358 protein-coding genes and 5 tRNA genes (1 of these 363 cut by a window edge) are annotated in these 371,815 nt (G+C 72.8%); 137 read left to right on the top strand and 226 right to left on the bottom strand.

What is annotated here, in order from left to right; all coding sequences use genetic code 11:
* A protein-coding gene (locus ACZ47G_RS00720; RefSeq protein ID WP_465739313.1) for a THUMP-like domain-containing protein crosses the window boundary here: on the top strand, nt 1-17 show its final stretch. It extends 1,153 nt beyond the left edge of the window; the window shows 17 of its 1,170 coding nt (coding positions 1,154-1,170); its start codon lies off the left edge, out of view; it ends in the stop codon at nt 15-17.
* A gap of 1 nt (nt 18) precedes the next feature.
* Here the strand turns inward: ACZ47G_RS00720 and ACZ47G_RS00725 are convergent, their stop codons facing one another.
* From ACZ47G_RS00725 to tsaB, 5 genes are all read right to left on the bottom strand, one after another.
* The gene (locus tag ACZ47G_RS00725; RefSeq protein WP_465739314.1) at nt 19-930 is read right to left on the bottom strand and encodes a polysaccharide deacetylase family protein; all 912 of its coding nucleotides are present in this window, start codon (nt 928-930) and stop codon (nt 19-21) included.
* Between the two features lie 240 nt (nt 931-1,170).
* Complete coding sequence (locus ACZ47G_RS00730; protein WP_465739315.1) at nt 1,171-1,449, bottom strand: hypothetical protein; 279 nt, start codon at nt 1,447-1,449, stop codon at nt 1,171-1,173.
* Nucleotides 1,446-2,549 carry a tRNA (adenosine(37)-N6)-threonylcarbamoyltransferase complex transferase subunit TsaD gene (tsaD, locus tag ACZ47G_RS00735; protein WP_465739316.1) on the bottom strand — a complete coding sequence of 368 codons (1,104 nt, stop codon included), beginning with the start codon at nt 2,547-2,549 and terminating at the stop codon, nt 1,446-1,448. Before tsaD ends, ACZ47G_RS00730 begins: the two co-directional genes overlap by 4 nt.
* Nucleotides 2,542-3,021 carry a ribosomal protein S18-alanine N-acetyltransferase gene (gene rimI, locus ACZ47G_RS00740; protein WP_380460926.1) on the bottom strand — a complete coding sequence of 160 codons (480 nt, stop codon included), beginning with the start codon at nt 3,019-3,021 and terminating at the stop codon, nt 2,542-2,544. Before rimI ends, tsaD begins: the two co-directional genes overlap by 8 nt.
* A gap of 23 nt (nt 3,022-3,044) precedes the next feature.
* Nucleotides 3,045-3,701 carry a tRNA (adenosine(37)-N6)-threonylcarbamoyltransferase complex dimerization subunit type 1 TsaB gene (gene tsaB / locus ACZ47G_RS00745; RefSeq protein WP_465739317.1) on the bottom strand — a complete coding sequence of 219 codons (657 nt, stop codon included), beginning with the start codon at nt 3,699-3,701 and terminating at the stop codon, nt 3,045-3,047.
* Between the two features lie 157 nt (nt 3,702-3,858).
* Here tsaB and ACZ47G_RS00750 point away from each other — a divergent pair, with 157 nt between their 5' ends.
* Nucleotides 3,859-4,425 carry a hypothetical protein gene (locus ACZ47G_RS00750; RefSeq protein WP_380460924.1) on the top strand — a complete coding sequence of 189 codons (567 nt, stop codon included), beginning with the start codon at nt 3,859-3,861 and terminating at the stop codon, nt 4,423-4,425.
* A 200-nt stretch (nt 4,426-4,625) separates the two neighbouring features.
* On the opposite strand, the gene ACZ47G_RS00755 is transcribed toward ACZ47G_RS00750, so the two are convergent.
* The 6 genes from ACZ47G_RS00755 to glmS all read right to left on the bottom strand — a co-directional run bounded on the left by ACZ47G_RS00755 (nt 4,626) and on the right by glmS (nt 11,952).
* On the bottom strand, nt 4,626-4,829 hold the full coding sequence (locus ACZ47G_RS00755) for a hypothetical protein (RefSeq protein WP_465739318.1): 204 nt from the start codon (nt 4,827-4,829) through the stop codon (nt 4,626-4,628).
* A 130-nt stretch (nt 4,830-4,959) separates the two neighbouring features.
* On the bottom strand, nt 4,960-5,454 hold the full coding sequence (gene tsaE, locus ACZ47G_RS00760; protein ID WP_380460914.1) for a tRNA (adenosine(37)-N6)-threonylcarbamoyltransferase complex ATPase subunit type 1 TsaE: 495 nt from the start codon (nt 5,452-5,454) through the stop codon (nt 4,960-4,962).
* A gap of 109 nt (nt 5,455-5,563) precedes the next feature.
* The gene (locus ACZ47G_RS00765) at nt 5,564-7,003 is read right to left on the bottom strand and encodes an alpha/beta fold hydrolase (protein ID WP_465739319.1); all 1,440 of its coding nucleotides are present in this window, start codon (nt 7,001-7,003) and stop codon (nt 5,564-5,566) included.
* Nucleotides 7,000-8,199 (bottom strand): alanine racemase, encoded by a 1,200-nt coding sequence (alr, locus tag ACZ47G_RS00770; RefSeq protein ID WP_465739321.1) that lies wholly within the window; start codon nt 8,197-8,199, stop codon nt 7,000-7,002. The genes ACZ47G_RS00765 and alr overlap by 4 nt, the downstream gene beginning before the upstream one ends.
* Before the next feature lie 186 nt (nt 8,200-8,385).
* Nucleotides 8,386-9,861, bottom strand: coding sequence for an NAD(P)H-hydrate dehydratase (locus ACZ47G_RS00775; protein ID WP_465739322.1), 1,476 nt, complete (start codon nt 9,859-9,861; stop codon nt 8,386-8,388).
* 234 nt (nt 9,862-10,095) lie between these two features.
* Complete coding sequence (gene glmS, locus ACZ47G_RS00780; protein ID WP_465739323.1) at nt 10,096-11,952, bottom strand: glutamine--fructose-6-phosphate transaminase (isomerizing); 1,857 nt, start codon at nt 11,950-11,952, stop codon at nt 10,096-10,098.
* A 99-nt stretch (nt 11,953-12,051) separates the two neighbouring features.
* Here glmS and coaA point away from each other — a divergent pair, with 99 nt between their 5' ends.
* Nucleotides 12,052-13,047, top strand: coding sequence for a type I pantothenate kinase (gene coaA / locus ACZ47G_RS00785; protein WP_380460904.1), 996 nt, complete (start codon nt 12,052-12,054; stop codon nt 13,045-13,047).
* Between the two features lie 92 nt (nt 13,048-13,139).
* On the opposite strand, the gene glmM is transcribed toward coaA, so the two are convergent.
* From glmM to ACZ47G_RS00975, 38 genes are all read right to left on the bottom strand, one after another.
* Nucleotides 13,140-14,504, bottom strand: coding sequence for a phosphoglucosamine mutase (gene glmM, locus ACZ47G_RS00790; protein ID WP_465739324.1), 1,365 nt, complete (start codon nt 14,502-14,504; stop codon nt 13,140-13,142).
* Nucleotides 14,505-14,666: 162 nt separating this feature from the next.
* Entirely contained in the window at nt 14,667-15,176 is a 510-nt protein-coding gene (gene rpsI, locus ACZ47G_RS00795; RefSeq protein ID WP_350503556.1) for a 30S ribosomal protein S9, read from the bottom strand.
* Nucleotides 15,177-15,221: 45 nt separating this feature from the next.
* Nucleotides 15,222-15,665, bottom strand: coding sequence for a 50S ribosomal protein L13 (rplM, locus tag ACZ47G_RS00800; protein ID WP_030055846.1), 444 nt, complete (start codon nt 15,663-15,665; stop codon nt 15,222-15,224).
* 232 nt (nt 15,666-15,897) lie between these two features.
* Nucleotides 15,898-17,556 carry an ABC-F family ATP-binding cassette domain-containing protein gene (locus ACZ47G_RS00805; RefSeq protein ID WP_465739325.1) on the bottom strand — a complete coding sequence of 553 codons (1,659 nt, stop codon included), beginning with the start codon at nt 17,554-17,556 and terminating at the stop codon, nt 15,898-15,900.
* A gap of 41 nt (nt 17,557-17,597) precedes the next feature.
* Complete coding sequence (gene truA, locus ACZ47G_RS00810; protein ID WP_465739326.1) at nt 17,598-18,509, bottom strand: tRNA pseudouridine(38-40) synthase TruA; 912 nt, start codon at nt 18,507-18,509, stop codon at nt 17,598-17,600.
* An 80-nt stretch (nt 18,510-18,589) separates the two neighbouring features.
* Entirely contained in the window at nt 18,590-19,066 is a 477-nt protein-coding gene (gene rplQ / locus ACZ47G_RS00815) for a 50S ribosomal protein L17 (RefSeq protein ID WP_465739327.1), read from the bottom strand.
* 129 nt (nt 19,067-19,195) lie between these two features.
* Complete coding sequence (locus ACZ47G_RS00820; RefSeq protein WP_030055844.1) at nt 19,196-20,218, bottom strand: DNA-directed RNA polymerase subunit alpha; 1,023 nt, start codon at nt 20,216-20,218, stop codon at nt 19,196-19,198.
* A 165-nt stretch (nt 20,219-20,383) separates the two neighbouring features.
* Complete coding sequence (rpsK, locus tag ACZ47G_RS00825; RefSeq protein WP_030232513.1) at nt 20,384-20,791, bottom strand: 30S ribosomal protein S11; 408 nt, start codon at nt 20,789-20,791, stop codon at nt 20,384-20,386.
* A 72-nt stretch (nt 20,792-20,863) separates the two neighbouring features.
* Nucleotides 20,864-21,244 carry a 30S ribosomal protein S13 gene (gene rpsM / locus ACZ47G_RS00830; protein WP_316523629.1) on the bottom strand — a complete coding sequence of 127 codons (381 nt, stop codon included), beginning with the start codon at nt 21,242-21,244 and terminating at the stop codon, nt 20,864-20,866.
* A 176-nt stretch (nt 21,245-21,420) separates the two neighbouring features.
* Nucleotides 21,421-21,534: a 50S ribosomal protein L36 gene (gene rpmJ / locus ACZ47G_RS00835; protein ID WP_003956441.1), complete on the bottom strand. Its 114-nt coding sequence runs from the start codon at nt 21,532-21,534 to the stop codon at nt 21,421-21,423.
* 33 nt (nt 21,535-21,567) lie between these two features.
* Nucleotides 21,568-21,789: a translation initiation factor IF-1 gene (infA, locus tag ACZ47G_RS00840; RefSeq protein WP_003956442.1), complete on the bottom strand. Its 222-nt coding sequence runs from the start codon at nt 21,787-21,789 to the stop codon at nt 21,568-21,570.
* A 194-nt stretch (nt 21,790-21,983) separates the two neighbouring features.
* On the bottom strand, nt 21,984-22,409 hold the full coding sequence (gene mscL, locus ACZ47G_RS00845; protein WP_465739328.1) for a large conductance mechanosensitive channel protein MscL: 426 nt from the start codon (nt 22,407-22,409) through the stop codon (nt 21,984-21,986).
* Nucleotides 22,410-22,559: 150 nt separating this feature from the next.
* On the bottom strand, nt 22,560-23,399 hold the full coding sequence (gene map / locus ACZ47G_RS00850; RefSeq protein ID WP_380460892.1) for a type I methionyl aminopeptidase: 840 nt from the start codon (nt 23,397-23,399) through the stop codon (nt 22,560-22,562).
* A 118-nt stretch (nt 23,400-23,517) separates the two neighbouring features.
* A complete protein-coding gene (locus ACZ47G_RS00855) occupies nt 23,518-24,171 on the bottom strand; it encodes an adenylate kinase (protein ID WP_380460890.1) in 654 nt (217 codons plus the stop codon).
* On the bottom strand, nt 24,171-25,481 hold the full coding sequence (gene secY, locus ACZ47G_RS00860; protein ID WP_465739329.1) for a preprotein translocase subunit SecY: 1,311 nt from the start codon (nt 25,479-25,481) through the stop codon (nt 24,171-24,173). Before secY ends, ACZ47G_RS00855 begins: the two co-directional genes overlap by 1 nt.
* 336 nt (nt 25,482-25,817) lie before the next feature.
* On the bottom strand, nt 25,818-26,270 hold the full coding sequence (rplO, locus tag ACZ47G_RS00865; RefSeq protein ID WP_465739330.1) for a 50S ribosomal protein L15: 453 nt from the start codon (nt 26,268-26,270) through the stop codon (nt 25,818-25,820).
* 2 nt (nt 26,271-26,272) lie between these two features.
* On the bottom strand, nt 26,273-26,455 hold the full coding sequence (gene rpmD / locus ACZ47G_RS00870) for a 50S ribosomal protein L30 (protein WP_030055835.1): 183 nt from the start codon (nt 26,453-26,455) through the stop codon (nt 26,273-26,275).
* Nucleotides 26,455-27,075: a 30S ribosomal protein S5 gene (gene rpsE, locus ACZ47G_RS00875; RefSeq protein ID WP_030393306.1), complete on the bottom strand. Its 621-nt coding sequence runs from the start codon at nt 27,073-27,075 to the stop codon at nt 26,455-26,457. The genes rpmD and rpsE overlap by 1 nt, the downstream gene beginning before the upstream one ends.
* A 48-nt stretch (nt 27,076-27,123) precedes the next feature.
* Nucleotides 27,124-27,507 carry a 50S ribosomal protein L18 gene (gene rplR, locus ACZ47G_RS00880; protein ID WP_030232494.1) on the bottom strand — a complete coding sequence of 128 codons (384 nt, stop codon included), beginning with the start codon at nt 27,505-27,507 and terminating at the stop codon, nt 27,124-27,126.
* 3 nt (nt 27,508-27,510) lie between these two features.
* Nucleotides 27,511-28,050 (bottom strand): 50S ribosomal protein L6, encoded by a 540-nt coding sequence (rplF, locus tag ACZ47G_RS00885; RefSeq protein ID WP_380460884.1) that lies wholly within the window; start codon nt 28,048-28,050, stop codon nt 27,511-27,513.
* A gap of 22 nt (nt 28,051-28,072) precedes the next feature.
* Complete coding sequence (rpsH, locus tag ACZ47G_RS00890; protein ID WP_188301635.1) at nt 28,073-28,480, bottom strand: 30S ribosomal protein S8; 408 nt, start codon at nt 28,478-28,480, stop codon at nt 28,073-28,075.
* Between the two features lie 287 nt (nt 28,481-28,767).
* Nucleotides 28,768-28,953, bottom strand: a complete 186-nt coding sequence (locus tag ACZ47G_RS00895) for a type Z 30S ribosomal protein S14 (RefSeq protein WP_030055830.1) — start codon at nt 28,951-28,953, stop codon at nt 28,768-28,770.
* A gap of 4 nt (nt 28,954-28,957) precedes the next feature.
* Complete coding sequence (gene rplE, locus ACZ47G_RS00900; protein ID WP_030300393.1) at nt 28,958-29,527, bottom strand: 50S ribosomal protein L5; 570 nt, start codon at nt 29,525-29,527, stop codon at nt 28,958-28,960.
* Complete coding sequence (rplX, locus tag ACZ47G_RS00905; RefSeq protein WP_030055828.1) at nt 29,527-29,838, bottom strand: 50S ribosomal protein L24; 312 nt, start codon at nt 29,836-29,838, stop codon at nt 29,527-29,529. Before rplX ends, rplE begins: the two co-directional genes overlap by 1 nt.
* A gap of 15 nt (nt 29,839-29,853) precedes the next feature.
* Nucleotides 29,854-30,225, bottom strand: coding sequence for a 50S ribosomal protein L14 (gene rplN / locus ACZ47G_RS00910; RefSeq protein WP_030393301.1), 372 nt, complete (start codon nt 30,223-30,225; stop codon nt 29,854-29,856).
* 102 nt (nt 30,226-30,327) lie between these two features.
* A complete protein-coding gene (gene rpsQ / locus ACZ47G_RS00915; protein WP_110670527.1) occupies nt 30,328-30,600 on the bottom strand; it encodes a 30S ribosomal protein S17 in 273 nt (90 codons plus the stop codon).
* The gene (gene rpmC / locus ACZ47G_RS00920) at nt 30,600-30,824 is read right to left on the bottom strand and encodes a 50S ribosomal protein L29 (protein WP_049649042.1); all 225 of its coding nucleotides are present in this window, start codon (nt 30,822-30,824) and stop codon (nt 30,600-30,602) included. Before rpmC ends, rpsQ begins: the two co-directional genes overlap by 1 nt.
* Nucleotides 30,824-31,243 (bottom strand): 50S ribosomal protein L16, encoded by a 420-nt coding sequence (gene rplP / locus ACZ47G_RS00925; RefSeq protein WP_030055824.1) that lies wholly within the window; start codon nt 31,241-31,243, stop codon nt 30,824-30,826. The genes rpmC and rplP overlap by 1 nt, the downstream gene beginning before the upstream one ends.
* A 5-nt stretch (nt 31,244-31,248) precedes the next feature.
* Nucleotides 31,249-32,073 (bottom strand): 30S ribosomal protein S3, encoded by an 825-nt coding sequence (gene rpsC, locus ACZ47G_RS00930; protein WP_030055823.1) that lies wholly within the window; start codon nt 32,071-32,073, stop codon nt 31,249-31,251.
* On the bottom strand, nt 32,073-32,420 hold the full coding sequence (rplV, locus tag ACZ47G_RS00935) for a 50S ribosomal protein L22 (RefSeq protein ID WP_380460882.1): 348 nt from the start codon (nt 32,418-32,420) through the stop codon (nt 32,073-32,075). The genes rpsC and rplV overlap by 1 nt, the downstream gene beginning before the upstream one ends.
* 57 nt (nt 32,421-32,477) lie before the next feature.
* Entirely contained in the window at nt 32,478-32,759 is a 282-nt protein-coding gene (gene rpsS, locus ACZ47G_RS00940) for a 30S ribosomal protein S19 (RefSeq protein ID WP_030055821.1), read from the bottom strand.
* 11 nt (nt 32,760-32,770) lie between these two features.
* Complete coding sequence (gene rplB, locus ACZ47G_RS00945; RefSeq protein WP_030393297.1) at nt 32,771-33,607, bottom strand: 50S ribosomal protein L2; 837 nt, start codon at nt 33,605-33,607, stop codon at nt 32,771-32,773.
* Between the two features lie 43 nt (nt 33,608-33,650).
* Nucleotides 33,651-33,971 carry a 50S ribosomal protein L23 gene (gene rplW / locus ACZ47G_RS00950; protein WP_030055819.1) on the bottom strand — a complete coding sequence of 107 codons (321 nt, stop codon included), beginning with the start codon at nt 33,969-33,971 and terminating at the stop codon, nt 33,651-33,653.
* Complete coding sequence (rplD, locus tag ACZ47G_RS00955) at nt 33,971-34,648, bottom strand: 50S ribosomal protein L4 (protein ID WP_380460880.1); 678 nt, start codon at nt 34,646-34,648, stop codon at nt 33,971-33,973. The genes rplW and rplD overlap by 1 nt, the downstream gene beginning before the upstream one ends.
* A 4-nt stretch (nt 34,649-34,652) precedes the next feature.
* Complete coding sequence (gene rplC, locus ACZ47G_RS00960) at nt 34,653-35,300, bottom strand: 50S ribosomal protein L3 (protein WP_350503569.1); 648 nt, start codon at nt 35,298-35,300, stop codon at nt 34,653-34,655.
* Nucleotides 35,301-35,314: 14 nt separating this feature from the next.
* On the bottom strand, nt 35,315-35,623 hold the full coding sequence (gene rpsJ, locus ACZ47G_RS00965; protein ID WP_012785157.1) for a 30S ribosomal protein S10: 309 nt from the start codon (nt 35,621-35,623) through the stop codon (nt 35,315-35,317).
* A gap of 417 nt (nt 35,624-36,040) precedes the next feature.
* Nucleotides 36,041-37,861, bottom strand: a complete 1,821-nt coding sequence (locus ACZ47G_RS00970) for a hypothetical protein (RefSeq protein WP_465739332.1) — start codon at nt 37,859-37,861, stop codon at nt 36,041-36,043.
* A 146-nt stretch (nt 37,862-38,007) separates the two neighbouring features.
* Nucleotides 38,008-38,901: a glycosyltransferase gene (locus ACZ47G_RS00975; protein WP_465739333.1), complete on the bottom strand. Its 894-nt coding sequence runs from the start codon at nt 38,899-38,901 to the stop codon at nt 38,008-38,010.
* 503 nt (nt 38,902-39,404) lie between these two features.
* Here ACZ47G_RS00975 and ACZ47G_RS00980 point away from each other — a divergent pair.
* Nucleotides 39,405-41,033 carry a hypothetical protein gene (locus tag ACZ47G_RS00980; protein ID WP_465739334.1) on the top strand — a complete coding sequence of 543 codons (1,629 nt, stop codon included), beginning with the start codon at nt 39,405-39,407 and terminating at the stop codon, nt 41,031-41,033.
* Between the two features lie 73 nt (nt 41,034-41,106).
* Here ACZ47G_RS00980 and ACZ47G_RS00985 read toward each other — a convergent pair whose 3' ends face one another.
* From ACZ47G_RS00985 to ACZ47G_RS01035, 11 genes are all read right to left on the bottom strand, one after another.
* A complete protein-coding gene (locus tag ACZ47G_RS00985; RefSeq protein ID WP_465739335.1) occupies nt 41,107-41,484 on the bottom strand; it encodes a DUF2304 family protein in 378 nt (125 codons plus the stop codon).
* A complete protein-coding gene (locus ACZ47G_RS00990) occupies nt 41,481-42,170 on the bottom strand; it encodes a glycosyltransferase family 2 protein (RefSeq protein ID WP_380459348.1) in 690 nt (229 codons plus the stop codon). Before ACZ47G_RS00990 ends, ACZ47G_RS00985 begins: the two co-directional genes overlap by 4 nt.
* Before the next feature lie 84 nt (nt 42,171-42,254).
* Nucleotides 42,255-43,577, bottom strand: a complete 1,323-nt coding sequence (locus tag ACZ47G_RS00995; RefSeq protein WP_465739336.1) for a hypothetical protein — start codon at nt 43,575-43,577, stop codon at nt 42,255-42,257.
* Nucleotides 43,578-43,712: 135 nt separating this feature from the next.
* Nucleotides 43,713-45,782, bottom strand: a complete 2,070-nt coding sequence (locus tag ACZ47G_RS01000) for a hypothetical protein (RefSeq protein ID WP_465739337.1) — start codon at nt 45,780-45,782, stop codon at nt 43,713-43,715.
* Nucleotides 45,783-45,942: 160 nt separating this feature from the next.
* On the bottom strand, nt 45,943-46,389 hold the full coding sequence (locus tag ACZ47G_RS01005) for a GtrA family protein (protein ID WP_465739338.1): 447 nt from the start codon (nt 46,387-46,389) through the stop codon (nt 45,943-45,945).
* On the bottom strand, nt 46,386-47,345 hold the full coding sequence (locus tag ACZ47G_RS01010) for a glycosyltransferase family 2 protein (protein ID WP_465739339.1): 960 nt from the start codon (nt 47,343-47,345) through the stop codon (nt 46,386-46,388). Before ACZ47G_RS01010 ends, ACZ47G_RS01005 begins: the two co-directional genes overlap by 4 nt.
* A gap of 188 nt (nt 47,346-47,533) precedes the next feature.
* Nucleotides 47,534-48,727: an elongation factor Tu gene (gene tuf / locus ACZ47G_RS01015; RefSeq protein ID WP_326846505.1), complete on the bottom strand. Its 1,194-nt coding sequence runs from the start codon at nt 48,725-48,727 to the stop codon at nt 47,534-47,536.
* Between the two features lie 197 nt (nt 48,728-48,924).
* Nucleotides 48,925-51,030 (bottom strand): elongation factor G, encoded by a 2,106-nt coding sequence (fusA, locus tag ACZ47G_RS01020; RefSeq protein ID WP_465739340.1) that lies wholly within the window; start codon nt 51,028-51,030, stop codon nt 48,925-48,927.
* A 39-nt stretch (nt 51,031-51,069) separates the two neighbouring features.
* The gene (rpsG, locus tag ACZ47G_RS01025) at nt 51,070-51,540 is read right to left on the bottom strand and encodes a 30S ribosomal protein S7 (protein ID WP_030055803.1); all 471 of its coding nucleotides are present in this window, start codon (nt 51,538-51,540) and stop codon (nt 51,070-51,072) included.
* 2 nt (nt 51,541-51,542) lie between these two features.
* Nucleotides 51,543-51,914 carry a 30S ribosomal protein S12 gene (gene rpsL / locus ACZ47G_RS01030; RefSeq protein ID WP_014144289.1) on the bottom strand — a complete coding sequence of 124 codons (372 nt, stop codon included), beginning with the start codon at nt 51,912-51,914 and terminating at the stop codon, nt 51,543-51,545.
* 404 nt (nt 51,915-52,318) lie between these two features.
* A complete protein-coding gene (locus ACZ47G_RS01035; protein WP_465739341.1) occupies nt 52,319-52,864 on the bottom strand; it encodes a DUF1707 and DUF4190 domain-containing protein in 546 nt (181 codons plus the stop codon).
* Nucleotides 52,865-53,137: 273 nt separating this feature from the next.
* Here ACZ47G_RS01035 and ACZ47G_RS01040 point away from each other — a divergent pair, with 273 nt between their 5' ends.
* The 4 genes from ACZ47G_RS01040 (at nt 53,138) to ACZ47G_RS01055 (ending at nt 58,307) form a co-directional block, all read left to right on the top strand.
* Nucleotides 53,138-53,971, top strand: coding sequence for an ABC transporter ATP-binding protein (locus ACZ47G_RS01040; protein ID WP_465739342.1), 834 nt, complete (start codon nt 53,138-53,140; stop codon nt 53,969-53,971).
* Between the two features lie 17 nt (nt 53,972-53,988).
* Nucleotides 53,989-55,608, top strand: coding sequence for a transporter (locus tag ACZ47G_RS01045; protein WP_465739343.1), 1,620 nt, complete (start codon nt 53,989-53,991; stop codon nt 55,606-55,608).
* Nucleotides 55,609-55,844: 236 nt separating this feature from the next.
* Entirely contained in the window at nt 55,845-57,143 is a 1,299-nt protein-coding gene (locus ACZ47G_RS01050; RefSeq protein ID WP_465739344.1) for a DUF2786 domain-containing protein, read from the top strand.
* A 48-nt stretch (nt 57,144-57,191) separates the two neighbouring features.
* On the top strand, nt 57,192-58,307 hold the full coding sequence (locus ACZ47G_RS01055; protein ID WP_465739345.1) for an ADP-ribosylglycohydrolase family protein: 1,116 nt from the start codon (nt 57,192-57,194) through the stop codon (nt 58,305-58,307).
* Here ACZ47G_RS01055 and ACZ47G_RS01060 read toward each other — a convergent pair whose 3' ends face one another.
* From ACZ47G_RS01060 to ACZ47G_RS01070, 3 genes are read right to left on the bottom strand one after another with little or no spacing between them, the layout of a single operon-like run.
* Complete coding sequence (locus tag ACZ47G_RS01060; protein WP_465739346.1) at nt 58,308-59,615, bottom strand: serpin family protein; 1,308 nt, start codon at nt 59,613-59,615, stop codon at nt 58,308-58,310.
* Between the two features lie 36 nt (nt 59,616-59,651).
* Nucleotides 59,652-60,650, bottom strand: a complete 999-nt coding sequence (locus ACZ47G_RS01065; RefSeq protein WP_465739348.1) for an ADP-ribosylglycohydrolase family protein — start codon at nt 60,648-60,650, stop codon at nt 59,652-59,654.
* A 20-nt stretch (nt 60,651-60,670) separates the two neighbouring features.
* Nucleotides 60,671-61,885 carry a cytochrome P450 gene (locus tag ACZ47G_RS01070; protein WP_465739349.1) on the bottom strand — a complete coding sequence of 405 codons (1,215 nt, stop codon included), beginning with the start codon at nt 61,883-61,885 and terminating at the stop codon, nt 60,671-60,673.
* Nucleotides 61,886-62,061: 176 nt separating this feature from the next.
* Here ACZ47G_RS01070 and ACZ47G_RS01075 point away from each other — a divergent pair, with 176 nt between their 5' ends.
* Both ACZ47G_RS01075 and ACZ47G_RS01080 read left to right on the top strand, forming a co-directional pair.
* Entirely contained in the window at nt 62,062-63,126 is a 1,065-nt protein-coding gene (locus ACZ47G_RS01075) for an ATP-binding protein (RefSeq protein WP_465739350.1), read from the top strand.
* On the top strand, nt 63,123-64,916 hold the full coding sequence (locus tag ACZ47G_RS01080) for a vWA domain-containing protein (protein WP_465739351.1): 1,794 nt from the start codon (nt 63,123-63,125) through the stop codon (nt 64,914-64,916). Before ACZ47G_RS01075 ends, ACZ47G_RS01080 begins: the two co-directional genes overlap by 4 nt.
* A 48-nt stretch (nt 64,917-64,964) precedes the next feature.
* Here the strand turns inward: ACZ47G_RS01080 and ACZ47G_RS01085 are convergent, their stop codons facing one another.
* From ACZ47G_RS01085 to ACZ47G_RS01100, 4 genes are all read right to left on the bottom strand, one after another.
* Nucleotides 64,965-65,576, bottom strand: coding sequence for a hypothetical protein (locus ACZ47G_RS01085; RefSeq protein ID WP_465739352.1), 612 nt, complete (start codon nt 65,574-65,576; stop codon nt 64,965-64,967).
* A gap of 120 nt (nt 65,577-65,696) precedes the next feature.
* Nucleotides 65,697-66,377: a response regulator gene (locus ACZ47G_RS01090; RefSeq protein ID WP_465739353.1), complete on the bottom strand. Its 681-nt coding sequence runs from the start codon at nt 66,375-66,377 to the stop codon at nt 65,697-65,699.
* Nucleotides 66,374-67,561, bottom strand: a complete 1,188-nt coding sequence (locus ACZ47G_RS01095) for a sensor histidine kinase (RefSeq protein ID WP_465739354.1) — start codon at nt 67,559-67,561, stop codon at nt 66,374-66,376. Before ACZ47G_RS01095 ends, ACZ47G_RS01090 begins: the two co-directional genes overlap by 4 nt.
* An 82-nt stretch (nt 67,562-67,643) precedes the next feature.
* Complete coding sequence (locus tag ACZ47G_RS01100; protein ID WP_465739355.1) at nt 67,644-68,318, bottom strand: DUF4097 family beta strand repeat-containing protein; 675 nt, start codon at nt 68,316-68,318, stop codon at nt 67,644-67,646.
* 251 nt (nt 68,319-68,569) lie between these two features.
* On the opposite strand from ACZ47G_RS01100, the gene ACZ47G_RS01105 reads away from it, so the two are divergent.
* The 6 genes from ACZ47G_RS01105 to ACZ47G_RS01130 all read left to right on the top strand — a co-directional run bounded on the left by ACZ47G_RS01105 (nt 68,570) and on the right by ACZ47G_RS01130 (nt 75,399).
* Entirely contained in the window at nt 68,570-69,289 is a 720-nt protein-coding gene (locus ACZ47G_RS01105; protein WP_465739356.1) for a Crp/Fnr family transcriptional regulator, read from the top strand.
* 111 nt (nt 69,290-69,400) lie between these two features.
* The gene (locus ACZ47G_RS01110) at nt 69,401-70,198 is read left to right on the top strand and encodes a PAS domain-containing protein (RefSeq protein WP_465739357.1); all 798 of its coding nucleotides are present in this window, start codon (nt 69,401-69,403) and stop codon (nt 70,196-70,198) included.
* Entirely contained in the window at nt 70,195-72,405 is a 2,211-nt protein-coding gene (locus ACZ47G_RS01115) for a hypothetical protein (RefSeq protein ID WP_465739358.1), read from the top strand. Before ACZ47G_RS01110 ends, ACZ47G_RS01115 begins: the two co-directional genes overlap by 4 nt.
* Before the next feature lie 76 nt (nt 72,406-72,481).
* Nucleotides 72,482-73,432, top strand: a complete 951-nt coding sequence (locus ACZ47G_RS01120; protein WP_465739359.1) for a hypothetical protein — start codon at nt 72,482-72,484, stop codon at nt 73,430-73,432.
* Nucleotides 73,433-73,492: 60 nt separating this feature from the next.
* Complete coding sequence (locus ACZ47G_RS01125; protein WP_465739360.1) at nt 73,493-74,023, top strand: Pycsar system effector family protein; 531 nt, start codon at nt 73,493-73,495, stop codon at nt 74,021-74,023.
* A 74-nt stretch (nt 74,024-74,097) separates the two neighbouring features.
* Nucleotides 74,098-75,399 (top strand): M48 family metalloprotease, encoded by a 1,302-nt coding sequence (locus ACZ47G_RS01130; RefSeq protein ID WP_465739361.1) that lies wholly within the window; start codon nt 74,098-74,100, stop codon nt 75,397-75,399.
* Nucleotides 75,400-75,463: 64 nt separating this feature from the next.
* On the opposite strand, the gene ACZ47G_RS01135 is transcribed toward ACZ47G_RS01130, so the two are convergent.
* The 13 genes from ACZ47G_RS01135 to ACZ47G_RS01195 all read right to left on the bottom strand — a co-directional run bounded on the left by ACZ47G_RS01135 (nt 75,464) and on the right by ACZ47G_RS01195 (nt 92,125).
* Entirely contained in the window at nt 75,464-79,357 is a 3,894-nt protein-coding gene (locus ACZ47G_RS01135; protein WP_465739362.1) for a DNA-directed RNA polymerase subunit beta', read from the bottom strand.
* A 116-nt stretch (nt 79,358-79,473) separates the two neighbouring features.
* The gene (rpoB, locus tag ACZ47G_RS01140) at nt 79,474-82,950 is read right to left on the bottom strand and encodes a DNA-directed RNA polymerase subunit beta (protein WP_380459417.1); all 3,477 of its coding nucleotides are present in this window, start codon (nt 82,948-82,950) and stop codon (nt 79,474-79,476) included.
* Between the two features lie 688 nt (nt 82,951-83,638).
* Nucleotides 83,639-84,022: a 50S ribosomal protein L7/L12 gene (gene rplL, locus ACZ47G_RS01145; protein WP_380459419.1), complete on the bottom strand. Its 384-nt coding sequence runs from the start codon at nt 84,020-84,022 to the stop codon at nt 83,639-83,641.
* 90 nt (nt 84,023-84,112) lie between these two features.
* On the bottom strand, nt 84,113-84,676 hold the full coding sequence (gene rplJ / locus ACZ47G_RS01150; RefSeq protein WP_350503606.1) for a 50S ribosomal protein L10: 564 nt from the start codon (nt 84,674-84,676) through the stop codon (nt 84,113-84,115).
* A 359-nt stretch (nt 84,677-85,035) separates the two neighbouring features.
* Nucleotides 85,036-85,914, bottom strand: coding sequence for an SCO4651 family lipoprotein (locus ACZ47G_RS01155; protein WP_465739363.1), 879 nt, complete (start codon nt 85,912-85,914; stop codon nt 85,036-85,038).
* Between the two features lie 134 nt (nt 85,915-86,048).
* Nucleotides 86,049-86,987 carry an SCO4651 family lipoprotein gene (locus tag ACZ47G_RS01160; RefSeq protein WP_465739364.1) on the bottom strand — a complete coding sequence of 313 codons (939 nt, stop codon included), beginning with the start codon at nt 86,985-86,987 and terminating at the stop codon, nt 86,049-86,051.
* A 105-nt stretch (nt 86,988-87,092) separates the two neighbouring features.
* Nucleotides 87,093-87,938: an SCO4651 family lipoprotein gene (locus ACZ47G_RS01165; RefSeq protein WP_465739365.1), complete on the bottom strand. Its 846-nt coding sequence runs from the start codon at nt 87,936-87,938 to the stop codon at nt 87,093-87,095.
* Between the two features lie 104 nt (nt 87,939-88,042).
* Nucleotides 88,043-88,840 carry a hypothetical protein gene (locus tag ACZ47G_RS01170; protein ID WP_465739367.1) on the bottom strand — a complete coding sequence of 266 codons (798 nt, stop codon included), beginning with the start codon at nt 88,838-88,840 and terminating at the stop codon, nt 88,043-88,045.
* Nucleotides 88,841-89,038: 198 nt separating this feature from the next.
* Nucleotides 89,039-89,761, bottom strand: coding sequence for a 50S ribosomal protein L1 (rplA, locus tag ACZ47G_RS01175; RefSeq protein ID WP_380459428.1), 723 nt, complete (start codon nt 89,759-89,761; stop codon nt 89,039-89,041).
* A gap of 106 nt (nt 89,762-89,867) precedes the next feature.
* On the bottom strand, nt 89,868-90,302 hold the full coding sequence (gene rplK, locus ACZ47G_RS01180) for a 50S ribosomal protein L11 (protein WP_218198317.1): 435 nt from the start codon (nt 90,300-90,302) through the stop codon (nt 89,868-89,870).
* Nucleotides 90,303-90,466: 164 nt separating this feature from the next.
* Nucleotides 90,467-91,369, bottom strand: a complete 903-nt coding sequence (gene nusG, locus ACZ47G_RS01185; RefSeq protein ID WP_465739368.1) for a transcription termination/antitermination protein NusG — start codon at nt 91,367-91,369, stop codon at nt 90,467-90,469.
* A 206-nt stretch (nt 91,370-91,575) separates the two neighbouring features.
* Nucleotides 91,576-91,902 carry a preprotein translocase subunit SecE gene (gene secE / locus ACZ47G_RS01190; RefSeq protein ID WP_380463328.1) on the bottom strand — a complete coding sequence of 109 codons (327 nt, stop codon included), beginning with the start codon at nt 91,900-91,902 and terminating at the stop codon, nt 91,576-91,578.
* 150 nt (nt 91,903-92,052) lie between these two features.
* Nucleotides 92,053-92,125, bottom strand: a tRNA-Trp gene (locus ACZ47G_RS01195).
* A gap of 286 nt (nt 92,126-92,411) precedes the next feature.
* On the opposite strand from ACZ47G_RS01195, the gene ACZ47G_RS01200 reads away from it, so the two are divergent.
* Together ACZ47G_RS01200 and ACZ47G_RS01205 are read left to right on the top strand one after the other, a co-directional pair.
* The gene (locus ACZ47G_RS01200) at nt 92,412-93,659 is read left to right on the top strand and encodes a pyridoxal phosphate-dependent aminotransferase (protein ID WP_465739369.1); all 1,248 of its coding nucleotides are present in this window, start codon (nt 92,412-92,414) and stop codon (nt 93,657-93,659) included.
* Between the two features lie 128 nt (nt 93,660-93,787).
* Complete coding sequence (locus tag ACZ47G_RS01205) at nt 93,788-94,843, top strand: adenosine deaminase (protein WP_465739370.1); 1,056 nt, start codon at nt 93,788-93,790, stop codon at nt 94,841-94,843.
* Here the strand turns inward: ACZ47G_RS01205 and ACZ47G_RS01210 are convergent.
* The 8 genes from ACZ47G_RS01210 to ACZ47G_RS01245 form a co-directional block, all read right to left on the bottom strand.
* A complete protein-coding gene (locus ACZ47G_RS01210) occupies nt 94,840-95,883 on the bottom strand; it encodes a UDP-N-acetylmuramate dehydrogenase (protein ID WP_465739371.1) in 1,044 nt (347 codons plus the stop codon). The genes ACZ47G_RS01205 and ACZ47G_RS01210 overlap by 4 nt on opposite strands.
* A gap of 62 nt (nt 95,884-95,945) precedes the next feature.
* A complete protein-coding gene (locus tag ACZ47G_RS01215; RefSeq protein ID WP_465740008.1) occupies nt 95,946-97,508 on the bottom strand; it encodes an MFS transporter in 1,563 nt (520 codons plus the stop codon).
* A gap of 211 nt (nt 97,509-97,719) precedes the next feature.
* Nucleotides 97,720-98,262, bottom strand: a complete 543-nt coding sequence (locus ACZ47G_RS01220) for a TetR/AcrR family transcriptional regulator (RefSeq protein ID WP_465740009.1) — start codon at nt 98,260-98,262, stop codon at nt 97,720-97,722.
* A 186-nt stretch (nt 98,263-98,448) separates the two neighbouring features.
* Nucleotides 98,449-98,868: a MaoC family dehydratase gene (locus ACZ47G_RS01225; protein ID WP_465739372.1), complete on the bottom strand. Its 420-nt coding sequence runs from the start codon at nt 98,866-98,868 to the stop codon at nt 98,449-98,451.
* A gap of 5 nt (nt 98,869-98,873) precedes the next feature.
* Nucleotides 98,874-99,332 (bottom strand): FAS1-like dehydratase domain-containing protein, encoded by a 459-nt coding sequence (locus tag ACZ47G_RS01230; RefSeq protein ID WP_380463315.1) that lies wholly within the window; start codon nt 99,330-99,332, stop codon nt 98,874-98,876.
* 142 nt (nt 99,333-99,474) lie between these two features.
* Nucleotides 99,475-99,639 carry a 50S ribosomal protein L33 gene (gene rpmG / locus ACZ47G_RS01235; RefSeq protein ID WP_006604855.1) on the bottom strand — a complete coding sequence of 55 codons (165 nt, stop codon included), beginning with the start codon at nt 99,637-99,639 and terminating at the stop codon, nt 99,475-99,477.
* Nucleotides 99,640-99,722: 83 nt separating this feature from the next.
* Nucleotides 99,723-99,795, bottom strand: a tRNA-Met gene (locus tag ACZ47G_RS01240).
* 43 nt (nt 99,796-99,838) lie between these two features.
* A tRNA-Thr gene (locus ACZ47G_RS01245) sits at nt 99,839-99,911 on the bottom strand.
* Nucleotides 99,912-100,187: 276 nt separating this feature from the next.
* Here ACZ47G_RS01245 and ACZ47G_RS01250 point away from each other — a divergent pair.
* Nucleotides 100,188-101,456 (top strand): amidohydrolase family protein, encoded by a 1,269-nt coding sequence (locus ACZ47G_RS01250; protein ID WP_465739373.1) that lies wholly within the window; start codon nt 100,188-100,190, stop codon nt 101,454-101,456.
* A gap of 317 nt (nt 101,457-101,773) precedes the next feature.
* Here ACZ47G_RS01250 and ACZ47G_RS01255 read toward each other — a convergent pair whose 3' ends face one another.
* From ACZ47G_RS01255 to ACZ47G_RS01290, 8 genes are all read right to left on the bottom strand, one after another.
* Nucleotides 101,774-102,478, bottom strand: a complete 705-nt coding sequence (locus ACZ47G_RS01255) for a response regulator (protein WP_465739374.1) — start codon at nt 102,476-102,478, stop codon at nt 101,774-101,776.
* A complete protein-coding gene (locus tag ACZ47G_RS01260; RefSeq protein ID WP_465739375.1) occupies nt 102,471-105,113 on the bottom strand; it encodes an ATP-binding protein in 2,643 nt (880 codons plus the stop codon). The genes ACZ47G_RS01255 and ACZ47G_RS01260 overlap by 8 nt, the downstream gene beginning before the upstream one ends.
* Nucleotides 105,114-105,298: 185 nt before the next feature.
* Entirely contained in the window at nt 105,299-105,928 is a 630-nt protein-coding gene (gene kdpC, locus ACZ47G_RS01265; RefSeq protein ID WP_465739376.1) for a K(+)-transporting ATPase subunit C, read from the bottom strand.
* Between the two features lie 21 nt (nt 105,929-105,949).
* Nucleotides 105,950-108,073, bottom strand: coding sequence for a potassium-transporting ATPase subunit KdpB (gene kdpB / locus ACZ47G_RS01270; protein ID WP_465739377.1), 2,124 nt, complete (start codon nt 108,071-108,073; stop codon nt 105,950-105,952).
* On the bottom strand, nt 108,073-109,734 hold the full coding sequence (gene kdpA / locus ACZ47G_RS01275) for a potassium-transporting ATPase subunit KdpA (protein ID WP_465739378.1): 1,662 nt from the start codon (nt 109,732-109,734) through the stop codon (nt 108,073-108,075). The genes kdpB and kdpA overlap by 1 nt, the downstream gene beginning before the upstream one ends.
* Before the next feature lies 1 nt (nt 109,735).
* Nucleotides 109,736-109,825: a K(+)-transporting ATPase subunit F gene (gene kdpF, locus ACZ47G_RS01280; RefSeq protein ID WP_380608319.1), complete on the bottom strand. Its 90-nt coding sequence runs from the start codon at nt 109,823-109,825 to the stop codon at nt 109,736-109,738.
* A 492-nt stretch (nt 109,826-110,317) separates the two neighbouring features.
* Nucleotides 110,318-112,147, bottom strand: a complete 1,830-nt coding sequence (locus ACZ47G_RS01285; RefSeq protein WP_465739380.1) for an APC family permease — start codon at nt 112,145-112,147, stop codon at nt 110,318-110,320.
* Between the two features lie 356 nt (nt 112,148-112,503).
* Nucleotides 112,504-112,584: transfer RNA gene (locus ACZ47G_RS01290), tRNA-Tyr, on the bottom strand.
* Between the two features lie 242 nt (nt 112,585-112,826).
* Between ACZ47G_RS01290 and ACZ47G_RS01295 the strand changes: the two genes are divergently transcribed.
* Nucleotides 112,827-113,315, top strand: coding sequence for a YajQ family cyclic di-GMP-binding protein (locus tag ACZ47G_RS01295; protein ID WP_380461575.1), 489 nt, complete (start codon nt 112,827-112,829; stop codon nt 113,313-113,315).
* A gap of 148 nt (nt 113,316-113,463) precedes the next feature.
* Here the strand turns inward: ACZ47G_RS01295 and ACZ47G_RS01300 are convergent, their stop codons facing one another.
* Together ACZ47G_RS01300 and ACZ47G_RS01305 are read right to left on the bottom strand one after the other, a co-directional pair.
* A complete protein-coding gene (locus ACZ47G_RS01300) occupies nt 113,464-114,042 on the bottom strand; it encodes a hypothetical protein (protein WP_465739381.1) in 579 nt (192 codons plus the stop codon).
* 108 nt (nt 114,043-114,150) lie between these two features.
* Nucleotides 114,151-114,639: a hypothetical protein gene (locus ACZ47G_RS01305; protein WP_465739382.1), complete on the bottom strand. Its 489-nt coding sequence runs from the start codon at nt 114,637-114,639 to the stop codon at nt 114,151-114,153.
* A 378-nt stretch (nt 114,640-115,017) separates the two neighbouring features.
* Here ACZ47G_RS01305 and ACZ47G_RS01310 point away from each other — a divergent pair, with 378 nt between their 5' ends.
* The 6 genes from ACZ47G_RS01310 (at nt 115,018) to mug (ending at nt 121,300) form a co-directional block, all read left to right on the top strand.
* Entirely contained in the window at nt 115,018-116,547 is a 1,530-nt protein-coding gene (locus ACZ47G_RS01310) for an APC family permease (protein WP_465739383.1), read from the top strand.
* A 1-nt stretch (nt 116,548) separates the two neighbouring features.
* Nucleotides 116,549-116,986: a hypothetical protein gene (locus ACZ47G_RS01315; RefSeq protein WP_465739384.1), complete on the top strand. Its 438-nt coding sequence runs from the start codon at nt 116,549-116,551 to the stop codon at nt 116,984-116,986.
* Between the two features lie 9 nt (nt 116,987-116,995).
* Entirely contained in the window at nt 116,996-118,342 is a 1,347-nt protein-coding gene (locus ACZ47G_RS01320; protein ID WP_465739385.1) for a M20/M25/M40 family metallo-hydrolase, read from the top strand.
* 129 nt (nt 118,343-118,471) lie between these two features.
* A complete protein-coding gene (locus ACZ47G_RS01325) occupies nt 118,472-119,551 on the top strand; it encodes an aminopeptidase P family protein (protein WP_465740010.1) in 1,080 nt (359 codons plus the stop codon).
* A gap of 148 nt (nt 119,552-119,699) precedes the next feature.
* Nucleotides 119,700-120,698, top strand: coding sequence for a phosphatase PAP2 family protein (locus tag ACZ47G_RS01330; RefSeq protein ID WP_465739386.1), 999 nt, complete (start codon nt 119,700-119,702; stop codon nt 120,696-120,698).
* Nucleotides 120,699-120,721: 23 nt separating this feature from the next.
* Entirely contained in the window at nt 120,722-121,300 is a 579-nt protein-coding gene (gene mug, locus ACZ47G_RS01335) for a G/U mismatch-specific DNA glycosylase (RefSeq protein ID WP_465739387.1), read from the top strand.
* Nucleotides 121,301-121,345: 45 nt separating this feature from the next.
* Here mug and ACZ47G_RS01340 read toward each other — a convergent pair whose 3' ends face one another.
* From ACZ47G_RS01340 to ACZ47G_RS01350, 3 genes are all read right to left on the bottom strand, one after another.
* Nucleotides 121,346-122,305 carry a M48 family metalloprotease gene (locus tag ACZ47G_RS01340; protein ID WP_465739388.1) on the bottom strand — a complete coding sequence of 320 codons (960 nt, stop codon included), beginning with the start codon at nt 122,303-122,305 and terminating at the stop codon, nt 121,346-121,348.
* Between the two features lie 3 nt (nt 122,306-122,308).
* A complete protein-coding gene (locus ACZ47G_RS01345) occupies nt 122,309-122,734 on the bottom strand; it encodes a BlaI/MecI/CopY family transcriptional regulator (protein ID WP_380460393.1) in 426 nt (141 codons plus the stop codon).
* Nucleotides 122,735-122,844: 110 nt separating this feature from the next.
* On the bottom strand, nt 122,845-123,756 hold the full coding sequence (locus ACZ47G_RS01350) for a DMT family transporter (protein ID WP_465739389.1): 912 nt from the start codon (nt 123,754-123,756) through the stop codon (nt 122,845-122,847).
* Between ACZ47G_RS01350 and ACZ47G_RS01355 the strand changes: the two genes are divergently transcribed.
* A complete protein-coding gene (locus tag ACZ47G_RS01355) occupies nt 123,755-125,209 on the top strand; it encodes an aminotransferase-like domain-containing protein (RefSeq protein WP_465739391.1) in 1,455 nt (484 codons plus the stop codon). The two genes, ACZ47G_RS01350 and ACZ47G_RS01355, sit on opposite strands and share 2 nt — an antisense overlap.
* 129 nt (nt 125,210-125,338) lie before the next feature.
* Here ACZ47G_RS01355 and htpX read toward each other — a convergent pair whose 3' ends face one another.
* From htpX to ACZ47G_RS01410, 11 genes are all read right to left on the bottom strand, one after another.
* Nucleotides 125,339-126,202: a zinc metalloprotease HtpX gene (gene htpX / locus ACZ47G_RS01360; protein ID WP_465739393.1), complete on the bottom strand. Its 864-nt coding sequence runs from the start codon at nt 126,200-126,202 to the stop codon at nt 125,339-125,341.
* A gap of 118 nt (nt 126,203-126,320) precedes the next feature.
* A complete protein-coding gene (locus ACZ47G_RS01365; RefSeq protein ID WP_465739394.1) occupies nt 126,321-127,877 on the bottom strand; it encodes an NADH-quinone oxidoreductase subunit N in 1,557 nt (518 codons plus the stop codon).
* A 56-nt stretch (nt 127,878-127,933) separates the two neighbouring features.
* Nucleotides 127,934-129,490 (bottom strand): complex I subunit 4 family protein, encoded by a 1,557-nt coding sequence (locus ACZ47G_RS01370; protein WP_465739395.1) that lies wholly within the window; start codon nt 129,488-129,490, stop codon nt 127,934-127,936.
* Between the two features lie 53 nt (nt 129,491-129,543).
* On the bottom strand, nt 129,544-131,604 hold the full coding sequence (locus tag ACZ47G_RS01375) for an NADH-quinone oxidoreductase subunit 5 family protein (protein WP_465739396.1): 2,061 nt from the start codon (nt 131,602-131,604) through the stop codon (nt 129,544-129,546).
* Entirely contained in the window at nt 131,601-131,978 is a 378-nt protein-coding gene (gene nuoK / locus ACZ47G_RS01380; RefSeq protein ID WP_465739398.1) for an NADH-quinone oxidoreductase subunit NuoK, read from the bottom strand. The genes ACZ47G_RS01375 and nuoK overlap by 4 nt, the downstream gene beginning before the upstream one ends.
* Nucleotides 131,978-132,742, bottom strand: coding sequence for an NADH-quinone oxidoreductase subunit J family protein (locus ACZ47G_RS01385; protein ID WP_465739399.1), 765 nt, complete (start codon nt 132,740-132,742; stop codon nt 131,978-131,980). The genes nuoK and ACZ47G_RS01385 overlap by 1 nt, the downstream gene beginning before the upstream one ends.
* The gene (locus tag ACZ47G_RS01390) at nt 132,739-133,296 is read right to left on the bottom strand and encodes a NuoI/complex I 23 kDa subunit family protein (RefSeq protein WP_380460407.1); all 558 of its coding nucleotides are present in this window, start codon (nt 133,294-133,296) and stop codon (nt 132,739-132,741) included. Before ACZ47G_RS01390 ends, ACZ47G_RS01385 begins: the two co-directional genes overlap by 4 nt.
* Nucleotides 133,293-134,252: an NADH-quinone oxidoreductase subunit NuoH gene (gene nuoH, locus ACZ47G_RS01395; RefSeq protein ID WP_380460408.1), complete on the bottom strand. Its 960-nt coding sequence runs from the start codon at nt 134,250-134,252 to the stop codon at nt 133,293-133,295. Before nuoH ends, ACZ47G_RS01390 begins: the two co-directional genes overlap by 4 nt.
* A complete protein-coding gene (locus ACZ47G_RS01400) occupies nt 134,249-135,361 on the bottom strand; it encodes an NADH-quinone oxidoreductase subunit C (RefSeq protein WP_465739400.1) in 1,113 nt (370 codons plus the stop codon). Before ACZ47G_RS01400 ends, nuoH begins: the two co-directional genes overlap by 4 nt.
* Entirely contained in the window at nt 135,358-135,993 is a 636-nt protein-coding gene (locus tag ACZ47G_RS01405) for an NADH-quinone oxidoreductase subunit B (protein ID WP_465739401.1), read from the bottom strand. The genes ACZ47G_RS01400 and ACZ47G_RS01405 overlap by 4 nt, the downstream gene beginning before the upstream one ends.
* Nucleotides 135,984-136,400 carry an NADH-quinone oxidoreductase subunit A gene (locus tag ACZ47G_RS01410; protein ID WP_380460414.1) on the bottom strand — a complete coding sequence of 139 codons (417 nt, stop codon included), beginning with the start codon at nt 136,398-136,400 and terminating at the stop codon, nt 135,984-135,986. Before ACZ47G_RS01410 ends, ACZ47G_RS01405 begins: the two co-directional genes overlap by 10 nt.
* 285 nt (nt 136,401-136,685) lie before the next feature.
* On the opposite strand from ACZ47G_RS01410, the gene ACZ47G_RS01415 reads away from it, so the two are divergent.
* Entirely contained in the window at nt 136,686-137,906 is a 1,221-nt protein-coding gene (locus tag ACZ47G_RS01415) for a sensor histidine kinase (protein ID WP_465739403.1), read from the top strand.
* A 174-nt stretch (nt 137,907-138,080) separates the two neighbouring features.
* Here the strand turns inward: ACZ47G_RS01415 and ACZ47G_RS01420 are convergent, their stop codons facing one another.
* On the bottom strand, nt 138,081-139,172 hold the full coding sequence (locus ACZ47G_RS01420) for a S1C family serine protease (RefSeq protein ID WP_465740011.1): 1,092 nt from the start codon (nt 139,170-139,172) through the stop codon (nt 138,081-138,083).
* A 386-nt stretch (nt 139,173-139,558) separates the two neighbouring features.
* Between ACZ47G_RS01420 and galE the strand changes: the two genes are divergently transcribed.
* Nucleotides 139,559-140,545, top strand: a complete 987-nt coding sequence (gene galE, locus ACZ47G_RS01425) for a UDP-glucose 4-epimerase GalE (protein ID WP_465739404.1) — start codon at nt 139,559-139,561, stop codon at nt 140,543-140,545.
* A 30-nt stretch (nt 140,546-140,575) separates the two neighbouring features.
* On the opposite strand, the gene ACZ47G_RS01430 is transcribed toward galE, so the two are convergent.
* Nucleotides 140,576-142,978, bottom strand: coding sequence for an outer membrane protein assembly factor BamB family protein (locus tag ACZ47G_RS01430; protein WP_465739405.1), 2,403 nt, complete (start codon nt 142,976-142,978; stop codon nt 140,576-140,578).
* A gap of 425 nt (nt 142,979-143,403) precedes the next feature.
* On the opposite strand from ACZ47G_RS01430, the gene ACZ47G_RS01435 reads away from it, so the two are divergent.
* A complete protein-coding gene (locus tag ACZ47G_RS01435) occupies nt 143,404-144,051 on the top strand; it encodes a TetR family transcriptional regulator (protein WP_188307623.1) in 648 nt (215 codons plus the stop codon).
* 475 nt (nt 144,052-144,526) lie between these two features.
* Here the strand turns inward: ACZ47G_RS01435 and ACZ47G_RS01440 are convergent, their stop codons facing one another.
* The 6 genes from ACZ47G_RS01440 to ACZ47G_RS01465 all read right to left on the bottom strand — a co-directional run bounded on the left by ACZ47G_RS01440 (nt 144,527) and on the right by ACZ47G_RS01465 (nt 150,400).
* Entirely contained in the window at nt 144,527-145,471 is a 945-nt protein-coding gene (locus ACZ47G_RS01440) for a beta-ketoacyl-ACP synthase III (protein WP_465739406.1), read from the bottom strand.
* Between the two features lie 122 nt (nt 145,472-145,593).
* Entirely contained in the window at nt 145,594-146,850 is a 1,257-nt protein-coding gene (locus ACZ47G_RS01445; protein WP_465739407.1) for a L,D-transpeptidase family protein, read from the bottom strand.
* Between the two features lie 114 nt (nt 146,851-146,964).
* Complete coding sequence (gene mqnE, locus ACZ47G_RS01450) at nt 146,965-148,128, bottom strand: aminofutalosine synthase MqnE (protein ID WP_188305625.1); 1,164 nt, start codon at nt 148,126-148,128, stop codon at nt 146,965-146,967.
* Nucleotides 148,129-148,180: 52 nt separating this feature from the next.
* Complete coding sequence (locus tag ACZ47G_RS01455; RefSeq protein WP_465739408.1) at nt 148,181-149,143, bottom strand: threonine ammonia-lyase; 963 nt, start codon at nt 149,141-149,143, stop codon at nt 148,181-148,183.
* A gap of 4 nt (nt 149,144-149,147) precedes the next feature.
* Nucleotides 149,148-149,606, bottom strand: coding sequence for an Lrp/AsnC family transcriptional regulator (locus ACZ47G_RS01460; protein WP_380460425.1), 459 nt, complete (start codon nt 149,604-149,606; stop codon nt 149,148-149,150).
* A gap of 119 nt (nt 149,607-149,725) precedes the next feature.
* Nucleotides 149,726-150,400 carry a UbiX family flavin prenyltransferase gene (locus tag ACZ47G_RS01465; protein ID WP_465739409.1) on the bottom strand — a complete coding sequence of 225 codons (675 nt, stop codon included), beginning with the start codon at nt 150,398-150,400 and terminating at the stop codon, nt 149,726-149,728.
* Between the two features lie 91 nt (nt 150,401-150,491).
* On the opposite strand from ACZ47G_RS01465, the gene ACZ47G_RS01470 reads away from it, so the two are divergent.
* The 3 genes from ACZ47G_RS01470 (at nt 150,492) to ACZ47G_RS01480 (ending at nt 154,350) form a co-directional block, all read left to right on the top strand.
* A complete protein-coding gene (locus ACZ47G_RS01470; RefSeq protein WP_465739410.1) occupies nt 150,492-151,238 on the top strand; it encodes a cyclase family protein in 747 nt (248 codons plus the stop codon).
* Between the two features lie 99 nt (nt 151,239-151,337).
* Nucleotides 151,338-152,054 carry an MOSC domain-containing protein gene (locus ACZ47G_RS01475; RefSeq protein WP_465739411.1) on the top strand — a complete coding sequence of 239 codons (717 nt, stop codon included), beginning with the start codon at nt 151,338-151,340 and terminating at the stop codon, nt 152,052-152,054.
* Nucleotides 152,055-152,331: 277 nt separating this feature from the next.
* Nucleotides 152,332-154,350, top strand: coding sequence for an LPXTG cell wall anchor domain-containing protein (locus ACZ47G_RS01480; protein ID WP_465739412.1), 2,019 nt, complete (start codon nt 152,332-152,334; stop codon nt 154,348-154,350).
* A gap of 143 nt (nt 154,351-154,493) precedes the next feature.
* Here the strand turns inward: ACZ47G_RS01480 and ACZ47G_RS01485 are convergent, their stop codons facing one another.
* On the bottom strand, nt 154,494-155,300 hold the full coding sequence (locus ACZ47G_RS01485) for a TetR/AcrR family transcriptional regulator (protein ID WP_465739413.1): 807 nt from the start codon (nt 155,298-155,300) through the stop codon (nt 154,494-154,496).
* 95 nt (nt 155,301-155,395) lie between these two features.
* On the opposite strand from ACZ47G_RS01485, the gene ACZ47G_RS01490 reads away from it, so the two are divergent.
* Complete coding sequence (locus ACZ47G_RS01490; RefSeq protein ID WP_465739414.1) at nt 155,396-156,622, top strand: FAD-dependent oxidoreductase; 1,227 nt, start codon at nt 155,396-155,398, stop codon at nt 156,620-156,622.
* A gap of 117 nt (nt 156,623-156,739) precedes the next feature.
* Complete coding sequence (locus ACZ47G_RS01495; RefSeq protein ID WP_465739415.1) at nt 156,740-157,495, top strand: alpha/beta fold hydrolase; 756 nt, start codon at nt 156,740-156,742, stop codon at nt 157,493-157,495.
* A gap of 90 nt (nt 157,496-157,585) precedes the next feature.
* Here ACZ47G_RS01495 and mqnP read toward each other — a convergent pair whose 3' ends face one another.
* A complete protein-coding gene (mqnP, locus tag ACZ47G_RS01500; protein WP_465740012.1) occupies nt 157,586-158,491 on the bottom strand; it encodes a menaquinone biosynthesis prenyltransferase MqnP in 906 nt (301 codons plus the stop codon).
* Complete coding sequence (locus tag ACZ47G_RS01505) at nt 158,479-159,936, bottom strand: menaquinone biosynthesis decarboxylase (RefSeq protein ID WP_465739417.1); 1,458 nt, start codon at nt 159,934-159,936, stop codon at nt 158,479-158,481. The genes mqnP and ACZ47G_RS01505 overlap by 13 nt, the downstream gene beginning before the upstream one ends.
* 93 nt (nt 159,937-160,029) lie before the next feature.
* Between ACZ47G_RS01505 and ACZ47G_RS01510 the strand changes: the two genes are divergently transcribed.
* The 4 genes from ACZ47G_RS01510 (at nt 160,030) to ACZ47G_RS01525 (ending at nt 163,825) form a co-directional block, all read left to right on the top strand.
* Entirely contained in the window at nt 160,030-160,545 is a 516-nt protein-coding gene (locus ACZ47G_RS01510; protein WP_465739418.1) for a PLD nuclease N-terminal domain-containing protein, read from the top strand.
* Nucleotides 160,546-160,996: 451 nt separating this feature from the next.
* A complete protein-coding gene (locus tag ACZ47G_RS01515) occupies nt 160,997-162,598 on the top strand; it encodes an acyl-CoA carboxylase subunit beta (protein ID WP_465739419.1) in 1,602 nt (533 codons plus the stop codon).
* A gap of 111 nt (nt 162,599-162,709) precedes the next feature.
* Nucleotides 162,710-162,919, top strand: coding sequence for an acyl-CoA carboxylase epsilon subunit (locus ACZ47G_RS01520; RefSeq protein WP_465739420.1), 210 nt, complete (start codon nt 162,710-162,712; stop codon nt 162,917-162,919).
* A 294-nt stretch (nt 162,920-163,213) separates the two neighbouring features.
* Nucleotides 163,214-163,825 carry a ScbR family autoregulator-binding transcription factor gene (locus ACZ47G_RS01525; protein WP_465739421.1) on the top strand — a complete coding sequence of 204 codons (612 nt, stop codon included), beginning with the start codon at nt 163,214-163,216 and terminating at the stop codon, nt 163,823-163,825.
* Nucleotides 163,826-163,841: 16 nt separating this feature from the next.
* Here ACZ47G_RS01525 and ACZ47G_RS01530 read toward each other — a convergent pair whose 3' ends face one another.
* Nucleotides 163,842-164,459, bottom strand: a complete 618-nt coding sequence (locus ACZ47G_RS01530; RefSeq protein WP_465739422.1) for a ScbR family autoregulator-binding transcription factor — start codon at nt 164,457-164,459, stop codon at nt 163,842-163,844.
* 349 nt (nt 164,460-164,808) lie between these two features.
* On the opposite strand from ACZ47G_RS01530, the gene ACZ47G_RS01535 reads away from it, so the two are divergent.
* On the top strand, nt 164,809-165,861 hold the full coding sequence (locus ACZ47G_RS01535) for a ScbA/BarX family gamma-butyrolactone biosynthesis protein (RefSeq protein ID WP_380462926.1): 1,053 nt from the start codon (nt 164,809-164,811) through the stop codon (nt 165,859-165,861).
* A gap of 16 nt (nt 165,862-165,877) precedes the next feature.
* On the opposite strand, the gene ACZ47G_RS01540 is transcribed toward ACZ47G_RS01535, so the two are convergent.
* The 7 genes from ACZ47G_RS01540 to hemL form a co-directional block, all read right to left on the bottom strand.
* A complete protein-coding gene (locus ACZ47G_RS01540) occupies nt 165,878-166,264 on the bottom strand; it encodes a hypothetical protein (protein WP_380462925.1) in 387 nt (128 codons plus the stop codon).
* 148 nt (nt 166,265-166,412) lie between these two features.
* Nucleotides 166,413-167,543: a c-type cytochrome biogenesis protein CcsB gene (ccsB, locus tag ACZ47G_RS01545; RefSeq protein ID WP_465739423.1), complete on the bottom strand. Its 1,131-nt coding sequence runs from the start codon at nt 167,541-167,543 to the stop codon at nt 166,413-166,415.
* Nucleotides 167,544-167,546: 3 nt separating this feature from the next.
* Nucleotides 167,547-169,355, bottom strand: coding sequence for a cytochrome c biogenesis protein ResB (resB, locus tag ACZ47G_RS01550; protein ID WP_465739424.1), 1,809 nt, complete (start codon nt 169,353-169,355; stop codon nt 167,547-167,549).
* 2 nt (nt 169,356-169,357) lie between these two features.
* Nucleotides 169,358-170,146, bottom strand: coding sequence for a cytochrome c biogenesis CcdA family protein (locus tag ACZ47G_RS01555; protein WP_465739425.1), 789 nt, complete (start codon nt 170,144-170,146; stop codon nt 169,358-169,360).
* Nucleotides 170,143-170,757, bottom strand: a complete 615-nt coding sequence (locus tag ACZ47G_RS01560) for a TlpA family protein disulfide reductase (RefSeq protein ID WP_380462917.1) — start codon at nt 170,755-170,757, stop codon at nt 170,143-170,145. The genes ACZ47G_RS01555 and ACZ47G_RS01560 overlap by 4 nt, the downstream gene beginning before the upstream one ends.
* 142 nt (nt 170,758-170,899) lie before the next feature.
* The gene (locus tag ACZ47G_RS01565) at nt 170,900-171,550 is read right to left on the bottom strand and encodes a histidine phosphatase family protein (RefSeq protein WP_465740013.1); all 651 of its coding nucleotides are present in this window, start codon (nt 171,548-171,550) and stop codon (nt 170,900-170,902) included.
* A 52-nt stretch (nt 171,551-171,602) separates the two neighbouring features.
* Nucleotides 171,603-172,931 carry a glutamate-1-semialdehyde 2,1-aminomutase gene (gene hemL, locus ACZ47G_RS01570; RefSeq protein WP_380462915.1) on the bottom strand — a complete coding sequence of 443 codons (1,329 nt, stop codon included), beginning with the start codon at nt 172,929-172,931 and terminating at the stop codon, nt 171,603-171,605.
* 476 nt (nt 172,932-173,407) lie between these two features.
* Here hemL and ACZ47G_RS01575 point away from each other — a divergent pair, with 476 nt between their 5' ends.
* On the top strand, nt 173,408-173,890 hold the full coding sequence (locus ACZ47G_RS01575; RefSeq protein ID WP_350507657.1) for a hypothetical protein: 483 nt from the start codon (nt 173,408-173,410) through the stop codon (nt 173,888-173,890).
* Between the two features lie 116 nt (nt 173,891-174,006).
* On the opposite strand, the gene ACZ47G_RS01580 is transcribed toward ACZ47G_RS01575, so the two are convergent.
* The 4 genes from ACZ47G_RS01580 to ACZ47G_RS01595 all read right to left on the bottom strand — a co-directional run bounded on the left by ACZ47G_RS01580 (nt 174,007) and on the right by ACZ47G_RS01595 (nt 178,216).
* The gene (locus tag ACZ47G_RS01580) at nt 174,007-174,495 is read right to left on the bottom strand and encodes a MarR family winged helix-turn-helix transcriptional regulator (protein ID WP_465739426.1); all 489 of its coding nucleotides are present in this window, start codon (nt 174,493-174,495) and stop codon (nt 174,007-174,009) included.
* Nucleotides 174,496-174,558: 63 nt separating this feature from the next.
* The gene (locus ACZ47G_RS01585; protein WP_465739427.1) at nt 174,559-175,860 is read right to left on the bottom strand and encodes a glycosyltransferase family 39 protein; all 1,302 of its coding nucleotides are present in this window, start codon (nt 175,858-175,860) and stop codon (nt 174,559-174,561) included.
* A 194-nt stretch (nt 175,861-176,054) separates the two neighbouring features.
* Nucleotides 176,055-177,731, bottom strand: a complete 1,677-nt coding sequence (locus ACZ47G_RS01590; protein WP_465739428.1) for an RICIN domain-containing protein — start codon at nt 177,729-177,731, stop codon at nt 176,055-176,057.
* 245 nt (nt 177,732-177,976) lie between these two features.
* A complete protein-coding gene (locus ACZ47G_RS01595; protein ID WP_360225917.1) occupies nt 177,977-178,216 on the bottom strand; it encodes a chaplin in 240 nt (79 codons plus the stop codon).
* A gap of 570 nt (nt 178,217-178,786) precedes the next feature.
* Between ACZ47G_RS01595 and ACZ47G_RS01600 the strand changes: the two genes are divergently transcribed.
* From ACZ47G_RS01600 to ACZ47G_RS01610, 3 genes are all read left to right on the top strand, one after another.
* A complete protein-coding gene (locus ACZ47G_RS01600; protein ID WP_465739429.1) occupies nt 178,787-179,029 on the top strand; it encodes a chaplin in 243 nt (80 codons plus the stop codon).
* Between the two features lie 108 nt (nt 179,030-179,137).
* Complete coding sequence (locus tag ACZ47G_RS01605) at nt 179,138-179,407, top strand: chaplin (RefSeq protein WP_465739430.1); 270 nt, start codon at nt 179,138-179,140, stop codon at nt 179,405-179,407.
* A gap of 149 nt (nt 179,408-179,556) precedes the next feature.
* A complete protein-coding gene (locus ACZ47G_RS01610) occupies nt 179,557-179,940 on the top strand; it encodes a hypothetical protein (protein ID WP_465739431.1) in 384 nt (127 codons plus the stop codon).
* A 93-nt stretch (nt 179,941-180,033) separates the two neighbouring features.
* Here ACZ47G_RS01610 and ACZ47G_RS01615 read toward each other — a convergent pair whose 3' ends face one another.
* Nucleotides 180,034-180,741 carry a hypothetical protein gene (locus ACZ47G_RS01615; RefSeq protein ID WP_465739432.1) on the bottom strand — a complete coding sequence of 236 codons (708 nt, stop codon included), beginning with the start codon at nt 180,739-180,741 and terminating at the stop codon, nt 180,034-180,036.
* A 327-nt stretch (nt 180,742-181,068) separates the two neighbouring features.
* On the opposite strand from ACZ47G_RS01615, the gene ACZ47G_RS01620 reads away from it, so the two are divergent.
* The 3 genes from ACZ47G_RS01620 (at nt 181,069) to ACZ47G_RS01630 (ending at nt 182,325) form a co-directional block, all read left to right on the top strand.
* Entirely contained in the window at nt 181,069-181,413 is a 345-nt protein-coding gene (locus ACZ47G_RS01620; protein WP_350507669.1) for a rodlet layer protein, read from the top strand.
* 84 nt (nt 181,414-181,497) lie between these two features.
* On the top strand, nt 181,498-181,842 hold the full coding sequence (locus ACZ47G_RS01625) for a rodlet layer protein (RefSeq protein WP_121174808.1): 345 nt from the start codon (nt 181,498-181,500) through the stop codon (nt 181,840-181,842).
* Between the two features lie 216 nt (nt 181,843-182,058).
* Nucleotides 182,059-182,325, top strand: a complete 267-nt coding sequence (locus ACZ47G_RS01630) for a hypothetical protein (RefSeq protein ID WP_465739433.1) — start codon at nt 182,059-182,061, stop codon at nt 182,323-182,325.
* Nucleotides 182,326-182,385: 60 nt separating this feature from the next.
* Here ACZ47G_RS01630 and hemB read toward each other — a convergent pair whose 3' ends face one another.
* The 7 genes from hemB to ACZ47G_RS01665 form a co-directional block, all read right to left on the bottom strand.
* Nucleotides 182,386-183,366, bottom strand: a complete 981-nt coding sequence (gene hemB, locus ACZ47G_RS01635; protein WP_465739435.1) for a porphobilinogen synthase — start codon at nt 183,364-183,366, stop codon at nt 182,386-182,388.
* Nucleotides 183,367-183,452: 86 nt separating this feature from the next.
* A complete protein-coding gene (locus tag ACZ47G_RS01640; protein ID WP_465739436.1) occupies nt 183,453-185,099 on the bottom strand; it encodes a bifunctional uroporphyrinogen-III C-methyltransferase/uroporphyrinogen-III synthase in 1,647 nt (548 codons plus the stop codon).
* Nucleotides 185,100-185,172: 73 nt separating this feature from the next.
* A complete protein-coding gene (gene hemC, locus ACZ47G_RS01645) occupies nt 185,173-186,192 on the bottom strand; it encodes a hydroxymethylbilane synthase (protein ID WP_465739438.1) in 1,020 nt (339 codons plus the stop codon).
* A gap of 41 nt (nt 186,193-186,233) precedes the next feature.
* Nucleotides 186,234-187,574, bottom strand: a complete 1,341-nt coding sequence (locus tag ACZ47G_RS01650; protein WP_465739439.1) for a glutamyl-tRNA reductase — start codon at nt 187,572-187,574, stop codon at nt 186,234-186,236.
* Nucleotides 187,575-187,599: 25 nt separating this feature from the next.
* The gene (locus ACZ47G_RS01655; RefSeq protein ID WP_465740014.1) at nt 187,600-188,496 is read right to left on the bottom strand and encodes a redox-sensing transcriptional repressor Rex; all 897 of its coding nucleotides are present in this window, start codon (nt 188,494-188,496) and stop codon (nt 187,600-187,602) included.
* A gap of 107 nt (nt 188,497-188,603) precedes the next feature.
* Nucleotides 188,604-189,341 (bottom strand): 3'-5' exonuclease, encoded by a 738-nt coding sequence (locus ACZ47G_RS01660; protein WP_465739440.1) that lies wholly within the window; start codon nt 189,339-189,341, stop codon nt 188,604-188,606.
* A gap of 163 nt (nt 189,342-189,504) precedes the next feature.
* Nucleotides 189,505-189,780: a glutaredoxin family protein gene (locus ACZ47G_RS01665; RefSeq protein ID WP_380456256.1), complete on the bottom strand. Its 276-nt coding sequence runs from the start codon at nt 189,778-189,780 to the stop codon at nt 189,505-189,507.
* 118 nt (nt 189,781-189,898) lie between these two features.
* On the opposite strand from ACZ47G_RS01665, the gene ACZ47G_RS01670 reads away from it, so the two are divergent.
* From ACZ47G_RS01670 to ACZ47G_RS01680, 3 genes are all read left to right on the top strand, one after another.
* Entirely contained in the window at nt 189,899-190,999 is a 1,101-nt protein-coding gene (locus tag ACZ47G_RS01670; protein ID WP_465739441.1) for an HAD family hydrolase, read from the top strand.
* 615 nt (nt 191,000-191,614) lie between these two features.
* On the top strand, nt 191,615-192,436 hold the full coding sequence (locus ACZ47G_RS01675) for an ECF subfamily RNA polymerase sigma factor, BldN family (protein ID WP_465740015.1): 822 nt from the start codon (nt 191,615-191,617) through the stop codon (nt 192,434-192,436).
* Nucleotides 192,437-192,712: 276 nt separating this feature from the next.
* Nucleotides 192,713-194,014 (top strand): DUF5667 domain-containing protein, encoded by a 1,302-nt coding sequence (locus ACZ47G_RS01680; RefSeq protein WP_465739442.1) that lies wholly within the window; start codon nt 192,713-192,715, stop codon nt 194,012-194,014.
* Nucleotides 194,015-194,144: 130 nt separating this feature from the next.
* Here the strand turns inward: ACZ47G_RS01680 and ACZ47G_RS01685 are convergent, their stop codons facing one another.
* The 7 genes from ACZ47G_RS01685 to proC form a co-directional block, all read right to left on the bottom strand.
* Nucleotides 194,145-195,152, bottom strand: a complete 1,008-nt coding sequence (locus ACZ47G_RS01685) for a lysophospholipid acyltransferase family protein (protein ID WP_465739443.1) — start codon at nt 195,150-195,152, stop codon at nt 194,145-194,147.
* A 7-nt stretch (nt 195,153-195,159) separates the two neighbouring features.
* The gene (locus ACZ47G_RS01690; RefSeq protein WP_465739444.1) at nt 195,160-196,251 is read right to left on the bottom strand and encodes an NAD-dependent epimerase/dehydratase family protein; all 1,092 of its coding nucleotides are present in this window, start codon (nt 196,249-196,251) and stop codon (nt 195,160-195,162) included.
* Between the two features lie 150 nt (nt 196,252-196,401).
* On the bottom strand, nt 196,402-196,518 hold the full coding sequence (locus ACZ47G_RS01695) for a 30S ribosomal protein bS22 (protein WP_425311139.1): 117 nt from the start codon (nt 196,516-196,518) through the stop codon (nt 196,402-196,404).
* A gap of 172 nt (nt 196,519-196,690) precedes the next feature.
* Complete coding sequence (locus tag ACZ47G_RS01700; protein WP_045699258.1) at nt 196,691-196,900, bottom strand: helix-turn-helix domain-containing protein; 210 nt, start codon at nt 196,898-196,900, stop codon at nt 196,691-196,693.
* 225 nt (nt 196,901-197,125) lie between these two features.
* The gene (locus ACZ47G_RS01705; protein WP_465739445.1) at nt 197,126-198,322 is read right to left on the bottom strand and encodes an acetoin utilization protein AcuC; all 1,197 of its coding nucleotides are present in this window, start codon (nt 198,320-198,322) and stop codon (nt 197,126-197,128) included.
* A 50-nt stretch (nt 198,323-198,372) separates the two neighbouring features.
* Nucleotides 198,373-199,584, bottom strand: a complete 1,212-nt coding sequence (locus ACZ47G_RS01710; RefSeq protein WP_465739446.1) for an MFS transporter — start codon at nt 199,582-199,584, stop codon at nt 198,373-198,375.
* Nucleotides 199,585-199,726: 142 nt separating this feature from the next.
* Nucleotides 199,727-200,554 (bottom strand): pyrroline-5-carboxylate reductase, encoded by an 828-nt coding sequence (gene proC, locus ACZ47G_RS01715; RefSeq protein WP_465739447.1) that lies wholly within the window; start codon nt 200,552-200,554, stop codon nt 199,727-199,729.
* A gap of 237 nt (nt 200,555-200,791) precedes the next feature.
* On the opposite strand from proC, the gene ACZ47G_RS01720 reads away from it, so the two are divergent.
* A complete protein-coding gene (locus ACZ47G_RS01720; RefSeq protein ID WP_465739448.1) occupies nt 200,792-201,241 on the top strand; it encodes a hypothetical protein in 450 nt (149 codons plus the stop codon).
* A gap of 115 nt (nt 201,242-201,356) precedes the next feature.
* Nucleotides 201,357-202,688 carry an SCO2583/SCO2584 N-terminal domain-containing protein gene (locus tag ACZ47G_RS01725; RefSeq protein WP_465739449.1) on the top strand — a complete coding sequence of 444 codons (1,332 nt, stop codon included), beginning with the start codon at nt 201,357-201,359 and terminating at the stop codon, nt 202,686-202,688.
* Between the two features lie 3 nt (nt 202,689-202,691).
* Here the strand turns inward: ACZ47G_RS01725 and ACZ47G_RS01730 are convergent, their stop codons facing one another.
* The 7 genes from ACZ47G_RS01730 to ACZ47G_RS01760 all read right to left on the bottom strand — a co-directional run bounded on the left by ACZ47G_RS01730 (nt 202,692) and on the right by ACZ47G_RS01760 (nt 210,890).
* Nucleotides 202,692-203,210: an EamA/RhaT family transporter gene (locus tag ACZ47G_RS01730; protein WP_465739450.1), complete on the bottom strand. Its 519-nt coding sequence runs from the start codon at nt 203,208-203,210 to the stop codon at nt 202,692-202,694.
* Nucleotides 203,211-203,293: 83 nt separating this feature from the next.
* Nucleotides 203,294-205,138, bottom strand: a complete 1,845-nt coding sequence (ilvD, locus tag ACZ47G_RS01735) for a dihydroxy-acid dehydratase (RefSeq protein WP_465739451.1) — start codon at nt 205,136-205,138, stop codon at nt 203,294-203,296.
* A 162-nt stretch (nt 205,139-205,300) separates the two neighbouring features.
* The gene (locus ACZ47G_RS01740; protein ID WP_465739452.1) at nt 205,301-206,071 is read right to left on the bottom strand and encodes a class I SAM-dependent methyltransferase; all 771 of its coding nucleotides are present in this window, start codon (nt 206,069-206,071) and stop codon (nt 205,301-205,303) included.
* Nucleotides 206,072-206,117: 46 nt separating this feature from the next.
* Complete coding sequence (locus ACZ47G_RS01745; protein ID WP_465740016.1) at nt 206,118-206,921, bottom strand: sugar phosphate isomerase/epimerase family protein; 804 nt, start codon at nt 206,919-206,921, stop codon at nt 206,118-206,120.
* Nucleotides 206,922-207,529: 608 nt separating this feature from the next.
* A complete protein-coding gene (locus ACZ47G_RS01750) occupies nt 207,530-208,492 on the bottom strand; it encodes a Ppx/GppA family phosphatase (protein WP_465739453.1) in 963 nt (320 codons plus the stop codon).
* A 126-nt stretch (nt 208,493-208,618) separates the two neighbouring features.
* Nucleotides 208,619-209,473 (bottom strand): glycerophosphodiester phosphodiesterase, encoded by an 855-nt coding sequence (locus ACZ47G_RS01755; protein ID WP_465739454.1) that lies wholly within the window; start codon nt 209,471-209,473, stop codon nt 208,619-208,621.
* A 124-nt stretch (nt 209,474-209,597) separates the two neighbouring features.
* Nucleotides 209,598-210,890, bottom strand: a complete 1,293-nt coding sequence (locus tag ACZ47G_RS01760) for an SUKH-4 family immunity protein (RefSeq protein ID WP_465739455.1) — start codon at nt 210,888-210,890, stop codon at nt 209,598-209,600.
* A gap of 121 nt (nt 210,891-211,011) precedes the next feature.
* On the opposite strand from ACZ47G_RS01760, the gene ACZ47G_RS01765 reads away from it, so the two are divergent.
* The gene (locus tag ACZ47G_RS01765) at nt 211,012-211,281 is read left to right on the top strand and encodes a DUF6247 family protein (protein WP_465739457.1); all 270 of its coding nucleotides are present in this window, start codon (nt 211,012-211,014) and stop codon (nt 211,279-211,281) included.
* Nucleotides 211,282-211,321: 40 nt separating this feature from the next.
* On the opposite strand, the gene ACZ47G_RS01770 is transcribed toward ACZ47G_RS01765, so the two are convergent.
* From ACZ47G_RS01770 to ACZ47G_RS01780, 3 genes are read right to left on the bottom strand one after another with little or no spacing between them, the layout of a single operon-like run.
* On the bottom strand, nt 211,322-211,552 hold the full coding sequence (locus ACZ47G_RS01770; protein WP_465739458.1) for a FitA-like ribbon-helix-helix domain-containing protein: 231 nt from the start codon (nt 211,550-211,552) through the stop codon (nt 211,322-211,324).
* Between the two features lie 31 nt (nt 211,553-211,583).
* Nucleotides 211,584-214,331 (bottom strand): toxin glutamine deamidase domain-containing protein, encoded by a 2,748-nt coding sequence (locus ACZ47G_RS01775; RefSeq protein WP_465739459.1) that lies wholly within the window; start codon nt 214,329-214,331, stop codon nt 211,584-211,586.
* Nucleotides 214,332-214,359: 28 nt separating this feature from the next.
* Nucleotides 214,360-214,863 carry a hypothetical protein gene (locus ACZ47G_RS01780; protein ID WP_465739460.1) on the bottom strand — a complete coding sequence of 168 codons (504 nt, stop codon included), beginning with the start codon at nt 214,861-214,863 and terminating at the stop codon, nt 214,360-214,362.
* 248 nt (nt 214,864-215,111) lie between these two features.
* Between ACZ47G_RS01780 and ACZ47G_RS01785 the strand changes: the two genes are divergently transcribed.
* Nucleotides 215,112-215,936, top strand: a complete 825-nt coding sequence (locus ACZ47G_RS01785) for a DUF3109 family protein (RefSeq protein ID WP_465740017.1) — start codon at nt 215,112-215,114, stop codon at nt 215,934-215,936.
* Between the two features lie 42 nt (nt 215,937-215,978).
* Here ACZ47G_RS01785 and ACZ47G_RS01790 read toward each other — a convergent pair whose 3' ends face one another.
* Both ACZ47G_RS01790 and ACZ47G_RS01795 read right to left on the bottom strand, forming a co-directional pair.
* Complete coding sequence (locus ACZ47G_RS01790) at nt 215,979-217,148, bottom strand: NADH-quinone oxidoreductase subunit D (protein ID WP_380456223.1); 1,170 nt, start codon at nt 217,146-217,148, stop codon at nt 215,979-215,981.
* Nucleotides 217,145-218,179, bottom strand: a complete 1,035-nt coding sequence (locus ACZ47G_RS01795) for an SAM-dependent methyltransferase (RefSeq protein WP_465739461.1) — start codon at nt 218,177-218,179, stop codon at nt 217,145-217,147. Before ACZ47G_RS01795 ends, ACZ47G_RS01790 begins: the two co-directional genes overlap by 4 nt.
* Nucleotides 218,180-218,308: 129 nt before the next feature.
* Between ACZ47G_RS01795 and ACZ47G_RS01800 the strand changes: the two genes are divergently transcribed.
* The 16 genes from ACZ47G_RS01800 (at nt 218,309) to ACZ47G_RS01875 (ending at nt 237,625) form a co-directional block, all read left to right on the top strand.
* Nucleotides 218,309-219,538 (top strand): sensor histidine kinase, encoded by a 1,230-nt coding sequence (locus ACZ47G_RS01800; protein WP_465739462.1) that lies wholly within the window; start codon nt 218,309-218,311, stop codon nt 219,536-219,538.
* Nucleotides 219,539-219,564: 26 nt separating this feature from the next.
* Nucleotides 219,565-220,254: a response regulator gene (locus ACZ47G_RS01805; protein ID WP_380456220.1), complete on the top strand. Its 690-nt coding sequence runs from the start codon at nt 219,565-219,567 to the stop codon at nt 220,252-220,254.
* Nucleotides 220,255-220,352: 98 nt separating this feature from the next.
* A complete protein-coding gene (locus tag ACZ47G_RS01810; RefSeq protein WP_380456218.1) occupies nt 220,353-221,324 on the top strand; it encodes a Rossmann-like and DUF2520 domain-containing protein in 972 nt (323 codons plus the stop codon).
* Nucleotides 221,325-222,230 carry a pantoate--beta-alanine ligase gene (gene panC / locus ACZ47G_RS01815; protein WP_465739463.1) on the top strand — a complete coding sequence of 302 codons (906 nt, stop codon included), beginning with the start codon at nt 221,325-221,327 and terminating at the stop codon, nt 222,228-222,230.
* 76 nt (nt 222,231-222,306) lie between these two features.
* Nucleotides 222,307-222,756: an aspartate 1-decarboxylase gene (gene panD, locus ACZ47G_RS01820; protein WP_380456214.1), complete on the top strand. Its 450-nt coding sequence runs from the start codon at nt 222,307-222,309 to the stop codon at nt 222,754-222,756.
* 15 nt (nt 222,757-222,771) lie between these two features.
* Nucleotides 222,772-224,445, top strand: coding sequence for an L-aspartate oxidase (locus tag ACZ47G_RS01825; protein WP_465739464.1), 1,674 nt, complete (start codon nt 222,772-222,774; stop codon nt 224,443-224,445).
* Nucleotides 224,446-224,449: 4 nt separating this feature from the next.
* Nucleotides 224,450-225,418 (top strand): carboxylating nicotinate-nucleotide diphosphorylase, encoded by a 969-nt coding sequence (nadC, locus tag ACZ47G_RS01830; protein ID WP_465739465.1) that lies wholly within the window; start codon nt 224,450-224,452, stop codon nt 225,416-225,418.
* A gap of 59 nt (nt 225,419-225,477) precedes the next feature.
* Nucleotides 225,478-226,266 carry a type III pantothenate kinase gene (locus ACZ47G_RS01835; protein ID WP_380456208.1) on the top strand — a complete coding sequence of 263 codons (789 nt, stop codon included), beginning with the start codon at nt 225,478-225,480 and terminating at the stop codon, nt 226,264-226,266.
* A gap of 76 nt (nt 226,267-226,342) precedes the next feature.
* Complete coding sequence (locus ACZ47G_RS01840) at nt 226,343-227,092, top strand: hypothetical protein (protein WP_465739467.1); 750 nt, start codon at nt 226,343-226,345, stop codon at nt 227,090-227,092.
* A gap of 104 nt (nt 227,093-227,196) precedes the next feature.
* Nucleotides 227,197-228,753, top strand: coding sequence for a bifunctional lysylphosphatidylglycerol synthetase/lysine--tRNA ligase LysX (lysX, locus tag ACZ47G_RS01845; RefSeq protein WP_465739468.1), 1,557 nt, complete (start codon nt 227,197-227,199; stop codon nt 228,751-228,753).
* Between the two features lie 248 nt (nt 228,754-229,001).
* Nucleotides 229,002-229,469, top strand: a complete 468-nt coding sequence (locus ACZ47G_RS01850; protein ID WP_465739469.1) for a BlaI/MecI/CopY family transcriptional regulator — start codon at nt 229,002-229,004, stop codon at nt 229,467-229,469.
* 9 nt (nt 229,470-229,478) lie between these two features.
* Nucleotides 229,479-230,015, top strand: a complete 537-nt coding sequence (locus ACZ47G_RS01855) for an amino-acid N-acetyltransferase (RefSeq protein ID WP_465739470.1) — start codon at nt 229,479-229,481, stop codon at nt 230,013-230,015.
* Between the two features lie 91 nt (nt 230,016-230,106).
* On the top strand, nt 230,107-230,457 hold the full coding sequence (locus ACZ47G_RS01860; RefSeq protein ID WP_380456198.1) for a histone-like nucleoid-structuring protein Lsr2: 351 nt from the start codon (nt 230,107-230,109) through the stop codon (nt 230,455-230,457).
* Nucleotides 230,458-231,124: 667 nt separating this feature from the next.
* A complete protein-coding gene (locus ACZ47G_RS01865; protein ID WP_380456196.1) occupies nt 231,125-233,644 on the top strand; it encodes an ATP-dependent Clp protease ATP-binding subunit in 2,520 nt (839 codons plus the stop codon).
* Nucleotides 233,645-233,932: 288 nt separating this feature from the next.
* On the top strand, nt 233,933-236,284 hold the full coding sequence (locus tag ACZ47G_RS01870; protein WP_465739471.1) for an immune inhibitor A domain-containing protein: 2,352 nt from the start codon (nt 233,933-233,935) through the stop codon (nt 236,282-236,284).
* Between the two features lie 402 nt (nt 236,285-236,686).
* A complete protein-coding gene (locus tag ACZ47G_RS01875; protein ID WP_465739472.1) occupies nt 236,687-237,625 on the top strand; it encodes a M23 family metallopeptidase in 939 nt (312 codons plus the stop codon).
* Nucleotides 237,626-237,688: 63 nt separating this feature from the next.
* Here ACZ47G_RS01875 and ACZ47G_RS01880 read toward each other — a convergent pair whose 3' ends face one another.
* Nucleotides 237,689-238,321, bottom strand: a complete 633-nt coding sequence (locus ACZ47G_RS01880; RefSeq protein ID WP_465739473.1) for a TetR/AcrR family transcriptional regulator — start codon at nt 238,319-238,321, stop codon at nt 237,689-237,691.
* A gap of 225 nt (nt 238,322-238,546) precedes the next feature.
* Here ACZ47G_RS01880 and ACZ47G_RS01885 point away from each other — a divergent pair, with 225 nt between their 5' ends.
* Entirely contained in the window at nt 238,547-240,142 is a 1,596-nt protein-coding gene (locus ACZ47G_RS01885; RefSeq protein ID WP_465739474.1) for an MDR family MFS transporter, read from the top strand.
* Between the two features lie 105 nt (nt 240,143-240,247).
* Here ACZ47G_RS01885 and ACZ47G_RS01890 read toward each other — a convergent pair whose 3' ends face one another.
* Complete coding sequence (locus tag ACZ47G_RS01890; RefSeq protein WP_465739475.1) at nt 240,248-241,165, bottom strand: HhH-GPD family protein; 918 nt, start codon at nt 241,163-241,165, stop codon at nt 240,248-240,250.
* A gap of 201 nt (nt 241,166-241,366) precedes the next feature.
* Between ACZ47G_RS01890 and ACZ47G_RS01895 the strand changes: the two genes are divergently transcribed.
* The gene (locus tag ACZ47G_RS01895) at nt 241,367-242,242 is read left to right on the top strand and encodes a hypothetical protein (RefSeq protein ID WP_465739476.1); all 876 of its coding nucleotides are present in this window, start codon (nt 241,367-241,369) and stop codon (nt 242,240-242,242) included.
* 189 nt (nt 242,243-242,431) lie between these two features.
* Here ACZ47G_RS01895 and disA read toward each other — a convergent pair whose 3' ends face one another.
* Nucleotides 242,432-243,490: a DNA integrity scanning diadenylate cyclase DisA gene (gene disA / locus ACZ47G_RS01900; RefSeq protein WP_188306273.1), complete on the bottom strand. Its 1,059-nt coding sequence runs from the start codon at nt 243,488-243,490 to the stop codon at nt 242,432-242,434.
* Between the two features lie 202 nt (nt 243,491-243,692).
* Nucleotides 243,693-245,216: a DNA repair protein RadA gene (gene radA, locus ACZ47G_RS01905; protein WP_465739477.1), complete on the bottom strand. Its 1,524-nt coding sequence runs from the start codon at nt 245,214-245,216 to the stop codon at nt 243,693-243,695.
* Between the two features lie 172 nt (nt 245,217-245,388).
* On the opposite strand from radA, the gene ACZ47G_RS01910 reads away from it, so the two are divergent.
* On the top strand, nt 245,389-247,254 hold the full coding sequence (locus ACZ47G_RS01910; RefSeq protein WP_465739478.1) for a BACON domain-containing protein: 1,866 nt from the start codon (nt 245,389-245,391) through the stop codon (nt 247,252-247,254).
* Here the strand turns inward: ACZ47G_RS01910 and ACZ47G_RS01915 are convergent.
* Nucleotides 247,251-248,618: a DUF1254 domain-containing protein gene (locus ACZ47G_RS01915; protein WP_465739479.1), complete on the bottom strand. Its 1,368-nt coding sequence runs from the start codon at nt 248,616-248,618 to the stop codon at nt 247,251-247,253. The genes ACZ47G_RS01910 and ACZ47G_RS01915 overlap by 4 nt on opposite strands.
* Nucleotides 248,619-248,727: 109 nt before the next feature.
* Nucleotides 248,728-250,065: a DUF1254 domain-containing protein gene (locus tag ACZ47G_RS01920; RefSeq protein ID WP_465739480.1), complete on the bottom strand. Its 1,338-nt coding sequence runs from the start codon at nt 250,063-250,065 to the stop codon at nt 248,728-248,730.
* Between the two features lie 294 nt (nt 250,066-250,359).
* Here ACZ47G_RS01920 and ACZ47G_RS01925 point away from each other — a divergent pair, with 294 nt between their 5' ends.
* Entirely contained in the window at nt 250,360-251,400 is a 1,041-nt protein-coding gene (locus ACZ47G_RS01925; protein ID WP_465739481.1) for an NAD-dependent epimerase/dehydratase family protein, read from the top strand.
* Nucleotides 251,401-251,527: 127 nt separating this feature from the next.
* Here the strand turns inward: ACZ47G_RS01925 and ACZ47G_RS01930 are convergent, their stop codons facing one another.
* From ACZ47G_RS01930 to ACZ47G_RS01950, 5 genes are all read right to left on the bottom strand, one after another.
* Entirely contained in the window at nt 251,528-252,577 is a 1,050-nt protein-coding gene (locus ACZ47G_RS01930) for a family 2 encapsulin nanocompartment cargo protein polyprenyl transferase (protein ID WP_465739482.1), read from the bottom strand.
* A gap of 197 nt (nt 252,578-252,774) precedes the next feature.
* Nucleotides 252,775-254,196, bottom strand: a complete 1,422-nt coding sequence (locus tag ACZ47G_RS01935; RefSeq protein ID WP_465739483.1) for a family 2B encapsulin nanocompartment shell protein — start codon at nt 254,194-254,196, stop codon at nt 252,775-252,777.
* Nucleotides 254,197-254,439: 243 nt separating this feature from the next.
* Nucleotides 254,440-254,985 (bottom strand): methylated-DNA--[protein]-cysteine S-methyltransferase, encoded by a 546-nt coding sequence (locus ACZ47G_RS01940; protein WP_465739484.1) that lies wholly within the window; start codon nt 254,983-254,985, stop codon nt 254,440-254,442.
* A gap of 189 nt (nt 254,986-255,174) precedes the next feature.
* Nucleotides 255,175-255,408: a hypothetical protein gene (locus ACZ47G_RS01945; protein WP_465739485.1), complete on the bottom strand. Its 234-nt coding sequence runs from the start codon at nt 255,406-255,408 to the stop codon at nt 255,175-255,177.
* Between the two features lie 182 nt (nt 255,409-255,590).
* Nucleotides 255,591-256,868 carry an MFS transporter gene (locus ACZ47G_RS01950; protein ID WP_465739486.1) on the bottom strand — a complete coding sequence of 426 codons (1,278 nt, stop codon included), beginning with the start codon at nt 256,866-256,868 and terminating at the stop codon, nt 255,591-255,593.
* A 202-nt stretch (nt 256,869-257,070) separates the two neighbouring features.
* On the opposite strand from ACZ47G_RS01950, the gene ACZ47G_RS01955 reads away from it, so the two are divergent.
* Nucleotides 257,071-257,886, top strand: a complete 816-nt coding sequence (locus tag ACZ47G_RS01955) for a hypothetical protein (protein WP_465739487.1) — start codon at nt 257,071-257,073, stop codon at nt 257,884-257,886.
* A 19-nt stretch (nt 257,887-257,905) separates the two neighbouring features.
* Here the strand turns inward: ACZ47G_RS01955 and ACZ47G_RS01960 are convergent, their stop codons facing one another.
* From ACZ47G_RS01960 to ACZ47G_RS01970, 3 genes are read right to left on the bottom strand one after another with little or no spacing between them, the layout of a single operon-like run.
* Complete coding sequence (locus ACZ47G_RS01960) at nt 257,906-258,742, bottom strand: serine/threonine-protein kinase (protein ID WP_465739488.1); 837 nt, start codon at nt 258,740-258,742, stop codon at nt 257,906-257,908.
* Complete coding sequence (locus ACZ47G_RS01965) at nt 258,739-260,568, bottom strand: ABC transporter ATP-binding protein (protein ID WP_465739489.1); 1,830 nt, start codon at nt 260,566-260,568, stop codon at nt 258,739-258,741. Before ACZ47G_RS01965 ends, ACZ47G_RS01960 begins: the two co-directional genes overlap by 4 nt.
* Before the next feature lie 37 nt (nt 260,569-260,605).
* Nucleotides 260,606-260,752, bottom strand: coding sequence for a hypothetical protein (locus tag ACZ47G_RS01970; RefSeq protein WP_465739490.1), 147 nt, complete (start codon nt 260,750-260,752; stop codon nt 260,606-260,608).
* Between the two features lie 375 nt (nt 260,753-261,127).
* Here ACZ47G_RS01970 and ACZ47G_RS01975 point away from each other — a divergent pair, with 375 nt between their 5' ends.
* The 5 genes from ACZ47G_RS01975 to ACZ47G_RS01995 all read left to right on the top strand — a co-directional run bounded on the left by ACZ47G_RS01975 (nt 261,128) and on the right by ACZ47G_RS01995 (nt 265,462).
* On the top strand, nt 261,128-261,589 hold the full coding sequence (locus ACZ47G_RS01975) for a hypothetical protein (protein WP_465739492.1): 462 nt from the start codon (nt 261,128-261,130) through the stop codon (nt 261,587-261,589).
* Complete coding sequence (locus tag ACZ47G_RS01980; protein ID WP_465739494.1) at nt 261,582-262,376, top strand: class F sortase; 795 nt, start codon at nt 261,582-261,584, stop codon at nt 262,374-262,376. The genes ACZ47G_RS01975 and ACZ47G_RS01980 overlap by 8 nt, the downstream gene beginning before the upstream one ends.
* Before the next feature lie 217 nt (nt 262,377-262,593).
* A complete protein-coding gene (locus ACZ47G_RS01985) occupies nt 262,594-263,445 on the top strand; it encodes a hypothetical protein (protein ID WP_465739495.1) in 852 nt (283 codons plus the stop codon).
* Nucleotides 263,442-264,251, top strand: a complete 810-nt coding sequence (locus ACZ47G_RS01990; protein ID WP_465739497.1) for a response regulator — start codon at nt 263,442-263,444, stop codon at nt 264,249-264,251. The genes ACZ47G_RS01985 and ACZ47G_RS01990 overlap by 4 nt, the downstream gene beginning before the upstream one ends.
* An 11-nt stretch (nt 264,252-264,262) precedes the next feature.
* Entirely contained in the window at nt 264,263-265,462 is a 1,200-nt protein-coding gene (locus ACZ47G_RS01995; protein ID WP_465739498.1) for a sensor histidine kinase, read from the top strand.
* A gap of 65 nt (nt 265,463-265,527) precedes the next feature.
* Here ACZ47G_RS01995 and ACZ47G_RS02000 read toward each other — a convergent pair.
* Nucleotides 265,528-265,601: transfer RNA gene (locus tag ACZ47G_RS02000), tRNA-Thr, on the bottom strand.
* 280 nt (nt 265,602-265,881) lie between these two features.
* On the opposite strand from ACZ47G_RS02000, the gene ACZ47G_RS02005 reads away from it, so the two are divergent.
* The 3 genes from ACZ47G_RS02005 to ACZ47G_RS02015 all read left to right on the top strand — a co-directional run bounded on the left by ACZ47G_RS02005 (nt 265,882) and on the right by ACZ47G_RS02015 (nt 268,522).
* On the top strand, nt 265,882-266,973 hold the full coding sequence (locus ACZ47G_RS02005; RefSeq protein ID WP_380461268.1) for an ABC transporter ATP-binding protein: 1,092 nt from the start codon (nt 265,882-265,884) through the stop codon (nt 266,971-266,973).
* A gap of 181 nt (nt 266,974-267,154) precedes the next feature.
* Nucleotides 267,155-267,598 carry a hypothetical protein gene (locus ACZ47G_RS02010; RefSeq protein ID WP_270146161.1) on the top strand — a complete coding sequence of 148 codons (444 nt, stop codon included), beginning with the start codon at nt 267,155-267,157 and terminating at the stop codon, nt 267,596-267,598.
* Between the two features lie 129 nt (nt 267,599-267,727).
* Nucleotides 267,728-268,522: a nucleotidyltransferase family protein gene (locus tag ACZ47G_RS02015; protein ID WP_465739499.1), complete on the top strand. Its 795-nt coding sequence runs from the start codon at nt 267,728-267,730 to the stop codon at nt 268,520-268,522.
* Nucleotides 268,523-268,706: 184 nt separating this feature from the next.
* Here ACZ47G_RS02015 and ACZ47G_RS02020 read toward each other — a convergent pair whose 3' ends face one another.
* The 7 genes from ACZ47G_RS02020 to ACZ47G_RS02050 form a co-directional block, all read right to left on the bottom strand.
* Nucleotides 268,707-270,284, bottom strand: a complete 1,578-nt coding sequence (locus tag ACZ47G_RS02020) for a DoxX family membrane protein (RefSeq protein ID WP_465739500.1) — start codon at nt 270,282-270,284, stop codon at nt 268,707-268,709.
* Nucleotides 270,285-270,542: 258 nt separating this feature from the next.
* Nucleotides 270,543-271,535: a 23S rRNA (guanosine(2251)-2'-O)-methyltransferase RlmB gene (gene rlmB, locus ACZ47G_RS02025; RefSeq protein ID WP_465739501.1), complete on the bottom strand. Its 993-nt coding sequence runs from the start codon at nt 271,533-271,535 to the stop codon at nt 270,543-270,545.
* Nucleotides 271,536-271,671: 136 nt separating this feature from the next.
* Nucleotides 271,672-273,066: a cysteine--tRNA ligase gene (gene cysS / locus ACZ47G_RS02030; protein ID WP_465739502.1), complete on the bottom strand. Its 1,395-nt coding sequence runs from the start codon at nt 273,064-273,066 to the stop codon at nt 271,672-271,674.
* Between the two features lie 115 nt (nt 273,067-273,181).
* Entirely contained in the window at nt 273,182-273,577 is a 396-nt protein-coding gene (locus ACZ47G_RS02035; protein ID WP_465739503.1) for a PPOX class F420-dependent oxidoreductase, read from the bottom strand.
* 185 nt (nt 273,578-273,762) lie between these two features.
* Nucleotides 273,763-274,269, bottom strand: coding sequence for a 2-C-methyl-D-erythritol 2,4-cyclodiphosphate synthase (gene ispF / locus ACZ47G_RS02040; RefSeq protein WP_465740018.1), 507 nt, complete (start codon nt 274,267-274,269; stop codon nt 273,763-273,765).
* 34 nt (nt 274,270-274,303) lie between these two features.
* The gene (ispD, locus tag ACZ47G_RS02045) at nt 274,304-275,059 is read right to left on the bottom strand and encodes a 2-C-methyl-D-erythritol 4-phosphate cytidylyltransferase (protein ID WP_465740019.1); all 756 of its coding nucleotides are present in this window, start codon (nt 275,057-275,059) and stop codon (nt 274,304-274,306) included.
* 258 nt (nt 275,060-275,317) lie between these two features.
* On the bottom strand, nt 275,318-275,800 hold the full coding sequence (locus ACZ47G_RS02050) for a CarD family transcriptional regulator (RefSeq protein ID WP_030244332.1): 483 nt from the start codon (nt 275,798-275,800) through the stop codon (nt 275,318-275,320).
* 427 nt (nt 275,801-276,227) lie between these two features.
* On the opposite strand from ACZ47G_RS02050, the gene ACZ47G_RS02055 reads away from it, so the two are divergent.
* Nucleotides 276,228-276,920 carry a DUF461 domain-containing protein gene (locus ACZ47G_RS02055; RefSeq protein ID WP_465739504.1) on the top strand — a complete coding sequence of 231 codons (693 nt, stop codon included), beginning with the start codon at nt 276,228-276,230 and terminating at the stop codon, nt 276,918-276,920.
* Between the two features lie 157 nt (nt 276,921-277,077).
* Here ACZ47G_RS02055 and phoP read toward each other — a convergent pair whose 3' ends face one another.
* The gene (gene phoP / locus ACZ47G_RS02060) at nt 277,078-277,773 is read right to left on the bottom strand and encodes a two-component system response regulator PhoP (RefSeq protein WP_030061050.1); all 696 of its coding nucleotides are present in this window, start codon (nt 277,771-277,773) and stop codon (nt 277,078-277,080) included.
* 2 nt (nt 277,774-277,775) lie between these two features.
* A complete protein-coding gene (locus ACZ47G_RS02065) occupies nt 277,776-279,302 on the bottom strand; it encodes a sensor histidine kinase (RefSeq protein WP_465739505.1) in 1,527 nt (508 codons plus the stop codon).
* A gap of 306 nt (nt 279,303-279,608) precedes the next feature.
* Between ACZ47G_RS02065 and phoU the strand changes: the two genes are divergently transcribed.
* Both phoU and ACZ47G_RS02075 read left to right on the top strand, forming a co-directional pair.
* Nucleotides 279,609-280,289 carry a phosphate signaling complex protein PhoU gene (gene phoU, locus ACZ47G_RS02070; protein WP_465739506.1) on the top strand — a complete coding sequence of 227 codons (681 nt, stop codon included), beginning with the start codon at nt 279,609-279,611 and terminating at the stop codon, nt 280,287-280,289.
* Between the two features lie 165 nt (nt 280,290-280,454).
* Nucleotides 280,455-280,634 (top strand): hypothetical protein, encoded by a 180-nt coding sequence (locus tag ACZ47G_RS02075; protein WP_380461258.1) that lies wholly within the window; start codon nt 280,455-280,457, stop codon nt 280,632-280,634.
* A gap of 87 nt (nt 280,635-280,721) precedes the next feature.
* Here ACZ47G_RS02075 and ACZ47G_RS02080 read toward each other — a convergent pair whose 3' ends face one another.
* From ACZ47G_RS02080 to ACZ47G_RS02090, 3 genes are all read right to left on the bottom strand, one after another.
* Nucleotides 280,722-281,318 carry a lytic polysaccharide monooxygenase gene (locus tag ACZ47G_RS02080; protein ID WP_465739507.1) on the bottom strand — a complete coding sequence of 199 codons (597 nt, stop codon included), beginning with the start codon at nt 281,316-281,318 and terminating at the stop codon, nt 280,722-280,724.
* 983 nt (nt 281,319-282,301) lie between these two features.
* The gene (locus ACZ47G_RS02085; protein WP_465739508.1) at nt 282,302-283,111 is read right to left on the bottom strand and encodes a hypothetical protein; all 810 of its coding nucleotides are present in this window, start codon (nt 283,109-283,111) and stop codon (nt 282,302-282,304) included.
* 3 nt (nt 283,112-283,114) lie between these two features.
* On the bottom strand, nt 283,115-283,960 hold the full coding sequence (locus ACZ47G_RS02090; RefSeq protein WP_465739509.1) for an RNA polymerase sigma factor sigma-70 region 4 domain-containing protein: 846 nt from the start codon (nt 283,958-283,960) through the stop codon (nt 283,115-283,117).
* A 224-nt stretch (nt 283,961-284,184) separates the two neighbouring features.
* Here ACZ47G_RS02090 and ACZ47G_RS02095 point away from each other — a divergent pair, with 224 nt between their 5' ends.
* From ACZ47G_RS02095 to ACZ47G_RS02120, 6 genes are all read left to right on the top strand, one after another.
* Nucleotides 284,185-284,625, top strand: a complete 441-nt coding sequence (locus ACZ47G_RS02095) for a hypothetical protein (RefSeq protein WP_465739510.1) — start codon at nt 284,185-284,187, stop codon at nt 284,623-284,625.
* Nucleotides 284,622-285,380, top strand: a complete 759-nt coding sequence (locus ACZ47G_RS02100; RefSeq protein ID WP_465739511.1) for a helix-turn-helix domain-containing protein — start codon at nt 284,622-284,624, stop codon at nt 285,378-285,380. Before ACZ47G_RS02095 ends, ACZ47G_RS02100 begins: the two co-directional genes overlap by 4 nt.
* Nucleotides 285,381-285,401: 21 nt before the next feature.
* Entirely contained in the window at nt 285,402-285,650 is a 249-nt protein-coding gene (locus tag ACZ47G_RS02105; protein WP_465739512.1) for a helix-turn-helix domain-containing protein, read from the top strand.
* A gap of 772 nt (nt 285,651-286,422) precedes the next feature.
* The gene (locus tag ACZ47G_RS02110; protein ID WP_465739513.1) at nt 286,423-287,730 is read left to right on the top strand and encodes a DUF3987 domain-containing protein; all 1,308 of its coding nucleotides are present in this window, start codon (nt 286,423-286,425) and stop codon (nt 287,728-287,730) included.
* A gap of 1,115 nt (nt 287,731-288,845) precedes the next feature.
* Nucleotides 288,846-289,079, top strand: coding sequence for a helix-turn-helix domain-containing protein (locus ACZ47G_RS02115; protein WP_465739514.1), 234 nt, complete (start codon nt 288,846-288,848; stop codon nt 289,077-289,079).
* 178 nt (nt 289,080-289,257) lie between these two features.
* The gene (locus tag ACZ47G_RS02120) at nt 289,258-290,496 is read left to right on the top strand and encodes a tyrosine-type recombinase/integrase (RefSeq protein WP_465739515.1); all 1,239 of its coding nucleotides are present in this window, start codon (nt 289,258-289,260) and stop codon (nt 290,494-290,496) included.
* An 81-nt stretch (nt 290,497-290,577) separates the two neighbouring features.
* Here the strand turns inward: ACZ47G_RS02120 and ACZ47G_RS02125 are convergent, their stop codons facing one another.
* On the bottom strand, nt 290,578-291,336 hold the full coding sequence (locus ACZ47G_RS02125) for a phosphoglyceromutase (RefSeq protein ID WP_380462449.1): 759 nt from the start codon (nt 291,334-291,336) through the stop codon (nt 290,578-290,580).
* A gap of 150 nt (nt 291,337-291,486) precedes the next feature.
* Between ACZ47G_RS02125 and ACZ47G_RS02130 the strand changes: the two genes are divergently transcribed.
* On the top strand, nt 291,487-292,815 hold the full coding sequence (locus ACZ47G_RS02130; RefSeq protein ID WP_465739516.1) for an MDR family MFS transporter: 1,329 nt from the start codon (nt 291,487-291,489) through the stop codon (nt 292,813-292,815).
* A gap of 72 nt (nt 292,816-292,887) precedes the next feature.
* On the opposite strand, the gene ACZ47G_RS02135 is transcribed toward ACZ47G_RS02130, so the two are convergent.
* Entirely contained in the window at nt 292,888-293,400 is a 513-nt protein-coding gene (locus ACZ47G_RS02135) for a type III secretion system chaperone family protein (protein WP_380462447.1), read from the bottom strand.
* 61 nt (nt 293,401-293,461) lie between these two features.
* Nucleotides 293,462-294,832 carry a D-inositol-3-phosphate glycosyltransferase gene (gene mshA / locus ACZ47G_RS02140; protein WP_380462446.1) on the bottom strand — a complete coding sequence of 457 codons (1,371 nt, stop codon included), beginning with the start codon at nt 294,830-294,832 and terminating at the stop codon, nt 293,462-293,464.
* Between the two features lie 227 nt (nt 294,833-295,059).
* Between mshA and ACZ47G_RS02145 the strand changes: the two genes are divergently transcribed.
* Complete coding sequence (locus tag ACZ47G_RS02145) at nt 295,060-295,893, top strand: methyltransferase domain-containing protein (protein ID WP_465739517.1); 834 nt, start codon at nt 295,060-295,062, stop codon at nt 295,891-295,893.
* 190 nt (nt 295,894-296,083) lie between these two features.
* On the opposite strand, the gene ACZ47G_RS02150 is transcribed toward ACZ47G_RS02145, so the two are convergent.
* Nucleotides 296,084-296,644 (bottom strand): O-acetyl-ADP-ribose deacetylase, encoded by a 561-nt coding sequence (locus tag ACZ47G_RS02150; RefSeq protein WP_465739518.1) that lies wholly within the window; start codon nt 296,642-296,644, stop codon nt 296,084-296,086.
* A gap of 239 nt (nt 296,645-296,883) precedes the next feature.
* On the opposite strand from ACZ47G_RS02150, the gene ACZ47G_RS02155 reads away from it, so the two are divergent.
* Nucleotides 296,884-298,497: a PP2C family protein-serine/threonine phosphatase gene (locus ACZ47G_RS02155; RefSeq protein WP_465739519.1), complete on the top strand. Its 1,614-nt coding sequence runs from the start codon at nt 296,884-296,886 to the stop codon at nt 298,495-298,497.
* Between the two features lie 63 nt (nt 298,498-298,560).
* Here ACZ47G_RS02155 and ACZ47G_RS02160 read toward each other — a convergent pair whose 3' ends face one another.
* The 7 genes from ACZ47G_RS02160 to ACZ47G_RS02190 form a co-directional block, all read right to left on the bottom strand.
* A complete protein-coding gene (locus tag ACZ47G_RS02160) occupies nt 298,561-298,911 on the bottom strand; it encodes a DUF2516 family protein (protein WP_465739520.1) in 351 nt (116 codons plus the stop codon).
* Between the two features lie 145 nt (nt 298,912-299,056).
* Entirely contained in the window at nt 299,057-299,560 is a 504-nt protein-coding gene (locus ACZ47G_RS02165) for a hypothetical protein (protein ID WP_465739521.1), read from the bottom strand.
* 2 nt (nt 299,561-299,562) lie between these two features.
* Nucleotides 299,563-299,970, bottom strand: a complete 408-nt coding sequence (locus ACZ47G_RS02170) for a helix-turn-helix domain-containing protein (protein WP_380462439.1) — start codon at nt 299,968-299,970, stop codon at nt 299,563-299,565.
* A gap of 474 nt (nt 299,971-300,444) precedes the next feature.
* Nucleotides 300,445-301,527 (bottom strand): DNA polymerase III subunit beta family protein, encoded by a 1,083-nt coding sequence (locus ACZ47G_RS02175; protein WP_465739522.1) that lies wholly within the window; start codon nt 301,525-301,527, stop codon nt 300,445-300,447.
* A gap of 34 nt (nt 301,528-301,561) precedes the next feature.
* Entirely contained in the window at nt 301,562-302,443 is an 882-nt protein-coding gene (locus ACZ47G_RS02180) for an RNA polymerase sigma-70 factor (RefSeq protein WP_465739523.1), read from the bottom strand.
* Nucleotides 302,444-302,529: 86 nt separating this feature from the next.
* The gene (locus tag ACZ47G_RS02185) at nt 302,530-302,733 is read right to left on the bottom strand and encodes a hypothetical protein (RefSeq protein ID WP_465739524.1); all 204 of its coding nucleotides are present in this window, start codon (nt 302,731-302,733) and stop codon (nt 302,530-302,532) included.
* The gene (locus tag ACZ47G_RS02190) at nt 302,730-305,888 is read right to left on the bottom strand and encodes a DEAD/DEAH box helicase (protein WP_465739525.1); all 3,159 of its coding nucleotides are present in this window, start codon (nt 305,886-305,888) and stop codon (nt 302,730-302,732) included. The genes ACZ47G_RS02185 and ACZ47G_RS02190 overlap by 4 nt, the downstream gene beginning before the upstream one ends.
* Nucleotides 305,889-306,103: 215 nt before the next feature.
* Between ACZ47G_RS02190 and ACZ47G_RS02195 the strand changes: the two genes are divergently transcribed.
* On the top strand, nt 306,104-306,709 hold the full coding sequence (locus tag ACZ47G_RS02195; protein ID WP_465739526.1) for a YceI family protein: 606 nt from the start codon (nt 306,104-306,106) through the stop codon (nt 306,707-306,709).
* Between the two features lie 65 nt (nt 306,710-306,774).
* Here the strand turns inward: ACZ47G_RS02195 and ACZ47G_RS02200 are convergent, their stop codons facing one another.
* Nucleotides 306,775-307,803 (bottom strand): LysR family transcriptional regulator, encoded by a 1,029-nt coding sequence (locus ACZ47G_RS02200; protein WP_465739527.1) that lies wholly within the window; start codon nt 307,801-307,803, stop codon nt 306,775-306,777.
* A 117-nt stretch (nt 307,804-307,920) separates the two neighbouring features.
* Between ACZ47G_RS02200 and ACZ47G_RS02205 the strand changes: the two genes are divergently transcribed.
* Nucleotides 307,921-309,225, top strand: a complete 1,305-nt coding sequence (locus ACZ47G_RS02205) for an MFS transporter (RefSeq protein WP_465739528.1) — start codon at nt 307,921-307,923, stop codon at nt 309,223-309,225.
* A 9-nt stretch (nt 309,226-309,234) separates the two neighbouring features.
* Nucleotides 309,235-309,888 (top strand): macro domain-containing protein, encoded by a 654-nt coding sequence (locus ACZ47G_RS02210; protein WP_465739529.1) that lies wholly within the window; start codon nt 309,235-309,237, stop codon nt 309,886-309,888.
* A gap of 3 nt (nt 309,889-309,891) precedes the next feature.
* Here the strand turns inward: ACZ47G_RS02210 and ACZ47G_RS02215 are convergent, their stop codons facing one another.
* Entirely contained in the window at nt 309,892-310,485 is a 594-nt protein-coding gene (locus ACZ47G_RS02215) for a GNAT family N-acetyltransferase (protein ID WP_465739530.1), read from the bottom strand.
* A 32-nt stretch (nt 310,486-310,517) separates the two neighbouring features.
* Here ACZ47G_RS02215 and ACZ47G_RS02220 point away from each other — a divergent pair, with 32 nt between their 5' ends.
* Together ACZ47G_RS02220 and ACZ47G_RS02225 are read left to right on the top strand one after the other, a co-directional pair.
* A complete protein-coding gene (locus tag ACZ47G_RS02220) occupies nt 310,518-310,667 on the top strand; it encodes a hypothetical protein (RefSeq protein WP_465739531.1) in 150 nt (49 codons plus the stop codon).
* A 10-nt stretch (nt 310,668-310,677) separates the two neighbouring features.
* On the top strand, nt 310,678-311,478 hold the full coding sequence (locus ACZ47G_RS02225; protein ID WP_465739532.1) for a TetR/AcrR family transcriptional regulator: 801 nt from the start codon (nt 310,678-310,680) through the stop codon (nt 311,476-311,478).
* A gap of 81 nt (nt 311,479-311,559) precedes the next feature.
* Here ACZ47G_RS02225 and ACZ47G_RS02230 read toward each other — a convergent pair whose 3' ends face one another.
* The gene (locus ACZ47G_RS02230) at nt 311,560-312,840 is read right to left on the bottom strand and encodes a GNAT family N-acetyltransferase (RefSeq protein ID WP_465739533.1); all 1,281 of its coding nucleotides are present in this window, start codon (nt 312,838-312,840) and stop codon (nt 311,560-311,562) included.
* A 41-nt stretch (nt 312,841-312,881) separates the two neighbouring features.
* On the bottom strand, nt 312,882-313,412 hold the full coding sequence (locus tag ACZ47G_RS02235; protein ID WP_465739534.1) for a GNAT family N-acetyltransferase: 531 nt from the start codon (nt 313,410-313,412) through the stop codon (nt 312,882-312,884).
* 143 nt (nt 313,413-313,555) lie between these two features.
* On the opposite strand from ACZ47G_RS02235, the gene ACZ47G_RS02240 reads away from it, so the two are divergent.
* A complete protein-coding gene (locus ACZ47G_RS02240) occupies nt 313,556-313,969 on the top strand; it encodes a type II toxin-antitoxin system VapC family toxin (RefSeq protein WP_465739535.1) in 414 nt (137 codons plus the stop codon).
* Here the strand turns inward: ACZ47G_RS02240 and ACZ47G_RS02245 are convergent.
* The 6 genes from ACZ47G_RS02245 to ACZ47G_RS02270 all read right to left on the bottom strand — a co-directional run bounded on the left by ACZ47G_RS02245 (nt 313,954) and on the right by ACZ47G_RS02270 (nt 323,981).
* On the bottom strand, nt 313,954-315,231 hold the full coding sequence (locus ACZ47G_RS02245; protein WP_465739536.1) for a C40 family peptidase: 1,278 nt from the start codon (nt 315,229-315,231) through the stop codon (nt 313,954-313,956). The two genes, ACZ47G_RS02240 and ACZ47G_RS02245, sit on opposite strands and share 16 nt — an antisense overlap.
* A gap of 243 nt (nt 315,232-315,474) precedes the next feature.
* On the bottom strand, nt 315,475-316,560 hold the full coding sequence (locus tag ACZ47G_RS02250) for a hypothetical protein (RefSeq protein WP_465739538.1): 1,086 nt from the start codon (nt 316,558-316,560) through the stop codon (nt 315,475-315,477).
* Between the two features lie 126 nt (nt 316,561-316,686).
* Entirely contained in the window at nt 316,687-318,528 is a 1,842-nt protein-coding gene (locus ACZ47G_RS02255; RefSeq protein ID WP_465739539.1) for a threonine/serine exporter family protein, read from the bottom strand.
* Nucleotides 318,529-318,709: 181 nt separating this feature from the next.
* Nucleotides 318,710-319,363 carry a DedA family protein gene (locus ACZ47G_RS02260; protein WP_465740020.1) on the bottom strand — a complete coding sequence of 218 codons (654 nt, stop codon included), beginning with the start codon at nt 319,361-319,363 and terminating at the stop codon, nt 318,710-318,712.
* 147 nt (nt 319,364-319,510) lie between these two features.
* On the bottom strand, nt 319,511-321,868 hold the full coding sequence (locus ACZ47G_RS02265) for a hypothetical protein (protein ID WP_465739540.1): 2,358 nt from the start codon (nt 321,866-321,868) through the stop codon (nt 319,511-319,513).
* A gap of 55 nt (nt 321,869-321,923) precedes the next feature.
* Nucleotides 321,924-323,981: an ATP-binding protein gene (locus ACZ47G_RS02270; RefSeq protein ID WP_465739541.1), complete on the bottom strand. Its 2,058-nt coding sequence runs from the start codon at nt 323,979-323,981 to the stop codon at nt 321,924-321,926.
* A 262-nt stretch (nt 323,982-324,243) separates the two neighbouring features.
* Here ACZ47G_RS02270 and ACZ47G_RS02275 point away from each other — a divergent pair, with 262 nt between their 5' ends.
* Nucleotides 324,244-324,567 carry a hypothetical protein gene (locus tag ACZ47G_RS02275; RefSeq protein WP_465739543.1) on the top strand — a complete coding sequence of 108 codons (324 nt, stop codon included), beginning with the start codon at nt 324,244-324,246 and terminating at the stop codon, nt 324,565-324,567.
* 122 nt (nt 324,568-324,689) lie between these two features.
* Here the strand turns inward: ACZ47G_RS02275 and ACZ47G_RS02280 are convergent, their stop codons facing one another.
* A complete protein-coding gene (locus ACZ47G_RS02280; protein WP_465739544.1) occupies nt 324,690-325,886 on the bottom strand; it encodes a TetR/AcrR family transcriptional regulator in 1,197 nt (398 codons plus the stop codon).
* 209 nt (nt 325,887-326,095) lie between these two features.
* Here ACZ47G_RS02280 and ACZ47G_RS02285 point away from each other — a divergent pair, with 209 nt between their 5' ends.
* Nucleotides 326,096-327,253, top strand: a complete 1,158-nt coding sequence (locus ACZ47G_RS02285) for an acyl-CoA dehydrogenase family protein (protein ID WP_465739545.1) — start codon at nt 326,096-326,098, stop codon at nt 327,251-327,253.
* 201 nt (nt 327,254-327,454) lie between these two features.
* Here the strand turns inward: ACZ47G_RS02285 and ACZ47G_RS02290 are convergent, their stop codons facing one another.
* Entirely contained in the window at nt 327,455-327,721 is a 267-nt protein-coding gene (locus tag ACZ47G_RS02290) for a hypothetical protein (protein ID WP_465739546.1), read from the bottom strand.
* 139 nt (nt 327,722-327,860) lie between these two features.
* Between ACZ47G_RS02290 and ACZ47G_RS02295 the strand changes: the two genes are divergently transcribed.
* The gene (locus ACZ47G_RS02295; RefSeq protein WP_380463254.1) at nt 327,861-328,178 is read left to right on the top strand and encodes a cupin domain-containing protein; all 318 of its coding nucleotides are present in this window, start codon (nt 327,861-327,863) and stop codon (nt 328,176-328,178) included.
* Nucleotides 328,179-328,214: 36 nt separating this feature from the next.
* Here the strand turns inward: ACZ47G_RS02295 and ACZ47G_RS02300 are convergent, their stop codons facing one another.
* A complete protein-coding gene (locus ACZ47G_RS02300) occupies nt 328,215-328,808 on the bottom strand; it encodes a TetR/AcrR family transcriptional regulator (RefSeq protein WP_465739547.1) in 594 nt (197 codons plus the stop codon).
* A gap of 135 nt (nt 328,809-328,943) precedes the next feature.
* Between ACZ47G_RS02300 and ACZ47G_RS02305 the strand changes: the two genes are divergently transcribed.
* The 5 genes from ACZ47G_RS02305 (at nt 328,944) to ACZ47G_RS02325 (ending at nt 333,811) form a co-directional block, all read left to right on the top strand.
* Nucleotides 328,944-330,500, top strand: coding sequence for an MFS transporter (locus ACZ47G_RS02305; protein ID WP_465739548.1), 1,557 nt, complete (start codon nt 328,944-328,946; stop codon nt 330,498-330,500).
* 843 nt (nt 330,501-331,343) lie between these two features.
* Nucleotides 331,344-331,976, top strand: coding sequence for a class I SAM-dependent methyltransferase (locus ACZ47G_RS02310; protein WP_465739549.1), 633 nt, complete (start codon nt 331,344-331,346; stop codon nt 331,974-331,976).
* 131 nt (nt 331,977-332,107) lie between these two features.
* Nucleotides 332,108-332,677: an isoprenylcysteine carboxylmethyltransferase family protein gene (locus ACZ47G_RS02315; protein ID WP_465739550.1), complete on the top strand. Its 570-nt coding sequence runs from the start codon at nt 332,108-332,110 to the stop codon at nt 332,675-332,677.
* Nucleotides 332,678-332,853: 176 nt separating this feature from the next.
* Nucleotides 332,854-333,138: a Sec-independent protein translocase subunit TatA gene (gene tatA / locus ACZ47G_RS02320; protein ID WP_465739551.1), complete on the top strand. Its 285-nt coding sequence runs from the start codon at nt 332,854-332,856 to the stop codon at nt 333,136-333,138.
* Between the two features lie 148 nt (nt 333,139-333,286).
* The gene (locus ACZ47G_RS02325; RefSeq protein WP_465739552.1) at nt 333,287-333,811 is read left to right on the top strand and encodes a potassium channel family protein; all 525 of its coding nucleotides are present in this window, start codon (nt 333,287-333,289) and stop codon (nt 333,809-333,811) included.
* Nucleotides 333,812-333,963: 152 nt separating this feature from the next.
* Here the strand turns inward: ACZ47G_RS02325 and ACZ47G_RS02330 are convergent, their stop codons facing one another.
* Together ACZ47G_RS02330 and ACZ47G_RS02335 are read right to left on the bottom strand one after the other, a co-directional pair.
* Entirely contained in the window at nt 333,964-334,230 is a 267-nt protein-coding gene (locus tag ACZ47G_RS02330) for a hypothetical protein (RefSeq protein WP_465739553.1), read from the bottom strand.
* On the bottom strand, nt 334,230-334,589 hold the full coding sequence (locus ACZ47G_RS02335) for an ATP-binding protein (protein ID WP_465739554.1): 360 nt from the start codon (nt 334,587-334,589) through the stop codon (nt 334,230-334,232). Before ACZ47G_RS02335 ends, ACZ47G_RS02330 begins: the two co-directional genes overlap by 1 nt.
* 250 nt (nt 334,590-334,839) lie before the next feature.
* Between ACZ47G_RS02335 and ACZ47G_RS02340 the strand changes: the two genes are divergently transcribed.
* Nucleotides 334,840-335,688, top strand: coding sequence for a helix-turn-helix domain-containing protein (locus ACZ47G_RS02340; protein ID WP_465739555.1), 849 nt, complete (start codon nt 334,840-334,842; stop codon nt 335,686-335,688).
* Between the two features lie 14 nt (nt 335,689-335,702).
* Nucleotides 335,703-335,894, top strand: coding sequence for a DUF397 domain-containing protein (locus ACZ47G_RS02345; RefSeq protein ID WP_465739556.1), 192 nt, complete (start codon nt 335,703-335,705; stop codon nt 335,892-335,894).
* Between the two features lie 8 nt (nt 335,895-335,902).
* Here the strand turns inward: ACZ47G_RS02345 and ACZ47G_RS02350 are convergent, their stop codons facing one another.
* Nucleotides 335,903-336,283, bottom strand: a complete 381-nt coding sequence (locus ACZ47G_RS02350) for a YybH family protein (protein ID WP_465739557.1) — start codon at nt 336,281-336,283, stop codon at nt 335,903-335,905.
* Nucleotides 336,284-336,565: 282 nt separating this feature from the next.
* Here ACZ47G_RS02350 and ACZ47G_RS02355 point away from each other — a divergent pair, with 282 nt between their 5' ends.
* A complete protein-coding gene (locus tag ACZ47G_RS02355) occupies nt 336,566-337,138 on the top strand; it encodes a DUF4262 domain-containing protein (RefSeq protein ID WP_465739559.1) in 573 nt (190 codons plus the stop codon).
* A 132-nt stretch (nt 337,139-337,270) separates the two neighbouring features.
* Here ACZ47G_RS02355 and ACZ47G_RS02360 read toward each other — a convergent pair whose 3' ends face one another.
* Nucleotides 337,271-337,870: a CGNR zinc finger domain-containing protein gene (locus ACZ47G_RS02360; protein WP_465739560.1), complete on the bottom strand. Its 600-nt coding sequence runs from the start codon at nt 337,868-337,870 to the stop codon at nt 337,271-337,273.
* Nucleotides 337,871-337,950: 80 nt separating this feature from the next.
* On the opposite strand from ACZ47G_RS02360, the gene ACZ47G_RS02365 reads away from it, so the two are divergent.
* Nucleotides 337,951-338,694 carry an MBL fold metallo-hydrolase gene (locus ACZ47G_RS02365; protein WP_465739561.1) on the top strand — a complete coding sequence of 248 codons (744 nt, stop codon included), beginning with the start codon at nt 337,951-337,953 and terminating at the stop codon, nt 338,692-338,694.
* A 41-nt stretch (nt 338,695-338,735) separates the two neighbouring features.
* Here the strand turns inward: ACZ47G_RS02365 and ACZ47G_RS02370 are convergent, their stop codons facing one another.
* The 3 genes from ACZ47G_RS02370 to ACZ47G_RS02380 form a co-directional block, all read right to left on the bottom strand.
* On the bottom strand, nt 338,736-340,349 hold the full coding sequence (locus tag ACZ47G_RS02370; RefSeq protein WP_465739562.1) for a protein kinase domain-containing protein: 1,614 nt from the start codon (nt 340,347-340,349) through the stop codon (nt 338,736-338,738).
* Between the two features lie 384 nt (nt 340,350-340,733).
* Nucleotides 340,734-341,747, bottom strand: a complete 1,014-nt coding sequence (locus ACZ47G_RS02375) for a hypothetical protein (RefSeq protein ID WP_465739563.1) — start codon at nt 341,745-341,747, stop codon at nt 340,734-340,736.
* Nucleotides 341,744-342,553 carry an RNA polymerase sigma factor gene (locus ACZ47G_RS02380; protein WP_465739564.1) on the bottom strand — a complete coding sequence of 270 codons (810 nt, stop codon included), beginning with the start codon at nt 342,551-342,553 and terminating at the stop codon, nt 341,744-341,746. The genes ACZ47G_RS02375 and ACZ47G_RS02380 overlap by 4 nt, the downstream gene beginning before the upstream one ends.
* A 352-nt stretch (nt 342,554-342,905) precedes the next feature.
* Between ACZ47G_RS02380 and ACZ47G_RS02385 the strand changes: the two genes are divergently transcribed.
* The 4 genes from ACZ47G_RS02385 to ACZ47G_RS02400 all read left to right on the top strand — a co-directional run bounded on the left by ACZ47G_RS02385 (nt 342,906) and on the right by ACZ47G_RS02400 (nt 346,322).
* Entirely contained in the window at nt 342,906-343,577 is a 672-nt protein-coding gene (locus tag ACZ47G_RS02385; protein WP_465739565.1) for a hypothetical protein, read from the top strand.
* Between the two features lie 157 nt (nt 343,578-343,734).
* On the top strand, nt 343,735-344,541 hold the full coding sequence (locus ACZ47G_RS02390; protein WP_465739566.1) for a VC0807 family protein: 807 nt from the start codon (nt 343,735-343,737) through the stop codon (nt 344,539-344,541).
* Between the two features lie 150 nt (nt 344,542-344,691).
* Nucleotides 344,692-345,429: a tyrosine-protein phosphatase gene (locus tag ACZ47G_RS02395; protein WP_465739567.1), complete on the top strand. Its 738-nt coding sequence runs from the start codon at nt 344,692-344,694 to the stop codon at nt 345,427-345,429.
* 134 nt (nt 345,430-345,563) lie between these two features.
* Nucleotides 345,564-346,322 (top strand): Clp protease N-terminal domain-containing protein, encoded by a 759-nt coding sequence (locus tag ACZ47G_RS02400; protein ID WP_465739568.1) that lies wholly within the window; start codon nt 345,564-345,566, stop codon nt 346,320-346,322.
* 67 nt (nt 346,323-346,389) lie between these two features.
* Here ACZ47G_RS02400 and ACZ47G_RS02405 read toward each other — a convergent pair whose 3' ends face one another.
* Nucleotides 346,390-346,881: an NUDIX domain-containing protein gene (locus ACZ47G_RS02405; protein WP_465739569.1), complete on the bottom strand. Its 492-nt coding sequence runs from the start codon at nt 346,879-346,881 to the stop codon at nt 346,390-346,392.
* A 135-nt stretch (nt 346,882-347,016) separates the two neighbouring features.
* On the opposite strand from ACZ47G_RS02405, the gene ACZ47G_RS02410 reads away from it, so the two are divergent.
* The gene (locus ACZ47G_RS02410; RefSeq protein ID WP_465739570.1) at nt 347,017-347,406 is read left to right on the top strand and encodes a hypothetical protein; all 390 of its coding nucleotides are present in this window, start codon (nt 347,017-347,019) and stop codon (nt 347,404-347,406) included.
* On the opposite strand, the gene ACZ47G_RS02415 is transcribed toward ACZ47G_RS02410, so the two are convergent.
* From ACZ47G_RS02415 to ACZ47G_RS02430, 4 genes are all read right to left on the bottom strand, one after another.
* Nucleotides 347,314-348,291 carry a sigma-70 family RNA polymerase sigma factor gene (locus ACZ47G_RS02415; protein ID WP_465739571.1) on the bottom strand — a complete coding sequence of 326 codons (978 nt, stop codon included), beginning with the start codon at nt 348,289-348,291 and terminating at the stop codon, nt 347,314-347,316. The two genes, ACZ47G_RS02410 and ACZ47G_RS02415, sit on opposite strands and share 93 nt — an antisense overlap.
* Before the next feature lie 150 nt (nt 348,292-348,441).
* Nucleotides 348,442-348,711: a hypothetical protein gene (locus ACZ47G_RS02420; protein WP_465739572.1), complete on the bottom strand. Its 270-nt coding sequence runs from the start codon at nt 348,709-348,711 to the stop codon at nt 348,442-348,444.
* Nucleotides 348,712-348,860: 149 nt separating this feature from the next.
* Nucleotides 348,861-349,127, bottom strand: a complete 267-nt coding sequence (locus ACZ47G_RS02425) for a UBP-type zinc finger domain-containing protein (RefSeq protein ID WP_465739573.1) — start codon at nt 349,125-349,127, stop codon at nt 348,861-348,863.
* 37 nt (nt 349,128-349,164) lie between these two features.
* Nucleotides 349,165-350,121 (bottom strand): helix-turn-helix transcriptional regulator, encoded by a 957-nt coding sequence (locus tag ACZ47G_RS02430; protein ID WP_465739574.1) that lies wholly within the window; start codon nt 350,119-350,121, stop codon nt 349,165-349,167.
* A gap of 166 nt (nt 350,122-350,287) precedes the next feature.
* On the opposite strand from ACZ47G_RS02430, the gene ACZ47G_RS02435 reads away from it, so the two are divergent.
* A complete protein-coding gene (locus ACZ47G_RS02435; protein WP_465739575.1) occupies nt 350,288-351,049 on the top strand; it encodes an SDR family oxidoreductase in 762 nt (253 codons plus the stop codon).
* Nucleotides 351,050-351,148: 99 nt separating this feature from the next.
* Nucleotides 351,149-353,950, top strand: a complete 2,802-nt coding sequence (locus ACZ47G_RS02440) for a lysylphosphatidylglycerol synthase transmembrane domain-containing protein (RefSeq protein WP_465739576.1) — start codon at nt 351,149-351,151, stop codon at nt 353,948-353,950.
* Between the two features lie 52 nt (nt 353,951-354,002).
* Here ACZ47G_RS02440 and ACZ47G_RS02445 read toward each other — a convergent pair whose 3' ends face one another.
* The gene (locus ACZ47G_RS02445; protein ID WP_465739577.1) at nt 354,003-354,197 is read right to left on the bottom strand and encodes a hypothetical protein; all 195 of its coding nucleotides are present in this window, start codon (nt 354,195-354,197) and stop codon (nt 354,003-354,005) included.
* A 187-nt stretch (nt 354,198-354,384) separates the two neighbouring features.
* On the opposite strand from ACZ47G_RS02445, the gene ACZ47G_RS02450 reads away from it, so the two are divergent.
* From ACZ47G_RS02450 to ACZ47G_RS02530, 17 genes are all read left to right on the top strand, one after another.
* Nucleotides 354,385-354,855 carry a carboxymuconolactone decarboxylase family protein gene (locus tag ACZ47G_RS02450; protein ID WP_465739578.1) on the top strand — a complete coding sequence of 157 codons (471 nt, stop codon included), beginning with the start codon at nt 354,385-354,387 and terminating at the stop codon, nt 354,853-354,855.
* Nucleotides 354,856-355,013: 158 nt separating this feature from the next.
* Entirely contained in the window at nt 355,014-355,658 is a 645-nt protein-coding gene (locus ACZ47G_RS02455) for a class I SAM-dependent methyltransferase (RefSeq protein ID WP_465739579.1), read from the top strand.
* A complete protein-coding gene (locus tag ACZ47G_RS02460) occupies nt 355,655-356,248 on the top strand; it encodes a TrmH family RNA methyltransferase (protein WP_465739580.1) in 594 nt (197 codons plus the stop codon). The genes ACZ47G_RS02455 and ACZ47G_RS02460 overlap by 4 nt, the downstream gene beginning before the upstream one ends.
* A gap of 104 nt (nt 356,249-356,352) precedes the next feature.
* Entirely contained in the window at nt 356,353-357,294 is a 942-nt protein-coding gene (locus ACZ47G_RS02465; protein WP_465739581.1) for an ABC transporter ATP-binding protein, read from the top strand.
* Nucleotides 357,288-358,925, top strand: coding sequence for a hypothetical protein (locus tag ACZ47G_RS02470; protein WP_465739582.1), 1,638 nt, complete (start codon nt 357,288-357,290; stop codon nt 358,923-358,925). Before ACZ47G_RS02465 ends, ACZ47G_RS02470 begins: the two co-directional genes overlap by 7 nt.
* A 204-nt stretch (nt 358,926-359,129) precedes the next feature.
* Nucleotides 359,130-359,708, top strand: coding sequence for a hypothetical protein (locus tag ACZ47G_RS02475; protein ID WP_465739583.1), 579 nt, complete (start codon nt 359,130-359,132; stop codon nt 359,706-359,708).
* 151 nt (nt 359,709-359,859) lie between these two features.
* On the top strand, nt 359,860-360,792 hold the full coding sequence (locus ACZ47G_RS02480) for a 3-oxoacyl-[acyl-carrier-protein] synthase III C-terminal domain-containing protein (protein WP_380461440.1): 933 nt from the start codon (nt 359,860-359,862) through the stop codon (nt 360,790-360,792).
* Nucleotides 360,793-360,877: 85 nt separating this feature from the next.
* Complete coding sequence (locus ACZ47G_RS02485; protein ID WP_465739584.1) at nt 360,878-362,365, top strand: preATP grasp domain-containing protein; 1,488 nt, start codon at nt 360,878-360,880, stop codon at nt 362,363-362,365.
* A gap of 2 nt (nt 362,366-362,367) precedes the next feature.
* Nucleotides 362,368-363,651: a diaminopimelate decarboxylase gene (gene lysA / locus ACZ47G_RS02490; RefSeq protein ID WP_465739585.1), complete on the top strand. Its 1,284-nt coding sequence runs from the start codon at nt 362,368-362,370 to the stop codon at nt 363,649-363,651.
* A 153-nt stretch (nt 363,652-363,804) separates the two neighbouring features.
* Nucleotides 363,805-364,068 (top strand): acyl carrier protein, encoded by a 264-nt coding sequence (locus ACZ47G_RS02495; protein WP_380461437.1) that lies wholly within the window; start codon nt 363,805-363,807, stop codon nt 364,066-364,068.
* Between the two features lie 2 nt (nt 364,069-364,070).
* Nucleotides 364,071-364,979: a hypothetical protein gene (locus ACZ47G_RS02500; RefSeq protein WP_465739586.1), complete on the top strand. Its 909-nt coding sequence runs from the start codon at nt 364,071-364,073 to the stop codon at nt 364,977-364,979.
* Entirely contained in the window at nt 364,976-365,833 is an 858-nt protein-coding gene (locus tag ACZ47G_RS02505; RefSeq protein WP_465739587.1) for a hypothetical protein, read from the top strand. Before ACZ47G_RS02500 ends, ACZ47G_RS02505 begins: the two co-directional genes overlap by 4 nt.
* A complete protein-coding gene (locus ACZ47G_RS02510) occupies nt 365,830-366,990 on the top strand; it encodes an acyl-CoA dehydrogenase family protein (RefSeq protein WP_465739588.1) in 1,161 nt (386 codons plus the stop codon). The genes ACZ47G_RS02505 and ACZ47G_RS02510 overlap by 4 nt, the downstream gene beginning before the upstream one ends.
* A gap of 215 nt (nt 366,991-367,205) precedes the next feature.
* Nucleotides 367,206-367,766: a 4'-phosphopantetheinyl transferase family protein gene (locus ACZ47G_RS02515; protein ID WP_465739589.1), complete on the top strand. Its 561-nt coding sequence runs from the start codon at nt 367,206-367,208 to the stop codon at nt 367,764-367,766.
* Between the two features lie 215 nt (nt 367,767-367,981).
* Nucleotides 367,982-370,207 carry an MMPL family transporter gene (locus tag ACZ47G_RS02520; RefSeq protein ID WP_465739590.1) on the top strand — a complete coding sequence of 742 codons (2,226 nt, stop codon included), beginning with the start codon at nt 367,982-367,984 and terminating at the stop codon, nt 370,205-370,207.
* A 226-nt stretch (nt 370,208-370,433) separates the two neighbouring features.
* The gene (locus ACZ47G_RS02525; RefSeq protein ID WP_380461431.1) at nt 370,434-370,736 is read left to right on the top strand and encodes a helix-turn-helix domain-containing protein; all 303 of its coding nucleotides are present in this window, start codon (nt 370,434-370,436) and stop codon (nt 370,734-370,736) included.
* Between the two features lie 187 nt (nt 370,737-370,923).
* Nucleotides 370,924-371,631, top strand: a complete 708-nt coding sequence (locus tag ACZ47G_RS02530) for an AfsR/SARP family transcriptional regulator (protein ID WP_465739591.1) — start codon at nt 370,924-370,926, stop codon at nt 371,629-371,631.
* Nucleotides 371,632-371,815: the final 184 nt, after the last annotated feature.

Raw genomic sequence — 371,815 nt, forward strand, 5'->3', positions numbered from 1 at the left:
GGCAGCCGGTCGGCTGACCTACGAGGCCGGCGCCTGGATGTAGTCCTCCAGCCGGGCCACCGAGAAGCCCTGCTCCTGGATCCGGGCCAGCAGGTCCGCGAACATCTGGGTCATCGTGGCGCCCTTGAGCTCCTTGGGGCCGCGGAAGTGCGCCAGGATGATGTCGCCGGACTTCAGCTTCTTGTCCCCCGCCTGGTACTGCATGTCGTGGATCTGCATCGACTCGCGCCAGAGCACGATCGCCCGCGGACCGCACTGCTGCACCGAGGAGTTGAGCGTCGGGGTGTTGGCGCCGTCGCCGAACGGCGGGCGGAACAGCAGCGGGGCGGTGCCGTACTGCTGGGTGAGCGCGGCCTGGTCCTCGCAGATCTCGGACTTCTGCTTGTCCGCCGACAGCTTGCTCATCACCGGGTGGGTGACGGTGTGGTTCTGGATGTGGTTGCCCAGCGCCTGGAGCGGCTTGAAGTAGCCGTAGTCGTTCTTGACGATGTCCTTGGTCAGGAACATCGAGATCGGCACCTTGAGGTCGGTCAGCATCTCGACGAACTTCGGGTCCTTCTCGGCGCCGTCGTCGATGGTGATGAAGACGACCTTGTCGGTGGTCTTCACATCGCTGAACACCGGTACGGTGCCGGTGCGTTCGAGCTTGATGGGCTTGTCGGCGGGCGGCGCGGGGGCCGGGGCCAGCGGCTTGAGGTTCCACTTCGCCCAGGCCGCGGCGTCGCCCTGGGCCGGGGCCGCGCCGGGCGTGGTGGCCGCGGCGGTCGGCGTGCCGCCGCCGGTGGGCCCGGCCGCCGCCGACGCCGCCGTGCTCGCGGCCGGCGCGGCGGCGCCGCCGCCCCCGTTGTCGCCGCACGCGGTGGCGAAGGCCAGCAGGGCCAGCGCCCCCGCCGCGTACGTCCTGGTCCTGCTCAGCCCGTCCCTGTTCACCGCAGCGCGCTCCCGGTCCCGTCCAGCCTTCTCTCAGCTATGCACGGTAGCGGCCTCGGCGGCGGTTCCCGTCCACGCCTTGGACCGACCGGCACATGGTGGGTGGAGGAAGGAGCGGCGTCCGGGCCGAGCCTGGCAAGGCGGAGGAGGGAGTAGCAGCGGAGCTGCGGCGACCGACGACAACGCAGTCCAGGCGACAGCCCGGGCGTCGCGACGCCGCTCACCATGTGCCGGTCGGTCTTACTCGACGTGCTCGCTGATGAAGGACCAGCGGTGCACCGGGCGGCCGAGCAGCTCGGCCGGCGGGTCGGCGACGGCCGCGAACATGTCGGATTGGGGCGGCTCGCCGCTCCACCAGGTGATCAGCAGCACCCGCTCGCCAGGCGCGGAGAGCAGTTCGAGGCGCTCCAGCCCGGCCGTGCCGCGCAGTCCGGGCAGCGCGAACTCCCGCACCCAGGCGGCGAGTTCGACCCCGCGACCGTCCGCCGCCCGGGCCTCCCACATCGCGGCGACGGTCATGCGGCGCCGCCGCCGAGGGCCTGGTAGGCCTGGCCGTGGACGTCGCCGTGCCCGGTCGCCGCGGGGACGTGGACGTCCGTCACCGGCAGCGAGGAGTCGGCGGACAGGTCGAAGGCGGAGGGGGCGCGGTCGCGCCACACCATCTCGGAGCCCAGCGCCGCCACCATCGCGCCGTTGTCGGTGCACAGGCCCGGCCGGGGCACCCGCAGCCGGATGCCGGCCCGGTCGCAGCGCTGCTGGGCCATCTCGCGCAGCCGGGAGTTGGCCGCGACGCCGCCGCCGATCATCAGGTGGTCGACGCCGTTGTCCTTGCACGCCTTGACGGCCTTGCGGGTGAGCACGTCGGTGACCGCCTCCTGGAAGGAGGCCGCGACGTCGGCGATCGGCACCTCCTCGCCGGCCCGGCGCTTGGCCTCCACCCAGCGGGCGACGGCGGTCTTCAGGCCGGAGAAGGAGAAGTCGTACTCGGGGTCGTTCCGGCCGCTCAGGCCGCGCGGGAAGCTGATCGCCTTGGGGTCGCCCTCGCGGGCCGTCCGGTCGACGATCGGGCCGCCCGGGAAGCCCAGGCCCAGGACCCGGGCGACCTTGTCGAAGGCCTCGCCGGCCGCGTCGTCGATGGTCGCGCCGAGCGGGCGGACGTCCGTGGTGATGTCCTCGCTGAGCAGCAGCGAGGAGTGCCCGCCGGAGACCAGCAGGGCCATCGTCGGCGAGGGCAGCCGACCGTGCTCCAGCTGGTCGACGCAGATGTGCGAGGCGAGGTGGTTGACCCCGTACAGCGGCTTGTCCAGCGCCCAGGCGTACGCCTTCGCCGCGCTGACGCCGACCAGCAGCGCGCCGGCCAGGCCGGGACCGGCGGTGACGGCGATGCCGTCCAGGTCGCCGGCCTTGATCCCGGCGGTGTCCAGGGCGCGCTGGATCGTCGGGACCATCGCCTCCAGGTGGGCGCGGCTGGCGATCTCCGGGACGACGCCGCCGAAGCGGGCGTGGTCGTTGACGCTGGAGGCGACCGCGTCGGCCAGCAGGGTGGTGCCGCGCACGATGCCGACGCCGGTCTCGTCGCAGGAGGTCTCGATGCCGAGGACGAGCGGTTCGTCAGCCATGGGGGGTGTCCTTAGGGTCCTTCGGGTCAGTGCTCGGGTGTTCGAGGCGCATCACCAGCGCGTCGATGTTGGCGGGCTGGTAGTAGCCGCGCCGGATGCCCACCGGTTCGAAGCCGTGGCGCTCGTACAGCCGTTGGGCGCGCTGGTTGTCCACCCGGACCTCCAGCAGCAGGTCGGCGCAGCCGCGCCGGGCGGCCTCGTGGATCAGGTCGGTGAGCAGGGCGGTGCCGAGGCCGGCGCCCTGGTGGCGGTCGTCGACGGCGATGGTCTGGACGTCGCCCTCGCCGGCGACGGTCATCAGACCGGCGTAGCCGACGATCGTGCCGTCCGCGGCGGCGGCGACCGAGTAGTGGCGGGTGCCGCCGGGGTGGGCCTCGGCGAGCTCGGACCAGAACATCCCGTGGGACCAGGCGTCCTCGGGGAACAGCCGGAGCTCCAGGTCCATCACCGGCCCGATGTCCCACCAGCGCATCGGGCGCAGGGTGGTGCCGTGGTTCACGCCGGGAGCACCGCCTTGTAGCCAGCCGGGACCTGGGCGTCCGGACGGCGCAGGTACAGCGGCACGTTCGGCAGCAGCTCGCGCCCGGCGGCCAGCTCGGCCGCGGCGAAGCCGGCCAGGGCACCGGCCGAGACGTGCGCGGGGCCGTGGGCGCCCGGGAAGGCGTCCGGGTAGAGCAGCGCGCCGGCGCCCACCGAGCGGGCCGCGGGCGTCAGCTCGGCCGGGCGGTCCACCCCCGGGCCCTCGGTGCGGTTGCCGTCGGCGTCGTACGAGGCCCAGTAGACCTCCTTGCGGCGCGCGTCGGTGGCCACCGTGAACGGCTCCCCGGCCAGGCCCTCGGCGCGGGCCTGGAAGGCGATCGCGTCCAGGGTGCAGACGCCGTGCACCGGCAGGGCCAGCGCGTGGCCGAGCGCGGCGGCGGTCACCAGACCGACCCGCAGGCCGGTGTACGGGCCGGGGCCGACGCCGACCGCGATGCCGGTGAGGCGGCTCTTGTCCACTCCGGCGGCCCGCAGGACCTGGTCGATCGCGGGCAGCAGCAGTTCGCCGTGGCGCCTGGCGTCGACCTGGTGGGTCTCGGCGAGGACGCCCGTGCCGTCATGGACGGCGGCGGTGACGGCGGGGGTAGCGGTGTCGAACGCGAGCAGCAGCACGGGGTCAAGGTTAGACCGACGTTGGGCCGACCGGCTGATCGAGCTGGTGTCCCCCTCCGGAACACACGTACTGGGCGCTGCCGACCCGCCCGGGGGACCTGGCACGATTAGGGCCGTACGAACAGCGGACGGCGGCGGGAGCGGGCACGTGGCGAAGATGGGTCCTGGAGTGGTGGTCACGGGGTTGACCCTGGGGGCCCTGGCGGTGGTGAGCCTGCTGGCCTTCCAGGCCAACGGCGCGCAGGACCGCGCGGGCGGAGCCCGGCCGACCGTCGCCTCGACGTCCACCGGCCCGGCCGCCTCCGCGACGCCGAGCGCCTCCGCCACCCCGACCGTCCCGCCGCTGCCGGCGTCCTCGGGCAGCGGCACCCGGGTGGTCTACTCAGCCGGCAGCCACTTCGTCTGGCTGGTCGACCCGAAGAAGAACCCGCAGGTCACGGCTGCCTTCCCGGTCACCCCGGGCTCCGTCGAGCCCACCCCGGGCAGCTACTCGGTGTACAGCCGCAACCCGAGCGCCACCGGGACGGACGGCCGGCAGATCGAGCACGTGGTGCGCTTCGCGCAGCAGAACGGCGTGGTGTTCGGCTTCAGCGCGGCACTGGACGGCGCGACCCCGACCGCCGACCCGAAGACCAAGACCGGCGGCATCCGCAGCGGCCGCGCCGAGGGACAGCTGCTCTGGGACTTCGCGCCGAACGGCGCCAAGGTGGTCGTGATCCCCTGATCCGGGCGCCCTCCGGGGCGCGGGCGGGACAGGCCCCAAGGGCGTGTCTGACAATTCGCGTCGGATCAGCGCGCGGCGTCGGGGTGTGTGCATCGCAAGGCGGAGGAGGGAGTCCATGCGGAGCATCGGCGACCGACGACAACGCGGCGAGGCGCGTGCCCCGGTGTCGCGCGCCCGGCGGGAATTGTCAGACACGCCCTCTAAGCGGCCCGGGGAGTACCGGCCTCGGGCCGCTCGGGCTCCTCGGCCTGTCGGGGCCGCGGCTCGGGCGGGGTGGACACCGCCTCGGCGGCCGCGCAGGCGGCCAGCAGCGCCCGCATCGGCTCGCCCGGAGCGCGGTGGGCGGACTCTCCGGCCCCGGCGGTGCGCGCGGCGCGCTCCGGGGCGGGGGTGGTGCTCGACATGGCGCCTCCCTAGTTAGGCAGACCTAACCGCAGCAACCATCCCACCACGCCCGGCGCCCCGCCCGCAACACCTTGCCGACAGCCTGTCGGCAAAACGGTGGAACCCGATCGACCGGTGCGGGAGCACGGCTCAGGCCAGTGCGGCCAGCTCCACGCCCGCCCAGCGCCCGCCGATGCCGGTCAGCAGCACCCGGCGCGGGTCGTGGTCCTCACCGGCGGTGTCACCGATCGCCCGCTCGATCCGCACCTCCAGCCGGTCCTCGGACAGCCGCTCGACCTTGCCCTCGCCCCACTCGACCACCACCACCGACTCCGGCAGCGAGACGTCCAGGTCGAGGTCCTCCATCTCGTCGAGGTCACCGCCCAGCCGGTACGCGTCCACGTGCACCAGAGCCGGGCCGCCGACCAGCGAGGGGTGCACCCGGGCGATCACGAAGGTCGGCGAGGTCACCGCCCCGCGGACCTGCAGCCCCTCCCCCAGGCCCCGGGTCAGCGTGGTCTTCCCCGCCCCCAGCTCGCCGGAGAGCAGCACCAGGTCCCCCGGCCGCAGCAGCGCGGCCAGCTCCCGGCCGAGCCGGCCCATCCGCTCCGGAGTGGGGACGGTCAGAGTGGCGTGCGAGCCCATGCGCGTGTCTTGCCCTTCGGTCCGTAGCGGCGCACCGACCACCGGCCGCCACCGCTACCGTGCCACATCCCCGCCCCCCGTCGTGGCGCGCGGTCCGGCTCGACGGGGGTCAGGCCGGGTCGACGGCCGCTTCCCCGGACGCCCCGGACGCCCCGGACCGCTCGGCGGACTCGGCCGGCTCTGCGGGTTCAGCCGGCTCGGTCGGCTCGCCCGGCTCGGCGGCGAGCTCCAGGACGGCCGGCGGCAGCGGCGCCGCCCCGGCGAAGTCCGCGGCCCGGCGCAGCAACAGCGCCAGCTCGTGGTCGACCAGCTCCGGGCGCTCCAGCAGCACCAGGTGCCCCGCCCCCTCGACCAGGACCAGCTCGGCGCCCGGCAGCCGCTCCGCCATCGTCTCGCTGTGCGCCGACGGCGTCAGCAGGTCCTTCGTCCCGGCCAGCACCAGGGCCGGCAGGCCGCGCAGGGCGGCCAGCGCCTCGTACTTCTCGTGCGCGCCGAACACCGGGTAGAACTCGGCGACCACGTCGATCTGGGTGGCGTCCAGCAGCTGTTCGGCGAACCGCACCACACCGGGGTCGACGTCCCGGCCCCCGAAGGAGAACCGCCGGTAGAACACGGCGGCGACGTCCGAGCCGATCCGCCGGCTCGCCTCCACCAACTCGACCTGACGGCCGAGCAGCTTCACCACGCCCGGCGCGACCTTCTTGAACAGCTTGGCCCCGGCCCTCGGCAGACCGAGGCTCACATCGTTCCAGTCCCCGGCCAGGGTGCCGACCAGCGCGACCCCGGCGACCCGCTCCCGGAACAGCTCCGGGTGCTGGTCGGCCAGCGCCATCACCGTCATGCCGCCCATCGAATGGCCCACCAGCACCAGCGGCCCGGTCGGTGCGACGGCGTCGATCACCGCCTTGAGGTCGCCGCCCAGCTGGTCGATGCCGGCCGGCTCGCCCGCCAGGAACGAGCGGGAGCGCTCGGAGCGGCCGTGGCTGCGCTGGTCCCAGAAGACCAGCCGCATGCCCTCGCGCAGCGCCGCCCGCTGGAAGTGCCAGCTGTCCTGGTTGAGGCAGTAGCCGTGGCTGAACACCACGGTCAGCGGCTCGGGGCTGGTACTCGCCCGCTCGCCTCCAGAAGGCTCTGACCCGGTGCCGACGGTCGTCGCTCCGATGCCCTCGTTCCTCAGGCCTCCTCGCTCCTCCCTTTCGGCACCGGCGCGTCCCTCCGGCTCGGGGCGGTCCCCGTCACGGTCGCCGTCCGGCTCGTCCCAGCCGGGGCCGTCCAGCTCGACGTACAGCCTGGTGCCGTCCGGCGCGGCCACCGTCAGCGGGCGCCCGCGCAGCGAGCCGTACGGGGCGGTCGCCTCCAGCTCGGCCCGGGCCCGGCGGCGCATCGCCCGTCCGACCGTCAGCCGCTCGATCGCGACGCCCGCGGCCGCGCCGGCCGCCAGCACGCCGACCGAGATCCCGATCACGCCGGCCCGGCTCACCCCGGTGGCCACGTCGGCGACCTTGGCCACCGCCGCGACCGGGTTGCTGTCGGCCGGCGTGTCGGTCATGCCGCGCGGCCCCCGTCGTGGCTGCCGCCCAGGTAGCGGCGGGGCACCCGGGCGCCGATCCGGGTGATGATCTCGTACGAGATGGTGCCGCAGGCGCGGGCCCAGTCCTCGGCGGTGGGCTCGCCGCGCTCGCCGGGGCCGAACAGCAGCACCTCGTCGCCGGCCTCGGGGGTGTCGCCGCCCAGGTCCACCACGAACTGGTCCATCGCCACCCGGCCGGCGACCGTGCGCCACTTGCCGCCGATCTGCACCGGGCCGGTGCCGCTGGCGTGGCGCGGGACGCCGTCGCCGTAGCCGACCGGGACCAGGCCCAGGGTGGTCGGACCGGGCGTCACGTAGTGGTGGCCGTAGCTGACCCCGTGCCCGCCGGGGACGTGCTTGACCAGCGCCAGCCGGGCCGACAGCGACATCACCGGGCGCAGCCCGAAGTCGGCCGGCGACCCCACCTCGGGCACCGGCGACAGCCCGTACGCGGCCAGGCCGGTGCGGACCAGGTCGAAGTGCGCCTCCGGCAGCAGCAGGGTGGCCGGGGAGTTCGCGAGGTGCCGCACCTCGGGCCGCAGCCCGGCGGCCTCGGCGTGCGCCAGCGCGGCGCGGTAGGAGTCCAACTGGGCCTGGATCGACGGGTGGCCGGGCTCGTCGGCGGCGGCGAAGTGCGACCAGACGCCGACCGCCCGCAGTAGCCCCTCCGCCTCGGCGCGCCGCACCTCGGCCACCAGCTGCGGCCAGTCGTGCGGCTGGCAGCCGTTGCGGCCGAGGCCGGTGTCGGCCTTCAGGTGCACGCGCGCCGGGATGCCGGTCTCCCGAACGGCCGTCAGCAGCTCGTCCAGCGCCCACCGGCCGCTGATCGAGATGTCCAGGTCCGCGCGCAGCGCCTCGCGCCACGGGCCGCCGGGCGTCCACAGCCAGCACAGGATGCGGGCCTGCTCGGGGCGGATGCCCGCGGCCCGCAGCGCCAACGCCTCGTCCGGCGTCGCGCAGCCCAGCCAGCCGACCCCGTTCGCGACCGCCTCGCGGGCGCACTCGACCGCGCCGTGGCCATAGGCGTCCGCCTTGACCGCGAGCATCACCGCCGCGCTCCCGACGCGCTCCCGCAGGGACGCGAGGTTGCCGCGCAGGGCGGCGAGATCGATGGTCGCCTCGGCCCGTACGCCGTCGGTGAGGGTGGCCGTGCCGGTCGTGTTCGCAGTTGTCATCAGGGTCAGTCTCCCAGACGTCCCGGAGTCCTCGCCGAACGGCCCATCGGCGCGACGGTCGGTGCCGCGGCCTCCCGCACCCCGCCGACCTGCGGCGAACGGCCCGTCCGCCCAGCTGAGGACGCCGTGAACGGACGTTTCGGTTCCGCCCCGGGGCGGCGCGGCCGGGCCGTCGGCCGGTGCCGGCTACGGCTCCCGCACCGCCCGCCAGACCGCCGGCAGCGCCCCGGCCACCGCGAGCGCCGTCACCGGCGCGCCCGGGTCGCCGGCCGCCTCCCGGCCCGCCAGGCCGTGCAGGTAGGCGGCCACCGAGGCGGCGTCCAGCGGGGACAGGCCGGCCGCCAGCAGCGAACCGGCCAGCCCGGCCAGCACGTCCCCGCTGCCCGCGGTGGCGAGCCAGGAGGTGCCGGTGGGGTTCACCCGGACGGCTCCGCCCGGGTCGGCGACCACGGTGGTGGAGCCCTTCAGCAGCACCGTGGCCCGGTAGGCGGCGGCCAGCCGGCGGGCGGTGGCCAGCCGGGCGGCGGCCAGCCCGTCGGCGGCGGGCGGGGCGGTGCCCTCGGCGCCGGCCAGCAGCCGGGCGGCCTCGCCGGTGTGCGGGGTGAGCAGGGTGGGCGCGGTCCGGCCGGCCAGCGCCTCCGGGCCGAGCCGGCCCAGCTCGGTCAGCCCGTCCGCGTCCACCAGCACCGGGACGTCGCTCGCCAGCGCCTCGGCCAGCGCCTGCCGCGCCCCCTCGCCACCGCCCGGGCCGACCACCCAGGCCTGCACCCGGCCGGCCCCGGCCGGGCCGCCCTCGGTGACCAGCGCCTCGGGGAAGCGCCGCACCACCTCCTCGGCCGCCGTGCCGACGTACCGGACGGCGCCCGCACCGCCCCGCAGCGCCCCGGCGACCGCCAGCAGCGCCGCCCCCGGGTAGGTGGCCGAACCGGCCGCCACCCCGACCACGCCCCGCCGGTACTTGTCGCTCTCCGCGCCCGGCAGCGGCAGCAGCGCCGCCACGTCCGCGTGCTGCAGGGCCGTCACCTCCGGCCGCGGCGGCTCCAGCCCGATGTCCACCAGCTGCACGGCGCCCGCGTAGGAGGCCCCCGGGTCGATCAGCAGCCCGGGCTTGTACGTGCCGAAGCAGACCGTGACGTCCGCGCGCAGCGCCTCGCCGGGCACTTCGCCGCTGTCCGCCTCCACCCCGCTGGGCAGGTCCACCGCCACCACCACCCCGCGGCGCCCGGCCCGGGCGTACGGCACGGCCTCGGGGCGCAGCCCGCCCCGACCGCCGATGCCGACGATGCCGTCCAGCACCAGGTCCGCGCGCGAGAAGTCGGCCAGGCCGACTTCCTGCTCCGCCGTCACCCGCCCGCCGGCCGCCCGCAACGCGGCCAGCCCGCCCTGGTGCGCCTTCTCCGGCGCGAGCAGCACCGCCGTCACCCGCGCCCCGCGCCGGGCCAACGCCGCCCCGGCGTACAGCGCGTCACCCCCGTTGTCCCCGCTGCCCGCCAGCACCGTCACCCGGCTGCCGTACACCCGCCCCCGACGCCGGCCCAGCAACCGCGCACAGGTCGCCGCCAGCCCGGCGGCCGCCCGCTGCATCAGCGTGCCCTCCGGCAGCCGCGCCATCAGCTCGGCCTCGGCGGCCCGGACGGTTTCCACAGGGTGTGCATGACGCATGGGGAGAACTCCTTCAGCAGTCGGCTACCGCCGACGCTAGCCCGCTTCCCCGCCCCGAGGGAGCCGGGCCCGCGGCACACTTCCGAGTCCGAGGGCGGGGACCGCACCACCCGCACCCGGGTCGGGTCCGGCACGTCGATCGACCTGCCCGCGCCGTTCCCGTCCACGCACGACACGGCGCCCCCGCGGTAGGACGCAGCCACCGCGGGGGCGCCGTTGCCGACGAGCGCGGGACTACTCGACGGTGACCGACTTCGCCAGGTTGCGCGGCTGGTCGACCTCGTGGCCCTTGGCCGTGGCCAGCTCGCAGGCGAAGACCTGGAGCGGGACGGTGGAGACCAGCGGCTGGAGCAGGGTCGGGGTGACCGGGATGCGGATCAGGTGGTCCGCGTACGGCACGACGGCCTCGTCGCCCTCCTCCGCGATCACGATGGTGCGGGCGCCGCGGGCCCGGATCTCCTGGATGTTGGAGACGATCTTGTCGTGCAGGATCGACCGCCCGCGCGGCGAGGGCACGACCACCACGACCGGCAGCCCCTCCTCGATCAGCGCGATCGGGCCGTGCTTGAGCTCGCCCGCCGCGAAGCCCTCGGCGTGCATGTAGGCGAGCTCCTTGAGCTTGAGCGCGCCCTCCAGGGCCACCGGGAAGCCGACGTGGCGGCCGAGGAACAGCACCGAGCGGGCGTCGGCCAGCGAGCGGGCCAGCTCGCGCACCGGCTCCATGGTCTCCAGCACCTGCTCGACCTGCTTCGGCGCGTCGCCGAGCTCGCGGATGATGGTGAAGATCTCGTCGCCCCACTTGGTGCCGCGCACCTGGCCCAGGTAGAGGGCGACCAGGTAGCAGGCGACCAGCTGGGTGAGGAACGCCTTGGTGGACGCGACGGCGACCTCCGGCCCGGCGTGGGTGTACAGCACCGCGTCCGACTCGCGCGGGATGGTCGAGCCGTTGGTGTTGCAGATCGCCAGCACCTTGGCGCCCTGCTCGCGGGCGTGCCGCAGCGCCATCAGGGTGTCCATGGTCTCGCCGGACTGCGAGATGGCGATGACCAGCGTGCCGGGGCCCATGATCGGGTCGCGGTAGCGGAACTCCGAGGCGACCTCGACCTCGCAGGGGATGCGGGTCCAGTGCTCGATCGCGTACTTGGCGATCATGCCCGCGTGGAACGCGGTGCCACAGGCGACGATGACGACCTTGTCCACCGAGCGCAGGTCCGCGTCGGAGATGCGCAGCTCGTCGAGGGTCAGCCGGCCGTCGGTGCCGATCCGGCCGAGGAGGGTGTCGGCGACGGCCTTCGGCTGCTCCGCGATCTCCTTGAGCATGAAGTAGTCGTAGCCGCCCTTCTCGGCGGCGGAGGCGTCCCAGTCGACGTGGTACTCGCGCACGTCGGCCGGGGTGCCGTCGAAGTTGGTGACGGTCACGCCCTCCCGGCGCAGCTCGACGACCTGGTCCTGGCCCAGCTCGATCGCCTCGCGGGTGTGCGCGATGAACGCGGCGACGTCCGAGGCGAGGAAGTTCTCGCCCTCGCCGCGGCCCACCACGAGCGGCGAGTTGCGGCGGGCGCCGACCACCACGTCCGGCGCGTCCGCGTGGACGGCTACCAGGGTGAAGGCGCCGTCCAGCCGGCCGCAGACCACCCGCATGGCCTCGGCCAGGTCACCCTGGTACGCCTCGCCGAGCAGGTGGGCGACGACCTCGGTGTCGGTCTCGGACCGGAGGGTGTGGCCGCGCTCGGCGATCTCGGCGCGCAGCTGGGCGAAGTTCTCGATGATGCCGTTGTGGACGACGGCCACCCGGCCGTCGTCGTCCAGGTGGGGGTGGGCGTTGGCGTCCGTCGGGCCGCCGTGGGTGGCCCAGCGGGTGTGGCCGATGCCGGTGGTGCCGCCGGGCAGAGGGGACTCGGCGAGCGACTTCTCCAGGTTGGCGAGCTTGCCGGCCCGCTTGTCCGTGACGAGACTCCACTGCCCCTGGGAGTCCTGCGCCTGCACCGCGACACCGGCCGAGTCATAGCCCCGGTACTCCAGTCGCTGCAGGCCCGCGATTACTACGTCGAGGGCGGACTGCGCGCCCACGTATCCAACAATTCCGCACATGCGTGCCAGCATAAGGGCCGTTCTGTGGCCCTTTTCCCGCCCCGCGCGAACGCTGCGTGACCGACACCACAACCACGGTGAACGGCGCTACGGCTCACAATGGAGCACGTGCTGACCGAACTCTGTACGCGGGGAGCTGCCTCGCCCGGCTCGTCCCCGTCCCCCTATGTGGACCTCAGCCGGGCCGAGTGGAGTGCGCTGCGCGAGCGTACGCCACTGCCGCTGACCGCCGAGGAGGTGGAGCAGCTGCGCGGCCTCGGCACGGCCCTCGACCTCGACGAGGTGCGTGACGTCTACCTGCCCCTGTCCCGACTGCTGAACCTGTACATCCACGCCACGCACGACCTGCGCGGCGCGCTGGGCACCTTCCTGGACACCCCGGACACCGAGCGCACCCGCACGCCGTTCATCATCGGCGTGGCCGGCTCGGTGGCCGTCGGCAAGTCCACCACCGCCCGCCTGCTCCAGGCCCTGCTGGCCCGCTGGCCCGAGCACCCCCGGGTCGAGCTGGTCACCACCGACGGCTTCCTGCTGCCCAACGCCGAGCTGCGCCGCCGGGGCCTGATGGCCCGCAAGGGCTTCCCGGAGTCGTACGACCGCCGGGCGCTGATGCGCTTCGTGGCGGACGTGAAGGCGGGCAAGGACCGGGTCACCGCGCCGGTGTACTCCCACCTGGTGTACGACATCGTGCCGGACGTGCGGCTGACGGTGGAGCGCCCGGACATCCTGATCGTCGAGGGGCTGAACGTGCTCCAGCCGGCCCTGCCCGGCACCGACGGCCGCACCCGCCTCGCGGTGGCCGACTACTTCGACTTCTCGATCTACGTCGACGCCCGCACCGACGACATCGAGCACTGGTACCTGGACCGCTTCCGCAAGCTGCGGCAGACGGCCTTCCAGGACCCGAACTCGTACTTCCGCCGCTTCACCGAGGTGCCGGAGGAGGAGGCGATGGAGTACGGCCGGCAGGTCTGGCGCACCATCAACAAGCCCAACCTGCTGGAGAACGTGCTGCCCACCCGCGGCCGGGCCACCCTGGTCCTGCAGAAGGGCCCGGACCACAAGGTCCGCCGGGCACTGCTGCGAAAGCTCTGACCGGGCGAAGGACACACGGCGAAGGACACGCCACGAAGGACACACCACGAAGGGCCCCCGCACCGGGCGGGGGCCCTTCGCCGTACGGGGCCTCAGCCCAGGTGGGTGCGCACCGCCTCGGCCAGCCGCTGCGCGACCGCCTCGGCCTGCGTCGGGTCGGCGGCCTCGACCATGACCCGGACCAGCGGCTCGGTGCCGGAGGGGCGCAGCAGCACCCGGCCGGTGGCGCCCAGCGCGGTCTCGGCCTCGGTGACGGCGGCGGCCAGCTCGGTGCTGGTCCTCACCCGGCTCTTGTCGACGCCCTTGACGTTGATCAGCACCTGCGGCAGACGGGTCATCACGGCGGCCAGGTCGGCCAGCGGCTGCTTGGTGGCGGCCAGTCGGGCGCCCAGCATCAGGCCGGTCAGGGTGCCGTCGCCGGTGGTGGCGTGGTCCAGCAGGATGACGTGGCCGGACTGCTCGCCGCCGAGCGCGAAGCCGTGCTCCTTCATCGCCTCCAGCACGTAGCGGTCGCCGACGGCGGTCTCCACCAGGTCGATGCCCTCGCGCTCCATCGCCAGCTTGAAGCCGAGGTTGGACATCACGGTGGCGACCGCGGTGTTGCGGCGCAGGGTGCCGGCCTCCTTCATGGCGACGGCGAGGATGGCGATGATCTGGTCGCCGTCCACCTCGTTGCCCTGGGCGTCGGCGGCCAGGCAGCGGTCGGCGTCGCCGTCCAGGGCGATGCCGAGGTCGGCCCGGTACTCCTTCATCGCGTCGCGCAGCCGGTCCAGGTGGGTGGAGCCGACGCCGTCGTTGATGTTGAGGCCGGTGGGCTCGGCACCCAGGGTGTGGACGACCTCGGCGCCGGCCCGGGCGAAGGCCTCGGGGGCGACGTACGCGGCCGCGCCGTGGGCGCCGTCGATGACGACCTTGATCCCGTCCAGGCGGTTGGGCAGCACGCCGATCAGGTGGGCGACGTACTTGTCGAAGCCCTCGGTGTACTCGCGGACCCGGCCGACGGCCGCGCCGGTCGGGCGGTTCCAGTCCTCGCCGGCGACGGTGTGCTTGCGGTAGTGGGACTCGATCGCGTCCTCGATCCGGTCGTCCAGCTTGTGGCCGCCGCGGGCGAGGAACTTGATGCCGTTGTCCGGCATGGCGTTGTGGCTGGCGGACAGCATCACGCCGAAGTCGGCGCCGAGCGCGCCGGTGAGGTACGCCACGGCGGGGGTGGGGAGGACACCGACCCGGAGCACGTCGACGCCGGAGCTCGCCAGGCCCGCGATGACCGCGGCCTCCAGGAACTCGCCCGAGGCACGGGGGTCACGGCCGACGACCGCCACCGGCCGGTGCCCCTCGAAGGCGCCGGCCTCGCCGAGCACGTGGGACGCCGCGACCGACAGGCCGAGCGCCAGCTCCGCCGTCAGGCCCTCGTTGGCCACACCGCGTACGCCGTCCGTACCGAAGAGTCGTCCCACTGTCCCGTCCTCCATCACCATGCTCGGAACCCACCGATGATCCCGGCCGCCGCACGTTAGCCGGGGAACACGTCGCCCCGGAGTACACGAGGTACTCCGGGGCGACGGTTTGCGCAACCAGGGGGTGCACCGCCAGGGCGGGCCGCACCCCCGGGGACGCGATTAGCGCTTGCTGTACTGCGGCGCCTTGCGGGCCTTCTTCAGACCGGCCTTCTTGCGCTCGACGGCGCGGGCGTCACGCATCAGGAAGCCGGCCTTCTTGAGGGCGGCGCGGTTGTTGTCCACGTCGGCCTCGTTCAGGGCACGGGCGACGCCGAGGCGCAGCGCGTAGGCCTGGCCGGAGACGCCGCCACCGCTGATGCGGGCGACGACGTCGTAACGGCCGTCCAGCTCGAGGAGCTTGAAGGGCTCGTTCACGGTCTGCTGGTGCACCTTGTTCGGGAAGTAACCCTCGAGGGTGCGACCGTTGATCTTCCACTGGCCGGTGCCGGGGACGATGCGCACGCGGGCGATCGCCTCCTTGCGACGGCCGAGGCCGGCGCCCGGGGTGGCCTCGCCGAAGCGGCCGGCCAGGGACTCGGAGGTGTAGCTCTCCTCGGAGGTGTACTCGCCCTCGACGGCCTCAACGGCCTCGTCGAAGTCGACCTCAAGGGTTTCAGTGGTCTCGGCCACGATGATCCTCAGCTCTTTTCAGTGTTGGGGGGCTTGGTGGCCGAATTACTGCGCGACCTGGGTGATCTCGAACGGCACCGGCTGCTGGGCAGCGTGGGGGTGCTGGTCGCCCGAGTAGACCTTCAGCTTGGAGAGCATCTGGCGGCCCAGGCTGTTCTTGGGGATCATGCCCTTGATGGCCTTCTCGACGGCCTTCTCGGGGTTGTTCGCCAGCAGGTCGTCGTAGCGCACCGAGCGCAGACCGCCCGGGAAGCCCGAGTGGCGGTAGGCCAGCTTCTGGGTCTTCTTGTTACCGGACAGGTGCACCTTGTCGGCGTTGATGATGATGACGAAGTCACCAGTGTCAACGTGCGGCGCGTAGATCGCCTTGTGCTTGCCCCGGAGGAGGTTGGCGGCCTGGGAGGCCAGGCGGCCGAGCACGACGTCGGTCGCGTCGATGACGTGCCACTGACGCTGGACGTCGCCGGGCTTGGGGCTGTACGTACGCACGGTCGTAGCCTTCGCTTTTCAGTGAGTGAGTCCTGACAGGAGCACCCGGACGGATGAGCAGCCTGGCCACCCTTGGACGCAATTCAAGGGGGACCGCTGGTCGTCGACCTGATGTCTCCGGCGTACCGACCTCTCACGTGAGATAGAGCGAGCCAATACGCACATCAAGCGTCCAGGTTACCGGGCGGGCGGGAAGGGGTCAAAAAACCCCTGGCGCCCACCCCGCCGTCACTCAGCGTTCGCGCTCGACCCGGGTGACGTCCCAGACCGGTTCGGCCGATTCGAAGACCCGGCCGTCCGCCCCGAACACCAGGAAGCGGTCGAAGGTCTTGGCGAACCAGCGGTCGTGGGTCACGCACAGCACCGTGCCGTCGAAGGCCTCCAGCCCGGACTGCAGCGCCTCGGCGCTCTCCAGGTCCAGGTTGTCGGTCGGCTCGTCGAGCAACAGGGCCGTCACGCCGGAGAGTTCGAGCTTGAGGATCATCAGCCGGGCCTGCTGCCCGCCGGACAGCGACTCGAACTTCTGCTCCTCCTGACGGTCCAGCTCGTACCGGCGCAGCGCGCCCATCGCGGCGCCGCGACTGAGCGCGTGCTCCTCCTCGATGATCGAGCGGACGGTACGTCCGAACAGCTCCGGGTGGGCGTGGGTCTGCCGGAAGTGGCCGGGCACGACCCGGGCGCCGAGCTTCCAGTCGCCGGTGTGGGCCACGCTGCCGTCGCCCGCGAGCAGCCGCAGCAGGTGCGACTTGCCGGCCCCGTTGGCGCCCAGCACCGCGACCCGCTCGCCGTAGAAGACCTCCAGGTCGAAGGGCTGCATCAGGCCGGTGAGCTCCAGCCGCTCCATGGTGAAGGCCCGCACCCCGGTGCGCCCGCCCTTGAGCCGCATGGAGATGCTCTGCTCGCGCGGCGGCGCCTCCGGCGGGCCGGCGTCCTCGAACTTCTTCAGCCGGGTCTGGGCGGCCGCGTAGCGGGAGGCCATCTCGTGGCTGACGGCGGCGGCCTGACGCAGGTTGACCACCAGCTTCTTGAGCTTGGCGTGCTCCTCGTCCCAGCGGCGGCGCAGCTCCTCGAAGCGCTCGAAGCGGGCCTTGCGGGCCTCGTGGAAGGTGTCGAAGCCGCCGCCGTGCACCCAGACGCTGCTGCCGGCGCCGCCGGACTCGACACTGATGATCTTGTCCGCGGTACGGGAGAGCAGCTCGCGGTCGTGCGAGATGAACAGGACGGTCTTCGAGGTGGCCTTGATGGCCTCCTCCAGCCAGCGCTTGGCGGGGACGTCCAGGTAGTTGTCCGGCTCGTCGAGCAGCAGCACCTCGTCGGGGCCGCGCAGCAGCGCCTCCAGCACCAGCCGCTTCTGCTCGCCGCCGGAGAGGGTGTTCAGACCGCGCCACTGGGCCTTGTCGAAGGGCATCCCGAGGGCCGCCATGGTGCAGACGTCCCAGTCGGTCTCGTAGTCGTAGCCTCCGACGTCCGCCCAGTCGGAGAGCGCCTGGGCGTAGGCCATCTGCGTCTTCTCGTCGTCCTGGGCGATCATCGCCAGCTCGGCGGCGTCCACCGCGCGGGCGGCCTTGGCGATCCGCTCCGGGGCGACCGAGACCAGCAGGTCGCGCACCGACGCGTCGGCGGGCAGGGCGCCCGGGGTGGCGCTCTGGTCCTCGCGGCCGGTGGTGCCGACGAACTGCCGCATCACGCCGAGCCCGCCGCTGATCGTCACCGTGCCGCCGTGCGGCTGGATGTCCCCCGCGATCATGCGCAGCAGGGTGGTCTTGCCGGCCCCGTTGGCGCCCACCAGGGCCACCGCGGCGCCCTCACCGACCCGGAAGGACGCGTCGTCGAACAGCACCCGCCCGTCCGGCAGGTAGTACTCCAGGTGCGAAATCTCGACGTGTCCCATGGGAGCGATTGTCCCAAGCGGACGCCCCGGGCCAAAACGGATTACGAGGCGGCGGGCTGCCCGGGCAGCGTGCGCATCCGCCTGGCCTGCCGGTTCCGCTCGGCGAGCTGGTCGTCCGGCGGGTAGCCGACCTCCTCCAGGGTGAGCCCGTAGGGGCGGATCACGTTGACGGCCGAGTTGCGGACCCCGCCGGCCAGCACCTCGCCGGGGAACTCCACCGGCCGGTGCCCGTCGCCGACCAGCAGCATCGCGCCGACCAGCGCCCGGACCATGTTGTGGCAGAAGGCGTCGGCCCGGACGGTGGCCACCGCCAGGGTGCCCTCCTGGCTCGCGTAGGTGTCCACCGGGACGCGGTCCCAGTGCAGCTCCAGCAGGGTGCGGATGGTGGTGGCGCCCTCGCGCTTCTTGCAGTACGCGGCGAAGTCGTGCTCGCCGAGCAGCAGCTTCGCGGCCTCGTTCATCCGGTCCACGTCCAGCGGCCGGTCGTGCCAGAGCACGTGTCCGCGCAGCAGCGGGTCGACCCCGCCGGGGTGGTCGGCGACCCGGTACGCGTACCGGCGCCAGATCGCCGAGAAGCGGGCGTCGAACCCGGCCGGCGCCTCGCCGACCCGGTAGATCCGGACGTCCCCGGGCAGCCGCCCGGCCAGCCGGCGGAGCAGCTTCTCCCGGTGCGCCTCCCACAGCTCGGCCGGCAGGTCGACGTGGGCGACCTGGCCGCGGGCGTGGACGCCGGCGTCGGTGCGGCCGGCCACGGTCAGCGGGAAGAGCTCCTGGCTGCGGGTGACGACCTGCAGCGCGCTCTCGATCTCCTCCTGGACCGTCCGGCGGCCGCCCTTCTGGCGGGCCCAGCCGGAGAACTCGGCGCCCTGGTAGGCGAGGTCGAGCCGGACCCGGACGTGCCCGTCGGCCGGGCCGTCCTTCACCGGCGGCTGCTCGGCACAATCGTTGACCACTGCTGTTCCTCTCCCGGGACGAGAAAACGGGCCCGCTCCCCCATCGCTGGGGAAGCGGGCCCGCAACACACCTAGCGGTGTCAGGCCTGCTCGGCGGCCTCGGCCTCGGCGGCCTCGGGGGCCTCGACCTTGGCGTCGGCCTCCTTGACGGCACGCTTGGTGGCGGCCTCGGCCTCGCCGACGGCGGTCTGCGCGACGGTCAGCGCCTCGACCAGCTCGATCACGGCCATCGGGGCGTTGTCGCCACGACGGGGACCGATCTTGGTGATACGGGTGTAACCACCCGGGCGGTTCTCGTAGCGCGGCGCGATCTCGGTGAAGAGGGTGTGCAGCACGGCGATGTCCGTGATGGTCTTGCGCACCAGGCGACGGTTGTGGATGTCGCCCTTCTTCGCCTTGGTGATGAGCTTCTCCGCCAGCGGGCGCATCCGACGGGCCTTGGCCTCGGTCGTGGTGATGCGGCCGTACTGGAACAGCTCCCGGCACAGACCGGCGAGCAGCAGCGGCTCGTGGTGCGGGCCGCCGCCGAGGCGGGCACCCTTGGTGGGACGCGGCATGGAATTACTCCTTGGATCTCCGACTGCGGCCGTACCAGGTACCGCAGCGGGCGTACGGGCACTGTGCCCGCACGGCTTTCATGACGACGGGGACGGTCCTCGGAAGAACCGCCCCCGCGGCCAAATCTCTTAGTACTGCTCGGTCTCCGCGTAACCCGCGTCGTCCAGGTCGTCGGCGCCGAAGGCGTCGGCGGCGGCGGTCGGGTCGAACCCGGGCGGGCTGTCCTTGAGGGCCAGGCCCATGCCGGCCAGCTTCGCCTTGACCTCGTCGATCGACTTCGCACCGAAGTTGCGGATGTCGAGCAGGTCGGCCTCGGAGCGGGCGACGAGCTCACCCACGGTGTGGATGCCCTCGCGCTTGAGGCAGTTGTAGGAGCGGACCGTGAGCTCCAGCTCCTCGATCGGCAGCGCCAGGTCGGCGGCCAGGGCGGCGTCCGTCGGGGACGGGCCCATGTCGATGCCCTCGGCGTCGATGTTCAGCTCGCGGGCGAGACCGAACAGCTCCACCAGGGTCTTGCCGGCCGAGGCCATGGCGTCGCGCGGACGCATGGCGGGCTTGGTCTCGACGTCGACGATCAGCTTGTCGAAGTCGGTCCGCTGCTCGACACGGGTGGCCTCGACCTTGTAGGTGACCTTCAGCACGGGGCTGTAGATCGAGTCGACCGGGATGCGGCCGATCTCCTGGCCGGAGGCCTTGTTCTGGACGGCGGAGACGTAGCCGCGACCGCGCTCGACGGTCAGCTCCATCTCCAGCTTGCCCTTGCCGTTCAGGGTGGCGAGGACCAGCTCGGGGTTGTGCACCTCGACACCCGCCGGCGGGGCGATATCGGCGGCGGTCACGACGCCCGGGCCCTGCTTGCGCAGGTACATCACGACCGGCTCGTCGTGCTCCGAGGAGACGACCAGCTGCTTGATGTTGAGGATGAGGTCGGTCACGTCCTCCTTGACGCCCGGCACGGTGGTGAACTCGTGCAGGACGCCGTCGATGCGGATGCTGGTGACAGCGGCACCCGGGATCGACGACAGGAGCGTGCGGCGCAGGGAGTTGCCGAGGGTGTAGCCGAAGCCCGGCTCCAGCGGCTCGATCACGAACCGGGAGCGGAACTCGTCGACGACCTCTTCGGTCAGCGAGGGACGCTGAGCGATAAGCATGGGGTTTCGATCCTCCAGTCTTCGGCGCCCACTATTTGACGCCGAACGGACGGCCATGAGGCGATGGCCTCATGCCAAGCGTACGGGGTCCCGCAGGCAGTGACGACTCACTACGTGGGACCCCGTACGAGGTTTAAAGCAGACTGCGAGCCCGAAGGCGCTGCGTCAGACGCGGCGGCGCTTCGGCGGACGGCAGCCGTTGTGCGGGGTGGGGGTGACGTCCTGGATCGAGCCGACCTCCAGGCCGGTGGCCTGGAGCGAACGGATCGCGGTCTCGCGGCCGGAGCCCGGACCCTTCACGAAGACGTCGACCTTGCGCATGCCGTGCTCCTGCGCGCGACGGGCAGCGGCCTCGGCGGCCATCTGCGCGGCGAACGGGGTGGACTTGCGCGAGCCCTTGAAGCCGACGTGGCCGGCGGAGGCCCAGGAGATCACGTTGCCCGCGGGGTCGGTGATCGAAACGATGGTGTTGTTGAACGTGCTCTTGATGTGCGCGTGGCCGTGAGCGACGTTCTTCTTTTCCTTGCGGCGGATCTTCTTCGCGCCGGCAGCCTGACGACCCTTGGGGGGCATAAGTCTGTTCTCCTACTGAGGTGGTCGGTCCGCTGACCCGCGGGCCGGAGGGATGTCCGGTTACGGGACGGACTACTTCTTGCCCGGCTTCTTCTTACCGGCGATCGCGCGACGCGGGCCCTTGCGGGTACGCGCGTTGGTGTGGGTGCGCTGGCCGCGGACCGGCAGGCCACGGCGGTGACGCAGACCCTCGTAGCAGCCGATCTCGACCTTGCGGCGGATGTCGGCGGCCACCTCACGGCGGAGGTCACCCTCGACCGTGTAGTTGGCGTCGATGTACTGGCTCAGCTTGACCAGGTCGTCCTCGGTGATGTCGCGAACGCGGACATCCGGGTTGACGCCGGTCTCGGCGAGGGTCTGCTGGGCGCGGGTACGGCCGATGCCGTACACGTACGTAAGGGCGATCTCGATCCGCTTCTCACGGGGGAGATCAACGCCGGCGAGGCGTGCCATTCAAGGCTCCTGTGGTTCTTCAGAGGTCTGACGAGCCACCTACTCCGACACCTCACGGTGAGGGAGCCCCGGCCTCTGACCGGGGGCGGCAGTCCGTCCCTTCCGGGACGGATCGGGTGACCCGCGTATGACGTTTTCGCGTCGCGCGAAGTACTACGAGAAATGCGGGAGGGAGATCAGCCCTGGCGCTGCTTGTGGCGCAGGTTGTCGCAGATCACCATGACCCGGCCGTGACGGCGGATCACCTTGCACTTGTCGCAGATCTTCTTGACGCTCGGCTTGACCTTCATGTTTCAGGTTCTCCGGGTCTAGATCTGACGTTCTTACTTGTAGCGGTAGACGATCCGGCCGCGCGTGAGGTCGTAGGGGCTGAGCTCCACGACCACTCGGTCGTCCGGCAGGATGCGGATGTAGTGCATGCGCATCTTGCCACTGATGTGCGCGAGGACCTTGTGACCGTTCTGCAGCTCGACCTTGAACATCGCGTTCGGAAGAGACTCGATCACGGTGCCCTCGATCTCAATGGCGCCTTGCTTCTTAGCCATGAACTGCGAGATCCACCTTCCGGGACCGGCTACCGTATGCGGAACGCTCGTGCGAACCTGGGTTCACCCCGTCCCCGGAGGGAAGAGGGCGCGCTGAAGCACGCTACGAGTGAGCCGACGGTCCATCCTACGCCAGCGCGTCCCACGGTCCAAAACGGGGGTACCGGAAGGAGTCCACCGTCACACCGGTCGCGTCAGACCCCGGTGTAGACGGTCAGCGGCTCGACGTGGGCGGTGCAGGCCGAGCAGCGGCGGGCGGCCTCCGGGATCTCGGTCAGGCACTCGGGGCAGGGGCGCTTGGGGGCCTTCGGCTTCTTCGGCAGGTACCGCTCGGTGGCCTTGGTGATCGGCAGCACGACGCAGAAGTAGAGCACCGCGGCGGTCATGAAGAAGGCGATCAGCACGTTCAGGAACTGGCCGTACGGGAACTTCACCCCGCCTATCTCCGCCTTGTACGAGCTGAAGTCGCCGGCCGCACCGACCACCACGCCCACCAGCGGGGTGAGGAAGGCGGAGACGAAGCCGGTCACCACCGCGGTGAACGCGGCACCGATGACCACACCGACCGCCATGTCGATGACGTTGCCGCGCATCATGAAGTCGCGGAATCCCTTGAGCACGTACTCTCTCCTGCTCGCTCGTAAGCCGACTGCCACTGCCAGCCGTTAAAAATAGGACAAAAGCCCTGGAGGTCCAAACCTCCAGGGCTCTGATCCCTTGCCAGGGGCGGCGGTCGGCCACCGCGGCGACCAGGGCGTGTCTGACGATCCCTACGCCAGCGGGTCCGGAGCCGCGGTGATGCCCAGCTTGGCGAGCTCGGCCTTGCCGCCGTCGAAGGCGGTCAGCACCAGCGGGCCCTGCTCGGTGACGGCCACCGAGTGCTCCCAGTGCGAGGCCCAGGTGCCGTCGTTGGTGACGACCGTCCACTCGTCGTCCAGCACCGCGGTGTGCGGGGTGCCCAGCGAGACCATCGGCTCGATCGCCAGCACGGTGCCGGGGACGAGCTTCGGGCCCTTGCCGCGGCCGCGCTCGACGTAGTTCAGCACGTGCGGCTCCATGTGCATCGCGGTGCCGATGCCGTGGCCGCCGTAGCCCTCCGTGATGCCCCACTTGCCCTTGGGCGGCAGCGGCTGGCGGCGGATGAAGCCCTCGATCGCCTTGGAGACGTCCACCAGGCGGTTGTTCTTCTTCATCTGGGCGATGCCGGCCCACATCGAGCCCTCGGTCACCCGGCTGAGCATCTCGACCTCGGGGCGGACCTCGCCGACCGCGACGGTGATCGCCGAGTCGCCGTGCCAGCCGTCCAGGATGGCGCCGCAGTCGATCGAGATGATGTCGCCCTCCTGCAGCACCCGCTCGCCGGGGATGCCGTGCACGACCTCGTTGTTCACCGAGGCGCAGATGACGCCCGGGAACCACAGCCCGCCGTGGTGGGCGCGGAAGTTCGAGGTGGCGCCGTGGTCGGTGATGACCTTGTCGGCGATGTCGTTGAGCTCCTGGGTGGTCACCCCGGGAGCGACCGCCTCGCGGCAGGCCTTGAGCGCCTCGGCGACGACCAGCCCGGCCGCCCGCATCTTCGCGATCTGCTCGGGGGTCTTGATCTCCACCATCAGGTCACGCCTTCCAAGTCCGGATTACCACTGCCTACCACCGTACGACGTCGAAAACGGCCGGGCCGCCCGCTCCACGGGCGACCCGGCCGTTCCACGCGTACCTCGCCGAGCGAACTCAGCCGTTCTGCTTCAGCGCCTCGATCGCGCGCTGGGTGACCTCGTCCACCTTGCCGAGGGCCGAGATGGTCGCCACCAGGCCCTGCTGGACGTAGTAGTCGATGATCGGCTCGGTCTCCGTGTGGTAGACCTCCAGGCGCGTGCGCACCTTCTCCTCGGTGTCGTCCGAGCGCTGGTACAGCTCGCCGCCGCACTCGTCGCAGACGCCGTCGACCTTCGGCGGGTTGTAGTCCACGTGGAACACGTGGCCCCCGTCGTTGCGGCACAGGCGGCGGCCGGCGATCCGGCGAACGACCTCGTCCTCGGGGACCTCCAGGTCCAGCACGCCGTCCAGCTCGATGCCCTGCTCGGCGAGGAACTCGTCGAGCGCCTTGGCCTGCCCCAGGTTGCGGGGGAAGCCGTCGAGCAGGAAGCCGTTGGCCGCGTCGGCCTGCAGCATGCGGTCCTTGGCCATCCCGATGGTGACCTCATCCGGCACCAGGCGACCCGCGTCCATGTAGCTCTTGGCCTCGAGCCCCAGCGGGGTGCCCTGACCGATGTTGGCGCGGAACAGGTCGCCGGTGGAGATGTGGGGGATGGACAGGGTCTTGGCGAGCAAGTGCGCCTGAGTACCCTTCCCGGCCCCGGGAGGACCAACGAGGACGATACGCATCAGCGGAGGAACCCTTCGTAATTGCGCTGCTGGAGCTGGCTCTCGATCTGCTTCACAGTTTCGAGTCCGACGCCGACGACGATGAGCACGCTGGTGCCGCCGAACGGGAAGTTGGTCTGCTGTCCGAAGGCGACCAGGGCGATCATCGGGATCAACGCGATCAGGCCCAGGTAGAGCGAACCCGGCCACGTGATTCGGGTCAGCACGTAGTTCAGGTACTCGGCCGTCGGTCGGCCGGCCCGGATGCCCGGGATGAAGCCACCATACTTCTTCATATTGTCGGCAACTTCTTCGGGGTTGAAGGAGATGGCGACGTAGAAGAAGGCGAAGAACACGATCAGCAGGAAGTAGGTGGCCATGTAGATCGGGTGGTCACCCTTGACGAAGTTCTGCTTGATCCAGACCGCCCAGCCGGACTGGCTGTTGGTCAGCTGGACCACCAGGGCCGGGATGTACAGCAGCGACGAGGCGAAGATGACCGGGATGACACCGGCCTGGTTCACCTTGAGCGGGATGTAGGTCGAAGTGCCGCCGAACGCCCGGCGGCCGATCATGCGCTTCGCGTACTGGACCGGGATCCGGCGCTGGGCCTGCTCGACGAAGATGACCAGCATCACAACGATGACGCCGACGGCCACCACGGAGAGGAACTCGACCCAGCCGCCGCCGATGGTGCCGGACTGCTTGATGGCCCACATCGAGGACGGGAACTGCGCGGCGATCGAGGTGAAGATCAGCAGCGACATGCCGTTGCCGATGCCGCGGTCGGTGATCAGCTCACCGAGCCACATGATGACCGTGGTGCCGGCCGTCATCGTGATGACCATGACCGCGATCCGGAACACCGAGGTGTCCGGAACGATCTGGTTGGCGTACACGCAGCCCGAGAACAGCGCACCGCTGGAGGCCGTCGCGACGATGCCGGTGCCCTGGAGCACGGCGAGCGCGATGGTCAGGTAGCGGGTGTACTGGGTGATCTTCGCCTGCCCGGCCTGGCCCTCCTTCTTCAGCGCCTCCAGTCGCGGGATCACGACGGTGAGGAGCTGGAGGATGATGCTCGCCGTGATGTACGGCATGATGCCGAGCGCGAAGATCGTCAACTGGAGTAGTGCGCCACCGCTGAACAGGTTGACGAGCCCGAAGAGGCCGTTGTTCTTGGTCTCCTTCACGCACTCGTTCACGGCCGTGAAGCTCACGCCCGGGATCGGAATGTGCGAGCCCAGGCGGAACAGCACCATGATGCCCAGCGTGAACAGCAGCTTCTTGCGCAGGTCGGGCGTCTGGAACGCCCGCGCGAACGCACTGAGCACGGTGCCTCCTGCGCCTCCCGCGCGTCGTCGGCGGGAGGGTCGGTCCTGAATGGGGAGTTTGCGGTACGGGCTCCCGTACAGACGGCACAGGCGAGCCTACGCGCAGCCTACAAGGGAACTCCACGGACTCTAACAGTGCGCGGCCACTCGAAAGAAGCGCGTACCGTCCCTCCCCCACTCACGGGGGTACGGGATGCCCGGTTTTGCCACACAAAAGAACGAGCGCCGGTACCGCCGGATTTCGGCTCCGGGTGAAAGTCGCGGTAAAAGCACGAGCCCCGCACCTCCCGGAGGAGGTGCGGGGCTCGAAGCCGATGGTCGGCGGGTTCAGCGGGCTCAGACGAGCTCGGTGACCGTACCGCCGGCGGCCTTGATCTTCTCGGCGGCCGAGCCGGAGACGGCGTCGACCGTCACCTGCAGCGCAACCGAGACCTCGCCGGTGCCGAGCACCTTGACGAGGGAGTTCTTGCGAACCGCGCCCTTGGCGACCAGGTCCTCGATCGTGACCTCGCCACCCTGCGGGTAGAGCTCGGCCAGCTTGTCGAGGTTGACGACCTGGAACGTGATCTTGAACGGGTTCTTGAAGCCCTTCAGCTTCGGCAGGCGCATGTGGAGCGGCATCTGGCCACCCTCGAAGCGCTGCGGAACCTGGTAGCGGGCCTTGGTGCCCTTGGTACCACGACCGGCGGTCTTACCCTTGGAGCCCTCACCACGACCCACACGGATCTTGTCGGTCTTGGCACCCGGGGCGGGCCGCAGGTTGTGGATCTTGATCGGGTTCTCGCCCATGATCAGTCCACCTCCTCAACCGTCACCAGGTGACGGACCGTGTGGGCCATCCCGCGGATCTCGGGACGGTCCTCCTTGACCACCACATCGTGCATGCGCTTGAGACCAAGCGAACGCAGGGTGTCACGGTGGTTCTGCTTGCTGCCGATGTACGACTTGGTCTGCGTGATCTTCAGGCGAGCCATCAGGCGCTCACCCCAGCAGCACGCGCCCGCAGCAGAGCGGCGGGGGCCACGTCCTCCAGCGGCAGACCACGACGGGCGGCGATCTCCTCGGGGCGCACGAGGCCCTTCAGAGCGGCCACCGTGGCGTGCACGATGTTGATCGCGTTGTCCGAGCCGAGCGACTTCGACAGGATGTCGTGGATGCCGGCGCACTCCAGGACGGCGCGCACCGGACCACCGGCGATAACACCGGTACCGGGGGCGGCGGGCTTCAGCAGCACGACGCCGGCGGCCTTCTCACCCTGGATCGGGTGCGGGATGGTGCCCTGGATACGGGGGACCTTGAAGAAGTTCTTCTTGGCCTCCTCGACACCCTTCGCGATGGCGGCCGGAACCTCCTTCGCCTTCCCGTAACCGACACCCACGGTGCCGTCACCATCGCCCACCACGACCAGCGCGGTGAAGCTGAAGCGACGACCACCCTTGACAACCTTGGCGACACGGTTGATCGCGACGACGCGCTCGACGTAAGCGGTCTTCTCGACGGCGGGGGCGTTGCCCCGGTCGTCACGCTTACGGTCGCGCCGCTCGCCACCGGTGCCGCCACCGGCGCCGCTACCGCGGCGCTGGGGTCCAGCCATTGGATTTACCTCTCTCGTTTACGTCCGTCGACAGAGTCGACGAGCGGCTTAGAAGTCGAGCCCGGCCTCACGGGCCGCGTCCGCCAGGGCGGCGATGCGGCCGGCGTACCGGTTGCCCGCGCGGTCGAACACGACCGCCTCGATGCCGGCGGCCTTGGCGCGCTCGGCGACCAGGCTCCCGACCTTCTTGGCCAGCTCGGTCTTGTCGCCCTCGGCGCCCTTGATGGACACGTCGAGGGTGGACGCCGACGCCAGGGTGTGACCCTTGGCGTCGTCGATGACCTGGGCGACCATGTGACGGTTCGAGCGCGTCACAACGAGGCGCGGACGCACCTCGGTGCCGACGACGCGCTTGCGAACGCGGATCGCGCGGCGCTTGCGAGCGGCGCTCTTGTAGGCGTTGCCCTTGCCGATCTTGACAGAGACGCTCATCGCTTACTTACCACTCTTTCCGACCTTGCGGCGGATGACCTCGCCCGCGTACTTGACACCCTTGGCCTTGTACGGGTCGGGCTTGCGCAGCTTGCGGATCTTCGCGGCGACCTCGCCGACCTTCTGCTTGTCGATGCCGTCCACGTGGAACTTGGTGGCCGACTCGACGACGAAGGTGATGCCCTCGGGGGCCTCGACCAGAATCGGGTGGCTGTAGCCCAGCTGGAACTCCATGTCGGAGCCCTTCGCCAGAACTCGGTAGCCGACACCGCTGATCTCCAGCGACTTGCGGTAGCCCGCGGTCACGCCGGTGATCATGTTCGCCACCAGCGTGCGGGAAAGGCCGTGCAGGGCCTTCGACAGACGCTCGTCGTTGGGGCGGGTGACGAGCAGCGTGCCGTCCTCGCCCTTGCCGATCTCGATCGGCGCGGCGACAACGTGGGTGAGGGAGCCCTTCGGGCCCTTCACCGAGACCGCCTGGCCATCGATGGTGACGTCCACGCCGGCGGGAACCGGGATGGGCAGCCGTCCAATGCGCGACATTGCTGTACCTCCGTTTCCCGAATTACCAGACGTAGGCGAGAACTTCTCCGCCTACGCCCTTCTTGGCAGCCTGCTTGTCGGTGAGGAGACCCGAGGACGTGGAGATGATCGCCACGCCCAGGCCGCCGAGCACCTTCGGCAGGTTGGTGGACTTTGCGTAAACGCGCAGACCCGGCTTGCTGATGCGCTTGATGCCGGCGATGGAGCGCTCACGGTTGGGGCCGAACTTGAGCTCGATGGTCAGCTTCTTGCCGACCTCGCCCTCAGTGGGCTCCTCAACCTTGTAGGAGGAGATGTACCCCTCCTGCTGCAGGATCTGGGCGACGTGCGCCTTGATCTTGCTGGCCGGCATCGCCACGGTGTCGTGGTACGCCGAGTTCGCGTTACGCAGACGCGTGAGCATGTCTGCGATGGGGTCGGTCATGGTCATGATGGCCTCAGGCCTCTCTCGCCATGGTTTCTCCGCACCAGGTCCCCCTGCCGGACTCTTCCGAGTTCGTCAGGGGCACAAGCGCAGGGGACCTACGACGTAGTAAGACTGGGTGCGAGCCCTCTCGGAAGAGGACCACGGACATCCATGGGAATGCCGTGGCGGGGGGCCCGACCCCACTACCTTACGGGAATCCGTACGGCAGGCCCAAAACGGGCCGGTGTGGGATCGGGCACCTCTGCTTCGCTGGCGGTACCTAAAAGCTCTGGCCCTCTACGGAGAGAGGACTACCAGGAGCTCTTGGTCACGCCCGGCAGCTCGCCGCGGTGCGCCATCTCACGGAGGCAGACACGGCACAGGCCGAACTTGCGGTACACCGAGTGCGGACGGCCGCAGCGCTGGCACCGGGTGTAGGCCCGGACGCCGAACTTCGGCTTGCGCTCGGACTTCGCGATGAGGGACTTCTTCGCCATTGGCTCACGCCTCCTTGAACGGGAAGCCCAGAGCGCGCAGGAGCGCCCGGCCCTCGTCGTCGGTCTGAGCGGTGGTCACGACGGTGATGTCCATACCGCGCTGACGGTCGACCTTGTCCTGGTCGATCTCGTGGAACATAACCTGCTCGGTCAGACCGAAGGTGTAGTTGCCACGGCCGTCGAACTGCTTCGGGGAGAGGCCACGGAAGTCACGGATACGCGGCAGGGCCAGCGACACCAGACGGTCCAGGAACTCCCACATGCGGTCACCACGGAGGGTGACGTGGGTGCCGATCGGCTGGCCCTCGCGCAGCTTGAACTGCGCGATGGACTTGCGAGCCTTGGTCACGGCCGGCTTCTGACCGGTGATCGCGGTCAGGTCGCGGATCGCGCCCTCGATCAGCTTGCTGTCACGAGCGGCCTCGCCGACACCCATGTTGACGACGACCTTGACCAGGCCGGGCGTCAGCATGACGTTCTCGTACGAGAACTGCTCCTGCAGCTGACCCTTGATCTCGGAGTTGTAACGCTCCTTGAGACGGGGGGTCACCTTCTCAACAGACGTCTCAGACATCAGATGTCCTCACCGGTTCGCTTGGCAACGCGGATCTTGTTGCCCTCGTCATCGAAGCGGTAGCCAACGCGGGTGACGACCTTCTTGCCGTCCTTCTCCACGACCAGCTGGACGTTGGAGACGTGCACCGGGGCCTCGACGGTGACGATGCCACCCTGAGTGCCCGGGCCCGGCTTGGTGTGCTTCTTGACCCGGTTCACACCCTCGACCAGGACCTTGTTCTCGGCGGGCATGGCCTGGATGACCTTGCCCTGCTTGCCGCGGTCCTTGCCGGTGATGACCTGAACCAGGTCACCCTTCTTGATCTTCATGCTGTTCGCCATGGGTTAGAGCACCTCCGGCGCAAGCGAGATGATCTTCATGAACTTCTTGTCGCGCAGCTCGCGGCCCACCGGGCCGAAGATGCGGGTACCACGGGGGTCGCCATCGGTGTTCTTGAGGACGACGGCGGCGTTCTCGTCGAACCGGATGTACGAACCGTCGGGGCGACGGCGCGACTTCACGGTGCGGACGACGACGCACTTGACGACGTCACCCTTCTTGACCGAACCGCCGGGGATCGCGTCCTTGACGGTCGCGACGATGACGTCCCCGATGCCGGCGTAGCGGCGACCGGAACCACCGAGAACGCGGATGCAAAGGATTTCCTTCGCGCCCGTGTTGTCGGCGACACGCAGTCGCGACTCCTGCTGGATCACAGCTTTCTCCTGATCGTCAACGAGAGCTGACGGGCCGGCCGCTGCTCACACCAGCGCCCGCGAGGGACCTGGTGCACATACGGCCGTACCGCATCAACTTCGTTACTTGGCCTTCTCGAGGATCTCGACGACGCGCCAGCGCTTCGTCGCGGACAGCGGGCGGGTCTCCGCGAGGAGGACCCGGTCGCCGATGCCGCAGGCGTTCTGCTCGTCGTGCGCCTTCAGCTTGTTCGTACGGCGGATGACCTTGCCGTACAGAGCGTGCTTGACGCGGTCCTCGACGGCGACGACGACGGTCTTGTCCATCTTGTCGCTGACGACGAGACCCTCACGGGTCTTGCGGAAACCGCGCGTCTCGTTGGTGTTCTCAGTCATCAGGCGCTCTCCACCGTCTCGATGCCCAGCTCGCGCTCGCGCATCAGGGTGTAGATCCGCGCGATGTCCTTACGGACGAGCTTGAGCCGTCCGTGGTTGTCGAGCTGCCCGGTCGCCGCCTGGAAGCGGAGGTTGAACAGCTCCTCCTTGGCCTCACGGAGCTTGGCAACGAGACCCTCGTTGTCCAGCTCGCGGAGGTCAGCAGCCTTGGTGCCGGCCGACATCAGCTCTCACCTGCCTCGCGCCGGATGATCCGGCACTTCATCGGGAGCTTGTGAGCTGCGCGGGTCAGCGCCTCACGAGCCACCTTCTCGTTGGGGTACGACAGCTCGAACATGACCCGACCCGGGTGCACGTTCGCGATCCACCACTCGGGCGAACCCTTACCGGAACCCATGCGGGTCTCGGCCGGCTTCTTGGTGAGCGGACGGTCCGGGTAGATGTTGATCCAGACCTTGCCGCCACGCTTGATGTGACGGGTGACGGCGATACGAGCGGACTCGATCTGCCGGTTCGTCACGTAGGCCGGGGTGACGGCCTGGATGCCGTACTCGCCGAAGGCGAGCTCGGTGCCACCCTTGGCAGCGCCACGGCGCTTGGGGTGGTGCTGCTTGCGGTGCTTGACCCGACGGGGGATCAGCATTGGAGTCAGGCCTCCGTTCCGGTGTTCTCGGCAGCCGGAGCCTCGGCGACCGGGGCCGCGGGGGCCTCGGCAGCGGCGGGGCGACGGCCACGGCCACCGCGCTCGCCACCACGGCGCTCGCCACCGCGGGCGGGACGACCACCCTCGGGACGGGCCGGGCGGTTGCCCGAGCGGGCAGCGGCGTTCTCAGCGCGGACCTCGGCGATGTTCTTGACGTCGCCCTTGTAGATCCAGACCTTCACACCGATGCGGCCGAAGGTCGTCTTGGCCTCGAAGAAGCCGTAGTCGACGTTGGCGCGCAGGGTGTGCAGCGGCACACGGCCCTCGCGGTAGAACTCCGAGCGGCTCATCTCGGCGCCGCCGAGACGACCGGAGCACTGGACCTTGATGCCCTTGGCGCCGGACTTCATGGTGCCCTGCATCGACTTGCGCATGGCACGACGGAAGGAGACGCGGGAGGACAGCTGCTCCGCGACGCCCTGAGCCACGAGCTGGGCATCCAGCTCGGGGTTCTTGACCTCGAGGATGTTCAGCTGGACCTGCTTGCCGGTCAGCTTCTCGAGGTCGCCGCGGATGCGGTCGGCCTCGGTGCCACGGCGGCCGATGACGATGCCGGGGCGAGCGGTGTGGATGTCGACGCGGACGCGGTCGCGGGTGCGCTCGATCTCGACCTTGGAGATGCCGGCGCGCTCCATGCCCTTCGTCATCATGCGACGAATGGCAACGTCTTCCTTGACGTAGTCCTTGTACAGCTTGTCGGCGTACCAACGGGACTTGAAGTCCGTGCTGATGCCGAGGCGGAACCCGTGCGGGTTAACCTTCTGGCCCATTACCGGGTCCCTTCCTTGCTGCTGACGACCACGGTGATGTGGCTGGTCCGCTTGCGGATCCGGTAGGCACGGCCCTGAGCACGCGGACGGAACCGCTTCAGGGTCGGGCCCTCGTCAACGTACGCCTCGGAGATGTAGAGGTCGTCCACGTTGGAGTGGTTGTAGTTGTGCGCGGCGTTGGCAATGGCGCTGTCGAGCACCTTGCCCACCGGCACGGTGGCGGCCTGCGGAGCGAAACGCAGGACGGCCTGGGCCTCCGTGGCCTGAAGGCCACGGATGAGGTCCACCACGCGGCGGGCCTTCATGGGCGTGACGCGGATGTACCGCGCCTGGGCCCTGGCTTCCATGGTTGTCCCCTTAATGGAGTAAGTCATTGAGTCGTTCTGGCGCTGAAGCTCAGGCGACTAGCGACGCTTCGACTTGCGGTCGTCCTTGACGTGGCCGCGGAAGGTGCGGGTCGGAGCGAACTCGCCCAGCTTGTGGCCGACCATCGACTCGGTGACGAACACCGGGACGTGCTTGCGACCATCGTGAACCGCGATCGTGTGGCCAAGCATGGCCGGGAAGATCACGGAGCGACGGGACCAGGTCTTGATGACGTTCTGGGTACCCGCCTCGTTCTGCGCGTCCACCTTCTTGAGAAGGTGGCCGTCGATGAAGGGGCCCTTCTTGAGACTGCGCGGCATCTGACCTGCTCCTAGCGCTTCTTGTTGGTCTTGCGGCGGCGCACGATGAGAGCGTCCGACGCCTTCTTCGGGCGACGGGTGCGACCCTCCTTCTGGCCCCACGGCGAGACCGGGTGGCGACCACCAGAGGTCTTACCCTCACCACCACCGTGCGGGTGGTCGATCGGGTTCATGGCGACACCACGCACGGTCGGGCGAACGCCCTTCCAGCGCATGCGGCCGGCCTTGCCCCAGTTGATGTTCGACTGCTCGGCGTTGCCGACCTCGCCGACGGTCGCGCGGCAGCGCGCGTCCACCAGGCGGATCTCGCCGGAGGGCATGCGCAGGTGCGCCATCTTGCCCTCACGCGCCAGCAGCTGGATGCCGGAGCCGGCCGAGCGGGCCAGCTTGGCACCGCCGCCGGGACGCAGCTCCACCGCGTGGATGGTGGTACCGACCGGGATGTTGCGCAGCGGCAGGTTGTTGCCCGGCTTGATGTCGGCGCCAGCGCCGTTCTCGATCCGGTCGCCCTGCGTGATGCCGCGCGGCGCGATGATGTAGCGCTTCTCGCCGTCCGCGTAGTGCAGGAGCGCGATGCGCGCGGTGCGGTTGGGGTCGTACTCGATGTGCGCGACCTTGGCCGGCACGCCGTCCTTGTCGTGACGACGGAAGTCGATCACGCGGTAGGCGCGCTTGTGACCGCCACCCTGGTGGCGAACGGTGATCCGACCGGCGTTGTTACGGCCGCCCTTGCTGTGCAGGGGGCGAACCAGCGACTTCTCCGGCGTGGACCGCGTGATCTCTACGAAGTCGGCCACGCTGGAGCCACGACGGCCCGGCGTAGTCGGCTTGTACTTGCGGATGCCCATTTGGCTCTCTCGTCCTCGTCCTTATCGACGATCACGATCTCCGTTAGGAGACCGGACCACCGAAGATGTCGATGCGGTTGCCCTCGGCCAGCGTCACGATGGCGCGCTTGGTGTCCTTGCGCTTGCCAAAGCCCGTCTTGGAGCGCTTGCGCTTGCCCTGACGGTTGATCGTGTTGACAGCCTCGACCTTGACCGAGAAGACCGCCTCGACGGCCTGCTTGATCTGGGTCTTGTTGGCGCCCGGCGACACGATGAACGTGTACTTGTTCTCGTCGAGAAGGCTGTAGCTCTTCTCGGAGATGACCGGCTTCACCAGGACGTCACGGGGGTCCGTGAACGTCTTGCTCGTGATCTCTGCAGCCATCAGGCGGCGCTCCCTTCGAGCTCGCCCTCAGCAGCCACGGCCTTGGCGGACGCGGCGGGACCCGCCACGAAACGCTCGAAGGCGGCCTGGGTGAAGACCACATCGTCGGAGACGAGCACGTCGTAGGTGTTCAGCTGACCGGCGTCCAGGATGTGCACGTGCGGCAGGTTGCGAGCGGACTTCAGGCCCAGCTCGTCCTCGCGCTCGACGACCAGCAGGACGTTCTTGCGCTCGGTGATCTTGCCGAACAGGCCCTTGGCGGCCTTGGTCGACGGCACCTCGGTCGCGGTCACGCCGGTGACGACGTGAATGCGGTTGTGGCGGGCCCGGTCGGTGAGCGCACCGCGCAGGGCGGCGGCGATCATCTTCTTCGGGGTCCGCTGCGAGTAGTCGCGCGGCACGGGACCGTGCACGACGCCACCGCCGGCGAACTGCGGCGCACGGGTCGAGCCCTGACGGGCGCGGCCGGTGCCCTTCTGGCGGTACGGCTTCTTGCCGCCACCGCGGACCTCGCCGCGAGACTTGGTCTTGTGGGTGCCCTGACGGGCCGCAGCGAGCTGCGCCACGACGACCTGGTGCATCAGCGGAACGCTGACCTTCGCGTCGAAGATCTCGGCCGGCAGCTCGAGGCTGCCGGTCTTGTCGCCCGAGGGCGACAGGATGTCAATGGTGCTCATATCCTCACAGCCCCTTCGCCGCAGTGCGGACGAGGATGAGGCCGCCGTTCGGGCCCGGGATTGCGCCCTTGATCAGGAGCAGCCCCTTCTCCGCGTCAACGGCATGGATGGTCAGGTTCTGGGTGGTCACACGCTCGTGGCCCATCCGGCCGGCCATCCTCACGCCCTTGAACACGCGACCCGGGGTGGCGCAGCCACCGATCGAGCCGGGCGAGCGGTGCTTGCGCTGCACACCGTGACCGGCGCCGAGGCCCCGGAAGTTGTGGCGCTTCATGACACCGGCGAAGCCCTTGCCCTTGGAGGTGCCGGTCACATCGACCTTGACACCCGCCTCGAACAGCTCGGCGGTGATCTCCTGGCCGAGGGTGTACTCGGACGCGTCCGAGGTACGGAGCTCGACCAGGTGACGACGCGGGGTGACACCGGCCTTGGCGAAGTGGCCCGCGAGGGGCTTGTTCACCTTGCGGGGGTCGATCTCGCCGAAGCCGATCTGGACGGCGTCGTAGCCGGCCGGGCTGTCTGCGGTGTGGACCTGGGTCACGACATTGGGCCCAGCCTTGACGACGGTCACCGGGACGACCCGGTTGTTCTCGTCCCAGACCTGGGTCATGCCGAGCTTCTCGCCCAGGATGCCCTTAATCTGCTTAGCCATCTTCGGTGCGCCTCTCAGAGCTTGATCTCGATGTCGACGCCAGCCGGCAGGTCGAGACGCATGAGCGAGTCAACCGTCTTCGGCGTGGGGTCGAGGATGTCGATCAGACGCTTGTGAGTACGCATCTCGAAGTGCTCGCGCGAGTCCTTGTACTTGTGCGGCGAGCGGATGACGCAGTACACGTTCTTCTCAGTGGGCAGCGGCACCGGGCCCGCGACCTGCGCACCAGTACGAATCACCGTCTCGACGATCTTCTTCGCCGAGGAGTCGATGACCTCGTGGTCGTAGGCCTTGAGCCGGATGCGGATCTTCTGTCCCGCCATGGCTACTCAGTAGTCCTTTGTCTTCAGTCACTTCACGGCCACCCTCCGACCCCCGCGCTCGGGCGTGTCGCACTGGCGCTTGCAAAAAACCGGCGAAGAAGCTCGTCGGTTTCAACTTTCGGGGTGGGAGGCGCCGGGCCGAGGCCCCGCACACGCTTCCCGGAAGATTCCCGTACTTTCGCCCCGCAGCTGCCGTGGCGTAGAACTCACGCTTGACGGCCATCACGGGAACGACGAGTACATGGGACTCGCTTCCAGTCCTCCCGGCGGGAGGCGCGCAGCATCGGCACTCAACCGAGCAACTTGGACATACTGCCACATGGAGCAGCCCGGATGCCAATCGGGGCCGGTGAGGCGTACCTCACCGGCCCCGATCGGGTGACCGTCAGCGCCGGCGGACTCCGCCGGCGGCCCGGATCACCAGGGACGCTTGGTGCCGCAGACCGTCGCCCACTCGTCGCCGCTCACGTTGGCGCACCACAACTGACCCTTGTCCGGGTCGTTGTTGTACTCGTGGAGGCCCTTGTTCACCGGCGCGCAGTCGTGCGGGCCGGCCGGGTCGTACTTGGGGCACTTGCCGTTCTCGTTCACCAGGATGTGCGCGCGCCAGGCGTCGATGCCCATGTCGACGTTCTGGGTGCCGCTGCTCGGGAGGAGCTTCGGGTCCGTGGTCGGCATGTAGCGGTCCACCGACCAGGAGGCCGACATGGTGGCGAACAGCGCCACCGCGCAGACCGCGCCCGCGACCAGCCGGCCGGTGACCGCCGGGCGCAGGGTCAGCGGTACCGGCCCGCCGTCGGTGCCGACCCGCTGCACCGTCCGCAGCCAGCCCGTGCCGCGCTGGACGGCGAACATCAGGCCGAGCACGGCCAGGATCATCAGCGCGTACAGGATGATCCAGGTGGTGCGCGGGTACAGCTGGACGGCCTTGGCCTGGGCCAGGTGCGAGGCGAACCAGTAGCGCAGCAGCCAGGCGCTCACCAGGGTGACCGCGGTGGTCCGGACGGCGATGCTGCGCAGCCCGAGGCCGAGCGCCAGCGCGACGCCGGCCAGCAGCAGCAGGGTGTAGGCGCTCTGCCCGGCGAGCTCACCGCGCCACGGGAAGTTGTGGTAGGTGAGGTCGCCGGTGCGGTCCGAGGCCCAGCCCATGATGTACGCCGGGTCGATGTACACCGAGAGGTAGGCGTACCGGTCCTTGGCCTGGGCGCCCAGCCGCACCAGCTCGTACAGCAGCGGCGCGCCGACCACGCCGGCGCTCACCAGGGTGACGGCCAGGAACAGCAGCACCGGCTTGATCCGGGCGGCGCCCTTGCGCCACGGCACCAGGAACAGCGTCAGGACGAGGACGCCCGGCGCGGCCCAGACGAACCAGCCCGAGTACCAGAGGAACATCAGGCCGAACGAGACGCCGAAGCCGACCCCGCGCAGCACCGTGGAGCGGGTGGTCAGCCGGTGCGCCCGGCGCAGCTCGCGCAGCGCCCCGGCCAGCATCGGCACCATCACCAGCATGGTGACGTGGCTGTACGGCCGGATCGGGTCCAGGAACAGGATCGCGGACGGGACGGCGATCAGCAGCGCCCAGAACGGGCGCAGCAGCAGCCGCCAGGACAGGTACGCCATCGGGCCGACCAGCGCGCTGCAGATCAGCTGGACGTCCTTCATGGCGTAGCCGACGCCGCCGATCCCGCCGTGGAAGAGCTTCGCCCAGACCGCCAGCAGCGCCGGGAAGCCGGGCGGGTAGACACCGGGCAGGCCCTCGCCGCGCAGCATGTCGTTGGCCATGCCGATGAGGTTGCCCGGGTCGCCCTCCTGGCCGCCGAGGCCCCAGTTCGTGCCGTGCAGCGCCACCGCGATGCCGCCGGCGACCGCGCCGGTCGCCAGGCCGGCGACGGCCGCGCAGACCAGCCGCTGGAGCAGCTGGTAGCGGGCCAGGCTGCCCCGGTAGGCGGCGTACAGCAGCACCGCCAGGACGGGCAGGCCCACCACCGCGGCGTACTTCTGCACCATGGCCAGGCCGCTGACCTGGCCGACCCGGTTGAGCGGGTTGACGTTGATGCGGGTGCAGAGCAGCGTGAAGGCGAACGCCGCCACGACCGAGACCACGGCCTCGGCCGAACGGACCGCCCAGGGGCGTGCCAGCAGGCCGTCCATCCGCCCGAGGCGGGCGCCGAGCGCGCCCTCCGGTTGCCGGGGCTCCGCCTCGGAGCCGCCGACCGGGCTGGTGGCCAGATCAGTCATGTCAGTCACTTCCGTACGTCGCCACGTCCGGTGAGCGGCGTGGAGTGGCGGGTTGGGGTCGGCGAACGGATCAGCCGACATGATAGGGACTCCGCCGGGGCCCCCGGCTCCCGGCGGAATCCCGCTGCGGCCCGTTCCGGGCCTGGTCAGCTACTGCGGACGGCGCGGCCGACCATGGCGCCGGCGTGGGCGAAGTCACCCGCGCCGAGGCGTCCGGCGGCCACCATCAGGGCGTGCAGCCGGGAGGAGAGGTGGAGGTCGGCCGAGCGGGCGGCGGCGTTCCAGCCCTTGGCGCGCAGCTCCTTGGAGATCAGCGTGTAGTACTTCAGCTCCTCGTCGAAGCGCTTGCCGTCCTTGACCCGGTTCGAGGAGTCACTGGCCTGGTGGCGGCGGTAGCGGAACACCTCGCGCTCGTCGACCAGCAGGTTGCCGCCCTCCATCAGCATGTCGACCATGAACGCCAGGTCGTGCACGGCGTCGATGTCGGGGCGGTACGGGATCTTCGACAGCGCGGACTGCCGGTAGGTGAGCGACGGCGTGTACAGCCAGTTGCCGGACAGCAGGCTCTTCACCGCGGCCTCGCCGCTGATCACGCCGGCCTTGCGGGCCGGGGCGGCGATCCGGCGCTTGACCTTGTCGCCGATGCCGAGCGACGGCACCAGGTTCCCGTCGCTGTCCATCACCTTCACGCCGGGCTGGCAGGCGATCGCGTCCGGGTCGGCCTTCAGCCGCTCCAGCACGACGTCCAGGTAGTTCGGCTCCAGCAGGTCGTCGGCACCCATCATCGAGACGAACTCGCGCTCGGCCAGGGTGGACGCCTTGTAGGTGTTGCCGTTGGGGCCCAGCCGCTCCTCGTTGCGCACGTAGCGGATCCGGTCGTCGTCCAGGCTCTCGATGTACTCCAGCGCCCGGTTGCCCGGGTACTGGTCGTCCACCACGGTCAGCCGCCAGTCCTGCTGGTTCTGCGCCCGGATGCTGTCGATGGTGGCGAACAGGTACTCCGGGTCGCCGTAGTACGGGATGACGAAATCGACGCTCATGACGGCGCCGCACCTCCTGGTCCTGGATCATGCTTCGGTGCCCCGGCTGCGGCCGCCGGACGGGCCCAGTCAACCAGTTCCGCCGCCCCGGTGCGTCGGCCGGTCCGTCCGTGAAACCACCCGTCGAGCCGTCCGCCGGGTTCGCGTACGTCACTGACCGGAAAGTCCGGGCAACGGAATTACATCCGCCGAACGGCCGCGCAATGAATTGGAGTTGGCAATGTCCGGATTTTCGCCGATTTAAATATCCGCCACCGGAGCGAGCCCGGCCGGGGTCCCTAGGATATCTTCGGTGCGACATGCCAACTCCCGTACAGCCGGGTTCTGAAGGGCCTCCCAGGATGACCATCAGCGTTCCGCACCGTGCCGACAGGCCTCAGCGGTCGCCCGAACAGCCATTGCTCCCCCCTCTGCCCCAACGGATGTACCGGCGCGAGAGTTCAGCGTGGTGGCTGGCGGCCGAGGGCGTCATCGGGATCACGGCTGCCATGCTCATGACCTGGGTGACCCGATTCATCGACATCGATCCGATGGTTCGTGTCGGTCAGGTCAGCGGCCTCGCCGGGCTCCAGCTCATTCTGCTGATCTCGATGGGCGTCACCGTCGGAGTACTGATGGTCATCATGCGCCGGTGGTCGATACTGCCGGTGCAATTCGGCGCCGCGATATTCGCCGGCCTCTCCAGCGGTGTGCTCGCCGGCGCCGTCGCGCTCGCGCTGCGCGGCACCCCGTGGCCGCTCGGCGGCCAGGGCGGCGACTCCGGCGTGCTCCAGGGCTGGGCCTTCAACCTCATCCACGGCCAGCCGATCGACGACACCTACCCGCCGCTCTTCCCGCACCTGCTCGGCTGGTACACCCAGCACTTCACCGACAGCGACCCCGGCCACGCGCTGAAGATGGTCAGCCTGGTCTTCATCGCGCTGCTGGGACCGACGGCCTACGTCGCCTGGCGACTGATCCTTCCCCCGCTGTGGGCCCTGGGCATCGGGGTCACCGCCTCGCTGCCGCTGGCCGACCCGTACAAGCCCTACACCACGATCGTCCTGGTCGGGCTGCTGCCGGTGCTGGCGAAGCTGCTCCAGCTGATCCAGCGCTCCCAGTTGCTCAGCCGCGCCCGCGCCATCGGCCTGGGGGCCGTCGTCGGGGCCGTGCTCGGCCTGCTGTTCCTGCTGTACTCGGGCTGGTTCGTCTGGTCCGCGGCCGGCCTGATGCTGATGGGCGTCGTCCTGCTCGTCCGCCAGTGGCGCACCCACGGCACCGGCGCCTTCGTCACCGCCCTGCTGCTGATCGGCGCGACCGTCGTCACCTTCGTCGCGGTCTCCGGCTTCTACCTCACCAAGTTCCTCTCCTCGGCCGGCGGGGCCGTCGACCGGTACTGCTACTTCGACGTCTACACCGAGCCCAGCTACTTCATGATGTGGGGCAGCGACGTGCCCGGCGGCCTCGGGCTGGGCGCCTGGCCGCCGCCGGGCGAGATCGGCGGCGTCGGTCTGTTCGCCATCGTGCTGCTGATCGGGGGCGCCGCCGCCATCGTGGTCGGCCCGCGCAACTCGGTCGTGCTGGCCACCGCCGCGGCTGCTGCCAGCGCCTTCCTGATGCGCTACTGGTACGCCGCCCACATGTACAAGAACCAGGCGGTGATGCTCTACCCGCGCACCAACCAGCAGCTGCTGTACTGCTTCATCGTGCTCACCGGCCTGGCACTGTTCCTCGGCACCGAGCGCTTCCTGGAGCGGCGCCAGCGGACCACCGCCGACGACCGGTCCACCCCGACCGCCCGCGCGCCCCGCCGGTACGCCCTCGCCACGCTCTGCGCGCTCGGCCTGCTGTTCGGCATGGCCGGCTCGTCCACCGGCAGCCGGTACATGCCCGAGTCCAGCGCGCGCATCGACGCCACCGGCAACTTCGCGTACTCCGCCCAGGTCCTGCGCGGCCAGAACGGCAGCTGCTCGCCGTACGTCTCCGCCCAGGACTGCATCGACCCCGGCGTCCCGGCCGTCTACGACCAGGCCGCGAAGGTCCGGAAGGACCAGGAGAACCAGCAGAAGCCCGAGTACCAGGTGCTGAGCTGCCAGAAGGACAACCCCTACCCCCGGGCCCCGAAGCCGCCGGTCGGCCGACCGCAGGGCTGATCCCGCCGCCGAACGGCTGAGGGCCGGCACCCCCGTCGGGGGTGCCGGCCCTCAGCCGTTCGCGAGGTCCGTCTCAGTGGTCGGAGCTGACCGGGACGTTGAGCCGGTCGTTGTTGTGGCGGACGCCCTCGGTGATGGCCACGGTGCGGGCCAGGTCGGTGAGCTTCTTCTCCAGCGAGCGGAAGCGCAGGTAGGTGTTGAGGGTCAGGAAGCCCATGGCGATGACCATCAGGTAGAGCACCAGGTCGGTGCCGCGGCCGACGCCCAGCGCGGTGGCCAGCTTGGTCACGCCGCTCGGCCAGAGGATCGCGACGACGTTGACGATCACGAAGAGCGTGAAGGCGATGCGCTTCCACGCCCGGGTGTTCGCCTTGTCCCAGCGCCAGACGAACACGAGCGCCATGACGACGGCCGCCACGACGAGGATGAGCTGGATCCAGAGGTGGTTCATCGGCCGTTACGCTCCCGCAGCGAGATGTCGAAGAGGATGTTCACGCCGTTGATCAGGGACTGGCCCTTGGCGCGCGAGTAGTCGGTGTAGAGGATGTCGACCGGGAGTTCGGCGACCCGCAGGTCCGAGCCGGCGAGGAAGGAGACGATCTCCGAGGCGTGCGCCATGCCGTTCATGGTGATCTTGATCCGGCTGGCGGCCTCGCGGTTCATCACCCGCAGACCGTTGTGCGCGTCGGTGAGCTTGAGCTTGCGGGCGGTCGGGCTGACCGCGGCGGCGGTGCGCAGCACCACCCGCTTGATCCACGGCACCTGGCCGGTCTGCTCGATGAAGCGGGAGCCGAGCACGATGTCGGCCTCGCCCTCGCGGAGCAGCGCCACCATCTTCTCGACGTCGGCCGTCTGGTGCTGGCCGTCCGCGTCGAAGGTCGCGAAGTACTCGGCGCCCTCCTGCGACAGCGCGTACTTCAGACCGGTCTGGAGCGCGGCACCCTGCCCCAGGTTGACCGGGTGCCGCACCAGGTGGGCGCCGGTCGTCATGACGTGTTGGGCCGTGTCGTCGGTGCAGCCGTCGTCGATCACCACGATGTTCGGGAAGGTCTTGCGAGCCCCCTCCACGACCTCGGCGATCACCTGGCCTTCGTTGTAGGCCGGGATCACCAGCCAGACGTTGTCATACTCGGACACAGGTGCTCCATGCTTGGCGAACGGCACGGCAGCCCGTGCCTCGGGTCTGTCTATCGGTGATGGATCGCATCGGGCCCCCGTACCTCAGGAGGTCCGCAGCGGCTCTGCTGCGGTCCGGTCGGCCGGGTCGGCGACGGGGCGGGAGGGGAACGCGCGGTACAGCGACCACAGCATCAGTACGGCACTGACCAGCGAGCCGGCCAGGTACGCGAGCTCCGCGCGGAGGCCGACGGCACCCGGAGCGAGCGCGACAGCCACCAATGCTACGGAACCGGCCGTCCAGCCCACCAATTGGCGGCGGTGCTGCGCGCTCGACATCAGGGCCTGACCGAAGACCGTCGCGAGGACGTAGCAGAGCGTCCCGAACACCAGCCAGGTGAAGTCCAGCGGGCCGAGCACGTCCTTGGCGTTGAAGAGCAGCGGGTTGAGCTTGGAGCCGAGCACGATCACCGGCAGGCCGCCGCCGATGCACATCGCGGCCACGATAGCGGTGGTGCGGGTCAGCACCTTGCGGAACTCGGCGTGGTCGCCGGCCGCGGCGGCACCGGAGAGCGCGGAGACCATCGAGGCCTGCAGGGCGCTGTAGGCGAACAGCGGCGCCCGGGCCATCACCACGGCCTGGCCGACCGCGAAGACCAGCGCGTCGGAGGCCTCGGAGTGCTTCGGCGAGAGCAGGCGCACGCAGACCACGGTCGCGTTGACCACCAGCTGGCTGAGCATCACCGAGGCGATCAGCAGGCCGAGGCCGCTGGTCAGCTGCTTCCAGGACACCTCCGGGCCGGGGGTGCGGTCGGCGAGGGTGTCGCGCAGGCCGACCAGCGAGGCGACCAGCGGGGAGACGAAGAGGATCAGGCCGAAGGCCAGCGCCGAGTGCAGGCCGACCGCCGCGGCCAGCGCGGCCAACCCGATCCGCAGCCCGCCGTCGACCGCCAGCTGGGTGCCGTACGGGCCGAACAGCCCGAGGCCGGCCAGCGCGCCACGGGCGACCGAGCTCACCGCGAGGCCGGCCAGGCCGCCGGCCAGCGCGACCACCAGGGTCCGGTCGCCGCTGAACAGCTGGTCGGCGATCGGGCGGGCGGCGACCGCCAGCACCGCGCACACCGCGACCAGGATCGCCATCGCGAGCAGCAGCATCCGGCGCACCGCGGGCAGGGATCCGTGCCCGGCCACCTTCCGGGCGGCCACCAGCCGGGTCAGCTCCAGCTCCACGGGCTGGAAGAGTCCCCACCCCACGGACATCACGATGGTCCAGAGCATCGTCACCCTGGCCGCGCCCACAGTGCTCAGGCTGTAGCCCACGAGCGCCATGTAGACGTACGCCGAGGCTCCGAGCACGACCGTGCCACCGACCACGAGCCGCGCCCCCGGGGGGAGCACCCCCAGCAGTCTGGCGATCGGGTTCTTCATCACATGACCACCGAATTCACCGGCCGGCCTTGCCACACGTCTCCGCACGAGGCCGGCCAGGCCGTGCGATTGCTGTGAATAGTAGCGGGTGGCCGTGAACGCTCGGTGCGCACGGACCCCTTCCCCGACGACGACTCAGACGCCGGGGAAGGTACGGCCCCACGGCTGGGTCCAGAGCAGGCCCGGATCGCTCCGCACATTGACCGCCAGGCCCTGCTTGGCCAGGTCCCGCTTGATCCGGTCGCCCACGGACTGGTCGGCGGTCAGGATGGTCACCGGCGGGTGCGGCGCGGGGAGCTGCTCGATCGCTCCCTTCAGTCGGCCGAAGGACCGCTGGTAGTCCTCCTCCTTCACCTGCGGCCCGCCGATGTCCACCCAGTGGATGTCGTACAACGCCTTCATGTCGCCGCCGCGCCGGTTCAGCAGCGAGGCGAGCCAGGTGGCCTTCAGGTTCTTGTAGTCGTCGTTGGAGACGAGGGCGATCACCGGGCCGCCGGTGCCGCGCAGCGGGGCCAGCGCCTCGATGCCCTTGGGACCCATGTCGCTCTCGTACTCGCCGCGACCCCAGGCCACCAGCGGGTTGCCGGACCAGGCCGACGGGTTGTCCTTGGTGGCCAGGAAGCCCCACTGCACGTTGGCGAAGAGGCTCAGCGCGGCGGCGACGGCCAGCCCGGAGAGCACCAGCTCGTTCAGGCGCCGGGTCAGCGTGCGGCCGCTCCCCCGGGACGCCGTCCGCAGGAAGGTCCCGACGGCACCGAGCGAGATCAGGGCGACCACGACGCCCACGGCCGTCATCTTGTGGAAGTAGTACGAGTACCGCCCGATGCTGTGCAGCTGGTACGCGGCGAAGGCGGTGAGCAGGCCGCCGGTGCCGAGCAGCACCGCGAGGTGGGCCTGGCCGGTGGCGGTCCGGCGGTTGCGCGGCATGGCCGCCGCCAGCAGGCCGAGCAGCCCGCCGCCGATCAGGACCGAGCGGTCCGCGGCGACGCTCGGGCCGCTCATGTTCGAGGCGTCGGCGACGTTCAGGTTGCCGAACACCGACAGGACGCTCGGCAGCGCGGCCACGCCCAGCGCGCACGCCAGCGCGCCGAGCGTCCACCACCAGCGCCCGGCGAACCGGCGCCGGTGCACCACCAGGGCGCCCAGCAGGGCCACGCCGACGAACGCGCCGTAGATGTTGTAGGTGTAGGTGACGGTGATCAGCCCGGCCGAGGCGGCCAGCACGAACTCGGTGCGCCCCATCGCCGGCCGGACCAGCACCGCCAGCGCGAGCGCGATCAGCAGCAGGCCGATGAAGGTCGAGTCGAAGCCGTGGACCAGGAGGTCCAGGTAGTTGCTGGCGAACATGATCGACGCGACGCTCGCGCACACCGCGGCGGCCTGCCAGCCGCGCAGTCGCGGCCCACCGATCCAGCGGGCGGCCCAGACCAGCGCCGTGCAGAACAGCGCGTACGCGACCAGCAGGTACAGCAGGTACCGGTTCATGGTCTGGAGCATGTCGCCGGGGTTTGCGGCGGAGTGCACCAGCGTGTCGGTCCAGGCCAGCAGGAAGTGCGAGCCCTGCGGGTAGGTCACCTCGGACGGCGGGATCAGGTACGCCTTGGCCGCCCCCTGGTGGAGGAAGTTGAAGCCGCCGACGCCCTCGATGCCGGAGAAGAACGAGAAGTGCGAGAGCCGGTCCTCGGCGGTGGCCAGGTAGGCGACCCGCTCGGCCGCCGACGCCCCGGCGATCGGGTGGTACAGGTAGTGCCAGAACCCGCCGAAGGTGCCCACCACCAGCAGGTCGGACCAGCGGAAGCGCAGCGGCAGCCGGGGGGAGCGCCGGGCGGCCCAGGCGGCCGTCGTCAGCACGGTGAACATCAGGCCGCTGGTGGCGACCGGCGACAGGCCCCACGGCCAGAGCGAGAAGGCCAGACCGAAGGTCAGCACCGACCCGGCCAGGATCAGCCCGGCGACGAAGAGCCGGTCGAGCAGCACACCGCCGACCCGGATCACTGCGGCTATGGCGAGCAGCAGCAGCGGCAGCAGCACCACCCCGAGGTGCACCGCGACCAGCCCGGCCGGCACCAGCCAGGACAGGGCGAGTCCGCCGGCCAGCACCAACGGGTTGCGGCGCGGCCGTCCGTCAGCGGGCGGGCCCGGCGGCCCCGGCGGCGCGGTCGGACTCTGGAGCCCGCTGTCGGGCGAGCTGTGTACGGTCGACACGGTGCCGTGCCCCTCCGGTCAAGTCCCTGCCGCCCGTCTCCCCTACCGGGTCCGGACTTCATCTACCGTCTGCGGGCAGGCTACGAGGGCCCAGCATACCGAGGGCGCCGCTACGCCGGTCGGCCCAGGGGCGGCCGGGCCGTCCGCGCACCGACCGGGATCACGCGTCCGAGGTCCCGGACTCCCGGCCGCGGAAGACCCAGACCTTCAGCAGCACGAACCGCGCCACCGTGGCCAGCCCGTTGGCGACGACCAGCCCGCCCACCTCCACCGGCCGGGAGGCGTGCGGCACCACCCGGTCGAGCAGGGCGAGCGCTCCGGAGCTGAGGCCGAGCCCGATCAGGAAGGCCACCGCGCCCTGCAGCTGGTCGCGGACCATCCCCCGCGAGCCGACCACCCCGAAGGTGAAGCGGCGGTTGGCCGCCGTGTTGGCCACCGCGCTGACGGCCAGCGCGATCAGGTTCGCCGCCTGCGGGTCGGTGAACCAGCGGGCGAGGACGAACAGCCCGAGGTAGAAGACCGTGCTGAGGACGCCGATGACCAGGAAGGACGGCAACTGGCGGCGGGTCCCCCGGGCGGGCCCGGCGGGCTCCTCGGTGAGCGTCACCGGCTCCGGCCCCGCTCGTCGTCCTCGGCCGAGTCGTAGCCGACGAAGTAGGTCGGGCGGTTCTGCACCGCGGAGTAGATCCGGCCGACGTACTCCCCCAGCAGTCCGACGCAGATCAGCTGCACGCCGCCGAGGAAGAGCATCCCGATGAACAGCGAGGACCAGCCGGGCACCGTCGAGCCGAGCGCGTAGGCGACGGTGGCGTGGATCGCGAGCCCGATGCAGACCACGAAGCTGACCAGGCCGAGGTAGGTGGCCAGTCGCAGCGGCGCGGCGGAGAAGTTGGTGATGCTGTCCAGCGCGAGCCGGACCATCTTGGACAGCGGGTAGTGGGTGCCGCCGGCCACCCGCTCCTCGCGCACGTACACCACCTCGCCGCTGGGGAAGCCGAGCCAGGGCACCAGCAGCCGGTAGACCGGCTGGTGCTCGGGCAGCTGCTTGAGGGCGTCCACGGCGGCGCGGCTGAGCAGCCGGAAGTCGCCGGCCTGGTTGGGCATCCGCTTGCCGACCAGCCGGCGCATCAGCCAGTAGTAGGCGCCGGCGGTGCGCCGCTTGAAGGCGGTGTCGGTGCCGCGGTCGCCGCGTACGCCGTAGACCACGTCGAGGCTCTGCTCGCGGGCCAGGGCGAGCATCTCCGGGATCTTCTCCGGCGGGTCCTGGAGGTCGGCGTCGATGCTCACCACGTAGTCGCCGACCGCGCGGTGGATGCCGGCGGTGAGCGCGGCCTGGTGCCCGGAGTTGCGGGCGAAGCGGACGATGCGGAACTCCGGCCAGTCCTGCCGGATCTTCTGCATGAGCACGGGTGTGGCGTCCCGGCTGCCGTCGTCGACGCCGACGACCTCGTAGTCGACTCCCAGCCCGTCCAGGATCGGACGCAGCCGCTCGACCGTCAGCGGGAGCGCCTCCTGCTCGTTGTAGATCGGCATCACGACCGACAACAGCGGTGCCGTAGACATGCGTTGGTCCCACTTTCCGCGACGGCGGGGCTGGCTGGTGAGCCGACCATAACAGTCGGCGATGAGCCGCCCGTGAGAGAAGGGCGCCCAGGTGAGCGCCGGGTGAGACGCCGAAGGGCCCCACGCACCGCGAGGGTGCGTGGGGCCCTTCGGACAAGCCTGACGAGGCAGGCAGGTCAGAACATCAATTACTTGATGATCTTGGTGACCTGGCCGGCGCCGACGGTGCGGCCACCCTCACGGATGGCGAACTTCAGGCCCTCCTCCATGGCGATCGGCTGGATCAGCGCGACCGTCATGCCGGTGTTGTCGCCCGGCATGACCATCTCGGTGCCCTCGGGGAGGGTCACGACGCCGGTCACGTCCGTGGTACGGAAGTAGAACTGCGGGCGGTAGTTGTTGAAGAACGGGGTGTGGCGGCCACCCTCGTCCTTCGACAGGATGTAGGCCTGGGCCTCGAAGTCGGTGTGCGGGGTGACCGAACCCGGCTTGATGATGACCTGGCCGCGCTCGACGTCCTCGCGCTTGATGCCACGGAGCAGCAGACCGACGTTCTCACCGGCCTGGCCCTCGTCGAGCAGCTTGCGGAACATCTCGATGCCGGTGACCGTGGTGGTGGTCTTGGTCTCCTTGATGCCGATGATGTCGACAGTCTCGTTGACCTTGAGGATGCCACGCTCGATACGACCGGTGACGACGGTGCCACGACCGGTGATCGTGAAGACGTCCTCGATCGGCATCAGGAACGGCTGGTCCACGGCGCGGGCCGGGGTCGGGATGGCCTCGTCGACCGCGTGCATCAGGCCGAGGAGCTTCTCGCCCCACTCCTTGTCGCCCTCCAGCGCCTTCAGCGCGGAGACGCGGACGACCGGCAGGTCGTCGCCCGGGAACTCGTACTCGGAGAGGAGCTCACGGACCTCGAGCTCGACGAGCTCCAGGATCTCCTCGTCGTCCACCATGTCGGCCTTGTTCAGGGCGACGACGATGTAGGGGACGCCGACCTGGCGGGCCAGGAGGACGTGCTCCTTGGTCTGCGGCATCGGGCCGTCGGTGGCGGCGACGACGAGGATCGCACCGTCCATCTGGGCCGCACCGGTGATCATGTTCTTGATGTAGTCAGCGTGACCCGGGCAGTCGACGTGGGCGTAGTGACGCGCCTCGGTCTGGTACTCGACGTGCGCGATCGAGATGGTGATACCGCGCTGACGCTCCTCCGGGGCCTTGTCGATCTGGTCGAACGGCGTGAAGGGGTTGATCTCCGGGTACGCGTCGTGCAGCACCTTGGTGATGGCCGCGGTCAGCGTGGTCTTGCCGTGGTCGATGTGACCGATGGTGCCGATGTTGACGTGGGGCTTCGTCCGCTCGAACTTCGCCTTGGCCACTGAGTCCTCCTGAGGACAGTTCCTGTACGCCGTGCTGACGTCAGTTGGTCTTTGGTTACGGGCCCGGTACGGGTGCCCGAGGCACTTCGCACCCTCCCGTGGGTGGGGGGCCGGAGGGCCCGGGAGGATCCGGACGGATCCTCCCGAGTCGCCTCCTAACAGCCTAAGGGGTGTGAATCATCCCGAATATCGGGACGTCACTCGCCCTTGGACTTGGCGATGATCTCCTCAGCCACGGCCTTGGGGACCTCGGCGTACGAGTCGAACTGCATCGAGTAGCTCGCGCGACCAGAGGTCTTGCTGCGCAGGTCACCGACGTAGCCGAACATCTCGGAGAGGGGCACCAGCGCCGTGACGACGCGGGCACCGTGACGCTCGTCCATGGACCGGATCTGGCCACGGCGAGAGTTGATGTCGCCGATCACGTCGCCCATGTAGTCCTCGGGCGTGGTGACCTCGACGGCCATCATCGGCTCGAGGAGGACCGGCTTGGCCTTCCGCGCGCCTTCCTTGAAGGCCATCGAACCGGCGATCTTGAACGCGAGCTCGGAGGAGTCGACGTCGTGCGACTGACCGTCCAGCAGGCTCACGCGAACGCCCTGGAGCGGGTAGCCGGCGAGGACACCGAACTCCATGGCCTCCTGGCAACCGGCGTCGACCGACGGGATGTACTCGCGCGGGACGCGGCCACCGGTGACCTTGTTGACGAACTCGTAGCCCTCGGCCTGCTCGAGCGGCTCGATCGCGATCTGCACCTTGGCGAACTGACCGGAACCACCGGTCTGCTTCTTGTGGGTGTAGTCGATGCGCTCGACGGCCTGACGGATCGTCTCGCGGTACGCGACCTGCGGCTTGCCGACGTTGGCCTCGACCTTGAACTCACGCTTCATACGGTCGACCAGCACCTCGAGGTGCAGCTCGCCCATACCCGCGATGATGGTCTGGCCGGTCTCCTCGTCCGTGTTGACCTGGAAGGACGGGTCCTCCTCGGCGAGACGCTGGATGGCGACACCCAGCTTCTCCTGGTCACCCTTGGACTTGGGCTCGATCGCGACGCGGATGACCGGGGCCGGGAAGTCCATGGACTCCAGGATGACCGGGTTCTTCTCGTCGGACAGCGTCTCACCGGTGGTGGTCTGCTTCAGGCCCATGACGGCGACGATGTCGCCGGCGCCCACCGACTCGATCTCCTCACGCTTGTTCGCGTGCATGCGGTAGATCTTGCCGATGCGCTCCTTCTTGCCCTTGACGGCGTTCAGCACCGAGGTGCCGGACTCCAGGCGGCCGGAGTAGATCCGGACGAAGGTGAGCTTGCCCAGGTGCGGGTCGGACATGATCTTGAACGCCAGCGCGGCCAGCGGCTCGTCGTCCGAAGCCTTGCGGGAGATCTTGGTCTCCGGGTCGTTCGGCTTCGTGCCCTCGACGGACTCGATGTCCAGCGGCGACGGCAGGTACTTGACGACCGCGTCGAGCAGGGGCTGAACGCCCTTGTTCTTGAAGGCGGTACCGCAGAAGATCGGGGTGAAGTCCGAGTTCAGGGTGCCCTTGCGGATCGCGTCCTGCAGCAGCTCGACCGGGATCTCGGCCTCTTCGAGGGCGAGCTCCATGATCTCGTCGCTGACGTTCGACACGGTGTCGATCAGCTGGGTGCGGTACTCGTCGGCCTGGTCCTGCAGCTCGGCCGGGATGTCGACGATGTCGTACATCTCGCCCTTGGCGGCCTCAGCCGACCAGACCAGCGCCTTCATGCGGACCAGGTCGACGACGCCCTGGAAGTCCGCCTCGGCACCGATCGGCAGCTGCATCACCAGCGGGGTGGCGCCGAGGCGCTCCACGATGGTGTCGACGCAGAAGAAGAAGTTCGCGCCCGTGCGGTCCAGCTTGTTGATGAAGCAGATGCGCGGGACGCCGTAGCGGTCAGCCTGCCGCCACACGGTCTCGGACTGGGGCTCGACACCGGCGACACCGTCGAACACCGTCACCGCACCGTCGAGGACGCGCAGCGAACGCTCCACCTCGACGGTGAAGTCGACGTGACCCGGGGTGTCGATGATGTTGATGGTGTTGTCGACGCCGTCGACCGTCCAGTGGCAGGTCGTCGCGGCCGACGTGATCGTGATGCCGCGCTCCTGCTCCTGCTCCATCCAGTCCATGGTGGCAGCGCCATCGTGGACCTCACCGATCTTGTACGAGACACCGGTGTAGAACAGGATCCGCTCGGTGGTGGTGGTCTTGCCCGCGTCGATGTGCGCCATGATCCCGATGTTGCGGACCCTGGCGAGGTCAAGGGAGGTTGCAGCCATTGTGGCTCGTTCTCTCTCTGTCTAGTGACGGGGTACGGACTACCAGCGGTAGTGCGCGAAGGCCTTGTTGGACTCGGCCATCTTGTGGGTGTCCTCGCGACGCTTCACGGAAGCGCCCAGGCCGTTGCTGGCGTCGAGGATCTCGTTCATCAGGCGCTCGGTCATGGTCTTCTCGCGACGGGCGCGGGAGTAACCGACCATCCAGCGCAGCGCCAGGGTGCTGGCGCGGCCCGGACGGACCTCGACCGGAACCTGGTAGGTCGCGCCACCGACACGGCGGGACTTGACCTCGAGGGCCGGCTTGACGTTCTCCAGCGCACGCTTCAGCGTGACGACCGGGTCCGAGCCGGTCTTCTCACGGACGCCCTCGAGGGCGCCGTAGACGATCCGCTCGGCGGTGGAGCGCTTGCCGTGCAGCAGGATCTTGTTGACCAGCTGGGTGACGACCGGGGAGCCGTAGACCGGGTCGATGATGACCGGGCGCTTCGGGGCGGGGCCCTTACGAGGCATTCTTACTTCTCCTTCTTGGCGCCGTAGCGGCTGCGAGCCTGCTTGCGGTTCTTGACACCCTGGGTGTCGAGCGAACCGCGGATGATCTTGTAGCGGACACCAGGAAGGTCCTTCACACGACCACCGCGAACCAGCACGATGGAGTGCTCCTGCAGGTTGTGGCCCTCGCCCGGGATGTAAGCGGTGACCTCGATCCCGCTGGTGAGGCGCACACGGGCGACCTTGCGGAGAGCCGAGTTCGGCTTCTTCGGGGTGGTCGTGTACACACGCGTGCAGACCCCACGGCGCTGCGGGGAGCCCTTCAGCGCGGGAGTCTTGTTCTTCTCGACCTTGTCCTGCCGGCCCTTTCGGACCAGCTGCTGGATCGTAGGCACCGTTTCTCCGTTTTCTGTGTGCCAAGGCTTGGTGGAACTAACCTGCGGTGTTCCCTCGCACACGACCCCGTGGTCGACCCACGCGGTCGGGTGTGTTGGGCTTTTCCGTCACGGAATCCCATGGCTGCTGTACAGCGACGGCGCTCTACGCGCGGCGCGCTGGGAAGCGCTCCGGCTCGGCGCGGCGACCGGTGTGCATGCACGCACAAGGACCCGGGGACACCCCAGGCACAAGGTCAGAGCGTACCTAGCGCATGGGGCTCGGTCAAAACAAATGCAACGCCGCAGGTCGTGGCCTTCGGCCGGGTGTCGCCCCGGTGTCCCGTACGCGACCGGCCGGTGTCGGGCCGCCCTCCACCCGCTCTACCACAGTCGGTGGACGGCCGCCAGCGGGGGCGCGGCCCCTAGGCGACGGCCAGCAGGATCATCAGGAACCAGAAGGAGCTGCCCAGGTAGCCGAGCACCAGCCCGAGGACGGCCGCCCAGTCCCCGTCCATGTTGCGTTCCCGGATCTGCGCGCGGGCGATGTGGCCGGTCACCACCGCGGGCACCGCCATGACGAAGGTCAGGCTGCACACCAGGGAGACCACCGCCAGCACGCTGGTGGGGCGGGCCTGCGGCACCGGCGGCGGGACCAGGAAGGTCGCCGGGACCGGCTGCGCGGCCTGCAGCGGCGCCGGCATCGGCCCGGACGGCAGGTCGGCCACCAGGGCGGCCAGCTCGCCGTAGGTGACCGCCCGGGCCGCGGCCTCGTGGCGCTGCCCGTACTCCTCGGCGGACAGCCGGCCCTCGGCGAACCCGGCCTTCAGCACGTCCACCGTCCGGTCCCGGTCCGCGTGGCTCGCCCGCATCGCCGCCTGCGGGGGCGGCGCGGGCTGCCAGCCGCCGGCCGTCGGCCCGCGGCCGTACCGATCGGCGGGACCGGGCTCGCCCCACGGTTGAACGGACATCCGCCACCTCCCGGCCCCGCGGCACCCCCGCGCGCTCACTGCTCCTCATAGTGCAGGACGAACAAGGGAACTGAGTAGTTGCCGAATCGGACCGGCGGCTCCCGGAAGCCGGCCGCCGAGCGGCGCGCCTCACTCGTTCGGCGGACAGCCTCAGAGGATGCTCAAAGCGGGCGACAGCCCGGACGGGCGGTGCCACGCTGGGCTCCCCAGCATCGCCCGACCATCCGTACGTTCATCCGTGCGTCCACCCACCACCACAGACAGAAGGCCGCCATGGCGTCAGCAGCGTCGCCCTCCGAATCGACCCCCGTCGGCCCCAGCGGACCGGACGCCCCGTCCGCCGTCAGCATCCGAGGACTGTGGAAGCACTTCGGCGACCAGGCCGCCGTGGCCGGACTCAGCCTGGAGCTGCCCGCCGGGGCGTTCTTCGGCCTGGTCGGGCCGAACGGCGCGGGCAAGACCACCACGCTGTCCATGGTCACCGGACTGCTCCGGCCCGACCAGGGCACCGTGCTGGTGCACGGCACCGACGTGTGGGCCGACCCGGTCACGGTCAAGGCCCGGATCGGGATCCTGCCCGAGGGCCTGCGGATGTTCGAGCGGCTCAGCGGGCGCGAGCTGCTCCAGTACACCGGCCGGCTGCGCGGCCTGCCCGCCGTCGAGGTGGACCGCCGCGCCGAGGAGCTGCTGGCCGTCCTGGACCTCGGCCGGGACGCCGACAAGCTGGTCGCCGACTACTCCACCGGCATGCGCAAGAAGATCGGCCTGGCCGCCGCGCTGCTGCACAACCCCGACGTGCTGTTCCTGGACGAGCCCTTCGAGGGCGTCGACCCGGTCTCCGCCCAGACCATCCGCGGCGTGCTCAAGCGGTACGCGGCGGCCGGCTCCACGGTGGTCTTCTCCAGCCACGTGATGGAACTGGTCGAGCAGCTCTGCGACTGGGTGGCCGTGGTCAACGCGGGCCGGGTGATCGCCCAGGGCCCGCTGGACTCCGTCCGCGGCGCGCGCAGCCTGCACGAGGCCTTCCTGGAGCTGATCGGCGTCCGCGAGGACGACGGCCAGGCCCTCGACTGGCTCGGCGGCGGACACTCCGGAGGCGCCCGGTGAACGAGCGAGGTGGGGGCATGAGCGCCGCCGCGGTGGTGCCCGACGGGCGGACGGTGGTCCGCGGCCTGGTGTCCCTCAAGCTGCGGCTGCTGCGCAACGGGCTGCGGCGCAGCCCCGGCCGGACCGCCGTGTACGTCATCGGCGGCGTCCTCGGCCTGGTCGTGGCCGGCGGCATGGCCTTCGGCATGGCGATGCTGAACGGGCGCTACGCCGGCTCCGGGGACACCGGGGTGATGCTGCTCGGCGTGCTCACCCTGGGCTGGGCCGCGCTGCCGCTGTTCCTGTTCTCCAGCGACGAGAGCGCCGACCCGACCAGGCTCACCATGCTGCCGCTGCGGCCCGGCCCGCTGCTGCGCGGCTCGCTGCTGGCCGCGCTGATCGGGCCCGGTCCGCTGATCAGCCTGGTGCTGGTGGCCGGCGCGGTGCTGTCCGGCGCGGACGGGGGCGGCGCGGCCGCCACCGCGGTGGTCGCCGTGCCGCTCGCACTGCTCTGCCTGGTCACGCTGTCCCGGGCGGTCGCGGCCGGGAACGCCCGGATGCTCTCCAGCCGGCGCGGCAAGGACTTCGCGATCTTCGGCGGCCTGGCCTTCGCCCTGCTCGTCCAGGCCGCCAACATCGGCTCGCAGAGCATCTTCGGCCGCCCGCACGGCCAGGACCTCGACCTCAGCCCGCTCAAGCCGATCGCCGCGGTGCTGCGCTGGATCCCGCCGGTCAGCGCGGCGGACGCCCCCCGCAGCGTCGGCGAGGGCGAGTACGCGGCGGCGCTGCTCCAGCTGGCCGCGGCCGCCGCGCTGCTGGTCCTGCTGCTGCGCTGGTGGCGCGGCAGTCTGCAGCAGCTGATGGTGACCGCCGACTCCTCCACCCTGGAGGTGGCCCGCGGGGTGGAGAACGGCCGCGGCTGGCGGTTCCTGCCGGAGGGCCGCACCGGCGCGGTGATGCAGCGCCACCTGCGGTACGCCTGGCGCGAGCCGCGGGCCAAGGCAGCGCTGTTCACCAGCGTCGGGATGACCCTGGTGATCTGCGTGCTGTCGATGGTCCAGGGCTGGTCCAGCGTCTACCTGCTGGCGATGACCGGGACGTTCCTCGGGCTGCAGATGCTCAACCTGTTCGGCATGGACGGCTCGGCGTTCTGGATGGTCGCCGCCACCCTGCGCACCCCGGCCGACGCCCGGGACGAGCTGCGCGGCCGCGCGTACGCGGTGCTGTCGTACGCCGTCCCGGTCGCGCTGGTGCTCGGGCTGGTGCTGGCCGCCGCCACCGGCGAGTGGGCCGAGCTGCCGTCCGCGGTCGGCCTGGCGGTCGCGGTGCTCGGCTGCGGCATCGCGCTCGGTTCGGTGTTCAGCGTGCTCGCGCCGTACACCATGCCGGCCGACAGCAACCCGATGCGCAACGCCGCCCCCGGACAGGGCGGGCTGATCCTGCTCAACCAGTTCGGCTCGATGGTCGGCGTCGCGGTGCTCGCCCTGCCGGTCGGCGGCTACCTGCTGTGGGCGTTCGAGTCGGACGGGCCGACCTGGCCGCTGCTGCTGCTCGGCCCGCTCTACGGCGCCCTGATCGCCACCCTCGGCATCCGGCTGGCGGCCGCCAAGCTGCTGGACCGTGTGCCGGAGATCATGGCCAAGGCCATCGAGCGGTAGGGCCTGTCCGGCGGATCTTGTCGGATCAGCGCGCGGCGTTGGGCGCCCGGCTGGGCGTGTGCCCGAGTCGGCCTCGTACTGGACGTACTTGGGCGATTCGGGCGTGCGTCCAGGCGGGATGCCCGGCGTCGCGCGCCCGGCAAGATCCGCCGGACAGGCCCTGGGGCCTGTCCGGCCGGCCCCTCCGGCATCATAGGCCGGAGGGGCCGGACCGTCGAGGAGAGCAGGGACACACCGTGGGCAAGCGCGCGCAGCAGGGCGACGGGAACGCCGGGCCGTTGCTGGAGCAGGCGGTGCGCTCGGTGCTCACCGCCCCCGACGACGCGCTGGACCTCGCCCTGGACACCGGGGCCTCGCTGCTGGCCGCCTCGGCCGGGCAGTGGCCGGCGGTCAGCCGGGCGCTGCTCGGGTACGCGGACACCGCGGTGGGCCGCTGCTGGTCCGCCGGGTGGCGTCCGGCGGACCTGGTGCGGGTGGTGCGGCGCGGGCTGACCCCCGTCCACCTGGCGCTCGCGGTGGACCTGATCGCCGCCGAGGGCCGCCGCCACCCCGCCGCGGTCCTGGACCGGCGCTGGCAGGAGCAGCTGCGCGAGCTGGAGGCCGAGGTCTGGTGGCCGGCCGACGAGCAGTACCTCGGCGCCTTCGCCCACCGGCACCGGCTGGACCGCTTCGCGCTCGCCACCACCCTCCTGGAGCTGCTGCGCAGCTGGGGCCGGCTGCCCCCGATCGCACCGGTCGGCCCCGCACCGGGGCAGTCCGGGCAGCCCGGTCCGACGCGGCGCACCGCCGGGCCGCAGCATCGTGGGGCATCGGCCGGCGAGCCGCGGATGCTGGCCCGGATCCGGGCCCTGCTGGCCAAGGCCGAGTCCACCGAGTTCCCGGAGGAGGCCGAGGCGCTGACCGCCAAGGCCCAGCAGCTGATGGCCCAGCACAGCATCGACGGGGCGCTGCTGGCCGCCGCCGCGGCCGACCGGGACACCCCGGCGGCACTGCGGATCGGCGTGGACAACCCGTACGAGGGCCCCAAGACGATGCTGCTGGACGCGGTCGCGGTGGCCAACCGGTGCCGGGTGGTGTGGGCGAAGGAGTTCGGCTTCTGCACCGTGATCGGCTTCGACGGGGACCTCGACGGCGTCGAGCTGCTCTACACCTCGCTGCTGGTGCAGGCCACCCACGCGCTCAACAAGGCCGGCTCCGGCAAGGACTCCCGCAGCAAGGCCTTCCGGCAGTCCTTCCTGGTCGCCTACGCGGCGCGGATCCGCGAGCGGCTGACCGCCGCCACCGAGCGGGCCACCAGCGCCGCCGCGGCCGGCCGGCACCTGCGCGAGGACGGCACCGAGGAGCAACTGCTGCCGGACGAGCGGCTGCTGCCCGCGCTGGCCGCCCGCTCGGCGGCGGTGGACGACGAGGTCGGCCGGCTGTTCCCGAAGCTGGTCTCGCAGCGGGTCCGGGTCAGCGACGGCGAGGGCTGGGCGGCCGGGCGGGCCGCGGCCGACCGCGCCGCGCTGCACGGGCGGGGCGAGATCCACAACTGACGCCGCGCCTGATAGAAACGACCCGCCACGAACGAAGGGGGATTCGACGTGACGGAGTCGGCGGCGGAGTCGGGATACCGGGACCGGGTGCGCGGTGCGCTGCTCGGCGGCGCGATCGGCGACGCACTGGGCTGGCCGGTGGAGTTCCAGCAGCTCCACCAGATCCGGGACCGGTTCGGTCCGCAGGGCGTGACCGCGTTGCCGTCCGGGAGCGCCGGGCCGGTGGAGGTCACCGATGACACCCAGATGACGCTGTTCACCGCCGAGGGCCTGATCCGCGGGTTCGTCCGCGGCTGGTCGGGCGGCGGCGGCTCGGTGCCGGAGGCCGTGCACGGCGCCTACCGGCGCTGGCTGCGCACCCAGTACCAGCCCGAGCCGGACGCCGGGCCGCAGCCCCGCCCGTACGACGGCTGGCTGCTCGGCCGGCCGTTCCTGTACGCCCGGCGGGCGCCGGGCAACGCCTGTCTGAGCGGGGTGTCCGAGCACCCGGTGTTCGAGGCGCCGTCCCCGATCGGGAGTCCGGGGCCGATCAACCCCGGCTCCAAGGGCTGCGGTTCGGTGATGCGCTCGGCGCCGTTCGGTCTGGCCCGGCTCGGCGTCGAGCAGTCCTTCGGGCTGGCCGTGCAGTGCGCCCAGCTCACCCACGGGCACCCGACCGGCTACCTCGCGGCCGGCGCCTTCGCGGCGCTGGTCGAGCGGCTGGCGGCCGGGACGGAGCCGTGGGCGGCGGTCGGCGAGACGGTGGAGCAGATCCGCGAACTGCCGAAGTCCAAGGAGACCGTCCAGGCGCTGGCCCGGGCGGTGCGACTGGCCCAGGAGGCCGAGCCCTCGGCGGACACCGTGGAGCGGGTCGGGCTCGGCTGGATCGCCGAGGAGTGCCTGGCCATCGCGGTGCACGCGCTGCTGGCGGCCACCCTCGACCCGGACCCGGTGCGCACCGCGCTGCTGCTGTCGGTGAACCACTCGGGGGACAGCGACTCCACCGGCGCGGTCTGCGGCAATCTGGTCGGGGCCGCGTACGGCGCCTCGGCGCTGCCCGCCGACTGGGCGGGGGCCGTCGAGGGCCGGGCCGAGCTGCTGACGGTCGCGGACGACCTGCTGGTGCTGTTCGGCAGCCGCGACCCGGGCCACCCGGCGCTCGGCGGGCGCTACCCGGCCTGGTAGCTACTTCGCCTGCGGGTCGGTGACCTGACCGAGGAACAGCGGCCGTCCGGTGGCGGTGTCCCGGATCAGGAACAGGAACGGCCGGTCGACGTGCAGCTGGGCGGGCTGACGCGGGGCCGGCGCCGCCGCCCCGGCGAGCCCGGCGCCGCTGCCGGCCGCCGCGACCGTACCGCCCTCGTCGACCTCGATGGTGGCCTTCTGCACCACCGTGCTGACGGCGAGGGGCTCCTTGGCGATGCCGCCGAAGTCGGCCTTGTCGAAGGCCGCGTGGACGCCGAGCGAGCGCAGCGCGGGGGTGAGCTCGTTGGACGTGTCGAAGTGGAAGCGCGGCAGCTGGAGGTCGACGGGCTGCTCGGCGAGGGCGCCGAGGATCCGGTCCAGCTGGGGCTGGTCCAGCCCCTTGGCGAAGGCCGCGAAGCCGCCCTGCGCGGGGACGATCAGGTCCATCGCCAAGTTGCTCCCCGTGTACGGGAGTTCGACGGCCTGCCAGGGCTCGCCGGCGATCCCGCCGGAGCCGTCCGCGTATTTGAACCCGCCGGTCTGGCTCATCAGCGGGACGGACGGGGTGGAGCCGTCGAGCTTGTGGAACGGGCGGTCCTCGGTGTGGGCGGGCTTGAACTCCGAGGCCCACTTCGCCTTGAGGTAGAGCGCGTCGGTGAGGACCAGCCGGGTGTCCGGATTGATCGCCTTCGGGGCGAAGAGGTCCTTGATCCGCCCCTCGGTGGCCTTCTCCACGGCGGCGTTGACCGCCTTGCGGCTGCCGTCCGGGTCCTTCTTGAAGTCGGTCGTGTGCACTCCGGCGTCGAAGGCGGCGGCGAGCGTCGCCAGGTAGTCCGGCTCCACGGGGAAGCCCTGCTGCGTCCAGACCTCGTCGGCCTGGTGCAGGTCGGTGGTCCCGGTCCGCTGGTCGAGTGCCCCGACCGCGAGCGCGTACTGCTTCGGGTCGAGGTCGGTGTGCAGGGCCTTGGCGAGCTCCTCGGCGGTCGCGCCGCGCGCGCCGGGCACCAGCATCCCGAGCACGGTGGCCAGCCCGACGGGCGAGACCACCAGGTTGTGCCCGGCGCCGGCCGGGTCGGCGGTGAGGCTGTGCAGGAGGTCCAGGCCGAAGGCGTCGGTGCTCTTGGCGGCGGCGGCCACCTGGGCCGGGTCCACCGCGGGCCGGCCGGCCGGCGGGGAGGCCCGCAGTTCGCCGGTGGCGGCGGATCCGGTGCTGCCGCAGCCGCTGAGCAGCGGCGCGGCGAGGGCGGCGGCGAGGAGCAGCGCCGCCGGGCGACGGCGGTGGTTTCCGAGCGTGCTGCGGTTCGTCATGGACCTTCGACGCGGCGCTCCCGCTCCGGGTTCCGCTCAGTCCCAGAGCGCGCCGAATTCCAGCAGTTCGTCCCGGTGCTCGATCCGCTCGACCCACTCCCGGGGCCAGACCGCCTCGCCGTGGTGGGCGCCGGCGAAGGCGCCGGTCAGGCAGGCCAGCGAGTCGGAGTCGCCGCTGGAGTAGGCGGCCCGGCGGACGGCGGCCACCGGGTCCTCGGGCAGCAGCAGGAAGCAGAGCAGCCCGGTGCCGAAGGCCTCCTCGGCGACCCAGCCCTCGCCGGTGGCCAGGCAGGGGTCGGCCTCGACGTCGGGTGCGGCGAGCGCGGCCTCCAACTGGTCGAGCACCTTGAGGCAGTCGTCCCAGCCCCGGGCGAGGACGGCCTGCGGGGAGGCGCCGTACCAGCGCTCGGCGAGGTCGCCGAGCCAGAACGCGTCGTACCGCTCGCGGCCCGCCAGCGCGTACGCCCGCAGCACCGCGGGCAGCCCGGCGGGCGGGACGCCGTCGGCGAGCTTGCGCACGGCGTACGCGGTGAGGTCGCTGGCGGCGAGCGCGGTCGGGTGGCCGTGGGTGAGCGCGGACTGCAGCTGGGCGGCGCCGGAGAGCTGGCTGGCGTCCAGCTCGCGGATCAGACCGACCGGGGCGACCCGCATGTTGGCACCGCAGCCCTTGGAGCCGACGTCGCTGGCCTGCTGCCAGCGGTACGCGTCGTGGCTGAGCCGCTCGCAGGCGCGCAGGCAGGTCATGCCGGGGGCGCGGTTGTTCTCCGGGGAGCGCCACCAGTCGACGAACTCCTCGCGGACCGGCCGCTCCAGCCGCAGCGGGGTCAGCGGCCCGCGCGCCAGGGCGGTGCGCAGGCCGCGGGCGAGGGCGAGCGTCATCTGGGTGTCGTCGGTGACCAGCGCCCGCTGCGGCAGCGGGAGCCGCCGCCAGTCCGGGTGTTCGGCGGCGATCCGCTCGACGTCCTGGAACTCGGTGAGCCGGCCCATCGCGTCGCCGATCGCCAGCCCCAGCAGTGCCCCCGTCGCCTTGCCCACGGCCTTCTCCCCCTCAGATCTCAGACTTCGACCAGCAGTTCCTTGAGCCCGCGGATCACGTAGCCCGGGTTCCACTCGGGCTCGCGGACCAGCCGCAGGCCCGGGGCCCGGCGCAGCAGCGTGCCGTAGGACTCGGTGAGTTCCAGTCTGGCAAGCGGGGCGCCCAGGCAGAAGTGGATTCCGGCGCCGAAGGTGATGTGCGGGTTGTCGGTGCGGCCGAGGTCGAGGCGGTCGGGGTCGGCGAAGCGCTCCGGGTCGCGGTTGGCGGAGCCGAAGAGCAGGGCGAGCTCGGCGCCGCGCGGGATCGTGACGCCGCGGACCTCGACGTCGTCCAGCACCCAGCGCTCGAACATCTGCAGCGGGGTGTCCCAGCGCATCAGTTCCTCGACGGCGGTGGGCAGCAGTTCGTCCACCGAGCCGCGCAGCCGGGCGAGTTCGCCGGGGTGGCGGAACAGCGCCCACCAGCCGTTGCCGGTGGTGTTGACGGTCGCCTCGTGGCCGGCGTTGAGCAGCAGCACGCAGGTGGAGACCATCTCCTGCTCGCTGAGCGCGTCGGAGCCCTCCTGGGCCTGGATGAGCGCGCTGATCAGGTCCTCGCCCGGGGCCGCCCGGCGCTCGCGGATGAGGGCGCGCAGGTAGTCGGAGAACTCGGTGCTCGCGGTGACGGCCCGGCGGGCGGTCTCCTCGCTCGGGTTGAGCTCGAACATCCCGGTGATGTCGGCGGACCAGGGACGCAGCAGGTGCCGGTCGGCCTCCGGCACGCCGAGCATCTCGGCGATCACGGCGACCGGCAGCGGTTCGGCGACGGCGGAGACGAGGTCCCCGCCGCCGGCCGCGAGCAGCCCGTCGACCAGTTCCCCGGCCAGCCGCCGGACGGTGGGGCGCAGCCCCTCGACCATGCGCGGGGTGAAGGCCTTGGAGACCAGCCGGCGGATCCGGGTGTGGTCGGGGGCCTCCAGGTCGAGCAGCCCGTGGTCGTTGAGGGTGTGGAAGGGCTCGTGCGCCGGGTCGGGCTCGGGGCGGCCGAACTCCTGGTGGCCGAACCGGTGGGTGTAGGTGCGGCCGAGCCGCCGGTCGCGCAGCAGGGCGCTGACGTCCTCGTGGCGGGAGACCAGCCACTGGTTCGTCGGCTCGTGGTACGTCACCGGCGCGTGCTCGCGCAGTTCGGCGTACGCGTCGTACGGGTGGGCCACGAACTCCGCCGACCAGGGGTCGAACTTCGCCGTCGTCGTCATCGCTCGATCACTCCAGGCCGTGAGGGGAAGCCGGGAAGATCATCGTATGCATGCGGTACGTCCGTAAAGGGTCCTCACGGGCGCCGGGCGGCCCGGGCCGCCGAAAATCCGGGTGCGCCCGGGCAACTCCCGCCGCACACTGGGCCGGTCACGCACCGTCGCCACGAAGGAGCCCCGTGCAGGGAGCAGTCAGCGTCTCGCCCGTCCAGATCCCCGAGCTGCTGCTCGGCCTGGCCACCGTCCGCCCGGTGTTCCTCTGGGGCGCCCCCGGGATCGGGAAGTCCTCCCTGGTCAGGGCGTTCGCCGAGTCGCTCGGACTGGAGTGCGTGAGCCTGGTCGGCACCCAGCTCGCCCCGGAGGACCTGATCGGCGTCCCCCAGCTCACCCCCGAGGGCCGCTCCCGGTTCTGCCCGCCCGAGCAGATCGCCCGCGACGAGCCGTACTGCCTGTTCCTGGACGAGCTCAACGCGGCCTCGCCGGACGTCCAGAAGGCCTTCTACTCGCTGATCCTGGACCGCCGGATCGGCTCCTACGAGCTGCCGCCCGGCTCCATCGTGATCGGTGCCGGGAACCGCGCCACCGACGGCGCGCTCGCCCGGCCGATGGCGTCCGCGCTGGTCAACCGCATGGTCCACGTCCATCTGCGGGCCAGCGCCGAGGACTGGCTGCGCTGGGCGGCCGGCGCCGGCATCCACCCCTGGATCCTCGACCACCTCACCGACCGGCCCGACCACCTGTGGTCCGCCCCGCCCAAGACCGAGGAGCCGTTCTCCACCCCGCGCGCCTGGCACATGCTCTCCGACGCGCTGCACTCCTTCGGCCCCACCCTGGACGAGGGGACCCTCAAGGTGGTCGCGTACGGGCTGCTCAGCCCGCAGCACGCGATCGCCTTCTGCGGCTACGCGAAGATCGTCCGCAACTCCTACGGCCTGGAGGCCATCCTCAAGGGCGACGCCCGCTGGCCGCACCGGCTGGAGGACCGCGACCTGCTCTACTACCTGGCCGACGCCTTCCGCGGCCGGCTGGTCAAGGAGCTGCCCGCCGGCAAGGAACACGCCTCCGGGGCGCAGCGGCAGACCGCCTTCCGGGCCAAGTCGCTGCTGGTGCAGCTGGCCGAGATCTCGGTGGAGGTCGCCCAGACGGTGATCGCCGACGGCTCGGACGGCAACCCGGTGCTGCCCTCCTGGTTCCTGATCGAGGCCGCCCGGGACATGCCCCGGCTGGTCGAGGCCCGCCGGTGAAGCGCGCCCAGGCCGCCGCGAAGAAGCCCGACCCGGGCACCGAGGCCTTCGACGAGGGCGTCCGGCTGCTGCGCCGCAACCCGGCCCTCGCCGCGCTGCGGGCCGACGTGTGCCGCACCGAGGAGTGCACCACCGCCCCGCCGGACGGCTGGGCGGTGGTCGACTCCAACGGCACCCTGCACGTCAACCGGCGCCGCCGGGCCGAACCCGAGGAGTGGGCCTGGGTGCTGGCGCACGGCCTGCTGCACCTGGGCTTCGGCCACCTCCCGGGCGCCCGCGGCAGCCGCCCCCAGCCCGACGCGTACCAGGCCGCCGCCCGCTGCGCGGTGGTCAACCGCTTCCTCGCCACCTTCCCGGTCGGCCGCGCCCCGGTCCCGCTCCCGCAGGAGTACCCGGGCGGCGACGAGGAGGAGCTGGCCGCCCGCTGGCGCCGCGACGGCCTGCCCGCGCTCGACGCCGCCGGGGCGGCCGGCACCGCCGAGCGCGACCAGCTGCTGGTCGAGTGGCACGGCCACGGCCAGGCCCGCGAGGACTGGCCGACGGCCTTCGCGGCCGCGCTCACCCGCACCATGTCCGCCGCGATGGACCGGGCCGGCGGCCGGATCGACGCCGCCACCGGGGAACGGCTGCCCGAGCGGCCCTGGAACCGGGCGCTCAACTGGTTCGTCTCCTCGTACCCGCTGCTCGGCGGCATCGCGGCCGGCCTCACCGTGGTGGCCGACGCCGAACTCGCCCGGGCCCACGACATCGCCGTCGCCGCCGTCAACGCCGAGGTGGGCGAGATCTACGTCAACCCGCTGCGCCACTACAGCGACGAGGAGTGGCGGTTCATCCTCGGCCACGAGATCCTGCACGCCGCCCTGCGGCACGGCGAGCGCCGCGGCGGGCGGGACCCGTTCCTGTTCAACGTCGCCGCCGACTACGTCATCAACGGCTGGCTGCTGGAGATGGGCGTCGGCGAGATGCCCGACGGGCTGCTGCACGACCCGCAGTTGAAGGGCCTGTCGGCCGAGGAGGTGTACGACCGGATCGCCCGCGACCAGCGCCGGATCCGCCGCCTCGCCACCCTGGCCGGGAAGAACCGCCCGGACGTCCTCGGCGAGCCGCTGGGAACGCCCCGGGACTACGTGGACCTGGACGACTTCTACCGGCGCGGCCTCCAGCAGGGCTTCGAACTGCACCAGCGCGAACGCGGCCTGCTCCCGGCCGGCCTGGTCGAGGAGATCCGCGCGCTCGCCCACCCGCCGCTCCCCTGGGACGCCCTACTGGCCCGCTGGTTCGACGAGTTCGTGCCGCGCCCGGAGCCGGTGCGCAGCTACTCCCGCCCCGCCCGCCGGCAGTCCGCCACCCCGGACATCCCCCGGGCCGGCCGCTACCACCCCGAGGAGGAGGTGCCGCGCTGCACCTTCGGGGTCGTCCTGGACACCTCGGGCTCGATGGACCGCACGCTGCTCGGCAAGGCGCTCGGCGCGATCGCCTCCTACGCCGCCGCCCGGGACGTCCCGGCCGCCCGGGTGGTGCACTGCGACGCCGCCCCGCACGACGCCGGGTACCTCCCGGTCGAGGAGATCGCCGGGCGGCTGCGGGTGCACGGGCGCGGCGGCACCGTCCTCCAACCCGGCATCGACCTGCTGGAGCGGGCCGAGGACTTCCCGCCCGGGGCGCCCGTCCTGGTGATCACCGACGGCGAGTGCGACGTGCTGCGGCTGCGCCGCGAGCACGCCTTCCTCGTCCCGCGCGGAGCCGGCCTGCCGTTCACCCCGCGCGGACCGGTCTTCCGGATGAGCTAGGGCGGGCCGGGCCCAGGACCCGTCCGGCAGGATCCGCCGGGCAGCCGGCTAGGCCAGCGCCGTACGGGGCGCCACGCCGGGCCGGACCAGCGGGGACAGCGCCACCAGGTAGCAGGCGGCGGCCAGCGGGATGAAGGCCAGGTCGGCGCCGCTGGCGACGGTGCCCACCAGCATCAGCACGGGGCTCCACCAGCGCAGCGCCCGCCCCGCCCCCGCCGAGGCCGCGACCAGCAGCGCCAGCAGGCCGACGTAGAACAGCATCGGGCCGACCTGGTAGACGGCCGGGAGCACCCCGGGGACGTCCTGCACCCGCTGGAACAGCCGTTCCTGCTCGGCCTTGTCCGCCGCGGCCAGGCCGACGCACAGGTCGATCCCGATCTGCACCAGCGAGGCCGCCAGGCCCGCGAACGCCGTCCCCAGCGCGGCGTTCGCGGCCAGCCGACCGGCGGTGGTGCCGCGCGGGGCGAGTAGCCGGCGCAGGGCCAGCAGCACCGGGGCGAACAGCAGCAGGCCGGCGAACATCGCGGTGTGCCCGGCGGTCCAGCCGAGGCCGGGCTCGCGGGAGCCGGGCACCAGGCGGATGCCGCCGTAGAGGGCCATCAGGGCGGGGGCGCCGACGACGGCGTAGGCGGTGAGGCGGGTGTTCCGGGTGGCGTTCATCTGACGATCTCCTGCGGTGTCCGTAGTCCGTTCCGACACCCCAGAGCCTCCCGGCCGGGCCCCTCGTCGCGGATCGCCCGCACCGGCGAACCCGGCCCCTCCCCCTCAGGAGGGAGTCGCTCAGGACTCCCCCGCCACCACCGCTCCGGCCTCGTACGCGAACACCACCGCGTGCACCCGGTCGCGCAGCCCGAGCTTGCTCAGCACATTGCTGACGTGGGTCTTCACGGTGTGCTCGCTGACCACCAGCTCGGCCGCGATCTCCGCGTTGGACAGCCCGCGCGCGATCAGCCGCAGCGTCTCCTGCTCGCGCGCCGTCAGCTGCTCCAGCAGCTTGGACGGCGGCCGCACCGCCCGCTCCCGGCCGCCCGGCCTGCGGGCGGCGAACTCGCCGATCAGCCGCCTGGTCACCGAGGGCGCGAGCAGCGCCTCCCCCGAGGCCACCATCCGCACCCCGTGCGCCAGGTCGTCCCGCCGGACGTCCTTCAGCAGGAAGCCGCTGGCGCCCGCGTACAGCGCGTCGAAGACGTAGTCGTCGATGTCGAAGGTGGTCAGCATGATCACCTTGGTGGCCGGGAACTCCGCGCACACCCGGCGGGCCGCCTCCAGGCCGTCCATCACCGGCATCCGGACGTCCAGCAGCAGCACGTCCGGGGTGTGCGCGCGCACCGCCTCGACGGCCTCGGCGCCGTCGCAGGCCTCGGCCACCACCTCGATGTCCGGCTGGGCGTCCAGGATCATCCCGAACCCGGCCCGCACCAGCTCCTGGTCGTCCGCGACCACCACCCGTATCGGCGTCATCCGCCCACCCTCTCCACCACGCCCGCCGGCCCCAGCGGCAGCCGGGCACTCACCAGGAAACCCCTGCCCTCCGGTCCCGGACCGGCCTCGGCCCGGCCGCCGCAGGCCGTCGCCCGCTCGCGGATGCCGACCAGCCCGCGCCCGCCGGACCAGCCGGCCACCAGCCGGCCGGCGGTCAGCGGCACCCCGCGGCCGTTGTCGGAGACCACCACCTCCAGCACCCCGCCGGTGCACCGCACCCGGATCGCGACCCGGTCGGCCCCGGAGTGCTTGACGGTGTTGGTCAGCGCCTCCTGCACGATCCGGAACGCGGCCGCCTCCACGTCCACCGGCAACCCGGCCGGCCCGTCGGCGAGTTCGAGGTCCACCCGCAGGCCGGCCTGGCGCACCCGCTCGGCCACGTCGGCGAGTTCGGCCAGCCTGGGCTGCGGCGCCAGCTCCCGCTCGGCGTCCGGGTCCTTCAACACCCCGAGCACCCGGCGCAGTTGGACCATCGCGTCGCGGCCGGCGTCGGCGATGGTGTCGAAGGCGCGGATCGCCCGGTCCGGGTTGTCGCGCACCACCAGCGGCCCAGCCTCGGCCTGGATGACCATCAGCGACACCGCGTGCGCCAGGATGTCGTGCATCTCCCGGGCGATCCGGGCCCGCTCCTCGGCCACCGCCCGCGCCGCGTCGCTGGCCGCCCGCACCCCGGCCTCCCGCGCCCGCTCCGCCTGCATCCGGGCCAGCTCCCGCTGGGTGCGCACCAGGGCGCCGAAGACGAAGGAGCCGCCCGAGGTGAGCACGCTGAACAGCGCGCCGTTCGGCGAGTGGGTGCCGATCACGTTGGCGACCACCACCACCGCCAGCACCGGCCAGCGCTGCCGGTCCGGGAAGCGCTCCGCCACCGTGTACATCCCGATCACCGCGTACAGCGGCACCTGCGGGTTCGCCGAGTGCGCCACCACCGACAGCACCAGCGAGGGCGCGCTGCCGAGGATCAGCAGGGTCAGCGTGGCCCGGCGCCGCCAGGGCAGGAACATCGCGGTGGACGCCGCCAGCAGGTACACCCACCAGGGCCAGTCCGTGTCGTCGTTGTAGACCGACCAGAGCGACACCCCCGCCGAGCAGACCGCCAGGAAGGTGTCCAGCACGTACGGGCTCATCCCGGCCGTACGGCTCCGCCAACGCGCCGCGTGCTCCACCGTCGTACCTCCCCCGTACCCGGGGAACCCGCCCCCGCGGAGAAGATCATGCCCTACCGGCAGAACGTCCGGCACCGCCCGGTCAGACACCGCTGACCGTCACACCGCCGGTCCCCGCCCGGGCGGTGATGGTGTGCGCCGCGCCCGGCTGCGAGGGGACGCCCACGTCCGAGCCGCCCTCCCGCGCCTCGGCGGTCACCGCGTACGCCGCCCCGGACGGCACCGCCAGCCGCACCCCGCCGTTGCCGACCCGGGCGTCCAGAGCGGTCGGCGCCGCCGCGAAGTCGGCCCGCACCCCGCCGTTGGTGGCGCTCAGGCGCGCCGTCGGGGAGGTCAGCCCGGTCGCCTCGACCCCGCCGTTCTCCACCGCGGCGTCCACCTCGGCGGCCAGCCCGGCCAGCCGCACCCCGCCGTTCTCCTCCTTGATCCGCACCTTGGTGCCGGCCGGCACCCGCACGGTGTAGCCGACCCCGCAGGAGTCGCAGCTGTACGCGAGCCGCAGCACGCCGTCCTTCACCTCGTGGGTGGTCCTCGGCGCGCTCCCCCGGTAGCTCTGCCGCTCGACGACCTGCACCGAGTCCCCGGCGCCGGTCACCTCCACGCCACCGTTCTCCGCCTCGACCACCAGCTCCTTGACCTGCTCGGCCACCCCGTAACTCACCGTCCGGTGCTCGTCCGACTCCCAGAACGGCAGGCACCCCTGCATCCCCAGCACCACCGCCGCCGTGATCGCCACCGCGCCCAGTACCCGCTTCATGTCCGGCCCCCTTCGCCAGCCCCGTCATCCCGACACCGAGAACCCTGCCGCGACCACCCCTCGTCGCACCTCCCCCGCCGGAGCGGTTCGCCCGGCTCCCCCACGCGGGGGATGACGGGCAATTCACGGATTCACCGGCGCGGACGCCGCCGCGCCGGTAGCTTGTTTGCCCGCGCTCAACCCTCCCGGCCCGCCCCTCCCGGCCCCGGGCCCGAGCGCGCCGAGGCGAAGACGACGAGGGCTGATCAGCAATGGCCAACACGCCGCCGGGCGGACCGGGCACCGCCACCGGCCACGGCCTCGACGACCGCGTGCCCTTCCTGGCCCGGCTCGACCACGCCGACCGCACCGCCCTGCTCGCCCTCGGCCACCGGCTCGTCTACCCCGCGCGCTCCACCGCCCTGCGCGAGGGCGAACCCTCCGACCACGTCCTGCTCGTCCTGCACGGCTGGCTCAAGGTGACCGCCCTCGCCGAGAACGGGTACGAGGCCCTGCTCGCCCTGCGCGGCCCGGGCGACATCGTCGGCGAATCCGCCGCCCTCAGCGGCCGGCCCCGGGCCGCCACCGTCACCGCGCTGGAACAGGTCGAGGCCGCCGCCGTCGACCGCGCCGCCTTCACCGCCTACCTCCAGCGCACCCCCGCCGCCTCGATGCAACTGCTCGCCCTGGCCACCGACCGGCTGCGCGCCGCCGACCACCACCGGCTCAAGTCCGCCTCGCTCAGCGTCAGCGAACGGCTCGCCGACCTCCTGCTGGAACTCGCCCGCACCCACGGCCGCCGCACCGCCGAGGGCATCGTGGTCTCCGTCCCGCTCAGCCAGCAGGAACTGGCCGGCTCCGTCGGCGCCTCCCGGGAGGCCGTCGCCCGGCTGCTCAAGTCCCTGCGGGAGCGCGGCATCGTCGCCACCAGCCGCCGCTCCCTGGTCATCGCGCGCCCCGACCTGCTCCGGAGGCCCGGTCAACTCCGCTGATCCGCACAGGGGTTCTGTGCACACCGTCACAGAGCGAGTACCTCAACGGCGCTCACACCAGGACGCCCGCAACGGGCAGGCTGAGCCGCGACGACGAACCGAGAGGCGACCATGACCGACCCGGTGAACCACACCATCCTGCTGCTGGACATCGAGCAGTTCGGCAGGCGGGACGACGTCGAGCAGGCCTTCATGCGCCGCATGCTCTACTCCGTCCTGCACGAGACGCTGCGCAGCGCCGGGGTCGAACCCGCCGAACAGCGCCTGGAGGACCGTGGCGACTCCGTGATGGCCCTGATCAGCCCCACCGTCCCCAAAGCCCGGCTGCTGCACGCACTGATCAACGAGACCCCCACCCTGCTGCACGCCAACAACCGCCTCGCCGCCGACAGCGCCCGGGTACGGCTGCGGATCGTGCTCGCCTCCGGCGAGGTCGCCGTCCAGGAACTCGGCGGAGCCCTCGGCGGCGCCGTCGGCTGGGACCTCAACCAGGCCTTCCGGCTGCTCGACTCGACCGTCCTGCGGGAGGCCCTGCGCCACCGGGACGGGCCCTGCGCCCTCGCCGTGTCCGAGGCGCTCTACCAGGGCATCGTCCGGCACGGCCACGGCGGACTGGCACCGGAGGCGTTCCACCGGGTCACCGTCCAGGGCAAGGAGGGCGACTTCCCGGCCTGGCTGCACGGCGAACCCGCGCCCGCACCCGTCGCCGCCCCGATCGCCCAGGCCGCGCCCATCCCGGCCGCCGCCCCGGCTCCCCAGCAGGCCCCCCAGCAGGCCGCCACCTTCCAGTTCCTCGGCGGCACCCCCACCTTCGGCGGCAACCTGATCGGCGGCGACCAGCACATCGTCTCCGGCGGCGAGGTCCGCGGCGACGTCAACACCGGCAACACCCTCGGCGGTGACCGGTGACGGCCACCCCGGAGACGGACGCCGTCTCCGACCAGGACGAGCTCCAGGAGGCCCCGCCCGAGCAGCCCCAGAACGCCTTCGAGGCCGTCCAGGAACTGCTGGAACACGTCCCGGAGGGCTTCACCGGCCGCAACTACCTCTTCGCCGGCGGCAACCCCGGCTTCGGCGGCGACCTCGTCGGCGGGGACCGGCACACCGTCTCCGGCGGCCAGGTCCACGGCGACGTCGTCACCGGCCCCAAGACCACGGTCTATCAGTTCGGCTCCGCCTTCGGTGCGCCGCTGCACGCCTCCGGCGAGGTGCCGGCGGAGGAAATCGCCGCGTTGGTCAAGGTCTTCTACGGCGGGCCGCTCTTCGACCAGGCTGTCAAAAAACTACGCGAACAGCGGCTTCTGATCCTCACCGGCCGAGCCGACACCGGGCGCCGCTCCGCCGGACTGATGCTGTTGGCCTGGCTGGGCATCCGCCGGATCCGCAACCTCGACCCCGATGTCTCCCCTGCGGCCCTGCTCACCGGCGTCGAACAGGCCAAGGGCTACCTCCTCGCCGACTACGCCACCTCCCGCACTCGCCCGCTGCGCCAACCGGATCTTGACCGCCTCCACGAGACCCTCACCAAGCAGAACAGCTACCTGGTCATCACCACCGTCCGCTCTCCGGCGATGCGCGAACTGCCCACTGTCAGCTGGGAGCCGCCCGAGCCCCGCGCAGTGCTCGCCGAACACCTTGGCACCTTGCTGGAGTCCCAACCGGCCGAACGGATCGAGGAGTTGCTCACCCTGGCCCCCGTCCGGGAGTTCCTGACGCGAGCCCGGCCGATGCGGGAGCTGGCCGACTTCGCCGTCAAGCTGGCCCAGTACTCGCCGGAAACGGGCAACCTCTCGGACCTCACCACGTTCGGTCACAGCATCGTCCAGGAGCAGGTCGGCCGCTGGTTCGGCAGCGATGAACTCCCCCTCCGCGACAAGGCCTTCCTGATCTCCCTGGCCGTCTTCGACCACGCCCCCTACACCCTCGCCGCCGAAGCCGCCGACAAGCTGTTCCGCCGCCTGGAGACCATCCGCACCGCCGGGGAGCCGGACGGCATCCCGCCCTTCGGCAGCTCGATCGAGGACCGCCTGACCCTCGCCCGCGCCGAACTCACCGAGGAGACCGAGCAGACCCCCTGGGGCCCGGTCCCCCAGCGGATGGCCTCCTTCCTGGCCCCCCGCACCTCCCCCACCCTGCTGCGCGAGGTCTGGACGAGCCACCCCTCGGCCCGCCCCGCGATCACCGGCTGGCTGAACGCGCTGGCCACCGACTCCCGCGCGCTGGTCCGGACCCGGGTGGCCTCCACCGCCGCCCTGCTGGCCTCCGTCGACCTCTCCGCCACCATGAGCGGCCTGCTCGGCCCCTGGTCCGGCGCCAAGGACTTCCGGCTCTGCCTCCAGGCCGCCAACAGCCTCGCCCTCGCCTACCACGCGGGCACCGCCGCCGTCCCGCGCATCCTGCGCGGCTGGGCCGGCGACGACAGCGCCCGCCGCCGCTGGACGGCGATCCGCTGCTACGCCCTGCTCGGCCCGCTGCTGCCGGCCCAGGCCCTGGAGGCCTTCGCACTGGCCGCCGAGCGCCTGAGCACCGAGGAGCTGGACCAGCTCGCCGCCAGGTTCCAGCCCGGTACGCACCCGCCGGAGCGGCCCGACCGCTTCCAGGTGCTCGGCCTGCTGGAAGCCGCCGAACTCCTGCTGCTCTCCGCCGAGGCCGAGCAGGCCCTGCGCACCCTGGTCCGCTGGCTCTCCGAGTCGGGCCAGCTGCGGCAGCTGGCCCTGGCCACCTTCCTGACCGCCGCGCAGCGCACCGAGGACACCGCGGTCGGCAGCCCGCTGCTGCTCGACTGGTACGCCCGCAGCCCGCGCCCCGAGCCGGGGGGCGTACTGAGCGTCACGGTGCTGCCCGCGCCCGACGAGCCCGCGCCGGTCCGTTCGCTGCTGGTCGCCCTGTGGCGTACGGCACTCGACGACCGCCGCTACCGCGACGCCGCCCTGGGTGTGCTGCGCGGCTGGCTGATCGGTGCCGCCGACCAGCCGGAGACCACCGCCCGACTCACCGAGCTGTTCGAGGACCTGGCCGTCACCGAGCGCGACCGCCAGCGGCTGGACCACCTGATCCGCACCGTCCGTGGCGGCCCGACCGGCGGCCCGGCGGCACCGGCCCTGCCCGGCGGCTGAGACCGCACCACCCGAACCGACGACCCGAACCGACGACCCGAACCGACGACCCGTCCCGATCCTGGAGCACCCGCGCATGTCGGCACGACACCGCCCCGACCTCCCCGCCGGCGACCTCATCGACCCGGTCCTGAAGGTCCACCCGCTGGGCCGCGCGCTCGGCCTGCCCAAGCGGCCGGACGCCCGTGCCGACTCCGCCCTGGTCCTGACCACCCCGTCCGGTGAGCACCAGGTCTTCCTGCCGCCGCACCGCCCGGGCTTCAGCGATCTGGTCGGCCGCGGCTACCAGGCCGCGTTCGAGGTCGACCTCGGCCTGCACCACCTTCGGATGACGGAGCGGCTGCCCGGCCGGGACGACGTCGGCGCATTCGAGGCCGTGGTGGAGGTCGACTGGCAGGTCGCGGCCCCGGAGCTGGTGGTGGCCAGCCGGATCGGTGACGTCCCGGCCCTGCTCGTCCCCCGCGTCCGGCAGCGGATGCGGGCGGTCACCCGCGGCCTCACCACCGACCAGAGCGCGGAGGCCGAGTCCGCCGTCCAACAGGCACTGGACGAGTACCCGGTGGCCGAGGCCGAGGGCCTGCGGGTGCGCTGCGCCGTCCAGTTGGACCTCGACCAGGCCGCCCGCGACCAGAAGGAGCGGCTGCGCGGCTACCACTTCGACACCCAGGCCCACCCGCACGCCCTCCGGCAGGTCCAGGAGGCGAACGAGGTCCTCGCCGCGAAGGCGAAGTTCTACCAGTACCACCTGGAGCAGGGCGGGGTGACCGCATGGGCCCTCCAGGTGGCCGCCCACCCCGAGGACCTGCCGCGGGCGCTCGGCTACCTCAAGGACGAGCAGCAGGAGCTGGTCCAGGGCCAGCTCCACCTGATCCAGCGGCTGCTCGACCAGAACGCCCTGGAGGACTTCGAGCTGGACGGCCCGCGGCAGGACGCGAAGGCCGCGCTCGAAGCCATCCTGCGCCACCGGCCCGCCGGCCCGGACGCGCCCCGGCTCGACAAGGGCCCCACCCCTCCGCCGTCGCCGTGAAGTCACCGTGAAGTCTCAGTGAAGTCGCAGTGAAGTCGCAGTAACCCGAGGAGGCCCACCGTGTCCGCCCCGCCCGCCACCGGCCCACCACCGCCACCGCCACCACCGCCACCACCCGGTACCGCCCTGCTCGCCGAGCTACGCACCGAGATCGCCCGCGCGGACAGCAAGGCCGCCGTCCTGGTCGCCGCCCTCGGCGTCATCGTCGGGGTGCTCGGCGGCCTGCTCACCGGCAACGGCTGGGCGCCGCAGCAGCTCTCCGGCGCCGCCGCGGTGCTGCTGGCCCTCGGCGGCCTGGGCATCGCCGTCTCGCTGGTCTCGCTGCTGTTCGCGGTGCTGCCCCGCTTCCGGCGCAGCACCTGGCGCCCGGGCCGCCCGCTCGGCTACTTCGGGGACATCCGGCTGGCCGCCGAACAGGGGCTGCTCGCCGACGCCCTGGCCGACACCGAGGCCTTGGCCGCCGAGGCCGTCCGTGCCGCCCTCGCGGAGAACAGCCTGATCGTCTCGCGGAAGCACTCCTGGGTCCGGGTCGGCATCCTCGCCTTCGGCGTCGGCCTGTTCCCGCTGGTCACCGCCCTGTTCCTGGGCTGACCCGGCCTCCGCACACCCGTCCACCACCGTACGGACGCCGCTGCCGCGCGCGTCCCGTCCCCGAGGACCTCGCCATGACCGAACCGACCTACCCGGACGCCCCGCCGCCCCAGTACCCCGCCGGTCCCCCGCCGCAGCACCCGACCGTTCCGCCGCAGTATCCGCAGGCCGCTCCCCAGTACCCCACCCCGGCCCCGCCGCCGCAGTACCCGACCGCCCCGCCGCCGCAGTACCCCGCCACCGCCGCCCCCCAGTACCCGACGGCACCTCCGCCCGAGTACCCCACCGCCCCCGTCCCGCCCCAGTACGCTCCTCCCACCCACCCCCAGCACCCCCAGCACCCCCCGCAGCAGCCGCCCCGCGTCCCCGCCCAGGGCTTCGCCCCGCCGCCGGCCCCGTCGCAGCCCCCCGCACTCGATCCCACCGTCGACATCGACCCGCACACCGGCCGGATCCACCTGGCCGCCCGCCAGCGCGGCGCCGACGCCACCGCGGTCGGCCAACTGGTGTTCCAGCTCCCGCACTTCCTGTGCAGCCTGCTGGTCGTGATGCTGGTCTCGCTGCTCCTCCCGGAGCCGCTCAACCTGGTGCTGATCGGCCTCTGGATCGCCTCCGGCGCGCTGGTCTTCCACCGCCCGACGGAGAAGGTCCTGGCCCGCTACCTGTTCCGGATGCGTCCGGCGCTGCACTCCGAGCTGACCAGGCTGGAGCCGATCTGGCACCAGGTGACCGCCAGGGCGGGGGTGAACCCGGGGACGTACGACCTGTGGATCGAGGACCACAAGGCGGTCAACGCCACGGCGGCCGCCGGCCACATCGTCGGCGTCACCCGGTACGCGCTGGAGACCCTCCCCGACGCCCAGCTGGCCGCGGTGCTCGCCCATGAGCTGGGCCACCACCGCGGCGGTCACGCCTGGGCGACCCTGCTGGGCTACTGGTACTCGATGCCGGCCCGGATCGCGTGGGCGGTGTTCCGGATCGCGGCGGTGATCGCGTTCCGGATCGCCTCGGTGTTCTCGCTGCTCGGCGCCCTCGTGGTCGGGCTGGTCTCGATCGTCCTGGTGGTGGCCGTGGCGGTGTCCTTCCCGCCGCTGCTGCTGGTGCTGGTCACGCCGTACCTGCTGGCCGCGGTCGGCCGCCGCTCGGAGCTGCGGGCGGACGTCCAGGCAGCCGAACTCGGTTTCGCCGACGCCATGATCGAGGTCTTCCACGGCTTCCTGCGGGACGAGGAGCAGGCCATGGCGATCGCCGCGCGGGAGAACGGCGGCCGCGCCGTCCGGCCGGGCCTCGGCCAGCGGCTGCTGTCCAGCCACCCGGACACCCACACCCGGATCCGCCGCCTGGAGGACTGGCGCGCGGCCGCCGCCTCCCGATAGCCGGAAACGCCGCAGGGCGGCCACCCCGTGAGGGGTGACCGCCCTGCGATCAGTGACGCTCGACTCAGCCGCTGTACGGGCCGTAGTCGTAGTCGTCCAGCGGAACCGCCTGGCCGGAGCCGGCGCCGAAGGGCGACAGGTCGTAGTCGTCGTAGCCGACGGCCGAGTACATGGCGGCCTTGGCCTCCTCGGTCGGCTCGACCCGGATGTTGCGGTAGCGGGGCAGACCCGTACCGGCCGGGATGAGCTTACCGAGGATGACGTTCTCCTTGAGGCCCAGCAGCGGGTCCGACTTGGCGTGGATCGCCGCGTCGGTGAGGACCCGGGTCGTCTCCTGGAAGGAGGCGGCCGACAGCCAGGACTCGGTGGCCAGCGAGGCCTTGGTGATACCCATCAGCTGCGGACGGCCGGAGGCGGGGTGACCGCCCTCGGCGACCACACGACGGTTCTCGGTCTCGAAGCGGCCGCGCTCGACGAGCTCGCCCGGGAGCAGCTCGGCGTCGCCCGACTCGATGATCGTCACGCGGCGGAGCATCTGCCGGATGATGATCTCGATGTGCTTGTCGTGGATCGACACACCCTGCGAGTTGTAGACCTTCTGGACCTCGGCGACCAGGTGGACCTGGACGGCACGCTGGCCCATGATGCGCAGGACGTCGTGCGGGTTGGTGGCACCCATGGTCAGCTTCTGGCCGACCTCGACCGCCTCGCCCTCGCTGACCAGCAGCTTGACACGCTTGGAGACCGGGTAGGCGATCTCGTCGGTGCCGTCGTCCGGCGTGATGACGATCTTGCGGGTCTTCTCGGTGTCCTCGATCCGCGCCCGGCCGGTGGCCTCGGAGATCGGGGCCACACCCTTCGGGGTACGGGCCTCGAAGAGCTCGACGACACGCGGCAGACCCTGGGTGATGTCGTCACCGGCCACACCACCGGTGTGGAAGGTACGCATGGTCAGCTGGGTACCGGGCTCACCGATGGACTGGGCGGCGATGATGCCGACCGCCTCACCGATGTCGACCAGCTTGCCGGTGGCCAGCGAGCGGCCGTAGCAGAAGGCACAGGTGCCGACGGCCGACTCACAGGTCAGGATCGAGCGGGTCTTGACCTCGCTGATGCCGTGGCGGATCAGCTCGTCGATCAGCACGTCACCGAGGTCGGTGTTCGCGGTGGCCAGCAGCTTGCCGTCGACGGTGATGTCCTCGGCGAGCATGCGGGCGTACACGCTGGTCTCGACGTCGTCGGCCTTGCGCAGCACGCCGTCGGCGCCCACGGAGCCGATCGCCAGCTTCAGGCCGCGCTCGGTGCCGCAGTCCTCCTCGCGAATGATGACGTCCTGGGAGACGTCGACCAGACGACGGGTGAGGTAGCCGGAGTCGGCGGTACGGAGGGCGGTGTCGGCCAGACCCTTACGGGCACCGTGGGTGGAGATGAAGTACTCCAGCACGGTGAGACCCTCACGGAACGACGCCTTGATGGGTCGCGGGATGGTCTCGTTCTTGGCGTTCGACACCAGACCACGCATACCGGCGATCTGGCGCATCTGCATCATGTTTCCACGAGCACCCGAGTCGACCATCATGAAGATGGGGTTCGTCTTCGGGAAGTTCGCGGCCATGGCCTCGGCGACCTCGTTGGTCGCCTGGGTCCAGATGCCGACGAGCTCCTGCTTGCGCTCGTCGTTGGTGATCAGACCGCGCTCGTACTGCTTCTGGACCTTCTCCGCCTTGGCCTCGAAGCCCTCCAGGATCTGGGGCTTGCTCGGCGGGACGATGACGTCCGAGATCGAGACGGTGACACCCGAGCGGGTCGACCAGTGGAAGCCGGCCGCCTTCAGGTTGTCCAGGGTCGCCGCGACGACGACCTTGGGGTAGCGCTCCGCCAGGTCGTTGACGATCGCGGAGAGCTGCTTCTTGCCCACCTCGTAGTCGACGAACGGGTAGTCCTCGGGCAGCAGCTCGTTGAAGAGCGCGCGGCCCAGGGTGGTGCGCAGGCGGAAGGGCTCGCCGTCGAACCAGCTCGACTGGCCCTCCTCGTCCACCGGCGGGGTCCAGCCGCGGGGCGGGACGGTGCCGGCGCCGAGGCGCAGCTCGATCGGGGCCTGGACGTCCAGCTCGCGGGCGTCGAAGGCCATGATCGCCTCGGCGGTCGACGAGAAGGTGCGGTCGGCGCCCTTCACGTCGTCGCGGTCCGAGGTCAGGAAGAACAGACCGAGCACCATGTCCTGGGTCGGCATGGTGACGGGGCGACCGTCGGCCGGCTTCAGGATGTTGTTCGAGGACAGCATCAGAATGCGGGCCTCGGCCTGCGCCTCCGCGGAGAGCGGCAGGTGGACGGCCATCTGGTCACCGTCGAAGTCCGCGTTGAACGCGGTGCAGACGAGCGGGTGGATCTGGATGGCCTTGCCCTCGACCAGCTGCGGCTCGAAGGCCTGGATGCCGAGGCGGTGCAGGGTGGGCGCACGGTTCAGCAGGACGGGGTGCTCGGCGATGACCTCTTCGAGCACGTCCCACACGACCGGGCGGGCACGCTCGACCATGCGCTTGGCCGACTTGATGTTCTGCGCGTGGTTCAGGTCGACCAGGCGCTTCATCACGAACGGCTTGAAGAGCTCCAGCGCCATGGCCTTCGGCAGACCGCACTGGTGCAGCTTGAGCTGCGGGCCGACGACGATGACCGAACGGGCCGAGTAGTCGACTCGCTTGCCGAGCAGGTTCTGGCGGAAACGACCCTGCTTGCCCTTCAGCATGTCGCTGAGGGACTTCAGCGGGCGGTTGCCCGGACCGGTGACCGGACGGCCGCGGCGGCCGTTGTCGAACAGCGCGTCGACGGCCTCCTGGAGCATGCGCTTCTCGTTGTTCACGATGATCTCGGGGGCACCGAGGTCGAGCAGGCGCTTCAGGCGGTTGTTGCGGTTGATGACGCGGCGGTACAGGTCGTTCAGGTCGGAGGTCGCGAAGCGGCCACCGTCCAGCTGCACCATCGGACGCAGGTCCGGCGGGATGACCGGGACGCAGTCCAGGACCATGCCGTTGGGCTTGTTGCTGGTCTGCAGGAACGCGGAGACGACCTTGAGGCGCTTGAGCGCACGGGTCTTCTTCTGGCCCTTGCCGGTGCGGATGATCTCGCGGAGGCGCTCGGCCTCCTCCGCCAGGTCGAAGGTCTCGAGGCGGTCCTTGAGGGCCGCCGCGCCCATCGAGCCGGAGAAGTAGGTGCCGAAGCGGTCGCGCAGCTCGCGGTAGAGCAGCTCGTCGCCCTCGAGGTCCTGGACCTTGAGGTTCTTGAAGCGGGCCCACACCTCGTCGAGGCGGTCGAGCTCGCGCTGCGCGCGGTCGCGCAGCTGCTTCATCTCGCGCTCGGCGCCCTCGCGCACCTTGCGGCGCACGTCGGCCTTGGCGCCCTCGGCCTCCAGCTCGGCCAGGTCGGTCTCGGCCTTCTTGGCGCGGCCTTCGAGGTCGGAGTCGCGGCGGTTCTCGATCTGCTGGCGCTCGACCGAGACGTGCGCCTCCAGGGACGGCAGGTCGCGCTGGCGGCGCTCGTCGTCGACCCAGGTGATCATGTAGGCGGCGAAGTAGATGACCTTCTCGAGGTCCTTCGGCGCCAGGTCCAGCAGGTAGCCGAGGCGGGACGGCACGCCCTTGAAGTACCAGATGTGGGTGACCGGGGCGGCCAGCTCGATGTGGCCCATCCGCTCGCGGCGCACCTTGGCGCGGGTCACCTCGACGCCGCAGCGCTCACAGATGATGCCCTTGAAGCGGACGCGCTTGTACTTGCCGCAGTAGCACTCCCAGTCCCGGGTGGGGCCGAAGATCTTCTCGCAGAAGAGCCCGTCCTTTTCCGGCTTCAGGGTGCGGTAGTTGATGGTCTCCGGCTTCTTGACCTCGCCGTGGGACCACTGGCGGATGTCGTCGGCGGTGGCCAGGCCGATGCGGAGCTCGTCGAAGAAGTTGACGTCAAGCACTGGTCGTCAAGCCCTCTTTCGTGATTCGAGAGTTTGTCTGTGGTCTGAGGGGGGCCTGGGGGCGGGCCGGCTGCGCACTCTGATTGGTTCAGGAGCGCGAGCCGGCCCAACCTCCGTCAGACCTCTTCGACGCTGCTCGGCTCGCGCCGGGACAGGTCGATGCCGAGCTCTTCGGCGGCGCGGAAGACGTCCTCGTCGGAGTCCCGCATCTCGATGGACTGGCCGTCCGAGGACAGCACCTCCACGTTGAGGCAGAGCGACTGCATTTCCTTGATGAGAACCTTGAAGGACTCGGGAATGCCGGGCTCGGGGATGTTCTCGCCCTTGACGATGGCCTCGTAGACCTTCACGCGGCCGAGCACGTCGTCGGACTTGATGGTGAGCAGCTCCTGCAGGGCGTACGCAGCGCCGTACGCCTCGAGGGCCCACACCTCCATCTCACCGAAGCGCTGACCACCGAACTGCGCCTTACCCCCGAGCGGCTGCTGGGTGATCATCGAGTACGGACCGGTCGACCGGGCGTGCAGCTTGTCGTCGACCAGGTGGTGCAGCTTGAGGATGTACATGTAGCCGACCGAGACCGGCATCGGGAACGGCTCGCCGGAGCGGCCGTCGAACAGGCGGGCCTTGCCGGTGGAGTTCACCAGGCGCTCACCGTCACGGGTGAGGGTGGTGTTGTCCAGCAGACCGGTGATCTCGTCCTCGCGGGCGCCGTCGAAGACCGGGGTGGCGAGGTTGGTGCCACCGTCGACCTGGTCGGCGCCGATCGCCTGCAGGCGCTGGGCCCACTCGTCGGCGAGACCGGAGACGTCCCAGCCCTGCTTGGCGAGCCACCCGAGGTGGATCTCCAGGACCTGTCCCGGGTTCATTCGGGACGGGACACCCAGCGGGTTGAGGATGATGTCGACCGGGGTGCCGTCCTCGAGGAAGGGCATGTCCTCGACCGGGAGGATCTTGGAGATGACACCCTTGTTGCCGTGACGGCCGGCGAGCTTGTCACCGTTGGTGATCTTGCGCTTCTGGGCCACGTAGACGCGGACCAGCTGGTTGACACCCGGGGGGAGCTCGTCGCCCTCCTCGCGGTCGAACACGCGCACGCCGATGACCTTGCCGGACTCACCGTGCGGGACCTTCAGCGAGGTGTCGCGGACCTCACGGGCCTTCTCGCCGAAGATCGCGCGGAGCAGGCGCTCCTCGGGGGTCAGCTCGGTCTCACCCTTCGGGGTGACCTTGCCGACGAGGATGTCACCGGTGACGACGTCGGCGCCGATCCGGATGATGCCGCGCTCGTCGAGGTCCGCGAGGACCTCCTCGGAGACGTTCGGGATGTCCCGGGTGATCTCCTCCGGGCCGAGCTTGGTGTCACGGGCGTCGACCTCGTGCTCCTCGATGTGGATCGAGGAGAGGACGTCGTCCTGCACGAGGCGCTGCGACAGGATGATCGCGTCCTCGTAGTTGTGACCCTCCCACGACATGAACGCCACGAGCAGGTTCTTGCCGAGGGCCATCTCGCCCTCGTCGGTGCACGGGCCGTCGGCCAGCACCTGGTTGACCTCGACCCGGGCGCCCTCGTCCACGAGCACCTTCTGGTTGAAGGCGGTGCCCTGGTTGGAGCGGGTGAACTTGGCGGCGCGGTACGTGGTGTACGTGCCGTCGTCGTTGGCCACGGTGACGTAGTCGGCCGAGACCTCCTGCACCACGCCCGACTTCTCGGCGGTGATGACGTCGGCCGCGTCGACGGCGCAGCGGTACTCCATGCCGGTGCCGACCAGCGGGGCCTCGCTCTTCAGCAGCGGCACCGCCTGACGCATCATGTTCGAGCCCATGAGCGCGCGGTTGGCGTCGTCGTGCTCGAGGAACGGGATCATGGCGGTCGCGACCGACACCATCTGGCGCGGCGAGACGTCCATGTAGTCGATCTCGGTGCCCGGGATGTAGTCGATCTCGCCACCACGGCGGCGGACCAGGACGCGCGGCTCGGCGAAGTGCAGGTCCGCGGTCAGCGGGGCGTTCGCCTGGGCGATGACGTAGCGGTCCTCCTCGTCGGCGGTGAGGTAGTCCACCTTCTCGGTGACGACACCGTCGACGACCTTGCGGTACGGGGTCTCGATGAAGCCGAAGGCGTTGACCCGGCCGTACGAGGCCAGCGACCCGATCAGACCGATGTTCGGGCCTTCCGGGGTCTCGATCGGACACATGCGGCCGTAGTGGGAGGGGTGCACGTCACGGACCTCGAAGCCGGCGCGCTCACGGGAGAGACCACCGGGACCGAGGGCGGACAGACGACGCTTGTGGGTCAGGCCCGACAGCGGGTTCGTCTGGTCCATGAACTGCGACAGCTGGCTGGTGCCGAAGAACTCCTTGATGGAGGCGACGACCGGCCGGATGTTGATCAGGGTCTGCGGCGTGATCGCCTCGACGTCCTGGGTGGTCATGCGCTCGCGCACGACGCGCTCCATACGGGCGAGACCCGTACGGACCTGGTTCTGGATGAGCTCGCCGACGTTGCGCAGGCGGCGGTTGCCGAAGTGGTCGATGTCGTCGACCTCGACCACGATGTCGCGGCCGGTCTCGTCACGCCACTCGGTCTCGCCCGCGTGCAGCTTCACCAGGTACTTGATCGCACCGATGATGTCGGGCTCGGTGAGCACGCCGGAGTCCAGGGACTCGGCGTTGCCCAGCTTCCTGTTGAGCTTGTACCGGCCGACCTTGGCCAGGTCGTAGCGCTTCGGGTTGAAGTACAGGTTCTCCAGAAGCGTCTGCGCGGCCTCGCGCGTCGGCGGCTCGCCGGGACGCAGCTTGCGGTAGATGTCCAGCAGCGCGTCGTCCTGGCCCTGGGTGTGGTCCTTCTCCAGGGTGTTGCGCATGGACTCGTACTCGCCGAACTCCTCGAGAATCATCTCGTTGGTCCAGCCGAGAGCCTTGAGCAGCACGGTGACGGACTGCTTGCGCTTGCGGTCGATGCGGACGCCGACCATGTCGCGCTTGTCGATCTCCATCTCCAGCCAGGCACCACGCGAGGGGATGACCTTGCAGGAGTAGATGTCCTTGTCGGACACCTTGTCCAGGGTGGAGTCGAAGTACACACCCGGGGAGCGGACCAGCTGCGACACGACGACACGCTCGGTGCCGTTGATCACGAACGTGCCCTTGTGGGTCATGAGCGGGAAATCGCCCATGAAGACCGTCTGAGACTTGATCTCACCGGTCTCGTTGTTGGTGAACTCGGCCGTGACGAAGAGCGGGGCCGCGTACGTGAAGTCACGGTCCTTGCACTCGTCAATGGAGTTCTTCGGCGGCTCGAAACGGTGGTCGCGGAAGGTCAGGGACATCGACCCGCTGAAGTCCTCGATCGGCGAGATCTCCTCGAAGATCTCCTCCAGACCGGACTTGGTGGGGACATCCTGACCAGACTCCAACGCCTGCTCGACCCGGGACTTCCAGGCCGCGTTGCCGAGCAGCCAGTCAAAGCTCTCGGTCTGCAGGGCCAGGAGGTTCGGGACCTCGAGGGGCTCCTTGATCTTCGCGAACGAGACGCGGAGCGGGGCGGTGGATGCGGCGGAATTGTTCGAGGCGTTGCGCGGCGCGGCCAAGAGGGGGGTCCTTCCGAGGGCTCGGAGCTCACTACGCGCGTACCAGCCGGGCCTGCTTGAGCCTGGATCCCGCCTCCCTCGCCACTGGCCTCCGCCGGGGTCGAAACCCCAGGTCAGAGCCGCTTTGCGGAGGCGATGCCAGACCCCTTCAGGGCAACGCAAACTCCGGGCGACGAGTCACGGAGCAGCTAACAGGCAGCGCAAAGGGACAGTGTAGCCAATGGCTACACTGCTGTCCAGCTCTGATTCGGAAACCGAATCGGAGACTCCTCCCGGTAGCCGGGGGCGCGGGCGCCCACCGGGTACTGCTCTAACTCACGTGGAGTCATTTCCCGCCGGAGCCGCTGGTTATGCATCCAGCCGCAAACCAACCGGGGCGGACTCGCGCCTTGAGAATCGCGCGCCTCGCCAGGTTCGTCAAGGGCCCGTCGGCGGGGGCGGACCTCGACCCGTTCATCGGTCCGAACCCCCTCCGCGTTACAGAAGCCGTGGTCGGGGGCCACCGTCGATGACGGTGATCACCATACTCCTCGTGGCCGACAGTACCCAGTGCGCGATCGGCCACACCGGTGGCCGCGCTGGGCCGGGCCGAGGAAGGCCGGTCGGGGCCGGGAACGCAAAAAGACCGGGCCGACCACCCGCAAGGGTGATCGGCCCGGCCTCAGGCCCCCTCAGAGGGGGCGAGAAGTCACTTGACGGTGACCTTGGCGCCGGCACCCTCGAGGGCGGCCTTGGCCTTCTCGGCAACGTCCTTGGCAACCTTCTCCAGGACCTTGGCACCAGCGGTGTCAACGAGGTCCTTGGCCTCCTTCAGGCCGAGGGAGGTCAGGGTGCGCACCTCCTTGATGACCTGGATCTTCTTGTCGCCGGCGGCGTCGAGGATGACGTCGAACTCGTCCTGCTCCTCAACGGCCTCGGCCACGGCGCCCGGGCCGGCGATGCCGGCAACGGCGACCGGAGCGGCAGCGGTGACGTCGAACTTGTCCTCGAAGGCCTTCACGAAGGCAGCGAGCTCGATGAGGGTGAGCTCCTCGAACTGCGCGAGCAGCTCGTCCTGGGTCAGCTTCGCCATGATTGGCGTCCTTCCACTAAATCGGCAGGTGGTGCCGGATGTACGGGTTGGCGGGCGTACGGGCCCGCAGCGAGGCGTGAGCCTGCCGAATTACTCGGCGGCCGCGTCCTCGGCGGCGGGAGCCGGCGTACCGGCACCGCCCTGCTCGACCTTGTCGCGCAGCGCGTCCACAGTGCGGACGAGCTTCGACGGCAGGGCCTGGAAGAGCGCGGCAGCCTGGGACTGCTTGGCCTTCAGGGCACCCGCCAGCTTGGCGAGCAGCACCTCGCGGGACTCGAGGTCCGCGAGCTTCTTGATCTCATCGGCGGACAGCGCCTTGCCGTCAAGGACACCGCCCTTGATGATGAGAGCGGGGTTCTCCTTGGCGAAGTCACGCAGAGCCTTCGCCGACTCCACCGGGTCACCGGTGACGAAGGCAACAGCCGTCGGACCGTTGAACAGGTCGTCGAGCTCGGAGATCCCGGCCTCGTTGGCCGCGATCTTGGTCAGCGTGTTCTTCACCACGGCGTACTCGGCGTTGTCGCCGAGCGAGCGACGCAGGGTCTTGACCTGCTTCACCGAGAGACCGCGGTACTCGGTCAGCAGCGCCGCGGAGGAGCCACGGAACTTGTCCGTGATCTCGGCGACGGCGGCAGCCTTGTCGGGCCTGGCCATAGGCTTACGCCTCCTTCCGTGATGTCGAAGTCCGGCCGACCGCAAAGTCGACCATTCACACCTCGAACCGGCCGGAACGGAAGGAAAGCTCTTGCGGAAACGCAATGAGCCCCGGTGCGCAGGCGCACGGGGCTCGTGACGACCTCGACGGGCATTCGCGCGGACGCGGTTCCCGGAAGTCGAAGCTCCAGACACACCTGCGCGGGCTGCCTGCGACGAATCGCAGATCCTTCGGCCACCCGCTCCCTGACGGGGGCGAGGCGACAACCAGCGGTCTTTGGCTTCGGCAACAGTAACCGGAGCCGTCCGTACGAAGCAAATCGCCCTCGGACGGGTGAACCGCCCGGTCCGAACCGGGCTCAGCGCGCCAGCGGGGAGACCGTCCGGACGCCGGTGTCCACGGTGTCCGTCTCGGCCGGGGCCTGGGCCGAGAGCAGCGGCCCGGCGAGGTCGGAGTAGAGCACCGAGTCGTCCGCCCGGCCGGTGTCCCCGTTGCCGGTGCGCTGGAGCCGGACCAGCTGGTCCTTGTCGTTCAGCCAGAGGTCCAGGGTGAGCGAGATCGAGCCGCCGGGGGCCAGGGCGGCCCGCAGGCCGTCCCGGCGGGACTGGGTCAGCGGGGTCTGGGCGGCCGCGTACTTCTCGGCGGTGGTGGTCACCCGGTAGTGCTCGACCGTGGAGTCCTCGTACTTCTCCTCGCCGACGAAGGCCGGGTCCACCCCGTCCGCGGTGGCCGCGGCCAGCGCCTCGACCGGGTTCAGCAGGTCGATCAGCCCCGCGTACGGGACTTCTTTGTGGCCGTCCGGGTCGGGCGGGACGGAGAAGCGCTCCCAGTGCTTGCCGCCGTGCTTGGCCGCGGTGGCGGCGTCGCCGCCCTGGTAGCCGACGGTGTCCACGACGATCAACTGCTCGGCGTCGCCCGGGGTGGACCGCTTGATCTGCAGCGCCGTCTTGGGTGACCAGAACAGCGGGCCGGAGCCGGCGTCCGCGCCGAGCCGGTAGCTGACCTTGGCCCGGCGGGCGGTCTGCATGGCCAGCTGGGCGGAGAGCAGCACCCCGTGCGGCGAGCGGTCGGTCGGCTTGGCCGGCCCGGTCGGGGTGGCGGCGGTCGCGGGGGCGCTGCTCGCGCTGGAGCCGGTGGACGGCGAGGCGGGCGCGTCCCCGCCTCCGCCGCAGCCGGTCAGCCCGCTCGCGAGCACGGCGACCACGGCCAGTGCCGCCAGCCGCTGCCGTCCCGCCATCGTCCGTTCCTCTCGCACCGGGCCACCTTGCCATCCGGACCGGGCCCGACCGGTGGCGGCCCCCTGGTCGGTCCCCGCCGGGCCCGGCCCGTCCACCGGGACGGACGAGTCGGGCGCCGGGGCGGGGCGCGGGATCAGCTGCCGGCGCCGGCGTTCTGGCCGGCCTTCGCCAGCTCGGTGATCTCGATCGTGTCGGACTTGTCCGGCGCGGTCGTGGCGACCGGAGTGCCGTAGTCGGAGTAGGTCACGGCGAACTTCATCGCGCCGGCCTTGGTGTCGGCCTGCGCGGCCTGCTTGAGCACGAGCTGGTCGGCGTCCACCCAGATGTCGACGGTCTCGCTGGTGATCCCCGCGGTGGTCATCGACTGCTTCACGTGGTCGAGCTGCTCGGCGGTCAGCTGGTTGGTGTTGGCCGCCACCAGGTCGGCCACCTTCAGCGTGCCGGTGTAGTGGGTGGCCGGCTTGCCGTTCACCGTCTCCTTCCCGACCTCGGTCACCGTGCCGGAGGCGATCACGGAGCGCACCGCCTCCACCGGATCGGCCTTCTTCAGCTGGTCGGCGCTGCCCGCGCCGCCGGCGCCGCCCTGCAGCTTGGCCATGTCGTCGTAGCCGACGTGCACCCAGTGCCGCCCGTCGGAGGCCTTCAGGGCGTCGCCGCCGAGCTTCATGTACATGCCGTCCTGGACGAACCGGTACGTGAACGCGGTGCCGCCGATGCTGCCCGCCATCTTGTCGGCGCCCGGGGTGCCGGACATGTCCATCGTCATGTCGCCCTGGAGACCGTCGCCCCAGGCCAGGGCGCCGTCGGCCTTCATCGAGACGGAGCCGACCGTGATCTCCTCGGTGATCTTGGCCGACTTGGCGGCGCCGGTCTTCTTGGTGACCTGCTCCAGGTAGACCGCCGGGCTCACCTTGACCGGCGGAGCGGCGGCGGCGGTGGTCGCGGCGGCGGCCGTGGTCGGCGCGGCCGGGGCGGCGTTCTTGCCGTCGGAGTCGTTGTTGTCGCAGGCGGTCGCGGTCAGCGCCAGAGCGGCGAGGACGACGGCGACGGCGGCCTTCTGGGTTCCAGCCATGGTGTTCCCCCCTTGAGAACCCCCGGGCGCGCGACGCGCCCGGGGTGGTAGCCGGTGTTGCTGCGGGTGGAGCCGACGGGGCTCCGGTTCGAGGGTCCGGCCGGATCAGCCGAACAGCTTGAGGAGGTCGGCCTGGGAGCCGAGGTCACCCGCGGCGGGCGCCTCGACCTTGCCGCCCTTGCCGAGGTCGGAGTACTTGACGGTGACGGCCTTCTGCTCGCCGTTGGTGTCGCCGTACTCCTGGTACTTGACGAGCTCCTGCTTGGCGTTCAGCCAGAAGTCGATGGTGAGGGACTTGCCGTCCTCCTCCAGCGTCTTCTGGACGGCCGCGCGCTGCTCGGCCGTCAGCGAGGTCATCCCGGCCACCAGGGTGGCGGTGTCCTCGACCGCCCGCAGGTGGGTGGTCTGGACGCCGTCGACGCTCTCCTGGCCGACCTTGCTGAGCTTGCCGCTCGCGCTGGCGATGGTGAGCTGGGCGACCGGGTTCATCATCTGGCCCATCACCACGAAGGCCCCGCCCATCTCCTCCGAGGAGGGCACCTTGACCCAGTGCTTGCCCTGCAGGGCCGCAGCCGCGTCGTCGCCGCCGACGTAGGCGTCCGCCCCGATCACCCGGATCTTGAGCTTCTTGCCGTCCATGTCGGCGGCCACGTCCAGGGCGGCCTTGCCCGGGTCCTTCCAGTCGGCGGTGCCGCTGCCGCCCGGGCTGGAGGCGTCCGGGGAGGTCATGGCGACCTTGCCGTTGCCGGCCTTCTGCATCACCAGGGCGGCGGCGGCGAGCGCGGCCTTCGGGTCGGCGGTCAGCCCGGCCGCGGCGGCGGCCGCACCGGCGTCCTTGGCGTCGTTGGCGGTGCCCTTGGCGTCGCTGCCGCCCTTGCTGCCGCAGGCGGTGAGGGCGGCCAGCAGAACGGCGGCGGTCGCGACGGTCGAGGCGAGGCGGACAGCACGCATGGAGGTTCCCCCCGTAAGTTTTTCGGAAGAGCCGATCCTCGGCTCCTGCTCAGCCGGACTCTAACGGATTGCCAGGTCCGGCCCGCACCGGATATCCCCTCCCGTCACCCGGCCGCGGCGGGTGACGTCTCCCCCGTCGCGGTACCTGAGACATCCGTTGTGGTCACCGTGGTTCCGGCACTCCCACTGGCCGTCTCACGCAGCCTCAGCAGTCGCTGACCGGGGCCGACCCAGACGTCGTAGCCGATCTGCGCGACCCCGCGCTGCCGGTACCAGCCGACCACCGCGGCGAGTTGCCGGGGGCTCAGCTCCCGGTCCGCGCCGAAGTAGTCGGCCACCGGGGCGGCGCCCCGGTAGTGCGCGACGGTCGCCCCGTCGAGCTGTTCGCCGCCCAGCGAGCCGAGCCGGTCGGTCTGGGCCATCGCGTACGCCCGGCTGCCCGGGTTGGTGACCAGCGCGGTCATCCAGCCGCCCGCGTAGCCGGCCGGGTCGGGGCCGGCCGGGTCGGGGCCGGCCGCCGGGTCGAGCGACTCCGCGGTGGCGCGCTCCGCGTGCTTGTCCGCGCCGCCCTGGTAGGCGAGGTCGAGGGCGCCGTCCCGGAGCGCCAGCCGCGCGGTGCCCAGTTCGTCGGTGACGGTCAGCGCGGCCTCGTCCCGGTCGCCCCAGACCAGGGTGCCGCTCGCGGTGCGCCGGCCGTCCGGGCCCTCCCGCACCAGGTCGATCCGGGCGCCGCCGGTGTCGTCCAGGGCCTGGGCCGCCGCGAGCACCACCTGCTTGGGCGGGATCGGCGCCGGCTCACCGGGGACGCGGGTGCCCGGGGCGGCCAGCACGCTGCACCCGGTGGAGGCGCCGAGCAGCAGCAGGGCCGCCGCGAGCGCGGCGGGGCGAAGGGCGGGCGGCACGGCACACTCCGGCGGTCACAGGTTCTCCACATGATCTGACCGGCAGAGCGTACGACGACTAGGGCACGCGTTCCCATCCCCCCGTGTCCCGATCCGGCAACCGTTCGGGCGGCGCCGGAGGCAGCAACGACAGCGGGCCCGCACCCCCGGTGAAGGGGGTACGGGCCCGCCGTACGGACTGCTCTAGAGCGCTGGGGCTCAGACCGCGGCCGGGTCCTCCTCGACGAGGAGGTTGCGGGTGCGGTTCGGGTCCACCTGGATGCCGGGGCCCATGGTGGTCGAGAACGCGGCCTTCTTGATGTAGCGGCCCTTGGCGGCGGACGGCTTGGCGCGGAGCACCTCGTCCAGCGCGGCGGCGTAGTTCTCGACCAGCTGCTCGTCGGTGAAGGAGGCCTTACCGATGATGAAGTGCAGGTTCGAGTGCTTGTCGACGCGGAACTCGATCTTGCCGCCCTTGATCTCGTTCACAGCCTTGGCGGTGTCCGGGGTCACGGTGCCGGTCTTCGGGTTCGGCATCAGGCCACGGGGACCGAGCACGCGGCCCAGGCGACCGACCTTGCCCATGAGGTCCGGGGTGGCGACGACGGCGTCGAAGTCGAGGCGGCCCTTGGCGACCTCGTCGATGAGCTCGTCGGAACCGACGATGTCGGCACCCGCAGCACGCGCGGCCTCGGCACGCTCGCCGGTCGCGAAGACCAGGACCCGAGCGGTCTTACCGGTGCCGTGCGGGAGGATCACGGTGCTGCGGACCATCTGGTCGGCCTTGCGCGGGTCGACGCCCAGACGCATGGCGACCTCGACGGTGCCGTCGAACTTGGTGGTGCTGGTCGCCTTGGCGAGGCGGACGGCCTCGAGGGGGGCGTAAAGGCGCTCGCGGTCGACCTTGGCGTCCGCGGCCTTCAGAGCCTTGCTGCGCTTCACTGCTGCTCCTGAATGGTGATTGGAGTTGTGGTATTCGACGGGCCTGCGCAGGCCCTACCACAGGGACGGCTGAGCCGGTTTGCCCCTGACGGGACGGGGGGCTTGATCAGCCCTCGACGGTGATGCCCATCGACCGGGCGGTGCCGGCGATGATCTTCTCCGCCGCGTCCAGGTCGTTGGCGTTCAGGTCGGGCATCTTGGTGGTGGCGATCTCGCGGACCTGGGCGCTGGTGAGCTTGGCGACCTTGGTCTTGTGCGGCTCGCTGGAGCCCTTGTCGATACCGGCGGCCTTCAGGATGAGGCGCGCGGCCGGCGGCGTCTTCGTGATGAAGGTGAAGGAACGGTCGTCGTAGACCGTGATCTCCACCGGCACGATCATGCCGCGCTGCGACTCGGTCGCAGCGTTGTAGGCCTTGCAGAACTCCATGATGTTGACGCCGTGCTGGCCCAGCGCGGGGCCGACCGGCGGCGCCGGGTTGGCCGCACCGGCGTTGATCTGGAGCTTGATAAGCCCCGTGATCTTCTTCTTCTTGGGAGGCATGTCTCTCCGGGTCCTTCCGAGAGGTGATTGCTGGTGCGTGCGGAACCGGGGCGACACCCGGCCGCCAGCACACACATCAGGCCAGGCTAACGCGTCCGCGCCGCTGGACCAAAACGGATTCGGGGCGGGGCCTCAGCCCCGCCCCGAATCCGAAGACCGTATGACTAGTTCTTCTGGATCTGGTCGAAGGAGAGCTCGACCGGGGTCTCCCGGCCGAAGATCTCGACCAGGCCCTTGACCTTCTTCGAGTCGGGGTTGATCTCGTTGATGGTCGCCTGGAGGGTCGCGAACGGGCCGTCGGTGACGGTGACCGAGTCGCCGACCTCGAAGTCCAGGACCTGGATCTCGCTGGGCTTGACCGGCGAGGGCTTGCCGGCCTCCTTGGCCGCCTGGCGCTCGACGTCCGGGGCGAGCATCTTGACGACCTCGTCCAGGGTCAGCGGGTACGGGTCGTAGGCGTTGCCCACGAAGCCGGTGACACCGGGGGTGTTGCGCACGACGCCCCAGGACTCCGGGGTGAGGTCCATGCGCACCAGGACGTAGCCGGGGAGCTTGTTCTGCCGGATGGTCTTGCGGTCGCCGTTCTTGATCTGGACGACCTCCTCCTGCGGCACCTCGGCCTGGAAGATGTACTCCTCGACGTTCAGCGAGACGGCGCGCTGCTCGAGGTTCTGCTTCACCCGGTTCTCGTAGCCGGCGTAGGTGTGGATCACGTACCACTCGCCCGGCATGAAGCGCAGGTCCTCGCGGAACTTGGCGACCGGGTCGACCTCGACCTCGTCCTCGGCCTCGGTCTCGTCCTCGGTCTCGTCCTCGGTGGGCTCCTCGTCGGCCGACTCCTCGGCGACGGGCTCCTCCTCGTCCTCCACGCGCAGCGCGGCCTCCTCGGCGGGCTCGCCGGCCTCGGCCTCGTCGTACGCCTCGACCTCGTCCTCGTCGCTGTCCGCGGCGTCGACGATCTGCTCGGCGGACTCGACGTCGTCAGCCAGCTCGGCCGCGTCCAGCTCGGCGGCGACATCCGCCTCACGGACGGTCTCGTCGGCGTCGTACAGGGGGGACTCAGACACGGTGGCTGCTTCTTTCCTGGAGATGGTGAAGGTGGCGCGCTCCGAAACCGGACCGGCGCGCGGCCGCTCGCGCGGGCGCCAGGAGAGGTCTCGGAGACTTCAACAGTACCGAGTCCACGGTACGCGCGCGTACGTCCGCCGCCGACAGCTCGACCCGGACCGATGATTCGGCCCGGGTCGGGAGGTGGTTCGGAGGTGGGGCTCGATCAGCCGAAGACCAAGAGGCTCAGCTTGGCGAAGCCGTAGTCGAGGCCGTAGACGAAGCCCATCACGACCACGACGAAGGTCACCACGACGGCGGTGTAGTTGGTGAGCTCGCTCCGGGTGGGCCAGACGACCTTGCGGAGCTCCGCGATGATCTGGCGGTAGAACAGGCCCATCCGCGCGAAGAGGCCCTTCTTGGCCCGCTTGCCGGACTTCTTCTGCTTGCCGGACGTCTTGTCGCCCTCGGCAGACGTGGTCTCGGCAGCGCCGTCGGCCCCCTCGGGGTTGCCGCTCTCAGGCGTTGCGGTGGAGCCCGTGGTCTCCGTCACTCGTCCTCACCTGAATCCGGGTCCGGCCGAACATCACCTGCGTACCCGTTTCAGGCACGAGCGGTCGGCTTAAGCGGTGCTGATCGGTGCCCTCTCCGCATCAAGCCCGCTCGCTCTGTGGAGCGAACGGGCTGAATACGGATCAAGCAGCAGGGCAAGAGGGACTCGAACCCCCAACCGCCGGTTTTGGAGACCGGTGCTCTACCAATTGAGCTATTGCCCTTCGGAGCCTCGCGGCTCCTGCGTGGCGACCAACCTACCGCATCTCCCCCCGCTGTCCGTACAGGCGGTGAAAGCTCCGGTCTTTTTCGGTGGGCCGTCGAGGAGCGAGTGTACGTGGTCGAGGGGTGTTTGGTCGAACCTCTTCTTCCGGGGCCGCCGTCCGCCCGGCGGATGTCCGGCCCGGTGGGGCGGTGACCGGCGGATCGCCGGGGCCGCGATGCGGACGGGTCCGTACGGATGCTGAAACCTCGCTGCCCGGTCCGTCCCGGTTCTGCGACGATGCAGGCATGAGCGCTTCCACCCCGCAGCCCGACCAGTCCATCCGCCCCGCCGACCGCCGGGTCTCCGCCCGGATCGGCGCGATCGCCGAGTCCGCGACCCTCGCCGTGGACGCCAAGGCCAAGGCCCTCAAGGCCGCCGGCCGTCCGGTGATCGGCTTCGGTGCCGGCGAGCCCGACTTCCCCACGCCGGACTACATCGTCGAGGCGGCCGTCGAGGCCTGCCGCGACCCGAAGAACCACCGGTACACCCCGGCGGGTGGCCTGCCCGAGCTGAAGGCCGCGATCGCCGCCAAGACGCTGCGCGACTCCGGCTACCAGGTGGACGCCTCCCAGGTGCTGGTCACCAACGGTGGCAAGCAGGCGATCTACGAGGCCTTCGCCGCGATCCTCGACCCGGGCGACGAGGTCATCATCCCGGCCCCGTACTGGACCACCTACCCGGAGTCGGTCCAGCTGGCCGGCGGCGTTCCGGTGGCCGTCGTCGCCGACGAGACCACCGGTTACAAGGTCTCGGTCGAGCAGCTGGAGGCCGCCCGCACCGAGAACACCAAGGTGGTGCTGTTCGTCTCGCCGTCCAACCCGACCGGCGCGGTGTACACCGAGGCCGAGGCCGAGGCGATCGGCCGCTGGGCGCTGGAGCACGGCCTGTGGGTGCTCACCGACGAGATCTACGAGCACCTGGTCTACGGCGACGCGACCTTCACCTCGCTGCCGGCCCTGCTGCCCGAGCTGGCCGACAAGTGCGTCGTGGTCAACGGCGTCGCCAAGACCTACGCCATGACCGGCTGGCGGGTGGGCTGGGTGATCGGCCCCAAGGACGTGATCAAGGCCGCGACCAACCTGCAGTCGCACGCCACCTCCAACGTCTCCAACGTCGCCCAGCGCGCCGCGCTGGCCGCCGTCGCGGGCGACCTGGACGCGGTGGCCGAGATGCGCGAGGCCTTCGACCGCCGCCGCAAGACCATCGTGCGGATGCTCAACGAGATCGAGGGCGTCCTCTGCCCCGAGCCCGAGGGCGCGTTCTACGCCTACCCGTCGGTCAAGGGCCTGCTGGGCAAGGAGATCCGCGGCAAGCGCCCGCAGACCTCCGGCGAGCTGGCCGCGCTGATCCTGGACGAGGCCGAGGTCGCGGTCGTCCCGGGCGAGGCCTTCGGCACCCCCGGCTACCTGCGGCTCTCCTATGCGCTCGGTGACGCCGACCTGGCCGAGGGCGTCGGCCGGATGCAGAAGCTGCTCGGCGAGGCCCGCGACTGACCGCGCGACCGACCCCGCGGGTCAACCCGACACCCGGGATTCACCCGCCCCACCGCCCTCTTTCACCCCTTCGGGGGACGGGAAGAGGGCGGTTCCCGTTTGGGGGTCGGATACGGCAGTATCGGCGAATGGAACGCCTGTTGAACCCGCGAGACGTCAGGGGCCTCCCGAAGGCCCACCTGCACCTGCACTTCACCGGCTCGATGCGGCCCGCCACCCTGCTGGAGCTGGCCGACAAGCACGGCGTCCGGCTGCCGGAGGCGCTCAGCTCCGGCGAGCCGCCCAAGCTGCGCGCCACCGACGAGCGCGGCTGGTTCCGCTTCCAGCGCCTCTACGACACCGCCCGCTCGGTGCTCCGGGACGAGTCGGACATCCGCCGGCTGGTCCTGGAGACCGCCCAGGACGAGCTGCGGGACGGCTCCCGCTGGCTGGAGATCCAGGTCGACCCGACCTCCTACGCGCCCCGGCTCGGCGGACTGATCCCCGCGCTGGAGCTGATCCTGGACGCGGTGCGGCAGGCCGCGGCGGCCACCGGGGTGGGCATCCGGGTGCTGGTCGCGGCGAACCGGATGAAGTCCCCGATGGACGCCCGGACGCTGGCCCGGCTCGCCGTCCGCTACGCCGACCAGGGCGTGGTCGGCTTCGGCCTCTCCAACGACGAACGCCGCGGCCTGGCCCGGGACTTCGACCGGGCCTTCGAGATCGCCCGCAAGGGCGGGCTGCTGGCCGCCCCGCACGGCGGCGAACTGGCCGGACCGGAGTCCGTCCGGGACTGCCTGGACGACCTGGGTGCCGGCCGGATCGGCCACGGCGTCCGGGCCGCCGAGGACCCCCGGCTGATGGCCCGGCTGGCGGACCGCCAGGTCACCTGCGAGGTCTGCCCGGCCTCCAACGTCTCGCTCGGCGTCTACGAGCGCCCCGAGGAGGTGCCGCTGCGCCGGCTGTTCGACGCCGGGGTGCCGCTGGCGCTCGGCGCGGACGACCCGCTGCTGTTCGGCAGCCGGCTGGCCGCCCAGTACGAACTGGCCCGGGACGCCCTGGGCTTCGGCGACGCCGAACTCGCCGAGCTGGCACGGCAGTCGGTGCGCGGCTCGTGCGCGCCGGAGGCCGTCCGCAAGGAGCTGCTGGCGGACATCGACGGCTGGCTGGTGGGCACCCCGGTGCCGGCCGGGAGCACCGCCTAGAGCTTGACTCCCACCATCACGGGCTCGTTCACCAGCTCCACCCCGAAGGCCTCGCGGACCCCGTCCCGGATCTCCCGGGCCAGGGCCAGCAGGTCCTCGGCGGTGGCCGCGCCGCGGTTGGTGAGCGCCAGGGTGTGCTTGGTGGAGAGCGTCGCCGGGCCGTCGCCGTAGCCCTTGCCGAAGCCCGCCCGGTCGATCAGCCAGGCCGCCGAGGTCTTGGTGCAGCCCTCCGGGGCCGGGTAGGCGGGGGCGTTCTCGGCCCCCGGGCGGGTGCGGAAGGACTCGTACTGCGCCGCCGTGAGCACCGGGTTGGTGAAGAAGGAGCCGGCCGACCAGGTGTCGTGGTCCGCCGGGTCCAGCACCATGCCCTTGCCCGAGCGCAGCCCCAGCACCGCCTCGTACGCCTCGGCCAGCGGCACCCGCTCGCCCTGCTCGACGCCGAAGTGCCTCGCCACCTCCGTGTACTTGACCGGGGTGGAGAGCCCCGCGTGGTCCGCCAGGGCGAACCGCACCCGCAGCACCACGTAGCGGTCCGGCTCGGCCTTGAAGCGGCTGTGCCGGTAGGAGAAGCGGCACTCGGCGTTGTCGAGGGTGACCACCTCGCCCGCCGTGCGGTCGTACGCGACCACCTCGGTGACCGTCTGGGCCACCTCCTGGCCGTACGCGCCGACGTTCTGCACCGGGGTCGCGCCGGCCGAGCCGGGGATGCCGGCCAGGAACTCGATCCCGGCCAGGCCGTGCTCGCGCACCGTACGGGTGACCGCCTCCGACCACACCTCGCCGGCCGCCAGCTCCAGCACGGTGCCGTCCAGGGCGAAGCCGGTGGTGGCGATCCGCAGCACCGTGCCGGGGAAGCCCGCGTCGCCGATCACCAGGTTGGAGCCACCGCCGAGGACCAGCAGCGGCTCGCCGGCCGCGTCGGCTTCGCGGACGGCGGCGATCACCTCGTCGTCGGTGTGGGCGGTCACCAGCCGGCGGGCCGGGCCGCCGAGCCGGAGCGTGGTCAGCGGGGCGAGGGGGGCGTCGTTTTCTACCAGCACGCCCACCAGCGTACGGGGACGGGGGCGACCGCCCGGCCGCCCCCGTGACCCGCGTCCGCGGTTCAGGCCTTCGCGGCCTCGGCCGGGACGGGCTGCCCGTCCTCGGGCCCGGCGACCGCCGCCTCGATCGCCGCGGCCTCCGCCATCTGCTCGACCTGCTCGACCTGCTCGGCCCGGGCGACCTGCTCGACCTGCTCGACCTGCTCGACCTGCGCGGCCTGCTCGACCGCCGCGCCCACCGCGACCGGCTCCACCGGCTTCGACCGGCGCGGCAGCAGCAGCGCGCAGGCACCGGCCGCCAGCACCACCCCGGCGCCGACGTACAGCGCGGGCACCATGGCGTCCACGAAGGTCCCGGCCGAGCCGTCGCCGCCCTGCTCGGAGAAGACCGCCGCCAGCACGGCCACCCCGAGCGCGCCGCCGACCTCGCGCAGCGCGTTGTTGGCACCGGAGGCGATGCCCTGCTCCTCCGGCCGGACGCTGTCCATCACCATGGCGGCGGTCGGCGCGAAGTACATCGACATGCCGATCCCGCACATCACCACGGCGGGCACCACCGGGCCGTACGCGTAGTGCCCGAGCCCGGCGTTGATCACCGCGTACAGCGCCAGGCCGACGCCCTGCAGCGCCAGGCCGAGGACCACGATCAGCCGTCCGCCGAGGCGGTCGGCCAGGATGCCGGCGAGCGGAGCGACGATCAGCCCCACCCCGGTCCACGGGAGCATCCGGATGCCGGCCTCTTCCGGGGTGTAGCCGCCGACGGTCTGCAGGTGCTGGCTGATCAGGAAGATCGAGCCGAACATCCCGAGGGACATCAGCAGGCCGGAGGCGTTGACGGCGGTGAACGTCCGGCTGCGGAACAGCCGCATCGGCAGCATCGGGTGCCGGGCCCCGCGCTGCTCGTACCGCACGAAGGCGATCAGCAGCACCACGCCGCCGGCCAGCGCGGCCAGCACCAGCGGGCTGGTCCAGCCGTCCGGGTTGCCGCGGATCAGGCCGAGCACCACGCCGAACAGGCCGAGGCTCACCAGGACGGTGCCGACCGCGTCCAGGGCCGGGTTGGCGCCCCGGCTCTCCCGCAGCTTCAGAGCGGCCAGCGGCACCAGCACGACGCCGACCGGGACGTTCACCCAGAAGATCCACTGCCAGGAGAAGTTCTCGGTCAGGGTGCCGCCGACCAGCGGCCCGGTGGCGATGGCCAGGCCGTTGATGCCGGCCCAGATGCCGAAGGCCATCCCGCGCTTGGCCGCCGGGATGGCGGCGGTCAGCAGGGTGAGGGTGAGCGGCATCGACACCGCGGCCCCGACGCCCTGGACGGCGCGGGCGGCGATCAGCTCGCCGATGCCGGGCGAGAGCGCGGCCGCGGCCGAGCCGACGGTGAAGAGCGTGAGCCCGATCACGAACATCCGGCGGCGGCCGAAGCGGTCGCCGAGCGCCGCGCCGAACATCAGCAGCACGGCGAAGGAGAGGGTGTAGGCGCTGACCGTCCACTCCAGGTCGGAGAGCCCGCCGCCGAGCTCCTCGCGGATGGACGGCAGCGCGGTGGTGACGACCAGGTTGTCCAGCGCGGCCATGAAGCCCGCGAGGGCGGTGATCACCAGGGTCCAGACGCCGGTGCGGCCGATGCCCGGCTTCTCCGTGGCGATCTCCGTCGTGCCCCCGGCCGTCTTCGCCACCGCGTTCCCGGTCGTACTCCCGGCTGTGTTCCCGGATGTGTTCCCGGCTGTGCTTTCCGCCGTGTTCTCCGTCATGACTCCCCCAGGCTTCCTAGATAGTTATTGATCACTAACTTTCATGGGCCGAGAAAAGGCCACACGGACTCCGCCGTGCGACCCGCTACTCGGCCTCCTCCTGCTCGCCGAAGCCGTCCCAGATCCGGTGCTCCCGGGGGAAGCCCAGTGCCACCAGGGTGTTGATCAGCATCCCGTAGGCGAAGAACTCCGTGGTCCCCTGCACATCGCCGCCGACCCGCTCCCGGACCCGCTCGAACAGCTCCCCCCACAGCCGCCGGGCGGTCTCGCCGATCTCGTCCTCGCCGGCCATCCGGGAGGCGAACACCGAGACGTAGAGCTGCATCTGCATCATCAGCTGCTCGCCGTCCTCGACCAGGCCCATGTACGCCTCGGACATCTTCGCGGCGGCCTCTTCGCCGGTCAGCCCGGCCGACGCCGCGTCGAAGACCTTCCAGGTCTCCTCGATGCAGCGCTCGGCGGCGGCCGTGAAGATCGCCTGCTTGCCCGGGAAAAGCCGGAACAGGTACGGCTGCGAGACGCCCACCCGGCGGGCGATCGCCTCGGTGGACGTCCCCCGGTAGCCGTTCCTGGCGAACTCGATCACCGCGGCCCGGACGACGCTCTCGCGCCGCTCCTCCGCGCTCATCCGGATGCTCGTCTTCGCCACGGGAACCAAGTTAGTGACCAATCACTATCTCCGCAAGGGCACGAGCCACCGGAACACGGCCCACCCGGGAACACGGCCGCCCGGAAGCGCGACCGCCCGGAGAACACGTCCGCCCGGCGGCCCGCGGAACGGGCTGCCGGGCGGACGGCACCGGAAAGCGGGGCCTCAGGCGAGCCGGACGACCGCCCGGGACATCCCCAGCACCTTCTGCCCGCCCGAGGTGGCCAGCAGGTCGACCTGCACCTTGCGGTCCTCCAGCTTCTTGGCGACCTTGGCCGAGACCTCGATCACCGCGCCCCCGTCGTTCGGCACCGGCACCGGCCGGGTGAAGCGCACGCCGTACTCGACCACCGCCGCCGGGTCGCCGACCCAGTCGGTGACCACCCGGATCGCCTCGGCCATGGTGAACATGCCGTGCGCGATGACGTCCGGCAGGCCGACCTCCAGCGCGAACTTCTCGTTCCAGTGGATCGGGTTGAAGTCACCGGAGGCGCCCGCGTAGCGCACCAGTGTGGCGCGGGTCACCGGGAAGGACTGCGCCGGCAGCTCGGTGCCGACCTCGACCTCGTCGTAATCGATCGCCATCGCGCTCACTCCCCCGCCTCGTCGGCGACCCGGGCCACCAGCGTCATGATCGCCGTCACCACGTGCTCGCCGGTCTCGTCCGCCACCTCGCCGCGCACGGTGAGCACATCGTTGCCCGCCAGCGACTTGATGTTGTCGATGGTCACCGCGACCGTCAGCCGGTCGCCGGCCTGCACCGGGCGGCTGTAGCGGAACTTCTGGTCACCGTGCACCACCCGGCTGTAGTCGAGGCCCAGCTCCGGGTCCTCGACGACCTGGCCGGCCGCCTGGAAGGCGATCGCGAACGGGAAGGTCGGCGGGGCGATCACGTCCCGGTGGCCCAGCGCCTTCGCGGCCTCCGCGTCGGTGTACGCCGGATTGGCGTCCCCGATCGCGACCGCGAACTCGCGGATCTTCTCCCGGCCGACCTCGTACGGCTCGGTGGGCGGGTAACTCCGCCCGATGAAGGAGGGGTCGAGCGCCATGGCAACTCCTCGGAACGCGGATGGAAACGCGGGATGGAAACGCGGACGGGTACGAAAAAGACTCCGGGCCACACCCCCTGTTGAGGGATGCGGCCCGGAGTCGAAGACCTGATTCACACAGGCCCGGCGCCCTGCGACAGGGTCAGCGGGTCTCGCGGTGCGCGGTGTGCGAGTTGCAGCGGGGGCAGTGCTTCTTCATCTCAAGACGGTCCGGGTCGTTACGCCGGTTCTTCTTGGTGATGTAGTTCCGCTCCTTGCACTCCACGCAGGCCAGCGTGATCTTCGGGCGGACATCGGTGGCAGCCACGGGAGTGCCTTCCTTGGACAACGAATAAGAACACAACAAGAGTAGCCGACCGGGAGTGCGATCTCCCGACCGACTACGCGGGGTAGCGGTGACCGGACTTGAACCGGTGACACAGCGATTATGAGCCGCTTGCTCTACCAACTGAGCTACACCGCCACAGTGATCAGCAGCACAGCCGAAGCTGACTGCCTTTCACCAGAGCCCCCATGCGGAATCGAACCGCAGACCTTCTCCTTACCATGGAGACGCTCTACCGACTGAGCTATAGGGGCGAACGAGGAAGAGATTACACGTTCCGCGCCCAGAGGTGAAATCCGTATCCCGGGCCGAAGACCGCAGGTGGGCGAGGTGCACGGACGGGCGATCCAAGGCCGGGCGTTCGATCGGCCCGGAGCCGTGCGCCCCGAGCCGATACGACTATTGCCCGCCTCCCGGCGCCCCGCCCCACTGCGCCATAGGCTCGACCCTCATTGACCGGGGCACCGGCCGATCCCCGACGGGGCCCGTCCCCCCACGGGCCCGCGGGCCAGCGCGAGAAGGAGCCGGCGATGGACAGCGCAGCCGCCGACGGGCCGCACTCCGGGCCCGGCCCGGCGGCCAACCCGCTCGGACACGGCCCGGTCCTGCTGCTCACCGGGGCCCGGCTGGCCGACGGGCGGGTGGTGGACGTCCGGATCAGCGGCGACCGGATCCAGGCGGTCGGCACCGTCGGCAGCCTCGGCCCGCTGCCCGCCCTGCCCGGCGCCCCCACCGTCACCACCGGCGCCCGGATCGACCTCAAGGGCTACCTGCTGCTCCCGGCCCCCGCCGAGGCGCACGCCCACTACGACTCCGCCTTCTCCGCCGCCCTGCCCGCCCCGCCGCCGGACACCCCCGCCGACCTCACCCGCCGGGTCACCGAGGCCGCCCTCACCTCGCTCGGCTACGGCGCCACCGCCCAGCGCACCCACGTACGGATCGGCGACGTGCACGGGCTGCGCCCGCTGGAGGCGGTGCTCACCGCCCGCCAGGCGCTGCGGGGCCTGGCCGAGCTCCAGGCGGTGGCGATGCCCCGGCTGCTCACCGGCCGGGCCGGCGCGGACGGGCGCGCCCAGCTGCGCGAGGCCCTCAAGCTGGGCGCCACCGCGGCCGGCGGCTGCCCGGAGCTGGACCCGGACCCGGCCGGCTACGTGCAACTGCTGCTGGAGGCCGCCCGGGAGGCGGACTGCCCGGTGGACCTGCACACCACCGCCGCCGACGCGGCCCAACTCGCCCGGCTGGCGAGCGTGCTGGCGCCGCTGCGGCCACGGGTGACGCTCGGCCCGTGCGGGGCACTGCCGCGCGGCGCGTCCACGGTGCTGGCCACCAGCGGGGTGCGGGTGGTCTGGCTGCCGCAGAACGGCGGTTGCACCGGGCTGGAGGGACGGCCGCCCGCCCCGCGGCCGGGCCTGGTGCGGGAGTTGACCGCGGCCCGGGTGCCGCTGGCGGCGGGCAGCGGCGCGCTGCGGGACCAGTCCAATCCGGTCGGCCGGGCGGATCCGCTGGAGTCGGCCTACCTGCTCGCGGCGGGCGGGGAGTTGGCCCCGGACGCCGCCTACGACGCGGTGGCCAACCAGGCCCGGGCGACGCTCGGACTGCCCCCGGTCCGGGTGGACGCCGGGTTCCCTGCGGAGCTGCTGGCGGTGCGCGGGGACAGCCTGGCCGGGGCGCTCGCGGGCGGGCACAGCCGGCTGGTGGTGCACAGCGGCCGGGTGGTGAGCCGGACCAGCGCGGTCCGGGAGTTCGCGGACACCGTGGCACTGGCGCTGCCCCGGCAGTCCGGCGGCACGGACTGCTGAACGGGCGCGACGGGCGGACGGCCGGACCGACGGACGGCCGGACCGACGGGGAAGCCCGCGGAGCGGCACGGGGCGGGCGGAAACCAAAGGGGCGCGCGACTCTCGTCGCGCGCCCCTCCCCCACTACTGGCCGCCCTTGGATGGCGGCTGGAGCGGCCCCAGGCTTCCCCCACACGGAGCCGGGCCCGCTCGTTCCGGCACTGACACTACGGCCACGGAACACCGCCGCCGCCCGGCCTTGACGCCCTCCTGTCGCCCACCACCCGGCTCTTGACGGCTCGTTGACGGCCCCACGGGGCTCACGGGGCTCACGGGGCTCACGGCACGTACCGGTAGCCGATCCCCGGCTCGGTGATCAGGTGCCGCGGCCGGGCCGGGTCACGCTCCAACTTCCGGCGCAGCCCGGCGAGGTAGACCCGCAGGTAGTTGCCGCGCGCCTCCTGCTCCGGTCCCCACACCTCGCGCAGGATCTGCCGCCCGGGCACCAGCCGGCCCGGGTTGGCGAGCAGCAGGCTGAGGATCCGCCACTCGGTCGGGGTGAGCCGCACCGGGCCGCCCGGACCGAGCACCGTGGTGGCCGCGAGGTCGATGGTGTGGTCGCCGATCACCGGCTGTTCCGGCGGCACCGGGTTCAGCGGCCGGCGCAGCACCGCCCGTAACCGGGCCAGCAGTTCGTCCATCAGGAAGGGCTTGGTGAGGTAGTCGTCGGCGCCCGCGTCGAGGGCGCCGATCTTGTCGGCGGCGTCGGAGCGGCCGGAGAGCACGATGATCGGCGCCGCGCTGCGGGTGCGCAGTCCGCGCAGCACGTCCATGCCGTCGAGGTCCGGCAGGCCGAGGTCGAGCAGTACGGCGTCCGGGGCGGAGTGCGCGGCCCGGTCGAGCGCCTCGCCGCCGCTGGCGGCGGTGCGGACGGCGTACTTGCGGGCGCTGAGGTTGATCCGCAGGGCGCGCAGCAGGGCCGGTTCGTCGTCGACGACGAGGATCTCGCAGTTGTCGACGGTCCGTTCACTTCGTTCACTCATGGTGCGGTGGTTCCTCCCCGGCGTCGAAGTGCTCGGTGCTGAACTGCTCGGTGGTGAACTGCTCGGGCAGCTGCTCGGTGGTGAACTGCTCGTTCAGCTGGTCGGTGGCGCCTGGCCCGGTGGCGGCCGGCAGGATGAGCAGCATGGTGGTGCCGCCCCCCGGGGTGTCCTCCACCTCCAGGCTGCCGCCCATCGCCTCGGCGAGGCCCCGGGAGAGCGCCAGGCCCAGGCCGACGCCGGTGGTGTTGTCGGTGTCGCCGAGGCGCTGGAAGGGCAGGAAGACCCGGTCGCGGTCCTCGGGGGCGATGCCGGGGCCGCGGTCGATCACCCGGACCTCGACCTGGTCGGCGTGGTGGCTGGCGGTGACCAGGACGGGCGCGCCGGGGGCGTTGTAGCGCAGCGCGTTGGTGATCACGTTGGCGAGCACCCGCTCCAGCAGCGGCGGGTCGGCGAGCACCGGTGGCGCGGTGTCCAGGTCCAGCGGCTGGACCGGCGCGTACGGGTCGGGGAGGCTGTCCAGCGCCCTGGGCAGGATCTCGTCCAGGTGGGTCTCGGTGAGGTGCAGGGTGAGCGCGCCGGCCTGGAGGCGGCTCATGTCGAGCAGGTTGTCCACCAGCCGGGTGAGCTTGACCAGCGACTCGTCGGCGGTGGCGAGGAGTTCGGCCTGGTCCTCGGGCGAGAACTCGACGTCGGGGCTGCGCAGCGAGCCGACCGAGGCGCGGGCGGCGGCGAGCGGGGTGCGCAGGTCGTGGCTGACGGCGGCGAGCAGCGCGGTGCGCATCCGGTCGGCGGCCTTGATCGGCTCGACCTCCGCGGCGACCACGGCCAGCCGGTCGCGCTCCAGCGCGGCGGCGACGTGGGCGGCGAAGGCGGTGAGCACCCGCTGGTCGGCGGCGGGCAGCCGGCGGCCGGTGAGGACCAGCAGGGCGTCGACGCCGACCGGGACTTCGGTGGTCTCGTGCTGCGCCCCGCCGTCGTCCGGCTGCTCGGCCGCGCAGTGGGCGAGCACCTCGCCGTCGGAGCGGGAGAGCAGGGCGACGGTCTGCATGCCGAAGGCCGTCCGGGACTTCTCCAGCAGCGCGGGCAGCGCGTCGGCGCCGCGCAGCACGCTGCCGGCCAGGGTGGAGAGGGTCTCCGCCTCGGCGGTGGCGCGGGCGGCCCGGGTGGTGAGCCGGCCGGCGTGGTCGACCACGGTGGAGACGGCGAGCGCGATGGCGGCGAAGACCACCAGGGCGACGATGTTGTTGGTCTCGCCGATGGTCAGGCTGTGGACCGGCGGGATGAAGTAGTAGTTCAGCAGCACCGAGGCGATGAACGCGGCCAGCAGGGCGGACATCGCGCCGCCGAGCAGGGCGACGATGACCACGCCGAGCTGGAAGATCAGCGCGTCGGTGGTCAGGTTGATGGTGTGGTGCGTCTGGGAGAGCACCGCGGTGAGCAGCCAGGGCACCACGAGGCCGGCCAGGTAGCCGAGGACGGTGCGGCGCCTGGAGTGGCGCCGGCCCAGCGAGGGCAGCCGGCCGCGACCGGTGAACTCGTGGGTGACCATGTGGACGTCGATGTCCTCGGAGGCGTCCACGGTGGTCTGCCCGGTGCCAGGGCCGGTGAGGAAGCGGTTGATCCGGCCGCGGCGGCTGGTGCCGAGCACCAGCTGGGTGGCGTCGTGGGCGCGGGCGAAGGCCAGCAGCGCCGTGGGGACGTCGTCGCCGACCACCACGTGGTAGCTGCCGCCGAGGCTCTCGACCAGCTGCCGCTGCTGGGCGAGCGCGGCGGAGGAGGCGCCGGCCAGGCCGTCGCTGCGGGAGACGTGCACGGCCAGCAGTTCGCCGCCCGCGGCGACGGCGATCCGGGCGGCGCGCCGGACCAGGGTCTCGCCCTCCGGGCCGCCGGTGAGGGCGACCACCACCCGCTCGCGGGTCTCCCAGACCCGGTCGATGTCGTGGTCGGCCCGGTAGTCGCGCAGGCCCTCGTCCACCCGCCCGGCCACCCAGAGCAGGGCGAGTTCGCGCAGGGCGGTGAGGTTGCCGACCCGGAAGTAGTTGGATAGCGCGGCGTCCACCTTCTCCGCCTTGTAGACGTTGCCATGGGCCATGCGCCGGCGCAGCGCCTGTGGCGCCATGTCGACGAGTTCGAGCTGGTCGGCCCGACGGACCACCTCGTCCGGGACGGTCTCGCGCTGCGGGATGCCGGTGATCTTCTGGACGACGTCGTTCAGCGATTCCAGGTGCTGGATGTTGACGGTGGTGATGACGTCGATCCCGGCGGCGAGCATCTCCTCGACGTCCTGCCAGCGCTTGGCGTGGCGGCCGCCGGGGATGTTGGTGTGCGCCAGTTCGTCGACCAGGACGACGGAGGGCCGGCGGGCGAGCACCCCGTCGAGGTCCATCTCCTCGAACTCGGCGTCGCGGTACGAGCGGTGGACGCGCGGCAGGACCTCCAGGCCGTCGATCATGGCCTCGGTGTGACGGCGGCCGTGGCACTCGATGTACCCGACCACGACGTCGGCCCCGCGCTCCTGTCTGCGCCGGGCCTCGTCCAGCATCCGGTAGGTCTTGCCGACCCCCGGGGCGGAGCCGAGGTACACCCTCAGCCGGCCGGCGCGGATGCCGGAGCCGGGGGCGAGGTCGCGGGCCATGGGCACTGCTTCTTTCCATCAGGGGTGACGGCTGGGCGGTACGCGTCTGCGGATACGGGGCGGCCGACCTGGGTGCGGGAGGCATCCTCCCGCGCCCGGGTCGGCCCGGTCACCCCGGTACGGGGTGTGGTGTCACTGTTCGGTCACCTCTACTCAGCTACTTCTGCTCAGCCACTTCTGCTCGGTCACTTCGCTTCGTTGACGGCCGTGTTGAGCAGCACGACGTTGACGCCCTCCTGGCCGAGGAAGCCGGCCGAACGGCCCTCGGTGTACTTGTCGACCAGCTTGGCGACCGTCTCCACCGGGAGGTCGCGCTCCTTGGCGACCCGGTTGACCTGCTCCTTGGCGTAGGCCACCGAGATGTGCGGGTCGAGGCCGGAGGCGGAGGCGGTCAGCGCGTCGACCGGGACGCTCGCCGGGTCGACGCCGTCGAAGGCGGCGACGGCGGCACGGCGGTCGTTGACGGCCTTCAGCAGGTCGTCGCTGTTCGGGCCGAGGTTGCCGGCACCGGAGCTGTCGCCGGCGTGGTTGTTGGCGGACGGCCGGGGCTGGAACCACTTCGGGTCCGGCACCGGGTCCTCCTTCGGGTCGTCCGGGTTTTTCTTGGGCAGGTTGTAGTTCTGGCCGAGCAGGCTGGAACCGATCACCTTCCCGTCGGACTTCACCAGCGAGCCGTTGGCCTTGTCGCTGAACGCGGCCTGGCTGATCCCGGTGACCAGCAGCGGGTAGAGGACTCCCAGGATCACCGTGAGCACCAGCAGCACGCGCAGTGCGGTGAAGTGGGTGCGGACGGTCGTCGGCAGGGGCTTGGACATGGCGTTTCTCTCCTTCCCGCGTCAGCTGAGGCCGGGGATAAACTGGACGATCAGGTCGATCAGCTTGATGCCGACGAACGGCACCACCAGACCGCCGAACCCGTAGACCCCGATGTTGCGGCGCAGCAGCGAACTGGCGTCGGACGGGCGGTACTTCACACCGCGCAGGGCGAGCGGGATCAGACCGATGATGACCAGGGCGTTGAAGATGATCGCCGAGGTGATCGCGGACTGGGGGCTGTGCAGGCCCATGATGTTGAGGTGGCTCAGGCCCGGGTAGACCCCGGCGAACATCGCGGGGATGATCGCGAAGTACTTGGCCACGTCGTTGGCGATCGAGAAGGTGGTCAGCGCACCGCGGGTGATCAGCAGCTGCTTGCCGATCTCCACGATCTCGATCAGCTTGGTCGGGTTGGAGTCCAGGTCGACCATGTTGCCGGCCTCCTTGGCCGCCATGGTCCCGGTGTTCATCGCGACGCCGACGTCGGCCTGGGCGAGCGCGGGGGCGTCGTTGGTGCCGTCGCCGGTCATCGCGACCAGCTTGCCGCCCTCCTGCTCCTTCTTGATCAGGGCCATCTTGTCCTCGGGCGTGGCCTCGGCGAGGAAGTCGTCCACGCCGGCCTCCTCCGCGATCGCCTTGGCGGTCAGCGGGTTGTCGCCCGTGATCATGATGGTCTTGATGCCCATCCGGCGGAGCTCGTCGAAGCGCTCCCGCATGCCCTCCTTGACCACGTCCTTGAGGTGGATGACACCCAGGACGCGAGCGGGCTCGCTGCCGACCTTGGCGGCCACGACCAGCGGGGTGCCACCGGCGGCGGAGATGCCGTCGACCAGGGTGGCGACCTCGTCGCCGACCGAACCGCCGTTCTCCGTCACCCAGTTGCCGACCGAGCCGGCCGCGCCCTTGCGGACCTGGTGGACGCTGCCCGCCTCGTCCAGGTCCACGCCCGACATCCGGGTCTGGGCGGTGAACGGCACCCACGTGGCGTGCGTCAGCTCACCCTGGGCGCGGGCCCGCAGACCGTACTCGGTCTTGGCCAGGACCACGATCGAGCGGCCCTCGGGGGTCTCGTCCGCGAGGGAGGAGAGCTGCGCGGCACCGGCCAGTTCGTCGGTGCTCACGCCCGGGGCGGGCAGGAACTCGGCGGCCTGGCGGTTGCCCAGGGTGATGGTGCCGGTCTTGTCGAGCAGCAGGGTGTTGACGTCGCCGGCGGCCTCGACGGCGCGGCCGGACATCGCCAGCACATTGCGCTGGACCAGCCGGTCCATGCCCGCGATGCCGATCGCGGAGAGCAGCGCGCCGATGGTGGTCGGGATGAGCGCCACGATCAGGGCGACCAGGACGATCATCGACTGCGGGGCGCCCGCGAAGGTGGCCATCGGCTGGAGCGTGACGACCGCGACCAGGAAGACGATGGTCAGCGAGGCCAGCAGGATGTTGAGCGCGATCTCGTTCGGCGTCTTCTGCCGGGCGGCGCCCTCCACCAGGGCGATCATCCGGTCGATGAAGGACTTGCCGGGCTCCGAGGCGATCTTCACCACGATCCGGTCGGACAGCACCTTCGTGCCGCCGGTGACGGCACTGCGGTCGCCGCCGGACTCGCGGATCACCGGCGCGGACTCACCGGTGATCGCCGACTCGTCGACGCTCGCGACACCCTCGACCACGTCGCCGTCACCGGGGATGACCTGCCCGGCCTCGACCACCACGTGGTCACCGAGCTGGAGCGCGGTGCCGGGCACCTCCTCCTCGTCCTGGCTCTTGGGCCAGTCCAGCAGGCGCCGGGCGACGGACTCGGTCTTGGTCTTGCGCAGGGTGTCGGCCTGGGCCTTGCCACGGCCCTCCGCGACGGCCTCCGCCAGGTTGGCGAAGATCGTGGTGAGCCAGAGCCACACGGTGATGGCCCAGGCGAACACCGACGGGTCGGCGATCGCGGAGACGGTGGTGACCACCGAGCCCACCTCGACCACGAACATCACCGGGTTCTTGACCATCACCCGGGGGTCGAGCTTCTTCACCGCGTCCGGCAGGGACGCGACGATCAGCTTCGGGTCGAGGAGGCCGCTCTGCACTCTGTGCGGCGCGGCTGGCTCAGCCGGGTGGTCGGCCGGTGCGGGGTTGAGCGTAGGGGTGGGGGTGGACATCAGGAGAGACCTTCCGCGAGCGGCCCGAGGGCCAGGGCCGGGAAGTAGGTGAGGCCGACGACGATCAGGATCACGCCCGACAGCAGGCCCACGAACAGCGGCTTGTGGGTGGGCAGGGTGCCCGGAGTGGCCGGAACCGGCTGCTGCTGCGCGAGCGAACCCGCCAGCGCCAGGACGAAGACGATCGGCAGGAAGCGGCCGAAGACCATCGCGAGACCGAGCGCGGTGTCGTACCAGTCGGTGTTGACGGTGATGCCGGCGAACGCCGAACCGTTGTTGTTGGAGGCCGAGGTGAAGGCGTACAGCACCTCGGAGAAGCCGTGGGCGCCCGAGTTGAGCATCCCGGCCCGCTCGCCCGGCAGGGCCATCGCGACACCGGTGCCCACCAGCACGATGGTCGGGGTGGTGAGGATGTACAGCGAGGCGAACTTCATCTCCCGGCCGCCGAGCTTCTTGCCCAGGTACTCGGGGGTGCGCCCGACCATCAGGCCGGCGACGAAGACCGCCACCACGGCCAGCACCAGCATGCCGTACAGGCCGGAGCCCACACCGCCGGGCGCGATCTCGCCCAGCATCATGTTGAAGATCGTCAGACCGCCGCCGAACGGCGTGAACGAGTCGTGGAAGGAGTTCACCGCGCCGGTCGAGGTCAGCGTGGTCGACGTGGCGAACAGGGCGCTGGCGGCGATGCCGAAGCGCTGTTCCTTGCCCTCCATCGCGCCGCCCGCGGCCTGCAGGGCGGTGCCGTGGTGCTGCGACTCGGCGAGGGTCATCAGCGCGGCCGAGGCCACCCAGAACAGGCCCATCACCGCGACGATCGCGTAGCCCTGTCGGTTGTCGCCCACCATCCGGCCGAAGGTCCGCGGCAGGGCGAACGGGATCAGCAGGATGAGGAAGATCTCCAGCCAGTTCGTGAAGCCGGTCGCGTTCTCGAACGGGTGCGAGGAGTTGGCGTTGAAGAAGCCGCCACCGTTGGTGCCGAGTTCCTTGATGACCTCCTGGGAGGCCACCGGGCCGCCCGGGATCTTCTGGATCTCACCGGTGAGGGTGTGCGCCTCGGTGAAGCCGTGGAAGTTCTGGATCAGACCGTTGGCGGCCAGGACCAGCGCGAACAGGAACGCCAGCGGCAGCAGCAGCCGCAGGTTGATCCGGACCAGGTCCACCCAGAAGTTGCCGATGCGGTCCGTCCTGTTCCGGGTGAAGCCCCGGATCAGCGCGGCGACGACGGCGATGCCGACGGCCGCGGAGACGAAGTTCTGCACCGCAAGGCCCGCCATCTGCACCAGGTGGCCCATCGCGGACTCGCCGCTGTAGGACTGCCAGTTGGTGTTGGTGACGAACGAGATCGCGGTGTTCCAGGCCTGGTGGCCCTCCATCTGCGGAACGCCCAGGTTCAGCAGCAGGTAGCCCTGGAGACGGATCAGGCCGTAGAGGAAGAGCACCGAGACGGCCGAGAAGGCCAGCACCGAGCGCAGGTACACCGGCCAGCGCTGATCGGCGTCACCGTCGACGCCGATCACCCTGTAGATGCCGCGCTCGACTCTGAGGTGCTTGGCGGTGGTGAGGGTCTTGGCGATGTAGTCGCCAAGGGGGCGGTAGCAGAGGGCCAGCGCGCCGACGAGGGCGAGGGCCTGCAGCCAGCCCGCGAGAGTGGATCCCATGTCAGAACTTCTCCGGGAAGATCAGCGCCACGACGAGGTAGCCGACGAGAGCGACGGCCACGACCAGACCTGCGATGTTCTCCACGCTCACAGCTTCTCCACCCCCCGCGCGATCAGGGCGATGACGGCGAACACGGCGACCGTGACACCGACGTAGATGAGATCGGACATGGGCTCCACCAGCGTGGTTCGGGAGATGCCGCGGACGGGCCGAAGGGCCTCCGTGCGGCACCGGCGGACGACCGGCAAATGAAGGAAATCAGCCGTTCAAGGCGCGTTAGGGGCGCCCTGACGCCCTCCATACGGGTGAATGCGGTCCGTTGACGCGACCTTGACGCCCGCTTCACCGGGCCGAGACCGCCGTGACCTTGCCGAGACCTGGGACCCCCGGGGCGGAGCGGGACGCACGCGGCCCCGGGACGGCTGCGCGGCCGTCCCGGGGCCCGTGGGTTCACCCGTCAGTCTCCTCCGGCCCCGCCGGTTCCCGCCGGCCCTGCCGACCCCGCCGGTCCCGCCGGTCCCCGCCGACCCCCGCCGACCCCGCCGGTCCTGCCGGTCCTACCGACCCCCGCCGGTCCTGCCGTCACATCCGCATCCGCAGCCGGCAGACCACCGCGTCGGTGTGCCGGCGCAGGGCGCGGTCGATCACCGCGCCGCGCCGGTTCTGCAGCGCGCGCTGGTACCAGTGGGCGGGCTCGACCTCGGGAATCAGCACGGTGAGCCGGTCGTAGGCGTGCTCCCGCCCGAGCGTGTTGACGAACTCGGCGATCGGCCGGCCGAGCCGCCGGTGGTCCTCCGAGATCTCCAGCAGTGGCACCCCGGGCTGCCACAGCTCCCAGTCCCGGCGCAGCGCCTCGGCGTCGGCCGGGTCGTGCACCACGGTCACCGCGAACACCTCGTCGCCCAGCGACAGCGCCGCCGACAGGCCGTCCCGGGTGAGCCGGGTGATCGCCGTCACCGGGACGACCACCAGGCTCCTCCGGCGGGTCACCGCGCCCGGCACCCGGCCGAGCTCCAGCCGTTCGCCGATCCGCTCGTAGCCGCGGTGGATCGCCTCGAACAGCACCACCAGCAGCGGCAGGGCCACCACGATGCCCCAGGCGCCTTCGGTGAACTTGGTGCCGGTCACCACGAGGGTCGCGACGCCGGTCAGCACCGCGCCGAAGCCGTTCAGCGCGGCCTTCCGGCGCCAGCCGGCCGGGCGGTGCAGGTTCCAGTGCCGGACCATGCCGACCTGGCAGATGGTGAAGCCGACGAACACACCGATCGAGAACAGCGGCACCAGGCTGTTGACGTCGCCGCCGGAGCCGACCAGCAGCGCGGCCGACACCGCGGCCAGGAACAGCACGCCGTACCGGTACACCTGGCGGTCGGCGCGCAGCGCGAAGACGTGCGGGAGGTGGTTGTCCCGGGCGAGCAGGTCCATCAGCACCGGCAGGCCGCCGAAGGAGGTGTTGGCGGCCAGCCCGAGCAGGACCACGGTGGCGAACTGGACGACGAAGAAGCCGACGCCGTGGCCGAGCGAGGCGTCGGCGAGCTGGGCGAGCACGGTGACGCCGTCGACCGGCTGGAGGTGGAAGCGGCCGATCAGCACGGCCAGGCCGATCAGCATCACGCCGAGCAGGGCGCCGAGCGCGACCTCGGTGTGCTGGGCCCGCTTGACCCGCGGGGTGCGGAAGGAGGGGACGGCGTTGGCCACCGCCTCGACGCCGGTCAGCGCCGAGCAGCCGGCCGCGAAGGCCTTGAGCAGCAGCAGCGCGCCGACCGCGGTGGCGTTCTCGGCGAGCACCGAGGCGTGGCCGGCGGCGGCCGCGGTGCTGGCCGGGCCGTCGCGGAACAGGCCGACCACGATGATCGCCATGATCGACAGCACGAACACGGCCGTCGGCACCATGAACCAGCGGGCCGACTCGGCGATGCCGCGCAGGTTGACGGCGGTCACCAGGGCGAGCACGCCGAGGCAGAGCCACACCCGGTCGCCGTACAGACCGGGGACGGCGGAGGTCAGCGCGGCCACCCCGGCGGTCACCGAGACCGCGACGTTCAGGATGTAGTCGATCACCAGCGAGGCGGCCGCGGTCAGCGCCGTCCGGCGCCCCAGGTGGGCCTTGGCCACCGCGTAGGAACCGCCGCCGTCCGGGAAGGCCGCGATCACCTGCCGGTAGGAGGCGACCAGCACCGCGAGCAGGACGGCGATCGCCACCGTGACCGGCACCGTGAAGCCCAGCCCGTACCCGCCGGCCGCGGCCAGCACCAGCACGATCGACTCCGGGCCGTACGCCACCGAGGCCATCGCGTCCAGCGACAGCGCCGCCAGCCCGCCGAGCGCACTGAGCCGGTGTCGCTCGTCGCCCGCCCCGGTATCCGGCGGTTCGTCGGCCGTCACGGCCGGCGTGGAGATGGCGCTGGACATCGGACGGGACCTCCGCAGTCGGGTACGTGCTCCGAATCCTGCGGTTCGGGCGCCCCGGCCGGGCCCGTCCCCTACGTCTTCCTGACGCCGCCACCAGAGCCCTTGACGCGGTCTTGGCGCGACGGCGGCGCGGCGGGAGGAGTGCTTGACGGGGGTGGGGTGAGCCGTTGTCCCGGCGGGCGCCGGTTGGGAAGACGATCAGCTCGGTCGAAGGACTCCCACCCCCGACCCCCCACTCTGCTGCCCACAGCAGGTAATTGCAAGCAATGCGCAATAACAGCCCTCGCCTGCGCCCGGGCGCACGAAAAAGCCCCCGATCCGCGTTTCCGCAGATCGGGGGCCGTTTCTCTATCCTGTGGCTGGTGCAGGGTTCGAACCTGCGTAGCTTGCGCGACAGATTTACAGTCTGCTCCCTTTGGCCGCTCGGGCAACCAGCCAGGATTTTCGTTTCCGGGGGCTCGCGCCCCGTTCGACTTGGTAAACCATACCTGATCCCCCGGGGTGCTTCGCCACTCGGTAGATCACCCGAGAGACCACCCAGGAGATCGCTCGACGATCAAGGAGCGCCGCGCGGCGGTCACGGGCGGGGCCGGGGTGACGCTGGATAGGCTTGGGCGGCGGGCGTCCCGGTGGGGCGGGCCGTGTCAGTGAAGCCAGAGCATCAAGGAGACCAACACCCATGGCCGACTCCAGTTTCGACATCGTCTCGAAGGTCGAGTGGCAGGAGGTCGACAACGCGATCAACCAGACCTCCCGCGAGATCGCCACCCGCTTCGACTTCAAGGGCGTGGGCGGCGAGATCAGCCGCTCCGGCGAGAAGATCGAGATGAAGGCCAACGGCGAGGAGCGCGTGCGCGCCATCCTGGACGTGCTGCAGACGAAGTTCATCAAGCGCGGCCTCTCGCTGAAGGCCCTGGACGCCGGTGAGCCGCAGCTGTCCGGCAAGGAGTACAAGATCTTCGCGGACATCAAGGAGGGCATCACCACGGAGGATGCCAAGAAGGTCGCGAAGATCATCCGGGACGAGGGCCCGAAGGGCGTCAAGGCCCAGGTCCAGGGCGACGAGCTGCGCGTCAGCTCCAAGAGCCGCGACGACCTCCAGGCCGTCCAGGCGCTGCTCAAGGGCAAGGACCTGGACTTCGCGATCCAGTACGTGAACTACCGCTAGTCGACTTCTCCTGCCCACCCGCCCGCGCGCGGGGAACAGGGGGGACAGGACGGCACGGCCCCGCTCCCGGATCCGGGAGCGGGGCCGTGCGCGTCGGCGCGTCCGGCCGGCGATGGGGGCGGCCGCTGGTGGGGCGGCCGCGGGTGGATCAGTCGGCGGCGGGGAGGGGGTGGGCGGTGGCGGTCAGGGCCTGCACTTGGGCGCGCAGGGCGTCCAGCTGCTCCTGAAGGCCCGCGGGCGCGGAGCCGGGCAGCTTGGGCGGGGCCGGGACGGTGGACGGGACGGTGGGCAGCGCCGGCACCGACGGGAGCCCGCCGAGCAGGTTCTGCAGGATGCTCTGCAGGGAGGCGACCAGCTGCTGGACGGCGCCGAGGTCGGGGACGGCGGAGGTCACCGTCGAGAGCAGGTCGGTGACCAGCTTGACGACGTCGCCGAGCGCCCCGAGGGCCGCACTCGGGTCCGGCGTGGCCGGGAGCGCGGGGAGGGCCGGCGCGGCGGGGGTGCCGGGGACGGCGGGCAGTGCCGGGTCGTCGACGGCCGGGAGGGTGGTCGGCGGCGCCGGGACGGTGACCGGGGTGACCGGGACGGCGGCAGCGGCAGTGGTGGAGGAGGAGACGGTGGTACGGGGGGCCGCGGCTCCATGGCCGGCGGCGGTGGCGGACGCCGTGGCGACCGTGGTCAGCGCAAGGGCTGTGGTCAGCACGACGGCCATCCGGGTGGCACGCATGGGTACTGCTTCCTCTCAGTGCGAGTCAGGCGAGATCGCCTGACTCACACCGTGCGGTCGCCGTCCGGACGCAGCCACCGCAGGTACGCCGAACGGCGGCGCGTCGGTTCAGCCCGCCGCCCAGTCGGCGGTGCAGCGGCGCGCGCCCAGTCCGACGGAGGCGAACTCGTCCACCCGGCCCGGCTCGACGTGCCCGCCGAGCCGCCGCAGGGCCCGGGAGATCGGGGTGCCCTCGGCCGGGACGGGCTCGAACTCGCCGCTGGTGAGCGGGCCCAGGACGACCCGGCCGTCCGACCAGACGGCGGCCCGCTGGGTGCCGATGCCGCCGAAGTACTCGGCCTCGACGCAGGCGATCGGACCGGCCTTCGACCAGGCGGCGAGCCGGAGTTCGAAGCCGTCCGGGTGCCAGCCGAATCCCGCCCCGCCGCCGGGCTTCGGCACGGCGGCGTCGCCCTGGAGCGCGGACAGCACGGCGGAGGTGACCGGGATCAGCGCCAGTCCCTGCGCCAGCGGCACCACCCGGGCCGCCGGCACCTCCGCCGCCGCCACCGACAGCAGCTCCAACATGCCTATCAGCGCTTGGAGTTCATACGACATGCCCGCCATCGTGTCCCACCGCACCGACAGTCGGCCCGGAATTTATCGTTCCGTGCCCGCGCGGAGACCGTAGAACAGGGTGAAGAGGGTCACCTCCACGGCGTCATCGGCCGTACTCGGACCTTCCGCCGTCAGCTCGTCCAGGAGTTCCTGGAGTTGGGACCGCAGTCGGGCCGGCCGGGCCGGTTCGAACCGCAGCGCGAAGTCCGCGAACAGACCGGACGGGGCTGAGCGCCGGTCACCCGCACGGCCGCCCGCCGCATGCGGCGGGCGCGGCAACCGGGTGAACTGACCGGGTACGGCCCACCCCCGGGGCCCCTTCCCCGGCGCCCCCGCGCCCCCCGCGCAGCCGACCGGGGCCGTACCGGAGGAGGACCGATGAGTTCCACCGACGCGCCCCCACCCGGCCCCGGGGACGCCGCCGGCCCGGCCACCCGGGAGCGCACCGGCTCGGTGGCCAGCCGGCTGGCCGCCGCCCCGCGGATGTCCTGGGTCACGCTGGCCCTGATGACCACCAGTTCGGTGGCCAGCCTGCGCTCGGCCCCGACCATGGCGGTCTACGGGCTGGCCTGCGTCTTCCTCTACCTCGTCCCGGCGGTCGTGTTCCTGCTGCCGACCGCGCTGGTCTCCGCCGAGCTGGCCTCCGGCTGGGAGGGCGGCGTCTACCGCTGGGTCTCGGAGGGGCTGTCGAAGCCGATGGGCTTCCTGGCGGTCTGGTGCCAGTTCGCGATGACGATCTTCTACTACCCGTCGCTGCTGGCGTACGTGGCCTCGACCATCGCGTACGTGGTGAACCCGCGGCTGGCCAGCAACGGCCCGTACACCGCGGTCGTGATCATGGTGCTGTACTGGACCGGCGTCTGGGTCTCCGCGCGCGGCACGAAGGCGGTGGCCGGGCTCTCCTCGATGGGCCTGGTGATCGGCACCCTGATCCCCGGCACCCTGCTGGTCGTGCTCGGCTTCGTCTTCCTCGGCGAGGGCAACGCCTCCGCCGCGCCGATGGACACCGCACACCTGTTCCCGCAGTGGACCGGCCTGGCCAGCCTGGTGCTGATCGTCAACAACTTCCTCAGCTACTCCGGCATGGAGATGAACGCGGTGCACGTCTCCTCGCTGCGCGACCCGGCCCGCGAGTTCCCGCGGTCGATGTTCACCGCCTCCGCGATGGTGCTGGCGATCTTCATCCTGCCGGCGCTGGCGATCAGCTGGGTGGTGCCGTCCAGCGAACTGAGCCTCACCGCCGGGGTGATGCAGGCCTTCGACGCCTTCTTCCAGTACTTCGACATCGGCTGGCTCACCCCGGTCATCGCGGTGGCGCTGATCGCCGCCTCGCTCGGCGGCATGCTGACCTGGCTGGCCGGGCCCTCCAAGGGCCTGCTGATGATCTCCCGCCAGGAGGGCTACCTGCCGCCCTTCCTGCAGAAGCTCAACCGGGAGGGCGTCCAGCAGAACCTGCTGGTCACCCAGGGCGTGATCACCACCGCGATCGCCCTGCTGTACGCGCTGATCCCGAACGTCTCCAGCGCCTACTGGATCTTCTCGGTGATCACCACCCAGGTGTACCTGATCGTCTACCTGCTGATGTTCACCGCGGCGATCCGGCTGCGCCGCACCCAGCCGGACCACCCGCGCGGCTACCGGGCCCCGGCCCTGGTGCCGATCTGCGTGATCGGCCTGCTCGCCTCCGCCGCCGCGATGGGGATCGGCTTCGTACCGTCCTCGCAGTTCGGCAGCGGCAGCGTCTGGACGTACATCGGGATCGTCGGCGGCGGCCTGCTGCTGCTCGGCCTGGTCATCCCCTACCTCTTCCTGCGGCTGCGCAAGCCGGGTTGGCGCTCGCCCGAGGCGGCGGCCGAGCTGGCCGCCCAGGAGGCGCAGGAGCTGCGCGGCACCGAAGGGGGTGCGTGAGATGACCAGGAGCGTGATGGCCTCCCGGCACCGCTGGATCTACCTCGGCTCGATCGCCCTGCTGGTCGCGATGCTGATCACCGGCCTGCTGTCGTTCACCCAGCTGCACGCCACCGACCTGGCCGCCCGGAAGGCGAAACAGCTCTCCGACCGGCTGAGTTCGGCCGGCTACCCGGTGCCCACCCAGGACCAGATCGTCCGCACCCTGGGCGAGGACGGCGGCGCGGTCTGCGCCGACCCGGCGAACGCGCTCAACCAGGCGCAGTGGTCGTACGGGATGTCCAACGGCGCCGGCGGGCCCGGCCAGCGCCCGGTGCTGTCCGACCGCGAGGCGGTGCGGGCCGAGGCGATCGTGCTCTCGGTGTACTGCCCGGACCGCCTCGCCGCCGTCCAGGGCCGGATCGACGACCTCGACCTGCGCGACACCGTCCGCAAGTAGGAGCTTCAGATGACCGACGAACTCGCCCGCCGGATCGATGAGTTGATGCCCCGGGCGCAGGCCGACCTGGCCGAGCTGGTGGCCATCCCGTCCGTCGCCGACCCCCGGCAGTACCCGCCGGCGAAGTGCCGGGAGGCCGCCGAGTGGGTCGCCGCCGCCTTCACCGAGGCCGGTCTGCGCGACGTCCACCTGGAGGAGACCCCGGACGGCAGCCACGCCGTGGTCGGCCACCGCCCGCCGCCGCCCGGTGCCCCGACCGTGCTGCTCTACAGCCACTACGACGTCCAGCCCCCGCTCGACGACGCCACCTGGACGTCCCCGCCGTTCCGGCTCACCGAGCGCGACGGCCGCTGGTACGGGCGCGGCGCCGCCGACTGCAAGGGCAACATCGTCATGCACCTCACCGCGCTGCGGGCGCTCGGCGAGGCCGTCCCGGTCGGCCTCAAGCTGGTGGTCGAGGGCTCCGAGGAGCAGGGCACCGGCGGCCTGGAGCGGTACGTGCCCCCGCACGCCGGGGAGTTGCACGCGGACGCCCTGCTGATCTGCGACACCGGCAACGCCGCCGTCGGCGTCCCCACCGCCACCACCTCGCTGCGCGGGGTGGTCACCGTGGTGGTCGGCGTCCGGGCCCTCGCCGGCGACGTGCACTCCGGCATGTTCGGCGGCCCCGCCCCGGACGCCCTCGCCGCGCTGATCCGGATGCTGGACTCGCTGCGCGGGGCCGACGGCGGCACCCTGATCGACGGCCTCGACTGCCAGGGGAGTTGGAGCGGCGCCGGGTACGACGAGAGCCGGTTCCGCACCGACGCCGGCGTGCCGGACGGCGTCCGGCTGACCGGCTCCGGCACCGTCGCCGACCGGCTCTGGGCCCGCCCCGCGGTCACCGTCCTCGGCATCGACTGCCCGCCCGTGGTCGGCTCCGCCGCCGCCGTCCCGGCCACCGCCCGGGCCCGGGTGAGCCTGCGGGTGCCGCCCGGCACCGACGCCCGCGCCGCCCAGGACGCCCTGGTCGCCCACCTTGAGGCCGCCGCGCCCTGGGGCGTACGGGTCGAGGTGGAACGGGAGAGCGCCGGTGCGCCGTTCCGGGCCGGGACCGGCGGGCCCGCGTACGCCGCGCTCGACAAGGCGATGCAGGAGGTCTACGGCAAGCCGATGTCCTTCCTCGGCCAGGGCGGCTCGATCCCGCTCTGCAACGTCCTGGCCACCACCTTCCCCGAGGCGGAGATCGTGCTGATGGGCGTCGAGGAGCCGCGCTGCCTGATCCACGCGCCGAACGAGAGCGTCGACCCGGCGGAGATCCGGCGGATGGCCCACGTGGAGGCGCTGTTCCTCCGGCACTTCGCCAACAGCCGCTGACCGTGGCGTGGTTGCGAGAAGTCGGCGACCATCGAAGAACCGCAGTCCGTCCGGCCCAGTCCGGTGAAGCCGGCCCCAGGAGGAGCGACCGTGCCCCGTCCGTTCACCACCGAGGACCACACCGCCCGGATGGCCCGGGCCACCGCCGAGGCGACCGCGGCCGGGCTGGCCGGCCTGGTGGTCGCCCCCGGCCCCGACCTGACCTACCTGTGCGGCTACCAGCCCACCGCGATCACCGAGCGGCTCACCGCCCTCGTCCTCACCGCCGGGCGCCGGCCCGCGCTGGTCGTCCCCAAGCTGGAGCGCCCGGACGCCGAGAAGGCGCTCGGCGCCCCGGCCGTCGATCTGCTCGACTGGTCCGACGGCGAGGACCCGTACGCCACCGCCGGTCCGCTGTTCGAGCCGGCCGGCCGGTACGGCGTCTCCGACAACGCCTGGGCGATGCACCTGCTCGGCCTCCAGTCCGCACTGCCCGGCACCGCCTTCACCTCGCTCACCGAGACCCTGCCGATGCTGCGGGCGGTCAAGGACCCGGAGGAGCTGGAGCGGCTGGCCGCGGCCGGCGGCGCCGCGGACGCCGCCTACCGGGGCATCCTGGAGGTCCCCTTCGCCGGCCGCCGGGAGACCGACGTGGCGGCCGACCTCGGCGCACTGCTCATCCAGTACGGGCACAGCCAGGTCGACTTCACCGTCGTCGGCTCCGGCCCCAACGGCGCCAACCCGCACCACGAGGCCGGGAACCGGACCATCCGCACCGGCGACACCGTGGTGCTGGACTTCGGCGGCCTCAAGGACGGCTACGGCTCCGACACCACCCGCACCGTGCACGTCGGCCCGAACGTCCCGGACGAGGTGCGGAGGGTGCACGACCTGGTCCGGCTCGCCCAGCAGACCGCCTTCGAGGCGGTCCGGCCCGGGGTGAGCTGCCAGGAGATCGACCGGATCGCCCGACGGGTGATCACGGACGGCGGCTACGGCGAGTACTTCATCCACCGCACCGGCCACGGCATCGGGATCACCACCCACGAGCCGCCGTACCTGGTCGAGGGCGAGGAGCGGCCGCTGGTGCCCGGGATGTGCTTCTCGATCGAGCCCGGCGTCTACCTGCCCGGCCGGTTCGGGGTGCGGATCGAGGACATCGTCACGGTGACGGCGAACGGCGGACGGCGCTTCAACAACACTCCGCATGAGCTCGGCACCGTGTCCTGAACCGGCCGACGAGGCCGACTCGACGAACCGTTCGTCCGAGTTTCGGGACCTTCGTCCGCCGAGATTTGACCCAACAGTGCGGTTTTCTTACGAGCCGGTCATAGTTCACCCAGAGTCCTCCAAGCTTGCGTTGCTAGTTTCGGTGAGCATGACGAAGCTGCTGAGCCCGGCCCCGCCGCCCCCGGTGCGGGCCGGACGACTGCGTCCCGTGACCGACCGCGACCGCCGAACCGGCCTGTCGAGACTGCGGCTGCTGGCCTGGCCGGCCTACCTCACCGCCTTCGTCTGGTTCCTGGCCACCCAGGGCATGGCCTTCGCCAACGACGTGGTGTTCCTCTGGCTGATCGGCGCCCTGCTCACCGCCGCCGTCCACAGCGGCCACGGCACCCGCGGCTTCCTGCTGGTGCTGCGCGACTGGATCCCGGTGATGGCCGTGGTCTGGGCCTACTCCCTGCTGCGCGGCTACGGCGCCCACACCCCCTGGGCCCCGTACTGGCGGCCCCAGCTGCGCTTCGACGAGGTGCTCGGCTTCGGCGAGACCTGGACCGTACGGATCCAGCACGCCCTCTACACCCCCGGCTCACCGCACTGGTACGACTACGCCGCGACCGCCGTCTACCTCTCCCACTTCCTGGTCGTCTTCGTCCTGCTCGCCGTCCTCTGGCGGCGCGCCCACCAGCGCTTCCGGCAACTGCTCGCCTGCTACTTCACGCTGACCTTCGCCGGCTTCGCCACCTACCTCCTCTACCCGGCCGACCCGCCGTGGCTGGTCGCCCAGCAGGGCAACCTGCCGCCACTGCACCGGGTGGTCTGGGAGACCATCTCCACCATGGGCCTGCCGCAGGCCGACTCGCTGCTGGAGAACGGCAGCCAGTTCGCCAACGACGTCGCCGCGATGCCCTCGCTGCACTCCGCCTACCCGGCGATGCTGCTGTTCCTCTTCTGGCCCACCGCCCGGCCCTGGCTGCGCGCCCTGCTGGTCGCCTATCCGCTCGCGATGGCGTTCACCCTGGTCTACGGCGCCGAGCACTTCATCGTGGACGTCTTCGTCGGCTGGACGTACGCCGCCGTGGTCGTCTTCGGCCTGCGCCGGCTGCGCGACCGCCGCACGGCGCGGATCGCGGCCACGGCAGACTTGGCCCGGTGAAGCCGACGCCGACACCGCCACCGATGACACAGCCGAAGCCGACGAAGCCGACCAAGCCGGTGAAGCCCACCCCCGAGCAGCTCCGGGCCGCCCAGGACACCACCATCCCGGACATCACCGGGCCCGGGCTGCGGGTGCTGTTCTGCGGCATCAACCCGGGCCTGTGGTCCGGCGCCACCGGGCACCACTTCGCCCGCCCCGGCAACCGCTTCTGGCCCGCCCTGCACCGCTCCGGCTTCACCGAACGCCAGTACCGCCCCGACGAACAGGACGAACTGCCCGCCCTCGGCCTCGGCATCACCAACGTCGCCCCGCGCACCACCGCCAAGGCGGACGAACTCACCGCCGAGGAACTGCGCGCGGGCGGCGCGGCGCTGCGCGAGCGGGTGCTGCGGCTGCGGCCCCGGGTGCTCGCAGTGCTCGGCATCGGCGCCTACCGGACGGCCTTCGGCCAACGGCAGGCCTCGATCGGGCGCCAGCCGGAGGGCATCGGCGACACCGAGGTGTGGGTCCTGCCCAACCCGAGCGGCCTCAACGCCCACTACACCCTGGACGCGCTGGCCGCGGAGTTCCGCCGGCTCCGGGAGAGCCTCGACGGCTAGGACCTATCCGGGGCGAGCAAAACGCCCGGCCCGGCCGGACAGGGCCTAGAGCGGCGTGACGGCCTTGAGCACCACCAGCAGCGCCACCGCCGCGTTCAGCGCGCACAGCGCCGAGGCCGCCGTGCCGGCCGCGGCGACCATCGCCGCCAGGCCCGCCGGGGTCTTGGCCGGCGGCCAGTTGCGGGCCGTCGGCACCGGGCCGAGCAGCGCGGCCACCCGGCGCGGCACCGGGCCGGGCTGGGCGGCGGCCGGGGCCGCGAAGGCCGCGAAACCGGGCGCCGGGGCGGCGTGCGAGACCAGGGCCGCCCGGGCCACCGCCCGGGCGGTGATCCGCCGGTCCCCCACCGCCTGGGCCGACTCCTCGTCCGCCCACCGCTCCGCGCTGAACGCCACCGCCGCCTGCAACGGCCGCAGGAACGGGTTGACGCAGGCGGCGAGCTGAGTGGTCAGCAGGTAGCGGTGGTGGCGGTGGCGCAGGTGTGCGCGCTCGTGCGCGAGCAGCGCCTCCCGCTCGTCCTCGGCCAGCCCGGCCAGCATCCCGGTGGAGACCACCACCCGCCCGGGCGAGCCGGGCAGCGCGTAGGCGTACGGGCTGCGGTCCGGCAGCACCGCGAGGTCACCGGCCTCGACCGGCCCCTCGGGCAGCCCGACCAGCGCCCGCCGGGCCCGGGAGCGGACCCGCAGGTGCCGCACGACCGTCCGGCAGCAGGCGAAGCCGACCAGCACCAGCAGCCACATCGCGGCCGTGCCGACCGTCTCGTGGTACGGCAGCGCGTGCCGCACCTCCGGGTCGGACCAGCTGTCCGGCAGCGGGTTGCCGGGGATCTGCGCGGTGCCCACCACGCCGATCAGCCCGAGGCAGAGCACACTGCACACCGCCATCACGGCGCTGATCACGGTCATCAGCCGGGCGGCGCCGCGCGGGTGCAGGTGCTGCTCGGTCAGCCGGGCGATCGGCACCGCGGTCAGCGGCAGGATGAGCGGGAGGAAGACGAAGAAGCCCACGGGTCAGCTCTCACGGTCGTCCGCTGCCGGATCCGCGGACGCGGCGTCCAACAGCGCCCGCAGCAGTTCCTCGTCGTGCGGCAGCAGCGCGGTGACGAAGCTGGCGAGTACGGCGTCCCGGTCCGCCTCGCCGTCGAGCATCCGCCGCATCCGCAGCGCGGCCAGCCCGGCGGCGTCGGCCGAGGCCTGCCACAGGTAGGAGCGGCCGGCGCGGCTCCGGGAGACGGCGTTCTTGGCGTGCAGCCGGGACAGGATGGTCATCACCGTGGTGTACGCCAGATCGCCCTCCAGGCGTTCCTGGACCCACCCCGCGCTCGCCGGGCCGGGCGCCAGCTGGAGCACCGCCAGCACCTGCGCCTCCAGCTCGCCCTGGCCGCGCCGTCGGGTCGGCGCGTCCCCGGACGCCGGGGCGTGCCTCTCGTCTGCCATGACGGCCCACTCCCTCCGGATGCCGCTCCCCGGACCGACGCGGGGCGCGGGGTCATCCTAACGAGCGGAGGACTCCTCCGGACGGCTCAACGCGAGGGTTCGGGCCCGCACTACGCACGGGCCCGCTGGGTGACCGCGATGCAGCCCAGCACCACCGCCGCCGTCACCGGTGCGGCCACCGGCAGGTCCTCGCCCAGCAGCAGCACCGACCAGACCAGGGTCAGCAGCGGCTGGGCGAGCTGCAGCTGACTGGCCCGCGGCACGCCGATCTCCGCCATCCCCCGGTACCAGAGCACGAATCCGCCGAACTGCGAGACCGCCGCGACGTACCCCAGCCCGGCCAGCGCCTTCGCGCCGAGGTGCACCGGTTCGGCGGCCAGCCCGTACCCGGCGGTCAGCAGCATCACGGGCAGCGCCGCCACCACCGCCCAGGCGATCACCCGGGCGCCCGGGAGGTCCCGGGACAACCGCCCGCCCTCCACGTACCCGGCCGCGCAGACCAGCAGGCCGACGAACAGGTAGAGGTCGGCGACGGTCGGCCGGCCGTGGCTCTGCAGCAGGGTGAAGGCCAGCACGGCCGCCGCCCCGGTCAGCGCCGCCGCCCAGAACGCCCGGGACGGCTGGCGGCCGGTGCGCACCGCCGCGATCACCGCCGTGGCCAGCGGCAGGAAGCCGATGACCACCGCCGAGTGGGCGGTCGAGGAGGTCCGCAGGGCGAGCGTGGTGAGCAGCGGGAAGCCCAGCACGCAGCCGGCCGAGACGACCAGCAGTCCGGGCCAGTGCCGGCGCTTGGGCGGCGGAGCGGCGGAGGCCAGCAGGTAGAGGCCGGCCAGCACCCCCGCCAGGGCGCCGCGCAGCCCGGTCGAGGTCCACGGGCCGAAGCCGGTCAGGGACCACGCGGTGGCCGGGAAGGTGAGCGAGAAGGAGGCCACCCCGAGGGCGGCGAGGGCGGTGCCGGAGGCGGGCCCGCCGGGCCGGGGTGCTATCGCCGCAGGCAGGGTAGCGCTATCTTGTACCGTCATGAATGAGCGTAGCAGCGTCGCCGAACTCGCCGAAAGCCTGCGGCGGGAGGTCGAGCGCTACCCGGAGGGGCGAAAGCTGCCCTCCAGCCGGGCCCTGATGGAACGCCACCAGGTCAGCCCGGTCACGGTCTCCCGCGCCATCGCGGTGCTGGTCGCCGAGGGGCTGGTGGTCTCCCGGCCCGGTGCCGGGGTGTTCCGGGCGGCGGCCTTCGCGGCGGCCCCTGGCATCCCGGCGGCCCTGGCCGCCCGGCCCGGTGACCTCTCCTGGCAGGAGGTCGCGCTCAACGCCGGCTCCGGTCCGCGCGACCTGCTGGCCGAACCGGTGTTCGCCACCCTCCGGGTGCCCCCGCCGGACGTGATCGACCTCAACAGCGGCTACCCGCACTCCTCGCTGCTGCCCGAGCGGCTGCTTGCCGCCGCCCTCGCCCGGGCCGGCCGCCGCCCGGGCGCCTGGGACCGCCCGCCCACCGACGGCCTCACCGAGCTGCGCGGCTGGTTCGCCCGCGACATCGGCGGCCACGCCGGACCGATCGGCGCCGGGGACGTCCTGATCACCTCCGGCGGGCAGGGCGGGCTCACCGTGGCACTGCGCTCGCTGGCCGCCCCCGGCTCACCGGTGCTGGTCGAGTCGCCGACCTACTCGGGCATCCTCGCGGTCATCCGGGCCGCCGGACTGCGGCCGGTGCCCGTCCCGATCGACGCCGACGGCGTCCGCACCGACCTGCTGGCCGACGCCTTCGAGACCACCCGGGCCCGGGTGTTCGTCTGCCAGCCGCTGTTCCAGAACCCCACCGGCGCGGTGCTCTCCCCCGCGCGCCGGGCGGAGGTGCTGCGGATCGCCCGGGCCGCCGGGGCCTTCGTGATCGAGGACGACTTCGCCCGGCTGCTCGTCCACGCGGACGCCCCGGCCCTGCCGCGGCCGCTCGCCGCCGACGACCAGGACGGCGTGGTGGTGCACCTGCGCTCGCTCACCAAGGCCGCCTCCCCCAACCTGCGGGTCGGCGCCCTCACCGCGCGCGGCCCGGCGCTCGCCCGACTGCGGGCCACCCAGGTGGTGGACAGCTTCTTCGTGCCCCGGCCGCTCCAGGAGGCGACCCTGGAACTCGTCTCCGACCCCGCCTGGGCCCGCCACCTGCGCACCCTCGGCGCCGAACTGCGCGACCGCCGCACCGCCGCGGTGGCCGCCCTGCACCGGGAGCTGCCCGGCGTGCTCGGCGCCTACCGGCCCGGGGGCTACCACCTGTGGCTGCGCTTCTCGGACGGCACCGACGACGGCGCCCTCGCCGCCGCCGCACTGCGCGCCGGCGTCCAGGTCACCCCCGGCCGGCCGTACCACGCCGCCGAACCCCCGGCCCCGCACCTGCGGCTCAGCTACGCCGCCGCCGACGGCCCGGCCCAGGTCGCCGAGGGCGTCCACCGACTGCGGACGGCCTACCAGGAAGCGACGGCCTGATCCGGCCCCGGGCGCCGAGCAGGCCCCTGCCCGCTACGGCCGGCCCCCGGCCACCCGCTACCGCCGGCACCCGGCCATCCGCTACCGCCGGCACCGGGCCATCCGCTACTGCCGATACCCGGCCACCCGCTACTGCCGGTACCCGGCCATCCGCTCCAGCCGGGCGATCCGCTCCGCCATCGGCGGGTGGGTGGAGAACAGCCGCGCGCCCGCCTCGCCCGGGCGGAACGGGCTGGCGATCATCATGTGGCTGGCCGTCTGCAGCTGGGGCTCCGGCGGGAGCGGCAGCTGGCGGGTGCCCGCGTCGAGCTTGCGCAGGGCGCCGGCGAGGGCGAGCGGGTCGCCGGTGATCCGGGCGCCGTCGGCGTCGGCCTGGTACTCGCGGGAGCGGCTGACCGCCATCTGGATCAGCCCGGCGGCGATCGGCCCGAGGATCATGATCGCGAGCATTCCGAACAGCCCGGGGCCGTCGTCGTCCTCGTTGCGGCCGAACGGGACCAGCCAGGCGAAGTTCACCAGGAACATCACCACCGAGGCCAGCGCCCCGGCGACGGAGGAGATCAGGATGTCCCGGTTGTAGACGTGGCTGAGCTCGTGCCCGAGCACCCCGCGCAGCTCGCGCTCGTCCAGGATCCGCAGGATGCCCTCGGTGCAGCAGACCGCCGCGTTGCGCGGGTTGCGGCCGGTGGCGAAGGCGTTCGGGGCCGGGGTCGGGGAGATGTAGAGCCGGGGCATCGGCTGGCGGGCCGAGGTGGAGAGCTCGCGCACGATCCGGTACAGCCCCGGCGCCTCGAACTCGCTGACCGGCCGGGCCCGCATGGCCCGCAGCGCGATCCTGTCGCTGTTCCAGTAGGCGTAGGCGTTCGTCCCGAGGGCGACCAGCAGGGCGATCACGAAGCCGGTCCGGCCGAAGAAACCGCCGATCACCAGGATCAGCGCCGAGAGGCCACCGAGCAGGACGGCGGTCCTCAGTCCGTTGTGCCGGCTGTGCACGTCAGGCCCTCCAGTGGTGCGGTGGGGAAGCCCTTTCTGCCTCGTCCCTCTTGCCCGCTCAACGGGCGGGGCCCGGGACCTTGTTCCCTTGTGACCGACGCGACACCCGGTCGGCGGCTCAGAACAGCGAGCCGCCGGCCACCTGGAGGACCAGCTGCGGGGCGACCGAGAGCACTACCGCGACCGAGGCGGTGAGCCCCAGCGTGGCGGTCAGGCCGATCGGTAGCCGCCGCTCGGCGCCGTCCTCGGCCCCCTGCTCGGCCTCGGCGTCGGCCGGGGCCGGGGCGAACAGCCGAGCCGTCCACAGCAGGTAGTAGTAGAGGGCGACGACCACGTTGACGGCCATCACCACGGCCAGCCAGCCCAGCCCGGCGTCCACCGCCGCGCGGAACACCACGACCTTGCCGAACAGGCCGATCACGCCCGGCGGCAGCCCGGCCAGGCAGAGCAGGAAGAAGGCCAGCGCGAGCGCCGTCCAGCGGTTGCGGGCGAACAGGCCGCGGAAGTCGTCCACCCTGGTCCCGGCCCGGCGGCCGACGGCGGCGACCACCCCGAAGGCGCCGAGGTTGACCACCCCGTAGATCAGCGCGTACGCGGCGGTCGCGCCGAGCGGGTCGGCGCCGGTGGGCGCGTAGCCGGCCGCGGCCAGCGGCACCAGCAGGTACCCGGCCTGGCCGACCGAGGACCAGGCCAGCAGCCGCACCGCGCTGTACCGGGTGTCGAAGCGCTGCCGCAGCGCGCCGACGTTGCCGACGGTCATGGTGACGGCGGCCAGCACGGCCAGCACCAGGCCCCAGGTGTGGGCGTACGGGCGGAACGCGATGGTGGTGGCCAGCGCGAGCCCGGACAGGCCGGCCGCCTTGCCGACCACCGAGAGGTAGCCGGCCACCGGCAGCGGGGCGCCGGTGTAGGTGTCGGGCACCCAGAAGTGGAACGGGACGGCGGCGACCTTGAAGGCGAAGCCGACCAGGGTCAGCACGGCCCCGGCCTCGGCCAGCGGCTTCAGCTGGCCGGGCGCGTGCTCCAGGCCCTGGGCGACGGCGCCGAGGTGCAGGCTGCCGCTGGCCGCGTAGACGAAGCCGATGCCCAGCAGCATCACGGCGGTCGCGGTCACCGAGGAGACGAAGAACTTGAGCGCGGCCTCCGCGCCCCGCCCGTCCCGGCGCAGCGCGACCAGGGCGAAGGCGGGCAGCGAGGCGACCTCCAGGGCGATCACCATGGTGGCGAGGTCGCGGGAGGCGGGCAGCAGGGCGGCGCCGGTGGCGCTGGAGAGCAGCAGGAACCAGTACTCGCCGCGGGGCAGCTTCTGGTCCTCGACGGTGTGCGTCGACAGCAGCGCCGCGATCAGCGCGCCGCCGAGGGCGAGCAGCTGGAACACCAGGGCGAAGTGGTCGGCGACGTACGAACAGCCTCCGCTGTCAGGGGCCCCTGCTACGTTCCGGAGGCAGAAGGTCGCCCGGGGTGATCCCCCGGTGAGGGGGAGGAGTGCGATGAGGGCGAGGGCGAGTCCGGCCACGGCGAGGCGGCCGAGCCACCGCTTGTGCCGCTCGGGCAGGAACAGGTCGGTGACCAGCACGGCGAGGGCGGCCACCGCGGCGATCAGCGGGGGCGCGATCGCCACCCAGTCCACGGACTGGATCAGGCTGCCCGGGTTGGCTACGGCGAGGGAGGTCACAGTGTGCTGCCCCGTGGAGTGAGGTCCGAGTGCGGCGGTGTGGGCTGCGAGCACGGTCAGCCACCCCCGAGGAGGTGCTTGACGGCGGGGTCGGAGAGCCCGAGCAGGAGGGCCGGCCAGAGGCCGGCCACCAGCGTGAGCGCGGCCAGCGGCGTCCAGCTGACGGCCTCGTACGGGCGCAGGTCGGGCACCTCGCCCACCGGCGCGGGCTGCGCGGGGTCGCCCATGCAGACGCGCTTGACCACGATCAGCAGGTAGCCGGCGGTGAGGAGGGTGCCGAGGCCGGCCAGGACCATGTAGGTGACGAAGGCGGGGCGCGACAGGCCGGCGGCCGGGTCGAAGGCGCCGAACATGGCGAGCAGCTCACCCCAGAAGCCGGCCAGCCCCGGCAGCCCGAGGCTGGCGACGGCGGCGAAGGCGAGCAGCGCGCCGATCCGGGGCGCCCGGCCGTACAGGGCCGCGCCGGTGGCACCGGAGAGGGTGTCGAGGTCCGCCGTGCCGTAGCGGTCCTTGACGGCCCCGACCAGGAAGAACAGCAGACCGGTGATCAGACCGTGGGCGATGTTGGCGAACAACGCGCCGTTGACGCCCACCGGGGTGAGGGAGGCGATGCCGAGCAGCACGAAGCCCATGTGGCCGACGGAGGAGTACGCGATCAGGCGCTTGAGGTCGCCCTTGGATCCGGGGCGGGCCAGCGCCAGACAGGCCAGCGAGCCGTAGACGATGCCGACGGCGGCGAAGGCGCCCAGGTAGGGGGCGAGCGTCGCGGTGCCGTCCGGCACGACCGGCAGGAGGACGCGGACCAGACCGTAGGTGCCCATTTTCAGCAGCACACCGGCGAGCAGCACCGAGCCGACCGTCGGAGCGGCGGTGTGCGCGTCGGGGAGCCAGCTGTGCAGCGGCCAGGCGGGGGCCTTGACCGCGAGCCCGACCATGATCGCCAGCGCGGCGATCACCTGGGTGGTGTGGCTCAGCCCGTGACCGTGCCCGGCGGCCAGCGCCTGCATGTCGAAGGTGCCGGCCTTGCTGCCGATCAGCAGGAAGCCGAGCAGCATCACGGCCGAGCCGAGCAGCGTGTAGAGGATGAACCGGTTGGCGGCCGGGGTCTTCGCGCCGCTCCCCCAGCGGGCGATCAGGAAGTACATCGGGATCAGCACGATCTCGAAGGCCAGGAAGAAGAGCAGGAGGTCCAGCACCGCGAAGGTGGCGAGCATGCCGACTTCGAGGAGGAGGAACAGCCCGACGAAGGCCTGCGGCGAGGGGACGTGCTCCCCGTCCGGCAGCCGTTTCTCCGAGTACAGCGCGCAGAGGAAGGTGAGCAGCGCGGTCAGCACGATCAGCGGCAGCGAGACGCCGTCCACGCCGAGGTGGAGGCGCACGTGCAGGGCCGGGATCCAGTCCACGTCGGTGGTGGCCTGCATCCGGGCCGGCGAGCCGTGGTCGAAGCCGGCCGCGAGGGCGACGGAGAGCAGCAGCACCACGCCGGTGACCACGGAGTTCAACCGCAGCGCCCGCCGGCCGGCGACGGCCCGGTCCGGGCCGAACACCGGCGCCAGGGTGAGCGCGGCGCCGAGCAGTGGCAGCACCAGGAGGGCGATGAGGACCGCATTCATCGGGGGCTCCTAGCGGCGGTGGAGAGGACGGGGGTGGAGGAGAACGGCACCGGCTACACCGCCACCAGGACGGCCAGCAGGACGACGCCGGCGAGCAGCGCGCTGAGGTAGGTCTGCGCGTTGCCGGTCTGCGCGAGCCGGACGGCCCGGCCGAGCAGGTTGGCGCCGATCCCGCTGCCCTGGACGTAGCCCTCGACGACCTCGCGGTCGAGGAAGCGGACCAGCCGGGCGGCGGCGGTCACCGGGCGGACGAACAGCACGTGGTACAGCCGGTCGACACCGAAGCCGTGCCGGGCCGGGCCGAACAGCGGGCCCAGCAGGGTTCGCCCGGGGTCGGCGACGATCACCTCGGCGGCCGGGGCGCCGGCCTGCTCCGGCACCCGGTCCAGGGCGGCCGGGGCGGGGTGGCCGGTGGTCACCCGCGCGGTGGCCGAGCGCCAGGCGCCGTACGCGGCGAGCACACCGACCACGGCGAGCCCGGTGCCGGTGACGGCGGTGACGCCGGTGGGGCGCAGCGAGCCGCCGTCCAGCAGGGCGGGCAGCCAGTCCGACCGCAGCCCGGCGACGCCGAAGCCCATGGTCGGGACGGCCAGCACCCAGAGCGGCCAGCGCATCGCGGGCGGCTCGGCGGTGGCCGGGTCGGCCTCGTCCGGCTCCGGCGAGTACGGCGCGTCGGCCTCGTGGTCGGCGGCCACCACGCCCCGGTCGGTGGCGGGCAGCACCGCGGGTGCCGCCGCTGCCGCCCCGGCCGGGCTGTGGAAGGCCACCAGGAACAGCCGGGTCGCGTACGCGCCGGTGAGCAGCGCGGTGAGCGCGGCCGAGATCAGCACGATCCAGCCGGCCGCCTGCGGCACCGCCGAGGCGGGGCCGAGGCCGTTGGTCAGCGCCTCGCCCTTGGCGGCGTGCTCGGCGGCGGTCAGCACCGCCTCCTTGCTGAAGAAGCCGGAGAACGGCGGCAGCCCGGTCAGCGCGACCAGCGCGATGCCCATCGTCCAGTAGGCGTCCGGCACCCGCTTGCGCAGCCCCGGGATCCGGGACATCGCGGAGATCGAGTTGGTGTGCGCGGCGTGGATCACCACGCCGGCGGCCAGGAACAGCAGCGCCTTGAACGCGCCGTGGCTGACCAGGTGGAACACCGAGGCCTCACGGTCGCCGCTGGCCAGCGCGCCGGCCATGTAGCCGAGCTGGCCGACGGTGGAGTAGGCGAGCACCCGTTTGAGGTCGTCCTGGGCGAGCGCGCAGAGCGCCGAGCCGATCATCGTCACGGCGGCCATCACCGCGAGCACCACCAGCGCCGCGCCCGACTGGAGGAACACCGGCATCAGCCGGGCCACCAGGTAGATGCCGGCCGCGACCATGGTGGCCGCGTGGATCAGCGCGGAGACCGGCGTCGGACCGGCCATCGCGTCCGGGAGCCAGGTGTGCAGCGGGAACTGCGCGCTCTTGCCGGCCACCCCGGCGAGCAGCAGCAGCGCGATCAGCGTCGGGTGGCCGAGCTTTCCGTCCCCCGCGGCCGCCAGTACGTCCGGGATCCGGAAGCTGCCGGCGTCCGCGCCGAGCAGGAAGATCCCGAACAGGAACGGCACGTCACCGAGCTTGGTGACCAGGAAGGCCTTGAGCGAGGCCGAGCGGGCGTCGGCGGTCTCCCAGTGGTGGCCGATCAGGAAGTACGAGCAGACGCCCATGACCTCCCAGCCGACCAGCAGCACGACCAGGTCGCCCGAGTAGACGACCAGGAACATCGCCGCGGTGAACAGCGAGACCAGCGCCGCGTACGAGGGGTAGCGCGGATCCGTCTTCAGGTAGGCGGTCGAGTAGACCTGGACGCAGGTGGCGACCAGGCCGACCAGCACGGAGATCAGCGAGGTGAAGCCGTCCAGGTGGACGGCCAGCGCGATGTCCGGGCCGCCGGTCGGGGTGAGCCGGGTGGCGGCGTCCAGGGTCTGGCCGGTGCCGAGCTGGAGGGCGACCACCAGGGCGAGCACGGCCGAGACGGCGACCGGGACGATCGCCAGCGGCCGGGCCAGTCCGGGCGCCTTCTTGCCGACGGCCAGGGTCGCGGCGGCACCCAGCGCGGGCAGCGCGGGGACGAGGGCGGGCAGGGCGAGGTTCATGCGGTGGCCCGGCCCTTCAGTGCCTCGGCTGCGACCGGCTGCTCCTCGGCGGGGGTGTGCGGCTCCGCCGGGTCGCCGAGCGCGGTGGCCCGGTCGATGTCCGCGGTGCCCCGGGCCCGGAACAGCAGCAGGACGATGGCGAGCCCCAGCCCGATCTCGGCGGCGGCGACGGTGATGGTGAACAGGGTGAGCGCCTGCCCGGCGTGCAGCGAGTCGCGCAGCCAGGCGTCGAAGGCGACCAGGTCGAGGTTGACGGCGTTGAGCATCAGCTCGACGGACATCAGCACCAGGACGGCGTTGCGCCGGGCGAGCACGCCGTACACGCCGACGCTGAACAGCAGCGCGGCGAGGACGACGGGGTAGGCGAGGTGCATCAGCTCTCCTCATCCGGCGCGGACGCCTCAGGCACGGAAGGCACGGACGCCTCCGGCACGGACGCCTCCGGCGCGGACGCCTCCGCGACGGCCGCTGCGGGCGGGGTCGCGGCGCGCGGCGCGGTCGCGGCCACGGTCCCGTTCGACCCGACCGGCCGGCCGGCCCGCACCTTGCCCGCCCGGGGCGCCGGCACCCGGCGCCCGGACCCGCGCGACAGCACGATCGCGCCGACCAGCGCCGCCAGCAGCAGCACGGACAGCGCCTCGAAGGGCAGCACCCAGTGCCGGAACAGGCTGGCCCCGGTGACGGCGGCCGAGCCGCCGCCCGCCCCGAGGTCGATCCAGGAGGTCCGGAAGGCGTCGACCACCAGCGTCACCAGCGTCCCGGCCGCGGCCAGCGCCACGACCAGGGCCACCCAGCGGTTCTTGGAGTCGGCGTCCGGCGAGCGCCCGATCGGCGCCTTGGTGAGCATCAGCCCGAACAGCACCAGGACGACCACCGAGCCCAGGTAGATCAGCACCTGGACCCAGGCGATGAACTCGGCCGTGAGCAGCAGGAACTCCACCGCCAGCCCGCCGAGCGCGACCACCAGCCAGAGCGCGGCGTGCACCAGCTGCTTGGTGGTCACCGAGACGACCGCCGAGCCGAACACCGCGATGCCGACCAGCAGGAAGACGATCTCCTGGCCGGTCGGGGACAGGAACGAACGGGCGGCCGGCTCCAGGGAACCGGTCGCCGCGAAAAGCGTGGCGCCACCGATCACGCGTCGTCACCCTTCTCCTCGGAAGCCGCCGCGGCGGTCGCGGCCAGCTTGTCCGCGGCCTTGCGCGCGGTGGCGATCTCCTTGGGCTCCTCGGCCGCCGGATCCAGCGCCGGCGGCGCCGGGACGGTCCACATCCACTCGCGGAGCTTCTCCCGCTCGTGGGTCAGCTCGTGGATGTCGGTCTCCGCGTACTCGAACTCCGGCGACCAGAACAGCGCGTCGAAGGGGCACACCTCGATGCAGATCCCGCAGTACATGCAGAGCGAGAAGTCGATGGCGAACCGGTCCAGCACGTTGCGGGTGCGGGCCCGGGCGTTCGGATCGGCGGCCGGCAGCGTCTCCTTGTGGGAGTCGATGTAGATGCACCAGTCCGGGCACTCGCGCGCGCAGAGCATGCAGACCGTGCAGTTCTCCTCCAGCAGCGCGATGACGCCGCGCGAACGCGGCGGCAGCACCGGCTGCACGTCGGGGTACTGCGCGGTGACGCTCTTCTTCGTCATCGTCCGCAGCGTCACGGCCAGGCCCTTGGCGAGGCCGGCTCCGGGAAAACTCATGCGATCGCCACCTTGATGATGCCGGTCAGGGCCAGCTGGACGAGCGCGAGCGGGATCAGCACGATCCACGCGAAGCGCATCAGCTGGTCCTCGCGCAGGCGCGGGTAGGTGACCCGCAGCCAGATGACCACGAAGGCCAGTGCGAAGGTCTTGAGGATCATCCACAGCCAGCCGAGCTGGTCGGACATCGGCCCGTGCCAGCCGCCGAGGAACAGCACCGCCGTCAGCGCCGACACCACCAGGATGCCCACGTACTCGGACAGCAGGAACAGCGCGAAGCGCAGACCGGTGTACTCGGTGTACGCGCCGAAGATGATCTCCGAGTCGGCGACCGGCATGTCGAACGGCGGCCGCTGGAGCTCGGCCAGACCGGCCGTGAAGAACACGAAGGCGCCGATGATCTGCCAGGGCAGCCAGTACCACTGCCAGGCGTCCACGATCCCGGGCAGCGACAGGGTGCCGGCGGCCATCGCCACCGAGGCCGCCGCGAGCACCATCGGCAGCTCGTACGACATCAGCTGCGCGGCCGTGCGCAGCCCGCCGAGCAGCGAGAACTTGTTCGCCGAGGCCCAGCCGGCCATCAGCTTGCCGATCACCCCGACGCCCATCACGGCCAGCACGAAGAACAGCCCGGCGTCGATCGCCTGGCCGACGAAGCCGTCCGGGCCGACCGGGATCGCCAGCAGCACGAACAGGTACGGCAGCAGCGAGACGGCGGGCGCCAGCTGGAAGACCCGGCGGTCCGCCCCGGCCGGGACGATGTCCTCCTTCTGCGCGAACTTCACGCCGTCGGCGACGAGCTGCGCCCAGCCGTGGAAGCCGCCCGCGTACATCGGGCCGAGCCGGCCCTGCATGTGCGCCATGACCTTGTGCTCGGTCTGGCCGATGACCAGCGGGAAGACCAGGAAGACGACCAGGGTGGCGACGCAGCGGAGCACCGTGTCGAGCAGGTTCACGCGCCGTCTCCGTCCTGGTCGGCCGCTCCGGCCGACTTCTCGTCCTTCTTCTCGCCCGGCTCGTGCTCACCCGGCTCGCCCGACGGCTTCCCGTCGTGGGCGGGCACCGGGTTGTGCCACGGCGCGTCGGAGGACCGGGGCCGGGCCGGGGCCGCGGGCTCGGCCGTCGGCTCGGCGGCGCCGGTGCCGGGGTCGGCGTCGGCGTCGGCCGTCTGGCTGACCGACCCGTCGGACACCGAACGGGTCCGCCGCGGCCGGTCCGCCCGCACCGGCGGAGCACCCTCGGCAGCCGGAGCCTCAGAAGCGGCAGGAGCTGCAGGAGCTGCAGGAGCCTCGGCGGGAGCCTGGCTCGCCGACCCCTCGGACACCGAGCGGGTCCGCCGCGGCCGATCCGCCCGCACCGGCGGAGCACCCTCGGCCGTCGGCGCACCGGCGGCAGCCGTCGCACCGGCGGCAGCGGCCGCGGCGGCGCCCGCCGCCCGGGGCGTACGCGCCGCACCGGCCGCCCGCGCACCGCGCGCGGGCCGCTCGGCGACCGGCGGCAGGGTGCCCTTGAGCGGGCCCCACTCGTTCGGGTCCGGCACACCGGGCGGCTGCATCTTGCGCCGGGCGGGCCCGTCGCCGTGGTCCGACTCGCCCGGCTCCTTGGCGCCCGGCCAGGCCTTGGCGACCCGCGCCGCGAGCACGAACTCCTTGCGCAGCGGGTGCCCCTCGAAGCCGTCCGGCAGCAGCAGGGTGGCCAGGTACGGGTGACCGGGGAAGTCGATGCCGAACATCTCGTGGGTCTCGCGCTCGTGCCAGGCGGCCCCGGCGTACACCGTGACGGCGCTCGGCAGCGCGGCCTTCTCGCGCGGCACCCGGGTGCGCACGGCGAGGTGCCGTACGCCCGGCGTCTCGGCGGCGGCCAGGTGGGCGACCACGGAGAAGCCCTCGGCGAGCTCGTCGACGGCGCTCAGCCAGTCGAAGAAGCCCAGGCCCAGGGCGTCCCGGGCGTTGGTGAGCGCCTCGATCCAGTTCTCGGCGGGCACGTCGACGGTGATCAGCCCGTACGCCTCGGCGCCGGTCGCCCACTCCCCGACCGACGCCGCGTACTGCTCCGCCGTGGTCACGACACTCCTCCATCGGTGGAAGGCCCCGCCACCAGCGGCCGGCGCAGCGCCGCCGCGGGCGCGGCGTAGCGGCCGGGCAGCGACTCGGCGGCGATCTTCTCCTGCAGCTTGAGGATGCCCTGGAGCAGCGCCTCCGGCCGCGGCGGGCAGCCGGGCACGTAGACGTCGACCGGGATGATCTGGTCCACGCCCTTGGTCACGGAGTAGGAGTCCCAGTACGGGCCGCCGGAGTTGGAGCAGGCGCCGAAGGAGATGACGTACTTCGGCTCGGGCATCTGCTCGTAGAGGCGCTTGACGGCGGGCGCCATCTTGTCGGTGACCGTCCCGGAGACGATCATCAGGTCCGCCTGACGGGGGCCGGGCGCGAACGGGATGACGCCCATCCGGATGAAGTCGTGCTTGGCCATGGACGCGGCGATGAACTCGATCGCGCAGCAGGCCAGGCCGAAGTTGAAGCACCAGAGGCTGTAGCGGCGGCCCCAGTTGAGCACGACCTTGACCGGGTCGGGCGCGAGCCGGGCCAGCGGGCCGAGGCTGCGGCGCTCGACGGCGCCGGGGTGGGCGGGGTCGGGCAGGCCGAGCGGGACGGGGCCGCCCTGGGTGCCGTGCGAGTGGGTGGGTGTCACGTCCATTCCAGAACGCCCTTCTTCCAGGCGTAGAGCAGTCCGACCGCGAGGAAGCCGATGAAGAGGAACATCTCGACCAGCGTTCCGGCGCCGTACCCGGCGGTGGCGAAGACCGTCGCCCACGGGAACAGGTAGATCGCGTCGACCGCGAAGATCACGTACAGGAAGGCGTACACGTAGTAGCGGACCTGGGTGTGCGCCCAGTCCTCGCCCACCGGATCGACCCCGCACTCGTAGGTTAGGAGCTTCTCCGGCGAAAAGACCACCGGCCGCAGCAGGCGGTTGGCGGTGAACGCCACGGTCACGAAGAGCACCCCGATGACGGCCAGCAGGCCCATCGCGGCGTACGCGTCGAAGTAGCCGCTGCCGACCGCCGGGTCGGCAGCGACGGCAGCCGCCTGCTGCCCCTCCATGCCTTCGCCTCCACCTCGGCCGCGGCCCGCCCTCGGGTCGGTTCCACGGCGTTTGCTCACACGGTCTTAACCATGGCCAATGCGTGAGTCTAAGGGGACGGCTCGACTCCCCCCGAAACCCGCCCGCTCCGCAAGACGTCCGGTGGACACCTGAACGAACCCCGCGGGCCCGGCCGGGGGTGGGGATAACCCCCGGCCGGGAAGATGTATCACCCCCATGGCACACCACCACCCCGGTTCGGGATGCTGGGTCCCGCCAGCTCGAACGAGGGGACGGATCATCCGATGAAGCTGCACCGCCGCGCCGTCGACGCCATCAAGGAGCAGGACGCTCGGATGGAGCGCCCGCCGCTGTACGGCGCGCGGATGTGGCGCCAGGTCGGACACCTGATGCTGAACCTCCCGCTGGGCATCGCCGGCTTCGTGCTGTCGGTCACCGCGCTGTCGGTCGGCCTGGGCCTGTCGGTGACGGTGATCGGCCTGCCGGTGCTGGCCGCCGGCCTGTCCGGCTCCCGCGCCCTGGGCGCGCTGGGCCGCAGCCGGGCCCGCACGGCGTACGGCTCCCGGATCCACGAGCCGGAGCCGGTGACGCCGCGCCGCCCAGGCATGGTCGGCTACACCATCGCCCACCTCACCGACCTGCTGAACTGGCGCTCGGCGCTCTACAACGTGCTGATGCTGCCCTGGGGCATCCTGAGCTTCACCCTCGCCCTGGTCTCGGTGATCGCGCTGTGGCCGGTACTGCCCGTGGTGGTGCGGGCGATGGCCGCGGTCGACCGGATCCTGATCGAGTCACTGCTCTTCCCCGGCGCGCTGGCCGAACGGGTGCGCGAGCTGGAGGACGACCGCGGCACCGTGGTCGACACCGCCGCCGCCGACCTGCGCCGGATCGAACGCGACCTGCACGACGGCGCCCAGGCCCGGCTGGTGGCGCTGGCGATGGACCTCGGCATGGCCAAGGAGCGGCTGCGCGAGGTGGAGAGCCAGGAGGACATGGCGGCCGCCACCCGGATGGTCGACAACGCGCACGGCGAGGTGAAGCTGGCCCTCCAGGAGCTGCGCGACCTGGCCCGCGGCATCCACCCGGCGGTGCTCACCGACCGCGGCCTGGACGCGGCGCTGTCCGCGGTCGCGGCCCGCTGCACCGTCCCGGGCGGGGTCAAGGTGAACGTCGACCTGGCCGGGCCGGACGGCGAGCCGGAGCGCCCGGACTCGGCGGTCGAGGGCATCGCCTACTTCACCGTCAGCGAGCTGCTGACCAACGTCTCCAAGCACGCGGGCGCCGGCACCGCCTCGGTCGACGTCTGGCGCTCGGACAACCAGCTGATGGTGCTGGTCCAGGACGACGGCAAGGGCGGGGCCGCCCCCTACCCGGGTAGCGGGCTGGGCGGACTGGCCGAGCGGATCCGGGCGGTGGACGGGGTGTTCCTGGTGGAGAGCCCGGCGGGCGGCCCGACCACCGTCACCGTCGAGCTGCCCTGGCGCACCCGCGCCGCCCGGCGCTGACGCCGACCTCCCCCGCGAACGCGAAAGGGCGCCGGGTCCTCGTCGAGGCAGCGAACGAGCACCCGGCGCCGGTCCGGTGCGGCGGCCGCCCCGCGGAACCCTTGCGCGGTGTACGGGCCGGCCGGCGCACCGGGGCTCCCGGGAGGGGCTGGGCCCTGTCCGGCCGGACAGGGCCTAGGAGCCGCTCTCCAGCGTGCCGAGGGTGACGTCGGCGGTCTTGCTGGTGCCGTCCCTGGTGTAGGTGACGGTGACCTTGCTGCCCGGGGTGAGCGAGGCGAGCGCGGTGGTCAGCGCGTTCAGCGAGTCGACCGCGGTGTCGCCGATCTTGGTGATGACGTCACCGGCCTGGAGCCCCGCCGAGGCGGCCGGGCCGCCCTGGCTGACCGCCACGATGACCGCGCCGGCCGGCTGGAACTGCTGGTTGAAGCTGGTCCGGGCGGTGATGCCGAGCGCGGCCCGGCCGGAGTTGGTGACCTTGCCCTGCTTGATCAGCTGGTCGGTGATGCTGGTGATGGTGGACGCCGGGATGGCGAAGCCGATGCCGGGGGCGGCCGCGCCGTTGGTCTGCGGCTCGGTCGCGGCGAGGGTGTTGATGCCGATCACCTGGCTGTCCAGGTTGACCAGCGCGCCGCCGCTGTTGCCCGGGTTGATCGCGGCCGAGGTCTGCACCATGTTGCCGATGGTGGCGCCCGGCGAGCCGCCACCGCGGGGCTCGGAGACGGTCCGCCCGGTGGCCGAGACGATGCCCTGGGTGACACTGCTGGAGAGCCCGAGCGGACTGCCCATGGCGAGGGTGATCTGACCGAGCTGGACCTTGCCGGAGTCGCCGAAGGCGGCCGGCTTGAGGCCGCTCGGCGGGCTGCCGAGCTTGATCACCGCGAGGTCGGAGTCCGGGTAGCTGGCGACCAGGGCGGCGTCCAACGACTTGGTGGAGTTGGCCAGCGTGACGGTGAAGGTGGTCGCGGTGCCGACCACGTGGGCGTTGGTGACGATGTCGCCCTTGTCGTCGTAGACGATCCCGGAGCCGAGGCTGTCGCCGGTGGTGATCTGGACCACCGAGGGCAGCACGTCGGCGATCACCTTCTGGTACGCGTCCTGGAGCTGGTTCGCCCCGCCCGGCTGGGCGCCGGGGGCGGCGGAGGCCTGCTTGGTGCCGGCGGAGGAGCCGGACGGCGAGGAGGCCGCGGCGGAGGAAGAGGAGGGCGAGCTGCTGCATCCGGCCAGCGCCAGCGCGAGCGCCGTCGCCGCCGCGACCGCGCCCGGCACGAAGAACCGCCGCTGCGCCGCCCTGGGGCCGGTCGGCCGGGGGCCGGCCGGCAGCGGGCGGTTGTGTTCCTTCGTTCGGCTCACCTGGCTGCCTCCGATTCGTCACCACGCCGAAGGCGCGGGCATGAGAGCACGGGAATCTTTGTCAGCATTTCACCGATTTGTCCGTTTCGCTGGCGCGACTCGCCGCGCCTGGCCCCCGAAATCGAACGCCGGGCGTGTCTGACAATTCGCGTCGGATCAGCGCGCGGCGTCGGGGTGCGTGCATCGCAAGGCGGAGGAGGGAGTCCATGCGGAGCATCGGCGACCGACGACAACGCGGCGAGGCGCGTGCCCCGGGGTCGCGCGCCCGGCGGGAATTGTCAGACACGCCCTAGGATTGCCGCATGACTTGGTTGATCACCGGCGGTGCCGGATACATCGGCGGGCACGTCGTCCGCCAGCTGCTCGACGCCGGTGAGCGCGTCGCCATCCTGGACGACCTCAGCACCGGCGACGCCTCCCGGGTGCCGGCCGGCGTCCCGCTGATCGAGGGCTCCACCCTGGACCGCGCCGTCCTGGACGCCGCGATCCGCGAGCACGGCATCGAGGGCATCCTGCACTTCGCCGCCAAGAAGCAGGTCGGCGAGTCGGTCGAGCAGCCGTTCCTGTACTACCGGGAGAACATGATCGGCCTGCAGACGGTCCTGGAGGCCGCGGCCGAGGGCGGCGTCAAGCGCTTCCTGTTCTCGTCCTCCGCCGCCGTCTACGGCATGCCGGACGTCGACCTGGTCACCGAGTCCACCCCCTGCGCCCCGATGAGCCCGTACGGCGAGACCAAGCTGGCCGGCGAGTGGCTGGTCGCCGCGGCCGGCAAGGCCCACGGGATGTCCACGGTCGCCCTGCGCTACTTCAACGTGGCCGGCGCCGCCTCGCCCGAGCTCTCCGACACCGGGGTGTTCAACCTGATCCCGATGGTCTTCGAGCGGCTGACCGCCGGCGAGGCCCCGCGGGTCTTCGGCGACGACTACGCGACCCCGGACGGCAGCTGCGTCCGCGACTACATCCACGTCTCCGACATCGCCTCGGCCCACGTGGCCGCCGCCAAGCGGCTGGCCGCCGACCCGGCCGGCGAGACCTCGCTGGTGCTCAACATCGGCCGCGGCGAGGGCGTCAGCGTCAAGGAGATGATCGACGTCATCGGCAAGGTCACCGGCTACGACACGACCGCCGACGTGACCCCCCGCCGCCCCGGCGACCCGGCCCGGGTGGTGGCCGCCGCCGACCTGATCCACCGCGAGCTGGGCTGGAGCGCCTCCCACGACGTGGCGGACATGGTCTCCTCCGCGTGGGAGGGCTGGTGCAGCCGCCACCCCGGGGCCCGCAAGGCCTGAGCTGACGCCTCCCGGCGGTGTCCGCCCCGCTCAGCGGGCGGGCACCGCCGTGCCGTAGTAGGCGTCCAGCGCGTACACGCAGCGGTCCTTGGAGCCGACGAAGACCCGCCCGCCGACCGCCACCGGGGAGCCGGTGAGCTCGCCCTTGGTGCCGAGCTCCCAGCGCAGCTGACCGGTCGCCAGGTCCAGGGTGTGCAGCGAGTGGTCCCGACTGCCCAGGTGCACCAGGCCGTCGGCCACCGCCGGGGAGCCGACGATCTCGCCGCGCGCCGGGTAGCGCCAGCGCTCCCGGCCGGTCGCCGCCTCGAAGGCGTACAGCACCTCGCCGCTGCCCACCAGCACCATGCCGTCCCCGACCACCACCGGCTCGGCGCCCTGGCGGCCGCCGGTGGCCCCGCGCCAGCGGTCCAGGCCGGTGGCCGCGTCCAGCGCGTAGACGGTGCCCAGGTAGTCGGCCACGTAGACCGCGTCGCCGTCCAGCGCCGGCGGGGTGAACAGCACCACCGGGGCGTCGAAGCGCCAGCGCTCCGCCCCGCTGGCCGCGTCCAGCGCGTACACCCGGGTGCCGGCCGTCACGTACAGCACGCCGCCGCGCTCGACCGGGTGCGAGGGGACGTCCTCGCCGACCTGGAAGGACCAGCGCAGGCCGGCGCCGCGCGGGTCCACGCAGCGCAGCCGTCCGGCGCCGTAGTAGTAGGCCGAGCCGCCGACCAGGACCGGGCCGGACTGGGGGTTCTCGTAGTCCTGCTGGGCGTCGTCGGCGCGCCACAGCTCGGCGCCGGTGGCGGCCGCGCGCAGCTGGACGCCGCCGCCGCGCACACCGCAGCAGAGCACGCCGTCGGCGGCGGAGAGCGAGTACACCCAGCCGTCCAGCGAGGTGCGCCAGCGCTCGGTGCCGTCCGCGACGTCCACGGTGTAGAGGTGGGGGCCGTCCGCGGCGTGCATCCGGCCGGCGTCCACGGCGAGCGCCCAGGCGACGTCCCGGGTCTTGTAACGGCGCTCGCCGGAGGCGACGTCCAGCGCGTGCACCTCGAAGCTGGAGACGAAGAGCGTTCCGTCGGCGACCACCGGGGTGCCCCAGACGTCGTTGGACATCCGGAACCGCCAGGGGCGCCAGCGGGCGGCCGGGGCCGGGGAGGACGTCGGGGCCGGGGTCGGCGGCGGGGTCGGGGCCGCCCGGCGGACCCAGTCGGTGGTGGCCGGGGCGGTGCCCGGGCCGGGCTGCTCGTGCTCGGCCCGGGGCCCCGGGCCTATCCGCACCGAGGCACCGGAGAGCTGCACCTCGACGGCCACCGCACCGGTGGGCGCGCGGTGCTTGTTCTTGGAGGGGATCTTCGCCGTCGGGATCCCGTCGTCCGGGCCCCCGGGGCGCGAGCCGGCGTGCACCGGCCCGGTGGGCGGCGCGTGCCCGGCCCCCGGGTAGGTGCGCGGGTCGTCCGCGCCGGGGGGCTGCGGCAGCACCTGCGGCTGCGGCGGCGGGCCCTGGGGCTGTGCCGGCTGCGGCGGCTCGACCGGGCCGGCGTACGGGCGGGGCGCGCTCGGACGGCGGCCGCGCTTGCGCTCGATCAGCTCCAGCGCGTGGCCGGGCAGCCAGTCACCGACCTCGCCGCCGGCGTCGTCCCGGGAGAACAGGTGCGGGGCCAGCTCGGCCTGGATCTGCGCGGGAGTGGGCCGGCGCTCGGGCGCCTGCTGCATGCAGGCCCGGACCAGGTCCATCAGCTCGGGCGCCATGCCGGTGAGGTCCGGCTCCTCGCGCAGCAGCTGGAACACCGTCTCCACCGGGTTGGAGCCGCGGAACGGCGGGTGCCCGGTGGCACAGAAGACCATCAGCGAGCCGAGCGAGAAGACGTCGCTGGCGCCCCGGACGGTACGGCTGTCCCGGGCCTGTTCCGGGGACATGTAGGCGGGGGTGCCGACCGCGACGTTGGTCATGGTCAGCCGGGTGCTGGAGACCCCGGCCGCGATGCCGAAGTCGATCACCTTGGGGCCGTCCTCGACCACCAGGACGTTGGAGGGCTTGAGGTCGCGGTGGACCAGCCCCGCCGCGTGGATGGACTGCAGCGCCTCGGCGATGCCGGCCACCAGCCAGCGGGTGGCGTCCACCGGCAGCGGACCGCACTCCTCGACCAGGTCCTCCAGCGAGGGCGCCGGGATGTACGCGGTGGCCAGCCAGGGCACCCGGGCGTCGGCGTCGGCGTCCACCACGGCCGCGGTGTAGAAGCCGCCGACCGTCTTGGCCGCCGCGATCTCGCGGGCGAACCGGACCCGGAACAGCTCGTCCTCGGCCAGCTCCCCCCGGACGGTCTTGATGGCCACCCGGCGCCCGGAGGCGGAGCGCGCCAGGTAGACCAGCCCCATCCCACCCGCGCCGAGCCGCCCCAGCACCTCGAAGGGCCCGATCCGCCTCGGATCGTGCGCCGTCAGCTGGTCCACTCCGCAGCCACCTCCCCGTTGTCCGGCACCCGCCGCGTGGTGCCGGACCCGATTCTCCAATGCCGCCCGGCGCATCTCCAACCTCCCCCACCGGGAGACGCCGCCGCCCCGGGCCGCCGGTCCGTCGGTCAGCCATGACGGAACGGCCGGATTCTGACGCCAGCTCCGGCCGCGGCTTGCGTCCCGGCCCCCGGACCGTCGAGGTGACGGCCGGTACGTTCGGTCACGCTCTGTCACTCGATCACCCCTCAGCGGACTCGCCGTCACGCTCTGGGGTCAAAAGCACACGGGGGGGCTTCAACAGCGCCTTCGGGGCCCGGTGAATATCCGTCCGAAGTGCTTCGGACCCCTATACCAACCCCCCGTGCGGAGTAATAGTCGCATCACCGAATCGCGCCAAGATCGTGCCACGGTAAGCTGACGGCATGACAGGACAAGTTCGCACCGTCGACGGTCGCGTCGCCGGGCGACGCGGACAGGAGACGCGGCAGAAGCTGCTCGACTGCCTCCGCGAGATGCTCAGCACGTCGCCCTATCGGGACGTCAAGGTCATCGACGTCGCCCGTATGGCGGGTACCTCCCCCGCGACCTTCTACCAGTACTTCCCGGATGTCGAGGGCGCAGTCCTCGAAATCGCCGAGGAAATGGCCAAGGACTCCGACACCCTCAAAGAGCTGGTGGCCGGAAAGTCCTGGGCAGGGAAGTCCGGACCGACCACTTCGGAAGAACTGGTCGACGGATTCCTCGCCTTCTGGCGCAAGAACGACGCCATTCTCCGAGTGGTCACGCTCGGTGCCGCGGAAGGGGACAAGCGGTTCTTCAAGATCCGCATGACCGTCCTCAACTCGGTCGCCAAGCCACTCGCGGAGGCCGTCAAGGAACTCCAGGCGAAGGGTCAGGCCGACAAGTCGCTCGACCCGAACGCCGTCGCCGGGGCCCTGGTCTCGCTGCTCGCCTCGGCGGCCGAGCACCAGAAGGCCTTCACCTCCTGGGGCGTCAAGGTCAAGGACCTCAAGCCCAACCTCGCTCCCCTGGTGTACCTGGGCGTCACCGGCAAGAAGGCGCCCAAGTAGGACCATCCGTACGATCCACCATCCGCTCCGCGCGCAGCCCCGGCCTCCTGTCCGGGGAACGACGGACGGCGGCCGTGTCCTCGGGGGAGGTCCGCCGACGTACCGCACGCGCGCCAGACATGCCGGTGGGCGGGCACCCCTCACACAGGGTGCCCGCCCACCGGCTGTTACTCGCCCGCTCGCCTCCGGGGCGCTCCGACCCGGCGCCGACGGTCGGCACTTCCTCGCTCCTTCGTCATACTCGCCCACTCGCCTCCGGGGCGCTCCGACCCGGCGCCGACGGTCGGCACTTCCTCGCTCCTTCGTCATACTCGCCCACTCGCCTCCGGGGCGCTCGGACCCGGCGCCGACGGTCGGCACTCCCTCGCTCCTCCGTCGCTCCCTCGCGCTCTCCCTTTCGGCGCCGGCGCGCCCCTTCGGCTCGGGGCGGGGCCCTTCAGCTCGGGGCGGGTTGCTTCGGCTCGGGGCGGGCGGGTCAGGGGCAGCGGACGACCTGGCCGGCGTAGGCCAGGCCGCCGCCGAAGCCGAAGAGCAGGACCGGGTCGCCCGGGGAGAGCTGGCCGCGCTCGACCAGCTTGGAGAAGGCGAGCGGGATCGAGGCGGCCGAGGTGTTGCCGGAGTCGACCACGTCCCGGGCCACCACGGCGTCGCCCAGACCCAGCTTGGCGGCGATCGCGTCGATGATCCGCAGATTGGCCTGGTGCGGGACGAAGCCCTTCAGCTCGGCCGGGTCGATCCCGGCGCGCTCGCAGGCCTGCCGGGCCAGCGGGGCGAGCTGGGTGGTGGCCCAGCGGAACACCGACTGGCCCTGCTGGCTGATCACCGGGTCCCAGCCGGTGATCACCACGGCGTCGCCCCGTTCCGGCTCGGAGCCCCAGACCACCGGGCCGATGCCCGGCTCGGCACCCTCCTCCTGGGCCTCGACCACCGCGGCGCCCGCACCGTCGCCGAAGATCACGCAGGTGGAGCGGTCGGTCCAGTCGAGGGTGTCGGACATCCGCTCGGCGCCGATCACCAGGGCCCGCCGTGCCGCGCCGGCCCGGATCGCGTGGTCGGCGGTGGCCAGCGCGTACGAGAAGCCGGAGCAGACCGTGTTGATGTCGTACGCGGCGGGCGAGGGGACGCCCAGCCGGGCGGCCACCGCGGCGGCGGTGTTGGGGCTGCGCTCGATCGCGGTGCAGGTGGCGACCACGACCAGGTCGATCTCCGCCGCCGTCCGGCCGCTGTTGGCCAGGGCCTTCTGGGCGGCCTCGGTGGCGAGGTCGACCAGGGTCTCGCCCTCGGCGATGTGCCGGGTGCGGATGCCCACCCGACTGCGGATCCACTCGTCATCGGTGTCGACGAGTGCCGCCAGGTCGTCGTTCGAGAGGACCTTGGGGGGCTGGTAGTGCCCGAGTGCCACAATGCGCGAACCGCTCATGCTGCCATGGAACCGGGTTACCCGCTGGTCAGTCGGGCATGACCGGCTACAGGATCCGCACCGGTGATCTGTAGGGGCTCCACAAGGCCCTTGGGGCGCCTGGGTCCGGTCGTACGCCGAGGTCAGGCTGCCAGCGAGGCGGCGTCGCCCATCACGATCACCGGGTGGGCCGCCGGGTCCAGGGTGCGGATCAGCTGGGCCATCTTGTCCTCGGGTATCGACACGCAGCCGTGGGTCGGGCCGTCGTGGTCGACGTGCAGCCAGATGCCGCCGCCCTTCTTGCTGCCCATCGGGCGGCGCATGTCGAGCGGGGAGCTGCCGGCGACCCGGTTGTAGTTGATCGCGACCACGTAGTCGAAGGAGCCGGCCAGCTGGTCGCCGAAGAAGCCCGTCCCGGAGACCACGAAGCTCGCGTCCTTGTCGTACGGGAGCTTGCTGCCGGGGTTGGCGTTGCGGCCGCCCGCGTCGGTGAGGTCGAAGACGCCGATCGGGCTGCGCAGGTCGCCCTCGTTGTGGTCGGTGGTCCAGCCGTTCTTGCCGTTGTGGCCCTGCCAGGTCTCACCGGCCAGCCAGCGGCCCTCGGGGGTGCGGGTCCACAGGGTGACGTTGTTCTTGTCGGTGTCCTTGCCCTGGCCGGTGGCGACCACGACCTGGTTGGTGGTGGCGGGGATCTTCGCGGTGAAGGCGGCGCCGAGGCCGGGTATCGCGGCCAGCGAGCCGTCCGGGCGGGTCTCGCCGCGGCCGGCCGCCGGGGCCGCGGACTGCCGGTCGGCGGCGGCCTGGACGGCGGCGGGGGCGGGCGGCGCGGGGTGGTCGGGCTTGCTGACGCCCTCCGGCCCGGGGCCGTCGGCGGCGGCCGCGACGGACTTGGCGCCGTCCTGGCCGACGGTGTACCAGCCGGCGGCGGCCGCGACCAGCAGCGCGGTGCCGGCCATCACGGCCTTGCCGTGGCGCTTCTGCTTCGCCTTGCGCCGGTGCCCCCGGGCGGCGGCCCGGCCGCCCGGCGCGGGGGCCGCGGCGGGGGTCACGGAGGCGAGCGGGACGACCGGGGCGAGCTCCTCGTACACCGGCTGCTCGTACACCGCCTGCTCGTACACGGGCTGCCCGTACACCGGCTGCCCGTACACCGGCTGTTGGTGGGTCCGGTCCTGGTAGGCCTGGGCCGGCTCGGCCCCGTACGGCTGGAACGGCTGGTCGTACGCCTCGTAGTAGCCGTCGGCCGGCTGCCGGTACTCGCCGTAGCCGTCCTGCGGGACGGGCTGCGGGTAGGGCTCGTACGCGTTGTACGGCGCCTCGTGCGACTGCTGCGGCACCCCGTACACCGGCTCTTGCATCGGCTCGTACGGCGGGTACTCGGTGGCGCGATGGGAACCGGACATGCCGTCGATCCTGCCAAACGCCCTACCCGTTGGTAAACCCGGGTCACGTGCGGGAGCCGTGAAGACGCCGCCGCCCGGATCGCGGGGCGGTCCGGGCGGCGGGAAGTTCGCAGGTCAGAGGCGCATCGCCTGCGGGGTCTCGCGGCGCGTCAGGTCCGGGCCGTCGTACTCGCGGATGACCTCGTAGCGGGTGTTGCGCTCCATCGGGCGGAAGCCGGCGTCCCGGATCAGGCCGAGCAGGTCCTCGCGGCCCAGCTTGTTCGGGGTGCCGAAGTTGTCCGCGTCGTGGGTGATCTTGTACTCGACCACCGAGCCGTCCATGTCGTCCGCGCCGTGGCTGAGCGCCAGCTGGGCGGTGGTGACGCCGTGCATCACCCAGAAGACCTTGACGTGCGGGACGTTGTCGAAGAGCAGCCGGGAGACCGCGAAGGTCTTCAGTGCCTCGGCGCCGGTGGCCATCTCGGTACGGGCCATCAGCTTGTTGCGCACGACGCCGTCCTTGGAGTCGTGGAAGTCGTGCTGGTAGCGCAGCGGGATGAAGACCTGGAAGCCGCCGGTCTCGTCCTGGAGCTCGCGCAGCCGCAGCACGTGGTCGACCCGGTGGCGGGGCTCCTCGATGTGGCCGTACAGCATGGTGCAGGGCGTCTTGAGGCCCTTGGCGTGCGCCAGGCGGTGGATCCGCGACCAGTCCTCCCAGTGGGTGTCGTGGTCGACGATGTGCTGTCGGACCTCCCAGTCGAAGATCTCCGCGCCGCCGCCGGTCAGCGACTCCAGGCCGGCGTCGATCAGCTCGTCCAGGATCTCGTCGGCGGACAGGCCGCTGATCTTCTCGAACCAGTGGATCTCGGTGGCGGTGAAGGCCTTCAGCGAGACGTTCGGCAGCGCGGCCTTCAGCTCCCGCAGCGAGCGCGGGTAGTAGCGCCACGGCAGGGTGGGGTGCAGGCCGTTGACGATGTGCAGCTCGGTGAGGGACTCGCTCTCCATCGCCTTGGCCAGGCGGACGGCCTCCTCGATGCGCATCGTGTAGGCGTCCTTCTCGCCCGGCTTGCGCTGGAACGAGCAGTACGCGCAGGACGCGCTGCACACATTGGTCATGTTGAGGTGGCGGTTGACGTTGAAGTGGACGACGTCGCCGTTCTTCCGCGTCCGCACGTGGTGGGCCAGCCCGCCCAGCCAGGCCAGGTCGTCGCTCTCGTAGAGCGCGATCCCGTCCTCGCGGGTCAGCCGCTCACCCGCGTAGACCTTCGCCTCCAGCTCGCGCTTGAGCCCTGCGTCCATGCGGTGACCCGCCTCCTCCGACATTCGAATCCTTGCCGGAAGGAGCCTACGCCTATGCAGACAGGAGCTCCGCGAGCAGGACCGGGTCGATGTTGCCGCCGCTGACCACGGCGGCCACCGTGCGGCCACCGGTCTCGGCGGCGCGGTGGAAGTAGGCGGCCGGGGCGACCGCGCCGGAGGGCTCGGCGACCAGCCGCCCGCGACGGGCCAGCAGGGCGACGGTGGCGCGGATCTCGTCCTCGGTGACGGTGACGATGTCGTCCACGTAGGTGGTGAGGTGCTCGTACGGCAGCGCGCCGACCGAGGGGGTGCGCAGCCCGTCCGCGATCGTCCGGTAGGTGTCGGCGACCGGCCACTCCACCCGGCGCCCGGACCGCAGACTCTCCTGCGCGTCGGCGGCCAGCTCCGGCTCCACGCCGATCACCCGGACCTCCGGGCGGGTGAGCTTGAGCGCGGCCGCCGTCCCGCTGATCAGGCCGCCGCCGCTGACCGGCACCAGGACGGTGTCCAGCCCGGCCGGGGCGTCCTCGGCGATCTCCAGGCCGACGGTGCCCTGGCCCGCGATGATGAACGGATCGTCATACGGCGGCACCCAGACGAAGCCGTGCCTCTCGGCCAGCTCGCCCGGCAGGGCGTCCCGCTCCCCCGGCGGGACGAGGATCACCTCGGCGCCGAACGAGCGGGTGGCCTCCACCTTCACCGCCGGCGAGGTGTCCGGCATCACGATCACGGCCTTGATGCCCAGCAGCTGGGCCGCGTAGGCGACCGCCTGCGCGTGGTTGCCGCTGGACTGGGCGACCACGCCGCGGGCGCGCTCGTCCGCGGTGAGCGCGGCCAACCGGTTGTACGCGCCGCGGGTCTTGAAGGCCCCGGTCGGCTGGAGGTTCTCCGGCTTCAGCCAGAGCCGCCGCTCGCCCTCGGACGCCCAGGGGGCGGGGACCAGCGGGGTGCGCACGACCACTCCCGCGATCCGCTGCCGGGCCGCGCGCAGCTCCTCCAGACCGACCAGTGCCATCTCGTCACTCTCCTACGAACGGGAGTTCGCTCACCCGGTTCTCCCACTTGGTGGAGAGTACGACGGTGGTGCGGGTACGGGCTACACCCTTCGTGCCCGAGATCCGCTTCACCACCGACTCCAGGCCGGCCACATCGGCCACCCGGACCTTGAGCATGTAGGAGTCGTCACCCGCGATGAACCAGCAGTCCTCGACCTCGTTGAGGTCCTTCAGCCGGAACGCGACGTCCTCGTGGTCGGCCGCGTCGGTGAGCTGAAGGCCGATCAGGGCCGTGACGCCGAAGCCGAGCGAGGCCGGGTTGACCGTCGCGCGGTAGCCGGTGATCACACCGGCCTGCTCCAGGCGGTTGATGCGGTCCGTGACGCTCGGGCCGGAGAGTCCGACCAGCCGGCCCAACTCGGCGTAGGACGCACGGCCGTTCTCCCGGAGCGCCTGGATGAGCTGTCTGTCCACCGTGTCCATATACCGTCCGCGTCCTTCCGAACCTCGCCAGACCCACAGATCATTATCCGGATTCCAAGGCGCCATGCGCTGACCGACCCGGATATCGCAGAGAAGATACTCTCCCGCCCTCGGTCTCCTTACTCCCCCTCAGCCCGAGCGGCCTCCGCGTCGCCCGGTTTGCGGGCCGCCGCGCCCAACTCGCCCTCCCAGCGCAGGTACAGGGAATGCGGCACGTCGACCGCGTCCAGCACCCGGCCGGCCACGAAATCCACGAGTTCGCGCACGGTGGAGCCGCCGGCATAGAAACCGGGCGAGGCGGGCAGCACGACGGCGCCCTGCGCGTCGAGCTCCAGCAGGTGCTTCAACGTCACCCCGTTGAGTGGTGTCTCGCGCACGCAGACGACCAGCGGACGGCGCTCCTTGAGGGTGACGCTGGCCACCCGCTGCAACAGGTCCTTGCTCAGGCCGAGCGCGATCCCGGCCACCGCGCCGGTGGTCGCGGGCACCACCAGCATGCCCTTGGCGGGGTACGAGCCGCTGGACGGGCCGGCCGCGAAGTCCCCGGCGGACCAGTAGCGGACGTCGGCCAGGCCCTCCGCCGACCCCAGCCACCGCGCGAGATCGGTGCGCCAGTGGGCGTCCCGGAAGGAGATGCCGGTCTCGTCCAGGATGGTGAGCCGGGCGGCCCGGCTGACGATCAGGTCCACCGCCTCACCGGCGGCGAGCAGCGCCCGGATCACCGAGGCCGCGTACGGCGTCCCCGACGCTCCCGAGACCCCGACCACCCACGGCTGACGCTTCGCAGTTCCCATGGGTCAATTCTGTCCCGGCCCCACCTGCGGATTCGCCCCGGGCACGGCAGGACCGGGTCCGGGAGGGCGCACCCCCTGGGAGGATGGGCGCATGGCAGCGACCCTCGTCGACCTCACCCATCAGGTGACCACCGCGATGCCGGTCTACCCCGGCGATCCGGCCGTCCTGCTGGAGCCCGCGCTCACCACCGCCACCGCCGGGGTGAACGTGCTGGCCCTGCACCTCGGCTCCCAGTCCGGAACGCACGTGGACGCGCCGTACCACGTGGACGTCACCTGGCCGACCCTGGACGGGCTGCCGCTGGAGCGGTTCACCGGCCCGGCCGTGGTCGCCGACCTGCGCGGACTGGAGCCCCGGACGGCCGTCACCCCCGAGCTGCTGACGCCCGCGCTGGAGCGCTGCGGCGAGGGCACCGTCCTGCTGCTGGCCACCGGCTGGGCCCGGCACTGGGGCACCGACGCCTACCTGGCCCACCCCAGCCTGACCGCGGCCGCCGCCGAGGCGATCGTGGCCGCCGGGGTGCGCACGGTCGGCGTGGACGCGCTGAGCGTGGACCCCACCCCCGACCCGGGGCCGGAGGACCCGGCGGTGGCCGCGCTGCTCGCCGACCTCACCGACGAGCACGACGGGCCCGACCCGGCCGAGGAGTCGACGCTGGCCGCCCACCGGGTGCTGCTGGGGGCGAGCGGCGGCGGGGTGATCGCCGAGAACCTGACCGACCTGCGGGCGCTGCTGGCGGCCCAGGAGGCCGGTCGGCCGGTGGAGGTCTCGCTGTTCCCGCTGCGGCTGGTGGCGGCGGACGGGGCTCCGGTGCGGGCGGTGGCCCGACTGGGCTGACCGGCCGGGGGCGAGCCGGGGCGGGGCCGGGGCCGGTGGACTCCACAGGCCCGCACTTGGTCTAGACCAACTCCGGTGGCGCCACTAGGCTGTCCGGCCATGGCTGAGATCATCGGAGTGGTCGAGCGACTCTGGCGCTACCCCGTGAAGTCCACCGGCGGCGAGCGGCTCGACTCCGTCGACGTGGACCTCCGCGGCCTGGCCGGCGACCGCCTCTACGCCGTCCGCGACGCCTCCGGAAGGCTCGGCTCCGGCAAGAACACCCGCCGCTTCCGCCGGATGGACGGCCTGCTCCGGCTCTCCGCCCGCCTCGGCCACCGGATCGACGGCCCCGAGCTGTTCGACCCGCTCGGCCGCCCGGTCGACCACCCCACCGCCTTCCTGCGCGCCTACCTCCAGCGCGACGACGTCGAACTCGCCCGCGAGGACGCCGTCCCGCACTTCGACCGGCTGCCGGTCAGCGTGCTCACCACCGCCACCCTGGACTGGGTCCGCGAGGCCGTCCCCTCCGCCGTGGTCGACGAACGCCGCTTCCGCCCCAACATCGTGCTGCGCACCCCACCCGGCACCCCGCCCTTCGTCGAGGACACCTGGCTCGGCCGCCGGGCCCACGGCGAGACGACGGACAGCGCCCGGCTCGCCTTCGTCACCTCCAGCGAACGCTGCGCGATGTCCGGCGCCCCCCAGCCGGGCCTGCCGCACGCACCCGAGATCCTCAAGGCGATCGTGCACGCCCACGACGGCCGCCTCGACGCCCTCGCCGAGGTCGCCGCCCCGGGACGGCTACGGCTGGGCGACCGGCTGGTACTGGACTGAGACGACCCGCCGCCGGATCGGGGCGCACCGCCTTCGAATGGAAAACCGCAGGTCAGGGGCTTCTCAAAGATTTCCGGAAAAAACTTCGAACCGAGCTGCAACCCCTGCGGGCCCGACGCGTCTATGTGAGTGAGCGGCGGGGGAAACCCGCCGGAGCGGACCGCAGGCCACACCGGGAACACCACCCCGGACCTCGGGTCCGACCACTACCGCGCTGATCCGCCAGCGGCACGTCGCCGCCGGTGCAACACCCTGGGGGGTATTCAGAATGTCCATTGTGCGTGCACGTCGTTCCCGCTCCGCCGTCCTCACCGCCGCCACCCTCGGCGTGCTGCTCGCCACCGGCGCCGTGGTGGCCTCCCCGGCCGCCTATGCCGCCGACGCCCCGGCCGCCGCCACCGCCGCCCCGACCGCCGCCACCGCCCCGACCGCCGAGCCGACCGCCAAGGCCACCGCCGACAAGCCGTCGCTGCGGGTCGACGCGCCGGCGACGGTCGGCCGCGGCGGCCAGCCGGTCGAGTTCACCGAGACCATCACCAACCCCGGCACCACCGAGGCCTCGTACCAGCTGCGGATCGGCACCAGCGGCGCGGGCCCCGTCTCGGCGAACGCCATCAAGGTCGACTACCGCGACGCGGACGGCACCTGGAAGCCCGTCACCGGCACGGTCCCCGGCCTGACCGTCGCCGCCGGCGCCGCCAAGACCGTCCAGCTGCGCCTCACCACCGAGCTCGCCGCCTACTGGTCCAACCGGGACTCGACCGTCACGCTCAGCTCCGCCGTCCTCGACGCGACCAGCGGCGGCGTCCTCGCCGAGAGCACCGACCAGGTCGCCGCCAAGGCCATCGGCCTGCAGGTCAAGAACGCGCCGACCACCGCCGTCGTCGGCGGTGCGCCGGTCGAGTTCGACGTCGTCATCAACAACGCCAGCGCCTCCCGCTACACCAACGTCTCCAAGATCGTGGAGACCGACCAGCACAGCACCCTCCAGGTCCGGAAGGCCGACGGCAGCTGGCAGAACATCACCCCCGTCGCCCTTCCCCACGCGTCGGGCCGGGTCGACTACTTCCTCGCGGACGACCAGGAGATGGCGCCCAACGAGACCTTCAGCAAGCACGTCCGCCTGGCCTACACCGCCGACGCCCCGGTCGGCGTGAACTACATCCACCCGTGGGCGGTGCTCCACCAGGGTGACGGCGAGGAGACCGTCGGCCCCCAGTTCATCCAGGTCAACCTCACCTCCGGCCCGACCCTGTCGGTGCAGGAGCCGGCGTCGGTCGGCAACGGCGGCAAGCCGGTCGAGTTCACCGAGACCGTCACCAACCCGGGCGGCACCGACGCCTCGTTCACGCTGAAGCTGGACGCCAGCAACCCGGGCGCCCGCTCGAAGGACCGCATCACCCTGGAGTACCGCGACGCCGACGGCACCTGGAAGCCCGTCACGCTGAACTTCAGCCAGGTCGACAAGACCTTCGACTTCGCCGGTGAGATCCCGGGCGTGACCGTCGCCGCCGGTGCCACCAAGACCGTCCAGCTGCGCCTGGCCACCCCGGTCAACAACGACTGGGCCGCCACCGGCGGGACCATCAAGCTCCACTCCGCGATCGTGGACGCCGGGCACACCGTCGTCTCCGAGAACACCAAGGACGTCGCGCTGAAGGCCCTCGACGTGCAGGTCAAGAACGCGCCGACGACCGCCGTCATCGGCGGCGCCCCGGTCGAGTTCGACGTCACCGTGAACAACTCCAGCGCGTCGGAGTACGACAACCTCTCCCCCGTGCTGCTGGCCGACCAGCACAGCACCCTCCAGGTGCAGAAGGCCGACGGCGGCTGGGAGGACGTCACCGGCACCCCGAGCCCCCAGTCGGGCGGCCCGGTGAAGTACCACCTCACCGCGGACAAGAACCTGGCGGCCAACGCCTCCGTCACCAAGCACGTCCGGCTGGCCTTCACCACCGGTGCCACGGTCGGCAAGACCCCGGTCAACGCGGGCGTCATCCTCGCCGAGGGCGGCCCGGCCATGGACGCGTACGTCGGCCCGCAGGGCTTCCAGGTCGACCTGACCACCGCGGCGGCGGCCGGCTCCGCCGTCAAGGCTGGTTTCTCCACCACCGACTCCGGCACCACCGGCACCACCGGCACCACCGACGGCACCATCGACACCGCCCAGCCGGTGGGCGGCTCCCTCGCCCACACCGGTTCGGAGGGCGTGCTGCCGGGCCTGGCGGCCGCCGCGGGCCTGCTCGTCAGCGGCATCGGCGCGGTGTTCTTCTCGCGCCGCCGCCGCAGCGCCTGACACCTTCGCTCCGCTGAGCACCCGAGCCCCGGCTCCCGGCACCGTCCGGGAGCCGGGGCTCGACGCGTCCTAGCCGCGGACCGGGCAGAAGGGATGGCCCGCCGGGTCCGGGCAGTCGAGGACCAGGCACTGCAGCTTGCCGATCACGAGTCATCTCCGGGGCCCTCGGGGCCGGGGCCGGGCAGGGTGACGGCCCGGAGGTAGGCCTCGGCGAACAGGTCCAGCACATCCTCCAGCGGTGGCAGTGCGGCGCCGAAGGCGGGCTCCAGCACCGGTCTCATCAGTACGTGGTTGACCAGCGGGCCGAGCAGCAGCTGGACCAGCACCGGGAGCGGCAGCGGCCGCAGCCGGCCCGCCTCGACGTGCGGCAGCAGCAGACTGGCGAGGCCGTCGAACATCCGCGGCAGGTGGGCCGCCATCATCCGGGCGGCGGGGCCGTCCGGGCGGCCGAAGAGGTCGGCGAAGACCGCCGGGACGACCCGCGGCTCGTTGTCGAAGGCCGCTGCGAAGGTGTGGTGGATCGCCCGGACGGTGTCCTCCAGGCTCCCCGGCGGGTCCGCGGCGAGCGCTTCCAGGTCCGGCAGCGGGCCGTACTGGAGGAAGACGGCGGCGAACAGGCCGTCCCGCCCCTCGAAGACGGTGTGCAGGCTGGGCAGTGAGCACCCGGCCCGGTCGGCCACGGCGTCCAGGGTCACCCCGGCCAGTCCGCGTTCGGCGACCAGTCGGGCCGCCGCCTCGATCGCCCGCTCCCGCACCGGCGGCCGTCCGCCCGGGTCGACGCCGGTGCGCCGGACGGCCTCGTCCAGCGGGGCGCGGGAGCCGCCGAGCCGGCGCAGCAGGGTGCTGCGCGAGATGCCGGCCGCCGAGGCGATCGCCGTCAGTGGGACGTCCGCGACGTCCTGCCCCCGTTCCTTCGCCGCCGCGAGGGCGGCGGCCACCAGATCGTTCATGTGAGACATCGTACTACTTGACACCTGAGACGGTTCCAGAGACGCTCTATATGCAAGTTCCAAGCACGAGTGGCGAAGGAACGAAGGGGAGAGCCATGAGCGTGATCGTCTCCGGGGGCGGACCGGCCGGAATGATGCTGGGCCTGATGCTGGCCCGCGCGGGGGTCGAGGTGACCGTGCTGGAGAAGCACGGCGACTTCCTGCGCGACTTCCGCGGTGACACCGTCCACGCGTCCACCGTGCGGCTGATGGACGAGCTCGGCCTCGGCCGCAAGTTCGCCGCCCTGCCGCAGAGCCGGCTCGGCAACCTGGTCGTGCCGGTGCCCGGCGTCGGCGACGTCACGCTGAGCGCCTACGACCGGCTGCCCGCGCCGTACAACTACATCGCGATGATGCCGCAGTGGGACCTGCTCAACTTCCTGGTCGAGGAGGCCCGGCGGGAACCCGGCTTCAGCGTGCGGATGAACACCGAGGCGACCGGGCTGCTCCGCGAGGGCGGCCGGGTGGTCGGGGTCCGCTACCGCACCCGGGACGGCGAGGAGGGCGAGCTGCGCGCCGCGCTCACCGTCGCCGCGGACGGTCGGCACTCCACCCTGCGCAGGGAGGCCGGACTGGTGCCGGAGGAGTACCCGGTGCCCTTCGACGTCTGGTGGTTCCGGCTCCCCCGGCACGCCCACGAGCAGGCCACCCCGCCCAGCCTGGTCCCCGGCTTCGGCGACGGCGAGATGGCGCTCAGCATCACCCGCGACCAGTACTTCCAGATCGCCTACTTCAACGCCAAGGGCGCCGACGCCCGGCTGCGCGCCGAGGGCGTCGAGGGCTTCCGCGCCCGGATCGCCCGGATCCTGCCGCAGTACGCCGACCGGGTCGACCAGTTGACGGCCATGGACGACGTCCACCTGCTCGACGTCAAGCTCAACCGGCTCGACCGCTGGTACATCGACGGCTTACTGCTGATCGGCGACGCCGCCCACGCGATGTCCCCGGCCGGCGGGGTCGGCATCAACCTCGCCATCCAGGACGCCGTCGCCGCCGCCACCCTGCTCGCCGAACCGCTGCGCCGCGGCCGGCCGACCGTCGCCGCGCTGGCCCGGGTGCAGCGGCGCCGCTGGTGGCCGACTGTGGTCATGCAGCGGTTCCAGCGGGTCCTGCACGGCGTGATGTTCACCCCGGTGCTGACCGGCCGCCGCTCCGGACCGCCCACCGCCCTCGCCACCCTGTCCCGCCGGGTGCCCGCCGTCCGGCTCGGCATCTCCCGGCTGATCGCCCACGGCCCCCGCCCGGAGCACGCCCCGGCCTTCGCCCGGCGTCCGGCGGGCTGAACCGGCCCGGCCACCGCGGTGCCGCCCGGCGCGGCGCCGAGGCGCCGCACCGCACCGCGAAGGCCGGTGCCCGGACCGGCCGTTCGGACGGGTGGTTTCCGGGGAACGACCCCCGGCATGACGATCCCTCACCGCGTCACCGGCACCGGCGACCACCACGTCCTCGTCCTGCACGACTGGTTCGGCACCAGCGCGGGCTGGGGCCCCTTCCTCGACTACCTCGACGGCCGGGCCTTCAGCTACGCCTTCCTCGACTACCGCGGCTACGGCGAACGCAAGGACGTGACCGGCGCGTACACCCTGGCCGAGATCGCCGCCGACGCGCTCGCCCTCGCCGACCAACTCGGCTGGGACCGCTTCTCCGTGGTCGGCCACTCGATGGGCGGCAAGGCGGCCCAGCAGCTCCTGGCCGAGGCCCCGTTGCGGGTGCGCAAGCTGGTCGGCCTGGCGCCGGTGCCCGCCGGGGCGTACCCGCTGGACGAGGCCGGCGAGGCGCTGTTCTACGGCGCCGCCGGGGACCGGGAGAAGCGGTACGCGATCCTCGACCTGGTCACCGGGCAGCGGGCCGGCCGGATCTGGCTGGACCGGATGGTCGACCAGTCCCTGCGGCTGTCCACCGCCGAGGCCTTCGACGGTTACGTCCGGGACTGGACGACCGCCGACCTGGAGCGCCGGATCAGCGGGAACCCCGTCCCGGTCAAGGTCATCGTCGGCGCCCACGACCTCGCCCTGACCGCCGAGGTGATGCGGGGGACCTGGCTGGAGCACTACCCCAACGCCGAGTTGGAGGAGATCGACGGCAGCGGGCACTACCCGATGTACGAGACGCCGGTGGCACTGGCCTCGTCACTGGAGGCCTTCCTGCACAACTGACCCGCACCGGGGGCGCCGTGGAGCACGCGCCGCCGTTCCGGTGGGCCCCGGGGGCGGTCGGGCCCCGGGGGCTCACCGGAACGGCGGCGGTCAGACCCCGAGGCCGCGGATGACCAGGTCCACCAGGGCGAAGAAGAACAGCGAGACCCCGACGAAGCTGTTCGTCTGGAAGAACGCCCGGTTGAGCTTCGACAGGTCGTTCGGCTTCACGATGGTGTGCTCGTAGACGAAGGCACCCGCGACGACGACCAGGCCGGTCCAGAACGCCGGGCCGGCGTCGGTGAGCACCGCGAACCAGCCGAGCAGCAGCGTCGTCAACAGGTGGCAGACCCGGGCGCCCCAAATGGCGGCCGGCACGCCGAACCGGGCCGGCGGCGAACCGACCCCGTGCTCCCGGTCGGACTCGACGTCCTGGCAGGCGTAGATCAGGTCGAAACCGCCGATCCAGATGCCGACCGCGACGCCGAGGACCACGGCCTCCCAGGACCAGCTGCCGGACACCGCGAGCCAGGCGCCCACCGGGCCCATCGCCTGGGCCAGGCCCAGGATCGCCTGCGGGAAGTTGGTGAACCGCTTGCCGTACGGGTAGACGACCATCGGCACCACGGCCACCGGCGCGAGGGACAGGCAGAGCGGGTTGAGCATCGCGGCCGCGCCGAGGAACACCACCAGGGCGACCGCCGAGCCGACGTACGCCGTCCTCAACGAGACGGCGCCGGTGACGAGTTCGCGGCCGGCGGTGCGCGGGTTCCGGGCGTCGATCTCGCGGTCGATGATCCGGTTGGCGGCCATCGCGAAGGTGCGCAGGCCGACCATGCAGACGGTGACGACGAACAACTGGCCCCAGTGCACCCGCTTGTCCGCCAGGAACATGGCGGTCAGCGCGGCGATGTAGGCGAAGGGCAGGGCGAAGACCGAGTGCTCGATCATCACCAGGCGCAGGAACGCCCTGGTGCGCCCCGGGGTCTCGACCGCGGCCGTGCTCACAGCCCGTATTCCTTCCAACGACGGGACACCAGCGCGGCGGTCGCCGGGTCCGAGGACACCATCTCCGGCCAGCCGCCGTCCCGGGTGTAGCCCTCCTCGGGCAGCTTGCGGGTGGCGTCGATGCCCGCCTTGCCGCCCCAGAACTGCTGGTAGGAGGCATGGTCGAGGTGGTCGACCGGGCCTTCGACCACGGTGAGGTCGCGGCTGTAGTCGACGTTCCCGAAGGCCCGCCAGGCGACTTCCTGGTAGTCGTGGACGTCGCAGTCGGAGTCCACCACGATGATCAGCTTGGTGAGCGACATCATGTGGGCGCCCCAGATCGCGTGCATCGTCTTCTGGGCGTGCTTGGGGTACTTCTTGTCGATCGAGACGATCACGCAGTTGTGGAAGCCGCCGGCCTCGGGCAGGTCGTAGTCGACGATGTCCGGGATGATGATCTTCAGCAGCGGCAGGAAGAACCGCTCGGTGAACTTGCCCAGCGGGCCGTCCTCCGTCGGCGGGCGGCCGACCACGATGGACTGCAGGATCGGACGGCGGCGCATCGTCACGCAGTCGATCGTCAGCGCCGGGAACGGCTCCTGCGGGGTGTAGAAGCCGGTGTGGTCGCCGAACGGGCCCTCGGGGAGCATCTCACCGGGCTCCAGCCAGCCCTCCAGGACCACCTCGGCGTCGGCCGGGACCTGCAGCGGGACGGTCTTGCAGTCGACCATCCGGACCCGCTCGCCCGCGACGAAGCCGGCGAACAGGTACTCGTCGATGTCGCCGGGCAGCGGAGCGGTGGCCGCGTAGGTGACGGCCGGCGGGCAGCCGAAGGCGATCGCGACCGGGAGGCGCTCACCGCGCTTGGCCGCGACGGCGTAGTGGTTGCGGCTGTCCTTGTGGATCTGCCAGTGCATCCCGATGGTGCGGCGGTCGTGCCGCTGGAGCCGGTACAGGCCGAGGTTGCGGACGCCGGTGTCCGGGTCCTTGGTGTGGGTCAGGCCCAGGTTGAAGAAGGAGCCGCCGTCCAGCGGCCAGGTGAACAGCGCGGGCAGCTCGTCCAGGTTGACGTCGTCACCGGTGAGCACGACCTCCTGGACGGGGGCGTCGCCCGACTTCACGTTCCGGGGCGGGACGTGCGCCATCGAGGCGAGCTTGCCGAAGGCGTCCCGGAACCCGGTGAAGCCCTGCGGCAGTTCGGGCTTGAGCAGACCGGCGATCTTCTCCGAGATGTCCTCCGGGCCCTTGAGGCCGAGCGACTTGGCGAGCCGCCGCTCGGTGCCGAAGACGTTCATCGCGAGCGGCATCGACGAGCCCTTGACGTTCTCGAACAGCAGCGCCGGGCCCTTGGCCTTCTGTACCCGATCGACGATCTCGCCGATCTCCAGGTGGGGGTCCACCTCCGCCTTGATGCGCTTGAGGTCGCCCTCGCGGTCGAGGGCCCGGAGAAACGAGCGGAGATCGTCGTATGCCATGCCTGTCAGTATCCGCCACCCGATAGCCTGGCTTGCGTCAAGGGCCCCGGCAGGCGCCCGCCGCCACCGCCCTCGCTGGGGGAGATCACAGCCGTGCTGAGGATTCTTCTGACCATCGTCCTTCCGCTCGCGCTGTGGGTCTGGGCGTTCATCGACTGCCTGGTCACGCCCGAGGGCGAGGTGAAGCACCTGCCGAAGCCGATCTGGCTGATCATCGTGCTGCTCTTCCCGCCGCTCGGCCCGATCGCCTGGCTGGTGGCCGGCAAGCAGCGCGGCTTCCTGCGGGCCGGCGCGCCGGACGGGCACCCGGGGCGGCCGGCCTCCGACGGCCGGCCGGGGTTCGGCGCCCCGCGCGGCGGGCGGCAGGTGGCGCCGGACGACGATCCGGAGTTCCTGGCCTCGCTGGGGAACGAGTCGCCGGGGAACGAGTCGCCGGGGAACGAGTCGCCGGAGGCAGAGTCGGCGGGGAAGTCGCCCGGGAAGGGCGGGTCGTTGCAGAAGGGCGACAAGGACCACGAGGACATGCTCCGGCGGTGGGAGGCCGATCTGCGCCGCCGGGAGCAGGAGCTGCGCCGCGGCGACGAGCCCGAGGACGGGCGAAAGAGCTGATCGGAGCGGTTCGGCCGCTCCCCCGGACAGCCCACCCGGGCAAGCTCGGGTGGGCTGTGGCGTTTTTGGCGCTTCCCTACGACTGCGAACCCACTGGCACGAATCGGGGCCTTCCCGGCGCCGGGATTGAGCGGAGCTTGAGCCGCACCCTAGACGGCCGCCCTACAGTGCTGCGAGACGGCCCTGACCTGCGCTTTTCTTCATGCTCAGATCATCGGACCATCATCTGCCCGACAACTCCCAGTATTCGAACGGACACCGAGCGCACCGTCTTCGAACCGACCGCTTCTGTACAGGCCTGACAGCTAAACGAACTCGACCTTGTACGGAATCGACGCCGAAACCAGCGCACGGCCCCTCGTACAGTCATAAGTGAAGAAGTTGATTCGCAGCTGGGGGCACAGCAGACGTTGGCTGTCGGACAGTTCCCTCACCCTTGGAGTGGTTCGAGATGACGGTTGTGCATGAGGCGCCGGTCGGCGGCGAGGTCCCCGAGGTCCCGGTCGACGCCAAGGGGCGGGTCGCCGAGCTCCACGAGCTCCGCGAGAAGGTGCGTCGCGGCCCGAGCGAGAAGGCCACGGAGGCCCAGCACGCGAAGGGCAAGCTGACCGCCCGCGAGCGCATCGAGCTGCTGCTGGACGAGGGCTCCTTCCGCGAGGTCGAGCCGCTGCGCCGGCACCGCGCCCAGGGCTTCGGCCTGGAGGCCAAGAAGCCGCACACCGACGGCGTGATCGTCGGCTGGGGCACCGTGCACGGGCGCACCGTCTTCACCTACGCGCACGACTTCCGGATCTTCGGCGGAGCGCTGGGCGAGGCCCACGCCCAGAAGATCCACAAGATCATGGACATGGCCATCGCGGCCGGCGCCCCGCTGGTCTCGCTGAACGACGGCGCCGGCGCCCGCATCCAGGAGGGCGTCACCGCCCTGGCCGGCTACGGCGGCATCTTCCAGCGCAACACCAAGGCCTCCGGCGTCATCCCGCAGATCTCGGTGATGCTCGGCCCGTGCGCCGGCGGCGCCGCGTACTCCCCCGCGCTGACCGACTTCGTCTTCATGGTCCGCGAGACCTCGCAGATGTTCATCACCGGCCCGGACGTGGTCCAGGCCGTCACCGGCGAGAAGATCAGCCAGAACGGGCTGGGCGGCGCCGACGTGCACGCCGGTGTCTCGGGCGTCTCGCACTTCGTCTACGACGACGAGCAGTCCTGCATCGAGGAGGTCCGCTACCTCCTGTCGCTGCTGCCGCAGAACAACCGCGAGATGCCGCCGTCCGTGGTCAGCGAGGACCCGGTCGAACGCCGCAACGACAGCCTGCTGGACCTGGTGCCCGCCGACGGCAACCGCCCGTACGACATGCGCAAGGTCATCGAGGAGATCGTCGACCACGGCGAGTACCTGGAGGTCCACGAGCGCTGGGCCACCAACGTGCTGTGCGTGCTGGCGCGGGTCGACGGCCACGTCACCGGCATCATCGCCAACCAGCCGCAGTCGCTGGCCGGCGTGCTGGACATCAACGCCAGCGAGAAGGCCGCGCGCTTCGTCCAGATGTGCGACGCCTTCAACATCCCGCTGGTCACCCTGCTGGACGTGCCCGGCTTCCTGCCCGGCGTCGACCAGGAGCACGGCGGCATCATCCGGCACGGCGCCAAGCTGCTGTACGCGTACTGCAACGCCACCGTGCCGCGCATCTCGCTGATCCTGCGCAAGGCCTACGGCGGCGCCTACATCGTCATGGACTCCCGCTCCATCGGTGCGGACCTGTCCTACGCCTGGCCCACCAACGAGATCGCGGTGATGGGTGCCGAGGGCGCCGCCAACGTCATCTTCCGCCGCGAGATCAACGGCGCCGAGGACCCGGACGCCATGCGCGCCCAGAAGATCAAGGAATACAAGAACGAGCTGATGCACCCGTACTACGCGGCCGAGCGCGGCCTCGTGGACGACGTCATCGACCCGGCCGAAACCCGCCAGGTGATCGCCTCCGCCCTGGCGATGCTCCGTACCAAGCACGCCGACCTGCCCAGCCGCAAGCACGGCAACCCGCCGATGTAGCGGCGCGGTTCGCCACAGCGGACCGCACCGGGCACCACCAGGCACCACCAGGCACCACCAGGCACCACCACCAGCACCACACACCACAGCAACCGGGGGAGAAACCAGGACATGACCGCTTCCGCCGAACCCCTCGTCCGCATCGTCCGCGGCAGCCTCTCCGACGAGGAACTCGCCGCCCTCACCGCCGTCCTGGCGGCTCGCGCCGCCATCGCGCAGCAGGCCGCCGCCACCGCGCAGATCGAGCCGATCGCCAGCTGGCAGCGCCTGGAGCGCCGCCCGGCGTACTACTCGCCGGTCAGCTGGCAGCAGGCCGCCTGACGGCTCCGGGTCACCGGGCCCGAGAGACAGGCCCCGACGGCCGGTCACCCCCTTCGGGTGACCGGCCGTCGGGCTGTCCGGCGGGGCCCGCCGCGCCGTTCCCGCGCCGTTCCCGCGCCGTTCCCGCGCCGTTCCCGCGCCGTTCCCGGGAGCGGGCAGCCGCCGTTCGTGGCCGACCGACCGGGCCCGGAGCGGCTCGGTAGGATACCTACCGGACGGTTTCGCGCCCGTCGCCCCGTCGGCCCCCTTAGGATCGACGGCTGCCGAGGTAGAGAACTTTCCAGGGAGGCTGCGATGGCCAGGCAGGCCCGCGCGCTGGCGACCCGCCAGGCGGTACTCCTCGCGGCGGCCGAGGTGTTCGACGAGCGGGGCTACGCCGCCGCCACGATGTCCGAGATCCTGGACCGGGCCGGCGTCACCAAGGGCGCGCTGTACTTCCACTTCCACTCCAAGGAGGAGCTGGCGCTCGCCGTGATCGAGGGCCAGGGCGCCTGGATCGCCTCCTGGGAGCCCTCCTCGGACAGCCCGGTGCAGACCCTGATCGACCTCGGGTACGCGTTCGCCCGCGCACTCCAGGAGGACCCGCTTGTGCGCGGCAGCATCCGGCTGACGATCGAGCACGGCAGCTTCACCCAGCCGCAGATCGCCGCCTACCAGGGCTGGATGGACCTCGTCCGGGCGCTGCTGGAGCGCGCCCGGGAGGCCGGGGACCTCCACCCGGGGGTCGACCTGGCCGCCGCCGCCGGGGTGATCACCGGCGCGGTGACCGGGATCCAGCTGAGCTCCCAGGTGCTGGCCGAGCGGCGGGACCTGATCCAGCGGATGGCCGACCTCTGGACACTGATCCTCCCGGGACTGGTCCAGCCGCACGCGCTCGCCCGGCTGAGCGTCGCCGAGCGCGGCTGAGCCCGTCCCCCGGGGTTCAGACCCGGTAGCCGGCGCAGTCCGCCGGCCGCACCAGGGCCGGCAGCGCGGCCGTCCAGAGCCGCCGGACGGCCTCCGGCGCCGGTCGGCCGGGCTCCTCGGCGGCCAGCAGCACCTGGCCGGCCGCCGCCGCGGTGAGCAGTTCGGCGCAGGCCCGCCGGTCCGCCCCCGGGCGCAGTTCGCCGGCCTGCTCGGCACGGTCCAGCAGGCGCTGGACGACGGCGGCGAGGCTGCGCCAGGCGGTGTCCGGCCCGCCCGGGCCGCCGTCCGGGCGCGGGCCCTGGCGGCCGAGCCGGACGCCGGCCCGCACCACCACGTCCTCGCGCAGCAGCCGGGCCAGCTCGTACGAGAAGTCGATCAGCCCCTGGACGGCCCGGCCCTCGGAGCGCAGGACGCGCAGGGCGGCCGAGCCGATCTCCCGACCGGCGGCGGCCCGCACCCCGTCGGCCAGGGCCTGCTTGGAGACGAAGTGGAAGTACAGCGCGCCCTTGCTCACCCCGGCCCGGCGACTGATGTCGACCAGGCTCGCGGCCTCGAATCCGACCCCCGCGAAGGTGTCCGCGGCGGCGAGCAACACGGCCTGCCTGGTTCGCCCCGCGCGTTCCTGCTTGACCACTGACCCCTCCGGACTCCGCCGGACGCGCTCCCCGCCCCACCCGGCCGTTGTCGGCGCGCCCTCGATCGGAGACGGCGCCTCGCATGCGGACGACACCGGCCGAAACCGCATGGTTGGTATCTAATCTAGCGCCTGTGTCGACCCCGCCGTCCAGCGGGGACCTCCCCCCGCCCAAGGTCTGCCCTCCCCGTTTCGGGCATCACCGCAGACCAGGGGGCAGGTAGCGTGGTCGGTCCGGGTCTTTGCGGCGGGGACACCCCGGCCGCAGAAGACAAACCGGGTGGTATGTATGTTTTGCTGGGGCGTCCGTAGCGGACGCTCGACCGACACCCTGGAGCTGGGGCCAGTCATGCCATTGATCGTAGAGCCGGACTCGCTCGGCCCGTACGCCCACCCCGGCCCCCGTTCCGGCCCCCGCCCCGGCTACGACTTCCACGACCGGACCGTCTCCCGGCACCTGGTGCACCGCGCCGCCGTCTCCGAGGTCTTCCTCACCGGCTGGCAGGCCACCGGCCCGTACGACTTCCTGCTCGGCGCCCAGTGGCCCCGGCTGCACGGCTTCTACCGGCTTCCCGGGGACCGCTACCACGACCCGGTGCTGATGGCCGAGACCGTCCGGCAGGCCGGGCTGCTGATCGGCCACGCCGGCTTCGGGGTGCCGCGCGACCACCACTTCGTCATGGAGGACCTCGGCTACGCGCTCGGCGAGGCCGGCCTGCCGGGCCTCGCCGTCACCGCCGGCCCGGCCGCGCTGATGCTCACCGTCGGCTGCCAGGACGTCCGGATGCGGCACGGCCGACTGGCCTCGCTGCGGGTGCACGCCGAGATCACCCGGGACGGCCTGCGGATCGGCCACGGCTCCGGCCAGCTGCGGGTGATCACCCCCGCCTCGTACCAGCGGCTGCGCGGCCCCGGCCGGCACGCCGTCGCCCCGCCGCTGCCGCCGGAACCCGCCGCGCCCGAACTCGTCGGCCGGGCGCAGCCCGCGGACGTGGTGCTCAGCCCGACCCTGAGACCGGACACCTGGCTGCTGCGCGCTGACGCCGGACACCCGGTGCTGTTCGACCACGAGCTGGACCACGTGCCCGGGATGCTGGTGCTGGAGGCCGCCCGCCAGGCCGCCCAGCGGCTGCACCACCCCGAGCCGGTGGCCCCGGTCGAGCTGGTGACCTCCTTCGACCGCTACATCGAGCTGGACCGGCCCTGCTACGTGCGGGCCGTCCGGGAGCGGACACCGGACGGCCGCCGCACCCCCGTCCTGGTCCGACTGCTCCAGGACGGGCGGACGGCGGCCGAGTGCCGGCTGCTCACCGAGCCGGTGGACGGTCCGCGGGTGCCGGTCCGGCGGGACGCCTTCGAGGGCCGCCCCGCCGTGCCCGGACTGCTGCCGCTGGCGGGCTGAGCCCCGCGCGTCCGCGTCAGGCGGCCACCAGGGTGGCCGGTCGCCCGGCGTGCATCACGCTGAGGTTGGCCGCCAGCCGGACCGGGTCCTGGGCCAGCCAGAGTCGCAGCGCCGCGCCCAGCGCCGCACTGGCCGACTCGATCCGGACGTCGGTGATCTGGGCGATCCGGGCCGCGCCGGGCGCCAGCAGGTCGGCCAGCGCTGTCGGGAGCCAGACCGTCAGCGCGCACGGCGCCGGCGTCCCGAGGGCGCCCAGCAGCCGGTAGGCGTCCCCCGGCGCGCTGAGCGTGGGAATGATGTCCAGCAGAGCGTCGGCCACCACTTCGGACACGTCGCTCCGGTGCCCCTGGGCGAGCCGACGGAGCAGCAGCTGCTCGGCGGCGGTGATTCGGACGGTCAGCATGACCTCTTCGCACTCCATTGCGCGATTTCCTCCTCGTTCCTCCCCGTACCGGCGCGGACGGCCGGCACGCACTACCCCTGTTGCATCCGAGAGACAGGCCCCGCCCGACCTTCTGCGGAAAGTCGGGCCGACGGGTGGGTGCCCTCGGTCAGATCCCCGCGTACGAGTGCTTGCCGGTGACGAAGATGTTGACGCCGTAGTAGTTGAAGAGCCAGCAGGCGAAGGCGGCCAGCGCCAGGTAGGCGGCCTTGCGGCCCTTCCAGCCGGCCGTCGCGCGGGCGTGCAGGTAGCAGGCGTAGGCGACCCAGGTGATGAACGACCAGGTCTCCTTCGGGTCCCACTCCCAGTACTTGCCCCAGGCGGACTCGGCCCAGATCGCGCCCGCGATGATGGTGAACGTCCACAGCGGGAAGACCAGGGCGTTGATCCGGTACGACAGCTTGTCGAAGGTGGCCGCGGCGGGCAGCCGACGCCAGATCGAGGCCGAGGTGCCCAGCGGGCCGGTGGTCAGGCCGGCCGCCGTGCGCTTGTCGAAGGAGTCCTTGCCCAGGTACAGCAGCGTGGCGATGAACGCCGCGTAGAAGGCGCCGCCGCAGAAGATCGCGGTGGAGACGTGGATCGCCAGCCAGTACGAGTGCAGCGCCGGGACGAGCTGCTCGGAGTCGGTGTACAGCACCTGGGTGGCGATGCCGAGCGTCAGCAGCACCGCGACGGTGACCGGCAGGCCGAGCCAGCGCACGTTCTTCCGCGCGGCCAGCAGGACCACGTACGCGGCCGTCATCGCGAAGGCGAAGGCGCAGGAGAACTCGTACATGTTGCCCCACGGCCAGCGGGACACCGAGAGGCCGCGGGCGACGATGCCGCCGCCGTGCAGCAGCAGCGCCAGGACGGTGAGCGAGATCGCGATGCGGCCGGCCAGGTCGGCCTTCTCGCTGGTGCCGGCCGCGCCCGGGCCGTCCACGTCCTCGTCGCCGCGGCCGCCGGTGACCACCGTCGCGCCCTCGCCCGCCAGGACGGTACGGGTGAGCGTGGTGGTGCCGCCCTTCGCCCCGGCCACGGTGACGGTGACCTTCTTGGCGGCCTTGGGCTCCGCGGCGGCGACGGTCTCGGCCAGGTTGCCCGACTGCTCCTTGGAGCGGACGGCGACCGCGCCCTTGCTGCCGAACGTCCACTCGAACATGTGGGCGAACATAGCGATCGTGTAGACCGCCATCGCCGAATAGATCAGCTTGTTGGAGAGGTCGGCCAGCTGTGGGTCGACTCCCGAGGCGAGGTGCACCGTCTACTCCTTGGAGTTCTGGTCGGCAGGGGCTGTGGGGTCTTCTGCTGCGGGGTCTTCGGGTGCGGGGTCTTCGGGTGCGGGATCGTCGGCGGCGGGGTCTTCGGGTGCGGGCTCCCCCTCCGCCGTCGGCGGCGGCGCCGGGGAGTCCTCCTCGTCCTCCTCGTCCTCCTCCGACGCCGGGGCGTCGTCCTGGAGGTCCACCGCGAGTTCGGCCAGCTCCTCGGCGATCTTCGCCGACTCGCTGCGGGCCAGGCCGGCCAGCTCCACCTGGGTGCCGCCGCCCGGCAGGGCCACCGCCCGCACCCAGATCCGGCGGCGCTGGATGAACAGCGAGCCGATCAGGCCGAGGATCGCCAGGACGGCGCCGGTGAGCGCGATCTCGTTGCCGGGGCGGTGCGAGACGTTGAAGCTCGCCCACTGCTTGTAGCCCTCGAAGGTGACGCTGCCGTAGCCGTCCGGGAGGTCCCAGGCCTGGCCCGGCTTGAGCAGGGCCTTGGCCGGCTGGTCGTCCTGCTTCAGCTGGGTGAGCTTGGCGGTGTTCAGCTGGTAGATGTTCTGCGGCAGGCCGGAGTCGGTGCCGAGGTCGCCGGAGAAGGCGTTCAGGACCAGTTCGGGGGCGGCGTCGCCGGGGAACAGCGAGATCGGGCCGGTGCCGGCGAAGCTCAGCGGGGCGGTCGGCAGGAAGAAGCCGGAGAAGCCCAGCTGGGTCTTGTTGCCGTCCGGGCCGACGCCGTAGTCGGAGACCTTCACCACGCCGGTCGAGGTCAGGTTGGCGTCCTGCGGCAGGAACGGCACGACGTCGTGGTAGACCACGTCGCCCTTGCCGTTCTTCACGGTGATGACCGGGGCGTAGCCGTGGCCGATCAGGAAGACCTTGCTGCCGCCGATCTCCAGCGGGTGGTTGACCTCGATCGTGCCCTTCTTCAGCTTCGACTCGTCGCTGCCCTGGTAGTACTCCACGTTCGCGGTGAACTGCCGGGCGGCGCCCATCTGGTCACCGGTGTTCTGGAACTTGGAGGTGAAGTCGTCGAGCTTCAGGTAGAAGGGGTCCAGGTCCTGGTTGCCGTAGAACCGGGTGCCGGTGAAGTCGTCGAGCTGGGTGATGGTGTTGGAGTAGCCCTGGCCCTCGACCATCAGCTTGCCGCCGGTGCCGGAGGCCAGGCTGGCCCAGGCGAAGCCGCCGAGCAGCGCGAACAGCGACAGGTGGAACAGCAGGTTGCCGACCTCGCGCAGGTACCCCTTCTCGCCGGCCACCGAGTCGCCGGCCAGGTTGGCCCGGAAGCCGCGCTTGCGCAGCAACCGGTGGGCGGCGGCGTTCACCTGCTCCGGGTCCGCCCCGGTGCGCCAGGCCGCGTACACCGGCATCCGGGTCAGGTTGCGCGGTGCGGCCGGCGGCTGGGAGCGCAGCACGCCGACGAACTGCCAGGTGCGCGGGATGATGCAGCCGGCCAGCGAGACGAACAGCAGGATGTAGATCGCGGAGAACCAGACCGAGCTGTAGACGTCGAACAGCTGGAGCTTCTCGTAGATCGGCGCGACCGCGGTGTGCTGCGCCTTCCAGGTCTGCACCTTGAACTGGTTCTGGCCGTTCTGCGGGATCAGCGAGCCCGGGATGGCGGCCAGCGACAGCAGGAACAGCAGGATCAGCGCGACCCGCATCGAGGTCAGCTGACGCCACATCCAGCGGGCCCAGCCGAGCACCCCTATGCCGGTCGGTCCGTCGGACTCGACCGGCGCGGTGCTGAGCCGTTCGGCGGCGGTGTCGTCCGGCGCCGGGGGCAGCTCGGTATCGGTCGTGGTCTTGCTCACGGTCAGATTCCGATCTGGGAGTCGGCGGTCCAGGACTGCAGTTCGCTCATCCAGGAATCCCAGATCCCGGTGACGAGCAGCAGACCGACCGCGACGAGCATGCCGCCACCGATCCGCATCACGAGCGGGTAGTGCCGCTTCACCCACCCGAAGGCACCCAGCGCCCGGCGGAAGGCCAGCGCGGCCACGATGAACGGTACGCCGAGGCCCAGGCAGTAGAAGGTCATCAGCAGGGCCCCGCGTGCCGCGTCCGCCTGGTTCAGGGACAGGGTCTGGACGGCGGCGAGGGTCGGGCCGATGCAGGGCGTCCAGCCGATGCCGAACACCATGCCCAGCAGTGGCGCGCCGAGCAGGCCGACGGCCGGCCGCCGGTGCGAGCGCACCTCGCGCATGCTCAGGCCGGGGACGAGGCCCATGAAGGCCAGGCCCATCACCACGGTGAGGGCGCCGAGCACGATCGAGATGACCCGCTTGTGCTCCTGCAGGGTGTTGCCGAACTGGCCGAACAGCGCCCCGCCGGAGACGAAGACCACGGTGAAGCCGAGGATGAACAGCGTCGCCCCGAGCAGCATCCGGCCGCGCCTGGCGCCGCGGGCGTCCGCGAGGTCGGCGGCGGAGAAGCCGGTCACGTACGAGAGGTAGCCGGGTACCAGGGGCAGCACGCAGGGCGAGAAGAAGGACACCAGCCCGGCCGCCAGCGCGACCGGCGCGGCGGCGAGCAGCGCTCCGCTCTGGACCGTGGTGAAGGTGTCGGCCAGCGGGAGCGCGGCGGGTTGCAGTGGCCCACTCACTGCTGCTGCTCCGCGACCACCGGCTGGACGATCGACTCCAGCGCCTCCTGGGTCGTCCCGCCGACGGCGCGGGCGGCCAGCTTGCCGTCGCGGTCGACGACCAGGGTGGTCGGGATGGACTGCGGGTTGAGGCTGTTCCTGGGGAACTTGAGCAGCTGGGTGCCGGCCGGGTCGAAGATGCTCGGGAAGGAGACGCCCTGCTCCTGCTCGAAGCGGACGGCGTTGGTCTTGTCGGTGTCCCGGGTGTTGATGCCGAGGAACTGGACGCCCTTGTCCTTGTACTCGTCCGCGACGGCCTGGAGGTTCTTCGCCTCGGCCCGGCACGGCCCGCACCAGGAGCCCCAGACGTTCAGCACCACGACCTTGCCGCGGTAGTCGGAGAGCTTGACCTGGTTGCCCTCCAGGGTCTCCCCGGTGATGTCCGGCGCGTCCCCGCGCTTGCCGGCGTCCGCCTTCGCCAGGTTGGTCCCCTTGACGGTGACGAAACCGACCTGTCCTTCGCCGCTGCCGGACGAGCCCGAGGAGGAACAGCCGGTGAGGACGAGCGCAGCTGCGGCGACTGTGGCGGCGGCTGCGGCGACACGAGGACGGGGGCGCGTCATGGCAGACATGTGAAAAGTTTCGCATGGAGTTCCGAGCGGGTTCGCCGGGGTCCTACCTTGCGCGCCACACCATGTCTGACCTGCGAAGACTTCGGGTCACCCGGCGCTCGCCAGGTGACCCGAAGTCATACTTACGCACCGCTTACGAGCGTCAGGCGCCGAAGCTCCTACCGACCGGCTTGTCGCCCTTGCGGCCCTTGCCGACCAGGTGTGCGGGCAGCAGGTCGCGGGCCGGCTCGCGGTAGCCGACCGAGACGATCTTGTCGCCCTCGAAGGTGAAGCTGGTCAGCGAGGCCAGCGAGCACTGCCGGTTGCGCGGGTCGTGCCAGAGCCGACGGCGCTCCACGAAGGAGCGCAGGATCCAGATCGGCAGCTGGTGGCTGACGCAGACCGCCTCGTGCCCGCGGGCGGCGTCCCGGGCGGCGCCGAGCGCGCCCATCATCCGCACCACCTGGTCGAGGTACGGCTCGCCCCAGGACGGCTTGAACGGGTTGGTGAGGTACTTCCAGTAGCCCGGGTTGCGCAGCGAGCCGTCGCCGACGCCGAAGGTCTTGCCCTCGAAGACATTCTCCGCCTCGATCAGCCGCTCGTCCGCCGCGACGTCCAGGCCGTGGGCCTTGGCGATCGGCGCGGCGGTCTCCTGGGCCCGCTCCAGCGGGGAGGCCACCACGTGGGTGACGTCCCGCCCGGCGAGGTCCTCGGCGACCCGGTCGGCCATCTGCCGGCCCAGCTCGGACAGGTGGTAGTCCGGCAGCCGCCCGTACAGGACGCCCTCCGGGTTGTGCACCTCACCGTGGCGCATCACATGGACGACGGTGATCTCTTTCGCGCTCACTTCTCGACTACTCCTGAACTCAGGCCGTTGCGGCGGCAGCGGCGCGGGCGGCGGCCGGGAGGGCCGCGGCGACCCGCTCGATCGCCCGGGCGTCGTGGGTCGCCGAGACGAACCAGGACTCGAAGGCGGACGGCGGCAGGTAGACGCCCTCGGCCAGCATGGCGTGGAAGAAGGCGGTGAAACGGTACGCCTCCTGAGTCCTGGCCTCGTCGTAGTTGGTCACGGCGGCGTCGGTGAAGAACACCGAGAACATGTTCCCGGCGGTCTGCAGCCGGTGCGCCACGCCCTCCTTGGTGAGCGCCTCGGAGACCAGGCCGGAGATCTCGGCGGAGACCCGGTCCACCGTCGCGTACACCTCGTCGGTGCAGCCGCGCAGCTGGGCCAGGCCGGCCGCGGTGGCGACCGGGTTCCCGGACAGCGTGCCGGCCTGGTAGACCGGGCCGGCCGGGGCCAGGTGGGCCATCACGTCGGCGCGGCCGCCGAAGGCCGCGGCCGGGAAGCCGCCGCCCATGACCTTGCCGAAGGTCAGCAGGTCCGGTGCCCAGCCCTCGTTCGCCGCCTCCAGGCCGTACCAGCCGGCCTTGGAGACGCGGAAGCCGGTCATCACCTCGTCGGAGATGAACAGCGCGCCGTTGTCCCGGCAGAGCCGGGCCAGGCCCGCGTTGAAGCCGGGCAGCGGCGGGACGACGCCCATGTTGCCGGGCGAGGCCTCGGTGATCACGCAGGCGATCTCGCCCGGGTGGGCGGCGAAGGCCTGCTCGACGGCGGCCAGGTCGTTGTACGGCAGCACGATGGTGTCGCCGGCCTGGGCGCCGGTGACGCCCGGGGTGTCGGGCAGGCCGAAGGTGGCGACGCCGGAACCGGCGGCGGCCAGCAGCGCGTCCACGTGACCGTGGTAGCAGCCGGCGAACTTGACCACCTTCGCCCGGCCGGTGAAGCCGCGGGCGAGCCGGATCGCGGACATGGTGGCCTCGGTGCCGGAGGAGACCAGGCGGACCTGCTCGACCGGGGCGACCCGGGCGACGATCTCCTCGGCCAGCTCGACCTCGCCCTCGCCGGGCGTGCCGAAGGACGTACCGCGGGAGACCGCCTGCTGGACGGCGTCGATCACGGCGGGGTTCGCGTGGCCGAGGATCATCGGCCCCCACGAGCACACCAGGTCGACGTATTCACGGCCGTCGGCGTCGGTGAGGTAGGGGCCGGCGCCGGACACCATGAAGCGCGGCGTGCCGCCGACCGCGCGGAAGGCGCGCACCGGGGAGTTGACGCCGCCGGGCGTGACCACGGAGGCGCGATCGAACAGCGACTGGGACTGGGGGGCTTCGTAGGGGTAGCTCACGGGAGACATGGTCTCAAATCGTGTCCTTGAGCTCTGCATGTCCGGCCCGATCATCTGGAACGATGATCCGGGCACCGTTGTCTGTACGGTTGTCCGTGACGGTCGTCCGTGGCGGTCGTCCGTGGCGGTGGCCTACGGGCGGGGCCGCTGGTTGTTCCGTAACGCGGACCAGTCAGACTGTGTGCACAGAGTGCGCGAGCGCTCCGGTTGTGTGCAGGGGTGTGGAGAGGACTGCCGCGTACCGCGGATGGGTACGGCGGCGCATGACGGGTAAGGAGCACGTCCGGCGGGACGCCGGGCGTGCGGGGGTCTGTCGATTCCGGCGAATTCCGGTGAGGATGGTCCGAGTGTCCGAGGCGCAGGACGGCTTCGACGAGGCCGCGGGTGGGCCCCGCAAGCCCGCCGAAACCGCACGCGGGGGTACGGGAGCGGGTACGGGTCGTGGTCGCCGCGGCGGCGAGAGGCGGGGTGAGGGACGCGTGGGGGTGACGTACAAGTACTTCGGCGCACCCGACCGTGCGACCGCCGCCAGAGTCCCCACCGCCCTCGGCCCGGGCGGGCTCGGCCTGGACGCCGGTGAGCTCGGCGCACTGGGGCGGCTCGGCGACCTGATGGAGACCAGCGGCTCCCCCACCGGCCACCTCTCCACCAAGATCAAGCCGGAGACCATGAGCGCCATGGTCCTCACCGGCATCCAGGGCGTCCCGCTGCACCAGGTGCCACCGCTGGAACTCGTGGTGCTGCACCCCGACTACGCCGTCGTCCAACTCCCGCACAACGTGGTCGAACCGCTCCGCAAGGCCGACGAGACCGAGCTCGGCGCCGCCGCCTTCATCTGGTCCACCGTGCCGGACCGGCGCGGGCCCCGCGACGCCTTCGTGATCTACAGCATGCTGCACGAGTGGCAGGACTTCGCCAATCGCCTCCACGACGCCGGGCACCAGCTGTACTGCCTGGTCTGGCCCTGAACCTCCGCCCCCGGGGCCGGTGAACACGGCCAGGGGTGGGGTGAGTTGACATTTCCTCAGATCCTGACGACGGGGCGGAGCACCGGGCGCGACCGGAGCACCCGGGGCGCGGTCGCTCAGCCGCGGGCGCGCCGGGCGCGGCGTACGGTCCGTTCGCTCTCGACCGGCTCCGCCAGGTGCCCGTCGACCAGCCGGGTCAGGGCCGACACGAAGACCTGCTGCTCCGGCTGTGGCAGCGCGTCCAGCAGCTCCCGGTGGACCCGGTCGGCGATCGCGGTGCCCTGCTCGACGGCGCGCTCGCCCGCCTCGGTGACCGAGATGATCCGGGCCCGGCGGTCGGTGGCGGACGGGCGGCGCTCGGCCAGGCCCGCCTTCTCCAGCTCGTCGACGGTGACCACCATGGTGGTCTTGTCCAGGTCCGCCAGCTCGGCCAGCTGGATCTGGGTGCGCTCGGCCTCCCGCGCGTGGAACAGCACGGAGTACGCGCGGGGGGTGATCCCGAGCTCGGTGAAGGCGGCCGCCATCCGGGTCGCCAGCACGTGGCTCGCGTGGTCCAGCAGCCCGGAGATGTCGCGGATCTGGCGCACGGGCGGGGTCGTCGTCATACGTCCGAGATTAGCAACGGCCCGTCTGCTGCCGGATGATCCCGTAGCCAACCAACACCGGGGTTACGGGATGCCCAACTCGAACAGCGCATAGCCCGCGTACCAGCCCGCCGCGATCACCGGCATCGCGAACAGCCCGATCAGCGAGGAGGTCCGCACCCGGCGCAGCACCACCGCCAGGCCGATGAACAGCGGGAAGGCCGGCAGCAGGTAGCGCGAGATGTTGCCGAAGATCTGGTTGCTGCTCAGCGCGGTGAACAGGGTCAGCGCGGTGTAGACCCACAGCACCAGCGGCGGGCGGGCCCGCGCGAGCAGCACCAGCAGGCCGGGCAGGGCGATCAGCAGCGCGATGGCGATCAGGTCCGGCACCGGATTGGACTGCCAGAAGTCCCAGTGGCCGGTGATCACGTCCATCACCGTGCGCAGGGTGGAGGCGCCGAAGTCGAAGTAGCGGTTCCAGGCGCCGCGCTGGAGCTTGAAGTAGCCGCCCCAGTCGCCCATCCGCCAGCCCACCCAGGCGACGTAGCCGAGCAGGCCCCACGGGGTGATCAGCATCGCGGTCAGCGGGCGGGCCACCCCGTCGGTGCGGCGGACCAGCGCGACCAGCGCGGCGATCGACACCGCGGCGATCAGCGCGGCGGCGGTCGGCCGGTTCAGGCCGGCGACCAGGGCGATCAGTCCGGCCGCGACCCAGCGGCGGGTCATCACGCAGTAGCAGGCCCAGGCGGACAGCGCGACGAACAGCGAGTCCGAGTAGACCGCCCACTCCACGCCCGAGCCCGGGAACAGGCCCCAGATCACCGCGGCGATCACACCGGCCCGGAAGCCGGCGAGCCGCTCGGCGATCGCGAAGATCCCGGCCGCCGCGACCAGCGAGGCCAGCACCGAGACCACGATCCCCGAGCCGTACGGGCCCAGCCCGGTGACGGTGCCGACCAGCCGCATCAGCCAGGGGTAGAGCGGGAAGAAGGCGGCGGAGTTCTCGTAGTAGGTGGCCAGCGGGAAGCCGTGCAGCGGGATCAGCTGCGGGTCGTAGCCGTTCTCGGCGATCCGCTGGTACCAGACGCCGTCCCAGGTGCCCAGCACGTCCCACGAGTGGGCGCCGCCGCCCCGGCCGACCTGCTTCTTCAGGTAGTCGCCGGTGTGCTCCAGCAGCAGCAGGAAGACCGTCAGGCCGATCGCCTTGACCACCGCGTACGCGCCGACCGCGGGCGCGAAGCGGTCCACCAGCGTCATGAGGCGGCCGGGCGTGCGGTCCGTCCGCTCCTCGGCCCGCTCCCCCGCCGCGGCCACCGGCCCGGCGCTGGGCGGTGCCGTGCTGGACGGTTCCGTGCTGGACGACTCGGTGCTCGATGCCGTGCTCATCTGCTCTGGGTACTCCCCGCCCCGCTCGTGGTGCGCGCGGCTCCGGCGCCAACGACGTTCCCGAGAGCCTACGGCACGCCCCCGAACGCCTGGCCGCCCACGCCCGCCCCGGGACCCCGTGGCGCCCGGCGGGTGGGGCCGTCGCCGGCCGGGTGGGCGCGGCGACGGCCGTAGGGTCTGTCCGGCGGGGTCGGTCAGCTGTGCAGGTAGACGATGCCGAGCTTGGTGAGCTGCCAGAGCTGGGCGGGGGCGCCGGTGTCGGTGGCGAGTTCGACGTAGGGGTTGCCCTTGGCGTCGAGGGTGGCGCTTGCCGCCAGGACCTTGGTGGGGTCGGCCGAGTCGGCGATCTTGTAGTTGCCGTTGCCGGCCGGCTTGAAGACCCAGTGCTGGTTGGCGCCGCCGTTGCAGCCCCACTGCTGGATCCGGGTGCCGGGGGCGGTGGCGGCCGCGTCGGCGTCCAGGCACATGTCGCGGTTGCCGCTGAAGTCCAGCTCGTAGCTGCCGCCTGCCTTGGCCTCCAGGACGAAGGACTGGTTCAGCCCGCCGGTCGCCGGGTAGCTGATCGCGGCCCGGCCGTTGGTGGAGTCGCCGTAGCTGCCGCCGCCGGTGACGTCGAGGGCGTTGCCGGTGGCCGCGTTGGTGAGCTGGTACCAGGAGCCGTCCTCGGGGGCGTCGCCGAAGGGCTTCCCGGGGGTGAGCGGCTGGATCGAGGTGGTGTTCTGCTGGTTGAGCGTGCAGTACGCCTCCTGCTGGTCGGCCTTGGTGAAGAACTGGCCGAGGCAGACGCCCTCACCGCGGTAGCCGGCCACCCGCAGGTGGTACGACTGGCGGACCATGTTCATGCACAGCCCGGGGATGCCGATCTGCGAGTCGCAGCCGTTGCGGGCCCACTCGGAGAGGTTGATGACGTCGCCGTTGCTGTACTCGTACGGCGAGGTCGTCCACTCCGCGCACACCTCGTGCCCGAAGGCGACCCTGCGCTGGTCCAGGTACCGTACGCCGGGCACCTGTTCGGCCGCGCCGCGGAGCGCGTCGCTGAACGTCGGCACCACCCAGTTGTGGCCCCAGGCGAGGTCCTCGGGGAAGGCCGGACAGCCGTCGGCGATCTTGCCGAGGTAGTCGTTGCGCCGGATGTCCGGGGTGATCGGGTTGAAGTACGACTGGTAGACCAGCTGGTACGAGGAGTCGGCGTAGCCGGCCCTGCGCATGGTCTGCCGGATGTTCTGCAGCGCGGCGACGACCTTGGGCTGGACGGCCCGGGCCCGGCGGCGGATCTCGTCGCTGCCGATGGTGTCCCGGCAGCCCTGGTCCTTGGGGATCGGGAAGTACTGCGCGAGGCAGTGCATCATGATGCCGCTGAAGTCGAAGTCGTCGTTGGCGCCGATCGTGACGACGACCATCTTGACGTCGTACTTGGCCGCCGTGTCGGCGAGTTTGACGTCCTGTTTGGGCTCGCCGTAGTCCCCGCTGCCGCCGCCGGTGATCTTGGCCAGCTCGGGGTCGCTGACCAGGTCGCCGGTCTGGGCGCCGGAGCAGGCGAGGTCGATCGGGGTGACCCCGGGGATGTCGGTGGTGAAGATCTCCGACTTGGGGTGGCGGTGGCAGTAGTTGGTCGGGCTGTCGGTCTCCGGGAAGTAGCCGTCGTTGGTGTCGGTGCCGGCGCCCTCCCCGGAGATGGCGCTGTCGCCGAGGGCGACGATCGCGGCCGGGCGGGTGGCGGCCGGGTCCGGTGCCGGCGCGCTGTCGGCGAGGGCGGCGGGGGCGCCGGCCAGGCCGAGGGTGGCGATGAGGACGCCGGCGGCGAGCAGGGCGGCGGAGCGGGACGAGCCCGTTCGCGCCGGCCGCGCCGCGGACGTGCGGAACCTGATCACACGCGACTCCTTGCGGGGGCGGGGGAACCGTCCGGCTGGGGGTGCCGAGCGGTGCGGAGCAGGAGAGGTGCCAAAAGGTGAGCAGGTCTCACATTCTAGGTACTGACAAGTAGTGCAACAAGGCTCGTGACATCACCGGGAACTGACGCGACCGCAGCCGTACGGCAACGGAAAAGAGCCGCCGTTCCGCGCCCCAGGAGGGAAGCGCGGAACGGCGGCTCTCACCGGCCGAACCGGTCGTGGGTTCAGCCCAGGTTGGCGCAGTGGTTGCCGAACGCCGGGTTCAGCAGACCGATCACGTCCACGGAGTTGCCGCACAGGTTGACCGGAATGTGCACCGGCACCTGGATCTGGTTGCCCGAGATGACACCGGGGGAACCCGCGGCGACACCCTCGGCGCCGGAGCTGGCCATGGCGGTGCCGGCGCCGGCGGCCACGATGCCCACCACGGCCGCGCCGACGGCGGCGGTCTTCTTGATGCTCATGCGAGCCTCCTGACTGTTCATACAGAGATGCACGGGGAGTGCGACATCTAGAACGACACCCGTCCGGACCGGTTGCGACGACGCCCGCACTGTCACCCGTCTGGCCCAATGCACCGTCCGCCCGGCATTCGGGTGATCACCGGACCGGACCGTTTCCCCGCGCGCGCTGCCTCGTTCTCCCTGACGAAGACGGATCCACCCGGCCCTGCTCAATGAATCGAGTACCGCCCATGCGCAGCTCGCCCACGGCCTCGACGGCACCGAGGCCCCCGGCAAGTCGGTCGACGTGGCGGGCCCCCCAGAACCCGGCGTTCGGCGACACCGCCTGAACGCCTGACCGGGAATTCCTGGTCGCACCTGCGCCGAACCGTTCCCGGCCGTGCGGGAAATGTTCGCGAGGTGCTGGAAGAAACGCGGCGGCCGCGTCGACGCCCGAGCCATGGGCGGAACACGCCGGTGTGCGCCGCCGGAGTGACAATCACGGCAATCCAAGAAGCCTTCGGGTGAGTATTCCTGCTCGCCCGTTTCCCGACATTCATCTTCCGTCGGGCAGAAATCGGAGGAAGAACCATGCGCAACCTCAAGAAGGCCGCCGCCCTCTCCCTGGCCGCCACCGGCCTGGTGCTCGGTGCCGCCGGCGGCGCGTTCGCCAGCTCGGGTGCCGAGGGCGTGGCCGCCGGCTCCCCCGGCGTGCTCTCCGGCAACCAGATCCAGATCCCGGTGCACGTTCCGGTCAACGTCTGCGGCAACAGCATCGGCGTCATCAGCATCCTGAACCCGGCGTTCGGCAACTCCTGCCTCAACGCCGGCTGAACCCGCGGTCGCCGACCCGGCGACAGCTGATTCACCGAGCCCGTGCCGCGCCCCGCAACGCCGGGGCGCGGCACGCTCCACCCGTGTGTGATCGAGGAGATCAACCCCATGCAGAACGTCAAGAAGGTCGCCGTCCTCTCCGCCGCCGCTGCCGGCCTGGTGCTCGGTGCGGCGGGCTCCGCCGCCGCCAGCTCGGGCGCCGAGGGCGTGGCCGCCGGCTCCCCCGGCGTCATCTCCGGCAACCAGCTCCAGGTGCCGATCCACATCCCGATCAACCTGTGCGGCAACTCCATCAACGTGATCGGTGCGCTGAACCCGGCCTTCGGCAACAGCTGCGCCAACGTGGACGTGCACCCGCAGCCCGCGGACGACTGCTGATCCCCGATCGGCACGCGTTTCGGCCGTACTGCCCCCCGACCAGCCGGCCGGGGGGCAGTTCGGCTTCTCCGGACGGGACGTCCGGAACCTCAGGGCCCGTCCCTCGGGTTTCGTCGGGCCGGGCACCACTCCACCGAAGGGTGATCCGCATGGTTTCGAAGAAGGGCGGGGCCGGGCTGGCCGCCGCCGTGGGCGCCGTGGTGCTGCTCGGTGCCGGTCCGGCGCAGGCCGCCACCGCCGGCTCGGGCCCGGAGCCCGCGGCCGGACCGGCCACGCTGGCCAAGACCGACGTCGGGCAGGCGCTGAACGGGACGACCTCCGGCCTCGGCTACGGCATCGCGCCGATCAAGAGCCTGCGCCTGGACCCGTGGGCCAACTCCTCGGCCGACGTGCTCAACAACGGCGCGACCGTCCAGCCCGACCAGGGCCTGGCCCCGGTGGGCACCGGGACGCTGACCGGGCCGCTGAGCGCCGGCGGCGGCGTCAAGGACCTCCCGGTGGTCGGCGGGCTGTCCGGCGTCCTGCCCGGCTGAGGACGCGACCGCGGACGCGCCGGAGCCCGGCACCCCTGGTCACCAGGCGGGGTGCCGGGCTCCGGCGCGTCCGGCACCCCGGCCAGGGCCCCGTCAGAGCCGGGCCAGGTCGACCAGGCCGCTCTGCTGGACGAGACCGGTGGCGGTCGAGGTGGCCGTGTCGGTCGCGTCGGACTGCCGCAGCACGCCGGTGGCGGTCGCGGTGGTGGTGTTGGCCAGGTCGTTCACCTCGTCGGTGACGGAGAGCCGGCTCTGGTCGCCGCCGAGGCTCGCGGTGGCCCCCGGGACGGTCTGCACGGCACCCGGCACCAGGTGCGGGTCCACCTCGTCCACCCGGAGCCGGCCGTCGGCGAGCTGGCCGGTGCCGTCGTGCACCAACGCCAGCGGCTTGCCCACGTCCAGGCCGGGCGTCTTGGCCTGCAGCGGCGCGGCCGGGGCGTCCAGCAGCACCTCGCCGAGGTCGGCGCCCTGATCGACCAGCGGGAGCGGCAGCTGGGCCTTGGCGCTCGGGCCGACCTTGCCGGTGGCGAGCTGGGGCACCAGGTGGTCCGGCAGCAGCCCGTTGTCGGTGGTCCGGCCGGACGCCGGCGGCATGACCAGCGAGGTCGGGATGCCGGCCGTGACGTGGCTGCCCAGCGGGGTGAGCGGCACGTCCGCCGGGACCTGCTGGGTGGACAGCTTGTCCTCCAGGGCTCCGACCTGGTCGGGGCTGACCGAGGCGGCGGAGGCCGCTCCCTGGGAGGCGAGCACGCCCGCACCGACCGCCAACAGCATCGCGCCGGCCCGCTTGGAGAACTTCATGCTTTTCACCGTTCTGCCTGTCCGTACTGGGGACGTCCTGGTGGTCCAGTACCGGAGTTCCTTCGGGGAGGGCTGCGGGACCCGCAGCCGGAAAGCAATCTGCGCAACGAGTGACCGTGAGTTCGGATTGCGGGCGTTAACCGGTTCGGCCTAATAATCCGACCGGAAACCACTCCCGGACGCGCCTCCCGGACTCTTTTCAAAAATCCCCGTAACCTTCCGTGCCGTCATTCTTTGATCTGGACGTCAGTGACTGCAGACCGGGTCTGAGCGTTCGACGCGTTGCTACGCACGGAAACCGAAAGCATTTCAGAGAGGGATCTCCCCATGATCCAGAAGTCCTTCGCCGCCGCCGGCCTGGCTGTCGCCGCGCTGGCCGGCGCCGCAGCTCCCGCCTCCGCCATCGGTGACGCGGACGGCGCAGCCGCCTCCATCGAGGGCAACGGCGGCACCAACTTCACCGGGACGGTCGGGAACAACAGCCCGAACTTCCACTTCCTGGACAACGCGAACGTCTGCCTCCCCGAGATCCACAACATCGCCGTCGGCGTCCTCGGTGTGGCCGTCCCGGTCGAGGTCCCGATCGCCAACAGCGGTGGCAAGCAGTACTGCACCCAGGGCCAGGGCACCCAGAGCCACGGCGACGCGGGCGTGTCCCACCTGGTCGGCTGACGTTCCCACAGCCCACCTCCGCACCAACCCCCCTGAATCACCCTCGAATCGCTCCCCGATTCACCCTTGAGAGGAAAACCGGAAATGATCAAGAAGTCCCTCGCCGCCGCCGGCCTGGCCGCCGCCGCCATCGCGATGTCCGCCGGCTCGGCTTCCGCCATCGTCGACTCGGACGGCGCCGCCACCTCCGTCCAGGGCAACGGCGGCACCAACCAGACCGGCACCCACGGCAACGGCAGCCCGAACTTCCACACCCTGGACAACGCGAACATCTGCCTGCCGGAGGTCCACAACATCGCCGTCGCCGTCATCGGCGTCGCGGTTCCGGTCGAGGTGCCCGTCCTGAACAGCACCCCGAAGCAGATCTGCAACGTCGGCCAGAACACCCAGTCCTCGGGCGACGCGGGTGTCTCGCACCTGATCGGCTGATCAAGGGGCATGGCACGGACGGAGGGCCCGGGGAGGAAGGTCTCCCCGGGCCCTCCGGGCTTGACCGAGGTGTCCGGCCCGGCCGCCGAACCGCTGCGGCCGACCGGGTGACCGTCCGTCCGGACCGGCGCGTGGGACGTCGGCCGGACGGGCCGAGGTGATCACCAGTCACAGCAAGGGCGCCCGTGGGGGCGCCCCCACAGAGAGGGCAGATCCATGAAGAGCAAGCTGGCCAAGGCCGCCCTGACCGCCACCGCCGCGCTCGCGCTCGCGGGTGCCGCCACCCCGGCGTTCGCCCACGTCGGCCTGGCGGGCGGCGGCGGCCTCGTCGCCTCCGGCGACCACCCGTTCGTGGCCGGGATGGAGTGGGGCGTCGGCCACACCTCCAACACCATCGCCGGCGGCTTCGGTGGCGGCGCCGCCACCGCGACCGACCTGATGGGCGGCGGCGAGGGCTTCGCGCACATCAACGGCTGGAAGTAACAGCCGGAAGGCCGGGCCGCCCCCGTCGGGGGTGGCCCGGCCTTCCGCTGTGCGCGTCCGCTACTTGAGCATCCCGGCGGCCTCGACCGCCCAGTAGGTGAGGATCTGCTCGGCACCGGCCCGGCGGAGCGAGGTGAGCGTCTCCATGATCATCCGCTCCCGGTCGATCCAGCCGTTCGCGGCGGCGGCCTCGACCATCGCGTACTCGCCGGACACCTGGTACGCGGAGACCGGCACCGGGGAGGCGTCGGCGACCTGGCGCAGGATGTCCAGGTAGGCCATGCCCGGCTTGACCATCACCATGTCGGCGCCCTCGGCGAGGTCCTGCTCCAGCTCGCGCAGCGCCTCGCGGGCGTTGGCCGGGTCCTGCTGGTAGGCCTTGCGGTCGCCCTTGAGCGAGGAGCCGACGGCCTCCCGGAACGGGCCGTAGAAGGCCGAGGCGTACTTGGCGGTGTAGGCGAGGATGCCGGTGTCCTGGTGCCCGGCCTCGTCCAACGCCCGCCGGATGACGGCGATCTGACCGTCCATCATGCCGGACGGGCCGACCAGGTGGACGCCCGCGTCGGCCTGCACCCGGGCCATCTCCGCGTAGCGCTCCAGGGTGGCGTCGTTGTCCACGCTGCCGTCGGCGGCCAGCACGCCGCAGTGGCCGTGGTCGGTGTACTCGTCCAGGCAGAGGTCGGACATGACCACCAGGGAGTCGCCGACCTCGGCGACGACGTCCCGGATCGCCTGCTGGAGGATGCCGTCCGGGTTGGTGCCCTCACTGCCGATCGCGTCCTGCACGACCGGGACGCCGAACAGCATGACGCCGCCCAGGCCGGCCTCGGCCGCCTCGACGACGGCCTTGCGCAGGGTGTCGCGGGTGTGCTGGACCACGCCCGGCATCGAGGCGACCGGGACGGGCGCGCTGACGCCCTCGCGGACGAACAGCGGCAGGACCAGCTCCGCGGGGTGCAGCCGGGTCTCGGCGACCAGTCGGCGCATCGCCGGGCTCTGCCGCAGCCGGCGCGGGCGAACGTACGGGAATTCAGCGGACACGGCTTCTCTCTCCGAACGGTTGTGCAGCGCTGGGGGCGACGAACTGCCGCCCCCAGCACCGTAGTTGGGAATCCTGTCGGGAATCCTCAGCGGGCCTTGCGGCGGGATCCCGGACGGCGCTCGCTGGGCCGGTAGACCGGCTCGCCCGCGGCCGTCGCGGTGTCCCGGCGCTTGGCTCCGAAGTCTGCCAGCGCCTGGGCCAGCGCGGCCGCCGACGGCGCCGGGGCCATCACGTCGACCCGCAGGCCGTGCTCCTCGGCGGTCTTGGCGGTGGCCGGGCCGATGCAGGCGATGACCGTGACGTTGTGCGGCTTGCCGGCGATGCCGACCAGGTTCCGGACGGTCGAGGACGAGGTGAACAGCACCGCGTCGAAGCCACCGCCCTTGATCGCCTCGCGGGTCTCGGCCGGCGGCGGCGAGGCGCGCACCGTCCGGTACGCCGTCACGTCGTCGACCTCCCAGCCGAGCTCGACCAGGCCGGCCACCAGGGTCTCGGTGGCGATGTCGGCGCGCGGCAGCAGCACCCGGTCGATCGGGTCGAAGACCGGGTCGTACGGCGGCCAGTCCTCCAGCAGCCCGGCGGCGGACTGCTCGCCGGAGGGCACCAGGTCCGGCTTCACGCCGAAGTCCACCAGGGCCTGGGCGGTGGTCTCGCCGACCGCCGCGACCTTGATCCCGGCGAACGCCCGGGCGTCCAGGCCGTACTCCTCGAACTTCTCCCGGACGGCACGGACGGCGTTCACCGAGGTGAAGGCGATCCACTCGTAGCGGCCGGTGACCAGGCCCTTGATGGCCCGCTCCATCTGCTGCGGGGTGCGCGGCGGCTCGACCGCGATGGTCGGCACCTCCTGCGGCACCGCGCCGTACGAGCGCAGCTGCTCGGACAGGCCGTGGGCCTGCTCCTTGGTGCGCGGCACGAGGACGTTCCAGCCGAACAGCGGCTTGGTCTCGAACCAGGAGTGCGAGGCGCGGTGGGCGACCTGCTCGCCCACCACGGCTATCACCGAGGTCGCCGGGTCCACCGGGGCGGAGACCGGCGAGGGCAGCACCCGGGCCACCTTGAGGTCGGCCGCGATGGTGGACAGCGTGGAGGTGAAGGTGCGCTGGCGGGTGGTGGTGCCGGAGAGGGTGGCGCTCAGCGCCGACTCCGGCTTGCGGCCGTTGGAGACCAGCGCGCTCGCGGTGGCCGGCAGCTGGCCCAGGGTGGTGCGGACCACCAGGGTGGTCTCCGGCGCGCCCAGGTCGACCGGGGCGCCGGACAGCAGCTGGCCGCCGTCCACGAAACGGACGTCGGTGCCGGCCGCGCCGCGCAGCGGGACGCCCGCGTACGCCGGGACGCCGACCGACTGGGCCACACCCGGGATCACCTCGAAGGGGATCCCGTCACCGGCGCAGCTGAGCATCTCCTCGGCGGCGCAGCCGTCCAGGCCCGGGTCGCCGTCGACGGTGCGGACCACGTGCTTGCCGGCCCGGACGGCCTCGGCGACCAGCTTGGCCAGGTCGAAGCCGGTGCCCTCGGCGGCCGGGGCGTGCACCTGCACACCGGTCGGGCAGTGGGTGCGCACGGCCGCGGCGGTCAGCGGGTCGGCGACCAGGATGTCGGCCGAGGACAGCACCTCGACGGCGCGCAGGGTCAGCAGGCCCGGGTCACCGGGGCCCGCACCCAGGAAGGTGCACCGTCCGGTGGGCTGCCCGGCCGGGAACAGGGCATCGGTGGCGGCGGTGGGGCTCATGCGCCCACCTCGCTACGCTCGGCGGTCTCTTCGCGAAACGCGCACCTCTTCATGATTCGCTCGCTTCGCTCGCTCATCGGGCTCGCTCCCCCATCAGGGTGGCCGCGCCCGCGTCGAGCAGCCGGGCGGCCAGGGCGTGGCCGAGGGCCCGCGCCTGCTGCTCGGCGGTCTCGTCGAGGACGATCGGACCGTTGGCGGACATCTTCAGCAGGGCGGCGCCGTCGGGGTCGCCGACCACGCCGTCCAGCTGCAGTTCGTTCTCCCGGCCCCAGGTGGCCAGTGCGGCGACCGGGGCCGAGCAACCGGCCTCCAGGGCGGCCAGCAGAGCGCGCTCGGCGGCCACGGCGACCCTGGTGGGGGTGTGGTCCAGCAGGGCGAGCGCGGCGGTCAGCGAACCCCCGTCGGGAAGCACAGCGGCGGTGGTGCACTCGATCGCGAGCGCCCCCTGGCCCGGGGCCGGGACCATCAGCTCGGGGTCGAGGTACTGGGAGATCTCGGCGCTGCGGCCGAGCCGGTTGAGTCCGGCGGTGGCCAGCACCACGGCGTCCAGCTCGCCGGCGCTCACGTAGCCGATCCGGGTGTCCACGTTGCCGCGGATCGCGACGGTCTCCAGCTGGGCCTCGCGGGCCCGGGCCCAGGCGTTCAGCTGGGCCATCCGGCGCGGGGAGCCGGTGCCTATCCGGGCCGGGCGGCCGGCCCCGGCCAGCTTCTCCACCAGCTCGTCCAGGGTCAGGCCCTCGGCGGCGACCAGGGCGTCCCGGGCGTCCTCGCGCGCCGGGACGGCGGCCAGCGTCAGGCCTTCGGGCGCGGCGGTGGGCAGGTCCTTGAGCGAGTGCACGGCGAAGTCGATCCGGCCCGCCAGCAGGGCGTCCCGCAGTGCGGAGACGAACACGCCGGTGCCGCCGATCTGCGCGAGCGCCTCCCGGGAGGTGTCGCCGTAGGTGGTGATCTCGACCAGCTCGACGGGGTGGCCGGTGAGCCTGGTCACCTCGCGGGCGACCATGCCCGACTGGGCCATGGCGAGCGCGCTGCGCCGGGTGCCGAGCCGCAGGGCGGCGGCCGGAGCCTGCTCGGAGAGCGGTTGACCATTCATGAGGTGATCGTCCCGGTGGTACTCGTGGGATGGCTGACGGTTCATCTGGTGCTCCCGGCCGAAGGCTGGGGGCGGCCGCCGACGGGCGTGCCCGACACGGCGTGCACGGCCGCCGGGTCGAGGTCGAACAGCTCGCGCAGGGCGTCCGCGTAGGAGGCGCCGCCGGGCTCGGCGGCCAGCTGCTTCACCCGGACGGTCGGGGCGTGCAGCAGCTTGTCGACGACGCGGCGGACGGTCTGGGTGATCTCGGCGCGGGAGCGCTCGTCCAGGTCGGGCAGCCGGGTGTCCAGCCGGCCCAGTTCGGCGGCGACCACGTCGGAGGCCATCGCCCGCAGGGCGACCACGGTCGGCGCGATCCGGGCGGCCCGCTGGGCGGCGCCGAAGGCGGTCACCTCGTCGGAGACGATCCGGGTGACCTCGTCGACGTCGCCGGCGCCGGGGCTGGCGGCGTGCGCGTGGGAGAGGCTCTCCAGGTCGACCAGCAGGGCGCCGTCCAGCTCGTGCACGGCGTGGTCGACGTCGCGCGGCATGGCGAGGTCGAGCAGGGCGAGCGGCCGGGGCGAGCGGCGCACGGCCACCGCGGCGGCCACGTCCTCGGCCCGGACCACCACGCCGGCCGCGCCGGTGCAGGAGATCACCAGGTCGACGTCGGCCAGTGCCTCGGGCACCTTGGCGAGGTCCAGGGTGCGGGCCACGTCCGGGCCGAGGATCTCCACCAGGCGCTCGGCGCGGGCCGGGGTGCGGTTGGCGATCAGCAGGTCGGTGACCCCGGAGCGGACCAGGGTGGCGGCGGCCAGCGAGCTCATCGACCCGGCCCCGACCACCAGCGCGCGCTTGCCGGCGATCTCGCCCGCGCCCGCGGCGACCTGCTCCAGGCCGAAGGTGACCAGCGACTGGCCGGCCTTGTCGATGCCGGTCTCGCTGTGCGCCCGCTTGCCGACCCGCAGGGCCTGCTGGAACAGCTCGTTCAGGTCGCGCCCGGCGGTGTGCTCGTCCTGGGCCTTGGCCAGCGCGTCGCGCAGCTGGCCGAGGATCTGGCCCTCGCCGACCACCATCGAGTCCAGGCCGCAGGCCACCGAGAAGAGGTGGTGGACGGCGCGGTCCTCGTAGTGGACGTACAGGTGGGAGGTCAGCTCCTCCAGGTCCACCCCGCTGTGGTGGGCCAGCAGCAGCGACAGCTCGGCGACGCCCGCGTGGAACTTGTCCACGTCCGCGTACAGCTCGATCCGGTTGCAGGTGTTGAGCAGCGCGGCCTCGGCGACGGTCGAGGACGCGGCCGCGTCGTGCAGCAGCCGGGTCGGGACCTCACCGGTCAGCGCGGCGCGCTCCAGCACGCCGACCGGGGCCGTCCGGTGGCTCAGTCCGACGACGAGAAGACTCATGCCCGTCCCCCACAGCTTTCGGTGTTCATGCGGGCATCACCGCGGACAGCTCGCCCTCGCCGCCCTTGGCGGACTTGCCCTTGGCCGACTGCTCGGCCTGGTCCTTGGCCGCCGGCTCGGCGCCGCCGCGGCCCTTGGCGGTGCCGCCGGCCGCCCGGCGCAGCTTGGCCGCGGCCGCGCGGACCGGGCCGGGGGCGCGGTCCAGCACGGACTCGGTGCGGTCGGGCTCCTCACCGGCCTTGCGCTGCTCGTGGAAGGCGAGGATCTGCAGCTCGATGGAGAGGTCCACCTTGCGCACGTCGACGCCGTCCGGGACGGTCAGCACGGTCGGGGCGAAGTTCAGGATGCTGGTCACGCCCGCCTCGACCAGCCGGTCGCAGACCTGCTGGGCGGCGCCGGGCGGGGTGGTGATCACGCCGATGGAGACGTGCTGGCTCTCGACGATCGCCTCCAGCTCGTCCATGTGGCGCACCGGCAGCCCCGCGGCGGTGGAACCGACCACGTTGGGGTCGGCGTCCAACAGGGCGGCGACCCGGAAGCCGCGGGAGGCGAACCCGCCGTAGTTGGCGAGGGCGTGGCCGAGGTTCCCGATGCCGACGATGACGACCGGCCAGTCCTGGGTCAGACCGAGCTCGCGGGAGATCTGGTAGACGAGGTACTCGACGTCGTAGCCGACACCGCGGGTGCCGTAGGAGCCGAGGTAGGAGAAGTCCTTGCGCAGCTTGGCCGAGTTCACGCCGGCGGCGGCGGCCAGCTCCTCGGAGGAGACGGTCGGCACCGAGCGCTCGGAGAGCGCGGTGAGGGCCCGCAGGTAGAGCGGGAGCCGGGCGACCGTCGCTTCCGGGATGCCCCGGGCACGCGAGGGTCGGCGCGCGGCGCCCTGGTCGGGCGTCTGCGAACTGCTCTGTGGTGATCGGCCGATTGCCACGGTGCTCCTGTGGGTGAAGCTGGGCTTTGGCAGCCAGGCTAAGCGTTTGTGAACGTGTGCACAAAGATGGTGTCCGTTTTGTCCCCGCACAGTGATGCGCATCACGCCGTTGTACTCATAACACCGGCCTGGGTCAGAACCAGCTCCGGGGCCGCGGAACCGGGCAGCCAGGGGCCGTACGGGGCCTCCCGGCGCACCAGCGGGACGGCGCCGCCGGACGGCCGGGACCGCGCCCGGCCCAGCCGCGGCCAGGGCACCCGGGCGGCCTCGCGCAGCGGGCCGGTCCAGTCGTCCGGCGGGCAGGACGGGGCGCCCGCGCAGTGCCGCAGCAGCTCCGCCGTCACCCGGGCGTCGCCCAGCGCGGTGTGCGCCGGGTACCAGCCCAGACCGGCCGCCTCCACGCAGGCCGCCAGGCCGTGGCTGCGGGCCTCCGGCAGGTGGGCGCGGGCCAGCCCCATGGTGCACAGCAGCGGGACGGGCGGCAGCGGCACCCCGATCCGGGCGAACTCACGGTCCAGGAAGGCGTGGTCGCAACTGACGTGATGGCCGACCAGCACCCGGCCGGCCAGCAGCTCCAGCAGCCGGGGGGCGATCTCCCGGAAGCGCGGGGCACCCTCGACGTCGGCCTGGTGTATCCGGTGCACATGGGTCGGGCCGACCGGACCCAGCGGGTCCAGCAGGGTCGCGAACTCGCCCTCGGGGCGGAGCCGGGCGTCCAGCAGCACCACCGCGACCTCGACCACCCGGTGCCGCCACGGACTGCGGCCGGTCGCCTCCACGTCCACCACCGCGAAGCCCTCGCAAGCTACGGGCGTCCCTGGGACCGGGCGGGGAAGCATGACGGCACTCCTCGTGTGCTCAGCCCCCCACGGGCGCAAACGCGTTCGATCGTAAGCCGACCGAGGCGCCCCGCCCCAAGCCCGGACGGAGTGTCTTTGGCAACGATTCGGCGAACCGCCCCCGCCGGTCGGCGGGGGCGGTGGTGCCCGTACGAGCGTCTCGTCAGGCGCCCAGGGCCTTGCGCAGACGGCTCTCGTCGACCCGCCAGAAGTCGTGCTGGCGACCGTCGATCAGGGTGACCGGGATCTGCTCCCAGTAGCGGCGGTACAGCTCCTCATCCCGGGTGATGTCCTTCTCCTCGAAGGTCGCGCCCAGCTCCGCCGCCACCCGGACGATCACCTCCCGGGCCTCGTCGCACAGGTGGCAGCCGGGCTTGCCGACCAGGGTCACGGTACGGTCCGCCGGCTCGGGGCTCTTACGTCGCAGCAGTGGGCTCACCCCGTCATTGTGGCGGCTGCACACCCGCCCGCCCCCGGGGCGGTGGCGGGGAGCTGTTCACCGCACGGGCACGGCTCCGTCACGGCCGCTCCCCGCCCGGCTGGATATGCTCGATGACATGGCCGTGCTCCGAAGGCTCACCCAGGCGAGGCGCTCCACCACCGAGCGGAGCGCCCTGGCGGGCGAGGCCGCCGCGGCGGCCGCCGAGGCCGCGCTGCGCGCCGAACCGCTGCTCTCCCCCGCCGGCCCCGCCGGGGACGACACGGCCGCGAACGGCACCCTCGCGAACGGCACCCTCGCGGACGACACCCTCGCGGACGCTCCCGCCGGGAACGCCGCCGCCGGGCATGCCCCCGGGACAGAGGCCCCCGAGGCCGCGGCGGCGGGCAAGGCCGGGAAGGCCCCCAAGGCCCCGGCCGGGAACCACACCCCCGACCGGGACGACCCGCGCGCCGCGGCCTTCTTCGACTGCGACAACACCATCCTGCGCGGCGCCGCGATCTTCTACCTCGGCGTCGGCCTCTACCGGCACGGCTTCCTCACCCGCCGCGACATCGCCCGCTTCGCCTGGCAGCAGGCGCTCTTCCGGCTGAACGGCACCGAGGACCCGGACCACATCTCGGACGCCCGGAACACCGCCCTCGGCATCGTGGCCGGCAAGCGCACCGCCGACCTGGAGGTGATCTGCGAGGAGGTCTTCGAGCAGGTCGTCGCCGACAAGATCTGGCCCGGCACCCGCGCCCTGGTCCAGATGCACCTGGACGCCGGCCAGCGGGTCTGGCTGGTGACCGCCGCCCCGCTGGAGGTGGCCCGGATCATCGCCCGGCGGCTCGGCATGACCGGCGCGCTGGGCACCGTCGCCGAGGCCCGGGACGGCCACTACACCGGCCGCCTGGTCGGCGACCTGCTGCACGGCCCGGCCAAGGCCGCCGCGGTGAACGCGCTGGCCCGGCGCGAGCGGCTGGACCTCGACCGCTGCGCCGCCTACAGCGACTCGGCCAACGACATCCCGATGCTCTCGCTGGTCGGCCACCCGTACGTGGTGAACCCGGACGGCGCGCTGCGGCGGCACGCCCGGGCGCAGGGCTGGCGGGTGCGCGACTTCCGGACCGGCCGCAAGGCGGCCCGGGTGGGGCTGCCGGCGGCGGCCGCGCTCGGGGTACTCGCCGGGGCGGCGGCGGCCGGGGTGGCGCTGCAGCGGCGCCGTCGGCGCGGCTGAACTCCGGCCGGCCCGGGGCCGGCGTCGGGACGAACTCCGGCCGAACTTCCGTCGGATCCGGCCCGACCCCCGTCCACGGAACCGTTTCTGCCGCTCTTCCCACCGCTCCCCCGCGCGGGTGAGAAGGCGTCAATCAGGGGCCTGACCTGGCCCCTCGTACGAGCGAACTCCCAGCTCCGACACGGCCGTCCGGGCCGATTGTCCGAACCTGTCACCCGGTGACCGGTTCTGATCGTTCGCCAGGCCGGGAAAGTCAGGGGTTGCCGAGCCCCAAGGCTGGGAAACCGCCCCCAGTACCGCCGAATTGGTCACCCTGGGCGCCCGAACGGTCACGTTGAGCCGGATGAACGATGACATCTCCGGTCAGTGTCAGCCGAATATGCACAACAAATGGATCCCAAACGACCACTTCGACCACACGGTGTAGCTGTCATTGCACAAAGCGTTATTCTCTCCTGGATGCACGTCACCCATGCATCCCGCTCGAACGGGTGTCATGGGGAGTGCTCTCCGCGCAGGCGGAGGTGATCCGTCCACAGTTCTGCCTCTGGGAGTCCCGTGTACCCACCCGTCCGGAACGACGCGCCTGCACCCTCCCGCCCGTCGTCCGCGTCCCTGCGCCCCCGCACCGGCCTCCGCGGCCGCCCGGCCGCCGAGCGGCAGATCTCCACCGGCCTGGACCTGTTGCGCACGCTGCTCCTCAGCCAGCTCGCCACCACACCCCAACTCGTGCCCGCCGGAGGCCCGTTCGGCCACCAGCACAGCCCCGGGACGGCGCTGCGCACCACCGCCGCCGGCTCGACCGGCACCGGCTCGCGGGGCCGCACCGGCAGCTCCGGCGTCGGCCGCAGCCGTACCCGCACCGCGCCGAGCCCCGGCTACGAGACCGAGCACAACCCGATCATGGAGCTGGTCGAGCGGGCCCAGGCCGGTGAGAGCGAGGCCTTCGGCCGGCTCTACGACCACTACGCGGACACCGTCTACCGCTACATCTACTACCGGGTCGGCAGCCGGGCCACCGCCGAGGACCTCACCAGCGAGACGTTTCTGCGCGCGCTGCGCCGGATCGGCACCTTCACCTGGCAGGGGCGGGACTTCGGCGCCTGGCTGGTCACCATCGCCCGCAACCTGGTCGCCGACCACTTCAAGTCCAGCCGGTTCCGGCTGGAGGTGACCACCGGCGAGATGCTCGACTCCAACGAGTGCGAGCGCAGCCCGGAGGAGTCGGTGCTGGAGTCGCTCTCCAACGCCGCCCTGCTGGACGCGGTGCGCCGGCTCAACCCCCAGCAGCAGGAGTGCGTGACGCTGCGCTTCCTGCAGGGCCTCTCGGTGGCCGAGACCGCACGGATCATGGGCAAGAACGAGGGTGCGATCAAGACCCTCCAGTACCGCGCCGTCCGTACCCTGGCCCGACTCCTCCCGCCCGACGCGCGGTGAGGCGACGGTGACCGAGGGGGCGATAGCCCGGCGACGGAGCCGCCCCGACGGCCCGTCACCACGCCCATCCGACCGACACGTCCGGGTGAACGGTCGGTCCGATGATCAGCCGTGCGTAACCGACCGCCCGCACCGCTCGTTGGCCAACGTGCAAGCCCCCACCAGGCGTACGGTCAAGCCGAATTGTGACCTATCACCCGATGGAGTGGCTTTGGCCCGCCGGGGCAACCGTCCGGCAGGCCGGGGTGTCGACAACGACGAAGGGAGGTGTGGCCCGTGACGGCAAACGTGCTGGAGCACCGGCGGGCGAAGGCCTTCGCCGAGGCGCTGGAGGCCCACCAGGCGGAGCAACGCCGCGCGGCCGACGCCGAATCGGCCAACGCCGCTGCCGGCGAGGCCGGTTCGGTCGCGATGGCCGAACTGGTCGGTCTGGCCGACGCACTGGGGGCACTGCCCGGACCGGCCCTGGACCAGGAGGTCCGGACGGTCCAACGCGCCCAGCTGATGGCCGCGTTCGAGCAGGCCTTCGCGGGCGGGCCGGGCGCCACGGTGCCCCGCCAGCGCCGCCACCGGGCGATCCGGACGGCGCCGCGCGGCCGGTGGAGCCGCCGCTTCGCGATCGGCGGGCTGGTCGCCGGGCTCGCCGTCGGCAGCCTGGCCGGGGCCGCCGCCGCGAGTACCAACGCCCTCCCCGGGGACACGCTGTACGGCATGAAGCGCGGCCTCGAAGGGCTCCGGCTGGACCTCGCGGACTCCGACTCGGAACGCGGCGAGCTGCTGCTCGGCAACGCCGCCACCCGGCTCGGCGAGGCCAACACCCTGGTCGGGCAGACCGGTTCGGCCACCGGGCTCAGCCCGGCCACCGTCGACCGGGTCCGCCGGGCGCTGGACGACATGCACGCCGACGCCCTCAAGGGCCGCGACCTGCTGCGCTCGGTCTACCGCAGCAACGGCTCGCTGGACCCGATGCGCGCGCTGGCCGGCTTCGCCCAGGACGAGGACGGCCGCTGGAGCGAGCTGCAGGGCCGGCTGCCCGTCCAGCTCACCGATCAGGCCCACCTGGTGAACCAGCTCTTCGACGACATAAGCGAGGACGTCGCGCCCCTGCGCCTGGCCCAGCCCCCCGCCAAGAGCGGTGGCGCGGCCGGCACCGGAGCGGGCGACGACTCGTCCTCCTCGACCGGCGGATCCCCGGCCGGCTCCGGAGCGAACGGCTCCGGCACCGCCCCCGGCTCCGGGCAGCCCCAGGACGGCACCGGCAACGGCAGCCGCCCCGGCAGCACCGACCGCTCCCCGGCCGACACCGGCGGCACGGTCGGCAGCGGCGGCAAGGGCGGTGGGCTGCCGAGCACCCTGCCCAGCAGCGCCCCGGACGCCGTCAACGGCCTGGTCGGCAACCTCACCAACGGGCTCACCGGGGCCGGCCGACCCTCGCCGAGCGCCGACGCGGCCCCGCCGCAGGTGCCGCAGCCGCCGTCGGGTGCGCCCAGCACGCCGAGCGGCGCCCAGCAGGGCGTGGACGTGCCCCCGCTGATCCCCGGCCTGCTGCCCGGGCTGCGGATCCTCGGCGGCAGCTGAGCGGCACGCGACCGGCCCCGGCGGACGTTCCGCTGGGGCCGGTCGCGTCGGGGCCGGTCGCATTGGGGCCCCTGAAGGGGCTCAGCCGGGCCGACTGGGGCTCAGCGGGGTCCGGAGGGGCCGGGACGGGTCAGAAGAACACCGAGCGCCGCTGCACCAGCAGCTGGTACAGGGTGTGCTGGATGGTCTCCCGCACCTCGTCGGCCAGGTCGAAGACCAGCATCGGGTCGTCCGCCGCCTCCGCCGGATAGCCGTCGGTGGCGATCGGCTCGCCGAAGCGGATCGTCCACTTGGTCGGCAGCGGCAGCACCCCGAGCGGCCCCAGCCACGGGAAGGTCGGCGTGACCGGCACGTACGGCAGTCCGAGCAGCCGGGCCAGCGTCCTGACGTTGCCGATCATCGGGTAGGTCTCCTCCGCCCCGACGATCGAGCACGGCACGATCGGCACCCGCGCCCGCAGCGCCGAGGAGACGAAGCCGCCACGGCCGAAGCGCTGGAGCTTGTAGCGCTCCGAGAACGGCTTGCCGATGCCCTTGAAGCCCTCCGGCCAGACCCCGACCACCTCGCCGCGCTCCAGCAGCGCCTGGGCGTCCTCGTTGCAGGCCAGGGTGTGGCCGGCCTTGCGGGCCAGTTCGTTGATGCCCGGCAGCACGAAGACCAGGTCGGCGGCGAGCATCCGCAGGTGCCGGTGGTGCGGGTGGTGGTCGTGGATGGCCACCTGGGTCATCAGGGCGTCCAGCGGGATGGTGCCGGAGTGGTTGGCGACGATCAGCGCGCCGCCCTCGGCCGGGATGTTCTCGATTCCCTGGACGTCGATCCGGAAGTACTTCTCGGCCAGCGGGCGCAGCAGCGAGAGCAGCACCTCCTCGGTCAGCTCCCGGTCGAAGCCGAACTCGTCGACCTCGTAGTCGCCGGTGATCCGGCGGCGCAGGAAGGCCAGCCCCTCGGTGGCCCGGCCCTCCCAGCCCTTGCCGAACAGCCGGGTGGCCGCCGGGCCGAGCTGCCCGGACAGCGCCCCGCCGACGGCCCCGGCGAGCCGCTCGGCCAAGCCGGGGCCCTCGGGCGAGGTGTAGCTGGGGGCGGACTCGATCGGGATGACCTTGGCCTCGCCCGGCGTGTTCTCGGCAGCGGCACTCATCGCGGGTTCAGCTCCTCGGGCGGTGGGTCGGTACGGCGTCGCCGGCCCCTTCGGGGCCGAGCAGGGCGGTCAGCCGGTCGGTGACGGCGGCCAGCCGCTCGGGCGGCAGCAGGCCGGGGCCCAGGGCGGCGGCGAAGTCGGCGAACGCCTCCGGGGTGCTGAACGCCGGGCGGTAGCCGAAGGTCTCCCGCAGCCGGGTGGTGTCCACCACCCGGCCGTGGGTGAGCAGCCGCAGCTGTTCCGGGGAAACGTCCACCAAGCGGGTCTGCCGGGCCAGCACGGCCATCCAGCTGACCGCGGGCAGCAGCAGCGGCAGGGTGGGCCGGCCGAGCCGGCGGGCGCACTGGGAGAGCAGCAGCACGCCCTCGCCCGCCACGTTGAGGGTGCCGGTGTTGACGGTGCCCGGTACGGGCGCGTCGGCGGCCCGGCAGAGCACCTCGACGGCGTCGTCCTCGTGGACGAACTGCAGCCGGGGGTCGTAGCCGAGCACGGTCGGCAGCACCGGCAGGGCGAAGTACTCGCTGAGCGGGGTGTCGGCGCCGGGGCCGACGATGTTGGCGAAGCGCAACACCGTCACCGCGACATCCGGGCGGCGCCGGGCGAAGCCGCGGACGTAGCCCTCGACCTCGGCCGCGTCCTTGGCGAAGCCGCCGCCGGGCGGGTCCTTCGGCTGGATCCGCTCGCTGAACACCGCCGGGTCGCGGGGCGCGGAGCCGTAGACGCCTGTGGTCGACTTCACGACCAGCCGGCGCACCCCGGGCGCCTTCTGACAGGCGCCGAGCAGCTGCATGGTGCCGATGACGTTGGACTCCTTGACCGCGGAGCGGTTGGTGGAGCCCAGTCCGGTGGCGCTGACGCTCAGGTGCACCACGGTGTCCACCCGGTGCTCGGCGATCACCCGGGAGACCGCGGGCCGACGCAGGTCGAGCTGGTGGAAGGTGTACGGCGCGACCGGTCCGGCCGGCTCCTCGACCGGCAGCCGGGGCGGCTGCACGTCCACGCCGACGACCCGGTCCACCCCCGGCCGGCGGCGGACCTCGGCGGCGAAGCGGGCGCCGAGATGGCGTGCCACGCCGGTGACGAGCACGACCACGCCCACGGTGCTGCACCCCATTCCCTCGGCCCGAGCGGCCCTCGTGCACCGTACCGCGCCGCCCCGGGGGGCCGTGAAACGACACCGCCCGCCCTGGCCACGAGGACCAGGACGGGCGGCGAAAGCGCTGGGCGCGCTGGGCGCGGCCGGGGGCGCTTACTTCTTGTTGCGACGCTGAACGCGAGTGCGCTTGAGAAGCTTGCGGTGCTTCTTCTTGGCCATACGCTTGCGACGCTTCTTGATGACAGAGCCCACGGAACAACCCTCGCTCACTGAGACTCTCGTCCGTGAGAGACGGAGTCCATACGACTGACGTGAGGGCCTAGCCTACCGTCCGTGTGGCCGGGGCTGTAAATCGCGCTCCCCGTGACCGGGAAACTCATGGGAAATCCGGGGCGAACGGGGGCGGATCCACGGCTGTGGCCCGCCCCCGTCCGCCCGTCGGCTACGCGCTCTCCAGCCGCACGTAGGACTCCTTGAGGTACTCGTGCACCGCCTGCTGGGGCACCCGGAAGGACCGTCCGACCCGGATGGCCGGCAGCTCTCCGCTGTGCACCAACCGGTACACCGTCATCTTGGACACCCGCATGACCGCGGCGACCTCGGCCACGGTCAGGAAGACGACTTCCTGCAGGGGGCGCTCGACGGAACTCATGACCATCACCCGACCCTTACCCGTGTGCAAGGCACCGGCTTCCCCTCCGGTGACTCCACCGGCACACGTGTATCCCCAGAGTAGTTATGGGTGGTACCAGTGGGAAGAGGGGAGGTGCAGTCCTCGTACGGTGAGAGATAGGACCGTTGCAGTACGTAGTCACCCCCCGGATGGCACCGGTGGGCGTACGCACGGCCCGCCCGGCGCGCGGCCGGGGCGGCGGTTTCAGGCCAGCAGACCGTGGTGCGGGAACACCGCGCGGCGGCTGGCGAGGATGGCCTGATCGAGTCGGTCCGCCGGATCGTAACCCGCGTCGAAGTCGCGCCAGGCCGGTCGGGCGCCGTCGGTCATCCGCAGCGGGGCCGGGCGGCGGGTGCGGCGGTGGACCTCGGCGCGCCAGCTGTCGGGGGTCTCGGTGGCCGGGTCGACGGGCCGGCCGGCGGCGGTGGCGACCAGGTGGGTCCAGGTCCGCGGGACGACGTCCACCACGGCGTAGCCGCCCCCGCCGGTGGCCACCCAGCGGCCGCCGGTGAGCCGGTGGGCCAGCTCGTGCAGCTCCTCGGCGATCAGCCGCTGGGCGTCCACGGTGACGGCGAGGTGGGCGAGCGGGTCCTCCAGGTGGGTGTCCGCGCCGTGCTGGGTGACCAGGACCTGCGGCCGGAAGGCGGTGAGCAGTTCGGGCACCAGGGCGTGGAAGGCGCGCAGCCAGCCGCTGTCGCCGGTGCCGGCCGGCAGCGGCAGGTTGGCGGCGGAGCCGGGGGCGTCCGGGCCGCCGGTCTCGGTGGACCAGCCGGTCTGCGGGAAGAGCGTGGCCGGGTGCTCGTGCAGCGAGACGGTCAGTACCCGGGGGTCGTTCCAGAAGGCCTCCTGGACGCCGTCGCCGTGGTGGACGTCCACGTCGACGTAGGCGACCCGCTCGGCGCCGAGTTCGAGCAGCCGGGCGATGGCCAGGGCCGGGTCGTTGTAGATGCAGAAGCCGGAGGCCTTGCCGGGCATCGCGTGGTGCAGCCCGCCGGCGAAGTTGACGGCGTGCGGGGTCTCGCCGCGCCAGACCGCCTCGGCGGCGGCGACCGACTGGCCGGCGATCAGCGCGGAGGCCGAGTGGACGGCCGGGAAGGCCCAGTTGTCGTCGGTGCCGAGCCCGTGCCGGGGGTCGGTCTGCTCGGGGTGCGCGGCGGCGTGCTTGACCGCCTCGACGTACTCCCCGGTGTGCACCAGCCGCAGGGTGGAGTCGCCGGCGGGCGGCGCGGACCGGACGGTCACCCCGGGCCCGGCGGCCAGTCCGAGGTCCTCGACCAGGCGCATGGTGAGCGCCAGCCGGGTCGGGTCCATCGGGTGGCCGGGGCCGAAGTCGTAGGCGGTGACGGCCTCGTCCCAGAAGAGGTGCAGGCCGCAGGGGGTGTCACGCTCGGCTTCGGGCATGGCCTCCACCGTAGTGGGTGGGGGCGTCGGGCCTCACCGAACCCCCGCCGTCACGCGGCGGCGGGGGCCGCCACCGGGGCCGGGGCGAAGCGCTCGGCCAGCGGCAGCACGGCGAGCACCAGCAGCATCGGGGCGAGCAGCGCCCAGCGGTACGAAGCGCCGTCCGCGATCGCCCCGACCAGCGGCGAACCGACCAGGAAACCCACGTAGTTGAAGAGGTTGAGCCGGGCCACGGCGGCGTCCGAGTCGGCCGGGAAGAGCCGGCCGCCGGCCGCGAACACCTGCGGGATGATCGCGCAGATGCCGAAGCCCAGCACGGTGAACGAGGCGATGCCGGCCCAGGGCGCGGGCGCCACCGCGGCCAGCCCGAAGCCGAGCGCGGCCAGCGCGGCGCCGCCGCGCACCACCGGGACGGCGCCGAAGCGCTGCACCGCGCGGTCCCCCAGGGCCCGGCCGAGCAGCATCGCGACCATGTAGCCGAGGTAGGACAGCTTGGCGAGGTCCTCCCGGCTGCCCAGGCCGTCGGTGAGGTACTTGACGCTGTAGTTGGAGACCGAGGCGTCCGCGATGTAGGCGAAGGCCATCGCCAGGCACAGCGGCAGCAGCGGGCGCCAGGGGATGGACCGGGCGGCGGCCGCCGCCGCCTCCCGTACGGCGTCGCCGAGTTCGGCCGGGCCGGCGAACCGGGTGCCGGTCAGCACCGCGAGCGGCGCGATCACCGCCGCGGCGGTGCCGAACAGCACTGGCAGGCCCAGGTCGTAGTGCGAGCCGAGGCCAGCGATCGCCGCGCCGAGGATGCCGCCGAGGCTGAACGCGGCATGGAAGCCGATCATGATCGAGCGGCCGTAGCGGTGCTGGAGGCCCACCCCGAGCATGTTCATACTGGCGTCCAGCGCCCCCACCAGCAGCCCGAACCAGCCCAGTGCGAGAGCGAGTTGCCACAGCGAGTCGCCCAGGCCGGCGCCCGCCAGGCTGAGGCAGACGGCCGGCTGGACGACCCGCAGCACGGCCCGGGCGCCGGTGCGCTTCACCAGCTGCTCGGAGAGGATCGAACCGACCCCGGCCAGGATCGGCACCGCGGCCAGGAAGACCGGCAGCAGGCCGTCGCTCAGCCCGTACCGGTGCTGGATCTCCGGGATGCAGGTCACCAGCAGCGCGAAGGTGATGCCCTGGAGCAGGAAGCTGACGGCGAGCGCGGCCCGCCCGGCGCGCAGGCCGGGCGGTGTCGCGGCCGGGGCGGGCACGGGCGGTGCGGCACTCATACGGACCTCCACGCACGGGCCCGCGCGAGCCCCGTACGGGCTCCGCTACCGGCCGGTAGAACGATGTTGGCCGAGAGCGTAGGCGGTGCGCCGCCTTTGCGGGAGGGGTCGCGCAGGGACTTCCGCGGCCGGTGCCCGCGGGCTACTTCCCGCCGGAGGCCAGCTCCCGGGAGCGGTCCCGGGCCGCCTCCAGGGCGCCCAGCAGCGCTGCCCGCACCCCGTGGTTCTCCAACTCGCGGATGGCCGCGATGGTGGTGCCGGCCGGGGAGGTGACCGCCTCGCGCAGCTTCACCGGGTGCTCGCCGGAGTCGCGCAGCATCACCGAGGCGCCGATCGCGGACTGCACGATCAGGTCGTGCGCCACCTGCCGGGGCAGGCCGAGCAGGATGCCGGCGTCCGTCATCGCCTCGACCAGGAAGTAGAAGTAGGCCGGGCCGGAGCCGGACAGCGCGGTGGCCGCGTCCTGCTGGGACTCCGGCAGCCGCAGCGCCTTGCCGACCGAGCTGAAGATCTCCTCGGCGCGCGCCAGGTGCTCCTCCCGCGCGTGCGAGCCGCCGGAGATGACGCTCATCCCCTCGTCCACCAGCACCGGCGTGTTGGGCATCACCCGGACCACCGGGGTGCCCGCCGCCAGCCGCTCCTCGAACCAGGCGGTGGGGACGCCGGCCGCCGCCGAGATCACCAGCCGGTCCGGGCTGATGTGCGGGGCGAGTTCCTCCAGCAGGCTGCCCATGTCCTGCGGCTTGACCGCGAGGATCAGGGTGTCGGCCAGCTTCGCGGCCTCGGCGTTGGAGACGGCCACCACCCCGTAGCGGTCGGCGAGTTCGGCCGCGCGCTCGGGGCGGCGGGCGGTCACCAGGACGTCCGACGGGTCCGTGCCGGCCCGCAGCAGACCGGAGAGCAGGGCCTCGCCGATCTTGCCGGTGCCCAGGAAGGCGATCTTCTGTCCGTGCGCTGCGCTGCTGCCCATGGTCCGCTCCTTGCCTCGGTACTGCGGCCATCCTCGCACCGGGCGGCGGCGCCCGTCGGGACCGTCCGGTCCGTGGTCCCCGTCCGGCCCGTGGTCCCCGGCCGGCCCGTGGCCCCCGTCCGGCCCGTGGCCCCCGCGCCCCCGCCGCGCACAGGTCGTGCCCGCCCTCGCCCCTAGGGAGAAAACTCGGGGGTTTCCCCTATGGCCTCCCGGCCCGCGCGGGCGCACCGTGGAGCCATGGCACACGACGGAATGTCCCGACGAGAGAACCGGCAACTCGCGGTCGCCTCGGCGACCGTGGGCCCGTGGCGGACGGCCGCGGGAGTCGGCGCGGTGGTGGGGGCGACGTCCCTGGGGATCGAGGCGATCTCCGGGAACTGGTCGCTGAGCATGCTGGCCGGGCCGGCCGGCTGGGGCCTGTTCTTCTTCTTCCTGATCGGCAGCGTCGGCGGCCAGCTGCGCCGCGACACCGCCGACCGGCGACTGCGCCGCTGGGCGGAGGCGCACCCGTGGAAGTCCGCCCTCCCGGCGGCCGGCGGACTGCTGGTGCTCAACATGCTCGCGCAGCTGTTCCTCGGCGACGCCGGGCTGTTCGGCGCCTTCTTCGTCTCCCTGCTGCCGGCCGGCATCCTGCTGGCGATCGCCGGAGTGGTCGGCTCGGTGAAGCAGGCCCGCGGCAAGGGCTGAGCCGGGGGGCGATTTTCAGACAAACAGTGGCGAACCTCCCGGCGCCGCACACCGGTTCACCACAAGGCGTGCCCCCGATCGACGAATCGTCACACCCCGTCGGCATACTGGCGCGATGCCGATAGCCGAAGATCCGGAACCGCGCCCCTCCGAGGGCCGCGAACCGGGCGGGTCAGACCCGTCCGGAGCGGGCGGGAAGGACCCGTTCGCCGACCTCGTCCTGGACGAGCAGTTCATCAGGGCCGCCAGCGTCAAGGAGCAGTCCGCACGCACCCGGATGCTGTCCGCCCGCTGGAAGCACACCCCGCCGGTCGACCCGGGCGGCCGACGCTCGGTCAACGACGGCCCGGCGCCGGCCAAGCGCCGGTTCGGCCGCAGGCCGAAGCTCCAGGTGGTCGACCCCTGGGGCAACCCGCGCCCGGCCGAGCGCCGGCGCGGATTCGAGTGGCGCGCGCCGCTGTTCATCGCGCTGACGGTCGCGGTGCTGCTGGCCGCGCTGAACGTCGACGCGCTGCGCAACCTGCTGCACAAGGACACCGACGGCGGCTCCTCGGCCGCCCACCTCCCGGTGCCGACCGTGGCCCCGGAGACGGCCAGGCCGACCACCGCCCCGCCGTCCACCGATCCGAAGCAGCCCACGGTCACGCACCCCTGGGCGGGTTCGCCTGCCGAGAGCTGGCCGTCCGGCGAGGCCGGCATCGAGATGCCCCCGGCGAAGGCCGTCGGAGTCTTCGACGAGGACCAGGTCACCGCCCAGTTGAAGCTGGTGAAGGACTTCCTGGTGGCCTCGAACCTCGACCCCCGGGTGACCAGCGGTGGACGGCCCGACGAGGCACTCGCGCTGATGGACACCAAAGCGCGGGAGAAGCCCACCCAGAGCCTGGACGCCCCCTCCGCCGACACCAGTCCGACCCGGTGGTTCTCCCGTTTCGACGCCCGGGACGCGATCCCGGTCGGCGACTCGGTCAAGGTCCAGGGCTGGGCGACGCTGGACGGCGACGGCGCAGGAGGGGTCCTGGTGCACACCGACTACACCTTCGTGTACGCGCTGCGCCCCGGCCCGGATGCCGCGAAGATCGAGGCGGCCGAGCCGACCGGGGCTCCGCGGTCGAGCACGTCCACGGCGAAGCCCGTGAGCTGGACGGCCACCACGGCCGCGGACGTCGCGAGCGACACCTGGACGACTCGCACCATCGTCCGCCGGGTGGCGGACTTCCGGTTCTACGACCCGGCCAAGTACCGGAACGACCCGCAGAAGATCAACATCAGCAAGACCAACAGCCTCGCGGGCAACAGCTCCTGCACGCTGTACGACGGGTTCTTCCACCCGCACTTCGCCCAGTTCTCCCGCCCCCGCCCGGAGCAGACCGGACCGACCACCGACCCGTACGACCACAGCAAGGACCTGGACGGCGTCTCCGGCTGCCACACGCTCAGCCGGGAGTGACGGTCAGCGCTTGCGCTTCCCGCCGGGGCGGCCGCTGCGGCCGGCCCGGCGCCGCTGGTGCTGCTCGACGGCCTTCTGGTGGGCGTCCCGCCGGACCGCCTCGCCGGGGGCCTCGACCAGGCTGCGGGCGAAGTAGGCGGCCAGGCTGCCGGCCCCGCCGATCAGCCAGACCGCGCCGAGCGACTTGTCCTCGGCCATCCAGCCGGTCAGCTGGTCCTTGCCCTCGGTGAGCACCTTCCAGGTGCGTCGGACGGCCATCAGCGAGCAGACCGCGATGGCCGCGGTCAGCAGGCCGTTCAGGAAGCCGCCGTTGTCGGAGAGGGCGATGCCCTCGACGCCGAAGCGCAGCACCAGCACGGCGGCGGCGGTGGCGACCAGGGCACCCGCCGAGACGCCGACCCGGCGGAGCCAGTAGCCGTTGTCCCGGTCGACCCAGCTGGTGCCGAAGAAGCGGATCGGCTCCGGCTCGGGGGCGCCGGTGGACGTGGGGGCGGGGGCGGGGGTGGGGGGCTGCTCGCTCACGCCGTCGATTATCACCCGACCGGCACATACGACGGAGGAGCCGTCCCGGGCGGCGGGACGGCTCCTCCGGTCGTACGCGGGGTTCAGTCGAGCTTGCCGACGTCCCGGACGGCGCCCTTGTCGGCCGAGGTGGCCATCGCCGCGTAGGCCCGCAGCGCCTGGCTGACCTGGCGCTCGCGGTCCTTGGGCCGGTAGCCGTGCCCGGCCTCCAGCGCGCTGCGGCGCTCGGCGAGGACCTCGGCCGACACCTCCAGGGAGATCGTCCGGGCCGGGATGTCGATGGCGATGACGTCGCCGTCCTCGACCAGCGCGATGGTGCCGCCGGAGGCGGCCTCCGGGGAGGCGTGGCCGATGGACAGGCCCGAGGTGCCGCCGGAGAAGCGGCCGTCGGTGATCAGCGCGCAGGCCTTGCCGAGGCCGCGGCCCTTGAGGAAGGAGGTCGGGTAGAGCATCTCCTGCATGCCCGGGCCGCCCTTGGGGCCCTCGTAGCGGATGACGACGACGTCGCCCTCCTTGATCCGCTTGGCGAGGATCGCCTCGACGGCCTCCTCCTGGGACTCGCAGACCACCGCCGGGCCGCTGAAGGTCCAGATCGACTCGTCCACGCCGGCCGTCTTCACGATGCAGCCGTCCTCGGCGAGGTTGCCGTACAGCACGGCGAGGCCGCCCTCGACCGAGTAGGCGTGCTCGACGCTGCGGATGCAGCCCCCGGCGGCGTCGGTGTCCAGTGACTCCCAGCGCTCGGACTGCGAGAAGGCCTCGGCGGAGCGCTTGCAGCCGGGTGCGGCGTGCCACAGCTCGACGGCCTCGGCGGAGGGCGAACCGCCGCGCACGTCCCAGTTCTTGAGCCACTCGGCGAGCGAGTCGGTGTGCACGGTGCTGACGTCCTCGTTGAGCAGCCCGCCCCGGTACAGCTCGCCGAGGATGGCCGGGATGCCGCCGGCCCGGTGCACGTCCTCCATGTAGTACGAGCCGTTGGGCGCGACCTTGGCCAGGCAGGGCACCTTGCGCGAGATGGCGTCGATGGCCCGCATGTCGAAGTCCAGCTCGGCCTCCTGGGCGGCGGCGAGCAGGTGGAGGATGGTGTTGGTCGAGCCGCCCATGGCGATGTCCAGGGCCATGGCGTTCTCGAAGGCGGCGCGGCCGGCGATCGCGCGCGGCAGCACCGAGGCGTCGTCCTGGCCATAGTGGCGGTTGGTGATCTCGACGACGGTCCGGCCGGCGTTCTCGTACAGGGCGCGGCGGGCGGTGTGGGTGGCGAGCACCGAGCCGTTGCCGGGCAGCGAGAGGCCGATCGCCTCGGTGAGGCAGTTCATCGAGTTGGCGGTGAACATGCCGGAGCAGGAGCCGCAGGTCGGGCAGGCGTTCTCCTCGATGATCGCGATGTCCTCGTCGGAGACGCTCTCGTTGACCGCCTGGGACATCGCGTCGATCAGGTCCAGCCGGCGCACGGTGCCGTCGACCAGGGTGGCCTTGCCGGCCTCCATCGGGCCGCCGGAGACGAAGACGGTCGGGATGTTGAGGCGCAGCGCGGCCATCAGCATGCCGGGGGTGATCTTGTCGCAGTTGGAGATGCAGATCAGCGCGTCGGCGCAGTGCGCGTTGACCATGTACTCGACCGAGTCGGCGATCAGGTCGCGCGAGGGCAGCGAGTAGAGCATGCCGCCGTGGCCCATCGCGATGCCGTCGTCCACCGCGATGGTGTTGAACTCGCGCGGGATGCCGCCCGCCTCCTTGATCGCCTCGGAGACGATCCGGCCGACCGGCTGGAGGTGGGTGTGGCCGGGGACGAACTCGGTGAAGGAGTTGGCGACCGCGATGATCGGCTTGCCGAAGTCCTCGCGGGCTACGCCGGCGGCCCGGAGAAGCGCCCGGGCGCCTGCCATGTTGCGACCGTGGGTGACCGTACGGGACCTCAGCTCGGGCACTGTGCTCCACTCCTTCGGGGCTCTCGCCGGCGCCCCGCCGGTGAGGAGGGTGCGGGGGCCGTGTGGTGTCCGAGCCTACGCCCGCCGTCCGGCCGGCGGACCGGGCGTCCGCGATGCGGGCAGCGGGCGGGCCCGGTGCGGGCTGCGGGCGGGCCCGGTGCGTCAGCTCGGTTTGACGGCCACGGTGAGGTCCAGGGTGTACGGCTCGATCACCACGCCGTCCGGGAACTCGGCGAGGGTGGCCTCCCGTTCGGCGGCCAGCACCGGTGCGCGCTCCTCGGGGCTGAGCGAGGCCAGGTAGGAGCGGGAGGTGAGGTCGGTGAGCAGGTGCTCGACGGTGATCCGCCGCTCCCAGCGCAGCACCGTGCGCTCGACCGCGAGGCCGGCCGGGGCGAAGTGGCCGGTGTGGGCGCTGATCCCGCCGTAGCCGTGGTAGCGGTCGGGCAGGGCGGCGGCCAGCCGCTCGGCCCGGGCCCGGACCCAGGGCACGGTCTCGTCCTGCACGTTCCACCAGGTGGCGAGGGCGCCGCCGGGCCGCAGCACCCGGACCGCCTCCGGGACGGACAGCTCGGGGCGGGTCCAGTGGAAGGCCTGGGCGTAGCCGATCAGGTCGACGCAGGCGTCGTGGAAGGGCAGGTCGTCGCCGGTGCCGCGGACCAGCGGCAGGGTGGGCGAGGAGGCCAGGAACTGGGCGGCCATGCCGCCGCTGGGCTCCACCGCGACGACCTCGGCGCCCCGGGCGGCCAGCAGCCGGGTCGCGATGCCGGTGCCGGCGCCGACGTCCAGGACTCTGGCGCCCTTGAGGCGCCGGCCCCACAGCCGCTCCAGCGCGTCGAACAGCTCGTCCGGGTAGCCGGGGCGGCCCCGGTCGTACTCGGCGGCGACCGCGCCGAAGCTCAGGGCTATTTCCCGGTTTTCCTGACGCTGCGCCATGTCTCCCCCTCCGTACGGAAGTTCGCGCCCGGCCGGGCCCGACGGCTCAGCGTACGCGCGAGGGAGTCGCCAGGTGCAAGCGGGTGAAGGCGAGGGCCTCGGCCAGATCGGCCTCGCGTTCGGCGGGGGACGCGGAGCGCCGGGTGTTGACCTCCAGCACCACATGGCCGTCGAAGCCGGTGCGGGCGAGGTGCTCCAGGAGTTCGGCGCAGGGCTGCTTGCCCCGGCCGGGGATCAGGTGCTCGTCCTTGCCGGAGCCGCTGCCGTCGGCGAGGTGGACGTGGGCGAGCCGGTCGCCCATCCGCTCGACCATGGCGAAGGTGTCGATCCGGGAGGTGGCGACGTGCGAGAGGTCGATGGTGAAGTGCCGGTACTCCTCGTCGGTGACGTCCCAGCCGGGGGCGTACGCCAGCACCTCGCGGTCGCGGTAGCGCCACGGGTACATGTTCTCGACGGCGAACCGGACGTCGGTCTCGCCCGCCATCCGGTTGATGCCCTCGACGAACTCCCGGGCGTACTGCCGCTGCCAGCGGAACGGCGGGTGGACGACGACGGCGCTCGCGCCGAGCTTCTCGGCCGCCGCCCGGGCCCGGACCAGCTTGGTCCACGGATCGGTGCTCCACACCCGCTGGGTGATCAGCAGACAGGGCGCGTGCACCGCCAGGATCGGCAGCTGGTGGGCGTCGGAGAGCCGGCGCAGGGCCTCCAGGTCCTGGCTGACCGGGTCGTTCCAGACCATCACCTCGACCCCGTCGTAGCCGAGCTTCGCGGCCAGCTCGAAGGCGACGGCGGTGCTCGCCGGGTACACCGAGGCGGTGGACAGCGCCACCTTGGTGTCCGGGATGTGCAGGGTCGGGTGCTGGGGCAGCACCAGCCGGTCGGTGGTGCGCAGCAGCGGCGGGCGGGCGGCGTCCCGCTTGGCGGCCTTGACCGAGCGGACGGACTGGACGGCGGCCTTGGCGGCGCCGGCGGCCCGGGCGGTGCGGGTCTCCTTGGGCGGCTGCTGCCGGGTGCCGGGGGCCGGCTTCGCGGCGGGGGTCTTCTTGGTGCCGACGGTGTTCTTCGCGGTGGCGGTCTTCTTCGCCGTCTTCGCCGCGGTCTTCTTCGCTGCGGTCTTCTTCGCTGCCGCCGTCTTCGCCGCGGCCGTCTTCGCGGTGCGCTGGGCCGCCTTGACGGCCTCGGTGGCCTTGGCCGCCTGGGCGGCGGTGGCGCCCTTGACCGCCTTGCCGAGCCCCGTCTTGCCGAGCCCCGCCTTGCCCAGGCCCGTCTTGCTCAGGCTCGTCTTGCCCAGCCGGCGGCGCGGGCTCTCCGGCCGCGGCTGCCCGTCTCCGGGAGCGCGGCCCTCCTGCGTTCCGTCCTCGCCCGCTGGTTGCACCACGGGAGACAGCGTAAGCGGAGCACGCGGCGAACGGGGTCGGATGCCGGGCGGAGTGACCACCGGCACGCTCCCGCCGGGCCCTACGGGGTGAGCGCGGGCCGGCGGTGGTCGGCGGGGCTGTCCATGGCGTCCAGCTCGCGCAGGATGATGCCCTCGCGCAGCGCCCACGGGCAGACGTCCAGCTCCTCCAGGCCGAACAGGTCCATCGCGGCGTCGGCGACCAGCGCCCCGGCCAGCAGCTGCTTGGCCCGTCCCTCGGAGACGCCGGGGATCTGCGCGCGCTCGGCGACGGTCATCGTGGACAGCCGCGGCAGCCAGGCGGAGAGCCCGCTGCGGGTGAGCCGGCGGTCGGCGTACGGGCCGGCGTCGGCGGGGGCGGCGCCGGTCATCCGGGCGAGCTGCTTGAAGGTCTTGGAGGTGGCGACGGCGTGCCGCGGCGGCCCGAGCCGGGAGACCTCGCCGACCACGTGGGCGATCTCGGCCCGGATGTGCCGTCTGAGCTCGCGCAGCCCGTCCGGGTCGGCGACGTCGCCCGGCAGCCAGCGGGCGGTCAGCCGCCCGGCGCCCAGCGGCAGCGAGCAGGCGACGTCCGGCTGCTCGTCCAGGCCGCAGGCGATCTCCAGCGAGCCGCCGCCGATGTCCAGGTTGAGCAGTCGGCCGGAGGACCAGCCGAACCAGCGGCGGACCGCCAGGAAGGTGAGCCGGGCCTCGTCCTGCCCGGAGAGCACCCGCAGTTCGATCCCGGTCTCGGCGGCGACCCGGCGTAGCACCTGCTCGCCGTTGGCGGCCTCGCGGACGGCGGAGGTGGCGAACGGCAGGATGTCGACCACCCCCTTGTCCTCGGCGACCCGCAGCGAGGAGGCGATGTGCCCGATCAGCCGCTGGACGCCGGCCTCGCTTATCGCGCCGGACTCGTCCAGCAGCTCGGCCAGGCGCAGCTCGGCCTTGTGCGAGTACGCGGCCAGCGGAGCGGCACCCGGATGGGCGTCCACCACGAGGAAGTGGACCGTGTTGGAACCTACGTCGAGCACACCGAGTCGCATAACTCTCCACGCTACGCGATTCGGCTGTGGAGGTGATCGGTTGTGACGGCATGAGTGCTGGTCCCGGTCGTTCGCGACCGTTCCGGGTGCGATCGGTGGGGCCGGTCCTGTCCTCCCGGCGACCGCTCAGTGGCCGCGCGGCCCGGCCCGGCGCTCGGTACGGCAGTTGGCGTCCACCCAGCGGCGGGCCGGGCCCGGGGTGTCGGTGATCAGACCGTCGGCGTCCCGGGCGGTCATCAGCTGCCAGGCGTCCGCGTCGTCCAGCGTCCAGACGTAGACCTCGCGCCCGGCCTTGCGCTCGGCGGCGATCCGGGCGGCGGTGGCCAGGCCCGCGTCCAGGGCGATCCCGTCCAGTTTGAGGTCCTTCGGGTCCTCGGCGATCCCGCCGCTCTGGATCAGCACCACCGGCAGCCTGGGCGCCACGGCGTGGGCCTGGCGCAGGTGGTCGGCCGAGAAGGAGTAGAGGACGACGTGCGCCCGGCTGTCGGCGGCGATCCGGGCGATCCGGGCGACGTCCTCGGGGCGCTGCCACTTGATCTCCATCAGCAGCGTGGTGCCGCTGCCGGAGAGGCGCCCGAGCAGCTGCTCCAGGGTCGGGACGGGCTGGGCGGCCCCGGGGCCGACGGTCACCCGCAGGGCGGCGACCTGAGCGGCGGTCAGGTCGGCGACGGCGCCCTTGCCGTCGGTGGTGCGGTCCACCGTCGGGTCGTGCATCAGTACCGGGACGCCGTCCCGGGTGGTCTGGACGTCCGTCTCCAGCCAGTCGGCGCCCTGGCCGAGGGCCGTCTCGAAGGAGGCCATGGTGTTCTCCGGCGCGTTGAACGGCGCCCCGCGGTGGCCGATCACCACCGGGGAGCCGCACACCGGCGGCTCGGCGGCGGAACGGGCCTGCAGCGCGGGGCCGCCGGAGGCGCACCCGGCGGCCAGGACCGCGAGCGCGGCGAGGACGGCCGTCCGGGCGGCGCGGGGCGGGGCGGTCACGGCTTGGTGCTCCAACTGCGGTCTCGGTGGCGGCGGTTCGGACCTGCTCGGCCCGGCTCGGCCCTGCTCGGTCCGGGGGTCGGTGGCCGGTGGTCGGCGGCCGGGCGCACCGGCTGAGGTCGGATCAGAGCAGGCCGTCCCACAACTGTTCCACGATGACGGCCCACCAGTTCTCCGGATCGCCGTAGACCGTACCGTCCAGCCGGGCCAGCCCCCGTTGCAGGGCGTCCACCGCGGTGCCCGCCGCGGCCGGGTCGAGTCCGTGCAGGGCGGGCCACCAGCCGGCGAACAGCTCCAGGCAGCGGAGGAAGGCGCGCAGGTCGGCGTTGCAGTGGCGGGCGGTCGCGTGGTCGGGGTCGACGGCCCGGACGGTTCCCTGGCGGGAGTCCAGGGTGATCAGCGCCCAGCCGTCCGTTCCCAGCACCGACTGGCCGGCGAGCGCCGAGCGCTCCCGTTCGGCCGCCCTGGCGCCCCGGCCGAGCGCCGCGAGGTGCGGGGCGAGCGGCGGCAGCACGGTGCCCGGCCGGGAGCCGTCCGCGATCGCCTCGACGCCCGGGTGGTGCAGCGCGAAGAAGCCTTCCAGCGCCTTCGGCACGCCCACCGTCAGCAGCAGCGCGGCCGCGTCCCCCGGCAGCTCCGCGCGCACCACGTCGGCCGGCTCGAAGCGCTGCACACCCGCCGGGCCGAAGCGCCCGGTCAGCCACTCCGCCAGGGCGGCGTCCGGCTCCTCCGGCAGCGGCGGCACGGCCCGCGGGAAGGGCACCCGGTTGCGGCCCGGCCCGTCCGGCTCGGCGGGCAACTCCCGTACGGCGGCGGCCCGGTGGTCGAAGCGGGGCCCGTACGGCAGGTCCGACTCCAGCCGGGCGTGCGGCAGTTCGGCCGCCAGCGCGTACGACCAGTAGCCGCCGGGCAGCGCGGCCATCCGCAGGTCGGTCCGCACCGCGAGCACGTCCTCGGCCGCGACGCCCTGTTCCCGCAGCCACCACCAGCCGCGCAGCGCCGGGTGCGGCAGGCCGGCGGCCGAGCGCAGGGCCAGCGAGCGGGTGCCGTCGGCGCCGTCCCGGTAGGTCAGTTCGGCCCGGGCGCCCCGGCCGGTGGCCGGCGGCCTGGTCGGGTCGTAGCCGCCCGCGCCGACGAAGTCCCGGTAGAGCCCGACCACTTCGTCCACCGGGACGGACGGCCACACCGTGAACCGCCCGCTCTCCCGGTCCACCACCGCGCACGCGGCCCCCACCTCGACGGGCGCCCGCCGCTCCCCCGTCCGCGGATCCACCTCCGGCCTCGGCGGCTCCGCCCACACCACCCACCCCAGCTCGAACTCGTGCGCACACACCCGCCGCACGGCCCCGGCCCCCTGCGGCAGATCCCCGTTGATCCACCGGTGCCCCGCCTCCACCGCCTGCGCCCGCGAGATCATCCGCCCACCCCCGTCATCGATCCGGCCCCCATCATCACCCAGCTCCGTCCGGCTGCCGGCCGCGTCCGTCGGAGGAGGACACTGGCACCCGTCCCGCCCGACGAGATCCTCCGGAGGAACGGTGAGCGCTACACCCGTGCACGGCCACCAGCCCATCGCCCGCACCCAGGACGCCGTCGCCGCCGCGCTCCCCCCGGCCCAGCGGACGGAGTTCCACCGCGAGATGGGCGAGGCCGACGACGAGACGATCGGTGGCGTCCTGCGCCGCTGGTGGCCGCGCGCCCGGCTCTACCGCGACCCGGAGGGCGACCGCATCCACGCCGCCCTCCGGACCGGAACCGCTCCCGGCGCCCCGGCGTCCACGGTCCTGCGCCGGCTCGGCGAGGAGTGAGCGGCCACCTCGGGACGCCGGACGAGGCCGACCGTCTCGCTCACCGCCCGGCCCGTCCCTCGTCGATCGCGGTCGGCACGTCCTCCGTGCTGATGCCGGCGGCGGCCTCCCGGTCCAGGCGCGCGACCATCTCGGCCATGGTCGGCTTGGACGTCTCTCGCGCGATGAGATCGAGGACGTAGGCCTGGAGGGACTTTCCGGCCCGGGCGGCGCGCACCTTCAGGATCTGGATCTGGTCGTCCGGGACGCCCCGGACCATGAGGACGGTCATGTGTGCAGTCTGGCGCTTTCTGCCGGCGGGCTCACGCCGCTGCCAGGTCCAGGGGCCGGCCGTCCGGGGTGAGGGCGATGGCCCAGAGGCCCTGGGTGGCCGGGTGGAGCGGGGTGGGGCCGCGGCGGGCGAGTTGGTGGTCGAGGTAGGTGACGGCGTCCCGGTGGTTGACGGCGTTCCAGGCGTGCGGGCGGCCGTAGGCGTCGAGGGTGAGCAGGACGGCCTGGGCGCCGTGGCCGGCCCGGCGGAGTTCAGCGGCGAGGCGGGTGAAGGCCTGGCCGCCGTCGCCGAGGTCGCGGAAGGGGGCGCCGAGTTCGCGTTCGGCGCGGTCGCGGCCGCCGCGTTCGCCGGCGTCGCCCTCGGTGGGGATGCGCGGGGCCGCGCAGGTGGGGCGGCCGGTGTAGGTGTCGACGGCGGAGAGGGCGATCTCCAGGCTGTTGTTGGCCCGGCCGGGTTCGCGGGGGCCGCCGGCGTTGACGGCTTCGGTCCAGCCGCCGGACGGGTCGGGGTGGCGGACGGGCAGGCCGTCCTCGTCGCAGGGCACCCGGCGTTCGAGTTCGGCCTGGTGCGCGGGGTCGACGGGGCCGAGCCCGCCGGGCGGTCCGTACGGGCGGCTGTCGGCGATGGTGCGCGGCCGGGTCTGCGGGTCGTCGGCGAGCGGGCCGCGGCGGGCGCGCAGGGCGAGTTGGAGGGCCATCGCGTGGGCGGTGGCGACCGGGACGGCGCCCCAGACGAGGGTCGGGTCGGCGAGGGCGGCGGCGGTGTCCCGGCGGCGGCCGTCGGGGTGCTGGGGTTCGGGCCGGCCGATGACCGGGGTGGTGCCGACGATCGGCGGCTCAGCCGGGGCCGGCGGCGTGCCGACCGGGCCGGGGGCGGTGCCCGGATGGGGCGCGGCGCCGACCGGGCTGCGGGGCCCGCCGACCACCGGAGCACCCGCCACCGGAGCACCGGCCACCGGGGCACCCGCCGCCGGTCCGCCGGTCACGGGCGCACCGCCCACCGCGCCGCCGGGCGGGCCCGTACCGATGCCGCTGCCGAAGGGCGCCGCCGGGTGCCCGGGGAACCCGGCGCCGACCGCGAGCGGGCCGGGCCCGACGGTGCCGATCGGGCCGGTCACCGGGTAGCCGCCGGAGTACACCGGTGTGCCGAACTGCGCGGGCACCCCGACGACTCCGACCGGCCGGACCACCGGGGGCGCGTCCGGCGCCGGGTGGTAGACCGGGCCGCCGGTGGAGAGCGGGGTGGAGAGCGGAGCGGCGGGCGCGGGCGGCGCACCGACCGAGTCGGTCCGTACGGTCACCGGCGGGTAGCCGCCCCCGCCGCCGTGGGTGGGTGCCTGGAGCGGGTAGTCCCCGTCCGACCAGCTCGCCGCGACCGGGCCGCCGCCCTGGTGGCCGGGCCCGGCGGCCGCGCGGACCGACGGCCCGTCGTCCCGGGCGGGCGGCGACCAGTCGGCGGCGGCCACGGCCCGGTGCGAGCCGGGGTACGAGGGGCTCGCCGACGCCGCGGCCGGGGCGCCGTCGACCACCGGAGCGGCGATCGGAGCGGCCACCGAAGCGGCTACCGGCGCGACGGCCGGAGCCGCGGCGGAATCGACCCCGGAGAGCACGGACGGGACGGCGGGCGCGGCGGCCGGGTCCACCACCGGCAGCACGCCCGGTGCCGTGGGGTTGCGGGGATCGCGCGGGTCGCGCGGGTCGGTCAGATCGGCGAGCGGCAGCCCGGGCAGCTCCCGGCCGGCCTGGTCGGTGAGCACCGGCTGCCCGTGCTCGTCCAGCCGGACGGCCAGGTCGGCCACCCCGACCACCGGCTTGCCGTCCGGCCCGGTCGTCACCAGCAGCCCGGCGGCGTCGGCGACCGGGGTGCCGTCGGAGCGCAGGATGACCGGCTTGCCGTCCGGGCCGAGGACGGGCTGCCCGTGCCCGTCGAGCTTGACGCTCAGGCCGGGCACGCCGACCAGGGGCTTGCCGTCCCGCCCGGAGAGCACGATCAGGCCGGTGCCGTCCTTCCCGAGCACGCCGGGCTCGCCGAGGGCGGCGGGCAGTCCGGCGGCGAGCGGGTCGAAGCCGCCCCCGGTGCGGTAGGAGGCGGTGGTGACGCCCGGTGCGGCGGCGGTGCCGAGCCGCAGCAGGGCGACGGCGGCGGGGTCCTTGAGCGCGGTGGCCAGGGCGTCCTTCATGCCGCGGCCGAGTTCGGTGAGCAGCCCGGCGATCTTCAGGGCGGCGGTCTCCACCGCGACGGCCTCGACGCCCGCGGCGACCTGGCCGGCGGCGGCGTTCTTCACGTCGTCCGCGAGGCCGGCGACGGACTTCTCCAGTCCGCCGAACACCCCGGTCTGCCCGGTCCGTCCGGCGTTCCGGGCGACCACGGCGGCGGTCTGCTGGACCTTGGCGGCCTGCTCCCGGGCCTGCTGGAGCTCGGCGGCCAGGTTCTGCAGGGTGGCGATGATCTCGGCCTTGCCGCCGTCGACGGCCTGGGCGGCGGCGTCGAAGGCGGTGGCGACCAGCCCGACGGCGGTGTGGGCGTCCGCCAGCCGGCCCTTGCCGCCGTCGCTGTACGTCCGCCAGTAGGCGGTGAAGGCGTCGACCGCGTGACCGGTGTTGTCGGCGGCGACCCGCTGGGCGGACTCCCCGCCGCGACGGGTGATCCGGTCGGCCTCGGCGGCGAACTCCCGCCAGTGCGCGGCCGCCTTGCGCAGGGCCTCCTCGTCGGCCTGCGGCCACGGGTGGCCGGTCCTGGCCAGCAGCGGGACCAGTTCCTCGGGCAGTTTCCGGGACACGCGTCTCTCCCCCTTCGAGCCGGGCCGTTCAGACCGACATGTCCTGGGGGACGGCCGGTGCCGCCCCCGGGGTTGCCCCGGGCTCCGCATTCACGGCCGGCTCCGCGTACCCGGCCGATCCCGGATGCACGGCCGCTCCCGAATAGACGGCCGGTCGGACGACCGGGCCGGTCGGGCCGGACGAGCCGGGGGTGCCCCCGAAGCCGTCCGCGGTCGAGGTGTCGGTGTCGGTGGTCCGCTCGGCCATCGTGTGCAGTCCGGCGCCGACGCCCCCCACCTGGCCGGCCAACGCCGTCAGCCCGCCGAGGAGTTCGCCGCGCGCCGGGCCGTACACGGCGGCGAAGGCGCTGCCGGGCTGGTCGGTTCCCCAGGGCGTGCCGAGCGCGGCGAGGTCCTTCTCCAGGGTGCCCACGGCCTTGCCAAGTTCGCGCCCGAGCTTCTCGAACTCCCGCCCCTCGCCGTGCAGTTCCCATGGCTTGAGGGCGAAGGAGCCGCCGTCGCCGTCGGTCTTCCCGGTGCTGCCGCCTGCCATCCCCGTACCTCCCCGTAGCGGACCGGCCGCCATCCTAGGCACGCCCGCGGCCGGGACCGGACCTCTTCACCCCGCCTTCACCGCGCCCCGGCGGAGACCCCGGGTCGCGACCCGGGCGCGACCCGGGCGCGACCACGGGCCCGTACGCCCCCGGAAAGCTCTACCCTTGCCGGGTGGCACCAGCAGAAACGTCCCAGAAGAAGGCCAAGGCGAAGCCGAAGGCCTCCCCCGCCCCCGTCGACCTCGCGATGCCGACCCTGCGCCGCGAGATCCCGCGCGACGAGGTCCCGCTCGACTTCCCGCGCGCCTGGGTCGAGTTCGCCGACCCCGCCGACGAGGAGCAGGTCTTCCGCTGTGACCTCACCTGGCTGACCTCCCGCTGGTCCTGCGTCTTCGGCCAGGGCTGCCACGGCATCCGCGAGGGCCGCGGCGAGTCCGACGGCTGCTGCACGCTGGGCGCCCACTACTCGGACGAGGACGACGAGAAGCGCGTCATGGGGCACGCGGCCCGGCTGACGCCCGAGCTGTGGGAGAACTTCGCCGAGGGCACCGACGCCAAGGGCCGGCTCCGGTCGGACGGCGGCGTCACCATGCTGGACGAGGACGGCGACCGCCAGACCCGCCGGGTCAACGGCGCCTGCATCTTCGTGAACAGCCCCGGCTTCGCGGGCGGCGCCGGCTGCGCCCTGCACGCGCTCGCCCTCAAGGAGGGCCGCGAGCCGCTGGAGACCAAGCCGGACGTCTGCTGGCAGCTGCCGGTCCGCCGCACCTACGACTGGATCGACCGCCCCGACGACACCCGCTACCTCCAGGTCTCGATCGGCGAGTACGACCGCCGCGGCTGGGGCCCGGGCGGCCACGACCTGCACTGGTGGTGCACCGGGGCCCCGGCCGCGCACCAGGGCGCGGTGCCGGTGTACGTCAGCTACCGCCCCGAGCTCACCGAGCTGATGGGCAAGGCGGCGTACGAGGTGCTGGCCGGGCTGTGCGAGGAGCGGATCGCCACCAAGGGCGACCGCAAGGTGGCCCCGCACCCGGCGGACCCGGCCCGGAAGAAGGACAAGAAGGCCTGACGGCCAGCCCGCCGGTGTGTTGGCCCACTCACCGGCACCGGCCTACTTGTCGATGTCGCCGACCACGAAGAACATCGACCCCAGGATCGCCACCATGTCCGCCACCAGCGTCCCCGGCAGCAGCTCGGTGAGCGCCTGGATGTTGTTGAAGGACGCCGAGCGCAGCTTGAGCCGCCACGGCGTCTTGTCGCCGCGCGAGACCAGGTAGTAGCCGTTGATCCCGAGCGGATTCTCGGTCCACGCGTAGGTGCTGCCCTCGGGCGCCTTGAGCACCTTGGGCAGCCGCTGGTTGACCGGTCCGGGCGGCAGGGTGGCGAGCTTGTCGAGGCAGGCGTCGGCGAGGTCCAGCGAGTTGAGGGTCTGCTCCAGCAGGCACTCGAAGCGGGCCAGGCAGTCGCCCTCCTCGCGGGTGACGACGGTGAGCACCTGCCGCAGTTCCTCGGAGCCGTACGCGAGGTAGGGCTCGTCGCGGCGCAGGTCGAGGTCGAGTCCGCTGGCCCGGGCGATCGGGCCGCTGACCCCGTAGGCCTCGGCCTGGGCCCTGGTGAGGATGCCGACGCCGGCGGTGCGGGCGCGGAAGATCTCGTTGCCGAGGACGAGGTCCTCGAAGACCGGCAGCTGCGAGCGGACGGTGGCGACGGCGGTGCGGACCCGGCCGAGCCAGCCGGCCGGGAGGTCCTCCTTGAGGCCGCCGACCCGGTTGAACATGTAGTGCATCCGCCCGCCGGAGGCCTCCTCCAGCACGTGCTGGAGGTCCTCGCGGCCGGTGAAGGCGTGGAAGATCGGGGTGATCCCGCCGAGTTCCAGCGGGTAGGAGCCGAGGAACATCAGGTGGTTGAGCACCCGGTTGAGTTCGGCGAGCAGGGTGCGGACCCACACCGCCCGCTCGGGGACCTCCATGCCGAGCATCCGCTCGACGCCGAGCACGACGCCGAGTTCGTTGGAGAAGGCGGAGAGCCAGTCGTGCCGGTTGGCCAGCATGATGATCTGCCGGTAGTCACGGGCCTCGAAGAGCTTCTCCGCGCCGCGGTGCATGTAGCCGATCACCGGCTCGGCGGTGACGATCCGCTCGCCGTCGAGCAGCAGCCGCAGCCGCAGCACGCCGTGGGTGGCCGGGTGCTGCGGGCCGATGTTGAGCACCATGTCGGTGGTGCCCGCCTCGCCGGTGAAGTTCTCGGCTCCCGCCCCGATGCCGACCGTGGTCTCCCTCATGACCCCAGAGTCTGCCATCCCGGCAGGGCCGCCAGGCTTTCCGCCCTCTCGAAGATGTCAAGGGGCGGCATGCGGACGGCCTGCAGGACCCACCCGAAGGCCCCCAGCCCGCCCGGGTCGGTGAGTTCGGCCGCCTCCCCCGCCCCGCTCAGCGCCCGCAGGTAGGCCGCCGGGTCGGTGGAGGCGAGCGCCAGCGGCGGGCGTCCGCCGCCGACCCCGAGCGCGCGCAGGGCCTCGCGCTGGGTTGTCCACAGGCTGTGGAGACCGGGGACGGCGACGGCGTCCAGCGCGACGTGCGCGGTCACGTCGCAGGAGCCGTCCGGCACCGGGGCGACCTCCCGGCCGTCCCGGAACCCGGTGAAGGTGCCGAACGGCGGCCGCCGCCCCGCGGTGTGCCCGTAGTCGACGGCGACGGCCAGTCCGCGGTCCAGCCCGGCCACGGCCCGGGCCCAGGCCGCGTCCCGGGGGGCGCCGAACTCCACCACCTCGCCGGGCTCGGAGACCGGCCACCAGCGTTCGGCCCAGGCCGCGTCCGCCGCCGAGACGGGCTCGCCGAGGCGCTCCGCACCGGTCCCGGTGTCCACCTCCCGGTAGCGCAGCACCCCGTCGTCGTCCACCTCGCCGACGTCCAGCGGCACGTTGTCCAGCCACTCGTTGGCGAACAGCAGCCCGGTCACCCCGCGCGGCGGCTCCGCCGTCCACAGGGCTGTGGACGGAAGTCCGTCGGGCCGCGCCGCCAGCTCCACGCCGTACGGGCGCAGCCGGGCGAGCACCTCGCCGGGCAGTTCGGCCAGCACCCCGGTCAGCAGTTCCCCCCGCCCGGCCCCGACGTCGACCAGGGCCAGCTCCTCCGGACGACCGAGGGCCGCGTCAACCTCCAGCAGCAGCCGTGCCACCGCACGGGCGAACCGGGGCGAGGCGTGCACCGAGGTGCGGAAGTGCCCGGCCGGGCCCTCCGGCCTGCGGTAGAAGCCGCCGTCCCGGTCGTACAGGGCCCGTTCCATGGCGGGCGCCCACCGCATCCACGTCATGGGGCGGGACGCTACCCGGCACCGGGCGACCCCTCCCAACCGGAGCCATGACGTCTCCGACCTACGGAGTAGGGCGGATCGCCCTACCGGCGGACCTGGGCACCTCGCGCGACTGCCTAGGCTGGACACGTGCATCGACTCAACGCCTGGCTCCGCCGTCACCCCATGGTGGTCGACGCCGTCTGGGCGTCGTTCGTGCTCCTCCTCGGCCTGCTGCCGAACGGCGACTTCCCCGACGACGGCTGGGGCCGCGACTCCGAGCTCCTGATCGCGGTGCTGCTGCCGCTGCTGATGGTCTTCCGCCGGCGCTTCCCCGACGTCACCGTGGCCGCGGCCACCGGCATCGGCCTCGGCCAGGTGGCCGCCGACGTCACACCGGGCGGCTCCGCCATCGCCTACCTGGTGTTCGCCTACACCGGCGCCGCCTTCGGCCAGAAGTGGACCTCCCGGCTCGCCCTGGTGGCCGGCCTGGCCGCCGGGCCGCTGGAGTTCTGGCGGCTGCACCCGACCAAGACGGTCGCCACCGGCGGCGGGCACTACGTCTCCCGGTCGTTCGGCCTCGGCGAGTCGGTGCTGTACGCCCTGCTGATGAGCACCCCGTTCATCCTCTGCTGGGCCTGGGGCCGGCTGACCAGGGTGCGCCGCGCCTACCTGACCGAGCTGGAGGACCGCGCGGCCCGGCTGGAGCGCGAGCGGGACGCCCAGTCCAAGGTGGCGGTCGCCGCCGAGCGGGCCCGGATCGCCCGTGAGCTGCACGACGTGGTCGCCCACAACGTCTCGGTGATGATCGTCCAGGCCGACGGCGCCGCCTACGTGCTCGACAACTCCCCGCAGCAGGCGAAGGAGGCGCTCGGCACCATCGCCTCCACCGGACGGCAGGCCCTGGTCGAGATGCGCCGCCTGCTGGGCGTGCTGCGCACCGCGGACACCGCCGACGAGTACGTCCCGCAGCCGGGCGTCGAGGAGCTGCCGGACCTCCTGGAGCAGGTCCGCACCGCCGGGCTGCAGGTGGACTACGCGACCTCCGGGCACCCGCGCGAACTGCCGCGCGGCGTCGAGCTGACGGTCTACCGGATCGTCCAGGAGGCGCTGACCAACGTCCGCAAGCACGGCGGCCCCGACGTCCACGCCCGGGTCGCGGTCGACTTCGGCGACCGCGAACTGGCCGTCCTGGTCGAGGACGACGGCCGCGGCAGCACCGACGAACAGCTGGCCGCCGGCGGCACCGACGGCCTGGGCCACGGCCTGATCGGCATGCGCGAGCGGGTCGGCATGGTCAGCGGCAGCCTCGACGTGGGCCCCCGCCCCGGCGGCGGCTTCCGGATCCGCGCCGTCCTCCCGCTCAAGACGGCGCACTAACCCCCCGCCCCCTGTTAGGAGCCACCTTGACCATCCGCGTGATGCTCGTCGACGACCAGGAGCTGCTGCGCACCGGCTTCCGGATGATCCTCCAGTCGCAGGGCGACATCGAGATCGCCGCCGAGGCGGGCGACGGCGCCCAGGCCGTGGAGCTGCTGCGGCACACGAAGGTGGACGTGATCCTGATGGACGTCCGGATGCCCCGCCTGGACGGCGTCCAGGCGACCCGCCGGATCTGCCTCGCCGAGGACGGCAGCCCGCTGCCGGACGCCCCGCACGTGCTCATCCTCACCACCTTCGACCTGGACGAGTACGCCTTCGCCGCGCTCAAGGCCGGCGCCAGCGGCTTCCTGCTCAAGGACGTCCCGCCGACCGAGCTGGTGGCCGCGATCCGCGCGGTGCACGGCGGCGACGCCGTGGTCGCCCCGACCACCACCCGCCGGATGATCGACCGCTTCGCCGAGGTGCTGCCCACCCCGCAGAGCGCCCCCGGCTCGGACGTCCTGGGCCCGCTGACCGAGCGCGAGCGGGAGGTGTTCCTGCTGGTCGCCCAGGGCCTGTCGAACGGCGAGATCGCGGCCCGACTGGTGCTCTCCGAGGCCACCGTGAAGACCCACGTCGGCCGGATCCTGGCCAAGCTGGGGCTGCGCGACCGGGTCCAGGCGGTGGTGCTGGCGTACGAGGCCGGGCTGATCCGGGCCGGGGCCTCGGACTGATCCGGGCCGGGGCCTCCGACTGAGGCCGCCCGTACACTGGGGCGGTACGTCCGGTACCCGCAGATGGACCGGAACGGTCATTCAGGACAAGGGTGGACATGGACTCGTCCGACTTCGCCGACTCCGGTGAGTTCGCCCCGCTCGCCGACGGCCTCGGCGACCCGGCCTTCGGAGATCCCCGCGACCCCGGCAACCGCCCGGCCCGGCTGGCCGTGGGCGTGGTCGGCACCGGCCGGGTCGGCCCCGCGCTGGGCGCCGCCCTGCAGCTGGCCGGGCACACCGTGGTCGCCGCCTCCGGGGTGTCCGGCACCTCCCGCCGGCGCGCCGAGGCGCTGCTGCCGGGCGTGCGGATCGTCACCCCGCCGCAGGTCATGGCCGCCGCCGACCTGGTCCTGCTGACCGTCCCGGACGACGCGCTGGCCGACCTGGTCACCGGCCTGGCCGCCACCGGCGCCGTCCGCCCCGGCCAGCTGCTGGTGCACACCTCCGGCGCGCACGGCGTCGGCATCCTGGAGCCCGCCACCCGGGCCGGGGCGCTGCCGCTGGCCCTGCACCCGGCGATGACCTTCACCGGCACCTCCGTCGACCTCGCCCGGCTGGCCGGCTGCCCGTTCGGGGTGACCGCCCCCGAGGAGCTGCGGCCGGTCGCCGAGGCCCTGGTGGTGGAGATGGGCGGCGAGCCCGAGTGGGTCCCCGAGGAGGTCCGCCCGCTCTACCACACCGCCCTCGCCCACGGCGCGAACCACCTGGTCACCCTGGTCGCCCAGGCGATGGACCTGCTGCGCACGGCCGGCGTCGCCGAGCCCGGCCGACTGCTCGGCCCGCTGCTCGGCGCCGCCCTGGACAACAGCCTGCGCTCCGGCGACGCGGCCCTCACCGGCCCGGTCGCCCGGGGCGACGCGGGCACCGTACGGCGCCACCTGGCGCAGCTCAGTACGGTGTCCCCGGACATCCCGGCGGCCTACCGCGCGATGGCCCGTGCCACCGCCCAGCGGGCGCTCGCCAACGGGACGATCGACGACGCGTCGGCGGCGGCGCTGCTGGACGTACTGAACGAGGAGAAGCGCTAGATGGCACGCGGTAAGCAGCCGAGCAAGGCCCAGCGGGCGCCGAAGGTCCACCGGGCCGTGGTCACCCACACCGTGGACGACTTCGAGGCCGCGTTCTGGCCGGACGAGCAGCCGGTGGACAACGCCGTGGTGATGACCATGGGCGCCCTGCACGAGGGCCACGCCGCGCTGATCCGGGCCGCCCGCAAGCAGGTCGGCCGGGAGGGCCGGGTCGCGGTGACGGTCTTCGTCAACCCGCTGCAGTTCGGCCCGGCCGAGGACCTGGAGCGCTACCCGCGCACCCTGGACGCCGATGTGAAGCTGGCCGAGGAGAACGGCGCCGACGTGGTCTTCGCGCCGTCCGTCGACGAGGTCTACCCGAACGGCGAGCCCCAGGTGCGCCTGGCGGCCGGCCCGATGGGCGAGCGCTTCGAGGGCGCCACCCGCCCCGGCCACTTCGACGGCGTGCTGACCGTCGTCGCCAAGCTGCTGCACATCACCGACCCGGACTACGCGTTCTTCGGCGAGAAGGACGCCCAGCAGCTGGCCCTGATCCAGCGGATGGTCGCCGACCTGGACTTCGACGTCGAGATCGTCGGCGTGCCGACCGCCCGCGAGGAGGACGGCCTGGCGCTGTCCTCGCGCAACCGCTACCTCTCCGAGGAGGAGCGCGGCCAGGCGCTCGCCCTGTCCAAGGCGCTGTTCGCCGGCCGGGACGTCGCCGCGCAGGGCCCGAAGGCCGTGCGCGAGGCCGCCTCCGCCGTCCTGGACGGCGCCGAGGGCGTCACCCTCGACTACCTCGCCCTGATCGACCCGCACGCCTTCACCGAGGCGGCGGACGACTTCCAGGGCGAGGCGGTGCTGGCCGTCGCCGCGAAGGTGGGCTCGACCCGCCTGATCGACAACGTCCGCATGATCGTCCGGTAGCACCGACGGCTCGTCCGGCGGCACCGGCAGTAAGAACCCCCCTTCAGGCATGCACTCACAGGAGGCGTGACCCGCAATGCTCCGCACCATGCTCAAGTCCAAGATCCACCGGGCCACCGTGACCCAGGCCGACCTGCACTACGTCGGCTCGGTCACGGTGGACGAGGACCTGCTCGACGCCGCCGACCTGCTCCCCGGCGAGCTGGTCCACATCGTCGACATCAACAACGGCGCCCGGCTGGAGACCTACACCATCGCCGGCCCGCGCGGCACCGGCGTGATCGGCATCAACGGCGCCGCCGCCCGCCTGGTCCACCCGGGCGACCTGGTCATACTCATCGCCTACGGGCAGATGGACACGGCCGAGGCCAAGGGCTACGAGCCGAAGGTCGTCTTCGTGGACGAGCGGAACCGGATCACCGGCCTCGGCGGGGACCCGGCCGAGGCCCAGGAGGGCACCGGACTGCTCCGCGGGGACGCGGCGTACCGTGGCGAAGACGGCGCGGTCACCGCCGCCACGCGCTGAAGGAGCCACTGAGCCATGTCCGTTACCCATCGCCTCACCGCCCCGAACCCCGGGTGGACCGCCACCACCGACGTGGTCGTGGTCGGCTCCGGGGTGGCCGGTCTCACCGTCGCCCTCAACGTCCGCAAGGCCGGCCTGCGGGCCATGGTGGTCACCAAGTCGATGCTGGACGAGGGCTCGACCCGCTGGGCCCAGGGCGGCATCGCGGCCGCCCTGGGCGACGGGGACACCCCCGAGCAGCACCTGGACGACACCCTGGTGGCCGGCGCCGGCGTCTGTGACGAGGAGGCCGTACGCACCCTGGTCACCGAGGGCCCGGACGCCGTCCGCCGGCTGATCGCCACCGGCGCCCTGTTCGACCGGGGCGAGGACGGCGAGGTCCTGCTGACCCGCGAGGGCGGCCACCACCGCCGCCGGATCGTCCACGCGGGCGGGGACGCGACCGGCGCCGAGGTGTCGCGCGCCCTGGTCGCCGCCGTCCGCACCGACCCCGGCATCGAGCTGATCGAGCACGCGCTCGTCCTCGACCTGCTGACCGACGCCGAGGGCCACGCCGCCGGGCTGACCCTGCACGTGATGGGCGAGGGCCAGCGCGACGGCGTCGGCGCCGTCCGGGCCCGCGCGGTGGTGCTCGCCACCGGCGGCATGGGCCAGGTCTTCTCCGCCACCACCAACCCGGCGGTCTCCACCGGCGACGGCGTGGCGCTGGCGCTGCGGGCCGGCGCCACCGTCACCGACCTGGAGTTCGTCCAGTTCCACCCCACCGTGCTCTGGCTGGGCCCGGACGCCGAGGGCCAGCAGCCGCTGGTCTCCGAGGCGGTCCGCGGCGAGGGCGCCCACCTGGTCGACGCGGACGGTGTCCGCTTCATGGTCGGGCAGCACGAGCTGGCCGAGCTGGCCCCGCGCGACGTCGTCGCCAAGGCGATCACCCGGCGCATGCAGGAGCAGGGCGCCGAGCACATGTTCCTGGACGGGCGGCACTTCGGCGCCGAGATGTGGGAGCACCGCTTCCCGACCATCCTCGCCTTCTGCCGCGCCAACGGCATCGACCCGGTCACGGAGCCGATCCCGATCGCCCCGGCCGCGCACTTCGCCTCCGGCGGCGTCCGCACCGACCGGCACGGCCGCACCACCGTCCCCGGCCTGTACGCCTGCGGCGAGGTCGCCTGCACCGGGGTGCACGGCGCCAACCGGCTGGCGTCCAACTCGCTGCTGGAGGGCCTGGTCTTCGCCGAGCGGATCGCCGCCGACCTGGCCGGCCGGCACGCGGCCGGCGAGCTGCCCGAGCGCGCGGTCGACGTCGCCGCCGCGCGCGCCGCGCAGCCCGTCCCGCTGCCGCCGTCCGAGGCCCGGGCGGAGATCCAGCGGCTGATGTCGCGCGGCGCGGGCATCCTGCGCTCCGCCGCCTCGATGGCCGACACCGCGGCCGGGCTGGCCCTGCTCGCCGAGCAGGCCCACTTCCACGTGGCCGAGGAGAAGCCGGCCGATCCCCGGGTGGAGACCTGGGAGGCCGCCAACCTGCTGCTGGTCGCCACCGCACTGGTCGCGGCCGCCGCGCAGCGCGAGGAGACCCGCGGCTGCCACTGGCGCGAGGACTTCCCCGAGCGCGACGACGCCCACTGGCGGCGCCACCTGATCACCACCCTCGCCGCGTCCGGCGACCCCGTCAGCACCCCCGAGGAGCAGTAGAACCATGACCCACTCGCACGAGGAACTCCCGCTGGCCGACCAGGGCGGCTGCGGCGACGGCTGCGCCTGCGGGGACGGCGAGGGCTACGAGACCGGCCTGGACCCGCAGCTCGCCGAGCTGCTGGAGGCGGCCGGGCTGGACCCGATCGAGGTCGAGGACATCGCCACCCTGGCGCTGGCCGAGGACCTGGCCGGCGGCGAGGACGTCACCTCGGTCGCCACCGTGCCCGCCGAGGCCGTCGCGACCGCCGACTTCACCGCCCGCCAGGCCGGCGTGGTCGCCGGTCTGCGGGTCGCCGAGGCGGTCGTCTCGCTGGTCTGCGAGGACGAGTTCGAGGTCGAGCGGCACGTCCAGGACGGCGACCGGGTGGAGGCCGGCCAGGTGCTGCTGTCGGTGCGCTCCCGCACCCGCGACCTGCTGACCGCCGAGCGCAGCGCGCTCAACCTGCTCTGCCACCTGTCCGGCATCGCCACCGCGACCCGGGCCTGGGCGGACGCCCTGGAGGGCACCGGCGCGGTCGTCCGGGACACCCGCAAGACCACCCCGGGCCTGCGCGCGCTGCAGAAGTTCGCGGTCCGCTGCGGCGGCGGCGCCAACCACCGGATGGCGCTCTCGGACGCCGCCCTGGTGAAGGACAACCACGTGGTCGCGGCCGGCGGCGTGGCCGAGGCCTTCCGGGCCGTCCGGGCCGCGTACCCGGAGCTGCCGGTCGAGGTCGAGGTGGACGAGCTGGCGCAGATCCCGCCGGTGCTGGACGCCGGGGCGGACCTCATCCTGCTGGACAACTTCACCGTCGACCAGCTGAAGGAGGCCGTCGCGCTGGTGGCCGGCCGGGCGAAGCTGGAGGCCTCCGGCGGACTGACCCTGGCCAGCGCGCGCGAGGTCGCCCAGACTGGTGTCGACTACCTGGCCGTGGGCGCGCTGACCCACTCCTCGCCGATCCTGGACATCGGCCTGGACCTGCGCGCCTGACCGTCAGGTCGAGAGCGGTTCCTGCCCCGATCCCGTCCCGACTCGCAGAAAGCGTCCCCGTGCTCCTCACCATCGACGTCGGCAACACCCAGACCACACTCGGCCTGTTCGACGGCGAGGAAGTGGTGGAACACTGGCGGATCTCCACCGATCCGCGCCGCACGGCCGATGAACTGGCGGTGCTGCTGCAGGGGTTGATGGGCAACCACACCGCGGTCCGGGAGGCCGCGGTGGAGGGCCTGGCGATCTGCTCCTCCGTCCCCGCCGTGCTCCACGAGCTCCGCGAGGTGACCCGCCGTTACTACGGCGACGTCCCCGCGGTGATCGTGGAGCCCGGCGTGAAGACCGGGGTGCACGTCCTGATGGACAACCCCAAGGAGGTCGGCGCGGACCGGATCGTCAACGCACTGGCCGCCAACCACCTGTACGGCGGCCCGTGCATCGTGGTCGACTTCGGCACCGCGACCACCTTCGACGCCGTCAACGCCCGCGGCGACTACGTCGGCGGCGCGATCGCCCCCGGCATCGAGATCTCGGTCGAGGCGCTCGGCGTCCGCGGCGCCCAGCTGCGCAAGATCGAGCTGGCCCGCCCGCGCAACGTGATCGGCAAGAACACCGTCGAGGGCATGCAGTCCGGCATCCTCTACGGCTTCGCCGGGCAGGTCGACGGCCTGGTCGAGCGGATGGCCCGGGAGCTGGCCAAGGACCCGGACGACGTCCAGGTGATCGCCACCGGCGGCCTCGCGCCGCTGGTCCTCGGCGAGGCCGCCACCATCGACGAGCACGAGCCGTGGCTGACCCTGATCGGCCTGCGCCTGGTGTACGAGCGCAACCGACCGACGAGCTGAGCCCGGCCGGGCCGATCGTGCGGAATTCCGCGCGACGTTACCGACAAATCGGATATTCGTCACGTAGTGTCAGCCCATGCCTACGCCACACGGATCGCGCGGCGGCATGGCCTTCAGCGCCGACGAAGTCCGCGTGCTGCGCCGAGCCCTCGCCCAAGCCCTGCACCCCGCAGTCCCCGTCCACCTCCAGCTGCCCGACCGGACGGCGTTCGCCGGGCCGGGCGCCGAGCTGTGGGCCGAGGACGTCCAGGACGCCCTGCGTCTGACCGAGGCGATCGACGAGGCCGTCCAGGAGGGCGGCCGACTGCGCGCCTTCCTGCTCGCCGACCTCGGCCGCTACCGCGCCGCCCTCCCCGGCAGCGCCGCCGGCTACCTGGAGCGGCTGGAGGAGGCCGTGACCGACGGCTACCTGCCCGGCCCCGAGGACCTCACCGCGCTGCGCGGGCTGTCCCGCCAGCCCTGCGGCCACGGCGAGCGGGCCCGCCGCTCCCGACTGGCCGGGCGCTGCCACGCACTGGCCGAGGCCGCCGTCCGCGAGCGGCTCGCGCTCACCACCGGGCACCCCCGCCACCTGGTGGCCGTACCGAACCCCGCCGCACCACCGAGCAGTCACCCCACCCCTGTAGGAGGACGGACCACGATGAGCAGCACCGACTCCCGGGACTCCCGCCCGGAGCAGCCCGCCGCCACGCAGACCCCGCCCCGCCCGCACCGGATGCCCACCCCGGCCGAACTCTTCGGCCGCCGCCCCAAGCCCCCGACCCACCCCGCCCCACCGGCCGACCAGTCCCCCGAAGAGATCGAACTCCGCACCGGCACCGGCTGATCCCGCCCCGCCCCACCCCCGGAGGGGAGGCCGTCGACCCGACGGTCTCCCCTCCGGTGTCATCCGGTCGCGGAGCACGGCGTACGGCTGGCTACCCTTGTGGGGTGAGCGATCAGAGTCTTGTTCCCGCGACCGACGACCTTCCCGAGCAGATGCGCGTCCGGCGCGAGAAGCTGGACCGGCTCCGGGCGGCCGGGGTCGACCCGTACCCGGTCGGATTCCCCCGTACCAGCACCATCGCGGACCTGCGTGCCAAGCACCCGGACCTCGAGCCCGACACCGCGACCGGCGAGCGCGCCGGGATCACCGGCCGGGTGATCCTGTCCCGCACCGGCGGCAAGCTCTGCTTCGCCACCCTGCGTGACGGCAGCGGCGACCTCCAGGTGATGCTCTCCCTGGACAAGCTGGGCGCCGAGCGGCTGGCGGCCTGGAAGGCCGACATCGACCTCGGCGACCAGGTCGGCGTCGAGGGCGAGGTGATCACCTCCAAGCGCGGCGAGCTGTCCGTGATGGTGGACCGCTGGGAGCTCACCGCCAAGTGCCTGCGTCCGCTGCCGGACAAGCACAAGGGCCTGACCGACCCGGAGGCCCGGGTCCGCCAGCGCTACCTCGACCTGATCGTGAACCCCGAGGCGCGCGAGATCCTGCACCTGCGCAGCAAGGTCGTCCGCTCGATCCGCCGCACCTACGAGGACCGCGGCTACATCGAGGTCGAGACCCCGATGCTGCAGCCGGTGCACGGCGGCGCCAACGCCCGTCCGTTCAAGACGCACATCAACGCGTACGACATCGACCTCTACATGCGCATCGCCCCCGAGCTGTACCTCAAGCGGCTGGTGGTCGGCGGCGCCGAGAAGGTCTTCGAGATCAACCGCAACTTCCGCAACGAGGGCGCGGACGCCACCCACAACCCCGAGTTCACCTCGCTGGAGTCGTACGAGGCGTACGGCGACTACAACACCCAGGCCGAGCTGATCCGCGAGACGATCGTCAACGCCGCCCGGGACGCCCTGGGCACCACGGTGATCAAGGGCGTGGACGCGCACGGCGTGGAGCACGAGATCGACCTGGCCGAGCCGTGGGAGGAGGTCGGCGTCTACCCGGGCATCTCCGCCCACCTGGGCGTCGAGGTCACCCCGGAGACCACCGTCGAGGAGCTGCGCGCGCTGGCCACCGAGCACGGCATCCCGTTCGAGAAGGACTGGGGCCACGGTCAGATCGTGCTGGAGATGGTCGAGCGGCTGCTGGAGGAGAACGCCGTCCGGCCGACCTTCATCAAGGACTACCCGACCGAGGTCTCCCCGCTGACCCGCCAGCACCGCTCGGTCGCCGGCGTGGCCGAGAAGTGGGACCTGGTGATCTTCGGCACCGAGATCGGCACCGCCTACTCCGAGCTGGTCGACCCGGTCGAGCAGCGCGCCCGGTTCACCGCGCAGTCCCTGCTGGCGGCCGGCGGCGACGTCGAGGCGATGCAGCTGGACGAGGACTTCCTGCGCGCCCTGGAGTACGCGATGCCCCCGACCGGTGGCCTCGGCCTCGGCGTGGACCGCCTGATCATGCTGCTGACCGGCAAGAACATCCGGGAGACCGTGCTCTTCCCGCTGGTGAAGCCGGAACCGAAGGCTTCCGCCGCGACGGCGGAGAAGACCGAGGAGGACTGACCTGATGGACTACGTCAGCGCGATCGTGCCGCCGCTCGTCATGGCGATCGGCTTCGGATTCCTGGTGCGGGCCATCGTCCGCAGCCAGGGCGGGGCCCAGAAGGCCAAGGAAGACCTGGACTGATCGACTGACGCCGTCAGCCGCCCGAACCACCGCGCGCCGTCATTCCCGATTCCCGGGGGTGGCGGCGCGCCGGTTTGGCGCACTTCACAAGATTTGCCCCATTCACTCCCTATCCTGGCGGACTATGGTCCGGCAACTCGGCGAACTTGAGAACGCCATCATGACCCGGGTGTGGCGGTGGAACCGACCGGTGACGGTTCGCGAGGTTCTCCTGGATCTGCAGTCGGAACGCGAAATCGCGTACACCACGGTGATGACCGTCCTGGACAAGCTGCACAGAAAGGGCTGGTTGCGCCGCGAGCGGGCCGGCCGGGCCTATCGATATGAACCGGTCTCCTCGCGCGAGGCGTACACGGCGGCCCTGATGAACGACGCCTGGGCCACCAGTGACAATCCCGCGGCGGCGCTGGTCCACTTCTTCGGCCTGATGTCGCCGGAGCAACGCGAGGCACTGCGGGACGCGTTGCGGGTGGCGGCTCTGTTCCCGTCCGATCCGCCGGCCGCGGAATCCCCCGCGGACGGCACGGATACCGGCGGCCCGGATACCGGCGGAGCGGATACCGGCGGGACCGCGCCGGGCGCGACGCGATAACGTCCCGCCATGGAGGTCACCATCCGCCGCGCGCGGACCACGGACGTACGGACCGTACGCGGGCTCATCGACGCCTACTCGCGCGACGGCATTCTGCTCGACAAGCCCACAGTCACACTGTTCGAATCCGTCCAGGAGTTCTGGGTCGCGGAACGCGACGACAACGGCGCGGTGGTGGCCTGCGGCGCCCTGCACGTGATGTGGGAGGACCTCGCCGAGGTCCGTACGCTCGCGGTCGATCCGTCCTGCCGGGGCTTCGGGATCGGGCACCTGCTGTTGGAGAAGCTGGTGCAGACGGCTCGCTGGCTGGGCGTCCGTCGGATTTTCTGCTTGACGTTCGAGGTTCCGTTCTTCGCGAAACACGGTTTCGTCGAGATCGGGGAGCTCCAGGAAACCGATGATGGTACGACAGACCCGGCGGCGATCGCTACGGATGTCTATGAAGAACTTCTCCGCTCGTACGATGAAGGTGTCGCCGAGTTCCTTGACCTCGAGCGCGTGAAGCCCAACACACTGGGCAACTCACGCATGCTGCTGCACCTCTGAGCGGCTCCGAGCCGGTCAAGGGTTTGTGTTTTCCGGAGAAAGGCGCTTTCCTTTCCTTAGGCAATGGGTCGTTTAGCGGAAAGGGAAGCCCGTGGCACAGAGGGTGCAGGTCATTCTTGAAGACGATCTCGATGGCGGTTCGGCGGACGAGACGGTGACGTTCGCGCTCGACGGCGTTGCCTACGAGATCGACCTGAAGAGCGCCAACGCGGACAAGCTGCGCGGTCTGCTGGCGCCCTACCTGGAGAAGGGCCGCAAGCAGAGCGGCCGGCTCGCCGGCACCCGGCGTCCGGGCCGCGGCACCGCGGCCCGCCCGTCCGGCAGCGCTCCCGACACCGCGAAGATCCGCGCGTGGGCCAAGGAGCAGGGCATGGAGGTCAACGACCGCGGCCGGGTGCCGAGCACCGTCCGCGAGGCCTACGACAAGGCCAACGCGGCCTGACCCCGGCGCCACCGGCCCGCCGGAGCGGATGCGGGGCCCCGGCGACCGCGTACGGCACCGACGACACACGCGCGGGGCGCGGAGGGGACACCTCCGCGCCCCGCGGCGCGCACCCGGACGACCGGGGCGCCACCGGTACCGGCGGCCGCGTCGGCACCGGCGGCCGGGGCGGCGGGCTCGGGCGGCGGAACAATCACGAGCTGTGCAACGCTGTAGGGGCGAAGCGGTAACGCGGACACCCCGGGACGGCGTACAACCGGCCCCGGCCGCCGTCGAACCACCGCCACCGCGGCCCGACTTCTCGCCAGGCGAACACCGCCACCGCGGAAACTGCGCGAGAACCGCCCCGATACCGGGTATGAATGCAGGTGGACGGGTTCTTCGACCTGTCCAGGGGCAGCATGTACGACCGGCCGAAGAGGGTCCGGCTCCGCCCCGGCGGCTCTTGTTCGCCGATGGCGTAGCGGTTTCCGGTGCATCCGGCCCACCTGTGGGAACACCGATTCCCAGCATCAGGTTGGGATTGGTGTCGGCTGGTCGCGCAGCATCTCGCTCCTCTACCGGGGGAGTGAATCCGTGGGCCGCGCCGCTGAGCGGGACTAGCATGCGGAAGGACAGGGCGGGGACGGACCCCGAACTGCCCGACCGCTCTGAGGAGCGATAAACGATGTTCGAGAGGTTCACCGACCGCGCGCGGCGGGTTGTCGTCCTGGCTCAGGAAGAAGCCCGGATGCTCAACCACAACTACATCGGCACCGAGCACATCCTCCTGGGTCTGATCCACGAGGGCGAGGGCGTCGCCGCCAAGGCCCTGGAGAGCCTCGGGATTTCCCTTGAGGCGGTGCGCCAGCAGGTCGAGGAGATCATCGGCCAGGGCCAGCAGGCCCCGTCCGGTCACATTCCCTTCACCCCCCGGGCGAAGAAGGTCCTGGAGCTGTCGCTCCGGGAGGCCCTGCAGCTCGGCCACAACTACATCGGCACCGAGCACATCCTGCTCGGCCTGATCCGCGAGGGCGAGGGCGTCGCCGCCCAGGTCCTGGTCAAGCTGGGTGCCGACCTCAACCGGGTGCGCCAGCAGGTCATCCAGCTGCTCTCCGGTTACCAGGCCAGCGGCGGCAAGGAGTCGGCCACGGCCGGCGGGCCCGCCGAGGGCACTCCGTCGACCTCGCTGGTCCTGGACCAGTTCGGGCGCAACCTCACCCAGGCCGCCCGCGAGGCCAAGCTCGACCCGGTCATCGGGCGCGAGAAGGAGATCGAGCGGGTCATGCAGGTGCTGTCCCGCCGCACCAAGAACAACCCGGTCCTGATCGGTGAGCCCGGCGTCGGCAAGACCGCCGTGGTCGAGGGCCTGGCGCAGGCGATCGTCAAGGGCGAGGTCCCGGAGACGCTCAAGGACAAGCAGCTCTACACGCTGGACCTGGGCGCCCTGGTGGCCGGCTCGCGCTACCGCGGTGACTTCGAGGAGCGCCTGAAGAAGGTGCTCAAGGAGATCCGCACCCGCGGCGACATCATCCTGTTCATCGACGAGCTGCACACCCTGGTCGGCGCGGGCGCCGCCGAGGGCGCCATCGACGCCGCCAGCATCCTCAAGCCGATGCTGGCCCGCGGCGAGCTGCAGACCATCGGTGCCACCACCCTGGACGAGTACCGCAAGCACCTGGAGAAGGACGCCGCGCTGGAGCGCCGCTTCCAGCCGATCCAGGTCGCCGAGCCCTCGCTGCCGCACACCATCGAGATCCTCAAGGGTCTGCGCGACCGCTACGAGGCCCACCACCGGGTCTCCATCACGGACGCCGCCCTGGTCGCCGCCGCCACCCTGGCCGACCGGTACATCTCGGACCGCTTCCTGCCGGACAAGGCGATCGACCTGATCGACGAGGCCGGTTCGCGAATGCGCATCCGCCGGATGACCGCGCCGCCGGACCTGCGCGAGTTCGACGAGAAGATCGCCGACGTGCGCCGCGAGAAGGAGAGCGCGATCGACGCGCAGGACTTCGAGAAGGCCGCGTCCCTGCGCGACGACGAGAAGCAGCTCCTGCAGGCCAAGGCCAAGCGCGAGAAGGAGTGGAAGGCCGGCGACATGGACGTCGTCGCGGAGGTCAACGAGGAGCTCATCGCCGAGGTCCTGGCCACCGCCACCGGCATCCCGGTCTTCAAGCTGACCGAGGAGGAGACCTCCCGGCTGCTGCGCATGGAGGACGAGCTGCACAAGCGCGTCATCGGCCAGAAGGACGCCATCAAGGCGCTCTCCCAGGCCATCCGGCGCACCCGGGCGGGCCTCAAGGACCCGAAGCGCCCCGGCGGTTCGTTCATCTTCGCCGGCCCGTCCGGCGTCGGTAAGACCGAACTGTCCAAGACGCTCGCCGAGTTCCTCTTCGGCGACGAGGACGCGCTGATCGCGCTCGACATGTCCGAGTTCTCCGAGAAGCACACCGTCTCCCGGCTGTTCGGCTCCCCGCCCGGTTACGTGGGCTACGAGGAGGGCGGCCAGCTGACCGAGAAGGTCCGCCGCAAGCCGTTCTCGGTCGTCCTCTTCGACGAGGTCGAGAAGGCCCACCCGGACATCTTCAACTCGCTGCTGCAGATCCTGGAGGACGGTCGCCTGACCGACTCCCAGGGCCGCGTGGTCGACTTCAAGAACACCGTCATCATCATGACGACCAACCTCGGCACCCGGGACATCTCCAAGGGCTTCAACCTGGGCTTCGCGGCCACGGGTGACACCCAGACCGGGTACGAGCGGATGAAGGCGAAGGTCGGCGAGGAGCTCAAGCAGCACTTCCGCCCCGAGTTCCTGAACCGCGTCGACGACATCGTGGTGTTCCACCAGCTGTCCGAGGAAGACATCATCCAGATCGTCGACCTGATGATCGACAAGGTGGACGAGCGGCTCAAGGACAAGGACATGGGCCTGGAGCTCAGCGTCGAGGCCAAGAAGCTGCTGGCCAAGCGCGGCTACGACCCGATCCTGGGTGCCCGTCCGCTGCGCCGCACCATCCAGCGCGAGATCGAGGACCACCTCTCCGAGAAGATCCTCTTCGGCGAGCTGCGGGCCGGCCACATCGTGGTCGTCGACGTGGAGGGCGAGGGCAAGGAAGCCAAGTTCACCTTCCGCGGCGAGGAGAAGTCGGCCGTCGCGGACACCCCGGCCGCGGTCGCCTCGTCCGGTCCGGACCTGACGAAGTAAGCCAACATTTAACAGACAACTTCACAGCCACCGAGCCCCCGGCGTTCGCGCCGGGGGCTCGGTGCGTTCCGGCGCCCGTCCACTCCCCTGACCAGAGCACTCCCGACCAGAGCTGTCCTGACCGGACGTCAGCTGACGGGAAATCGGCGAGCATAGCGCCGTGGCCATGTCAGGGTCAAGGTCTATCTTTTCCCGCCCCACTTCGGTCAAATGACGTCCACCTGTCTTTCATATTGGTTTACCGGGCCTTGGCCAAGAGTCGGCTCGGTCGGGGAGGGCGTCACAACGTTGAAGACCACCAGGAGAGCCGCTGCGGTCACCACCGCCGCGGCGGTCATAGTCACGCTCGGCGCGGGCCTGTTCCCGAGCAGCGCCGTCGCGGCCGGCTCGGCACCGGTTCCGAGGGACCCCGCCGACGCCGTCCAGTCCGTCAACACCGAGCACAACATCCCGGGCCCGCTGACCGCCAAGGTCGACGCCGAGAAGAAGGCCGCCACCGAGCAGCTGCTCGACGGCACCGCCCAGGTCGAGCAGCACAACGGCAGCACCAGCGTGAAGCTCGGCAAGGACAAGTACGTCGAGCTCGCCCGTGAGCGCACGGACAAGATCTTCACGATCCTGGTCGACTTCGGCGACCAGGTCGACAACACCACCAAGACCGCCGACGGCAAGGTCAAGTACGGCGGCGAGGCCGGCCCCAAGCACAACGAGATCGAGGCGCCGGACCGCGCCACGAACAACTCGACCGCCTGGCAGGCCGACTACAACCAGCAGCACTACCAGGACCTGTACTTCTCCAAGGACAAGCCCTCGCTGAAGACCTTCTACGAGAAGCAGTCCTCGGGCCGCTACTCGGTCGACGGCGTGGTCTCGGACTGGGTCCGGGTGCCGTGGAACGAGGCCCGGTACGGCTCCGACTACTGCGGCTCCAACGTCTGCGCGAGCGCCCAGGACCTGATCCGCGACGCCGTCGACATCTGGTACAAGGACCAGCAGGCGAAGGGTCAGACCGACGCCCAGATCAAGGCGACGCTGGCCCAGTACGACCAGTGGGACCGCTACGGCTCGCACCACGACGGGAACTTCAACCAGCCCGACGGGTACATCGACCACTTCCAGATCGTGCACGCCGGTGAGGACAAGTCGGCCGGCGGCGGCAAGCAGGGCAGCAAGGCCCTGTGGGCCCACCGCTCGTACGTCTACGGCAACCTGACGGGCCAGGCCGGCCCCGACGGCAACAAGCTCGGCGGCGTCCAGGTCGGCAACTCCGGCCTCTGGATCGGTGACTACACGATGCAGCCGGAGAACGGCGGCCTCGGCGTCTTCGCCCACGAGTACGGCCACGACCTCGGTCTGCCGGACCTCTACGACACCGCCGGCAAGGGCATCGACAACTCGGTCGGCTTCTGGTCGCTGATGTCCTCCGGCTCCTGGCTCGGCGAGGGCAAGGACAGCATCGGCGACATGCCGAACGACCTCGACGCCTGGAGCAAGTACCAGCTCGGCTGGCTGAAGGTCGACCGCGCCAAGGCCGGCACCGAGTCGACCCACCACATCGGCCCGGTGGAGTACAACACCAGCCTGCCGCAGGCGCTCCTCGTCGACCTGCCGAAGAAGAGCATCACCACCGACATCAACAAGCCCTTCGGCGGCAACAGCGAGTGGTGGAGCGGCAGCGCCGACAACCTGAACGTCACGCTGACCCGCGAGATCGACCTGACCGGCAAGACCAAGGCCAGCATCAACGCCAAGGCCTGGTACGAGCTGGAGCAGGACTTCGACTACGCCTTCGGCGAGGTCTCCACCGACGGCGGCAAGACCTGGACCGTCGTGGACGGCACCTGGAACGGCGCCGCGCTCCCCAAGGAGAACGGCCGCCCGGCCCTCAGCGGCCAGGCCGCGGCCTGGGGTGACCTGTCGTTCAACCTGGACGCCTACGCCGGCAAGAAGATCCAGTTCCGCTACCACAACACCACCGACGGCGGCCTGCACTACCGCGGCCTCGCGGTGGACAACATCGCGGTGACCGCCGACGGCGCCACCGTGTTCAGCGACGACGTGGAGAACGGCGACAACGGCTGGACCGCCGCCGGCTTCACCCGCTTCGGCGGCTCGTACACCAAGGACTACGCGCAGTACTACATCGCGGAGAACAAGCAGTACGTGTCGTTCGACCAGACGCTGAAGACCGGCCCGTACAACTTCGGTTCGGCCGCCAAGCCCGGCTGGGTCGAGCACTACTCGTACCAGCCCGGTCTGCTGATCTGGTACTGGGACGAGTCGCAGACCGACAACAACGTCAGCGCCCACCCGGGCCACGGCCTGGTGCTGCCGGTCGACTCGCACCCGACTCCGCTGAAGTGGACGGACGGCACCCTGATGCGTCCGCGCATGCAGGGCTTCGACTCGACCTTCGGTTCGCGCCGCGTCCCGGCGCTGACCCTGCACAAGGCCGACGTCGAGACGGTCATCCCGAAGTCCAAGGGCGTCGACGAGTTCTCCGACCTGAAGTCGTGGTGGTCGAAGGACAACCCGTACAGCGGTGTCGACGTGCCGAAGACCGGCACCAGCATCGAGGTCGAGAACGAGTCCGCGAACTACCTGGAGACCTGGATCCGGGTCCGCCCGGTCGACAACTGATCGTCCTGACGGTCAGGCCGTGATCGCGCGGCACTGAAGTCTCCCCGTCCGGCCCGCCCCCGCCATCGCGCGGGGGCGGGCCGGACGCTTTTCCGGCGGCGGTTCGAACCCCGGCCACCGGGTGGCACTCGTCACAGCGCTCCGGGATGGTACGACCGGGCCTAGTAGTCGGGCGGGGCGGGCCACCCGCACGGACCGGGCCGGTCGCGGGCGATCCGATCTCATGATCATTACGCCATCGGCTTGAATCCGGGTGCCGCTGCCGACTACACGGGGTAGTACATCGCCGTTTTGAGGCTCCGCTCAGTGACGGCTAAAGCTGAGTGGTCCCCCGCTCAGCGCAGCGCCCCGGTCGGGCGCTCCACGCTGCTGCCCCCGTACGACCGTGAGGTGCGACCGGCGATGTCCAACGTTCCGCCCGTGGGGCCGGCCCTGCGCCGGCTCGCCGTCCGTGCGACGGCCCAGGCGGCCGTCTGGCAGCCGCGGATCGGCCAGGCCGTCCGCAGCCACGCCGTCCCGCCGCTGCGGCTGCTCGCCACGCCCCGGCACACCACCCTGCCGGGCAGCCGGCAGCGCACCGAGCACGACCACGCGCTGGTCTCGGCCGGAGCGGCCGTGGCACTGCTGGCGGGCGTGCTGCTGGCGGCCGTACCCGGCAGCGCCGCGGCCCAGACCGTACGGCCGACCACCCCGGGCAGCTCGGCCTTCACCGCGCCGCGGGCGGAGGTGCCCAGCCCGGGCCTGGTGCAGGTGGCCGGGCCGAGCCCGTACAAGCTGCCGGACGACGCCGGCTCGGCGCAGGCCTTCGTGGCGGTGGCACCCAACCTGCAGCCGCTCGAACCGCCGGTCGCCGAGCCCGCGCCCGCCGATCCCGCGCCCGCCGACGCTCCCGCCGCGCAGCCGGAGGCCGCACCGGCCCCCGCGGCCGTGCCGGACTGGTCCGCGCCGGCGCCGGACGCGCCGACCAGCAATCCGTACGGGGTGGCCGACTCCGGGTACGCCGCCGGGTACCACACCGGGGTGGACTTCGCGGTGGCCCCGGGCACCCCGGTGCTGGCGGTCGGCGACGCGACCGTGGTGTCGGCGGCCTGGGACGGCGCGTACGGCAAGGAGGTCGTCCTGCGGCTCGCCGACGGGCACTTCGCCCAGTACGCGCACCTGTCCGCGCTCTCGGTCTCGCCGGGCGACCACGTGGCGGCCGGCGAGCGGGTCGGGCTGTCCGGGAACACCGGCAACTCCACCGGGCCGCACCTGCACTTCGAGATCCGCACCAGCAACCGCTACGGCGCGGTGGTGAACCCGATCGCCTACCTCTCCGAGCACGGCGTCACGGCGTTCTAGGGCCCGCCTCGTCGGGTCCGCCTCGAAGCCGGGCCGGGTGGCTCAGTCGGTGGTGCGGGCGGCTCAGCCGGTGGCGCGGGCGGGGTGGCCGATCCGGCCGCTGATCTCCAGCGCGACCTCGCGGGCCGCTTCGAGCGCCTCGTCCAGGTCGGCGGGCGGCAGCTTCTCGCCCCACACGTTCTCGGCGTGGCCGAAGTCCGCGCTGTCGTGCTTGAGCAGGAAGAACGCCGAGTGGGCGGTGAACAGCGCCATCGTGGCCCGCAGGCGGTCCTGGAACCCTGCCTCGGGCCCGTGCACCAGCTGCACCATGGTGATCACGCGGTCCCGGAAGGCCAGCCCGGCCGGGGAGTCGCGCAGCGCGGGCTGGTTCTCGTGGAAGAAGCGCAGCAGCGGGGCCCGCTCGGTCATCCCGTCCGCGTAGCGCCCGATCAGCTCGTCGCGCATCTCCGGGCTCCAGGTCTGCTCCCGGCCCCACGCGATGATCTCGTCGATCGGCGCGGCCATCCGCTCGACGATGCCCAGGACGATGTCGTCCTTGGTCTTGAAGTGGTAGTAGAGCGCGGCCTTGGTGACGCCCAGGCGGTCGGCGATCTCGCGCAGTGAGGTCTGCTCGTAGCCCTGCTCCGAGAAGAGCTCCAACGACACCTCGATGATGCGAGCCCGGGTGTCGCTGCGGGGGCTGTGCGGAGTGCCCATGGCCTGCCTCATGACTGCGTCGGTGACTACTGCTGCGGACTCCGGGGTGGTGTCCGCCCCGGGCTCATTCTCCCTGCCCAGGCGCCCGGTCTTAAAACTGGCTTGACGACCGGCTAGGAAACAACTTACCGTGCCGACGATCGATAAACTAGCCGGGCGTCAAGTAAGTGATCCGTCGCAAGGCCCGCCGCCCGTCCGAAACACCCCTCCGGGAGAGCCCACCCCATGTCACAGTCCAAGACCGCCGGCCCGGTACCGGAGGACAAGACGGCCGAGGAGGAGCAGCCGCGGTCACCCCGCGAGATCCGCCTCGTGATGGTCGGCTTGGTCGTCACGATGCTGCTGGCCATGCTCGACAACCTGATCGTCGGCACCGCGATGCCGACCATCGTCGGCGACCTCGGCGGTGCCGAGCACCTGTCCTGGGTCGTCACCGCGTACACCCTGGCCACCGCCGCCTCCACCCCGATCTGGGGCAAGCTCGGCGACATGTACGGCCGCAAGGGCACCTTCCTGACCTCGATCGTGATCTTCCTGGTGGGCTCGGCGCTGTCCGGCCTGTCCCAGAACATGAACGAGCTGATCGGCTTCCGCGCCGTGCAGGGCCTGGGCGCCGGCGGTCTGATGGTCGGCGTCATGTCGATCATGGGCGCGCTCGTCGCGCCGCGTGACCGCGGCAAGTACCAGGGCATGTTCGCCGCCGTGATGGCCCTCGCCACCATCGGCGGCCCGCTGGTCGGCGGCTTCATCACCGACCACCTGAGCTGGCACTGGACCTTCTACATCAACCTGCCGCTCGGCATCGTCGCGCTCGCCGTGGTCGTCGTGACCCTGAAGCTGCCGAAGGTCCGTAGCAGCGCCCGGATCGACTACCCGGGCGCGATCCTGCTCACCACCGGCATCACCTCGCTCGTGCTGATCACCACCTGGGGCGGTCAGCAGTACGCCTGGGGCTCCAAGGAGATCCTCGGCCTGGCCGCGCTCGCCGTCGCCTCGCTGATCGCCTTCTGCTACGTGGAGCAGCGGGCCCAGGAGCCGATGCTGCCGCTGAGCCTGTTCCGCAACCTGAACTTCACCCTGGTCTCGATCATCGGCTTCGTGGTCGGCTTCGTGATGTTCGGTTCGACCGTCTTCCTGCCGCTCTACCAGCAGATAGTCCAGGGCGCCTCGGCGACCAACTCCGGCCTGCTGCTGATGCCGATGATGTTCGGCATGCTGGTGGTCTCGCTGGTGGTCGGCCAGGCCGTCACCAAGACCGGCAAGTACCGGATCTTCCCGATCATCGGCACCATCGTGATGGCCGGCGGCCTGGTCCTGCTCTCCACCATGGGCACCGAGACCACCCGCTTCACCTCGGCCTGCTGGATGGTCGTGCTCGGTGCCGGCATGGGCTTCCTGATGCAGATCACCATGCTGGTCGCCCAGAACAGCGTCGAGCTCAAGGACATGGGCGTGGCCAGCTCCACCGCCACCCTGTTCCGCACCATCGGCGGTTCCTTCGGTGTCGCGCTGTTCGGCGCCCTGTTCAACAACCGGGTGAAGGACACCATGACCTCGCGGCTGGGCGAGCAGGCCTCGGCCGGCGGCGGGGCGAAGGACCCGGGCCAGATGAGCCCGGCCGAGCTGCGCAAGCTGCCCGAGGTCGTCCAGGACGCCTACCACCACGCGGTGTCCAACGGCATGCACACCGTCTTCCTGTGGGGCGCCGGGGTGGCCGTGATCGCCATCGCCGCCGCGGTGTTCCTGCGCGAGGTCCCGCTGCGCGGCACCGGCAAGGGCGAGAAGCCGGCCGAGGCCTCGCTGGAGGCGGCGGCCATCTGACGGCCGCCCCCGCCGACGTACGGCTGCGCGACGGCGCCCCCGGAAGGAGTTCCTTCCGGGGGCGCCGTCGTTCGAGCCGGGTCCTACCGGGGTCTCACCGGAGTCCTACTGGGGCAGGCGGTAGACGCCCTGCTCGACCGGTTCGACCAGACCGTCGGCGACCAGGCCGTCCAGGGCCCGGGCGCGCTGCACCGCGTCCGGCCAGACCGCGTCCAGCCGGGCCTGGGGCACCGTGCCGTGTGCCTCGCGCAGCACCGCGAGCAGCTTGCCGCGCACCTGGCGGTCCGTCCCCTCGTAGGACTGGCCGCGCCGGGCCGGGCCCTCGTACGGCGGGCGGCCGGCCCGCTGCCAGGCGCAGACGGTGAACAGCGGGCAGTCCCCGCACTCCGGGCCGCGGGCGGTGCAGACCAGCGCGCCCAGCTCCATCACGCCGACCGCCCAGGTGGCGGCCGTCGGGGCGTCGTCGGGCAGCAGGGCGGTCGCGGTGCGGCGCTCGGCGGCGGTGGTGGCGGTGGCCGGGTACTCGACGCCGGTCACCGCGCGGGCGAACACCCGGCGGACATTGGTGTCCAGCACCACGTGCCGCTGGCGGAAGGCGAAGGAGGCGACCGCGGCGGCGGTGTACTCCCCCACCCCGGGCAGCGAGAGCAGCGTGGCGTGGTCGTCCGGGACCTCGCCGCCGTGCTGCTCGGTGATCGCCACGGCGGCCGCGTGCAGCCGCAGCGCGCGGCGCGGGTAGCCCAGCCGGCCCCACATCCGGACCGCCTCACCGGGCGCCTCGGCGGCGAGATCGGCGGGGGTGGGCCAGCGGGTCATCCAGGCCTGCCAGGCGGGCAGCACCCGCTTCACCGGGGTCTGCTGGAGCATGAACTCGCTCACCATGACGGCCCAGGGGGACGCGTCGGGGGTCCGCCAGGGCAGGTCGCGCTTGCTGGCCTCGTACCAGTCGATGACGGTCGAGTGCAGCAGCGGCAGGGGCAGCGGCGGCGCGGGGGCGGCTTCGGTGGCGGTGATGGCAGTCATGGCCCTTCGATCCTCCCACGGCCGTGGACCCGGCCGAAGCGGAGGCAGAGGCTCCGGGTCGGTCGGTTTCCGCCCGGTTTTCCGGGTTCGGGGACTCCCTCGAACGGATCAAATGGCGGATCATGTGAAAGAAGGGGCGACTGTGCGGTGTTGGTGAGTCAATCGCCACACACAGTCCCATAGAGTTTGATCGTGCCCTCTTTGCGTCAACCCGTGGGACCGCTGCCCGCCTCGATCTACTGGCGTCGGCGCGTCGTCGTGCTCGTCGCCGTCGCGGCGGTCGTCGCGCTGATCGCCTGGCTGATGTCGGATCAGGGCGGTGACGGCGGCTCACCGAGCAAGGCCGCGCAGGCCGTACCGTCCCAGTCCCAGAGCCAGACGCCCGCCCAGGCGATCACGCCGGGCGCCTCGCCGAGCGGCCCCGCGGCGCACCCCGCCGGTGGCGGCGGCGGTGGGCCGGTGGCCAGCGGCGGCGGCAGCGAGGTCGGGCTCAGCGGCGGCGGGACCGGTGGTGGCACCGGCGGGGCCGGTGGCTCGGGTGGTGCCGGTGGCTCGGGTGGCGCCGGCGGCAACCCGGCGCCGGGTGGTACGGGCGGCTCGACCGGTGGGTCCGGTGGCTCGGGCGGTGGCGCCCCGGCGGTGAACACCCCCGAGGTGATGGCGCTTCCGGTCTGCTCCTCCTCGCAGGTCGCCCTGGAGCTGGCCGGCAGCCAGAACTCCTACCAGCCCAAGGACAAGCCGAAGCTGGCGCTGACGGTCAAGAACTCCTCCGGCGCCAACTGCCGGGTGGACCTGGGCCGTACCGCCTCGGTGATCACGGTCAGCAGCGGCAGCAACAACGACCGGGTCTGGTCCTCCGGCGACTGCCCGCCCGACAAGGGCAACATCTGGGTGCAGATCCCGGCGAACGGCAGCCAGACCGAGACCTTCACCTGGGACCGCAGCCGCAGCAAGCCGCAGTGCGCGACCGCCGACCAGGCGCCGCCGGCGAACGGGACGTACGTGGTGCTCGCCGAGCTCACCGGGCTCTCCGGGGACAAGGTGTCGGCCCGGACCTCGATCCGACTGGACAACTGAGCGGACGTCACCTTCGCACCTGGCCCCCGACCGCAGCGCGGTCGGGGGCTTCGGCGTTGTGGGGGCTCCGGCGGTACGGGGGCTCCGGCGGTACGGGCTTCGGCGGTGTGGGGACGGCGGCCCGGGACGCGGGACGGCCCCCGGGGAAGCGTTTCTCCGGGGGCCGTCCGAGCTTCGTCGCGCGTCAGGTCAGACGTAGCGCTCCAGGATGGACGATTCGGCAAGCCGGGACAGGCCCTCGCGGACCGAGCGGGCCCGGGTCTCGCCGACGCCCTCGACCGTCTGCAGATCGTCGATGCTGGCGGCGAGCAGCTTCTGCAGGCCGCCGAAGTGCTCGACCAGGCGCTCTATCACCGTGTTGGGCAGACGCGGGATCTTCGCCAGCAGGCGGTAGCCGCGCGGGGAGACGGCGGAGTCCAGGGACTCCGGTGAACCGGAGTAGCCGAGCGCCTTGGCGACCGTCTGGAGGTCCAGCAGCTCGGCGTGGGTGAGCGCCTCCAGGTCGGCCAGCACCTCGGTGACCGTGCGGCCCTTCTTGGCGGCGCGCTCCGGGAAGTAGTCCCGGGCGACCAGTTCGCGCTCCGGCTCCACGCCGGCGATCAGCTCGTCCAGCTGGAGCGAGAGCAGCCGACCGTCGATGCCGAGCTCCAGCACGTAGCCGGCGATCTCGGTGGCGATCAGCCGGACCATCTCCAGGCGCTGGGCCACGGCCGTGACGTCCCGGACCGTCACCAGGTCCTCGATCTCCAGGGCGGAGAGGGTGCCGGCCACCTCGTCCAGGCGCAGCTTGTAGCGCTCCAGGGTGGCCAGCGCCTGGTTGGCGCGGGACAGGACGGTGGTGGAGTCCTCCAGCACCCGGCGGGTGCCGTTGACGTACATGGCGATCAGCCGCATCGAGTGCGAGACCGCGACCACCGGGTAGCCGGTCTGGCGGTTGACCCGCTCGGCGGTGCGGTGGCGGGTGCCGGTCTCGTCGGTGGGGATGGTGGAGTCCGGCATCAGGTGGACGCCGGCCCGGACGATCTTGGTGATGTCCTTGTCCAGCACCACCGCGCCGTCGAGCTTGCACAGCTCGCGCAGCCGGGTCGCGCTGAACTCGACGTCCAGCACGAAGCCGCCGGTGCACAGGGACTCGACGGTCTTGTCGAAGCCCAGCACGATCAGGCCGCCGGTGTTGGCCCGCAGGACCCGTTCCAGGCCGTCACGAAGCGCGGTACCGGGCGCGATGGCGGTGAGGGAGGCCCGCAGCAGGGCCTCCTCACGGGAGGCCTTGTCCGCCCCCCGGTCGCTGGCTGCCACGTGACTCCTCCGGTCGACCCCGTGCCGCGCGCCTCGCGCCGTGCGCCGGTCCGCGGTCTGTTGCTCTGTCGCTCAGTACCGCTTCGGTACTGCCTTCTGGCCAATGAGACTGGGGGAAGTCTAACTGCGTGCGGCTTCGGCAGGGCTTGGGTCAGCGCAGTTCGTCGGAGTCGAGCGGCTCCCAGCCGTCCATCAGCTCCTCCGGGTACGCCGGGACCCGGGCCGCGCGAGGCGCCGGCGGGGCCGACGGAGCCTCACCACGCACCTCGGTACGGGCCTCGGCGCGCGGCTTGGCGGCGGCCCGGCGGCGGCCCGGGATGGCCCGCAGCGCCTCACCGATGTCGGCCACCTCGACCACCTTCATGCCCGGCGGCACCTTGCCCGGGTCCGGCGGGACCAGGGCGTGGGTGAAGCCCAGCCGGTGCGCCTCGGCCAGCCGGCGCTGCACACCCGTCACCCGCCGCACCTCGCCCGCCAGGCCGACCTCGCCGATCGCCACCAGGTTGCTGGGCAGCGGGGTGTCGGTGGAGGAGCTGGCCACGGCGAGCGCGACCGCGAGGTCCGCGGAGGGCTCGGTCAGCTTCACCCCGCCGACCGTCGCGGTGTAGATGTCCTGCTTGCCGAGCTTCACCCCGCCGTGCCGCTCGACCACGGCCAGGATCATCGCGATCCGGGGCGACTCCAGGCCCGAGGTGGTGCGCCGCGGGGAGGGGATCTGCGAATCCACCATCAGCGCCTGCACCTCGGCAACCAGCGGGCGCTTGCCCTCCAGGGTGACGGTGAGGCAGGTCCCCGGAACGGGCTTGTCACGCCTGGTCAGGAAGAGGCCGGACGGGTCGGCCAGGCCGACGATGCCCTCGTCGTGCAGCTCGAAGCAGCCCACCTCGTCGGTGGCGCCGTAGCGGTTCTTGACCCCGCGGATGAGCCGCAGCCGGGCGTGCCGGTCGCCCTCGAAGCTCAGCACCACGTCCACCAGGTGCTCCAGCAGGCGCGGGCCGGCGATCTGGCCGTCCTTGGTGACGTGGCCGACCAGCAGGGTGGCCATGCCGCGCTCCTTGGAGGCCCGGATCAGCGCGCCCGCCACCTCGCGGACCTGGGCCGGGCCGCCGGGGGCGCCGTCCAGCTCGGCGGAGGCGATGGTCTGCACCGAGTCCAGGATCAGCAGACCGGGGTTGACCGCCTCGATGTGCCCGAGCACCGCGCCGAGGTCCTGCTCGGCGGCGAGGTAGAGGTGCTCGGAGAGGGCGTTGATCCGGTCGGCGCGCAGCCGCACCTGGCCGGCCGACTCCTCGCCGGTGACGTAGAGCGTGCGGTGCCGGTCGGTGGCCGCCTTGGCGGCGACGTCCAGCAGCAGGGTCGACTTGCCGACGCCGGGCTCGCCGGCCAGCAGCACCACCGCGCCGGGGACCAGACCGCCGCCGAGCACCCGGTCCAGCTCCGGCACGCCCGTCGAGCGGGCCGTCGCGACCTGGCCGTCCACCTGGGCGATCGGGCGGGCCGGCGCGCTGACCGGGCCGGCCGCGGTGGTGCGGATCGGCACCGCGCCGTACTCCTCGACCGTGCCCCAGGCGTTGCACTCCGGGCAGCGGCCGACCCACTTGGGCAGCTGGTTGCCGCACTCGGTGCAGCGGTAGGCCGGGCGCGGCTTGGCGGTGGTCTTGGAACGCGGAGGCATGCGGCCCACGGTAGCGGCTGGGTGTGACAGCCGTGGTCCGCCGTGCTCCGCCGGTACTCCGGGCCCCGGGCGGGCGGGGCGCCCACACAGATGGGCGATGTTGTTACCCGAAAGAAGTACATACGCGGTGAATGGCGGGGACGGGCCGCCCGGTGTCCCTACCGTCGGACGGGTGACAACGCGAACTGTTGGACCCGTCGGGGCGCCGGACGCCGTGCTCGCGGGGTACGACCGGCAGGTGGACGGCCTGTTCACCTACTGCCTCTCGGTGCTGTGCGAACACGACGCGGCCGCCGACGCCCTGCGGGAGGTCCGCGAGCTGGCCCGGCGGCACGGCGGACGGCTGGCCGAGCCCGGACTGGTGCGGGCCTGGCTGTTCTCGCTGGCCCGGTACTGCTGCCTGCGGCGGCTGGCGGACGGGACCGGGCCGGGGGCGGGCGTCCGGCCCGACCAGGTGCCCGAGGCCGAGGCGACCCGGCGGCGGCGCGAGCTGGCCTCGCTGGCCTGGCCCGAGGCGGCCGGCACGGACCCGGAGCAGCGCGAGGCGCTGGAGCTGTCCGTCCGGCACCGGCTGACCCCGCTGGAGGTGGCGGCCGTCCTGGGCCTGCCGTTCGAACGCACCCGCGGGCTGCTCGCCACCGCCGAGGCCGAGGTGGCCCGGACCAGGGCGGCCCTGCTGGTACTCGGCGTGGGCAGCTGCCCCGAGCTGGACCGGCTGGGTGGGGCCGGGGCGGAGTCCTGGCGGGACTGGGTGCTCGGCCCGGCGCTGCGGCGGGAGCTGGTGCAGCACGTGTTGGACTGCCCGACCTGCCGGGGGACGGCGGAGCGGGTGGCCGCCGGGGAGGCGGCCGAGGGGGCGGCCGGACTGTCGGGACTGCCGTTGCTGACGGCGCCGCCCCCGGCGGGTGGGTCGGCGCGGCCCGCCCCGGTGGGAGCGGTCGGGCGGCGGGGGTCGGCGGCGGCCGAGCCGGGGCTGCGGTTCGACCACGGCGGCTTCCCCCGGCACCGGGCTCCGGACGCGGGCCGGGGGCTGGCGGTCCGTCGGCGGGTGGTGACCACCGGGGTGCTGGCGGCCGTACTGGCGGCGCCCGTGGTGGCGCTGTGGGCCGGGCACCGGGGCGGTGGCGGGGCCGGGTCGGCGGCCTCGGTCTCGGCGGTGCGGGTGGAGGAGGCCGGGCGGGAGACCGGGCAGCGGCCGGGCTCGCCGTGGGCGGCGGGGGTCGCCGCGGGGGCGGCGGTGGGCGCGGGGATGCCGGGGCTGGAGCTGGCGGGTGCGGGCGGGGGCGGTGCGGCCGGCGGTGGCGGGGGCGGAGCAAACGGTGCAGAAACGTTGCTTCCCGGTTTTCCGCGGCTCACCTTCCAGGGGCCGCTGGTCCCGGTGCCCGCCCGGGGCGCGACCCCGCTCGGCAGCCCCACGCTGGTCGCCGCCCCGGCCCCCGCGGTCGAACAGGCCTCCGCGCCGGGCGCGGGCGACCCGGCCCCGGCCGGGCTGCTCACCGTCGAGGCCGGGGAGTACGGCAGCCGGACGGTGCTCACCCTCACCAACTCCGGTACCACGGAGATCCGTTGGCACGCCGTGCCGGACGCCGGCTGGCTCCGGCTCAGCCGCGACTCGGGGACGCTCGCCCCCGGGCAGCGGATCACCGTGATCGTCACGGTGGACGAGGACCTCGCGCCCACCACCCACTGGACGGCCCGGATCGCGCTGCCGCCCTCCCAGGCGGTGGTCACCCTGGAGGGCGGGCCGGAGAACCGGGGCGGCCCCTCCTCCTCGGCGTCCTCCTCGGTGCCCGCGTCGGCGTCCGCGTCGGCGTCCTCCTCGGCGCCGGCGCCGACCTCCTCACCGACACCGGGCGGCGGGCCGTCGGCCACGGGCACCGGCACCGGCACTGGCACTGGCACTGGCACGCCCACGGCGACGCCGAGCCGGACGGGGTCGCCGTCGCCCTCCGGACCGCCGACCGGTGCGCCGAGCCCCTCGGCGCCGACGACCGGCAGCGCCTCCCCGCACCCGACGGGTACGGCGACGGGGCGTTAGGGAGTGTCCGGCGGCGGGGTCTCCGCAGGAGGGCAGCGGTGGATCGGGGGGACCTGGTAGCTGCCGTCGAGGACGACGGGCTTCGGCCGGTAGAGCCGGATGATCGGGCGGAACTCGCCGAGCGGGGTGGGGAGCCAGTTGGCGGCGGCCGTCGGGTCCTCCGGCGGCTCGTGCTGGAGGGTCACGGTCAGCGAGCCGTCGGCGCCGTACACCAGGCCGGGGGTGCGGTCGCCGATCGAGTAGCGGTCGATCGGGTTCTCCACCAGGTAGTAGTCCGGCACCGAGTACATCGTGACGGACCAGAAGGCCTCGGCCGGCGGGGGCTGCTCGAAGCGGAGGGTGTAGCTGTTGGCGCCGGTGAGCGGCCGGCCGTCGGAGTCGTCGTAGGTCATCGCGTACGAGGCCTCGTAGGCGTGGTTGCCCCAGAGGCCGGCCCGGGCGGCGGCGGCGCGGCTGAGGTAGGCGGCGCGGCGGTCGGGGATGCGCCACTCCGGGTCGTCCAGGGTGCCGGGGCCCAGGTGGTCGATGTTGTAGTCGAAGAGGTGGAGCGCGGAGCGCCACTCGCCGAGCGGGTGCTCCTCGGGCGGGCGGGTGGCGTCCTCGACCCGTTCGCGCCCGGCGGCCAGGCCCTTGGCGAGCGCCAGGGTCCACTCCGCGGCGGCCGCGCGGTACGGCGAGGCGCCGTCGTCCAGCAGGCCGAGCGGGGCGAAGCGGCGCTGGTACTCGATGTCGGGGGTGGCCGGCGGGAAGGCCTGCATCCACACCCGGAGGCGTTCGAAGAAGGCCAGCCGCTCGGGGACGTCCGGGTCGGGCTCGGGCAGTCCGGCGACCAGGCCGCCGGGCTCCAGCGGCTCCAGGAGGAGCCCGGCCTGCAGCGCCCGGACCCGGGGCAGGTCGTCCGGGCCGTTGCAGGCGAAGCGGCCGACGATGGTGCCGACGGTGGTGGGCAGTTCGATCACCCGGTCGGGGTCCGGCGCGCTGCCGTGCCAGTCGGGCGGGACGACCAACCAGGTCTGGGCCTCGGTGCCGGAGGCCCGGCTGCCCAGGTAGGCGACGTTGTCCGTCCAGGCGCCGATGAACTGCAGCACGTAGTAGGCGCCGGCGGTGTCCGGGACGTGCAGCACCTGCGGGCCCTCGGAGAGGTCCAGCTGGGCGATCGAGTAGATGGTGTCGTTGTTGACCGAGACGAAGCGGTCGGCCGGGCCGGCCAGCCGGGTGGCGTGGCTGAAGTGGTTGAACGGCGCCGCCGGGAGGGTGCCCAGGCCGCCGTTGGCGAAACGCTCGACCATGGTGAGGCCGGCGACGAGCGGATAGCCGTAGACGTAGGCGTCGGCGGCCAGGGCCTCCAGCTCGGGCAGGTTCATCGGGGGTCCTTCGTCGGAGTCGGTGGCGGCATCGGCGGCGGTATCGGCGGCGGGGCCGTTGACGGGTTCCAGGTGCCGGGCGGCGGGTGAGCGCGGGGTCAGCGCGGGGTCAGCGCGGGGTGAGCGGCGGGGGTTGCCAGCGGCCGTCCAGGACGGAGGCCTCCGGGCCGCGGATCCGGAGCACGACCGCGAACGGGCCGTCCGGGGCGGGCAGCCAGTTGGCGGAGTGCTCGGCGTCGGCGGGGCGCTTGTGCTGGACGTAGAGGGTGAGGCCGCCGTCCCGGTCGCGGACCAGGCCGGGGGTGTGGGCGCCGATCGAGTAGCGGTCCAGGGTGTTGTCGACCAGCCGGTGGCCGGGGAGCGCGTACGCCGTCGCGGACCAGAAGAAGCGGGCCGGCGGCAGGGCGTCCGGGGCGAAGCGGATCAGGTGGTCGCGGTCGGCGGCGTTCGGCGGGCGGTGGCCCTCGCTGTCGGCCGCCCAACGGCCGTACCAGACCTCCTCGGTGGGCAGTCCGTACGGGCCGAGTTCGGCGGCGACGGCCTGTCGGAGGAAGTCCCCGCCGAGCTGCGCGCGGGTGCCGAACAGACCTGTGGAGTCGCGGAGTTCGGCGACGGCGCGGGTCAGCCGGGCGCGGCCGTCGGCGATGCCGCGGTCGAGTTCGGCGCGGGCCTCCAGCGGGAGGGTGGCGGGTTCGAACTCGCCGCGGCCGTCGATGCCGAGGTCGGCCAGGCGACCGCGCAACTCGCTCTCGGTGGGCGGGAGTTCGCCGGTCAGCGGGAAGAAGCCGAGCAGGAAGTCGAGGAAGGTGAGGAACTCGACGCCGTCCAGGACCTCGTCGCGCCAGACCGGCCAGACCGGTTCGGGGGCGGGGTCGGGGGCCGGGGTGCCGGTGTACTCGTGCAGCGGGCGCAGCCGGTACTGCTCCTGGACGGCCTTCAGCTCGGCGAGCTCGGCGGGGCTGTTCCCGGTGAGCCGGGTGTGGGCGAGGACGCCGACCAGCCGGGTGGCGGTGCGGATCACGCCCGCGATGCCGGGCGGGGTCTCGCCCGTCCAGTCCGGGCCGGCCACCAGGAAGTCCCCGGCCTCCTGGCCGGTGGTCCGGGAGCCGATCAACCCGGCCAGCAGGGTGTCGAGTTCGTGCACCGCGAGGACGCGGTAGTCGCCGTCGGAGGGGACCGAGAGCACCCACGGCCCGGCGCGCAGGTCGAGCCAGGCGCGGGAGGGAAGGGTGTCGTTGTCGGGGGTGACGACGTCGGTGTCGGCGGGGGTGGCCGGCCGCGAGGTGTGGTGGAAGACGCCGAAGCCGCCGACGTAGCCGGGGTTCGCGTCGTCCAGGGCCTGGGCGTAGAGGGTGCGGTAGTTCCGTAGGACGGGGTGGGCGCGGATCCAGGCCTCGGCCGCGGTCGCGCGGAGGGTGGCCGGATCGACGAGTGCCGGGTTGACCATGCTGTCGCTCTCCCAGGCCGGATCAGGGCAGATCGGTACATCTGGGATGCTAAGGGGGGTGGGTGGGGGTGGCATGTCGGGCGGGCGCTCCCCACCGGGGGCGGGTGCGGCTCGGCTCGCGTTCGGCTGGGGCGCTCGGCTCAGGCCTTCGGCTGGGGCGCTCGGCTCAGCGCTCGGCTGGGGTGCTCGGTTCTGGCGTTCGGCTGGGGCGTCTGTCGGGCGGGCGCTCGGTTCGCGCTCTGCTCAGCGCGAATCCGGGCGTACGGGTGGGCCGGCGCTGACATGCTGGCCGGCATGAAGATCCTTCTGCTCGGGGGTTCGTCCTTTCTCGGACGGGCCTACGCCACCGAAGCGCTCGCACGCGGCCACCAGGTCACCACCTTCAACCGCGGCCGCAGCGCCCCCGACCTGCCCGGGGTCGAGTCCGTCCGGGGCGACCGCGACAGCGCCGAGGATCTCGCCCGGCTGGTCGAGGGCCGCCACTGGGACGCCGTCGTCGACACCTCCGCCCGCCAGCCCGCCCAGGCCGCGCTCTCCGCCCGACTGCTGCGCGAACGGGCCGACCACTACACCTTCGTCTCCTCGGTGCACGCCTACGCCGACTGGGCCACCCAGGTGATCACCGAGGACTCCCCGCTCCTCCCCTGCCCCGCCGACACCCCGCCCGACCAGCCCTTCGGCCGCGAGCTGAAGGCGGGCGCCGAGCGCGCGGTGCTGGCGGGTTTCGGCGCCGACCGCACCCTGGTGCTCAGCAGCGGACTGCTGATCGGACCGTACGAGCTGGGCGGCCGGCTGCCCTGGTGGCTGGAGCGGATGGCCCGCGGCGGCCGGGTGCTCGCGCCCGGCGATCCGGAGCGGACCATCCAGGTGATCGACGTCCGGGACTTCGCCGCCTTCGGACTCGACCGGCTGACGGCCGGGACGGCGGGGCGCTTCATCACCACGGCGCCGCCCGGGCGGCTCACCTTCGGGCAGTGGCTGGAGACCTGCCGGGAGCTCGCGGGCGCGGCCGGCACCGAGCTGGTCCGGGTCGACGACGCCGCGCTGCTGGCCGAGGGGCCGGACCAGGTCGAGCCCTGGCTCGAACTCCCCTTCTGGGCGCCGGACCTGCCGGAGTGGAAGTACATCTGGCAGGTCGACAGCGGCCGCGCCGAGGCGGCCGGGCTGCGCTGCCGGCCGTTCGCGGAGACCGCGCGGGACACCTGGGAGTGGCTGCGCGCCCGGGGGCCGGCCGAGGACACCGACGCCGAGGGGCGGAAGCTGGTACCGGGGGCACCGTTCAAGCAGGGCATCGAACCGGCCAAGGAGCAACGGCTGTTGGCCGCCCACGGGTGAGGTGCCCGGGGTAGCGCCTCGAGTGAAGCGCCTCGGGCGAAGCGGGAGACGCAGCGGCGGGAGACGCAGCGGGAGACGCAGCGGAGCGGGAAGTCGACCGGGCCGACTTCCCGCTCCGGCGACGCACTCAGTGGGTGCGGCGGGTCACCAGCTCGGCCAGCGCCAGCAGTTCATCCGCCGCGGACGGCTCCGGGACGGCCACCGCCAGCTGCGCCATCGCCGCCGCCATCCGCTCGCAGGACTCGCCCTGCGCCCAGCCGCGCCCGCCGGCCGCCTCGACCGCGGCCGCGCACTGGTCCAACTCGCCGGGGGTGAGCGCCCGTTCGAGCGAGTAGAGGTCGGCGAGCCGGGCGCCCTCGGGGGTGCCCGAGCCGAGCGCCTTGACCACCGGCAACGACTTCTTCCGGGCCACGAGGTCCGCGCCGACCGGCTTGCCGGTGACCGCCGGATCCCCCCAGATGCCGATCAGGTCGTCGATCAGCTGGAAGGCCAGGCCGATCTCGCGGCCGAAGCCGTCCATCGCCTGCGCCGCCTCCTCCGAGCCCCCGCCGTACAGCGCACCCATCGCGCAGGCGGCACCGAGCAGCGCGCCGGTCTTGGCCTCGGCCATCGCCAGGCACTCGGTGAGCGAGACGTCGTTGCGCTGTTCGAAGGCGCAGTCGATCTGCTGGCCCTCGCAGAGCTCGACCACGCAGTCGGCGAGGCGGCGGATCGAGCCCCGGGCGGCCGGGTGGGAGTCCTCGGCGACCAGGCGCAGCGCGAGGGAGTGCATCGCGTCGCCGGCCAGGATGGCCTCGGTGGTGCCGAACACCCGCCAGGCGGTGGGCCGGTGGCGCCGGGTTTCGTCCCGGTCGATGACGTCGTCATGGAGCAGGGTGAAGTTGTGGACCAGCTCCACCGCGGCGGCCGCGGCGACGGCCGTACCGGGGGCGCCGCCGAGGGCCTGGGTGGCGGCGAGGACCAGGGCGGGGCGGATCGCCTTGCCGGAGGAGGACGCGGAGGGCGTGCCGTCCGCCTCCCACCAGCCGAAGTGGTAGCCGGCCACCTTGCGCATCGTGCCGGGCAGCGAGTCGACGGCGGCGCGCAGCACCGGGTCGACCAGTCCGCGGGCGCGGGCGAGGATGTCCGCCGCCTCGTGGCCCTCTTTGTGGTCCCGCTCCAGCGTGGAGCTCGTCATGGGTTCCTCCCCCTGTAGGACGTGATCCGAAAGACACGCCCTGGGGCGCGTGGGACGGCCGGCCCGTCGGGCGGCCGGATGGTGCCGGGGCGGCGGGCCGGTGGCCGTACGCACCGCGGCGCGCCGCCCGGCCGGGGACGGTGCCCCTGGCCGGGCGGCGCGGTTCCGGGCTCGGAGCCCGAGCCGGGTGCCCGTCGTCAGCGCTGCGCGACGTCCACGTTCTCCAGTACGCCGATGGCGTCCGGGACCAGGATCGCGGCCGAGTAGTAGGCGCTCACCAGGTAGGAAATGATGGCCTTCTCGTCGATTCCCATGAAACGCACCGAAAGGCCCGGCTGGTATTCATCCGGAATTCCGGTCTGGTGCAGCCCGACGACGCCCTGGTTGTGATCGCCGACGCGCATCGCGATGATCGAGGTGGTGTGCCCGCCGATGATCGGGATCTTGTTGCACGGGAAGATCGGCACTCCGCGCCAGGCGTTGACGTGCTTGCCCTCGACCTCGACGGTGCCCGGGTTGAGGCCGCGCTTGTTGCACTCCCGGCCGAAGGCGGCGATGGCCTTGGGGTGGGCCAGGAACATCTTGGTGCTGCGGCGGCGGCTGAGCAGCTCGTCCATGTCGTCCGGGGTGGGCGGGCCGGAGTGGGTCTGGATCCGCTGGTCGTACTCGGCGTTCTCCAGCAGCCCGAACTCGGGGTTGTTGATGAGCTCGTGCTCCTGGCGCTCGCGCAGGGCCTCGATGGTCAGCCGGAGCTGGTGCTCGGTCTGGTTCATCGGCTGGTTGTAGAGGTCGGCGACGCGGCTGTGCACCTTGAGGATGGTCTGGGCGACGCTCAGCTCGTACTCGCGCGGCTTGAGCTCGTAGTCCACGAAGGCGCCGGGCAGGTCGTACTCGCCCTGGTGGCCGGCGGAGAGGTCGATGGCGGCCTCGCCGTGCTTGTTCTGCGCCTGCTGGAAGCCGTTCAGGTACTCCATGATCTGCAGTTGCAGCGACTCGGAGCGGTCGTGCAGCTCCTGGAAGGAGGGCCAGGAGAGCGCCATCACGGTGCCGGAGGTGGCGGCGCGGACGGTGTACGGCCAGGAGCCTTCCTCCTCCTGGAGCGCCTCGTCGCCCAGGTGGTCACCGTCGGCGAGGGTGCCGACCACCGTCTCCTCGCCGTACTTGCCGGTGCCGAGCCGGTCGAGCTTGCCGTGCGCGATGAGGAAGACCTCGCTGATCGGCGTGCCGGCGGTGACCAGGACCTCCCCCGCGTCGAACTGCCGCTGCACGAAGCGGCCGGCCAGCTCCTCCAGCACCGCCTCGTCCTGGTATCCGCGCAGCACCGGCACCTCGGCCAGGGTCTGCGGGACGACCCGCACCGCGGAGCCGGTCTTGACGAAACTCACCCGGCCGCGGCCGACCTTGTGGCGCAGGCGGCGGTTGACCCGGTAGGTACCGCCGGAGACCTCCACCCAGGGCAGCATCCTGAGCAGCCAGCGCGGGCTGATGCCCTGCATCTGGGGCGCGGACTTGGTGGTCGTGGCGAGGTTCCGCGCGCCCGCCGTGCTCAGGGACTGCTGCTGCCGGATCTCCGGCTGCGCGCCCGGCGCAGGAATTCCGGCATTGGTTTCGGTCGACATAAGGGGAGCCCTTCGCATGCCCGATGAATCGTCGCCTTGCACATTCGTGTTACGGCTTCATGGTGGGCCCGTTCGGGGGCGTCCCGCAATCACTCATTCGAGTGGTTCCGAATAACCGAACAAATAGTACGACTAGATCACCTGATCGATATTTGTTCGACTATCTATTCGAAACTACCGGAATACCGGCCCCCATCCTCCCCCATCGGCGACCCCGGCGGGTGCCGGTCAGACCCACGACGGCTAGAGCGGCCCGTTCCAGTCCAGCGTCGGCTCCAGCACTCCCTCCAGGGTGAGCAGCCAGCGCTTGACGTCGATCCCGACCCGTCCGCCGCCGAAGCCGCCGATCCCGTCCGCCGCCACCACCCGGTGGCAGGGCACCAGCAGGGCGACCGGGTTGGCCGCCATCATCTGCCCGACCGTGCGGGCGGCCAGGCCGGGTTCGGTGACGTCCTCGAACACCCCGCTGCGGGCGGCCAGTTCGCCGTAGGTGATGGTCCGGCCGTACGGCACCTGCTCCCAGAGCGTGCGCAGCACGGCGCGGTGCGGCCCGGAGCTGAGGCTCCAGTCGATCGGCAGGCCCAACTCGCGGGTGCGGCCCGCCAGGTAGGCGCCGAGCCGCTCGGTGACGGCGGCGATCTTCGCCGGGTCGGTGCACGGCGGCACCTCGCCGTCCCGTCCCCCGTATCCGGCCGCCGCCACGCCCAGCGGCGTCACCGCGATGTGCATCGGGCCGCTGGGCAGCGGGGTCGGCACGGTCAGCCAGGACAACGACCAGGACTGCGACACGTTCGGGCCCCCACCCTCCACCAGGCCGGCCACCGGCCGGTCCGGCAGCCGGGGCGCGGCACCGGCCGGTCCGCCCCGTTCGCCATCGTACGGCGGACGGGGCGGGCCTCCGGCGGGTCCGGTCGGCGGGTGCGGTCGGCGGGTGCGGCCGGTGGGTCCGGTCGGCGGTGCCCCCTCAGTGCCGCCCGCTCAGCGCCGCCCCTTCAGTTCGGTGGACAGCGCCCTCGCCCAGTGCGACAGTTCGGCGCGGTCCGGGGTGCGGCCCTCGCAGAGCACGGCGAGCTGCGCCTCGTTGATCCGGTTCGGCCCCGGGATCTCCAGCAGGTACGCCAGCTCGGCCAGCACGGTGGCCAGCCGCTCCGCGTCCGCGTGATCCAGGGTGGCCGCGGCCTGGTGGTGGCTGATGGTGAGCGAACCGGGCATGGTCAAACCTCCTCTGACCCCCACCGTCCACCGTACGACCGACCCGGCCACCCCGCCCGCCGCGGAGGCACACACGCGTGGGCGGAGCGACCGGCGGCACTCCGGAGCCGGCCGGGCACGGTGCGCGGTGGGCCGCACCGATGGTGGCCGGGGGTGCGCCCCGGAGCCGTCCGAGGGGTGAGTCAGGTGCTCGGGCCCTCCTCCCAGCGACGATTCCGTACGGCCGGTACGCCCAACACTACGGCCCCGGCCACCACTTGCCAGACCGCCCCGAGCAACAGCACCCCGCCGGTGCCGAACCGGTCCGCCGACGGACCGGCCGCCGCCAACCCGAGCGGGCCGAGGACGAAGGCCCCCAGTGCCCCGAAGGAGGTCAGCCGGCCCAGCAGCTCGGCCGGGACCCACCGCTGCATCGTGGTGCCGTACAGCGTCCCGCAGACCGCCGAACCGACCCCGGCCAGCGACGCGCCGGCCACCAGCCAGGGCAGCGGCGCCCCCGTCGCCAGCGCCGCCGAGGGCAGCGCCCAGGCCAGCCCGGCCAGCGTCGCCACCGCGAGCGGGCGCCCCGGCCGGCGGCCCAGCATCAGCAGCCCGCCCAGCACCGCGCCGACCCCGTACACGCCCATCACCAGGCCCCAGGCCCGGGCGCCGCCGAGCTCGCGCTGCGCGGTGAGCGGGCCGAGCACCAGGAACGGGGCCCAGACCAGCAGGTTGAAGAGGCCCATCTGCGCGGTGGTGATCCACAGCCACGGGCGGGCGGCGAACTCCGACCAGCCCGCTCGCAGTTCGTGGACCGTCGAGGTCCGGTCACCGGCCGTGGCCGGTCGTACCGGCACGGGCAGGCGGAGACCGGCCAGCGCCAGGGCGCCGACCCCGTACGTCACCGCGTCGATCAGCAGCACCGCCCCCGGGCCCCGCGTCGCCGTGACCAGACCGGCCAGCGCGGGCCCGGCCACCGTGGACACCGAACGCGACAGGCCCAGCAAGGTGTTGCCGTCCGCCAGCAGCTCCTGCCGGCGCACCAGACCGGGCACCACCGCGCCGAACGCGGGCATGAACAGCCCCTCGCCGATCCCCCACACCGCCACCAGCGCGACCATCGCCGCCACCGGCGCGTGCCCGGCCGCCAGCAGCGCGGCGAACAGCCCCTGGACCAGGCCGCGCAGGACGTCCGAGCCCAGCATCAGACGGCGGCTGCCCAACCGGTCGGCGATCACCCCGCCGGCCAGCAGCACCAGCACCACCGGGAGGATCCGGGCGGCCATCACCCAGCCGAGCCCGGTGCCCGTCCCACCGCCGTCGAGGACGGCGAAGGCCACCGCGACCGGGGCCATCGAGGAGCCGAGGAGGGAGGTCGTGTAGCCGATGAGGAAACGGCGGAAGTCGCGCTCGCCCAGCACCGCGAGACGCTCTCCCAGGCGCCTCGGACGGACCGGGATCCGCTCTGTGTCCATTGCCATGGGCAGTCAGTCTGCGGCCGGGGGGAACTGGGTTCAAGGGTTTCCGGGCCAAAACCTGAGCCTTTTGGCATCAATTTTTGCGACCCTGCGGGCTATCGCAGTAAATTCGACCGCTGATGGGCTTCCACCTGCTGTTTACTGCGCTTTACGGATATCCTGGAGCGGCATTCAGGGCGGTCATTTACTGCGGAAGAAGGCGATCGTGACAGAGCTCCCCCCGGTCGAGTACGGCCTCGCCGTCGAGCGCTACCTGACCGCCTCCGGGCTCGCCGAGGGCTCCCGGCGGATCTACCGGATCGCACTGGACACCTGGGCCTGGGCCCTCGCCGACCGGCCCGCCCCCACCGGCCCCACCCGGCGCCGCGCCCGCCCGCCCGTCCTGCCGCTCGCCCTGCTCGACCACCCGGACGCCGCCGAGCGGCTGCGCGCCGCCGCCGGCCGGCGCGCGGCCGACACCGACCCGCGCACCCTCAACCGCGAACTCTCCACCCTGCGCGCGGCGGTGGCCTGGTGGCGCGCCCAGGGCTGGATCGACCGGGACCCGAGCACCGGACTACGCCCCCTGCCACTGCCCCACCCGGCCGAGGCCGCCGCACCGTTGGCCCCCGAGCAGCTGCGCGCCCTGTTCGCCCGCCGGGCACCCCTGCGCGAACAGGCGCTCTGGCACCTGCTGCACGAGTCCGGCGCCGCCATCGAGACCGTACTCGCCCTGGACACCGACCAGTTGGACCTCCCCGGCCGCCGCACCCGCCCCCGGCCCGACCGCGTCCAGGTGCACTGGGGCACCGGCACCGCCCGGCTGCTCCCGCTGCTGATCGCCGGTCGCGCCGGCGGCCCGCTCTTCCTCACCGACCGCCGCGCCCCGGCCGGCACCCCCGCCGCCGACCGCTGCCCCCACACCGGCCGGGCCCGGCTCTCCTACCGCCGCGCCGCCGAGCTGTTCACCGCCCACACCCGGACACTCGGGCAGGGGTGGACGCTCCGGCAGCTGCGGACGGGGCGGCGGCGCACGGACTAGGGCTGTGGCTCCCGTCCTGTCAGGGAGCGGGTGCGTCGTGCGGCGGAGGTGGGGGCACCGCCCGGCGGCCGCGGGGGAGCAAGTCGTCCAGGGTGTCGGCCAGTTGGGGAAGGGTCGGCCGGTCGGCCGGGTCGAGGCGGAGGCTGGCGTCGATGGCCCCGGCGAGCGGGCCGGGCAGGCGGCGGCGCCGGGACACCGGGGCGGCCGGGCTCAACGGCGGGCCGCCGAAGGGAAGTTCGCCGGTGGCGGCCCGGTAGAGGGTGGCGCCGAGACCCCAGACGTCGGTGGCGGCGGTGAGTCGGCCGCCGACGGCCTGTTCGGGGGCGAGGTAGCCCTTGGTGCCGAGGCCCGGGCGGGCCGGGCCCGGTGGGCGGGCGATGCTGAGGTCGAGCAGCTTGGCGCGGCGGCAGTCGATCACGATGTTGGCGGGCTTGAGGTCGAGGTGCAGCAGCTTCTTGCCGTGCAAGTACCGTACGGCGGAGATGAGTTGCAGGCCGAGCAGGGCCAGGTCGGTGGCCGCCGGGCGGCGCGGCCGCCGGTCGAGCAGGTGGGCCAGGGTCTCGCCGCCGAGGGTCTCCGACACCGCGTACGGCTGGGGGCGTTCGCCGGTGCCGTAGCCGCGCACCAGGTGGGGGTGGGTGAACTCGGTCAGCCAGCGGCCCTCCCGGAGCAGCCGTTCGCGCAGGTCGCGGTCGCGGCGGCGGTCCGGCCGGAGCACCTTGACCACGCAGCGGCAGTCCCGTTCCTCGCTCCAGGTGTCGTAGACGTCCAGCCAGCCGGTGCGGCAGAGGTGGGCGAGCACCCGGTAGCCGGGGGCGATCGACGCCCCGGCGGGCAGTGGCCGGGTGACGGTCATCGGGCGGCCCCCGTCGGGGTCGCGGCCCGGGCGAGCCGGGCGTAGCCGTCGTCGTGGGCGAGCAGTTGGCGGTGATTGCCGCAGGCGGCGACCCGGCCCTCGCGCAGCAGGACGACCCGGTCGGCGTTCCGTACGGTCAGCAGGTTGTGCGAGATGATGATCGTCGTCCGGCCGTTCATCAGCCGTCCCAGCGGCTCCAGGATCCGCCGTCCCGACTCCGGGTCGAGCCCGGTGGTCGGTTCGTCGAGCAGCAGCACGGGTGCGTCCCGGATCATCGCCCGGGCGATCGCGATCCGCTGGCGCTGGCCGCCGGACAACAGCCGCCCGTGCTGGCCCACCACCGTGTCGTAGCCGTCCGGCAGCCGGCTGACGAACTCGTGGGCGTCGGCGGCCCGGGCGGCGGCGGTGATCTGCGCGTCGGTGGCGCCGGGGCGGCCGTAGGCGATGTTCTCCCGGACGGTGCCGTGGATGACCAGGGTCTCCTGCAGCAGCACCGCGAGGTGTTCGCGCAGGTCGGTCAGCGCCAGTTCGCGCAGGTCGATGCCGTCCAGCCGGACGGCGCCGCGCTCCGGGTCGTAGAAGCGCAGCAGCAGCTTGGCGACCGTCGACTTGCCCGCCCCGCTCTCCCCCACCAGCGCCACCGTCTCGCCCGGTTCGGCGCGCAGGGAGACGTCGCACAGCGCCGGGCGGGCCGCGCCCGGGTAGCGGAACCACACCCCGTCGAGGGCCACCGCGCCGCGCACCCGGGCCGGGCGCAGCGGGCGCCGTGGAGTGGCCACCTGCGGTTGCTGGTCGAGCAGTTCGATGATCCGCTCGGCGGCCGCCGAGGCCGAGAAGAAGCCGTTGCTGAGCCGCCCGATCCCCTGGATCGGACTGTAGAGCCGGCTCAACAGGGCGACGAAGACGAGGAGTTCACCGAGGGTGAGCCGGCCGCGGACCAACTCCCAGGCGCCCAGCCCGAGGACGATCAGCGCGCCGACCAGCTCCAGCAGCTCCACGATCGGCGCGAACAGCGCGCGCAGCCGGGTGGCCGCCATGGTCGCCCGGAACCGCGCCCGGTTCTCCCGCAGGAAGCGGTCCTGCTCCCAGTCCTGCCGGTTGTACGCCTGCACCAGCGCGATGTTGCCCAGCGTCTCCTCGGCGAGGGCGCTGACCGAACCGCTGCGGCGCCGCCGCTCCCGGGACGCCGCCCGCACCCTGGTGGAGAACCGCCGGGCGGTGAGCCAGAACAGCGGGGCGACCACCAGCGCGGTCAGCGCGAGGTCCCAGCGCAGGTAGAACAGCACACCCAGGAAGACGGCCAGCTCGGCGACGTACGCGACCGCGTCCAGGACGCCCGAGAGCAGGAAGGTCTCGACCGCCTCGACGTCCGCGGTCAGCCGCGACAGTACGTCGCCGAGCCGACGCCGCTCGAAGAAGCCCAGCGGCAGGCCCTGCAGGTGGCGGAACACATCCGCCCGCAGGGCCAGCAGGAAGCGCTCGCTGACCCAGGTGGAGAGCGTCTCGTCCGCGAAGTCCAGGGCCCCTGCCAGCAGGGTCAGCCCGGCGTAGCCGAGCGCGACCGGCAGGAACAGCCCGAGTCTGCGCGGCACCAGGACGTCGTCGACGACCACCTTGAACAGCCAGACCATGGCGGCGTCGACCACCGGGCCGAGCAGGACGAGCACCACCAGCAGGGTCAGCCAGCGCCGTCCCGCTCGGGTGTAGGGCCAGAACCGCCGGAACGTCCGCCGCAGCGACACGGGCGGCGCCGGAGCGACGACCGGGTCCACCCGGCCGTCGCCGTCACCGGTGCCGGCAGCCGTCGACCGCCGCGGCGACCACACCCGCTCGTCCTAGCCCGGAGACCGTGTCCGTCAGCCGTCAACGCCGGCCGTGCTTGTTCTTGCGGCCGTGCCGACGACGACCGTGACCGGTCGTGTTGTTGGTGTTGTTCCGCTCCTCCCGGTCGTTTCCGCGATCCCGGCGGGACTCCCGCATCGCCGGCAGGAGGTTGGCGAGGATGCTCATCACTGCCACCTTTCTCTCGCTTGCGTCCCCACCGAGGAGTACGGACGGGCGGGCGGGGATGCTCAGCGCGGGTGCGGGTGGGTCACCGGCTCGGTGCCGGGTGGGTCACGGCCTCGGTGCCGGGTGGGTCACGAGGCCGTTCCGGCCGGTCCGGAGACCGTTACGCAGCCGATGGGCGACCGTGACACGGCCGGGCGGGGACCGCGACACGGCCCTCCTACCGTCACTGACGACGCATCGGCCGTACGAGCACCACGGGCCGCACCGGCCGTACCCGGCCGTACGAGCACCGCGGACCGTACCGGCCGCAGGCGTCGGCGAGAACCGCGGTCTCGCCACCGACGCGTTCACCAGAGCCATGAAGGAGCACCCCCGATGAGCAGGACCCGCACCGACCGTTCGCCCGCCCGCCGTCTGCTGGCGGTCTGCGCACTGACCGGCGCCGCGCTGATGACCGTCGTCACCGGCGGACAGGCCTGGGCCGACGGGACCCCGGCGGCCCCCGCCAAGCCGTCCGCCGCTCCCGCCGCCCCCGCGGCACCGGCGGGTGCGGCGGTCGGCGGGGAGCGCACGACCCCCACCGCCACCCCCGCCCCCGTCCGGACCGGCCAGCCGGCCCCGGCGGTCGCCACCGGCACCCCGTCCCCGGCGCACGCCCCGGCCGGCTCCCAGCCGCAGGTCCGCGAGGTGCCCAAGGGTGCCGCCCAGGCCGGTGACGGCTCGGCCGCGACCGACGGCAACGGCCTGATGCTGGCCGGCGGCGGCGCCGTCGCGGCCGTCGGTGCCGGTGCGCTGGGCTTCGCCCTCCTGCGCCGCCGTTCCGGCGCGCGTGGCTGACACCCGTCCCGAGTCCGCCGGGCACCCCGGCGTCCTTCCCCCGCACCCGGCCGGGCGGGGAAGCGGCGCCGGGGCGCCCCCGGCGGCGGGGACCGACCAGCGGGGCGGTCGCGGGCGGCGGCGCGCCCCGCGCCCCGGCCCGAGCCTCCTGCAGCGAAGTGTCTTCGGCACGGCCGGCCTGCTCTGCCTCGCCCTCGGCAGCACCCTCGCACTGTCCGGCCGGGACACCCCAGTGGTGCAGATCGAGACCTCCGGCCACGACCCGGCGGCCACCGCGCCCGCGGCGAACACACCCGGCACGACCACCACCCCCGCCGGAGCGCCCACGGCCCCCGCCCTCGCCGCCTCGCCGCCCGACCGGCTGCTGATCCCCGCCATCGACGTGGACGCCCCGGTGACCGGCCTCGGCCTGAACGCCGACGGCACGGTCCAGGTGCCCTCGGCCGACCACGCCGATCAGGTCGGCTGGTACCGCAACGGACCCGCCCCGGGCGAGGCCGGCCCCGCCGTCCTGATCGGGCACCTCGACACCAAGCACGGCCCGGCGGTCTTCCAGCGCCTGCCGGAACTCCACCCGGGCGACCGGATCGGGATCCGGCGAGCGGACGGGCGCACCGTGGACTTCACGGTCCGCAGCCTGCTCCAGGCCGCCAAGGACAACTTCCCCACCGACACGGTCTACGGCGACACCCCCGGCCCCGCGCTCCGGCTGATCACCTGCGGCGGGCGGATCGGCCCGGACGGCCACTGGACGGACAACATCATCGTCCTGGCGGACCCGGCCTGACCGGGCCTTTCCTGACCGGCACGGGCCGGGGCGGGACACGACGGACCTGGCCGGGCCCGCTGCCCGGGCCCCACCGGAACGGCCGCCCGGCCGGACCGGGTAGAACTGCAGGACGACAGAACCGAACCGCAGGCGCGGCAGAACCGCAGGACGACAGAACCGCAGGCGCGGCAGAACCGCAGGCACGACCGCCCGAGCACCAGGGGGAGCAGCGACCGTGGCACCACCGACCCCGCCCCGCCGCCGCGGCGCCGTGCCCGCGGCCGCCCTCGCCGTCCTCGCCGCCCTGACCGCCCTCGGCGTGCTGGCCTTCGGCCGACCCGCCCCCGGCGGCCTGCGGGACGACGGCCCGCGGGCGGCCGTCGCCCCGCCGAGCCCGTCCGCGGTGGCCAAGCCGCTCTGGCCCGGTCTGGCCACCGCGCCACCGCCGGCCACCTCCCCGGCCGACTCGGCCACCCAGGCCCCGCCGCAGCCCGTCCCCGACCTGACCGTCCCGGGGCGCGACCTCGCCGCGGTCGACGTCCGCACCCTCCTCACCAAGGACCCGGCGGTGACCGCCGAAGAGCGGCGCGCGCTCCAGTCCTGCACCGAGTGCGAGGTGCGGGCCCCGGAGTTCCGCGACCTCACCGGCGACGGCCGGCCCGAGCTGATCACCGCCGTCACCACCCCGGGATCGCTCGTGCTGCACGTCTACTCGCTCGCCGACGACCGGGTCCTGCCGATCCTGCGGGTCCAGGTCCAGCAGGGGTTCAGCGCCGCGACCATCGACTCCGACCTGTGGCTGTACGAGCCGACCACCTACACCACCCGCACCAGCAGCCACTACCACTGGGACGGGCACCGGCTCGCCCTGGTCGAGCGGCGGGTGGAGGGCGTCGGCCTGCTGCCGCCCGCCGACCAGAACACCGAACCCCCGACCGTCACCGGCCCCGACCGCGTGCCCGCCCCGGCCCGCCCCGCCGGCGGCGGCGCGAGGCAGCCCACCCTCACCGGCGTGCCGTCCCCGTACGCCCCGCGGGCCACTCCCCAGCCGTCCGGCGTCCCCGTCCTCCCGGAAGCGAAGCGATGACCAGCGCAGCCGCCCCCGCCCAGCCGCACATCCTGCTCGTCGAGGACGACGAGGTGATCCGGGAGGCCACCCGGATGGCACTGGAGCGCTACGGCTTCCCGGTCACCACCGCCGCCGACGGCCTGGAGGGGCTGGAGGCCTTCCACGCCGTCCGCCCCGACCTGCTCCTGCTGGACGTCATGCTGCCGCTGCTCGACGGGGTCGGCCTCTGCCGCCGGATCCGGGAGGAGAGTCAGCTGCCGATCCTGATGATGTCGGCCCGCACCGACCCGGTGGACGTGGTGTCCGGGCTGGAGGCGGGCGCGGACGACTACGTGGTCAAGCCGTTCGAGAGCGCCGTGCTGGTCGCCCGGATCCGTACGGTGCTGCGCCGCATCCGGGTCGCCCCGCCGGCCGGACCCGCCCAGGCCGAATCCGCCCAGGCCGCCCCGGCCGCCCAGCCCGCCCAGCCCGCCCAGCCCGCCCAAGCCACCCCGGCCGGCTCCGACGCCGCCCCGACCGGCGAAGCCGCCCGCTCCGTCCGCCACTTCGACGGCCTGCAGGTGGACACCGACAGCATGGAGGTGCGGGTGGACGGCCGACTCGTCCCGCTCACCCCCACCGAGCTGCGCCTGCTTCTGGAGTTCACCGCCGCGCCCGGCATCGTGCTGGAACGTTCCGGCCTGCTGGAGCGGGTCTGGGACTACGAGTGGGGCGCCGACACCCGGGTGGTGGACGTCCATGTGCAGCGGCTGCGGGCCAAGATCGGCTCCGGCCGGATCGAGACCGTCCGCGGCTTCGGCTACAAGCTGCGGCGCCCGGCATGATCCTGCGCCGGATGACCCTGCGCCGCCAGATCGCCGCCGCCGTCGCCGCCATCTCCGTGCTGGTGGCGGTGGCCGTAGGTCTGCTGGTCCACCAGGCGATGATCCGTCAGCACGTCGACCAGGCCCGCAGCGCGGCCCTCACTGCCCTCGGCTCGGCCCTGACCGACTACGGCCGCGGCATCGGCGCCCCCGGCGCAGCCCTGGACGACCCGGCCCTGCCCACCCGGCTGCACGACCTCGCCACCGGGGGCCGGCAGGGCTCGCTGCTGGCCGCCGACCGGCAGGGCGAGTCGATGTGGGCGGCGGGCCCGGTCCAGGACGGGGTGCTCTCCGTCCGGGTGGACTTCACCCAGGACCGCCGGGCGATCGCCGACCTGGACCGGATCATCCTGATCACCGTCGTCGCCGCGGTCTTCACCACCGTGCTGGCCGGCGTCCTGGTCGCCGACCGGATCAGCCGCCGGCTGCGCACCGCCGCCACCGCCGCCCGGGGCATCGCGGCCGGCGGCACCGACACCCGGATCGGCGAACTCGTCGACGGGAAGGACGAGGTCGCCGACCTCGCCGCCGCCGTCGACCTGATGTCCCGCACCCTGCACCGACGGCTGGCCGACGAGCAGCGCTTCACCGCCGACGTCGCCCACGAACTGCGCACCCCGCTCACCGGCCTGGTCACCGCCGCCGAACTGCTGCCGCCCGGCCGCCCCACCCAGCTGGTGCAGAACCGGGTCCAGGCGCTGCGCGCCCTGGTCGAGGACCTCCTGGAGGTCTCCCGGCTGGACGCCGACGTGGAGTCCCCCGACCTCTCCGCCGTCCCGCTGGAACGCGCGGTCCGCCGCACCGTCACCCTCACCGGCCTCGACGTCTCGGTCCGGATCACCGCCGGCCAGGAGGTCCGCACCGACCTGCGCCGCCTGGACCGCATCCTCGGCAACCTGCTGGTCAACGCCCACCGCCACGGCGCCGGCCCGGTCGAACTCCACGTCGACGGCCGCCGCATCACCGTCCGCGACCACGGCCCCGGCTACCCCGACGACCTCCTCCACCACGGCCCCCAGCGCTTCCGCACCAACGCCCCCGAACGCGGCCGCGGCCACGGCCTCGGCCTCACCATCGCCACCGGCCACACCCGCGTCATCGGCGCCACCCTCACCTTCACCAACCACCCCGCCGGCGGCGCCCTCGCCACCCTCACCCTCCCCCCGGACTGACCCCTCCCCCCACCAACGCCGAAGGGCCGGCTCGATCGTGATCGAGCCGGCCCTTCCCGCTGCGGAGCCCCCTGTCGGGTTCGAACCGACGACCCCCGCTTTACAAGAGCGGTGCTCTGGCCAGCTGAGCTAAGGAGGCACGGTGGCCGTCCGCGAAGGATCACGGCGGCACCGGGGGCAGTCTACCGGGCCGGGGTGGTGGGGTGGGGGGATATCCGGGTGTTGGCGGGCTGGGTGGGCGTGATGGAACCGATGCCTAAATCGGGGCGGACGGGGGCTGACAAGCGGCGGGAGCGCGGGTAGCGTCGCCGGGAGCCGGTCCGGTAGTGGTTCAGACCACTGACGGGCCGACGGAGACGAACGAACCCCCTTTACTCGGATCGTCCGGCACGTTCCTGCCGGTGAAGGAGAGAACGACCATGGCTTCTGTCACGTACGACCAGGCGACCCGCACCTACCCGGGGGCGACCAAGCCCTCGGTGGACGCGCTGGACCTGGAGATCGCGGACGGCGAATTCCTCGTGCTGGTCGGCCCGTCGGGCTGCGGCAAGTCGACCAGCCTGCGCATGCTGGCCGGCCTGGAGGACGTCAACAGCGGCGCGATCCGGATCGGCGACCGGGACGTCACCCACCTGCCGCCGAAGGACCGGGACATCGCGATGGTGTTCCAGAACTACGCGCTCTACCCGCACATGACCGTCGCGGAGAACATGGGCTTCGCGCTCAAGATCGCCGGCGTGAACAAGGCGGACATCCGCACCAAGGTCGAGGAAGCCGCGAAGATCCTCGACCTCACCGAGTACCTGGACCGCAAGCCGAAGGCGCTCTCCGGCGGTCAGCGCCAGCGCGTCGCGATGGGCCGGGCGATCGTCCGCCAGCCGCAGGTCTTCCTGATGGACGAGCCGCTGTCCAACCTGGACGCCAAGCTCCGGGTGTCGACGCGTACCCAGATCGCGGGCCTGCAGCGCCGCCTGGGCATCACCACCGTGTACGTCACCCACGACCAGACCGAGGCGCTCACCATGGGCGACCGGGTCGCGGTGCTCAAGGACGGTCTGCTGCAGCAGGTCGACACCCCGCGCAACATGTACGACAAGCCCGCCAACCTGTTCGTGGCCGGCTTCATCGGTTCGCCGGCCATGAACCTGGTCGAGGTGCCGCTGGTGGACGGCGGGGTGAAGTTCGGCGGCTCGGTGGTCAACATCTCCCGCGAGGACCTGGCCGGCGCCCTCACCGACAAGACGGTGACCGTCGGCATCCGCCCCGAGCACTTCCAGATCGTCCCGGCGGGCGGCATCGAGGGCGTCGCGGTGACGGTGAACGTGGTCGAGGAGCTCGGCTCGGACGGCTTCGTCTACGGCACCACCCAGATCGGCGGAGTGGACAAGGACCTGGTCGTCCGGGTGCCCGGCCGCCAGATCCCGGCCCGCGGCGAGACGATCCACGTCGTGCCGACCGCCGAGGAGACCCACGTCTTCTCCACCGGCACCGGGGCCCGCCTCGGCCGCTGATCCCCGGCGCGCAGACCCTCGCGCAGACCCTCCTGCGGAGCCCGTCGGACCGTCCCCGGTCCGACGGGCTCCGTCCGTACACCCCCGCGTCAACACGGTGCAGGGACGAACCCGGACACCGTGTCACTCGATGGCGTGACGGAGGGCGATCCGGCCCGCACCCACCGCTACTCTCCTGAGGGTGAAGCAGCTTGTGCGCCGTATCGGCCAGACCGTCGCCCTGACCCTGCCGGTCGTCCTGGTGACCACCGGCACCCTCGCCGTGACCCGGGTCCCCTGGGCCCCACCGACCGGGCTCGATCAGCAGGTCGTGGCGGCGTCCAGCGGCGACGGCGCCGGCATCGGGCGCTCCGCCACCGCCGCCACCAAGACCGACGGCCTCGCCCCGCAGGAGTCGCTGCGGGTGGCGCTGCTGGACGAGTTGCGCGCCAAGAACCCGTCCGCCGCGCTGGACCTGCTGGAGCGCTCGATGCGCGAGCAGCCGGCCCTGACGCCGTACTGCACCTCGCTGGCCACCGAGTTGGGCAAGGCGGCGGTGCGCAAGTACCAGGGCGACGTGCAGCGGGCCCGGTCCTTCGCCCGCCCGGTCTGCGACGGCTCCTTCGCGGCCGGCGTCGTCGGCTGACCACAGCCGGCTAGCCGCAGCCGACAGTCGGCGCTCACGACGGACCCCGACGGACCCCGACGGATCAGGACCGACCCCGACTGACCGCCGGACCGCGTCAACCCCCGCCGGGCGCCCTATTGTTCAGCCATGACCGCTGACTCCGGCCCCGCCGCCGACCTCGCGTCCCCGCAGCCCCAGCAGGCCCAGCCCCGGCCGACCACGACGCCCGTCACCCAGGCCGTGATCCTGGCCGGCGGCCAGGGCTCCCGGCTGCGCCCCTACACGGACGACCGCCCCAAGCCGCTGGTCGAGATCCCGGGGACGGGCACGCCGATCCTGGGCCACCAGCTGGCCTGGCTGGCCGCCGAGGGCGTCACCGACGTCGTGGTGTCCTGCGGCCACCTCGCCGACGTGCTGGAGGAGTGGCTCGACCGGGCGGAACTGCCGCTGCGGGTACGCACGGTGGTCGAGGCCGAGCCGCTCGGGCGCGGCGGCGGCCTGAAGTACGCGGCGAAGGCGCTGCCCCGCCCGGACGAGCCCTGGTACGCCACCAACGGCGACATCTGGACCCGCTTCAGCCTGCGCGACATGGCCGCCTTCCACCACGAGCGGGACGCCGTGGCGACGCTCGCGCTGGCCCGGCCGCGGATCCCCTGGGGGGCCGTGGAGACCGACCAGTTCGGCAATGTGCTGGACTTCATCGAGGCCCCGCCCTCGCCCTTCCTGATCAACGCCGGCCTGTACGTGTTCAGCCCGGAGTTCGCCGAGCTGCTGCCGGACGTGGGCGACCACGAGCGCACCACCTTCCCCCAACTCGCCCGCAGCAAGCGGCTCGCGGGCTACCAGCTGCCGCAGGGCGTGTACTGGCGCGCGATCGACACCGCGAAGGACCTCACCGAGGCGGCCAAGGAGCTGGCCGCCTACCGCGAGAGCTCCCGCTGACGCCCGGCGGGCACGCCACAGCACTACGGCCGGGCGGGCACGCCACAGCGCCACGCCCCGGCAGGCACGCCACAGCGCCACGGCCGGGCGGGCACGCCACAGCGCCACGCCCCGGCGGGCACGCCACAGCACTACGGCCGGGTGCTCCCCCACGGAGCACCCGGCCGTAGCGCGTCCGGCCGCCTCAGGTGGCGGTCGGCGTCCCCGGACGGGAGGACTGCCCGCCGGACAGGTCGGACAGCGGGCCGCTGCCCAGCACCGGACCGCTGCCCAGCACCCCGCCGAGCAGCCCGGAGCCGTTGCTCGGGCTGGGCTTGGGCGCCGTGCCCGAGCCGCCGGGAGCCGGGGTGCGCTGGGCGGGCGCGGAGCCGGAGCCGGCCTGCGGGGCGGCGGGCGCCGGGGAGGAGCCGCCGGCCTCGGCCTTGCCGGAGTGCTTGCCGCTGGGCGTGGCACCGGCCGACTTGGCGGGGGCGCTGGAGGGCGCGGTGGCGCTCGGCGTCGGGGTGGCCGGGCGCGGGGCGGCGGGCGCGGGCGAGGTGGACGTGCCCTGGCCGCCGGGGGCGCCGGAGGGGCCGCCGGACGGCCAGACCGGGGTGCCGTACTCGCCGGCCGGTCGGCCGGGTGCCTGGTGCGGCCGGGCGCCGGTGCGGACGGCCGCGCCCAGCATCGAGCCGAGCAGCAGGGTCAGGCCGACCACGACGGTGGTGACCACCGCGCCGCGCCGCAGCACCCGGCGGCGCAGGGCGCCCGGCGCGCCCGCGCCGATCCGGCGCCAGGCCTCCAGGTTGAGCCGCCCGTCGAGCGAGGCGAACGGCGCCCCGGCGATCAGCAGCGGGCTCCAGGCCGCGAGGAAGATCAGGTCGGGGGTGTCGTACACCGGGACGGCCCGCCAGCTGACGGTGAACAGCAGCGCGGCGGAGAGCAGCATCGCCGCCCCGGCGGCGAGCCGCTGCCACAGGCCGAGGAGGGTCAGCACGCCGACCACGATCTCGGTGAACGACACCACCAGACCGGAGCCGACGGGGTGGGCCATAGCGAAGGCCAGCAGCGGCTCGGCGACCTTCCACGGGTGCAGCGAGGAGAGCCAGCGCATCATCGAGCCGCGCTCGCCGCCGTCGAAGTACACCGGGTCGCAGAGCTTGCTGAACCCGGCGTAGACGGAGAGCGAGCCCAGCACCGCGCGCAGCGGCAGCAGGACCAGCCCGAGGTCGACCCGGCGGCCGGGGTACCAGGGCTGCTTGCCGTCGGCGGCGGTGGCGGAGACCTCGGGCAGTTCGCCGCTCGGGGTCCAGCCGTGCGGTTCGCCGACCGGGCCGACGCCGGCGTCGGTGGCGGTGCCGCTGCCCTCGCGCGGCTGGCGGGGGACGGTCCGGGCGCCGGCGTAGGCGGGCAGCACCTGGGTGTCCTCGTCCAGGTCGGCGCCGGCCGGGGCGCCGCTGGTCCGTACCGCCTCCAGCAGCCGGGTGGCCGCGAGGTCCCCGGGGGCGGCCTGGCCGGTCCAGGTGACGGCGGTGACCCGGCCCTTGCGGCGCGGTGCACCGCCGGTGGCCCCGGCCAGCGCCGGGACGGCGGAGGCCGGCACGACGACCTGCGGGGTGACCAGGGGACGGCGGATCAGGCCCTGGTTGGCGTACGGGTCGCCGAACGCGGCGCCGGTGGACAGCAGTCCGGCCGGGGCCTCGATCAGCGGCGCCACCGGGGTGCCGAGCCGGAGCCGGAAGCTCGCCTGGGTGTTGCTGAGCCGCGCGGGGTCCGACGACACCTTGACGGTGTCGAGCCCGGGGCCCGCGTCTATCCCGGTGCTGCCGCCGCCGAACAGGGGGCGCCGAGGTGTTCTGGTGTCCACGTCCACGCCCGTCTAACCGGGTGACGGCCGCTTAGGACACTCTCTCGGGTGGATGTCCGGCGCATACTTGAAGTGATCATGAGAAAAGCGATCGGACCCGGTCGGGCCCGATCGCTTTTCACTCGGATCGCGGAGAATTCAGAAGTTCTCCTGCGGGCGCGGTGCCCGCCGTGCTCAGCGCTTGGCGCGCAGTCGGGCGGCCTCGTAGAGCACGATGCCCGCCGCGACACCGGCGTTCAGCGACTCGGTCAGACCGCTCATCGGGATCCGCACCCGCATGTCGCAGGTCTCCGCGACCAGTCGGGACAGGCCCTTGCCCTCGCTGCCCGCGACGATCACGACCGGGCCGGTCAGCAGCTCCAGGTCGCCCAGCTCGGCCTCGCCGTCGGCGGCCAGGCCGACCACCATCAGGCCGGCCTTCTGGTACGCCTCCAGGGCCCGGGTCATGTTGGTGGCACGGGCGACGGGCAGCCGGGCCGCGGCGCCGGAGGAGGTCTTCCAGGCACCGGCGGTCATGCCGGCCGCGCGGCGCTCGGGGATGACCACGCCGTGCGCGCCGAAGGCGGCGGCGGAGCGGACCACGGCGCCCAGGTTGCGCGAGTCGGTGACGCCGTCGAGCGCGATGATCAGCGCGTCCTGGCCGGCGTCGGCGGCCTCGGCGAGCAGGTCCTCGGGGTGGGCGTACTCGTACGGCGGGACCTGCAGCACCAGGCCCTGGTGGTTCATCCCGCCGGTCATCTGGTCCAGCTGGGGCCGCGGGGCCTCCATCAGCGGGATGCCGCGCTCGTTGGCGGCCTGGAAGGCGTCCCGGACCCGGTCGTCGGAGTCGATGAACTGCTGGACGTACAGCGCGTTGGCGGGGACGCCGCCCTGAAGGGCCTCGACCACCGAGTTGCGGCCGAAGACCAGCTCGGCGCTGCCCGCACCGCCGCGGCCACCGCGGCCGCCGGCGCCGGCCCGGCGCATGCCGGCCCGGGCCTTGGCGTCCCGCTCGCGCTTGACCGCGGCGTTGGCGGCCCGCTGCTTGGGGTGGCCCTTGCGCTCCTCACCGGGCGGGGTCGGGCCCTTGCCCTGGAGCGCCTTTCGGCTGTGCCCGCCGGTACCGACAGACGCACCCTTCTTGGATCCGGGGTTGCGGCGGTTCCTGCGTGCACTGTTGCCGGCCATGGCTGTACTTCCTGTCTGTCCGGCATGCCCGGCCGTCCCGCTCGGTGCGGCGGCGGCCTACGGCATGCGCTACGTCATGCGGGAGGGCCGCACCGGTCCGGTACGGCCCACCCATCACCCCGATCGTCAGATGGGGTTACTGGCTGTTGATCGTCCAGCGCGGGCCGGACGGGGTGTCCTCGATCACCAGCCCGGCCAGGCCGAGCTGGTCGCGGATGGCGTCCGCGGTGGCGAAGTCCTTGCGCTGTCGCGCCGCCTGCCGCTGGTCCAGGACCAGACGGACCAGCGAGTCGACCACTCCGTGGAGGTCCTCACCGCGCTCCGCCCCGGCCCACTGCGGGTCGAGCGGGTCGAGGCCCAATACACCGAGCATCGCACGGACCTCGGCCAGTCGCGCCACCACGCTCTCCTTGTCGTCCGCGTTCAGGGCGCTGTTGCCCTGGCGAACGGCGGTGTGCACGACGGCCAGCGCCTGCGGGACGCCGAAGTCGTCGTCCATCGCCTCGGCGAAGGCCGGCGGCACCTCGGGCGCCGCGTCGACCTTGCCGCAGCGCTCGACGGCCCGCTGGACGAAGCCCTCGATCCGGCCGAAACCGGCCTCGGCCTCGCGCAGCGCGTCCTCGCTGTACTCGATCATCGAGCGGTAGTGCGCGGCGCCCAGGTAGTAGCGGAGCACGATCGGGCGCCAGCGCTGGACCATCTCGGAGACCAGCACCGAGTTGCCGAGCGACTTGCTCATCTTCTCGCCGGCCATGGTGACCCAGGCGTTGTGCACCCAGAAGGCGGCGAAGTCGTCGCCGTAGGCCTTGGACTGGGCGATCTCGTTCTCGTGGTGCGGGAAGATCAGGTCCAGCCCGCCGCCGTGGATGTCGAAGGCCGGGCCCAGGTACTTGTGCACCATCGCCGAGCACTCCAGGTGCCAGCCCGGACGGCCGCGGCCCCACGGGGTCTCCCAGTTCGGCTCGCCCGGCTTGGCGGCCTTCCACATCGCGAAGTCGCGCTGGTCGCGCTTGCCGGTCTCGCCCTCGCCCTCGGGCTGGCGCAGGTCGTCGAGCTTCTGGTTGGAGAGCGCGAGGTAGTCGGGGTACGACTTCACGTCGAAGTAGACGTTGCCGTCGACCGCGTAGGCGTGGCCCTTCTCGATGAGCCCCTGCATCATCTCGATCATCTCGGGGACGTGCCCGGTGGCCCGCGGCTCGACGGTCGGCGGCAGGCAGCCCAGCGCGCTGTAACCGTCGTTGAAGGCGCGCTCGTTCTCGTAGGCGATCTGCCACCACGGCGTGCCGAGCTCGCGCTCCTTGGCGATGATCTTGTCGTCGATGTCGGTGACGTTGCGGGCGAAGGTCACCTGGTAGCCGCGGTAGGCGAACCACCGCTGCATGATGTCGAAGTTGAGCCCGGACCGGATGTGCCCGATGTGTGGCGCCGACTGGACGGTAGCGCCGCACAGGTAGATCGAGACACAACCCGGTACAAGCGGGACGAAGTCGCGTACCTGGCGGGTGCTGGTGTCGTACAGACGAATGCTCACAGCGTCAAGCGTAGTGGGCGGCGGGGGGTGCCCCGCGACATTAACCGGGAACGGACCGGGCGTTCCCCGGGGAACGGCGGGACCGCCCCGGGGAACCGCGGCCCGTCCGGACCGGTCAGATGCCGCCGACCACCTTGCGCGGCGAGAGCCGGACGACCACCCGGACGTCGTCCGGACCGTCGTACCCGTACTTCTCCTCACCGCGGTACTTGAGGCCCAGCTCGTCGATCAGCTCCCGGCCGCCCTCGGTGGTCAGCTCCACCGAACCGCGGACCTCCAGGTACTCGTACGGGTTCTCCGGCGGGTTGATCAGTAGCGAGACGCGCGGGTCCTTCACCAGGTTGAGGTGCTTGCGGCGGCCCTCGACGGTCGAGAACAGGATGTCGTCGCCGTCGCGCTTGACCCAGACCACCGAGGACTGGGGGCTGCCGTCCGGCTGGATCGTGGTGATCACGGCGAAACTCTTGCCGTCGATCAACGCCTTGGCACGGTCGGAGAGTTGGGCACTCATCGAAATCCTCTTCTCGTCGGCGGCGGTACCGGACCCGAGGGTGAGCTCCGCACGGGCCCGGACCGAACCCTACCGATTCGGACCCCTGCGACATCCGGTGAACACCCGTCAACACCGGCCTATTTCCGGCCGATCGACCGGCTGACCGATCGGCAGGTCGACCGGCCGATCGACCGGCTGCGAACTCAACGCCGTTCGTACACCAGGGCGGTGGCGATCGCGGCCAGCCCCTCGGCCCGGCCGGTCAGACCCAGGCCGTCGGTGGTGGTGCCGGAGACCGAGACCGGTGCGCCGACCGCGCCGGACAGCGCCGCCTGCGCCTCGGCCCGCCGCTTGCCGATCTTCGGCCGCACCCCGATCACCTGGACCGAGACGTTGCCGATCTCGAAGCCGGCCTCGCGCACCAGTCGGGCCGCCTCGGCGAGCAGTTTCACCCCGGAGGCACCGGCCCACTCGGGGCGGTCGGTGCCGAAGTGGGCGCCCAGGTCACCGATTCCGGCGGCCGAGAACAGCGCGTCGCAGGAGGCGTGCGCGGCGACGTCGGCGTCCGAGTGCCCGGCGAGCCCGAACTCGGCGTCCGGCCACTCCACTCCGGCCACCCAGAGCGGGCGGCCGGCCTCGAAGGCGTGCACATCGGTGCCGATCCCCACCCGGGGGATCAGGGGCCCAGCAGGAATCGACTCGGCAGGCATCGACCCAGTGAGCATCGACTCGGCAGGCATCGGCTCAGTAGGCATCGGCGGCCCTCCGGCGGGCGAGTACGGCCTCGGCGAGGACGAGGTCCAACGGACGGGTGACCTTGAACGCCTCCTCGTGGCCGGGCACCACGACGACCGTGCCGCCGTAGCGCTCCACCAGTCCGGCGTCGTCGGTGACCGGCGGGGCGTCGGCGCCGCCGGCGGACTCCTCGGCCAGCGCCTTGGCGTGCACCTCGACCAGGGCGGCCCGGTCGAAGCCCTGCGGGGTCTGCACCGCGCGCAGGGTGGCGCGCTCGGGCGTGTCGAGCACCGGCTCGGGGTGGCCCGGGTTCGGCTCGACCCGCTTCACGGTGTCGGCCAGCGGCACCGCGGGCACCACCGCCGGCGCCCCGGCCCGGACGGCGGCCGCGACGGCGTCCACCACCTCGACCGGGACGAGCGGGCGGGCCGCGTCGTGCACCAGGACGATCCCGACCTCCTCGGGGATCGCGGCCAGGCCCAGCCGGACCGACTCCTGACGGGTCGCGCCGCCGGCCACCACCCGGATGTCCTTGCCGTCCAGCCCGTGGCTGTCCAGCAGGGCGACCACCTCGGCCACCCCGTCGGCGGGCGCGGCGACCACGACCAGGCCGACCGCCCGGCTGCGGGCGAGGGCCCGTACGGCGTGCACCAGGAGCGGCACGCCGCCCAGTTCCCGCAGGGCCTTCGGGGCGCCGGGCCCCAGCCGCTCACCCCGGCCGGCGGCGGGCACCACTGCTGCTGCGACTGCTGCTGACGCGTTCAGGTTTCACTCCTTCGGCGAAGTGGGTATGGCCATGGCGTGCCCGGCGGGCGCGGGGCCCCTTCCGAAGAACCACTGGTCCACTGCCCGCCGCACAACTGCGCAGAAACGGTCTTGCAGGCCTGGACCGGCTCGGGTGGGGGGCGTCGTCCGGACACGCCTCAGCGCCCGGAGTGCCACTGCACCACCCCCGGACGGTTCGTCCTGGGAGCGGCACGCCGGCACCGGGCGCTGTGGGCGTTGGGCGGCAGCCCGACCGCACTACGAGGCGAGCACCTCGTCGAGCAGCGTCTCCGCCTTGTCCTCGTTGGTGTTCTCCGCCAGCGCGAGCTCGCTGACGAGGATCTGGCGCGCCTTCGCGAGCATCCGCTTCTCGCCGGCCGAGAGGCCGCGCTCGCGCTCGCGACGCCAGAGGTCGCGCACGACCTCGGCGACCTTGATAACGTCGCCCGAGGCGAGCTTCTCCAGGTTCGCCTTGTAGCGACGGGACCAGTTGGTCGGCTCTTCGGTGTACGGTGCGCGGAGCACCTCGAAGACCCGGTCCAGACCCTCCTGGCCGACCACATCGCGCACGCCGACGAACTCCGCGTTCTCGGCGGGCACGCGGAGCGTCAGGTCTCCCTGCTGCACCTTGAGCACCAGGTAGGTCTTGTCCACACCTTTGATCTGGCGAATTTCGATGGCCTCGATCAGCGCGGCCCCGTGATGGGGGTAGACCACCGTGTCGCCAACCTTGAACGTCATGTGACAGGACCCCTTCCGTGGCTTTCCAGAATAACACGCCTTGCGGCGCACCCGAAGGGCGTTTTCGCAGGTCAGGGCCGGTCTCGGGGCTTGACAAGGACCCCCATGACGTGCTGCGACCGATGTTCGAGACGGGCTTCCCGCAGGTCGGAGGCGGTTCCGAGGTCCGACGAAACCCTTGCGCAACACCCCCGCAGCCATGATTGGATCTTGAGCTTTCACCCCTTTCCGGGTCGTGATCAGATCGTTATTCGATCTTGGTCGAAGCTTGTCCTGCTGGTGACCGGTTCATGCCATGGGTACCGCCGTCCGGCCCCCGCGCGGCCCCCGGAGTGCGACACGGGGACCACCCCGTGAGGACGGCATAAGTGAGGTCGATAATCTGAGACCTGACCTGTCGACACTTGACCTAGGAGTTGCCGCCGCCGTGAGCCGCAGCCTTCGACGCGGCAGCATCGCCGCCATCGCCGCCATCGCCATCGCCTCGCTGTCCTCCTGTGCCGCGAGCAACACGCCGGACACCTTGCAGGTCAAGCCGGACAACGCGGCGGCGACCCTTGGGACCAACCTTCGACTGAACAACATCGTTGTCGTCACCGGGGTCGGCGCCTCGGGTGACTACACGGGCCCCGCCAACGTGGTCGTGAACATCTCCAACACGGCCACCACCCCGGCCGAGCTGCAGTCGATCACCGTCGGCAGCGCCAACGCCACCTTCGCGGACGCCGCGGGCGCCCCGCAGCCCACCATCGTCATCCCGGCCGGTGGCTCGGTGGCGATCGGCGGCCAGGGCAACCCGTCCGCCACCCTCGGCTCGGCCTCCGTCCACGTCGGCGGTTTCGCCCCCACCACCTTCGCTTTCAAGGACGGCCAGAAGGTCGACGCCCAGGCCGGCGTCAGCCCGGACTCCGACAAGGGCCTGTACCAGGGCTACGGCCCGACCCCGTCGGCCGCGCCCACCAAGAGCGCCTCCCCGGCCGCCACCGCCCCGGCCACGCCGACCACCGGTGCCACCACCCCGGGCGCTCCGGCCACCCCGGCGACCGGTGCCACCACGCCGGCCACCACGGGTGCCCCGGTCGCGCCGGTCTCCGGCACCACCGCTCCGGCCGCCCACTGACGCTGCGCACACCGCCTCCCGCCGACCCTTCCGGGTCGGCGCGGGGCTTCGTGCGTCCCGGGGACCGCTCCCCCGGTCAAGGCCGGTGCCGCACAACGCGAAGGCCCCCGCCGACAGTCGTCGGCAGGGGCCTTCCGCGTCTTCGCGGGCCCGCGGTTTACGGCTCGAACTTGTAGCCCAGGCCGCGGACGGTGACCAGGTAGCGCGGCGCGCCCGGGTCGGGCTCGATCTTCGCCCGCAGGCGCTTCACGTGGACGTCCAGGGTCTTGGTGTCGCCGACGTAGTCCGCGCCCCAGACCCGGTCGATCAGCTGCATCCGGGTGAGCACCCGGCCCGCGTTGCGCAGCAGCATCTCCAGCAGGTCGAACTCCTTGAGCGGCAGGTCGACCTTGGCGCCGTCCACCGTCACCACGTGCCGGTCCACGTCCATCCGGACCGGGCCCGCCTCCAGGGCGCCCGGGCCGCCGCCGTTCTCGCCCGCGCCGCCGTCCTCGCCGCGGCGCCGCAGCACCGCGCGGATCCGGGCGACCAGCTCACGGGTGGAGTAGGGCTTGGTGACGTAGTCGTCAGCGCCTATCTCCAGGCCGACGACCTTGTCGATCTCGCTGTCCTTGGCGGTCACCATGATCACCGGGACGTTGGAACGCACCCGGAGCTGGCGGCAGACCTCGGTGCCCGGCAGGCCCGGCAGCATCAGGTCGAGCAGGACGAGGTCGGCGCCGTTGCGTTCGAACTGCTCCAGGGCGTCCGGGCCGGTCGCGGCGACGGCCACCTCGAAGCCCTCCTTGCGGAGCATGTACGAGAGGGCGTCGCTGAACGACTCCTCGTCCTCGACCACCAGTACTCGGGTCACGATCAGGCCTCCGGGGCAAGCTGGGTTGTCTTTGTCAGGGGTTGTTCCCGCTCCCCGGCGGGGAGCGAACGGGCCGCACGGTGGGTGCGGTCCGTGGTGAGGGTCCGGGGTGCCGTGGCGGGCCCGGCGGTGTCGGCACCGGGCTCGTCGCGGGGTTCGTCGGTGGGGTCGTCGCGGGGTTCGTCGGTGGTGGACCCGGCGCCGTCGAGGTCCGGGTCGGGGCCGTCGTCGAGGTCGTCGTCGACGTCACCGAGGTCGTCGTAGTCCTCGAAGTCGTCGATGCCGTCGATGCCGCCGAGGTCGTCGTCGCCGTCGTCGGTGGGGGCCTGGCCGGCGGGCAGGCGGACGGTGAAGGTCGAGCCCTGCCCCTCGACGCTCCACACCGAGACGGTGCCGCCGTGCGAGGCGGCCACGTGCTTGACGATGGACAGGCCGAGGCCGGTGCCGCCGGTCTGCCGGGAGCGGGCCGGATCGACCCGGTAGAAGCGCTCGAAGACCCGCTCGCGGTCCTTCTCGGAGATGCCGATGCCCTGGTCGGTCACCGAGATCTCGATCAGCTCGCCGTCCGCCTCGCCGAGCGCGGCGGCGCTGGAGATCCGACGGGTGGCGATGGCCACCCGGGTGCGGGGCGGGCTGTAGTTGACGGCGTTCTCCACCAGGTTGCCGAGCGCCGCGGCGAGCTGGCCGCGGTTGCCGTGCAGGTAGAGCCCGGCGATGCCGCCGGCCGCGATCAGGATCTGCTTGGCGGCGGCCTGCTGGCGGCAGCGGTCGATCGCCTCGGCGATCAGCTCGTCCACCGCGACCGGCTCCGGGTCGACCATCAGCCGGTCGTCCTGGACCCGGGAGAGGTCGATGATCTCCTGCACCAGGCTGGCCAGGCGGGCCGCCTCGACCTGCATCCGGCCGGCGAAGCGCTGCACCGCCTCCGGGTCGTCGGACGCGTCGACGACCGCTTCGGAGAGCAGCGACAGGGCGCCGACCGGGGTCTTCAGCTCATGGCTGACGTTGGCCACGAAGTCCCGGCGGACGGCCTCCACCCGGCGGCGCTCGGTCTGGTCCTCGACCAGCACCAGCACCAGCCGGGAGCCCAGCGGGGCGACCCGGACGGAGACCGCGAGCGGCTCGGCCGCGCGGGCCGCGCCCGGGCGGGGCACCTCCAGCTCGACCTGCCGGATCTCGCCGTCCCGGCGGGTGGCGCGGGCCAGCGCGAGCATCGGGTCCACGGCGACGGCACCGCCGCGCACCAGGCCCATCGCGTACGCCGCCGAGCTGGCCTTGACCACCTCGTCGCCCTCGCCCAGCACGATCGCGCAGGAGCGGAGCACCGAGAGCACGGTGTCGACCCCCGGCGGCAGCGGGGGCTCCGGGGCGCCGGTGCCCAGTGCCTGGTACCGGCCGTATTGCTTTCCGCCGGTGTGCTTGCCCTTGGCCTGCTCGCGCTCGCTCCAGCGGAAGGCGATGGAGGCGGTGAGGCCGACGCCGAGCCCGGCTATGGCACAGGCGGCGGCAGCGGCCACATTCACGTCCATGTGGTCAGCGTAAGCGCACGGCCTGGCCACTCCCCAAGGGCTGAGTCAAGGCATCGACCATGCGTTGCCGAGAATTCACCTTCACGTAGCTGCCGATTCACCGCACCGGCCGTGCGTCGTCGCCCGAACGGCACAGAGTTGGCCAGGCAGCCCGTGTGGGAGAGATCGCTGCGCCGAACAGCGGCCACGGTCTCGGGTGTGCGCGTACCATTCGCGCCACCAGCAGCGGTCGCCCGAACCCCGGAACGATGGTCGGACGGGCTGACCGGTCGGCACCGCCACCGACACAGCTACTGAGGAGAGAACATGCGCGACGCGTACCACGAGGAACTCGATGCGATCGGCGACAGCCTGGTCGAGATGGCCCGGCTGGTCGGCTCCGCCCTGGGCCGGGCCACCACCGCACTCCTCGACGCGGACCTGGCGCTGGCGGAGGGCGTGATCGCCGCCGACGAGAAGATCAACGATCTCCACCACGAGCTCGAGAACCGCGCCATCGACCTGCTCGCCCGGCAGCAGCCCGTCGCCACCGACCTGCGCATCGTGGTCACCTCGCTGCGGATGAGCGCCGACCTGGAGCGCTGCGGGGACCTCGCCCGGCACGTCGCCAAGGTCGCGCGGATGCGCTACCCCGAGTCGGCGGTGCCGGCCGACCTGCACTCCACCGTCCTGGAGATGGGCCAGCTCGCCCAGCGCCTGGTGGCCAAGGCGGGCCTGGTGATCGCGACCAAGGACGTCGACAAGGCCCTGGAGATGGAGCAGGACGACGACCGGATCGACGCCCTGCACCGCGAGCTGCTGTCGCACCTGATCGACGAGCGCTGGCACCACGGCATCGAGACCGCCGTCGACATCACCCTGGTCGGTCGCTACTACGAGCGCTTCGCGGACCACGCGGTGTCGATCGCCAAGCGCGTGGTCTACCTGGTCACCGGCGAGCACGTGGCCGAGTTCGTGGCCGCCACCGAGGCCGCCGAGGCGGAGTGAGTCCCGCTCACTCCCGGGGGTGAGTAAACCTGTGGCGAGGGTGGTGCGGGTGCACGGTTTTCCGGGCGCTCCACCACTGCGCGCCTGTTGACGCTCCCTCCGAACGGCGGCTTCACTCGACGGTGGGGCACCGGAGTGTGCCCGTCACTAGGAGGGAAGCGCTCGATGAAGGCCAACCCGACCCGACCGGCACCCGCCCACACCACCGTCGAGCCGCCCGCCCCGAAGCTCTTGCCCGTCCTCGCGGCGGGCTGTGGCTGCGGCCCGGGCTGCGGCTGCGGCTGCCAGTCCGGGGCGCCCTGCCAGTGCGGCGGCGCCGACGGCGGCTGCTGCGGCGGCCACTGAGGCAGCCCGCCGCGAAGGAGCCCGGAGGCGTCCCGGGGTGCACGCCCGTGCACCCCGGGACGCCTCGTCTCCTGGCCGTCCGGGTCGTCAGAACCGGACGTCGGTGCAGGAGTAGAAGGCGTTGCCGGTGTCGGCGATGGTCCAGACCGCCACGACCACCTGGTGCCCGGTGCGCCCGCCGGGGACGGTCGCGGTGTGGCTGAGGGTGCTCGGCACCTGCTGCCCGCCGTAGGGGACGGTCAGGAAGGGCGTCAGGTCGAGGCTGTCCCGGGTGATCGGCTGGGAGGCGTCGTACCCGGGCTTGGTGAGGTAGTACTCGAAGTCGGTGGTCGCGTGCCGGGCGGTGAACTTCCAGGTGAAGGTGAGCTGCCGGCCGGCCGTCACCGGTGTGGTCGGCCAGGCGCCGCCGTGCGGGTCGTCCAGTTCGGCGAAGCGGGAGTTGCCGCCGGCGCAGATGGTGCCGTCCGAGGGCCCGGCCGCCGGGAAGCCCTTCGGGCCCTCGACGCTCTGCGGCTCCCACTGGATGTCGCCGCAGTCCCACGGGACGGCGCTCGCGTCCGCGTCGCAGAGCGCGGCCCGGCTGGGCGGGCCGGTGATGTAGCCGTGGGACTGGGCCGGGAAGGCCAGGGTGAGCGGGATCGCCAGCGCGGCGACGGCCGCCCCGACCAGATGACGTGTGCGCATGGTGCTCCTCCGTGGGGGTGGATGGAGAGTGCGCCGGGGCGCAGACGCGCGCGCGTTGGGGGTGCGGCGGCCGGGACATGGGGGAACCCTTGGCATGCCTGCGCCAGCCCGGTGCCCCCACGGTAGGAGCCGGCGCGGGCGGCCGTCAATGGTCTGAACCATTTTGGGCCGAGCCCCAACTGCCGCCCGGTACAAGCCGGTTGAACGACGAAGGCCCCGCCCCCGGCGAACCGGGAGCGGGGCCTTCACGGCAAGTGGGTTACTTCTTGCCCTGGGTCTGGCCTGTCAGTTTTCCGGGCCTGATCAAGGGTCTCTGACCTGGGACTGAGTCGTCGACAGCTGTCATCGTTGGCCGCCCTTGATCGACGCCGGACGGCCCACAGACGGCCCAGAAGCTAGCGCCACCCCACCCGGGAGGCACGCTTGCCACCCAGGAGCAATGCAGCGAGCGCAGCGCAGTCGACGAGCGCCTGATGCAGATACCCGGCCGGCACCGCGAGAACGATGACGACCACGATGACGGCGACAGCCCACGGAAGCCCGTCGACAGTTGACAGGGGATGCGGGACAGGGGTCAAACTCATAGGGATGCCTCCACGGCGTCAGCAGCCCGCACGCGTCGCTCTTGGCTTGGACCCCCTGAGCGGCGTGCGCGGGCTTTTTGCTTGAGCCACCATGATGGTCAGTCACCACCCCGCCAGCGCAAACCATCCCGCGGGCCCAGCAGGACGCCTCAACCGGCTAAAGACGTCGCACTTTACGGGCATCCAATCGGCGGCGCCTCGCACCACCGAACAGTCCTTGACCTGGGGCTATGACCCCCTACCACAGGCCGGGAGCAACCCGTTGTGACATGAAAAAGGATACCACGTAAAACGCACTCAATCCGATTGAAATGCCCGGTTTATAACCATATGCCAGTGACGCAAGTCACATAAAAGAATTCTGCTCGCGCTTCATTCCAATTGGCCTCACCGGCCACCTCAAGGCAGTCGACAAAACGCCACAGCAGCATCGTCGCCAGACTTGAATCGCGGCCACCGAAGCCCATCCGGGTCCGTGGCCTCGACCTTCCGGACCGCCGAAATCAGCCCATCGGCGCCGGCCTCCCGGAGCGTCGCGAAGGCGTCCGCCCAGGATGCGGCGCGGTACTCCGTGACGAGTCGCGAGGCTCCGTCGGACAGGACGACCGCCGCCCGGACGTCGGCCAGCGGCACCGTGCCCGTCAGCGCATGGTGTGCCGCTTCGCCGCTGGAGGCGGCCACCCAGTAGCCGTCCACGGTGTTCCGGGTGAGCCGCTGGGCCTCGACCATCCGGCGGACCGCCTCGGTGTGCTCAGGCGTCCCGGTGGCGAACCGTTCCGTCTCAACACGGAGTTCCGGCACCACGGTGTCCACCCGCAGGTCAGTGACCACCTGGTAGTCGTCGGCCCGCTCGAAGACGATCGGCGAATCGGCGAGAACCAGGTAGTCGAAGCGGTCGGCTCCGGCCCGCAGGACCGAGACCGTTGCCGATGGCGTACCGGGATTGCCGAGGTCGCACCCGGGGTGAAGCGCGGCCACCTGGTCGAGGGCCTGCTCCAGCCCATCAGCCAGCGGCCGGCCGGGCTCTGCCAGCGCAGCCACCAGATGGCCGCCCAACTGTGCGACGTACCAAGGGACTCCGTGACGACAGCCGGTGTCCAGCCCGACCGTGCTCAGGCCGTCGAGAACGACGGCGAACGTGGGCGTGGCCGCCACCCAGTCTTCGTTCGGGTTCGCGCCACCCGGAGCGGTGGCGATGGAGACGCGCATCTGTCAGCCCTCGTGTCGGTAGATCGGGGTAACCCTGCTGCTCTCCAGAACTTCCAGGGTCTTCGGGTCGTAACGGCAGGAGATGAGCGTGGAGAAACGCTTCGCCCGAACCTCGCGGTACAGCTCGCTGAGGTGGTTCTCCAGGTAGTGCACGACGCCGTTCGCGCCGATCGCGTGGATGCCCGCGATGTAAAGGAACGTCCCCTTGCCGTCGAGGCGAGGCAGGCGGGCAAGGTAGCCGACGTCCCCGGCCGTGCCGTCCACGTCGAGCGGGGATCGGTACTCGGTCTCGGTGTGCAGGTCCACCAGATGCCAGGCGTCGTCCTTGCGGAATCGCAGGTTGTCGTCGCCTTCGATCACCTGGGCCACGATCGGGGACAGCCGCGGGCCGCAGATGACGATCAGGTGCTCGCGGTTGAGATTCACGATGCCGGACGGCGGGATCACCTCGTAGTCCGAGTCGAGCTTGAGCCCCGTGAACAGCTTGCGCAGGTGCTCGTAGTTGCTCAGATCTTCCCTGGTCACGACCTCGCTTGGGTTCTCCTCCAGGGACTTCCCTGCCTCATATTTACCTGCGACCGCCACGGTCATCGGCCCCAGCCCGAAGAACGCGCGCTCCGGGGCGGGGCCGGCCGACGCGAGCTGACCGACGCGCCCACGGCTTACGCCGAGCAGAGCAGCGATCTCGGTCTGCGACATGCCCGACGCCGACGCCTCTTCGATGGCTTCCCGGCGGACGCGGGACAGCTCGACCACCCGGTTCTGGTAGTCGGCCATCAGGGCAATTGCCGCCTTGGCCCGTTCGATCGGGACGGCCACGTTGGCCACCCGCTCAAGCTCCTCGTGCATCGTGATCCCTTCACCGCTTAGGGGGGCGAAGCAAGCCTACCGCTAGAGGGGCTTGACGCACAGATAGCGACTGCCTACCTTGGGTATCGCAAGAGAGCGACAGCCCCCCTAAGCAGCACGGGGAACGGGCTTAGCGCTTCTCTGACCTGCCCAAACGCAGCGAAGCGGCGCCCCAACCGCCAAGTCAGTACGCCGCTTCGTGCCCCGGTGAAGGGAGTTCCATCATGCACGCTCCGCTGGTTTCTCAGCCGTCGCTGACGGTCGGCCCGATCGAGAACAACGTCTCGCTGTTCGGCGAGGCGGACCGAGGTGAGAGCGAGCCGCGCCTGTCGGTGCGGGTGTCGATGTCGCTGCGGTTCTTCGAGCTGGTGGGCCTGCTGGCCTTCCACCCGGAGATGATGCTCACCACCTCGGACCTGACGAAGTCGGAGGAGCTGGCGGAGGCGCTGCGGTTCGCGCTCGTCAGTTCCGACATCCGCCAGATCGAGGAGTACGCGGAGCTGGCCGAGACCGCGCTGTCGCACCCGCGTCGGGCGTTCCACGCCTCCACCAAGCTGGTGGCCGAGGCCGTGACCCGCACGTTCGGGATGACCGCCCCGCAGCCGCCCGCCGCCCCGGCGGTGTCCCTGGTGGCCCCGGCCGCCCGCAAGGCGGTGGCAGCGTGAGCACCACGGCGACGAAGGTGGCGGGCAACGCCCGGCTGCGGGCCGCACTGGTGACCTCGAACATGACCATCGAGGGCCTGGCCCACGCGGTGGGCACGGACCCGCGCACGGTGGAGCGCTGGCTCAACGAGCCCGGCCGCACCCCGTATGCCCGCCACGCCCACCAGGTGGCCAAGCTGCTGCACGCCGACCCCTACGAGGTCTGGCCGACCCTCGGCAGCCGCCGCAAGACCAGCGCGCAGCCCCGGGACGAGCTGTTGGCCTGGTACCCGACCCGGGGCGCCGCCCCGGCCGCCCTGTGGGCCACGCTGCTGCGTGGCGCGGGCGACCGGATCGACCTGGCGCTGTCCTGCGGGCTGTTCCTCGCCGACGCCGTCCCGGACCTGGTCGCCCTGCTGGCCGAGCGCGCCGCCGCCGGGACCCGCGTGCGCCTGGCGCTGCCGGACCCGACGCAGGCGGCGACGCAGAACGAGGCCACCCGCCTGCTGCTGGTCGAAGACCTCTACACCGCCCTCCAGGACGTGCCCGGCGTCCGCCTGGTCCGCCACGGCGGCCTGGCGAACGACGTCGTGCGGGCGGACGAGCAGCTCCTGGTGATGCCGAAGGTGGACGGCTGCCCGCCGGCCGCCGCCCCGGTCCTGCACCTCAAGCGCCTCGACCACGCCCCGCTCACCGGCGCCTACCTCCTCGGCTTGGACCACGTCTTCACCACCGCCGTGCCGCTGGTGAGCATCCGCCGACTCGCCGCGGCCTGACCACCACCTTTCGGAGCAGCCATGAACAACCCCGACCCGCACCTGCCCTCGCTCGCCGAGCTGGTCAGCCACACCAGCCGGGAGCCGCTGACGGTCAAGCAGATCGCCGCCGCGCTCGGCACCACGAAGTGGACCGTGCACCGCGAGATCAACTCCGGCCGCCTGCCGCACTACCGCATCGGCTCCCACATCCGCGTCCAGCGCTCGGTCTTCAGGACCTACCTGAAGGACTTGAACGTCCCCGTCGGCATCACCGGCATCGCCGGCTGACAGACCCGGCTCCAACAGCGCTCACGCCCGCTCACGGGCGCTCACGGACCGCTCACCGAGCGCCGCTGAAGTCCGGAGGGCCGGGCCTGAAACGGTCGCCGGTGAACCTGAAACGGCGCCCGGTCCGGGCGGGTGTCCGCCGGTGCCGCCGGGGTGCTCATCCTCGCTCACAGGCCGCTCATCGGGCGCTGTTGAAGCCGGGACGGGTGGACCTGAAGAAGCCACCGCCGCGCCTGAAACGGCCCGGGATCGGTACGGGCGTTCGCCGGTGCCGCCGGGGTGCTCATCCTCGCTCACGGCTCGCCCACCGACCGGGGCTGAAACCCCGGCCCCGTCCTTGAAGCGGCCCGGGGTGCGGTTGAAACGCCCGGCCGTGGACCTGAAACCGCTGGTCGGAAGCCATGAATGCCGATGAGTATCCGGCTCAGGCCGGAGGACAGCGGTGCTGGAGGAGCGCTTCTCCAGCCCCGCCATCAACCCGCCGGCCACCGGCCCGGCCACCGTTTCAGGCGCGGCGGTGGCCTCTTCAGGCCCGTCCGTGAGCGCCGGTGAGCATCCGACCGGCGGCCGGTGAATGCCTCCCCTTTAAGAGCGCTTCTCCTCGGCGGACCGGGGCGAGCGTGCCCGGCCGAGCATCGCCAACTCCCCCAAGGAGAAGCGCTCTTAAGGGGGCAGTGAGCGCCCTGTCGAAGGAGTCCGAGCAGTGCGTGACCCACCACCCGACCACCCGTCCGCCCAGGCCGACCCGCCCCGCGAACCCGTCGGAGAACCCGTGTCTGTCGAAACCCTCCCCACCGCCACCGCTGACGGCCGACCACAGGCCGCCAACCCGCTGTACGACCCCGCCACCGGCATCGACCGCCCCGACCGGCCGGGCCCCGTCCCGGACCCGGAGGTGTTCTGCGGCTGGGCCGGGGACACCGTCCGCGACCTCGACCCCACCAGCGAGGCCGACCCCGTGGGCGTGCTGGTGAACCTGCTGTCCGCCGCCGGTGCCGCGATCGGCCCCAGGCCGTTCCTGTGGATCGGCAACGACCGCCACCCCGCCCTGATCTGGGCCCTCACGGTCGGCGCCACCGCCGCCGGACGCAAGGGCGCCGCCACCAACACCGTCAAGCGCCTCCTGACGGCCGCCGTGCCGGACTTCATCGCCACCAACGCCCGCTCCGGCCTCTCCTCCGGCGAAGGCCTGATCGAGGCGGTCCGCGACGGAGACGGCGACAAGGACCCCGGCATCACCGACAAGCGCCTGTGGGTCATCGAGTCCGAGTACGGCGTCACCATGGCCCGCGGACGCCGCGAAGGCTCCTCCCTGAGCGGCATCCTGCGCCAGGCCTGGAACGGCGAAGACCTCGGCGTCATGAACCGCGAGGCCCTGTCCGCCACCGCCCCGCACATCGCCGTCATCGGCCACATCAGCCCGCGCGAACTGCGGGCCAAGATGCAGGACGCCGAGATGGCCGGCGGCACCTACAACCGCTTCCTGCCGGTCTTCGTCCACCGCAACCTGCTGCTGCCCGACGCCACCGGCGCCCCGGACGGCCTGATCGACAACCTCGCCACCGCCTGGCGCACCGTCCTCTCCGACGCCCGGCAGGTCAGCGAAGTCCAGCTCACCGAGCAAGCCGCCCAGCTCTGGCGCGAGGAGATCTACCCCGCCCTGTGCGGGGACGAGGCCGACGACGGCCCGCTCGCCGAGTTCACCGCCCGCGCCGCCCCCTACGCCAAGCGCGCCGCCATGGTCTACGCCCTGACCGACCACACCGACCGCATCGGCGAGACCCACCTCCGGGCCGCCTGGGCCCTGGTCCGGTACGCCCGCGCCAGCGCCGCCCACATCCTCGGCGCCATGGCCGACGGCACCGGTGACCCGGACCTGGACAAGCTCGCCGCCGCCGTGAAGGCGGCCGGGCCGAACGGGCTGACCGGTGACGAGGTGTACCGGCTGTTCAAGCGCCGCAACGCCGCCTACCGCTCCGACCTCACCGCCCGCCTGTGCGAACTCCCCGGCTTCGCCGCCGTCCAGGTACCCGGCGACGGCCGCCACCGCACCGTCTACCTCTTCGCACCCCCCGGGTGAAAAGGGTGAGAAGGGTGGAAAGCCCGCTGACCTGCGAAAACGCCGGGTGAAAAGGCGGGTGGAAAGGGGTGGAAAGCCCCCGACCACCCGCAGCCCCCGACCCTTTCCACCCCTTTCCACCCCTTTCCACCCCGCTTTCCACCAGCCAAAACCGCAGGTCATCCCCCTTATCAACCTTTCCACCCTTTCCACCACGCACCCCAGAACGGAGAACCACCGCCATGACCCGCCCCACCGCCACCAGCCCCGGCCGACCGTCCAGCACACCGGCCACCACGACGCCCCGCGCGCGCTCCCCACCACCCTCGGCCGGGGAGAAGAAACCACCCCGCCCCCTCGGCGGTCGGGTGGCCTCTTCAACCCCCGGCCAGACGGCCACCGGACCCGCCGGCCGACCGGCCCGCCCACCGTCCTCCGCGACGCTTCGTAATCTCCCCCCACCCACCCCCCACCCGAAAAACCCCTCCCCCACCCGCTCAGGGGCCCGGGAGGCCGTTCTCCGGCCGGGTGGGGGGTGGGTGGGAGGTCACGCTCCGCGCTCACCATCACCGCCCGATCCGTGAATCCGGGAGCCCCACGTACGCGTACACGCGTACGCGCGAGGAAGCCCCCGGCCGACACAGCGTCACCGAAGGACCGACCCCCGGCCGTCAGGCCCCAGGTGCCAGAAACCCTCTGACGCCGCTGACGCCCAAACCCCCGGGTAACGCGCGCACGCGCGCGAGAAACCCCCCGCCTGACGCGTCTGACACCCCGTTCTGACGCCCCTGACGCCCCACCCGGCAGCCACCCTGACGGCCCTGACACCCCACCCGCCGACCGTCCTGACGGCCCTGACGCCTCTGAGCCGACCATCCGAGGACCGTTCTGACGGGTCCTGACGGCTCTGACACCCCCGACGCCATCACCCACCGCAACCACCCCGGTCGGCCCGGCACCGCCTGCCCGACCCACCTGTCACCTGTCGCCTGTCGCCCCCACCCCGAAACAGGCCCCACAGCCCCGAAACTACCCCCTGACCTGCGGACGACAGGCGACAGGACAGGTGACAGGCGACAGGTGACAGACAGGTGAGGCGACAGGCAGACGACAGCCCAACCGCCAAGGAGGACACCGTGGCCAACCGCCACACCCCGGACGACCCGCGACCCACCGTGGTCGCCCTGCCCACCCGCTTTCTCACTCCCGAGGACGTCGCCGCCCTCTTCGGCGTCCCGCTGGAGACCGTCTACCAGTGGCGCCGCAAGCGCACCGGCCCGCCCGCCTTCCGCGTCGGCAGACACCTCCGCTACCACCCCGACGCCGTCGCCCAGTGGGTCTCCGACCAGACCCACCAGGCCGCCGCCTAGGCCAACTGTCAGGTGACAGGCGCCAGTCGGCGACTGTCACCTGAGGCCGATTCCCCCAGGTAACGCGTGCGCGCGAGGGGTGACAGGCACCGACTGGCACCCCTCTGTCACCCCCGCTGGGACCTGATCTTCAACCCTCTGGCACCCCGCTACAGACACCACCACAAGGAGCGGCCCCATGGCCGGACACATCCAAGACCGCTGGTACAAGACCGAGAACGGCCCCGACGGCAAGCCGCAGCGCATCCGCACCGATCGCTACGGCACCGGCAAGCGCTACCGCGCCCGGTACGTCGCCCCGGACGGTACCGAGAAGAGCAAGAGCTTCCCCGACCGGCAGAAGCGGCAGGCGGAGGAGTGGCTGGCCCGGATCGAGGCCGACATGTCGCGCGGCCAGTACCTCGACCCGACGACGGCGAAGACCACGTTTCAGGAGTTCGCCGAGCAATGGCTGAGGAGCCAGACCAGCGACCCCAACACGCAGGCCTCGATGCAGTCGCAGCTGCGGCGGCACGCCTTCCCGCGGATCGGGGCCCGGCCGCTCAGTGCGTTCCAGCCCAGCCACATCCGGGAGTTCGTGGCTGAGTTGGAGACCTCCGGCATGTCGGGGTCGTACGCCCGGGTGATCTTCTCCAACGTACGGGCCGTGCTGAGCGCGGCCGTGGACGACGGCATCCTGCTCCGGAACCCGTGCGTCGCCCAGACCGTGCGCCCGCCGGTCGTCGGGGCCCGGCGGGTCGTCCCGTGGGAGCCGGAGCGGGTGTTCGCCGTTCGGGAGGCCATGACCGAGCGGTACCGGGCGACGGTGGACGTGGGCGCCGGCTGCGGGCTTCGGCAGGGCGAGATCCTGGGCCTGGCCGTGGACGCGCTGGACTTCGACGCGAGCACGATGCACGTCACCCAGCAGCTCAAGCTGAGCCGGAGCAAGCCGGTGTTCGCGCCGCCGAAGGGCGGGACGCTGCGGAGCGTGCCGCTCCCCCGGCCGGTGGCCGACGCGCTCAGGGCCCACATGGAGCGGTTCCCGGCGGTGGAGATCACGCTGCCGTGGATGAAGGTGGGTGGACCGCCGCTGACGAAGCGCCTGATCTTCACCAGCCTGTCCGACTCGATCGTCTGGCGCGGCATGCTGAACGAAGACCACTGGAAGCCCGCGCTGGCCGCCGCCGGGGTCATCCCGACGCCGGGCAAGGGGGAGTCCTACGCATCCGCCCGCGAGCACGGCATGCACGCACTCCGGCACTTCTTCGCGTCGGTCCTGCTGGACGCCGGGGAGAGCATCAAGGCCGTCAGCGAGTACCTGGGCCACGCCGATCCCGGGCTGACGCTCCGGGTGTACGCCCACCTGATGCCGGACAGCCGGCACCGGGCTCGTAAGGCGATCGAAGGGATCTTCACGCCCCAAGATCACGAAGGCTGACGGCCCATAGACGGCCCAGGAATGAAAACGGCCCTTCACCAGCGCCAAAAGCACAGGTGAGGGGCCGTTTCGGCAGGCGGATTACTTCTTGCCCTGGTTCTTGACCGCCTCGATGGCGGCCGCGGCGGCGTCCGCGTCGAGGTAGCGGCCGCCCTTGGCGACCGGCTTGAAGTCGGCGTCCAGCTCGTAGACCAGCGGGATGCCGGTCGGGATGTTCAGGCCCGCGATGTCGGCGTCGGAGATGCCGTCGAGGTGCTTGACCAGCGCGCGCAGGCTGTTGCCGTGGGCGGTGACCAGGACGGTCTTGCCGGCGGCGAGGTCCGGGACGATGGCGTCGTACCAGTACGGGAGCATCCGCTCGACGACGTCCTTCAGGCACTCGGTGCGCGGACGCAGCTCGCTCGGGATGTCGGCGTAGCGGGCGTCACCGGCCTGCGAGTACTCGGCGCCGTCGGCCAGCACCGGCGGCGGGGTGTCGTAGGAGCGGCGCCACAGCTGGAACTGCTCCTCGCCGAACTCGGCCAGGGTCTGGGCCTTGTCCTTGCCCTGCAGCGCACCGTAGTGGCGCTCGTTCAGGCGCCAGCTGCGGCTGACCGGGATCCAGTGCCGGTCGGCCTTGTCCAGGGCGATCTGCGAGGTCCGGATGGCGCGGCGCAGCAGCGAGGTGTGCACCACGTCGGGGAACAGGCCCTCGGCGGCCAGGAGCTCGCCACCGCGGGCGGCCTCCTTCTCGCCCTTCTCGTTGAGGTCGACGTCGACCCAACCGGTGAACAGGTTCTTCTGGTTCCACTGGCTCTCGCCGTGACGGAGCAGGATGAGTCGGTACGTCGTGTCAGCCATGGCCCCCAGCTTAGTGGAGGGCCCGAAAACCCCTGGTGGGGACCTTGGGCGGCTGGGTAATCTGTGCCGCGGCTATCTGCCGCTTACACCCGTCGGCTGACCGGGCCTGCCCGCGCCGCTCAGCGGACGCCTGCCCTCGGGAGCCCCCACATGCCCGTCGCCCCGGCCACCGACCCCCGGTTCCGAAGAATGGTCCGCGAGACGACGGGCGGGTTGCCGCGGGCGTTCTGGTGGCTCTGGGTCTCGACGCTGGTCAACCGGCTCGGCGCGTTCGTGGTCACCTTCCTGTCGCTCTACCTCACCAGCGACCGGGGGTACTCGGCTTCCTACGCGGGCCTGGTCGCCTCCCTGTTCGGGCTCGGGGCGGCGATCTCGTCGATCGTCGCCGGCATCCTGGCCGACCGGATCGGCCGCCGGCCGACCCTGCTCGGCGCCCAGCTCGGCACCGCCCTGTGCACCGCCGTGCTCGGCTTCACGGACGGCCAGGTGGCGATCGCCGTGGTGGCCTTCCTGGTCGGCTTCTGCAACAACGCCACCCGGCCGGCCATCTCGGCGATCATCGCGGACATCGTCCCGGCCGCCGACCGGGTCCGTGCCTACTCGCTGAACTTCTGGGCGATCAACCTGGGCTTCGGCCTCTCCTCGGCCGTCGCCGGCCTGATCGCCACCTACGGCTACCTCACGCTGTTCCTGCTGGACGCGGTCTCCACGCTGCTCTGCGCGGTGGTGATCTTCGTCAGGATCCCGGAGACCAAGCCCGACGCCCCGGCGGCGCGGGCGGACGAACCGGCGGTCGGCCTCGGCACGGTGATCCGCGACAGCCGCTTCATGGCGGTGGTCGGGCTCACCCTGCTGCTCGCCCTGGTGATGCAGCAGTCCTCCACCACGCTCCCGGTGGCGATGGGCGAGCAGGGGATCACCTCCTCCCAGTACGGCCTGGTCATCGGCCTGAACGGGCTGCTGATCGTGCTGTTGCAGATCCCGCTCACCCGGTGGGTCGAAGGGCGCAGTCGAACGGCGATGCTGGCGGCCGCCGCGCTGCTGATCGGCTGGGGCTTCGGGATGACGGCCCTGGCCGGGACGTCGGCGTGGTTCTACGCCGTCACCGTGGCGGTCTGGACGATCGGGGAGATCGGCTACACGCCGACCCTGATGGGTCTGGTCGCCGAGCTGTCCCCGACCCATGCGCGCGGCCGCTACCAGGGCGTCTACTCGCTCTCCTGGTCGCTCGCCCTCTTCCTCGGCCCGGCCGTGGGCGGTGTGGTGCTGGACCACGCCGGTGGCGGGGTGCTGTGGGGCGCGTGCGGGGTGTGCGGCACGGTCGCCGCGGTCGGGTACGCGGTGCTGGGGAAGCGGTCCGGAGCCCCGGCCGGGGCGACCGGCACCGGGGTCGTGGCGGCCGTCGCGGTGGCGGCGCCCGGGACTGAGGCCGAGACGGCGGCCGGGGCGGCGGCCGAGACGGCTCCGGCGGGCGCCTGAGCGGCCCGGCCCGGGTCGGCCGGAGTCGGTCGGTCGGAGTCGGTCGGTCGGAGTCGGTCGGTCGGAGACCGGTCAGTCGGCGGTCGGGGCGGCCAGGTGGGCGAAGGCGGCCAGGTTGCGGGTGGACTCCCCGCGCTTGGTGCGCCACTCCCACTCGCGCCGGATCGCCGAGGCGAAGCCCAGCTCCAGCAGGGTGTTGAAGGGCTCGTCGGCGTTCTCCAGCACCGTGCCGAGCAGCCGGTCGACGGCGTCCGGGGTGAGCACCTCCAGCGGCAGCCGGCCGGCCAGGTAGACGTCGCCGAGCGCGTCCATCGCATAGGCGACGCCGTAGAGGCGGGTGTTGCGCTCCAGCAGCCAGCGGTAGACGGCCTCGTGGTTCTCGTCCGGGCGGCGGATCACGAAGGCGTTCACCGACAGGGTGTGGTCGCCGACCCGCAACGCGCAGGTGGTGCTCAGCTTGCGGGTGCCCGGGAGGGTCGCCACCAGGGTGTACGGGTCGGTGGCGGCCGGCTCCCAGGCCACCCCGGCGTCGTCCAGGGCGGTGCGCAGGAGGGTCAGGGCCTCGTCCTTGGTGCGGATTGCCATGGGGGTGACGTTACTCGGCGGTACCTCTCTCCGGCAGCCCGGGCGGACCCGCCCGGGCCCCTCAGGCCCGGCGGCGGGCCACCGCCAGCCGGCCGGCCGGGCGGGCCAGGCTGCCGGCGTACACCTCGGCGGTGGTCGCCGCGGCGGTGTCCCAGCCGAAGGCGGCCGCGTGCCGGGCCGCCGCCGCGCCGCGCCGGGCCACCAGCGCCGGGTCGGTGACGTACGGCTCCAGCGCGTGCGCCCACGCCATCGGGTCGTGGCCGTGCACCAGGGTGCCGGACTCGCCGTCCCGCACGGCGACCGGCAGGCCACCGACCGCGGCCGCCACCACCGGGGTGCCGCAGGCCTGGGCCTCCAGCGCGACCAGGCCGAAGGACTCGCTGTACGAGGGCATCACCAGGGCCGTCGCCGCGCGGTACCAGTCCGCCAGCCGGGCCTGGCCGACCGGGGGGTGGAAGCGCACCACGTCGCCGATGCCCAGCTGGGCGGCCAGCTTGTGCAGGCTCTCCGGGCGGGCCAGCCCGGTGCCCGACGGCCCGCCGACCACCGGCACCACCAGCCGCTCGCGCAGCTCCGGACGGCGCCCCAGCAGCGCGGCGACCGCCCGCAGCAGCACGTCCGGTGCCTTCAGCGGCTGGATCCGTCCGGCGAACAGCAGCACCGCGGCGTCCTGCGGCAGGCCCAGCCGGGCCCGGGCGTCGGCCCCGGCCCGCGGGCCGCCGGGGCGGAAGACGTCCAGGTTGACCCCGGGGTGGACGACGGCCAGCTGGTCCGGCCGGGCGGAGTAGTGCAGCGCCAGCTCGGCGGCCTCCTCGGTGGTGTTGGCGATCAGCCGGTCGGCCGCCTCGACCACCTGGGTCTCGCCGATCACCCGGGCCGCGGGCTCGGGCGTGTCGCCCTCGGCCAGCGCGGCGTTCTTGACCTTCGCCATGGTGTGCATGGTGTGCACCAGCGGCACCCCCCAGCGCTGCGCGGCCAGCCAGCCGACCTGCCCGGAGAGCCAGTAGTGCGAGTGCACCAGGTCGTAGTGGCCGGGGCGGTGGCCCGCCTCCGTCCGCAGCACCCCGTGGGTGAAGGCGCACAGCTGGGCCGGCAGGTCCTCCTTGATCAGACCCTCGTACGGTCCGGCGGTGACGTGCCGGACCAGCACGCCCGGGGCCAGCTCGACGGTCGGCGCGTCGTCCGAGCAGATCGCCCGGGTGAACACCTCGACCTCGATGTTGAGCTCGGCCAGGCGTTTCGCCAGCTCGACGATGTAGACGTTCATCCCGCCGGCGTCCCCGGTACCGGGCTGGTGCAGCGGCGAGGTGTGCACGCTGAGCATGGCTATCCGGCGCGGGCGGCGGCGGCCCGGGACCAGCGACTGCAGCCGGCCGCGCGCGGGCGCGGCGGACTGGGCACGGCGTACCGAACGGACGGGGTGCTGGATCACCTGGCTGAAGCCTCCTCGTGTGCGGCCCGTCTCGGCGGTCCGCGTGAACGGGCCGCCGCATGTCCGGTGTGCGCTGCCCCGTCCCGGGCACACATCACCACCAGTGTGCCAACCACCTCGCGGTCGTCCGGCATTCCCGGTCCCGGCGACCGGTCGGCCGGGGCGGCATCCGCACAGGTCAGGGCGGTGGCCGACCGGCTCCGCGGGCGCCGACTACCCTTCTGGGCATGGCTGCCTCCTTCGACCCCGCGACCGCCGCGCCCGCCCGCGGACGGACCGGACGGCCGGTCGGGACGGTCACCCGGGGCACCACCAACACCAACCGGCTGCGCCGGATGGACCGCTGGATCGCCCACACCCTGGGCCGGACGCTGCGCGCCGCCGAGCGGCCGCCGGTGGCGGTCGACCTCGGCTACGGCGCGGCGCCGTGGACGGCGGTGGAACTGGCCGGACGGCTGCGCACGGTGCGGCCCGACGTCCGGGTGGTCGGGATCGAGATCGAGCCGGAGCGGGTCGCGGCCGCGCTGCCCTACGCCGAGCCGCCGCTGCTCACCTTCCGGCGCGGCGGCTTCGAGGTGCCGCTGGACGGCGGCGGACCGGCCCAGCTGATCCGGGCGGCCAACGTGCTGCGGCAGTACGACGAGTCGGCGGTGGCCGGGGTGTGGGAGCGGCTGTGCGCCCGGCTCGCCCCGGACGGGCTGTTGGTCGAGGGCACCTGCGACGAGATCGGGCGGCGGCACGTCTGGGTCGCGCTGGGGCCGGAGGGGCCCCGGACGGTGACCTTCGCGGCCCGGCTGGGCGGCCTGGGCCAGCCCTCCGACCTGGCCGAACGGCTGCCGAAGGCGCTGATCCACCACAACGTGCCGGGGCGGCCGGTGCACGCCTTCCTGACCGACTTCGACCGGGCCTGGGCGGCGGCCGCGCCGTACGGGGCGTTCGGGGCGCGGCAGCGCTGGGTGGCGGCCTGCACCGCGCTGGCGGGCGGGTGGCCGCTGGTGGACGCGCGCGGGCGGTGGCGGCAGGGCGAGGTCACGCTGCCCTGGACGGCGCTCGCGCCGTAGCGGGCGGCTCGCGCCGTAGCCGCGCGTTCCGGGTGCGGGTGGGCGGCGAGGGCCTTCCCTTCGACTTTCACTCGAACGAGTTATCGAATATCTCTGGCGTGTTGACGCCTCGTCACGCCACGATGGACCCACCGGGCGGCGACACCACACGCCGCCCGGCGCTCACCCTGCCCGGCCCCACGGCCGGGTGTCAGCCCTCCGGCCCGAGCAGCTCCTCCCGGGCCCGTTCGAACACCCCGTACATCTCCGCCCCGAACAGCACGAACCGCACCTCCGCCAGCTCCGCCCCCGCCAGCGCGTCACCACCGCCCAGCACCTCGGCGACGGTGCCCAGCGCGATCCGGGCCGCGTCCGCCGGCGGCCAGCCGAAGATCCCGGCCGACACCGCCGGGAAGGCCACCGTGCGCGCGCCCAACCCGGCCGCCGTGCGCAGCGACTCGCGATAGCAGGAGGCCAGCAGCCCAGCCCGCTCCTCGTACTCCTCCGCCAGGTACACCGGCCCGACGGTGTGCACCACCCAGCGGGCCGGCAGCCGGCCCGCCGTGGTCGCCACCGCCCGCCCGATGGGCAGCCCCTTGCCCCAGTGCGAGGCCCGCAGCCGGCGGCACTCCTCCAGGATCTGCGGCCCGCCCTTGCGGTGGATCGCGCCGTCCACCCCGCCACCGCCCAGCAGGGACGAGTTGGCGGCGTTCACCACCGCGTCCACCCGCTGTTCCGTGATGTCACCCTCGACCAGGGTGATCCGTGTCACCACCACCTGCCCCCTTCCCCGGGCCCGTCCGACAGCCGCCGGACCGGGATCCGAGCCATTGTCCGAATCCGATCATCACGCCGCTACCGGCGTGGCAATAGCCACAACGGCGCCGGTCGGCCAGAGAAATCCCCGGAGATCACGTTATGGTCGCGAGAAGTTCCCCGAGGCGCGGTGCCAGGCGGGCACTGCGAACGGACGCCGGCCGTTACGCAGTCGGGGAAAGGGAGGAACCACCGATGCCCGCAACGGGAGACGGGCGGGCACCTGGTGCCGCGGACCTGCCGGGCGCCCACGACGGCGCCCCCGTCGGCCATGCCCGTACCCGCCAGGCGACCACCGGTCCGGCCACGGCCACTCCCCCGATACCCCACCCCCGCTCGCAGCCGCTCCGGACCGCGCACGGCACCCGCCACCCCTCCCACCCCGCCGGGACGGCGCCCACCCCGGCGGCCCCGGACGGTCCCGTCGACGGCGGCGACGCGCCACTGCGGCTGCTGGTCATCGAGGACGACGCCTCGGACGCCCAACTGATCAAGGCCGCGGTCGCCGACAGCGGCACCTCGATCGAGATCCACTGGGCCCGCGGCCTCGCACAGGCCACCCAACTGCTCGCCCAGTCCTCCCCCGCCGCCCGGCGCGGGCGCAACCGCGGCGGCGAGTTCGGCTGCGTGCTGCTCGACCTCGCCTCCCCCGCCGCCCGGGCCGGCGGGGCCTCGGACGGCCTGGAAGGCCTGCACGAACTGCTCCGCCGCGCCCCGCACCTGCCGGTGGTGGTGCTCACCGACGTCGCCGGGGCCGAACTCGGCGCCGCCGCCGTCGCCGCGGGCGCCCAGGACTTCCTGCTCAAGCACGAGACGGACGGCCCGCTGCTGGCCCGCGCCCTGCGCTACGCCGTCGAACGCAAGCGCGCCGACGAATCCCAACGCCGCCTGGTCGAGGCCGAGTTGCGCGGCCAGGAGAACGCCCGGCTACAGCGCCACCTGCTCCCCACCCCGCTGCTGGACGGCGCCGGCCTCTCCTTCACCCGGCGCTACCGGCCCGGCCGCCGCCGCGCCCTGCTCGGCGGCGACTTCTACGACGCCGTGCGCACCGACGACGGCACCGTCCACGTCGTGATCGGCGACGTCTGCGGCCACGGCCCGGACGAGGCCGCGCTCGGCGTCGCCCTCCGGATAGCGTGGCGCACCCTGGTCTTCGCCGGCCTCACCGGCGAGACCCTGCTCACCACGCTCCAGCACGTGCTGGAGCACGAACGGCGCAGCGACGAGATCTTCGCGACGCTCTGCATGCTCGTCATCGAGCCCAGCGGCGGCCGGAGCAGCGAGCCCGAGGGAGGCCGGAGCAGCGGACCCGGCGTCGGCCCGAGCACCGAACCCGGCGGAGGCCGGAGCAGCGGACCCGACGGAGGCCGGAGCACCGAACCCGGCGCGCTCGGCGGCCGCGAACGGGCCCGCCTCTACCTCGCCGGGCACCCGGCGCCGATGCTGCTCGGCCGCGACCACGCCCCGGCCAGCCTGCCCGCCGACCTCGCCGGGCCCGCGCTCGGCCTGCTGCCGTGCCACGACGGGGCGGCCGCCTGGCCCGCCCAAGAGCTCGAACTCCAGCCCGGCTGGCGGCTGTTGCTCTACACCGACGGGCTGATCGAGGGCCGGGTCGGGGCCGGGTCTCGCCGCCTCGGCCAGGACGGGCTCGCCGACCTGATCGCCGACCACCAGGCCGCCGGGCTCACCCGGGGGCGGCTGGTCGACAGCGCGATCGCCGAGGTCGAAGAGCTGAACGGCGGGGCGCTCACCGACGACGTCGCGGTGCTGCTGCTGGAACGGAATCCGGAGCAGCTGATCCTGGGCTGAGGCGGACAGACCGCAGCCCGGGCGGGGTGAACTCCCCTCCCGGGCTGCGGTGTTCCACTCGGTTCACCAGGGGCCGTACGGGCCGGTGTTGCTCCGGCCGCCGTGGCCGGTGCCGCCGGTCAGGGCCCGGATCGCGGGGCGGACGTCCACCACGTACACGATCGAGGCCACCAGGCCGGCCAGGGTGCCGATGCTGCCGAGGAAGTTCGCCCCGAACAGCAGGTCCCAGCCGAAGCTGATGCCCAGGACGGCCAGCCAGAAGCCCTTGGTCTTCTTGTCCGCCGCCCGGTAGGCGTCCTCCCGGCGGGTGGCCGCGTCGACCAGCGCGAAGAACTTGTAGCCGAGGATGGCCACGGCCATCCACCAGAACGGGTTCAGGTAGGAAAAGGCCAGGATCTGGAACACTCCGGTCATCGCGATCTCCTACGTCTCTCGGCTTGCTGCGCCCCGGCCGCCGCCCATCCTGGCACGGCGGCCGCCCGCACGGGGTGAACGTCCCGGCACCGGTGGATGTGCCCCGGGCGGCGGGCGCGTGCTCCGGGCGGCGGGGGGGGTGAGGTCAGTCGGTGGCGTCGGGGGTGTTCTTCCGGGCCTTCGCGGGCTTCTTCGGGGTGGGGATGGGAGCGGGGGCCGCGGCGGGGTCGTCCACGAGTTCGGCTTCGAGGGGCTCGGTGGGGTCGGCCTGGGGGCGGGCCTTGTCGACCACGACCTTGCCGCGCTCGGCCAGCTCGTCGTAGGTCTCCTTGGCGCGGACGGCCAGCTCCAGCGCGCGGGCCACCTGCTGCAGGGCGAAGCCCTGGGCCCGCTCCTGCAGGACCTTCAGGTCGGTGGGGAACGCGGTGACGGCCTCGGTGACCTTGGCCGGCGCGCCGGCCAGCAGCTCCTGCGCCTCGTGCAGCCTGGCGGTGGCCAGCTCCTGCGCGCCCTGGCGGTCTGCCGCCAGCGCCTCGACCTTGCCCGGCACCTCGCGCAGCTTCTCGTACGCGAGGTCCCCGGCGCCGGCCAGGGCGTACAGCGGGGTCGGGTCGGTGAGGGTCTTCTTGATCTCGTCGGTGATCGGCATGCTTACCGGTCCTCCCGGTGGGTGTTCTGGGTGGCCGCGCCGTCGGTCGTCGGGGTGGAGGCCGAAGCGGCGTTCTCCTTGAGGAAGGCGTCGTAGACCGCGAGCAGCGCCTGCTTCTGCTGCTCGTTGATCAGCGGATCGGCCAGGATCGAGGCCCGCAGTTCCAGGCCCTCACCCCGCCGCTCCTCCAGGATCCCGGCCTGGACGTACAGCGTCTCCGCCGAGATCCGCAGCGCCTTCGCGATCTGCTGCAGGATCTCCGCGCTCGGCTTGCGCAACCCTCGCTCAATCTGGCTGAGGTACGGGTTGGACACACCGGCGGCCTCCGCCAGCTGGCGCAGCGAGTATTGCGCGTTGCGGCGCTGTTCGCGGATGTACTCGCCGAGGGAGCCGACGTTGAGGGAGGCCATGGGGGTAGCTTGCGGGATTGTGCTTGCAATTGCAAGCAGGGTGCTAGCGGGGGGCTAGCGAGGGGGGCCGCTGCGCGGGGCTGTCGTTGGGGGGTGGGCTTTCGGGAGGGTGGGTGGCGCCGGGGGCGGTTCCGGGGGTGGGCGCTCCGGGGGCTGGGTGATTTTCCGACTGCCGACTCTGTGGGCGGGGGGTTGAGACCGTTGGCAGTCTGAAAATCACCCGTCACGCCCCTCTCCGCACCCACCCCCTCCACCGCCCCCTCCCGCAGCGCGTCCCTCTCGCCTGGGGCGGGTGGGGAGGGGGAGGGGGTGAGGTGGGGGGTGAGGGTGGGGTGGGGGGTGAGGGTGGGGGCGGGGTGGGTGCCGGAGACGTGCAGGAGGACGACTGGGGTTCCGGCGCCCCGGCGGGCGGCCCGGAGTGGGCCGCCCGCCGGGGGGCGGATCCTCATGCGGAGGGTCCGGGCAGGCGTTGCCTCAGGCGGGTTCGGGGAGGCGGATGGGCATCAGGACGGAGTAGGTGCCGGCGCGGCCGGGGGTGCGGATGGCGAGCGGGGCGATGGGGCCGCCGAGTTCGAGGAGGAGTTGTCCGGGGTTCGCGGCCTGGAGGGCGTCGAGGAGGAAGTCGCGGTTGAGGGCGATGTGGCGGTCGTCGGGGGTGGGGTCGTCGGTGACGGTGAGGTGGCCGTCCTCGGTGAGGGTCAGCACGGTGACCTGGCAGTCGGCGCCGTGCGGGCCGGAGGGGAGGGTGCGGGTGGCGCCGGTTTCGATGGCTGCGCGGAGGTCGGCGGCGGGCAGGGTGATCCGGTGCTGGGGGGCGAGGCGGGTGGCGGCGCGGTGGTCGGGGTAGTCGAGGTCGGGTGCGGTGCCCTCGATCCGGTGGCCGCCGGTCTCGGCGCGGAAGGTGCCGTCACCCAGGGCGAGGGTGACCTCGGCCGGGCCGTCGGGGAGCAGTGCGCGCAGGGCGTCGACCAGGGCGGTGGGGACGGTGGTGCCGGGGGTCGGCTGCTGGGGGGCGCCCATGGCGGGCAGTTCGGCGAGGGCCATCCGGTAGCGGTCGGTGGCGACCAGGCGCAGGACCGGGCCGTCCGGTTCGAACAGGACTCCGGCGAGGGAGGGCAGTTCGGGGTCACCGCAGACGGCGAAGCGGACCGCGTCCAGGGCGGCGGCCAGGCCGTCGGCGCGGACGGTGAGGCGCAGTTCGGCGGGGGTGGTGGTCATCGGGTGCTCCCTCTGCTCGATCATCGTGCGGATCAGGGAGAGCTCTCGGCGGGCGTCGGTCAGCCCGTCCTCCGGCCGGCGCAGGTGGGCGTCGAGGACCCGTTGGGCCCCGTGGCCGGCCAGGACGGCGCGGATGTCGGTCAGCGGCAGGCCGACCCGGCGGAGCCGGGCCAGCAGCCGGGCGTCGGCGAGTTGGCCCGGCCGGTACCAGCGGTAGCCGGTCTGCGGGTCGACCCAGGCGGGGGTGAGCACCTCGGCGCCGTCGTAGTAGCGCAGGGTGCCGACGCCCAGGCCGCTGGCGCGGGCCAGTTCGCCGATGCTGTGCAGCTCGCTCTCCATGCCGATGACTCTCGGGGCTCGACCTGGTCGAGGGTCAAGCGAGGTGGGTGAGCTTGTGGGGGTTGCGGACGGCGCGGACGGCGGAGACCAGGAGGGTGCCGTCCGGGCTCTCGGTGAAGTCGAGGACGGAGACGGAGTCGACGGCGCCGTCCACGGTGATCAGCAGGCCGGGCTGGCCGTTGACCAGGACCGGGCGGGCTTGCGCGGTCTCGCCCAGCTGGCGGAGCACGCCGAGGATGAAGCGGGCGACGTTCTCGGCGCCGGTGACCGGGCGGAGGGCGGCGCGGATCACGCCGCCGCCGTCGCTCCAGCTGGTGACGTCGGGGGCGAGCAGGGCGAGCACCCGGTTGAGGTCGCCGCCGACGCAGGCCGCCAGGAACTCGTCGGTGGCCCGGCGGCGCAGCTCCGGCGGGGCGTCGAAGCGGGGGCGGCGGGCGCGCACGTGCGCCCGGGCCCGGCTGCCGACCTGTCGGCAGGCGGCCTCGGTGCGGTCCAGGGCCTCGGCGATCTCCTGGTAGGAGAAGCCGAAGGCCTCCTTGAGGACGAACACCGCCCGCTCCAGCGGGGAGAGGCTCTCCAGCACCACCAGCAGGGCGAGCGAGACGCTCTCGGCGCGTTCGACGCCGTCGGTCGCGTCGGGCTCGGAGACCAGCGGCTCGGGCAGCCAGGGGCCGACGTAGGACTCGCGGCGGACGGCGGCCGAGTCGAGGCGGTTGAGGGCGAGGTTGGTGACCGTACGGGCCAGGTAGCCGGCCGGGCTGGCGACCGGGCCGGTGACCTGGCTCCAGCGCAGCCAGGTGTCCTGGACCAGGTCCTCGGCGTCGGCGACGCTGCCGAGCATCCGGTAGGCGATGCCGAAGACCATCCGCCGGTGCTGTTCGAAGTCGGCGAGCCGAGTGTCGAGGGTGTCGGTCACCCTCCGGACGCTACCGCAGGGAAGCCCCAGGGCGCGTCTGACAATTCGCGTCGGATCAGCGCGCGGCGGGAATTGTCAGACGCGCCCTAGGAGCGGAAGGCTTGGTAGGCGGGGGCGAGCAGGGTGGCGAGGTCGCGGCCGTGCACGGTGATGCCGGAGCGGCCGAGGCGGTGCAGCGAGGGTTCGTCGGGTTCGTCGGCCGGGGGTTGTGGGCGCAGGGTGAAGTCGCCGCGCCAGTAGGCGGCGACGTTGACCATCGGGGCCCTGGGGGGCGGTGGCTGGTCGGTCATGCGTCCTCCTCGGCGACGGCGTCCTCGCGGGTGAGGGTGACCAGTTCGCGCAGCGCTTCGGTGGGCAGGTCGGTGAGCCAGTGCTCGCCGGCGCCCACCACGGTGTCGGCCAACAGGCGTTTGGCGGTGAGGAGTTCGTCGATGCGCTCCTCGACGGTGCCGACGCAGGCCAGGCGGCGGACCTGGACGTCGCGGCGCTGGCCGATCCGGAAGGCGCGGTCGGTGGCCTGCTCCTCGACCGCCGGGTTCCACCAACGGTCCAGGTGGATCACCTGGTTGGCGGCGGTCAGGTTGAGGCCGGTGCCGCCGGCCCGTAGCGAGAGCAGGAACACCCGTGGGCCGTCCGGGGATTGGAAGCGTTCGACCAGTTCCTCACGGCGGGTGCGGGGGACGCCGCCGTGCAGGTAGAGCACCTCCTCGCCGAGTCGGCGTTCCAGGTACGGGCGGAGCATGGTGCCGAACTCGGCGTACTGGGTGAAGACCAGGGTGCGGTCCCCCTCGGCCAAGGCCTCCTCCAGCAGTTCGGCGAGCCGGGCGACCTTGCCCGACCGCTGGCCCAACGGGGAACCGTCGTGCAGCAGTTGGGCCGGGTGGTTGCAGACCTGCTTGAGCTTGCCGATCGCGGCCAGCACCGTGCCGCGCCGCTCCACGCCCCGGATGCCCTCGACCCGCTGGAGCAGGTCGGCGACCACCGCCTGGTAGAGGCCGGCCTGTTCGGCGGTGAGGTTGCACCAGACGGTCATCTCCTGCTTGGCGGGCAGCTCGGCCGCCACCGCTGGGTCCGACTTGAGCCGACGCAGCACGAACGGGGCGGTGCGGCGCCGGAGTTCGGCGGTGCGTTCGGGACTGCGGTGGAGTTCGACCGGGATCGCGTAGCGCTCCTTGAAGCGCTCGGCCGGGCCGAGCAGACCGGGGTTGGCGAAGTCCAGGACGGCGTGCAGTTCGGCGAGCCGGTTCTCCACCGGGGTGCCGGTCAGGGCGATCCGGTGCCCGGTGACGGGCAGTGCGCGGATCGCCCGGGACTGGGCGGTGCCGGTGTTCTTGATGTGCTGCGCCTCGTCGGCGACCACCCGGCGCCAGCGGATCGCGCGCAGCGCGGCGAGGTCCCGCTGCACCAGCCCGTAGGTGGTGATGACCAGGTCCGCGCCCCGTACGGCTTCGGCGAGTTGGCCGGCGGCGAGGCGGTCGGCGCCGTGGTGGACGTGGCGGCGCAGACCGGGGGCGAAGCGTTCGGCCTCGCGCTGCCAGTTGCCGACCAGGGACATCGGGCAGACCAGGAGGGTGGGGGCGGGTTCGGACCCGGCGGGCTGTTCGGCCTGTTCGGAGGCCAGCAGGGCCAGGGTCTGGACGGTCTTGCCGAGGCCCATGTCATCGGCCAGGACGGCGCCGAGGCCGAGCCGGGACATGGTCGCCAGCCAGGCGAGTCCGCGCTGCTGGTACGGGCGCAGTTCGGCGTGGAAGTCCGGCGGCAGGGAGGGGGGTTGGGCGGGGGTGGTGCCGGCGCCGGCGAGCAGGTCGCCGAGCGGGCCGTCCACCCGGACGCCGGTGACCGGCAGTCCGGCGACCGTGGCTTCCGGGTCGAGGGCGAGGCGCAGCAGGTCGGCGGCGGCCAGCAGGCCGTCGCGCTGTTCGGTGAGGAAGGCGAGCGCGGCGGCGATCTGGTCCGGGTCGGCCTCCAGCCAGGTGCCCCGGACCCGCACCAGGCCCTGTTTGGCGGCGGCGAGTTCGGCGAGTTCCCGTTCGGTGAGCGGGGTGCCGTCCGGGCCGAGGGCGGCCTGCCAGCGGAAGGCGACCACGGCGTCCCGGTCGACCTGGCTGGTGACGGCGAGGGTGCCGGGGGCGGGTGGGGTGGTGGCGCGCAGGGCCAGCCCGAGTCGGGGGCGGCGGCGCCACCAGGCGGGCAGCAGGACGCCGAAGCCGGCCTCGGCGAGTGCGGGGGCGGCGGTGCGCAGGAAGTCGAGGGCGCCGGAGCGGTCGAGCGGGAGGGCGGACGGGCGGGAGCGGTGGCGCAGCCCGTCCAGGGCGGGCCAGCGGTGGGCGGCGCGGGCGAGTTCGGCGACCAGGGTGTCGGTCGGGCCGGGGGCCTGCGGACTCTGCCCGGTCTTGCGGGCGAGGGCGGCGTGGGCCGGGCCGCCCTCGTGGACGTCGGCGGCGCGGACCAGCAGGGAGGGCTCGTCGACGGCCTGGAGCAGGAACTCCAGCCGCCAGGCGTCTTCGGAGGGACGGCCGTCGGGGTCGTCGTCGGCGGGACCGAGCGGTTCGACCAGGCGGAAGCAGAGTCGCAGGGCGGGGTCGGCGGGCTGGGCGGTGGCGTACCAGTCGTCGATCCGGCGGCGCAGCTCGGCGAGGTCCTCGGGCGGGGCTTCGACCTCGCCGGAGGGGGTGGTGAGGGCGTGCAGCCAGTGGCCGGCGGCGCTCCGGCCGGGGTCGGGGAAGGGGGTGTCGGCCAGCGCGGCGCGGGCCTCGGCGTCCACCAGGGCGGCCAGGGCGGCGTCGAGCAGTGCCTCGCCGGTGCCGGCGCCGGTGGGCCACTCGCCGAGCAGGACGGGTGGGCAGCCGGCCGCGAGTGCAGCGGCCTCGCGGCGGCCGGCCGGGGTGGGGTCGGGCTGCCAGCGGGCCCGGGGGCGGCCGTCGTCGAGGACGGGCAGGGGCAGCACCCGGCCCCGGCCGACCGTCCGCCAGGCGAGGTCGTGCACCCCGGTGAGCCAGCGCAGCGAGGGGCCGTAGACCACCTCGACCCGGCCGGTGCCGGGCAGGTCGGCGTCGGTGACGGCCCAGTCCGGGTCGTGGACCTCGCCGAGCAGTTGGGCGGCGGCGCCGGCGTCGAAGAGCAGCGCGGGCACCCGCCAGGGGGTGAGGACGGCGCCGCCGCGCGGCGGGGCGACGGGCAGGTCGGGCGAGGGGGCGGGCAGGGTGCCGACGGTGGGCAGCAGCAGGGTGGCCCAGCGTTCGGGAGCCTGGCCGGCGAGCCAGCCGAGGCCGGGGCCGATGCCGCCGAGCAGGGCGGCCAGGCTCGCGGCCGGGCAGGCGTAGGGGTGGGCGCGCGGGGTGGGCCGGTCGGGGCCGGGCTCGGCGACCCCGGGGTGGGCGCGGGCGTCCTCGGCCCAGAGCGCCAGCCGTCCGTCCGCCCGCCAGAGTGCGTGCAGGACGAACATGCGGGACCTCTCGGGGCGGGTGGGAACCGTCCTTCGCAGCCTAGCCGGGTGGTCGGACAGTGGCCGTCGGGTGGTTGGGCGGGCCGGGCCGTGGGCCGTTCGGGTGATCGGGAGGGGTTCTTCGGGGAGTGTGGTTGAAACTTGAACGAAAGCGTCGTACGGTGGAGCCAAGAAGTTGAAGCCTAAACAAATGGCTTCGAACCCGAGGAGGAGCCATGGGCCTGTTCAACCGCACCAAGACCGCCGCACCCGCCACCGCCCCCACCCCGGCCGGCCCGGACCTCTCGCACCTCACGGGCGACTGGACGATCGACGCCACCCACAGCGAGATCGGCTTCTCGGTCCGCCACGCGATGGTCACCAACGTCAAGGGCCGCTTCACCGAGTACGACGGCAAGCTGCACCTGGACGGCGCCACCCCGGGCAACTCCTCGGCCGACCTGGTGATCAAGGTCGGCAGCATCGACACCAACCAGGCCCAGCGCGACGAGCACCTGCGCACCGGCGACTTCTTCGCCGCCGAGACCTACCCGGAGATCCGCTTCCGCAGCACCTCCACCGAGGCGATCGGCGACGACTCCTACCGGATGACCGGCGAGCTGACCATCAAGGACGCCACCCGCCCGGTGGTCCTGGAGCTCGACTACACCGGCAGCGCCACCGACGCCTACGGTGCCGAGCGGGTCGGCTTCGAGGGCCGGACGGTCGTCGACCGCACCGCGTTCGGCCTGACCTACAACGCGGCGCTGGAGACCGGCGGCGTGCTGATCGGCGAGAAGGTCAAGCTCAGCTTCGACATCTCGGCCGTCAAGGCGGCCTGACCCGGCCGCTCCCCCAAGCCACCGCCCCTGCCTATCCCCCCGAGGCAGGGGCGGTGTCCTGTGCGCTATCCCCCCGAGGCAGGGGCGATGTCCTGCGCGACGGTATTCCGTACGGCGGCGACCAGCGCCGCGTCCGCCGGGGGCAGCCAGCTGCCCGCCGGGCGGGCCAGCCAGTCCTCGGCCGCGCCGAGTGCACCCGCCGCGGCGGCCAGTGCCCGCAGTCCGGGGTGGTGCTCGCCGGGCCGGTGCACCAGGCTGACCAGGCTCAGCGGCACCGGCTCCACCAGCGGCACGTTCACCGCCCCCGGGATCCTCGGCCCGCCGACCGTGGTCAGCATCGGGTCGCCGTGCCGGGCCAGGTAGCGGGCGGTCTCGTCCAGGCCCACCGGCGGGACGTACGGCTCGGCCGCGGTCAGGCCGTGTTCGCGCAGCAGCCGGGCGCCGAGGTCGGCCCACTCGGTGGTGGCCGGGTTGCCCGCGCAGATGTCGACGGGATGCCCGGCCAGGTCGGTCGGCCGCAGCACCGGCCGGCCGGCCAGCGGGTGGGTGTCCGCCATCATCACCGAGACGCGCTCCAACCGCACCGGCAGCTGGGCGAGTTGGCCGCGCAGCTGGGCGGGCAGCCCGGCGAAGCGGCCGAACGAGGCGTCCAGCCGGTGCGCCAGCAGTTCGGTGGCGGCCGCGGCCAGCCCGCCGTGGAAGCGGGCCAGCAGCTCGCCCTCGGGCCAGGCGGCGCGGGCCCCTTCGAGCACCCGGTCGGCGGTGAGGTCCGGACCGGTGACGTCGCTGTTGAGGTCGAGCAGCAGCGGCCGGGCGGCGGCACCGGCGCCGGTGCGGGCCTCGGCGAGGATCTCGTCGTGCAGGGCCAGCAGCCGGCGTGCCCGGGGCAGCAGTCGGTGCCCGGCCGGGGTGAGTTCGACGCTGCGGGTGGTGCGGGTGAACAGGGCGTCGCCGAGCAGGCCCTCCAGGGTGCGGATGTCCCGGCTGAGCGCCTGCTGGGCGACGTACAGCCGCTCGGCGGCCCGGCCGAAGTGCAGCGTCTCGGCGGTCGCGACGAAGCCGCGGAGCAGTCGGGGGTGCAGGTCACGGGGCATGGGCGGCAGATTAACAACACGGTGTTGTGGGTGGGGCGGAACAGGTGTTGGACGCCCGCCCGGCGATCGCCCGAGGCTTGGCACATCCCCCTTCCGCCCTGTGTCCCAGGAGCCCGATTGCCCCCGCGTGCCCTCCTCGCCTCCTACCGCCGGCTGTTCGCCGCCCCCGGCGCCACCGCCTTCACCCTGGCCGGGCTGCTCGGGCGGCTCGCGCTGTCGATGAACGGCGTCTCGCTGGTGGTGCTGCTCGCCGAGCGGCGCGGCTCGTACGCGCTGGCCGGGACGGTCTCGGCGGCCGGGCTGGCCACCGGCGCGATCGGGATGCCGCTGCTCGGGCGCCTGGTGGACCGCTACGGGCAGTCGCGGGTGGCCGTGCCGGCCGCGCTGTACAACGCCGTCCCGCTCGCCGCCCTGCTGCTCTGCGTCCGGCTCGGCGCCCCGGACTGGACGCTGTACGCCTGCTGGGCCGCCTGCGCGGCCGCGCCCAACCTGGGCGGCATGGCCCGGGCCCGCTGGGCGCACCTGCACCGGGACGACCCGGCCGCCCGGCACCTGGCCAACTCCTTCGAGCAGGCACTGGACGAACTCTGCTTCATGGCCGGGCCGGTGCTCGCGATGCTGCTCTGCACCACGCTCGCCCCGGAGGCCGGACTACTCACCGCCGGCGCCCTCGGCACCACCGGCGCCCTGCTGTTCGCCGCCCAGCGGCGCACCGAACCGCCGCTCCCCGCCCGGGCTCCGTCCGGGCTCCGGCACGGCTCCCCGCTGGGGGCGCCCGGGCTGCGGGTGCTGGCGCTGACCTTCCTCGCCACCGGCACGGTCTTCGGCGCGACCGAGATCACCACCGTCGCCTACACCGACGCGCTCGGCCACCGGGCGGCGGCCGGCCCGCTGCTGGCCCTGGTGGCGGCCGGATCCTGCGTGGCGGGGCTGGCATTCGGGCTGCTGACCCCGCGTCGGGCGCCCGGGGTCCGCTTCCTGCTCGGGGCGGCGGCGATGGCCGGGGTGCTGCTGCTGCCGCTCGCCGCCGGGCTCGGCGGTGCCGGGCTGCCGGCGCTCGGAGCGGCACTGTTCGCGGCGGGCACCGCCACCGCACCGACCATGGTGACGGGCATGACGCTGGTCCAGGAGCTGCTGCCGCAGCGGCAGTTCAACGAGGGGATGGCGGTGGCGGTGTCCGGCATCGTGGTCGGCATCTCGGCCGGGGCGGCGCTCGCCGGGACGCTCGCCGAGCACACCACGCCGGGCACCGGCTACGCCCTGCCCGCCGGGGCGGCCGCGCTCGCCCTGCTGATCGCCCTGGCCGGGCGGCGCCACCTGCGCGTTCCCGCGGGCGGCCCCGACGGCGGCCCCGACGGCGGTCCCGAGGACGGACCCGGTGCGCGGGAAAATGCCGAGCGGGTTGTCAGTGCCTCCGTCTAACTTCTAGGCATGGCGGAAATCACCTACGTCCGAGGCGATGCCACCGCGCCCCAGGGCAAGGGCGTGAAGGTGATCGCGCATGTCTGCAACGATTTGGGCGGCTGGGGGAAGGGCTTCGTGCTCGCGCTCTCCAGACGCTGGCCCGAGCCCGAGGCGGCGTTCCGGCCCGGGCCTGTCTTCGGACTCCCGTCGTCCGCCCGAAGGGCGGGCCGGGCGGCGGTGGGGTGCGTGCATCGCAAGGCGGAGGAGGGAGCCACTGCGGAGCATTGGCGACCGACGACAACGCGGCGAGGTGCGTGCCCCGGCGTCGCCCGGCAGGCGGGAGTCCGAAGACAGGCCCGTGGGCATCGGGAGCGGGCGAAGAACGACTTCGGCCTCGGCGGCCTGCAGCTGGTGCAGGTCGAGCCGTACGTCTGGGTGGCCAACCTGGTCGGCCAGCGCGGCATCCGAACGGGCCGCTCCACCGGAGTGCCCGTGCGGTACGAGGCCATCGACACCGGGCTGGCCGCCCTGGGCGAGCGCGCGCTCGAACTCGGCGCCTCCGTCCACATGCCGCGGATCGGCTGCGGACTGGCGGGCGGGCGCTGGGCGAAGGTCGAGCCGCTGGTGGCGGCCCGGCTGACGGCGCGCGGCGTGCCGGTGACGGTCTACGACGTCGACTGAGGTCTACGGCCTCAGCGCGCTCCCGGGCGTGGTCGCGGCTTCGGCGGCGGCTTCAGTCCCGGCTTCGGTCGCGGCCGGCCAGGCGTACACGTACTCGGGCAGCAGATAGCCGCCCGGGAACACGCCCTCCTGCGCCCTGATCCGCACGCCGCCCTCGCGCTCGTAGAAGGCGACCGCGCGGGTGTTGGCGCGCAGCACCTCCAAGTACAGCCCGGCGCCGGGGTGCCGCTCGGCCACCTCGGCGCGGGCGGCGGCCAGCAGTTCGCGGCCGATGCCACCGCCGGTGAGGCCCGGGCGGACGTGCAGGTTGTCCACCAGCACCCCGCCGTCGGGCTGCGGCACCAGATAGACGAACCCGGCCGGCTCGCCGGCCCGTTCGGCGATCAGCAACACGGGCGTGTTCTCCGGCGTCCCGTAGTCGACCGTCAGGCGCAGCTCCCACAGCTCGCGCCGCTGGGCGGCCAGCCCGTCCCCGATCGCTTCGTCGGGGACGATCCCGCGGTAACTGGTGCACCAGCTCTCGGTGTGCAGCTCCGCGACGCGTACGGCGTCCTGCGCTCCGCCGTGCCGAATGGTGATCCGTCCTGAACCGGTCATGTGACGAGCCTCCCACAGAGATGGAGTTGAACATGTTCAACCGATACGTCTACAGTTCTGCCAAGCTTTTGAACGCGTTCGAAATCATGGGGGCGGTGTGCGCGGCACCGGATGCGGAGGGGGCATCCGGTGCCGCGAGCACCGACAGCACCGACACCGGGTGGAACCTCGTCTCCGGCTAGGCTCGTGCCCGTGGACGACCTGGCAGCGACGAACCGAACGGACGACGAGAAGGGTGCGGCCGACGCCCCGGCCGCACCCGGCCCGGACGGCGGGCCCATGCCCGGCGGCCGGGCCCAGCCCAAGACCGACAAGAGCGAGGCGACCCGGGCGCTGATCCTGGAGACGGCCATGCGGCTGTTCCAGGAGCGGGGCTACGAGAAGACCACGATGCGCGCCATCGCCACCGAGGCGGGCGTGTCGGTCGGCAACGCCTACTACTACTTCTCGGCGAAGGAATTCCTGATCCAGGGGTTCTACGACGGGATGACCCACGACCACGCGACCGAGGCCCGGATCCGGATGGCCGGCACCCGGGACTTCGGCGAGCGGCTGGAGATCGCGCTGACCTCCTGGCTCGACACCGCCGCGCCGTACCACGAGTTCGCCGCGCAGTTCTTCCGCACCGCGGCGGACCCGACCAGCTCGCTGAGCCCGTTCTCCAACGAGTCCCACCCGGCCCGGGCGACGGCCGTCGAACTGTTCCGTGACGTCCTCCAGGGGTCGGAGCTGGCGCCGAAGCTGGACGCCGAACTGGTCGAGTTGCTGCCGGACGTGCTCTGGCTGCACCTGATGGTCGTGGTGCTCTACTGGGTCTTCGACCGGACCGAGGACACCGAGCGGACCAGGGAGTTCGTCCGGCGGTCGACGCCGATGGCCGCCCGGGTGATCAACCTCTCGCGCTACCGGGTGTTCCGGCCGATCGTGCGGGACGCCAAGGGGCTGATCCAGGACTTCATCCTGCCGACGATCGGAAAGACGGCCGTCAAGTAGGGCTCTGCGGTGGTGAGTTGAGGTACGGCGGCGGCTGTCCCGCGGGTTCGCGGGCCGGCCGCCGCCGTGCTTCCGGGCGGCTCAGAACTCGGTCGGCGTCCAGGCCCGCAGCGGGGTGCGCAGCAGCAGGTCGGCGGCGGCCGCCGCGCCGGGCCGCAGTTCGGTGAGCAGTCCGGCCGCGGCCAGCCTCGGGGCCGTCTCGGCGCCCAGGTAGAGCGAGCCCAACTCGGAGGCGCCGAGGGCGAGGTCGGCGTCGTCGGTGGTCCGGACGCAGCCGCCGGTGCCGTCCTCGGCGACCTCGATCGCGAAGCGGCCGGAGGCGTAGCCGAGCCGGTCCTCGACCTCCAGCACCACCCGGCCGGGCGCGCCGTACGACCGGGCGCCGAAGGCGGCCTCGACGTCCAGCAGCCGCAGCCACATGAGGTCGCCGTTGTCCTCGCGCGGAACGGCCGCGCGCGGGTCCTGGAGCAGCAGCGGCAGCGGGTCGTCCGGGGCGAGGCCCTTCACCACGACCTTGCGCACCCAGTCGACGCTGAGCACCAGGCGCCACAGCTCGACGGCGGTGGGCAGGTCGAGGGCGATGAACTCGTCGACGGTGAGGGTGGCGTCGGGGTAGGCGCCGTCCCAGTTGTTGTCGACCCGGTAGATCACCAGGCCGGTGACCTCGCCGTCGGCGTCCCGGTGGACGGCGGTGAACGGCTCCTTGAAGTCGTCGCCGGGCACCTGGATCACATGGGTGTTGCGCTCCCACCAGATCTCGTCGCGGACGATCGCGCCCGGCTGGGTGCGCCGCCAGCGCTCGTACAGCGCGGCGCCGAGTTCGCGCTGCTCCGCCGGCGTCACGAAGTCGATCCGGCCGCCGGGCACGCCCGGCAGGCCCTCGCGCAGCCCGCTGGTGCGGCTCAGGTCGATCTTCCAGCCGCAGCCCCAGGTGGCCGGGCCGAAGCCGAACCGGCCGTAGATGTTGTACTCGGCGGCGACCAGGACGGCGACCGCGCAGCCGCGCTCGGCGGCCGAGGCGAGGTCGCGCCGCATCATCGCGCTGAGCAGGCCCCGGCGGCGGTGGGTGGCGCTGACCGTGACGTTGGTGATCGCATCGGCCTGGACGACGGCCCCGCCCGGGACGGTCAGTTCGGTGTCGAAGCTGCGGTAGGTGGCGATCTGGCGGCCGCCGTCGAAGCCGGCCAGCATCCGGCCCGGCTCCCACTGCCTGCGGCGCAGGTCGGGCGCGATGCCCGCGTGCGGACGCAGGAAGCCGAAATTGAGCGCCCGGTTCCACTCCTCCACCTCGTCCACGGAAACGGCCCGGACCTGGAGTCCGCTGACGGTCTCCACGGCCGTGTGATCGGTCTTGTTGCCCATCGGCCCACCGTACGGGCGGTGGCGCCGGGGCGGCATCCCAATTAATCCGTACCCGATCCCCGGGTGTGCTCGCCCGGCGTCACCACCCAGTGGTTGGTGCGCAGGACGCGGTCCGCGAAGTCGACGTCCCGCTCGCCGAGCAGCCGGAAGCCGAGCGAGCGGCAGATCCCGTTGGACGGGCCGTTGGTCACCCCCGGGCTGGCGTGCACCACGCCCCACCGGCCGTCCGCCGCCGCGGCGTCCAGCACCCGGCGCACCGCCGCCTTGGCCAGGCCACGGCCCTGGAACCCGGGCAGCACCATCCAGCCGATCTCGGAGACGGTGGCGCCGTCCTCGTCGTCCTGCCAGAGGTTGACCACCCCGGCCGCCACCTCGCCGCCCCCGGCGCCGTCGTCCAGCACGATCACCTTGATCCAGGCGGTGTCCGCCGCCGCCATCTCGACGTCCTTGCGCAGCCGTGCCGCCACCTTCTCCCGGGGCAGCGGGCCACCCAGCTCGGCCATCATCCCCGCGTCGCACCGCATCCGGACGTACAGGTCGAGATCGCCGGCTTCGACGTTCCGCAAGCGCATGGCGCCTCCTCAGGAGTGGTCGGAGCGGCCACGCTAGCGCGGGCCTCGGACATCGGCGTCCGGCCACCGGGGACGCCGCTACCCGGCGTTCCGGTATTCACTGGTCGGTGGATCGTTCCCGCCCGACGAGGAGGCCGACAGCCGTGACCAGGTACGTGATCACCCCGGAGGTGGCCCTGCGGCTGGTCGAGGACGGGGCGCCGGCTCCCGCCGGGCACCAGTTGCTGGCCCCGACACTGCTGCGCTCCCAACTGCTGTCCGCGCTGTACGGCGCGGTCCGGCGGGGCGAGCTGAGCAGGCGGGACGCCGACCGGGCCCTGGACCGGGTGCGCGGCCTGCGGATCCGGTTGCTCGGCGACCGCGTCCTGCAGTCCACCGCCTGGGCCGTCGCCGAGCAACTCGGCCACCCCGACACCCTCGCCGCCGAGTACCTGGCCCTGACCCGGCTCCAGGCCGACGCCTTGGTCACCCTCGACCCGGAGCTGGCGGCGGCCGCGACCGGTGTGGTGCCGCTCGCCCCGTTCGCGGAGCTGACCGGGGGTCAGGGCCGGGCGTAGTAGTCCGGGGTGCCCATGATCCAGAGGCTGGCCTGTTTGACCGGCATGCCGACGCGCGGGGCCTCGATCATCTGGTCGTCGCCGATGTAGAGGCCGACGTGGTGGATGTCGGCGGAGCGGCCGGTGTCGGTCCAGAAGACCAGGTCCCCCGGGCGGAGCTGGCGGTAGCTGACCGGGGTGGACTGGGCGTACTGGTCGGCGGCGAAGTGGTTGAGCTGCTTGCCGCCCTCGCGCCAGGCCATCATGGTCAGCCCGGAGCAGTCGTAGCCCTCCGGGCCCTCGCCGCCCCAGATGTAGGGCAGGCCGATCTTGGACCGGGCGAAGGCGATGGCGGCGGCCGCGCCCTCGGCCGACCAGGGGCGGGTGGCGGGCGGTGCCGCCTGGGCCTTGGCGGCAGCGGCGGCCGCGGCCTCGGCTTCGCGGGCGGCCTGTTCGGCGGCGGCCCGGGCGGCCGTCTCCGCCTCGCGGGCGGCGATCGCCTCCAGCGCCTCGCGGCGCTTGCGCTCCAGCTCGACGGTGGTGTTCCGGGCGGCGGCGAGTTCGGCGAGCAGCCGTTCCCGGCGGCTGCCGGCGGCGGCCACCTCGCCCTGCTGGGCGGCGAGCCGCTGCTGCGCCCTGGTCCTGGCCGCGCCGACCTCGGCCGCGGCCTTCTCGGCGGCCCCGGTGGCGGTGCGGGCGGCGGTGGAGGCGGTGCGGGCGGCGGCGGCCGTGGAGGTGGCGGCGTCCAGGATCTGCCGGGTGCGCTCGCTGACCACGCCGACCACGGCGGCGCGGTCGCCCGCCTCGCGCGGGCCGTGGGCGCCGAGCAGGGCGTTGAGCGCGGACAGTTCGGCGCCGGCGCCCTGACGGTACGTTTCGGCGGCGAGCCGGGCCGCGTCCTCGGCCGCCTCGGTGCGCTCGGCCTCGGCGGCGGCGGCGCGCCGGTTGGCGGCGGTCTCCTCGGCGCGGGCCCGGGTGAGGGCGAGCTGGGCGCCGTTGTAGGCCTCGACGGCCTGTTCGGCGCTGCGGCCGGCCCGGTCGAGTTCGGCCCGCGCGCCGGTGAGCGCGGCCTCCAGGGCGGTGACCGAGGCGGCCTTGCCGTCGGCCTCGGCGCGGGAGCGGTCGATCTCCTCGGTGGAGGGGTACGGGTCCTGGCCGGCCGGGGGGCCGGCGGCGGGCGGTTCGCCGGGGGCCGGAGCGGCCGGGGCGGCCTGGGCGGCGGGGAGCAGCCCGAGCAGGGCGGTGAGGGACAACAGGAGGGTCGGCAGGATCCTGCGCGCCACGAGACATCCCTTCTCACGGGTTCGGAGGGACGGCGGCGGAGGCCGGGCGGCGCGCGGCCTCCGGGGCTGCGGTCGAGGCGGCGGGGATCCGACGAATCATCCCATCACGTGACAGAACGGTCACTCGCCGATCATGTTCTCAACTCCGCGGGTTTTCACACCTCGAACGCGCTCCGCCGGCCGGGTGACCATCCGATGATCCGATCGGGAGTCAACTCCGGGCGGGCGCACAGGGTATACGAACTACCGATGGATCCGACGGGTCTTCGTCCGCAGGTGGGGGTGTCGCCCGGGCCGGCGCTCCAGCCCGGTCGGGCCGACCGCGTACGTCCGGCTGCGCCCGGCGTGGACCGTACGGCGGCGCCGCTGCGCCCCGGCCGCGCGGACCGGGACGCCGTCGGAGGCCCCCTCGGCGGGCTGGGGGTGCGGCGCGGACGGGTGCGCCACCGCCCCGGCGGCGGCCGCCGAGCGGCGGTCGGCCAGGCGCGCCCGACGGCGGGCCAGCGCCCGGGCGGCATGGGCGTCGAGGTGGGCGGTGGCCCGGGCGGACATCCGCTCGGCGACCCGGTGGGCGGTCGGGTGGTTGGCGGGCACCTTGTCGGGCGCGCCGGCGATCAGGTCGAAGAGCCAGGTCCGCGCACGGTCCGCACGCCGGTGCAGCAGGCGTTCGCGCCGGAGCGCACGCGCCCGGCGGCGGGGGCGCTTGGCGTAGCGCCAGCGGGCCCACGGGCTGTTGGGGCGACCCAGCCGGATCGCGCCGATCCAGGACAGGCCGGGGACCATGATCCCGAGCAGGCCGGTCCACACCTTGCCCTTGAGCAGGGTGATCACCGAGGCCAGCGCGTTCACCGAGATCACGGTGATCAGGCCCCAGCGGGTGTCCTCGCCGGGCACCACGCCGAGCGGCACGTACCCGATCAGCAGCAGCGCGGTGAACAGGATGCCGAAGATCACCGCGTCCACCGACTTGCGGCCCTGTTCGCTCCAGTAGACGTCGTCCAGGTGCAGGATCAGCGCGAACTCGTCCAGCACCAGTCCGCAGCCGATGCCGAAGATCAGCCCGAACCAGTCGATCCACGGGGTCCCGCCGTAGGTGGCGAACACCCCGATGCCGCCGACCAGCAGGAACCCCAGGCCGAACACCATGTGGTGGATGTGCAGCCCGCCGGGGGTGACGTTGCCGGGCCACCAACGCACCTTGGCGCGGATCATCCGCACGCTGAACCGGATGAACACGAAGGAGGTGATGAAGCCGACCAGCAGCAGGAACAGCGGTTGCTTGTGCGCGTTGACGATGTGCTCGCGGTAGCTGTCCAGCAGTGGCGTCATGGGTCTTACCTTCGTTCCTGGTCCTGCGTCCTGCCTGCCATGACATGGCCCGGAGCCCGACGGTCCGCCGACTCGGAAGCCCTCGCCCCGCCCGCCGCGGCCGCCGCCACCGGTCCCGACGCGCGGTCAGAACCCACGGGTGCGCTTGGCCGCCCGGCGCGGCACCGCCGGGTAGAGCGAGGGGAGCTCGGCGCCGACCGGCAGCTTCAGGAACAGCCGGGCGATCTCGCCACCGAGGTTCACCCCGATCGCCAGCGCCATCGCGATCGCCGCCGCCCGGAAGACCGACACCAGGCCGGTGCTGGAGTGCCCCTGGGCGAAGGCGAGCATCCCGAGGTAGAGCGCCGAACCGGGCATCAGCGGGCCGATCGCGGCGGTCACGTACGGCAGCGCCGAGCCGTTGCGGTAGCGCGCCATCAGCTGGCCGAACAGGCCGACCAGTCCGGCCGCCACCCCGGTCGCGGCGATCGGGTTGACGTGCGCGTTGTACACCAGCGCGCCGTAGCTGGCCCAGCCGATGCCGCTGTTGACGGTGACCAGCGCCAGGGTGCGGCGGTCGGTCTGCAGCAGCATCGCGAAGGACAGGGTGAGCACCATCGCGGCGGTCATCTGGACCGGCGGGTAGCTGATGCCCGCCAGGCTCTCGTCCGGCTTGAGCTTCGCCTCGAAGCCGACGCCCAGGTAGAGGATCATGATCACGCCGATCACGATGCCCGCCACCAGGTAGACCACTTCCAGCAGCCGGGCCGCGGCGGTGATGTAGAAGCCGGTCAGACCGTCCTGGACGGCGGCGACCAGCGCCCGGCCGGGCAGCAGGGCGAACAGGCCACCGGTGATCACCACCGAGCCGCGCAGGCCCCAGTCGTTGAAGGACAGGATGATCCCGGACGCGGCGGCCGGCATCGCGGCCGCCACGAACTGGTAGAACTCCGGCAGCCGGCGCTTGGCCAGCGCGGAGGCCAGCCGGTCGCCGAGGACGGCCGCGACGAAGGCGCTGGCGAAGACCAGCCAGGCCTTGTCGTCGACCCGGCCGCCGACCAGGAAGGTCGCCGCGCCGGCCAGCAGACCGGTGGTCAGGGCGAGCAGCCAGGACGGGTACGGGTGCCGGTTGCGGCGGATCGCGGCGAGCCGGCGGTAGGCGTCGTTGACCGTCACCTTCTCCGCGGTGATGTCCGCCACCAGCCCGTAGACCGCGTTCAGCCGGGTGTAGTCGGAGGTGCGGCGGCGCACCACGCGGTCGGCGGTGACCGGCGGCTCGACCAGCGAGGGCTGGTGCGAGATGCCGATCAGGGTGAAGGTCACCTGGGGCTCGCAGTGGTCCAGCCGGTAGGCGTGCGCGATGCCGAGCATCGCCGCCTCGACGTCCTCGGCGGCCTCGCCGCTGGCCAGCAGCAGCTCGCCGATGCGCAGCGTCAGGTCGAGGATGCGCGGGACGTTGCGGGTGATGGCCGCGGAGGGGTGCATCTCGCGGGCGGTCCGCTCGAAGGCGGGGCGCTCGGACATCGGGGTGCGCAGCAGGGTGCGCATCCGGTCCGGCCAGGGCGCCTCGCCGGGGGCGCCGGCGGTCAGGTCGGTGATCGGGATGCCGGTGGGCGGGGTGTAGCCGGCCGCGCGCCACTCCTCAGGGGTGAGGGTGTCCTCGGCGACCGAGCGGCGGCGGGCCGGGCGGCCGGTCCCCGCCGGACGGTCGGTGGCCGTCGGACGGTCAGTGGCCGCCGGGCGGTCGGCGACCGGGTGCTCGGGTTTCGCGTCCCGGGGGCGCAGGTCGATGGTCAGCTCGGGGTGCGGCTCCGGCCGTGCCTCCGGCTCGGGCGCCGGCTCGGGGGACAGCAGGCCCTTGGTCTCCGGGACGGGCGGGACGAGCGGCACCACGGTGACGGGCTCGACGACCGGGGCGGGGTGGCCGAGCAGGCCCTCGGTGGGCGGCGCCTCGGCGGGGTGCACCGGCTCCGGCGGTGTCTGCCGCACCTGGCGGACCGCCCGGCCTCCCCTCGCCCGCTTGCCCGCACCCGGTCGGCCCCGCTTAGGCACTTCCGCTCCTCGCCGCCCCTGGTGGCCGCCGGCCACCGTTCGATCTCGGGTACACCTTGCCTGATCGAACAGCTCGACGCACATGTACGGGACGTCCCACGGCGGCGGCGCCGGGCGCCTACCCGGCGGGGCGGCGGTCGGCGGCGGCCGCACCGGAACGGCGGGCCCGGAGGAGTTCGGCCGCCACCGGGACCACCGAGACCAGCACGATGCCGACCAGGATGGCCTCGACGTTGTCCCGGACGAAGGGGATCTGCCCGAGAAAGTAGCCGAGCACGGTGACCCCGGCGCCCCACAGCACCCCGCCGACCACGTTGAACAGCACGAAGCCGCGGTAGTTCATCCTGCTCACCCCGGCGACGATCGGGGTGAAGGTGCGCACGATCGGCACGAAGCGGGCCAGCACGATCGCCTTGGGACCGTGCCGGTCGAAGAAGGCGGCGGCCTTCTCGACGTTCTCCTGCTTGAAGACCCTGGAGTCGGGGCGGCGGAACAGGCCCGGTCCGACCTTGCGGCCGAAGAGGTAGCCGACCTGGTCCCCGGCGATCGCGGCCAGCACGATCAGCGCGCAGACCAGCCAGAGCGGCTGGTGCAGGTAGGTACCGCCGGCCACCAGCAGGCCGGTGGTGAACAGCAGCGAGTCGCCGGGCAGGAAGAAGCCGATCAGGAGACCGGATTCGGCGAAGACGACGGCCAGGATGCCGATCAGGCCGAAGGTCGAGATCAGGGTGGTCGGATCGAGCCAGGACGGGCCGAGGGCGAGGCTGGTCACGGTCACGGTGCTGGCGCTCCTGGAGGTCGAGTCTTGGCAATGCGATGGTAAAGCAATGACAAAGACTCGCCCGGATGCGGGATGGTTCCCCGGCCCGGCCCATGCTGGTCAGCGCGGGCCGGGCGGGGTCAGGCGGAACCGGGCGGCTCAGAGGCCGTAGCGCCGGACGATCCCGGTGTGCCGGTCGAGGTCCGCGCCCGCCGCCTCGGCCAGGTCCAGCCAGGCGAGCGGGTGCGCCCAGTCGGCGGTGAGCCGGTGCAGCAGCGCGTCGGCGTCCCCGGCGGTGGCGGTCGGCGGGACGCCGAGGGCGGCGTAGATGCCGGGCAGCCCCTCGCCGTCCCCTGCCGGGTCGGTGATCCGGTACTGCTCCCCGCTGTACGCCCAGACCGCGAAGCCGGCCGAGCGCAGTCCGTCCCGGAACCCGGCCCAGGCCTCGTCACCGGGCCAGGCGCCGTCGATCCAGTAGGTGGTGAAGCCGGCCGGGTCGAGCAGGGTCAGCTGGGCGAAGACCGGGCGCCAGCCGGCCCGCTCCGGCTCGGGGGCGTCGTCGGCCGGCGGGCGCTCCAGCAGGGCCGGGGCGAAGACCACGGTGTCGCCGTGGTTGAGCGTCAGGTCCTCGCCCAGCACCGGCAGGATCCGGGCGGTGGCCGGGCCGGTCCGGACGGCGGGGACGTCGACCGTCGCGCCGTTGGTGCGGGTGGCGCGGACGGTGACCAGCTGCCACTCCTCGTCCACCGGGCCCTCGGGCTCGTCGAACTCGATGCCGATCCGGGCGCCGGTGGAGCGGACCACGGCCCAGTCCCGGTTGGCGCTGGCCGCGGTGATCAGGTGCCAGAGATCGGCCTCCTGGACCGTCCGGTGGGCCTGCTCCTCCCCCGCCTCCTCGGCGGGCAGGGCGTGCTCCAGCAGCTCCTGGTAGAGGCGCTGCGCGGTGGCGTGGTCGCCCAGTTCGGTGGCGGCGGCCGCGGCCAGTCGGCGGGTGTTGATCCGGCTCGCCTCCAGCGCCAGGATCGCCCCGCACTGCTCCAGCACCTCGGCCCAGCGGCCCTCGGCGGCGGCCCAGCGGGCGCGTATCCAGTGGGCGTCGGACGGGCTGGTCGCGGCCAGCCGGTCGGCGAGGCGGCGCACCCCCTCGTCGTCACCGGCCTCGATCAGGGCCTGGCCGAGCGTGCCGACCAGCTCCTCGCCGCCCGGGTCGGCGTCCAGCCGCTGCCACAGCAGGTCGGCGGCGGCCCGGGCGTGGCCGAGCCGGCCGAGCACGTCGGCCAGCGGCACGGCCAGCGCGGTGGCGCCGGCCGGCTCACCGCGGTACCGGTCCAGGGCGACGGAGAGCAGGTCGGCGCCGGTCTCGAAGGGAACCCCGGCCTCGGCCAGGTGCGCCGTCAGCTCGTCGGGCTCCACCGGCAGCTCGGGCACCGGGAGCGCCTCGGCGGCCGCGCGCAGGGCGGCGACCTCCTCGGCCACGCCCTCGGTGCGGCGCAACCGGGTGAGCTTGCGCTCCCCGGTGGCCGCGAGGGTGAGCGCCACCGTGCGGGCGCCGCGGGCGACGGCCAGCCGACCGGCCGCCAGCAGCAGGTCCACGCACGGGCGGTGCGAGCCGGTGCCGTCCAGGTAGCCGACCCAGCCGGCGAGCGCGGCGCCCAGCTCGGCGTCGTTCTCCCAGGCGCCGGCCTCGACCAGCAGCTCGACCGTGCGCGTCCAGGTCTCACGCAGGCCGGCGTGCCGCTCGGCCTCGGCCCGCTCGGGCAGCACGGCGAGCGCCTCGGCCGTCCGCCCGAGCGAGGCGAGCGCGCGGGCCCGCAGCAGGGCGCCCCAGCGCCGGTCGCTCTCGTCGATCTCCTCGCGCCCGGCCCGGGCGGCCTGATCGGTGGTGTCCAGCAGGGCGAGCACCTCCTCGTGCCGGCCCAGCAGGTGCAGGGCGCCGGCCCGGGCCCGGTGGAAGCGCAGCGAGACCGGCTGGCCCGCGGCCTGCATCCGGGCGGCGGCGGAGTCCAGGTGGGCGAGCGCGTCGGCGGCCCGACCGTCGTCCTCCAGGGCGTCGGAGTACTCGCGGGAGAGGCAGTCGTAGCAGGCCCGGCCGGGCTCGATCCGGTCCAGCGTCTCGCCGACCACCTCCAGGCGCTCCGCCACGTACCCGGGGCCGTCGACCCGGGCGTGGCAGATCGCGAAGTCCTGCACCACGCAGACCGACTGCGGGCAGCCGACGGTCTCCTCCCGGTGCGCGAACTCCAGCAGGTCGACCGCCTCGGGCAGCACCGACTCGCCCTGCTGGCGCTCGTTCAGCAGGTTCTGCATCCGCCAGTGCCGCAGGTAGACCTCGACCCAGGGCAGGCCGAGGGCCCGGGCGGCGGCGAGCGCCTCCGGGTAGACCGCGTCGAGCTGCTCGTTGCGGCCCTCGGTGGCGTGCTCGGGCAGCTCGTAGACGGCGTCGGCCAGCCGCTCGTGGCCGGCCTCGCGCAGCTGCTGGTGGGTGTCGCGCACCCAGGCCCAGATGTCGGTGGTCATGTCCGTTCCCCCTGCGTCGTGCTGATGGGTCTGCTGTCGTCGGCCGGTCCGTCCGTCATGCGTCGTCCCGCAGGGCGCCGGGGCTGTCCGGGGCGTCCGGCAGGGCACCCGGGCTGTCCGGGACGTCCGGCAGGCCGGCCGGGACGGCCGCGGTCAGGGCGGAAACGGCGGTGCCGATGCCGGCCAGCGCGGCGCCGAGGTCCCCCTCGGCGGAGCCGGCGGAGGCCGCCGCCATGATCACCTTGAGCGAGCGGAGCAGCCCGGCCGCGGTGGCGCTGCCGGTGTGCCCGGTGCGGTAGGCGGCGAGCAGGTCCTGAACGGCCGGGCAGTCCAGGTTGAGGTAGAGCCGGGCCCTGACCTCGCCGTCGGTGCGGGCGGTGAACGCCCGGGCCAGCCGGAGCGCGGCGGACGGGATCCGGGCGTCGGCCCGGTCGTCCTCGATCCGGGCCTTCAGCTCGGCCTCGCGGTCCGGCACCAGGACCAGCGGCAGGCCGGGCGGGTCGAAGCGGGCCGGGACGAGCTGCTCGCCCGGGTCGGCGAGGGCGCCGGACAGCCAGGCCGCCTCCTCGGGCGGCAGCGGGCGCTCCGGGTCGCGGAACAGTTCACGGTTGCCCTGCTCGCTGCCCAGTTCGACCACCCGGCAGCCGCGCAGCTGGGCGTAGCGGCGCAGGAACGGCAGCACCGCGTAGCGGTCGCCGCGGGCGATCGGGACGCGCATCGCCCGGTACAGCATCTCCTCGAAGCCGCCGCCGCTGCCGAGCGCGACGTGCACCGCTCCCCCGCCGGCCGCCCGCAGGCCGCCCGCGGTGAGGTCGCCCTGCGAGGTGGGCACCGGGACGTCGTCGGCGAGCAGGGTGAACAACCGCTCGTCGCAGAGCGCGGCGCCGAGCAGGTCCTGGCCGTGGCGGGTGAGGATGCGGCGCCAGGCGGCGGGCCGCAGCCGGGCCGTCTCGTACAGGCCGTCCACCACGGCATCGGCGAGGGCCCGTTGCAGTGCGCGGTAGTGCTCGTCGCGCTGGAGGTCCTCGCGGCTGGCGGTGGGGGTGAGCCGGCTGGACTCGATCACTCCGCCGATGAATCCGGCCCAGCTGGGCAGCAGGTCGCGGGCGTCCTCGGCGAGCAGCATGCCGCGCAGGTAGACGGCGAGGTCGCGGTTGTCGCTGCTGCCGTAGGTGCCGCCGTCCTGGACCCAGAGCAGGCCGACCGCGTCGGTGGCGCCTGCCGCGGTTCCTTCGACTGCTCCTACGGCGGCACCTTCCCCGGTCCTTTCCGCGGCACCTTCCGCGGTCCCTTCCGCCTGGACGGGCAGTACGGGGAAGGCGGTGAGCGGTTCGAAGCGGCGGCCGAAGGCGGCGGCGAAGGCCATCCGGGCGGCGTACGGGTCGCCCGACGGCTGCTCGCGCCAGGGCACCGGGACGGAGTTGACGGGGTGTTCGTCCTCACCGACGTAGACCGGGATGGGCAGCAACACGCAGTAGCGGCCGAGGACTTCGCGCAGCGCCTGTTCGTCGGCGAGGTGGGCGTGCTCGGCCTTGAGCGCGAGTTCGACCACGGTGCCGGGCTGCGGCCGGGCGGGCACCGGTTCGACCTGGTAGTGCTCGCCGCCGCGGCTGCGGTAGCGGTGGCCCTGCTTCGGCTCGCGGTGCGAGGTGGTGGTGACGGTCACCTCGTCGGCGACCGAGAAGGCGGAGAGGAAGCCCAGGCCGAAGGCGCCGATCAGCTCCTGGTTGCCGGTCAGTTCGCGCAGCATCCGGGTGTAGCCGGTGCCGACGGTGGCGAGGTAGGAGTGGATCTCCGGCTCGGTGAGGCCGGCGCCGGTGTCCTCGATGGCGACGGTCCGCCGGGCGGCGTCGGCGCGCACCCGGATCAGCGGGTGGTGGTCGCCGTCCGGGTCCTCCAGGAGCCGGCGGGTGTGCGAGTCGTGGGCGTTCTGGACGAGTTCGCGCAGGGCGACCAGCGGGGTGGAGTAGAGATGGGTGGCGAGGACGTTCACCAGGCCGCCGAGGTCGACCTCGGTGGTGCGCAGGTCGTCGGCGGGGGTGGGCTCGGCGGGCTCGAGCTCAGTGGGCTTGGGCTCGGCGGGGGTGGGTTCGGTCGGGGCACCTTCAGACATGGGTCCCCAGTGTGCCAGTGCGACTATCTGTCGACCATTTCTTTCCGAGTAGCTGTCATCACCGCAGTTTTCGCCGGTGAAATGACGGATTATCGTCAACTTGGAATGGACCACTCCCCCACCATCGAGGGAATTGCCACCCGTTTGGTGGAGTTCGTCCACGTCACTGGTGAATGCTGATCGTGCGACGTCAGGCAACGGCGCTACGGAGCGGCCACTCCGGATCGCGCCACATTCGCACTTCCAGCTCAGGGAGACCAGCGTGTCCCGTATCCGCGCAGCCGCCGCCGTCACCGCCCTCGGAGCCTTCCTCCTCGTCGGCGTCGGCGCCGCCACCGCGCACGCCGACGACGTCGCCGGCGCGATCGACCACTCCAACAGCAGCGTGGTGAACAACGTCGGTTCCGGCAACGTCATCGGCACCGTGCACGGCAACGTGGTCAACACCCAGCAGACCGCGACCGGTTCGGGTGCGAGCAACCAGAACAACGGCCTCGCCGTGGCCGGCAACGGCGGGAACGTCGGCGCCCTGCAGGGCAACGGCAACTTCGACGCCCGGGTCTACTACCCGCACGTCCTCTACTAGCCGGGCCGGCCGGGGCGCGAGCCCGGTCACACCCCGAGGGGCCGGGTGCCCGCCACCGTGGGAACGGCGGCGGGCACCCGGCCCCTCGCACTTCGCCCCTCGCACTTCGCCCCTCGCACGTCCTACGCGTCGACCCCCAGCACCGCCCGGCCGAGCCGCCGCAGGCAGTCGCCGAGGTCCGGCCGGGCGCTGTGCGGGCCGTTCCGCACCCCGTCGTTGACCAGCGAGAACAGCGCGTGCACCCGGATCCGGGCGGCCACCGCGTCGTACTCCGGGCGCACCTGCCGCAGCAACTCGACCCAGGTGCGCAGGAAGTCGCGCCGGAAGTCCACCGCGATCCGGCGGTCCGGCGGGGCCAGCCGCTCGGTCTCGCTGAGCATCGCGCCCAGGTAGTCGCCGTTGCGCAGCGCGAAGTCGACGTACGCGCCGAGGCCGGCCGCCAGCGCCTCCGCCGGGCTCGCGGCCATCGCGATCGCGCCGTCCACCTGGTGCCAGAGCCGCTCCCGGCTGCGCACCAGGGAGGCCGCGAGCAGATGGGCCTTGCTGTCGAAGTGCCGGTACACGCTGGGTCCGGATATGCCGACGGCGGCGCCCAGTTGGTCGGTGCTGACGTTGTCGAAGCCGCGTCGGTGGAACAGCCGGACGGCCGCCGCGAGCAGCTCCTCCCGGCGGGCCTGCGGCCTCGGCTGCGGAACCGCCGGCGCTGCCCCGACCTCGGGCCCGGCGGCGGGCCCGGCGGCGGGCCCGGGGGCGGGCCCGGCGGCCGTGCCGTCCAGGGAGACCGCGAGGACGGCGGCGACCAGTTCGCGCAGCAGCGGCTCGGCCCGGCGGGGCTGCGGCGCGGCCGACTGGTAGGACAGCCCGGCGCAGCCGGAGAGCGCCGACCAGCAGAGCAACTCGGCGTCCGGGGCCGAGAGTTCGGGTCGCTCGGTACGCAGCACGGCGGCCATCAGGGCGACGTCCGCGCGCAGCTCACGGCGCAGTTCGGCCCGGCGGGCCGGTGGCAGCAGCCGGGCGTCGCGCTGCACCAGGGTGCCGAGCGGGCGGTGGCCGACCGCCACCGCGGCCAGTGCGGCGCCGAGTTCGGCGGTGCTGCCGGCCGTGCGCAGGCCGTCGGCGAGCGCGTCCAGGCCCAACCGGACGGCGCGGTCGAGCAGTTCGGGCTTGCCGCGGAAGTGCCGGTAGAGGGCGGGCGCGGTGATGCCGACCCCGGCGGCGACCTCGGTCATCGACACCTGGTGGTAGCCGCTGCGGTGGAACCGGTCGGCGGCCACGGCGAGGATCTGGGCGCGCCGCCCGGGCGGCCGTCGGACCACCATGGCCTGCCTCCCTCGGATTCGCCCCCACGGCCCGTCCGGACCCCGCCCGAAGGCTAGCAAGGATTCACTTGCCGACCGTTCCGAGCCGGTTTCCCGGGCCCGCGGACGCTGGACAGCCGAGGCTACCGGGGATTAACTTGTCGGGCCACCACCTGGTACGTTCCACCTCCGCCGGCCCCGCGGCCGGCACCGCCGAAGGGAGCGCCGCCGTGCGCCGCACCGTGTTCAACGAGGACCACGAGGCCTTCCGGGAGACCATCCGGGACTTCATCGCCAACGAGGTCGTCCCGGTCTACGAGAGCTGGGAGGCCGACGGCCACCCGCCCCGCGACTTCTACCGCCAGCTCGGCGAACTCGGCGTCTACGGCATCGAGGTGCCGGAGGAGTACGGCGGCGCGGGCGAGAGCGGGTTCAAGTACCAGGCGGTGATCGCCGAGGAGACCGCCCGGGCGGGCGTGAGCTTCGGCTCCTCCGGCGTGCACACCGGGCTGGTGCTGCCGTACCTGCTGGAGTACGCGAACGAGGAGCAGAAGCGGCGCTGGCTGCCCGGCTTCGTCTCGGGCGACATCATGACCGCGATCGCGATGACCGAGCCGGGCGCCGGCTCCGACCTCGCGGGCATCACCACCACGGCCCGGCTCTCCGAGGACGGCACCCACTACGTCCTCAACGGCGCCAAGACCTTCATCACCGGCGGCGTGCTGGCCGACCTGGTCCTGGTGGTCGCCCGCACCGCCCCCTACGACCCGGAGAACCGCCGGGCCGGGCTCTCCATCCTGTGCGTGGACACCACCTCGCCGGGCTACTCCGTCGGACGTAAGCTGCAGAAGATCGGCCTGCGCACCTCGGACACCGCCGAGTTGGCGTTCGTCGACGTCAAGGTGCCGGTCGAGGACCTGCTCGGCGAGGAGGGCAAGGCCTTCTCCTACCTGACCCACAACCTGGTGCAGGAGCGACTGGCGATCGCCGTCGGCGCGTACGCGGCGGCCGCGGCGGCGGTGCGGTTCGCGGTGCAGTACGTCAAGGAACGCAAGGTGTTCGGCAAGGCGGTGGCCGAGTTCCAGAACACCAAGTTCACGCTGGCCGACTGCCAGGCCCAGGTGCTGGCCCAGCAGTCGATGGTGGACCGCGCGCTGGAGCTGTACCAGGACGGTGAGTTGAGCGTCGCGGACGCGGCCGCCGCGAAGCTGTTCTGCACCGAGTCGGCCTCCACCGTCATCGACAAGTGCCTTCAGCTGCACGGTGGTTACGGCTACATCCTGGAGTACCCGATCGCCCGGCTCTACACCGACAACCGGGTGTTCCGGATCTACGGCGGCACCAGCGAGGTCATGCGCAGCATCATCGCCAAGTCGCTGGGGCTGTGAGGGAGTCGCTGCGGCGTAAAGCTGCGGCGTGAAGCTGCGGCGTGAAGCTGCCGCCTGAAGCTGCGGCGGGCCGCACCCCCATGGCGGCCCGCCGCGTCCGTCCGTACGCATCCGTACGGGTGCGGTTCGCTGGGTGCGCTCGGGGTGCGCTCGGGGTGCGCTCGGGGTGCGCTCGTACGGGTGCGCTCGGCTGGGTTCGGCTCAGTTGGGCGAGCCGTGCTCCGCGCGCCAGGCCTCCCAGCCGGCCGAGGAGGCCACCTTCGCCTCGCGCAGGGCTCGCTGGGCGAGCGCGGTCGGCGCAGTCTCCAGGCTGCGCACCCAGCTGCGGCCCGCGGTGAACAGCGCCGCGCACACCAGCGCCGCGCCGGCCGCGCCGAGCACCGAGCCGATGCCGGTCAGCGCCACCCCGCCGACCAGCAGCGAGCGGTTGACCTGGAACCCGTCGAAGATCCTTTGGTTGGTCGCCATGCCTACACGATGCGGGCAGTCGGCGGGGGCTGCACCTCGGCGGGCCGCATCCGGGGGCGGCCCGCCGCCGGCCGCTCCGGGTGCGCGCCGCCGGTGCGTCCGCGAACCTGGGCACACGGCCCGAGGAGGAGGCGGCGCGATGCCCGATCTCGAACAGCTCGCCGTGGAGCACTCCGCCCGGGCGGCCGAGAGCCCGCACGGGCGCAGCGCCCACCTGGTGCTGCACGACGGGGTGCTGCGGCAGACCGTGATCGCACTGACGGCCGGCACCGCACTGGACGAGCACACCCCGCCCACCGCCGGGAGCGTCCAGGTGCTGCGCGGCCGGGTGGCACTGACCATCGCCGGGCGGCAGGTGGAACTGTCCGTCGGCGGACTGGAGCCCGTACCGCAGGAGCGGCACGGGCTGGTGGCCCACGTCGACTCGGTGGTGCTGCTGACGGCCGTCACGGCATAGGCCCCAGACCGGTCCACCGTCCCGCCCTGACGTGCGTCAGGGGGTGGTGGGCGACCCCAGGACGGTGCCGCTGACCAGCCGCAGGCCGCGCAGGAACTCCTGCCCGTTCGGGGCCAGTTCGGGCGCAGCGAGCCATTGGGCCACGTAACCGGCCAGCAGGATCTGGTAGAAGGTGCCGCGGGCCAGCTCCTCCTCGGTGTCCGGCACCTCCGTCACCCCCTGGAACACCGCGGCGAGGCCGAGCCGGCCCTCCTTCTGCGCCTCCTCGAAGGCCTTCGCCAGCTCGGGGTTGTGCCCGGCCAGGGCGAGCGCCTCGAACTGGGCCGCCCAGAGCCCCCGGTGCTCGACGAAGACGTCCCGGAGGCCGTTCCAGGCGGCCGCGAAGCGCATCTCCGGGTCGTCCGACACCTGGTTGGCGCCGTACACGACCACCCCCAGGGCCTCACCCATCTCGCCGATCGCCTCGATCATCGCGGCGTTGAGCAGCGCGTCCTTCGTGCCGAAGTGGTAGCCGATCGCGGCGAGGCTGACGCCCGAGGCGGTCGCGATGTCGCGGGCCGTAGTGCGTCCGTAGCCCCTTTCGTACAGGCAGCGCTTGGCGCCGGCCATCAGGTCTTCGCGGTTTCCCATGCCCTGATCCTACGGAGGATCTGCACGCATGTCTTGCACGAATGTCTCGCACGGTCGTCTCGTACGCGCGTCTTGGACCAGCGTTTTAGACATATGTACTAGACAAGCGTCTGACACGTCCGTACGGTCTTCCCCATGACCGCAACCACCGGCCGCGCAGGCCGTCGCGAATGGATCGGCCTGGCCGTCCTCCTGCTCCCGACCCTCGTCCTCGCCATGGACATGGGCGTGCTGTTCTTCGCCGTCCCGTACATCTCCACCGAGCTCGCCCCCAGCGGCACCCAGCAGCTGTGGATCATGGACATGTACTCGTTCCTGCTGGCCGGACTGCTCATCACGATGGGCGCGCTGGGCGACCGGATCGGCCGCCGCCGGCTGCTGATGGTCGGCGCCGCGGGCTTCACCGGCGCCTCGCTGCTGGCCGCCTGGTCCGGCAGCGCCGAACAGCTGATCGCCGCCCGTGCCCTGCTCGGCGTCGCCGGGGCCACCGTGATGCCCTCGACCCTCGCGCTGATCCGCAACACGTTCCACGACCCCAAGCAGCGGCAGATCGCCCTCGGCGCCTGGGGCGGCGTCCTCACCACCGGGGCCAGCCTCGGCCCGGTCGCCGGCGGACTGCTGCTCGACCACTACTGGTGGGGCTCGGCCTTCCTGGTCGCCGTCCCGGTGATGGTCCTGGTGCTGCTGACCGCGCCCGTCCTGCTGCCCGAGTACCGCACCACCGCCCCCTTCGGCCGCTTCGACCTGCCCGGCGCCGTGCTCTCGCTCGCCGCGGTCCTCCCGCTGGTCTACGGGGTCAAGACGCTCGCCGTGGACGGCTGGAGCCCGCTGCCCGCCCTCGCCGCCGCGGCCGGACTGCTGTTCGCCGCCGCCTTCGTGTGGCGCCAGCGCACCGCCGCGAACCCGCTGATCGACCTGAGCCTGTTCCGGATCCGCACCTTCAGCGGCGCGATCAGCGTCAACACCCTCGCCATGTTCGCGATGATGGGCTTCGCCCTCTTCACCTCGCAGTACCTGCAGCTGGTCAAGGGCATGAGCCCGTTCACCGCCTCGCTCTGGTCGCTGGTGCCCAGCGTCGGCGTCGGCGCGGCGATCGGGATCAGCTCGGCGCTGGCCGGCAAGGTCCGCCCGGCGGCCCTGATGGGCGGCGGCTTCGTGGTCGGCGCGGCGGGCTTCGCGATGATGACCCAGGTCGGCCCGCACTCGCCGCTGGCGCTCATCCTCACCGCGGCGGGCGTCCTGGCCGCCGGCACCGTCGGCACCATGACGATGACCGCCGAGATGGTCGTCTCCGCCGCCCCCGCCGAACAGGCCGGCGCCGCCTCCGCCACCTCCGAGACCGCCGTCGAACTCGGCAGCTCGCTCGGCATCGCCCTGCTCGGCGCGGCCGGCGCCGCGGTCTACCGCCACCAACTGGACGGCGCCCTCCCGGCGGGCGTCGACGGCCCGGCCGCCGGCACCGCGCAGGACACCCTCGGCGGCGCCGTCTCCGTCGCGGCCCACCTGCCCGGACGGCTCGGCCCGGACCTGCTGGAGACCGCCCGCGGCGCCTTCACCGACGGCCTGCACGTCGCCGCCGTCGTCGGCCTCCTCTTCGCCCTCGGCGCGGCCCTCCTCGCCTACCGCCTCCTGCACCACCTCCCCACCACCACCCCGGCCACCCCGGCCGCCCCGGAGCCCGCCACGGTCTGACCTGCCAGCGCCCGACGATCCACGCGAGTCATCGAGAGCCCCCACCCGATCCCGGGCGGGGGCTCTCCGCCGTACCCACATCGGACACCGGGCGAGCACCCGGGCTCGGCGAGCGCAGCTGGTGCCCGGCCACCTGAACGGCCTGCGGCCCGACCAGGAGATCCATTGCCGCGTACGCGCCTCGCTCCTACGGAGCGAGCGATGGAAGGAGCCGGCTGCTGGATGAGCATGAAAAGTCGAGCCCGCCGACTTCCCATGCGCCGTGCAACAGCGGGAGCCGCGGCGAGGGGCCGGACCAGGCAACGGCCGGGCCGCGCACAGAAAGTCGGGCCCGTCGACTTCCTATGTCGCCAGACCGGCCTGGAGCGGGGCAGCGCCAGGGACGGGCGCGCGGTGTGTGCGGGTGCGGAGGCCGGTAAGCATGCGCAGGAAGTCGGACCGGCCGACTTTCTGTGCACCGGGCAGGAGCGCAAGGGCGCGCCGGGGACGGGCGCGCGGTGGCTGCGGGCGCGGAGCGCGCAGGAAGTCGGACCGGCCGACTTCTCGTGCAGCTGGCAAGGGCGGGCACGGCGGTGAGGGGCCGGTTCTGGCTACGGCGGGCGGCCGGATTGTGCGCGGAAAGTCGGGCCCATCGACTTTTGGTGCAGCGGGGAACGGCGGTGGGGGCTGGGTCCGGCAGTAGGTGGGGGTGCGCGGGAAGTCGGGCCCGTCGACTTCCTGTGCCGGAGGGCGGAGGAGAGGGGGCGGGCGCGCGGGGAGTCGGGCCGGCCGGACTTTCTGGGCGGCGGCGGTGGCTTGGGCCCCTGGGGGAGGGCGCTACAGGGGGCGTGTCAGGGTGGGGGGATGGGGATCGGACATGGGCGGGTGCGCGGGAGTTACGACGCGGTGGCGGAGGAGTACCTGGGGCGGATCGGGGGTGAGTTGGCGCACAAGGTGGTGGACCGGGCGCTGCTGGGGGCCGTCGTGGAGGAGGCGGGCGGCGGGGTGGTGGCGGACCTGGGGTGCGGGCCGGGGCACGTCGCCGGGTGGCTGGCTGAGCGGGGCGCGCGGGTGGTCGGGATCGACCTGTCGCCGCGGATGGTCGAGCTGGCCGGGCGCGAGCACCCGGAGGCCGAGTTCCGGGCCGGCGACCTGCTGGCGCTGCCCGCCGCCGACGGCGAGTTCGCGGCCGCCGTGGCGCTGTACTCGGTGATCCACCTGGAGCCGGGTGAGCTGCTGCCCGCCTTCGCCGAGATGCGGCGGGTGCTGCGGCCCGGCGGGGTGCTGCTGGTCTCCTTCCACCTGGGCCGGGAGGTGCGGCACCTGGAGGAGTGGTGGGGCCACCCGGTCGACGTGGACTTCCACTTCCTGGAGAGCGACGCCGTCGCCGCCCGCCTCACCGAGGCCGGGTTCGCCGTCGAGGCCCGGCTGGAGCGGGAGGGCCTGCCCGAGGAGGCCGACACCCGGCGCGGCTACCTGCTGGCGCGCCGCCCGTAGGCCGGTCGGCCGGTCGGCCGGTCGGGACCGTCCACCCGGGGGTGGACGGGGTGGCGTCCACCCCCGGGTGCGTGTCCCGGCGGCCCCGTCCGGGGACCGTGGAGGGGTGACCACGACCGTCAGGAGCCGTCATGTCCCTGCCGTCCCTGCTCTCCCTGCTCGGCCTCCTCTGCTGGATCGGCTACGAGCTGCTGCTGCGCCGCCGCGAGGACGCCGCGGCCGGCACCTGGCACGCGGACGACCGCGACCGCGGCTCGACCCGGCTGCTGCTCTGCTGCTACGGAGCGTCCGTGCTGGTGGTGGTGCTGTTCGCCCGCTCCTCGGTCGGCGAACTGCCCGTCTGGGCACGCTGGTTCGGGGTCGCCGCGGTGGTCGCCGGGCTGGCCCTGCGAGCATGGGGCATGCGCACCCTGGGCCGCTTCTACACCCGTACGCTGCGCACCGTGGACACCCAGCAGGTGGTCCGCAGCGGCCCGTACCGGCTGATCCGCCACCCCGGGTACGCCGGCAGCCTGCTGGTCTGGGTCGGCTACGCGCTCGGCGCCGCCGGCTGGGCCGCCGCCCTGGTGGTCGCGGCGCTGCTGCTCGGCGCGTACGGCTGGCGGATCGCCGCCGAGGAGCGGCTGCTGCTGGCGGCCTTCGGCCCGGCGTACGCGCAGTACCGGCAGGAGTCCAAGCGGCTGGTGCCGTTCCTCTACTGACGGCGGAAGCGGGTCAGCGGGGTGGGGCGTTGCCCGCGCCCCGCTCGAACAGCACCTGGTTTTCGGCCAGCGTTTCCCGGCCGGTGTATCCGTTCGGCGTGAGGGCCAGGCATACTGGCGAGCATGGGCGCTCGCGCCCCCCGTGACTCTAGACAAGAAGGGACCGGTGGCCAGGGATGCTGCGGAACGGTCTTGAGCCCTGGCACATCTTGGTGGTGCTGGCGGTCGTAGTCCTGCTGTTCGGATCGAAGAAGCTGCCGGAGATGGCGCGCGGCCTCGGAAAGTCGATGCGCATTCTGAAGGCGGAGACCAAGGCGATGCGCGAGGACGGCGACCAGACGGACGCCGGCACCGCGCAGAGCACGGCCGCCCCCCAGCCGCCGGCCGCCGACCGCCCGGCCGTCACGCCGACCAACGTGACGACGAGCGCCGAGACGAAGCGTCCCGAGAAGACCGTCTGAGTCGACCTCTCGACTCGAACGAGCTCCCGTCGAGCCCCTGATGGACCTCCATCAGGGGCTCGACGCTTTTCCGGCACTCCGGCGGGGGCTTGCCTGATCGGAGTAGTCGGACGGGCGGAACGGACTCCGGTGGACCAGGCTGGCCGGGATGTCCGAGAACCCTCCCCCAACCGGCGACCTGCGGGCCTGGGCCTGGCTGCTGGGCGCGTTCACGCTGCTGATGGTCGGGTACTTCACGCTGCCGTTGGAGTGGTTCGGCGACCGCAGGCCGGTGCTGAGCTGGGCGGTGTTCGCGGGGGCACTGACCGGTCTGACGGGGCTGATGATGGCCAAGATCGCCGGGCTGATGCAGGGGACGGCGAAACGGCCGGTGGTCTGGCTGGCCTTCCTGATCGCCCTGGCGATGACCATCTACGCGGCGACGTACTACGTGCTGGGCGCCCGGAAGTCGGAGTTCGCGGGCCTGGAGACGCGGCTCGACGCGCTGTACTTCACGGTCGTGACGATGGCGACGGTGGGATACGGGGACATCACGCCGTCGGGGCAGGCGGCGCGGCTCGTGGTGGTGCTGCAGATCGGGTACAACTTCGTGTTCCTCGCGGCGGCCGCCGGGGCGGCATCCCGGGCACTCCGGAGCGGTGTGGAACAGCGGATCCGGCGACGGAAGCACTGAATCCGGCACGGCGGGCCTGGGCACGCGACCCGCCGCACATCCGGTCGGTCAGCGGTCCTCGTCAGGCGGCGGGCTCGCGCGCAGGGCGGTGACGACACCCAGGGCGACGGTCGCGATCGCGAGGGCGAGGAGGACGCCGAAGGCCGTGGGGATCAGGAATCGCACGTGGTCCCCCGGTCGCGTTCGGCTTCGAGGAGGAGGGAGAGCAGGTTCAGGAGAGTCGACGCGGGCGCGGTGTTGAAGCGGACGAGGACGCGGCCGTCGAGGGTCTGGTCGGTGTCGGCGGACGGCCAGATGAGGCCGAACTTCTTGCCGCGCTCCTGGAGTTCGGCGAGGAGGGTGAGGATGTGGTCCTCGGCGTAGGCCCGGATCCGGGGATCGGTGGGCAGCATGGGGCGGCGGTGGGGACGGGCGGGCATCAGGCGGCGTCCAGCTCGAACCAGATGCACTTGCCGCGCTCCTGCGGGTCGACGCCCCAGCGGTGGGTGAGGCCCGCGACCAACTGGAGGCCCCGGCCGGAGGTGGCGAGGGGGTCGGGACTCTGCGGGGTGGGGAACTCCGGGCTCTCGTCGGAGACGGAGACCCGCAGGACCTTGTCGAGGAAGAGGATCTCGGTGATCGGCGCGGGGGTGCCACCGTGCAGCCAGGCGTTCGCCAGCAGCTCACCGAGGGCGAGTTCGGCGTCGAAGGTGGCGGAGGGGTGCCAGCCGGCGCGGATCATCGCGCGGCGGAGGGACTGGCGGGAGAGGGCGAGGGAGGGCGTGTTGAGGTGACGCATGGGAGGACTCCCGGGCGTGTGTGGGGTGGAGAACCGGCGGATACGTCGCCGTGAACCAGGCCATGCGGATGGGCATGGCTGCTCTGCGGTGCGACGGAAAGGCGTTACTGACGATCCGTCGGATCGAGGTGAGATCGACCATAGCCCATCGAAGTCACATGTGATTCCAAGTTCAGATAACTTCACTCTCAAGTGGACCCCACCCCCGGCCGGGCGGCAGACTTGAGCCACATCGGCAAGGAAGGAACCAATGCCGCCGCGAGTCAGCCCGACACTCCGTCAACGCCGTATCGGCACCGAACTCCGGAAGATGCGCGAGGCCGCCGGGCTGTCGACCGGCACCCTTGCCAGAGACCTCGGCATCGACCGGACCCAGGTCAGTCAGATAGAGGCCGCCAAGGTCGGAGTGAGCCCGGAACGACTCCGCTCCTTCGCCGCCGCCTGCAAGTGCATTAACGAACCGCTGATCGACGCCCTGGAGACCATGGTCCAGGACCGCTCCAAGGGCTGGTGGGAGGAGCATCGCGGCACCGTCCCAGAAGGCTTCCTTGAGAACGCAGAGTTGGAGAAGACCTCCAGCGAGCTCAAGTTGTGGGTCCTCACCCACATGCCGGGACCTTGCCAGGTCCTCAGTTACGCCGCGGCGGTCTTCGGGCGTGTCTTCCCTCCGCTTCCGCGCCATGAGTTGGAGGCACGCACCGCGTTCAGGATGCAGCGCAAGGCCGACTTGCGCCGCAATCCGAAACCGCTGACGGCCTTCATCTACGAGTCGGTCCTGTGGACTCGGTTCGGTGGAACGCAGATCCTCAAGGAGCAGCTCGGCTCTCTACTCGAAGACTCCGAACTACCCTGGATGACCATTCGAGTAGTTCCGTTCGACATCGAGACCTTCCCTGGCGCCGTCGAGAACCTCACCTACGCGTTCGGCGCAGTTCCGGAGCTTGATACCGTCGAACGGGAGTCCTCCCGTGACTCCGAACACCTTGATGCGATCAGCGAGCTGACCAGTTACCGATCCATCTTCGAGAGGACTGAATCGGTCGCGCTGAGTGAGAGCGGTTCACGCGACTTGATTCGCAAGATCGCACGAGACCTGTGAAAGGCCAGCCAGCTGTGACCGACACCGAGTGGCAGAAGTCATCCTTCAGCGGGTCCACCGAGAACTGCGTGGAGGTCCGTGGGGCCAGCGGGGCGGTCGAACTCCGCGAGTCCGACGAAGGCGGAACCATCCTCCACACCACCCCCGCCACCTTCGCCGCCCTCCTCCACGGCCTCAAGAACGGCGAATTCGACCACCACGCCTAACGCTTCACTCACGCAGTACCGCGCGGGTTGAGGACGGTGAAGCGCCAGCCACCGTCCTCAACCCGGCGGGCAACATTGGCAGTGGTGCCGGTCGGGGCGATGCGTTCGCCGTCCGGGCCGTCGATCTCCATCGTCCAGTCGGTGACCAGCAGGGCGGTGTCCGAGCCGACGAGCGTGTGCCGCCGGACGTTCGTCAGCCGCCCCCGAGCGGCGACCGTTCCGGCGATCTCCGCGCGCAGCGCCTCGACCCCGGTGATGTGCTCGCCGGTCACCGTGCGCATGACCGCGCCCGGGGCGAACAGGGCCAGCACACCCTCGACATCCCTTGCATTCAGGGCGTCCTGGAAAAGCATCGGCAGCTCGGCGGGATCGGTGACCAGGCGAGACATGGCGGAGTCCTCACGTCAGTAAGCGAATCGGTGACTCCCACGATCCGCTCCCACCCCGGCTCCGGACGAGGTGGAGATCCGACTCCGCGTAGTCGAAAACGGACACTCCCACGCGTCACCGCCCTCGGTCGGGCGTCCTACCCCTGGCCGCTGCGGCCCCTCCCGCCCGCCCTGACGACCCGGCCCCCAGCCGGTCACCCCGGTCCCCGTCCGACGCGGGAAGTCGGCCCGGCCGGCGGGCTCCTCGCCCTCGCCCTCCCGCTCCGGTGGTTGGATGTCCGGGTGAACGACCAGCTCGAATCCCCCGCCTGCCCCTGCGTGCTCTGCGACCCCGCCGCCTCCGCCACCGTCCGCGCACGGTTCCTACGGCAGCGGCACTGGGCCTCGGAGATGGCGGACGTCCGCGCCCGAGGCTGGCACGTGGTCGGCGTGGGCGGCGGGGACATCCCGGACTGGGCGTTCACGGTCGGCCTGTGGCACTCGTACCGGATCCCCGAAGTCGCCATGTTCGGACTGGAGTTGACCGGGCTGATGCACTGGGTCGACGAGGCCGCCACGCTGCTGCGGGACGGGGCGTCCACGGAGCCGGGCGCGCTGCTCCCCGGTGTCATCGAGGGCTTTCCGCTGCGCGTCCACCCGGTGGACGCCGGCTGGCACCGGCCCCTGTTCGGGACGGCCGTCGGCTTCTACCGGCGCTCCCCGTTCCCCGTCGTCCAGTTGGTCTGGCCCGACCGCGACCACCGGTGGCCCTCCGACGAGCGGGCCACCCCCGGCTGCCGCGCGCAGCCCAGCCTCTGGCTGCCGGTCGGCGAACACCCGGAGGGCGTGTGGACCGAGGAAGCCGCCCTGGCCTGAGCCGTACGCTCCCCACAGAGTTGTCCACAGGGTGTGGACAACCCTGTGGGGACAAGGGGATCGCGGGCATCCGATCGAGGGGATCCGATCGCGAGGAATCCGATCGTCGACAGGCGCCATTATGACGTGGCGTCAGCCCTGCTTCGCACCGCTGCGGCGGGCGTAGGCCCGGGCCGCGCGGACCCGGTCGCCACAGCGGGTCGAGCACCAGTGGCGGGCGGCGTGGGTGCGGACCAGGAAGCGCGTGCACGGGCTCGCACTGCACGCGGCGAGGCGGTCGGCGTCCGGGCCCGTGAGCAGCTCCGCCGCGTCGGCGGCGATGACGGCCATGGCGTGCACGGCGACCTGGTCGGCCGGGTGGGCCAGGGCGCGGTACGGGCCGTCCGGCTCGTCCCAGCGCAGCAGGGCGGCGGAGGAGGTGGCGGTCAGCGCGGCGTTGAGCGCGCCCACGGCCTCGGCCGGCGGTACGGCGCCGTCGATCCGGGCGGCGAGCAGGACCCTCAGATGGGCCCGCAGTTCGCGCAGCCGTCCGGTGCAGTACTCGTAGACCTCCCCGTCGGCGGGGGCGAGACCCCGTTCGACCAGCCACCGGAGGGCGTCGGCGGGGGTGGCCAGCAGGTCGAGGCGGCCGGCGGTGAGCACGAGGTCGCTGTTGGCGAAGTCGAGGGCGACGTGCTGCTCCGAGCCCGGCGCGGGCGGCGGAGCGGTGGGGATGGCATTCACGATTCTCATGCTAAACCTTGCGCTCTTCCGTGACGACTGACTAGGGTTCATCACGTCAAAGCAGCACTTTCTCCGTGAGGTGACCCAGCATGTCGACCATCCGCGTCTTCGGCGGCCCGACCGCCCTCATCGAATTCGGCGGCCTCCGCTTCCTCACCGACCCGACCTTCGACGAGCCCGGCGCCTACCCGATCGGCGGTGGCAACGCGCTCACCAAGACCGCGCCCTCCGCCATCACCCCCGCCGCCATCGGCCCGGTCGACGCCGTCCTGCTCTCCCACGACGAGCACCCGGACAACCTGGATGTCTCGGGCCGCGCCCTCCTGTCGACCGTCCCCCTGGTCCTCACCACCACCAGCGGCGCCGAGCGGCTCGGCGGCACCTCGCGCGGGCTCGCCCCCTGGGACTCCGTGGAACTGCCCCGCCCGGACGGCGGCACCGTCACCGTCACCGCCGCACCCGCGCTGCACGGGCCCGAGGGGGCCGAACCGGTGATCGGCCAGGTGATCGGATTCGTGCTGACCGCCCCCGACCTCCCGAGCGTCTACGTCAGCGGTGACAACGCCTCGCTCCCGCTGGTCAAGGAGATCGCCGACCGGTTCGGCCCGATCGACACCGCGGTCCTCTTCGCCGGCGCCGCCCGCACCGTGCGCTTCGACGGCGCACTGCTCACCCTGGACAGCGCCCAGGCCGCCGAGGCCGCCGCCCTGCTGGGCGCGCGGCGCGTGGTACCGGCGCACTTCGACAGCTGGGGACACTTCACCGAGGGCCGCGCGGACCTGGAGGCGGCGTTCGAAGCGGCCGGACTCGGCGACCGGCTGCAGTTCTCCTGACGGGTGACCGCCAGGTCCCGGACGGGCCCTGACGCCAGGCCCTACCAGTCGTCCTGGTTGTCGGCGGTGGCGGAGGCGTGCAGGGTCGCGAACAGGGCGCCCAGGCGGGCGTTCCAGTTGGCGTAGGTGGGGGCGTCGATGGCGTGCTTCTTGGCCAGGTCCTTGATGGTCTTCTGGGCGGCCTTGAGGTCCTGGGCGGCGTCGTCGGGGTTGCCCTCGTTGACCCGGGCGAGGGCGTCGTCGAGGGTCCGCAGCAGGTCCGCCTGCTTGTCGCGTTCCTTGGTGATCGGAGCCTGGGCGACGGCCTGGCGGAAGGACTGGAGCTGCAGCGCCGCGGGCTGGTTGCGCGGAACGGGCTGGGTCGCGGCCGGGAGCCCCGCCGGGGTGGTGGGGGCGGGGGTGCCGGTCGAGGGCGCGGACGGGGTGGCGGGGGCGGCCGCCGACGTCTTGCCGGCAGTGGCGGCCGGGGGCTTGGTGGCGGGCGCGGCCGCGGCCGCGTTGCCCGTCGGCTCGTCGAAGGCGGTCACGGCCAGGGCGACGGCCCCGGCGAGGCCGGCTATGCCCAGGGCGCCGAGGACGAGGGGCTTGCGGCGGCTCCGGGCGGGCGCGGCGAGCGCTGCGGGCCCAGCGGGCCGCGGGGCGGCGGGGTGCCCGGCGGGGGGCATCGCCGGGAGCGGGGCCATCACCGAGGTCGCGGCCGGGGCCGGGTGGTGCGGCGCCTGGGGCGGGAGCAGGGCGGTGTGCTGCTGGTCCGGGAACGCCGGGGCCACCGGCGGCAGCAGCTGGGTGGCGGCCGAGGTGGTGGCGAGCAGCTCCGCGGTCGGGTCGCCGACGGCCAGGCCGGGGACGGTGGAGAGGAGTTCGGCGCGGGCGGCGGTGGCATCGGCCGGGCGGTGCGCCGGGTCCTTGGCCAGCAGGCGCAGCACCACGGCGTCCAGCGCGGGCGGCAGGCCGGGGCGCCGTACGGACGGCGGCTGGGGCTGCTCGCTGACGTGCTTGAAGGCGATCGCCACCGGGGCCTCGGCGGTGAACGGGGTCTCGCCGGTGAGCATCTCGGTCAGCACGCAGCCGACCGCGTACAGGTCGGTGCGGCCGTCCAGGGCGGAGGCGGTGGCCTGCTCGGGCGAGAGGTAGGCGGCCGTGCCGAGCACGCTCGCGGTCTGGGTCAGGTTGCTGGACGAGCCGGCCCGGGCGATGCCGAAGTCCACCACCTTCACGCCGCCGTCATCGGTGATCATGATGTTGCCGGGCTTGATGTCCCGGTGCACCAGCCCCGCCGCGTGCGCGACCGCCAGCGCCTCGCAGACCGCCGCCGCGATGCCGACCGCGCGCTCCACCGGCAACTGCGGCTGCTGGGCCAGGACCGCGGCCAGGGAGCGGCCGTTCACCAGCTCCATCACGATGAACGGGGTGCCCTGGTCCACGCCCGAGTCGAAGACCATGACGATCCTCGGGTGCACCAGCATGGCGGCGTGCTGCGCCTCGCGGCTGAACCGCTCGGCGAAGCGCGGGTCGTCGGCCAGGCCACCGTTGAGGATCTTCACGGCCACCTGGCGGCCGAGCACCCGGTCGACGCCGCGCCAGACGGTGGCCATGCCGCCGACGCCGAGCATCTCGACGAGTTCGTAACGCCCGTTCAGCGCCCGTCCGATCACCTGGAGCTCCCCTCACGTGCGGCCTCCGGGGTCCCGGGCGGCCTCGTGCACCTGTGCACGATAGCCGCCCCGGCCCGGGGCCTGAGGGGGTGGCGGCCGGGGGACCGGGCAGCGGTCCCCCGACCGCCGGATCGGGGTGCGGCCCGCCCTGACTGCGGGAGGGCGGGCCGCACGTTCCGGGCCGGCCGGGCCGGCGGCGCGTCCGGGGTGAGCGCCTGCCGGTCCGGCCGGGGCCGGCCGGGTGGACGGTGGGCACGGGGGAGCCGACCGGCCACCCGGGGTCTTCGGGTGGTTGTGCGTCCTGCGGTTACTGCGGGGTGGTGCGGTCCGGGTGGGCGGCGAGCCCGGGGGGAGTCGCTCGCCGCCCACCCGGAGTTCTGGGGGTCATCTCCGGGCCGACTGGTCGTCCTCGGAGGGGACGGTTCTGCTCGGATGGATGTCCGGCAGGGTGGGGGCGCCCGTCGGGGGCGGGAGCACGCCACCCTTGCCGGGCTTGGTGCCGTTGCCGCCGCCGTTCTGGCTGTTTCCGCCACCGGTGTTGCCGTTGCCGCCGGCGGTGTTGCCACCGTCGCCGCCCTTGCCGGAACCGCTCCGGCCGGGGGCGCTCGGCTGGGCGGTGGCGGCGCCCTGGTGGTCGCCGCCCTGCTGGTCGCCGCCCTGCTGGTCGCCGCCCTGGTGACCGGGGGTGCCGACGCAGAAGTCCTGGACGGCGTCGGCGCCGCCGGCTGCCGCGACCAGCGGGGCGAAGAGCGGGTCGACGGCCAGCTTGCCGGGGCGTTCACCCTTGCCCGTACGGTCCGCGAAGCCCTGGCAGAGCGGGAGCAGCGCGGCGGGCGGGGCGGGGTGGCCGGTGCGCCCGCCGGCCGTGGCGGGGGCGGACGGGACGGCCGTGTGCGGGTCCGCGGTGGCGCCGGTGGACGGTCGGGAGGCTCCGGGCTGGGGTGCGGAGGAGGATTCCGGGCCGGTGCCGAGCGGGGTGCCCGGGGTGGCCACCGCGTGCTCGGGCTCGGACGGGCCGCCCCCGAGGGCGGGCAGGTTGCCGGTGCCGGCGGCGACCGCGACCCCGCACAGCGCGGTGGCGCCGAGCATGGCGGCAGCGGCCTTCGTGCTGAAGGCCCTGGCCAGCGCGGCGGTTGCCATCGATCGTCTCCGGACGGGGGTCACTACGGGGTCGGGCGTGAGACTCGCCGCCCGGAACGCGGCCAGGGCGGCCTCCTCCCCGGCCAGTTCCGCGGACGTCGCCGGAGCGGCGGCCGCGGCCAGGACCCGGGCGAGCTGCCCGGGACCGTCCGGTCCGGTGAGCGAGGCGTCCTGCCCGGCCGACGGGCCGCCCACGGCACCGCCGAGCAGCTGCTCGGCGGCATCACGGTCGATCCGACGGGATCGGTTGGTGCTCATCTCATGTCCTTCAGCGTCGCGGCCCGGTGTTCTGTCACACCCTGCGGAGAAGTTTTTTTCGCGGGTCGTTCCGCGGGTCGTTGCGCGGGCTCTTCGGCCGGTCGTCCGGCCGGCCGGGCGGCCGGGATCCCGGCTCCGGAGGAGAACGGCTGCTCCAGCAGCTTGGCCAGTCGGCGCAGGCCCCGGTGGGCGGCCATCCGGACGCTGCCGGCCCGCTTGCCGAGCACCCGGGCGGCGCTCTCGGCGTCCAGCTCCATGACCACTCTCAGCAGCACCGCCTCGGCCTGGTCGCGGGGCAGCCTGGAGATCAGCGCCAGGGCGTCGGCGGTGCCGACGGTGGCGAGCGCGGCGCGGGCGGTGTCGTCCCCGGCGGCCTGTTCGACCAGGTACTCGAAGGGGAGGTCGGCGACCGGGCGGCGGCGCCGGGCGCGCAGGTGGTCCATCGCCCGGTTGCGGGCGACGGTGGCGGCCCAGCCGCGGAAGCCGTCGCCGTCGCCGGAGAAGCCGCGCAGGTCGCGGGAGATCTGCAGCCAGGTCTCGGAGGCGATGTCCTCGGCGTCCTGGACGTCCTCCGGCCGTCCGCCGACGAGCACTCTCAGGTAGCGCAGCAGGCCCGGCTGGACGGTCCGGAACAACAGCCGGAACGCCTCTTCGTCCCCCTCCTGGGCGGCGCGGACCGCCTCGGTCAGGTCGGTGGGAGCAGCGCCCCCGCCCGGTGGTGGGCCGGCGGGAGGTACTGGTCCGGACCGGCCGAGGGGGCTGCCGGTGCCCGCTCCGGGGCGTTCTGCACTCTGCACCCGCCACATGATGCGCCATCCGGGGGATCGGGTCGGCGCCGGTCGAAGGACCGGACCGGACGGGGCCAAGGTCCCGCCGACGGCTGTCGTTCGCCCGCAGCCCCGGGACACCGCCCCCGCCTACGTTGTCGGTAGGCGAATCGATCCGGGCCCCGACCCGCCCGGACGCCGGGGCCGCCGACGCGCCCGCCACGCCGCCGTGACCCCGCGACCCCGCCGCGCCCGTTCGTACCGACACCCGCCCGAGCCCGTTCGGGCGGGTGTCGGCCCGGGCCGGCCCGGCCGGACCGGGACCGGCAGAGGAACCGGAACCCGGGACGAGCGCACGGCCGGCTCCGTACGACCAGCAGGGAAGACCGCGATGACCACTGCCCATGAGCTCCACGCCAAGGGCCTGCGCGAGCACCTCGCGCCCGCCTTGCGCGGTCTGGGCCTCACCGGGCGGCACCCGGCCTTCCTGCTGCCGGACGAGGACCACTGGCTGCTCGTCGATCTGGTCGAGCGGCCCGCCGCCGACCGGGTCACGTTCACCTTCGCGCTCGGCCTGGTCCGCCGCGCCGACCGGGCGGCTCCGGCCCCGCCCGGCCCGCGCACCCGGTACAGCTCCGAGGTCTGGCGGGCCCGGATCGGCGAGGTGCTGCCGGTCGGCGAGGACGTCTGGTGGGAGGTGCTGCCCGGGCCGCGCTGGCGGCTCCCGCTGGACGACGCCGTCGCCGCCGTCCGCGACTACGGCCTGCCGGAGCTGCGCCGCCGGGCCGCGGCGGACCGCTCCCGCGCCGGCGGGGCGTACCTCTCCCCCGCCGAGCTGGAGGACGTCAACGCCGCGCTGCTGACCGCCTCGGTGGCCCGGGTGCAGCGCGCCGAGCTGGCCGCCGGGGCGCTGGTGCTGACCGGCGCCTGGACCCGGGGCGACGGCGTGGCCCGGACGGTGCTGGCCGGGGCCGCCCGGGGGTTCCTGTCCGCCGGGGACGAGCGGTTCCGGACGGTGCGCTGCCGGGACACCCTGGGGCGGGAGCTGTGGACCTTCGGCTAGAACGGTGCAGGTCAGCGCCCCTGTCATGGGCGGCGCCGTGACACCTGTCATGCGGATCCGGCAACGGACGACACTGCTCTGACGGAGGGTCGGACCGAAAAACTGGAGGCACGACGCGGGCAGGGGCCCGCGGCCACCAGCCGGGGAGGAACCCACCATGAGCAGCCGGACCGTCACCGCCGTCACCGCCGCCGTTCCCGCCCGGCCCGTCCGGAATGCCCAGCAGGTCCTGGACGCGCAGCCCGTCCGGAACGCCCAGCAGGTCCAGAACGCTCAGCAGGTCCTGGACGCCCAGGACGCCGGGGCACCGAACCCGCTGGTCGCCGGGCTGCGCCCGCTCGCCCTCGACGTGCTCGCCCCGCTGGCCGGCTACTACCTGCTGCACTCGGCCTGCGGCCTGAGCGAGTTCGCCGCGCTCGCCTGGAGCAGCGTCTTCCCGGCCGGCCGGACCCTCCTGGGCCTGCTGAAGGAGCGCAGCCTCAACCTGTGGGCCGCGCTGATGCTGGCGGTCAACCTGGCGGGCCTGGCGCTCACCTTCGTCACCGGCGACGCCCGGATGATGATCGCCAAGGACGGCGGGCTGAGCGGCACCGTGGCGGTGGCGATCCTGGTCTCGGCGGCGGTCGGCCGGCCGGTGATGACCCCGATGCTGATGCCCTTCGTCACCAAGGGCAAGCGGGACCGCACCGCCGCCTGGCAGCGGCTGGTCGAGGGGCGGGCGGCGGCCTCGCGGGCCTTCCGCCGCCACGAGCGGGTGTTCGCCGGGATCTGGGGCACCGCGCTGCTGGCCGAGTGCGCGGCCCGGGTGGTCGGCGCCTTCACCCTGCCGGTGTCGACCATGGCCTGGCTGTCCACCGTGTTCCTGATCGGCGCGATCGTGGCCGGTTCGATGGTCGGTCAGATCGCGACCGACCCGATCGAGAAGCTGGTCGCCGCCGAGACCGAGGCGCCCACCGCCGCCTGAGCCCCCGTCGGGCCTCGGTACGAACCATCCGTCCACCGAGCGAACTGCCGGTGCCCTGGGTTCGAACGATCAGGAACCATCGGGATCTCCCGGGAGTCTTGATAACGAGGGGGTAACGGTACCCCCGACCGAGGAAACGGGGAGCCCACCATGCGGACCTACGCGCTGACCACCACCGAGGACCGCACCCTCGTCTGGGACGGTTGCCTGAACGTCCGCGACCTGGGCGGACTGCCCACCGCCTCCGGCAAGCCGACCGTCCGCGGCGCGATAGCCCGGGCGGACAACCTGGACCGCCTGACCCGCGAGGGGTGGGACGCCCTCCTCGACCACGGTGTCCGCACCGTGGTCGACCTGCGCAACGCCGAGGAGTACAAGCCGCTCCTCCCGCTCCCCGAGGGCGTCGAGCTGATCCGCGTCCCGCTGGACGAACTGGCCGGCCCCGCCTGGTGGGAGGCCCACGGCCGGCTGGACGGCACCCCGCTGGCCTTCCGCCCGTACCTGGAGCACTGCCCGCACGCCGCCGCCGCGCTGGTCACCGCGATCGCCGGGGCCCGACCCGGCGGACTGGTGGTGCACTGCGGCGCCGGCCGTGACCGCACCGGCCTGGCCGCCCTGCTGCTGCTCGCCCTGGCCGGGGTCGACCGGGCCGCGATCGCCGAGGACTACCTGCTGAGCGCCCCCAACGTCCGCCCGCTGTACGGGATGCTCGGCCTGCCGGACCCGTACCGCCGGATCGACGCGGCGCTGGCCGAGGCCGGGACCACCGCCGAGGCCGCCCTGGCGGACGCCCTCGACGGGCTCGACCCGGCGGGCTACCTGCTCGCGGCGGGGGTCACGCCCGCCCAGATCGCCGCCGTCCGGGACCGGCTGCTGACGGAGGAGTAGGACCTCCGGCCGGGGGTGTCGCTGTCCGACAGAACGTTCGATGAGACGTTCGACGGAACGCGGACGCAAACTACCCGCCAGTAAGCGTCAACCGATGGTTGACGATCCTCGGATCGACAACCTACGGTTGACGCATGGAGAATCCCGTTGTTCCCAACACCACTCCGCTGCGCCTCGACGACCTGATCGCCGCGATCAAGAAGGTCCACGTCGACGCGCTCGACCAGCTCTCCGACGCGGTCATCGCCGCCGACCACCTCGGCGACCTCGCCGACCACCTCATCGGCCACTTCGTGGACCAGGCCAGGCGCTCCGGGGCCTCCTGGACCGACATCGGCCGCAGCATGGGCGTCAGCAAGCAGGCCGCCCAGAAGCGCTTCGTCCCCAAGGACCCGGGCACCCCGAACGACCTCGACCCCAGCCAGGGGTTCACCCGGTACACGCCCCGGGCCCGCAAGGTCGTGGTGGCCTCGCAGGAGGAGGCCCGGCGGGCGAACAACCCTGAGATCACCGCCGAGCACATCCTGCTCGGCCTGCTCGCCGAGCCCGAAGGCATCGGCGTCAAGGCGCTCACCGCCCAGGGCGTCACCCCGGAGGCCCTGCGGACGGCGGCCACCGCCGCGCTGCCGAGCGCCGTCGAGCAGACGGTGCCCGCGCTGATCCCGTACGACGCGCGGGGCAAGAAGGTGCTGGAGCTGACCTTCCGCGAGGCGCTCAAGCTCGGACACAACTACGTCGGCACCGAGCACATCCTGCTCGCCCTGCTGGAGCTGGAGAACGGCGAGGGCGTGCTCGCCGGGCTCAAGGTCGACAAGACCGAGACCGAGACCTTCGTCTCGGAGGCCATCGCCGCCATCGTCGCCGCCCGGGACGCCGCGCCCGAGCAGCGGTGAGACGCTCCGCACCGACCGTGCCCCGGGCGGAACTCCCGCCCGGGGCACGGCGCTTGCCGATGACGGCCTAGAAGCCGGAGACGCGGGTGGTGACAATCCGGACCCGGCCGTCGACGGCCGCCTCCAGCGCCGCCCGCAGCCGGACCGAACGGGCCGGACCGAGCAGCTCCAGGGCCTCGACCAGCGGGGCCCAGCGGTGGGTGTCCAGCTCGCCGGCCGGGACGGTCACCGGGGTGCCGTCCGGGACGGTGCCGAAGTCGAACATGAAGTGCTGGGCCGGGTGGTCGAGTTCGTCCGACGGATGGGTCCAGGAGATGGCCAGCAGGTCGCCGGCCTCCCGCACGATGCCGGTCTCCTCCTCCAACTCCCGCTCGGCGCACTCGACCGGGCCCTCGCCGAGGTCGATCGTCCCGCCCGGGAACTGCCAGTGCTCGCGGTACCCGGCCTTCACGATCAGGATCCGGCCGGACTCGTCGCGCAGCAGGCAGCCCGCCCCCGCGTAGATCCGGGGCAGGGACGCCAGCCACTCCTCGCGGGGTCTCAAGGGCTCAGCCGTCACGGTGTTCCTCCTGGGGCAGGGCGGTTCGGTCGGCCCCCACTCTGCCACCGCGCCGTGCTCCGTCATCGCGTTGCGGGCCGGACCTCGCTGCGGGCCGGACCGATGAGTCCGGCGCCCGGCAACGGTCCAACCCGCATGGAGAGCACCGCGAACGAAGCCGTACTGACCTGCGACCTGGGCGCCCTGACCGCCCCCGACCTGGCCGTCGTCGACGCCCTCGCCCGGCTGCGGGTGGCCGCCGCCCGGCACCGGGTGCGGGTGGTCCTGCTGAACACCGGCGGCCCGCTGCGCGAACTGCTGGCGTTCAGCGGGCTCGCGGCGCTGCTGCCGGGAGCGGCCGATCCGCTCGACCCGTTCGCCCAGCGCGGCCCGTTCGACCCGGTCAACTCGCTCGGGTCGCACGGGTCGCACGGGTCGCACGGGTCCCACCGGTCACTCGGCGGGGAGCCGGGCCGGGAGGCCGAACAGCGGGAAGAGCACGTCGGTGTCGAGGAAGTTGGTGAGCCCGGTGATCCGGCCCCCTGACACCTCCGGCACGATCAGCGCCCACGGCTCGTGCCCGCCCTCCGGGCTCGGCCGGTACTGGGCCAGGGCCGGGCCACCGTTGGCCGTCACCGCCAGCAGCCGGGAGCCCCGGCAGCCGTGCCCCGGGCCCAGCATCCAGGCCCGGACCTCCCCCAGACCGCGCAGCCACATCGAGAACGGCGGCATGTTGAGCGTGACGTCCTCGTGCAGCAACTCGGCCAGGCCGTCCATGTCGTACGCCTCGAAGGCGCGGACGTAGCGGTCCAGCAGCGCGCGGTGCGCGTCGTCCAGCGCGGGGGCCGGGCGGGCGGAGGAGGCGTCCGAGGCGAGCACCGCGCGGGCGCGCTGCAGCGCGCTGTTGACGGAGGCGACCGTGACGCCCAGCAGTTCGGCCACCTCGGCGGCCTTCCAGCCGAGCACCTCGCGCAGGATCAGCACCGCCCGCTGCCGGGGCGCGAGCCGCTGCAGCGCGGCGACGAAGGCCAGCTTCACCGACTCGCGCTGGGCGGCCACCTCCGCCGGGTCCCCCGTCTCGGGGAGCACCCGGCCGTCCGGCGCCGGGCCGATCCACGTCACCTCGGGCAGCTGGGTGCCGTGGGCGGTGGCCACCGTCACCGGGCCGGCGAGGTCCATCGGACGGGCCCGGCCGTTGCGGCCGTTCAGCGCGTCCAGGCAGACGTTGGTGGCTATTCGGTACAGCCAGGAGCGCAGCGCGGCCCTCCCCTCGAAGCCCTTGTGCCCGCGCCAGGCCCGGACCATGGTCTCCTGCACCGCGTCCTCGGCCTCGAAGACCGAGCCGAGCATCCGGTAGCAGTAGCCGGTGAGTTCGGTGCGGTACCGCTCCAACTGGAGCTCGACCGGCTCCTCCGTGATCACATCGGACATGGTGTGCCCCCGTCGTCCCGCCGCGTGCTGGTGAACGGGACGAACGTAGCGCACGGCACTGACAGCCCCCGGGGCTGCCGGGAAGGTGGTTGAGCACGCGTCAGGGGCGGGCGCCGGGTTCGGTGGCGTCCGCCCCGACGGGGCCGTGGGTCAGTGGGCGGAGTGCTTCTCCGCGCCGCGGTGCCGGTGGCCCTTGAGTTCCGCGTGCATCGCCGGGGCGGAGTGCGGCAGCGCGGACGCCGCGTCGCGCCCGCCGTGGCGGAAGGCGTCCGCGGCGGGGTTCCCGGCGGCCGAGGACACCGCGCCGGGGCTGGGCTTGGGGCCGAGCCGGCCCGGCGAGGTCGCCATGCCCCGGCGTTCCAGCAGTTCCTGGGTGCCCTGGCGGAGCTGGGCGGTGCCGCTCGCCGTTAGCTTGGTCATCATCGGCCTCCCTTCGGCGACCGCGGCCGGGCGGGTGCCGGCCGGAGGGGCCGCTCGGGTGTGTATGTCCGAATTTTACCGGGGTCGGGCATCGGTGCCACCGGTGAGGTCAAGGACCGGGCCCGGATCAAGGACCGGGCCCGGACGGTTCAGCCCATGAGCTCGTGGACGTAGCACCAACGCCAGTCCTCCCCCGGCTCGTAGGACCGGATCACCGGGTGCGAGGTGTTGTGGAAGTGCGCGGTGGCGTGCCGCTGCGGCGAGTTGTCGCAGCAGCCGATGTGGCCGCAGTCCAGGCAGACCCGCAGGTGCACCCAGTCCCGGCTGCCCCGGGCCAGGCAGTCCGCGCAGCCGTCGGTGGGCGGGGCGGGCTCGATGTCCCGGGGGGCCATGGCGAGGTCTTCGCAGGCACTCATGGTGGCAGGCTATGACGGCCCGGGCCGGGCCGCCCGCTCAGGACGTCTCGGACGTCTCGGAGGCTCCGGACGTCTCGGAGGCTCCGGACGTCTCGGAGGCTCCGGACGTCTCGGAGGCTCCGGATGCCCCAGAGGCCTCGGAGGCATCCGGAACCGTGCCGGAGGCCGTCCAACTCGCCAGCAGGGCCAGCTTCTGGGCGGTGGGCGAGCCCGGCGGGGCGGTGTAGACGACCAGCACCTGGTCCGGCGAACCGTTGACGGCCAGGGTCTCGTACCCGAAGTCGAGCTCGCCGACCAGCGGGTGCCGCAGCAGCTTCACCCCGCTGGTCTTCTCCCGCACCAGGTGGTCCGCCCAGAGCCGGCGGAACTCCTCGCTGCGCACCGACAGTTCGCCCACCAGGGCGGCCAGGGCGGGATCGTCCGGGTACAGCCCGGCGTCCCGGCGCAGCTGGGCGACGGTCTCGGCGGCGACCGCGTCCCACTGGCGGTAGAGGGCGCGGGTGGCCGGGTCGAGGAAGCCGTCCCGGGCCTGGTTGGGCGGGGTGCCCGGCTTGCGGCCCGCGCGCCCGGAGAAACCGTTCACCGCGTCGCCCAGGGCGTTCCAGGCCAGCACGTCCATCCGGCGGCCCAGTACGAAGGCCGGCACCCCGGTCATCAGCTCCAGCAGCAGCCGCGTCCCCGGGCGGACCAGCCGGTCCCCCCGGACCTTGGCGGGCGCCGCCTTCGGCGGGCGGTTCAGCGACCGCAGGTGCGCCGCCTCCACCTCGTCCAGCCGCAGCACCCGGGCCACCGCGTCCAGCACCGCGTCCGAGGCACTCCCGCCGCGGCCCTGCTCCAACCGGATGTAGTAGTCCACGCTGACCCCGGCGAGCTGCGCCACCTCCTCCCGCCGCAGGCCCTGCACCCGTCGGCGGCCGTGTGCGGGCAGGCCCACCTCCTCCGGCTGGATCCGGGCCCGGCGCGAGCGGAGGAAGTCCCCCAGGGTGTTCTCCATGCCAGGCAGGGTAGCCCCGGGGCGGCGGCCCGAGGGTGGTACTGGCTTTCCCAGGAAAGCCTTGCCCGGGAAGGCGGTTCCCGGGTAGAGCTCAGCCCTGGGTGGGCGCGCGGAACCGCCGCAGAGTGGTGGACGTCAAGCCGCCGACCCCCTCCAGGAGTCCCCGATGAGCTACCCCGCCCTCGCCACCCGCACCGCCGTCGTCACCGGAGCCGCCAGCGGCATGGGCGCCGCCACCGCCCGGCTGCTCGCCGCCGACGGCGCCCGGGTCGCCCTGCTCGCCCGCCGCACCGACCGGCTCGACGCGCTCGTCGCCGAGATCACCGCGGCCGGCGGACAGGCCCTCGCCGTCACCGCCGACATCACCGACCAGGCCTCCGTGGACGCCGCCGCCAAGACCGTCCACGACGCCTACGGCCCGGTCGACCTGGTGATCAACAACGCCGGGGTGATGCTGGCCAACCCGCTCGCCGACGGGCGGATCGACGAATGGGCCCGGATGATCGACACCAACCTCACCGGCGCCCTGCGGATCATCCGCGCCTTCACCGCCGACCTCACCGCGGCCGGCGCCGACGGCCGCACCGCCGACCTGGTCAACGTCTCCTCCATCGCCTCGCACGTCTCCTTCCCCGCCTACGCCGTGTACGGCGCCACCAAGGCCGCGCTCACCCAGCTGTCCACCGCCCTGCGCACCGAACTCGGCCCGCACGACGTCCGGGTCAGCGCGATCGAGCCCGGCCTCACCGACACCGAACTCGGCGGGCACATCGACAACCCGGAGCTGCGCGAAGGCCTCGGCGACATGTTCACCGCGATCCCGGCACTCGGCGCGGACGACATCGCGGACCTGATCGCCTACACCGTCAGCCGCCCCCGGCACGTCAACCTGCGCCACCAGGTGGTGCTGCCGACCCGGCAGGCATGACCGGGCAGCGCGGATCCACTCCCTGGGCCCACGGACGGCATGCCCGGTAGCGCCGGATCCGCGCCCTCGGCCCACGAATGGCATGGGAGCATGCCACCCGTGGCGATCGTGACGGGGAGAACGAACGGCGACGCCGGCGGGGGCCGCGGTACGGCCCCGGCCGGGCGGCCGGACAGCGGCGGGGGCACACCCGACGGCAGCGGCGGAGGCATACCCGGGCAAGCCCCCGGCAGCGGCGCGGGCGCCCCCGGGCCGACCGGCGCCGGCGCGGGCACCCCCGGGCAGCCGGACGGACCGCCCCAACGGGCCAGGCCGCTCGCCGAGACCGGCCGGATCCGGCAGCCCGTCGCCCTGATCCGGCTGCTCACCGGGCTGACCGCGATCGTGCTCACCCTGCTGCTCGCCGACTACGCCCGCGCCACCACCGGCGGCTTCGCCGCCGACGTCGCCGAGGCCGCCGCCCTGGTGCCCCGGCCACTGGCCGGCCTGGCCGGCGGGCTCACCACCGCCGCCGTCCTGCTGCTGCCGGTCGGGCTCGCCGCCCGCCGCCTGCTCGGCCCGGACCGGCGGCGCGCCCTCCAACAGGTCTCCGACGGGCTGCTCGCCGCCGTCACCGCGTACGGCGCGACCCTCGCCCTCGGACTGTGGGCCGACGACCTCGCCCCCGCCTCGCTGCTCACCGCGCTCACCCAGCGACTGCCCGCCGACACGCTCGGACACACCGAACCCGTCTACGGCTACCTGGCGCCCGTCCTCGCCTTCATGACCGCCTCCGGCAGCCGCGAACGGCGCCTGCCCTGGGCCGTCCTCGCGCTCTCCGGCCTCGCCGGACTGGCCAGCGGCTACGCCACCCCCACCGCGCTGCTGCTCGGCCTGCTCATCGGCTGGACCGGCGCCCACGGCACCCTGTACGCCGTCGGCACCCCGGACCCGCGACCCCGGCCCGGGGAGGTCCTGCGGGCCCTGCGAGACAGCGGACTGCGGCCCGTCGAGGCCCTCCCCGCCGGTCCGGACCGCTACCTGGTCCGGCAGGCCGACGACCGGCCCGAACTCGACGTCCAGCTCCTCGACCGGCAGGCCGTCACCGCCGCCGCCGTCCAGCGCGCCTGGCGCCGCCTGCGGCTGCGCACCGCCCCGCACCCCCGCGCCCTGCGCTCACCGCGCACCGGGCTGGAACACGAGGCCCTGGTCACCTACGCGGCCCTCGCCGCCGGAGTCCGCACCCGCCGCATCGCCGCCACCGCCGGCCTCGGCCACGACACCGCCCTCATCGCCTACGAACACCTCGCCGGCCGGCCCCTGGACCAGCTCGACGACGCGGAGATCACCGACGGCCTGCTCGCCGACGTGTGGCACCAGCTCGCCCTGCTCCAGCGCCGCGAGATCGCCCACCGCGCCCTCGTACCGTCCTCCCTGCTGGTCGACGACGGCGGCGCGGTCCACCTGGTCGACTTCGCCGACGGCGACATCGCGGCGAGCGAACTCGTCCTGCGCTGCGACATCGCCCAGCTGCTCACCACCCTCGCCCTCCGGGCCGGCGCCGCCCGCGCCGTCCGCACCGCCACCGCCGTCCTCGGCCCCGACACCCTCGGCGCCGCCCTGCCCCTCCTCCAGCCGATCGCCCTCGCCCGCTCCACCCGGCAGGCCCTCAAGCACCGGCCGGGCGGCAAGGCCGCGGGGCCGGACGGCGCGGCGGCTGCGGCTACGGCTACGGCTACGGCTACGGCTACGGCTACGGCTACGAACGCGGCTGCCCCGCACGACGACGCGAACGCCCCGGCCACGTCCGATCGCACGACCGTCGGACACGTCGGCGGGACGACCGCCGGGCCGGACGGTGGCACGGGCAGCGCCACCGTCCCCACCGGCACGCACCCCACCGCACCGGCCGGGGGGCTGTTGGAGGAGATCCGGGCGGAGGTGTCGCGGGGGCGGCCGGAGGTGCTGGGGCGGCCGGTGCGGCTGGAGCGGGTGCGACCGCGGACGCTGCTGGCCGTGGTGGGCGGGGTGGTGGCCGGGTGGCTGCTGATCCCGCAGTTCTTCGCGACCGAGGACAACCCGGTCGCGGCGCTGGCGGACGCCGATCCGTGGTGGCTGGTGCTGGCGCTGGTGGCGGCCGGGTGCAGCCACGTGGCGGCGGCGATGGGCTTCGTCGGGTTCGTGCCGGAGCGGCTGGAGTTCCGCAACGTGGTGCTGGCGCAGGTGGCCGGGGCGTTCGTGAAGCTGGTGTCGCCCGGGGGCGTCGGCGGGATCGCGCTGAACACCCGGCTGCTGCAGCGGGCGAACATCCCCACCGCGCAGGCGCTGTCCAGCGTCGGGGTGGGGCAGTTGATCGGGCTGGTGCTGCACCTGCTGCAGCTGGGGGCCTTCGTCTACCTGCTGGACCTGCAGCCCGGCGGTTCGGAGCTGGACGCGCTGCCCGCGGTGGTGGGCGGGCTGGCGGTGGCGGCGGTGCTGCTGGCGGTGGTGTGGGCGATCCCGCCGGCCCGGCGGTGGCTGGCGGCGCGGCTGCGGCCGTTGACGGCCGAGGTGCTGCCACGGCTGCTGGACCTGCTGCGCAACCCGGGGCGGCTGGCGGTGGGGGTGGCCGGGCAGCTGCTGGTGTCGCTGTGCCTGATCGCCTGCCTGTACTGCTGCATCCGCGCGATCGGCCGGGTGCCGTCCTTCGCCCCGGTGGCGGTGGTGTTCCTGGTCGGCAACGCGGCGGGCAACGCGGCGCCGACCCCGGGCGGGGCCGGCGCGGTGGACACGGCGCTGGTGTTCGGGCTGGAGCAGACCGCGTCGATGGAGAAGGGCGGGGCGTTGGCGGCGGTGGCGCTGTTCCGGCTGCTGACGCTGATCCTGCCGGTGCTGCCGGGCTGGGCGGCGATGACCTGGTTGCAGCGCCGCAAGGCTCTGTAAGGACCGAAAGGCGCTGTAGGGGCCGAAAGGCGCTGTAGGGGCCGGACCGGGCTCAGCGGTAGTCGTCCTCGTCGAGCTGGACGACCCGGCTCTGCTCGGCGGCGTCGGCGACGTCGGTGGCGGGGTCGGCGCCGAGGGCGCGGCGCTCGGCGACCTCGTCGTACTCGTCGCCGGTGGGGGCGTCCTCGTCGGGCTCGACGGCCTCGACGGCCTCGTCGATCAGGTAGTCCTCGTGATTCTGCGGCATGGCGTCCGTCCTCACTGTCGGGAGGCTCCCAGGGCCCGGATGGCGGTACTGGCAGTATCCGCCGCCGGGCGCGCGGACGCGATGTGCCGGGGCCGCTCCGGCGTGTTGTCCGGGGCGGAATTGACCCATGGATCCTGCAGGTGAATGACCCATGGATGGGGTTCATTCCGCGCCTAGAGTTCTACCCATGACGACGAACGACACCACCGCCGCCCCCGCCCGCCGCCTCGACTACGCCCGCACCGTCCCCAAGGTGTTCCGCGCGATGATCGCCCTGGACGCCGCCGCCCGCGAGGGTCTGGACCCGGCGCTGGTCGAGCTGGTCCAGATGCGCACCTCGCAGCTCAACAACTGCGCGTACTGCCTGGACATGCACACCAAGGACGCCCGCAAGGCCGGCGAGACCGACGAGCGGATCTACCTGCTGCCGGTCTGGCACGAGGCCCCGGCCGGGGTGTACAGCGAGCGGGAGCGGGCCGCGCTGGCGCTGGCCGAGGAGATCACCCGGATCGGCGGCGGGGTCTCGGACGCGGTGTACGCCCGGGCGGCCGCGCACTTCCCGGAGGCGGAGCTGGCCCAGCTGATCTCGGTGTGCTTCACCATCAACACCTGGAACCGGATCAACATCACCACCCGCAAGACCCCGGGCACGCTCTGACCGGCGGGCCCGCTGGTCAGAGCGTGCCCGTGCGGAACGGGCCCCGGGCCGCCGGGGGTACGATCGGTGCCAGACCCAGGGCCCGACCGCACCGCCCGGTGGCCCCCGCGGCCCCGAGGCCCGCACCGACGACGGCCCGCACGAACGACAGGGAAATCATGTCCGGCTCGCACTACTTCTCCAGTGCACCCGAGGTCGCCAGCGAGCGCCGGCCGATCACGGTCTCGCTCCCGGACCTGACCCTCGAACTGACCACCGACACCGGGGTGTTCTCGCACGGCCGGCTCGACCAGGGCACCCGGATCCTGCTGGAGCACGCCCCGCCGCCGCGGGTGCGCGGCCCGATCCTGGACGTCGGCTGCGGCTACGGCCCGATCGCACTGACCTGGGCGAGCCGCCGCAAGCGGCTGCCGGTCTGGGCGGTGGACGTCAACGAGCGCGCGCTGGAGCTGGTCCGGCTGAACGCCGTGGCGCTGCGGCTGGGCAACGTCCAGGCCGCGCTGCCGGGCGACGTCCCCGAGGACCTCCGGTTCGCCACCATCTACTCCAACCCGCCGATCCGGATCGGCAAGGCCGAGCTGCGCGGGCTGTTGACGCACTGGCTCGGCCGGCTGACCCCGGACGGTTCGGCGTTCCTCGTGGTGCAGAAGCACCTGGGCTCGGACTCGCTGCAGAAGTGGCTCAACGAGCAGGGCTACCCGACCTCCAGGGTCGCGTCGGTCAACGGGTTCCGGATTCTGGAAGCGCGGCCCCGCCCGGATTCGGGCGAGGGCACCGAGAGTGGACGGGGAACGACGTCGTGAAGCAGCTGCGCGGGACCGAACTGAAGCGACTGCACCGCTCGTGGCGGCGCAGCAACGAGTTCCGGCTCGCGATGATCCTGGAGAACCTGCAGTCGCCGTTCAACGTCGGCTCGGTGGTCCGGACCGGGGCGGCGATGGGCGCCGAGAAGCTGTACCTGACCGGGGACACCCCGTCGGTGCGCTCCTCCGGCGCGCAGAAGGCCGCGATGGGCACCGACAAGTACCTGAAGGTGGAGCACTTCGAGACCGTCGCCGAGGCGGTCGCGGCGGCCAAGGCCGACGGCTTCAAGGTGGTCGGGCTGGAGCTGGCGGACGACGCGGTGCCGATGTTCGCCGCCGGGCTGACCCCGGCGGTGGCCTTCGTGCTCGGGCACGAGGACCGCGGGATCACGCCCGAGGCGCTGGCGCTCTGCGACCAGGTGGTGTTCGTGCCGCAGTTGGGCCGGGTCGGCTCGCTGAACGTGTCGGCGGCGGCGACGGTGGCCTGCTACGAGGCGCGCCGCCAGGGCTACGCGATCAGCGGCACGCCGGACGGGAGCGACGCCGGGGGCGACCTCGATGGTCTCGGGGACCTCGGGGACGACGACTGACGCGCGATCAGATGATCTGAAGGGGTGTGCCGAAAGGCCCACCCCTTCCGCGTTTTCCGCCCGGATCCGCCCGGATCCGCCCTGGGATATCTGCCGAACGGCAGATGTGCGGTGGCGGCCCGGGCGGAAGCATTCAGGACGTGACCGAACTCCAGATCCTCGACCTCACCAAGCAGTACCGCGGCGGCAGACGCGCCGTGGACTCCTTCTCGCTGACGCTCCGGCCCGGCGTGCTCGGCCTGCTCGGGGCCAACGGCGCCGGGAAGTCCAGCCTGATGCGCATCCTGGCCACGGTCACCCGGCCCACCTCGGGGCGGGTGCTGTGGGAGGGGGTGGACATCGCCCGCCGGCCCGGGGCACTGCGCCGCACCGTCGGCTACCTGCCACAGGACTTCGGCGTCTACCCGCAGCTCACCGCCCGGGAGTTCCTCGCCTACCTGGCCGCCGCCAAGGGGCTGCGGCGGCGCTCCGCCCGGGCCCGGATCGAGGAACTGCTCGAACTGGTCAACCTCACCGACGCGGCCGGGCAGCGGCTGGGGGCGATGTCCGGCGGGATGCGCCAACGGGTCGGCATCGCCCAGGCGTTGCTCAACGACCCGGCGCTGCTGATCGTGGACGAGCCGACGGTCGGGCTCGACCCGGAGGAGCGGCTGCGCTTCGGCACCCTGCTGAGCGGGCTCGGTGCCGACCGGATCGTCGTGCTGTCCACCCACATCGTCTCGGACGTCGCCGCCACCGCCGACCGGATCGCGGTGATGGGCGACGGGCGGCTGCTGCACCACGGCAGCGCGGAGGAGCTGCTGCGCGGCGCCGAGGGCTCGGTCTGGGAGCTGACCGTCGCCGCCGACCGGCTCCCGCTGCTGCGCTCGCGGTTCCTGCTCGGCGGCACCACCCGCACCCCGCAGGGCGTCCGGGCGCGGGTGCTGTCCCGGCACGCGCCCGAGCCCGGGGCGCAGCCCGTACCGCCCCGGCTGGAGGACGCGTACCTGCTGCTCACCGCCGACCGGGCCGCGCCGGGGCGGGCGGAGGAGGTGGCGGCATGGTGACGCGCACCTGGGCGCTGGCTCTGGCCGACTTCCGGGAGCGCCGGCGGCGGCCCGGCTACCTGGTCGTGCTGCTCGGCACGCTCGCGCTCGGGCTGCTGGCCGCGCCGGTGGGCGAATCCCGCTGGCAGGTGTTCCAGGTGACCGACCTGCACGGCCGCTACACCAGCGGCTACGTGGGGACGGTGACGGCGCTCGGCGGCGCGGTCTGGCTCTCGCTGGCCGGCTTCGGGATCGCCCGGGGCACCATCGGGCGGGACGAGCGCAGCGGCGTCGGCGGACTCCTCGCCGCCACCCCGCTGAGCCGGACCGGGTACCTGGCGGGCAAGTTCGTCAGCAACCTGCTGCTGTTCGGCTCGATGCTGCTGGCCCTGGCCGGGACGGCGCTCGCGGTGCAGCTGCTCAAGGGCGACTCGGACCGGGTGGACGTGGTGCGGCTGCTGCTGCCGTACGTCCTGATCACGCTGCCGCTGCTGGCGGCGGTGGCCGGGTGCGCGGTGCTGTTCGACACCGTGCCGGGGCTGCGCGGCGGGCTGGGGGCGGCGGTCTGGTTCATGGTCTGGCTGGTGGTGGTGCTGGGCGCGCAGGCCGGCGGCGGGCCGGACCTGCTGGGCATGCGGCGGATCACCGCCTCGATCCGGGAGGTGCTCGCGGCCGGCGGGCGGCCGGTCGACGGGGTGGAGTTCGGCGTGGGCCTGACGGCCGACGACCGGGTGCTCGGCACCTTCGACTGGCCCGGCCTCGGACCCGGTGAGGCGTTCGAACCGGCGGCCACGGGGGTGCTGCTGGTCGGTGCGGCGGTGGGGATCGCGCTGCTCGGGGCGGTCTGGTTCCGGCGCTTCGACGGAGCGCCGGCCCGGCGGGGCATCGGGGCGGCCGGGGCCGTCGGGGCGGTCGGGGCGGTCGCACCCGGAGGGCCTGGAGGGCCTGGAGGGGCGAGCGGTCCGGGCGGGGGCGCGGCGGTGTCCCCGTCCGGGCCGGCCTTCGGGTCGGCGCCGGCCTCCGAGTCGGCGCCGGCCCGGCTGACCGCTCCCCGGCAGGGGCGCATCGGCTACGACGCGCTGCTCGGGGAGCTGCGGATCCTGGTGCGGGGCCAACGGCTCTGGTGGGCCGGGGCGGCCGTGCTCGCCGTGGCCGCGGCGGGCGTCGCACCGGACGGGCCGAGCCACGCGGTGCTGCCCTTCGCGATGCTCTGGCCGATGCTGCTCTGGGCCAGGATGGGCCACCGGGCCGACGGCGGCAGCATCGACCAGCTGCTCGCCGCCTGCCCGTCCCCGCTGCGCCGGGGGCTGGCCGGGCTGCTCGCCGGGATCGTCCCGGCGCTGGCGGTGGTCGCCGTACCCGCCCTGCGGCTGGCCGGCGCCGGACAGTTCCGGGCGGCTCTCAGCGCACTCGCGGGCGCCCTGCTGGTGCCCGCCCTGGCGCTGCTCTGCGGCAGCCTCAGCCGTGGCCCCCGGCTGTTCCAGACCGTCTACCCGATGCTCTGGTACGGGATGGTCAACCACGTCTCCGGGCTGGACTTCCTCGGCGTCTCCGGGGAGCGCGCCCCGGCGCCGGCGGCGGTCGCGGGGCTGGCCGGCGCCCTGGCCGCGGCCGCGCTCGCCCTGGACGCGATACGCCACGCGGCGCGGTGACGCCGGGCGGTGACGCCGGGCAGTGACGCGGCGCGGTGACGCGGCGCGGTGACACCCCTCGGTGCGCCGGGCGGAGGAGGGGCGGTTCCCCCGTCGGGGGGAGCCGGTCCCTCCCCGCGGCGGAGGCCGCGGCCGGTGGTCGGCTGGGAGCTTGGAGGGGCCGGGCGACCGCCCGAACTCCTCCGAGACACACCAGGACCGACCATGCGAAAGCTCACCGCCGCCGTCGCACTCGCCACCGCCGTCACGGCCCTCGCCGCCGGGACGGCGGGCACCGCCGCAGCCGCGCCCACGTCCACACCCGCGCCCGCCGCCGTACCGGCCGCCGCACCGGCCCGACACCTCGCCCTGCACGGCTGGACGCTGCTCAACGAGCACGGCCCGGGCCCCAACCCGGGCGAGCGGCTCACCGCCCGGGTCGATGCCCGTACGGTCGACGGCCACGCCCGGGGGCACGCCGTGGTGCAGCACGTCTTCGAGCGGGAGGGCACCATCCGGGCCGAGTTCGACGTCGACTGCCTGACCGTCGCCGGGGACGGCGCCGTCACGGTGACCGGGCCGATCTCACGGATGGTGCTCACCCCGCTCGGCGGCGAGCCGCAGCCCTTCCAGCCCGGGCAGCACCCCGAGGCGGGCCTGACCTTCTACCCGGCCGACGGGCAGGGCGAGCGCCGGGCCGGCTGGGGACGGACCGACCCCGCGGTGCACACCGAGATCACCGAGTGCGGCGCCGTCCCGGCCGGCCTCTGGGTCATCGGCGGCGGCACCGTCCTGCACCGGTAGGCACTATGGGCACCGGTAGGCACCGATGGGCACTATGGGCACCGGTGGCCACCGGTAGCCACCGATGGGCGAGGGCGGGCGGGCGGCGGGCCACGGAGACGGTCAGCCCGGCGTCAGCTGAGCGTCAGCGCCGCGCGCGACCGTAGTGGGCATGACGTCGATCACGGCGGTCTCCAGCTGCCTTCCCGACACCATCCCGATCGCCCGCTTCCAGCAGCGACTCCAACTGACGGACGTTCAGCTGCGGCGCTACCAGCGCTTCTACGGGCTCGCGGAGGTGTGCCGCGACCCGGCGGCCACCGAGACCGAGCTGCTGCTGCGCGCCGCCACCAAGCTGGTCGAGCTGCGCGGCCAGGAACAGCGCGTCAAGTACGTCCTGCAGGCGCGCACCATGCCGTCGCCGCTGCCGTACCCGATGACCTCGCTCGGTCCGCTCCAAGCCGAACTCGGCCTGGAGCACGCCGCCGCGTTCGTCGTCTCGCACCACGCCTGCGCCTCCGGCCTGCTCGCCCTGGACCTGGCCGGCACCCTGCTCGCCGCCGACCCGGACCCGGACGCGCTGGCCCTGGTGGTGGCCGGGGAGAAGGCCTGCACCGCCCAGACCCAGTCCATCCCGGACGTCACCGTCATGGGCGAGGGCACCGTGGCCTTCCTGGTGAGCGCGGACCGCTCCGGCCCGGACCGGATGATCGGCTACGCGGCCCGCACCTACCCGCAGTTCGGCGACGAGTTCATCATGAGCGGGACCGCCGCCAAGGAGTTCCAGGAGCTGTACGGGCCGGGCCTGTGCGAGGTGATCGACGCGGCACTGGCCGAAGCCGACTGCAAGCTGGACGAGTTGGCGCTGGTGCTGCCGCACAACGTCAACCGGCTGTCCTGGATCGGTGTCTGCAAGGAGCTCGGGCTGCCGCTGGACAAGGTCTTCCTCGACCTGGTCGGCGAGACCGGCCACTGCTTCTGCGCCGACCCCTTCATCAACCTGCAGAAGGCCACCGAGCTGGGGCGGCTGCGCCCCGGCGACCGCTACCTGATGACCAGCGTGGGGCTCGGGGCGACCTTCGCCGCCATGGTGTTCGAGCACTGACGAGACCGTCCGGCACGAACGGGGCCGTCGAGCACCGACGGCCCCTTCCCGGACCGAGCGCACACGAGAAATGGACGAGGTCGACATGCACCTTCCCTCCGCCGGCTTCGGCGCGCGACTCAAGCGCGCGGTCTCCGGTTCACCGGACACCCCGCTGGTGTTCCTGGGCAACTTCGAGGTGGAGAACCACTGGGCGCTCGGCGAGCCCGCCCTGCCCCGGGTGGCCTCGCACGCGGGCAGTGCGGTGGTCAACCGGATGGACGAGTTCACCCTGCTGCTCGGCGGCAAGGACGACCACGTCGTACTGAAGACCGCGCCGGACGACGGCTACCGCGGCTACCTGGAGGGCCTCGGCCTCCAGTTGCCCACCGTGCACGTGGTGGCCGACCAGGACCCGCAGCGCACCGTCAGCGAGGACGCCCTCGCCGACCCGGCCCTGCTCGACGCCCTGGCCGGTCTCACCGCCGGCGGCGCCCGGCTGACCGCGCACGGCATCTCCGCCGTCGAGGAGGAACTGGCCGCCCGTACCGGGCTCCCGCTGGCCGCGCCCGCAGCCGCCGTCTGCAAGCGGGTCAACAGCAAGGTGTACAGCCGCCGCCTGGCCGACGAGCTGGGCATCCGCCAGGCCCGCGGCTGGGCCTGCGAGACCCTGGAGGAGCTGGCGGAGGCGGTGGCCGCCGCCGGCGAACTGCTGGACGCCGGGCGGAAGGTGGTGCTCAAGGACGCCTTCGGGGTGTCCGGGAAGGGCATCGTGGTGCTGGACTCCGCGGCCCGGCTGGGCCGGCTGCACCGGATGGCCGTCCAGCAGGCCGAGAAGGCCGCCCGGGCCGCCCAGGACGGGGCCGGGGTGCCGCGCACGGCGCTGGTGGTGGAGGAGTGGGTGGCCAAGCGCTGCGACCTCAACTACCAGTTCACCGTGGGCCGGGACGGCTCGGTGCACTTCGACTTCGTCAAGGAGCTGCTCACCGAGGGCGGGGTGCACAAGGGCCACCGCATCCCGGCCCGGCTGTCCGACCGGCAGGTCGCGGAGATCGCCGCGACGGCACTGCGGCTCGGCGAGCGGCTCGCCGCCGACGGCTACTACGGCGTGGTCGGGGTGGACGCGATGGTCGACCCGGACGAGGGCCTCTACCCGGTGATCGAGATCAACGCCCGCAACAACATGTCCACCTACCAGAACGTGGTGCACGAGGGCGGGCTGGCCGGCCCCGAGGACGTCGCCGTCGCCCGTCACTACCCGCTGCGGCTCACCCGTCCGCTGCCCTTCACTGAGCTGGCCGAACGGCTGGACGGCCTGCTGCTGGACGACCTGTTCCTGGACGCGCCGGTACGGGACGAGCCGGACGGCGCGGCACCCGACGGCGCGCGGCCCGACGGCCGGAGCGCCCGGCACCGCGGCCTGTTCGTCAACAACTACGCCACCGTGAACGCCGCGCACGGCACCGCCGCGGACAGCCCGGAGGGCTTCGAGGGCCGGCTGTACGGCGTGCTGGTCGGCGGCTCCGACGAGGAGATCGCGGCGCTGGACACCGACATCACCCGCCGCCTCGCGGCCTTCCCGGAACGGAGCTGATCGTGAGCGTCGCATTCGAGGTGCAGGGCCTCGGCATCACCGAGCTGGCCGAGGAGTTCGGCACCCCGCTGTACCTGTACGACGGCGAGGAGATCACCACCCGCTTCCGGGGCCTGCGCGCGGCGCTGCACCCCGCGCTGGAGGTCTTCTACTCGCTGAAGGCCAACCCCAACATCTCGGTCTGCGCCCTGCTGCACAGCTGCGGCGCCCGCGCCGAGGTGTCCTCGCTGACCGAGCTGGTCACCGCCCAGCGGGCCGGGGTGAGCCCGCAGGACATCATCTTCCTCGGCCCCGGCAAGAGCCGCGCCGAGGTGGCCGCCTGCCTGGACCAGGACATCCACGCGATCGTCTGCGAGTCGGTGGAGGAGCTCGGCCTGATCGACGAGCTGGCGGCCGAGCGCGGGATCACCGCGCGGGTCGCGCTGCGGGTCAACCCGAGCTTCCAGGTCAAGGGTTCGGGCCTGACCATGGGCGGCAAGCCGCGCCAGTTCGGCACCGACGAGGAGCAGCTGCTGGCCGAGGGCCGCGGGCTGGCCGCCCGGTACCCGCACGTGCGGCTGATGGGCGTCCAGGTCTACCTGGGCACCCGGATCCTGTCCGAGGAGTCAGTCGTCGAGAACACCCGGCGGATCTTCGACCTGGCCGAACGGCTCTCCGCCGAGCTGGACTTCCCGCTGGAGACGGTGGACATCGGCGGCGGCCTCGGCATCGCCTACTTCGACAACGAGAAGGACCTCGACCTCGACGTGCTGGCCGCCGGGCTCAACCCGCTGGTCGAGGACTTCGCCGAGCGGCACCCCGACACCCGGCTGATCATGGAGCTGGGCCGCTTCCTGGTCGCCGCCTCCGGCACCTACGTGACCCGGGTGCGCTACACCAAGACCTCGATGGGCGAGAACTTCGCGGTCACCGACGGCGGCACCAACCACCACATGGCGGCGGTCGGCATCGGCTCGTACGTCAAGCGCAACTTCCCGATGGCCGCGCTGGAACGGATGGACGAGCCCGCCACCGAGCCGTGGCACATCACCGGGCCGCTGTGCACGCCCAACGACGTGATCGGCAAGAAGGTCCCGATGCCGCCGCTGCGCGCCGGCGAGCTGATCGGCGTGCAGCGCTCCGGTGCGTACGGACCGACGGCCTCCCCGGTGCACTTCCTGAGCCACGGCTACCCGGCCGAGGTGCTCGTCCTGGACGGGCGGGCGCACCTGGTCCGCGAGCGCGACGACGTGGGCGCGTTGCTGGCCGGACAGCGGCTGTACCGGCCGGTCCCGCAGGACGACTGAGCCGCCCGGGACCACCCGGGACCCCACGCACAACCGGCCGTGACCGCGTGACCGCGTAACCGCAGGACGCCGCACGGCGCACGACACCGCACGACACCGCACGACCGCATCCGCCCGCCGACCGGCGGCCGGGACCACAGCGAGGAGCACTCCGTGAGCGACACCACGACCGACCCCAAATTCGTCGACGCCGTCCGCAAGGGCCTCTCGGAGGTCCTCAACAAGGACGTCTCCGGCGCCGACGAGAACGTCCGCCTCTTCGACGAGCTGGGCCTGGACTCCAGCAGCGCGCTCGAACTCCTCATCACCATCGAGGAGATCCTCGACCTCCAGTTCGACGCCGACGAACTGGACATGACCCACTTCGAGACGGTCGGTGCGCTGGCCGGCTTCGTCGCCGGGGAAGCGGGCGCCTGAGCATGTTCCGCGCGACCGCAGCGGTCCGGCGCCCGCAGCCGGTCGGCCCGGCTGCCCTGCCCCGGCTGGTCCGGGCGGCCCGGTACGCCCCCACGGGCCCGAGCGCCCCGTACCGGCCGGAGGACGCGCGGGAGGAGTTCTACGCGGAGCTCGGGGCTCCGTACCGGGCCCCCTTCGACCGCGCCCAGTTCGCCGCCGCCGGGCGGCGCACCTCGGTGGAGCTGGCCTACGGCGCCCTGGACGCGCTGGGGCCGCTGGACGCCGGGGACGCCCCCGAGGTGGCGGTGATCGCCTACGCCGCACCGGACTTCGATCACACCGAGCTGGTCGCCTCCTGCGTCCAGCGGCGGCTGCCGGGCGGTCCGCTCGCCTTCGCGCTGTCCGACCAGGGCCGGCTGGCGCCGTTCAGCGCGCTGCGGGTGGCCGTGGAGTACGCCCGGCGGTGCGGCTGGTCGCGGTTGCTGCTGCTGGCAGTGGACCAGGGCACCCAGCCGTTCCCGCTGCCCGCCGGCTCCCCGGCCGGCCTGGACGGCGACGCCGCCGTGGCGCTGCTGCTGCACTGGGACGGCGGCGACCGCCCGCTGGGCGGACAGGCCCTCGGGCGGCCCGGACCCGCCCTGTTCGCGCACTGGCCCGCGGGCGCCGCCGTGGTGGCCGGCGCCGGTCTCGCCGGAGGACCTGAACTTCCGGCACACCAGGGCCCGTTGACCGAGGGGGCGGCCGGACGGCCGGCCACCGGGAGCTGGTCCGCCCTGCTCGACGCCGTCGCCGGAACCGACGCCGGACCGGGCACCGGCACCGCGACAGGGACCGACGGTGACCACCGCCAGGTGGTGGTCGCCGACTACGACCGGGACCGCGACACCCTGGCCTACTGCACGCTCGACACGGGGGAGTGGAGACACAGATGACCGTTCCGGCCGAGGTACAGGAGCACTGGCGCGAGGCAAGGGCCGGTGCGCGCGCCGACGGCCTCGTGCCCGCCCTCACCCTGCTGTCCCGCGCGCTCTCCCCGGGCGTGCCACCGCGCGGCCCCCGCGGACACGCCGTGGTGCCGCGCGAACTCCTCGACGGCTACGGCGACTTGCCGGCCGAGGAGGCGCCGGGCCCGCTGCCGGGCCTCGCCGTCCTGCACCCCGCCCCCACTCCCCGGACCCCGGCCGGCCCCGCTCCCGGCCCCGACCCCGCTCCCGCTCCCGGCCCCGGCCCCGACCCCGATCCCGATCCGGGCCCCCGGCCCTGGGACACCGGGCTGGCCTGGCTGCGGCTCGGACACTCCGAGCGGCTGCGCGAGGCCTGCGTCGCCTACCTCGCCGCCCGCCGGGTCGAGGGCACCTCGCTGCTGCTGCAGCAGCTGGTCAAGGGCGCGCTCGCGGACGCCCTGATCGAACAGCTGGAGATCGCGGGCGTGCTCGACGACCTGGCCGAGGCGGACGGGGAGGACGACCCGTGCTCACCCGCCCACCCGCTGGACACCCGCGCCCTCGCCCGGCTGCAGGCGCAGATCACCGAGGTCGACCGCGCCCTGCTGCGGCTGCTCGGCGCCCACGGGTTCACCGCCGAGGGGCCCGGCCGGGAGGCCTACGCCTCCGAGCTGCTCGCCGACGTCTACTGCGGCCGGCCCGGCCCCGTCGCCCACCACCACGACGCTCCGGTCGACCACCTCGCCGACGCTCCCGTGCCCCCCTTCCTCGCCGCGCTCCCGGCCCAGCGCACCGACGCTCGCCCGGCCCAGCACCTCGACGCGCCCGGAGGCGTCAGATGACCATCCTGCCGAGCCAGCTCCGGAGCGCCCGCCGCCACGTCCGCGAGTGGGCCGACGACCTGCGCGCGGGCGCCCTCGAACTGGACCGCGACCCCGAGGCCGTCCACCGCTACCTGGACCTGCCCGCCGTCCGTTTCCTGGCCGGCCACCTGACGCCCCCCGGCTGGGAGCGCGCGGGCACCGAGCCCGGCAGCGGCCCCGCCCACGGCCTGGCCACCCTCGAGCGGGCCGTGGTCAGCGAGGAGCTGGCCCGCGGCGACGCCGGGATGCTGCTCGGCTCCCCCGGCGCGTCGATGACCGGGGTGCTGCTGGGCGTGCTCGGCAGCCCGGCCCAGCGGGACTGGGTCTACGGCCGCCTGGCCGACCGCCCGTGCTGGACGTCCTTCGCCCTCACCGAACCGGACCGCGGCTCCGCCATCGGCGAGATGAGCACCACGCTGACCCCGCTGGGCGACGGCTCCTACCTGCTGGACGGCGAGAAGCGCTACGTCGGCAACGCCGCCCGCGCGGAGCTGGGCGCGGTCTTCGCGCGGGTCGCGGGCACCGAGCGGCTCGGCGTGCTGGCCGTCCTGGTGGACACCGCCGACCCCGGCTACCGGGCCGAGCCGATACCCACCCTGGGCCTGCGCGGGGTGCAGCTGTGCCGGGTCACCTTCGACCGGGTGCACGTCCCGGCCGAGCGGGTGCTCGGCGCCCACCTGTCGCCGACCCGGCGCGGGATGTGGGGCATCGTCTCGGTCTTCAACCGGCTGCGGCCGACCGTCGCGGCGATCGCCCTGGGGATCGCCCGGGCCGCGCACGACTACATCGGCGAGAACCGCAAGGAACTGTGCGGCGCGGAGCGGGACGCCTACGAGGAGCTGGGCCGACGGATCGACGCGGCCCGGCAGTTGACCTACCGGGCCGCCCTCGCGGTGGACCGCCGGCCCTCCGACGGGTACCTCGCCTCGGCGGCCAAGGCGCGGGCCTGCCAGGTGGCCGAGGAGGTCACCCTGCGCGCGCCCGGCTTCTTCGGCCCCGGTGCCCGGCTGGACCACCCCCTGCTGGACAAACTCGCCCGGGACGCCCGGGGCGTGGAGTTCATGGAGGGGACCAGGAACATCCAGAAGCTCAACCTCTTCCAGGGGCTGCACACCGGAAAGGTGGACCGGCTCTGAACGGGACCGGACAGGCCGTCGAGATCTGGCGCATCCCGCTGACCGGAGGACGGCCGGACTCCGCCGCGGGGGCCGAACGACCGGACTCCGCCGCGGGGTCCGAACGACCGGACTCCGCAACGGAGTCGGAGCTCGCGGCGCTGGAGCGGCTGCTCGACCCAGAGGAGCGGGCCCGCGCCCGCAGTGGCCGGCTGCCCGGGCTGCGGCGCCGCTTCGTGATCGCGCACGCCGCCACCCGGATCCTGCTCGGCGAGCGGCTGGGCCGCCCGCCGGAGCGGCTGCGCTTCAGCCGCGGCCGCTGGGGCAAGCCGGCCGTGGCGGACGCGCCCGGCCTGCACTTCAGCCTGTCCCACTCGGGGGAGCTGGCGCTGCTCGCGGTGGCCCCGCGGCCGGTCGGCGTGGACGTCGAGACGGTCCGCTCCGGCCGGGACGTGGACCGGCTGTCCCGGCGCTTCTTCCCCTCCCAGGAGCGGGAGTTGGTGGCCCTGGGCGGCCGTCCGGCGTTCGCCCGGCTGTGGACCAGGAAGGAGGCCTGCGTGAAGGCCTCGGGCGGCCGGCTCACCGAGGGCCTCGCCCTCCCGGTCGCCCACGCCGCCGCCCAGGCCACGGTACGGATCCCGGACGTCCCGGACGCCGCCCCCGCCCCGACGGGACTGGCCGGCCCCTGGCGGGTCGCCGACCTGCCGCTGCCGGAGGCGCCGGAGGAGTACGCGGGGTCCGTCGCACTGTTGGGCGCCGAACCCTTCGCCGTCTCGTGGGGCCTGTGGTATCCATGAGCACCCGCGGACTCCGGTCCGGCGCGGTGACAGCGGGACGGCGAGGCCGGGTGTCAAGTAGAAGAAACTCCCCCTCGAATCGGCGTAGTTGTACCCGTGGTCGCGGGTCGGATCGTCATTAGATTTCTCGGTACGAACGCACACCGTGCCGCACGGCCGGACCCCTGGTCCGACTGGTGCCCGGGCCGGGCGACTGCGCCGAGAAGGAGGGGAACGTGATCGTGGAAGGCAGGAACGTGATCACCAGGGCGGCCCGGTGGAGTGCGGTCCACCCCTGGTGGGCGATCGCGCTCTGGGTGGCGTTCGTGGTCGGTGCGCTGGTGGTCGGCGGCCTCACCGGCACCCGGCAGGCGACCAACTCCGACCTCTCCATCGGCCAGTCCGGCCGGGCCGCCGCGATCGCCCGGACCGGCGGCCTCCAGGAGCGGGCCGTGGAGAACCTGCTGGTCAGCTCCTGGGACGGCGGGCTGCTCGACCCGGTCCGGGCCCAGGCGGCGGTGGACAACGCCACCCGTGGCCTGAGCCACCTCACCGGAATCGCCTCGATCGGCGCGCCGCAGTCCGCCCCGGACGGCACCGCCCTGCTCGTACCGGTCACCCTCGACGGGGATCCGGAGACCGCCGCCGACCGGGTGCAGCCGCTGCTGGACACCGTCGACGCCGCCCGGCAGGACCACGGCGACGTACGGATGGAACTGGTCGGCTCCGGTTCGATCAAGGCCGGGCTGGACGACATGCTCAGCAGGGACCTCGGCAAGGCGACCGTGCTCAGCCTGCCGGTCACCCTGCTGGTGATGGTCTTCGTCTTCGGCGCGATCGTCGCCGCGAGCGTGCCGGTGGTGCTCGGCCTGTCCTCGGTGCTGGCCGGGCTCGGGCTGTGGGGCGTCGCCTCGCAGGTCGTCCCGGACTCCGGCCCGGTGACCCCGTTCATCGTCCTGATGGGCATGGCGATCGGCGTGGACTACTCGCTGTTCTACCTCAAACGCCAGCGCGAGGAACGGGCGCTGGGCAGCGACAACATCGACGCGATCGAGATCGCGGCGGCCACCTCCGGGCACTCGGTACTGGTCTCCGGGGTGGTGGTGCTGGTCTCGATGGGCGCGCTCTACCTGGCCGGGCACATCGCCTTCGAGTCGATGGCGACCGGCGCGGTGATCGTGGTGTCGATCGCCATCATCTCCTCGCTGACGGTGCTGCCGGCCATGCTGTCCCGCTTCGGCCGCTACCTGGACACCCCCCGGGTTCCGCTGGTGTGGCGGCTCACCCAGAAGGGCGGGGTCAAGCCCCGGCTCTGGTCGACCATGCTCAAGCCCTCGCTGCGCCACCCGGTGATCGCCCTGGTGGCCTCGGTGGCGGCGCTGCTGCTGCTCGCGCTGCCCGCGCTCGGGCTCAAGCTCAAGGCCACCGGGATCGACGACCTGCCCCGGTCGATCCCGGCGATGCAGTCCTACCAGCGGCTGACCGCGTCCTTCCCGAGCCAGCCCGACACCCATCTGGTGGCGGTGCGGGTGCCGCCCGGCGAGCGCGCCGAACTCGGCCCGGCCGTCGAAGAACTGGTCCGGCGGACGCTGACCGACGACCTCTTCGTCCACGACCCGGCGCCGGTGGTGCGGACCTCGGCGGACGGCACGGTCGCCACCGTGGCGATCGGCACCCGGTTCGACAGCGGCTCGGACCAGGCCCGCGCCTCACTGGCCCGGCTCCGCGAGGACCTCACCCCGAAGACCCTCGGCGCCGTCGCGGGTGCGCAGTTCGCGGTGGGCGGCAGTGACGTGGCCTATGACGTGGACTACCGGGCGAACGTGATGGACAAGATGCCCTGGGTGCTCGGGGTGGCACTGGTGCTGACCTTCCTGGTGATGGCGCTGGCCTTCCGCTCGATCGTCCTGGCGCTGATCACCGTGGCGCTCAACCTGCTCTCCACCGCGGCCTCGTTCGGCGTGCTCGCGCTGATCTTCCAGCACACCTGGGCCGAGGACCTGCTGCACTTCGAGTCCACCGGCCGGGTGGTGGCCTGGATGCCGCTGATGCTGTTCGTGATCCTGCTCGGGCTCTCGATGGACTACCACGTCTTCGTGGTCAGCCGGATCCGGGAGGCGGCGCGCGGGGGGCTGTCGCTGCGGGAAGCGGTCGAGCAGGGCATCACCCGCACCGCCGGGGTGGTCACCAGCGCGGCGGCGGTGATGGTCTGCGTGTTCGCGCTGCTGGCCTCGCTCAACTACATCGAGATGAAGCAGATGGGCGTGGGCATGGCCTGCGCGGTGCTGCTGGACGCGACGGTGATCCGGATCGTGGTGCTGCCGGCGATGATCACCCTGCTGGGCTGGAAGACCTGGTGGCCCTCCCGGCTGGCCCGTCAGTCGCCCGCCCGCCCCCCTCGGCTGCCCTCGATCGTGGCCGCGGCGGCGGCCTCCGCGGCGGCCCGCTCGACCCTTCCGTAACAACCGGTCACGACCGGCCGGACGGCCGGGGCGGGGGATCGCTCCCGCCCCGGCCGCTTCGTCCGTGCACGACGGGAGCCCCGATCCACGACAAGGCGTTTGACGTCGCCGGTGCCGTGATGGTTTGTTACGAGAGTTGTAGAATCGCTAATGCGTTCGTCGAGGCGCGCAGCCCCCGGGCAGAGGCCGCACCGCTGACGGGACGCGCCACGGAAGCGGGGGCGGTGTGGTGGTGGGCCAGCACGGTGACGGCGGCCTCGCCGCGACGCGCTGGCGCGATGAACTCGCCCGGGTGGGCACGCTCTCGGGGCGAGAGCGGCAGGTCTTCGACCTGATCGGAACGGGGCACTCCAACCGCGGCATCGCCGACCGACTGCACGTCACGGAACGTACGGTGAAAGCCCATGTCGCCAGCGTGATGGCGAAGCTGGGCGTGGAGTCCCGGCTCCAGGCCGGCCTGGTGGCCCAAGTCCACCAACTCATGTACGAAGGTACATGGCCGGATCAGCCACCCGTGTCCGATACTTGACCGGCGCGAATGATACCCGGGCTTCTCCCCTTTTTCAGTCCCCTTCAAACAAGTCGACCCCTGATGGTAGTGGCTCGTCGAGGACTCAACGGACAAGCTCGTGGCTGGAGTTCATCGCTAAGAACGGGGAAATCTTGTGCACATCTCCATACTGGGACCGCTTCTCATCGGCGACGGTCAGCGCACCGTGGGATTACGGGCGAAGAAGAACCGCGTCATGCTCACCATGCTCGCCCTGAACGCCGGTCAGGTGGTCGCCTTCGACGAACTGATCGACGAACTCTGGGGGGAGGCGCCGTTGAAGAACGCGCGCAACGCCCTCCAGGCCAACGTCAAGCGCATGCGGAAGTCACTGGCCGAACTGGGCCTGGAGAGACCGGACCAGGAACTCATCAGAACCGTCGACAACGGATACACACTGACCGTTCCGGAGGAGGCGGTCGACGCGTACCGCTTCCTGCGGACGGCGGAGAAGGGCGCGGGGCTGGTCGAACACCGGCCGTACGAAGCGATGGACACCCTCCGGTCGGCACTGGCCATGTGGCGCGGACCGGCCCTGCTCGACACCAGCGACGGGCCCTGGTGCCGCGCCGTCGCCCTGCGGCTGGACGAACAGCGCAAGACCGCCCGCGAGGACCTGATCGCGGCACAGCTCCAGTCGGGTGAGGCGGGCGCGGTGGTCGCCGAACTCAAGCAGCTGCTCGCCCAGTACCCCGAACGGGAACGTTTCAGCGAGCAGTTGATGATCGCGCTGTACCGCTGCGGCCGCCAGTCGGAGGCCGTGGACATCTTCCACCGCACCCGCAAGTGGCTGGACGACGAGCTGGGGCTCAAGCCGAGCCGGCGGCTCCACCACCTGTACCAGGCCATCCTGATGCAGGACCCTTCCCTCTGACCCCGGGGTGAGGGCGGCTCACCCCGAGGTCGGACGGGGGGGGGGGGGGGGGGGGGGGGGGGGGGGGGGGGCGGGTGGGGGGGGGGGGGGGGAGGGGGGGGGGGGGGGGGGAGGTTTGGGGAAAGAGGGGGGTGTAGCCAGAGACAAGGGCCGGGGGGGCGGGAGCCGGGCCGGCCCGCCCCCG

The organism is Kitasatospora sp. NPDC030952 (assembly GCF_055571335.1).

Bases quoted from the DNA above. Each gene is read 5' to 3' on its own strand.
- ACZ47G_RS01685 (WP_465739443.1), bottom strand. From the start codon at position 195,152: ATGAGTGCCGCTGCCGAGAACACGCCGGGCGAGGCCAAGGTCATCCCG.
- tsaE (WP_380460914.1), bottom strand. From the start codon at position 5,454: ATGGGCTCGCACGCCACTCTGACCGTCCCCACTCCGGAGCGGATGGGC.
- ACZ47G_RS00820 (WP_030055844.1), bottom strand. From the start codon at position 20,218: ATGCTTATCGCTCAGCGTCCCTCGCTGACCGAAGAGGTCGTCGACGAG.
- ACZ47G_RS02170 (WP_380462439.1), bottom strand. From the start codon at position 299,970: ATGGCCTCCCTCAACGTCGGCTCCCTCGGCGAGTACATCCGCGAACAG.
- ACZ47G_RS01405 (WP_465739401.1), bottom strand. From the start codon at position 135,993: ATGGACGTGACACCCACCCACTCGCACGGCACCCAGGGCGGCCCCGTC.
- rplC (WP_350503569.1), bottom strand. From the start codon at position 35,300: ATGGCTAAGCAGATTAAGGGCATCCTGGGCGAGAAGCTCGGCATGACC.
- ACZ47G_RS01790 (WP_380456223.1), bottom strand. From the start codon at position 217,148: ATGAGGGAGACCACGGTCGGCATCGGGGCGGGAGCCGAGAACTTCACC.
- ACZ47G_RS01350 (WP_465739389.1), bottom strand. From the start codon at position 123,756: ATGACGGTACAAGATAGCGCTACCCTGCCTGCGGCGATAGCACCCCGG.
- ACZ47G_RS01990 (WP_465739497.1), top strand. From the start codon at position 263,442: ATGACCAGCGCAGCCGCCCCCGCCCAGCCGCACATCCTGCTCGTCGAG.
- ACZ47G_RS01605 (WP_465739430.1), top strand. From the start codon at position 179,138: ATGCAGAACGTCAAGAAGGTCGCCGTCCTCTCCGCCGCCGCTGCCGGC.
- ACZ47G_RS02230 (WP_465739533.1), bottom strand. From the start codon at position 312,840: ATGGGCAACAAGACCGATCACACGGCCGTGGAGACCGTCAGCGGACTC.
- rpmD (WP_030055835.1), bottom strand. From the start codon at position 26,455: ATGGCTCGCCTGAAGATCACGCAGACCAAGTCGTACATCGGCAGCAAG.
- hemC (WP_465739438.1), bottom strand. From the start codon at position 186,192: ATGAATGGTCAACCGCTCTCCGAGCAGGCTCCGGCCGCCGCCCTGCGG.
- ACZ47G_RS02470 (WP_465739582.1), top strand. From the start codon at position 357,288: ATGGTGACGCGCACCTGGGCGCTGGCTCTGGCCGACTTCCGGGAGCGC.
- ACZ47G_RS01355 (WP_465739391.1), top strand. From the start codon at position 123,755: ATGAATGAGCGTAGCAGCGTCGCCGAACTCGCCGAAAGCCTGCGGCGG.
- ispF (WP_465740018.1), bottom strand. From the start codon at position 274,269: ATGCCTGCCGAGTCGATTCCTGCTGGGCCCCTGATCCCCCGGGTGGGG.
- ACZ47G_RS01165 (WP_465739365.1), bottom strand. From the start codon at position 87,938: ATGCGTGCTGTCCGCCTCGCCTCGACCGTCGCGACCGCCGCCGTTCTG.
- rpsQ (WP_110670527.1), bottom strand. From the start codon at position 30,600: ATGACTGAGAACACCAACGAGACGCGCGGTTTCCGCAAGACCCGTGAG.
- ACZ47G_RS01045 (WP_465739343.1), top strand. From the start codon at position 53,989: ATGAGCGCCGCCGCGGTGGTGCCCGACGGGCGGACGGTGGTCCGCGGC.
- rimI (WP_380460926.1), bottom strand. From the start codon at position 3,021: ATGCGCTGGTGGGACATCGGGCCGGTGATGGACCTGGAGCTCCGGCTG.
- rpsS (WP_030055821.1), bottom strand. From the start codon at position 32,759: ATGCCGCGCAGTCTCAAGAAGGGCCCCTTCATCGACGGCCACCTTCTC.
- galE (WP_465739404.1), top strand. From the start codon at position 139,559: ATGACTTGGTTGATCACCGGCGGTGCCGGATACATCGGCGGGCACGTC.
- hemL (WP_380462915.1), bottom strand. From the start codon at position 172,931: ATGTCTCCCGTGAGCTACCCCTACGAAGCCCCCCAGTCCCAGTCGCTG.
- ACZ47G_RS02300 (WP_465739547.1), bottom strand. From the start codon at position 328,808: ATGGGAAACCGCGAAGACCTGATGGCCGGCGCCAAGCGCTGCCTGTAC.
- ACZ47G_RS01785 (WP_465740017.1), top strand. From the start codon at position 215,112: ATGCCGACCCTGCGCCGCGAGATCCCGCGCGACGAGGTCCCGCTCGAC.
- ACZ47G_RS01935 (WP_465739483.1), bottom strand. From the start codon at position 254,196: ATGTCGACCGAAACCAATGCCGGAATTCCTGCGCCGGGCGCGCAGCCG.
- ACZ47G_RS01370 (WP_465739395.1), bottom strand. From the start codon at position 129,490: ATGAATGCGGTCCTCATCGCCCTCCTGGTGCTGCCACTGCTCGGCGCC.
- ACZ47G_RS01445 (WP_465739407.1), bottom strand. From the start codon at position 146,850: ATGTCCGGTTCCCATCGCGCCACCGAGTACCCGCCGTACGAGCCGATG.
- ACZ47G_RS01295 (WP_380461575.1), top strand. From the start codon at position 112,827: ATGGCCGACTCCAGTTTCGACATCGTCTCGAAGGTCGAGTGGCAGGAG.
- ACZ47G_RS00775 (WP_465739322.1), bottom strand. From the start codon at position 9,861: ATGCGTCATGCACACCCTGTGGAAACCGTCCGGGCCGCCGAGGCCGAG.
- ACZ47G_RS02265 (WP_465739540.1), bottom strand. From the start codon at position 321,868: ATGACCACCGACATCTGGGCCTGGGTGCGCGACACCCACCAGCAGCTG.
- ACZ47G_RS02295 (WP_380463254.1), top strand. From the start codon at position 327,861: ATGCCCGATCTCGAACAGCTCGCCGTGGAGCACTCCGCCCGGGCGGCC.
- ACZ47G_RS01720 (WP_465739448.1), top strand. From the start codon at position 200,792: ATGGCACACGACGGAATGTCCCGACGAGAGAACCGGCAACTCGCGGTC.
- ACZ47G_RS02235 (WP_465739534.1), bottom strand. From the start codon at position 313,412: ATGCGCTTGCGGAACGTCGAAGCCGGCGATCTCGACCTGTACGTCCGG.
- ACZ47G_RS01470 (WP_465739410.1), top strand. From the start codon at position 150,492: ATGGCAGCGACCCTCGTCGACCTCACCCATCAGGTGACCACCGCGATG.
- ACZ47G_RS01320 (WP_465739385.1), top strand. From the start codon at position 116,996: ATGACCGACGAACTCGCCCGCCGGATCGATGAGTTGATGCCCCGGGCG.
- ACZ47G_RS01105 (WP_465739356.1), top strand. From the start codon at position 68,570: ATGGCCAACACGCCGCCGGGCGGACCGGGCACCGCCACCGGCCACGGC.
- ACZ47G_RS01565 (WP_465740013.1), bottom strand. From the start codon at position 171,550: ATGCGCCACGGTGAGGTGCACAACCCGGAGGGCGTCCTGTACGGGCGG.
- ACZ47G_RS01070 (WP_465739349.1), bottom strand. From the start codon at position 61,885: ATGACGACGACGGCGAAGTTCGACCCCTGGTCGGCGGAGTTCGTGGCC.
- ACZ47G_RS01740 (WP_465739452.1), bottom strand. From the start codon at position 206,071: ATGGCGCAGCGTCAGGAAAACCGGGAAATAGCCCTGAGCTTCGGCGCG.
- ACZ47G_RS01950 (WP_465739486.1), bottom strand. From the start codon at position 256,868: ATGGCAATGGACACAGAGCGGATCCCGGTCCGTCCGAGGCGCCTGGGA.
- ACZ47G_RS01535 (WP_380462926.1), top strand. From the start codon at position 164,809: ATGCCATTGATCGTAGAGCCGGACTCGCTCGGCCCGTACGCCCACCCC.
- tatA (WP_465739551.1), top strand. From the start codon at position 332,854: ATGCTGCGGAACGGTCTTGAGCCCTGGCACATCTTGGTGGTGCTGGCG.
- ACZ47G_RS02185 (WP_465739524.1), bottom strand. From the start codon at position 302,733: ATGACCGACCAGCCACCGCCCCCCAGGGCCCCGATGGTCAACGTCGCC.
- ACZ47G_RS02500 (WP_465739586.1), top strand. From the start codon at position 364,071: ATGTTCCGCGCGACCGCAGCGGTCCGGCGCCCGCAGCCGGTCGGCCCG.
- ACZ47G_RS01640 (WP_465739436.1), bottom strand. From the start codon at position 185,099: ATGAGCCCCACCGCCGCCACCGATGCCCTGTTCCCGGCCGGGCAGCCC.
- ACZ47G_RS02420 (WP_465739572.1), bottom strand. From the start codon at position 348,711: ATGACCAAGCTAACGGCGAGCGGCACCGCCCAGCTCCGCCAGGGCACC.
- rpmC (WP_049649042.1), bottom strand. From the start codon at position 30,824: ATGTCGGCCGGCACCAAGGCTGCTGACCTCCGCGAGCTGGACAACGAG.
- ACZ47G_RS01770 (WP_465739458.1), bottom strand. From the start codon at position 211,552: ATGACCGTCCTCATGGTCCGGGGCGTCCCGGACGACCAGATCCAGATC.
- ACZ47G_RS01875 (WP_465739472.1), top strand. From the start codon at position 236,687: ATGTCCAACGTTCCGCCCGTGGGGCCGGCCCTGCGCCGGCTCGCCGTC.
- ACZ47G_RS01345 (WP_380460393.1), bottom strand. From the start codon at position 122,734: ATGGCAGACGAGAGGCACGCCCCGGCGTCCGGGGACGCGCCGACCCGA.
- ACZ47G_RS02330 (WP_465739553.1), bottom strand. From the start codon at position 334,230: ATGCCCGCCCGTCCCCACCGCCGCCCCATGCTGCCCACCGATCCCCGG.
- ACZ47G_RS02125 (WP_380462449.1), bottom strand. From the start codon at position 291,336: ATGGCTGACACGACGTACCGACTCATCCTGCTCCGTCACGGCGAGAGC.
- ACZ47G_RS02375 (WP_465739563.1), bottom strand. From the start codon at position 341,747: ATGAGCACCAACCGATCCCGTCGGATCGACCGTGATGCCGCCGAGCAG.
- ACZ47G_RS01495 (WP_465739415.1), top strand. From the start codon at position 156,740: ATGACGATCCCTCACCGCGTCACCGGCACCGGCGACCACCACGTCCTC.
- ACZ47G_RS01120 (WP_465739359.1), top strand. From the start codon at position 72,482: ATGTCGGCACGACACCGCCCCGACCTCCCCGCCGGCGACCTCATCGAC.
- ACZ47G_RS02455 (WP_465739579.1), top strand. From the start codon at position 355,014: ATGTCCGGCTCGCACTACTTCTCCAGTGCACCCGAGGTCGCCAGCGAG.
- rpsJ (WP_012785157.1), bottom strand. From the start codon at position 35,623: ATGGCGGGACAGAAGATCCGCATCCGGCTCAAGGCCTACGACCACGAG.
- ACZ47G_RS02155 (WP_465739519.1), top strand. From the start codon at position 296,884: ATGCCCGCAACGGGAGACGGGCGGGCACCTGGTGCCGCGGACCTGCCG.
- ACZ47G_RS01885 (WP_465739474.1), top strand. From the start codon at position 238,547: ATGTCACAGTCCAAGACCGCCGGCCCGGTACCGGAGGACAAGACGGCC.
- ACZ47G_RS02160 (WP_465739520.1), bottom strand. From the start codon at position 298,911: ATGACCGGAGTGTTCCAGATCCTGGCCTTTTCCTACCTGAACCCGTTC.
- rplR (WP_030232494.1), bottom strand. From the start codon at position 27,507: ATGAGCGTCTCTGTCAAGATCGGCAAGGGCAACGCCTACAAGAGCGCC.
- ACZ47G_RS00765 (WP_465739319.1), bottom strand. From the start codon at position 7,003: ATGACCGACACGCCGGCCGACAGCAACCCGGTCGCGGCGGTGGCCAAG.
- ACZ47G_RS01580 (WP_465739426.1), bottom strand. From the start codon at position 174,495: ATGACGACGACCCCGCCCGTGCGCCAGATCCGCGACATCTCCGGGCTG.
- ACZ47G_RS01700 (WP_045699258.1), bottom strand. From the start codon at position 196,900: ATGAGTTCCGTCGAGCGCCCCCTGCAGGAAGTCGTCTTCCTGACCGTG.
- ACZ47G_RS02270 (WP_465739541.1), bottom strand. From the start codon at position 323,981: ATGTCTGAAGGTGCCCCGACCGAACCCACCCCCGCCGAGCCCAAGCCC.
- ACZ47G_RS02435 (WP_465739575.1), top strand. From the start codon at position 350,288: ATGAGCTACCCCGCCCTCGCCACCCGCACCGCCGTCGTCACCGGAGCC.
- ACZ47G_RS02445 (WP_465739577.1), bottom strand. From the start codon at position 354,197: ATGCCGCAGAATCACGAGGACTACCTGATCGACGAGGCCGTCGAGGCC.
- ACZ47G_RS01595 (WP_360225917.1), bottom strand. From the start codon at position 178,216: ATGAGCATCAAGAAGACCGCCGCCGTCGGCGCGGCCGTGGTGGGCATC.
- ACZ47G_RS01925 (WP_465739481.1), top strand. From the start codon at position 250,360: ATGAAGATCCTTCTGCTCGGGGGTTCGTCCTTTCTCGGACGGGCCTAC.
- ACZ47G_RS01010 (WP_465739339.1), bottom strand. From the start codon at position 47,345: ATGTCTACGGCACCGCTGTTGTCGGTCGTGATGCCGATCTACAACGAG.
- ACZ47G_RS01915 (WP_465739479.1), bottom strand. From the start codon at position 248,618: ATGAACCTGCCCGAGCTGGAGGCCCTGGCCGCCGACGCCTACGTCTAC.
- ACZ47G_RS01390 (WP_380460407.1), bottom strand. From the start codon at position 133,296: ATGAGTTTTCCCGGAGCCGGCCTCGCCAAGGGCCTGGCCGTGACGCTG.
- ACZ47G_RS00750 (WP_380460924.1), top strand. From the start codon at position 3,859: ATGGGTCCTGGAGTGGTGGTCACGGGGTTGACCCTGGGGGCCCTGGCG.
- ACZ47G_RS02220 (WP_465739531.1), top strand. From the start codon at position 310,518: ATGTTCAACCGATACGTCTACAGTTCTGCCAAGCTTTTGAACGCGTTC.
- ACZ47G_RS00755 (WP_465739318.1), bottom strand. From the start codon at position 4,829: ATGTCGAGCACCACCCCCGCCCCGGAGCGCGCCGCGCGCACCGCCGGG.
- ACZ47G_RS01415 (WP_465739403.1), top strand. From the start codon at position 136,686: ATGAAGCTGCACCGCCGCGCCGTCGACGCCATCAAGGAGCAGGACGCT.
- rpsM (WP_316523629.1), bottom strand. From the start codon at position 21,244: ATGGCACGCCTCGCCGGCGTTGATCTCCCCCGTGAGAAGCGGATCGAG.
- ACZ47G_RS02395 (WP_465739567.1), top strand. From the start codon at position 344,692: ATGCGGACCTACGCGCTGACCACCACCGAGGACCGCACCCTCGTCTGG.
- rplE (WP_030300393.1), bottom strand. From the start codon at position 29,527: ATGTCTGAGACGTCTGTTGAGAAGGTGACCCCCCGTCTCAAGGAGCGT.
- ACZ47G_RS01375 (WP_465739396.1), bottom strand. From the start codon at position 131,604: ATGAACCTCGCCCTGCCCGCCCTCGTCCCCGCGCTGCCCGCGCTGGGT.
- ACZ47G_RS01945 (WP_465739485.1), bottom strand. From the start codon at position 255,408: ATGCCCGGTTCGCTCACCATCAGCCACCACCAGGCCGCGGCCACCCTG.
- ACZ47G_RS01810 (WP_380456218.1), top strand. From the start codon at position 220,353: ATGGACTCGTCCGACTTCGCCGACTCCGGTGAGTTCGCCCCGCTCGCC.
- rlmB (WP_465739501.1), bottom strand. From the start codon at position 271,535: ATGGCCGGCAACAGTGCACGCAGGAACCGCCGCAACCCCGGATCCAAG.
- ACZ47G_RS02415 (WP_465739571.1), bottom strand. From the start codon at position 348,291: ATGTCCGATGTGATCACGGAGGAGCCGGTCGAGCTCCAGTTGGAGCGG.
- ACZ47G_RS01780 (WP_465739460.1), bottom strand. From the start codon at position 214,863: ATGGCAGGCGGCAGCACCGGGAAGACCGACGGCGACGGCGGCTCCTTC.
- ACZ47G_RS02250 (WP_465739538.1), bottom strand. From the start codon at position 316,560: ATGACGCCACTGCTGGACAGCTACCGCGAGCACATCGTCAACGCGCAC.
- ACZ47G_RS01600 (WP_465739429.1), top strand. From the start codon at position 178,787: ATGCGCAACCTCAAGAAGGCCGCCGCCCTCTCCCTGGCCGCCACCGGC.
- rpsH (WP_188301635.1), bottom strand. From the start codon at position 28,480: ATGACCATGACCGACCCCATCGCAGACATGCTCACGCGTCTGCGTAAC.
- rplD (WP_380460880.1), bottom strand. From the start codon at position 34,648: ATGAGCACCATTGACATCCTGTCGCCCTCGGGCGACAAGACCGGCAGC.
- ACZ47G_RS02450 (WP_465739578.1), top strand. From the start codon at position 354,385: ATGACGACGAACGACACCACCGCCGCCCCCGCCCGCCGCCTCGACTAC.
- ACZ47G_RS02430 (WP_465739574.1), bottom strand. From the start codon at position 350,121: ATGGAGAACACCCTGGGGGACTTCCTCCGCTCGCGCCGGGCCCGGATC.
- ACZ47G_RS01620 (WP_350507669.1), top strand. From the start codon at position 181,069: ATGATCCAGAAGTCCTTCGCCGCCGCCGGCCTGGCTGTCGCCGCGCTG.
- ACZ47G_RS02475 (WP_465739583.1), top strand. From the start codon at position 359,130: ATGCGAAAGCTCACCGCCGCCGTCGCACTCGCCACCGCCGTCACGGCC.
- ACZ47G_RS01130 (WP_465739361.1), top strand. From the start codon at position 74,098: ATGACCGAACCGACCTACCCGGACGCCCCGCCGCCCCAGTACCCCGCC.
- ACZ47G_RS02380 (WP_465739564.1), bottom strand. From the start codon at position 342,553: ATGTGGCGGGTGCAGAGTGCAGAACGCCCCGGAGCGGGCACCGGCAGC.
- ACZ47G_RS00985 (WP_465739335.1), bottom strand. From the start codon at position 41,484: ATGAACCACCTCTGGATCCAGCTCATCCTCGTCGTGGCGGCCGTCGTC.
- ACZ47G_RS01220 (WP_465740009.1), bottom strand. From the start codon at position 98,262: ATGAGCGCGGAGGAGCGGCGCGAGAGCGTCGTCCGGGCCGCGGTGATC.
- ACZ47G_RS01200 (WP_465739369.1), top strand. From the start codon at position 92,412: ATGAGCGCTTCCACCCCGCAGCCCGACCAGTCCATCCGCCCCGCCGAC.
- ACZ47G_RS02035 (WP_465739503.1), bottom strand. From the start codon at position 273,577: ATGAGTGCCCAACTCTCCGACCGTGCCAAGGCGTTGATCGACGGCAAG.
- ACZ47G_RS02305 (WP_465739548.1), top strand. From the start codon at position 328,944: ATGACCGCAACCACCGGCCGCGCAGGCCGTCGCGAATGGATCGGCCTG.
- nuoK (WP_465739398.1), bottom strand. From the start codon at position 131,978: ATGCACCTCGCCTACCCCGTCGTCCTCGCCGCGCTGCTGTTCAGCGTC.
- ACZ47G_RS02280 (WP_465739544.1), bottom strand. From the start codon at position 325,886: ATGGTGGTCCGACGGCCGCCCGGGCGGCGCGCCCAGATCCTCGCCGTG.
- rplK (WP_218198317.1), bottom strand. From the start codon at position 90,302: ATGCCTCCCAAGAAGAAGAAGATCACGGGGCTTATCAAGCTCCAGATC.
- ACZ47G_RS01970 (WP_465739490.1), bottom strand. From the start codon at position 260,752: ATGAGCATCCTCGCCAACCTCCTGCCGGCGATGCGGGAGTCCCGCCGG.
- ACZ47G_RS00805 (WP_465739325.1), bottom strand. From the start codon at position 17,556: ATGGGACACGTCGAGATTTCGCACCTGGAGTACTACCTGCCGGACGGG.
- ACZ47G_RS01670 (WP_465739441.1), top strand. From the start codon at position 189,899: ATGGCCGTGCTCCGAAGGCTCACCCAGGCGAGGCGCTCCACCACCGAG.
- rplJ (WP_350503606.1), bottom strand. From the start codon at position 84,676: ATGGCCAGGCCCGACAAGGCTGCCGCCGTCGCCGAGATCACGGACAAG.
- ACZ47G_RS02410 (WP_465739570.1), top strand. From the start codon at position 347,017: ATGGAGAGCACCGCGAACGAAGCCGTACTGACCTGCGACCTGGGCGCC.
- ACZ47G_RS01610 (WP_465739431.1), top strand. From the start codon at position 179,557: ATGGTTTCGAAGAAGGGCGGGGCCGGGCTGGCCGCCGCCGTGGGCGCC.
- ACZ47G_RS02050 (WP_030244332.1), bottom strand. From the start codon at position 275,800: ATGACGTTCAAGGTTGGCGACACGGTGGTCTACCCCCATCACGGGGCC.
- ACZ47G_RS02365 (WP_465739561.1), top strand. From the start codon at position 337,951: ATGTCGACCATCCGCGTCTTCGGCGGCCCGACCGCCCTCATCGAATTC.
- kdpB (WP_465739377.1), bottom strand. From the start codon at position 108,073: ATGTCCACCCCCACCCCTACGCTCAACCCCGCACCGGCCGACCACCCG.
- ACZ47G_RS01310 (WP_465739383.1), top strand. From the start codon at position 115,018: ATGAGTTCCACCGACGCGCCCCCACCCGGCCCCGGGGACGCCGCCGGC.
- radA (WP_465739477.1), bottom strand. From the start codon at position 245,216: ATGCCTCCGCGTTCCAAGACCACCGCCAAGCCGCGCCCGGCCTACCGC.
- ACZ47G_RS01515 (WP_465739419.1), top strand. From the start codon at position 160,997: ATGACGGTTGTGCATGAGGCGCCGGTCGGCGGCGAGGTCCCCGAGGTC.
- ACZ47G_RS02195 (WP_465739526.1), top strand. From the start codon at position 306,104: ATGGGCCTGTTCAACCGCACCAAGACCGCCGCACCCGCCACCGCCCCC.
- ACZ47G_RS01225 (WP_465739372.1), bottom strand. From the start codon at position 98,868: ATGGCGATCGATTACGACGAGGTCGAGGTCGGCACCGAGCTGCCGGCG.
- ACZ47G_RS01995 (WP_465739498.1), top strand. From the start codon at position 264,263: ATGACCCTGCGCCGCCAGATCGCCGCCGCCGTCGCCGCCATCTCCGTG.
- panD (WP_380456214.1), top strand. From the start codon at position 222,307: ATGCTCCGCACCATGCTCAAGTCCAAGATCCACCGGGCCACCGTGACC.
- ACZ47G_RS01155 (WP_465739363.1), bottom strand. From the start codon at position 85,914: ATGGCGGGACGGCAGCGGCTGGCGGCACTGGCCGTGGTCGCCGTGCTC.
- ACZ47G_RS02200 (WP_465739527.1), bottom strand. From the start codon at position 307,803: ATGCCCCGTGACCTGCACCCCCGACTGCTCCGCGGCTTCGTCGCGACC.
- nadC (WP_465739465.1), top strand. From the start codon at position 224,450: ATGACCCACTCGCACGAGGAACTCCCGCTGGCCGACCAGGGCGGCTGC.
- rplX (WP_030055828.1), bottom strand. From the start codon at position 29,838: ATGAAGATCAAGAAGGGTGACCTGGTTCAGGTCATCACCGGCAAGGAC.
- ACZ47G_RS01255 (WP_465739374.1), bottom strand. From the start codon at position 102,478: ATGAGTGAACGAAGTGAACGGACCGTCGACAACTGCGAGATCCTCGTC.
- glmS (WP_465739323.1), bottom strand. From the start codon at position 11,952: ATGTGCGGAATTGTTGGATACGTGGGCGCGCAGTCCGCCCTCGACGTA.
- ACZ47G_RS01650 (WP_465739439.1), bottom strand. From the start codon at position 187,574: ATGAGTCTTCTCGTCGTCGGACTGAGCCACCGGACGGCCCCGGTCGGC.
- ACZ47G_RS01585 (WP_465739427.1), bottom strand. From the start codon at position 175,860: ATGAGCACGGCATCGAGCACCGAGTCGTCCAGCACGGAACCGTCCAGC.
- ACZ47G_RS02075 (WP_380461258.1), top strand. From the start codon at position 280,455: ATGAAGGCCAACCCGACCCGACCGGCACCCGCCCACACCACCGTCGAG.
- ACZ47G_RS01750 (WP_465739453.1), bottom strand. From the start codon at position 208,492: ATGCGACTCGGTGTGCTCGACGTAGGTTCCAACACGGTCCACTTCCTC.
- ACZ47G_RS01330 (WP_465739386.1), top strand. From the start codon at position 119,700: ATGACGAAGCTGCTGAGCCCGGCCCCGCCGCCCCCGGTGCGGGCCGGA.
- ACZ47G_RS02105 (WP_465739512.1), top strand. From the start codon at position 285,402: ATGAACAACCCCGACCCGCACCTGCCCTCGCTCGCCGAGCTGGTCAGC.
- ACZ47G_RS01285 (WP_465739380.1), bottom strand. From the start codon at position 112,147: ATGTCCAGCGCCATCTCCACGCCGGCCGTGACGGCCGACGAACCGCCG.
- infA (WP_003956442.1), bottom strand. From the start codon at position 21,789: ATGGCTAAGAAGCAAGGCGCCATTGAGATCGAGGGCACCGTGATCGAG.
- rplP (WP_030055824.1), bottom strand. From the start codon at position 31,243: ATGCTGATCCCCCGTCGGGTCAAGCACCGCAAGCAGCACCACCCCAAG.
- ACZ47G_RS01615 (WP_465739432.1), bottom strand. From the start codon at position 180,741: ATGAAGTTCTCCAAGCGGGCCGGCGCGATGCTGTTGGCGGTCGGTGCG.
- ACZ47G_RS01085 (WP_465739352.1), bottom strand. From the start codon at position 65,576: ATGAACGCCACCCGGAACACCCGCCTCACCGCCTACGCCGTCGTCGGC.
- rplF (WP_380460884.1), bottom strand. From the start codon at position 28,050: ATGTCGCGCATTGGACGGCTGCCCATCCCGGTTCCCGCCGGCGTGGAC.
- kdpA (WP_465739378.1), bottom strand. From the start codon at position 109,734: ATGGGATCCACTCTCGCGGGCTGGCTGCAGGCCCTCGCCCTCGTCGGC.
- ACZ47G_RS02480 (WP_380461440.1), top strand. From the start codon at position 359,860: ATGACGTCGATCACGGCGGTCTCCAGCTGCCTTCCCGACACCATCCCG.
- rplL (WP_380459419.1), bottom strand. From the start codon at position 84,022: ATGGCGAAGCTGACCCAGGACGAGCTGCTCGCGCAGTTCGAGGAGCTC.
- ACZ47G_RS01100 (WP_465739355.1), bottom strand. From the start codon at position 68,318: ATGAAGCGGGTACTGGGCGCGGTGGCGATCACGGCGGCGGTGGTGCTG.
- rplW (WP_030055819.1), bottom strand. From the start codon at position 33,971: ATGGCTGCAGAGATCACGAGCAAGACGTTCACGGACCCCCGTGACGTC.
- ACZ47G_RS00970 (WP_465739332.1), bottom strand. From the start codon at position 37,861: ATGACTGATCTGGCCACCAGCCCGGTCGGCGGCTCCGAGGCGGAGCCC.
- ACZ47G_RS02340 (WP_465739555.1), top strand. From the start codon at position 334,840: ATGCCGCCGCGAGTCAGCCCGACACTCCGTCAACGCCGTATCGGCACC.
- ACZ47G_RS02425 (WP_465739573.1), bottom strand. From the start codon at position 349,127: ATGAGTGCCTGCGAAGACCTCGCCATGGCCCCCCGGGACATCGAGCCC.
- ACZ47G_RS01410 (WP_380460414.1), bottom strand. From the start codon at position 136,400: ATGGAGGGGCAGCAGGCGGCTGCCGTCGCTGCCGACCCGGCGGTCGGC.
- ACZ47G_RS01795 (WP_465739461.1), bottom strand. From the start codon at position 218,179: ATGACGTGGATGCGGTGGGCGCCCGCCATGGAACGGGCCCTGTACGAC.
- ACZ47G_RS01475 (WP_465739411.1), top strand. From the start codon at position 151,338: ATGGCTGAGATCATCGGAGTGGTCGAGCGACTCTGGCGCTACCCCGTG.
- ACZ47G_RS01705 (WP_465739445.1), bottom strand. From the start codon at position 198,322: ATGCCCGAAGCCGAGCGTGACACCCCCTGCGGCCTGCACCTCTTCTGG.
- ACZ47G_RS01710 (WP_465739446.1), bottom strand. From the start codon at position 199,584: ATGAGTGCCGCACCGCCCGTGCCCGCCCCGGCCGCGACACCGCCCGGC.
- ACZ47G_RS00895 (WP_030055830.1), bottom strand. From the start codon at position 28,953: ATGGCGAAGAAGTCCCTCATCGCGAAGTCCGAGCGCAAGCCGAAGTTC.
- ACZ47G_RS01060 (WP_465739346.1), bottom strand. From the start codon at position 59,615: ATGACGAACCGCAGCACGCTCGGAAACCACCGCCGTCGCCCGGCGGCG.
- alr (WP_465739321.1), bottom strand. From the start codon at position 8,199: ATGACAACTGCGAACACGACCGGCACGGCCACCCTCACCGACGGCGTA.
- ACZ47G_RS01540 (WP_380462925.1), bottom strand. From the start codon at position 166,264: ATGCTGACCGTCCGAATCACCGCCGCCGAGCAGCTGCTGCTCCGTCGG.
- ACZ47G_RS01625 (WP_121174808.1), top strand. From the start codon at position 181,498: ATGATCAAGAAGTCCCTCGCCGCCGCCGGCCTGGCCGCCGCCGCCATC.
- ACZ47G_RS02165 (WP_465739521.1), bottom strand. From the start codon at position 299,560: ATGCCGATCACCGACGAGATCAAGAAGACCCTCACCGACCCGACCCCG.
- ACZ47G_RS00995 (WP_465739336.1), bottom strand. From the start codon at position 43,577: ATGAAGAACCCGATCGCCAGACTGCTGGGGGTGCTCCCCCCGGGGGCG.
- ACZ47G_RS01490 (WP_465739414.1), top strand. From the start codon at position 155,396: ATGAGCGTGATCGTCTCCGGGGGCGGACCGGCCGGAATGATGCTGGGC.
- ACZ47G_RS02310 (WP_465739549.1), top strand. From the start codon at position 331,344: ATGGGGATCGGACATGGGCGGGTGCGCGGGAGTTACGACGCGGTGGCG.
- rpsC (WP_030055823.1), bottom strand. From the start codon at position 32,073: ATGGGCCAGAAGGTTAACCCGCACGGGTTCCGCCTCGGCATCAGCACG.
- ACZ47G_RS01560 (WP_380462917.1), bottom strand. From the start codon at position 170,757: ATGTCTGCCATGACGCGCCCCCGTCCTCGTGTCGCCGCAGCCGCCGCC.
- rplO (WP_465739330.1), bottom strand. From the start codon at position 26,270: ATGGGCGAGAACCCGATCAAGATCCACAACCTGCGGCCCGCCCCGGGT.
- ACZ47G_RS01890 (WP_465739475.1), bottom strand. From the start codon at position 241,165: ATGACTGCCATCACCGCCACCGAAGCCGCCCCCGCGCCGCCGCTGCCC.
- ACZ47G_RS01960 (WP_465739488.1), bottom strand. From the start codon at position 258,742: ATGACCGTCACCCGGCCACTGCCCGCCGGGGCGTCGATCGCCCCCGGC.
- ACZ47G_RS02210 (WP_465739529.1), top strand. From the start codon at position 309,235: ATGGCGGAAATCACCTACGTCCGAGGCGATGCCACCGCGCCCCAGGGC.
- kdpC (WP_465739376.1), bottom strand. From the start codon at position 105,928: ATGTCCAAGCCCCTGCCGACGACCGTCCGCACCCACTTCACCGCACTG.
- coaA (WP_380460904.1), top strand. From the start codon at position 12,052: ATGGAGCACGTGCTGACCGAACTCTGTACGCGGGGAGCTGCCTCGCCC.
- ACZ47G_RS01435 (WP_188307623.1), top strand. From the start codon at position 143,404: ATGACAGGACAAGTTCGCACCGTCGACGGTCGCGTCGCCGGGCGACGC.
- ACZ47G_RS02385 (WP_465739565.1), top strand. From the start codon at position 342,906: ATGACCACTGCCCATGAGCTCCACGCCAAGGGCCTGCGCGAGCACCTC.
- ACZ47G_RS02505 (WP_465739587.1), top strand. From the start codon at position 364,976: ATGACCGTTCCGGCCGAGGTACAGGAGCACTGGCGCGAGGCAAGGGCC.
- map (WP_380460892.1), bottom strand. From the start codon at position 23,399: ATGGTGGAGATCAAGACCCCCGAGCAGATCGCGAAGATGCGGGCGGCC.
- mug (WP_465739387.1), top strand. From the start codon at position 120,722: ATGACACAGCCGAAGCCGACGAAGCCGACCAAGCCGGTGAAGCCCACC.
- ACZ47G_RS02175 (WP_465739522.1), bottom strand. From the start codon at position 301,527: ATGGAGAGCGAGCTGCACAGCATCGGCGAACTGGCCCGCGCCAGCGGC.
- ACZ47G_RS02290 (WP_465739546.1), bottom strand. From the start codon at position 327,721: ATGGCGACCAACCAAAGGATCTTCGACGGGTTCCAGGTCAACCGCTCG.
- ACZ47G_RS02145 (WP_465739517.1), top strand. From the start codon at position 295,060: ATGGCTGCCTCCTTCGACCCCGCGACCGCCGCGCCCGCCCGCGGACGG.
- ACZ47G_RS01660 (WP_465739440.1), bottom strand. From the start codon at position 189,341: ATGCTTCCCCGCCCGGTCCCAGGGACGCCCGTAGCTTGCGAGGGCTTC.
- ACZ47G_RS01110 (WP_465739357.1), top strand. From the start codon at position 69,401: ATGACCGACCCGGTGAACCACACCATCCTGCTGCTGGACATCGAGCAG.
- ACZ47G_RS02130 (WP_465739516.1), top strand. From the start codon at position 291,487: ATGCCCGTCGCCCCGGCCACCGACCCCCGGTTCCGAAGAATGGTCCGC.
- ACZ47G_RS02120 (WP_465739515.1), top strand. From the start codon at position 289,258: ATGGCCGGACACATCCAAGACCGCTGGTACAAGACCGAGAACGGCCCC.
- ACZ47G_RS02510 (WP_465739588.1), top strand. From the start codon at position 365,830: ATGACCATCCTGCCGAGCCAGCTCCGGAGCGCCCGCCGCCACGTCCGC.
- ACZ47G_RS01485 (WP_465739413.1), bottom strand. From the start codon at position 155,300: ATGAACGATCTGGTGGCCGCCGCCCTCGCGGCGGCGAAGGAACGGGGG.
- ACZ47G_RS02080 (WP_465739507.1), bottom strand. From the start codon at position 281,318: ATGCGCACACGTCATCTGGTCGGGGCGGCCGTCGCCGCGCTGGCGATC.
- ACZ47G_RS02485 (WP_465739584.1), top strand. From the start codon at position 360,878: ATGCACCTTCCCTCCGCCGGCTTCGGCGCGCGACTCAAGCGCGCGGTC.
- ACZ47G_RS01465 (WP_465739409.1), bottom strand. From the start codon at position 150,400: ATGGGAACTGCGAAGCGTCAGCCGTGGGTGGTCGGGGTCTCGGGAGCG.
- fusA (WP_465739340.1), bottom strand. From the start codon at position 51,030: ATGGCTGCAACCTCCCTTGACCTCGCCAGGGTCCGCAACATCGGGATC.
- rpsE (WP_030393306.1), bottom strand. From the start codon at position 27,075: ATGGCTGGACCCCAGCGCCGCGGTAGCGGCGCCGGTGGCGGCACCGGT.
- ACZ47G_RS01305 (WP_465739382.1), bottom strand. From the start codon at position 114,639: ATGTCGTATGAACTCCAAGCGCTGATAGGCATGTTGGAGCTGCTGTCG.
- rplQ (WP_465739327.1), bottom strand. From the start codon at position 19,066: ATGCCGCGTCCCACCAAGGGTGCCCGCCTCGGCGGCGGCCCGCACCAC.
- ACZ47G_RS02015 (WP_465739499.1), top strand. From the start codon at position 267,728: ATGACCGCTGACTCCGGCCCCGCCGCCGACCTCGCGTCCCCGCAGCCC.
- ACZ47G_RS01300 (WP_465739381.1), bottom strand. From the start codon at position 114,042: ATGCGTGCCACCCGGATGGCCGTCGTGCTGACCACAGCCCTTGCGCTG.
- ACZ47G_RS02190 (WP_465739525.1), bottom strand. From the start codon at position 305,888: ATGTTCGTCCTGCACGCACTCTGGCGGGCGGACGGACGGCTGGCGCTC.
- ACZ47G_RS01325 (WP_465740010.1), top strand. From the start codon at position 118,472: ATGGCCCGGGCCACCGCCGAGGCGACCGCGGCCGGGCTGGCCGGCCTG.
- ACZ47G_RS01520 (WP_465739420.1), top strand. From the start codon at position 162,710: ATGACCGCTTCCGCCGAACCCCTCGTCCGCATCGTCCGCGGCAGCCTC.
- ACZ47G_RS01975 (WP_465739492.1), top strand. From the start codon at position 261,128: ATGAGCAGGACCCGCACCGACCGTTCGCCCGCCCGCCGTCTGCTGGCG.
- ACZ47G_RS02090 (WP_465739509.1), bottom strand. From the start codon at position 283,960: ATGCACGAGGAGCTTGAGCGGGTGGCCAACGTGGCCGTCCCGATCGAA.
- ACZ47G_RS01880 (WP_465739473.1), bottom strand. From the start codon at position 238,321: ATGGGCACTCCGCACAGCCCCCGCAGCGACACCCGGGCTCGCATCATC.
- ACZ47G_RS01760 (WP_465739455.1), bottom strand. From the start codon at position 210,890: ATGATCTCGCGGGCGCAGGCGGTGGAGGCGGGGCACCGGTGGATCAAC.
- panC (WP_465739463.1), top strand. From the start codon at position 221,325: ATGGCACGCGGTAAGCAGCCGAGCAAGGCCCAGCGGGCGCCGAAGGTC.
- ACZ47G_RS01440 (WP_465739406.1), bottom strand. From the start codon at position 145,471: ATGAGCGGTTCGCGCATTGTGGCACTCGGGCACTACCAGCCCCCCAAG.
- ACZ47G_RS01930 (WP_465739482.1), bottom strand. From the start codon at position 252,577: ATGACGAGCTCCACGCTGGAGCGGGACCACAAAGAGGGCCACGAGGCG.
- ACZ47G_RS01855 (WP_465739470.1), top strand. From the start codon at position 229,479: ATGGAGGTCACCATCCGCCGCGCGCGGACCACGGACGTACGGACCGTA.
- rpmJ (WP_003956441.1), bottom strand. From the start codon at position 21,534: ATGAAGGTCAAGCCGAGCGTCAAGAAGATCTGCGACAAGTGCAAGGTG.
- ACZ47G_RS01090 (WP_465739353.1), bottom strand. From the start codon at position 66,377: ATGACGCCGATACGGGTGGTGGTCGCGGACGACCAGGAGCTGGTGCGG.
- ACZ47G_RS01825 (WP_465739464.1), top strand. From the start codon at position 222,772: ATGTCCGTTACCCATCGCCTCACCGCCCCGAACCCCGGGTGGACCGCC.
- ACZ47G_RS02360 (WP_465739560.1), bottom strand. From the start codon at position 337,870: ATGAGAATCGTGAATGCCATCCCCACCGCTCCGCCGCCCGCGCCGGGC.
- ACZ47G_RS02135 (WP_380462447.1), bottom strand. From the start codon at position 293,400: ATGGCAATCCGCACCAAGGACGAGGCCCTGACCCTCCTGCGCACCGCC.
- ACZ47G_RS02065 (WP_465739505.1), bottom strand. From the start codon at position 279,302: ATGGACGTGAATGTGGCCGCTGCCGCCGCCTGTGCCATAGCCGGGCTC.
- ACZ47G_RS01525 (WP_465739421.1), top strand. From the start codon at position 163,214: ATGGCCAGGCAGGCCCGCGCGCTGGCGACCCGCCAGGCGGTACTCCTC.
- rplB (WP_030393297.1), bottom strand. From the start codon at position 33,607: ATGGGCATCCGCAAGTACAAGCCGACTACGCCGGGCCGTCGTGGCTCC.
- ACZ47G_RS01035 (WP_465739341.1), bottom strand. From the start codon at position 52,864: ATGTCCGTTCAACCGTGGGGCGAGCCCGGTCCCGCCGATCGGTACGGC.
- ACZ47G_RS01920 (WP_465739480.1), bottom strand. From the start codon at position 250,065: ATGGTCAACCCGGCACTCGTCGATCCGGCCACCCTCCGCGCGACCGCG.
- ACZ47G_RS01040 (WP_465739342.1), top strand. From the start codon at position 53,138: ATGGCGTCAGCAGCGTCGCCCTCCGAATCGACCCCCGTCGGCCCCAGC.
- ACZ47G_RS02335 (WP_465739554.1), bottom strand. From the start codon at position 334,589: ATGCGTCACCTCAACACGCCCTCCCTCGCCCTCTCCCGCCAGTCCCTC.
- ACZ47G_RS01160 (WP_465739364.1), bottom strand. From the start codon at position 86,987: ATGGCTGGAACCCAGAAGGCCGCCGTCGCCGTCGTCCTCGCCGCTCTG.
- ACZ47G_RS00975 (WP_465739333.1), bottom strand. From the start codon at position 38,901: ATGAGCGTCGATTTCGTCATCCCGTACTACGGCGACCCGGAGTACCTG.
- proC (WP_465739447.1), bottom strand. From the start codon at position 200,554: ATGGGCAGCAGCGCAGCGCACGGACAGAAGATCGCCTTCCTGGGCACC.
- ACZ47G_RS01850 (WP_465739469.1), top strand. From the start codon at position 229,002: ATGGTCCGGCAACTCGGCGAACTTGAGAACGCCATCATGACCCGGGTG.
- ACZ47G_RS01205 (WP_465739370.1), top strand. From the start codon at position 93,788: ATGGAACGCCTGTTGAACCCGCGAGACGTCAGGGGCCTCCCGAAGGCC.
- ACZ47G_RS02465 (WP_465739581.1), top strand. From the start codon at position 356,353: ATGTGCGGTGGCGGCCCGGGCGGAAGCATTCAGGACGTGACCGAACTC.
- ACZ47G_RS02095 (WP_465739510.1), top strand. From the start codon at position 284,185: ATGCACGCTCCGCTGGTTTCTCAGCCGTCGCTGACGGTCGGCCCGATC.
- ACZ47G_RS02005 (WP_380461268.1), top strand. From the start codon at position 265,882: ATGGCTTCTGTCACGTACGACCAGGCGACCCGCACCTACCCGGGGGCG.
- ACZ47G_RS00730 (WP_465739315.1), bottom strand. From the start codon at position 1,449: ATGACCGTCGCCGCGATGTGGGAGGCCCGGGCGGCGGACGGTCGCGGG.
- ACZ47G_RS01865 (WP_380456196.1), top strand. From the start codon at position 231,125: ATGTTCGAGAGGTTCACCGACCGCGCGCGGCGGGTTGTCGTCCTGGCT.
- ACZ47G_RS01505 (WP_465739417.1), bottom strand. From the start codon at position 159,936: ATGGCATACGACGATCTCCGCTCGTTTCTCCGGGCCCTCGACCGCGAG.
- ACZ47G_RS02315 (WP_465739550.1), top strand. From the start codon at position 332,108: ATGTCCCTGCCGTCCCTGCTCTCCCTGCTCGGCCTCCTCTGCTGGATC.
- ACZ47G_RS00855 (WP_380460890.1), bottom strand. From the start codon at position 24,171: ATGCGTATCGTCCTCGTTGGTCCTCCCGGGGCCGGGAAGGGTACTCAG.
- ACZ47G_RS01315 (WP_465739384.1), top strand. From the start codon at position 116,549: ATGACCAGGAGCGTGATGGCCTCCCGGCACCGCTGGATCTACCTCGGC.
- rplV (WP_380460882.1), bottom strand. From the start codon at position 32,420: ATGGAAGCCAGGGCCCAGGCGCGGTACATCCGCGTCACGCCCATGAAG.
- ACZ47G_RS02400 (WP_465739568.1), top strand. From the start codon at position 345,564: ATGGAGAATCCCGTTGTTCCCAACACCACTCCGCTGCGCCTCGACGAC.
- ACZ47G_RS01230 (WP_380463315.1), bottom strand. From the start codon at position 99,332: ATGGCGCTCGACCCCTCCTTCATCGGGCGGAGTTACCCGCCCACCGAG.
- phoU (WP_465739506.1), top strand. From the start codon at position 279,609: ATGCGCGACGCGTACCACGAGGAACTCGATGCGATCGGCGACAGCCTG.
- ACZ47G_RS02325 (WP_465739552.1), top strand. From the start codon at position 333,287: ATGTCCGAGAACCCTCCCCCAACCGGCGACCTGCGGGCCTGGGCCTGG.
- ACZ47G_RS02085 (WP_465739508.1), bottom strand. From the start codon at position 283,111: ATGCGCGTCTCCATCGCCACCGCTCCGGGTGGCGCGAACCCGAACGAA.
- ACZ47G_RS01460 (WP_380460425.1), bottom strand. From the start codon at position 149,606: ATGGACACGGTGGACAGACAGCTCATCCAGGCGCTCCGGGAGAACGGC.
- mqnE (WP_188305625.1), bottom strand. From the start codon at position 148,128: ATGGACGCAGGGCTCAAGCGCGAGCTGGAGGCGAAGGTCTACGCGGGT.
- ACZ47G_RS01840 (WP_465739467.1), top strand. From the start codon at position 226,343: ATGCCTACGCCACACGGATCGCGCGGCGGCATGGCCTTCAGCGCCGAC.
- ACZ47G_RS01455 (WP_465739408.1), bottom strand. From the start codon at position 149,143: ATGGCACTGGTCGGTCTGGAGGAGCTGCGCGCGGCCCGGCAGCGGATC.
- ACZ47G_RS02215 (WP_465739530.1), bottom strand. From the start codon at position 310,485: ATGACCGGTTCAGGACGGATCACCATTCGGCACGGCGGAGCGCAGGAC.
- ACZ47G_RS01725 (WP_465739449.1), top strand. From the start codon at position 201,357: ATGCCGATAGCCGAAGATCCGGAACCGCGCCCCTCCGAGGGCCGCGAA.
- ACZ47G_RS01260 (WP_465739375.1), bottom strand. From the start codon at position 105,113: ATGGCCCGCGACCTCGCCCCCGGCTCCGGCATCCGCGCCGGCCGGCTG.
- ACZ47G_RS01250 (WP_465739373.1), top strand. From the start codon at position 100,188: ATGGACAGCGCAGCCGCCGACGGGCCGCACTCCGGGCCCGGCCCGGCG.
- ACZ47G_RS02350 (WP_465739557.1), bottom strand. From the start codon at position 336,283: ATGTCTCGCCTGGTCACCGATCCCGCCGAGCTGCCGATGCTTTTCCAG.
- rpsK (WP_030232513.1), bottom strand. From the start codon at position 20,791: ATGCCCCCCAAGGGTCGTCAGGCTGCCGGCGCGAAGAAGATCCGCCGC.
- tsaD (WP_465739316.1), bottom strand. From the start codon at position 2,549: ATGGCTGACGAACCGCTCGTCCTCGGCATCGAGACCTCCTGCGACGAG.
- ACZ47G_RS01630 (WP_465739433.1), top strand. From the start codon at position 182,059: ATGAAGAGCAAGCTGGCCAAGGCCGCCCTGACCGCCACCGCCGCGCTC.
- ACZ47G_RS02390 (WP_465739566.1), top strand. From the start codon at position 343,735: ATGAGCAGCCGGACCGTCACCGCCGTCACCGCCGCCGTTCCCGCCCGG.
- rpsG (WP_030055803.1), bottom strand. From the start codon at position 51,540: ATGCCTCGTAAGGGCCCCGCCCCGAAGCGCCCGGTCATCATCGACCCG.